Origin of the sequence: Chitinophaga sp. HK235, assembly GCF_018255755.1 — a bacterium.
Taxonomy (GTDB): domain Bacteria; phylum Bacteroidota; class Bacteroidia; order Chitinophagales; family Chitinophagaceae; genus Chitinophaga.
Map to the genome: position 1 here is coordinate 1960830 of NZ_CP073766.1, position 461373 is coordinate 2422202.

Consider the following 461373-nt stretch of genomic DNA (forward strand, 5'->3'; position numbering starts at 1 on the left):
TCCGCTCGACGATGAGGTTACGGTAGAGATCGGGGAATAACAACATAATTATGTAAAACGATTACTCAATTGTATAACAGTAAAGCCCTGAGCCCGGCGTAATTTTACATCATCAACAATAACAAAACACTTCAACCACATTAAAAAATAAAAAGATGAAAACAGTACAATTCAAAACCAATATTAAATGTTCAGGTTGTATAGAAAAAGTGACTCCGGGATTAAACGCCACTGCTGGTGCAGATAACTGGGAAGTAGATCTTCTGTCACCCGACAAAGTACTGACCATTTCTGCTCACGAAGTAGATGCAGCGGCTATACGCCAGGCCATCGAAAGTGCAGGTTACAAAGCTGAAAACATCGCCTAAAAAAATCGCCTAAAAAATATATTTGCCATGAAAAAACTCATCCTCCTTGCTTCCATGTTCACCGCCTTATTTCAATTCAAAAGTGAGGCACAGGACAAACAACTGTCACCGTTGTTAACAGACTACTATAACATTAAAGATGCGCTGGTGAGCGGTAATACCGCTGGTGCAGCCACTGCAGCCACTACCTTCGTACAGGCCGCCAAAGGCGCAGACATGAAAGCTATGAGTCCTGCTGCACATACCGCCTACATGGCCCTGCAGGAGAAGCTGATCACCGACGCTTCCAATATCTCCGGTTCCAAAGACCTGGCCAAACAAAGGGAATATTTCAAAACATTGTCTGACAATATCTACCAGCTGGCCAAAGATGTAAAACTGTCTGCCCAACCGGTATACCAGGACTACTGCCCCATGAAAAAAGCCTACTGGCTCAGCAGCAGTACCGCCATCAAAAATCCATACTATGGCAACCAGATGCTTACCTGCGGTAAGATCAACGATACCATCAAATAACTTTTTTTCGCAAGGGAGAGTGGCTATGTCTGCTCTCCCTTGTTACTACACTGTTTTGCGCTTCCGCGCGATAATCACTTCTTATGAAACATTTCTTCGCACTCCTCCTTCTCTTCATCGCCTACAACACTGTCTCTGCACAATCTGATGACAAACCCAAAACCATCCGCTACGATCTCTATGTAGGCGATACCATGGTTAACTATTCCGGTAAAACCAGGCATGCACTCGCTATCAATGGCACCATTCCCGGTCCTACCCTGCATTTCACAGAAGGAGACACTGCTGAGATATATGTGCACAACACCCTTCATCACGAAACTTCCATCCACTGGCACGGCCTTATCCTCCCCAATCAGGAAGACGGCGTCCCCTACCTTACTACTCAGCCGATCAAAGGCATGCAAACACATAAGTTCCGTTTCCCGGTGGTACAACACGGCACCTACTGGTACCACAGTCACACCATGTTCCAGGAACAGAGCGGCATGTACGGCTCCATCGTTTTCCATAAAAGAAACGCAGTCCCTGAGAAGGAACAGGTAGTACTGCTCAGCGACTGGACCGATATACATCCGCACCAGGTAAACCGTATGCTGCACAATGCCAGCGACTGGTTTGCCATCAAAAAAGGCTCTACCCAGAGTTATGCAGAAGCCGTTAAAAAAGGTTATTTCGGCACTAAAATTAACAACGAATGGAAACGTATGAACGCCATGGATGTAAGCGACGTCTACTACGAACGCTTCCTGACCAACGGTCAGCCTACCGCTTCCAACACCACCTATAAAGCCGGCGATAAAGTAAGACTGCGCGTCATCAACGGCAGCTCCTCCACCTATTTCTGGCTCGGCTACGGCGGCGGCAAACTCACCGTAGTAGCCAATGACGGCGCCGACGTAGAACCCGTAGAAGTAGATCGTCTCCTGGTAGGTGTATCCGAAACATATGATGTGATCGTCACCATCCCCGACAATAAAAGCTATGAATTTCTGGCTACCGCAGAAGACAGAACCAACAGCACCTCCTTCTGGCTGGGATCCGGAGAGAAAGTAGCCGCCCGTCATCTGCCCAAACTCAAGTATTTCGAAGGCATGAAAATGATGAACGGCATGATGCTCATGAATGGTAACCTCGACACCAGCGGCGGCATGATGATGACCAATCAGATGATGGACATGAACACCGTGATGTATCCAGAGATCACAGAACCCGATTCTACCGCCGGCGATATCGTGACACTCAACTACGGCATGCTCAAAGCACCGGAAAAAACCACACTGCCCGAAGGTCCTACCAAAGTACTGAACTTTGAACTGACCGGTAATATGAACCGTTACGTATGGACCATCAACAACAAAACCGTGTCTGAAGCGGATAAAATCCTGATCAAAAAAGGCGAAAACGTCCGCATCATTCTCTATAACAACACCATGATGCGTCACCCGATGCACCTGCATGGACACTTCTTCAGAGTATTGAACGGTCAGGGGGAATATTCCCCGCTCAAAACCGTACTGGACATCATGCCCATGGAGACAGACACGATTGAATTTGCCGCCACCGAAAGCGGAGACTGGTTTTTTCACTGCCATATCCTCTACCACATGATGAGTGGCATGGGCCGGGTATTCAGTTATGAAGACTCCCCTCCCAATCCGCAGGTACCAGATCCCGCAATGGCATACCGTATGCTCAAAAAAGATGACCGAATGCTGCATCTGATGGGTCAGGTAGGTCTGGAAAGCAATGGCAGCGACGGTGAAATCATGCTGGCCAATACCCGCTACCGCCTCTCCGCCGAATGGCGTATAGGCCTCAACGATAGACATGGCTATGAAAATGAGACCCACTTCGGACGTTACTTCGGTAAAATGCAATGGCTGTTTGGCTACGTAGGCTGGGATGTACGCTACCGCAAAATGGAAGAAGACGAAAAAAACCTCTTCGGCCAAAAGAATACCAAGGACTTCAGACAGGTACTACACCTCGGCGTTCAGTATACCCTACCCATGCTCATCCTCGCCGACGCCTCCATCGATACCGACGGCCGCCTGCGTGTACAGCTGATGCGCGATGACGTACCCATCACAAGAAGGTTGCGGTTCAATTTTATGGTCAATACCGACCGGGAATATATGGCTGGCTTCCGTTACATCTTCACGCGCCATTTCGCACTCTCCACCCACTACGATAGCGACATGGGCCTTGGCGCGGGGATTACGCTCTCTTATTAAATTCCCAGGGCTGAAGCCCTGGGCTATTTTTGTTGTAGGGGTAAGACGGGGGTTTTAAAAATAGGGAGGTTCTTTTTTAGAAATTGGTTGATATGGGATTAATTAGCCGACAACAATTTGGCCCAGGGCTATTTTTGTTGTGGGAATAAGACGGGGGTTTAAAATGGGGATGTTCTCTTTTTAGATATTGGTTGATATGGGATTAATTAGCCGACAACAATTTGGCCCAGGGAAATAAGGACGTATTGATTAGTATTGTATGAATTTGCTAAAAGATCTTCTCAAACAATTTTAGCCCAGGGCTTCAGCCCTGGGATTTTTATTTTTTATATATTCGGCTATGAAAATCGCGATAACCGGTGCGACAGGTTATATAGGATCGGTGCTGACCCCTATACTGCTGGCCGAAGGACACCAACTACGGATACATGCCCGTTCTGCGCAGCGGGAAGTTACCGGCATTACTTACGTATATGGTTCACTGTTAGACCCTGAATTTACAACGACCTTCACTTCCGGTATGGATGCGGTGATACATATGGCGGCCATTATCTCTGTGAGTGACCAGCCTGACAGGGAAGCCTTCCATTTTAATACGGAATCCACCCGTTTGCTGGCGGCAGCTGCACAGCGAAGCGGCGCCAAACGTTTTCTGCTGGTGAGCTCCATCACCGCCTACGATCAATATCCTTATGAAGAGAAGATGGACGAAAGCCGTCCTTTTACGCAGGGGATGCGCTATGGCTACGACCATTCCAAGGCAGTATCCCAGCAGATTGCCATGAACTATAACCGTGATGGGCTGGAGGTGATCGCACTGGCACCAACGGCAGTGGTGGGACCGTTTGACAGGCGCCCTTCACTGGTGGGAGATGCGGTGATCCGGATTTACAAGGGAAATATTCCGGCACTGTTTCCCGGCGGCGTTGATTTTGTGGATGTACGGCATGTGGCCACAGCTATTGTACGGGCGCTGACAGCCGGCATTCCCGGGGAAGCATATATCCTGAGCGGACAATGGACTACTCTCAAAACGCTTGCTGCCCATATCGGAGAAATCCGGGGAAAACGTGTATCCCTGCCCGTATTACCCATATGGCTGGTGATGGGACTGCTTCCGCTGGTACGGTACTATGCACGACTCAGTGGCGGCGCCCCCTACTACACCCGTCAATCGGTATATAACCTTATCCGTAGCAACCGCAGCATAGACAGCAGCAAAGCCCGGCGGGATCTCGGTTTCGGAACAGCGGACCTGGCCACTACTTTAAAAGACACTGTTCAATGGTTTAAGGAAAATAAAATGTTGTCATGAGCCTATACCTTTCACTTCAACAATATTACCTCTTCATCGCCTGCTGGTCAGCCATCGGCGTTATTACCGCACTCTATCTGCTGAAAAGGGAGGCTCCCTATGGCCGTTACACCTCGGATAAGTGGGGGCCTATGGTCAGTAACAAACTGGGCTGGATATTCATGGAAACTACCGTGCTGGTATCTTTCTTTGCCTGGCAACCTATTACCACTGTTCAATGGACTTCGCCTGCCGGGGTGATGACCGGGATGTTTCTGGTGCATTACCTGCACCGTAGTTTCGTGTATCCGTTGATGATACGCACCCGTGGTAAAAAGATGCCGCTGGTAATTATGTTGTCTGCCATGCTGTTTAATACAATCAACGGCTCCCTGCTGGGCGCCTGGTTTGCTGATTATGCGAAGTATCCCGACAACTGGTTGACCAGTTTTCCTTTTATAGCCGGGGCTTTGCTGTTTGTGACAGGCATAGCGGTAAACTGGTATGCTGATTACCGGTTGATACATCTGCGCAAGAAGGGAGAAACCGGCTACAAGCTCCCACAGGGAGGCATTTTTGAATATATCACCTCTCCTAACCTGATGGGCGAGATTCTTGAATGGGGCGGTTATGCCCTGCTGACCTGGAGCGCACCCGCCCTGGCCTTCTTTATCTGGACCTGTGCCAACCTGGTACCCAGAGCCGTGGCTAACCAACGCTGGTACCGGCAACAGTTTCCGGCCTACCCTGCACAACGCCGGATACTGCTGCCTTTTATATGGTAACGTTAAAGGGCATACGCTTTTATCTGCAGACAGGAAGGAGCCGGCATCTTCAGTTCGTTACCGGTCTTTTTTAACAGGCCGGTAACGGTATTCCGTTCAAACACCACTACATTGTTGCTCATCTGATTAGCCACCAGCAGGTATTTCCCGGTAGGGTCTATTACAAAATTACGGGGATGGTTGCCACCGGTCTTTTGACGGGCAATCCTGGTCAGCGTTCCTTTTTGCTGATCTATCTTATAAATCACGATGATATTTTCTGACGCTCTGGTAGAGGCATACAAAAAGCTGCCATCCGGAGAAATGTGTATGTCTGCGCCACTGTAGTCGATGTCTGCGCGGCGTTTATAATGCGCTGAAATACGCTGCAGGCTGTCCAGCCGCCCGTGCTGGTAATGGTAGACAGACACCATGCCAGAGAGCTCTTCTATACAATAGGCATATGGCAGGCCGGGATGGAAGGCGAAATACCGATGTGCTCCCCTGGTGTAGTTAGCCACTGCCAGCCATTGGCGGCTGTTGTGTTCTGTCAGATAAACCGGGTTTTCACCTCCGCTGGGCTGACTGTTGATGAATGTAGCCTTACTGTTGACAGGATCGAAGGCAAAGCTGCTGACGCTCCCCGCTCCGGGTGTTTGCGCTTCCGTACAGGCGTATACGTAGTGACCACTGGCCGATGGTATCAGGTAGGCGGGATTTAATACCTGGCTGACGGAACTCGTTTGTTGTAAGGAGCCGTTGCCCGGATCAAAGCGGTAAATATAGATGCCGTCTTTGTTTTTATCACGGTTATAGGTGCCTATAAACAGATAATATGCTGGGCTTTTGCAGAGAGCGTATATAACACCAGCAGACACAACAGGTAATATTTTCTGAACAAGGGAAGTGATTTAAAAATGTGCAGACAAAACTATCAAAGCGCCTGCACAAAACATAATGCTCTCCCCGTTAACCATCTCCGGAAAAAAATTTCATACAACCAAATGGTTGCATATATTTGCACAACCAAAAAGGTTGCATATTCTTATGAGACGAGATGTGTTTCAGGCAATAGCCGATCCAACGAGGAGAGAGATCATAGGTATTGATTGCCACTGAATCATTAAATGTAAATGCGGTGGCAGACAACTTTGACCTAAGCAGGACCGCCATTTACAAAATTATCCCGGAAAACTTCAAGCAAAAAAATAAAAAACATGGCGACAAAAAATGACAGCGCTACTGCTACGCGGGAACTGGTGATCCACCGCACCTTCGACGCTCCAAGAGAGCTGGTTTTTAAAGCATGGACAGAACCGGAATACCTGATCAAATGGTGGGGGCCAAAAGGATTTACCAATACATTTCATGAGATTGATGTGCGCCCTGGTGGCATATGGCGGTATACCATGCATTCCGCAGAGGGACAGGATTTTGAAAACAGGATTACCTATTCCGCAGTGGAACCACCCTATCGGCTGGCCTATCTGCATGATTCCGGGATTGATAATGACCCTGACCGCTTTGAGGTGGATGTTCATTTTGAAGAACAGGAAGGCAAAACCCATCTGACGATGCGCAGCATCTTCCTTTCTGCAGCAGTACTTGAGAAAGTAGTAAGGGAGTATGGTGCCGTGGAAGGAGCCAATCAAACACTGGACAAACTGGAAGCAGCATTGGCGACTATGCAGTAAAATACTTGTCAAATAAACACGTATCGCAAAGGAATTCCTTTGCGATACGTGTTATTAAAGTCAGTCTATATCACTTTCCCGTCGTATCCCGTTATGATCAATTCTGCAGTTCCACTTGCAGACGGGAAACAGCCCTGTATTATTTCTCTCCACTACCCCACTGGCAATCAGATTATCTCTATCACCGTGTTCGTTTATATCATCCATATACACCGTTACCGGTTTCCCTTCAAATATAAGGACTTCGTTTCCATGGCTATCAAGCTTTATATCTGTCTGCGAAAGCAGCACCAGATTCTCTTCCAGCATCTCATTAAAGTCTACATACAGTATGGGCTTATCCATTTTGTCTTGTTTTCTTATTCGAAAAACATAGTATCATAGGTGGGTGTTCCCTTTACATCTTCCTTCAATTTATCCACCCAGCCAAAGTCTCCTTTAATGCAAGGCAGTAGATAAGCCTGCATCAGAAGGCAAAGGTTTCTCGTACCCGACTCTACTTTTTGTAAAGTGGGAAATATTCCAATGTTGGTATCCAGCTTTGGAGGTTTGAAGTCAGGATTCATTTCTGCTTCCGGAACCAGATAAGTGAGGGCATGTGTTATGGACAGACTATATCTGGTATGTGTATCTGCAGTGGAAAAGCGTAGTTCCAGGTCGCTGTCAAACCCCTCTTGTATAAAAAGCGTACACCTGGGAAATTTAACCTCCACCATTAACCCGCTATCCTCCAGGATATAAGAGGCTGGCCACTCAAACTCAGCCATTATTTCGGCTACCAGCTCTGTTGTCAAAAACGTTGGTGGATCATAATACTCTTCTTCTTCCATATTCTTACTTTATTTTAACGGCCCCCGTACGGTTTTCCAAGATACGATATCCATTTGCTTTCAGGTATTCTATTTCTCTTGAGAAAATGGATTTAACCAACACCTTCTGATCATTCTCCAAAATCGGGGCACCATTCTCATTCATCCTGTAAGCATACTGTTTGGTAACCTTATCCCTTACAAACAGGCTTCTCATATCATTTGGATCAGAAACAAACCTGAATTCATCTCCGCGTGCAATAGCCGCATCTATCCACGGCTTATTGGCAGTTTCCCAGAACTCCTCAGTTACAGCGTCCCAATAGGCAGTGATCCCTTTCTGCTCTTTCAGATACTCGAGGTCACTCTGAATCTGGCCCCACTTACCTGATCTGAGGATATTGATACCACCTGGATTAGCACCATAGTTTGGTTGCATCTTTGCGATGTCTCTATTTCCTGCATCGGCCACTAAGTTAACATCTTCCAATATACCTGTAACCGTTACTGTTCTGCCGTTTGCTACATTAATTCTATTACCTCCGAAAAGTTCAGTATTATTAGCGGGCTTTACAAGCAGATACTCTCCTCTTTTATACGCTCCTACCGACCAGGATTTATTACCCTTCGATTTGGTTATCGTTGTGACACCTGCTTCATCTACAGTTCTCGTAATGATTATCTTATCGTTCTTACCGAGCTGCACAAACTTACCAACCCCTTCTTTCGTAGACAGATTAAAGACAGGTGCTTCGGATGCATTGCCTTTAGGAGTCAGCAGCCTGAACTGCTGCTCTACTTTGATACCGCCGTTCTCAAATACAGTCACGACACCTTCATTAGCCACCAGCTCTCTGCCCATGTTCCGGCTCAGATGCTGCGCTGTCTCGAGATCCGCGCAGGACAACAGTACCAGCCGTTTGTTGGCCAGGTCCTCCTGACTTTCAATCCATTTGGACAGGGAACGATGTGTAAGCGGAATTTCTGTACCCTTATGGATAACATAGTAGTTACCTTCTTCCCCATGCACCACCAGATAAACATTACCATCACCGGTTTTATTCAGCCATTGTGCCACATCCTGTACATCCTCACCCAGCGCGACTGACCTGCGGCCTACTTCAGCTGCATCATCAGCCTCCTTCTGTAACTGCAATGCATAATCCGCTTCCAGGTTGTCGAGCTGACGAATACCATCCCTGCCAAAAGATTCCAGCTTGGCTGCCAGCTCCGGATTCGTTTCCCGCAATGCCTTCAGATCGGTCAGCTCATATTCCTTGTACGCCGCCTTCATCTCTTTAAGGGCAACGGTATACTCCAGGTAGTTTTTAGCAAGACCATAATAAAGACGGGCACCTTGTGCTACCAGCACATAGGTATTTACTTTCTCCCATGCCTTTACGAATTTTTTACCACTTTCTGATTTGGCCAGTTGCTCTTCATTCTGGATGATATAAAGGTTACCATTGGCCACCACCATATCCACAGTAGCCCATAAAAATGCTCCTGCCGTAATTCCCGGAGTCAGCATCTGCTTTGTAGCCAATGTCACAATGAGTTTGTTGGCCAGAATAGCGATGTCCAGGTTTTCATACTTGTTGGCGATATAAGCCAGACTCATAGCCGGCAGATAGGCGCTCATGGCTGAGTCAGGATACTCCTTCAAGTTGTAGTAAATTTCTACCAACTCGAATGGCCGCATGGAGAAAGTAGGATGATCAAGGCTTACCCCCGCATATCTGAACCCAACAGATACAGTACCGTCTTTTGCAAACAGCTCCGCATCAATAGGCTTCTTATAATGAATCAGATTTTCTGTTCCATACCACTCTTTCTTATAAATATAACTTGGGAATATCTTCACCTCGCGGGCCAGGGCATATTCGAAATAGGAATCGCGAACGCCGTAAGCCTTATGGAAGGCAGCATAGTTTGCATCTTTCGCGTCATACTCCTTCTGCCATTCCACCGATGATTTAGACCGGAAGTACAACTGAGACATCGCAGAGAAATACTCATCCAGTTCAGCACCGTCGATACTATAGAACAACTTGCTCAGCAGGTAGTCGTAGTTCTTGTCAAACATATCGATCAATCCTGCTGCATCTTTGTCCGGTGTACTTCTGATCAGCTTCACAATAGACATCTCGTCCGTATCTCCAACTCTCCAGCCGTTTACAATATTTGTAATAAGGCTGAAACGATCTTCCAGACAGATGTAGGTCTTCATGTCATCTTCGCTGACAACTGCCACGAGATTATCCAGTGCTGTACTCTTAGGATCTTTCGCCAGTTCTATCAGTACATTCTGTATCGACTTCGGCTTCTTCTCCAACGGCAGCGTACAATTAATACATTGATCACCGGTCACCTCCTTCACACCAATCATTTTCTTCTCATCATCCACAAACCTGATTTCAGAGAAAGAAGCATACTTCGCTTTCTGCGCTGTATACCTGCCCGCATAGAAGACCACCTTACACGGAGAGAACTCCACACCTGCCACCACCAGTCTGGTTCCGGTAGTTTCTATCTGGTCATATTTCTTTTGGGCGGCATCGTAGTAGCCGGTAAAATTACCACTCACGAAATAGGCCATCCAGTATTGGTTATCCTTGTAGAAAGCTGTCACCACACCGATCGCTTCTTTGGACAATGGTGATTTCTCTCCCGTTGCTTTTACTTCGAGATAACCACCGAAGGATACCTTCACGTCTCTTTCCAACCGGATAATCTGTCCATCAGGGGTCACATATCCGATTTTCCCGTCTTCGATGTAATCCTTGTCTGTTATATCTTTCAGCAAATAGTCCGATACCCGGATATAGTCACCACTGAAGAGCTGACCATCTTTATCATCTTCAAAAATGCCCCATACATGACCCGGATCATGTACTACGTCCCACTGGTACTTCAGGAGGTTGTAGCCATTATTGTAGTCCATGAGGTTATCGGTGCTACCCTTATCCAGTCCGATACCTGCGCTGAATGTATGTTCCAGCGTAAAGGCACCGTGACCGGTTTCATGCGCTACCGTGCGGGCGATTTTTTCAGCAGTGGCATTTTTTATGAAGATGAAACCGAACTGGCTCTGGCGCGGCATTTTACCCAACAGGTCACCATCTGTCAATGCAGCTTCGTTGACCACAAACAGGTAAGTAGCATCCTTATCTATGTTGTGGGTTTTGCTGTAAGCCTTACGCATGGCTTTTTCCTCGCCGGTGAAACCATTGCCCAGGAAGGCGCTTTTGCTGTCCTGCAGTATGGCATCCTTGTTCAGGTCCCAGTCTTTATTAGCGCGGAAGCTTGTATCCGTTTCTACGGTATACGTGATACCAATCTTTTCATAAGCATCTTTCAGGGCTTTGCTGATGACATCTGCAGATACGTTTGTGTTGTAACCTACCGGCACCAGTACCACCCGTTTTTGTTTGGCCGCATAGCTGGCCACCAGCAGTTTACCCATGCTGATGTATTTACCACCTTTGGTGTATACAGCATATACTTCCTGCGCATCACCGGCAGGGCCGCCGGTCAGCGTGATGATAAATCCATCTTTAGTGGAATCAGCAGGATAAGCAATACCCTTGCCGCTTACAAATTTTATCTTACTTCTGTCGATGTCTTTTGCATTGACCAGTGTAGCGATTACCTGGTCCTGCTCACCCGGAACGATGGCTTTGGCACTAACACGGTAACGGCCATCGGCCAGTTTTTCATAACTGCTGTCGAGTACTGGTTTACCGTAATAGCTGTCTTTCCAGCTATCGAAGGCGTATTTGCTGTCTTTCACTGAGAAGGTGATCATACCGTTGCTCAGATCCAGTGTATTCAGCGCAGCCAGTGCTGCCGGGTTGCCCGCGAGTCCTTTATCACGTGTACCCGCTGACGTTACCTTACCATTTTTATCTACATTATAAAGGTTACCATCAGTATCTTCTATCACCAGCGGTAAAGCCTTTCCTTTCTCTTTATAGTTGATCACCTCTTCCTTCCCGGTATTGGAATCTTTCAGGGTGATAGTGCCTTTATCGGTATCTACTACGATGCTTTCTTTGGTGAACAGATGCAGTTTGGTTGTGATATCCGGAACGATATCACCGGTTTTCACCTGCCCTACTTCATCGCCGCCACGCTGGTGTTTTACAGCGTCGTTCACGAATTTGTCGATACCGTCTGTTACGGCCTGCATTTCACCACGGGTTACTACCAGGTCAGTATTTACAGATATCCTGTTAAACTGCAACAGCATACCGGTGCCAAAGCCTGGTGTAATCACTTTACCACGGCCGCTGAAAACACCATCACCACCGGTTACTTCAGTGAGCATCACGTCAAAGTGGCCGATACGGAAGATGCTGCCGGCAATAGCTGTCGGCAGTGGCGTATTATTCTGTGGCGTCTGCAACAGTGCCGGATCACCGCAGGTGAAAGTGCGGGAGGGTTTAGTCGTTACCGTTACTATGTCGCTGAAGGGGCCGTACACGCCGGCCACGAGCCACTGCAGCCGGGCTTCATAGCTGCGGCCCGGTTCCAGGCTGTTTATATTGAGGACAGTATCACGCGGAGATTCGGCTGTACGCCAGTCGTATTCCACACCGTCCTTTTTGGCGGCGCGGTATTGTACGCGGTAGGCATCTACCTTATAATTCACATTGTCAGAAGCCAGCTGCCAGGAGAGCCTGATCGTTCTTTCGCCGGTAGCCTGACCGGAGAGGGTGGGTTTACCGATTTTGTTAGTCTCAAAAGGATTGTTGCCCAGGTAGGTAAACCGGCAGCTCTGGCTCAGTCCCTGGTTGCTGAACATATCACGGCCGCTTTTGTCGCGGGCCTGTACGATCCATACGTACTCCATGCTATCTGTCAGCGCCGGTTCTCCCGGGCCATAGGCGATGGTATTCTGTTCGGTGGTAATGGTATAGATCGGGCGGGTGCTGCGGACGATATAATCAGGGTTGCTGTTTTTGGGTTTTATTTCATAGAGAGAGAAAATATATTCTGTGCCTCCGCCATCCAGTGGATTGGGCGTATTGCGGCTGCTCCAGCTGAATGTAAGGAACTGCGGGTCCCTTTTCTCCACACGGCTGCCACAGATAGGCATGTTCAACAGGGGCGGGTCGTTTTTCTGGAAGAAAAAGATATTGGCGCCGATGTTACTTACCTGCACCTGCGGACGGCGGTAATCAAAGGCTGTGAAGGTAATACGGTAAGAGCCTTCCGGCAGAGAACGGGTACGTTCGTAGCTGTCGCGGCTAAAACCGCCGCTGAACTCAATATTATTGGTGTTGAGATAATCTGCCAGATCAGTCCCGCTGATGATGGTGGGCACGCCGGCATTAAGCGTCAGCGGGCGTGGATTAAAAGCCGGTGCCGTTCGCATGATCAGCGTACCGTTGCGCTCCACAGTCATCTGCAGCCGTACATCGTAAGAGGGCTTGGTCAGGTCGTTTTGTACCAGTATCACCCGTAGCTTGTCACTGCCCGGTACTGTATAATCCGGAAGATATACACTATAAGGCGGAATAATCTGCGTGCTGGCAGTAACAGGATATTGCTGGGCTACTACAGTTTCTTTAACTGTAAACATGCACAGCAGGAGGCATAGGATACGGATAATACGATACATCTTAATACTAACTCTCTCTTAAAAAATATATAGATTAACGGCTGATAATAAATCTGACGTCTTTACTTTCATTTTCGGCAACTACCCTCAGGATAAAAATGCCGTTATTGGCATTACCCAAAGCAAAACGGTCATCTATCAGGAGTGCCGGGCTATACTGTTGTTTGGCCAGTATACGTCCGTTCAGGTCAAACACGGATACGATCACCTGCTGTTTGCGGCTCATCTTAATCTGGAACCGGAAGTTACCATCATTAGGATTGGGTGACAGTATCACGGTATCGATTACACGTATCGGCAGACTGTTGGATGGGCCTGCCAGTGGGTCGTAGTCGCTGATCTGGATGTCTTTGCGCACTTTGTAACTGCATTCACCGAAGGTGCCCTGCATTTCTACCCAGTAGGTACCCGGGCTGGTGAACTTTATCAGTGGTGTGCCACGGTCGTAGCCCAGCAGGATAGCCTGCGGGTCGAAGGTCCAGCTGACAAAGTCAGGTGCGGGCAGGCTGATTTCCTTGATCACCAGTGTATCATAGGCGTTTTTGCGGGAAGCCACCAGGAAGTTGGCATCCGGCTTAACATTACGTTTGGTGATGGAAGTCTGCTGACTGTTGCCGCAGCCGTTCGCATCCTGAACTTTCACGGTATAGGCACCGGCAGTGAGGTTGCGGAAGGTATTGTCGCTGCTCCAGTTACTGCTGCCCAGTGCATATTGGTAAGGAGTGGTGCCACCTTGTATGGTAGTAGTGATGGTACCATCGTCTATACCATCGCATATCTGAGAGCCAGTCACGGCCAGCGCCAGTAACGGCGGCTGGGTTACTTCATAGCTGTAAGACTGGCTGCAGCCTTTGCCGTCAGTGACTTTTACGCTGTAGCTGCCGGCTTTGAGCTGTGGTGCCTGAGCCCCATTCAGCCCGGCGCTGCTCCACTGGTAACTGTAACTACCATCGCCGCCCGCCGGTTGTAATATCACTGCACCATTGGACTCACCATTACAGCGTACATTCGTTACCGTAGCGGTGGCTGTTACCGGTGGGAACATGGCCGTTACTGCCGTGGTTGCCGACGCGGCACAACCGTTCACATCTTTTACCTGAAGGGTATAATCACCGGCCGGCAATGTTGCAAATACACCATTCGGCTGCGGCGCTCCATTGTTGAGTGTATATTGATAAGGCAATGTACCACCTGCTGCCTGAAGGGTGATTTTTCCGGTAGGATTACCACCACAAGGCAGGTGCGCAATGTCTGAGATCACCAGCGACAGCGGCGCCGCCGGCTGCTGTAAAACAATATTTTTAGTGATTTCACAACCACGTCCATCCCGGACTTTGATGGTATAGTTGCCGGCGCCTATGTTTTTATATTGAGCATTATTCGTGTAGGCACCGCCGTTAACACTGTATTGATACCCCTGATAGCTGCCGCCATTGCCACCGCTGGAGGTCAGGTTGATTTCCCCATCGGTCAGGCCATAGCAGGACACCTGCATACCATGATAATCTGAAGTACTTACTATAGAGGTCAGCCCTGCCGGCGCGGTGATACTTACGAGATCACTTTCCGGAGAATAACATCCTGCAGCATCTTTTACACGGACTGTATAATCGCCCGCTCCCAGCGGGGTGTTATTATTAAATGACGTATAGGCGCCACCGTTCAGGGCGTATTCATTGACAAAACTACCACTGCCGCCATGAGCCTGCACCCGGATGGTTCCTGCCGTACCAAAACAAACGATATCCTGACGGGTGATATTATCAATCACGATAGGCGGATTTAAAGTTGCCACCTTCACCGGCAAAGTGATACCGCAGGTATTGGCATCTCTGACCGTAACAATATAATCACCGTTTGTTAATCCGCTGAATACAGGGCTGCTTTGCCAATTGGTACCATCAAGGCTGTACTGCAGACTGCCGGTACCACCGTTACCTGCCACCATGATACTGCCTGTGAGCACGGCTGCGCAGGGTACATCCTGCTTGCTCACCAGCTGCACGCCCAGTGCCTGGGCGGATTCTGTAAAGGTATAGTTCTGTGATACCATACAACCGCGGCCATCCTGCACCTTCAGGGTATGCTGACCAGCTTTGATACCGGAGAGTAGCGGATTACTGCCAAAAGCACCATTGTCCACCGCATAGGTGTAACCGCTGTAGGCAGCACCGTTACCGCCTGTAGCTGTTATTTGCGCAGCACCGTTGTTACCTCCTGCGCAGGAAATATTATGACCATTATAGTCTGAAAGTGTTGCCGAAAAGCTGATGGCAGCAGGTGGAGCTGTCAGCGTGAGTTTATTATTATAGATAAGACTACAACCACGACCATCTGTTACCTTCAACGCATACACGCCGGCATCAAGACCCGCACCGCTGCTATAGGAACGGGACGTAGCCCAGTTGTCATTGCTCAGGCTGTATTGATAAGTACCATCTCCTCCGGTTGTACCGAGGACTACACCGCCCTGAGTACCGAAACAACGGATATCCGTTACCGTAGTCGTGTTGATATTCAGTGCCGGGTACAGGTAATTAACAACAATCGTGGTGTCTTTCGTACAGCCGTTGGCATCTGTAACATGTAGTGCATAAGTACCCTGCGACAGGTTACTGATCACCGGGGTAGCCGTCAGTGTGCCATTGATATATAACTTATACGGTGTAGCTCCACCCTGAATATTGGTGGAAATACTACCGGTAGCAAGGCCGTAACAATCAATATCCTGATGTGTGGCATTGATACGCAGGGAAGGCTGCACCAGCGTTACGCTGCCGGACACCACACAACCACGGGCATCTTTCACACTGATGTTGTAAGTTCCGGGGCCAAGATTGGAAAATACATTCCCGGATTGATAAACACCATTATCAAGTTTATATTGATATCCCGTATAGGCACCGCCGTTGCCGCCTGTTGCCAGTACGGTGATTTTACCGTCAGCCGCGCCGTTACAGGAGATATTAAAGCCGTTAAAGGAAGAGAGCTGTGTTGTAAACGCCAGTGCTGTCGCGGGTAGCGTGATCACAGAAGGATCCGGCAGATCCAGCGTACAGCCTTTACCGTCTTTGATTCTGAAATAATAAGAACCGGACGTATGCAGAGCCGTGCCTGAAGTAAAGGTGGTATAATTCGTACCATCCTGTGTCCAGGCATAGGTGTAGCTGTTATCACCCCCGCTGGCGGAGATCGTAACTGTAGCGCCATCCGCGAGGCAGACTGCGTCTTTGATGGTCACCCCACCGGATTGCAGGACCGACAGCTCAGTGATCGTAACCGTATTTGAAAGTACGGAGCAGTTGGTAGATTTACTATCGGAGACGGTTACACGATAAGTACCCGGAGCAAGTGCATCGATCTTAGTATCGGTATCAAACCAGAAGGGATCTGTCACCCAAATGCCTCCTTTCAGTTGTTCCCACTTATATTGATAGAAGCCGGAACCACCGGAAACAGTGGCTTTCACAATACCGTCCCGGGCACCGTTGCAGGTAATCTCTGTTTTCTGAAGATTTACCTGCAGGGGTAATGGTTCTGTGATGGTCACCGTTTGCGTGAGCACATCATTACAACCGGGCACGCTGTTTTGTACTTTGATGGTATAACTGCCGGCAGTCAATGCGCTGAAAGTACCGTTGCTGTTGCTGACCGGGCTGACACCGGATTTTGTGAGGGTGAAGATATAGCCACCGGAGCCGCCGGTAGCAGAATATTGTAAGGCACCGTCGTTGCCCCCGGCGCAGGTTACCATGTTGCGTGCGTTCATGGAAAGCGTCAGTGGTGCTACCACACTCAGGCTGGCCGGAATACTCCATCCACTGCAGGAAGGGTAATCATTATTAAATATCTGTACCGTATAGTTACCATCACTCAGGCCACTGAAGGTGTAGTTACGCGAAGTTACTGCCCCGCTTTGTTGTACCAGAGAACCATCCTTATACAGCTTGAACTGGTAGCTGGCAACAGCCGGACTGCCCACATCGGCCACCACGGCAATGGAACCATTGCCCGGACTGGCACAGGAAGGATCTGTAGGAAACACGGCTCCTTTTATCTGTTGTGGTTCATTCACGTGTACCGGTACTATCACGTTGGGAGAACACGCATTATCCTCTACTGTCACGGAGTAGTCGCCGCCGGACAGGTTGTTCCAGGTCATGGAATTGCCGGCGGCCTGTTGTTTTGCAGACACGATAGTACCGCCTTTTACCAGGGTAAAGAAATAGCCATTAGTGGCACCATTACCGCCTGCTGCTGTGACAGTGATTTTACCATCATTGGCACCAAAGCAGGAAACATTTGCAGATCCTGCTATATCCTGGGTAGCAGTAAGCGGGTCCAGTTCTGTCATTTCCACCTGAATAGGGCTGTAACAGTTGCCCGCTGTACCGGAAGGATTAATCACCCACAGGGTGTAATTCCCTTTTCGTACGTTGCTGACTGTTATACCACCGGAAACGGGAATATTCTGAGGACTCCAGTCAATAATATCACCACAGGAAGAAGGAGCGCCGCTTGCCAGGTCGGGATTACAGGGAGCCGTGACATTACCCGGGCGTAACAACCAGCGTATAGTGGTGAAGCCACTGGTGATCGCACTTCTGGGAATAAAAATTTCACCGGTGGCTTTTCCAACGCAGGAAGGCTTCTTCTGTATCTTTGATTCATCTATCTTGGGTGCCGCAGGAAGGAAAACATACACATCTGATACCGGAGAATAGGGTGAATAATAGACCTGGTCAGCATAGGTGGCTATTATCCTGCAACGAAAGGTGGCATTTACTTTTCCACTCTTCACTTCAGGAATATTATTTCCAGCTGTAAACGAGAGGCCCCAGTCAGCGTCCTGGCCGGGCGTTCTACTCAACTCTTTCCACGTTTGATTTCCATCCGTACTATACTCCCATGATATTTCCGAGGTAACATAACTATCTGAAAACAGGCGGATATTGTAATTCGTATACAGAAAAACTCCCTGGTCAGCACAGGTTTCGGTATTACTGCTGATAGTAGCTTTCAGCGCAGTGGGGGCAATCATCTGGTAAACAAAGCGTCCCTGGATAGGCCCGTAAGGATAGACCGGGCCATAAAACTTAATCTTATTAATTATCCCGTCCTTTGTTATGGGATATATACGTATACCCGGTACCGTTCCTATTTGTGATTCAATGTTGTTATAAAAATTATATAAAAAATAGGCATACCCCATTACCATTGTTTCCCCTACCACCACTTCGTTTTCAGGTGTTGAAAAGGGTTGGGCGCTCATCGTATAATTGGTTCCACTGGGACTTCTCAGACTAAGGGTTCCCAACTGAGAGGTATATTGACCGGGAACGCCGAAAAAAACAACAGCGCTCTGCGTCTGCGACAGGCCATTTAATCCTGTTAACAGTAACAGGGCACATAGGATGAAAGAATAACGAAACATAGCACGCATAGATTAATACTTCACCAATATCTCTCTGCTCATCACTGCTTTAGCATCTCCTTTCAGCACAGCGGTTATTTTATATTTATAAATATTACCCAATATGATTTCATCATCCACTGACTGCCTCGCTGTACCCTCTATCGTACGGTAAAGGATATACGGCGCATCATTTTTTGCACGATAAATATGGTATTGTTTTACATCCGGCTGATCATATTCCCAAGACAGCAGTACCTGTTTCTTCTCCATATCCACTATACCTTTCCAGTTCTTCACAGCAGGACGTTTACCAGTTTCAAACCAAACATCTCCGCTGATATCTTTCGACTTATTACCGCTATCGTCCCATACCATCAGCTCGTAGAAATAGGTGTCACCCAATACCACAGCCGTATCCAGAAAGGATTCCCGGAGATGGGCAGTATCCCATGCCCCTACTTCGCGGCGGCTGCTGTCTTTGGCATTGATACGGTACAGCGTGTATTTCACTACATCTTCGCTGGTGCTGTTGTTCCATTGCAACACTACGCCGTTTAAACTATCGGAGCGTACAGCCCTGGTAAACACCGGTGTAGAAGGGGCAATAGTATCCGGCCTTTTGAGCGCCAACACCGCCGTATAGGCGGAGGTGTTATAGTTTTTATCGAGTGCTATTATTTTGTAGAATACTTTGGAAGTGAGGGTATGTAGCGTGATCGTATCCTTAAAAGTGGGCTCAGTAAGGATTTCCTGCGTTGCTTCGGTAAACTCTTCTTTAGCGCTGTTGCCCCTGAACACACGATAACCTTTGAGGTCTTTTTCTGTATTGTTATCCCACTTCAGCGTTACTACTCCGGTGGAGTCTACGGTACCGGCCAATCCGGTAGGTGCCGCCGGCGGAATGGTATCAATCAGCTGAGCGAAATAAGGGAAGGAATAAATCGCCTTTCCTCTTTTGGTGATTCCTTTTATCTTGTAATAGTTGGATGCCAGCGGTTTGGGATCAGTAAAACTATATACCGGTGTTTTGTCAGTCTTAAAAGTGGCTATCGGTAAATAAGGACCACTACCCTTTTCGGAACGGGTGACAATGATAGAAGAAAGATTTTTGGCGAGATCGCCGGGCAACAACCAGCGAAGCTCAATCTTTTTATTGTCGATAACGATGATGGTGTCCATAATGGGCCTTTCGGACACGGCAGGCACGCCCATGCCCATTACAACCTGTGAGTAGGGACCATATTCACCAAAAGGAGTAATCCCTTTTACGCGGTAATAGTATTTCACATCATTGTCCGGCAGTGAATCCTGATAATAGGAAAACCCGGCTGCATCAGGAGCAGTAGGAACAACGGGCAGATCTGTTACCGGCCGGAATGTTTTGCCATCAGTACCTCTTTCTACCACATACGCAGAATACATGCCTCTGTTGAAGTTGGTGAGCCAGCCCAATGTAGCGGTACTGTCTGCACAAACGATGGCCAGTTCCGGCGGACGGCCCAGCAGTATGGGTTCATTGAGCGCTGTTACCACAATGGCGGTATCGATGATCAGGTTTTTAGGTTGTTGTCCAACACTGATGCGGTAAGCATAGCGTTCACCAGGCCGTACGGTAGTATCTTCCAGAAAAAGGCCGGCACTTCTTGCCGCGGCCACCGACATATCACAGGCCAGCAGGGCCATGCTCATACGCCAGTCGTTCTGGCTCTGGTTTTCAAACCAGGAGCCGATCCCTTCTTCAGGCTTCACTTTCTTAGCTCCTTCTCCATAAATCAGTTCCGCGACCATCGCTATACGGTCATCTTTCTGCGCAGCGGTCTCCATCTGTTTCAGCGTATAAGGCTTCAACGGTTGTGGTGTCAGCAGTACCGGTTGCGGATGTGGTACCAGCACCCCGTTGACGGAAGTCGTAAAACGTTCTACCGTGTAGCCGTACTTGTTACCTATCTCCCAGGCAATATATCCTGCCGGAGACCAGCGCAGCTGGATCTTTCCGGGCTTGGGATTTGCCAGGCCCACAATACGGTGCTCACTTTGCTGCTGCTGTGCACTGGCGGTGTGCCGGCCCATCAGCAACAACCCCACAGATAACAACCCGGTAAATAGTATACGGTACATTGGATATTATAATTTATAGTAAATGCTTCGTGTAATCGATGATGTTATATTGTTTTTTCCAGGCAGTCTGTATTGCAGTTCAACCGGATAGAACTGGTTGCCCTGCAGGTCCGGGAAGAGCGATGTCATCAGACGGCTGATAGCCGGTGTTGCCTGTCCGCCACTGAGGTAATAACGATTGGCTTTGTTGAGCAACTCATGATAATCATCATTGGCCACAAAAGAAACGTAATACATAAAGCGGCAGCGGCCTGGTCTGGATGGTGCATACCCATCGTTGATAGCACCATCTTCCAGTTTATAGCTGGCGATATCGTTGTTATACAGCCGTACAGCATCCAGCGGCGGGATGCCACCGGTGACAGTAAGGTCCCTGGTGATATTGATAGACGGATGGAACGGATAATTGTTGTACAACAGCGGCATCAGCTGGTTTTGCAGCCATCCGTTGTTGGTGCCGGCTCTCAGCGTGATCATCGGTTTGGTAGAGAAAGTAGCATCCCCTTCGATCTCAAATTTGTCAAAGGTTTCTTCTGCATCAAAACGTTGTCCGATGACACTGATGTAATTGGTGGCGATATCAAACATATCCCGCGGATCAGAAGTGGCGTTCATTTTCTCCGCAAAAGTGCCGTAGCGGCTGGTGCGGAAACTATATGCGATCACTTCTTTGGTAGCAGCGGAGGTAGCATTACCTTTCAGCGCTTTCTGGGAGAAAGTGGTGGTATCTCCCTCTTCACTGATGGTAGTGGTATTTTTGGTCACCACGTTGTTGGCCGCTTTTTCACCGTCCAGTGAGGCACGGGTGATGCTAAATCCGTAGATGGTTTCCCTGGACAGATTCGCCGGGATATCGAAACCTACTTCCGCAGCATTTTCACTGTAAGACACTGGTACATCCATCGCCTGGCCTTGTGCAGCCGTCATTGCGGCGGTCACTTTCCATTTTTTACCGGAGCCGTCTACCGGCGCAAAGAGATCGGGCTGACCACGTTTTAATTTGATGTATCCTTTGTTGTACTCTTTTGGCAACAGGTTATACTGACGACGAACAGGATAAGCATAGGCTACGTTCTCCCATGGAATATAGTCAGGCGCTTCACCGGTAGTGAAAGTAGCAGACTTGGTTTCATAATCGATGTTATTGCCATTTTTCAGCGCGTCCCAGCTGCTGCCGTTCTGACGATCGATATGTACTTTGGCAGAAGCAGTCAGTTTGCTCAGCGGAGGCAGGATATCGCGGAGTGTGAGCGACGCGGAAGAGCCGTCGGCAGCCAGTTCTACACTACCTTTGATCTCGTTCTGGTCTTTCATCAGTTTCAGTTCGTCGAGCTGAATGCGGTAGGTAGCCACTTCATCAAACTCATTCATCATGCTGAAAGATTTTCCTACTGCCATATTGAAGGCCACCTGTGGTGTGGCAAACACACTTACATCATTGTTCTGATCGTCCGGTTTGATATCAGAGATCACTACTACGTTGAGTTCTTTGGCCCCTACCAGTTCGCACTGGGAACCTAATTCAATTTTGATATTGGCGGTTCCTTTGATCAGTCCTCCCAGCACGGCGTATTTTACACCCACCATACCACGGAACCAGCTGGGGTTGGGCAGTTTAGCCTGTAACAACACTGCGGCAGAAAGTTTAGCGATGGAGAATCCTCTTTTCTTACCAAATACTTTCACCCGGATACCTACATCTCCTTTTACGAATACATAAGCCTGACCAGAGGCGTACCAGCCGTTGAAGCCGATCACGCTGTTACTACCTTTACACCTGGCCTCTCCGTAGTTGCGCAACAGGATGTCTGTTCCGGCACCCAGTGCAAAATCGCCGTACACACCGAAGTCGAATGAGAAGCCCGCACGGAAGTGTGCGCCGAAGCCAAATCCACCGCCTTTGCTCATGGCGTTTTCCATGGCCATGAAGTTGGTGTTGACACCATCAAACACTTCTTTGACTTCCTGTGGTACGTCTGGCATATCTTCCACCTTGCTGCCCATCATGAAATAGGTCTTTATCTCTGCCAGTCCGAGGATATTGAGGCCAAACATCTGGGAAGGACGACCGATATAGAACCACCATTCGTTGGGGGCCATATGGAAGGCTGCCTCTCCTACAAGGCCATTTTCGTTGATACCACGCAGTACTCCGGCTATATTAATATATGTTTTAAAGCTGGCGTCGTAGGTGCTGTTGACATTGTCATATCTCATTTTAAACTTCACCCATACCGGAGCCGACACATCTTCTTTTGCATCTTGTTTGTTGACCGCTTTTTTGGCTACGTGTACCACATATCCTGCACCATCAAACTGGGCGTAGCGGAAACCACCGTCTGTACCGAACTGTACTTCCAGGGCCACGTTGGCATTAACCACCGTTTCCTGTGCAAAGGCCAGGGATACACCACCGATGAAGCCCAGCCCTGCATCACGGGTAGGCACATACTGAAATATTTCAGATACATCTTTCATCCCGCCTTTTTTATCAACTGCATCACGGGACTCATAAGGGTCAAAAGAGGAAGGTCTTTCCATATGATAAGACATACCACCCATCAGGCCGGTGATCTGCAACATCCCTATCGGGATGGTTACGCCGATATAGGCGTCCACGTGCCAGTAGCGGTAATCATCCTTGGAGCCGAAATAAGCCGTGGCCTTGGCTTTGGGGATAGGGCCGGGAATGGAGAAATCCAGCATGCCTCTGAAACCATTACCATACACCGGATGGTTATCGAAGATGGTGAGGATGCCATGCATGGAAAAGGCCATTACTTTTACAGTAAGGTCGATATCATTCACCGTCACCTTATCCAGTTTCCAGCGGGTCCTTGTTTTCTGTACTACAGCGCCATCTACAGTTACAGACTGTATTTCATCCCGTTGTTCGGCGGTCACTACAAAAGACGTTTTACCACTGAACCCCTTATCACTGGAGTTCATAAAGTTGAGCTTAACGGTGCCGCCTATACCGATTTTACCTTCAGAGATACCGATGTTGAGGTTTTCAAATCCGATAGGGAACCCTCCCATTTTGGAACCACTGGAGTTGGAGATATCGAAGGTGCCGCTGTGTACATAAGGCTTCTGGGTAGACAGGGTCAGTTCCTGGAAGCTGATATTGTTGACATTGAGGAAACTTTGATTGAGGGTCACTTTACCGTTCAGCACCGCCATTGGCACAAAATCTTTTTCTGTTTTGGTGATCTGGATACGGCTGTTTTTATCAAGTGTGATTTCTCCGGCAAAGAATTTATATTTCTTTTCAGCGGTAGTTTTCACAGCAAATGAATAATAGGTATCACCGCCACGCATGCTGATGGAAGCATCGTACCCAAGCGGATCCTGTCCGAGGAAATCCAGCTGCAGCATACCTGCCAGCTGACCACCATTGAGTTTATTTTTACTGAAAGAGATACCTATCTTATCCACTGACAGTGGCCAGCCACCAGCGCTGGCATCTCCCAGCGGGAGAATATTTTCTGCGGTGATGGCTCCGCTCACACCCTGATCGTCCAGGATAAAATTGGTGACCGCTACTTTAGGTCTGCCCTTCTGTGTGGCCAGTTGCTGCGGCAGTCCTACTTCCAGTTCCTGCAGGAAGAAGCCCCGCCATAACAACGGGCTGCCCGGATCGGCCAGCATATCACTGGTTACATTCAGTCCGGCAGGGTTAGCGATATCGCTCATGTCTACCGTGGCGTTCTTCACTTTAAAGCTGAAGTCTTTGAGGCCGTTGATATGGAAGGCAGGTATGTCTACGCTGGCCATTATGTTATTCAGGTCGTGTACATTGACCTGCATGGCGGCCCGCAGTTTCTCTGTTTTAGGATCCTCCGGCTGCAGCCAGGCTTTATCGAATTCAAAAATTCCGCTCAGGTTGGCGGCCCGGAAACCATTACAGTCCCACTCCACATAGTTGGTACCATCGCCGGGAAATATCAGGTCGAGGTGATCGTTGATGGGAATATTTTTTTCACTGAGCAGTACCAGTTTGGTAGATCCTGATGCAGAGATGCCTCCTGGTGTGAAAGCCACATTTTTAGCGCCGAATATCAGTTCACTGTTGGTGCCCGGAAACGTAAAGCGGAAGTAGGCATTGAAGTAAGCACCAGTGGGCGTCATATGAGCACTATCGATCGCGATCACATAAATTTTTCCATTGATCTCCCTTACCAACCCAATGGGGAGGTTGCCCATTTCTTCGCTGCTGAGCGCATTGACATAACGTCCTTTTTCTTTGATACTTTTGAAGACACCTGTCACATGATCGATCAGATCGCCCTTTTGGGCTGTATCGGCCACTGGTGACGTGTACAGGGAGTCTGTAGCGTAACAGGGTTGAACGCAAAAAAACACAAATGCCAGCAGCAATGCAGACAATGCATGGAAAGGGTTAGGGATATATTTGAACATCGGTCAACAGGATAGGCCCTTAAAAAATATATTTCACGGTATTAATTTCAAATATATATTAAATTATATAATTAACTAATTTTTTAACCCGTAAATAGTGGCTTGGCAATATTATCTTATTTTTACCCCTCTAACGGAAAAGGCTATATCAGATGAGTGTAATAGACTATATAAAAGGAGATGCCACCCGGCCGGTGGGCAACGGCAACAGGATCATTGTTCATATCTGCAATGACATCGGTCGTTGGGGTAAAGGGTTTGTACTGGCCATTTCCGCGCGGTGGCCCGAACCGGAAAAACAGTACCGTGACTGGTACGCCGCTGCCAGTAACTTCGCACTGGGACAGGCTCAATTTGTAAAAGTAGCACCAGACATATGGGTAGCCAATGTGATTGGCCAACATAAAATCGTGAATGGCAAAGGCGGCATCCCTCCTATCCGCTATGAAGCCGTACAAGAAGGACTAAGGCAGGTCAGCAGCTTCGCCCTGGAAAACAACGCTACCGTGCATATGCCCCGCATCGGCTGTGGACTGGCAGGAGGCACCTGGGATAAAATAGAGCCTATCATTATCCAGGAACTGGTGAATAACGGCGTGGCGGTGACGGTGTATGATTTTGAATAATCGGATGAGTTGATTTGTTTTGATAACGAGGAGGTTTAAACTGATCATGTCACCAATCTAATTTATACATTTTGAGGAATGTGCTATCTGTTGGTCGCCACTTTTCTTTATCCTTAAAAAAAGTCACCTCAAACGTAGTTGTTCCTCCAATTACTTCAATTGTATCAGACATCGCTAATTCATTGACCTGATATTGCATCAGTATGCTATCTCCCTTTATTAAGCGTTTACTGGTAACGACCCAGGGGCAGTCCGGACCTCCACCACCGAAAGAGTCAAAGTAGCTCTGCATAATATAGGACATACTATCCTGAGGCTGAATGTTTTTAAAAATATAAGCGTTGGAGGAACAATAACCACTGCCTGTACGACAAATCTTCAGACAATAATAATCGCCGTGCTTTACAAAGCCATCAAAATTACGCCAGCAGCAGGGATAATTCCAGTGGATATAACGTTCTGCTTTAACAATACTATCGTCCGTAGTGATCTCTGTCAAAAGATGGGTTTCACTTCCCACATCCAGCAAACAAGCCATGATATTCCCATCCGGTTGGCGGTAATATTTACCGAAGGTATCTGTATCCGGATAGAGCGTCCATCCGCTCGCAGTTGTATCTGTAAGATGATTGTATTTCAGGATATTCAGTACATCGTTTTTCCGGATAAATCCGGAATCCTGTGTAAACAAAGCTGATCCGGGCTTTACGGGAGCACTACAGGCGGCCAGCAGCAAAACAAAAAGGCAGATACATCGCATATCTCATAGGTATTATCTAAAGCCGGAAGCATTTCAGTTCTTCCCTGTCAGTTTTTTAATCAGTCCGGTAAAGCTGTCTGCGTACTGTTCAAATTGCCATGATCCCTGACCATGTTGGGCGGTATACACCGGCGCGTCTCCGTCTTTTATGTCGGAGAGGTCGAGGCAGAAAGGATCTGCGGCATCGTCACCAATCACCAGCAGATGTGTGGGCCAGTCTTTCAATGTTTCACCAGTGACGGCATTAAAAGCATAACCACCCTGGCGCTCCAGCAGTTCATGCGCTCCGTACAGGTGAAGACCTTCTATAAGATCTGCTCCTGGCAGCGTTACCTTCAACGGAGAATAGTGTTGCAGGAAGGTTGTGTATACAGCAGGAAGTGCCCACTGGGCGGTAATTTGTGTCATGTCTTTCTCTGCTGCTATCACCAGCCAGTCCTGCGGATTGGAAGGGTCTTTATGTTTGCGGCGTCTTTTTTCCAGCTGCTTATCCAGCTTCGCCATCAGTTTTTCAAAGGCTGTACCGGGATGTAACAGGGACGGATGTACGACAGGAGGCGCATATCCTTCACCATCGGGATAACCCTGTTCCTGCCATTGCAACAGCTCAGTAAGCCGCAGCTGTTCCGGTTTCCAGTAGCCGGGATCTGAAGGCAGCTCACGGTCAAATGGCTGCCGGCTGTACAACGCAATACTTTTGATGGCTTTGGCTCTTTCGCTCACGGGCTGGGTTTCATGGATGGCCAGTGTTATCAATACTGGATAAGCTTCCCGGCCGGCGGTTTTAAGTAGTCCGTCTATCCCCCAGTAAGTGAGGGCCGGTATGGTAATGCTCCATTCGAAAAAAGGACGCCAGGCCGTTTCTCCGGGCGCTACCAGCCCGATAATATCAGTCATCAGAAAAGCCCGCCAGTGCAGGAGTTGCCCTTCCCGGGCATATTGTGTCAGGCTGCGGACCACCGCTTCGCGGTCTTTGCCTCCAAAAGTCTTTATCAGTTTGTCTTTCATCGTTGAAAAACGACTGCCGTCTTTTTCTTCATACAAGGCTGCCACGGCAGCATCAAAATTCACGCTCATACTGCAATTTAGGACAAACACAAAAAATAACGGGAAGGGCTATACTAAATCTTAGTGTTTTTCTATTAGTTGCTGTACTTTTTGTTCGAGAGAAGCCTGCCGGGCTTTCAGCTCTCCTACTTGTTTTTCCAGCACTTTGTTCTTGCTGTTTTCTTCCATCAGGTACAAGGTGAGTTCAATCATGATTACTTGCTGCATACAGCCAGCTATACGGGTATTCATCGTTTGGTGACTTCAGCTTTTGCCTTCCAGCCAGCTCTTGAATTCCGCCACCCTCTCACGGCTAATAATAACATCAGTATCAACATAAGGTACTAATTGAAGTATTAATCTGCTATTATAATAAGTGGTGATTTTTTTTATGGCATCGATATGTATGATAAACTGCCTGTTGATCCGGAAAAATACATTCCGGTCCAACATCTTCTCAATCTGATCCAGTGAATAGTCCAGCGGTAAACGTTGATTCGTTACCGTGGTAGCTACTGTCATGCCCTTGGTAAAATGCAGATAGGCAATATCCTGTGCTTTCACATATACCAGCTGATTGTTGATCTTACCGATAAAACGGGTACTGTTGCGGCGCATAAACTCCTCCGCAATCCTTTCAATGCTGATGGCACTGGCAGCCGCTGGCCGGAAATGTTCATATTTCTGTAAGGCCCGTTTTAACTCCCCGGGATCGATGGGCTTCATCAGGTAATCGATACTGTTTACCTTAAAAGCCTGTAAGGCAAAACCATCATAAGCCGTAGTGAAGATAACCGGTGTAGACACCTTTATTTTGCTGAATATCTCAAAACAGTTCCCATCAGACAACTGTATGTCCATCATCATCAAATCTGCACCAATGCCTTGTTCCAACCATTTCAGTCCTTCCGCTACCGACTCAATAACAGCAACTACTTCTATGCCCGGATCATACTTATGCAGCAACTGTTTCAGGCGTTCGGCATTATGCATTTCATCTTCAAATATGACAATCTTCATGTGACAGTAATAATGGGTATTTTTACAATAAACATTTCATCAGACTGTTGTATCTCAATTCCACGGTCGCTGATCAGCGCATATCTCTTCTGAATATTCTCCAACCCTATCCCCGATGACAGTTCAGCACCCGTTTTCCTGCGGACAGGATTGGATACCACGAGGCAACCATCTTCATTCCTTACACTGATCACCAGCGGATCGTTGGCTGAAAACCGGTTATGTTTGATCGCATTCTCTATCAGCAACTGCAGGGATACCGGCGGGATCATCCCTTTGCTGCGTATCTTCTCCTCTACTTCAATCTCAAACTGTATGCTCTGCTGATGGCGTATATGCATCAGAAACAAATACGACTCCAGAAAGTCCAGCTCTGTTTGTACCGTCACCAGGTTTTCGAACTTCTTATCCAGGATATAACGATAGGTTTTGGCCAGCTGTGTAATATAATCTGCCGACAGGTCGGGGCTTTTGTACACCAGGTTGGTGAGCACACTCAACGAATTAAAAAAGAAATGCGGATCTATCTGGTTGCGCAGGGCATCATACCTGGCCTGTATATTCTCCCGCATCAGCCTTTCTGCCTGTACCTGGTATTCCTTCCATGCTGAATAATAGTAGATGATACCGTTGAAAGTCAGTATCAGCAGGTAAAACATAAATATGCCAAAGTTCAGATCATAACTCAGTGCCTTGAAACTCTGCCAGGCTTCATAACGATGAAACAGCACAATGTCCGATACCGCATACAAAAAACCAAAACCAAAAGCCGCTACCATCCCATACAATATCAGCGCACAACAAAGCACAGCCAGTCTGCGGGATGCTGCCACCCCGCCTATCCTTCTCTCGATCATGCGGGTCAGCCATACCGCTCCTTCCCATACCAGCAGCCCGAAAGCCACATAAAAAAGGCTGAATACCCAACCCCGTAAGTCCATCACCCTCAGGTCATTCACAAAGGTGTGATCAAAAGATTTGAAGATAATGCTGAAAGTGAACAGCACCAGTATCCTGGAGAGATACAGAAATACTTTGCTGGAGAATAAAGGTTCGTTTTCCTGGAAGTTCATAGTTTACCCCTGATCTAAAAATAGTTATTTTCCCTGAACCAGTGGAAAGCACTGCTGATCGCCTCTTCCACCGGTGTATACTTAACATGCAGCTCCCGTTCAGCTTTCTTCCCGGAATAATAATTATCCATACACAACATATAGGCAGCCGTATGATTCAACCGTCCTTTTACGCGTGCGAAACGCTGTAGCAGCGAACCTGTTGTGCCGGCTATCCTGAGCACAGTTTTAGGTATCCTTATCATTAGTTTTTTTTCGCCGGTGATGCTGTTGAGGATAGTATAGAATTCACGGTAACTCAGGTTATGCCCGGCCAGCAGGTAACAGTTGCCGGTTTTGCCGTATTGGATGGCATTGACAATACCTCTGCACACATCCTGTATATGGACAAAATTCTTTCCTCCCGGCGGATAAAAGAGTACTTTCTTTTTCAGGCCGTACAACAGCAGTTTACCGGAACTGGGCTTCACATCGCAAGGTCCTACCATAAAAGTGGGGTTCACCACCACTGCCTCCAGCCGGGAAGCTGCCACTTGTTCAAGCACATACTGTTGTGCCAGGTATTTGGTATTGATATATCCGGATCGTGCACTGAAAAGTGTGAATCCATTCAGTTCACTGCCAGGATATAGCCGGCTGCCAGGCCCGATGGTATTGGCCGTACTCACATAGATCAGGCGTTCTACCCGTTGATGAATACAGGCCTCCACAATATATTGTGTACTGGTATAATTGATCCGTTCGTATTCTTCGAAAGTAATATTCCACTGGTCGGTGATACAGGCCGCATGCACTACAATATCACAGCCGGCTACGGCCGCATCCACATCATTTTTGTTATCGATATGGCCAAAGAAAACCTCACAGGGAATATCGGCAATTCCTTTCAGATCGGCCGTAGGCCGTATCATCGCTTTGACATCATATCCCAGGCGGTACAACTCCCGTGTTAGGTTGGAACCCAGAAACCCGTTGGCCCCTGTTACTAATACTGTTTTCATACTCAGACAAATTGTATTTCCTTCTTTACTTCCCGCGACACCAGTCTCAATCTGAAAGCCAGTGGCAGCAGCTGCATCAGCCGGTGATTGATACGGTTCATCAGTCCCGGGATAATCACCCGGCACTTGCTGAACGTACCGCTGAGCGCTATAGCCGCAATCTGGGAGGTATTGAGCAATCCCATTCTCCCTTTAAAGCCCTGGCCAATGATACGCCGGGAAGTATGGGAGTTGGTCATGATAGGCCCGGGATACACCACACTCACAAATACACCGGTGCCCGACAGCTCTTCCCGCAGCCCCAGGAAAAAGGAAGAGATAAAAGCCTTGGAAGCCGGGTATACCGTTTTGTATGCAATAGGCGTAAAAGCGGCCATACTGGCGATGTTCAGGATATAACTCTCCCTATGCTGCAGCAAATGTGGTATCAGCAGCCGTGTAACGATCACGGTACTACGTATATTCAATTGTATGATACTGTCTATTCTCTCCAGTGATGTATCTGTGATGAAAGATGTTCCTCCGATACCGGCATTATTGATCAGGAAGTCTACCTGGTACTGTGACAGCACCTCTGCCAGCACCTGTTGCAATAAGCTGGTATTCGTCATATCAAATTCAAAGAAACGGACGTCCACCTTATATTCCAGCTCCAGATTTTCTGCCAGGGAAAACATGTTCCCTCCCGGCAGCGCTATCAGGATAAGGTTACGGCCCATCGCAGCACATTGCCGGGCCAGTTCCTTTCCCAATCCTGAGCTGGCACCCGTGATCATGGTGTACTTTGTATGTTGCATGTTGTGGCTAAGGTTAGTACACACAAAAATGCAGTAGCGCGAAGCTACTGCAAACGATTTTTTTTTGAATTGACGTAAAACTGCGATGAGTTGTGATGTTTTGTGATGGACCGTTACCAGGTGCCGGGCGGTGTTAAACGTTGTCCAATCCCGCCATCCACGAGTATTTCCTCGCCGGTGGTGAAAGTGGCGTCGAATGCCATAAAGAGGACGGCTTTAGCCACTTCTTCGGGAGAGCCGTGCCGTTTCATAGGCGTAATGGCATCGCCTACTTCACGGAAGGCAGCCCTTTCTGCTTCGGTGGCGTCTGTTACGCCCATGGTAGGAGTATCTGTAAACCCGGGGCTGACCGCATTTACCCGGATATTCTGTGGCAGCAGTTCAGCAGCAAAACTCTTTGTAAAGGAATAGAGTGCGGCCTTGGTGCCTGCATAAACACTCATGCCGGGGATACCAGACCCGTTGGCCACTGAAGTGGTAAATACTACGGAACCACCCGGATTAATCAGTGATGCCAGCTGTTGTACGGTAAAAAAGCTACCCCTGGTATTGATGGCAAACATCTCATCGTATATTTCGGGCGTTACACTATCGAAGGGGGTGAGGGAAGAGATACCAACGTTAACGTACAGCAGATCGATGGTGCCCAGCTGCTCTTTTACTGTCTGTCCCAGTTTTTGGATATCCGCGATGCTGGCGGCGTCAGAAACAACGGCATGTGCCTGGCTGCCCAGTGTCTGGGCGGCTTTCTCCACATTGGCGGGGTTGCGGCCGGTGAGTAATACGGTGGCACCTTCTGCCAGCAGCATTTTCACCACTGCCAATCCGATCCCGTGTGTACCGCCTGTTACTACTGCTTTTTTTCCTGCGTATTTTCCTGTGTTCATCTTCATTTGTTTTTAGTGAAAAATTTGATGCTGCAAAGTGACGCAGATAAAGCCAGAGAGTCAATAAAGGCAATTATCTTCTGATACGGATAATATTTTCCGTATGCCCCGTTTAGGGAAATAGGGATAAATTTGTCAGGGTCAAAAAATGATAACGATGTACGAAAAGAAAATACCTAAAGAATTCACCTGTGGCATGGCTGTATTGATGGAAATCATCGGTGGCAAGTGGAAGTCGTATCTGATATATCTGATCAAAAACGGAGTTAGAAGGCCGGCAGAGCTGCAGCGCGCAGTACCTTCCGCCAGCCGCCGTGTGCTGGACCTGCAGCTGCGTGAACTGGAGTTTCATGGTATTATCAGGAGGGTGATCTATCCGGAGATGCCGCCCAAAGTGGAATACTACCTGACTTCATTCGGTGAGTCTATGTTGCCGGTGGTGGCATCTATGGAGGAATGGGGGCTGAAGTATATGGATACTTTCAAAATGCTGATGGAAGAAAAAAAGGAGGCTTTGCCTGAAACAGGGAAAGGGGTAATCAAACAGATAAAAACAAATAAAGTGTACGATTTGCCAACAGCAGCCAACCAGTGAAAGCGGTGAGCGACGGTCAGTCGTCCTCATGGAAATCGGGCTTGCCCATGGGCAGAAATACGGTAAAGCGGGTCCCTTTACCGACGTGGCTTTCCACGGTGATTTCGCCGCCATTTTGTTGGGCAAATTCCTTACACAGAATCAGCCCCAGCCCGGTGCCCCGCTCTCCTTCTGTACCGTAGCCGGGGCTCTGACGATAGGAAAAAAGATTCAGCACCTGCGTAGGCAACATGCCGGTGCCATGGTCGGTAATACTGATGGCTACCTGTGTGCCGGCAGCCATGGCTTTCACTTCTATCTGACCTCCCGTATAACTGAATTTGAGTGCGTTGCTCAGGAAATTGCGCAGGATGACGGACACCTGGTCCCTGTCGGCATACAGCAACAGATCTGAGGGAATAGCCGTGTCTACTATGATTTTTTTCTGCTGGATGATCATCTCGAAGAAATATAGCACTTCGGTGGCCAGCGGCTCCAGGAAGAAATTCACGGGCTGCGCGTGAATACCTTTCATACTGCGGGAACTCCAGCGCAGCACATTGTCCAGTGACCCGCCCAGCTGCGCTATCTTTTTATGCAACATGCCCGCTGCTTCTTCCATTTCCATTTCCGGATATTCGCCCTTGCGGAACATGTCCAGTAACACTTCCAGCGTGGCCAGCGGGCTACGGATATCATGGGCCACAATGGAAAAAAGTTTTTCCTTATCCTTGTTCAATGTTGCCAGCGCCTCCCGCTGTTTTTCAATCTCCTGCTGGTAATCAGCCTGGATATACTTGAAAAAGCTCAGGGCCACGACAATAAAAAACAGCGAAGTGGCCACGTTGGTCCATACCCTGCTTTGTGGTACAGGCTGCGCCAGGTGCCATTGCTGTGGCATAAAAATAATCAGCAGGAAAGCGGTGATGACCAGTGTGCTCAGTCCTGCTACCACCCATTTGTTGTCGTACACCAGTATACAACAGATCAGGATATTGAGCAGGAAGTATTCGGCACCGTTATGAAAAAACAGGCCGGTGAAAGTGTACACCAGAATGCTGCATACAATAGCCACCAGCCGGGCGCTGAGATAGCGCCGTTTCCAGTGCAGCCATAATACAAAGACATTAATCCCGCTGGTGGTCACATTAAGGGCGGCAAGAAGATACCGGCCCTGACTCGCATTCAGGACGGCAAAGAACAACATAAACGGGATACTCGGAATAGCCAGCAGGTTGAGTAACCTGGTACGTCTTGATTCTATAAAAGGCATCAGCGGGCTTGTTCCTACATTCACTATGTAGCTCCAGGTACGTTGTATGATTCGGTAAAGATAGTCAGTCGGCCCCTTATGCATAGGACTGCAAATATACCGTGAAAATCGGGTTGTCAAGCATACCCTGCCGGCCGGAGAACCGGATCTTTTTTACCCTTCCTGTCCCTTGCCCCATAGGGTGAGGTCCAGCAGCACAAAGACCGCCAGGAGCAGGATAAACACTATCACCCTGAAGGCCAGTGTCATTCCACGGACATCACCTTCCTGGTATTGATGAAAAGTTTCCAGCACCTTCCCTCCGTATTTTACAAGGAGCGCTGCTTCGATGACCAGGAAAACCACTATTACTGTCCACTCAGAGTAAGGATGCATAGGCTTAAGGCTTAAGGTGACACAGGGCCGGCCTGGTGTTTTGGCGGCGCTGAAAAAATATTTTTACAAAAAGAAAGAAGGTGTCTCATCGGCCGATGAGGCACCCTCTTTGTGTAGTTCGCTTTCAAAGTTAATAAAAAGGTTACAATGCCTGCCGTTTCAGTTCCTTTACAGCATGATCGGCAGCCCTGGCGGTAAGTGCCATATAGGTCAGGCTGGGATTCTGACAGGCGGAAGAGGTCATACAGGCTCCATCTGTTACGAACACATTTTTAACGGCATGTACCTGGTTCCATTCATTGAGTATGGAAGTTTTAGGGTCGCGGCCCATTCTGGCCGTACCCATTTCATGGATGGCCATACCCGGATAGGATTCCCGGTTGAAGGGACGTACATTTTTGAGGCCTGCTGCTTCCAGCATGGTTACTGCTTCGCTGGCCATGTCCTTACGCATCTGCATTTCGTTGTCTTTGAATTCGCAGTTTATTTTCAGCACGGGCTGGCCCCAGGCGTCTTTTACGCTATGGTCCAGGCTCACGTTATTCTCTTTATAAGGCAGGCATTCCCCGAAGCCCATCAGTCCCATCTGCCAGGGACCGGGTTCAGTCAGATAGTCTTTAAAGCCGCCGCCTACGCCCAGTTCGGCGATACCCCTGGCCCATCCGGTACGGCTGCTGTAGCCGGTATAACCGAAGCCGCGCAGGTAAGCGCGTTTATCTTTTTCTACGTTGGCAAAGCGGGGAATATAAAAACCGGCCGGACGCTGGCCATAGTAGTATTTATCGGCAAAGTCTTCCGAGGTACCGCTGGCGCCAACATGGAAATGATGGTCCATCAGGTACTGTCCCAGTACACCGCTGTCGTTGCCCAGCCCCTGCGGAAAACGGCCCGAGGTGGAATTGAGTAATACGAAGGTGCTGGCCAGTGCAGACGCATTGAGGAAGATGACTTTGGCGTAATATTCCGTCATCGCTTTGGTATGTTTATCGATCACCCTTACACCGGTGGCTTTGCCTTTTCCTTCGTCATAGATGATACTGTTGACAACGGAATCTGTGAGCAGGGTAAGGTTGCCGGTTTTGACAGCAGCCGGCAATGTAGAAGACTGTGTGCTGAAATACGCGCCGAAAGGGCATCCCCGGCTGCAGCGATCACGGTACTGGCATTTGTTCCGGTCACCGATAGCCTGTGTGAGATTGGCGGTACGGAAAATGGTCATGCGCCTCTCCGGGAAAGCAGCTTCCAGCCTGCCTTTCACCTGTTTTTCAAAACAGTTCATTTCCATAGGCGGCTGAAAAACCCCGTCCGGCAGATGAGGCAGCCCTTCCGCCTGGCCGCTGATACCAGCAAAGGCCTCCACATGGCTGTACCAGGGTGCCAGGTCTTTATAACGTATAGGCCAGTCTATGCCTATGCCTTCTTTGATATTGGCTTCAAAATCCAGGTCACTCCAGCGAAGGGAGCCCCGGCCCCACATAATAGAACGGCCTCCTACAATATCCGCCCGTTGCCAGTCAAAACGTTTCTCTTCTGTATAGGGATTTTCCGCGTCGTTCATCCAGTAGCTATGGTTAAACTCTGTATATACCTTTTCGCGGATCAGGTACTGGTGTCCTTTTTTCTGTTCATTGGTCAGCACACCACGGTGCTGTACCTCCCAGGGTGCAGCCGTGGCCGTTGTATAATCCTTCACATGTTCCAGCTGCCGCCCTCTTTCTATCATCAGCACTTTGAGTCCTTTTTCACAGAGTTCTTTAGCAGCCCAGCCACCAGTGATACCGGAACCTACTACTATCGCATCATATGTATTAGCCGCCCGGGCCTTCAGATTCAGATTGATCATACCACGGAATTTACAGGTGTGCCGAAAAATAATAAAATATTCATACAAACGCAGCAGATTTGGTATGATCGGAAAACAAGCGTGCCGGCGGTTTTTATTTTTCGATGTGGACGACCACCCCGTATTTTTTCCCCTTTACACCGTACTGTTGCACCAGAGCGGCTTTATCAATCACTTTCAGCTCTTTGAACGTATGGCTGTTGACCTGCGACAAGTCCGCCTCCGGATTATCTTTCAGCACCTTGTCGTTGAGGATATAGACCACCTGTGCATCTGCTCCCGGTTCCGGTACAATGCTCCGGTAGCCGGCATCCTGACTGAAGATGAGCCAGTATCTGTTGCGCACAAATTGTTTGGTTTCAAAATAAACCGCATTATTGTGGCCAGTGGCGAGTTTGCCGGTATATTTCATGACGGAGGCCCGGGCAATGTCTGTAGGCAGCACCTCTGAGAGGGCCGTATAGGGAACAGGCATACTGTCTATAAAATACTCCGTGTTTTTTGTATCTCCCGGAGGGGGTATCTGCGCAAACAGGTCTGCAGAACAAAGTAATAACAACAAAGTAAGCAGTGTTTTCATGGTAAGCGGGATCTGGTCTTCTAAAGATAAGGATCTTTTATGTAGTGTACTGCCACTAAAAAAGCCGCACCAATCCGTTGACTGATGCGGCTTTTTTCACTTTTAAACCAATACTGCTATATGACAAGTCCGGGATTTCCGGTACCTCTCCCATTGTTTGGGGAAACAACAAACAACGGGATCTGATCAGCAAACCACAATATTCCTACATGGCGGAAGGAAAGGGGGCAATTTACTGTCCGGTAAAACCAGTTTGCTGATCAGGTAATACAGTGTATGTGGCATAGCGGCACAGGGAAATAGGACATGTCATCATTATGCGTAACCGTTATGTCAAATGTCCTAACACATATGGTTACGAAAGACAAAGTTATCCAGATTGGGCACTGGTGAATAGTACAAATGCGACATCTTTCCGTTTTGATGACGGTTTTGATGTCGTCAGATATAATTCCCGTTGAATGAAAGGATGATCAGGTCATCATGCTATGCAGGCGCACTGTACGGATCAGGGTTTCGTCATCAATAAAAGAGGGCGTGATACCGGCAAACTCCTTAAAATCACGGATAAAGTGCATCTGGTCGTAATAGCCGCTGAGATGGGCGATACGGGTCCAGGTAGCATCAGGATTTATCTCCTTCAGGTGATAGGCTTTGCAGAACCGGATCAGGCGGGCATACCGTTTGGGAGACATACCGGTACGCTCCACGCATTTCCGTTCAAACTGACGGACGCTCACACAGGCATCGGAAGCCAGCCGCTCTATGGTGACATTCCCTGCCTGGGCCACCAGATCGTCCATTACAATATCTACCGGCAGGGAGGGCTTCAGACGGTATAGTTTCTTCAGCAGGTAAGACTCCACGATACGCACCATCAGGTCCCAGTCATGGGTATTTTCCTGCAGCTGCTCATTGATCTCGTCCACTTCATTCCCCAGCAGCAAACGGGTATCAAAATCCTGCTCCTGCATCTCCGGCATAGGGATATTCAGCAACCGGAACAGACCACCCGGCCTAAAAGCTACGCCCAGGGCCATATGACGCTGTCCCAGATCCAGGGTTACTGACTGTTCGAGCGGCCCCACGGTCAGGGAAACAGACTTGGTCTGGAATTCATTGCTGTATACCCGCAGTACCCGGATAGGATCTTTGATATAAAACATGATATATCGCTGATAGGTAGGCACAAACCTGTACATATTGGAAAGTCCCGGTAACTGGGTAAAGTCGGCTTCATAGATCGTAATGTTGCTCACAAAATCCTGTAATGCAGGATGCGGCGTATAAGCCTTCATAGTTGGCCTCATGTCTCGGTATTATAGGTTAAACAAGCGCAAACATCAGAACACTTACTAATAGGTTCCCCGACAAATGTAAACATTAGCGACCATAAAACTCCTGTTGCGCCGGACCTTCCTGGCGCAGTCTGTAAAAAAATAGCCATTACCGCCGCCATTGTAGAACGCGGGGATATTTCCAATGCATTGAATGCCGGCCTTTACATTCCGTTTCAGGGAATAGTTATTTTACCGCGGCCATTACTTTTTCTGCTATCATCTGGGAGGTGATGGTACTGGCCACTTTCATGAAGGCCTCCTTTACCGCTGGCTCATCCTCAGATATGTTAGCAGCAATCTGCTCCAGCACTTTTGCCTTCTCCAGCTCGGAAGATAGTTGCCCTGTTGCATTAATCAGCGCAATCCTGCGGTCTGACGGCTGATGTTCCTTCTTTGCAAGGAAATACAGGACTTCCATCTTACCCAGATCACCACTGATCGTGTTGTTGATCTTTAATGCCCGCACCACTTCCTCTGTCATCATCGGCTGATCCAGTATCAGTTCCAGTGCCTTTGTTTTCTCCAACCCGGAATGAATGCTTTCCGCAATAGACAGGGCTGCGTTGGCTGTGTGTATGTCGCTCATATAACCGGTACGGAACAGCTGTAACAGTTTTACCTTTTCCACATCACCATTGATTTTACCGGCCACCATCTGTGCAATGGGAGTAAGATCTTCTTGCGGGAGCGAATCTATTTTCAGCAGGAACTCCAGATAAGTACTTCTCACTGCATCCGTTCTGGCAGCAGCGGCCTCCTGTAACACGGCAGCACTGCCTCCTTTTTTGTAAAGCGCCGGGAGCCTGTTCTTCACATTAAAGCCATAGGTGATCATATCCCGGACTGCATCTGCAATAAACGCATTGCGTGCCGCATCACCCTCCGGGCTTTTGCCGGCATCAGACAGTTCATAAATAATGTTTCCTTGTTTGTCGCTGACAGCGGAAAACTTTTTATCGTTCTTTTTATACTTCAGGAAACCTTGCGGTGATATTGTTTTCACAGCCGTTCCTTCTTCATTCAGCTGAATATCCCCCGAATAGGCTATTTCCAGCGAAACACTGTCGTTGTTGAGGTTGATCGTTCCGGAAGCGATGCCGTTTTTCTTGGTAGAGGAAGAGGAGATATAGGAGCCTCCCTCATCACAGGCAAACAGCAGGGTAAGACCACTTAACGCTATCGCCACTGATATTGATTTTCTCATTACATGGATTTTATATGACTAATATAACTATTCCTTCTATGATATTACCATCCGGGGCTTAAAAAGAATTGCCATGCGGCAGTATTTCCGCCACATGGCGATTTCGGCTACATTACGCCAGCAGTCTGCCCTACGCGTACCGATGTCAGGTACTCATATTGCGACGGCAGGGTCTTGATTAAATCGTTGGTGCGTTCCCGTATTCTACGGAATGCTTCCAACGCCCTGGTGCTGTCCATATGCTCCAGAACAGGCAGGCAGGCTTCCGGCCTGTAACCCAGCCCTTGCAGCATCACCGCGTAGGAGTAAGATTCAAAGCCGTGATAGTTGGGATTGATGTTCCTCGGGTTGGGCAGACGTACCTTCCATTCTGCCAGGCGTTCCTTCAGATCATCAGATAACTTGAGGTCATGTTTGGTAGCCTTCCAGAAAGGCGTATCATACCTGCTGCTGGCATAGTAGTGCAATGTCAGGAAGTCATGCACTCCATCAATGCACTCTCCGATCGTTTTATTATAACGTTTCTGCAGTTCAGGAGAGCATTGTTTGTCAGGGAAGTTGGCCACCAGCTCCTGACGTACAGGGAAAATTCGGGAAACGGATTTATTTTAGGTATTTTCGCGCTTTGGTTTCTTATTCTGAGCACATATGTTCCCCTTGTTCCCCTTAAGGCATCTGCTTACTATAAGCCTGTTGAGCCTCTACTGTACAGTTCCTGCCCTGGCAGCTGTATTTACTGTGACTTCCGGCGCTGATAACGGCCCCGGAACATTACGGGACGCCATTATGCAGGCCAATGCGAATGGTACCACCAGTACGGACTATATCAATTTTAATCTCCCCACCCCTACCATCACACTATCTTCCGGCCTGCCGGCGCTCAGTAGCAACATCATTATAGATGGCACCACCCAGCCAGGTCCCCCACTGGGGATCAGCAATGCCAGGGTCACCATTCAGCTGGACCCGTCCATTGCCAGCAGCATCACCATCCTACAGCTATTACAGGCCAGCCAGATCGGGATTTACGGACTCGCCTTTAAACACTCCATCAGTCAGCACTCCTGTACCGCTATTTACCTGGCCGACTGTCAGGATATCATACTGGGCGCTCCGGGCAAAGGCAATCTGATTAATGGCTTCCAGAATGGCATCTACCAGGATCAGGTCAATGTAATGGAAAACATCACCATACAGGGCAATATTATAGGCGTAGAAGAAGATGGCTTCACTAAAACGATCTACGACAAGGAAACGGTTTCGTGTATCCGTTTCCGTGCTATAAAAAATATACTGATAGGTGGTAACAATCCGGCAGCCGGCAATCTCATTGTAGGGCGCGGAGATGCCATATCACTGGAAACTACCGGAGGTACCGCCGCTATCGCGTTCAATAAAATCGGGATTGATAATACCGGTACCCGCATACCTGGCTTCAGTTCATATGGCCAGAATCAGGTAAACATCACCGGCAATGCTGCGGACATACAGGTGACAGACAATCTTATCGGAAATGGCAGCATTTACCTCTTCTACCTGAAAAACAGGTTTACCATTCAGCGCAACAAGATCGGCACCGACATCACCGGGCAAATAGTATTGTCCAACAATCCGGCCGGTATTCAGGTTTTAAAGTGTCCCGGCGGCCTCATTGGCGGCGATGGCAACAACGGCAATACCATTGCGGGATGCAGCTCCACGGCTATCGGTGTATCGGAATCCTATGCTGTCACCATCAGCCAGAACTCCATGTTCTGCAACAGTAACGGTATACGGCTGTACTGGCAGGACGCCGGTGCAGGCAGACCGGCACCTTTCGTCAATGTTACCGGCTGCGATGGCAACGGTATCAGTGGCATAGCCCCTCCCAACAGCCTGGTGGAGATATTTGAAAGCACCAACTGCAACTACAGCTTTAATAATGATCCCGGTAATTGCCAGGGGAAACGTTACATCACCTCCGTGAATGCCGACGCTTCCGGTAAATGGTCCTATACCACGGCCGGCACCCCGGGCCTGATCGTCACCGCTACCGATACAAAAGGCGCCACCTCCGAATTTTCCACCGCAAAGCTGGGGCCCGGCAGTCTGCAGGTAACCCATGCCTCCTGTGGTCAGAATAATGGCAGCATCACCGCTAAAATTGAAAGAGGCGTGCTGGTACATTGGGAAGACCTCCACGGTAATATAGTAAGCCGCGACACCAATCTCACCAAAATGCCGCCTGGCGCCTATACGCTGGTGCTCTCCAGCGGTGGCTGTAATAACAACTCCTGCCTGGTAAAATACGGTGCCTTTGAAATAAGGGATATATCGCCGGCGATAGAAGCCTCCGGACTCCGGATACAAAATGCTTCCTGCGGACAAAAAAACGGTAGTATCTCCGGCCTGAAGGTAAGCGGACAAAATATTGTAGTCACCTGGAAAAACGCAGTGGGCACGGTTGTAGGCAATACCGCCGACCTCTCCGCTGCAGGTCCCGGTAGCTATACCCTGGAAGTAAAGGACGGCAGTGGCAGCTGTAGTGCCAAGGCTGGTCCCTACACCATCACTAACGCAGACGGCCCTACGATAGATATCAGCCGGGCTACTGTTACCGCCTCCACCTGTAACCAGGCCAATGGCGGCATCAGCGGCATTACCATCAGCGGTACCGGCACCATCAGTTACGCCTGGTATGATGCAGGCAATACCCTCGTAGGACAACAGCCCAACCTCGCTGGTGTAAAAAGTGGCACTTATGTGCTGAAATACCAGGATAACAGCAACTGCCCTCAGGCCATGTCAGATCCTTTTATTATTCAAAATACAGGAGACATTCAGCTCAATACCAGCCAGCTTAAAATCACGCCAGCCGATTGCCGGGGCGGCCATGGCGCCATCGCCGGCATAGTGACCTCAGGAGCCACCTCCTGGCAATGGGTGGACCAGAACGGCCGTCAGGCAGGTACTACCGCCGATCTCAATTACGTACCAGCAGGCAAGTACCAACTCCTCCTCAGCAACACCACAGGCTGCACCAACAGCAGCCCGCTCATAGAAATACCCACCGTTACGCCGGCTAAAATGCAACTGGTCAGTGCAACCATCATACCTCCGCATTGCGGACAATACAACGGCAGCATTCAGGACCTGCGTATTACAGGAGGCAGCCCGATAGGCTACCGCTGGACCCGCGAAAACGGTCAGCCGGCCGGCACAAGCCCCTCCCTGTCTGACCTGGAACCCGGTACCTACCAGCTCTATGTCACCGATGCCGACGGCTGCGAACAGCCTGTCGGCAGCCAGACACTGAAGGCTGCCGAACTACCGGTCATGAATGAACGAAAAGTAATCATCACACCCGATCAATGCAGTAAAGGACTGGGAGGCATCAGCAACATCAGCGTTGACGGCGAGGTTCCTTTTACTTATACCTGGTACCAGGATAATATCCCCGTTGGCCAGTCGCGGCAGCTCACAGGCGTGAAAGCCGGGCAATATACCCTTACTGCTACCGATCAATACGGCTGCTCCGTACAAAGCACCCTTTACACCGTTACCGACCAGCATACAGGCCTGCCCACCCCGCAGATACCACCTGTCACGATTGTCAGAGGAATGGATGCTGTTATCAAAGTAGCACCACCAGTGCCTGGCACCTGGTACCTGTATACACAACCTGTTGATCCCAATCCGTTATATACCAGTACAGACGGCACTTTCACTATTAAAAACCTGATCATCTCCAAAGTATTTTATATACAGCAGCGCGATGGAGAATGTTACAGTCCCAAGGTGCCTGCACCGGTGACAGTACTCGATGCCGTCAAAGTATTTGTGCCTACCGCCTTTTCACCCAATGGCGACGGACTCAACGATCTCTTCCGCATCAAAGCCTTGGGACTGGCCAGCCTCGAGTATTTCAACGTATACAGCCGCTGGGGCAATATCGTATTCACCACCCGTCAACTGCAGGAAGGCTGGGATGGCACGCAGAAAGGGCAGCAGCTCCCTGCCGGCACTTACGTATGGACCCTGCTGGGCAAAGATGTACAGGGCAATATCGTACAGCAACGGGGCACGGTAACGCTCATACGCTGATCACATCGCTGTAAATTCCCTGGAAAAAAAGAAAAAAATTGAAGATCTTGTCCGGGATCATCAACTTGCAAACATATGTCTACACGAAGAAACTTTTTGCTGCAGGCCTCTCTGGGCCTGGCTGCCACCTCCTTTTCTCCCCTGATGGCCGCTGCCGGCAGAAAATCCGATACCATCCCTGCCAAAGACAAACTCTCTGTAGGCGTGGCAGGATATACCTTCGCCCAATTCAGCCTGGACCAGGCTATCAGCATGATGCAACGGACCAACATCCGGCATATTTCCGTCAAGGATATTCATCTTCCCCTCAACAGCAGCCCCGAACAGATACAGCAGGTATTAGGCAAATTCAAGGACGCAGGCATTAACGTATATGCGGTAGGCGTTATCTATATGAAAACCCGGCAGGCAGTAGATGAAGCCTTCTCTTACGCCCAAAGGGTTGGCGTACCCATGATTGTAGGGGTTCCCACACCGGAACTGCTGGACTATACAGAAGAAAAAGTAAAGGCCACCAACATCCGCATCGCCATCCACAACCATGGTCCGGAAGATGCCCTGTATCCCGGTCCTGAAAATGCCTGGAAACATATCCGGAACCGCGACGCCCGCATGGGCCTGTGCATCGACATCGGCCATGCCACCCGTGCAGGCGAAGATCCCGCCAAAGCAGTCCTGGCCTATAAGGAACGGGTATTCGATCTTCATCTCAAAGATGTGACACAGGCGTCCAAAGATGGTAAAGCCACCGAAATAGGCAGAGGTGTCATCCGCTTCGATCAGCTGGCAAGCGCATTGGAAAAAATCAAATATAAAGGCATCTGCAGCATAGAATACGAGAAAAACATGACAGACCCGCTGCCCGGTATCGCAGAATCTGTTGGCTATTTCAAAGGGGTCGTTAACACAGTAAAATAATCATTCCGGCAACGCCGGTATCGACAACAAAGGTACCTGCGAATTATAAGCAAGCTCCTTCGATATACTCTTGTGAAAAATGGAAGAGATAAATGAATGTTTCTTCGGGACCGTCACAATCAGGGAAGCATGATTCTCCCTTGAAAACTCAAGCACGCCTTCCACGACATTGGTACCGTTCATATAATGGAAGGTGGGATTGTATTGCTCCAGCAGGTCATGCAGCTGGGAGATCTGCTCTTTTGTTTCCGGGGAATACTTTTCTCCGGAAACAGGTTCCACATTTACTACATGCACTTCCGGCTTAAACAGGTCCAGGAAGTGATACAGCTGTTGGGCGGAAGATTTTGATATATTCCGGAGGTCCGTAGAAAAAATGATGCTTTTGATTTCTTTACCTACGATAGCATCTTTAGGCACCACCAATACCGGGTATTCGCTCGTTTTCATCACCTGGGAAGTATTGCTGCCCATAAAAAAATGTTCCAGGTTCGACTTCCCTGAAATACCCATCACTACCAGGTCTACCTCCTTCTCTTTACAGAGTTTGTTAAGATGATCGGGCAGATAGGCTTCTTCCGCCAGCAGGTCATACTTAATATCTGTGTCTATCATAAGGCGCAGCTGGTCCTGGATAGCCGCCAGTGATTCCATGTTTTCCAGATAAACGAGATTATCCATTTTCGGTGTTGGCACGGGAAATTCGGAACCAGCTATAATGGTCCGGTATGCATGGTAAAGGATGATCCGCTCTACCTGCAGTTTGTCGGCCAGGTTGCTGGCGTATTCTGCCGCCCGGAAGGCAGCGTCCGAAAAGTCGGTCAGTATCAGCATCGATTTCATAATAGCTTCATTCAATGTGGTGGAAATAGGGATTGAACAATTGGCCGGCCCAATCCCTGTTTGTTTGTCAATGATGGTCCACTCTGAAAGACACTTTACAGATCAGCCCATAGGTGGAGAGCTTCCCGTCTTTTACATGCACTTTCAGATCTTTTATATAAACGGAGTCTATATTGTGCACCGTTTTGGACACTTCTTTCACCGCATTTTGAATTGCGTCATCAAAACTCTTTTCGGAGGAAGCAATAACCTCAATCACTTTTACGATAGACATAATAAAGATTTTAAGGTGAAATAATACAGTATTTGTACATGAAACAAACGATCTACCTGTTTGTTCAACTGCTTGCCTGCACCGGGTTTGAGGCTTCTTTCAACCGAAAGCGGACAGGCAAAACCTGATACACAATGTGCAATCCATGCTACAGTAAAAGGCTGTGTCGGCAAATGGTTTTATTGTGAATCAATAGCTTGGCCAAACCAGCAGATACGGCATGGTTCTTTTACCTGTTTCAATAGCGTTTCTGAAAAGGGGTGGTTTGGAATGAAAACAAATCTGAGATGAAACCCTAATAACCTGAACTGGATAATACCAGCGTAGGGAAGCAGGAAACACGAAGGAGGCACTGGAAAAACCGGCGCCTTCTTTTTTTAAATCCTGATTTAATAACTATCTTACGGGCTTGATTTTTTTTAATCTAAACCCTGTACCAATGAAAAAAATGTGGATGGCCTGTGCCTTGTTGTTGCCCGTTTCCCTGTACGCCCAAACTGCAACACTCGTTCCCCCTGCTAATAATAGCTACGCAGGATTGGAAAAAAATATGCTCTTTTATGCCAACACCCGCTTTAAAGTGACGCAGGCAGGCGGCAACCAGCTGGACCTTTACAAACTCTTTGATGGAAGGTACGATCCTGCCTATACCACCGCCCCTTCGGAGAGTAATCCTACTGTGATCACTATAGAAGGTTTTAAAGTACAAAACACTCAGCGACTCGCCTACGTGGGGTGGACAACCCGCTACTGGGCTCCTGTTCATTTTAAGGTTGAAGGTTACGATATAAGTGGCCCCGGCTGGGTAACGCTGGCGGAGGTGACTAACAATGCTAACGGTGAATTCATCAAGGATATAAATGGCTTGTTTGCCCAGATCCGATTTACTTTTTATACCGGCAGCGGCCCCCAGGGCCAATTAGGCATTTCAGAACTGTTTTATCTGAACGGAGAAGCCACACAGGCCTATGACGGGCTCATGGTTCAGTATGATGATGCCAACAATGTCAATCTGGGCACTAACCTCCACCCCTCTACGCTGAATGTGAATGGAATGATCAATACCAAAAGAGTAAAAGTGAACCAGGACAACTGGGCTGATTTTGTATTTGACCCTTCCTACACGCTGCCTGCATTACCGGCCGTGGAAAAATTCATTCAGGACAATCAGCATCTGCCCAACATTCCCTCTGCAAAAGAAGTAACTGATAAAGGGCTGGACCTGGGCGATATCAGCGCCCGGCTGCTGCAGAAAATAGAAGAGCTGACTCTGTACATGATCGAACAACATAAAAAAATCGAAACACTGACCAGAGAAAACCAGGCCATGGCCGAAAAGATCAAACAACTGCAAAATGGCCGCAGCACTAGATAATTTCAGGTCGTTTTGACAGAAATCGTTTATTATCAATATCTTAATCCTGAAAATATTTCATTTTCGTGTAGGATTAAGTGTTATATTAGTTGCATAAAATATTACCGGCAGGCTTTTTGATATTAACCCGGCTCATAGACCAATGATCAGCTTATAACTTATGAATGCTATGTTACCAACAAAATAGGTTTAACCCTGATTTAAACGCTGTTCCATGACCGCCATTACTTATGCCATCAACAACAGATGAACAACTATTATCATTATTCCTTTGACCTCTGGTTAACACTGATCAGATCAAACCCTTCCTTTAAACAGGAAAGAACAAGGTTTTTTTTTGATCATTTTAACCAGCAGCAGAAATCGCTGGAAGAAACCGACCGGATCTTCCGCAGGATTGACCTTATGACGAATGCCATCAACGAAAAAACCGGTGGCAATCTCGAAGCGGAAGAATTGTACCTGATGGTGATCAGTGAGATGAATGACCACCGGTATGATTTTGAGAAGATAGATCTGCAGGCACTTTACGGAGAAATGGAATCACTGGTAATGAAATATCTGCCGATGGTGTATTGTTCCGCTACCATGAACGTATTGCGTACGCTCAAAGAAAGACAGGGCTGTACACTCAGCCTGCTGAGCAACACGGCCTTCATCAAAGGCCGTACGCTGAGACGGGTGCTGCAGGAACTGGAACTGGACCGTTACCTCGATTTTCAGTTATATTCAGATGAAACGGGGATGTCTAAACCGAATGAGCAGTTTTTCCGTTTGATGCTGGAGCATATTGCCAGCGCCAGAAACGGGGAAGTACTGGCTCCCGGGCATATTATTCATATAGGCGACAACGTGAAAGCAGACATTCAGGGAGCCAGTGCCATAGGTATCCATACCTTACTGGTCAACTCCAACAATCAATGTATTTCAAGTCTACTGAACTGATGAAACAGACCTATTCATTGCACAAAATCACTGATGCCAGCGATTTCGGATTCTGTCCGGACGACTACAGCCGTTTTAAATTCGGAGACGACGCGGTAGCCGCAAAATTTGGTATCAGTCTGGCAGATGGGTTTATAGCACATCACCTGACAGGACGCTCCATCCCACAACTGGTGGTGGTGTCCAGCCCCTATGCCTTTATCCCTACCGCCACCTTCGCCATGAAAAACCATTTCGTTTTCCGGCTCAACAGGTGGCTGGCTGCCAACGGCCATCCGGTACTGCAGGAAACCAAAGTACACCGTATCATCACCTACCGGGAGGATTACGGTGAACTGGATGCGGAACAACGACTGAAACTGATCGGTAACGATTCTTTTCATATAGACCGGGAATTCCTGGCCGGCAAAACCATCCTGTTCCTCGATGATATCCGTATCACCGGCGGACACGAAAGAATGATCCTCAAAATGGTGGAAGCCTATCAGCTGACCAATGAGATGTATTTGCTCTATTTCGCTGAATTGCAGAACCATAGCATACATCCCAGCATTGAGAACTTCCTCAACTACCATTTTGTGAAGTCTATCTTCCACCTGGAAAAAATCATTCAGGATGAACATTTCTGTATCAATACCAGAATTGTAAAATATATTCTCAATTACGATTTCGATTCATTTTGTATTTTCCTGCAGAATCAATCGGACAAGTTCATCCATCTTTTGTACGATATGGCATTAGGCAATAGTTATCATACTATTGAAGCCTATCAACGGAATCTTCATTATATTAACAACTATATATTTCAAAGAAAACATAAAAGCATAGAACATGGCAATTAATTTGCAAAAAGGACAACGGCAGGCAATTAATGCTCCCAAATTTACGATCGGACTGGGCTGGGACACCAACGCCTCTTCTACCGGCACCAGCTTCGACCTGGACGCTTCCATCTTTGTTATGGGAGAAAACAAAAAGATCCTGTCCGACCAGCACTTTATCTTTTACAACAACCTCGTTTCCCCTGATGGCGCAGTAGAACATACCGGCGATAACCTCACCGGTGAAGGCAGCGGCGACGACGAACAGATCAAAATAGACTTGTCTAAGGTAGATCCCCGTGTCACCGAAATATGCGTAGTAGTAACCATCCACGAAGCGGATGCCAGAAGGCAGAACTTCGGCCAGGTAAGAAACTCCTATGTGCGTGTATTCGACTCCGTTACCAACGAAGTGATACTGAAGTATGAACTGGAAGAAGACTTCTCCATCGAAACAGCCGTGGAATTCGGCCGTATCTACAAACGCAACGACGAATGGAAGTTCGAAGCTGTAGGCGTAGGCATGAAAGGCGGACTGCAGGACTATCTGAACAAATACAACTAATCAGTAACACAACGAATAACACAACAATACAATGGCTATTAATCTTCAAAAAGGACAGCGCATCAACCTCGAAAAAAGCAATGGCACCAAACTGCAGCATATCTGTGTAGGCATCAACTGGGGCGCTATTGAAAAGAAAGGTCTTTTTGGCCTGTCCAAATCCAAGGAAGCAGTAGACCTCGACGGCAGCTGCGCCCTGTTCAATGAACAAAAACAACTCCTGGACGTCGTATACTTCGGCAACCTCCGTTCCAAAGACGGGGCAGTACAACACAGCGGCGACGACCTGACCGGCGACATGAATGGCAATGACGGCCTGGACAACGAAGTGATCACCCTTGACTTCTCCCGCCTCGACAGCACCACCAACTATGTAGCTTTTGTGCTCAACAGCTTCAGAGGTCACGATTTCGGTACCATCCCATTCGCTTCCATCCGCATCTATGAAGGCTCCCCTTCCCGCGTAAACGAAGTGTTTGCCACCTACGACATCGCCAGCGGCCCCGGTTTTGCCGGTCATGTGTCTATGGTAATGGGCGTTTTCTACAAAAAGAACGGTGAATGGAGGTTCAACGCCATCGGTGAGCCTACCCGCGACAAAAAATTGCCCGATACCGTGGATACTGTTGCAAGGCAATACCTGTAGTCCTTACCTTTGTAATGCTATCACTTTTTAATCTGATACCTTATGGAAGCAAATCCTAATGTTACCGATCAGGCACTCGTCCCGGTAAGACTGGACAAAGACGGCAATGCCAACCTGTCCAATATTACCCCGGCAGAGACCCAGAAGTACAACGAGCTGAATAAATCACTGGTTACCACCGATGTGAACTCAGTCCTGAACTACGGGGCCGATGCACAGAACTCCATGGAACGTTACAGCAACGAATTCCTGACTTCTGTACGCACCTACAATTCAGGTGAAGTAGGCGGTTTGATCAACGAACTGCTCTCTGAACTGAACTACATCGATGTGGATGAGCTGAACCAAAGCGGCTTTAAAAGCTTCATCTCCAAAATGCCTTTTCTGAAAAAACTGGTCGTTGACGCCCAGAAACTCTTTCAGAAATATGACACCGTTATCAATAATATTGATAAAATCACCAATAAAATCAAGGCCGGACGTATCAATTCCCTGAAAGACAACAGCTCCCTGCAAACCATGTTTGACAGCAATGTCAACTACATCAAGCAGATGGAAGACCTGATCATTTCAGGACAGCTGAAACTCAATGAGCTGAGTGAAAAACTCGCTCAGATGGAACTGAACGCCGCCAACTACAACGACTACGAAATCGCCGACCTGAGAGATTTTATCAGCCGCCTCGACAAAAGGCTGGCCGATATGAAAATAGTACGCTTCATCATGTTGCAGTCACTCGCTCAGATCAGACTGGTCCAGAATAACAACACCTCTATCGCAGAAAAAGCGCAGTCCATCATCTCTACCACCATCCCTGTCTGGAAAAACCAGCTTACCATCGCGGTAGCGCTGCAAAGACAGAAAGCCAACGTAGAGATGCAACGCAAAATCTCCGATACTACCAATACCATCCTGCAAAAAAATGCAGACCTGCTCAAACAGAACAGTATTGAGGTAGCAAAGGAAAACGAGAAGACAGTGGTGTCTATCGAAACACTGAAAAGGACCACCCAGTCACTCATCGAAACGTTGCATGAAGTGAAGAAAATCCACGACCAGGGCGCCGAAAGCCGTAAAGTGCTGAACAGCGAACTGCAAAACCTGGAAACAGAGCTGAAGAAAAATGTAACTAACGTTAGCTAATCGTGTAAAAGTAATGGAGGATAACCTGGCAATTATATTAAATGAATCAAATAAAACTATCAGCAAACTTCAGTTGCTGTCCGCTTTTTTTGAAGAAGAGATTATTTACAAAATATATCTCCGAAGCCAGGTTGTCCATAAATTATTTGAAACCAATCCCGAGCTGGATATCAACAAGCTCGAACTGTTCCATCTGCAGTATACCGCTTCTGCCATCGAACTGCTGAAGAAAATCAAATCCGCCAACGAAAGGAATGTAAGCCTTATCTACGACGAGATACAACTCAACAGGGAAATGATGGAGAAACTCAACAGCTCCGTTTTTTCCGAAAAAAACTATACGCTCGACAAACAGAAACAGGCACTGAAAATCAACCTGTCGCTACGGAGACTGTACCAGACACTCTCCGATAACACCGACGAATATCCTTTCTCCAAAAATATCAACACCTTCAGCAGCCGCTTCTCGCAGGACTTCTATTATGATATCACGGCCGACCAAATGTCGGCCCTTATCACCTACGAACCCGATGACGTCTATAAAAACAGCCATGCCACCATCCAGAAAAAACTAATGGGGCTGCTGTGTAAAACAGATTTCAAAACTGAGTTTTTCTGCGGACTCAAGTCCGGCAATATGCTCGCGGAAGTATACCGCTTCCTGACACTGGACCGCCAGTATCTTTTTCTTCCTTCCAGAAATCTTTTCCTGCTCTGCGACCTTTCCGGCATCACCGATATCGACTGGTCCAATACCTTATCTAAAAAAGCAAAGCTCACACAGGAAATGGCCGACAAAAACGATCAGCTGGAAAGTAAGGCCAATCTTATCAAAACCGCCCTCCCCGACCATGTGAAGGCATTGCTCCACGAGTATTACGAGAAAATCTCCGATGTCGACTTCCTCCAGAAAATCGGCAGCTTCGATGTACAAACCAACATCCTCAGGACCATGCTCAATACCGACGGCCTGTAATCTTCCTTAAAAAAAATTGCATCAGCCCGAAGACTGATGCAATACTATTTCGTTAATGTCAATCGCTTAAATCTCCGCTTATCAGGAGCATCATCCACATCACATATATCACCGTTCGGCGGTGTTACCTCTCTTAGGCACATTCAGCAAAGCAGAAGTAATGATCGGAATAACGAACACGCTTACTGTCAGGATAGAAGTCCATACATCTGCGATGTGGCTTTCCAGGAACTCTGTCAGTGGAGAATACGGGTTGTAGTGCTCATACAGAGACAATGACAGTTTCACACCCAGGATAGCGATCACGATATAGGCCGCTGTTTCCAGGAAAGTAAATTTGGTCATCAGTCTTACAAAAGCCTGTGCTACAAAACGCATGGCCAGGATACCGATAAATACACCCAGGCAAACCAGCAGGATATTATCAGTAAAAGCTACTGCAGCAAAGATATTATCGATAGAGAAAGCCATGTCCATCAGCTCCACCAGCGCTACAGTGGCCCAGAAGGGACCGATAGCACCTACAGTAACCTTGTACAGCCAGTTCTTTTCCTTGTCAATGGATTCCTCTTCCTCTTCTACCTGATTCTCTTTTTTGCGTTTGGCTCTCTGGTCTTTTACCCAGCTGAATACCAGATACAGCAGGTATAATCCACCCAGCGCTTTCAGCCACCAGAACTGAATCAGGAAAGAGGCAAACAACATAGCGAGTCCGCGGAACAGATAAGCACCAATAATACCGTATTTAAGGGCACGGTCGCGTTGTTTTTCGGGCAGGTCCATTACCATGGTGGCCAGCACAGCGGCATTATCTACCGAAAGCAGGCTTTCAATAATAATCAGGTTCCCGACCACGATCAGGGAAGGGATAGGATTGTTGATAATTTGTTGCAGTAAATCAGCAAAATTCATTTCAGTGTGTTTTTATAGGTTCTTATTTGTTCGCCATTGTAATGATCACTACCCTGCCGCCCTCTTCTCTGGACAACAGAATTTTTTTACCATCTGTCAGTTCCACCATCGTACCAGGTGGTATTTCCCTGTCTTCCGTCAGGTCTTTCAGGGAGTCTAGTTTTTGGTTGACCAGCACCCATTTGCCCTGGTAAAAAGTGAAATATCCTACCGGTACTTTTTGTTCTGCAGTGAGTCTTTCATTGCGGATGATGTTCCGGTTGACATGCCATGGAAACAGGTATTGGTTATGATACACCATCAGCCGGTGGTTTTCCGGCTTCCAGACGGTAGGTTTAAATTCGTAGTACAGGTCGAGCACCGGCAGTGTGCCCTGATGCGGGGTACCGCAGAAAGGGCATTTGGGAGAAAAGGTATTATCGAAAACATACCATTTCTGTTCACAGGCTGTGTTGCTGCAGGGCTGCATCAGGTCGGTGGTTTTCAGCAGTGCCTGTTCCCACATTTCGGCTGGCGGCCGGTTGTTGGGCTGATGCAGGCCGGTAATAAAAGCCTGGTCAAACAGCTCTTTCAGATACGGGCCGGTAATCGAGTACGGCAACTTGCTGACATCGGCCCAGGGCAGTTCTTTCGGATTCAGCTGGTTGAGCTTGGGCCGGTTGGACGTGTCCTGCGGATGCTCTACAAACAGGGCTTTTTCGCCCATAGACAAGAGATCATCTTTCTCAGTGTCAAGGTCATGCACCTTACCGCCTTTCAGCGGATGCCGGTACAACAGATACATATAGATCATAACGGCCAGCGCATGCAGGTCTGTAAGCCTGCTGGGCAGCTTCCGGCTGGGATCTTTTACGTCCAGGTGTTTGGTGGCCAGTACTTCCGGCGCAATAAAATCGGCGGTGCCGATTACATCGGGCGGGAAAAGACCAGGCACCACCAGTCCGTCTATATCGATGATGGCAGCCGATTTGCTCACCGGATCTACCAAAACGTTTTTATAAGAGAGGTCGGAATGGGCCAGTCCTGCGGCATGCAGGCGCTTTACGCCTCTCGCGATGTTTACACAGACCTGGAAATAACTTAACCAGTTGCCCAGCTCTGTTTCATCCAGTCGCAGTGCAAACTGTTTATTTCTGAATTTAGGAGAAGCAAACCATTTACCTTCTTTCTCTTTACCCTTGATCAGGTCGCTGGTAGCATATCCTTTTTTGAAAAAGAAGTTTTTATTGTAACAAGGCACGATGAGGCCCACCTTTTTGTCCTGCTCCACCATGTCAGTAGGCCAGCAGTAGAGGTCTTTGTAATAGTTGCCTCCCTCGCGGTTGAAGAAACTATTGTAGTATTCTGTTACTATTTTCCTTAATCTTTCTTTGGAGCTGAAGTCCTGTTCATCCCTGTAGAACGCCACCACATAAGACTTATCGGGGCTGAAGTACACATCTTTCATTCCGCCGCGCATAGGTTCTCCATTATCAATATACTGATATGATTTACCGGGATGTATGACAGAATGGACCGTTTTTGTGTTCATGTTCGTTGTACGTTACCTAATGAATATGCAGTTAGCTGACGATCATCAAAGTTCTGTCGTCGTGGTTGCCCGGGCTCCAGAAGTCGAGCCAGGCAGACAGGCGTCTGGCGGCTTCAGGACTGGCGATACCTGTTGGTACCACTGTGTTGTCCGGATTTTTTCCGCCCAGGTCGGCCAGGAACTCTTTCCAGGTGTCGATTTTCTCCAGGTTGGCTTCCACCACGAATTTAGGATCGTAGATACCGTCTGTCATCAGCATCAGGTAAGAGAAGTCCTGCACCAGTTTAAAACCAAAGCGCGTGGGGAATTTATCGCTTGTAAAGATTTCCGGCATAGTAATGAACCGGGTACCGCCGCCAAATTCTCCTACGTCGAGCCAGTTCATCAGCGTGATCTCTGAACAGTCCCTGTTGAGCAGCCCGATAGGGCAGTCTCCTACTCCAAAGCTCATAATGACATAGCCAAAAGCATATTTCTTCAGCAGCACAAATATAAGGGTGGAATGAAGATCTTTTATCGAAACCTGTTGATTGGCAGCAAATTCTTCCAGTTTTTTATGGACGGTAAAAGCGGCTTTGCCCAGGTTGTCGTATACAAAACGGGTAATTTTTTTCTGTGTGTCGGTGCCGGTACCCGCCACATGTTGCTGCAGCAGGGCATCAAAATCACCGGAGGGGACGGTATTAAAATACTGTTCAAAGTATTGCACAATACCGGTACAGGCCAGGCGGGCCCCTTCTCTCGACAGTTTAGCACTGCCGGCTCCGTCGGACACTGCCAGCACACTCCAGCCTGAAGACTCAAAATGCCGGAAGGCGTAGTCATCATCCCGGAAAGAACCCACATTAGCGTGGCTGCGGCCCCGTTTGGAGGCCACTGTCACAAAACGATCGCCCAGCAGGGCTGATTCGGCCACACTGTCCGGCTTCCAGAAAGGTGCTGCCTGATCGCTTGGAATATCCTTCCATAACGACTTAGGATCGGGATTGATCACCAGCGGGATCTGCTTTTCATTGGGTGCAGTGCCCTCTCCTGCTGTCGCCAGGCGGAACTTCAGTTTCAGGCGGATATCACCGCTTTTAACAGGCGTACCCTGAATATCACCGGTCTGAGGATTGTATTGCAGACCGTATTCCTCCAGCCCTTCCATGGCCGACCAGGAGATATCTGTCCAGTTGAGCTGCCGGAAGTCCAGCCGGGCCTGATAAGGCTTGCCGGCCGTGGCATTCGGGATGACCACCTGTTGCTGCTGTATATCCACCAGCCTGGATTTATATTGCCATGTGTCCATGAGTTTTTGCTGATTTTCCAGTATCTGTTGAGCCAGACGCTGGTTCTGTTCATCATTCACAAATGTCTCGAACATTTGTTCCTTGCTGCCGGCGATGGTAATATTTTTGGCAGCAAACAATTCGCGGATATATTTTTTCCCCATTTATGATCGCTTTTAGCCCTGGGCGCGGTTCACATCGAAACCTCCTTCACCGATGCCATAGGTACCTTTGTTGCCACACCAGGGACAGGTGCTGATATGCTCTTCCCCGATACAGTGGATCTGGCCGCAAACACACATGGCAAAAGCTACCTGGTTGCCGCAGCAGGGACAGGTGGGGCTGCCGATCAGCTCATCGCTGTTGATCCGGGAAGGACCGGCTGTTTCATCAGACAGCTCCTTATAGGAATTGTCTACCTGGAAAGCGCCTACCAGCCGGTACGACAGCCTGTTGAAGTCCATGCCATAAATTTTCGCTTCCTCTTCCGAACGCCGGTATTTCATGAGGTAATGACGGTTCATGTTCTGGCATTTACCCACCAGCACCGCATAATTGCTATCGGTATACTGTTGTGGTGGTATCGGTTTGGAAAGGTCTATTTTACTAAGGGTATCGTTGTCGTATATTTTAGACAGCTCGAAGCCGGAGCTGTTTTTCTCCACGCTTTCACTGCTGGTTTTAATAGAATCCGTTACCCATTTGAAGAACTGTTTGTAAGCGGCAGCATTATTATTTTTGAAATGAAGAATATTTTCTGTCAGCTCCTTCAGCACATGAATATCTGCTTCGTTACCGAAGGAAATGGCCACCATATTGGCGGTCCGCTGCCACTGCTGCTTCCATTCTGCGATGGCGGGTTGGGTATCATCCGTAGGCACACCGTCGGAGAAGAGGAATACGATGGGCTTCCAGTCTCCTTTCTGTTCGTAGGTAGTTTTCACCTGGTTCTTTCTCAGTTCATACATCAGGTGTCCCAACCCTTTGCTCAGGGAAGTGCCGCCACCAATCGGGAAGCGGGGTGGGTAAAAATTAATGATCTCCTGCAGCGGCACCAGGGTTTTGGCCTGTCCTGCGAAGACGATGATGGAAACCCAGACGGTTTCAATAGCGTAGGGGTCTGCTTTCAGGGCCTGAATGATCTGCGACAGACCTTCTTCGACCTGCTGTATGGGCTCTCCTACCATGGATTCGGAGACATCTATCAGAAAATAAATGGGCAGTCTTCTCATTATCGGAAGTTTACGGAGGTGACATATACCGTACCAGGCCCTGTGATTTTGAGCATGGTAAGACCTTCCCCTCCCAGCATATTGCTACCGGAGAAGTGGGAAGACATTCTGTTCTGCATATCGGCATTCATACAGATAAAACTTTTTTCATCCACAAAAACAGTTTGTCCGGCTACCAGGTCCAGCGTTACAACGGTACCTATCACATCGAGGAAAACGGTGCAGTAACCGGTTATTTTCTGCATGATCAAACCGGTCCCACCGATCAGAGAGGTGAGGTTCATTTTCACGTCTATGTCTATCTTATCTGAAGAAGCCACATAGTAGCCGGCTTTACAGATAATACCGCCGGGCAGGTTTTTGAGGTTGACCGGCAGCATGCCTACCCTGCCGGCCACCATGAGTTTTTTCGGATTAACGTTGGTGTTGCAAAGCTCTACCTGAAAGATACTTTCACCGGTCAGTTTTCTTTTGAGCATACCGGCCACACCTTTGTCAAAAACATTGATGGAGGAATTGATACCTTCCTCATAATAGATCAGGGCTCCTTTCTCACAATAGAATTTTTCGTTGTGAAACAGTTCTACCTGCAGGCTTTTAAAATCGTGCCCTATAAGTTTTACGTTCATGTTCCAATCAGATAACTAAATTCACTTCCTGGGGCGGTGGCGGCAGGGTAACCTGTTCCGTTGTGCCCATACTTTTATTTCCTTGTTCGATGGTGTCTGACACCCATTTAAAGAACTGGCGCAGCGTGGCGCTGTCGGCGGTGTCCAGATGAACGACCGTCTCCGTCAATTCCTTGAGCATATCGTTGTCGGCGGCCTTGCCTGCGGCGCATCCTACGATAGCGCCGAAATTGAGGCCTTTTATTTTAGGGATCATTTCCCGGTACAGCTGCTGATCAGATGGTTTTCCATCTGTAAAAATGAACAGCAGCGGACGCCAGTCTCCTTTCTGGGTGGGCGTTCCGCGTTGTACATCTTTTACAACCCTGTGGTAGAGAAAATCGAGTCCTGCGCCGGTATGTGTGGGACCGCTCTGAGGACAGGTTATTTCCGGCAGCTGAAAACTGACCAGTTCAGTGAGGGGCATCAGCTCCTTCACTTCTCTGTCAAAGGTGATGATACTGAGCCACAGAGAGTCCAGTGCATGGGCATCCATACGCAGGTTGCTGACCATTCCGCTCAGGGCATTGTTTAATGCCTGTATGGGCTCTCCATACATGGAACCGGAGGTGTCCAGCAGAAAATATACCGGTAGTCGTCGCATGAACTGTGATATTTATGATGATTGATGATGGTGTGATGATCACGAAAGATGATAATGCTGTTTTTTCTGTGAGAAGAAAACAGGCAGCTGTTTATCACACTACAATATTCAGTTCTGAAGGCGGTGGCGGCAGTTCGTGCAGGCCGCTCACTTCTTTTCCGGAGTCTTCCACGCGGGTAGAACTGACGCCGATGGAAGCGGTCACCCAGGCGAAAAAGCGGGAGATGCTCTGACTATCAGCAGTATCGAGGCTCACCACATTTTCCGTGATTTGTTTCAGCACAGAGGTATCAGCACTGTGACCTGCGGCGCAGGCTACCGTATAAGCTGTTTTACGCTGACGGAAAGCAGTCAGACCGCTTTGCCAGTTATCAGTTGGCACACCATCTGTCATAATAAACACCAGTGGTTTCCAGTCGCCTTTCTGTTCTGTGGTGGTTTTGGCCACTTCTCTGTCCATACAGGAGCTGACCAGCTGCAAAGCCTCTCCCAGCACGGTGGTGCCGGTAGCGCGGATATCCACCATCTGGAAAGAAGCCAGATCTGTCAGCGGTACTACCTGTTTGGCAGTACTATCAAAAGTAATGATGCTGATGAACGCGGTTTCGATGGCCTGCGGGTTTTGTCGTAATGCACTGATCATTACCTGCACACCATTTTTTACAGCCTCGATGGGCTCTCCGCTCATAGAGCCGGAAGTGTCCAGCAGGAGGTAAACGGGTAGTCTTCTCATACAATATCGGTTAAATGAACATAAAAACGCATTGCGCACGGGTTAACGTGTCATCATCTTTTATGCTACAGTAAAATCAATAAATTCCTAAATCAATAAATCTCTAAATCAGGAATAGGTCAGCTTCTTCAGTTCATCGATGAAACTATCGGACTGGTGCGGATTACCAAGGGCTCTGAATTTCCAGGCACCATCTTTACGGTAAATTTCTGCAAAAGTCATAGAGCACATACCGTTATAGGTGCTGTCGCCGGAAAGGCTGAAGCGCGCGATTTCTTTACCATTGCGGTCTACCGCACGGATAAACGCATTTTCGATCATACCGAAATGCTGGTTGTTGGTACGTCCCTGATAGATGGTCACCATGAACAGTATTTTATCGTAACGCTGGTCCAGCTGGTCCAGTTTGATGATGATCTGTTCATCGTCGCCATCGCCTGCACCGGTCCTGTTGTCGCCTGTCAGCCAGATGTGGCCGGAAGGATGTTTCATGGAGTTGAAGAACACCACATCACTTTCGTATAGTCCCATCGATCTGCCATCTCTGGTTTGTACGCTGCGGCCCAGGTTGGCTACTTTTCCGTTGCTGTCCAGCAGCATGGCTACTGCATCCAGATCATACTCTCCTTCTTTTTTATCGCCACCAAAGAGTTTACCGAAGAAACCGCCTTCACTCTTCTTTTGTCTTACGTCCCAGCCCAATCCTACCGTCACGGTAGAAAGATCAAATTCTTCTCCTTTATCGTTCTTGCGAAGGTCAATCGTTTGACCTTTAACTAAGTTAATAGCCATATGGATAGGTTTAAGTATGAAGGATATTATTTAATGATCTGTCCTTTAAAATATTTGGAGAGGAAAAATGAGAGGTCTTCCTTGTAACCTTTGCCGGAGGCTTCAAACTTCCACTTTCCTTCTTTTACATAGAGGCGGCCAAACTCCACACCTGTTTCGATAGAGAAGTCTTCTCCCAGTTCATATTTGGCTATCTCCTGAGAATTGGCGTTATCAACGATACGGATATACGAATCCCTTACCTGTCCGAAGTTCTGTCTTCTGGCGATAGCGTCGTGGATAGTCACCACAAACAGGATTTCCTTTACGCGGGGGTCTACCTTGGTGAGGTCTACCATGATGGTTTCATCATCACCACCGTCACTGTTGCCACCGGTAGGATCATCACCCGTATGATGCAGTGCACTGTCCGGAGAATCTACGTTGCCATAAAACACAAAAAAACCTTCTTCTGGAATCAACCTGTTATCATCGATCATAAAGGCAGAAGCATCCAGATCGAAAGCCGCACTGGTTCCTTCATTCGGTTCCCATCCCAGTCCGACACTGATACTGGACAAGCCAATATCAATCCTTTGTCCTTTTTGTAAGTTAATAGCCATTGTTCTGAAATTTTAAAACGTAGGTAAGATAATGTTTTTAAATTATAATGAATATTGCATATTTGAAAATTTACATATGTAGCAAAGGTAAAATCAGGAAATTTTATTCATTATTCCCTTTCAGCTTATCGTGATCTTTAATATCGGGCCATTCAAACATAGCCGGGTCCAGCTGCTTTTTCACCACCTTTACCGCTTTATACTCCATTATGAAATAGTCATCCATAATCACTTTAATATCCAAAGGCACTGCCTTTATTTTCGGATATATAAAATCAAAGTTATTGTGGCTGAAATGACTGAAGTGTTCCGGGTTCAGGGGTAATCTATCCGAATAGCTGAAAAACCGCTTAACATTAATATCACCATATGCCGTTTCAATAAAAAACTGGTTACAGGGAAATCCTGCCAGACTATCCTTTTCAAAAATATACTTGAAGGAAAGCACCTGGCTATGCTTCTGGGGGTCTCCCGGACGTACTGCCGGGGAATTTCCTGTAAAAGTGATAAACACCTCATTTCGGATCGGGCTATACATTTCCGTCAGTGTCTCATTTCCATCAATATTTTTACGGCCTTTAAATACCCATTTGTAGCATCCGTTTTTGTAGTAATAAACGGATGAAGTACCAAAACGTTCCTTTGCTTTTTTTATATCAGCAGTACTGTCAGTGTAGGAGACGGTATGTACAAATTCAATATACCCTTCAAATTCTTCAGGGGCCTGTTCCTGCCCGTACAAAAACTGTACGGACAAGATCAGGCATACAAATACATAAATCGTTTTCATCAGGTAAGGGCTAAATACTATCGTTTCGGTATCTCTCTCAGAATATGCAGCAGGTAATCATAAAAACGACCTACAGAGGATATCTGTACACATTCATTGGGAGAGTGTGCACCGCGGATGATGGGTCCGAAAGAAACCATATCGGGGCCATTCATCAGCGAACCCAGGATACCGCATTCCAGACCAGCGTGGAGAGCGCCCACTTTTGGCACATGATCAAAATGGTCGTTATACAGGGAACGTACCAGTTTCAGGATAGCAGAATCCGGATTGGGTTTCCAGCCGGGATAACCACCAGTCTGCGATACTTCACAGCCCATATTTTCGAAAGCGGCTCTAACGGCCAGGGCTACATCTTCTTTGGTGCTTTCCACGCTGCTGCGCTGCAGGGACTGTGTGGTAAACGTACCATCTTTTACGATCACTCTGGCGAGGTTGGTGGAAGTTTCCACGAGGTCTTTAATATCGGGGCTCATGCGGAATACGCCGTTGGGCACTGCATAAAGGGCATTCAGCAGCTTGCTGAAATAGGCTGGTTCCATCATGGCCGCGGGTGCGGCTGTTGGGATAGCCTCTACCGTTAGACCAGCTTCGATGGTTTTGTATTCTTCGGTGAGCACGGCTGCGAACGTACGGATAAACGTTTCAAAACCGGCTTTATCGGTGCCAGGTATCACCACTGTAGCGCGGGATTCGCGGGGGATGGCATTACGCAGGCTGCCGCCGTCGAGGGTGGCCAGGCCCAGGTCGAAAGACTGTTTAGCTTTATACAGCAGGCGGTTCATCAGTTTGTTGGCATTGCCTCTGCCTCTGTGTATGTCTATGCCGGAATGGCCTCCCAGCAAACCTTTGATGGTGATGGCATAAGCAGTATAACCTGCCGGAACGGCTACCTCCTGGTAACTGCCACGGGTATTGGTGTCCAGGCCGCCGGCGCAGCCGATGGTCAGTTCATCTTCCTCTTCCGTGTCGAGGTTCAGCAGGATACGGCCGCTGAAATTAGCAGGATCGAGCTGCATAGCGCCGGTCATGCCTGTTTCCTCATCGATGGTAAACATGGCTTCTATAGCCGGATGTTGTAAGTCTTTGGCCGACAGGATCGCCATGATGGCGGCTACGCCGATGCCGTTGTCTGCGCCTAAGGTAGTGCCACGGGCCCTTACCCAGTCGCCGTCTATATACATATCGATGCCCTGGGTATCGAAGTCAAATACAGTATCACCGTTTTTCTGGTGTACCATATCCACGTGTGATTGCAGGATGACAGTCTGCCGGTCTTCCATTCCGGGGGTAGCCGGTTTTTTGATAACCACGTTCCCGACAGCGTCTTTCTTCGTTTCCAGTCCCAGTTGTTGTCCGAATTCCATCATAAAGGCGATCACCCTTTCTTCCTTTTTGGAAGCCCTGGGTATAGCATTCAGGTTGCTGAAGTGCTGCCATAAAGCCTGCGGGGCAAGTGTTGTTAGTTCCATGTAAAGCTGTTATAAGAAAATTGTTGTGGCATAAATATCCGGCTGGCAATGTATATAAATCCTGTGAAACGCACAAAATGCTACAGATAACGCAGATAGGAACCGGGGTTGCTCAGGAAGGAGTGGGTAATCCGATAATGTTCCGTTTCCTGGTATTCAACAGGTTGTATTCCCTCTCCCTGTATCTCATAGAGCTGAGCTTCCGGGATGCCCATCAGGATGGGCGAATGGGTGGCGATGATAAACTGTGTGTTATGACTTTTCAGCACCTCCAGGATATAGGAGATGAGAGCAAGTTGTTTTTGCGGCGACAGCGCGGCTTCCGGCTCGTCCAGCAGGTAGATGCCATTGTCGGAGATCTTTTCTTCTATTATTTTCAGATAGGCTTCTCCGTGGGAAAAGGCCAGCAGGTTCTCCCCATAGTCGCGGCGCATCTCACGCAGGGCCATGTTCATTCCATCATTGAGTTCATTGATCACCGCATCGGCCACCTCTCCGCGCAATGGTTCCAGGTGCATATTGTTCCTGTCACGCTGACGTTTCAGGCTATAGATAAAATCGCTGAAATCTTCTGCCCGGAAAAAAAATCCTTTCAGTGGCTTTCTGACCTGTTGTATATTCAGATAGGGCTGCAGGGTCCTTGCGGCCTCAAAGCCTTCCCGCATACCGATGTCCCCTCCCATCAGCGGGAGGTCCAGATGAAGTGCAATACTCTCCAGCAAAGTGGATTTACCACTGCCGTTGTCTCCCACCAGAATAGTGATCCGTTTATCAAGGGCTATGTCTTTGGCAAACCTGACAGCCGGCACATCGTACGGAAAAGGATGTTGTCTTGTAGTGTTAATGGAAAAAGAGCGAAGGAAAGGCATAACAAGCAATATTAAACGACGCTACAAGGTATAAAAAAAGGGTATAACAAGAATAATTCCGGTCACTTTTTTTCATTTTTAGCCTGGTGTATTTTAATCTGCCTAGTGTTATTTTGTATAAGTTTGCAATATCAAAACACCAACCAACTATACCTTGTTTTTCAATCAACTACACAACGAGAGAGCGCTGCTGGATGATATTGCAAATGGTGATGAGCGGGCATTCAGCGTTCTTTTTGCTCATTATTATCCTTTTTTGTTTTCTGTGGTAAAGCGTTTTTCCCTGGATGACAGCGATGTGCAGGAAGCATTGCAGGAAACTTTTATACAGGTCTGGCTGAACAGGGACCGACTGGCAGCGGTTGAGAATATACAGGGATGGCTATTACGCATCGCTACCCGCAGATGCCGCGAGGTATTACGTAAAACCCTGTTGCGGGAACGTACGGCCCTGCAAGCCAATGCAAGCGTTGAAGAACAGGTGAAAGTTACGCCCGAACATCACATGCAGGGCGGCGAAATAAAACGACTGGTACAGGAAGCCCTGGACCAGATGCCGGAACAACGCCGGCGGATCTACCTGATGAGCAGGGAAATGGGACTTAAACCCGCTGAAATTGCCGAACAACTCTCTCTTTCCGTCAGTACCGTTAAAAATACCCTCGTAATAGCCCTCAAACAAATACGTGAACACCTGGAAGATGCAGGTTATGCCCTTATCTACATATACTTTTTTTATAATATCCTATAAAAAAATGACTTTGGAGTAGTACGTTTTGCCGCGGCGTTGCACTTTATATTGACAAAGACAGAAGTGCAATGGAGCTTGAACGGTTTCAATTTTTATTGGAGCAATATAAAAAGCGGCAGCTCTCCGGAGCTGAGTACGAGGAATTGCTGGCACTTACCGATAATACGAATGAAGAACAATGGGAAACCCTGGTAACACAGTTATTGCAAACCACACAGTGGCAACCTGCGCATCTGGCCAGGGAGTTCATTGATAAGGAATTGTTGTTGGTATTGGCTGCCGACAAAATGCCGTTAACTGATAAGCAGCATCGTATACCATCCGGCCCCCGGGTACATCTTCTGATCAGATGGAGATGGGTGGCTGCTGCCATAATATTTGTTTTACTGACCGTCAGCTCCTTCTTTTGGTTGCAGCATAATCACAAACAGACCATGATAGCTGCTTCCCAACCATTACCGGTGAACAGGCCCCCCGGACATCAGGGGGCCATATTAACACTGGCAGATGGCAGTCAGTTAGTATTGGACAGCCTGAATAATGGTGTAATCGCCAATCAGAAAGGGGCCCATGTAGTATTAAACAACGGTCAACTGTTGTACGACGCCCAACAAGCCAGCGAAATAAGTTATAATACCATTACCACCCCGCATGGAAGACAATATGCCTTAGTACTATCAGATGGCTCACGGGTATGGCTAAACGCAGGCAGTTCTTTAAAATACCCCACCACTTTCAGTAACGAGGAAAGAATAGTGGAATTATCCGGCGAAGCCTACTTTGAGGTAACCAGGATCACGAACAAAGGCACCGCGAAAAAAATACCTTTTATCGTTAAAACCATCTCCCAGCAAATTCTGGTCCTTGGTACGAGCTTCAACATCAATGCTTACAGCAATGAAGCGGCGGCCAAAACCACCCTGATCGAAGGAATGGTACGCGTAGCAGCAGCCGGTGCTTCACAAGTGGCTGTTGTCCTGAAACCTGGCCAGCAGGCTGTGTCGGCAACCATCACAGGGAGCCCGACCCCAGCATCCGTAAAAGTAATCGACAGCCCTGATATTGATCAGATAATAGCCTGGAAAAACGGGGCTTTCAACTTCGAGGACCTGCCACTGGAAGAAGCCATGCGTCAGCTGGAACGATGGTATGATATCAAAGTGATTTATGAGAATGGTATTCCGGATATCCGGTTTTTCGGAGGTGTAGACCGCAATATGAATTTAGGCGACCTACTGGAAATGTTTGCTGAAGCAGGTCTTAAATACAGAATGGAAGGAGGCGGGAAGCTGATTGTCATGAATGGAAAAAATTAATACAAACTAAAAAACCGCCACGGTTAGGGCCCATGACGGTTAAACGACTTAGTTAATATTAGACGTGAGGAACCACATTTGCTAAAACCAAAATCAATTGCAAAGTATGCAAAAAACTGTGAACTGGTGCAGGCGGACCTCTATTGCCATACATGGCCACCGCACCCTCCTGAAAACGATGTTAATGATGGGACGAAGTCGCAAGGCAGGTTTCCATCGTTTCACTGAGAAAACATATTGGATTGCGATGAAATTAACCGTTTTTTTATTGACTGCCGCTTTTCTCAGCGTGCAGGCCGTGGGTAGTCGGGCCCAGACCATTACGCTTTCCGGTAAGGACATCCCTTTAAAACAGGTATTTGCCGTTATCAAAAAACAAACCGGATACCTTGTTTTTGGCAACATCGATCTTTTAAAGTCTGGTAAAGCGGTCACGCTTTCGGTACAGCAACTTCCGCTGCAGGATTTTTTAGGCGTTATATCCAAAAATCAGTCGTTTTACTGCGAGATGAAGAGTAAAACGATTATGCTGATTCAAAAACCTTCACCCAATCTTTCGGAAAATGCAATGGCATACAACCAGACAGATACCAGTACTGCCAGCACTGTTACCGGTTTTGTCAGGAATGAAAAGGGAGAACCGCTGATAGGAACAACCATCGCAGTAAAAGAATTGAAGCAGGTGGCGCTGACAAATGAAAAGGGCGAGTTTAAACTCAGCGGCGTGCATAAAGGATCTGTACTGATCGTCACCAATATCGGGTTTAAAACACAATCGGTTACTATACAGGACATCAGGAAAAAAATAGAAATAATCCTGGAAAGAAATATCTCCAGCCTGTCGGAGGTGGTGGTGAATACAGGTATTGTCAACAGAAATATTAACACTTTTACCGGCGCAGCCACCACTATTACCAAAGAAGACCTCATGAAGGTAAGCAACAAAAATGTTATCCAAAGCCTGAAAGTACTGGAACCTTCTTTAATGATATTTAATAATCTCAGTTTCGGTTCCGACCCCAATAAGTTGCCCGAAATGATGCTCAGAGGGAATTCCTCTTTTCCTCAGGGAACAGTCACCAACCTGAAAGGAGACTATGGCAATAGCCCCAATCAGCCCCTGTTTATTCTGGATGGTTTTGAGGTTAGTTTAACAAAGGTGGTGGACCTGGATATGAACAGAATAGAAACGATCACCATTTTAAAAGACGCCTCTGCTAAAGCTATCTATGGGGCGAAAGCCGCCAATGGCGTGGTGGTAATTGAAACAAAGAAAAATACAGGCAATAAAGCTATCATCACCTATAATGGCAGTGTGGATGTAGAAACACCTGATTTATCGAGCTATAATCTTACTAATGCAGCCGAAAAACTGGAAGCAGAAAGATTGTACGGCATGTATTCCCAGATTTCAGATTATGCACCTAATTATCAGACCCAGCTACTACTCGACCAGCAATATAATCAACGCCTGCAGACAGTGCTTTCGGGCGTTAATACAGACTGGATGTCCAAACCACTTCGTAATGGGCTGGGCCAGAAACACGGGATATCAGTTGAGTTGGGGGAAAGAGATCTGAAACTGTTTGCTGATTTTTCCTATAACAACATTGCCGGTGTTATGAAGGGTTCTTCCAGGAAAATATTTGCTACTTCCGCTACCTTGTCTTACCGGTATAAAAATTTCCTGTTCAGAAACATCCTGAGCTTTACAGATGGTAAAAGCAGCGATTCCCCCTATGGAACATTTGGTGAGTATGCTAAAATGAATCCTTACTGGACACCCTATGATGAATTCGGCAACCTGAAACAGAACGCTGAAACCGGCATCATTCCTTACGTTGGCAGTACTACTATCTCCAATTTTTATGCGCCGAATCCTTTATATAACGCTACGCTCAATACCAAACTGACCAATAATTATACAGAGTTCATCGATAATTTCTATACTGAAGTCAATTTGATGACGGGCTTAAAGATGTTATTGAGAGGTAGTTTTACCAACACCAAAAATCAGGCAGATGAATTTTATCCCGCCAACCATTTGAAATTCCAGAATTACACTGGTGACGATTTTTTCAGAAAAGGTTCCTACAAAAGAAATGAAGGCGGCCAGGTAAGATACACCGGAGACTTTAACATGAACTATAACAAGCCCTTCGGCGATAAACACCTGTTATTTGTGAACGTTGGCGCTAATGTCAGCGAGCGTAGTTATGAGGAAGTTGTTTACAATACAGAGGGCTTTCAAAATGACCGGATGAATGATATCCTGTTTGCCAAGCAGTATAGTAAAACCATGAACCGGCCAACCGGCAGTGAAGGCACTACAAGAGATCTGGGCTTCCTGTCCATAGCCAGTTACTCTTATGATAATCGTTTTTTTGCAGATGCCTCTTTCAGGACCAGCGCTTCTTCCCAGTATGGTGAAAACCACCGCTGGGGCTCATTCTGGAGCACCGGCATAGGATGGAATATTCAGAACGAAAAATGGATAGAAGACCTGAATATTTTCGACAGGTTAAAACTCCGTGCATCTGTTGGCTCAACAGGATCGCAAAACTTTAGTTCCTATCAGTCTCTCGCCACCTATACCTATATCCAGGATAAGATATACCAGGGTTATCTGGGTGCGTATTTAAAAGGATTGGCCAATCCAGACCTCAGATGGCAACAGAAAATGGACTATAACGTTGGCGTTGATTTCAGCATATGGAAGAAACTGACCGGACGTGTGGATTATTATCAGAGCATTACCCAAAATACCCTGTTGGATTTTACACTGCCTCCATCCACCGGATTTTCCAGTGTAAAGGAAAATCTGGGTAAAATCCGCAATACAGGCATTGAAGCGGTGCTGTCATATAATATCTATTCAGATCCTAAGAACAGATCTTATTTTTCCGTGACCGCATCAGCCATACACAACAAGAACATCATACTATCCATTTCCAATGCGCTGGATGCTTATAATCAGCAGCAGAACAAGATTTCAGAAGACCGGTTTAATAACACGACCGTTACTAAATATTATAATGGCGTATCCCTGGATGCCATCTGGGCTGTGAGATCACTGGGTATCGATCCTGCGAATGGTCAGGAGATATATTTGACTAAAAACGGTACCAAAACCTACACCTACTCTGCCAGCGATCAGGTGGTGGTGGGAGATAATATGCCGAAAGTATCCGGAACATTCGGATTGAACGGGGAATATCACGGATTTGGTGTGAACGCTTACTTCACCTTTTTATGCGGAGGTCAGCTGTACAACCAGACTTTAGTAGACCGCGTCGAAAATGCGGATATGAGTTATAATGTAGACAAACGCGTATTGAACAGCACCTGGCATCAGCCCGGCGATATAAAACCGTTTAAAGCACTGGGCTCCGTGGAAATTCAAAACCCGGATGGTACCTGGACGCGGAAGTTCATCCGCACCCAGCCCAGCGACCGGTTTGTAATGGACAGAAATGAGCTGTCACTGGCATCGCTGAGCTTCTCTTACGACTTCTACAGATGGGCCTTTCTGAAACAAATGGGTTTACAACGGTTACGTTGTGCATTTTATACCAACGATATTTTTACCATATCGTCTATTCCGGTTGAACGCGGAACAGATTATCCATTCTCCAGAAAGTTTTCTTTTTCAGTGTCGGGCACTTTTTAGTATCACCGATACTCTTTGTTTAAAGATGCTTGTATTGTATGAAGTCTAAACCAACTATCATGAAACGATTATTAGTTTTAACTATAGCTGTATTCAGCCTTTGTTCCTGTAAGAAATGGCTGTCAGTAACACCGAAGTCAGAAATATCTTCTACTGAACTGTTTAAATCAGAGCAGGGGTATAAGGATGCCCTGATTGGTGCTTATCTGCTGATGACTTCCACCAGCTCCTACGGTTTCGAGAGTACGGTAGGATTTGTAGATGTGCTGGCCCAGCAATACGCGATTCCCGGATCAACTCATCCATACTACTATGCCTCTTTGTATCAGTATGATCAGTTGTCAGTAATCACCCCCAAAGATAATATCTGGAACACCAACTATAATGCAATTGCCAATCTAAACAACATCATCAACACCATCGATGATAAGAAAAGCAGTATGAACCCTGCCAACTATGCTTTAATAAAAGGAGAAGCGATGGGGCTAAGGGCTTTCCTGCATTTCGATCTATACCGGCTTTATGGCTATGGCAACCTGGTGAACACCCCTGCCGGATTGAGTAATAAAACACTTCCTTATGTTAGCAGCTATTCCAAAAATATTACGCCGCCGGTTACCGGAAAAGCATTCCTGGATTCCGTTAAAAATGATCTCTCCCGTGCAGCAGATTTAATGGCGAAATATGATTCTATAAGTGTTGCGAGGAGTGCACAAAATGGTCTGGATATTCCGAATGCAGATCATTTCTATGATAACAGGAAAATGAGGTTCAATTATTTCGCGGTCAGAGCCACCCAGGCCAGGGTATACCTGTGGCTGGGCGAGTACGACAAAGCGATGGCGGCAGCTCAGGAAGTGATTACCAAAGCTCAGGGCAACCTCGTTACATTTAACGGCGGTACCATTAACGATCCCAATCCGGTAAATAAGGACTATACCTTTAGCACAGAACATATATTTTCACTGAACGTACAAAATATGTACGATTTCATAAAACCATATATCGACCAGTTTGCGGCTGATGGTTTAAATATAAATTACAGTCAACTGGCACATAGCGGAACAGTGGCCAATGACCTTTATGAGATCAATACCAAGCCTGGCATGTCTTTATCAGACTATCGCTACAAGGAACTGTATAAAAAAATATCTCCTACCAGTTATCTCCTGCTGAAGTTCACCTACGTGCTCAATTCATCGTTTAAAGACCGGATGCCCATTATTACCCTGCCGGAGATGTATTATATCATGGCGGAGTGTTATAATGAAACAAATGATCCGGTAACAGCGGTTACATATCTCAATACAGTAAGGACCAACAGAGGAATTTCCATTCTTTATAAACTTCCTGACACGCTTACCAAATCTGACGTGACGGCTGAAATTCAAAAGGAGTATAGAAAAGAATTTGTAAGCGAAGGACAGTTGTTCTATTTCTATAAACGACGGGGTAATATCAACATCCCCGGAACGGCCAAAGTGATGGATAATTCCATTTATATTTTACCGATACCTCAGCGCGAGCGGGATATGAGCAGTGGGCAATAATAGTTGGCTGATACCTTGTTTTATAATGATTAAAATGATTGTAATGAAAAGATTATTAATTGCACTCGTAGGTATTATGCTGATAACAGCCTGTAAAAAGGAGCAGATAAAATTATATCAGGATACGGACCCTTCACTGTATTTCACACTTAATACCTACTCCTATTCCTTTATGACCGACCTGGACTCTACGTCCAAGGTCATCTACCTGCCTGTTAAACTTTCCGGCGCCTTAAAAGACGCTGACAGATCCTTTAATGTGCAGGTGATAAATGATACCAATACCACTGCCAATAAAGACTGGTATGAACTAAAGACAGGGACACTGCCGAAGAACAGTGTTGACGGAACGATTCCTATAGTATTGAAGCGGAATGCCCTTATCGATACAACGATTATAAAACTGAAACTTTCGCTGACGCCATCTTCAGCGCTGGATACAATGCCCAGCGCTACTATACAGATTAGCTGGACAGGGAAAATCATTCAGCCGATCAACTGGAACTGGTTACGCTACTATTTTGGAACGCCTTTTTCCACGGCATGGTATAAGTTTATTATCAAGGCAACGGGGAAGTCTTCTTTTCCTTATTCACCTACATTAGCCAAAACAGATCCTGTGACCTGGTGGATGAGTACTGCTCAGATACAGGCCTATTCCTTACAGGTAAAAGAAGTACTCCAGGCATATAACGCGGCTCACCCGGACAGTCCGCTGACACACGACGATGGTTTGTATAAAGGGCAGTTAGTGTCGATGCCATAATTTCTAACTTCAAACTTATTACCGTGAAGAAACTAATATACTATATACTCCTATCTGTTGCAGCATTCGGGATATCCTGCGTAAAGGATAAATCTACTTTTGATACCAACAAAATCAACCCGATTGTAATAGATACCGCCGGAATGCTGGCACAATTGGTACAGTTTCAGTTTGACACCCTGCAGCTTATGCCCAGGGTAACCCAGTCAGGACTGGATTCCAGTCGCCTGAAATACAGTTGGACCATGAATGCCTATGGCGGATACGAAAGAGTGGTGGGAACAACCAGGCGACTGAATACTTCGATTATAGAAAAGCCCGATCCTATCCCTTACACGTTAATCCTGCGGGTGACAGACACCACTACTAATTTAAAAACAATTTTCACCTGGTCTGTTCAGGTTATTTCTCCTTTCGGGGAAGGCTTGATAGTGGCTGATACCAGAGATGGAGCTACTTCAGACGCAAGCCTTATTATGGCTTTCAATTTTACCTCCAGTTTGATAAAAGATAGCGGAACAACCAGAATTTTTCAGAACGCCTATAGCCGCGCCAACGGTAACCAGAAGATGAATGGTATCGTAAAACAGCTCAACTATATGCGTTATAACAGTACCAAGGATATCACTTTTTTAACCGACAATTCGTTTATCAGAATTAATCCCAACTCTTACCAGCTGTCAGGCAAGGACAATGACTTATTTGTACTGGCTCCCGGAATCATTAAACCAGATGAAATTCAATCGGCCATTACCATCAATCAGCACCAGTATCTTATCAATAACGGGAAGGCCTATGGTCGTTATGGAGAAAACAAACAATTTGGATACTCTTTTTTAGCACCGGATGCGTTGGGATATAGTTGTCAGAAAATTTGCGGGCTCCAGAATCCTGTATCTAGCCCAAAAACGGCGGGCATATTATATGATGAGAAAAACAACCGGTTTTTATTGTTGCCACGGATGGTATTAATGAGTAACCCGTTGATGAGTTTCAATCCAACTGATTTTTCAGATCCGGCACCGGCTTTCGATCCGAATAATATGGGCAATAAAACCTGTTTGCAAATGATGGAAGGATACGATCGAAGAATCATTTCTATTTTGAAAACAAGGGACCAGGACCAATATTTTGCCTATCAGATCAAATTGACAGAACCTCTTACCGGTAAAATGGGCATCATGGTCAATGATCTGAGTAATAACCCTGAAATAGCACAATCCAGATTTTATACCTGCTCCAATGCGGAACAGGTGTTGTTTTATGCGACAGACAATCATGTTTATGCTACTACCCTTGAATTGGGTAGCCCAAGCACCACCACTTTAAGATACACCACCACCAATGGTGAAAAAATCACCGGTATGAAAATGTATACGGGTGGTGGAAGTATGTATCTCCCCAACCCCAATGCGCCGGACGACTGGAGCCAGAGAATGTCATTTTCATCGGCCAACCGGTTGTTACTGCTCAGCACTTACAATGAAAGTACCCAGGAAGGTAAAATTATCACCATACCACTTGAAATACTGGGCATAGGCGGATTGGTCACCAACCCGGACTATATTAAAACCTATGGTGGATTTGGCCGGATAACAGCATTCAGTTTACAGGCTTTATAAATTTTAAAAACAAAGGAAAATGAAAGTAAATTTTTTTCTATTAGGAATGATGGTACCAGGTGTAATGTTTGCCCAGCAAGGGAAATTCACCGTGAATGGAAGCCTTAAAAAAGAAATAACGAAACCAGCAATGGCTTATCTGAATTATCGTACAGCTGATCAAACCATAACAGATTCCTGCATGATAGAACAAGGTAAATTTGTATTCAAAGGAAACATTGATGAACCAAAGCGGGCGACCCTTATTGTCAATTACCTGGGATCGGGCATGAAGGACAAAGGTGTACATCAAAGAGCAATTTACCTGGAACCAGGTAATATAAAAATCAACGGCAAGGATTCGTTACCTGATGCCGGTATAACGGGATCGGCCATTAACAAAGAGCAGGAGGAACTACTGGCGGCATTAAAATCTCCAGCCGATCAGATGAAGGCCTTTATGGCAGATTATTATGCACTGCCCAAAGACAAACAAAATGATTCTTCTGTGCGGGCCGTGTTGGATAAAAAGTATTATGCCATTAAAGAAGAGGAAAAAACAGCTTATTTAAATTTTATTAAAACGCATACCCAATCCGTTGCAGGACTTGATGCATTGAAAAAACTAGGTACCTCCATCGAGGATTATAAGGTTTTAACGCCTTTGTATGAATCATTCTCCAATAATGTAAAAAACAGTATGGCTGGAAAAGATTATGGAAAAGACCTGGCTATTATGAAAGCAACGGCTATTGGTGCATCCGCACATGAATTTACGCAAAATGATACAACGGGACAGCCTGTAGCACTGACCAGTTTCAGAGGTAAATATGTGCTGATTGATTTCTGGGCTTCCTGGTGCAGTCCTTGCCGTGCTGAGAATCCCAATGTGTTAGCGGCTTACTCAAAGTATCATGATAAGGGCTTCGAGGTTCTGGGCGTTTCCCTGGATGACGAAAAATCCCATACCAACTGGCTGAATGCCATCAAACACGACGGACTAACGTGGCAGCAGGTATCCGATCTGAAAGGCTGGAATAATGTAGTTGGCCGGATGTATGGTATCAGATATATACCTCAGAATTTTCTGGTAGACCCAAGTGGTAAAATAATCGCAAAAAACCTGAAAGGTAAAGACCTCGAGAAAAAACTGGCTGAGTTGTTTAAGTCTTAAACATCCCGGCGTAAACCCGCAAAGAGAGGGCGTCTCAGGATAAATACCTGAGACGCCCTTCTCTTTAAAAACGGTTCGTTACCTTATCTCCTCCCCTTTCCTCATCTTATCCAGTAGCCTCTGCTGGTATTCAATCTGGTATTTATTTTCCTTTTTATCTTCGATCCTGCTGATGGCTTCTTCCTGCAAACGGATGGCCTGAGCGGTATCTCCCAGCCGGTATAACAGGAACGCCTGTGTGCTGATAAATTCCGGTTCCGGTTTTTCTTTTACAGCATGTCCACTCCATTCCAGCGCTTGCCGTATCATTGCGGTGTCGCGGGTATTACGGCCCAGGCTGCGGGCGAAGCTGTTCAGCTCTGAGGCGTCTACCTGATGGGCATATTGTTTCATAAACGCCTGTACGCCCTGTTCAAAAAGATCATAGGATTTACTATGCTGATACCATTGCAACCTGAATTTTTCGGTGATCAATGTGGCCACTTCCGGGTATTTTTGCTGCAAACGGGTCTGAATAGCTTTAAAATCCGGTGTGGTGCTTTCGTTCAGGCCTGCGGCATAAATTTCTTCCCCCATAATAATCTGTTGCACTTTACTTTCTGCATAACGCGGGCTCATTACCTGATCAATCTTTGTTGCATTTTTCCGGAAGATAATAAAGCCCGTATCCTGGCTGCTATGGGTAAATTCATCCATAAACCGGATGACTTCCGGCGCAAAGAGGTCTGGTACCGTTTGCAGGTATTTGCACGAAAAGAAACGGGAGTATTGGCCATCATAATTTTTAGCGGCATCTGTGGCCAGTTTTTTCAGGGTGTCCGGATGATTAACCACGCTTTTAGCCATAGCGGCCATTCGGGTATAGTACTGCGTTTCGGGCTGCAATGCTTTGGCAGAAGCGGCTATAAAGCCGGCAGCACTGTCACTGCCTACTACCAGGTGCACCAGTTTACCTTCCGGAGAAAAATACAGGAACGTCGGATAGGCCATCACGTTATATTCCTTACCAATGGCTTCCGCATCCTTATACCAGCGTTTTACGGATTCCTCATCTTTGGCGGTCTTGTCCATCTGCACTTTTACGCTGATGAATTTATCATTAAGAAACGCTCCTACTTCTTCCTGCGGGAAAACATCGCGGCTCATCATTTTACAGGGGCCGCACCAGGTGGTATAACAGTCGGCAAAAATAAACTTGTTTTCCGCTTTGGCTTTGGCTTTTACCTGTTGCCAGCTGAGTGCATGTTCAAAATGTATTCCTTTGTCCTGGGCTGCGGCAGGCAAGCCTATCAGAAGGAGACTATAAAGGAATAATTTCCAGGGAGATGATTTTAGCGGTTTGTACATACGATCATTTTTAATGAGATAGTTGGCGGCGAACCCATAGCAGATGGTATCCGCCGCCTTTTTTTATTGGTTGGTCTACTTTCTTTCATTAGGCTCCAGTTCGGGATTGAGCTGCATCAGCTTGGGCGCGATCGGGAACACATAATGGTAGTCATTGGGTTTTATTAAAAACGTTTGTCCGTTATAGTTATGCGTGATTGTTTTAGCAAAACGAGGTTCTTTGTTGAGCCTTTTCAGGTCGAACAGGCGGAGCCCTCTAAAACACAGTTCCCGGCGCCTTTCCTCCAGCACCTGCAACAAAGCATCATCAGCAGTGGTAGCAGTGGCGGGCTGCCAGGCAGCGCGGGCAATACGCATTTTACGCAGCGTATTCAGGTCCTGCATAGCCCCAGCGGGATCATTCAGTCTGGCTTCACATTCTGCCCGCACCAGGTACATTTCCGGGACGGTAGGGCCTACAACACGGCTGTCGAAAGACAGGAACTCTCCGTAGTAGTACAGATACCCTTTGAAAGGATCGGTGGTGGAAGTGAACAATATTTTGTAACGCAGGTCCGTCAGCGAATCCTTAAAAGCTGTTTGCAGGTCTTTGCTCAGAGAAAACCAGCTATATGAATTAGATACTGTTTTCATCAGGATGGTTTCTGGATTGTTTCTGTTCTGCGGAAAAGTGTTACGCGGATCAGCAACAGCATTATTGTAATCGAACAGCTCTCCTTTTATGCCCAGCGCTTTCGATGCAGCGTTCAGGGCGTCCTGGAACCGGCCCATGATCAGGCAGGTACGGGCCAGCAAGGCATAGGCGGCGGCCTGCGTAGGCTCGTAGGCGCTGGTACTGGTAGTACCCAGCAACGAAGCAGCCTGATTGAGATCACCCAATAGCTGGTCATATACGGCTTTTACAGATGCCCTGTTCAGTTTGGCGTCCATGGTAGGCGCCAGCAATAAGGGCACTCCTTTGTCGGTTGCGGCTGTAGCTGCATCGTATTGTACAGCGTACAGGTTTACCAGCGACAGGTAGGCAAATGAACGGTGTACCAGTGCTTCGCCGATCAGCTGGTTACGGTCCTTTTCCGAGCCATCGGTGACCGCTTTCATGCCATCCAGCACAACATTAGACAGATACACCTGTTTGTACAGGTTGCTCCACTGAGCATCATTGTCTGTGCTCATAAATACATTGTCCTGCCAGGTATGTATCCGGTAGGAGCTGGTGCCCAGGTAGCCCAGTCCCTGCTGTTCATAGAATTCTACATTATCCGTGGCCAGTTCATCTGTACCGTAGGAGCCTGCGAGATCATTGGAATTATTGAGCAGCAAACGGTAATCCTTATACGTAGAAGGGATGACTTTGCCCTTGGGTTTTATGTCGAGGTAATCCCTGCTGCATCCTGCCAGGGTAATCAGTGCAACAAAATATATCAGATAAGTACGGACCATCATTCCACATTTAAAGATTAGAAAGTTGTTTTCAGGCCAATGGCAAAAGAACGAGCCGGTGGCAGTATCGAATAATAAGCGGCAGGCACGAAGTCAGGATCTATGCCGGCTTTGTTTTTAGTCCACAAGGCCAGGTTACGGCCATAGGCAATGAGCGACAGGCGCTGCATATGCAGGGGGCGCAACAAACGGGCCGACAGTTCATATGCCAGGGACACTTCCCGTAAGCGGATATGGTCGCCGCTTTCTATCAGTTTATCCGACTTAGGATACCAGGTGTTATCGTAGCTAATGGTATTGGAAGGTACTACCGGTACATTGGTATGAGCTTCATCACCGGGTTTGCGCCAGCGGTCTGCCACGTCACTGTGGATGGATTTCTGCGTGAAATAGCTGAAGTAATCAACAGTGGGGCGACGGAACACATATCCCAGTTTATACGTGATCATAAACGACAGTTCCAGCTGGCCATACCGCAGGATATTGGTCAGGCCGCCATAAAACCGGGGCACGGTGGTACCGCTATAGGTAAGGGTAGACAGGTCAGCGGAAATATCGGTGGCAGCCAGCTGCTGCTTGCCATCACCAGATAAAACAGTGGGCCTGCCAATACTATCGAGTCCACCATAGCGGTAACTGTAAATACCTTCTATAGGCCGGCCTTTGATGGGATTCGCACCGCTGCCACTGTTGATGTAGTAGCTCACGTTTTCCCGCTGCATATTGGAAGAAGCCACTTTGTTTTCATTATAGCCGAAGTTCAGCATCGTCTTCCAGGAGAAGATTTTTTGCTGAATGATTCCGGCAGATACGTTAAGGTCTATCCCATGATTATTCAACTGGGCAGTGTTTACCACCAGACTGGTAAAACCATAGGTCGCATTAAATTCAGCGGGTCCCAGGAGGTCGTAGCTGCGTTTACGGTATACGTCCAGTGTTACTTCGAGGCGGCTATCCCAGAAAGACAGGTCGGCCCCGATGTTGAAGGTTTTGGTCTTTTCCCAGCGTAGAAACGGATTGGCCGGATTGCTGATGTAAGCATAGTTCTGCCCGTTGTAGTAGCCAGGGTAAGAAGATACGGCAGCAATCAGGAAAGGACTCGTGGACTTGTCTACATTACCATTAACGCCATAGGTTACACGCAGATTGAGCCGGTTGAGGAATGGCAGCTGCATAAAAGACTCTTCTCCCAGTTTCCACATACCACCCAATGACCACAAGGGCGTTGCCCGGTATTCCTTACTGGCGCCAAACAGATTGGAATCGTCCAGCCTGGCGCTGCCGGAAAAAACATACCGGCTCCGGAAGGTATAGTTGGCATTACCATACCAGGACATAAAACGGTCCCTGGTATCTCCCAGGCTGTTCGGAATACCTGGCTTATTCTGATTACCGCTAACGGCGGTTTTAAAATAGGTATCGTAGTTTACCGGCATAGACGCCAGGGTCTGATCATCATATCCATATAAACGGCTGGAGGCGCTCGACATCCATACCTGCCGTATTTCACTGCCGGCTACGGCATCCACGCGATGCTGTTTTCCAAACTGCCGGTTCAGGTTGAGCTGTCCGCGTATATCATAATGTTCCATATCTGCATTGGACAGGTCCAGGATACCGCCCTGTGGCAGGCCATACACTAGTTTCACCGGGTTGCCGGCCACTGTGGACGTAGCATTGTTGATAGTATTCCTGCTCGTATAGGTGTTAGGGTTATAATAGTTGCGGTTACGCAGGAAAGTACGTTCATACAGGCCACTCAGGGAAGCAGTTAATCCGGGAATGATCCTGTAATTGAAGTCGCTGTTGATGCGGTACAGGTTCATACGGCTGGTATTATCTGCATTGGCCATTTCAGCGAGGTAGTCATATTTCCATGGAAGGTACCCCAGCCGTTGCAAGGAATCCAGTGCCCGGCTATTGAAAGCACGGGCATACTGTATGGGCTTGCCGTTATCATCCACAATACGATCGTACGGCAGCATGGTGCTGATACCGGGTTCCAGCGGACGAAGTCCCTGCCCGCTGTTTTTGACATTGTTGATGACAGCCATAATACCTACGTTGGCATTGAGTTGTTTACTCAGCTGGAAACTGTTGGTAGCGTTGAGTGTTACACGCTGATTACGGTTGCCTTTGGCCACAGGCTGTTCATCACTGAAAGAGCCGGAGATGAAATACCGTGCAAATTCGTTTCCACCACTGACAGACAGATTGTATTGCTGTATCTTTTGTTGCTGCAACAGGTATTGCTGATACTGTTTTTTATAGTCATAGCTGCTCAGTTGTGCTACCAGTGCATCTCTCTGGGCAGCAGTAATTTCCCCTTTTTTATAACGGAAAAAAATATCTGCACCGGCAGAAACGGCAGGCAGCGACCTGCCGCTGGGATCAGGGATCAGCTGTTTATCTACGGCTTCTTTTTCAAAGTCGAGATAGTCGGCAGCGCTGGCCACCGGCCTGTAACCCAGGTTGGGCCGGCCTCCCAGGGTGAAGTTGGTAGAGAAGCTGATCTGTTTGCGCTGTGGTTTTCCTTTCTGTGTTTCAATCACTACTACGCCATTGGCTGCACGAACACCCCAGATAGAAGCCGCAGCCGCATCCTTCAGAAAGGTGATGCGTGCAATGTCTTCAGGATTGATCATAGACAGGTCACCTTCATAGGGAAAACCATCTATCACGATGAGCGGATCTTGCTGGGCTTTGAACGTATTACGGCCACGGATGCTGAGCAGCGAGTTTTTGGTAGGTCTGCCGGATGCGTCCGGCAGGTTGCTGGTCAATAACAGTCCGCTCACCATACCTTCCATCTTGTCTACCACATTCATGGTGATCTTTCTTTCCATATCCTTTTCCTGGATCTGGGAAAAAGAACCGGTAGCTCTTTCTTTGGCAATAGTCTGATAACCGGTAGACACCTCCACTTGTTTGAGCTGGATGTTGTCTGTGCCCATCACTACGTCCAGATGCTGTTTCCCGGTAGTAGCCTGCTGTTGTGTTCTGAAGCCGATAAACGTAAATATGAGCAGCTCTCCCGGTTTTCCCAACCGGATGATGTAGTTGCCACTGGCATTTGTGAGCGTACCTGCTTTGGCAGAAGAAGATTTGACGGTAACACCGGGCAATGGGTTTCCGCTTTCATCCGTTACCTGGCCATGGACCAGCAGCAGATCTTCCTGTGCAATAAAACCACTGGCGCTGACGGTCACAGCGGCTTCTGCAACAGCTTCTTTTTTACGGCGCATATCTTTCACAATCGTGTAGGTGTTGTCATTCACATACAGGAAGAGATAACCACGCTGATAAAGCACTTCTTTCAATACGGCTTCTATCGCCCTACCCCGGAAGGTACCGGGATCAACGGTAGTGGTAACGTTGTCGAGCAGATGATTTTCGTAAACGAAACTGGTCCCGAATATCCGCATGACTTCTTTCAGAGCGGTCATGACCGGCATGGGTCTGACTTGTGCGTACGTGAGCTGCATACTGAACATCCATGCGCATGCGATGGCCGCAGCTTTGCCAAACTGTGCTCTCTTCATAATTGACTTTTGGTTGGTTGATAAAATAATTGTTCACTATCTGGCAGTGAAGAAAAGCGTATCCCGATTTTGTTTGATATCTATATCCAGTACTCTGGACAATACGAACAACAAGTCTCTATCCTGTTGCATAGGTATCCTTCCTTTAATTTCACGTTCAGCGATGGTGCTGTCTTCCAGCACTACTGTATAACCATAATTCTCTTCCAGTATTCTGATGATTTCTTTTACCCTGGTAGCATTCAGCAATAGCTCATGCCTGGTCCAGGCCATAGCGGCCGCCGTATCTGCAGTTCTTCTGATGCCGCTGTGGGAGCCGCTTTCAAAGGACCATTCCTCACCGGGTTGCAGATAGGTGCTCAGCCCCTGCCGGCCTCCCACGTCGATACGCACACGACCACGTTGCAGTACTACAGCTGTATGTTGGTGACGATGGCGGACATTAAATGCAGTACCCAATACGGTCACACTTACATCTGCTGCCCATACCCGGAAAGTATCCCCCAGATGTCTGACATCAAAGAAAGCTTCTCCTTCCACACATACCTCCCGCTTGCCCGTTAATGGCCAGCTGCGGGCATAGGACACAGAAGAGTGCGCATTGAGTATCAGTATAGAATGGTCCGGCAGCTCTATCCTGCGTATTTGTCCATATCCGGTACGCATCGTCACTGTAGAACTAAAGTACCACGTCGCTCCCAGTGACAGCAACAATAATATACTGGCCGCTGCCAACCAGAACCGGCGATAACGGGGCATCCGGCGTACAGGCATCTGTTCTATGCCGGTTAAGACTGACTGCCACACTTTTTCCTTACCCGGTTCATTATTATTGATGACCGGTAATGCCAACGCATATATTATTTCTCTTGCTTCCTGCATGAGTTGCGCCTTGGCCGGCATAGTAACCGCCAGTTGCCGCCAGAACTTATCTGTAGCGGCATCGGGGAATTTTACCCAGCGAATAAAATATTCATCCGCCAGAAAATCCTCCATGAGATAATCATTAAAATCTTTATTCATCACATCCATGAACCTTTTCCTTCAGCTATAACCATACAGACACAAATGGATATCCGGATTATCCCATTTTTCTGAAAAAAATGAAAAAAAATTTTTAACGGCGTTGCTGCAGCAGATATAGCAGAACGAGAAGGGAAAAATCGCCGAATTGTTCTCTCAGGCGCTCCAATGCGCGATATACAAGTTTGTAGGTGCCTCCTATGTTGATATGCATAATCTCCGCGATCTCTTCATACGACAGGTCTTCGTAATACTTCAGAAAGATGGCCTCCCGCTGCCTGTTGGTGAGGGTATCCAGCAGGGCATCTACCTTCCGTTTCAGATCCTGCGCACGCTCAGCTCTGATCAACGGGTGTTCATAAGACAGTTCCAGATTAAAAGGAATATGTTCCCCGGAAAACGCATCCTCCAGCCGGGAAGGGCTGTACTCCAGTTTACGCAGCAATATACGACGGAAAGAAAGCAGCAGGTACTGTTTTACCACCAGCGGGGTAACAATCGCATCCCTGTTCCTCCATAACTTGAGGAACAGATCCTGAATACTTTCTTCTATAAAGAATTTATCAGGGGTAAACTTAAATCCATAATTGGTCAGTGGCGAGTAATAGCTGTTATACAGCCCTTCCAGTCCACTGATTTCTCCGGATTTGTACCAGGACCATAATTCTTTGTCGTGCATGTTAAACTAGGAAAAACATGAAGCTGCAATATTACAGGAAAATTCCTTTCAAGACAATTCAGCGGGATAACCCTGCCAGGTGTTCACAGCGCAACAGTGCCCAGTCCAGATCATCTGTTGCACCATCTATAGCGGTCTGATACACCTGCTCCAGTCCGATACGCAGCTGGTAACAGGCCAGCCTGGCCTTGTCCAGCGGGAACGCTTCAAAATAGCGGGCCTGGTATTCCATACAATCTAACCAGGTACGCCAGAAAAAAATATTAGCCATATCATAAAGGCTGTCGCCTATCATGGCCTCCGACCAGTCTATTACACCCGTCACCAGATGTCCGTCTGTCAGCACATTATTGGAACCAAAATCACCATGCACCAGTTGTCGTATTTCAGGGCAGGCTGCAACTGACTGCAGCAGCTGTTCCTGTAATGGCAGGATCCGTTTCATCGGCACGCGCTTACCGGCTTCCTGCCAGTTGTACAACGGATCGTTGACAATACTTTCCAGATAAGCTTTCCAGCTGGTATAACGGCCATGGCCCTGCGCATTAAAAGGCCCGAAACCACTCATCCCATCCAACGGTGCTGCTGCTATGGCTTTCATCACCTCATCTACTGCTCCGGTGACTGACGGCAACGCCGCTACCGGCAAGTCCTGCAGGGTAACACCCGGTACCAGCACCGACAAACACCAGGCTACGCCGTTATCCAATACACCTATCGCTTCTATCTCCGGTATGGGTAATGCCGGACCAGCAAACCGACGGCACACAAAATCATCTTTCTCAAAACCATGAATATCGTGATTAGCCCTCAGCACATATTTTTTTCCGAAGATGATCACTCTGAATGCAAAGGACTCTTCCCCATCCTGTACTGGTTCAATATGGGTTATTTCCCCGCCCAGTGTAGCGATGGCCGTGATCATCTCCTGTATGTCAACAATTGGTTTTCTCATTTTGCTTCCGGATTATCATATAACGTAAAAACAAGCATCTGGTTCTCTCTTTTAAACATAAATACATTTTCGCATATAGAACATCCAGTGATGAGCGCCGGTAACCCGCTATTCACCGGCATACAACAACACATGCCACTGAAGACCAGCCACAGTCAACTATTTAAACCCGGAGTACAGCCACTTTATCCTGAACGAATTAAGTATTTTTTCACTGCGGTCATATTTCAGTACTGCAATATAACTTGCAGTCACGGGCTAGATAAGAAAATTCCATTTAAAACCAAAAAACCATACAGTGAACCAATAACACCTGGTAGCCATTTAAGTATCCACGTTAAACTTCCACTATCTCCCATTTTCCCGAGTAATCGATTTTAAAACCGTATCAAAAAAGAACCACCTTTTTGACCGAAACCCTCATTTCAAACCTTTCAATTTAAACCGTACTCCTATGGACCACGCGATCCGTATTGATGCCCACGGGCAGCAACATCCTATTGTTGCTACCGAAGGAGGTCATCATCTAGCCGAATTATTGAGACAAACATTATGGGAAGATTACAACTCCCGGGAAACACTGGTAACCCTGTTCCGGAAACAAGCCGGCCAAACACCACACCACACTGCCATTGCTTTTAAGGGCAAGACCCTTACCTACAGTGAACTGGATGAAAGAAGTAACCAGCTGGCCCACTATCTGCTGGCGCAAGGTGTAACAACAGGCAGTTATGTGCCCGTCTACCTGGAACGCTCGCTGGAATGGCCTATCGCGGTGCTGGGCATCCTGAAAACAGGTGCCGCCTACATCCCGGTAGATGCTATCTATCCTGGCAAGCGGGTAACGTTTATCCTGGAAGAAGTGGAAGCCAAAGTGATTATTACCGAGCTATCACTGGGCTCACGGCTCTTTCAGGTGCACAACACGGCCGTTGTTTACCTCGACAACCTGACCATTCTGCAGGACCAGCCCATGAGTGCACCAGCAGTACAGCCCGCGCCCACAGACCTGGCCTACATCATCTACACCTCCGGCTCCACGGGCCAGCCCAAAGGAGTGATGATCAACCACCTGTCTATCCAGCACCTGATCACCTGGCACAACCATCATTATGCCGTGAACAGCAACAGCCGCCTGTCGCTCGTTGCCGGCCTGGCATTCGACATCTCCGTATGGGAATGCTGGTCGGCCCTCCTGTCCGGAGCGACCCTGTTTATCGCCGACAATGAAGAGCGCACCAACGCCGCACTCCTGATGGAGTTTTACCATCGGAATCAGCTGACACACGCCTTCACCCCCACTGTACTAGTCCCGGAACTGGTAAGCCTTAGCCGCGAAACCACCAGCCTCGCGTTGCAATACCTTTTCTCCGGCGGTGAACAAATGAAGCCTGTATTAACCAACGGTCTGCCATACACGCTGATCGATTATTACGGTCCTACGGAATATACCGTTTATGCCACCCATCGCCCGGTGGTGGATGTAGACGGACAGTATGTTCCTAGCATTGGCCGGCCCATCGCCAACACCCAGGCCTTTATTCTCGACCGCGACCTGCAACTGCTCCCTGCCGGCGCAGTAGGCGAACTATGCATCAGCGGCATCGGCATCGCACAGGGATACTTTAAAAATCCGGCCCTGACAGACAGCAAATTCGTTACACATCCCTTCCAGCCCGGCCACAAACTTTACCGCACCGGCGACCTCGCACGCCGCATGCCAGATGGCAACATACAGTTCCTCGGCAGAATAGACAACCAGGTGAAGATAAGAGGCTTCCGCGTGGAACTCGGAGAGATAGAAGCAGCACTGCTGCAGGTTCCTCATGTTAAAAAAGCCGCGCTGATAGCCGTTGACAACAACCGTCAGCAAAAACAACTGGTAGCCTTTATCGTGCAGGACCATCCCAACGAACAACAAGGTATCGCCCTCGCCCGGCAACAGCTGAAACAGGAACTGCCGGGATATATGGTGCCCGCCCGTTTTATCTGTGTCAAAACATTACCGGTAAATGCGAACGGCAAAGTAGACAAAACCGCACTGGCAGCCCTCTTTGAGCAGATGGGCGCCGGTTATCAGGAATCTACCGAACCATTCACTGAAACAGAACAGATTGTTGCGGAAGTATGGTCCGATATCCTGGAACGGCCTTTTATTCAACATAACGACAACTTTTTTGATATCGGCGGCGACTCTCTCCTGGTAGCAACCGTGGCTACCAAATTGAGTGACCGGTTCAATATCAAAACATACCTGCGTGATCTTTATCAGTATCCCGTACTGAGAGAACTGGCCACGATGATTGATAACAGGGTTCGCACCGGCGAAACCGGTATTCCGGAAGAAGATATGGAACCCTATGTGGCCCTGCAGCAGGATGCCTACCTCCTGCCAGACGTCATGTACAATAATGCATTCGATAGCAGTGTGCTGCAAAATCAGTCTGCCGTGTTACTCACCGGCGCCACCGGTTTTGTAGGCATCCACCTGTTACAGGAATTGCTCGACAACACTCAGGCCGTTGTTTATTGTCTTACCAGGGCAAAAGATGAACATCATGCGCTGGATAAGATATACCAGGCATTTACCTCCTATCATATTCCGGTACAGGAAAACACCAGACACCGGATTATACCAGTGGTAGGCGATTTCAGCCAGCCTTTTCTGGGAATCTCAGCAGATCAGTATCAGGAACTGGCAAATAAGATAGAAGTGATCTATCACTCCGGCAGCTCCGTTAATTTCATTGAGCCCTATTCTTTTCAGAAAAAGCCCAATGTAGACGGCTTACGCGAGATCATACGCTTTGCCGCCACCGGCAAAACCAAATGCCTGTCGCTGCTCTCCACCATTTCGGTGTACAGCTGGGGTCATGTCTTCACGCATAAAACCATTATGAAGGAAACAGACGACATCGCCCAGAACCTGCTGTCTGTAAGTAAAGACATTGGTTATGTCAGAAGCAAATGGGTAATGGAAGCGGTGGCCGACCTGGCCGCAGCACAAGGTGTGCCTGTCATCACCTTCCGCCTCGGCTATGCTATGTGCCACAGCCAGTCAGGCGCCAGCGCCCCTTACCAGTGGTGGGCCAGCCTGGTTAAAAACTGTGTGCAGTATGCTTCTTACCCTGCCCTGCGGGAACTGCGGGAAGGACTCATCACCGTGGACTATATGGTGAAAGCACTGGTGCATATCACTAAAAACAAAGCAGCCATCGGCAAAAAATTCAACCTGATCGCTTCTCCGGAAAAAAATCTTACCCTGGAGCAGTTCTTCGAAAGGCTGAAACAATTCTATGGCTTCAATCTGCAACCGCTGCCCTACAAAGAATGGCGCAAACAGTGGGAAGATGACAGCACCAACCGGCTCTACCCACTCACCAGTCTTTTCAGGGACAACATGCACGAAGGCCTCTCTACTGTAGAGCTTTATCAGGACACTTACGTGTGGCACCGCGATCATGTAGACCAATTCCTGCAAGGCTCCGGCATTGAGGAACCTACATTCGACAAACCCATGCTGGACAACTATCTCCGGTACCTGGGCATACCCACGGCGTAAGCCACTCAAATCAAAGCCGCATGGGTAATTGTTCCCATGCGGCTTCCCTTCTGCGTTTTCACCGTTTTCTCATTTTGACAGGGTTTTATCATTTTGACATGGTAGCACTATTCTTTTTCTGTCATCTCCCGCAAAACAATATCTCTCCAAAGCATTTACCATCAAGGATTTCACGCGCCTCACCCAAAAATTTTCTATCCGGGGCACATCTTTGGATATCCAGGGACTGTTCAATTCACCAATTTCTATTTCAAGATGAAAAATGTTATTTCCTGGTTTGTTCTGACGTTGATGTTATCAAAAGGATTTGCCCAACAAGACACCATTCGTAAAACGCCTGCTTTAACTGTAGACAGTTCCAACGGAAGAAGTTTACCCTCTCCGCTTTCAGCCCCTCCCTTTCCCAGCGGGGAATGGGTAGGTGGCCCTTTGATAGGCATTCCGGCGGACGCACCGGATTATCCGCTGACCCGTGCGCTGGGATTGTCCGGCAGCAAAAGCCGTATTAAAATTTACGGTTGGGTAGATGTAGGCGGCAACTTCAGCACCAGCCGCAGTTCCAATGCACCCACCTCCTATAACCTGGTACCCAACAACGTAGTGCTGGACCAGCTGATTCTCCGGGTAGAACGGCAGCCCAATACCGTACAGCGTGAACATGCCGACTGGGGCTTTGTGGTAGACAATATTTACGGAACAGATTACCGGTATACCCTGGCAAAAGGTATTTTCAGCGATCAGCTGCTGCAAAAAAACAACCTGTATGGTTATGATCCCACCCAGGTGTATGCCATGCTTTATCTGCCCCGCATAGCAGAAGGGCTCCTGATCAAGGTAGGCCGGTTTATCTCACCCGCTGATATTGAAGCACAGTGGGCACCGGACAACTATCTGTATTCCCATTCCCTGATGTTTACCGTAGACCCCTATACGTTTACCGGTGTACATGCCGCCCTGCGACTCAATGCGCACTGGCAGCTCTTTGCGGGCGTACATGCCGGCAACGATATGGCACCCTGGAGCAATTCTGCCAGCCCTAACGGACTACTGATGGCCAGATGGGTTTCCAGTGATAACAACAATGCACTTTATGGCGGTATCAATTCCATGGGAAAAGGTTACTACAAAAATGCGCATGACAACCTGCAGATGGTGGTAGCTACCTGGGGACACCGCTTCAGCAGCAGGGTGCATATGCATACAGAAGCCTATTATATCTGGCAACACGAGGCTGCCGTAGGAGGCACTGCGATAGAAGGGCCCGGAGAAAAATGGTACATGGGCACCGGACTCGGCGCCACTATCCCAGGCATCGCTTCAGCAGTAGGGCTGGTCAACTATTTCCAGATACAGCTGTCTCACAAAAGGGATTACCTCTCCATCCGCAATGATATGCTGAACGACCCGCAGGGTAACCGTACCGGCTATACGACGACATATACCAGCCATACCATCGGATGGGTACATCATTTCAATGACCTGGTGAGGATACGGCCGGAAGTCCGTTACGAACGTGCCTGGAACAACGATGCCACCCCGTATGACAACGGGCTGCGCAGAGATCAGTTTACAACGGCCATGGATCTGATTGTACGGTTCTGATAAAGTGTAAGGAGGGCGGTCTCTCACAGCTAACAATAGAGGCTGCCCTTTTTATGAGCAACCCCTGGTTTTAAAAAGACAGGCTATATTCTTCCATTTTCCGGTAGAGGGTAGACAAGCCAATATTCAACAGCCTGGCTGCTTTGGACTTGTTGCCCGCCGCATACCGGACCACCCACTGGATATGTTGTTTTTCTATAGTAGCAAGATCAAAAGCGCCGGGTTGATGTACCGGGCTTCTATGCAGCCGGATGTCAAGCGGCAGCGTGTCCGGCGTCAGTTCTGTGCCGGGAGCCACAATCACTGCGCGTTCTATCACGTTCTTCAACTCACGGATATTGCCGCGCCAGTCGTGCATAGTTAGCTGGGTAATAAATTCGCTGCTCATACTGTTCACCTGTCTTCCGCTTTTTCCGGCAAACAAATGCATAAAATAAGCAGCAAACAGGGGTATGTCTTCTTTCCGCTCCCGTAAGGCCGGCAGGGTAATGGCAAATACATTCAGCCGGTAATAAAGATCTTCCCGGAAACGGCCGGCTGCTATTTCCTTTACCAGGTCCCTGTTAGTGGCTGCTATAATACGGATATCCACTTTTGTTTCACGGGTATCTCCTACTTTGATAAACGAAGATGTTTCCAACACCCGCAGCAGCTTAGCCTGCAGGTCCAGCGGCATCTCCCCTATCTCGTCGAGGAACAGCGTGCCCTGATGGGCTTCTTCCATCAGACCTTTTTTATTTTTGGAAGCGCCGGTAAAAGCGCCTGCCTTATAACCAAACAATTCACTTTCCAGGATATCCTTCCCGATGGCGCTGCAGTTGATGGCAATAAATTCTTTTTCCGACCGGGTGCTGGCATGATGGATGGCCTGTGCAAACATTTCCTTTCCGGTGCCCGTTTCACCGAGTAACAACACCGGAACCTCATTGGGGGCAGCCTGCGCGGCCAGTTGTTTGGCCTCGCGGATACCGGCAGCAGTACCCAGGATATCATTAAAAGCAGCATAACGGTTGCCCACACGGGCTTCCAGCTGCAGCACCCTTCGCTGCAATGCTACCCTTTCCAGAGCACGGTACAGCAGGGGAATAATCCTCGCATTGTCGTTGCCTTTGGTGATATAATCAAAAGCTCCCTGTTTGATGGCCCGCACACTATCCGGAATATTACCATAGGCTGTCAGCAGAATGGTAGCGGCCAGCAGGCCCCGTTCCTGTACATGGGATACCAGGTCTATACCGTTGCCATCCGGCAGCATTACATCGCTGAGGATAACATCCACCGGCGTTGTTTCGAGGATACGCCGGGCCATTTTCATACTGCTGCATTCGTGTACGACAAAGCCTTCCAGTACGATAATACGTTTTAACAGATGACGAAGTTTCTCTTCATCTTCCACCAGTAAGATTGTTCCCGTTGTCATGTTTTGGGTGATTTGACAATGCGTCAGATAGCTTGTAAATGTTCATCTGTAATGTCCAATATGCTTGTGCTGATCTTCAGTATCCTTTCCACGTCTTCACTGATGCTGTTCACCAGTTCCTGCTGTGCCGGCAGCAATGGGCCTGTCCGGCTGTCAGCCAGCAGATTCAGACTCATCTGCATGGAAGCGATGGGTGTTTTCAGCTCATGTGAAGCCGTTGCTATAAATTTTGTTTTGGCTGCAGCCAGTTCCTGTATGGCACTCATATCGCGCAGCACAATCACTTCACCGATCACATCACTATTATTGCCTACACTGATCACCTCCTTGATGAAGGTCGCCGTTTGTCCGCCACTGCTGATTTTCAGCTCCTGATTGGCAGGATGTCTGATAATCATATCCAGCACCGGATGATCCGATGTTTTAACGGGGCCGCATATACGTTTGGCCACGGTGTTCATAAACAGGACGTTTTTTTTGTCATCGAATACGATGATCGCATCTTTCATCAGGTTGATGATTGCTTCTATCCTTGTTTTTTCGGAACGGATCTTTTCCAGGTTGCTGGTTTCATAGGTGCGCAGTTTCTCTGCCATGGTATTGATACCCGCTGCCAGTTCCCCAAATTCATCTCCCGGCTGCAGATCTATGCGGGCATTGTAATTTCTGGCTGTGATCTCCCCGATACCGGCTTCCAGCAGATTAATGGGACGGGTGATGATCTGCGGAAAGCTAAAAATAAAGATGAGAAAAAGGCTGAGCAGAATGAGGGTAATGACAGATAAAGTCAGAATCGTTCTGGAAGCCGCAGCGGAGGCGGCACTGTTCTTATGTACAATGGCTTCCTGGTTGATCACCGCTATCTGCAAGACCGTTTGCCGTACTGCTTTGATCAGGGCTTCATTCCGGGGATCTGCCTGCAGCTGTTTCATCTGTGCCGTCACCTTAGCGGTGAGTGCTTCTTCCCCGTGTTCCGTAACGTTGTGCTGTTGCAGGTCCAGGTTCTGCTGCAACAGGTCAAACTGTACGGGCTCTTTTTCAAGTGCCTGCAGCATATTGTTACAATAAACGATGGAATGCAGATTCTGTTGCAGAATCAACCGGGCATCACGGTCCAGCTGGTATATCCGATAGATACCCTGCATACTGATCGCCAGCGTCACGGCAAACAGGAATATGAGACCCAGGGTCAGCTTTGTTCTTAACCGTAGCATGATAGTAAAAGTTATAAGTTTTCAACCAACATGCCACCAAACAGATGCCATTCATCATAAATAGCAACCTCCGGAAACAAAAAAACTGATTTACAGCACATTAAAGACAAGCACCTCCGCTCTTCCCATTTGCCGGGTATACCAAAATGGTAGGGTTTTTATCAAAATGGTAAGGTATTTACCCGTTTTAATTAACGGTTGCAACCGCTGAAAATACTTATATTTACCCCATCCGGAAAACAACATCAAAAAATGTTAACCATATGTCCAATTTGAATGTATTCATTGTCATGCTCGAGAGTAGCAAAACAGAGCAGTTGCCCGTTCATATCTTCCTGACCCATCACACACTCAGCGGTATTGTAACCCATATTGATGCTGATTATGTAGAGATCAGGACCGAAGAAGGTAAACGCGGACTGATATCCCTGGAAAAAATTGAAGCCATCACCGGCCATTGATTCATAGAAAAAACGATAGCATGGACCAGAACTCCCAACGCCCTGAGCAGGCTTTGCCCGGGCTTATCCGTAAAGTATTGGGCAGCCCGCATTCCGAACAGGTTATTAAAGCACAGATCATCCAGATGGCTTCCCGCAACCTGCATGTGCCCGAAGTGACCACCGCCCTGCTGGAAGTATTGCCCCTTACCAAAGACAAGGAAACCAGAACACAGCTGCTGCAGTTTCTCGCCGCTTTGAACACCTCGCGTTTTACCGATACCGGCGCTCTTTTTCAGGCGTTGCTCGATGTATACCGCCAGGAGAAAGACCGCGATACCCGCACAGCCCTGTTATACCGCCTTCAGGAAAGCATCCACCAGGACCCGCGCCTGGCAGCCTTCTTTGTGGCGTTATCCGGACAGGACTCCCTGAGTGAAGCAGAACGTATAGCCGTTCAGGATACCCTGTCTTCTCTACCCTCCATCTCAGAAGATACAGCCCTTGCCGCCCTGCAGCAAAACGTGAACGCCCCTACGGTGATGCAGCTGCAGGCCCTCGATATAGCAGAAAAATGCCCCTCCTGGAGTCAGCTGCTGGTGGCCGGTTTGCAGCCTTACCTCGATGTAAAAAATGACCGCGAAGTACGCTTCCGCATCCTGCGCAGGCTGGCAGGAGCCCGCCTCCTGGAACCGGCATATGCAGACGTCATCATACCCGTGCTGCGCACCGATCCGGAAACATATGCCCGGGAAGAAGCCCTCAACGCCCTCTCCCGGATAAAACCCTGGAAGGAGGAAGTCATCCTGCAGCTCTTCTGGTCGGCGACAAATGACAGCGATGAAAGTATCCGCAGCCAGGCGCTGCGTATGCAATCCGAACTACCCGAACGCACCAACGAACAACTGATCGCTATGGCCGCCCTGCTGGCCTCCGACCGTTCGGAAGGCGTACGCACCACCTTATTGCAACAGCTCAAACCGGTGATGCGCATCCCGGAAATCAGGACACGGGTAGCAACAGCCTTCTCCGGCCATCCCGGTGTATTTGCCAGCCACGAATTTGATCTGCTCACAGATATGCTGGCTCCCTATGCCGGCCGCGATGAACAGATCAGTCAGTTGCTCCTTCAGAGTATACAGGGACTTCCCAACACCAGCCAGCGCCAGAGAGTATTACAGCTGCTGATCGGTAAGATCAGCATGGAAAAAGTACTGGAGCCGGTTATACAGCTGTTCCGCCAGGAACACAACGAAACACTGCGGGAAGTGCTGTTCAATCAGATCAAAGCCTTGTCTGTGGCCCGTCATCCGCAGTTGGTGGATGTTTTCTGTGCCGAGCTGACAGAACCCGGTTCTCCTTTCCGCATCACCTGCGCCGGCATTCTGGCCAATGCTGCGGAGATATATACCCAGATACCACCTGCACTGGAAGATGTACTGCTGTACGACAACGACCGCGAACTGGTACGCCTCTGCCTCGACGGCTATCTGCGCCCGGGTGTAGACAAAAAGTTTGATATCCTGATCAACGTTGTCAAAAATGAACTGGCAGATACCCTCTCCAGACAGAAAGCACTGGACGCTACAATGAAACTTCCTTTAGACGAATCACAACAGGATATGCTGGCAGACGCCCTCTCGGGCCTGAAACCAGGTACATTAAAAACCTCCTGATAAACTACTGAAAACATGGACCTCAGTAATACGATTACAGCCATCAGGGCCAGGAGAAACGCCGGCAGCGAACAGGCGCTCCTGATGCTCGATATGGTGCCACTCTCCGATACAGACAATAAATATTCTCTGCTATCATCGGCAGCCCATTATCTCAATGATCCGGCCATCATCTCCCGCTGGATCAGCCTTATCGCTGATGAAACAGATACACAGCTGAAAGCTGATATGCTGCAGCGCCTTGCTGCCAACGGATTACAGCAGATACCCGACAAAGATGGCTTCATCGCCCTCCTGTCGGCATCCCTTCAGCAGGATGAATCCCGCGATATCATCCTGCCTTTGCTGGGCAGGCTTTCACTGGCCCATCCTGCTGCACGCCGCCGGCTGATAGACTTTTACCGGCAACAGGATAATGCAGACGTACAGCGCCAGATACTTTCCTGGCTGCTCATACCGGCCCATACCAGTGATGAAGATCTGGCCTTCTATCTCGGGATCCTGCATACAATAGATACCGCCGATAAACTGGTACTACTCAACCGCCTCCTACTGCGTGACAAGCTGGAAACCCCGGTACTGGCGCAACAGCTGCAACCGGCTACGCCCGACGTGATCAAGGAAATGGTGCTGCGTTATTGTGTAGACCGCTCCATCGTTCCTGAAAGCGCCCTGTGTACACTTATCCAATCCGATAAAAACGCATTGCTCCGCAAATGGAGCATACAGCTGCTGGCGGTACACGGTATCGGCCATACGCAGGTGACTGCCATCCTGTTGCAGGCCCTCCGGGAAGATCCCGATCCTGCCGTAAGACAGGCTGCCATGCAGGTGTTTACGTATAGCCTCACCCTCACTCCTGACAATATCGCCTACCTGAGCAACTGCCTGCTCACGGAAAAAAATATACAGGTAGCGCAGCAACTACTCTACCTGCTGGCCCCCTACACTACCCGCAACGAAGCATTGTCTGATACACTCTGGCAACTGCTGGACCAGGATATTCAGACAGCAGTCGCCATAGGCATCTATGACATACTCGGCAAACAGGTCGCTGAAAAAATTTCCATGCTCGACAAATTCATGGCCGCCTATGAAAAAGAACAGCATGACGACTGCAAAGCCGTGATCCTGAAAGCCATTACCAACGCCATGAACACCGGCGAAGCATGGAACCGTTTTTATCTCCGTGCCCTGGAAGCTCCTTCCACCGCCATCCGGTCCTGGGCAGTACAAGGTTTGTTGCTGGTACCACTGACGCCAGACAATACCACAGCTATCGCTGCAGCTGCTCCTGCGCTGCTGCAACAGGATATTCCCTATCAGCAACGCCTGCTGCTAGCACGGAAAATCAGCTGTATCCCGCAACTGCCACAGGCAACAGTGGAGGTATTCAGCCGGCTCGCCGATCATGAAACCGCCCAGGACCTGCTGCACATCTGCACCCTGGTACAGGAGAAGGCTATTGCCCACAACGGCGCAACACAGATCAACTGGGAACAATGGCTGCATAAGGCCGATGTAACCCATGATCTGAGTGGTATCTTCCCGCATATTTGGCTTTTCTATAATGATAATCCTGAAATGGCCGGCAAAGTACTGGTGGCAGCCCTCCATCCTGCCAACAGCAATGCACTGTATCAGGATGGTGTTTCCGATGTGGAGATACTTCGTTTCCTCTCTGTGAAAGCAGGCATCAGCGAGCATCTGAGCCGCTATGCCATGAATCAGCTCCTGCATACAGACCTGGGCAATGAATCCAAATTCAAATGGTATCTGCTGATTCTGAAAAGCAACCCTTCCGCTGAAATTCTCCGGGAAGGGCTATGGCAGCTGCTGGAAAAGAGAGGTCGTTATATCAATATGATACAGCTGGATGAACTGTTGCGCATGGTATGGCATGACCAGCTGGAAGCGGTGTTCACACAACGGATGCTGCAGCAAACCACCGCCGAGGGTATACTTCCCTTCCTTCAATATCTCTCTGCCAACAATACCTGGGAACCAGTGCCAAAGCTGTTGACAGCCGCAGCTAAATTGCCGGGCATGTTAGCAGATAACACTTTCAAAGACCAGCTCCGTACGGTCTGCCGTAACTGCGGCATAGACATGGAAGCGCTGCAACGCAGCGTAGCCCCGGCCCCTGACCCGGCAGCTGAAGGTCCCGGTTTTGCCGATTAACACCGGCAGGTACATTATTCATCATCTCCATTGAAAAGGAATATGGCGGAAGAAATTCTTTTATTCGATATACTATTATCTGCAGAACGCAGCACGGAAGAGCGTCTGGCCGCACTGAGCGACCTTCGCCCCTTCCTCGAAACAGCAGAAGGCATCACCCGCTTATGCGATGCCCTGCAAAAAGAAGAAACCATTTCAGTCAAAACAGCCATACTTGCGCTGCTTTGTGACATAGACCCTGCACGTGTGCAGGAGCATCAACATTACATCCATACCCTGTCGCTTATCGCCTGTCTCGATCCGGAACGCCCGCTGCGCTATATGGCCGTCAGCAGGCTGGCAACACTGGCATCACATATCAGCGGGATACAGGAGATACTGGCAGAAACCATGGTCAATGATCTGGATACCGACATACAACTGGCCAGTATCAAAGGATTACAACACAGTGTCAACAAAACCGAAGATACCATCGCTAAAATCAACGATTATCTTCCACTGGCACCGGAAGGCTGTCGTGGCCCGTTGCTGACGCTGGTAGAACAATTACCTCAGCCCCATGCTGCGCGGATGACCGTGCACTTCCTCGACCCGCTGGAACCCACTGCACTCCGGCATACCGCACTACAGCAGCTTGCGGCAATGCCCGTATTGCCTTCCGATGTTTTATCACAGCTCACCAGGATGATACCGGTAGAAACTGTTCTATCGGTAAGAACAACGATCATCGGGTTACTGTCGGCTATGCGACAGGTAGATGAAAGTCTTTTCCGGGACCTGTTTACCGCACTGCAACAAATGCCTGACCAGCCGGAACTGCTGGCATTGATCAGTGGCAGGCTGGTAGCGCATCCGGAGCTGCAGCCGCTGTTTGTTGACTTGTTTACACAAACCACCTCCGCCGGCCTCAAAATCCGCCTGCTGCAATTATTACAACAAGCCGATCTGCCTCAGCTGATCATCGGCGGACTCCAGGATGCCAGCCCCTACGTACGGGAAGCCACCCTACCATTACTCACCGCTAAGTTTGCTCAGTGGCAGGAGCAGCTGGAACCCGCACTGGCTAAAGCTATCCGCGAAGAGCCACTGGTAGCCCTCCGCAGCGCCCTCGTACAGGTTTTTCTGCACACCGGTCGCAAATCCGTACAAACAGAAGCCCTGTTGGTTACATTAGCCAACGAGGAAACCGATCATCACCTGAAATCACTGCTGGCTACTGCGGCCTGCGAAGTGGCTGTCAATGAACAAAACAGACAGCCCCTGCTGCAACTGTTCTGCGATGTGCTCGAAGGACACTGGTATCCTCCTGCACTCAAACAACAAGTCATCACAAGGCTTCAGACATTTTCCTACAGCGATGATCCCGCTCTCAAAAGAAGTCTGGGGCTGCTGCTGGACCAGGCAAAAGATATTCAGGAACTGGACCGCGTATACCGCGTACTCAAAACACTGGAAGCGGATTTCAGTCAACTGGCACCTTCCCTGTTGCAGGCCCTCTACCGGCATATTGCCTGGTATCCGCAACAGCCCCTGCATGAATGGGTGCAACTGATCGGACAACTGGCCGAACAACATCCGGCATTAAGAGCTGAACTGCCTTACCTGGTAGCCGTCACTGGCGCCACCTGGCTGCTCAAAGGTGCTGATAAAGCCGAACAAACAGGTGCTTTCCTCTCCACACTCAAAGATGCCATGCTGAAAAAGAATGGCATGCAGAGTTTTATGGAAGCCCAACGTTTGGTGAATGATGCCTGGAACAACCGGACCATCAAAAAAAGTGAGATCATCGAATTATACCGCCTGCTGTTACAACTGCCTCCATCCAGCGGTCTGCTGCAACAAGTGGTCACCATCCTGCAGCAGGGCAAACTCGTCACTCCCGAACTGGTAAGCCTCAGCCTCGACTACATCCTGGTTTCACAAGACAAGGATGGTGTATATATCGTTCGCAAATATCTCGAGCAAGCGGGCTTCATCGACCTGGAATACCGGGAAAGACTGCTCCGCCTCTTTAATCAGGAAAATTACCGGCAATACATGCAGTACAACATGCCGGAGATCCATTCCAAAAGAAGTATCCATACATTCAACGACTGGGAATTCAGTGGCTGGACCTGTCCGTATACACAGTGGCCGGTAGCCGCGCTTGTATTTGCTATCGAACCCACCGACCTGATTGATCGTATATTCAGCGAACTGCCCTCCGGCAACGACACTAACGCCACCCTGCCCTACCTGGTACTCGAACACCTGTTCAGAAACAGTAACAGCGTATGGGGCAAATACCTCCATCAGGATGCTGATAAGCTGGAACAGTTTCTTACCCTGCTTTTCAAAGGGTATCAGCAGCTCACCGCCAGCAACCCGCTGGGCGACCGCATGCTGTATACCTTCTGGAAAAAATGGAACGACTACGTAACAAAACTGAATGGCAAACCCATTCCCGGCGCATTAGCGGATGCAGCTGCTATCGTATATGGTGGTATTTGTAAAGTAGTACACCAGCTGGAACCCGGCTTCAACGGCAAGCAGTTTCCACAGGTGCTCAAAGGCATGAATAAAGATGTACTGCAACAACACTGGCCCTGGGATGCAACGTTATGGGAAACATTTACCTATAAATACTTCCCGGTGTATGATCCCGACCAGGAATCAGCAGTACAGTTATTTCAGCATGCTGCCAAAACCCTGCAGTCGGGCAACCTGGCCGAAGGACATCAGCTGCTGAAAGAACTGCTGGCACAATACCCGCATACCCGGCAGGTTAAAGAACAACTGACAGTGATCAACAGTGCCATACAACAACTGGAAGAGAAACTGGGGTAATATCTTCAACCCACGGGGTGGTTATTGTTGACCATCCCGTGGGTTAATCAGCAGGTATTATGGAAATCATCCTTGTCTGCATCTCTCAAAGAGACAACGGTGAAGCCCATGAGAAAAAAAGACCCGTCAACAAGAGAAATTATACCGCTCAAACACTATCAGCTATACAGGACTGATTTCATGATTCAGTCTATGATGTTATGCATGACAACGCACCAGGATTGGCTGTACAATGCCCTGCGCCCGGATGCCTACCTGATCCTGTGGTTCAACAACGAATCCAGCAGGATCATGGTAGATTTTGAGGAAGTATCCATTACACGGGACACGATATTGTTTATCAGAAAAGACAGGGTACATATACTGATGGATGAGCACTATGAAGGCATCACCATCAGCTTCACCGAAAACTTCTTCTGCAAATCAGCAGAAGATGCTGTTTTTCTCAATAATCACATTCTGTTCAGAGACAGTCAGCAGCCACGCTATATAAAGGTAGAGGAAGAAGACCGGGTACTCCGGTTACTGGCAACATTGCTGATGGAAGAAAATGCCACCACTGCTCCTTCCGAAACAGTGAACAGAAACCTTATTCAGCACTTCATGATTGCAGCAGCGCGTAAACTGGAACCTGCTGAAATACCATTGAACGCAGATAGAGACCGCAGTTATGTGACCGCCTTTCAGCAGTTGCTGGCCCGTGATTTCCGATCTGTGAAAATGGTACACACCTATGCCACAGCCCTGCACATTACAGAAAAGCGGTTAAATGCAGCCACCGCGCATATTACAGGCAAATCACCCAAACAGCTCATTGATGAAAAAATAATGCTGGAAGCCAGAAGAATGCTGACACATACCAGCCAGACCACCAGTGAAATCTCATTTGAACTGGGGTTCTTCGAGGTGTCCAACTTCATCAAGTATTTCCGCAAACATGGAGGGATCACCCCTGCAGCCTATAGGCGGCAAGGCGTAAAAGTATCATAAAATGGAGCAAACACACCTTTCTCCCCTGCGTTATTTGAGAGATTTTTGACAGGAAGATTTTTCTTAAACCTAAATGATAACTTATGCCCAGGTCGAAAGTTACCCGTAAAAGCACCCTCGTTGATATGACCGCCATGACCGATATGGTATTCCTGCTGCTTACGTTTTTTATGCTGGCTACCCGGTTCAAGCCGGCCGAACCCGTTGCCGTAATAACACCCTCTTCCATCAATACACAGATACTTCCCGATTCCGATGTGATCCTGTTTACCATGGATAAAAAAGGAAGGATATTTTTTGATATGGATGGACAACCCAAAAGAAAACAACTCATCGAGGACCTTGACAAACAGTTTCAGCTGGGCCTCACAGAAGCGGAAAAAAATAAATTCATTGTCGGCACCAGTATCGGTACAGAATTAAAACACCTGAAAGCATACCTGGCCATGCGTCCGGAACAACGGAAAGAGCATCCGATAGAATCCGGTATTCCAACCGATTCTGCGTCCAATGAGGTGAAGATATGGCTACAATATGCCACCACAGCCCAGCATAAAAGTGTCCGTACACTGAAATACTGTGTTAGGGCCGATAATGATGCGCCTTATGTTCAGGTAAAAAAGCTGCTGGCTTCCTTTAAGGAAAAAGGCATCCAGCATATCAATCTGGTCACCAATCTCAAAGCCAACCCGCTTACGAAGTCATAACATTTACCGCCTGCTCTTTTTTATTCAGCAGGAGCACCCGGTACATCACCAGGGCACTGGCCAGGATCAGGACGATGTAACTGAAAGACAGGTTCCGTCCGTCCTGTACCGGCAACACATATATGATACCTGCACTGAGCATGGAAACGATCACATAACAAAGGCCACCCGTAAGTCCTCCGGCGATGCCCGCATTTTTGGGGAATTTCTGCAGACAGAAGGTAAAGTAGTTGTTATAGGTAAAACCAGCTCCTACATGCACCAGGAAAGCAAAAGCCAGGATGGTCCACAGCTGGTTAAAGAGGCTAAAGGTTAGTAACAGCGCGCAGGCAGCAACGAGCTGTAACAACACGTTGATATTCATCTTCCGGACAAAGGGTTTATTGATCAGCCCCTTGCCCAGGAAACCACCCGCCATCCAGGCAAACCCCAGGAAGAGGGAGCAGTATCCCGTAACTACCGGCGATAAACTAAAATAGTGTTCAATGATAAACGGACCCGACATATTGTATACCATCACCATGGAATAGGCCAGTCCGAGCATACCAATGCCCAGTGTAAAACTGCCGGTACGCACCATGCCCATATAAATGGAGAGGATTCTTGCCGGATGGAAAGAGGTAGTCTGATGAATGGTTTCGCCACCGAAGATCGCTTCAAGTACAAAGAGTACCGCCGCGAAACCACCCAGAAAATAAAAGTTGGACTCCCATCCGAAGCTCACTTCCAGGTATCCTCCTATAAAAGGCGCCACAATAGGGCCGGTAGACCATATAATAGTAAAGAAGCTCAGGTAATGTTTGAGTTTTTCGCCGGAGTAGAGGTCCACAAAAAAAGCGCGTTTACTCACCACCATGGCTGCAATGGTGATCCCGTGCAGTATCCGCATCGCATATACGACATACAGATTATGTGTATTGGCAATGATCACACAGGAAAGACAGAAAAGCAACATGGAAACCATGCTTATTCTGTAACGGCCGTAGCTGTCGAGCAGGCCACCCACAAAAAGCTGAGAAAGGCCATAGCTGATCAGAAACAAACTCAGGGTCAGCTGTGCCTGGCCGTTGGAAATGCCGAGTGCACTGGTCATGCCCGGCAGGGAGGGAATATAGATGTCTGTAGCAAATCCCGACATCGGTATCATAGCAAAGGCAAGTAGTGTGGCAATACCAATATTACTTTCCTTTATCCGTTTCAGTTTAACAGTGCTGGTAGTCATTTTATAGCGGCTATTGATTCATTTGCCCGCAAAATTAGGACTTGATGTTTTATGAAATGACATGGTTTTCTCATAAAATTCTGAATTCGTTCGGGAACCCAACAAATACCTGGAGCTTTATTCCACCCCAAAGTAACAGCCCATCATTGATGGTGCAAGCTTTCAATTGTGCACGGAAAAATAAACCATGTCCTATAAAAAATTTGCCAGTGTGAAGAATCACACTGGCAATTGTTCATCGTTTCTTCATCTTAAACTAAAAAGGTCAGGAATTAACTTTGGACAGGCCCTTTTGCAATTCTTCAGCATTCATTACAGGCTGAAATTCTACCTCCGCATTCAGTTCCATAAAGAATGGTTCTGCGATACCCGGTATGTCTGAAGGATCTTTCATATCAAATACCATCAACATGGACCGGCGCCCACCATCTGCAAAGAAATAACTTGCTTCAGGTTTGAGCTTGTCCATCGTAGACTTGATGACTTCAGGAAGCTTTCCGTTTTTAAGGGCATTGTTGGATGCAACGACATCACATGAAACTCGTAGTAAAGTACGCATAACTTTTGGGGTTTAATTATACTGAATATCGTCCTTTTTTTGCTTAAAAAATGTTATCAGGAAGTTATAATAGCAGCTATGCCTGAGCTGCAAAGCATTAATCCCTGTTTACATATACACGAAGATAGAGTACGTCTTGTAGATTAGATATGACCACCGTCATTGGCTCAATGATTTTTAAGAGCACGTTTATATTATGATAATAAGAGCACTCGCAAAGGGGAGTCAACCAGTGGTAATTCGCAACAGCACCGGGACTCAAATACCCACGGTGTCTGTAATTTCAGAAGAGGGTCATCTGCGAAGGCTGAGCCGTTAACCCGAACACAGCCTGTACTTCTTTATAAAAATCAGCCTCAAACCGGCCATCATGTACATGCAGAAAAAAACAGATCGTTTCCAGGCCCTGCTGCTTCCACACATCCAAACGCTCCTTCCATTCCAGCAAACGGACACTATCCAGCGGATGCCCGCCCTTGGTAACAAAACGAAGAAAAAGATGAGGAACGGTTAACCCCATATGCAAACAATCACGACGGCCTGGCGTATCCGTGATCACCACGCCTATTCCCAATTGATGCAGCGTATTGAAAAATTCACGGCGCTCCGTTTCATTTCCAAACCAGTCAGGATGCCGTACCTCCACAAAAAACTGCAGATCGCGCGGAAGTTGCTCCAGATATTTATAGAGATTTAATTTACGGACAGGTGAAAAGTATTCACTCACCTGTAGAAAAACAGGCCCAAGCTGTTTTTCAAATGCGCGTATCCCTTCCAGGAAAGCTGCTGTTTCTGTAGCCGCATTCAGTAAAGTACTATGATGACTGATCACCTGCGGCACTTTCGGACAAAACATAAAATCACGTCCTTTCACTTTATCCACCCATTTGCGGATATCATCAGGACTGTATATTTTATAATGGGTAGCGTTGAGTTCCACACAATTAAATATCCGGCTGTATTCCGGCAGCAATGCCGTTTCCCGGATCCCTCTGGGATAGAGCGTGCCGGCATATTCCTTTCTGCTCCAGCCGGAAGTACCGATCCTTAAAGTATTATTTACCGGTGTACCTTTCAGTACCTGTGCGGTTACCCACTCATCAGCGGGCAATGACAACTCCAGTTGATCATATATGGGCCAGTTAGCACCAAAGTCCATGCAGTCGTATTTTTGATCTATGATGCAAAATACAAAAGAGTGCATTAAAAAAGTTCTACTTTAAAAGTAAAGCAGACTATGATTAAATGGCTTACAACTGTAACTAATAAAAATCTTATCGACGGAAAACAGATTTACTGAAACTGCTTCTTCGTTTTCAGTATATAGAAAATTTCGTTTTTAAACAACCGATCCAAGCGGCGGGAGGCTGTTAAATCGCCTGAGGCTGCAATACAGGGCCTGGTTTCAGGGGCCAGCATTTCAGACATCTGTACCTTTCTCAATCTGGCTTTGCTACGGGGGAATAATTTAAACATGACTTAAATTTTGTCTCATTGAAAAGACAAACAAGTCATCTTACAATGAGGGGTTAATAATGATAATGGCAACTCGGAGGTTGTACGTCCATGGTGCATTTTTTAATTGAGACACAAAGGTAGATCAGCTTCTGCAACTAACCAATGATTTACAAACAAAAATTTATTAGAAATTCATTAGAGTGGGAGAAGTCAAATAGCTATCAATAAGAAAGCCTCCTGTATCCAATGATATAGGAGGCTTATCCATATGTATATACGCATCAGAAGTAGCGCGGGCTCTGTGTAGTATATTGTTTTGAGGGGAATAGGAATCCGATGGATATTTCATGTGATCCGCCCTGATAACCGGCCATTTTATTGATGTTCAGATCGTAGGCGTAGCCGATACGCAGCTGCTCAGTGGCATAAAACTCCACCATGGCACTGGCTGCGTTCACCTGTTGCAGGCGAGGGTCCAGGTTATCTTTGTTCCACAATTTCAGGGAGGTCCTGTATGAACCGCCTACCCAAAGCCTTTCGCTGAGCAGCAGAAAAGCATTTACATCGAGACTGGTAGGCCCTTTGAAATCTTCCTTGATCATGATGGATGGTTTTAGCTTCAGCGTTTCCCCAAGGCCCAATACCGTACCGGCAGTAAGATACACGTGTTGTGTTTTGCGGATCACATCATAGGTATACCCTTTCCAGGAATATCTGGTAGCGGAGGTGTATAATGAAAAGAGGTCCATCACAGATGCGCCTATATAAAAGGAGGGCGTATAATAATAGATGCCGAAGCGTGCGTCCGGCACCCACTTATTGACCTTTCCAGTAGGGATGGTTTCATCGTTATTATCTACATATGACATCGCGGTACCATCAATTGAATATTGGGTAACACCTCCACCGATACCCAGGCAGAGACGGCGTGTATTTTCCTCATCCAGCGGAATACGGTAAGCATAGGAGCCGTACAGTGAAGCAGCCTGCTGTGGCCCCAGCTGGTCGAACAACAACTGCATCCCTACTCCTACCTTATTGTCGCGGGCATTGGTCAGACCATCCAGAGAGACACCACCGGTACGCGGGGCGCCTGGAAACCCGGCCCACTGGTGCCTGTAGGCGGCATTCAGGTACCAGTCCTCCTTATATCCGGCATAGGCAGGATTCACCGTTAATCCGTTGAAAGCGTACTGACTGAACTGTACATTCTGCTGTGCCCTGGTGCTGATACCTGTTATCATTAGCAGACCCAGGAAATATATTTTTAAATTAATGCGCATAGTTTTACGATTTCTGACCTGTGATACCGGGTACCAGATGCCTGCAGTTTCAGGCATCTGGTTTTTCCGTATTATCTTAATATCTGTACCCATCCCTTGAAACGTTTGGTCTCCTGTAGTTTTCTTACCTCGAGGATATAGTAGTAGGTTCCTTCATTCAATCCGGAGCCGTTCCAGTCGTTTTTATAATCTTTAGACTGATATACCATGCTGCCCCATCTGTTGTAGATATAGATAGCTGAACCGGAATATTTTTCCAGGCCACCGATGATGAATTTTTCATTCTTACCATCTCCGTTTGGTGTGAAAACATTCGGGAATGAGAGGTCTTGTCCTTCTACCTGGATAACCGCTTCCGCAAGGTCATTGGTCAGGTTGATCTGTGGCTCATTAGCGGTTACCCTGGCCTGGTTGACAACCTGGCCGCCATCAATGACGCGGCATACCAGTGTCATTTGCAGTGTTTCCCCCGCCATTAACTGGCCGATATCCCAGAGCATCCGTTTTCCGGTTTGATCGGTCTGTACCTTTCCTTTGTCGGCAGCGGTTGATGTAGGTGCTTCCAGTCCTGCCGGCAGCAGATCTTCTACCGCTACATTGGTAAATGTCTGGTCCCATGCATTGTGGACGGTGATGCGATAGGTAACCTGCTGTCCCATGCGGTAAGGGGCCTGTGGTGTCACCACTTCTTTGGTAATGGACAGGTCACCGCCTCCTGTTTCGATATTAGTACCCGGGGTATTGGTATCACAGCCTGGTGCTGCAGGGTCACAGCCAGCGGTAGGTTTGGTAGTATAACCATCACTTACAGTGGCCGTATTGCTGATGCCGGATATGCCGGTAAGGTTATCATCGGCCTTCACCACAAAAGTCACACTGGTAAGGGCTCCCGGAGCCAGGTCCCTGATACTGAAGTTCACAATATTGCCATTCAGGGTGCCTCCGCTTACATAACGGGTATGCGCTGGTACCGGATCTGTAATGGTTACTTCCGGCAATGATACTTTACCATTGTTACGCACATAAATGGTATAGGTCAGTTTTTCGCCTGCGTGTATCTGTCCTGTACCGTATTCCGTTGTTACCGTCTTCCATGTTTCAAAGCTTGGTGGTGGCGTGATACCGGTAGTCACCGCTGCACTGTTATTACCATTATCCGGATCTGTAATACCGGCGGCAACGGTCACGGTATTGGTAATGCTGTTACCGGTAAATGCTGCATCCACGGTACCGCTGACATTCAGTTTTACAGTACCGCCGACAGGCAGTGCGCCGGTAAGCAGGAAGGCTCCTGTGGCGGCGTTATAGCTACCACCGCTAGCAGTGTAGCTTATATTGGTCAACTGAGCAGGCAACGCTTCAGTAATGGTGATGGTTTCTCCGCTGTTCAATGTTGCCGGACCGTGGTTGGTAACGGTTATCGTATAGACAACCGGCCTTCCGGCAGCTACTTCCGGTTTATCTGCTGTTTTACCTACAGCCAGATCGGCGGCACGTGAAACGGTGGTCGTAACGGTTGCGTCATTGTTGGTCGTTACCGGATCAGTGATACCTGCCGGTGCGGCAATGGTTACTTTATTGGTAACAGCACTGCCGGTGAAATCAGCAGCAATGGTACCGCTGATCTTCAGGGTGACCGTACTGCCGGATGCCATAGGCCCTGTCAGTGTATAAGCTCCGGTGGCCGCATTATAAGTACCTCCATTTACGAGGTAGCTGATGTTGGTCAGCCCTGCCGGTAGTATTTCGGCGATAGTGATCACCTCCCCGGTATTGAGGGTACTGAGACCTTTGTTACCGACAGTAATGATATAATTCAATACATCGCCTGTCACCGCGTTGGTTTTATCCACCTGCTTCGTTACTTCCAGGTCACTTTCACGGATGATCGTTGTTGTTTCGCTGGTAGCGGTGTTATTGCTTTGGTCTGCATCCGTTATACCATTGGGTACTGTCACGGATACTTTGTTGATCATGCTTGTACCTGTTGCTGCCGGGTCCACTTCGCCATTGATGACGAGCGTTACAGTCCCGTCTTTAGCCAGGTCACTGGTTAGCGTGAAAGTATGTGCATTGGCGTCATATGACCCACCGGTAGCTGTATAGCCGTTCACGATCAGGGCTGCCGGAAGTGTTTCCGTGATGCCGATCACTTCACCACTTTTCAGCGTGCTGATACCTTTGTTTTGAATAGTGATGGTATAGCTGATCGTTTCCCCTGCTATTACGCGGGTTTTGTCAACATGTTTGGTCACTGCGAGATCGCTTTCACGACGGATGGCAGTGGTGTTGCTGGTGGCCGTGTTATTGGAAGGATCACTTTCCGTGATACCGGATGGAAGGGCCACAGAAACCTTATTCATCATACTGGTGCTGGTAGTGGCGGCATCCACATTTCCTTTGATCACCAGTGTTACTGCACCATCTTTCACCAGATCACCGGTCAGTGTGAAGGTGCCGGCATTAGCATCATAGGTGCCACCGGTAGCATCATAACTGCTCACGATTAGTTCTGCCGGGAGGGTTTCGGTAATACTGATCACTTCACCGCTTCTCAGGGTACTGATACCTTTGTTCTGAATAGTAATGGTATAGTTGATGGCCTCTCCTGCCACAGCACTGGTCTTGTCCACCTGCTTCGTTACGGCCAGATCGCTTTCACGACGGATAGTGGTAGTGTTGCTGGTGGCGGTGTTATTGGAAGGATCCGTTTCAGTCACACCTGCCGGAATAGTCACAGATACTTTATTGAACATACTGGTACTGTTTGTGGCCGCATCTACATTACCATTGATCACCAGGGTTACCACTGCATTTTGTGCCAGGTCGTTGCTCAGCGTAAAGGTACCGGCATTGGCATCATAAGTGCCTCCGGTAGCTGTATAGCCGCTAACGATCAGTTCTGCAGGGAGGGTTTCGGCAATGCCGATCACTTCGCCACTCTTCAGGATACTGATACCTTTGTTTTGAACAGTGATGGTATAGCTAATGGCTTCTCCTGCCACGACGCTGGTCTTATCGACCGTCTTCGTTACTGCCAGGTCACTTTCACGATGGATCGTTGTAGCGTTGCTTGTAACAGTATTATTGGAAAGATCGGTATCAGTCACACCGGAAGGTGCCGTCACCGCCACTTTGTTGACCATGCTGGTGCTCAGGGTGCCGGGATCTGTATTTCCGCTGATGATCAGTGATACCACACCGTTTTGAGCCATATCGCTATTCAGCGTGAAGCTGCCTGTATTAGCATCATAGGTACCACCGGTAGCTGTATAACCACTAACGATCAGTTCTGCCGGGAGGGTTTCGGCAATGCCGATCACTTCACCACTTTTCAGGGTACTGATGCCTTTGTTCAGAACAGTAACCGTATAGGTGATCGCTTCTCCTGCCACGGCGCTCGTTTTATCAACCGTCTTCGTCACTGCCAGATCACTTTCCCGACGGATAGCTGTAGCGTTGCTGGTAGCAGCATTATTGGACGGATCGGTGTCGGTCACACCGGTGGGGGCAGTCACGGCCACTTTATTGACCATGCTGGTGCTCAACGTAGCAGCATCCACATTGCCTTTAATGATCAGCGTTACGATGCCGTCTTTGGTCAGATCGCCGGTCAACGTGAAGGTGCCTGCACTGGCATCATAAGTGCCTCCTGTTGGCGCGTAACTACTTACTATCAGTTCTGCCGGAAGTGTTTCCGAGATACCTATTTTTTCACCGCTCTTCAGAGTACTGATACCTTTGTTCTGAATAGTGATGGTATAAGTGATGGCCTCCCCTGCGACTGCGCTGGTTTTGTCAACCGTCTTTGTTACCGCCAGGTCGCTTTCACGATGGATAGCGGTAGTGTTGCTGGTGGCGGTATTGTTGGATGGATCGGTATCGGTTACGCCTGATGGAACCGTTACAGTCACTCTATTAACCATGCTGGTACTTAAAGTGCCGGCATCTGTATTGCCCCTGATCACCAGTGTCACCACGCCATCTTTGGCCAGGTCGCCTGTCAGGGTAAAGGTGTTGGTACTGGCATCATAAATACCGCCGGTAGCCGTATAACTGCTAACGATCAGTTCTGCCGGAAGTGTTTCTGTAAGGCCCAGCTTCTCCCCGCTCTTCAGGGTACTAATGCCGTTATTCTGAACAGTGATAGTATAGGTGATGGCTTCGCCCGCCACTACACTGGTCTTGTCTACTGACTTCGTTATCATCAGGTCCGCTTCACGGCGGATGGCCGTAGCAGGACTGGTAGCGGTATTATTGGTAAGATCGGAATCTGTGATGCCGGCAGGTACAGCAACAGACACTTTATTGACCATGCTGGTGCTCAAAGTGGTGGCGTCTGCATTTCCTTTGATCACCAGGGTTACCACTGCATTTTGTGCGAGGTCGCTGGTGAGGGTCAGGGTTCCGGCGTTAGCATCATAAGTGCCACCCGTAACATCATAACCGTTCACGATCAGTTCTGCAGGAAGTGTTTCCGTTATCCTGAGCACTTCACCGCTCTTCAGTGTGCTCACGCCTTTGTTCCTGACGGTAATGGTGTAGTTGACCGCCTCTCCTGCGACTATGCTGGTTTTGTCTACCGTCTTCGTTACTGCCAGGTCTGCTTTCCTTTCCACAGCAACCGTTGCGTTGCTGGTATTGTTACCCGGTACGGGGTCTGTCACCATTCCCTGCGGAGCTACTGATACTGTGTTGGTGATACCTGTTCCGATGAAGTCGGCTGCCACGGTACCGCTCACCACCAGTTGCACGCTGCTGCCTGCATTCAGGCCGCCCATGAGCGTAAATGAATGCGTGTTACTGTCATAAACGCCACCTGTGGTGCTATAGGTTACGTTCTGCAATTCCGCTGGCAGCGATTCTGTTATTTTGAGAATATCTCCGCTGTTGAACGCACCTGGTCCGTAGTTTTTAACGGTAATGGTGTATGTCAGCGGATCGCCTGCCGCAACAATGGTTTTATCAGACACTTTCGTTATTCCAAGGTCTGCCTCCAGTCTGGTAGCGGCTACTGCATCCGCCTGGTTGTTGGCCAGGTCAGGATCTGATACACCAGCCGGCACTGCTACTTCTACATGGTTGGTAATACTGGTACCGGTATAATTAGGAGCTACGATACCCTTTACCACCAACTTAACAGTGTTGCCCGCAGCCATATCACTGGTCAGCGTATAGGCACCCGTTACAGGATTATATATGATTCCTGAAGGTATCAAACTTACATTGCCCAAACCTGCCGGTAGATTTTCCGTCAGCTGCAATTCTTCACCGGCCTTCAGTGTACCGGGACCTATATTCGTTACCGTTATTGTAAAATCCAGTTCTTCACCGGCGTTCACCGTTGTTTTGCTGGCAGATTTTGCCACCGCAATATCTACCTGACGCGAAATGCTGGTCACCACATTATTTGAGGAGACCGTTGCTCCCATCATCGGTGCAGAAGCGGTTGCCACGTTCGTGATAGTGCCTGCAAAAGCAGGATCAACTGTACCAGTGATTGTAATATTGATTTTATTACCTGCACCGGCAAGGATATTACCTTTAACATCCACCTGCTGCGCTGCACCGGCGTTGCCGGAAATGATGGTGGCATTGCCGGTAGTTGTTGCTACCCATTTTACACTGGATACTGCAGCAGGAACAAGGTCTGCGATATTGAGATTGATGACATCACTCGGGCCATCATTATTTACCTCTATGCTATAGGTGATGCCTGTACCACTGATAGCAGTGGCCGGCCCTACTTTAACCAGTCTTACGCCCGGTTCCAGGGTAACATTGGTAGTAGCTGTTGCTGTATTATTGGAAAGATCATAATCTATAACGCCGGATGAAAGGGTTACGGTAGCCGTATTTTGAACGTTTGGCACCATCACACCTGACTTCACTTTTCCGGTAATTTGGATGGTAATGGCATTGGCGTCACCGGTCTTAATATCTCCGGTCAGGCTGATGTTATTGCCTGTGCCGCTGCCGGCCGAAACAGTGGAAGTTCCTGCAGCGGTAGCCGTCCATTTCACATTTTCAATTTCCACCGGCACATTGTCGGTGATACTGATATTATTGGCGTCGAGCGGACCGGCGTTGGTCACCGTCAATGTATAAGCGATGTCCTGTCCGGCTGCAATGGTTACCGGACCGGCCTTCTGTATTTTCACATCGGTAGACTGATTTACCGCTGTGGTTATCTTACTGAATTTAGTGTTTCCACCCGCGTCGACTTCTGCCTGGTTGGTAAAGCTGGCACCTGCTGAACTGTTAACGGTACCATTCACCACAATGCTCACTTTACTATTGGAATTACCCGGCATATTGGCGGTCAGATGGATGGGCGATGTAGTGCCTGTTGCGGTTCCTGCACCTCCTATGTCCGCCCCATTGGAGGCGGTCGCTGTCCAGTTAAGCACTGTAACCGCAGCGGGGATCACATCATTGATCACTGCGGCTGGCACATCGCCTGTGCCCAGGTTGGACACATCAACCACATAAGTAATAGGATCACCGATATTTACTCTCTGCGGGCCGGATTTGGAGACGAGCAGATCTGCTGTGTTGGTCAGGGTTGTACTACGTCTGCTGGTATTGTTTCCGGTATCAGGATCTGTTGTACCACCGCCTACATTAACGGTGGCCGTATTGGTGATACCCATCGTAGCTCCTACCGGAACTGCGCCTGTTACAGTACCATTGATCACAATGTCCACTTCGCCACCTACCGGAATATCTACTGTCGCGTGTACATTATTGGTAGTACCGGTTGGATTTGTCAATATGGCCGCACCACCGGTAACGGTGGCGGTCCAGTTAACATTCTTTATTTCTGCCGGCACATTGTCGAAGATCTGTGCTGCTCTGGCTATACTTGGACCGGCATTGGTAACTTTCAGCGTGTACTGGATATCCTGACCGGCATTCCTGTCGGCAGGACCGGATTTTACAATAGCCACATTGGCTACGCGGGAAACGGTGGTACTAACACTACTGTTCCAGCTTTTTCCTGCCTCTACAGAAGTTACGGTTGCCTCATTGAGCAGGAAGCCGATCGGGGATGCAGGATCTACTATGCCTGTCACCTGTACACTTATATTGGCATTAACGCCTGCGGGTATATTACCTTTTACAGCCACCGTGTTACCGGTACCGGTAGCACCGGCCGTGATGGCAGCACCGCCGGTAGCTGTGGCCGTCCAGCTCACATTGGTAATGCCGGCAGGTAAGTCATCAGTGATGTCCACCCCATCTGCATTGGCTTTGCCGGGGTTGGTTACAAACAGGGTATAACTGATCGTTTCACCTGCAACAACAGTGGCCGGTCCATTTTTGCTGATGGCCAGCTGCGGTGTTTTGCTGGCTGTTGTGGAGGCCATCGCATTGAGTAATGGCACATTACCTTCAGAAGGCGTCAGGGATACGGTGTTATTGATATTACCTGTCGCTGCAGGAGATACGGTGCCCGTAACGGTTACTGTCACTTTATTGGCAGCACCGGCGGGAATATCTGCATAAACATTCACCGAACTACCAGTACCGGTAGCACCGGAATTAATATGTGCAGTGCCTTCTACGGCAGTTGTCCAGCTCACATTGCTGATATTGGCAGGTACTATATCAAATATATTGGCATTTACCGCATTACTCAATCCACTGTTGGCAACAGTGATAACATAAGTAATATCAGAACCTGATACGATTGTGGCAGGAGCATTTTTGCTGATCAGCAATATAGGTTTCCTGATAATATCTGTTTTATCGGTAGCAGAAACAGGTGCTCCATCCGGCGGTGTAGCCGTGGCCGTATTGGTCAGGGCGCCGCTGAAGGAAGGATCAATTGTACCTGTAATCTCTATCGCAACATAATTAGTGGGGCCCGGCGGGATGTTAGCGGTCACGTCTACATTACTGCCAGCAGTATTATTAGCGGTAATAACAGCTGCTCCTGCTACGGCAGGCACAACGCTGCTTATCGTAACATTGGCCGGCACCAGGTCCTGTATTCTTACACCGGTAGCGGTAGCAGGTCCGTTATTACCCACTGTGATACGGTAAGTAACAGGACTACCCGCCACCTTGGTACTGGTTGCATTCACCTTGGTGATAATAACATTTGTTTTCTTTTCAACAGCAGTGCTGATGGTACTGACATTATCCGCCGGATCTGTATCAGTGATACCTACCGGAGGAGTTATGGATGCTGTATTGCTGAGGGTAGCTCCGGTATAATCGGGGCTCAGCACACCTTTTACGAGAATAGTCACAGTACCGTTATTACTACCCGGAACAGTAGCCACTGCGCTTACATTACCTGTACCACTTGCCGGGCTAACAGTAGCACCGGTACCGGTGGTTGTCGCCGTCCAGGTGACATTGCTGATTCCTGCCGGTATCATATCCGTAATGGTAGCTCCCGTTACATCACTTTTACCGGCGTTGGTAACCGTAATCGTATAGTCGATAGCGTTACCTGCCAATGCAGGGTCCGGCGTAGCCGTTTTGATGATGTGCAGATTTACTTCCGGTTGGTATGTGTCTGTATCTGTTGCAGTATTATTGGTCTGGTTAATATCTACATAACCAGTGACCGGAACGGCCACTGTGGCTGCATTCACAAGATCTCCGGTATAGGCCGAAGGGACTGCGATGGTGACCGTATAGGTAATAGTAGCACCGCCAGGCAGATCAATCTGTTGATTCAGTGCACCGGTACCATTGAGAACCGCAGCATTGCCCCCGCCAGTGGTGGCACTTACCTGCCAACTCATATTGGCAGAAGGAATGCCAGCAGGGAGCTTATCCTGTACAGTGGCGCCGGTCACTGCATTGGCAGCCAGGTTACTGACCACCACCGTGTACACAGCATCAGTGCCAGGCGTATAGGTAGTTTTTCCATCATCTTTGGTAATAGCGAGATCTGTGTATACTACATCGCTGGTAGTTTCTCCCCCGAAGGTAGATAACTGCTGAATACCCTGGAAGTCAACATAGTCCACGCCATCCACCTGACCGGAAGCGGCAGGTGTCAGTGGGGTGATGTTTTTTAATCCTGTGGCATCAAGGTCTGTAAGCGTTGGATCGATATTATTGTCGTGTTTGAACCAGATCCATTTTTGCGGACGCGTAACCCCTCTGGTAGAGGACAGGTAGTTCTCTGCCGCTGTTTTTTCAGCAGGGTTCCAGAACAAACGCAGCGTAACACCGCCATTGGTGGTGAGTGGTGCACCGGTGTACGTAATTTGCAGGAAGCGGTTTATCAGCTGGGTACCGTAGTCAGTACCTGCATTTTTACCGATGGCTGTCATGTTACGGTTGGCATCGATCACAGCGGAGAGTTTGGAAACATCGATAGTATTTCCATTCAGCTGAATCGCTGCTATATATTTATTGATATCATCCGGATGTCTGAAATATACCCAGTCGCCATCCACGCAGATGTTGGCGGCTGTTTTCACCTGACCGGCCGGTACCAGGCTGGCGGTACGTACAGGATAACGGGTAGCCAGGGTGAATACCGCTCCGTTGGTAAGCGTCGTTACATTGTCGAAACCTGCTACGCCGGCGTTGTAGTCTGTAGCCGGAACTTGCGTGATCGTACCGGTAGCGAAGTTGCCATCGCCATCCTCGTCTATCAGCAGTACAAAATCACTCAGGGTGCTGCCGGTGGCGTTTACGCCGGCAAGATCAAACTGCAGGCGCAATGGCTGAGTAGCAGCATCAAAATTGGTCAGCTGTGCTTTCCATTGCTGGGTAAGCCTTTCAGTGATACAGGAAGCCACTGGCAGATTGGTGCCTTGCACAGTTTTAGCCACACTGTTGGAGCCCAGCATAAGATAGCTTTTATCGCTGTTGATGCTGTTGGTATTGCCTGCATTGGTGGTAGCGATATTTCCTGATCCGATGGTTAATATTGCGCCATCATTGACGCTGCGGGATTGTTTCTGATAGAGTTTTTCTAACTCGTCGCGGCCAATGCCGAATATATTGTTCTTATAGGTGCTGTTGGCAGTAGCATCCCATACCTTAGTGGTGCCATCAGCAGCGAGGTAATTCTGCGCGGTGCTCTGATCAAGCGTAACACCATATTTGATAGCGAGGTAGGATTCTATCTGTTGCGCCTGGGTAGTGGTCAGAGCGGCTTTGTATACTATAATTTCCGCCAGGTGCCCATTATAAATGCGTCCTTTCAACCCGTCTGGTGTACGGCCACCTACTTCAAAGTAGCTATTATCAGCTCCAATTCCACAACTACCTGCAATGGTTTCCAGCTTGCCATTGAGCCAGGTAGAACCACCTTGCGCATTAGCGGCAGAAACATACATTCCTCTGCCTACATGCGGTTTGGCCAGCGATGAGGAAGTAAGAGCGGGCGTACAGCCATTACCATCCAGCACGTAGCCGGTTCCGGTGCTATTGATTAAGACTCCCCTTCCCGAAGTATTGGTGGAGAAGATGCCCCCCAAATCAGCTCCAGGGGCGCCTTTAGGCAGGGCTACAAAAAATATGGCCAACGGGTCACTGTTTTTCCAGGAAGAAGCTGCATTTCCTTTCAGCGATTTATTGATGGCACCGGAGAAGGTAACAGCCGGGTTAAAGTTGATAGCACCCTGTGTTTGTATGATATCTGCAGATGGAGTAATCACATCATTACTGGTGGGCGCCGATGCCCGCAGCTCGGTAGTAGCATTACCACTTCCTCCCTGGTCAAACCATTGCTGCACCTGGTTGCCCGTATTCACCTGCACACCCATATCTGCCCTCACCCACAAAGTATTGCCGGATACACCACCCGGCATAGCCCCCATGGCCGCAAAAGTGAAATACTGGCCATCCATCAGATTTGTAGTGGTCGTATAGCAGGTAACGCCGTTAATATTGGCTTCTGTTAACTGGATAAACTGGTCTGTGCCGTCAATCACTGCATCCGGGCTGATGGCCAGGTATACGCTGCTAAAGACAGACGGCAGCGAATCTTTTGGAATCGCAATCTGTACAGTGCCTACGGTCCCCGTTTGCTGCACTTTCCATAATCTTGCCATCCGGCTTTTCACATCCGGCCGGCCGGTAACTGTAACCGAAAACGTTGTGGCGTCTCCGTTATCTCCCCACACCAGGTAAGACAGATCTGTTGCGAACGCATTATTATTCGCAGTGTTGGAAGCAGCGATATTACCCAGACCAATGATAGGGTGTAAGCCCGGATTAATACTGCGGGACTGTTTCTGCATCAGGTCTTCCGTATCATCACGACCAATACCGGTGATATTTTTATTGTAAACAGTATTGGTGGCTGCAGTCCATACTTTGGTGGTTCCGTCTGTAGCTATATAATTTGTTGGAGTAGTCTGATCCAGCGTATAGCCGTATTTGATAGCCAGATAGGTGTTGATACGTGCCCTGTCACTGGTTGACAAAATGGAACCATATACCATTACATCACCAATAGCGCCACTCCATAATTCATTACCCCAAGGACTGTTACCGATACGGGCTCCGGAGCTGGTGCCCGTATTCCACATCTTAACCTGGGTTAATAACCCCGCTCCCTTACTAACAAGAGAGCCGCTATTACCGGCCCACATCCCGGTCATTTCATTAAATACATTTGTCTGCCAAAATCCACCCGAGCTGACATCATTGGCATAACCTACAAAATTGCCTGCACCGTTTACATAGGCCAAACCACATCCCTGGCTGGCAGTAGCGGCCCCATAACCAATGATATACCGGTTGCCTGTACCGCCAGCATTCAGTTTCCCCATGCCGATAATTGTTCTTGGATTGGTTCCTGTAGGGAATTTGTTAACATCCAGGTTCATATTGTCGTCTACACCATCAAACTTTACTACCGGGTTATAGTTGACGTTATCGGTAAGGTTGTTCATGTATTTAGGCTGCAACGCAGCAGTAGCCTGTGTGGCATTGTTTGCCTTGTACGCATAATCCATCCAGAGGTTAATAGGCGTATTGTCTGCATTGCTGGAAGTACCGATATCCGGTCGCAGCCACAGTAAAGCGCCTGGTACACCACCCGGATATTTCACAAAAGTAGCAAACGTAAAATAGGCCCCATCCGGAATGAGGCTGCTATTGAGCGTGATAGTTTTGTTAGGGGTTAGCGGCAGTTCCTGATCAATGGTACCAAAATTAGGATCGGTACGGCTGATCAGCAGGTATACGCTGTTACCTGGTACATCTGCCTTTAAGGTAACAGACTGATCACTCCAGTTGGTTTTATTCACCTTCCAGATCCTGGGCATACGGTAGGTAACATTCTGACCACTCACCGCATAGTTATAAACCGATGTAGCCTGTCCATTGTCGGCCAGTACCAGGAATGATTTATCATTGGGAATCACATTGGTATTCTGACTGTTCGTAGGGGCGATACTGTTACCCAGCGACATAGTCAGCATGCCCGCATCTATATTGAGAGATTGTTTGGTATCTAAACCGGTAACATCATCCCGGCCTATGCCGGTAATCCTGTTTGCATAGGTAGCGTCTGACCTCCAGAAGGTGGAACCATCGGAAGCCAGGTAGTTTTGAGCTCCCTTGTTCATGGTAACACCATATTTAAGTGACAGATAGGAATATACCTGTTGTTGTTCTGTGGCATTTAACGCATGGTCATACACAATGATCTCTGCTGTTTTACCTTGCCAGTAACTTGGATTAGTCTGATTTGTAAGAGGCCCACGACCTATAGTGGCACCCTGGGTATTTTTGGTTTTCCAGACTGATCCTGTAATACTGGCACTCATGGTACCATTCAGGTCCAGGAAAGCACTGGAACCATCATAGCGGCCACCCATAATATAGGTAGCATTTGTTGACAGAGTCCCCGCAGGCATTCCCACATTATAGTTTCCCCCGGCGGTATATGCGCCAAAGCCGGCACGCCCATCGCCCGCAACCATACCAATATAAGTTCCAATACCATCACCTGTTTCACCATAGGCAAACATCATAGCATGGTCACCGCTGAGCAATGTCTTTGAAGGCGCTCCTACTGCAATGATCGTGCGGGGAGCATTGGTAAACGGGAAAGAATTTTTAATTGAATTCAGGGGTATCTGCATATAGCTGGTACCATTAAACACAAACGCGTAGTTGAAATTTAATGCGCTGGCATTCACTACTGGTTTTAACGCTGCATTGGCCTGTGTTCCAACAAGGCCATTGCCGGTATAATCCTTCCAGGCCCCAGCGTTACTGGCGGCATCATCTGCCCTTAACCATAACAACGAACCCGTTACGCCTCCCGGCACCGGCGGAGTAGCGGCCCGCATCCTGCCGGCACTACTGCTGGCAGATAAATGGTCCGTTATCACTTTCCTCCAGGCTCCCTTGATATCCGGGAGCAACCTTCCGACAGCTATCTGTTGCAACAACAGCGCTATCATCAGCAGGGATATACCATATACTGCCCGGAGCCGGTTGCTACCAGGTTTTTGCCGTATATGGCCAACCATAGTCCTATAAATCTTGAATAGTAATTGCATAAGCATTCTCGGATATGACTTCTTGCTATAAACTAAAATACCGTGGTCCTGTACCTCCGGAGTCTTTACCAGACCTGGAAAGCAGGAAAAACGGATCATTGGATAAAAAATATGTCTAACAGAAAATAACGGTATGGGCTAAACGATTCCGGGAGTCAAACATTAAAAAAAGTGGCTTTCGAGAATAACTTTTGTAAAACTTTACCATAAATCAGGAGTTATAATTATTAGTAAGAACAGGTCTATCCCGGGAATATAGTGATCCGGATATGGTCGACAGATGGTTTCGCCTTATTCAAGGGTCTTCATTATATTACATGGATAGATCAATTGGCAAGGTAGATCAATGGCTACATCCAGAGTATAGAAGGTTTTCTAAATGTATGTAGCAATTTTACTACAAGTATCTGTTCGGGTTAATCTTCCTTCTTCCCTTTTTCTTCTTCATTTTGCTGGCGGGCGGAGGCTATTTCATATTCCAGTACCGGGTCTATATTCTGTTCTTCTACTCTACGGGCTTTCTCCATCAGCTCCTCGTGATGCGCTTCCAGCCAGGCCAGTTCCTTTTTACCATATGACCACCGGGTAAACAACACAAACAATACCGGCACTATAAAGATAGCCATAGAGGTAGAAGCGATCATACCACCCAACACCGTAAAACCAATCGTATTGCGTGATACAGCTCCCGCTCCCGTAGCCAGCGCCAATGGCAGCACGCCCAGGATAAATGCCATGGAAGTCATGACAATCGGCCGCAGACGTAGTTTTACCGCCTGTAGGGTAGAACGTATCAACCCTTCTCCCCTGTCTACCCGCTCTTTGGCAAACTCCACAATCAGAATGGCATTCTTCGATGAAAGACCAATTAATGTTATCAAACCTATTTGCGCATATACGTTGTTGGACAACAACGGAATAAAAGTGAGCGTCAGAATAGCGCCGAAGGCACTGATCGGCACGGCCAGCAACACGGAAAACGGCACCGACCAGCTTTCATACAAGGCAGCCAGAAACAGGAATACAAAGATGATAGAGAAGGTAAAAATGTAAATAGTCGTAGAACCCGCCCTGATTTCTTCATAACTAAGCCCTGAAAATTCGTAGGTATATCCCCGTGGCAGCACCTTAGCAGCGACTTCCTTCAGTGCTGCTATACCCTGACCAGTACTGTATCCGGGTGGTGTATTACCATCTACCTCTGCTGAACGGAAAATATTAAAATGCGTGATCAGCGGAGCCGTTTCTGTAGGCACGTAGCTGATCATAGTGCTGATGGGTACCATAGTGCCGGCCCGGTTATGCACATAATAATTGTTCATATCCGAGATCAGGGCCCTGAAGACCGTATCCGCCTGCACCACCACGTGGAAGGTGCGGTTGTACAGGGTGAAATTGTTGATCAGCAAACTGCCCATATTGGCCTGCATCGCATTGTACACATCGGCGATGTTGACGCCCAGCTTCTGGCATTTTTCCCGGTCTACCGTCAGGCGATAGTTAGGGGTATGTGCCGAATAATAACAATAAGCTGTTGCGATGGCCGGGTATTTTTTACATTCCGCCAGGAACCGCTGTACAACGGCTTCAAACTGGTGCAGGTCGTCGTTGGTATTCCCCTGTTGTATCTGCATGGAAAAACCGGAGGCCTGCCCAATGCCCCGGATGGGCGGAGGCTGTGTCACCACCACATTGGCATTGATGATGCCCGCCTGGGCAATCCGTTTTTTGATGACATTGATAATACCGGGGAAACGGGTCTCTGGTGTAGTTCGCTCATCCCAGGGTTTCAGCATACAAAAGATACTGCCATTGTTGGAGTTGGAGCCACCGTTGAGGATGTTCAGTCCGGAAAGTGCCGAGTAATGGGCTACTCCCGGCACCTCCCCTATGATCTTCATAATTTTTTTGATCGTTTCCACAGAATGAGTGGTAGCCGTTCCTTCCGGCAACTGATAGGTAATATACAAGCGGCCTCCATCTTCCGGTGGAATAAATCCGGAGGGTTTTATTTTAAAAAGATATACCGTCGCGATACAAAGGATGATCAGGAAGATGATGACATACCTTCCATGCTGGATACATTTTTTCACGCCGCTGGAATAACTGTTGGTAACCCGCTCAAACCATTTGTTGTAGCGCTGGAAGATACGACCTATGAAGCCCAGTTTTTTGTTGGCATGGGAAGGTTTCAGGAGGATGGAACACAAAGCAGGCGTAAGTGATAACGCCACAAAAGCAGACAGGATAACGGAAATGGCGATGGTGATGGCAAACTGCTGATACAGCCGCCCCACAATGCCGGGGATAAAGCCCACCGGCACAAATACGGATGCCAGTATCAGGGCAATGGCCACCACCGGCGCAGAAATCTCCTTCATAGCCTGATAGGTGGCTTCTTTCGGCGACATGCCCTGTTGATCCATATAGTGCTGTACCGCTTCTACCACAATAATGGCATCATCCACCACAATACCAATAGCCAGCACAAAACCAAACATGGAAAGGGTATTAATGGTAAAACCCAGCGGAAGGAAGAAAATAAAGGTGGCCAGAATGGAAACAGGGATCGCGAAAACGGGAATGAGGGTGGAACGAAGATTTTGCAGGAAGAGGAACACCACCACTGCCACCAGCCCCAGCGCCTGCAGCAGTGTTTTCACCACTTCAGACATAGACACCCTGATAATGGTCACGGATTCAAAAGGTACTTCATAATCCAGGTCGTTGGGAAAAGTCTTTTTTAGTTCCTCCATCGTCTTGTACACATTATCCGCTGTTTGCAGCGCGTTACTACCCGGTGCCTGATATACCATGACATAAGCGGAGGGTTTGCCATCCATAAAGGAGTTGGCAGAAAAGGTGAACTTGCCCAGTTCTACCCGGGCAATATCTTTCAGATATACCAGTTCGCCGGTTCCCGGTTTGGTTTTCACGATTACTTTTTCAAACTGTTCCGGCTTATTAAGCTGCCCGTTAACGATGATCGTTCTTTCAAACACCTGATCAGCATGCTGGGGGGGCTCACCCACAGCGCCGGCAGCCAGATAGGCATTCTGCTCACTGAGCGCTGTCCTCACATCGCCGGTAGTGATACCATAGGCGGCCATTTTCTGCGGGTCCATCCAGATACGCATACTGAAAGGATCGGCGCGGACGGTTACGTCACCTACGCCCGGCACACGCAGCAGTGCATCCTGCAGATAAGAGTAGGCGTAGTTGTTGACAAAGTTGATATTATGGGTCTGATGAGGGGAATAGATAGCCACCATCATCAGCATATCCGGATTACTGGCACGCACGGTCAGCCCCAGCTGGCTTACCACTGAAGGCAGCAGTGGTTTGGCAATGCCTACCCTGTTCTGTACGTTTAGTGCTGCAATACGGACATTGGTGCCGATATTAAAAGTCACCCTGATACTGACCGCACCGGTATTGGTGCTGGTACTCTGCATATAACGCATACCCGGCACGCCGTTCACCTGTTCTTCTACAGGGATGGCCACCGTTTGTTCAACTGTTTCCGCATCAGCGCCGGTATACGAGCCGGAAACAGACACGGAAGGCGGCGATATGTTGGGGTACTGGTCTACTGCCAGATTAAAAATGCATACGATACCCGAGATCATTAATACTAATGAAATAACAATGGCCGTTACCGGCCTTTTTATGAAAGTATTAGCGATCATGCTTACCTTATCCTATAGCTGTTCAGGTATCACCCTTTTGTGAACGCATCTCCTCATCATGTTGTTCTCTGGCTTTGGCGATCTCATATTCCAGTTGTGCGTCTATGTCCTGCTGTTCTACTTTCTGTGCTTTTACCATCAGTTCCTCATGATGCGCTTTTAACCAGGCCAGCTTATCTTTCCCGTAAGACAGGCGGGTGATGACTACAAATAACACAGGCACCACAAATATGGCGATGGTGGTGGCTGCCGTCATGCCCCCCAGTACCGTAAAACCAATGGTGCGGCGGGAAACAGCTCCGGAACCGGTGGCCAGCACCAGCGGCATCACCCCTAAAATAAAAGCCAGGGAAGTCATCACGATGGGGCGTAAACGCAAACGCACCGCCTCCAGCGTAGACGCCAGCAGGTCTTCCCCACGGTCTACCCTCACCTTGGCAAACTCCACAATCAGGATGGCATTTTTAGCTGCCAGGCCAATGAGTGTAATCAGCCCTATCTGTGCATATACGTTGTTTGTCAAACCCGGCACCAGTACCAGTGTAAGAATAGCGCCAAATGCACCAATCGGTACCGACAACAATACCGAAAAGGGCACCGACCAGCTTTCGTAGAGGGCTGCCAGGAACAGAAACACAAAAGTGATAGAGAACAGGAAAATGTAGATGGTGGTAGATCCTGCCCTGATCTCTTCATAACTCAGCCCGGAAAACTCCAGTGCATAACCCTGCGGGAGTACCTGGGCAGCGATATCCTGCAACGCATTGAGGGCATCGGTGCTGCTATGTCCTTCTGTTGTAGCCCCATCCACCTCGGCGGAGCGGAATACATTAAAATGAGAGAGCAGCGGCGCTGCTTCCGCAGGCTGGTAGCTGATCAGGGTCCCCAGCGGCAGCATGGTGCCTGCCTGGTTACGCACATAGTATTTATTCATATCGGAGATCATGCTCCGAAAGGTGGTATCTGCCTGCACCACCACATGGAAGGTACGGTTATAGGCGGTAAAATCGTTGATGTACAAACTTCCCATAAAAGCCTGAATGGTGGTAAACACATCTCCGATGTTCACTCCCAGCTTCTCACATTTCTCTCTGTCTACTGTCAGGCTGTAGCTAGGTGTTTGCGCGGCAAAATAAGTACTGGCATTCGTGATAGCCGGATGCTGATTGGCAGCAGCTACAAACTTCTTCACTATATTCTCAAACTGGTGTATATCATCGTTGGTACTGCGCTGTTCTACCTGTGCGCTAAAACCTACTGTAGCGCCCACTCCCGGGATGGGAGAAGGTTGTATCACCTGTACTGTAGCGCCTTTGATACCTGCTTCCGCAATCCGTTCCCTCATCACGCGCATAATGCCCGGCACCCGTACTTTAGTTGTCTTCCGCTCTTCCCATGGACGAAGCTGTATGTAAATAGTACCGCAGTTGGAATTGGTGGCATTGGTCACCACATTCAGACCCGACAGCGCCGCATAGTGCGCCACGCCCGGCGTTTCAGCCACCACCTTCATCAACTGCTGCATGATACTCACCGACTGCGCTGTAGAAGCCCCGGCGGGTAATTGAAACGTCACATACAGGTTGCCATCATCTTCCGAAGGAATAAAACCAGAGGGTTTCACCTTAAAAAGCAAATACGCACCGATACAAATACAGACGAGTATAATGACCACCAGCCGGGATAACTGTATACTTCGTTTTACACCGGCGGAATAATGTGCTGTCAATTGATCGAACCAGGTATTGAAGCGGAAGAATATTTTATTCAGTCCGGTGGCTTCCCGCTTGATGGCGCTAGGTTTCAGCAGCAGCGTACACAATGCCGGTGTGAGCGACAGGGCAATGAAGGCAGAGATGATCACCGATATGGCGATGGTGATGGCAAACTGCTGATAAAGGCGGCCAACGATACCCGGAATAAAGCCTACCGGCACAAATACCGACGCCAGTATCAGTGCGATGGCTACCACCGGCGCAGAGATGTCCTTCATCGCGTGATAGGTGGCTTCCTTAGCAGACATGCCTTCCTGGTCCATATAATGCTGTACCGCTTCCACCACAATGATGGCATCATCCACCACAATACCAATGGCCAGCACAAAACCAAACATGGTCAGCGTATTGATCGTAAATCCCAGTGGTATAAAAAAGCAGAACGTCCCGAAAATAGAAACAGGGATGGCCAGCACGGGAATCAGCGTAGCGCGCCAGTTTTGCAGGAATACGAACACCACTATTGCTACCAGTATCAGCGTCATGATCAGCGTGAGCACCACGTCTTCCATAGACACCTTTACCACAGTCACAGATTCAAAGGGCACACTGTATTCCACATCTGTTGGGAAATTTTTTCTGAGCAGGGCCAGCTCCTTATAGATGGCAGTGGCTGTCTCCAGCGCATTACTGCCCGGTGCCTGGTAAATACGCAGATAAGAAGCACGGTGCCCGTCAACAAATGAATTGCTCGAGAAGGTGAACTTGCCCAGTTCCACCCTGGCCACATCTTTCAAATATACCAGCTCTCCGCTCTGGGGATTGGTTTTAACAATGATCTGCTCAAATTCAGACACCTTGCTGAGACGGCCGTTAACCAGTATTCCGATCTCAAAGGTTTGCGTAGGCAGCTGTGGCGGCACACCGGCTGATCCTGCTGCCACCTGTACATTCTGCGCATTCAGTGCCGTGATGATATCCTGTGGTGTGAGGGCGTATGAAGCCATTTTCTCCGGGTCGAGCCAGATACGCATGCTGAAGTCATCGGTAAACCGGTTGATGCTTCCCACGCCTTTAATACGCAGCAATGCATCCTGTACAAAGATATTCGTATAGTTGTCCAGGAAGGTAATATCGTGTGTGCCTTTGGGTGAGTACAGGGCCACCATCATCAGCATGCTTGGGTTTACGGCGCGGACGGTAATACCCAGGCGGCTGGCCACCGAAGGCAATAAGGGATTGGCAATGCTGACCCTGTTCTGCACATCCAGGGTAGCGATGTCTATATCAGTTCCGATACCGAAGGTCACGTTGAGGGTCATTAAACCATTGTTGGTACTGTTGCTCTGCATATATTCCATGCCCGGCGTACCGTTTACCTGTTCCTCTATGGGTGTGGCCACAGTTTGTTCTACGGTTTGTGCATCTGCTCCTGTAAACTGCGCATTGACCTGTACAATGGGCGGTGTAATATCAGGATACTGGTCTACAGGAAGATTGAGAATACTAAGCACCCCGGATACCACCAGTACAATGGATGTAACGATGGCTGTCACGGGTCTTTTTATGAATGTATTTGCAATCATAACCTGTACAAAAGGGCGTTCACTTTTTTTTGCCGTTATTGTTGCTGTTTTCGGGAGGGATGCCATTGCCCAGGGTGACGCGGGCTCCGTCGTGCAGCGACTGTACACCGTCTACCACTATCCTGTCTCCCTCCTGGATGCCTTCTTTGATAATTACCTTGTCGAGTACTGTCTGTCCCAGTTTTACCTTTTTCTGGAAAGCCCTTAGCTGCGGGCCTTTATCATAGCTGGTTGCGGTGGTCTTTCCTTTTGGAGCCATCACCGTATCCTTTACCACGTATACAAAATATTCCCCCATCTGTTCTACAATGGCTTTATTAGGAATGACCAGCTGCAGGCCTTCATCCTGGTCATGTACCCGCACCACGCAACTCATTCCTACCTTCAGATCATTGGCTGGGTTGGGAAAAACCAGGCGTACCCGGATAGCGCCGGTCTGCTGGTCTACTGCCCGGTCGATGGTATATATCTTCCCTAAACGCGAATACAACGTTCCATTGGGCAGTAGTATGGTGAACAGGGAATCGGGCTCCGGCAGCCTGCCTTTGAGCAGGTCTTCATAATGCTGCAATTGTTTTTCGTTGATCACAAAATCTACTGCCATGGGATTGTTGGTAGAGATGGTATTGAGGATGGTAGAGCCGACACTGACCATATCACCGATTTTCACCAGGCTGAAACCGACGGTGCCATCGAACGGAGCCAGGATAGTGGCGTAGGTGAGATTGGTACCAGCTGTTTTCACGGCTTGCTCAGAGGCCTTCACCGAACCTTTGGCATTTTCGAGGGTGATGAGTGCATGATCGTAGAGCTGTTTGGCTACCGCATTGTATTTGTTGAGATATACGTAACGGTCAGCATCCTGTTGTGCCTGCTTCAGGTTTCCCTGTGCTATCAGCAGGTTGGCCTGTGCAGTTTTAAGTGACTGCTGATACAGCCGCTGATCGATCTCATACAACTTCTGCCCTTTTTTTACCACAGCGCCTTCTTTAAAAAAGATACCGGTGATATAGCCCTGCACCTGCGGCCGCATGTCTACCTGGCTCAGGGCCTGTGTGGTAGCGGGATATTTATCATAATACCATACCTTCTGACCCGTTACCGTAAACACATTCACCGGCATAGGGGGATTGGGCGGTGTTTTCCTGGGTTTGCAGGAGAACAGAAAAATACTGCCTATCAGACCGGTACTCAACAATACCCTCATCATAAGTATTGAATTTTTATGATTGATCAGTAAGAGATATTACCCATGGCCTTCTGCAGGTCTACCTTGCTGGACAATAACTGCAGCAGGGCATTCAGATAACCTGTTTCAGCTGTTATTAAATTGGATTCTGCAGTGATCACGTTCAGATAAGGAACGATGCCTTGTTTGTACTGCAGGTTTACAACAAAATATACCCTTTGGGCCATCTGCAGGTTGTCCTGCATGAGTTGCAGACTATACCGGTAACCTTTGTAGCCTGCCAGCGCAGTGGTATATTCCGTATAGATCAGCGACTTCAGGTCTGTTGTCTGGCTTTCCAGCACCTGTTCCATCAGCCTTGATTTTTTTATGTTCTGCAACCGCGCGAACCCGGTAAACACCGGGATGGTCAATGACACGCCCAGAAAGGAATTGGTATAAGACGTATTAAAAAGTTTGGAAAACGATTTGTTATAAAAATCAGCGTTGTAATTGTAGAATGCGGAAACGACCGGCAGGGCTTCGAGCTGATAAAACCGGGTCACCTGGCGTTGTAAATCCATGGAAGTGGATAGCAGCTGATACTCGATCCGTTTTTCGAACTGCAGTTGTTCAGTAGTGTCGATGTTGATGTTCTGCATCAGTTCTGTGGTATCAAAAACGATATGGAAGTTTTCACGAGGCGGGTATCCCATCAGTTGTTTCAGGGTAGCGTATTGTGGCCGTACATTCTCTACGGCCAGCCGTAGTTGTGCGGTGGAATTATTCAGGGAGATGAAGGCCTGTTTGTAGTCTGTTTCATCTACGATGCCTCCGATGTACTGGTGATAAGCATCCCGGGTGCTTTGTCCGAGTCGTATGGTATCACCTTTGAGCACTTCAATCTGTTCCAGTGTCAGCAGCAGGTTGTAAAAGGCTTTGGTAACGTTTACCACCAGTCCTATTTTGGTACTGTCTGTTACCTGCCTTGTCTGCCGGATGAACAGGGGCGCGCTTTTCACGGCTGTCAGTAGCGTGGGGCTGAATAAGGCCTGCGTAACTGCCAGACCCGTAGCGGAGGAATTGACAACTCCGGTTGTTTGTGCCACAGGAACATTGCCGGTGGAAGCATTGTTAACAAAACTGGTAGGCAGCTTCAGATAGTGGGTGATACTACCATTAACCGCTACCTGCGGATACCAGCCCGCCACGCTGATGGCATTGGAGGCTTTGGTAATATCCATCTTCAGATACGCCTGATGTAGCACCGGCTGGTGTTTCATCGCATATGCTATACAATTGCCCAGTGTAAGATAGCTGCTGCTGTCCTGCACCGTTTGCCCGGAAACCCTTATAGATACGCTGGTCAGAAAGATAATCCATAACAACGGACCTGAACATGTCAGCCTACGACCATACCTGACCGTAGCCCCCGAAATATGGCGATAAAGCAACACCGTATTGCACTTTTGAGTTCAATAAATGTATGAACTATAACACGAAATAATCGTATAGTGTTTGGTGATATCCGGGGTTACAATCATAAAGTTTGTATCATCGCTTTAACAAATAACAGATCAAACTTATTCATCTTACTTACTATGCATAAAGCGGGTATTAACTTTTCAGTTCACTGGGCAGGTACCCAAAATGTTTTTTGAAGGCAGCCGTAAAGTGTTGCGGGTTTTTATATCCCACTGTAAATGAGATATCCGCAATACTGTTTTTTCCTTCCAGCAGCAGCAGTTTAGCTTTCTCCATCCGCACCTGGTTCATATAGCCGAACACGGTATTCCCAAACATCTCCTTAAATCCCTTCTTCAGCTTAAAATCATTGCGGTCCGGTATTATCCGCAGAGCGACCACGCCCGTGCAAGTCTGTCAGCGGCTATCAGCAAAAAGAAATGAGGCTAATCGCTTTGGAGTTCTCTAAATTTAATGCGTTTTTCAACGAAAAGGGTTATGATTATACTACCTTGGGGAATATATAACCCTATAATCATACCCCTATGCGGATTTATACTATCCCTCGTCTTTATTGCCCGTTTACGCAGTACCTGAAAACGTACTCCAGCGAAATCACCCTTGCCGAACATCAGATCCGGGAACATACCAGCGCATGGCTTTTGCGCTGTGGCCTCATGAATACTATGGAAGAGCTGAACCACTATGAAGCACAACAGTTTGCAAGAATGATCGCCATCAGTTATCCCAATCGTGAAGTAGAAGATCTCAAGATCTGGTGTGACTTCAACACCCTGCTTTTTATTGTGGATGATATTCTGGATGAAGAGAAGAACACCCTGGATAAGCGGCAACAGGTGATCAACTTTATTACTGATTTTATTGCGGTGCTGGAAAACAACTCCTCTTCTTCCGTTGAAGACAGTGCTATCTTCAGAGCCCTGATCGATGTCTGGCGGAGAATGCGGAAACGTACCACCTATGCCTTTCAGCAGAAGTTCATACAATCCATCAGAGATATGTTTGCAGGAGGGATATGGGCATATGATCATATTGCCAACGGCCGTAAACCACAGCTGGCGGACTATCTGGAAAACCGGCAGTTTCTGGGTGCCGCCAACTTCGCTACCGATTCATTGCCCTTCAGTGCAGGAGTTTATATTCCGGCAAACATCTACAAGTATCCTCCCATACATCAGTTAACCTTACATTGCCGTAATGCCATCTGCTTATCCAACGACCTTTTTAGCCTTGGAAAAGAAAAGGAGTTTAATGCAGATTTTAATATTGTATCGATTCTGGAAAACACACGCGGGCTAACAGTGAATGAAGCGATCAAAGAAGCCGCAGTCATACACAATGCCATTGTACGCGACTTTGTCAGGATTGCAAAATCTGTATTGATCTTTGATACCGACACCAATAAAATGATAAGAAAATACATTCATGCCTTATGTTGTCTGATGGCGGGCAACATAGTATGGAGTACCGAAAATACAACGCGCTACCCTCATCACTACGGTTACAGAACAAAAGTATATTGAGGGTTGGGTATTGGTTCCGGACAAATCAATCAGGGCCCTGCCAAACAGTTTTTAATTGTCTGGCAGGGCCTTTATAATAGTTTCATCAACTGTGATATACGAAATATTTTTTATCAGGCCATCACACAACCGGGTTCAATACCGCATCCCTGGCGGTCTTCATTGAACTTCATTTTCATAACGCCCACCATGATACCATTGGAACCAGCCTGGCTGAGGTATACTTCATGATTATTGGCATTACGGAACACTTCGGTGGATGAAATAATTTTCTGCTGATGTCCGCCGATTACAAAATCGATATGGGTAGATTCCATGGCTACATCACGGTTGTCGGCGGTATTACCCGGCTGGCGGTATCCCAGATGCGAGAGGCAGATGACGATCTGACAACCTTCTTCCTTTTTAAGACGCATAGCCATTTCGTTGGCTGCCTGTACTGGTGGAAGGCAGGTAACACCGCTGCTGGCGGGCAATGCATGGCCAACGCCGGTGATCCCGATCTTTAACGATCCCGCATATACGATTTTATAAGGAGCTACCTGACGGGCCAGCGACTTATCTGAAAAATGGTAATTACAGTTGACTAAAGTAAACTGCATATGGGGTATCAGCGCCGCCAGGGCAGCCTGTCCGTTGGCCAGTTCCTTGTTGCCGATGGTAGCAGCATGATAGCCGGCTTTGTTCATCGCGGCGATCATATTCATATGTGCATCCAGGTTAGCGGTATCATCCAGGAAGTCACCGGCATCCAGGAATACACCCTGTGTATTTGCCGGGCGCAGATCTGTTATCTGTCCGTGCAGGTCATTGGTATGCCATATCATGATTTCTCTGTTATCACCGGGAAGCCAGGTGGCATTACTGTTGATAGCGGCCAGAGAGCGGAAGGGGTTTTGCAATAACAGCAAACCTGTTGCCAGGGAAGTATTGCGCAGAAAGGAGCGACGATCTTTGTTCATAAGTTACAGGGGAGTGAAGAGTATCGGGGGTAAAGATAATTTTTTTCATGAAATTAATACAAGACTTGATAAAAATATAATACTTTTGCCCAAGTTCATCCCATGTGCGCGTTTACCTACTACTGTCCCATTATATACTAATGAATTAAATAAATAGATGTCGACTCCTTTTATATCAGAGATTTCTATTGTTGCATTTAATTTCGCCCCTAAAGGGTATGCATTATGCAACGGTCAGCTGCTTCCTATCCAGCAGAATCAGGCTTTGTTTTCTTTATTAGGCACCACTTATGGTGGTGATGGCCGCGTCAATTTCGGTTTACCCAATCTGCAGGGCAGAATAGCCATGCACGAGGGGAATGGCCATACACTGGGAGAAGTCTCGGGTAGTGCCTTCAATACGCTCACGCCCAATCAGATAATGGGGCATGCACATGCCATAACAGCTGACATGCAGATACAAACCGGCACTGCTGCTGACAATACCTCTCCTGCCAATGCCTTTGCCGCACCTGCGGCCAGTGGCAACCCTCGGTACAGCAATCTGGCTGATGATCAAATGGCCGCCATACCCGTAGCGCAGCTGCAGGCTGATCCCTCAGTCCCTTTCATGACTGAAAACAACAACACGACAGGCCTGCCCATTGAAAACAGGATGCCATACCTCTGTCTGAATTTTATTATCGCGCTTCAGGGCGTTTTCCCTTCACCAACTTAATTTATCCCTATATGTCAGCAGACGATTCTTTTGTTGCACAAATCATCATGGTGCCGTTTAATTTCGCGCCCAGAGGTTTTGCCATGTGTGAAGGCCAGATAATGCCGATTTCGGCGAATACAGCACTCTTTTCACTGCTGGGAACCACCTACGGTGGCAACGGCCTAAGCAATTTCGCCTTGCCCAATCTTCAGGGAAGAATACCTATTGGTGCGGACCAGGGACCTGGCCTGTCTTACCGGGAGCTGGGTGAACAGGGAGGCGTGGAACAGGTTACTTTAACGGCCAATGAAATTCCTCCACACACGCACCTGGTCAATGAGGTAACACTGTCATTGCCTGCCGGCGATACTGTTAACACCTACAATCCGGTAGGGAGCTATCATGGTACAGCTGCATCAGACAATTTGTATAGTACCACGGCTGGTACTAACGTGACGGCAAAGCTGCAACATAATCTGAGTGCGGCCCCCGGAGGGACGACTCCGGTCAATAATATGCAGCCATATATGACCATTCACTATGCGATCGCATTACAAGGAGTATTTCCTCCCCGCAGCTAACCAATAAAAACACTGACAATGCCTGCTTTTATAGGAGAAATAAGAATATTTGCCGGCAACTTTGCACCGGCAGGATGGGAGTTCTGCTGGGGACAACTCCTCAACATTTCGGATAATGATCCCCTGTTTAATCTGATTGGTACCACTTATGGTGGTGACGGTCAGAACACTTTCGCATTACCGGACCTGCGGGGCCGGGCTCCCCTGCACATGGGCACCCTGGGCAGCGAATCCTATACCATCGGACAGTCCGGAGGACTGGAACAGGTGACGATTACAGCTAACCAGCTTCCAGCCCATAAACATACTATTACAGGCAATGTATACATGCCTACCCTCGGTGAAAATCCTGGTAAACTATTATCTCCTGATAATAACTACACCGCCATTACCAGCGGGCAACAGGTATACAGTACCAACAAACACGCCACCAACCATATGGGCCCCTTAAAGATCGGTCCGCGGGTAGTCAACAACCCTCCGGCAGTTCCCAACACTTTTATGCAGGTAGGATATAGTGGCGGAGGCCAGGCCAAAGAAAATATGCAGCCCTATACCGCTGTTAATTATATCATTTCGCTGTACGGCATCTTTCCATCCATTACCTGATCCCGTAGCAATGAAGATAGGAGCACTTTTACCAAGATCAACCTTTCACCTGTTATTACAGCACGATTTCCTGGCTGGTACGGAGGCTTACCTCCAATACCGGCAAACAGGTGCGGAGCTGATCAGCGGGCAGATAAAATATGGTACCGATGCGAATGTGGTGATGCAGGAAGCAGAACGATTGTTGCTGGAACAGCAGGTAGATATACTGCTGGTATATGCAGACCAGGACTCGCTGAAACAAATTGCCGATCTGGCCAAAGCACTCAACAAACTGATAATACTGGTACATAACGGTGCCAAGTATATGCACGAATGGGAACCACATCCCGCCGTGCTTTCCCATACCCTGAACAATACCGTTCATTGCAGGCTTACCGGTGAATATGCCGCCACAAAGGCTGCCAGTGCTGCTGTCTGCACTTCGTTTTATGATGGGGGATATTCCCACTGTCACGCTATGACACAAACGTATGCCGACAAAGGAGGCAGCGTAGCCTACAATTTTATCAGCCAATATAAAGTCAGCGAGTTTAACAGCGCACCACTACAGGAGTTTCTAAAGAATAACGCCGACGTACAAACGTTGCTGGCATTATTCAACGGGGACCTGGCACATTGTTTCCTGCAACAGTTGCAACACGCCGGCATCAGCCCCCTCCGTATCTTCGGAAGCCCCATGTTACTGGATGAAACAATCCCGTTAACACATGGCCCGCTGCAGTTGCCTTTCCAGCTCTGTGGTTATGTTCCCTGGACACCAGTGATCGATAGTGAGGCCAATACACTGTTTAAAACACAGTTTCGTCAGCATACCGGCCGCGAAGCCGGCATAGCAGCCCTGCATGGCTGGGACACCGGTATCATCCTGGAGCACATCCTGCGCACTGCAGACACACATCGATTCAAAGCCAGAGACATACTGGAAATGATGAAGGAGGTAACACTGGACAGCCCCGGAGGCTCGTTACAGATGGACGCCGCCACCCATCACATGATAGGGCCATCGTGGCTGATACAAATGAACGAACAGTTTGAACCTCAGATCATAGGGAGCATTGATAATACCCTGCATACCTGGCAGGAAATAGTGAGCACGAAACTTCAGGGCGTATCTTCCGGCTGGATCAACACCTATCTCTGCGCCTGATACAGGCCAGAGAAGGGTTTCAAATAAACACAACATCCTGATACAGGATGTAATAATGATATATTCTTATACCAAAGACGTCCGTCTATGAAGTTAACTTTACTCAGGACAGTAATATGCCTACTATTGTTTATTGGTATGGCCCCATTTGCTAATGCGCAGAGCATAAGCCCTGGTGACCTTTTATTTACCGGTATCAATATTTTTGACGATGACAATAACGGCAGCGTACAGAACGATGTTTTTTCGTTTGTGCTTTTACGTGATTGCCCCGCCAACACTAAAATTTATTTTACCGATCTCGGCTGGACCGGGAGCGGTTTTCAGTCGCTCTCCTGCGGTGTCAATACCGGTTCTCAAACAGACGGGGTGATTATGTGGTCTTCTGGCGGCAGCGTTATCAAGGCAGGGCAACAGGTGATCATCTCCTGTAAATTTTCCCCCTCCGCCTCCATCGGCACCATCACAGCGGTAAACCCCACCCAGGCCACCGCAGCGGCACCCGTCGGCTCCAGGGAATACATCAGCCTGGGACTCGCCGGGGATGAGCTGTTCGCCTTTACCGGCAACCTAAGCTCCCCTACCATTATAGCCGGCATCAATGTAAACAGGAAAACCTGGGAACCATCACTGAATGCCTGTGACTTTACCTCCTCCGGTTCCGTTCAGCCCGGGACTACCGCTACACTGGCATTTCCCAGCGTCAACGCGGTGAACGCAAGATATAATTGTAATTCCCTCGCCGGCACTCCCGGCAGATTAAGAACCCTTTTGCAGGACACTACCAACTGGAATAAGGACTATACCCTGGCAGCACCGTCACCAGTACCTTTTGACCTTAAAAAAACAGCCCCCTGCAATCTGACCATCGTCAATCCCAGTGCGGCGGGCATAGTGTATGTCAACAACCAGTCGGCTACTCCCGGTGATGGCAGCAGCTGGAGCGCTCCCCTACCGGAACTACGCGATGCACTCCTCGCAGCGGCTGATCCTCTCAACGGCATCACGCAGATATGGGTGGCCAAAGGTACTTACAAACCCACTGCCGGCACCGATCGCAGCATCTCATTGGTAATACCGTCCAATGTAGCGGTATACGGTGGCTTCGCAGGCAGCGAAACAAACCCTTCACAACGTAATATCCCGAACAATCCTGTTATACTTAGCGGCGACATCGACAATAACGATATACTCACCGGAGGGATCACACTCAACGCTACTGATATCCGGGGCAACAATAGCTACCATGTGATACAAGTCAACAACACAGATGTATCTACTCTTCTTGACGGCGTAATTATCACGGGGGGCAACGCTCAGGGTACTGGTATAGATATATATGGCGGAGGCATGTATACCCTTAATGGCAATATCACGATCAGTAATACACGTTTTAACGGAAATAAGGCCAGTGCGAATGGTGGAGCCATGTATAACAACAGCGTCAGTAATAGTACCGTACAGCTGATAAACTGTGCTTTCTCCGGTAATGCTGCCTCCAGCGGTTCAGGCGGTGGCGCTATTACTGCCAATTACAGTACACTGAAACTCACCAATGTCACCATTGCCGGCAACAATGCGCCTACTGGTTCCGGTCTTTTTCTCATTAAGACCGCAATGAACACCTATAATACTATTATCAGCGGCAATAGCGGCAGCCCGGCAATAGGTTTCGCGGCCGGTAGTTTTACCACCTACCAGTACAGCATAATAGACAACACCTATTATACCAACAACACTCCTTCACAGAGTACTCCAGCCGTACAATTCGTCAACCTGAACGGTGGTGACCTCCGCTTGCAGGTAAGCAACTTTGCTATCAATAAAGGAGATCCCCAAACTAACAATAACGGCTATCCGGTGCAGGCAGGTACTGTGGACCTCGCGGGAGCACCCCGTATCAACAATACCACCATCGACCTCGGTGCCTACGAATACCAGGCGGTAGCACAAACCATTACCTTCCCGGTATTGGCAGCTGTTACCTATGGTGACAGCAACATCGATCCGCTGGCAACGACTTCCGGTGACGGCACCATCACATACACCTCCGATAAAACCACGGTAGCAGATATTATATCCGGTAAAATCAAAACCACTGGCGCAGGCACAGCACAGATCACCGCCAATGCCTCCGCTACCAATGGTTACCTGGCTACAAGCCCGGGTATTACCAGAACCCTGACCGTCAATAAAAAAGCGCTGACCGTTACCGCCAACAACGCAACCAGAGTGTATGGTACCGCCAATCCAACGTTCCTGTTCACCTATACCGGTTTTGTTTACAGTGAGGATGTCTCTGTTGTTCATGGAACAGTAACCGGTTCCACCACAGCTACCCAAAGCAGCCCGGTAGGCACCTACCCCATCACCACAGATGTAAGCGGCGCCAATGCCGACAACTATAGTTTCACTGTTGCCAACGGTACCCTGACCATCACTCAGGCACCGCAAACCATTACCTTCAATGCGCCATCCAGCGTAGTATACGGTAGCGCGCCTATTCAGCTGCCGCTGAATACAAACGCAGGCCTGGCCATTAACTATACAGTGGTTTCCGGCCCCGCTACTGTTAGCGGTAACACCCTCACCATTACCGGTGCAGGCGATGTAACCGTAACAGCCGCACAACCAGGAAATGTCAACTACCTGGCTGCAACATCAGTTACACAAACATTCACCGTCAGCAAAGCCTCCCTTGCGGTGAATGCCCTTAATAAAACAAGAGCCTATAACCAAGCCAATCCTATACTGGATTACAACATCACCGGCTTTGTAAATGGAGAAAACAACAGCGTGGTAAGTGGCAGCGCGGCTATCAGCACAACCGCTGATATCAACAGCAGCCCCGGCTCCTATCCTATTACTATAGGAAATGGTTCGCTGAGCGCTGTCAACTATCAGTTTACCTTTACCAATGCAACCTTAACCATTACCAAGGCAGACCAGACCATCACTTTCCCGGCCATCAGCAACCAAACTTATGGCGTTGCACCCATTACCCTGAATGCTACCAGCGATGCAGGTCTTAGCGTAAGCTACAATGTTAGCGGACCAGCCACTATCAGTGGTAATGTGCTGACGATAACAGGTAGCGGCATGGTAACGGTAACGGCTACACAAAGTGGTGATATCAACTACAATGCCGCCCTTCCGGTTCCCAGAAACTTCTCCGTTGGCAAAGCAATGCTGATGATAAAGCCAGACGATAAAACCAGACCGTATGGACAAAACAATCCGACACTGACCTATAGTTACAGCGGCTTTGTGAATACAGACGATCAAAGTGTTGTGAACGGCATACCAGCGCTTAGCACCACTGCGGGCTTGTACAGCCTGCCGGGCACTTATCCCATCACCGTCACCAACGCAGCCTCTCTGAGTGCGGCCAACTATATGATAGTACCTGCCAGCGGATCATTGTCCGTAACAGTCGCTACGCAGTCGATCAACTTCCCCGCTATCAGCAGCAAAACATATGGTGACGGCACCTTTACCCTGAACGCCACCAGCAACAGTGGTTTACCCATCAGCTATTCAGTCATCGGCGGACCGGCCACCATCAGTGGCAACACCGTAACGATCACCGGCACAGGCACCGTCACCATCAACGCCAATCAGGCGGGTGATGGTAATTACAACCCTGCCCAGCAGGAGACACAAACCTTTACCATCAACAAAGCAGTACTGACCGTTACTGCCAACAATAAAACAAGAGCCTATCAACAGGCCAACCCGGTACTGGACTACGCGATAACTGGTTATGTAAACGGTGAAAACAGCAGTGTGGTAAGCGGTACCGCTGATATCAGCACCAGTGCCAACACCAACAGCGCACCGGGTACCTATCCGATCAGTGTAACAGCCGGCAACCTCAACGCTGCCAACTACAGCTTCAATTTCACCGATGGCACCTTAACCGTAGTAAAAGCTGCACAGACTATCAGCTTCGCAGGCATAACAAATAAAACATACGGAGATGCAGCGTTTACACTCAGCGCCACTTCCGATGCTGGCTTACCCGTTAGTTTTGCAGTTACTTCCGGTCCTGCTACTATCAGTGGCAATACCCTCACCATCACCGGCGTAGGCACTGTAACGGTAACGGCTACACAGAACGGTGACGCTAACTACAATGCAGCCAGCCCTGTCAGCAAGACTTTTACGGTAGCGCCGGCAGCACTCAATGTTAAAGCTGATGACAAACAGCGGATCTATGGCCTCAATAATCCGGCCTTCACCTATACCATTACCGGTTTTGTTTATACCGATGATAACAGCGTAGTAAGCGGAGCACCGGCACTCAGCACCACCGCCAACGCGGGCAGTGCAGCGGGCACCTATCCTATCAACATCACCGCCGGTAACCTGAGCGCCGCCAACTATACCTTTACCCTGACAGGCGGCACGCTCACCATAGGTCCCGCCGATCAGACCATCAGCTTGCCTGCCATCAGCGACAAAACCTATGGCGATGGATCCTTCACGCTCAATGCTACCAGCACCAGTGGTTTACCGGTCAGTTATTCAGTGGCCAGTGGACCGGCCACCATCAGCGGCAACACCGTAACGATTACCGGCGCAGGTACAGTGACCATCAACGCCAATCAGGCAGGTGACGGCAATTACAATCCTGCCCAACAGGTGTCTGCAACCTTTACTGTCAACAAAGCAGTACTGACCGTTACTGCCAACAGTAAAACAAGAGCCTACAACCAGGCCAACCCGGTACTGGACTACGTGATAACAGGTTATGTCAACAGTGAAAACAGCAGCGTGGTAAGTGGTACCGCTGCTATCAGCACCAGTGCTAACGCTACCAGCGCTCCAGGCACCTACCCGATCAGTGTAACAGCCGGCAGCCTCAGTGCTGCCAACTACAGCTTCAGTTTCACCGCTGGCATCTTAACCGTAGTAAAAGCGGCACAAGCTATCAGCTTCGCAGGGATAACAGATAAAACATACGGTGATGCAGCGTTTACACTCAACGCCACTTCCGATGCCGGCTTACCGGTTAGCTTTACAGTTACTTCCGGTCCTGCTACCATCAGTGGTAATACACTCACCATCACCGGCGCAGGTACTGTAACGGTAACGGCTACACAGAACGGTGACGCCAACTACAATGCTGCCAGTCCTGTCAGCAGGACTTTCACGGTAGCACCGGCAGCACTCAACGTTAAAGCTGACGATAAGCAGCGGAACTATGGCCTCAATAATCCGGCACTCACCTATACCATCACCGGTTTTGTTTATACGGATGATAACAGTGTGGTAAGCGGTGCCCCGGCACTCAGCACCACCGCTAATACCGGCAGTGCAGCGGGGACCTATCCTATCAGCATCAGCGCCGGCAACCTGAGCGCCGCCAATTATACCTTTACACTGACAAACGGAACTTTAACAGTAGGACCTACTGATCAAACGATCAGCTTCCCTGCCATCAGTGACAAAACTTATGGTGATGGCTCCTTTACGCTCAGTGCTTCCAGCAGCAGCGGTTTACCGGTAAGTTATGCCGTAGCCAGCGGGCCTGCCACCATCAGTGGCAACACCGTAACGATCACCGGTGCAGGCACAGTGACCATCGTTGCTTACCAGGGAGGCAACAGCAACTATAACGCTGCTCCGCAGGCCGCCCGCACTTTCAACGTAGGCAAAGCCGCACTGACCGTTACCGCCAAAAACGATACCCGTACTTATAACGGCAACGCCTATAGCGGTGGTAACGGTGTAGACTATACGGGATGGATAAACAGCGACAACGCCGCTATGCTACAGGGACAGCTGAGCTACAGTGGCACCTCACAGGGAGCTGTGAATGCCGGTTCTTATGTGATCAGTCCTGCAGGCCTCAGCAGCAGTAACTATTCCATATCCTATGTAAGCGGGACACTCACCATCAACCGTGCTACACAACAGATAAGCTTTACAGCACCCGGCTACAAAAACCAGGGCGATCCTGATTTTACGTTTACTGCAACAGCCAGCTCCGGTTTGCCCATCAGCTTCACCAGTGATAACAATGCGGTCATCAGTATCAACGGCAACACTGCAAGGGTAGGCGATGCCGGCACCGCCATCATCACCGCCACCCAGGCAGGCAATAACAATTACGAACCAGCCCAGGCGGTTATACAGGTCATCAACGTAACAGCTTATAAGCCTCCTGTTATTACTGCCAGCGGCAACACTACCTTCTGTGAAGGTGGAAACGTAACCTTGCAGGCTTCCACAGCCCCGGCTTACGAATGGTACCGTAACAATGTACTGATATCTGGCGCCAACAACAGTTCGCTGTTGGTGAGTCAAAGCGGCAACTACACCGTAAAGGCCATTTATGCGCACACGGCGTTAACCTCCGCGGCCACCACCGTTACCGTCAATCCGATGCCCGACGGTAGTGTACAGGCCAATGGCAATACCACCATCAGCAAAGGCGAAAAAATTGTACTCGTTGCCTCCGGTGGTGATACCTATACCTGGGACCCAACAGCAGGGCTTAACAACCCGGCTATCGCAGCACCGGTAGCAAGGCCGGCCCAGACCACCACCTACCGGGTGACCATTACCAGCGCAGCTGGTTGCAGCGTCACCAAAGAAATCACCATCACGGTAAAAGAAGATTATAAACTGGAAGCGACCAATATCCTCACGCCCAACGGCGATGGCAAAAATGATCTCTGGATCGTCAGAAACATCGATATGTACCCGCAGAATGAAGTGAAAGTATTTGACCGCACCGGCCGGATGGTATACCACCAGCGGGGTTATACCAACAACTGGAACTGCACCGTGAATGGTCAGCCCCTGGCAGAAGGTACTTATTACTATATCATCGACCTGGGCAACAACAAACCACAATTCAAAGGATTTATTACCATCATTCATGAAAATTAAGGAACCGATCATGAAGCAGTTTGCCAGATATATACTGTTGCTGGGCGCATTTGCGCTCAGCAACAGCAGCGCCAGCGCACAAAACGTGGGCAATCCCTCCCAACTTTATGAGCCAATGGCAGCCCAGTACTTTTTAAACCAGTACATGGCCAATGCCGCCATGGCCGGCATAGATACCGGATTGCATGTATATCTCGCCTACCAGCGGCAATCGTCGGATATGCCCGGCGCCCCCCAGGCCAAAGCCCTGACGGCCGACTACAAGCTGTTTAAACGGGTGGGAATAGGGATGAACATCTTCAATGATAAAGCAGGGCTATTAAACAACACCAAGGTAGCTTTTACCTATGCCTATCATCTGCCCCTCAGCGCCAGTGAGCTGAGCATACTACACTTTGGCCTGTCCGGCGCTTTCATCAACAGGCGTCTGGATACCAAATCCATCAATGGTGATATCACAGACCCTAGCATCAATGCGTTTAACCGACGTGACAATTATTTCGAAGCGGATTTTGGTATGGCTTTCACGCGTAAAGGATTAAACCTGCAGACTTCATTACCCAATCTCGTCAGCCTGTTAAAAGATAAGTCCAATGATATTGGTGTCAACCGCTCCCTCTTTTATTCAGCAGCCTCCTATCGATTTGATATCGACGATCAACTGACCTCGATAGAGCCTAAGGTTTGCCTCCGTGGTATAAAAGGGTATGATAATATCATAGATGCAGGCGCCAATTTTGTTTTCTTCGAAGACCTCTTTAACGTTATGGCCATGTACCATTCCACCAAAAGCTTCAGTGCCGGCGCTGGTATCAATTACAAGTCGGTGGCAGGGTTCCAGCTGGTATATAATTCCCAGACCTCCGGGCTGGCCAACTATACCAATGGTACTTTTGAATTGAACCTTGTAGTTCATCTGTTTAAATAGTCTCAGCAACTATTCATAATGAAGGAAGGGCCGCCTGTTGGCCCTTCCTTTTTTTATTTAAAATAGGCATCCCGGCAGATATATCTGATAAATCCTTTCTTCTGAGATAGAACTGGACCATCATTTTAGATAAAAACTGGACCACGCCACTGGCCCTAATACTATCTACTTTTACACTGCGATAGCGCAATAACATTTAAAAAAAATCTACAATGTCAAAAGCAGTATTTTATCACGCAGGATGTCCAGTATGTGTAAGTGCAGAACAGGATATATTGAACCTCATTCCTCAAAACCAGGTGGAAGTTGTACATTTAGGCACTGATAAAGCCCAGGTTGGAGTGGCTGAAAGAGCAGGTGTAAAATCCGTTCCTGCACTGGTTTTATCTAATGGTAATGTGCTGCATATCAATTTCGGCGCATCCATTGAAGATTTGAAATAACGTATACACACTCCTGAATGTCTGTCGGCTTCAGGAGTGTTGTTTTATAACACCGGAAATCAATGACTGTTTACGACCTTATCATCAAAGACAAAGAGCAAACAAAACTGGATGACGTTTTTCTGCAGGAAGATAACCGCAACGCGATCATACAGCTGATCAAGGAAAACAACTATGCTGAAGAACTGCAGCAATACGGGCTTCCTGTCAACAATAAACTATTGCTCCACGGAAGTTCCGGATGCGGCAAAACAACCACTGCCAAAGCCATTGCCAACGCATTGGGCAAAAACCTGTTTATACTCAACCTCAGCAATGTGGTATGTTCACGCATCGGCGAAACATCTCAGAATATAAAGGCTGTTTTTGATAAAGCAGGGCGTGAAAAAGCGGTGCTGTTTCTCGATGAATTTGACCAGATAGGCAAAGCCCGGGGCGATGATGATAAGGATGTAGGAGAAATGAGACGACTGGTAAATTCATTGATTCAACTGATTGATTATTATCCTCAGCAATCGCTGCTGATTTGCGCCACCAATCACGCGGAAATAATAGACCATGCACTGATAAGGCGTTTTCAGCTGAAAATATCATTTGAGATGCCCGGCGCCGCTGAGCTGAATGTTTATTACGATAAACTCCTGGCCGCTTTCCCCGAACGTTTGCAGAAAATCAAACGCCGCTACGATATTTCATTTGCAGAAGCAAAAGATGATGCCTTTACACAGGTAAAAGCTGCCCTGATCGCGGACCTGGAGCTAAAAAACCAAAGTGCAACCGTATGAGTGATGCCATAGAAAACAATCTGCGTATTATCCAAAACAGCATACAACAAGCCTGTCTGAAAAGCCATCGCAGTACCAGCGAGGTAAAGCTGTTACTGGCCACTAAAACCGTTCCTGCAGAACGCATTAAAATCGCGTTACAGGCAGGACAGACGCTGATTGCAGAGAACAAAATACAGGAGCTGAAGGAAAAATACGAAGCGCTGAAAAACATCCCTCACGAAAATCATTTCATCGGCCATCTGCAGACCAACAAGATCAAGGACCTCCTGAAATATGAAGTCACCTGTCTCCAATCCCTTGACCGCCTCGATTTAGCAGAGAAGCTGCATCAGCGTTTATGCATTGAAAACAAAAAAATAGATGTGCTGATTCAGGTAAACACTTCCGGCGAAGAAAGCAAATTTGGGGTACATCCCGATGAAGCCCTGGACCTGGTGAAAAAGGTGGCCCAACTGGAAACCCTGCAAATAAAGGGTTTAATGACTATTGGATTGCTGAGTGCGGAAACGGAAAAAGTGCGCCGGTGTTTTCAGTTGCTTAAAAACATACAACAGCAGATTATTGCTGCCAACATCCCCCATGTAATCATGAAAGACCTTTCGATGGGCATGAGCGGTGATATGGAAACAGCCATTGAAGAAGGTGCCACCATTGTGCGTGTAGGCACAGCCGTTTTTGGCCAAAGGCCCACACCCGACAGCTATTACTGGAACGAGTCCGTCACTGTACAATAACTATCGCCAACATGCATATTCATTTTGTTATACACGAGGTATTTGAGGCTCCGGGCGCCTATCTGGAGTGGGCTCAAAAAAGAAAACACACGGCAGGTTTTTCGAGGGTATATGAAAACCAACCGCTTCCTGAAGCCATTAATCCCATTGACATGCTCATTGTGATGGGTGGTCCTCAAAGCCCTGATACTACCCTCTCCCAATGCCCCCATTTTGACGCATCCGCAGAAATCAATCTGATAAAAAAATGTATAGCCGCCGGTAAAGCCGTGATTGGCATTTGCCTGGGGGCGCAGTTAACAGGTGAAGCCCTGGGTGCGCGGTATGAACACAGCCCTGAAAAAGAAATCGGCGTATATCCGATACAGTTAACTGAAAAGGGTTTGCAGCATCCTTCATTCAAACATTTTGGTTCCCCCCTGCCAGTAGGACACTGGCATAATGATATGCCCGGCCTCACCCCTGCCAGCAAAATAATCGCTACCAGTCATGGTTGCCCCAGACAAATCGTGGAATATACTGATTTGGTCTATGGATTTCAGTGCCATATGGAATTTAATGCAGCGGTGATAGAACCACTGATTGCCAGTGAAGAAGAGCTACTGGTGCATAACACCACACACCGTTTTGTTCAGCAACCCGATGAAATCCGCAGTTATGATTTTAGTGAGATGAATGAAAAATTGTTTCAGTTTCTTGATATGCTCTCGGCTGAATATATGAACCGATAGCCAGCACTGTTCGTGGGTCCTCTCTATACAAAATCCTGAAAATGTTTTACTTTTCTGCTTTATTTTATAGAAGACCGAACAGTTGAACAAATGAAAAAAATGCTGAAGGCATTGCTATTTGCTGCCACTACCTTTACAGCCTGCAAAGTCAGTACTCCATCCGGAGCGGGGAATCACCTATACGTTCAAAAGGAAGGACGTGAACAGCAACCATGGAAACTGGTATGGAAGGATGATTTTAATGGTAAGACGCTGGATACTACCAAATGGACACGCATCCCGCCAGGAAAATCTGACTGGAACAAACATATGAGCAGCCACGATGACTGCTACCGGCTCGACAGCGGCCTGCTCTATCTCCGTGGTATCATCAACCCGGATACTTCCGTGGATAAACGGCCTTTTATTACAGGAGGGATCTGGAGTAAAGGTAAATTTGCTTTCCAGTATGGAAGAATTGAAATACGGGCAAAGCTGGAATGCGCCAGGGGAGCATGGCCTGCCATGTGGATGCTGGCCGAACAGGACAAATACGGTCCCTATCCGCGGAATGGCGAAATTGATATCATGGAGCATCTGAACTATGATAGTATTATCTACCAGACTACCCACTCCTACTATACACTTAATCTGAAACAAACCGGGAAGCCACCTCATTTTGGCACTGCCAGACTGAATCCTAATGAGTTCAATACGTTTGGCATCAGCTGGTATCCCGACAGGATTGTTTTTCAGCTCAATGGCCAGGATACTTTTACCTATCCCAGAGTAAAAGATGTGGACCCGTCTCAATGGCCCTATGATCAGCCTTTTTACATTCTGATTGATCAGCAGCTGGGCGGCAACTGGGTAGGAAAAGTCAATCCTGCAGATCTGCCGGTGCAGATGATTGTTGACTGGGTGAAAGTATATCAATAGCACAAACATCATAAAAAGAGCGAAACCTGTGAGTGATCACAGGTTTCGCTCTTTTTATGATGCTTTAAAATGAACATCAGTACAATTCCAGTAGGATACCACAGTGATCTGAAAGACCTTTCGGAACGCTTAAAGTAATGGGCGCAATACGGGGCTTAGGTGAATTTTCTGTTCTTTTCTCGATATTGCTGAACCAATAGTCATATAAACGTCCGCTTAACAATGTACCACCACCTGTAAACTTCTTTTTCGCGTTCCCGGTTGGTTTGCCGACCATCGGTTTGGAATAGTGATAATACTTTTTTCTGCGGGCAGAGCCAATATCCCGGGCCTTTACATTAAAATCACCACCTACATAAATATCATTATCTCCCTGGGCCGCCTCCAGCATGGATGGTAACATCTGCATAAAACTCATTTTGTTATTGGCGAGCGTGTACATGTTATGTACAAATCCAACCACTTCCTGGTTACCTCCAAACTCCAGCACACCATAAACAATCACCCGATAATCCGCCAGTGCATCAGTAGCCATGGTCTTTGCCCAGTCCTTAAACGGCTTGCCATTAATGTTTATCATCGGATGATCGCCCGGAGTCCGCGGCGCCTCATCCAGCACTACTTTTGAGCCGGTTTGAACATAGATTCGTCCGAATTCCCTGATAATGACATCCTTTTTTACAGCATATCCGATATACTCCGTTCTGCCTAATGCAGTCCTGCCACAGTTTACCACAGCGAGTTGATGACCGCCACGGATTCTGCCAAACAACCCTTCTAACAATTTCTTCAACCCGGTAGTTGCTGAAGAATTATTAGTGACTTCCGTGAATCCCGCAACTTTTATTTCATCAAAGCTATTTTTGATGAGCTTGAATGCAGTATAAAATCTGGCCGTCCTGTCTACTTTGCCTCCACTGCCTCCATAATTTCTCATGTTCTGATGAAAAACATATATCATGGCTAATATGATTAGATTATTGTATTCATTTCTCTTTCTGCTGAGATATCCACCATTTCAGGGTTTCAGTGGATAAGGCAGGGGGCTCCTCTGCTTTGGCCAGTTTGTGGAGGTTATAGCTTTTAACAATGGAGGGAGGTACCCGTGAAATAACTGACGCTACTGCTTCTGCAGACTTCGCCAGATCAAAAATGGTGACTACATCGCAGAGCTGCCATCTGACATTCATCACCGGAAAATCGTTGGTATTGGTTACTTCAGAAGATTCGTAGCTGGTTTCCTCCTGATTAATGGTATAGCTCTGCATGCTGGTGGAACTTGTATTCAGGCTCATGGAGATATTGGAAGAGATAGGTCCCCATCCGAGAGAGGTATCTATACTCAATGCCTTGCTGACAGATTCTTCCGTGGAGCTGGTTTGTGTCATACCACTGGTAAAGGTGCTGCCTACAGTGCGGGTTTCGCGGGGAGCCAATGTGTAGGAATCAGCCATTTTTTGCCACGACTGTTCTCTTATGAATGTCCGGTTCCCCCATACACCATAGCCCACCACAACGGGCTGAGAGTCTTTGGGTACAATACATTCTGCTGTAGGCTCCGGAATTGGACCGATGTCATTGGGGCCGCTTAACATGGCCGGGGTAATGTAATATTCCTTTACAGCGGTATCCAGCGCGATTACACCTATGAATCCGCCAGTGGCCAGATTCTTCAATACCAGGTATGTGCCTGTAACAAATGGTGCCCGGAATGTTCCGGTCCCGGATGGCAGGATTTTATTGGGTTGAACATCCAGCAACAGCCCTGTATCAGATACATAAAAGAAAATGACATGCACTTTCAGGCCGTTTTGGATTTTCACTTCCAGGAAATCTTTGCCCAGCGGTTTGGATTTTAAAGTACCGGCAATGGCTTCTGCATAATAGGGTTTCATGTTACGTGGGGATTTTACTTCGTTGTTAATATTGTTTCTGAGAAAAATAACGCACCAAACTGAGGCACAGCAAGCCTTTCCGAATGATGGTCAAACAAACTTAACAAATAAAGAGAAACAAACAAATACACTATCCGTTTGATATTTCCGTTAAGACGTTTACAGCATGCAGAAGGGTTGCTCTTCTGCATGCTATAAATATCAATATCATCGGCGGAACCAGTTAAAGTAAGCATAACCACCTTTTTCCGAAGTGGTATTAAAATTAAACAGGGCAAAACGATTAGCTGTCCAATCCAACCCCAGGCCCATCTTCAGCGTATTATCCAACGGAATAAAATGACTACCATCTGTACTGTAAGCAAAAGTGGCGGTAAAGTCTTTTTCATACACGAAAGCTTTTAACCATACCTTACTGGTATGAAGGCTCACAACCGCTACGGTACTATCATTGTTGACCATTACCAATTCCCTTCCCTTATCTTTTTGACGTACCCCTACATACGCATACGGAAACTGAAACACGCCCAGTCCTGCTACATCACCGGGTTTGAGCCCGGCAGCATCCAACTCCACCGTTCCTTCCGAATAAGGACCTTCCACCCGCTGCGTAAGCGTATTACGGGCTTCGGCGAGGTTAGCGGCCTTACCAGCTTTCAGGCGGAGATAACCAGGCCGCGCTGTCAATGACCAGTTGGCATTATCAGGATTATGATTCCATTGCCATTGCAAACCCAGCCGGGGTGCATTAAATTCATCCGCTGAAGCCGGCACACGGATCGGGGAAACCTTGCCTACTTTGGGTTTGGGGAAGGTATCCACTCCTTTACCATTAACTCCGATCATAGGCCATCCATCTACCCAGGAAACCGGCTCCAGATTAGGTACACGTCCTATAGGGCCACGGTCCTGCATAATGATAAACCACCAATCTCCATTCTTCAACTGTACCATCCCTCCCTGGTGTAAACCATTACCCGGATAACTATGATCATCCTGTATCACCACCTTTGATTCATAAGGCCCGTAAATACTGTCGGCACGCAAACATACCTGTCGCCCACGGGTACCACCGGTAGATCCCAGAATATAGTATTTACCATTTACTTTATACATGTGAGACCCTTCCAGATAAGGGAAAGAGCGGTTGTCATAAATTTTCCGCTGTGGTGTTTTTACCGATAAGGCATCACTGTTCAGCTCTGTGATATAAATTGTTTGCTGACCATGTACCACATATACTTTCCCATCATCATCAAAAAACAATCCGGGGTCATAAAGATATTCAGGAAAGATAGTCCGGGTCCAAGGGCCTTCTATCTTCTTCGCCGTACACATAGAGAAATGCCCTTTCTCTCCATTCATCTCCGGTGTGCAGAAACCTGCATAAAACAACCCATTATGATGACGGATCGTAGCGGCCCAGGATCCATTCAGATATTTGTTGCCACCCTTCAGATCATACCGGGGATCTTCGTTATAACGCTCCAAAGCATATCCGGCCATGGTCCAGTTTACCAGATCACTGGAAACAGCAATAGGACAACCAGGTACATAATGCATGCTGGTAGAGATAAAATAGAATTTATCATCTACACGAATAATATCGGGGTCTGGCCAATCTCCCCACATAAGCGGATTTTTGAAAGTGCCATTCCCATTGTCCGGCGTCCAGGACCGGGTGGGGACAGATGTTTGAGCAGATACGCTGGTACTCAGCAGCAGAAAGAGCCAGATAGCCGGCTTCGTCATAACGGTTCGGAAATATTTCATTGTTCACTTTATATACGCAGACTTATAAAAATAATGATTTGATCAGTTCTACCTTTTTGGTAGTTGTTTTAGTCTTATCATAAGCCAGATAGAGGACGTTGGTAGTTGGCATGGCACCTTTCCATATTTCCGCTATCCGGCCTTCTTTTTCGAGTTCTTTAACCAGATAATCGGCAGCAATCGTAAGGCCACCGTTCCGGCTAATGGCCAGCAAAATAGTATTCATATCCGGAATAACGAAACGCGGTTGGATGGGCGGTCTTTTTTTAAAGTTAGTGAGCCAGAAACGGCGTATAATGGCCAGATCGGTACTATAGGCATACCAATCCTGCTGCAACAACCATTCTTCTGCTTTTAGCAGGTCTTTCTTTTTTATCAGTGCACGGAATGGCTTTGTGTCTAACGACGGATGACCGGCTATCACAAAGGATTCTGTCAGGATCGGTTCAAAAAAAATATCCTTTTTATCTGTCCGCTGGGTGGCTACCACAAAATCAAGGTCCCCGTTACTCAGTTTAATAAGCAGGTCCTGGGTTAGTCCGAACGAGGTTACGATATCCGCAGGGAATGCTGCCAGCTTTGACAGGGCTACTGTATGAAACACTTCTTTTACCGTACCAAAGCGGATGATTGGAAATGGCTGTCCTTTGCTTATTGCAGAAAAAGAAACTTCCAGATGTTCCAGTTTTTCCAGCGGTCCCACCAGCTGCGTATAGAATAGCTTGCCATCATCTGTAGGGACCAGCTTAGGCTTCCGCTCAAAAAGCTGTTTCCCCATATACGCCTCCAGTGCAGATAAATGCTGACTGACATTCGGCTGTGATATAAAGAGCGCTTTGGATGCCGCTGTCAGTGATCCCGTTTGATACACCGCTTTAAATGTTCTATACCATTCCAGATTTACCATGCTATAAATGTATAAATAATTTTATGAGGATGATAAATCATACTATTTTATTTTATGGCTTCTTCCGTCGCATTTTTGCATAAAAAACGATGAACGATCAACTGATATTATCGCCCGAAGTCATTTCTGCATTGGAATATATTCAATCCATCCACATGCCGGAAATGGAAGATGCAGTGCTCGCAGGCAGGGAGTTTTACGAAGGTTTTATTCCCATGGCCGGAGAGCTGGAAGCGCTGTTTAATATTGAAAACGTTTACATACCATCGGCTACCGGCGATATACCTATCCGTATTTACCGGCCGTCTGATCAGCCGCAACTGCCGGCAGTACTGTATTTTCATGGTGGATGGTTTAATGCAGGAAATCTTGAAACACATGACCGGCCTGTACGTACTTTAGCCCGGTTATCAAACGCCGTGTTTATTGCAGTCGATTACCGGCTGGCTCCTGAATTTCCGTTTCCACATGGATTAAATGATTGTTGCGAGACCTTAAAATGGGTCATTGAAAATGCTGCCGCCCTTGGTATAGATCCTGCCCGGATCGCTTTGGCCGGAGACAGCGCAGGTGGTGCACTTGCGGCCACCGTAAGCAGACGGGCCGTAAAAACAATGGGAATAAATATCCCTTGTCAGGTATTGATCTATCCTGTTACAGACTCATCTCTGAGCAGCCCATCATGGGAATTGTTTTCAGACGGACCTAATCTCACACTGGATGGCGCCAAAATAGCCTGGGACCTGTATACCCCCTCCCCTTCTCACCGGAATAATCCGGATGCAGCCCCGCTGCTGGCCAGCGATCTTACAGGACTTCCGCCAACACTCATTATTACTGCCGAATATGATCCTTTAAGAGATGAAGCTGTACAATATGCACAAAAACTGCTATCTGCCGGAGTAACCGTAAGATTGACTGAATATACCGGAATGATCCATGGCTTCTTTCAGATGGGAGGTATCATTAGCAGTGGAAAACAGGCTATTGAAGAAGCAGCGGATTTTCTGAGCAATCATTTTTCAGTAAAATAATATTGGGTGATGAAGAGAAAGATCGCATATATAGGTTGTTTGGGAATGCTGGGTGTTATTACAACAGAATTTGGTGTAATCGGTATCCTGCCGCAGTTGGCACAGTATTATGCCATCAGTATAGATAAAGCTGGATTGCTGCTGAGTGCCTTTGCCATGGTGATTGCGCTTGCAGGGCCATTTATGACACTGTTTATGTCCGGATTCAACCGCAAAAAGATAATGGCGCTCAGCCTCAGCCTCTTCCTGGTTTCAGGAATCATCTCCCTGTTATCGCCACCATTCTGGCTGTTGTTGGTTGCCAGAATGCTCCCTGCTTTTCTCCAGCCGGTTTACATTTCTACAGCTATCGCTGCTGCAACTGGTGCTGCTGGGAAAAAAGATGAGCATAAAATGATGGCCATTGTATTGGGAGGAATCGGTATTGCCACCGTGACTACCGTACCCTTTGCCACTTATATGGCAGACCTGTTCAGGAATTGGCAGGCATCGTTTGCGGTACAGAGTATGGTTAGTCTGACAGCCCTGACCTGTATACTGACTATGCTGCCTTCCATGCCTGTGGCGGAAAGGAAGCCGCTGGGAAATCAATTGCTGATTCTTCAAAAGCCGGCGTTCATCATCAGTGCAGTGATGGTATTCCTGATGAATGCGGCCATGTTCACCACCTATTCCTATTTTGCAGATTACCTTGGTAAAGTAAACGGTATGAGTGCCGGCATCATCAGCGGCATGTTGTTATTGTTTGGTGTGATGGGTGTATTGGGCAATTTTACCGCAGGTAAAACAATGGGGAAAAGCCTTACCGGAACAACGGTTGTCTTTTTGGGAGGACTAACGCTGACGGCTGTAGGTATCTATCATTCCGGTCCTTTATCTTTAAGCACGGTATTGCTGATAGCGCTGTGGGGCTTCCTGCATACACCTTGTTTTCTCACCGGACAAGCCTATATGATTGCTTTTGCCCGGGAGGCGCCGGAGTTTGCCAATAGCCTTTCTATTTCATTTGGCAACCTGGGTATATCATCGGGAACATTGGTGGGAGGATGGGTCATCAGCCGATATGGTGTGAGCTGTACTCCCTGGGCTATGTGTATGTTTGGTGTGGCCGCTTTGGTCCTGGTGTTGCTTCAAACCATTTATGAAAAAAGCAGAAAACCAGTAGTATGTCCGGACTGACATCTTCTGCCTTAATAGTTGAAACGTCGCATGAATCACTGCATTCATGCGGCGTTATCGGTTGCGTTGATGCCAGGTCACAGGGGTTTCTCTCGGAGTGGCTGTAAAAGCCATGATGATCAGCAGACAGGCAACGACTAACAGTCCCGCCTGTACGTAGTTGTATTTAAAGATTGCCTTTGCCATATTACTTTATTATTCCCGGCGCTGACAGGCTGTTCTCTGCACTACACAAAACGACAAAGGGCATACTCAGATGCCCTTTGTCATATTAACCAGTAAGCGCTAATACAATGGATAAATAATTACTCTTTTATTCCATAGGTAGATGACTGCATCCTCCATATGGAATTATGTAATAACCTTTTAATGGCGGAAGGAGTTACGGCAACCTTATCCATTTTACCAGCGCATTATGTTTGCTTGCCCTTTGCGGGGGCACATCCACATTTATCACCCCGATTACTTTATAATATCAGGTGATTTCCTTGCGGAAGTGTTTCCAATGTATTGTACACAAGGGTAAGCGCACTCCCGTCAAATGACATTTAATAATTAGCTACACTACTAGGTATAGGTATAGGAATAGGTATAGTCTAGCTTCAGCACTTAATTCTCCTGATATGTAATAAACGGCTTTCACCTGCAGGTTTATGAGTCGTTTTATTCATTGTCAAGTAGTTAAATGCTTATGGGCAGCAAGATATATGTAGTTTTTGAATGAAAAAACCTCCATTTTACATCTGCGTCAAAAACTAGATAAACTGCATTCAAAATGGCAATTTTCGACATATGTCCATTCATTTATATGTTTATTCGTATATTTATCCGGCAATACTGGTATCCCGCTTGCATAAAAGTAGCACGACGGTCCGTATTATTAACTAATCTATGCTCCTATATCGCCATTTAAATACTTGTTTGCTGACTATACGACTAACGCTGATCTTACTATTTCTTACTGCGGCCAGAGCGCATTGTCAGGACCCATCCTATACGCAGTATACTGTTAAGGACGGCTTGCCGGGCCCCATTGTATACCAGGCTCTCCAGGATAAAAACGGCTTTATATGGTTTGCCACCAACCAGGGAGTGAGCCGGTTTGATGGGAAATCATTTAAAAATTTCAGCAAAGCTGATGGCCTGCCTGACAATGAAATACTGAAGCTATATATAGACAAACATAATAATATGTGGTTTATCTCCGGAGCTGGTATCCCTTCTTTATACCGTCAGGGGAAGATACAGAGCATGAATAATTGCAAAGGTGTTTTTTCCATTACAGAAGACTTTATGGGGGATTCCATTTACCTCCATAGCAATTTTTCTGAAGGGACGAAACTGGTTCAAGGTTATTATGTATCGTCTAATCAAACGGAACAATGGAAATTTACCCATCATATTTTTCCCGGTGATGATTTTCTTCGGTTTACATTGCTAAAAGCATCTACTGAAAAAAAAATCAATTTTTATTTCTCACTGGCAGATAACTCTACCTATAAGCTATTGATAAAAAGTAAAAACAAAATCCGTAGTTATACCTTTCCCTATCGCCATCTCGATGGCTATTTCCCCTTTAACATCAAATTTCTGCATACGTATAATACCAGGAAGGGCTCATTCCTGTTCTTCACAGAGTCTTTATACGAAGCAGACAGCTCCGGACTCAAAGAAATATGTCCGATTCAATCCCTTCAATTAAATTACCGCAACACCAATTCCATCTTCTGCGAAAATGACAGCATTTTATGGTGCTGTTCGAGGGACAAAGGGCTGATCCGGGTAAAAAACTATGCCTCCTCCCACCGGGTGGTCCAGACCTTTTTCCCAAAAACGTACTGCACATCGATTATAAAAGACCATGAGGGCGGATACTGGCTGACTACCCATAACGATGGGGTGTATTACCTTCCCAATCTGAATGCATATTATTTATCGGGGCTAAACGATCTGGCCGCCAAAGACGTAAAAACCATTAAAGCGATTGATAAAGACCGTATGGTGGCAGGTTTCGCCAACGGAAACATCCTGGAAGTACATCTTCCTGATATCAAAAGCAAGGCATATACCCAATGGAACAGTACCAATATCAATAACAGGATAATGGACATCAAGCCCTATGGCCGGCATCAGCTGATGATAGCCAGTGATTACGGGCTTCATACTGTTAATTCTGACAATACCAGCAAAACGCTTTTCCATGGTATCAGTATTAAAGGGGTACATCTGATATCCGATACCGCCATCGCATTCGCCACCAGTGCCGGCGTTCTTATTCTGACCCCGCACACGAAGGAGCCCAGAGCGGTACTACGCCATAAAGCCACCTGCATCAGTGGTTTGGGCAAAAACTTTTACTGGGGCTCCATGAATGGCGTATACGCCTTTCTCAACGACTCCATTCACTACCTGGGCAAACAATACCCGCAGCTAAGCGGTAGTATCAACCGAATAAACATCGCACCGGATTCGGCCATCTGGATATCAACACCAGAGGGCCTCCACATACTAAAAAACGGCCAGCTCAGCACTATCGGAAAAGAACAGGGATTACTGAGTGACATCTGCAAGGATGTACTCTTTGATGGCAATATAGCCTGGGTATCCACCGACCGGGGTATCTCCCGTATCATCTATCGCTGGAATAACAATACCCCCGTTTATTCCATTTCCGGGATCACAGAAAACGACGGACTTATTTCGTCTGATGTCAATCAGACCGCTGTCAGCGATAATTACATCTGGGCCGCCACCGCCAGGGGAATTTGTTTTATGTCTAAAAACGATACTCCCCGTGCCATGCTTAACCCGCTTATCAATATCAATACAGTCATCAGAGGCAACGATGAAATCGTTCCCGGCGATACGGTGGCGATAGACTATAGAAAAAATAAACTTCGCATCGAATTATCCGGTATTTCCTTCCGGAGCGGCAAACAAACCACCTATCAGTACAGGTTTAAAAACCTGGACAGCAACTGGACCAGTACCGCTATCGATGTATTGGAATTTTCCACGTTACCTTTCGGCATTCATACCTTTGAAGTCAGGGCTGTAGACCGCTGGGGCAATAAAAGCATTCCCGTAAAAAGAATCACCATCTCTGTTATTCCTCCCTTCTGGAAAACATCCTGGTTTATATTTTTTACTTATCTTTTTACCGGTGCACTGATCGGATATTCCGTTTATATTTACTTCAGGATACAACAACGCAAAAAAGACAAAATCTATCAGGCTAAAAGAGGAATGGCAGAACTGGAGATGAAAGTGCTGAGAGGACAAATGAATCCACATTTCATTTTTAACTGCTTAGGTTCCATACAGCATCACATACTACGGGCAGATATTACAAATGCCAACCTATATCTGTACAAATTTTCGAAGCTGATACGGAATATCCTGCAATATAGCATTGCCGCCACCATTACACTGGAAGAAGAAGTAGAAGTACTGGAGCTCTACCTGGAACTGGAAAAAGTACGCCTGGGAGAGCGCATGAACTATGTAGTAACCGTCAGCCCTGACATCGATCCTACCTTTATCAATATCCCCTCCATGATTATTCAACCCTATGTAGAGAATGCCATTAAACATGGCATCACTCCGCTGGTGGACAGAACGGGGACTATCAGGATCAGCTTCAACCGGGAAAACAATTACCTGGTATGTATTATTGATGATGATGGTATCGGTATACGGGCATCCTTAGCCGCGCAAAAAACCAATTTCTCCGGATATATATCCATGGGCACCGGCATCACCCAAAGCCGGATCGATGTCATCAATGCCATCCAAAAGAATAAAATATTGTTGGAAATAATAGATAAAGAAGCCTCCAATCTATCCGGTAAGGGCACCATTGTACGCGTATCTTTTCCCATATTAAATGACTAGCTATGACTATTACCACTGTTATTATTGAAGATGATGAAAAAAACATGCATGTAATCTGCGACCTGATCCGGCAATTTGCGCCGGACCTGGAGGTAGTTGGTACCGCCAGCCATATCGCAGAAAGCATAGAGCTGATTGAGAACAAAGCACCGCAGCTGGTATTCATGGATATCCAGATAGCTGACGGGACCGGATTTGATGTACTACGTAAATTATCTGCGAGGAACTTTGAACTGGTCTTTATAACAGCATACGATAACTATGCCCTCAAAGCATTCAAATTTGCAGCGATAGACTATTTGCTGAAACCCGTTGGCCTCAATGAATTCAGGGAGGCAGTTGACCGGGCACGCACACGGATAAACGAAAAAACCAGACATCAGCATGTGGACACCCTATTACACAACCTGGCCCAGCAAAGCAGCCAGGACAGGAAAATAAGCGTGGCTACCGTCAACGGGTTTGAATTCCTCGACCTCAAGGATATCATCTGGTGTCATTCAGAAGGCAGTTATACTACTTTTCACCTGGCCAACAATATGAAAGTCACCTCCTCCCGTGGCCTCGGATTTTATGAAAATCTCCTCGGTGCAAATAACTTTTGCCGCATCCATCAATCTACCATCATCAACTTACGTTTCATCAAAAGTTATATCAAAGGGAAAAACGGCTATGTGACGATGACTAACGGTGTCAAGCTGGAGATTTCACAACGGCGGAAAAATGATTTCCTGAATACATTGTAATGATATCCCATATAGATATATAAATTTCTATTTATGCACAGTTTCCATTACAAAAGGATTACTTTGTTGCTACTGTTGCTGTTTAAAACAGCGTTGATTTTTTCCCAAATAACAAAGGTCTCTACATCTAAGATTCCGGATGAAACATTTTCTTTCTCTGCACCGGAAGACGAGGGATTTTCCTCAAAAGGCTTAAGCGATATATTTACTTATGTGAAAGAAAAAAAAGTAAATATTCACAGCCTTTTAATCGTACGGAATAAGAAGATCGTATTTGATGCCTGTTTTTATCCCTTTCGCTCAAATCTACGGCATGATATAGCATCGTGTACCAAATCAATAACATCCATACTTATTGGCATAGCCATAGATAAAGGCTATATTAAGAATGAAGATCAATTGGTTTCATTTTTTTTCCCGGAGATCAAACTAACTGGTAAGGGTTTTGCAACATTATCAATCAAAGACCTGCTCACTATGAAGTCGGGTTTTGATTGCGGCTCTTCAAATGAAGATAGTCTCTTCAATGAGTTATTTCCATCTAACAATTGGCCAGAATTTATTTTCGATATTCCTTTTGTAGATAATCCCGGCCAGCAATTCTCTTATTGCAGTTGCAATTATTACTTGCTGGCTGAAATTATTCACCGGGCAACCGGATTATCCCCTGAAGATTTTGCCAGAAAGTACCTCTTTAATGATTTAGGAATAAAGTCCATTTATTGGTCGAAAAATAAGAAAGGTATTAATTACGGTTGGGGAGATCTTGCCTTAGAACCGCATGATCTTGCTAAAATCGGCCAGCTATTGTTGGACGATGGCAAATGGAACAATAAACCCATTATTTCCTCAGACTGGGTTAAAAAAGTCAAATCGAAGAACACGGCATTTTCAAATGGAAATGGCTACGGCTATGGTTTTTGGATAGACAAAGACAAGGAGCATGCTTACAATGCCGAAGGCAGAGGTTGGCAGAAGATACATATCGACTCCTTAAACAACGCAATTGTCGTAATTACGGCTGGTGGCGTTAATGAAGAGGAGAAGGAACGGATTGGTGATATTATTGGTAATGCGCTCCACCTTGATGAAAAATTGAAAAGTGATCCTGTAGCCTTTAATAGCTTAAAAAAAATGGAACTTCAAGCGGCAACAGCGGTTATTGATTCGCCCGCGTACATTTCCATTGCTAGTGAAAAAGGGAAGTTATTTAATAAAACAATCATTTTCCCAAAGAACAGTTTGGCCATTAAAAGCGCCGAAATTATTTGGAAAAAAGGGAATCTATCCCTTATGTTAAAACAAACCGGGGAACAAACCGTCATTTATCCTTTAGGAATTGGTACTGCCTATAAATTTTATCAAGATGCCCGCTCTGGCCACCTGTATGCGTTAAGAGGATATTGGAAAGCCACCAATGAATTTGAAATCGAGTTTAATATGCTATCAAAGATTAATAAATACCTGATTGATTTTAAAATTGGCGATAATGGAAACGAGGTTTTGATAAAGGAAGGGACCCATAATATCAATGAAGTTTTTCCGGTGTCAATAATGGATTAAAAAGAGACTAAAGCATGCTGGCGCGCAGGCCAGCATCTTTAGTCGGACACAGTGATTTTTTTAGTCAGATATATTTTGGGGGCTTCCTGTAATTTGTCCTGTGCCAAACCGGCAAATGCCTGGATATAAGGTTGTTGGTTGTGGCTGTCAAGTCCCTCCTGGCTCTTCCATATTTCATAGAAAACAAACCGGTTTTCATCTTCGGTTCCCTGATGAAGGTCGTACTGGATGCAGGCTTCTTCCTTTCTGGTTTCCCTGACCATATGCTGTAATACAGCTATGACCTCATCGCGGTGTTCCGGCTTAGTTTTGATAATCGCGGTCAAATAGATACTCATGATAATTGTTTTTCAAGGGTGAATACTGCTGCTTCCAGATGTCTGAGATAGTCCTTACGATAATTTTCAACCCGCTCCTGTGTGGCATTTTTTTCCAGATCATGAAAATGGAACCCTTCTATTCTGTCCATGCCCACAAACTGGTTCATTTTGTGAAACCCGAACAGGACGCCATCATCGACTGATTTTTGATCGAAAAATTCACCGGGCAAGGTAAAAGCTGTATCCGGCGCATTCCAGGAAGTAGTGACCATATATTTTTTGCCATGCATCAACCCGCCGGTGCCGTAGTTGATAGCAGGATTTTTCCGGCTTCTTCCGTCGCTGGCATACATCCCGTTTTGATGGCCTGCTGTAAATACTTCATCGATATATACTTTTAAACGGTTAGGCACCTGGAACCACCATATTGGTGTGTGATAGATGACAATATCTGCCCATTTAAAATTTTCCACTTCGGCCATTGCATCAAAATCGTCGTTGACATTGGCAACTCTGCATTCAAATCCATTTTGACCCAGGAATTCCGTTGTCCAGTCCGTTAATGAGTCGTTGAACTTCCCGCCGGAATGTGCGAAAACCTGTCCACCATTGATAATGAATATCTTCATTTGTATAATTTTAATTATTGATAGTGCAAATTTCCATCACAATTATTTGTCATTAAAATAATTTAAGTTTGGCATCTCTATCAGAAAAATAATATCAATAAAAAAGAAAATGGACCAGGCCTCAGAGAGACTGGTCCATTATGCTAGTTCAATTTATAATAGCTGGGATGTGCTCTTAAAAGCCCCTTACACAACTATAAAAACATGAGCATAGTATTCCATAGGGCATTCATTGTATAAGCATTCTTTACCCAAACTTCAGATGATTCGTCTATCTTAACGTACTCATAAACCGCTAACTGTCCCTTGCTCATTGCATTCCTGGTTAATATTGTCTTAAAATCTTCCAGCGCAATCGTTCCTTCAAAGCCAGTAGCTGTTGAATAGTACAAAGCCTTTTCTCCGATAATTGTATAAACGCCATCCTCTCTTTGAATACCTAATAATGCATCATATCCTCTGCCTTTTAAAAGCTGCACAATTTCGGAGTGCTCATCCCGAAAATGATCAGCTGCATTATCTATAAACTTATTACGTTTTATCCGGGCCTTTACTCCATTTAAATTTATCATCTATTTATAAATTTTTCATGAGAATAAATGCATTGTCCGGGTTACTACTCCCCTATGGCGCTTACTGGCTGTTGCATTACAGGTTAGCCTCTACGAAGGATCTGGTATAATCTTTAATCAGCTGTCTTACTGCTCTGAACTGCGCCATGATTTCTTCTTCGGTGCCGGTAGCTTTGGCCGGATCAGGGAAGTTTTCATGGAACTTCTGTGCAGTCGTGGGAAAGAAGGGACATCTTTCCTTTGCGTTGTCACAAACAGTTATCACAAAGTCAAACGGAATATCACGGTATTCTGTAATATTGTTGGAGGTATGCGCTGAAATATCGATGCCATCTTCCGCCATAGTGGCTACAGCTCTGGGATTGACGCCATGTGTTTCAACGCCGGCGCTGTAAACGGCAGCCTTCTCTCCGGCGAAGTGCCTTAAATAACCTTCTGCTATCTGGCTGCGGCAACTGTTGCCCGTACAAAGGACCAGGATACTTTTCATATGATAGGTGGTATAAAGTTTTAAAGTTGTTTACGCTTTTACAGTGGTGACGGAAGTGCCGTACCACTTTCTCCGGAGCCAGAAGGCTACATTGACCAATGCAATCAGTGCCGGTACTTCTACCAGTGGTCCGATCACACCGACGAAAGCCTGGCCGGAGTTAATGCCAAATACGCCGATGGCTACGGCTATTGCCAGCTCAAAGTTGTTGCCCGCCGCGGTGAAGGCGATGGAGGTATTCCTGGAATAGTCCGCCCCCATGGCTTTGCCCAGCAGGAAACTTACCAGGAACATGATAACGAAATATATCATCAGCGGGATCACTATCCTGATTACGTCGAAAGGTATCTGTACGATCAGTTCTCCTTTAAGACTGAACATCACGATGATGGTGAATAACAGGGCTATCAGGGTGATCGGCGAGATGAAGGGAACGAATTTCTCCTGGAACCACTTTTCCCCTTTCCATGCGATAAGACTGTAACGGCTGATGATGCCGGCTGCAAAAGGAATGCCCAGGTAGATGCCTACGCTTGTAGCAATTTCTTTAATGGATACGGCCACGGTAATACCTTTCATGCCAAAAACAGTTGGCAACCAGGTGATGAATATATAGGCGTATACACTGTATAATAATACCTGGAAGATACTGTTTAAGGCCACCAACCCGGCTGCGTATTCCCGGTTACCATCTGCCAGTTCATTCCATACGATCACCATAGCAATACATCTGGCAAGACCGATCAGGATAAGGCCGGTCATATACTCAGGGTATCCATGCAGAAACAGTACCGCCAGTATAAACATCAGGATGGGCCCTATTATCCAGTTCAGTATCAGGGAAACAGATAATACTTTAGTATTACGGAATACTTCCCCCATGTTCTCATATTTCACTTTGGCCAGTGGCGGGTACATCATGAGGATAAGCCCTGTTGCCAGCGGTATGTTGGTGGTACCGGATGAAAAGGAATTGATAAATCCGGATGATGATGGAAAGAAGTATCCTATGCTAACGCCGACGGCCATAGCCAGGAATATCCATAATGTGAGGTACCGGTCTAAAAAGCTCAGTTTTTTGCGCTGAGCCGGATGGCAGTTTTGCATGATGTTGTTATTGGTATTTGGATTTTTTCAGATGATCGGTCAGCAACAGCCCGGAGCGCAGCAGGCAGCATCGGCAGGCTTTTCTGCGTATACAGTGATACTGTATATACCGGTACCGCCGGAGCGGAATGTAGCGATATCCTCGGCGCTCAGGTAGTTGGAAAGAATATCATCCGGAATGGAGATGGTCTTTTCTTTCTGAATAGTGATGTTTTTGAAGCCGTTATTTTTGATCATCTCCAGATACTCCTGCCTTTGTACGGCGCCGGATACGCAGCCCGCGTACATTTCTGCTGCCTCCCGGATGGTGGCAGGTAATGTGCCCTGTAATACGATGTCAGAAATGCTGAAATGTCCACCGGGCTTCAGTACGCGGAAGATTTCGCTGATGACGCCGTTTTTGTTGGGGACCAGGTTCAATACGCAGTTGCTGACAACAACATCTGCTATATTGGCTGTTACAGGCATCTTTTCAATATCACCCTGACGGAATTCCACATTATTGAAATTCAGCTTCTCCGCATTAGCCCGGGCTTTTTCAATCATGGCCGGCGTGAAATCGATGCCTATTACTTTTCCGGTTTCGCCTGTTTCCTGTCTGGCGATGAAGCAGTCGTTGCCCGCACCGGAACCTAAATCGATAACAGTATCTCCCTTTTTGATTTTTGCAAACTGTGTTGGCAGACCGCAGCCCAGGCCCAGGTCGGCGTCAGGGTTGTAACCTTCCAGTGTAGAGTAGTCATCGCTCATTATGTTGTATACCTCAGTAGAACAGCAGCCGGAACCACAGCAGGAAGATGCGTTAGTGGCCTTGTCCTGCAAAGCGATTTCACTGTATTTCTGTTTTACCAGCGCTTTCATTTGTTCATCGGTGGTCATGTTATACAATTTATTGTATTATTGCAATATTGCGATTGATATATATAAAAATTTTTTAGCAGCAGCTACCTTTGGGATCTACCTCTTTAAAAAAGAGGTTAAAAAGCTCTCTGTACTGTTTCCATACTTTCGGATTGATGCAGTAACACACACTGGCACCTTCGATAGAGCCCTGGATAATGCCGGCTATTTTCAGTTCTTTCAGGTGTTGGGAGGTAGTCGCTTGTGCCAGGCCCAGCTCGTCTACAAGGTCGCCGCAGACACAGGCATTTTTCTTTACCAGGTATTGCAGAATGGCAATACGGGCGGGATGAGCAAGTGCCTTGGCCATTGCAGCTATCTCATTCTGTTGTCTGGTGAATAAATCTGTCTTGCTAGCCCCCATGAATATGCGTTTTATTATAATCGCAATATTACGATATATTTCCAAAGGAACAAATTTTTTTTATCCGGCCAATATAAAGCCCCAACAGGACACTCACGGGTTTCAGGAGGAACGCCATTTGGCAAACATTGGAACCTCTCCCCCTATTGGTTGTAAGTCCTAAACAATTTTCCACATATAATGGATAAGATGTGTTGACATAATTCATCCTGTTTTTATACTATCATTATTATAGTTGCAAAACTATTCTGAGTATGATACATTTGCCATATCTATCAAAACAGATAGGTTCAAAAACGAACTACGAATGAAAACAGAGTGTATAGGAGACCATGTAAAATTTAACGGGAAAGCATATCCCTGTACTGTTAGTTTAACCATGAATCTGGTTGGAGGAAAATGGAAAGCCGTTATTCTTTATCATCTTAAAGACGGAGAAAAAAGATATAATGAACTCCGTAAAGAGATACCTTCCATTACGGAAATGACGTTAAGTCTGCAATTGAAACAATTGGAAAAAGACGGATTGATAACAAGAAAGGTGTTTGGCAAAAAACCTCCGGTCAAAGTCGTTTACGACTTAACCAGATTGGGCAAAAGCCTTGTACCAGTGCTGGACGCCATCACCCAATGGGGTAACAAAGCGGTGACAGATAATGGAGAATTTGTACATGGTTCGTTATAGACGGTTGCCTCAGGATTCATGCTGTATAACATCTCTCTACTATACCTATAAAATAAAAATAATTATTAATCTGAATTATTATAGCAGTTATACATGGTAATTTCACTGCTCAACCTATAAACACTTTGTAAATAACTGATCACTCGAAACCCGATTTTTAAATTCCCTCAAGACAAAGCTATGAGCATTAATTCCATCTACATTGGAGGCGGCATCGCCGTACTCCTGCTACTTGGCGCATGTACCAAGCAATTAAAAAACGATCTTTCCGATTCTTCAAAAGAAAAGCTCTCTGCCGGTGTGGCAGCGGCAGCAGCACCTGATCCGGACGGATTAAAGCTCCACACTTTCCTGAGAGCAAATGGTCCGGCATTTGAAACCTACACTGTAGACCTCCAGCGGAGCGCTTCCTTTACCACCAAAAGTGGCAGGCAGTATACCATTACTGGTAATTCACTGGTAAGACCTGATGGCAGCTCCGCTCTCGGTACCATCACTTTCTCCGTAAAGGAAATTAGTGATGCTGCAGGTATGATCTTCGCGGACAGACCTACCGCCACCAACACAGGCGCGCCACTGGAATCCTACGGCGAATTTTTCGTTTCAGCCAAACAGGGTACAACACCGCTCCAATTACGTAAAGACAGCGCCATCAAGGTTCAGGCAGCTGCCAAACCAGTTGACCAGCGCATCCCGATGTGGAACGGTGATACCTCTATCACCATCAACACCTCTGGTTACAATTATGTAAACCAGCTCATCACTTTATCTACTACCATTAGCGCAAACAAGGGCGTAGACTGGCAGCAAGTAACCAATCCGGCTTCTGCATATGCACTGTTTGATGGCACCAATGGTACCCTCAACTTCAGACTGGACAGCCTGATCAAATGGACCAACTGCGATAGGTTAATGAGTCTTCCAAACCCCAAAACCACCGTACTGGCCTACTTCAACTCCAATTACAATCCCGCTACCAGTACCAGCTTTAGCGGCGAAGAGCCAACCATGCTGTACTTCAAACCTACTGGTGTCAATAGCATCATCAAATTCTATAATACCATCTTCACTCCGCCAGCAGGCTTTGAAGGTTTCCTGAGCTATCAGAACACCATCCCTGTAGGACAGAGCGGCACTTTCCTTGCCATCTCTTCTATTGGCGGTCAATTCTATGCCGAGCAGAAAACAGTAACTATCAGCGCCCCTGCTCCAGGCAACAATTACACTACAGTAACTTTCAATCCGGTTCCTGTTAGTGCGAGCACACTGGTTTCACTGATCACGAGCATGAACACCAAGTAATCAGGTACAATAAAATAGCCGTTAACAGGTTGATTAACGGCTATTCTTTCTACTATGATTTTACAATTTTTTTTCTAAAACACTTAGCTCCTAAAGCTTGCAACCCATTCTTTAAACTTGCCGAACTGCTCTGCCAGGAAAGATTCTTTTTCTTCTTCGTGAGGGTGTGCATCGGAACCTACCGGCAGGATGTGCTCGAAATAGGTGCCTTTCAATACTCTCCGCAACAGGCCTTCTCCTATGAACGGCTGATTGTCATTCAGTGTTTTGGTTGCTTTCAACAAGTGGCGGATATCATATTGTAACGGATTGATATCAGGAACCTGCTTGTTCAGGTTCAGCAGTGTATATACAGCAACACGTGCAGTGCGTACAGAACTTTCCATCGTGAACACGACATCGTTATTGGTTTCTACAAACTGTCCAATCAAAGCAAGGTTTTTGCATCCATCAGGAACGATTTGCGGACGATCCCCTTTGGCCCTGGGCATAAACATTGACGTGATGTAGGGCATGTAAGCAGTACGTACGATGGTGTTTTCCACTACATTGTCAATCTGCTCCACAATCCCTAAGTGGTAGCATAATTCAGTTAGGATCTCATTGCCGGTACAAGCTGGCATGGTCTTCTTAATGTAGTTTCCTTCCTTATCCATAAACAGGGAATAAACCCACAATACAAGCATGTCATCCGGCTGTGTCGGGAAGTGTGGCTGGCGGTTACAGGTGAAACTCATCAGCCAGTTGGAGTCGGTTATCGTAATAATACCGCCCGTAACGGTTTTACCGGAATACGGATCGTTTACGGCGTATGTTTTTAGTTTTTCTACCAGCGCAGAAGGTCTACAGGTCAATGTTACAGACTCCCAGGATGACTTTTCGATATTGGAACAGAATTTTTCCGGTTTACCGAAAGCCGGAGATTTTGCCGCCAGGTTCTTCCACAATTTCCACCCCGCACTTTTGCCGCTGTTGCTGTTGTCCACTGCCAATACCGGTGCTGTGGTATTATTACCGTAAGACGTATCCTCGGTCATTGAACCCGTAGTGACGATAACATAATCATTCTCTGTAACCGGTATAACTACTTCTTTTCCTTCCTCTTCGGTAATGATCCCTTTGACCACTTTGCCTTCAGCATTGATAAGCATATCCAGATCTTTTACAAGGGCATTGAACCGGATCTTTACACCTTTTTCCTTCAACCATCTTCCCAAAGGGGTGACAAAGGAATCATACTGATTATATTTCGGGAAAATAAGGGAAGAAAGATCGTGCAGACCATCGATGGCGTGTAAGAAACGGTGCATATACAACTTGAACTCAAGCAAACTATGCCAGTTTTCGAAAGCGAACATCGTGCGCCAGAACGTCCAGAAGTTACTTTCCAGGAAACTTTTGCCGAAATAATCTTCAATGGTGATATCATCCAGCTCTTCCTTCTTCTTCAGCAGCAGTTTTATAAGTGTCAACTGATCCTTTTTGCTCAATCCAAATTTGCTGAAGTCCTTTACTTTTCCTTGTTCATGGATCAATCTTGCAATTGAATAGTTGGAATCATTGTCATTTACAAGACGGTATTCATCCAGCACGCTATAGGGAGGCGGCATTTCCAGGGCTGGAATATCCTGAAAAATGTCCCAGAGATTTTCATAGGTACAGTCCATTTCACGGCCTCCGCGGATAATGTATCCGTCTTTGGCGTTGCCGGCGCCATCCAGTGAACCACCATCTATGTGCAGTTGCTCTATGAACGTGATGTTTTCCGGTGTGAAATGTCCGTCACGGATAAAGTAATAAGCAGTGGACAATCCTGCAATACCACTACCCACGATATACACCTTGCTGTCTTTATAGGATCTGGTCGGGATACCTTTATTGCGTTGGTAGTTCCCTATCTGGTCTGAAAAAGGCATTGACTTTTCAGGCGTGTTTCTCGGCGTCTCTTTGCTGGCATCCGGTTGATGGTCAACTTTTCTATAGATGTCAGAAGCTTGTATAAAATTTTCGAATTTTGAATTGATGTTATTCATGCTCGACTCATTTTTGATTAACAACACAAAGTTAGAATTATACCTAAATTCGCTTATATCCTCAAATTCGCCAATCTTATACAGAAATTCGCTTTCGCTATAACGACTGGTGTTTTCTATATTCCTGGGGGGAAATGGAAACGTATTTCTTAAAGAAGCGCCCAAAGGATGAAGTGGAACTAAATCCTGTGTCCATCGCAATCTGGGATATCGTTTTCTCCGGATTGCCCAGTAATACGCAAACCTCTTTAAGCAGGGTTTCATTTATAATTTCGTGGGGAGTTTTGCCTGTTGTCTTTTTAACGATACTGATCAGGTATTTGTTTGTAATAAACAACTTGTCTGCATAAAACTGTACATCTTTACAATACGAGGCGTTTTCCTGTACAAGTTTTGTGAATTTAAAGAAAAGGTTGTTTGCATCCTGGATGTTGTCAGCCATTTCTGCTCTTTCGTTATCGACAAGTGTGGCTACCTCGAGTAGAAGCTGAATAATAATAGTCCTGATGATATCCTCCATAAACCTGCCTTTTCGGCCTGTTTGCTGTTTGAGATAATTCAGCTGTGCAAATAATCGCTGGGAATGTTCTTCACCGGGAGTGATAACACTGAACGTTAAGTTCCTGAACAAAGATAGTTGCTCAATAAAAAAGGGGTTGGCAATATTCCTGAGCAAAAATATTTTATCAAAGAAAAGGAGTTTCATCCTGAAGTCTTTGCTGAAATGGACAATGCGGATGATAGTAGATGGTGCTGAGATGAGAAAGCTGTTGGGGCCTATATGATAGGTGCGGTTGTCTATTTCGACTTCCATTTTTCCGGATACACAAATGCAAAATGCGTAAAAATCAATCCTGAAAGCTGTTTTCGGGAATTCGAAAATCGGATTCCCTGAAGAAATGTAGTACGGCTCATTGCACAGTACTCCGTAAAATGATAAAGTTTCTTTCAGACTTTCGTATGCTTTCATTAAATATAATTATAAATTAATTCCTCATTATTTGCCTGGCTACGCCCAACCTTTCTACTGCTGCAAAAGCCTTTGCGGCCTGTAGCGTACAATACCCGCCGCATCCTTTTGGCTACAATATTACGACTTTCGGCTACATCCGTCTTATTCATTGTTCGGACTTTTGAGTCAACAAAAGCACTACTATGAACATCGTACTCACAGGCTCGCTTGGAAACATTGGCAAGCCTCTCACAGAAACGCTGGTAAGCAACGGCCATGCAGTCACTGTTATCAGCAGCAATGCTGAACGTCAGAAAAACATTGAACTCCTTGGTGCAAAAGCGGCCATTGGTAAATTGCAGGATGTGGATTTTCTGGCGGAAACCTTTAAAGGTGCTGACATCGTATACCTTATGGAAACAATGGAAGCTGTTGGTGATATGTTCGATAAATCAGTTGACTTTATCAGCGACATTACTAAAATCGGCCAAAATTACAAAGAGGCCGTAGAACGCTCCGGCGTAAAGAAGGTTATACATCTCAGCAGCATCGGCGCACATACGAATAAGGGAACAGGTATCATCCGTTTCCACCATCATGTGGAGACCATTCTTCGCCAACTGCCGGCTGATGTATCTATTAAGTTCGTTCGTCCGGTCAGCTTCTACATCAACCTATTTTCCTTTATCCATAATATCAGATCCCAGGGGGCCATCATTTCCAATTATGGCGGTGATGTTAAAGAGCCATGGGTCTCACCGAAAGATATTGCTGCCGTCATTGCCGAAGAGGTGGACAGACAATTTGAGGGTAAAACAATACGCTACGTCGCAAGCGATGAGATCTCGCCCAATGAGATTGCCAGGGCCCTGGGAGAAGCCATCGGCAAACCCGACTTGAAATGGCTCGTTATTCCAAGCCAACAGCTGCTGAATAGCTGGCTAAGCATTGGTTTTAATGAGCAGGTAGCTAAGGGCTTTGTCGAACTGCAGGAAAGCCAGGGTAACGGGAAGCTTTACGAAGACTACAATCAACACAAACCGTCGTTAGGCAAGGTGAAGCTGAAAGACTTCGTAAAGGAATTTGCCGAAGCTTATAACAGGAAATAAAGCACCGCTATAACCGGCCTTTAGGATGGCCACGGCTCCATGGCAGCTGTGGCCCAATTACAGGAGGTGGTGGTACCCGCGTAACTGTTCTATTAAAAGTATTTTTTAACTTCGGATAAAAGTACCGCAAGATGAGTAGTAGGTAAGTGTGGTTCATTTTCAAAATAGCCCTGCCGAAAATTTTAGTGTATGAGGAAAATTCAGAAATTAAGCACAATTAAGGAGTTTCATCAAACCAGAAGTCTTAATCCGCCGGAGCACCCTTTAATCAGTATCGTGGACTATGCGGATATACAGTTGCAGCCAGAATACTTTGACTGTAACTGGACGCTTGATTTTTACTTAATATCACTTAAAAAAAATATTGGTGGCAAAGTAAAGTACGGTCAGCAGACCTACGATTTTGACGAAGGCATAATGTTCTTTATCGCTCCGGGCCAGGTATTCCGCATAGAACAGATAACTGCCTCATCTGCTAAAAAATCCGGATGGATGTTGCTCATCCATCCGGATTTTTTTTGGAATACGTCTTTGGCTAATGGAATAAAGCAGTATGAGTATTTCAGCTATACAATCCATGAGGCACTGTTTGTTTCCCAAAAGGAAGAGGACACTTTGATGGATATCATCAGGAACATCCAGCGAGAATATCATGCTAATATTGACAAATTTAGTCAGGGAATTATTATTTCTCAGATTGAGACGCTGCTTAAATACTCCGAGCGATATTACAATCGCCAGTTTATTACCCGAAAGCGGGCCGGCCATCAAATGCTGGACCAATTGGAACTATTATTTGCAGATTATTTCAGCGATGACATCGCCAGCACAAAAGGGCTCCCTACGGTGCAGTATTTCGCGGGAAAATTACATCTGTCGCCGAAATATTTAAGCACTATGCTCAAAACCCTGACAGGACAAACTGCCCAGCAGTTTATTCACGAGAAATTGATAGCATTGGCCAAAGAGAAATTGTCAATCACGAACCTTAGCGTAAGCGAAATAGCTTACAATTTAGGTTTTGAGCATACGCAGTCATTTAACAAACTGTTCAAAAGTAAGACGTCCCTTACACCGCTGGAATTCCGAAAATCATTTGATCTGAACTGAAGCCTTTTGTATTTTTTTTCTTATCCGCCATCTGATGATGTCACATTTACAGGTCCAGCGGTGTCTTTATGCTTGAACAAAAAAATATTTAAGGAGGACATTATTATGACACTACGTATTTCAAAAGCGGAGCTCCCTGTTGAGCTCAGGGAGAACATGATCAGGCAGCTAGGTGCCGTGCCAGAACCCGTTGAGGTGATATGGCACAACCCTAAGGTCGCCGAAGCCAACCTGGAGTTCGGGCGCAAGGTGAGCGAATGGGATGTATGTGACAAACATCTTAAGTCCCTTGCGCACATGGCTGTCGCCGCATTGGTTGGTTGCAGCTGGTGTCTCGACATCGGTTACTTTCAGGCAGAGAACCAGGGGTTGGACCTCGCTAAGGCCAGCCAGGTACCGCGGTGGCGGGAATCGAACGTATTCACGACGATGGAGCGGGACGTGATGGAGTATGCTGAGGCTATGAGCAACACGCCTACGACCGTCACCGATGAGTTGTCTGCACGTTTGCTGCAGCAGCTTGGTCCCGCGGCATTGGTGGAGCTGACTGCGCTCATCGGCTTTGCTAATTTATCGACCAGGGCCAACACGGCACATGGTATCAAGTCGCAAGGCTACTCCGATGCCTGCGAAATTCCGCTAACTAAACCTGCCGGAAAGTCTGGCGCAGTATTAAAATAATGGACCAGGATCCTTTTGTTTCCCATCGAAACCTGCTATTTACGATCACCTACGAGATGCTCGGCTCTGCGGCTGATGCAGAGGACGTACTGCAGGAGGCGTGGCTCCGGTGGGCCGACGTTGATCACTCGCAGGTGCGCGACCCGCGTGCTTACCTCATTCGTATCGTCACGCGGCAGGCACTCAATTGGATGCGAACATTGTCGCGTCGCCGCGAGGAATACGTTGGCGAGTGGCTGCCGGAACCGTTGCTGACAAACCCTGATGTTGCCGGGGATCTCGAATTATCAGAGAGTATCTCCATCGCAATGCTCATCGTGTTGGAAACGCTTGGGCCGATGGAACGTGTCGTATTCGTGCTCCGCGAGGTTTTCAATATACCATATGGCGACATCTCCGAAATTATCGGAAAACCCGCAGCTACGGTCCGGCAGATCGCGCGAAGAGCACGTGTACATGTTACAGCCAGACATCAGCGGGAGCTGGTGAGCCGGTCCGAGCAGCAAGCTGTGGTGGAACAGTTCCTGGTCGCGTTGCGAACCGGACAGCTGCAACAACTGATGGAGATCCTGGCGCCGGATGTTGTTCTGATTGCCGATGGCGGCGGACTCGTGCCCGCTGCCCCAGCTCCTGTCCGCGGAAGTGAGCTAGTGGCGAATTTGCTCACGCATCCGAATCAGGTATTTACCGCAAGTACGGTGTGGCTTAACGGTAAGCCGGGAGCCCGTATCGAAAGAGATGGCGCGACCGCCGTAGTGAGCTTCGTTGTGGAAAATGGAAGGATTGCCCGGATCTACGCGATCGCAAACCCTCACAAGCTGATACGGCTGGACAAACCAACCGAACTTGCCAGGTAAGCCGATTGCTGCTTTGGTAACTTCGCAGGGAGTACGTTTATGCTTAATTATTTAGACACTATCTTAAAACTGCGTAAACATATAAAATTGGAATACTAAAAGCACTCCGATTGCAGACCAAACTAACAAAGCCCGCGACCTTGTAGTGCGCGGGCTTTGTTAGTTTCCAGCGATCCCGCTGGGACTATATCAAAGGCTTAATTGGCGCCACTTTTCACGGATTTCAAAGCTACTGTATCCTAATTTGTATCCTTCTGGATTAGTTTTCTTTATACCGGAGTGAAAACTCATGCTCAATTTTATACATCAATTATCATTTTTACATTAAAGAATGTTATTGGTGAGTTAACCTTCTTTTATTCACATAACGAAGAGATTTCCTGCACAACTACTCATTAATTTTCACCTGTAAGGACGACGATTGCTATCAAATGCAAAACAATTAAAATGACCAACAAAGCTTATAGAGAATGGCTGGTGGAAATAAAAAACAAGGTAAAACAAGCTCAATTAAAGGCAGTTTCCAATTTCAATATAGTTTTAATAGAACTTTATTGGGAGCTGGGAAAGGAAATTATCTCCAAACAAACTGAATACAAATGGGGAGAGAATTTTCTGGAACAATTGTCTATCGATCTCAAAAAAAGTTTCCCACAGATCAATGGTTTCTCTCGCAGAAATTTGTATACAATCAGACAATGGTATATTTTCTTTTCTCATCAATTTGAATTTGTGCCACAGCCTGTGGCACAATTGCCCTGGTCGTACCAACGACTGTTAATTTCTAAAATTAAAGACCTGGAAACAGTAGTTTTATATGCCAAAGCCACCCATAAAAATGGTTGGTCAAGGAATCAATTAGAAATTAATATTAAACATAATTATCATTTAAGACAAGGAAAGGCTGATCACAATTTCGAATCAACTCTTCCTAAACCACAGTCTGATCTGGCAGCAGAGACTATTAAAGATCCATACCATTTTGATTTTCTTGGATTGGAAGAGAATGCGCAAGAGCGAGAGATTGAACTTGCCCTAACGCAGAAGATTACCCACTTTATGCTGGAGCTGGGAAAGGGTTTTGCCTTTGTTGGCCGTCAATATAAATTAGAAATCAGTGATTCAGATTATTTCCTGGATTTGTTATTTTATCATCTGCACCTACGCTGTTTCGTAGTCATAGAATTAAAAGCAGGAAAATTTCTACCTGAATATGCAGGCAAATTGAACTTTTATCTTTCTGCGGTAGATAGTAAATTAAAACACATAACCGATAGCCCATCTATCGGAATAATATTATGCCGATTAAAAGATAAAATAGAAGTGGAATATGCGCTTCGCGATTTAAATAAACCTATTGGCATTAGTTCTTTTGAGTTATCAGAAATAATCCCTGATGACCTTAAAACTCAACTCCCCACAATTGAAGAAATGGAAAGGGAATTAATGGACGAGTAAGGTATTTTTCCTTATTTGAGACCAAGTAATATTCTTTGCTGATATGACTTTACCAGAAAAAGGGATACATTAGACGAGAATTATTTACTGTATCCTTTTTTGTATCCTTTCAGATTCGTTTGATATGGTTTACCTTTCTAAGGTAAAGCAAAAAGCCGCATAAATCCTACGATTTAAGCGGCTTTAATTTCCTTTGATATTCTTGTGGTGATCCCGCTGGGACTCGAACCCAGGACCCATACATTAAAAGTGTATTGCTCTACCAACTGAGCTACGGAATCATTTCCTATCAAACGGAGCGCGAAGGTATAAAAAATATTTTCTTCTCCAAAAAAAATTAAAGAAAAATTTCAGACCACAAAAAACATCCTCACCAAAAGCGATTTTAATATCATCTGCAAAGACCTCGGCAGGGATAATGGAGTACTGAATGATATCATTCACTTTTTGTTTGAAAGGCAGATAAACTACGCGAAAGAATTGCTTTCATTCATACGTGATACGCCACAACAGTGCTAATGAAAAACCACATATACTCCTGCATGTTCCGCATCATTATATCGCTTCCTACCTGGGCATCACCAATGTTTCTCTCAGCGGGATCAGAGGCAACCTGAAAGGATGACTTCATTTATTAACAAAAGTTAATGGCGCCTCCGGCCCCACTGCTGACCTTCGCATCTTCGCACAGTTCTGCCGGCACAACCTGGGCTCCCGGCACTGACGATTTACAATTATTAACCGCCTCTAGCCTCTTTTTAACCCTGTGATTCATCATCCGTGTTTGTTCCTTATTTTTAGCGTTGATAATATCTGCTAATTATTAAATCACCACCACGTGTTTTTAAAGGAAACTTATATCAATAGAAGAAACAGGCTGCAATCGGATATGGGCAGCGGTATCATTTTACTACCCGGAAATGACGACAGCGGCATGAATTACAGGGATAATATCTATCCTTTCCGGCAGGACAGTAGCTTCCTGTATTTCACAGGGATAGACAGGCCCGGGCTTACATTTGTGCTGGATATTGATAACAACCGGGAGATATTATTCGGTAATGAAGCTACCGTTGAAGAGATCATGTGGACAGGCCCTGTAGACTCCCTGGCTTCACATGCCGCCAGGGCGGGTATTTCAGACGTCAGGCCATTATCGCAGCTGGACAATTTCCTGACACAGGCCGGGAAATTACAGCGCGCTGTCCACTTTCTGCCACCCTACCGGCCGGAACATACCCTAAAGCTCTCCGCCTGGCTGGACATCCCGACAAAGGAAGTGGAACAGCGTATATCCGTGAAGTTTATAAAAGCGGTGATCAGTCAGCGTGCCATCAAATCTGCAGAAGAAATTGCACAGATAGAAACAGCCGTCAACACCACGATAGATATGCAGCTCAAAGCCATGGAACTAGCGGCTGCAGGCGTCACTGAAACGGAGATCGCTGGCCGCCTGCAGGCTGTCGCTATCGCCGCCGGTGGTAATATCTCCTTCCCCGTCATCCTCACGGCCAACGGACAGTTCCTCCATAACCATCCTCATAAAACAGCATTCCGGGACGGACAACTGGTACTCTGCGACTGTGGCGCTGAAAACGCCATGCGATACGCAGGCGATCTTACCCGCACACATCCCGTGAATAAAAAATTCAGCACGGCACAGCGGGAAATTTACGACATTGTGTACCATGCCTACCAGGCCGCCGCTGATGCAGTAAGACCCGGTATCCGGTTTAAAGACATACACCTGCTCGCCTGCGAACAGATCGCGGAAGGACTGATTGCACTAGGCCTGATGAAAGGCAATGCCAAAGAGGCCGTGGCGGCAGGCGCACACGCACTCTTCTTCCCCTGTGGCCTGGGACATATGCTCGGACTGGATATTCATGATATGGAAGGTTTGGGAGAAGAATATGTAGGATATACAGATGATCTGAAGAAAAGTACTGCCTTCGGATTGAAGTCCCTCCGACTCGGACGTGAACTGGAAGAAGGCTATGTACTGACGATAGAACCCGGCATCTACTTCAACCCCTTGCTCACCGCCGCCTGGCAGGCGGAAGACAAACACCGGGAGTTTATCTGTTACGATAAGCTGGCTGCCTATAATGATTTCGGCGGCGTACGCCTGGAAGACAACTTCCTGGTAACAGCCGGTGGCAGCCGCATTCTCGGACGTCCATTCGCCAGAACAGCTGCCGAAATAGAAGACCTGATCGCAAAATAAATGTTCTTTTATAACATGAAAAACACCCTGCGGCTACTGCCACTTATATTAATCTTCGCCTGTAACACAGGCCCAACAAAGGATACCGGAAAAAAGCAGCTGGACCTGCTCGCACAAAAGTATGTGCGCCTCGGACTGAATATCGGGCAGTATGACCCTGATTTTGTAGATGCCTACTATGGTCCCGACTCCCTGAAGCCCGCATCCAAACAGGGCTCGTTCCCGAAAGACAGCTTCCTCGCAGAAGTAGATGCGCTCAAAAAGGCATTGCAGGACATTTCCGGTGCAACGGACAATGATACTATCCGCATCCGCGCCAACTGGATCACACAGCAGCTCACCGCTTTCAGCAGACGTATCAGGATATTCTCCGGCGAATTCAAACCATTTGATGAAGAATCCAAAGAATTGTTTGGGGCTGTGGCACCGGTATATCCCGAAGAACACTACCGTTCACTGGTAGCAGAACTGGATAGCCTGCTGCCTGGCAAAGGCCCGGTACCAGAGCGTTTTCAACAACTGGCCAACCGCTTTGTGATCCCAAAGGATAAACTGGACACTGTTTTTAAAACAGGTATTGAGGAAGCCCGCAAGCGCACCTTGCAGCATTATGATCTGCCCTCCACAGAGAGCTTTACGCTGGAATATGTCAGCGGCAAGCCCTGGATGGGATATAACTGGTACAAGGGAAACTATAAAAGCCTCATCCAGATCAGCGCCGACCTGAAGATCTTTATAGAGAAAGCGATAGACCTGGGCTGCCACGAAGGTTATCCCGGTCATCACGTATATAATATGTTGCTCGAAAAAAATCTGTATCACGACAAAGGATGGGTAGAGATCTCTCTGTATCCACTCTTCAGCCCTCAGTCGCTGATAGCAGAAGGCAGTGCCAACTACGGAATTGAAATAGCTTTCCCTGGAGAAGAGAAAACAACCTTTACCAAAGCAGTGTTATTGCCACTGGCAGGCCTCGACACCACCGGTATCACAGCCTATTTCAAAGCACTGGACATAAAAGGCCGGCTCAATTATGCACGCAACGAAGTGGCAAGAGGAATGCTGAACGGCAGCATGTCTGACTCCACAGCAGTACAGTGGCTGCTGAACTACACCCTGCTCAACCGCGAGGCGGCCGAAAAAGGATTGCAGTTCATCCGCAAAAACCGCAGTTATGTAATCAACTACAATTACGGGCAGGACCTGATCAAAAACTATATCAACACCAAAACTGCTGCAGGACAACCGGAGAAAAGGTGGGATGCTTTCGGATATCTGTTGAGCAACCAGATCACACCGGCAGATCTGATCAAAGCAGGAGGTACAAAATAAACTGTTCATCTGAAGAAAATAAAGAAACCCTTGCAGAAATGTCTGCAAGGGTTTCTTTATTTCTCTGAAGAATCAGGTTATGCCTAACCCAAAACTGCAGCTTAAATGTTTATTGATATAATATACATTAACCCCACGCTGCACCCGCTAAATAGACGAAAGAAAGGTAAGAAACAATACCAACGCTAGTATGATCACTATAAATGCGGGAATCATCAATAGTTTTTTCTTTCCGGAGATCAGCGTTGTTTTAACCAATCCAATTAATCCAACCAAAGGAATGAAAATGATAAACAGTATAAGCGTTCTCGGATTGTTATACCAGGGAGTATAATTTAATGGTCTTATTTTCATATAGGGATATTTGAACAAATATATAAAAAACACGCCAATCAGCTACCAGCATTCATTTCACGCGACATCTTGACAACTTCCGCCGTTTATTACTATATCCCGCAGCCAGCGTTCAGTAGCATTAACTAATTCGGGAATCGCCTTTTTTAATATACCTTCAAAAAAATATCAGTGCCTGCTTTTATTTTTATTTTAAAGAATCTAAACATGAAACGATTAGCATTAGTAATAGGATTTACTATGGCCAGTATGGCAGGATTTGCTCAGGCCGCCAACGCAATCAAGGGCCTGTGGTTTAACCCGGAAAAAGACGGGAAGGTGGACATCTATGAATCATCCGGCAAGTATTATGGGAAACTGGTGTGGATGAAAACACCATTTGAGGCCGACGGAAAAACACCACGTAAAGACAGTAAAAATAAAAATACAAGCCTGAGAGACCGGACCTTACTGAACATGGTAATACTTACCGGTTTTGCATTCGAAAATGGCAAGTGGGTAGATGGTGAGGTATATGACCCTAAAAGCGGCAAGACTTACAGCAGTGTCATGAGCCTGAAAGGTGACAAACTGGAAATCAGGGGATATATCGGAACACCATTGTTTGGAAGAACGGCTGTCTTCACCAGACAGTAGACAATATTACCTCCTACCGCCGCACCTGCTTGTATTAAAAAAAATGATACAATTTTGGCCTGCCGGGGAATTTCGAAAATAAATTTGCGAAACCGAAAAGTTGCACATATATTTGCAACCAATTGGTTTCGGAAACAAAATAAGCTACTATGAGAAGAGATGTTTTTCAAGCCATTGCCGACCCCACACGTAGGGCCATCATCGCTTTGCTGGCCATACAAGCAATGACCCCGAATGCGATTGCCGAACATTTTGATTCGACCAGACAAGCCGTTTCAAAACATTTAAAAATACTGACAGAATGTGAGCTGGTAAAACAAGAGCATCAGGGACGGGAGATTTATTATCAACTTGAAATTGAAAAAATGAAAGAGATAGATAAATGGCTGGAACAATTCAGGAAGATATGGGAGAATCGCTTTCAACAACTAGACGAACTTTTATCAACGATTAAAAAACAAAAAAAATGAAGCATAATTTGCAGTTCGACTTCCTGGTAGATAAGAAAAAAAATACACTCACCATCAGACGTGAGTTTTTAGCCGACCGCGAATTGGTTTGGGACTGTTACACTAAAAGCGAATTGCTGGATAAATGGTTTGCCCCCAAACCGCTGACCACCAAAACAAAATCGATGGACTTCCGTGAAAACGGACATTGGCATTACGCCATGGTGGAGCCCAACGGCACAGAATACTGGGGTTGGACTGACTACGTGAAAATCAAACCCATCGACTATTATACCTCCCTGGATGCTTTCTGTGATGCAGAAGGTGTAATCAATGAAAACCTACCCCGTGCAGAGTGGCTGGTAACATTCACCGATAAAGACGAAAACGCTATAGTAGAAACAGTCGTGACCTATAAGTCGCTTTCCGATCTGGAAGCGGTTGTTCAAATGGGCATGGAACAAGGAATGATCGCTACCCTGGAAAAACTGGATGAACTTTTATCAACTATAAACCACAGAAAAAATGAGCACTAAAGTCACAGTGACTACTGTCATCAACGCAGACGCTAAAAAAGTTTGGGACTATTACACCCAACCTGAGCACATTACCGGATGGAACTTTGCAGATCCTTCCTGGCATTGCCCTTCCGCCTCCAATGATATGCGGGTAGGTGGAAAATATGTGGCAAGAATGGAAGCAAAAGACGGAAGTTTTGGCTTTGACTTCGAAGCTACCTACAATGAAGTGGTGGATGGTGAAAAACTCTCCTATACCATGCCAGATAGCAGACAAGCAACGGTAGCCTTCCATAAAACCGGCAACCAAACCGAAGTTGTGGTAAACTTTGATCCTGAAACGGAGAACCCTATTGAAATGCAAAAGGGCGGCTGGCAGGCCATACTTGATAATTTCAAGAAATATACAGAAGCCAACTAACATCGAAAAACCTGTAATAAATAAAGAACCCTTCAAATCCAACGATCTGAAGGGTTCTTTTTAAGAAGGGTCTATTTATGCTTTGTTAAACGAATCGATCAGAAATCCGAGCAAAATAGCTGACGCGGTAAAAGAGATCATTCCCAGCAGATACGCTATCATAGCATACAAATAGCTGGCGAACTTCTTTCCACCCAGAAACTGCCCGATTGCCCATGAGCAATAAATAAGAACAACAGCTGTAGCCAACAGGATCAGATTAGTCCCGGTTATGCCTTCTACCAGCGCAAATACAGCAAAGAGAAGCATGCCTGTTCCCATCACAAAACACAGCATAATCAATATTTCGAAGAAATTATAACCACTTTTCCTGCACATTAATTTCAGCCAAAAGCCGATAAAAATCCCCATAATGATATTGGAGTAGCCATAGTGGCTTTCGATCCATGACATGATAGCCGTTGTAGCGGAATGTGCCGGCCCCCCATGATTTCCTTCGATGTGAAAGAAATGGGTAATGCTCGTATAGATCAGGGAAGTGACGATGATAAAAATGATCGGCTTAACAAGCCGGCTCCTGTCTTCGGAGACAAATGCCCTGATATTTTGTCCGGGCCGCAACAGGAGTGCCTTGATGGTGTAGAGAATTCCCTTTTCAAAATGCAGTATATGCTGAATTTCATGCATGATATAATGCCCGTCAACTCTTTTCAAAACAACAGGGCTGCCACAATTGCCGCAATACTTTTCATTTACAGTTTGGTTACAATTTCTGCAACTCCTGGCACCGGATAATTCCATAGTATAATATGTCTTTCTGTCAAAAATCAAAACAAAAAGCTTGCGAATGCCTACACCAGCGTGTAAATTTATAGCCATTTAAATGTTATAAATGAGGAATAACGCCAGTTCGCGCCTATTGACAAAAAATAAGTTAGGGGAAATCGAGGAAACAGACCAGCATGAACAACACTACCTGGAAGTGGTGAAGGCATTCGCACGCCTGACCTACGAAAGTCTGTACCTGATTGATTATACCGACATGTCATTTGAGTACGTATCAGAGAACCCGTTGTTCCTATGCGGGTATTCTGCCGGAGAAGTACTTCAACTGGGTTATGAATTTTACTTCCGGCATGTTCCGGAAAAGGAACTGGAACTACTGACGCTGATTAACGAAGTGGGATTTGATTTTTATGCAAGCGTTCCTGTACAGGAAAGAAAACTTTACAGCATCACCTATGATTTCCATCTGGTCCAGAAGGATGGTAAACAAATCCTGATCAATCATAAGCTGACACCGCTTTTTCTTACCAGCAACGGAAAGATGTGGAAGGCCATGTGTATCGTATCGCTCTCTCATCATCAAGCAGCTGGCAATGCCCGTATTTATAAACAGGGCTCCGTCGAAATGTGGGAACTGAACGTCGGAAAGAAAATGTGGCATAAGTCTGAAAAGCCTGTGCTCACCGAAAGGGAAACAGAAGTTTTACGCCTGCATGCACAAGGGCTCTCCATTAATCAGATTGCGGAAAAGATCTTTGTAGCACCGGATACCATTAAATACTACCGGCGACGGATATTTGAGCGCCTGGAAGTAAATAATATTATGGATGCGTTATCTTATGCCGTGAATAGTAAACTTATTTAATACCATTATCTGCAACCCGTTTTCCGTTTTTGACCTGGATCAAGGTTTATCGTTTTGCACAATGGCAACTTTGTGCCGGAATTAAAAACGATATGAAATGGAATATTTAAAATTAAAATCAGCAGCAGCCATTGATACATCTTCGGAAACGGGAACCATTCAACATCTGCTGACGCTCTGCAGCATTGTTTTCCTCGGCTTTTTAACATTGGGCATATCCCTCGGTACGTTGCCTTCTTTTATAACCAATAAACTACATTACAGCAGTTTGATGGTAGGTATTGTTATCGGCATTCAATCAGCAGCTACACTGGCAAGCAGACATTTTTCAGGGACTATCTGTGATACCAGAGGCAGTAAAAAGTCTGTCTGTTCAGGTTTAATTTTCTGCGCCCTGACCGGGGTATTTTATTTGCTCTCCAATGCAACAGTATCGCAGCCTTCCATCAGTCTTGTCCTGTTACTAATAGGGCGTTTGGTATTAGGGTTTGGAGAAAGTTTATTGATAACAGGCGCATTGTCATGGGGAATAGGTCTGATGGGAGTAAAATATTCCGGTAAGGTAATGGCCTGGAACGGGATTTCAATGTATGGTGCGCTGGCATTTGGTGCTCCTATCGGCATGTGGATGGAGAACAGCCTTTCATTAAACCAGGCTTTTATAGCCATCTTGATTTTGCCTGCTATAGCACTTGCACTGGCTGTTACACTTAAAGGTGTAATGCCGGCAGGTAGTGCAAGAATGCCGTTTTACAAAGTCATTAAATCCATTTGGCGGCAAGGTAGCGGATTGGCTTTAGCGACAGTGGGATTTGGGGTGATTGCATCTTTCATCACACTTTACTTTGCACAGCAGCAATGGCAGAACGCCTCGTTATCACTCACTATCTTCGGTATTGCCTATATATTGGCACGCCTGTTCTTTTCTCATCTGCCTGATAAACACGGTGGTCATATCATTGCCTTTTATTCGCTATTGGTGGAAGTTGCGGGGCTCACCTGCATCAGGATGGCAACATCTTCCCAGATGGCGTTCGCAGGTGTAGCACTTACAGGGTTTGGTTTCTCTTTGGTGTTTCCTTCATTAGGTGTAGAAGCCGTTAAACAAGTGGCACCACAAAACAGAGGCGTAGCATTAGGCGCATATGTTGCTTTCTTTGACCTCGCGCTAGGCATTACCGGACCACTGGCAGGGCTGTTAGCCGGATATTGCGGATACGCGTTTATCTACCTGGCTGCTGCAGTTGCCGCTGCTATTGCTATACTGCTGAATCAGGCACATCGAACGAAAAAATAATTAATATTTTTGTCTTTATGTACGATCAGTTAGTGGATTATATTAAAAGCAGGATTACCGTTAGTGAGCAGGAACTGGAAGTTATACTATCTTACTTTAAGCCGGTGAAGCTAAAGAAGAACGAGTTATTGCTCACACACGGACAAACCAGCCAACGGACTTTTTTCGTTGGCACTGGTTGTTTGCGCATCTTTTTTATTACAGAAGAAGGTCAGGATGCCACCAGATATTTTGCCTTTGAAGGACAGTTTGCAACCGCACTGGTCAGCTTTATAACCAGCGAACCTTCTGAAGAATTTATGCAGGCGGTTGAAGATTCCGAAGTATTCTATATCACCCATAAAGACTTCTACCATCTGCTGGAGGTAATACCCCAGTGGGAGAAATTTTACAGGTCATATCTTGAAATCGCGTACGTCACCAATACCAGGAGGCTGATGTCGTTCCTTACATTGGACGCCAAAGAAAAATACCGCCTGTTACTGGAAGAAAATCCGAATATCGTAAGACGGCTTTCCAACAAAATGGTAGCCTCCTATCTCAATATCTCGCAGGAAACATTAAGCAGACTAAAATCTAAAATTTAAAATCGCTTTTTGACTCAGGTCAACGTTTTTGGATGAGGCAGTTGCCAAATTTGCATCCATAAAACTTTGACTATGGGAAATAGAAAAGAAGCCAGGATCATTCAGAGCGGCATCATCCTCATGAAAGAAAAGATTGCCGGACATACTTTTCATATAAAAGTACAAAGCCAGGATTTTTCTCAAATGCAGTATGTGCCTGGTTTTACCGCTCAATTTTTCCTGGGGAACCCACATTACGACATTGACTGCGAAGACAGAAAATATTCCTTCTGGAACTATGAACCTGTTCATCAGATTGCAGATTTTGCTATTTGTACTTTTTCAAATGGAAAGGGTGCTGACTGGATTAAGTCCGTGCAACCAGGCGACATTGTATATTTTGAACAGCCAGGAGGCAAGCTGCTGGTAGATAACAGTGCTGATAACTATGTGTTGATTGGTGATATAACCTCCTTATCTCACCTGTATGAAATAAACCGGGGGTTGGCTATCAGCAAAAACATCAAGAGCTTTATTTATACAGAAAGTAAGGCGGACATTTTCCCTGATATAGACCACAGTTTTCCTTTTGAGTATCATATTGTAAGCCCCGTTTCTGAACAAGTGATACTAGAAAAAGTAAAAGGAATTTTCCCGGCAAGTTTTGAAAATACTATGGTGTACACTTTAGGGCATCCGGCCACCTGTATTGCCATTCACCATTATCTCCAAAACGAATGCAATGCTCCCCTTCACCACCTCCGTACGAAACCATTCTGGAAATAGGTCATCAGCTATATTTCCGGCCTGCTTTTACATAGTTTTTTATTAAATATAATAATATTAAAATCCGTCTATCCTCGCACTCGAATAGCATTCCCGGAATAATAAAAGATATTTTTGCCTTTTATTATTCCGGACTTATCTTTGTGCTGCAATTAAATCTTCAGGCAGCAATATGGCTATCTTTTCTAAAACATGTGAGTATGCGATGCGCGCGGTTTTCTACGTCGCTCAGCGATCTCATGAAGGATACAAGGTGGGCAGTAAAGAAATTGCCGAACATATTAATTCTCCGGAGCCCTTCCTTGCCAAAATTCTTCAGAAACTCAGCCGGGAAGGACTGATCCAGTCTGCTAAGGGTCCTAATGGCGGCTTTTACTTTGATGCCGCTTCTCTGAACCGCCCGCTGGCTGATATTGTGACCGCCGTTGATGGCAATGAAATATTCATCGGATGCGGACTGGGCCTCTCCTATTGCTCCGAAAGCAATCCATGTCCCCTGCATGAAGATTTTAAGAAAATCAGAAACCGGATCACCCGCATGCTGAACAATACCACTATCGGGAAATTCAATATGGGCCTGATTAAAGAGAAATTTACCCTGAACAAATAGTTTTTTTATAAAAATAAAGGACAAAAAAGTCTTTTGTTGTTTAAAAGTTTATATAAAATGACAACGGAACAAAAACAGCTCGTAACCGCCACCGTGCCAGTGCTCAGAGAGCATGGCATATTACTGACAACCCATTTCTATAACCGCATGTTTACCCATAATCCGGAGCTGAAACATGTATTCAACATGGGAAACCAGCAGAATGGAAAACAACAGACAGCCCTGGCAATGGCAGTGCTGGCCTATGCGGAGCACATTGATAATCCGGCTGTACTGATGCCGGTAGTAGACAGTATCGGGCATAAACATACCAGCCTCGATATCCGTCCGGAACACTATGCAATTGTCGGAAAACATTTGCTGGCCTCTATCTCCGAAATACTGGGTGATGCTGCCACACCGAAACTGCTGGAAGCATGGGCTGCAGCCTATCAGCAGCTGGCAGCCATCATGACTGGTCATGAGCAAAGTCTTTATACAAAACAGATAAACAAAAATGCAGGATGGACCGGCTGGAAACCTTTTATCGTAAAACAGAAAATAAAAGAATCGTCGGAAATCATCTCCTTCTACCTGTATCCTGCTGATGGTGGCGATGTAGCACACTTTCTGCCAGGTCAGTATATCAGTCTGCGCCTGTTCCTACCTGAACTGAACCTCCTGCAACCCCGCCAGTACAGCATATCCTGCGCTCCCAACGGTAAATACTACCGCATTTCAGTTAAAAGGGAAGCAGGTGCCAGTCATCCCGACGGACTGATCTCCAACCGCCTCCACGATCATATCCAGGAAGGAGACGTAGTAGAATTATCAGCACCTGCCGGCACCTTCACACTCAATGAAAATACATCCCGCCCTAAAGTATTCATCAGCGGCGGTGTGGGCCAGACACCTCTGATGGCTATGCTCGAAGAACTTACCGGCAAACAAACAGATACGCCTATCACCTGGGTACACGGATGCCGCAACGAAGCCGTACATGCCTTCAAAGACCGTCTGACACAACTCGCTGATGCCTATTCCAATCTTAACCATCATATTTTTTATGATCAGCCTGAAATACAGACCCAATACACCGGCTGGGTAGATCTCTCCAAAATTAAAGCAGCCGTATTACAGGCAGACGCCGACTATTACATCTGTGGACCCGCGCCGTTCATCGCCAAACACTACGGTTTCCTGGTAGAAAACGGCGTGGATACAGCTTCGATTCACTTTGAAGAATTCGGACCAGCTTCTCTGCAGTTAAACAACTAGATAAATACCGGAAAAGGGGGGCTTTTGCCCCCTTTAGTTTATACGTTTACGTTATATCCCCCATCAGACACTATCCTACAGGCTTAGGAATTTAATCATATCAGGAAACAAAGCCGGATAATAAAGTTTATTCTATAAATTCAAGGCATCGGCAGACTGGCAATTTTTAAAATCCACGTTCACTGCCGGCAATTATCAATAACACCCTAGGACCTATATGACAAAGCATTTTATTCAATTTCTATCTGCCCTGCTTTTAACAGCGATCACTATTGGCGCCACTGCACAGGACAACAACTTTGAACAACTATCAAAAACACCGAAGGATACGACCATTAACTTCCCATCGGATTACAAAATTTCAAGGCCCAGACTTCAATTCCCGTCCTGGGACGACGACTTCGATATCTATTACTCCTTTCTGACCCCGGCCATCAGAAAAACACAGGCCGCAATGAGTTACAAACAAAATGGTGTTACCACTACAGTAACGCTCAACTCCATTATACCACATGCACAACTTGACACAGCAACGATTGTAAATGACCCTCATCAACTAATCGGAACCTGGAGAATGCTGAAATTCCGCTCCATCAGATATAATGATTCAGTTTACCTACCCACCAAAAAATATTACAGACTTGCAGATATCATTTTAGCCGACAAAAGCCATGATGAAGCCTTTGCAGTCATCACCGATGACAATTTTAAATTGTACGTGAAAGAAACAGGCAAAACAAATTTCAAAAAAATGATGTCTGCAAAATATAAGATTGAAAACAGGCGGTTTATGATGATGTACAAATTGATGAAGGCAAGTGGCGGAGTATCGCAGTTTGGGATTGATGAAAAAGGTTATCTGATTATTAACTACCCGAGCGTAATTGAAAATGTAAAGAAGGACGAGTACTTTTCATACTATGCCGTAATAGAACAATATATTTTTGAAAGAGTGAAATAAAAGTAATTGCGACCCACACTGGTTTTTACCGCAAAGCACCTATCGCATTTCTTCGCTTGTCATAAACTGTTGATCGGATCATGGTTGAGCATAGACTTCTTCCCGCAGTACTACATGCTTAATATTTTTACGGTCATAAGTATAAGTAATATGTACCAATCCGTCTTCGGTCTGAATAATGGCGGGATAGCTGAACTCCTCATTGGTACCGTTTTCCAGGGTTATGATATCTTCCCAGTGAAGACCATCTGCAGAGGAAGCTACACGCAGCCTGGCACGACCATTGAACCATTCTTTACCTGGTAAATCAGGATTGTAGACAATCAGCTGCCGGCCATCTTTTAAGGTAACGGCATCGGTGCCGGAATTTGGATTCGGTAAACTGGCGCGCGATAATGCAGACCAGCTGTTGCCATTATCATATGACCAGGACTGTATTACATTTCCCTGCTTACTTCTGCATAACAACTGTAAAGTATCTTTTCCATAGAAAAGAATACTCGGCTGTATCACATCAAAAGTGCCCGCTGTATCTACCGGGATGGTTTTCCATTTCCGAAAGGTGATATCTGTTTTCTCCACCTGTACTCTCCACCGGCCATCTTCGGCCTCTGTACTGGAAGGACAAAGAATAGTGCCATCTTTCAGCAGCACGGCTTTATTTTTTATCGGCCCCACGATATGTTCCGGTAACTTTTTTGCTGCAGACCAACTCCGGCCATTATCACCAGAGGTTTTCAACATCCCCCACCAGTCTCTGGGATTAGGCCCCACCTTATAGAAAAGTACCAGCTGCCGGTTTTTCAATTGTAATAACACAGGATTCCAGCAAGGGTACCGTAAGGTATCACTCACTTTCCCAATGGCTATCTCCTTTGGAATCACTTTCCCATCTTTCCCAATCACCCCGGCCCAGATTCCTACATCTTTACTACCCTCATATGCCCCCCCAAAACAGGCTACCAGCAATTGCCCTCCGGCGATGGCCGTAATAGAAGAAGCATGACAGGCCTTAAACGGAGGTGCCTCAAATAAAAGTTCTTCTTTCTGCTTAATCCAACTTTTCTGGCATTTCGCGGTATGAATACAAAAAACCAAACCAATCAGGAGCGATAAAAATCTAAACATGTATCATTAAATTCAATTAGAAACAAAAATCAGGGAAACCACAAGATAAAAATTTTCCGGAGAGGATTATAATATGAAAACACACCCGGCAAAGATTTCTTCTTTACAATCCTGGATAGTCCGGCTCCACCCACCCCAATTATCAGACAGCGGAATGCGGTATTATATCTGTCAGCAGCATTACCCATTAAGGTTTTGCATATACGTTTTCCTTCCTGCTTCCGGGAAGTCTACACCTAAAAAAGAACTACCTTCGCCCCCGTAACCATCATAGAATTGCCAGTGTATGCCTTCCCGTTAACAGGCTATATGTTCGGCACCATTTAATATATACCCGGATTGCTATGCGTAATGCCATCATTAATAAAGTTGCATTAAAAATATTAAAAATTACATCAATATCTCTGGCCGCAATTCTTGCGCTGTTATTCCTGCTTCCCATCCTTTTTCCAGATGCGATATCCAGCAAGATCAAGACCTGGGCCAACAACAGTATTACCGGTGAGCTCAATTTTTCCAAAGCCCGGTTATCCTTCTTTAACCACTTTCCTGCCCTAACGCTAACCCTATACGATGTTAGCCTGAAAGGCGGAGCCCCTTTCCAGCAGGACACCCTCGTGGCCGGCAATGAAGTGGCCCTGGGTGTAAACCTGAAAAGCGTATTTTCCGATGCCATCACCATCGATGAGATATATCTGACCAACGGGAAAATCCATATCATGGTTGATTCCACCGGACATCCGAATTATAACATCTATAAAGCGGCTCCTGCCAGCACTGCCAGTAAACCGGACAGCGGCAGCGCATCCATGAAGATAGAAAGGATACAAATTGATCATTGTCACCTTATCTACGATGATCGGTCACTCCCCATGTATGTGCAGGCGAAGGACGTAAATTATATAGGTAAGGGAGATCTCTCCAAAGCCGTCTTCGATCTCTACTCCAGAATCAATATCGGTTCCCTGGATTTCAACTATAACAATACTTCCTATATCCTATCCAAAAAACTAAACGGGGAACTGATCACAAAAATCAATACCAACTCCCTGGATTTTATCTTTGAAAGAAATGACCTGAAAATAAATGAACTGCCTGTAAGATTTAAAGGTGCTTTCGCCTTCATGAAGAATGGCTATAAAATGGACTTCCGGCTCAGCTCCATGGAATCAAGCCTGCATGCTATTTTCGGCGCCCTGCCTCCTGAATATCTTACCTGGATGCAACATACCAATGTAGATGGTACCGCGGATGTAAATGCCAGTTTAATAGGTGAATATATTGCTGAAACCAACACCATGCCTGACCTTACCTTTAATATGCAGGTACGCAATGGTGTTATCAGCAATCCCAAAGCACCGGCACCTATTAAAAATCTGTTCCTGAATTTTCAGTCCAGACTCGCCCGGCTGAATACCGATAGTTTATATCTTAATGTAGACTCCATCTTCTTTAATATTGATAAAGATTATTTCAGCTCTGTGATACGGGTAAAAGGACTTAAGACGCCGGATATCCATATCAAATTAAATACAGACCTGGACCTGGAAAAATGGAGCAAAGCCATGGGCTGGCAGTCCTTCGACCTCAAAGGTCGCCTGCAGGCGCATATGCTCGCTGACGGCCCATATGCCACCCGCATTGTGAACCGCGGCCCCAAACACCATCCGGATACAGTCATCAGCAGTATTCCTTCCTTCGATCTCCAGGCTAGCTTCCGCGATGGTTACTTCAAATTGGCATCCCTGCCGGAAGCACTTAAAAATATCAGCTTCCAGGTAGCCGCTAATTGCCCGGATAACAATCTGGCACATACGCACTTTAATATCGGCAATATCAACGCCAACCTGTTAAGCAACTACATCAAAGGGTACTTCCGCTTCAGTAATGCCCAGGCTCCTGTCATAGACGCACAACTGGCCTCTGTCCTGCAACTGAGCGATATCAAACAATTCTACCCTATGGATAGTCTTGATGTTACAGGCGCATTGCATGTTGATATTAATACCAAAGGCAGCTATGTACCGGCTAAAAGATTATTCCCGGTAACTACTGCCAGACTGACCATGAGTGATGGTACCCTGCAAACAAAATATTACCCTAAGCCCATTCAGAAAATCAATGTGGATGCCACCGTTACCAACACCACCGGCACACTCAGCTCCCTGAATGTAGATGTGAAGCCCGTAGCTTTTGAATTCGAAGGGAAACCATTTCTGTTGAAAGCAGATCTGAGTAATTTCGATAACCTCCGGTATAATATTACATCCAACGGTACAATTGATCTGGGTGCGATCTATAAAGTATTTGCCATACAAGGATATGACCTGAAAGGCTTCATCAAAACCAACCTGGCCCTCAGCGGAACCCAGGCTGATGCTGTTGCCGGACGCTATAATAAATTAAATAACCGGGGCACCATGATCGTCAGGGATATGGTGCTCAACTCGGCGATGTTTCCCCTGCCCTTTTATATCAGCAACGGTATATTCCGGTTCGATCAGGATAAAATGTGGTTTGATACCTTTATCGCCACCTATGGAAAATCGAAGCTCACCATGAATGGCTTTTTAAGCAACGTGATCGGTTATCTCACCGGAAAAAATCAAACCCTGCATGGTACCTTCGATTTTAAAAGTAATGATGTTTTCGCTGATGAACTGATGACCAATTCCAGTCCTGCAGCCACTACTACCGCAAGTAAAACCACTACCCCTTCCGGTGTGATTATGCTGCCTTCCAACCTGGCACTGACGCTCAATGCAGCAGCTGACAGAATCCGCTTCAAAGGCATGAACATTGATAGTTTCCATGGGCAAGTGGTGCTGGACAGCGGCAAAGTAGCGCTCAACAAAACCGGATTCAATATTATCGGCGCCCCCGTGGAAATGGATGCTACCTACGCCTGTATACAGCCACAAAGGGCCACCTTCGACTATCACATCACAGCAAAGGAATTTGATATCAGACGCGCTTATAATGAAATTAAAATCTTCCGTGATATGGCCAGTTCGGCTGCCAGCGCCAGCGGCATAGTAGGTATTGACTATCACCTCAGCGGTAAACTGGACGGCAATATGAACCCTGTCTACCCTTCTCTGAAAGGTGGTGGTGTACTGTCCGTTAAGAAAATTAAACTGAAAGGCTTCAAGCTGATGAATGCTGTAAGTCAGTCCACCGGCAAATCAGAAATAAAAGATCCGGATGTTTCCAAAGTGGACATTAAATCTACCATCAGCAACAATATTATTACCATAGAGAGAACCAAACTGCGTGTCGCTGGCTTTCGCCCCCGCTTCGAAGGGCAGGTGAGCATAGATGGTAAACTAAACCTGAAAGGCCGGGTAGGCCTGCCTCCGTTCGGTATTCTGGGTATACCCTTCAACGTTACCGGAACGCAGAGCAATCCAAAAGTAAAATTACGCAGAGGCACCGATAAGGATCAACTGGAAGAAACACCCGATACAGAAGAATAATACTAACTATAACAAAACAGCATCCATCTCCCGATGGATGCTGTTTTGTTATATGGAAAAGATGCTGCGAACTAAATGCTAAAATTTTTATTTTTGGGTGATCAAACGGGATGTGGTGAGGTTAAAATCATACTCACTCAAAGCGTCACTTTAATCTTAAAAATATTATTCTGCATGAACGGGCAATTAATTACATTGATTGGAAAACTAAAGGACAATTCAATCCTGTTTAAGGATGTGATTGAATTTATAGAAAGTCAGTATCAGCACCAACCAACAGCCTTCAAAAATGGGGATGCTTATAATGAGGCAACACAAAATCAGGGTAGTGCCAAAGTTTTTGCTTTCGCCCAAATAAATAGTCTTTCCAAAGAAGATACACTTTACTTATTTGCAGAACACTATCAGTCGGTATTAAATAATCCCAATGGAAATGACCACCAAAACATCCGGCAGTTTATGGCTCATGGATGGTCAGGTGTGGTATTCGAAGGTCAGGCACTGGTGCAGAACGAAAAAAATAACCAATGACCCACTGGCATACAGGCATCTGCGAAACAAACAACATTAACATACACTATACAAGAACCGGGGGAGACAAACCGCCTCTAATGCTGTTACATGGGTTAATGACTAATGGCTTGTGCTGGACAGGTTTGGCTCATACACTGGAGAAAGAATATGATGTAATTATGCCGGATGCCAGAGGACATGGCAAGTCCGGCGTACCTGACTACGGATACCAGTATGAAGATCATGCAAATGATGTCGCTGGTTTGATAAAAGCCCTGAGACTATCTCCTCCAATCCTGCTTGGACATTCAATGGGAGGAATGACTGCAGCCGTGGTGGCAGGCCGTAAGCCCAATCTGCTCTCTGGTCTGGTATTAGCTGATCCAACATTCCTGAGTCCAAAAGTTCAGCGGGAAGTTCGGGATAGTGACGTTGCTGATCAGCATCGGAAGGTGCTGAATATGTCATTGGAAGAAATAATGGCCGAAGCGCGGACCAGACATCCCAACCGGTCATCGGAGACCATTGAGCTATTCGCCCGGGCCCGACTTCAAACCAGCATGGGCGCTTTTGACGTTCTCACACCACCCAATCCCGATTACAGGCAGTTAGTGATTAACATTGACATTCCAAGCCTCCTCGTATTTGGTGACCGCGGTGTGGTTTCATCTGTTGTTGCTGAAGAGCTGCAACGGCTTAACGCCAGATTGCAGGTTGAACAAATCAGGGAAGCTGGTCACAGTCTCCACATGGACCAGCCAGAACGCTTTGCCACTACCGTCAAAAATTTCTTAGGCTCCATTGATACGATGATTGAACCATCAACGCACTGGTAGACTACCCGATATTTAAAATCCCAAACCCGCTCCATTCGCGGGTTTGGGGTTTCTTCTGTGCCCCCTGTGATACTTTCGGGAGACAACAAATCATCGACCTTCTCATACATTCAAGCATCCTCCTCAGTCCTGAACCTCCGGAAACACTTCAATTAACTAACTGATATCCAAATCGTAAAACACGCCATCTTATCCACCTTCAATATACCTAGCAATGCTATGTATTTTGTTATACATTTGAAGTATGAATGAAACCTTTGTAGCAAATTGGAAATCGCAGGTCAAAAAGGGAACATTGACTTTCATCATCCTGAATATCCTTAAAGGCAATGAATATTACGGCTATGAGCTTATTGAACAGATAAAGCAACATACTGATATGGAAATTGCCGAAGGAACACTTTATCCGTTGATGAACAGGTTAAAAGCTGAAAACCTGGTCGATTCAAAGTGGGTAGAACAGGAAACAGGCATCCCCCGGAAATATTATTGTCTGACCTCCATGGGAGCCAAAACCCTGGCTCAAATGAACGAATACTGGAAAAATCTGGAACGCTCCATCCATAAAATAATCAAATGAAAATAGAGAACATAAAATTCAACCAGCCAGCTTCAAAAAGAGTATATAATGATTACATGAAGCGTGTTAAGAAAGCTACCCGTTCCCTTTCGACAGAAAACCAGGATGATATCTACATGGAGCTTAACAGTCATATTTTTGAAGCTATTCAACATAAAGACAAGACCAATGAAATAGATTCATTACTGGATATTCTGGAAAAACTGGGGCCTCCGGAAGAAGTGTTAAAACCGCTGGTAGCCGATAAAAAACTGGAACAAGCCACCAAAACCTTCAACCCCATCCATGTTTTTAAAGCCTTAGTATTAAACATCACCAATGGTATTTCCTATATCATTTTCCTGGTGCTTTATCTCATGCTATTCGGATTTGTATTCCTGATCATTGCCAAACTGATAAATCCATCCGGAGTAGGATTGTTTTACAGGGATTCTTCCTTTGTAGTGCTGGGAGTAGCCAGTGATAAGGATCTGGAAGGACTAAGGGAAATACTGGGATTTTGGTTTATTCCCATTATGCTGTTCGCAATTGTTTTGTTTTATATACTCATCACAGCTCTCTTAAAATTGAAAAAAAGCCTCAATCGCAAACTATGTTAAAAAGAGTAATTATCGCCGGCCTGTTGACTATAACAGCCAACGTTTCTTTTTCCCAAAATTTTAACCGCCAACGTTTAGACAGCCTGTTTAATATTCTGGAGGAAAAAGATAAATATATGGGTAGCATAGCTATTTCACAAAACGGCCAGCCACTATACACAAGAGCTATTGGATATAGTGATATTGAATCTTCCCAAAAAGCAGATACAAAAACCAGATACAAAATCGGGTCTATCTCCAAAATGTTTACCGCCTCACTTATACTGAAGGCAGTGGAAGAAAATAAATTATCATTGGATCAAACGATTGATAAGTACTATCCTCAAATCCCGAATGCAAATAAAATAACGATTACACAATTGCTCCGGCACAGAAGCGGTATTCATAACTTCACCGACGACAAGGCTTATCTGACATATAATACGCAGGCCAAATCAGAGAAAGAAATGATGGCGATCATTGCCGGCGCGAAAAGTGATTTTGAACCAGATACACAATCTGAATACAGCAATTCGAACTATGTTATTCTGTCTTATATCCTGGAGAAGCTCTATGGTAAATCTTATGCAGATATCCTAAAGACTAAAATCACCACACCAGCAGGTTTAACAAGTACTTATTCCGGAGGCAAAACCGATCTCAAAAAAAATGAGAGTTACTCCTACAAATTTAATGATAAATGGACTAAAGAAACAGAAACGGATCCGTCCATACCACTGGGAGCAGGAGCAATCATGTCAACTCCCACAGACTTAACCGTTTTCATTGAAAAACTTTTTGCCGGCAAAATCGTTTCAGAAAGATCATTGGATTCCATGAAAACCATCGACGGAAAGTATGGAATGGGAATGTTTAAACTTCCTTATTTCGAAAAGTACTGTTACGGACATACAGGAGGGATTGATGGGTTCCAATCAGTCTTGGTATATTTTCCCGCAGAGAAACTTTCCGTGGCCATCACTTCAAACGGATTGATATATGCAAACAACGATATACTTCTATGCGCATTAAGCTGCTATTTCAACAAGCCATTTGACATACCAACTTTTAAAACCATAGCGCTAAACCCTGAAGCACTAGATCAGTTTTCAGGCAACTACGCCAGTACCCAAATTCCTTTAAAACTCCAGATAACAAAGGCTGGAAACAAACTATATGGCCAGGCCACTGGACAATCATCCTTTCCGCTGGATGCAATATCTGCAAACACTTTTCAATTTGAAAAAGCGGGTATAGTCATTGAATTTAATACAGAAAAAAAGCAACTGACTTTAAAGCAGAGAGGACAAGTATTTCTGTTTACAAAAGAATAATCGGGGCTGACCCAAGTGCGTAAAAATGAGAAGACGGATCATGTGATTATAAACCTGCCCCTTTTAATCCGGCCCCACGGGCTGCCTTGAGAACAAGGTAGCCCGTGGGGCCAGCGTTTTAGATATAATGCATAAGTGAGTTGTCAGCATTGAATACTGTTGCCTGAAACCTTTTCAAGGTTTTGGGAATGTATAGCAAGTCGTCTAACCAGGCTGATGATCCCTTTTTTATCATAACCATATAATTCATGAAGTTGCTGCTGTGTACCCTGTACCGCGAAGGTGTCTGGCAGCCCCAATCGCTTTAAGGTAACATGGTAACCATGCTCCACTATAAATTCCATCACAGCACTCCCTACACCCCCTGAGATACAACCATCTTCGATAGTGATCACCTTGGAAAACTGGCGGAATACCTCATGTAGTAATGCCTCATCAAGTGGTTTAAAGAATCGGAGATCATAGTGGGCTACGTTCAATTGATACCCTTCCAGCTCCTCGCAGGCTTCTTTTACGTATTGTCCCACCGGGCCAAGGGAAAGAATGGCGATATCCTTACCGGGTCTGATCTTTCTTCCCTTTCCTATTTCCAGTTTTCTGAAACCGGAGGACGCAGGCGTTGATACTCCCGGCCCCTTGGGATAGCGAATGGCAAATGGTCCGCTTCCCTTGCTGGCCTGCGCCGTAAAGAGAAGATTTCTGAAGTCTTCCAGGTCCATGGGGGAAGCACCAATGATGTCAGGCACGCACCTTAGAAAGGCAATGTCAAATGCACCGTGATGTGTTGGCCCATCCGGGCCTACGACACCCGCCCGGTCAATACATAATATGACGTTCAGCTTTTGCAGGGCTACGTCGTGGATGACCTGATCATAGGCACGCTGTAAAAAAGTGGAGTATATCGTGCAAAAAGGTATCATTCCATCAGCGGCGAGGCCGGCCGAAAAAGTAACTGCATGTTGTTCGGTGATGCCTACGTCAAAAACACGTTCAGGCATTTCCTTCTTCATGCTGGTTAGTGCACTTCCCGATAACATCGCAGGTGTTACCGCCATAATCTTCGGGTTTCTATTTGCCAGTTCAATTAAGGTATCGCCGAATACTGACTGGAAAGTGACAACCTGATCTGCAACCGTCTCCACATCCAATGTCGCACCTGTAAATCTGTCGAATTTTCTTGGTGCATGCCATTTCGCTTTATCGGCCATCGCTGGGGCAAAACCTTTCCCTTTGGTCGTTACACAATGTAATAACCTGGGCCCGGGTATATGTTTCAGTTTTTCCAATACATTGATCAGCTTTTTAAGATCATGCCCATCGACGGGACCAAAATACCGGATGTTCAGCGCTTCGAAAAGATTACTGTAACGCAATAGTCCACCTTTCACGGTTTTTTGAAGCTTCCGTACCATATCCACAGGCCACTTGTCTGGCTGCCCGGGATGTGATAACAACTTCCTGATATGCAACTTTAACGCATTATAGTGCTTGCCGGTAGCTAGTTCCGTAAGATAGTTCTGTAAAGCACCCGTATTGGCATCGATCGACATATTATTGTCGTTCAGTATCACCAGCATATTTGGCTGTTCATACCCGGTATTATTCAATGCTTCAAACGCCTGCCCTGCCGTCATAGCCCCGTCACCGATTACCGCAATGTGTTGGCGTGTATTTTCATCGCGGTATCTGGCCGCACAGGCCATGCCCAGTATGGCCGAAATAGAGGTGGAAGAATGGCCGGTTCCGAAGGCGTCGAATACACTCTCCTCCCTGCTTGGAAAACCGCTGATCCCACCCAGTAACCTGTTGGAATAAAAACGGCTCTTCCTTCCTGTCAACAATTTATGCGGATACGCTTGGTGACCAACATCCCAAACAAGTTTGTCTTCCGGCGTATTAAATACATAATGCAGTGCAACCGTAAGTTCCACAACACCGAGACTGGAACTGAAATGACCTCCATTCGAGGCAACATGATCAATTAAAAAAGACCTCAGTTCCTCGCAAAGGTCTTGCAGAGACGAAACGGGTAGGTTTCGCAGATCATCTGGTGTATCAATATTATAATTTCCGGGCATTCAGCATTCTTTCCCGCAAATTTAAATCGCTTACATTTACAGTACAGACACAGAATACATATAAATTACCAGTACAGATATGAAGGTGTATAAATTCGAAGCCTTTACCAACGCCATTGAAAAAAACATACGCGAGGGCGTTTTCAAACCCGGACATAAATTGCCGTCTGTCCGCGATCTGAAGGAGCAATATCAAACAAGCATCAGCACTATACAGCAGGGATATGAGTATCTGGTCGCCCGCGGATTGGTGGAGAGCGTGCCCAAATCGGGCTATTATGTCAGTAACAGACCGGACCTATCAAATCAACAGGTGAAGGCCAAACACCGGCCGGTAGCCAGGGACGCCATTTTTAAACATCATCTTGGACTTACGACCTCGCTGAAGGCAGGACGCAAATTCTCAGAATTTAATGTAGCGGCTCCCGGCGATCTGTTAATACCTCAAAAATTACTGCTCCGTACCATGCAACAGGTGATCAGGGAGCAGGGCGCCACTTTGCTACGCTACTACCCTTCAAATGGATCGATAGAACTAAAGGAGAATATCCTAAAAAAAGCAGCTATTCATCAAACCATTATAAATCCCGACGAACTGCTTATTACCGATGGCGCATTACAGGCATTACACATCGCTTTAGCTGCTGTGTGCAATGCAGGCGACGTGATAGCTGTTGAGTGCCCTTGTGTATTTTCAGTACTGGAAGTTATAAGGGTACTCCATCTCAGGGTTATCGAAATCCCGGTTGACCCATATACCGGATTTGATGTTGACTTTTTGAGAAAGGCCTGCCGCAGCAATGCTATTAAAGCCGTAATCGTAACGCCCAATTTCCATAACCCTACCGGGATATTACTGACCGATGAACAAAAGCTGGCACTGCTGTCCGTTGCACATCAATATAATGTTGCGCTTATAGAGAATGATGTCTATGGAGACCTGAACTTCCACGGGCACCGACCTTCCATCATAAAAAGATTTGATGACAGCGGACTAGTGTTATCATACTCGTCTTATGCGAAAACATTGGCGCCGGGAATACGGGTCGGTTGGTTGGCAGCGGGGAAATTTATGCAACGTGCAGAACAGATCAAGTTTGCATTGGGTAGTACCGTCTCTCCCTTGTACCAGGAAACTGTCAACCGCTTGTTAGCCAGCAACAGTTATGATCGGCATGTTCGTTCATTCAGAATGCAGTTGGCAAAGAATGCGCACTTTGCCATTAATCTACTATCAGCTTATTTCCCGGAAAAGACCTCGGTCCTCAGACCTTCGGGCGGATACAATATCTGGGTGAAGATGCCAGATGATACAGATATGGTTCACTTCTATGATCAATGTGAGAAAATCGGAGTAAGGTTTACCCCAGGTTACACATTCTCCTTTTCAGGAGCTTTCGACAAGCATTTCAGGATAGTCTTTGCAGATAAATTTTCTCCCAAAAGGATGGAGGCCATCCGGCTGGCCGGACAGCGGGCGCGATAGCATCTGTACTGCTTATAATTTCAAAATGTGTACCGTCTGTGATTCGGGGAAGCGTGATAGATTTGCCTGTATAATTGCGACAGGATATGAATATCATCACGAAATTTACAGTGGTTACGAAACAGGGAATGGAAGCGCTTTTGATGCTGACAAAGGAACTGGCCATAGAGAAGTACTCAACCCTTCTCGAACAAAAAGTATTAGACAGCTATATCCTCAAAAATTTTAATGAGCAGGCCCTGGTAGCTGAAATCAACAGTATATCTAACCAGTGGCTGATAGTTTATGTGGATGATCAGCCTGCAGGATATGCGTGTATCACCTCTAAGGGTAAACGACCGCAGCCCCTGGAAGGTAAACGGGCTGCCCGCATCGTGGATTTCGGTGTGCTAAAAAAATATCCGGCGCCTGCTGTCAGAGATGCTCTGCTTGAAAAATGCCTTACTGTCTGCAAACCATATGAAAATGTATGGATAACTGAATATGCCGACAATCCATTGATTGAGCTTTTTGAAAACAAAGGATTCGCCAGGCAACATACAACCGGGCAGCTTGATGAATTACCGTTGGCCTCCGTGTGTTTGATCGCGTAAACGTTATTAGTGCACTGACTATAGCCAAACGGAAGTTCAAATGGAATTAAGTAAGAAAATCACAGCTGCCGGCGTAGAGGTAGGTACACAAGGCAAAGCCACCATGTTGCCCGTATTGGTTGTTTCACTGGCTACTTTTATCATATTTTTCCAAGGGTTGATGGTAGCTCCTTTGTTGCCCATGTTATCGGAACATTTCAAGACAACAGTCAGGCACGTAAGTTTTATAGAACCATCATACCTGCTGGGTTATGGCCTTTTCACACTATTTTATGCCCCCTTAAGTGACAGGCTGGGAAGATTTAAAGTCATCATTTTATCCCTGCTGTTGTTTACCGTTCTGACGCTAGCCACTACCATTGTTGGGGACATCAACCAGATGATCCTCTTACGGTTGCTGACAGGAATGGGAGCAGCCGGTGTGGCGCCTACTACCATTAGCTGGATCAGTGACACCTATCCCTACGAACGAAGAGGACATGCACTCGGCATTTTCTTTGGCTGTATGGCAGGCGGCACTGCCCTTGGCTCCAGCGTGGGCGCACTGTTTTCTTCACTGATTGGCTGGAGATGGCTATTTGTTGGTGTTGCAACAGCCGGTTTTGCCATTTCGATCATGATCATCGTGTTGAGAAACTGGTTATTTGACACATCTGAGAAGGCTATAAGTCAGAAGAATATTCTGGCATCCTTCCACACCATCCTCTCACAAAAACGGGCCAGGTGGGGTTATTGTTATGTCATGTTCAACGGTATGTTTCACAGCGGGATCTTCGCATGGTTAGGATATTTTTTTTATAAAAACTATGGGTCCAATGAAATGCAGATCGGCCTGGCTTTGCTCGGCTATGGCATTCCCGGGCTATTGCTGGGACCTTTTCTGGGGAAACTGGCAGATCGCTACGGCAGGAGTAAGATCATACCGCTGGGCATCTTCGTTGGTTCGTTAGCGGTACTGCTGCTTAGTCAGCAATTCAGCCTGGCGGCTTCGTGTTTGCTTGTTACCCTTTTATCACTCGGCTTTGATCTTTCGCATCCGTTGTTTGCAGCGATCATTACTACCTATAGTACCAACAAAGGCGCTGCGACGGGGCTCTTTGCCTTTTTTCTATTCCTGGGATACGGACTTGGAAGTTTAGTATTGAGCCTGATCGTTAACATCGGACTGGAAAAAGCCTTCCAGCTATACGGCATGTGCGCACTTATCGCGAGCGTGGTGGCGGTGTTTGTTTTCAGAAAAGAGAGGTGACGATATCAAGACCGGTGGATGAAAAAAGCCTTCAAATCTACGACCTGGCCATTATACAGCTTGCTGAATAGATATACTATTTGTCAGGGTTCACTTACCCTGGAATCCTGGTCGAATATACAATGCGAGGATATGTTTTTGATAGTATCATAGTAGTTTACGATAAACTACAAAACCTGACCGTTCCGCCAATTTATCATACAATTGAATTGCTGTATGATTTGTTTCCTGGGTTTGCCAATAAACCCTGGAACACCCATTTGTTTTAGCAAGGCTATACACAGATTCAATGAGTTTTCGGGCAATTCCATTTCCCCGGAATTCCTGCGATACAAATAAATCCTGTAGGTAGCAACTTGGTTCCACTGTTATAGTACTGCGGTGATAAAGGTAGTGCGAAAGCCCTATTAGCCTTCCGTTACACTCCGCAACTATCGCATGGACAGGCTCGTAAACATCAAAAAAGCGGTTCCATGTCGTCCGGGAAATTAGAGGATCAAGCATTTTTGCCCCCCATCGTCCATAAAATTCATTGTAGCCTTCCCACAAGGCAAGCCATTGTTCAAAATCTTCCTGATGCAGTTTTCGGATAATAAATTCCATGATTAAAGATAAATAAATTCCTTTTTTTACTGAAAGATTCCGTTTGACTTAATAATTTGGCAGCAGCCGCACATTTATCTACTATGCCTGGCATTTTTAATTGAATGGAATAACTTGTGCTGTCTTAGTTTTTAAAATCCTGATTTTTATGTTTGAATAAATATGGATCCATTTTTTGTTATCAATAAAAAATCCCTGAATCAGAATAAAAACAAGCTGAAAATCATAGAGCATCATAAATATGGCGATCCCTGTATGTAAAAGTATAGCGGCCGTGATTATAATCATTTTCGTTCTTTTTAGCCATACCAGTATCGGGTATAATAATTCCAAGAACAAGGTACCATAAGTGGTCAGCACAACCACAACTGTATTATTCCCTATCCATGTGTTTAAAGATGTTCCATTAAATCTTTCCAGGTTGAGTATATAGTATACGGCCACTCCATGAAACCAGACGTCTGAATTCATTTTATGAATAGCACTAATAAAGTATATCATACAGATATGAATGCAGATGCACCAACCGGCCATGTTTGAAAGGAAATTTCTAATATCCTGATTTTTATTACTTTTCACCTTTCTAGAGGTGAAATAAATGAAGCTATCAGCAAAAGATAAATAAAGAAGGAGGAATTTTAATATATTGTCACCGCCATTTAATATTTGTGGACACAATTTTTGAAGCAATTCATGTAAAATAAAAACAAGAAAAGCAGTGTAATTTCTTCCTACACCCAGCAGGAACAGGAATATGAAGAACAAATATGTAAATAGGAATACATATATATTCTCTCTGAGTATATCAGCATCAAAAGAAATGGAGAGTATACTGATGATTTTACGTGTGGGACTAAGAAAATCCTTTCCTTCAAATATTAACGGAATAAATTTCCATTGCAGGATTAGTTTCTTTAATAGCAGGAGGCATATTAGAATCCGGAACAGACTTAAATAAAAACTAAACTTGTTTTCCTTTGTCTGTGAATCAATGAGTACATTTAATCTTCTCATCTTATTTTGAAAATATGTGACTACTAAATATTACTTTCTCCTCTCTTTTTGCGGACATTCTGTCAACAAACTGGGCCAAATTTATACGTGTAATTTGAATCTGATAGGATGTTTTTTCTATATTAATATTTTGTTCACTGGCTATTTTTAATGCATAGTTGCGAAGTGTGATGAAGTCAGTCGAATTTTCAATCTGAGTGATGATCCTATCAGTTATCAGGCTATCGGATAGATTGTGACGTGTTTGAAATTCTTTTCCCTTATACGCGTCCTGCATCGTTTTAAGTTTGTCGTCAATGCCTATAAGAGAAGATGCAAAAATATAATCCATGATCTGAGCAGATGTATTGAATGGAGCATTGTTATGCTTTTTCCGGAGTATCGGTTCAAGAACTTCGAAGACACTTTTGTTCGAAGTCGCTTTTTCGATAAAGACAATGTATATCCTGGAGTTGTATTTGGGCGGAGGGGCAAAAAATGCCCATCGTTGAAAAAACACTGACTGAAACTGATTATTCATGTTATCCAGACTGATATTCAATGGATTTGGAGGAAAGATGAAGAATAGAGTGATGATCCAGTAGCACCCCAAAAAAAATAGAATGATTTTAAAAAGAAATGTTTTCATTCCTGCTGGTATTTAGTCATTCAATGGCAAGGTTGATATAGCTTGAGGCAGCCTCAGACAGGCACTATTAAGCACCCAAAGAACGAATTTGTCTTCTCTCCTCAACAGGGAAATTTATTCAGGGAACGGAGTCCTCTTGTATAATCATACAAAAGGACTCCTTGCTTTAAAGATGTCCGATTTGTCAGGACTATAAAATATATTGTGTAAATGGTTCGAGTGAATGCTCCTTTATCATAGAGCCCAAAACCGGGAAAGGTGCTGCTGCCACGCCATTCCACCTCCCCCACCCCGGCAGGGGGTTCAAACAATGAGGAAGGGTTTACACAAAAAATTTTATACTCCGGATTTGTCAGAATGTCTCTATTTGTCAAGGTTTTGCATTTTCATATAAACAAGCCGGTCATTAGACTCATGTTTAAAGGAGGCAGAGTCACAAATGCCAATCACAGATACTGTGGCAGCTACAACAGCTGCCGCAGAAGTTTCTGCCAGTGCAACAGTAACCAGAGGAGTGAAAGCTTGTTGATAAGATGCTAATGCTGATGTCTTCAGATTGAGGTTGCTTGTTTCAATTTTTTTTACCTCTGCTTTGTAGGTGTGTTTCTGAGGGATAAACGACATCAATAAAAATGATGTACATGCAGCAAAAATAATGGCATAACTACTTTTGTTTTTCATGATTTGTTTTTTGAGGGTTGTAATCCCTGTCTAACGCCATGGGAATTAGATGTTCAGCGTCTCTTCCTAGTTTATAGAGAAAAGTATATGTATAGAAATCATTAATGGTATAATGAAATATGGGTAACGGTTTGTTGGCAGTCGAATATTTTTTAAATAGGATTTTTGAGTGCCCTGGAAAACTTGAAGTAAGTGGGTTATTACTATAAAATAGGGTAATAGACTCGTTTATGGGTTATACAAATTGGTTGATTTTCCATTCTTAAACTCATCAGTTTGCATAGTATAAAGCTAGAGGGACGTTCGTCTGTAGAATTTGATATTTCAATATTAATAAATAAATTCAAGAATAAAAAATATTTTCCTGGTTACAAGAGTTCGATAATAAGGTCGCTAATTTTCCAGTATTCAAGCATGGTAGAAATTGTATTTGATACCTATTGAAAGACCAACCCTGGAGCCATTTTTCATAAATTTAAAAGTTACACCATTTTAACCGTAATTGGATAGCAGGTAGAACAAAAAATTTATTGGGTGACAAAAATGACAACTACTGATTCCAAGACCTTGCGCATTGATTTTGTTGGAAAGGAAAAGGCCTTATGATGTAGAATTGGATGGCCTTTTGTAGACATATGAAAGAGATACTTATTAAAGCATTTAAACTCATACTAATTTTGCCGGTCAAAGGCATCTGTTCATCAAACCTATTTATCAAATGTTTCTACTAAAGTGGTTAAATCGTTTACTGGCATTTTCCCTGGAAATAATTATGTTAATTGTTGCAGTGTATGTTCCTATTAAAACCATTGTTTCTCCATGGTTAAAATATGCAGTGGCTGCAGGGTTGTTGTTGCTCATTATTTTGCTTTGGAGTATATGGGCGGCTCCAACAGCCACGCGGAGGTTAAAATTACCATACATCGTTATTTTTAAATTCCTGATCTACCTCATCCCTACTTACCTGCTTTTTAGGATAGGCATGAGGAATTATGGCTGGATGTTTTATGCTTTGGTAGTGATTACAGAAATTGCGGCAGTACTGTTCAATGAGTATAATTGAGCCATTAAGTAAAAAGACTCATCATAAGCAGTGGCAGGAATATCCTGCCACTGCTTATTTATCCCTCATATCTTTACTGTTTCCATACTGCTGCATCATCTGCCACTGCCACGGCTTCTATTTCTATCAGCGCATCAGGAGAATAAAGGGAAGACACTTCCAATATAGTGTCTGCCGGATAGGGAGCCTTAAAATATTTTTCTCTCAAAGCAACTATCTTATTAAAGTTGCCCATATCCTTTAACAGGATAGTTACCTTTATCACATTTTTAAGACTGGAACCACCAGCTTTCAATACCCTTTCCAGGTTCTCAAAAGCTCTGGCTGCCTGCTTGTCGAAATCGTGAATCCCAATTAATTGACCACTATCACCAATAGCTGTTTGTCCGGAAATGAATAGGAGATCACCAGCACGATAGCCCTGAGCAAGATGGAAAGGCTGATAAGGGTCTGGATTGATTTTTATTTGTGAGATCTTCAATTTATCATTTTTTAATTGATGATGTGGATTTTTTGATTGTGCAAATACATATATGCTGTGCAAACTGACGAGCATTAAAAAAAGTGTTTTCATGAGATATTGATGTGTTTTGATTTGATAACTTCATTCGCATGTTTGATGGTGGCTTCCGGCCAAAGCATATCAGGATGGAAAGGAAGAGGCGGCGTTCCGTTCAGTATGTGCATAGGCCATGCAGGATCAGCCAGGGCCGCCTTTCCTACTGAGAGGAGGTCGGCATGCGATTCTTCAATGACCCTGGTGGCCCTTGTCAGTTGGTGCATTCCACCGTTAGCGATGATCACCTTGCCGGTTATTTGTTTGGCGAGTGCGGCATAAGAGGTTCCATTACTGTAGAAGCTGTCTCGCTCCCACTCTCCGCTTTGAACGGCAATATGAATAAAATCGGGTGCTGCTTTTCTTACTTCCTCCAAAATTTCGATAGCCATGGCCGCGCCATTTTTCCAGCGGTATTTGAGATCATTAACTTTTCCTTCTGATAGCCTTATACCTACAAGGAAATGTGCTGGTACAACCGCTCTGATATCCTGAATAACTTCAGCGGCAATACGGAAACGATTGCTGGTGCTGCCTCCATATTGATCTTCACGAACGTTTAGTTCCGGCGTAAGAAATTGATCAAGTAGGTAACCATTGGCCATATGTAATTCTACACCATCAAAACCGGCCTGGAGTGCAACCTTGGCGGCGTTTACAAAACCTTTTTTAACGGCATTGATATCTTCCAGACTCATGGCCTTCGGAAAGGGATAAGCACCTGTGCCTCCATACTGTGCCATTTTAACGCCTGCCGGTTGTATAGCAGAAGGAGCAAGTGTTTCCTGAAAGTACTGCGATAGAGCGCCTGCATGCATCAGTTGTGCAATCATAAGCGAACCATGTTTTTTCACCTGTTCTACTACCGGTTGCCAGGCTGCTGCATGAGAAGAGGAGGTGAGCCCGGGTTGATGAGGATAAGCTTTACTCGCCATCTCATCTGTATAATTTCCTTCTGTGATGATCATACTGAAACCTCCTTTTGCAAAGGCGGTATAATAGGCTTCCATTTCAGCGGTGGCCAACCCTTCAGCGGTAGCACTTACCCGCGACATAGGCGCTATGATCAGCCTGTTTTTTAGTGAGTGCCCGGGCCATCGCAACGGCTGGAATATTGGATGTTTTATCATGTCCATAAGTAAGTTTATTATGAACACAAAACTACTCCACACATTTCTGCTGCACGTTTAACTATTATAATAAAAAGGATTAAACTAGTTTAATTTTTCATGGTAATACCAAGGCAGTAGGCGTGTTGCCTCTGCCGGCCAACTGGCATAAAATGTCACGTTGCCATTCCCACAACAAATGTATATTCTTAGTAAAAGCCGGTTAACCTATATAAAGTACGGGAAAGAAATGGGGGTTATTCAAAAGGAACTCAACTAAACGCTCGGCTAAAAAAGAAAACCCCGCGCCATGCGCGAGGTTTGAAACTTGCCCGTGATCCCGTTGGGATTTCGTTTAACTATTTTAAGTCTATGGGGCTTTATCCAACTTAATTATCAAGTTCTGACTTTCAATATTCTTATAACACCGATCAATGACAACGTGGAATTGCTGAATGCACGTTTGAGTCTAATAAAGCATGAAGGTCATGGTAGTACTACCATTTTTGCTGGTGATTTTCCCATATATATTTCCGCTGTCAAAAAGATAATCTAAAGTAAACTCATTATTTTGTAGGAATGTATCCAATAAAGTTACGCTATAGGTGGCATAACCAGGCGCCAATACAATCTTATTACTCAGTTTGTACAACCCTGTTGTTGGATTGAAATCATAGTCAAAACGATATCTCGTCGGATAAATGTAATTCCCTTTGAATAACAGCCCTTCCATAATTATTTTCTTATTAGGAACATCCCATACCAGATTGATCTCGCTCTTGTCGTAAGAATTCGGATAAGCTAACACCAGTAAGCTCAATTGCTTCAGGATAGTAGTGCCCGCAGGATTTGTGCCCGGCAAATTAGCCAAAAACGGAAGATTCAATCCCACATAACTCAACCCTATCATTTGATTCAATGGAAGAAGGGCTGTCTCTGAACTCCGGACCTCTATCTTCTCTCCACTCTTTGTTTGTACAAAGAGTTTATCGCCCTGCAATAATATTCTTGTGACAGACGTGTTCCCAATCTGTACCCTTCCCGCGACTTCCATGCCATTGACAGAATAAGAAAAAATCCCGGAGGAACGCTTGAGTTCCTTATTCACCAGGCTCATTATTTCCACTCGTCTTGCACTGTTATTGGGTATAATCTGATAGGTAACGCCGTCATAGTCAAAAAGAGAGACCTTGTTACTTGCAAAAACAGCCTTTACCGCATTAATACTTGCCAGATAACCTCCATTCAGATACGCCTCCTGTTCCTGTTTGTTTGCTTTTACCAAAACCATTTCTGTTCTGAATTTGCGGCCAACCAGGAACATCGAATCGGGGGTAGCCCGAACAAACTCAAATTCATTGTCTCCTTTAAATCCCTGCCCTACAACACCACCGCTCACACCAGGATCCGGATCACTTAACAAATGAATGTAATTGTAGGTCTCAAAAGAAAGAATCGGAGCGTTTACCAATTTAACCCTGTATGCAGATACCTGCACCACAGCGCTACTGGTAGCATTGATATCGGACACCATGCAAACCCTGTCTTTCTTTCCCTCAAAATCGAAGTCCATATAAAACCCGAAATTACCCTTCAACAGGGTTGTATTCGTTATTTTCCAACCATACTCGGCCTGTATGAGCATCTGCTTGAATTTTTGTTGCTGCTCACTCATACGCTCATCAGGAGTTTGATTAAAAGTCAGATCTACATCTGAGCGGCTACAACCTGTAACCAAAACGGAGATGACAAACAAGAGTTTATATAAATTCTTCATAATCTCATGAATTAATTTGGTTAATCAGTATTTGGCTTACTTTCTCACTTTCAACAATTGAAAGTTGAGATAACTGGTTCTGTCGCCTGCCTTATAAAAGCCACCCGAATTGAAAAAAGCTTCATCAACGCGAGAGAGTCCCGGCTTGTTCACCGACCAGTCTACCTTGAAGGTTGAGCCAGTCAGATAACTGGAGATATTGGTCATGAAGGAAGCCATGAAATAACTTGCATTGGTATAATTCGGTCCGGTTCCCTGAGCGGCTTTTGCAAAACTGATGGAATGGGTAACCGGATCCTGAGTATAAGTGAAGTTAAAATCCGCGTAGATTATTGGGTTCGTCCCGGATTTAAAGGGTACACTAATTACCAAAGTTCCGGAATTAGCATTTGAAGGCGTAAATATATAAGTCAAATCCTGCACCACGTACTTACCGGATGCGCTGTACGCGTACACTGCAGCTTTAAAGTTATCTACAGCGGTCTTTACATCAGCAGAGACAGTTGCTGTATTATAGCTTAGATTCCGATCAAATAGCCCCTGGTTGAAAAACCAATATTCAAAAGACTGAGAACTTTTATCACTAAAATTATTATACATTGCAAAAGCAACCTCCCTTTGCAGCTTCCTGAAATCAACCCCGAATTGATCTCTGAAATAATTTACAACGGCAGTTTCCTTTTTCTTCAGAATATCATATCCTGATTTGGGTACCTTTCCGGCTTTATTATCAAACCACAATTGTCCAAATGCTAATAAAAACCCGGCCGTTTCCGCGAAATCCTCCATTACATTGGCTCTCGCGTATCGGGATACAAAGCCCAGAGAATCGTTATCCTTGTCTGGATAAAGTGTAGCATTGCGCCAGGATTCTGTATAGTCTGCCCTGGAGATATTCTCAAATTCCAGTGGCAATCGCTGAATCTGTGACAGGGTATGGGTGAATTCATGGTGTATGGTCTTCAGCCTTGGACGTACCACTTCCGGATCTGCGATATTTACTGCATTCACCTCATAAAGGGTAACATTCCTACCACCACCGGAGGTGGCCAACACACGCGAGCCATCACTTTCGATAGAATAAGATCCAAATAAAACCCATTCTTTGGGAGCGTATTTTTTTACAAAGGTCTTGCCTCCGGCAATTTGATAAGGCATTAAATACCCGTTCAAAACCATCTCCATTTGCTCTTTTATTTTACCTTCCTGAGCCGGCACCAGGTTTTTATCAATATCTCCTTTATACCGGTCAAAACGATAAACTACCTCTATATTATAAGGATCCGTAAAGTTTGTAGTTAACCATTTATCAAGTTCGGTGGGTGTATAATCCAATTCCTTGTTGAATTCGAAATCAACTTTCTCCTCTTTCCTGCAGCCGGTTACAACAAGCATTAGCAGAATGGAAAGCGTGATGCAAAATATTTTCATAACCAAATTTTAAAGGTGTTCTACCTGGGGTTTTTAGTTAATCCCGAAAGCATTGCACTTTCAGGCAATTGAAAAACTCGGCGTAAATCTTCTCTCTTCAACACGTCGTATGTTGTATCCCATTTGTAGTCTAGATACCTGTGTGAAATTTCTATGCCGCGACGATTGATATCAAACCAACGAATCCCTTCATGTGCAAAAGCTTTTTGTTTAAAATCCAATAAAGTCTTCATCAGACCGTCTTTGATATCTGTAGTGTTATAGAAGCTTAATACCTTTGCCTCGGTAATTCCATGCAATACCACATTGTATCCATCGATCCTCACTTCTGCAAAATCATTCAGATCCTTTAACGCTGATGCATAATCACCGGTATTGATATAGGCTTCCGCTCTGTTCATCAGCGCCTCATCCGCGGAAAACAGACATTGAATAGTGTAATAGGTCCAGTCAGTTGTAAATGTGCTTGTTCTATAAGAAAAAGTTGGGTATTTTCCCACCATCAGTTTATTGGGATTTCCTCCAAGGCGGGTATAATATTGGTAAAATGGTTTCCCGGCAACAGTATTCCCACTGATTATTTGCTCGGTGGACGACCCCGCTCCATAACGGCAACCAGCCGCGATATTACTGAAATTAGAATAAACACTTGCCAGCAAAAGGTTGAAATTCTGCTGGCTGCTTGTAAATAAAGCAGGCGAATTCGTACCAGCCGCCTTCAGTGCTCCGGCTATAGGTCGTAAATTCTGTTTAAAATTATTTTCCGGGAAAATAGCACTTGCATATTGAATCACTTTATTATAATCTCCCTTAAAAAGGTAAAACCTTGCAGCAAAAGCATTGGCTGCCTGCTCGTTGAAATGGAATTTGGGTGATTTATAGCTTATACCTTTAATCAGGCGCAGCCCTTCGAGTAAATCCTTTTCAATATGCTCATACACAGAAGCAACCGTGCCCCTTTCATAATTTTTGAAAGCTGTTTTTTCCGGATCAGTAAGATAAGGTATCCCCGGGGACGAGTTATCACCATTGATCTGATAAGTTTTCGAAAACAAAGAAACCAGCATATGGTGTGCATAAGCCCGCGTCAACAAAGCTTCGCCTTTGTATTGCTGGCCTTTTGTGCCAAAATTATTTTCATCAACGGCTTCAATGGCATGATTGGCTGCTGCGATGGCTCTATACATATCCAACCAGTAGGTATTGGGAGAATAGCTATCCGACACCTGTGTGACTTCGTTCCAAAAATAGCTGTTACGGGCAATATCATTGAATGAGAAATCACCAGGCCCTTTATCTGCACTATTGTCTGAGGCCAATTCTGCAAACAGAAAATAATCAGACGTTGGGTAAGCGGTCACTAATAACTGTCCTACTTTTTCCGGAGTATCCAATTCGGTACGCATATCCGGATTGACTTCAAAATATTTCTTACAGCTTCCCAGCAATAATGTAAGCAGTGATAAACTGATAATATTGTATATATTTTTCTTCTTCATTTTATTCAATGCTTTAGATTAAAAACCAGCTTTCAAAGAGAAAGTAAATTGTCTGGGCACCGGTAAGGCCACTCCCCCGCTTCCAAAAAATTCCGGGTCTGCTCCATTCAGCTTCTTATCTGCATAAAGTAGCAATACATTGTTCCCCACCAGGGCCAAATCGAGATTTTTCATTTTTAACCAGCTCGCATAAGACTTCGGCAAACTATAGCCCAGCGTAACATTCTTTAAGCGAATAAAATCACCTTTGGCGACCCGCTCGTCCGAAGAATTATAGGCACTATAAGCATACATGGGGGCGCTGGGCATATGTGCCTGAGCTACTAATGGATCTACAATAGTTGGAATGGTCGTGTATTTTTCATCCCCAGGCACCATCCATCTGTTTAACCACTCTTTAGACATTCCTATATCATCACTCAACACGGAGGTGAAGACAGGCGCAAGACGTACGTAGTTACCCATACTGAAGGTAAACAGGAAGGAAAGGGATAGATTTTTATAAGCCAGCTGGTTATAGAAGCCTCCGGTCAAAGTAGGATCTACAGGTCCCTCATATTTCAGATGCTCTACATTGGTACTCTGAAAATCTATCTTCATAACCTTTCTTGCTCCAGACTCGGAAATAAAGGTTGGATACCCATAGCTGGAACTCAGTCCATCAAACTGTACAGAAAACAATCCTCTTTGTGCATAGCCTTCTAATGGGCCACCCTCAGCCCTCACTAAATTCGCCAGGGTTGGGTTAATCACCAATCTGGTGATCTTATTTTTGTTATTGGCAAAATTGAAAGAACTGCGCCACCTGAAATTCTTTGTTTGAACTGGATTTCCTGCGATAGTCAATTCAAACCCTTTGCCAGACATAGTTGCGTAATTGGCGATTTTCTGTACCTGGCCACCTATTCCGGATGTGACAATCGGCCCGATCAAATCAAAAATGTCCCGCTTATAAAAGTCCAATGTAACATTAACTTTATTATTGAAGAAGGCCAGGTCCGTTCCCACATTTGCTTCATACAATTTCTCCCAGGTCAGGTCTGCATTTTCAAGCGCTGAAATTTTGACATATTGCTCTTTATCTGTCTCTATAGGCCGATACGTCATCCCATTATTATAAAGCACAGACTTATTTCGGGCATTACCTAAGTTGGCGACCAGGCCATATGTACCTCTTACTCTCGCACCGGTGAGGAACTTCCCTTGCTGGTTAAAGAATTTCTCCTGGTCGATATCCCAGGCAGCGGAAACATTCCACGTTGGCAGCCATCCGAGGCTTTTCCCTTTGGCTTTGGTTTTACCAAGCATATTCGACCGGTCGAACCTGGTCGTAAAATTGAAGCTATACTTGTCGGCAAATGCATAGGCGCCACGAGCCATCATAGCAGCGAATCGATCTTTAGAATACCCCATGCCATAATAAGGCATGTTTTGATATTGCGCATCCTGGAAGTACCTGAAGTCGGGATGCACTAAACCTGAATTGCTGTACTGATAACCAATGCCGTCAAAATTGTCGTACTGCCTGTCAGTAGAGCGGACTTCCATGGATCCAAAAATATTCAAACGATGTTTTGCTCTAAACTGCGCGTCGTACTCCAGGTTATGCCGAAAATAATAACTCACCAGATTATCGGTATTGACATTATAGAAACCTCCATCAGGCAAAACCACGACTGGCAGCGAACCTGGCACATTGGGATCTTTAAACAGGAAGGGGTTATTTTCCATGATGTAAGGATCGTTATTATATGCCTGATATGCACCCACCATATTGGAGTTTTCCTTTACATAGTGTTTTCTAAAAGTAGTGGCATAACGATATGATCCATCTACAGAATAGGTAAGGCGTGGGATAATTTTATACTTGAACCCGGCCTGAACTTTTAATTCATTCAGCCCAAGCTCGATATAATTATTTTTCAGCTCATTTAATATATTAAAGGGTGCAAAATTCCTCCTGAAATATTCCAAATTACCATCACTGTCATAGGGGGTCATCAACCGGCTGGTATTCATCGCGTACGAAAATGGATTGATATCAAAATCCCTGGTAAAACCGCCTGTAGAAGGATTGCTTCCCCTCGTGAGGGTACCGGGCGTGCGTTGGTCTCTGATGGAACCATTAAACAACAACTCACCGCTAAACCTGTCACTTAATTTAAAGTTGGTTCTCAAATTCGCTGTATACCTTTTTACCCTATCACCCACGGTTTGCCCTCCATCGTTCATAAAACTGGTAGATGCATACGTCTGTGATTTTGCGTTCCCGGATGAATAACTTAAAGAGTGTTCCTGAAGCAAGGAGTTCTTGAACAATATATCAAACCAATCGGTATTGGCATCTGCATAGCGTTTCAAAAATTTTTGCCTTGACGCCGGATCATTTCTTAAAGCATACGAATCTGTTTCCGGATCGTAGTCATACATCTGATCATACATCTTATTAAAAATCCCCCCGTCCTTCGAGTTCTTGGAAGCACTATGACCAAAAGAACCTTTGCGCTCCATTTCCAGCAAAACCTCCATCTGCTCTGCCGAATTCATCATATTAAATTGCTCATACTTTGGCTTCCGGTAGGTGGTCAGCGTAGAACTGTAATTTATCTGTGGCGCTCCGTTTGTTTGTTTTCCTTTTTTTGTGGTAACAACAATTACCCCGTTCATAGCGCGCGCTCCGTACATGGCTGTAGCTGCCGCATCTTTTAGGATATTGAAAGATTCGATGTCATCAGGATTTAACCCCGCTACGGACGAGCCTATCAAGGTGTTAGGATCTCCTGTAGACAAAGCCTCATTGGAGATATTCACGATATCTTCCAGGATGATCCCATCTATTACCCAAAGCGGCTTATTGTCTCCTGATATCGAGGTAGCACCCCGCACCCTGATCTTGGGAGCTGCTCCAAATGTGCCGGAAACATTCTGGATAGACACCCCTGCTACCTGGCCTTCCAGCATACGTGATACATCAGGAACACCAGCACGCGCTACATCTTTTGCGTCAACCTTGGTGGAAGCTCCGGTAAACAGCTTGCGATTTATATTCTGGTAGCCGGTCACCACTACACCCTCCAACTTTGTTTCCATTTCCTGCAACACGATATTCAGCACCTTGTTGGCGGGACTGAGCTTCATTTCTTTGGGCTCAAATCCTATCATGGAACAAACCAGCGCGGCATTATGAGGCTTGCTTTTTAATACAAAACGTCCGTCTTTATCAGTACTGGTACCAGCAGTAGTGCCTTTAACAACGATGGACACGCCCTGCAGGGGAACTCCGGCTGGATCAACAACCCGCCCTGTTATATCTATCAGCGTATCATTGGGAAGATCTGGCTCTTCATAGAATGGAGGTGGGTTGGATACAGGTTTGGGAGAAACCAGGATACTTTGTCCATCTATTGAATACTGAAAAGGCTGATCTTTGAAAACTTCGTCAAGAAAGTCTTTCAAAGGCATAGCTGACGCGGAAACAGTCACTGGCCTCGAAGCTTTCAGCACAGGACCGCTATATAAAAAAACGAAACTGGTCTGTCGTTCGACAGAAGAGAAAACAGATTTTAATGAAACCTTTTCGGCAGAAAAAGAAATGCTCTGTGAACTACCAGAAGCATAAACATTAAGAAAACCAACAGTTAAGAAAACAATCGTTAGCCTCATTACTAACAGGATTTTGGTGACATGGCGGTTTCTTGCACGGGCAAACCACCTGCAATAAGCAATTTTTTGCATACTTTTGCTTTGTTTGGTTGACGAAAAATTGTCCCAGCCGGACTGTTTTTATGACGCCCAGACGCCAGGCCAGGGATGTAGCAGCATCACTGGCCTTTTGTTTTAGGCAATATTTTGTTTTGCTTAAATAATTTCTGTCCACATCCGCGATGTGTTACAGGCGGGTATTGGCTGTTGTCGTTCCGGTATTTACAGTATTATTAAAGTTTTGTTTTCCATCCTGAATCGCACCCCTGATCCCCGTAAGAATTCCAATACGCTGGATAAACTTACATTGCGGTACATCTTGCCGTCTATGGTAATGCCTGAATCCTTTCCTTCATAACGAACCTTGATATCATACCATCTTTCCAATTGTCTCATCACCGTTTGGATATCAGCATTATTAAAACTGAACAACCCATTTTTCCAGGCAAGTGTTTGAGAAAGATCCACATCCGATAATACCGCTATTTTATTGGAACCATCTGTTACGGATGTTTTCGGGTGGCGATCAGCAGGCAAGGCAACGGCAACAATAGCTTGTTGGCCGGGTTTGAGAACAACCTTACCTGTCCCTGCAATATCGGCTCCCTGGCCGTCTGACAACGAGCTACCGCTTGCGGCTACACGCACACTCCCCTCGAAAACGGTTGTCCTGATCGTGCCCTCGTTAACGTAAGAATTTATATTGAATCTGGTCCCTAACACTTCAACAGTCGATTTCCCGTCCACATCAACCAAAAATGGTCTGGACTCGTCTTTGCTCACTTCCAGATAAACTTCACCGGTAATTTTTATTTGCCTTTTTCCACCATCAAAGGATGACGGAAAACTGATGCTGGATGCTGCATTCAGCCAGGCTTTTGAGCCGTCTGGCAATACTAGCTGATACTGACCACCGTTTGGAGTGGTGAGCATCAGCCTTTTACCTGCGACTGAAAGTTTCTCTCCGTCGGTATAAGCAATCGTTTCACCTACAGCAATGCCGGTTTTGTCAGACGCCAGATCAATTTGTTTATCATCCAGGGTCAGAACGGCCTTATCGGATCCCGGTAAAATATTATTGACATTCCCCTCATTGACCGAAGCCATTCCGGAGCCGGTATATCGCCGGTGATCCGACACAATAATAGCTATCGCAACTCCTGCTATTAATATTATAGCAGCAGCATAACGGACCCACCCGCGATGCAGGAAACGCACGCCATGCGCTACAGGCTTAGCTTTGCTTACCTGCATTCCGGCATGCAATAACAACTGATCCCTGACGCTATTGACATCTTTATCAGAAAATACTGTTTGGGAATCAAGGGCTACTTCCGCTGTAAGCGCCATTATATCCTCCCTATTCAGCATTTCTTTGTATTCCTGCGGCTCTCTTTCGATAAAAGCACACAATTCCTCCACCTCACCAGGTGTAATTTCATTCCTGATAAATCGGGAAAGCAAGTCTTTATAATAAGTTCCTGATTTGTACATAAACTGATATAAGACTTGGGGAAAAAGAAAAAAGACTATGCGAACCCGGTTTTTTTTAAAAAACTTTTTGGAGAAGCCAAACAAGAACAGGAGTAAGTTTGCTATGCTGCCTAAGATAATCACGCAAAAAAGAAAGCGTGTTGGCCATATGGTTCTTTACCGTGTTGGGGGAAATATTTAACTCACGGGCTACTTCTTCATAACTTTTTTTATCATTCTTGCACATCTCGTATATACGGCGACGTTGTGGCGTAAGGGAGTTCAACGCTTGTTTCATAAGATGCCCATAAGGCGTATCACTCTCCTGCGACAGGGCTTCCGGCTCAATTACCGGCTCATAATAATTAATCAGTTGTTCCCGCAGACTACGGTTTTGGGCTATTTCTTTTTGAATGTCATAAGCCCGGTTATGACAAACACGGAACAGGTAACTGCGAAAACTCTTCTCCACTTCTATTTTTTCCCGTGCCTCCCAGATCTTAATAAAAACATCCTGTACCAGATCTTTTGCTATTTCAGGTATCTTAACAAGGACAATCGCATATTTGAAAATTTCCTGGCAATAGCGCTCATAAATCTCCGCAAAGGCTAGCGGATCATTATCCTTCAGTAGCAGCAGTAGTTTCGTATCCGGATATGTAGAATACCTGTTAATGGCAAATTGGTTTATCGTAAAATTATGAATTTAAGATTCCATCACACCCAGCAACACTTTTCCCTATCTATCAAAGATAACAAACCATATAAACTAATACAAATGATCATCCAACACATTCGTTAATCTTATCGAGTATACACAAGGCTGTGTGTCAATCCTCCACAAAAAAAGAAACCTGCGGCTATTGCGCAGGTTTCAAAAATTAGTGGTGATTCCGCCGGGACTATATCAGGCCACAGATAAGGAATCCGCCGGAAAGCTGATCGTCCTGTGTTCCCTTATCTGTGACAAATAACATAGTGCTTACCTTCTTTTGCGTTTGATTAATATAGCAGCTCCAAGGGCCAGCAACAATCCAGGCAACACCCACAGCAAAAAGATCTTCTGTACTTCCAGGCCGCTGGGCGTTATATTGATTTTTTTGTCCTTACCTTCCGGAAGTATGGTATAGATAGGAAACTCACCATAGCTTAACCAACTGAAAAGCGAGGTGCTAAAATAGAAATTGGCAAATTGCTTATCTCCATGCACAGCAGTCAACTCACTGTTGGAGATGCAGTCTGCATCACCTGTTACAATGATACGTTGTTCTCTACCATGCACTTTCCGGCTAAGGCTCAGGGCCAGCGGCACTGATCTTCTGTCATCGCCATTAGCGGCAGAAAAAACGATCTGACCGGAATCAGTCACCAGCCGGTCCTTTTTAATCCAGCTTTCGGTTGCGTCGGACATTAACAGCGGTTTTACCGTAAAGCCGTTGTTGCTATCCCAGGTAAGTCCGGTTGCACCTGGCATGGATACACGCAAACTGTCTTTATAAGCTTTGCCTACTTGTTTCGTAAACGCTGCAGCCGTGCTGGTCAGGTAAGATAGTGCCATGTCAGGCGCCATATCTTTGCCAGGCTGTGCAATGATACCATCCATCAGCTGTACACCCAGGCTTTGCAGCAAGGGATTGAGCACTGCCTGTTTTCCAGGCTCGCCGGCTATCAGCAGGTTGCCGCCGTTATCAATGTACTTTTTAAGCTTTATCAGGACAGTTTCGCTGAAGGCTGCCTTAGGATCAGCTACTACCAGGGCAGTAATATCGGTCGGAATATCGGCTGTTTGCGCATTAACCGTATCTACATCAAACCCCTGGTTTATGAGGGCATGCCGAAAAGTGGGCTCATTGTTCAGCTTCTTGTAGTCCCGATCTCCTGAGTTATGAATGCTGCGCTCCAGTTCTCCCGTCAGGAAAGCGACCCTGGGCATCCTGGATTGCTGCAGACGTTTAAAGGCAGCAGCTATCTCCGATTCACCCGGAAAAAACTCCATATCCCTAAAGACACGAAGAAAGGTGGTTTTATTCTTATAGCGCAGTTGCATAACAAAACGACCGAGCTCCGGCTTCAGGTCTATCATTTTCCGGATCTCTTCCGGTGTTTTAAAGATATTTATATCCAGCTTCTGTGCCTTTGCTTTCTGTTCTGCTATTTCCTTAAGGCTTTTACCCTTGTAGTATTTGAGGTCGTCCTGGCTGTCATCATATGTACTGTCATAATAGTTTACAAATTGGAAGTTGATGTCTGATTTGAACCTTAAATAGGTTCCCCATCTCCCAATAAATCCGTTCCGGGCTTGAGGCAGGCCCATATAATAATTCCGGTTTAACAGATTGTTATAAACAGTTATCTCAAGAGGACCATCGTTAAACGCTTTAGTAATGTCCTGCAATTTAGGCGTAAGTGTATTGGATTTCAGAGCAGTGGCATCATAGTAACCGATAAAACGGGGACGTGAGCTGAAGTACCCTATCAACAGCACCAGCACGAACACTACAACATACCGCGCACCTTTTACGATCATTGGCTTAGACTCTGTACCACCTTTCAGTTTGAGATAACTAAAAGCCAGGAACATAGCCGTAACCAGTACGAAGTAAAGTACGTCGCCCGTAGAGATTAACCCTCCCAGTAACTTGTGTGCACGTCCTGACAGCGAAAGGAAATAGGTAAGATCTCTTACAAAATCAATATTCTGCCAAAGAGAACCAACATAACTCAGGGCCGCAATCGCTACAAATGTGCTGATGGCCGCTACTACCTGGTAAGTGGAGAGGCATGACATGAAAAGACCGATGGCTGCATAAGTACACAGCAACAGATAAAAGCCCAGGGTAGCGGAAAGCAGCATACCAACGTCTACCGACTGGATATTGAAGACGCCTACCGCCATACAAATGCCGGCAATACCTACCATCATCAGGCTATATACCATGGTGGCCGCATACTTCCCAAGTACGATCTGCCATACCTTTACCGGTGAAGAATAAAGCAACCGCATGGTACCACTGCTGGTTTCCCGGCTGATAAGCCCCATCGTCAGCAATGGTATATAGAGATACAGCTTATCCATCACCGAATTAAAAAAGCCATCCTGACTGAGAAATATTCTTTGGGTGAGGTGCGCTATGAACGTTGCAGACAAGCCACCAGCTTCCTGGTAATTGAGGTAACGCTCCAGCAGGCCCATGTAGGCCAGGGCACACTGTACGAGGAACGCAATCATCAGAAACCAGACTATCGGCGAATAGAAAAGTGTACGTAGTTCTGTTTTTGCAATTTTGATAATCGTTTTCATTTATGAATGATCAGAGAATTAAGATTGAGAGGATTTGATGGACAATTGTTTGAAGATGGTATCCAGCGCGGTCTTATCGAAGTTGATCTCACGCAGGCGCCAGCCATTATGCACTGCAGCAGCAGTCAGCCTTTCGGCTATTTCCTGGTCGCAGTCGAAATGTATCCGCAGCAGCTTTTCTGTAAGGAACTCCACCTTCGCTACACCAGCTACTTGCTGCAGTGCTGCCTCAGCCGGTGCGTTTTCCAGGTGTATGACCACACTGCGTGGTTCCACGTAATTATTAAAGGCGTCCATCGTATCAGCAAAAACAATTCTGCCACCCTCAATCATCCTGATGTCTTTACAGAGCAGTTGTACTTCCGTGAGGATATGTGATGAAAAGATGACGAGGCAATCCTTCGCTATCTCTTTGATCAGCGCTCTTACTTCAATGATCTGGTTAGGGTCCAGGCCATTGGTAGGCTCGTCCAGCACCACCAGGCGGGGACGGTGAATAATAGCCTGAGCGATACCCACACGCTGCCGGTAACCGCCAGAGAGGTTACGCAACAACCGCTTGCTGAAATGGGTAATACTGCAACGTTCCTTTACTTCCGCTAATGCTTTCTGCACCTTATCTTTCGGCATCTGCCGCAGGTTGGCACAATAGGTCAGGTACTCGTCTACCGTCAGCTCCAGGTGAAGGGGCGCCTGCTGTGGCAGGAAACCCACTTCTTTTTTGGCCAGCTGCGGCTGTTCTCTCATGTTGAATCCATTAATATACACCTGTCCTTCGGTTTGATTAAGCGTTCCACAAAGGATATTCATTGTGGTAGACTTTCCCGCGCCGTTAGAACCCAATAGTCCCACTATGCCCGTCTGGCTGAATTCCATGTTGATATCACGGATCGCCCAGGCAGCGGAATACTTGTGAGAGAGATGCTCAATTTTTACGATGCTGTTCATTATGTTTATTGCTATTATTGCTATGATTTATGGATTGTTAGGCATGCCTGGATTGTATTGCATGAAAAGGTACGGTAGCTGCAAGACCAGGCGGTCGGATTGGCGCAGCGTATATGACATTGTGCTACCATCCTTTTTATACAGTGTATGCGTAAACGTTATTCCGGCGAACAGTGGGTCTACAGAAAGGCGGCGCATATCAAACCAGCGATAGCCTTCCATGGCAAATTCACGGATGCGCTCTTCAATAATGAATTTGATCAGTGCTACCTGATCGCCGGCCACCGTGGCTGGCACGGGCGCGTCTGCTGCCGGCATGCGGTGAGCACGGAGCGTTTCCACATCAGCTATTGCACCTGGCAGGTCGTTGAGTCGTGCTTTGCATTCGGCACGCAACAGATATAATTCTGATAACTCCAGCCCATACCTGCTGTATTGCACACCATATTTTCTCAGGCGTCCACCTGCATTGAGGGAACCATCAGGATTCTTGTTAGTATACAGGAGCAAGCGAAGATCGGAAGCTCCGTACAGGGCTGCTGTTTCCGGTGTCAGCACCAACCCATTATTACCATAAAAATTCCCATTAAATCCGGCATTATAATAAACCTTGAAGAGCACGGATTCTGTCATGTCAATATAACTATTGCCAGGTCCTTTAGTTGGGCCATAGTTGGTGCTGATAGGCAAGAACGCGCCGCCGGTTCCCATGGTCTGGTTATAATCATACAATTGGGCACTGGCAGTTCCCAGGTCGTTGAAAGCTGCATTCAGCATTGGCAACGCGTCATTATAACGACCCATAAACAGGTATATTTTACCTAACAAACCTTCTGCTGCCGGTTTGGACATACGGGTACGGATACTTGGAACTACCGGCAAGTCGGGCAGGGCTTCTGTAAGGTCCTTGATAATAAAATCATACATTTCCTGCACAGTACCTCTTTTAAATACGGTAGCTGTGATATCTGTCTGCGTAATAATAGGAAAACCCAGATCAGTGCCTGCAGTAGCAGCCTGATATGGGTTTGCATAAAGATTAATGAGCTGGAAATTGCTCCAGGCACGGGTTGCCCGGGCTTCAGCGCGGATGCTTCTTTTTTGTACATCTGTTCCTCCGCTGGAATTCAGCACCTCATTAATGATCTTGTTCAACTGATACTGATTGGTCATAAGACTGCTCAGCAACAATGGTTGACGCTGATATGCATCATTCGGATAGTAGATCACATCCTGCCACTGGAAAAGCCTGGTCATATGTTGGGAAACAGGACTGAACAGCCCATCTTCTGCGGCCAGGTCATCTCCCATTAATACTTCTTCCTGCCATCCTCCACCACCACGCGCCTGATAGAAATCAGGACTGTTCATCAGTTTATCATAATCGGACGTAGACGATGCCACCTGGCTGCCCAACGGCACCACCTCCAGAAAACTTTTGTTACAAGCGGTAAAAGCTACAGGGGTTATGACGCAGATCAGGAGATATAGTAATTTCTTCATAATACTGTGTTGTTTAAAATCAGATTAAAGTGTTACTCTTAACCCCAGGCTATAACTGTGTTTAGACACCGGATAAAAACCACTTCCGTTAAGCGGGTCCGCATTGTATTCCGGATCAATGCCGTAATGATTGGCTTTCCATATCATAAAGTTGCCGGCCTGCGCAAAGACACTGGCACGTTGTAACCTTAAACATTTCACTAAAGCCGGCTGCAGCTCGTATGACAAGGAAATATCCCTGAGTTTTATATAGGAAGCGCTTACGACATTTATGTCAGCATAGTTAAAGTAGTCCATGTTTCTGCGGGTAAAATCAATTGCCGGACTGGAAACATAGGAAGGCACGTTGGTAAATGCTTCATCGCCTGGCTTTTTCCAGCGGTCAAGAAAATCTGTTCTGAGATTACCTTCGAAGTAGGCACGGTCAGAAAGACGGCCGGAGCTTTTAAAGCTCACCACCCTGCGCATCACATGACCAAGGCTGTAGATGAGATTTGCAGACAGGGAAATACCTTTATAACTGAAAGTATTGGTAAGTCCTCCACTGAATTTGGGCTGTGAAACGCCCTTATATACCAGGTCGTCACCAGTTGCGATGTAGGGATTTTTGGTCACCTTGTTATTGGCCAGTCTTATTTGCGGATCGCCCAAACTGTCGAGTCCTACATAATTGTAAGCGAACACTGCACCGAGTGGATAACCAGCCACCTTAGAAGACGCTATTTTAGAACTTGTTGAGTTATATATCGGCGAATTTGCCCCCCAGGATACCAGTTTATTCTGGTTGTAACCGAAGACCCATCGGGTAGTCCACCTGAAATTATTAGTGCGGATGTTCTCTGAATTCAGCGTGATCTCTATCCCTTTGTTATTTGCCTTTCCGAGATTACCGGTGATTTGAGAGAATCCTGTAAATGGATTTGCAGGGAGAAAACTGAGCAGGTCAACTGTTGTCTTATTATATCCTTCAATACTACCATTGATGCGATTGTGGAACATGGCAAAATCGATCCCCACATTGATAACTTTCACACTTTCCCAGGAGAGTTTTCTATTGGCCGCGCTGGAGATAGTCAGGGCGTCTCCACCTATACCACCGCTTGATGCCTGTGCATTGGGTCTCAGTACATCATACAACGTTGCCGCACCTACGTAAGGGGAATTTCCCAGAAGTCCGTAAGTACTTCTCAGCGCAAGCGCATCGATCCATTTGATCCCTGACATGAATGACTCTTTATCTATCCTCCATTTGCCACCCAGGCTCCATACCGGTTTGTTCTGGGAAGACACGTCACTACCAAAAAGGCTGCTCTGGTCTTGTCTCCAGCTCATGTCAGCACTGTACTTCTGATTAAAGGAGTAGCTTGCCAAAGCAAAGTAGGAATTAAAACGTGTGATGGTTCGGGCAACCGTGTAGAAAGTACCGTTGAGATACCCTGTACCGGTTATAGTGCCTGGTACTCCTTTGGACATGGTAAGATAGTCCAGCATCGGATAGGTACCCAAATCCCGGTTATATCCATATATGTTAACACTGGAGTTATAGGCGTATTGTTCCTGCGCTTCCTGCCCGGCCTGCAGGGTAAGTGCATCTTTTCCCTGACGTGGCTTGGCCTCATACACCAACTGGTTACGCACCACCCAGTTATGCTGGTCGTTGGTGCTGGTGTTGTAAGTGCCACCTGTCAGCGGGAAATAATACACAGGTGTGGAAGCAGCCGTAGGCGCTACGGTAAGGCTCAGCTGCATTTTTCGCACATTGAGGCTCTTACCGTCGGAATAAATATCATTGGTACCAGGGGTTTTCTGATAACCGTAAACACCCTCAAACCGAAGACCTTTCCAGAGCTTTACGCCCACTCTGGCGTTTACATTCGCACTCAGATTGGTCTGTTTATACTGCTGGTAGTTGTTGAGTTCATCCAGTGGGTAATAGTCCAGGTTAATACGGCTGCGAGCCTGGTAATCCTGCCGAAGCGAATCGCCATAACCTGTCATATAAGGCATATTGATGCTTCTCCCATTTGCATCCTGGAACTGCTGATAAGGCAGCACATCATTCGCAAGGCTCAGTATGCCCTTACCGGTACTGACAGTGTTGTTCAATGCCGTATTCAACGTTATGGTGACGCGTTTGCCGGCATTTAAATGCTGGGTGAGGTTCAGCCTGTAGCTGTTGCTCTCCTGTCCTCTATTGATGCCCTGAACATTTACATAACCCAGGGAAAGGTAATAGGAATATATGTTTGTACCGCCGGAGGCAGATATGGTATGGCTGCTAGTGACAGAAGGCCGGGTGAGAAGATTTAACATCTGTGATCTTCCATCAATGTTGGCCAGACTATCCAGGCTTTTGTTGGCCTGATCTGCGGAAATTAGTCCCCGATACTGGTTGTAAAGGATCATATCGTGAGGAGCTACATAACCGGTGGCAACACTGGTCCATGAAAAGCGCGCCGGGTCAAATACCTCCCGGGCCGCCTGTATGTATTGCCTGCTGTTAAGCATTGGATCATGGGCCCACTCCGGCTTGCTCTGAACAGTTACGGAACCATTATAATCAATGTTCATGCGCTGGTTCTTTTTACCTTCACGTGTAGTGATAACTACCACGCCATTAGCTGCCCGGGCACCGTAGATCGCAGCTGCTGCCGCATCTTTAAGCACAGTGATGTCTTCGATATCATCCTGGTTCACGGCACTGAAATCAGGTGAAACCATACCATTGATTACGTACAACGGCTCCATATCCAGCATTACGCTGCTATTTCCCCGGATCAGGCTTCTCCTTGATGTAATGCCATTGCTATTAGCTCCGCCCCTTACATTGTTGAGACCAGATTTCACAGTGAGACCAGCCACCTGTCCATCCAGTCGGCCAATGATATCTGTTACATCCCGGCTGCCTACCCGATTCCGGAAAATCTCCATGTCGGGTTTAGCAAAGGAGCCAGTAGCCCTTTCCTTGCTCACCTGCTGGTAACCAGTATTGTATACTACGGTTACAGCTGATAATTGTGACAACTGTTGTTTCAGGGTCACACTCATCTGTTCACCGAATCTTACTGGCAACAGGCGTGTTTCATAGCTGATACTCCTGAATACCAGCGTATCGCCTTTCTCTGCGGGAAACACAAAAAAGCCTTTTTCATTTGTTGCAACAGCACGTTTGTCGCGCTTTGTCATGACTGTAATACCGGGCAGCGGGTTTCCTTGCTCATCTGTTACGATACCATGCACACGTGGCAACTCCTGCTGCACTTGTTCCTGCTCCTGAACAAGTGAATTTTTCACCCCGGCCTTTTTCCGGATAAATACGGTCTTGCCCTGGATCACATATTCCAATGGCAGCCCCTCCAATATAGTGCTCAATGCTTTTTCCAGCGGCACGTCTTTTAGTTGCACCGAAACAGGCTTCATGCCGGTAAGGCCATCATTCGTATAAAAGAATTTGTACCCTGTTTGCTCCGAGAGCACGGAAAACAGTTGCGCAGGCGATGCTTTCCCTGAATAGCTTACTTTTTGTGCCTGCACGGCCGTACTGAGTTGCAGTAGTAGCGCCAGCAGCAACACACTGCCGGCTTTACTGAATGATTGGTTTTTGATTCTTGTACGCTCTCTTCTCCTCATAGGAAGGATGATAGGGACATTGCCACCTTTAATTTGCATACTCTTGCATCGTTTGAGTTTAAGAAATGAGCAGCAGTTTATGCTGATTCAAGTTAAACGTCATGACAAGCCGGGGGCAGGACGCCTCTCTGACACCCGGTTTTTTCATTTTGTTCACCAACTTGTTTCAGGATTTTCCCTGCTGCTTGATTTTGGCTTTTATTATGGCATTGTGTTACTGTTGAATGATAAGCTTATTTCCATTCCCGAAAGTATAATGTAATTCATTAGATCCCAGTCCCTGCAATACCTGCTCGAGGGTGAGCGATCTTTCAATTTCTCCGCTGAAAGTGGTCTTGGGCACTGCTCCCCGGAATTCCACTTCTATATTGTACCAGCGAGCCAGTTGCCGCATCACTGTTTTAATATCTGCGTCCTCAAACCAGAAGAAACCTTCTTTCCAGGCCATCACCGCTTTCAGATTAGCAGTTGAAACCGTGGTGCTTCCATCGGGCATTACAGCCGCTGTTTTGCCGGGCTGTAACAAAAGACTTTCCTGCCCGGTCTTTACTTTTATCAAACCCGATACCAGGGTGGCACTCATATGGCCTTCCTCCGGATAAGCATTAATATTAAAAGAGGTCCCCAATACCTGTATTGCTGTATTGTTCACTGTTACTATAAATGGTTGATGCGCGTTCGCGGCTACCTCAAAATAGGCTTCGCCGGTTACTTCCACACTTCTTTCTTTTCCGGTAAACGCTGTTGGATAGCGGATAGAGCTGGCAGCATTCAGCCAGACTTTTGTGCCGTCTGCCAATACCAGCCGGAACTGCCCTTGCCGTGGAGTACTCAACTGATTATAACCGACACCTGTTTCCTGTCCTTTTACTTCATACTGCAGGCTACCATTTTGCTGATGTACAGCCGCTATTCCCTGCAGGATAACCTGGTTGCCAGTGCTATCAAGTGTGATATGGGAGCCATCAGCCAACGTAAGGATCGCCTTACTCGAACCCGGCTGAACATCGGATATCTTCGCGATCGTATTTCCGGATGGCTCTTCGCTGTGATCAATAAAATAATAAGCGCCCACTGTCAGCAAGCCCGCCAGCACGGCCGCAGCCCATCCCCAGCGACGTATAAAATGGATCCGGTGAACAGCAGGCGGCATCTCACGTAAATCGTCAGGAGTCTGCCTGTCGGTCGACAATACCATTGCCAGTTCCCCCGCAACAAGCTCCTGGTCCAGCTTTTCCGCCAGGCCAGCTTCTTCGTTCATCCATGGACTTAATAATTCCTGCCAGTCATGCTCATCTCCTTCTCCGGCAAAACCAAACAGCTCCTCCTGTTCGGAGGCAGAGAGGTGGCCGGACTTATATTGTTCCAGTAAATAACTAAAACGGGATGCATCCATAATTCGAGATTCATAGTTAAAGTGGCGCGGGAAAAACAAACGTACTAATCTTCTAAAAAAAATATTTTCTGATAAGCAAAAAGCGGATGCCTATAACCTTCATATCCGGCTAAAAAACATCAGGTACACCAGTAGCCAGGGTAATGGATAACCTGCCTTCGTCAAATGTTCACGGATCTGCTTTAATGCAGTTACCAACGTATTCTTCACGGTGTTCACGGAGAGAGATAACTGTACTGCGATTTCGGAGGGTTTCAGCCCTTCTTCCCGGCTTAACTGATAAATACGCCGGCGCTGATCGGGCATTTGCTGAACGGCATCCCGCACCAGCTTCGTTATTTCAGCTACGGTCGTGGGTTCTGTCGTTGTTATTGACTGGCCTTCAGAAAAAACATCCTCATATACCTTGTTTTCGCTACGGAGTATCAACAGGTTTTTGCGTAGTATCGCTCTGCATTGCCGGCTGGCAATACGCAGCAGCCATCCCCGCATATGCCGGATTTCCACGAGCATATCGCGCTGCAGCCATACCTGCAGAAATGTTTCCTGCAGCGCTTCACGCACATCTTCATCATTAAGGGAAAATCGGCGAACCAGCGAAAATAACTGCGGGTAATAGTAGGAGAAAAAGACTCCAAAGGCTTGCTCATCGCCAGACGTTATCTGCTGAATAAGCGCATTTTCATTATCTAAAAAGTTGCTTGACAAATTTTAATGGTTGGTGTTCAATGGGGCTAAATTTAATGCAAAAAATTTGTCGTCCAAATAATTATTCCATTTTCCATGGTGTATATCTCCTGAGGTAGTCCGCACTGGCAGTGGCGCGCAGGCATCTGCCATATACTGACCAGCCAAGGTGTTATTACACTATGGATTTTTTCAGCAAGCGGTCTCTTGGGGAATGTAAGTAATGTTAATACAGTAGGTAAGCTTTAAATTCCAAGGCGAAAATGTTGTAAGAATATGATCGTTCTATGAACAGAACATTTGGAAACATATGAGAATTACTATCTGATTCAGATGCAAAGAAAATGAGGTTATACAAACGGGACCCGACTAAATACTCGACTAAAAAACAAAACCCCGCGCTATGCGCGAGGTTTGAAACTTGTCTGTGATCCCGCTGGGACTATATCAAAGGCTTAATTAGCGCCACTTTTCAAGGATTTAAAAGCTACTGTATCCGATTTTGTATCCTCCTGGTAGCTTATTTTCTACCAGTTTGGTCTTCAGATTCAAGAGTATCTATTCCTTTCGTGTAATCTGTTCGTGAATTAATTGCTTTTCACGCTCAAGCTCAGCTCTTAATTCTTCTTCTGTAGGGAGCACAAGTCGATACTTAGATGCAAAAAGTTGTTTATTTTCTTCAAGTATACTATACTTAACTATTGTGTGGTCCTTTTCAGCACAAAGAATAATTCCAATAGTAGGGTTATCTCCTTCTGTTTTCTTCAGATCCTCAAACATTCGGACATACATATCCATTTGTCCAATATCCTGATGTGTTAATTCATTTATTTTCAGGTCTATTAGTACAAAACACTTTAGAATATAGTTATAGAATACCAGGTCAATATAAAAGACTTTTGTGTCTGTTTTAATACGATATTGACGGCCAACGAACGAAAAGCCTTTACCTAGCTCTAATAAGAACGACTGTAAATTGTTGATTATCGCCGACTCAATTTCACTTTCTGAATACCCAGTTGGCCACTGCATCCCTAAGAACTCCAAAACATATGGATTTTTAATAATATCACTAGATGATATCTTCTCCATGTCCTGTTCATCTATTAAGGCAGCCCTTTTATTTTGTGTGGATAATAATCGCTCATAATAAAGCGTATTAATGTTTCGCTCTAGCTGGCGGGTACTCCAGGATTGTGCAGCGACTTCAGTTACATAATAATCCCTGGCAGTTGGGCTTTCTACACGCAGTAGTATTCGATAATGTGTCCAACTTAATTCGGGGCGCAGTGCGTCCCGAATTGGAAATGTCAGGAAAAATTGTCGCATACGTCGCAATTCCCTTTCGTCAAATCCTTTTCCAAATTCTTCGGTCAAGTGTTTTGCCAGCTCTTTTATAAGGAAAGTGCCATAATCAGCTTTTTCTTTTCCATTCTGCTCTTCCTCAACAACACGCTTTCCGATAAGCCAATAGGCTTCCACCATTGTAGAATTAATGGCGGCATATGCTTTTTGCCTGGCTGTAGAAAGCATATTTCTAATATCTGAGAGAAATGACTTCTTTAGCATAAAGCACGAATTATGTTCTGTAGTTCAAACTTACATGAAAAAATCTAGTAGAGATCCTTTTACATAAAGTAGGTTTCAGATGAAGGATACACTAATCCTAAATTTTTTTGTGTATCCTTTCAGATTCGTTTGATATGATTTATCTTTTTATCTAAAAACAGAAAAGCCGCATAAATCCCATGATTTAAGCGGCTTTAATTTTCTTTGATAATCTTGTGGTGATCCCGCTGGGACTCGAACCCAGGACCCATACATTAAAAGTGTATTGCTCTACCAACTGAGCTACGGAATCATTTTTCCTTAAACGGAGCGCGAAGATATTCAATTATTTAACACTTCCAAAAAATTATTGTTTTTTCCAGTGACTCATTTCTTCTGAAATAAAATAATTCACGAGGTCGGTGTACATTTTTTCGATCACATCAGGATCGAGGCCTTCCGTGGCAGCCCACTCCCGTCTTGTCTGCAGCATGGCTTTAAATCGTTCCGGTGCTTTTACTGCGGTGGCGTCGGTTTTAAATTTAGCAGCAGCCTGTACGTAAGCATAACGTTCGGCGAGCTGCTGGATGATATGATGATCGATGCGGTCTATCTCCTGGCGGATCTCGGTCATATCGGAGCATTCATGTGGCTGTTTCATGGGTGGAGCAGGATTTTGAAGTAAGGTAAAAATAATTTTTATTTCAACTGACACACTGTTGTCACCAGGTGGTTATTTCTTTGTTGGCATGAAAGGAACCGCTAACTTAACAACCATGAATGCTTTTGATATTACACAGCAAAGACTGCAATACCAGCACCTCCTGACTCCGGAATTCAGGGATCCGGCCGCGTTGGTGTCGTGGATGGGTGCGATACAGGCACAAGACTATGCAGCCTCCAAATGGGCCATAGGTCAACGTTTGAACGGCATTACCGAAACCATGCTGGACAATGCCATGGGCAACTGGTCCATTATCCGTACGCATGTGCTGCGTCCTACCTGGCATTTTGTGGCGCCCCAGGACCTGCGCTGGATGCTGGAACTCACCGCTCCCCGGATCAAAGCATTTTGTTCGTATAATGATAACCGTTGGGGTATCACTCCGGCAATGATTTCAAAGAGTCATAAAATACTGGAGAAACTGTTACGTGACAAACAACAGCTTAGCCGGCTGCAGATCGCGCCTGCCCTTCGTGAAGCGGGTATCTCTACAGATGAATATCGCCTGGGGTCCCTGCTGATGCATGCAGAACTGGACCGTATCATCTGCAGTGGTCCAAGGCATGGGAAACAGTTCACCTATGTACTGCTGGAAGAACACGTGCCTCCGGTGGCGCCTTTAAGTCGGGAAGCCTCCCTGGCTACGCTGGCCCTGCGATACTTTACCAGCCATGGCCCTGCTACCTTACAGGACTACGCCTGGTGGTCCGGACTGACAGTCACAGAAGCCAAAAGAGGACTGGACTCGATTCAGGACGAACTGGTATCTGTAGCGGTAGATGGTAAGACCTACTGGATGTCGCCCGATCAGCAGCAGCATCCGATCTCTCAGCCTTCCGTTTTCCTGCTGCCCGCCTTTGATGAGTTTACTGTAGCCTATAAAAAAAGAGATATCCAGCAATTGCTGATCAACGGCAGCCTCCCTCCTATGGCCAGCCTCGGGCCCGTGATAGTGGTAGATGGACAGATCACCGGCACCTGGAAACGCAGCGTCCGGAAAAATGATATACTCCTCGAACTGCAACCCATCCAACCACTGAAAAAATCATATCAGCCAGCGCTGAAGGCAGCCATTCAACAATACAGTGATTTCACCGGCTTACCCGTAAGCCTGAAATAAAAAATTTTAAAAGAATGATCATTCGATTATATTTGCACAACAAAAAAGAACGAACATTCGTTTTAAAATAAACAAAACAATGACTATCAATCACTTAAACTTAACCGTAAAAGATGTTTCCCAGGCCAGCCTCTTTTTCCAGACTTATCTCGGCTTTCAACATAACAGCGACACTCCACCCAACGACACCCTCGCCGTACTGAACGGACAAGATGGCTTCCTGTTGGTACTCATGCAGGAACGGCTAAACGAAAACGGGAACCACTCCTATCCTGATGCCTTCCACATTGGATTTTATCTGCCCGATAAAGCAGCAGTATACCATACCTGGCAACAGCTACAGGATGGCGGCATATTACTGACACAGGCTCCTAAACAGATCCGGAAAACATTCGGCTTCTACTTCCATTACGACAACATCATGATCGAAATCACCACTGCCAATAACAACTGACACATGGAAAACCTTAAACCCATCGGATGGTATCTCAAAGAAGCTGACAGCCTGATCACAGCCACCTTCAACAGTACCTTCGAAAGTATGGACCTTACCCGCTTTCACTGGCAGGTACTGAAAAATATCTCTACCCATGGTAGCATATCGCTGAATGAATATTACCCACAGGTGGCGCGTTTTATCACTCCTGAAACATTACAGGAAATAGTGGATATGCTCACAACCCGTGGCTGGATTACCTTTCAGGACAATATCTGCCGCTTTACGCATACTGGTGCAGAAGCCTTTGCCGACATGGCCGCCAGGCAACAAAAAGTCCAGGAAAAGATGCTGGAAGGTACTCGTCCGGAAGACTATACCCACACCATCCTTTTCCTGGATAAGATCATTCAGAACCTGAAAGCGGGGCTCTAAGGCATTTCCCAGAGGTTCAGCCATACCATCTGCTCTCCCTCACGGATAAATACAGCACTGGAATAACGGGTGTTTTCATTGGTTCCATCGTGCTGTATTTCTGTATAGGTAAGCAGCGCATGATGCTGAGTGGCATAGCCCTGCATATCCTTAATGGTTATACGCATTTCCGGATATTGTCCGAAAGTCGCTGGCAGCCAGGATGCCAGGTCCTGCCGGTCGCGTCTGACGCCGTTGGGCGATACCATCCGGAAGTCGGGGCTGATACGTTGTAGCACGCCTTCACTACCGGCAGCGGCTACACGCTCTTCCCCCTTGAACCAGGCTGTTATATGCTCACTAAACCGGATAACTTCTTCTTTTGCTTTACTGAGATTGTCCATATTACTTGATTTTATTTTTTTGTGGATGATGATAGGGAGATGACCAACGCGAGTCCCAGCAACTCCAGTGTTGCCAGGCATCCCAGGGTAATGCCCAACGCTGTTGGAGCAATAAAATGCTCCAGCAGGGCGAAAAACAAGGTTCCCAGCAGGGCCACACCCATTACGCCTCCCACCTGGATAGCTGTGCTCACAATACCTGCAGCCTGACCAGCTACCGGCCCTGGCATTGCTGCCAGTATGATACGCATGATGGAAGGCATTACTATACCGTGGCCTATGCCCGCGCAGAACAACCCTGCCTGTAATAGCAGACCCGGTTCCGGTGATTGTAGCAGACTTATCACCACCAGGCTAAAGCCCGTCACCAGCAGACCCTGCCCCAGGCCAATGATATAAGTGCCCAACCTCCTGGCCAGCATCGGGCTGATCAAAGGTCCCACAAAGAACCCCGCTGCATAAGGCAGCACCGACAACCCGGCTGACAATACATCATGGTGCAGCTCATGTTGTAAATAATAAGGATATACCAGAAAAAAAGCAGCGGTGTGATTATACAGATAAATGATGCCCAGCCCGTTTACAAAATGCCGGTCCCTGAACAAGGGTAGCTGTATCAATGGAGCCCGTCCACGTTTCAGCATAAGCTGTTCCGTATATACAAAACAGGCACCGGCCAGCACTGCCCCCAGCAAACACACAAATATCCATGCCGGCCAATGCGCCTCGCGCCCCATAATAATCGGGTAAATAAACAACAACAACGTCAGCGTGATCAGTAGCATACCCAGTATATCCAGCTGCTGCCGGAAAGGAGGCCGGTTCTCTTTTAGTATATACTTGCCCGTTATACCTGTAATAATGCCCACCGGTATATTGATCATAAACACGCTTTGCCAGGTCCAGCCAAAGATACCGGCCTCAACGAGCACGCCGCCCAACAGCTGCCCACCAATGGCTGCCAGTCCAAACACCGCCCCGAAAATACCCATGGCCAGCGGCTGCTCCTTAGCCGGAAAAATTACCCGGATAGTAGACAATACCTGCGGTGCCAGCAAAGCGGCCGACAAACCCTGTACAATCCGCGCCCCTATCAGCAAACGAATATCTGTTGCCATCGCACAAATACCGGAGGTGAGCGTAAACAACATCATCCCCAGCAAAAAAATACGTTTCCGTCCGTAAATATCTCCTAACCGGCCACCAGTCACAACAAATACCGCATAGGATGCCCCATAGCCAGCTATCACCAGTTGCAAAGCCCCCTCTGATGCGTTCAGTCCGCTTTTAATGGCCGGCAAGGCCACATTCACAATAAAAAAATCCAGAGGCGATAAAAATGCGCCCATGCAAAGCACTGCCAGTGCCCACCAACGGCGGTCATCCATTTCTTCCATAATAAATCTTCTGCTGTTATGCCCGCAAAGAAACTCCGGTTTGTACAATAAAAAATGGCACTTTAAAAGGTTTTGCCTGTACTTTTGCACTATGTTCAACAAACTGCTGCAGGAACCATACGATATCATATTGGAAGAACAGGAAACCTGGGAGGCTCCCCGCCAGCCACAGCCCTTCTTCCAGCTCGTGTATGTACGTGAAGGCCGGGGATACCATTATGTCAATGACAACCGATATGATTACCACCAGGGAAAATTGTTTTTGCTGTCGCCCAAAGACCGCTACCACTACGACATACAGGAGAAAACGGCTTTTACCGTTATTCGGTTCACCCAGCTTTTTATTACACAGCTGAAAGATGAAGTGTCGCGACTTGAGATGTGTGACTGGATGAAAAAGACCGACTACATCTTTAATAACCTCCACGCCAAAGCCGGCTGCATCTTCCACGACACGGCTGATCAGGACATGGCCCATGCATTACTCGGCAACATTACCCGCGAGCAACAGCTGCATGGTAAAGGGTACCAGCTGATCATCCGGCAATCAATTTCTATACTCCTCAATCTGATCGCCCGCAACCTGCTGCGCTCCGAATCTCCGGATGTACATGAAAACAGCGGCCAGTACTCCGTGCTCCGCATGATCAGTTATCTTCAGGAACATATTTATCATCCCGAGCGGTTACGCATGCACGTTTTGGCCGCATCTTTCAACATGTCGGTACATTACCTCGGTGAGTACTTTAAGAAACATACCGGTCAGAGTATACAGGATTATATCATCAGTTATAAGCTGAAACTGGTGGAGATACGATTGTCCTACAGCAATATGCGGGTGCGTGAAATAGCAGAGGAGCTGGGGTTTACAGATGAAAGTTACCTTTCCCGCCTCTTTAAAAAACACAGAGGGATCACTCCCGGCGCACACCGCAAACAGACCCGGAAACAGCTGCCGGCATAATTTGCAGATCGCCTTTCGCGTGGTGGCCTCCGGGTACCCAACATCTTCATGGCCAGGCTGACACAACGCCGTATTCAGTAGCTCTACTGATTGCTGACTGCCATACCTACTACTGAAACCCCGTAGTATTTTTGTGGTGGACGATAACCCCTGCAAACATGAAAACCCTCGTACTGGCGTTGCTTTTACCTGCTCTCTAAACAAAATATATACAGAAATTTAGCATATGGCATAATTTTCGCTTGCTGCTGGTCAAACCTAAAATTTTCCAAAATTTTAAACCATGAAACAGATAGTTTTAGCCTTAGCCACTGTAGTAACACTTTTCTCCTGCAGTAATAACAACAGCAGCGACACTGCTGCCGCAGTTGAAAAAGCAAAAAAAGAGACCATTGACTCCATCAATGCGATCAACGTTGCCAAACAGCAGGTGATAGATTCTATGAATGCCGTTAAGCACTCCGCACATAAAGGCAAAACAATGGAAGCAGCTACACCTAACAGCTATGCAGCTCCCAGCACTGCCGCCGCAGACAACACCCCGGCCCCGGCACCCGCTCGGGTAGCCAAAAAGAAAAAAGGCTGGAGCCATACTGCTAAAGGCGCTGTGGTAGGTGCAGGCGCAGGTGCCATCACCGGTGCTATCATCAACCCCGACCACGTAAAAGGTGCTGCCATCGGTACTATCATCGGCGCCGGCGTAGGAGCTGGTACTGGTGCTATCGTGGACCATGCTAAAAAGAAAAAAGCTGCCAATCAGTAAGTCCATTTAACATCCGGATATTAAAGCGTCTCCATGGAGACGCTTTTTTTATGCCATACGGCCAACAATGACTACTTTCGGGCACCAACACTATGAAGATTTATGCCACCCTGCAAATAGGAGACTTTCACCTCAACCACTGCGAAGACTATTATGTTATTGAAAACATCGGTACCAACAGGCTGCTGATGGCCGTTATGGACGGTTGCACCATGGCCCGCGACAGCTACTTCGCCTCCACCCTCGTTGCCCGTATCCTGAAAAAAATCTGTATCACGCAAGGATACCTGGAACTGTACAACCCAGGAAAACCTGACCCCAGCCTGGACGATCAGCTAAAACTGATCTTATCTGAACTCATGACCTCCTTAAAGCAGATACAGGAACAGCTGCTGCTGGAGCAACAGGACCTGCTTACCACCCTGATCCTCTTTCTGGCAGATAAAAAAGAAAACACCGGCATCATACTGGCCATCGGGGATGGATTGGTGAGTATTAACGGCCACCTCACCGAATTTGATCACGACAACAAACCAGATTATCTGGGTTTCCATCTTCATCACAACTTTGATCAATGGTATCTTTCCCTCACCCAGAAAATCTTCATTCCCAATATTCAGGATGTCAGTATTGCTACAGACGGTATCCTGTTCTTCAAACCCTGCCTCACTGTGGATATTCCGATGGAAGATCCGGTAGAACTGCTACTGCACGACAAGTCAGACATGGACAAGGAGGATATGCTTGACCGGAAACTGAAAACCCTCGAACATGTATATGGGCTAAAACCCACCGATGATATTGCCGTCATCCGGGTTATTCAGCAAACATAAACCTGTCCAGCGCTTTCCAGGGGCCACGCAGATAAGCCCAGGTAGCAAAACCGGTAGCAGTAATAGAGAAGGGAACAAACTCCTGCTTAAGTTGGGCATGCAGCTGCGCAGCCTTAAAGGCCGTTACTTTGTTCTGAATGGTAATATGTGGACGGAGTGGTTGCCGGTCCTGCCGTACCAGCCAGGGATCAAAAGCGGCTTGCAGGCTGGCATGCAGCTCCTGCAATTCTAATGAGCAAAGCGTATAGGCGACACCGGTACCAAAGTTAACAATGTCTTCTACCAGCAGTGAAAAAGACGATCTTCGGCTATTACACGCCAATACTTCCGGAATAGATGGTTCCATGCCCGGCAATTTATGAAACAACGTCACATGTGCCTGCAGGTAATTGGCATGCCCCGGAAAATGAGCCTCCCGCAGCCGGTTGAATACGGCCATATCGGAGGGTGCTATCTCCAGGGTGACGATTACCGGTTTAGGTTGTAGTAAATGCATATGTTAACATGCAAATTTAACAGCTTATGCCCATTGTAGCTTATTTATACTCCTTTTTACTTTATCTGGTACAAGGTTATGGTATTGCCATCGTCCTGTTTCTGCTGGGCTCCCGCTATTTACCGGCTCTCAGAGAGATCCGGCCCCGGTACTTGCAGAAGGCCAATATCATTGCAGGCAGCGCGGGCATTATATTCGTTTTACTTTCCCTGTTTCTGCATTGGCTGATGTATCTGTTTTCAGAAGGTTTTACCGACAAACCATTTGAGGACCACCCCATCTACCGACTGACGTTAATCGAATCCCTGTTCCTGAGTATTATTCCATTTTTTGTTTTTAAGCGCAAATGGGCTTCTTCCATTTGGTTCACCCTTGTGCTGGCCATAACGCTCAACTACATTCCTTTTGCTGAATATGTGACACTGCAGCTATTTATATTAACGGGAAATCCTCTCCATAGCAGATTGTACATGGGTCCGGAGTTTGGTATATATCAGCTATTAGCGGCACTTGGGTTCTTCTTTTTACCCTTGTTGCTCAGCCGCAAAACTACCCGCGGGTGATCAGGGCAAAAAAATCTTTTTTATAGGTCTCTGAAACAGGGATGGTAATACCGGCAATACGAATACCATCACGTTCTATACTGTCTATTTTGCTGATGGCTACCATATAGGACTTATGGACCCGGCAAACCTGCGCCGGTGGCAGTTTCTGCTCGAACCAACCAAAGGGCTGCAAGGTCATGATCTGCTTATGCAGCGTATATACTTTATGGTAGTCCCTTTTACCTTCTATATAAAGAATATCGTCCAACGCTACTTTTTCCAGCCGCCAAGACGTTTTTATGAAGATGAAGGAAGGCACTGCCGGCGCCTGACGTGACAGATTATGCTGTACTTTGTCCATGGCCTGCATAAACCGATCGAAGGTGTAGGGCTTTAACAAATAGTCGGTCACATTCAGTTCATAACCTTTTATAGCATATTCTTCGTAAGCAGTGATCAGTACTACTTCGCAGCTGGCATTGGCCGCTTCCAGCAGTTGTATCCCTGAAATCCCGCCGATGTTGATATCCAGCAGGATCAGCTGTACCGGATGTAACCGCAGGAATACCATCGCATCCATACCGTTATCAAATGTACCCATCAGCTGCAGATAAGGCAGCTTTTCTACATAGCCCTTCACCCGTTCCAATGCCAGGGGCTCATCTTCAACAATGATGCAATTGATCTTCATAAGTCTCCAATATCAGGTTTACTTGATAAATGCCTTGTTCACGGGTAATATGGAGCTGATGGCGCCCGGGATACAATAATGTCAGCCTTCTTTGCAACAGCTCATTGCCCAGCCCGTTGTGTTCCTGTCTGATGGCCGGCTGTGTACTGTACAGATTGCGGCAGTCAAACACCAGGCGTTCCGGCTCTATCTGCAGATGAATATGAATGGCATCTTCCGCCTTTTTATGTTCTGCATGTTTGAAAGCATTCTCTATATAGGAAATTAAAAGCATAGGGGCAATCATCCGGTTGCCAGGCTCTCCTTCTACCTGGTAGGTCACATAACTGGCATTGGACGAGCGTATCCGTTGCAGCGCGATATACTGATCGATATACATCAGTTCCCGCGAAAGCGGGATCTGCTCTGCCCTCGCTTCATACAACATAAAACGCATAATACCCGACAACTGGTTGAGATACAGGGAAGCCCTTTCTGCATCTTTGGAAATCAGTACATCAATATTATTGATCGTATTAAAAAGAAAGTGTGGGTTGATCTGTGCTTTGATCAGTGCCATGGAGATATCGAAGTTCTTTTTATTCAGTTCTTCCTTTAGTTTGATATCACCATACCAGCTGATAAAACCTTTCATGACCAGGCCGATAACACCATGTATGGCAGCCAGACAAGACAGCAGCAAAACCATCGTCAGGTCCTGCTGAAAGGTCATCCGGTTATTCCAGGGTAATAAAAAACAGGTAACCAGTGTACCGATGGCCAGAGCCGCCACCACACCGGCTATACAAAGTGTTCCTATCCGCTGTTTATTAAGATACCGGTTAAACAATACCGCATAAAAAGTATAGAACCCCAGCAAGCCCGGCGCAAAGCAGAAGATCGCTATCGGAGGGATGATGAAGATACCTGCCAGTTGCCAGGATAACATTCCTCCTTTGACAACCACCAGTGCAAAGCAGAGTATCAACAGGTAATACAGCAGCCAATAGCCTGTATGTAAAAGAATGACCGCGGATTTTTTCATAACCGAACTGTTGTTTTACCCTTTTTCTTTTTTGTTGATGTAAAACACGTATGCAAATATGCTGAACAGTAAAAAATAACCGGTAGCCAGCATCTGTATACTCACAGGACGGTCCACCGGATTAAAGCTGTTGTTGAACACGAGGACGCAATAAATGTAAGGAATTATAAAACTATATTTCCATTTAAAGACGATCATAGCGGCGATATAAAGGCCCAGTCCTACGCCGAGGGGCAGCAGGAAATTCCGGTATAGCAACCCCAGTAAATACTGCAGCGCCACTATCGGCAAACAGGCCACCAGAAACTGCCAGTTGCCATACAGGTATTTCACCCAGGGAAAAGCTTCAGCGGGAAAGGGAACATCCCGCACCAGCAATGCAGGCACTATGCCAGTAAGATAAATACCGATATTAAACAACAGAAAAAACTGCAGCAGCATCAGCAGGATAACCGTCAGTTTGGCCAGAAAGATAGTGCTGGGTCGCTGCGGTGTTACATGCAGCAGCTTCCAGGTGTTGTTCCTGGTCTCCAGCTGGGTAACCAGACTGGTGGTCAGTATCACCCCTATTGGCAGCAGAAAGAAGCCCATATATTGCCAGGCGTGGTTATAGAGCTGCTCCCATATATCGGGGGCTGCATTTGTTTTCCGGAGCTGATCAAAATAATAAAACCGGATGCACAACATGATCAGGGGTATAAACAGACCACCGGCAATGGTGAGCCAGGCTGCAGCACTGTGCCGTTTCTTCAGCCATTCGCTTTGAAGACTATAGATATAAGCAATCATAGGTTATGCATTGATGAGGTTCATAAAAATTGTTTCCAGGTCATTTCGGACAGCCTGTATACCAAAAACGCCTATGCCATGATGCACCAACAGACTGTTCAGCGCCGCAATGGTCTCTTCAGGCAGTGCCGGTATCCTGATCCGGCCGGCTTCGGCGCAGGCCTCCACCTGCTGGTGGCTAAGCAGTTGCAGCGCTGCCGCAGGATGGGTCGTATCCAGCAGGAATCCTTGTGTTTCCTGGCGTCTGCGGGCCAGTGCTTCCAGGCTGTCTTCAAACACTATCCTGCCTTTGTTGATAATACCGATATGAGTGGCCAGCCGCTCCACTTCGGGCAACAGATGGCTGGAGATGAGGATGGTAATACCTTGTTCGCGGTTGATTTTTTTCAGCAGCTCGCGCATTTCTATAATGCCGTTGGGGTCCAGTCCGTTGGTGGGTTCGTCCAGTATCAGCAGGGAAGGCTGGTGCAGCATGGCCATGGCCAGTGCCAGCCGCTGTTTCATTCCCAGGGAGAACTGTCCGGCTTTTTTGTTGGCCACCGCGCCCAACCCTACTGTTTGTAACACTGCGCCCACATTGGCTTTCGGGCATTGATAAATTTTCTGGAGAACAGACAGGTTTTCGGTAGCACTGAGATGCTCATATATCGCAGGGCTTTCGATCAGACAGCCTGTCCGGCGCATTACTTCCAGGCGGTGCCGGTCAGCCGGATGGCCCAGGATATGGATAGTGCCGGCCTGTTTTCGTAACAAGCCGGCCAGCAGGCGCAGCGTCGTCGTTTTGCCGGCACCGTTAGGACCCAGGAAACCATAGATGGCCCCTTCCGGCACCAGCAGGCGAACATCCTGCAATATTGTTTCCTTTGAGGAAAAACGGTAGCTGAGTTGGTGAGCTTCAAGTGCGTAATTCATATGCAGGTTATAGATGGCTGGCTCAAAAATAGGCTGTCCGTCAGCACGATGGACGGCTACTTTGTGATTCCGGCAGCTTTTTCTGCGTAAGGGGTAAAATGTTCTGCAAAATGGTCCGGCAATAAAATTTTACATGGTAGTTTATGGAGTCTGGGGTATATTTAAGAAAGGTCGGCGATCAACCGCCGGCAGATAAAAAATATCAGTTCACCAAAAGCAGTATTATATGACCTTTCAAAACCGCACTATTTTTATTACCGGGGCCAGCAGAGGCATCGGTGAAGCCATTGCCCTCAAACTCGCTGCTGCCGGCGCCAATATCGTTATCGCTGCCAAAAGCGTGGAAGAAGATCCCCGCCTCGGAGGCACTATCTTCTCTGTAGCCGCTGCTGTAGAAAGGGCTGGGGGCAAAGCCCTGCCCATACAGGTAGATATCCGCGATGAAGCCCAGATACAACAGGCCGTTCAGAAAGCTGCAGACACTTTTGGCGGCATCGATGTAGTGATCAACAATGCTTCCGCCATACAGCTCACCAACACCGAACAAACGCCCGCCAAACGTTTCGACCTCATGTATGATATCAATGTAAGAGGTACTTTCCTGGTCACCCAGCATTGTATACCCTATCTGAAAAAAGGCAACAATCCGCATATCCTCACTTTGTCTCCGCCGGTAAACATCACACCACAATGGCTGGGGCCACATGTAGCCTATACGATCAGCAAGTACAATATGAGCATGCTTACCCTGGGATGGGCCGAAGAGCTGAAATCCTATGGCATCGCTGCCAATTCCCTGTGGCCGGCTACTACCATTGCTACAGCTGCTATCAAAAACCTGCTGGGAGGCGACGCAATTATAAAAGTTAGCCGCAAACCATCCATCATGGCCGATGCAGCATACTATATACTGGATAAACCGGCCGCGTCCTGCACCGGCAATAACTTTATTGATGAAGCGGTATTAAAAGCAGAAGGTATTACCGATCTGGCCCACTATGCCGTGACACCCGGTGGCAGGTTACAGCCGGATCTCTTTTTATAACAAATCACCAGCTGGGGAAAAATATACTGGTACCGCCTTCAAAATTATCGACGAAGTTCTGCCGGAAAAGAAGAGGCGTCTCCGTCTCTTCTTCCTTACAGGGCTCAATAAATTCATAGGCCAGCAATACCTCGTCTATAGAGAAGTACAACTTGTTGTTGATAAATTCTTCATAAAAACGGGAGTGCATCTGCTTTCGCTGGTAACCGTGTTGCTCCCAGTAAAGCACTTCCTTGTCGGGGATAACAGTACGATATTGAATAATCTGAAAGTCAATAGTGATCGGCCCATGGTTAAAACTGCTTTCAATATCGGTTCGCTGGGCCTGAGCGAGGTTTTTCTCCGTCTCTGTCTGCCGTATTAGCGGCATCAGATCCTGCATATTGCCGGTGAGCAGCATATCGTCTTCCTGTTTACCAAACAAATGTTCATAAAGACGAAGATGCGGCACACCGGCAAAAATAAAAATAGAAAACAGTTCATCCGGATAAGACAGGCTGGTCAGCAGATGCCGATGTCTCTCTATAAAACCAGGACATGCCTCCAGCTCGTGCAGGTCGAAGTATTCCGCCATGCCTACCACAGGGGCAGCACAAGGTTTTACGTGAAAAAGGTCCAGCCCCATCTTAACTATTTATCCTCCTGTAATATCACTTTATAAGCAGAAGATACAAATGTTTCTGCTTTAGGCTCTGTGATCACCTGCATATACATTTTATCCGGTGCCGGATTCGTGAGTTTGTAGTGCACGGTAGCAGTACCGTTTTCGGCAAAGTCAATAGCCGTGACTGTTATCTGGTAACCTGAATTAGGTTTGCTACCCCGGGAAACAACAATACTGTTGACATTTGTATTCACGGGTGTAGTGGTGAAAGACACCGCTTCCTTTTCCTGGTTGCCGCCCTGGCGTTCTTTAAAGGACTGTACAAACGCGGCTGCTTTTTTCACCATGGCCTCCGCCTCTGCCGGTGTAATGCTGGCTTTGGGACGGAAGTTACCGTTCTCCAGCGCCACTACTCCGAATTTGATCAGGTTTTGTACAGCATTGTTGCCTTTCCCTTTGGTAGTGAAGGCAGCAGCATCTTTGATATTGATCCACATCATATTCACGGGGTATGGCCCAGTGTGTTCGATACCTTCTTCCAGTGCCACGGCAAACTGTTCACGGGTCATCGGCACATTAAAACGCTGGCTGCGGGCCAGGGTAATGCCATTATTCGCCGCAATGATCACCGCTTGTGCATAAGAAGCTTTGTTATCTGCATTGGTGCAGTAGTCGGTTGCTTTAGGCTCTTTGATAAACCGGATATTGTCAATATTGAGGCCCAGCCCTTTTACAATGAGCTCGATTCCCTGGCCATAAGAGAGCTGCTGGGCCGGTTTTCCCTGTTGGATACCGTCAGCGGCCACCGCTGATGTGGCCAGCGCCGGAGTGATGAAAACATTCTTCTCCCGGCTGAAAAGCGGCTGGCTCTGGAGTGTCAGGCAAACGAGTGGCAATGCAATAACAGTACGTCTGTTCATAGGAAAATAAAATTTAACTGTGCGCAAATGTAATTTTTTAAAATTATGTATGTTGTTATTTTACCCATAGTTGACGTATCACACCTGGCAAAAGTTACAATATCATTGTAAATTTAATAAACCACAGTAGTGACATATGCAAAAAAAATCAACGCTACCTGCTGCCGGCACGCTGCCCAAACTGGCTTCACCCGCATTACGCGCACTCAACAATGCAGGATACACCTCGCTGGAACAATTATCGAAGGTCACCGAATCCGCGCTGCTACAACTGCACGGCATGGGTCCCAACGCCATCACCAGGATTAAGGAAGCCCTGCAGGAGCAAGGACTCACCCTGGCAAAGGAAAAATAATGACTGCGCCAGGCATAGGTGCTGTAACCTAAATATGATAACTTTATGATCACAGTAAATGTTTAAGCAGCACGCATGAAGTGGTACATCATATAAACGAAAACGAGGCAGGCCCGGCATCTTTGGATACAAACAAAATTATACAGATGAAAAAAAATGTGCTTGTTTTTGGCTTGATTGCAGGTGCCATTATCAGCCTGATGATGGTCGTCTCCATATTATGGTGTTATAACGATCCCAGCTTCAAAGGGAATATGGTGCTCGGTTATGCCGGGATGCTGGTTGCCTTCTCTTTTGTTTTTGTGGGCATTAAAAACTTCAGGGATAAATACAACAATGGCGTTATCTCCTTCTGGAAAGCCTTTAAAGTAGGGCTGTTGATATCACTGGTAGCTGCCACCATTTATGTGGTGATATGGCTCATAGATTACTACCTGTTTATTCCCGACTTCATGGATAAATACAGCGCACATATGCTGAAAGAAGCCCGTGAAGCCCACGCCAATCCGGTCACTCTTCAGGAAAGATTACAGGAGATAGAACATTTCAGGGAGCTGTATAAAAATCCGCTGTGGGTCATTATCATCACTTATTCGGAAGTATTACCCATAGGACTGGCTGTCACCCTGATCAGTGCTATGATCTTAAAACGCCGGAAAGGTAACGATACCTCTACCATGATCACTCACTACTAAAAATCATTGATATGAAAATAGCCATGACAGGGGTTTATGTAAACGATCCGCTGGAAGCCTTTAAATATTATACCGAAACACTTGGATTTCTTAAAAAGATATTTATGCCGGAAGCCATGCTGGCTGTTGTGGTATCACCGGAAGCACCGGACGGCCCCGCCTTGCTGCTGGAACCCTCCGATCACCCCATTTCAAAAGCCTATCAGCAAGGGCTATACGCAGCAGGCATCCCCACTATCGTAATGGGCACCCAAACCATAGAAGATGACTATGCCAAGCTGAGCGCCAAAGGAGTCGTCTTCCGCAAACCGCCTACCATAACAGACTGGGGCATGGAAGCTGTATTTGAAGACAACTGCGGGAATCTGATTTCGTTATCTCAAATCTCCCAGGGCTGAAGCCCTGGGCTAAAAATCCATGCCAACAAGAAGTTAAATACTAATCTGTCAATTGCTAGTACTATCTTACCGAACGCCTGATCTTCCCGCCACTAACATTATTAATTTTTTAATTTCACATAGATGCCCATAAAAACAGCAGATATGTTGATAAATACCTCATTCAGAAAATACTCCTGGGTCCCGGTCTTTTTATTGTTTGCGACTACTATACATGCACAATCGACAATTCCTCCTGCTGTTGAAAGGCCAGCGGACATTACTGCTCAGTGGGCTGACAGAGCGCAATGTAGCGGCCTGGCAAGCAAGCCAATAAACGGCAATGTTTTATGGTATCGTAACCCCGCTCGTCTGTGGGAAGAAGCATTACCTATAGGCAATGGCCGCATAGGCGCCATGATATTTGGCGGCGTGGCAGATGAACGTATACAGCTAAATGAAAGTACCTTATGGGACGGCTATCCTATGGATGCCGACAATCCCGCAGCCTTGAAAGCATTGCCTGAAGTAAGGCGGCTCCTTTTTGAAAACAAAAACAATGAAGCGGTAAAGCTTGCCAGCGCCACCATGCTGGGTAAGCCTGAAAGGATAAAGCCCTATCAATCGCTGGGCGAAGTGTGGATCGATCAACCCGTAATAGCTGCTGAGCATTACAGTCGCAGTCTTGATCTCGCTACCGCGGTGGCAACGGTAAAATATATATCTGATGGCGTGGAATATACCCGTGAAAATTTTGCCTCTCTCGCTAACGATGTTGTTATTGTAAGGTTTACCGCGAGCCGTCCAGGTAAAATTAATTTCAGGCTCGTGCTCAAAAGGCAGCAAGACGCACAATGCCTCCCGGATACTGCCGATCCGGCAGCACTCATCCTGGAAGGCCGCCTACCTATAAAGGATCAAGGTGGAAATCCCCGCGGGCTGCGATTTGCAGCGCGTGCTAAAGTACTCAACAGTGGAGGAAATGTTTATGTGAAAGATGGAATTTTACATATTGAGAATGCCAATAGCGCTACGCTGTTCATAACAGGCGCCACCAATTATCCCGGCCTGAAAAATCTTACCAATGGGATTACTGCTGTTGATACCGATCCGGTACAGCAATGTCGGAGCAAGGCGGCAGCTGTTGCTCCTAAATCATATACAGCCTTAAAATCGGCGCATATAGCGACATACAAACAGTATGCGGATAGAATGACTTTACATTTTGACACAGATGATGTACAGGCTACCCATCTACCCACAGATGAACGCCTGGAGCATGCAAGGCGCTTAGGTGCTCCTGATGCCGGTTTGGTAGAATTATACTTCCAGTTTGGTCGTTATTTGCTAATCTCGAGCTCGCAGCCAGGATGTATGCCCGCCAACCTGCAGGGGATCTGGGCGTGGCAGATGACCCCTCCATGGAACGCCGACTATCACACCAACATTAACGTACAGATGAACTACTGGCCGGCAGAAATCACCAACCTAAGCGAGCTTCACGGGCCACTGTTCGATCTGGAAGAACAGCTGGCAAAGCCGGGAGCGCGAACAGCCCGTCAGACATATGGCGCCAGGGGCTGGGTAGTACATCACCTTACAGATGCCTGGGGCTTTACCGCACCAGCAGATGGCCCACAGGGAATATGGCCGATGGGGGCTGCGTGGTTGGTGCAACATCTTTGGGAACATTACTGTTATACCGGCGACAAAAAATTTCTGTTGCAAAGAGGTTATCCACTGATGAAAGGTGCAGCTGAGTTTATGCTTGACTTCCTGGTAGAAGCTCCCGCAGGAACTGTCTGCCCAGGTAAACTGGTAACTAATCCCTCTTACTCTCCGGAAAATATTTTCAAGCTCCCCGATGGCACTAATTCTGTATTCACCTACGGCGCCACCATGGATATAGAAATTATTCACAACCTACTGAGTAATTGTATCGCGGCAGCAGAAACACTGGGCATAGACCGGGCTTTCAGAGATCAATGTGCCACAGTATTGAAACGCCTGGCGCCTGTACGTATTAGTCCGGTTACTGGCCGTATTATGGAGTGGGCAGAAGATTATAAGGAAGTAGAACCACATCATCGTCATACCTCCCATTTGTTTGGACTTTATCCTGGCAATCAAATTACGACGGAAGGTACTCCTGATCTTGCTGCGGCAGCACGTAAAACCCTGGAAGGCCGCGGAGATGATGGCACAGGGTGGAGTCTCGCCTGGAAAGTCAATATGTGGAACCGCCTTCACGACGGGAACCACGCATTTAGTTTATTATCAGGATTGATCACTAAAAAAACATTACCCAATCTATTCGATAATCATCCGCCTTTTCAGATCGATGGCAATTTCGGTGCTACAGCTGCTATTGCAGAGATGTTGTTGCAAAGCCAGCATAAACGAAGCGATGGTACTTTTGAAATAGAGTTTTTACCCTCACTTCCCGATGCGCTGGCCAGCGGTCGTGTTTCAGGACTTTGTGCACGCGGCGGATTTGTGGTGAATATAGAATGGCGGCAGGGAAAACTGGTAAAAGCATCTATTTTATCAAAGCTTGGAGGCCCATTGAATATCAGGATGGGTAATAAATCTTTTAGTTATAACACCCGGAAAGGTGAACTAGTAAAGCTTAACAGCCAGTTAATAAAAGTGATATCGTCTTAGACGTTGTTTTAAAAACCAGGAGCCGGAAATTAGAAAAAATGAATCAGCAGTTAACCATCCATTTAACACCGTACTTATCGGTCAGGTTACCATGCCATTCGCCCCAGAACTGTTTGCCAAAAGGGACTCCAACCTGCCCGCCTTCTGCCAGCTGGTCAAATACTTTCTGTGCTGTTTCAGAATCAGGGAATGTTAAAGACAAAGAGACGTCACCACTGTTTTTCTTTGCTTCCTTTCCCGGGAATATGTCGCTGGCGTAGATAGCCAGACCATTAAACTGCAGCCTCGCATGCAGCACCTTGTCGCGGTATGCTTCCGGAGCATTCATAGCCGGATGATCGTAGCGGGTCCAGATTTTAAAAGTACCTCCAAGAACGTTGGCGTAAAAATTCAATGCTTCTTCGCAGTTTCCCCCGAAAGTAATGTAGGGTATCAGTTCATACTTTTTTTCTTCCATGACATTTGTTTTTTACAGAGATGCACAGACAAGATAAGTATAAAAACTGGTGGGAGATGTAAGATTTTTTTTAATCAAACAGGGAGATGCTGTTCAACGTTTTTCCAGTATGCTTCTGAAGGTAGACATGGTCTCAAACATATTGTTACGGACAATCGGGTCTGATACCCACCTGGGTATTCTGGTGCTGCGGTTGGTAGTAATGGTATAAGTGATCTGCATACCGTTATCACCCAGATCTTCCATCAGCCATCTACCGCGGGTACCGGTGATACGGGTAACATCACCGGTTACCGGGAAGCGGTTGCTGAGCGTGCTTTCAAAGCTGATTTCCCCGGAACGTTCGTTATAGGGATGGGCTTTCAGATGAAACAACAGACAGCAGTCCTGATCACCGAAAGGCCATGGAATATTGTATTTCAGATAAGTGATCCATTCACGGCTTTCCACCATGGGCAGCACCCGATAAGTCCTGGCACGAACATTCCACACCACGCCCTGTTGCTGGTCTGTCAATAACCTGGCCACCGCCTGCACATCAGATTTTACGGCAAACACCGCTTTTATCTCTCTCACACTCCCTTCACTCTCACCCGCGGGCAGCCATCTCTCATAAAGAGCGATGGACTTATCCCTTTTCACCAGCTTGTAATCGCTGTCGGCCGATTGGTGCGCGGAAAGCGGCTGCACCAGGAGAAGACCTGCGCAGATACTGAACATGGTGCGAAACACCCTGTCCCATAGTGTCGAACTGACACCAAATCCCAGTTCGTCATTCTTGTAATGATGCAGGTGGTGATTTCTCCACAGTGACTTCAGCCACTTAAAGGGCGGTGCCCAGGCGTGAATGGCATAATGCATGCTTCCGTATAATAAGTATCCTGACACAAAACCAGGGAAAAACATAAAAGCATTCTTCTTCAGGAAGAGATAGAAAACGGTGAATAAAAAAGAAGCGATGATCACACTCGGTACCGGTGGCATAAACAAACGTTGTTTGTCGCGCGGATATTCGTGATGGTTACCATGCAGCGTATACACCACCCGCCTCACAACAGGCTTATCACTAATCAGGTGGAAAATATAACGGTGTATAATGTATTCAAACAAAGTCCAGCTGAACATAGCCACCAGGTAGGTCATCGTTGTCCGCAAAAAGGAATACCCCAACACCGTGTAACTGTAATACAACATATAACCGATCACTGGCAGATACATCCCGAAAATAACCGCCGGATGGGTTTTGGTCAGCATCTCCAGATACCTGCTCCGAAAAAGCTGTGCCTGCCCCTGGTTATGTATTTTTTCAAATTTCATTAGTCATCCGTTTAAAACAATACAAATGTGTGGCCTTCCGGGAGAATGACCAGCCATTTCTTCACGAACTGTGATTATTTTGATTTAAACTGATATATAGGATGCGTCAAAATTATTTCCCTAAAAAAACAAAACGAGTTCTTCACTCATCAGGAGTATCAGCATCATCACGTCCATCACAGTTATGTTTCCGGAATGCGTAAATACTTTTCCTGATCCGATCAATCATTTTGGTATACCTGCCTCAATTTTGGTGCCGTGATTGTCATCACTAATACTTGTATTTCAACTTAACAGCATGATCAGGAAATTGTCAGCATTTCTATTAATTATATTAATGCGCTTCAGCTTTATGTCCGGTGTAATGGCTCAGAGCAGCACCGGCCACATAAAAGGAAATATAACCACCAGCGAAGGAGAGCCCGCAGCTTTTGTGAGCGTAAGGATAGAACAACATAATCGTGGTACCGTTACCGATAGTAAAGGGGACTTTGCCTTTCGCCGGCTGGAGCCCGGCAAATATGTCCTGCAGGTATCCCTGCTGGGATATGAGCCGGTAGCGGAAACAGTGACCGTTAATAATAATCAGACTGCTACCGTGAAAATCCGTTTACAGGTGTCAAAAACACAATTATCGGAAGTAACCGTTGTAGGCGGGAAAAACAAACTGGCCAACAAAGAGAGCGATTACATTGCACGCCTGCCGATTAAAAACCTGGAGAATCCGCAGGTATATAATGTGGTGGGGAAAGAACTGATGAAAGAACAGGTGACCACCAATTTTGATGATGCCTTAAAAAATGCGCCGGGTGTTTCCAGATTATGGTCCTCTACCGGCCGTGGTGGCGATGGCGCCGGTTATTTCTCCATGCGCGGCTTTGCAGTACAACCCACTATGGTAAACGGCATCGCGGGTATCTCCAATGGCAGCCCCGACCCTGCCGATATAGAACGCGTTGAAACCATCAAAGGACCTTCCGGCACCCTGTTTGGCAGCAGCCTGATCTCTTTCGGCGGTCTGATCAACATCGTCACTAAAAAACCCTATGATGTTTTTGGTGGTGAAATCAGTTACACCGGTGGCAGCTATGGCCTCAACCGTATCACCGCAGATATCAATGCCCCGCTGAACAAGGACAAATCAGCCATACTACGCACCAACGCCGCCTATCATTCAGAAGGCAGCTTCCAGGATGCCGGCTTCAAACGCTCCTGGTTCCTCGCTCCCAGCCTCTCCTACCGGGTCAACGATCGTCTTTCTTTTCTCGTGAATACGGAGTTCTATACCAACGAAAGCACCAACCCTACCATAGTATTTCTCAACCGTCGCCGGCAGCTCATAGCCAGAACACCGGCGCAGCTGGGCATAGACTTCACCCGCTCTTTCACCAGCAATGATATCACCATGAAATCCCCTACCATGAACCTCTTTGGGCAGGCTACCTACAAAATCTCTGATAAATGGACCTCCCAGACCAACGTGTCAAGAAGTGTACGCCGCAGCAATGGCTACTACTCTTACGTAATGTTCCTGGACCAGGGTGATAATAGTGTGCAGAAGCCCAATGATACGCTGCTGAGCAGATACCTTACCCACCAGAACTCCACCACTACGGCAACGGATATACAACAGAATTTTATCGGTGACTTCAGGATTGGCGGGCTGCGCAACCGCATTGTGGCAGGATTGGACTTCCTCAGCCTGTCTACCAACAACGACAACTCTCCTTACGTCCTGTTTGACATGGTCAGTGCTGTCAACAAACGTGATCCCCGCTATTCACAGCTCAACAAGGCCGCTGTGGATGCACGGCTGGCACAGGCCACTTCCGGCCAGGTTAAAAATACCACTACCAACTATACCTACAGCGCCTATGTGTCTGATGTGCTCAATATCACAGATCAGTTAATAGCCATGGCCAGCTTACGTGTAGATCATTTTGTCAGTAAACCCACCCAGGACTTTGTTGCCGGACAGAAGGATGAGGACAATTACAGTCAGACCACCGTATCTCCCAAATTCGGGCTGATCTATCAGGTAGTAAAAGATAAAGTAAGCCTCTTTGCCAACTATATGAACGGCTTTCAGAACCTGGCTCCTGTAACACAGCCACTGCCTGAGCTGAGCGGTAACCTCAAACCACAGCAGGCCAACCAGTTTGAAGGCGGTGTAAAACTCGATCTGCTCCAAAACAAACTAAGCATGACGGCCAGCTATTACAACATCCTGGTGACTAATATGACCAGAGGCGCTACCATCGAGAAAAACGGCGCCCAATATAACTACACCCTCCAGGATGGCTCCCAGCGCAGCAAGGGCGTGGAAGTAGACCTGATCGCCAATCCGCTGCCAGGACTCAATATCGTGGCAGGTTATGGTTATAACAACAGTAAAATGGAGAAGGCTGATTCCAGCGTGCTGGACCGCCGGCCTACCAGTGCAGGTCCGGAGCATCTGGCCAACTGGTGGATCAGCTATACCGCTACCAGTGGCAAACTGCATGGCCTCGGCATAGGTTTCGGCGGCAACTATGCCAGCGAAAATCTTACTGTCAACATTAAAGCAACCGGCACTTTCACACTGCCCTCTTATACAGTGCTGAACGCCGGCATCTTTTACCAGGTGAATGCCTACCGGCTGGCACTCAAGCTGGACAATATCACCAACAAGGAATATTACAGCGGATGGACCACCATAGAAAGAATGATGCCCCGCCGCTTTTCTGCCAGCGTGGCGTTTAAATTCTGACCTTACAATCAATCAATATACAATGCCGGTGTGTTTTCGCACCGGTTTTTTTTATGTTTAGCCTTCCTGTCTGCACATTTTGCCCTGTTGTCGCTGTCTGCTTTTGCGGTGATATACACAGACTACCTTTGTAGTATGGACCGTACACAAACCATACAACGCCTGACCCGTATCCTGCGGATATGTATGTATATACTGGCTACGATCGGCATCCTGATGGTGCTGAGAAGAATCCTGGCCATGGCCGGTATCATACCCTCCTTTAACCGCAAGGGTGCGGCACCGTTTGACACCGGCTTCAGTCAGCATCCGGTAATAACGTTGATGCATATACTGCCGGGAGCATTGTTTATGATAATGGGGCCGGTCCTGTTTATGCCAGGAGTGCAGACAAAGCATCCGGAGCTGTACCATCGACTGGAACGGCTGTTTATGATAGATGCTTATATAGTAGGGGTTTCGGCACTTTGTATGCCTTTTGTGATGTTGCCCATTGGAGGGATCAATGAAGCGGCGGCCAGTACTCTTTTTGGACTGTATTTTTTGCTGGCCCTCACGCTGGCATGGAGGGCCAATGTACGACACAGCAAAATACAGCACCGGGAGTGGATGATCCGTGCATTTGCCATAGGGCTGGCCATAGCCACCGTGCGGCCTATTGTAGGATTTTTTTTTGCACTAACTGCGCTGACACCGCAGTTATTTTTCGGTATAGCCTTCTGGATAGGCTTTACCTTACATCTGATGGTAGCGGAAGCCTGGATTAATTATACGCGTCCGGTTGTTTCCGATGCTGCTTAGCATTGGGGCCTATTTCACCCAGGTGGGTATCTTTAAAAGCAGTCATATATTTCAGCCCGTACCCAAAAATCCGGTCCATGGAGGTATGTGCAAAGAGAATGATACCGGTAAACACCAGCCAGTCCAAAGCCAGATACCGCCCTGCCAGATAAACCAGGATGGCTACCCCTCTATGATGTACGAAATTGTACACCCAGGCCCCCACCTTATTACCGGCCGCATACCCCAGCATACTCAGGTCGGGCAGCAGCAGGCATGCCGGAAAAAGCCACCAGCCGTAGGGCGACTGTGATGCAAACGCCAACACAGCCAACAGGAATAAGGCTAATTCCTCCAGATTCAGTAATGTCTTCATATATAAATTTTCTGTCAGCAAAAGTAATTAATTAGTTTTGCTGACCTTGTATATGGACACAACTTTCACGCAGCAATGTATTTTCGGGGTTGCCCTGATTGCTTTTATGATAGCCTGCATCAGGACAGGCAAACTCTCCATTCCGGCAGCCCTGGCAGCCGGTCTTACAGGACTGCTGGTATTTGCAGGTGCTGGCTTCAGCGGTATTGCGCTGCTGGGCACCTTTTTTCTGTTGGGTACCGTGGCCACCTCCCATAAAAAACAGGCCAAAGCGGCTATTGCTGCCGAAGGCTATCATCCGGAGACAAGAAAGGCAGGACAAGTATTTGCCAACGGCGGTACTGCCGCTATCATGGGTGTACTAATGCTGGCAGACCCTTCCCGGCGGGAGTTATACCGGCTGATGATGGCTGCCAGCCTGGCTTCTGCGACAGCAGACACCTTATCGTCTGAACTAGGCACGGTATACGGTAAACGCTTTTTTAATATCCTCACTTTTAAAAAAGAAGCAAGAGGCCTTGATGGGGTGGTGAGCGTGGAAGGTACACTGATAGGGGCTGCCGGCGCAGCGGTGATAGCAATCGTATATGCGGCAGCGATAGGTTTCGACCGGCACATGTTATTCATTATACTGGCCGGGATGCTGGGCAATCTGATGGACTCGGTACTGGGAGCCACCCTGGAGCGCAAACATTATATCGGCAACGACGCCGTTAACTTCGGCAATACCCTTTTTGCCGCCCTGGTAGCCGGCGCCTGCTGCTGGTTGGGGTAACAGGTAAAAAGGGGAGCTACCTGTTTGTAGCACCCCTCTTCTCAGTTATAAATTGACCATTTTGCCGGTACGTACAGACTCATCACAGGCAAAGGCTATACGCAGACTGTTAACCGCATCCTGCACATGATCCGTCAGATCTGTATCCTGACGGATAGCCTGGAGAAAATAACGTTGCTCCCGGTTGCACAGCTCCTGATGATCCGGTTCATCCTGCATATCTATCCAGGTATCTTCCTTTACAAATTCTCCTTTTTCATTGAGCGCAGCATGATGCAAACGCAGTGATTCCGTTTTCGTATGTGCTTCAATGTTATCTGAATTACCAGCACTGCCGGAATCTTTGGCGACAATGGAAACACAGCCCTGCGGGCCGATCACATCCTTTACAAAAAAGGCTGTTTCGCTAATCATTGGTCCCCAGCCTGCTTCATACCATCCAACAGAACCATCTTCGAAGCGGATCTGCAGCTGGCCGTAGTTGTAGTTGTCTGACGGTATGTCCTGGGAGAGCCTTGCGCCGATAGCGCTTACCTGTACCGGTTTAGAACGGGTCATCTGGCACATCACATCAATATAATGCACCCCGCAATCCACGATAGGACTCAGGCTCTGCAGCAGGTTACGGTGTACGCCCCATTTGCTGCCACTGCTTTGCTGGTTGAGGTTCATCCGCATCACCAGCGGTTTCCCCAGTTGTTGCGCCAGCTCCACAAACTTTTCCCAGGAAGGGTGATGCCGCAGGATATAACCCACCACCAGTTTTTTACCTGCCTTACGTGCAGCGGCGGCCACTCTTTCAGCACCCGCTACAGAGTCAGCCAGCGGCTTCTCTATAAACACATGGCATCCGCTTTCCAGCGCCATGATAGCGAAACTTTCATGTGTGTCAGGATAGGTGGAGATACACACCGCATCGGGCCGGGTAGCCGCTAATGCCTCTTCGTAGCTGCTGTAGAGCGGATAACCGCCGCCCAGCTTGTCGTTGAGCACCTGCTTGCTGGAGCCGGTAGATACAATACCACATATTTCAAAGCCTTCCAATGTATGATAGGCAGTAGCATGAGACGCGCCCATGTTACCACAGCCAACTACTAATACCCGTAAAGGTTTAACGATTTCTGACATGAGATAATTCCGGTTTAATTTGCTTCAATCCCGGTAAGATACAGTACAGCACAGTGATTTACAAGCAGAATTTTATGCAGGGCGGAAATGTTATTTTTGCAGAAAATCAGGAGCATGGAAATATATCAACAGGCCGTACGCCTGAAAGCCCGTCCAAGAGGCTTTCATCTTATCACGCATGAAATTGTACAGGCATTCCCGCAAATCGGGACATTACAATCAGGCATGTGCCAGGTATTTATCCAGCATACTTCTGCCGGGCTGACCATCAATGAAAACGCAGATCCCACCGTCAGAACAGACTTTGAGACGTTCTTCAACAAAGCTGTCCCCGAAAACGATCCGGACTTTGAACATAATGACGAAGGCCCCGATGATATGCCGGCCCACCTGAAATCCTCTCTGCTGGGCTGTTCCGTAATGATACCTATACATAACGGCCGACTCGCACTCGGTACCTGGCAAGGTGTTTACCTCTGTGAGCACAGAGACTATGGCGGTCCCAGAAACCTGGTGCTGACAGCCTGGGGCAAACCTTTTTAAGGTATTATTGATGAAATAAAAAATGTCATCCTCATCCGTTGTAACGGGCTTTCCACGAAACACGGAAGATAAAAAAAGGCACAAACTTATCTTGAATAGGATTTTGGAGAAGCAACATTAACCTAGAAAAAGATATCTACGTAATCTACCACGTTATTACCCTCACAGTTGTCCATCTCCTGCAGACGCCAGTATTTACGGGTGCCTTTGGCCAGGAAGTGGTAGGTACCGGTTTTATCACATACCTTTCCGGCATTTACATTTGAATAGCGGGTCTGGATGTTTCCTTCAAATGTCAGCTCGCGGAGAGATACTACAATCAGGCTGCCGTCGATAGTCACAAAATCGCCTGTGGCGGCATCCCGTTGTTCCCCCTTGATGCTATAGGTGCCATCTTTCTTTTTGGTGATCATCACTTTACCAGGCTTGTCCCAGCTGATCCATTGCAGGGTGAAATTGTGTTTGCCTTCACGGGGCGTGTTGGCAGCAGGCTGTTGGGCATAGGTGCTGTATCCGGTCAGAATGACAATGGAAATCAGCAATACACGATAAATTTTTTTCATGATTAAATTAATTTGCCCCAGGGCTGAAGCCCTGGGCTATATTGAATTCCGGACTATATTGTGCCGAAGCCCCGGGGCTATATGGCGCTTGAAACCCTGGAACTACGTCATGCTGTAGCCATGGATAAAAACCAATATAGCCCAGGGCTTCAGCCCTGGGACCAAATATAAGGATATACTATTTACTGAGTTTCATGAGCATAGCCGCCAGCTCCTTGGGGACTGTGATCATCGCATCATGTCCTGTCTCCAGTTCATAATACTTCCAGGAAGGCGATTGACGGGTCTTCTCTGCAAACTTGCGCAGGCCCTTTATCTGGGGATTTGTGCAGGCGATATAGCTCAGGGGCAGATGATTACCAAAAGAATGCTGCAACACCAGCGGCTGTGCAAACGTTTTATAGGGCTGTAGTGTCAGCCGGTCGTTTACCCATTTTTCATCCTTAGGATTGCTCACACCAAAAAAGCCGGCAGGCAGGATGGGAATGCTGCGCATCTGATATTGGGCAGCCTGTTCGATAAAATTTTTTCTCACAGTATCCGGTTGTACAGACAAAGCGCTTTCTCCATTTTCTGCAATCACAGCATCGAGGTAAATGAGTTTACTCAGTCTTTCAGGAATACGGTCAGCCACACCAGTGATCACTACACCCCCATAACTATGGCCTACCAATACCACATCGTGCAGATCTTCCATCGTAATGAGCTGAACGATGTCGTTGATATGAGTATTCAGGTCGATGTTATCGTGCGGTTGATACTGATGTTCCGCCAACCCACTGAGAGAGGGCGTATAAACAATATTACCGGCTTCCCTTAACTTTGCGCTTACCTGCTGCCAGCACCAACCACCATGCCATGCGCCGTGGACTAATACAAACACCTTTTTGGATTGTGCACTAAGCCGGACAATACAGCTAAGCAGCAAGAGCATAATTAATCTGATTAATTTTGTATACATCGTATTATTTTTCTGCAATGTTAGTCAGTCAGTATTTTTCCATCAATATCTCACCCGAAAGTGAGTACGTAAAAAACAGTACCCATGGCTTCTAAAATAAAGACCAACTCCACAAATGCGCACAACCTCAAAGTTCTGGCAGATTACTGCGATGTAAACGAAACGCTGAAGAACATCAGTCAGCGCTGGAAGATGTCACTATTATACAATATCACTAACGGTGTTCAGCATTTCAGTCAACTAAAAAAAGCCTTCCCCACGCTATCAGACCAGGTACTGGGTAAACGGCTGGGAGAGCTGGTAACAGAGGGGTTGGTGAACAAGTCCTGTATCAGCGACACTACACCGCAGCAAACATTATACACCCCTACCTGCAAGGGCAATGCGCTTATACAGATCATTCTGGAATTACAGCGGTGGGGCAACAAAGACTGGTCTCACATCCAGCAGCAATGCGGCGGCTGAAACAAATCCTCTATTTACTTTTATTATAGGCCTGCACGATCATTTCAATTTCATCTTCCGTATAGTCGTTACTGTTAATAAACGCTACTATTCCGGGTTTATCGGCCAGGTAGGTACTCAGTTCTTTCCGGAATTGTTTCCCTTTCTGAGGTACTTCCAATACCGTATCTGTTCCTTTTTTGGTCAGTACATACAGCCGGCCCGGCTCTACATTCGGACCATTTATTTGACGGTCCATTGCAAATGCTTTTTTGGGTTTGGTGAAATACACCATATAAAGAGACAGGTCTCCTGCGATACGTAATTCAGCAAAACATTTGTTCAGTTTGGGAGCCATCAGGCCTGGCAGCTTTACATTAGAGAGGGTCTCAAAACGGGCTTTGTCACCATCTTCGAAAAAACCGATGCAGTCATCTGCTGTTATGGTGACAGCAGGCGCAGTAAGGCTATCCTTAAATCGGAAACGGTCGGGGGTCAGGAAAGTATATTTGATTAATCCCTTTATGACGGAGGAGTCTTTCATATAATAATAGCCTGTACTGTAATAGCTTTCAGTATTCATTCTATTATCAAAAAGCCGCTGGGCTGAGAGATTGCCGATATTAATGCCCATCAGAAAAATCATCGTGCCTAACGTAAAAAGAGAGTGCCGTTTCATAGTATATTCAAAATAGTGCCGCAAGGTATCATTTTATTCTGGGTCTACCCTCTACTTTTCAAGCTCCATATGCAATATCGGATAAGGCTTTCCCATACCGTCCAGCTCAGAACGACTGGTCACCCTGAAACCCATCTTCTCATAAAAACCGGCAGCCTGGCTATTCTGCTCATTCACATCTACTTTAGTGATCTTCAGTTCATGGATGGCATAACCGATCAAATACCTGCCAATTCCTTTTCCCCTCATCGCATCGTCCACAAACAGCATCTCCAGCATGTCGCCGTGAACACCTATAAAAGCAACCGGCTGCTCCTGATCATCCAGCAACAGATAAGTTTCCACCTGAGGGAAAAAATTTACCGCTAGTTGTTCCTTGAAAAAAAGGAAGTCTTCTTCTTTCAGAAAATCGTGTGTGGCTTTTACTGCAGACTCCCAAATACGCAGCATATCAGAATAGTCGGCAGGGGTAGTGGGTCTTATCTTCATCTTATTCATCTTTGGTCCAAAAATAAACCAAAATTTTCTTTCAAAAGGAAGGAGCTCTTATAAAAAGCTCCTTCCGCGGTGTACGCAACGCTGCAACTGGTTGGCAGCGCTACTTTAATCACCTGCGGGCTGCTGGTGAGTAATGCGCTGGTAACAGGCAAACAGTCCAGGTCAGGATAACAACTCCTGCATAGGAATGTCTGCAGCCTGTGATTCACTGCCCCTCCAGGCAACAAAGCCATCGGGACGCACGAGGAGCGCATCTCCCTCCCGGCTGCCGGTATGTTCCTGCCACTGCTCAGCAGTAGCTGCTTCTTCAAATGCATAAACGGCCACCAGCTCCTTTTTATCTGCCAGCGCGGTTTTCCACCGATCAGCGTTGCCATGCACAAACAGTACAAAGTTGCCTTTCAGCAGGTCCAGCGTAGAAACCTGATGGGCTTCGTCGAGCCAGATATGCGGCACCCTGGTACCTGGCAGGCCATACAGCATCCTGTCTTCCGGCTTTTCGGGGCAATAGCCGGAAACTACGTGTACCGGATACTGATAGTCCGGCAGACCAATCAGTGCCCGCACATTCTGCATGATTTCCTTGTCTTTCAGCATACCTTGTTCGTCGGCCATAGTACCGGAGCGTAAGGCATTAAACAACCCTACCGGCTGCCTTTCAGTGGTATAACTGTCCAATAGCGAAGGTGCTGCCTGCCCACGTAATACAGCCGCCAGTTTCCAGGCCAGGTTCTGTACATCCTGAATACCGGTATTAGCGCCTTTGCCGCCATAGGGTGTCATTACATGGGCTGCATCGCCGGCGAGGAAGATACGGCCGCTTTGCATGGTATCAGCCACTTTTACGGTCATCTCCCAGGGCAATACACTCAATATGCGTATAGGCAGTTCCGGTAGTCCTATCGCCGCCCTTATGATGGCTGTCAGCCGTTGCTCCTGGAAGTCCGTCACCTGTTCCTCCATTCCGGGATAATAACGCAGCTGGTATACCCAACGGTCACTGTTATTGATAGTTGTCAGAAATCCGGTCAGCCCGGGCCTGTCGATGATACACAGACTGAACTCCCTGCCCGTCACCAGTGCTGCCATATCGGCTTCAAAATAGATATTAAGGAAATGGGCCAGCACACCAGGGCCGGAAACGGGCAGCTGCAGCTTTTCACGGACCGGGCTGGAAGCTCCGTCGGCAGCGATCATATAATCCGCAGTAACGATAGTCGTATCACCAGTGGCACGGTCGCGCAACAAGGCGGTTACCTGCTGATCATCCTGTGAAAACGATACCAACTCCGTATAAAAACGCAGATCAGCGCCTCTGGCAGCTGCTGCCTGGCGAAGAACAGGTTCGGCCAGATCCTGGGTACAACGGGCGCCTATCTCCGGGCTCAGGGCCGCCAGACTTTTCAGGTCGTTTAACTGGCTGGGAAAAACGATACGGCCTTCTTCCCGGGGGACCATCTTTTCCAGTGCAGCCATTACCGTTACATCCCTTAATACCCCCCAGGCAGGGCTGAGCGCCTTACCGGCTTCCCGTAAAGCCTCTCCCAGCCCCAGCTCCCTGAAAAGCTCCATCGTGCGGATATCAAACCCACGGGCCCTTGGATGAATAGAAGTCCCTTTATGCCTTTCTGCCAGTAATGGCCGGATGCCCTGCTGCAACAAAAACAACGCCGCACAGAGGCCTGTAATGCCACCGCCGATGATCAGCACCGGCACATGCGCAGCTGATACCTGCTGTTTACTTTGTGTCATACGTAAAATATTTATGTAAAACTGCCGGTTATACGACGCAACGGAGTGCACAAAACGGATAAATAAGTACCATTTGCAGAAGTGTGACACAGATGTTTATACAGCCTCGCCATGTTTCATTATTTTTGTAGACAACCGGAACTTCATCATGCAGTCACAGCCCACACAGTCAGCTGCTTTCACAGACGCCTTCCTTGCACGGGAAGGAGTGGAACATACTTACCGGCTTCCGCTCCCCGATGCGGAAGGCAGCGGCAGGTTCATCATCTGCGGCGACACCGCCATCGCCGACGGGATCGTTACCGCAGGGCCTCCACTCCTTAGCTGGCAGCATTTCAACGAAAAAGCTTTTGTGGAAATGAATTTTGTAGTATCGGGTCAACTTTACCAGACCCACGAAGGATTGATCAGACGCCGGCTTTTTAGTCGGGGATATCACAACATCCTGTTCAACCCTTCTTCCTGGGAAAAAAATGAACTGGCCGACAGCCATGGATTCCGCAACATAGGCATCCATATCACGCCGGAAAAAATGATCTCCCTGCTAACCAGCTACGCACCTGAATTATACCATCTGGCCACCAAAATAGAAAAAGGTATCCCCTTTGTTTTACATGCACCTGCAGAGCGTTTTAGCGGGAGAATGCAATCCCTGCTGGACCATCTCTGGAAAAGCCCTGACCCACAGGGATTAAAACGGCTGCATTTCGAAGCCCTGGCCCTGCAGCTGCTCTGTCTGCAATGGGAAAACCTGCTCCCTGCTGCAGCTCCCGCAGCGGCACATAACCTCCGGAAAGCCGACCGGGATAAACTACACGATGCACAGCAGTATCTGTTACAACACCTGGCCTGTCCACCTACCCTGGCTGAACTATCGAAGTTATGCGGATTGAATGAATTCAAACTGAAACAAGGCTTCCGGCTGGTCTTCGGACAGAGTGTCTTTTCCTTCCTCAGCGATGAAAGACTGGAAAATGCACGGCAACAGATACTACAAGGCGAAAAAAACATCTCAGAGATTGCTTACGGTCTCGGCTATACGCATCCGCAGCATTTTCACCGGGCTTTTAAAAAGAAATATGGGATAACACCTAAAGGGCTGCTAAAATAAGTCAATAAAAAAATCTCCTTCCTGTCCAATTCCTGCCCTTTCAGTCATCATTAGGTGAAACAAAATCACTTCTATATGAAAACTAATGACAAACGCAGGCAGGCAGCCTATTGGGTCACCACAGGCTTACTGACAGCCGGTATGTTGTCCGGCGGCATATGCCAGGTAATGAGGATATCCTGGAATGTAAACGGTATGCTTCACCTGGGCTATCCTTTGTATTTTATGACTTTACTAGGTATCTGGAAAATACTGGGCGTGACAGCCTTATTGTTGCCAGGATTAAAACTGGTGAAGGAATGGGCTTATGCAGGCTTCTTTTTTGTCATGACCGGTGCAGTCATCTCCCATCTGGTAAGCGGTGATGGTGTTCAGGCTGTTATTGCACAAACTGTTTTTGTAGTCCTGGTTGTTTTGTCCTGGTGGCTCCGTCCGGCAAACAGAAGGCTCGACAAACCTGCAGAAATAGTTGTAAGTTTATGACCAGAGACCAGAAATGTTTTTTTAAAAAGATGTCCAATTTTTGCTCCTTCGGTCATCATAGGTGTGTAATTAATTTTTTACATCACTATTAATACTTCCATCAGATGAAAGAGTTTATGTTATTATTTCGCCAGCCCAGTTATGACTACAGCAATGCATCACCTGCCGAAATGCAGACACTTGCCGGGAAATGGCAGGACTGGGTCAGCAATATTGTAGCCCAGGACAAACTATCCAGCCACGGGCCGCGCCTGGCGCTGGAAGGCAAAGTACTGAAGGCTGGCGGAGTGGTTACTGACGGGCCTTTTGTAGAAGTGCGCGAAATGCTGGGCAGCTTTATCATTGTAAGAGCAGAAAGCCTGGAAGCAGCCACTACACTTGCACATGGCTGTCCTGCCATCGATGCAGGCGGTAGTGTGGAAATCAGACCACTGTATGTATAACTAAAAAAGCAAGGCCACCTGTTGCCCCCTAAACGGTACAGGTGGCCATTTGTTATGGAACAAACACAATTATCCTTAAAACATTTCTTTCAGCAGGAGTTTTCGCGGATGGTGGCTGTTATCAGTAAACAATTCGGATTACAGCACATCGAAACAGCGGAAGATATTGTCAGCGAGACTTTTCTGGTAGCCGCCGAAACATGGGGCACCAGAGGGATGCCGCAAAATCCTGCAGCCTGGCTATATACAGTGGCCAGGCAAAAAACGCTTTACCATTTCCGCCGGAACAAATTATACCAGGAGAAAGTGATGCCGGCCATCCGGGCCGGACAGGAAGATCAGGAGGAACTGGACTTTTCTGAACAGCATATCAAAGACAGCCAGTTACAGATGATCTTCGCCATCTGCAATCCCGCGATTGCCAGCGAAAGCCAGATAGGACTGGCATTACGCATCCTCTGCGGGTTTGGCATCGATGAAATTGCAGAAGCCTTTATGTGCAGTAAAGAAACGATCAACAAACGATTGTTCAGAGCAAAGGAAAAACTGAGAAGTGAACAGGTAGCCCTGGAACTGCCGCCGGAAGCTGCTTTGCCAGCCAGACTCGACAATGTGCTGCACGTTGTCTACCTCCTTTTTAATGAAGGGTATTATTCCCGCACACAAAGCAGGATACTGCAGCAGGAGCTATGCCTGGAAGCATTGCGCCTCGGGCTGCTGCTGGCAGACTATGAAAAAACAAACCTCCCCTCAACGAATGCACTCATTGCCCTCATGTGCTTTCACGCCTCCCGGTTTGATGCGCGGCAAAACAGCCAGACTTCTTTTATCCTGTATGAAGACCAGGACGAAAACCGCTGGGACCAGGCATTGATCCAACAAGGTATTTTTTATCTGGAACGTTCGGCACAAGGCCAGCAGCTGAGCACTTATCACCTGGAAGCCGGAATTGCCTTCCGGCATTGCCAGAAAGAAGATACACCGGATAAATGGACCGGCATTCTCCGGCTCTATGATCAGTTGTTAATGATCAATTACTCCCCTGCTGTTGCCCTCAACCGTGCCTACGCCCTGTACAAGGCACAGGGTCCGGAAGCGGCACTGGCCGCGGCAGAAAAGCTTCCGCTCGACAACAATCATTTTTACCATGTACTACTGGGAGAACTTCATAAAGTAACAGATCCCGTAAAAGCCAGACTGCACTATCAACAGGCACTCACACTCACAAAATCGGACATCGAAAAACAACAGGTTCAATACAAACTCGATCAACTTCAAATCACTGGTTGACATTATACATCCATCACCCAAAAAGTTTAAGTCATGCGAAAAATCATCATCAGCACTTTTCTTACGCTGGATGGCGTGCTACAGGCGCCTGGAGGTCCACAGGAAGATACCGCCGGCGGTTTTCAATGGGGCGGCTGGAGCGCTACCTACTGGGACGAGATCATGAACCAAACCATGGGCAGTTCCATGAGCCAGCCTTTTGACTTGCTGCTGGGCAGAAAAACCTACGACATCTTTGCGGCACACTGGCCCTATATACAGCATGATCCGATAGCAGATCTTTTCAACCGCATTGAGAAATTTGTTGTTTCCAGTAAACCGCAGACATTATCCTGGCAAAATTCAACGCTGATCACCGGCGACGTGGTAGCCGGGCTCCGCGCGCTCAAACTACAACAGGGCCATGATCTGCTGGTAAACGGCAGCGGTAAACTGATACAAACCCTGCTGGCCAATGATCTGGCCGACCGGCTTCATATCTGGACCTTCCCGGTTACTATTGGCAGTGGAAAACGTTTGTTTGCCGAAGGTACCCAGCCTGGCAACTGGGAACTGCTGGGCACCACCGTTTCTTCTACCGGTGTAATCATGGCTACCTATGAGCCGGGAGGAGAACTTAAACCAGGTTCTTTTGCCCTGGAAACGCCTACGGAAGCGGAACTGGCCCGAAGAAAAAAAGTGGCCACCGAAGACTGAGATTATTCCTTTCTCAATGATTGCTGATAAGCCAGTGGAGACTGGCCCGTTTTCCGTTTAAACAAACGGCTGAATGACTGCGATTGCTCAAAACCCAGATGGTAAGCAATCTCCCCTACAGTCATTTCACCGGCTCCCAGCAGGTCTCTGGCTGTTTCCAGCAACTTGTGATGAATATGCTGCTGCGTATTCATCCCCGTATTGGCACGCAACATATCACTGAGGTAGTCCGGGGAAAAATGTAGCTGTTCAGACACATACTGCACCGTAGGCACTCCTGACTGAGCCGGTGCCTCACTCCGCAAGTAGTCCGTCAGCAGGCTGTCTACACGGGCCAGCAGGTCTGTGCCATTATGCTGCCGGGAAACAAATTGCCGGTGATAAAAACGATTGCTGTAATCCAGCAACAACTCCAGGGTTGAAACCAGCAGGCCCTGACTGAAAGCATCCTGTGGAGAAGACAGCTCAGCTCCTATCTGTTCGAAAATAGCCAGTATGATTTCCTTTTCTTTTTCTTCCAGGTGAAGCGCCTCTGATACAGCATAAGAAAAGAAACCATACTGACTGATCTTTTTTCCGAGAGGATGATGCCTGATCAGGTCCGGATGAAAAAATGTGATCAGACCGGAAAGACTCCGTTCCGGTGAGGCTCCGGAGATAATCTGCTGAGGTCCTACAAAACAAAGCCCTCCTGTTTTAAAATCGTAGTAATGCTGCCCATACCGTACTTTACCATTCGTTTTATGAATAAAGGAAACCTTGTAAAAGTTCAGCATGATCCTGGAAGAAAACTCATGCTTTAAAAACTGCATGCCCTCATAGCTGACAAAGCTGATCAGCGGATGTTGAGGGGTTGGTAACCCCAGTTCTTCATGAAAAGAAGCAATAGTCGGGTATACACTAAGCGGTTGGGAGGTCTTCTTCATCAGGCAAAGGTAAGACATCCCTTGTTTCACTCAATATGCATCTGCCTCGTGCCGCGGCAGAATGGCCGGCAGCACCGACGGCTGACCATTGACCGTGGCACCTCCCTGCGCAATATGGCGGGCATTGGCCAGCAAGGTATAAGGAAATATAGGCGAAGGAGTTGATAACTCATCGAGCAGCCGCAGGTCTTCTCCCCGCAGGGTTATCTGCAGGGACTGCAGGTTTTGAAGCAGCTGCGTTTCGGTTCTGGCACCAATGATCGTGGAGGTGACACCTTTACGCGAAGCAACCCATGCCAGCGCTACATTGGCAGGTGTGGTATGATGTGCCTCCGCGATGGTTTTTAATGCGTCAATGATCACATAGGTGTTTTCACTCAGCTCCTGCCCTCCTGGTCTGCGGCTGAGTTGCTGCCCTTTGTTTTCCCGTGTATACTTGCCCGTTAGTATACCCTGCTTCAGCGGCGACCAGGGCATCACACCCAGACCTGTTTCCATAGCCATGGGTATCAGCTCCGCTTCCACCGATCTTTCGAGCAGGGAGTATTCTATCTGCAAACCGATAAAAGAAGACCAGCCACGGAAGTGCGCCAATAGCTGCGCCTGCGCTACTTTCCAGCCAGGCGTATCGGAAACGGCGATATACCGGATCTTACCAGCCTGTACAAGATGATCCAATGCATACAGGGTTTCCTCTATCGGCGTAAATTCATCGAAGGCGTGCATCCAGTATAAATCAATATAGTCTGTCTGCAACCTCCTAAGCGACTGCTCCAGCGCCTGGATAATGCTTTTGCGGCCGGTACCTCCACTGTTCGGATCTCCGGGACGCATACTGCCATAAAATTTTGTGGAGATGACCAGGCGGTCTCTTATGATGCTGCTCTTTTTGAGATAATCTCCGATAATCTTTTCCGAATGCCCTCTGGTGTAGATATTAGCAGTATCAATGATATTACCACCCTTATCAAGATAAGCAGCCATTATTTTCCCGGACTCTTCCGGCGATGCGCCATAATCCCAGTCCAGGCCAAAAGTCATTGCGCCCAGTGTCAATGGGCTCACCCTTAGTCCCGAGCGGCCCAGCGTACGATAGTCTGTCAGTTCCATCTATAATATTTTTCTGCAAAATTCCTGTAAACAGTATGGCCCTATGTAACCGGATCAGGGAATATTGTAACCTAAAACCGGATGTATTTCCCCGAAATACATTATTTTTAAAATACTGTTAGCCGTAGCGAAATAACCTCCAGTAACCAAAATTACCGTTGAATGAACCTTTTCAGATATCAACACCGTAGCGCCGAAAAATTCCCGTTCCGCCAGATTGCTACCACTTCTTTTATCATTGGTACGCTCTCCTTTCTCCTGGGAGTAGCACTGCTGTTGTCTGTCAAATCCCAGATCATTGCGCGGCATCATATTAAAACAGGGGCCACACTGGTGGGAGGATTAGGCATGATCGCCCTGGGACTGAGATACCTGAAACGTGGATATATATACGAATATAAGTTCGATATGGAAGAAACCTACAACCCTTCCCAGGAACATTATATCAGTAACCTGATGGAACAAAGAAAAAGACCGGGCCTACGGCTCTCCTACGTATATGCCAGCATGTTACAAAGCAAGTCTTATTCCCTCGCTGACAGCGAAAAGCGCCCTATCTCCCACTGGCAAAGGATCTGTTATGAACTACTATCTAAAGGCAAACTGACTAAAGTCATTGACACACTGCCTTATCCGATCACCAGCTTCATCATCAACCAGTCTAATCCACTGGCCATACTGGGATATTTTCTGTTATCCCTGTGTACCCTCTTTTTCATATCCTGGCTCGGACTGGTGTCTATCAACATGACCCTGGTTAATTTATTACTGTTTACCGGCCTGCTGAGCTTATGGAAACCCTCAGGTATCGATAATGTGATCAAGGCAGAAAGGAAAAAGGACCTCAGGAGTAAAATGATCGTCTTTATCTTTGCTTTCCTCGGCACCCTTAGTCTTTACAATGCCTATCAGGGCGCCATCAATTCAGGTGTGCTTATATCCATGCTTCTGCTGGCGGTGGTGATGATCATCACCGCAGTACAGGCCTTCCGGATCATCAATACCATTTACTCCCTTCGGGAGAAAGTAAAGGTAAGCGCCGCTGAATTGCCCATTGATACCCACCGCGCCAATACTCAGCCTATCAATATTCTCAACCAGTTTGACAATATGATAAGCGCCAAAACCGGCTGGTATTTCAAGGATGCCACCAAAGACAACCAGGGACTACTCTCCGGTAATCAAAACAATAAAGGCGATTTTGAATTTGAATATGTCTATGAAACATTTCCCATATTACAGCCCACCATTCACGATGCCAGGAGCCAGGCATTGCTGAGATATGTATGGGCGCTGGGTACCGGATTATTATGTCTGGGCCTGGTCGCTTTTTTCATCGGCATTCTGATCATGCCCTCCGTAGATATGGGGCAGTTACAGGAACATCCGGAGCTGGCCCTTTCCAATAATGCCCCCGCTATTTTCCTCAGCCTGTTTTTCACACTGTTTGGATTGGCTACCTATTTTTTTGGTGGGAAACTGGTGTATGAAATTTATCTCTATTTCCATACAGAAATGTTCTTCGAATCCGATCTGATTGTGTTCAGAGCTTCCGGTAATTATGACGAGTTTGAACAGATCTCCGGCAATATCAAAAGAAAAGATACCTGTACCGACTATACGCCGGAAATCAAAGTATGTAAAGTTATCAGTAGCGTGTTTATACATCCCTATATGAATGCCCGCGAAATTCCGTCACAACCCAGATTTCTGGTAAAAGCAGAAAAGAACGATGTTTTGCTGAATGAGATATGGCAAGGGTTTCAGGCGAAGATGCAACAATATACCGTAGCGTATTTACCATAGGCATTATCTGAGTAGACTCCAACTTATCAGGATTGAATTTCTCTTCTTTCAAGCCCGGTCAGATATTATATTTGTAGCACATATATATCTACCTATGAAAAAGCTTTTCTTTCAGGCGATAGCCTGCCTTTCCCTATTAGTATTGTCGCTCCACAGTTTTGCGCAGGAATTTAAGACCAAAGAAATTGAACGTTATTTTCAACAGTCCAAAGGCCAGGTGACCGTAAGCCTGGAAAACAAAAAATTTGTTTTTGTGGCTTCTGACGGCAAAGGGGAGAAATACCGCAAACCTATGGCCCGTGCATCTTTTGAAGTAGGCTATAATAATAAGTTAATTATTTTTTCCTGGGGTGAGCCAATCACCGCAGGCAGCAAAATTATGGCTGATCTGAAAGCCGCCGGCTATACACTGATAGATTCCAATGAAGCTGGTGATATGACTGCCAATACTTATGCCAGTCCTTCCGGTGCTATCAAGGTAGGTGTATTGCTGAGACCCGCTACCAAAGTGGTCAGTGTCGCGTTTGAGAAAGCTGAGTGATAGTTATAACTTCAACACAGACCCCCACAGCCATATTCAGCTGAAAAGCAGAACATATTACCATCGGCAGAAAAAATGCACCTGTCACCGGTTCTGGTATTTTCATCGCAGGAGCAGGTGATAACGGAAGACGCAAGACTGTTTCCCGGCTGCATACCGGAGCTGTATACACTGCAGGCATGTTGCCCTTCGGTATTTCCGATATAATCGCAGCCGGGGTATTTATCGTTAATGGCACCCAAGCCCATGAATTGGGCATGACGGCGAAATTGCGATGTATGGTGTCAACGATTATTACAGTTTATTGCGGATATAAAATCTGCGTTGCAAGAATATCTCCGGAGGTAAATCCATTCCATGGAAGCACAAATGAATTCATCACGGAGTTTGGATCTACGCTGGGAGTTCCAGGTATTAATACCCCAGAGGTCTGGTTGGTGTGATGGAAGCCTATTGTATGGCCAAATTCATGGGTTAGTGCGAACAACTTCTTGCTGGCCTCAAGATTATTGAAATTGGAATTAATTTCAACAGTTACGCCAGGTTTGCTATCTGATCCCGGCAGATATGCTCTGGCGATCCAGTTTGAGCTTTCAAAACCCATAAAAATACGGGTGTTTGCACTAGCCTGATTGGCTACAATAGACATTCCCAGACGGGTACCATTTATAGCATTCCAATTGTTCACTGCGCCCTGAATAGCTGTTCTCCAGCTAGCAGGCACTGCAGGATCAATATAGAACTTAATATTTGTATTGTAAACATTGCTTACAATGTAAGTATTTCTCCGCTGTTCAGTTTGAGGTACGCCGGACTGTTGTTCTCTTTTCCAGGTGGCAACTCGTTGTTCAAGGTCAGGAAGGGTCATGATAATATCACTTTCGATAACAACACGGTCTTTATCAAAGACAATATGCTGCTCATCAAATCCCTGGCTTACCAGGTAATTGGTCATCTCCTTAACATTGGGTGTTGGCGATAAGCCATTCAGTTCTTTGTCTTTCTTTGAGCAGGAAGAGAAGAGGAGTATTAGAGCTACAAGACAGATTACGGAGCTGATATAGCCTCCATTAGGTTGCTTCATGTTAGATAGATTTTGGGTTAAAAATAATAGACTAAAACTAAAGGACACTGGTGGTAATGTGGATGCAGTTACAATAATTAGGAAGGATGACGTACTAACTGAATTATGAACAGATTCCCGGATGACTATAACAGCGCTATGAGTGTAAAAGTCATAGTAAGGATTAGGGAGATTCCTCTTCATGCAAAAAACGTTATTTAGCAGAAAGATGGCCATTCTGGAATTTACCGGGCAATAAATCGCAGAAACTATTATATTAATTAATTATTTAATTCGTTTTATTTATCAGGATTTTTTTTATACTTACGGAACTTTTTCCGCGGTAACCACTTATGGAGATGAATCGATAGGTATACAAATCAGTAAAGCCATCGGCAAACTAACTATCCTGGAGGATATCACCCCTATGGCAATATTGGTAACTCTCTGGTAAAAGACGTTAATGAGAAGTACACCATATTGATGTCCGTGGTAATATCGTCACACATGGCAAGAATGTAGTAACTTGTGAAATCAATACCGGTATTGTACACAACATCCGGGTGGGCGGAGCAATCATTACCCATGGCAAAAACGCCACGCCCGTACTAATAGAAAACGGAGGACAATCCCCGCTGGAATATTTAAATATAGAACAAACCCAAAACTGATACAACGGAAACCTATGCATTACAAGACCTATCGTCCGGAAGGCGTACTGACAGACTACATCGGGCAATTCTACTGGGGCAACAGAGATGCCTCCGACACGGCTTATCATGCCACTGCCAAAACAGGAACAATCCTGACTTTTACCTTTAACCAGCAATCAGACACTTCTTCGCAGCTGATATGTGCTTCGATAGAAGGACAGACAGAACGGTTTACTACCTACTCCGCCAGCGGTTTCGACAGCTTCCTGAGCGTTACGCTCCATCCCAGCGCTGTGAACTCCATCCTTCAGTGTCCGCCGGCAACGTTACAGGATAACTTCTTTCATCTCGGTGACCTGCTGGGAAAAAAAGGTAGACTGCTGGAGGAAAAAATAGCCACTGCGCCCAACAATGAAAGCCGTATCCTGTTACTGCAAGACTTTATCAAAAGTCAGCTGGCCATAGACGGGAAAAAAGACCAGCTCATCATCAGAGCTGTACAGCAGATCAGGAAACAAAGGGGCAATGTAAACATTGATACGCTGGCATCCGATTGTGCACTCTCCAAAAAACAGTTCGAAAGACGGTTCAAACAACAAACCGGTTTCAACCCCAAGCTGTATTCCAGGATTGTTCGCTTTGAGTTCACGCTGACAGACAGAAAATACTATACTTCGCTGACGGGGCTGGCACATGCGGCAGGATACTACGACCAGTCTCACTTTATTCATGAGTTCAAAAAATTCACCGGCTCCACCCCTTCCAGTTATCTGTCTTTCGACGAAGGCTAAAATGTCTCTTTTTTACTATTTATACTAGTCATGAGCCAGTAGTTTTGTGGACATGAACAAATTACTGGAACCATACTACTCACCATATCTTAATTTGCGGAACCGTGTTGTGATGGCCCCGATGACAAGGGGCAGGGCCGACACACAATCCCGTATGGCCACACCACTGATGGCTCAATATTACGGCCAGCGGGCATCGGCAGGACTGATCGTTACAGAAGGTATCGCCGTCAGCCCCGATGCCGTTGGAGGCCCTAATATACCGGGTATTTACACGCCGGAACAGGTTAAAGCCTGGCGGCAGGTAACCACACAGGTACATCGGCATAATGGTAAAATATTCGCACAACTATGGCATGTTGGACGTGTATCCCATCCTAATCTGCTGGATGGCCGGCTCCCCCTCTCTCCTTCCGCCATTGATCCCAACTGCGGCGTATATACCGTCAAAGGCTATACGCAGACAGTTGTTCCCAGAGAAATGAGCACGGCCAATATCCGGCAAACCGTGCAGGACTTTGCACAAGCTGCCATCCATGCCGTAGAAGCGGGTTTTGATGGTGTGGAAATTCATGCGGCCAACGGCTACCTGTTTCATCAGTTTTTTGCAAAATGTTCCAACCAGAGAACAGACGCATACGGCGGTAGCATCGAAAACAGAAGCCGCTTTCTCTTTGAAGTACTGGACGCCATAGGGGAAGGTATTCCACTCTCCCATGTTGGCGTCCGTATTTCTCCTACCTGGAATAATGCTTTTGGTATCGTGACAGATAATGAAACAATTCCCTTGTTTGACTACCTCAGCAGTCAGTTGAACAAATATGACCTGGCATATCTGCACCTGGCCGGATTCCCTGAGCCAGGGCTGTCCATACCGGCATCCGTGCAGATAAGGGCTGTTGCTCAGCGTTTCCGCCAGCTGTATAAAGGAACATATATTGCGAACAGAGGTTTTAACCAGGAAACGGCGAATGAGATAATTGCCGCCGGCATTGCGGATATGGTTTCATTCGGCGAACTATTTATCGCCAATCCTGATCTGGTGGAGCGTTTCAGCAGCCAGGCACCGTTAAATACCCTGGACAGGGCCACCTCCTATCTTTCCGGAGAAAAAGGATATACCGACTATCCCCGTTTAACCGAATAAGTACGACAGGACTACATATTCTGATCACATACTAGCTGATCATCGGCATGTATTTCTGCCTGTTTTCAATGATCACCCAGATGTTGATAGCCAGTAACACCAGTGCTATCGGTAATCCGGACGGAACATACAGCAGATTGGTTAATAAAATACCAATCATTACCGGGAGGATGATAATAGCACCGAGTGCCCTGTATTTGCCGGTAATGAAAAGCACACCACCTACCACTTCTGCTGTACCAATCAGTGGCATTAACCAGCTGATGGTCATAAAAGCACCCATCTGTTTGAGCATGGCTTCAGGCAGATCCTTAGGCGCAGGCATGTAGTTCAAAAATTTATTCAGGCCTGCATTGATAAACATCAACCCGAAAAGAAGACATACGACAAACAAAATTTTCTTTTTCATTCTGATTTGATTTTGGTCTGATTGTATTTATTTTTTTATTGAAACTAATAATTCATCGAGTCCTTCCATAGCCATGGTAATGCCTTCCCTGAAGCCCATCTGGATGATTGTTTCCAGTTGAGCGAGATCGTCATAGCTGATCAGGCACTCCACCAGCGTTTGCGGGCCTTTATCAACAAAAGCCACATCCCAGGTTGACCTTGGCATAGCAGAGTTAATATTGCCATCTGCATCTGTAAAAGCGTCCACCCCGATAAATTGCTGGTGTTTTACAATGGTTTGATAATCGGCCACCGCCCAGTGTTCTTCGCCGGCAGGGCCTACCATGGCATAGAGCCAACGGCCGCCTTCGCGGAAGTCCATTGATTTAGTCCTGGCCTTCCAGGGTTTAGGTGCCCACCATTGATCCAGCAGCTCACTTTTCGTATAGGCGTCCCATACCAAAGGCCGCTCTGCTGCGAATTCCCGTTTGATGGTAATCGTTTTGTTTTCTTTGTTGACAGCGAAGTCTAATGCCGGATTATGCATTTTTTCCTGTTTTATGGTTTACAATACTTTGTCGGGTTCGTTAAACCTGGCCATTAGGCCAGCAGGATCCAATATTGCTTGAAAAACATTTCTTGTCCCCTATCTGTTCACTCATCTTCAGCAACCATTCAGTTGCAAATATACGCAACTAATTGGTTGCTCAAAATATTTTTTTCCCATATCCTCATTATAAACTCAGCAAATAAGCAGGCGATTTCATAAATTTATTATCATATAATCTATCCCCCTATGTCAAAGGTGATCAGTTGCCTTATAAGATCCTTTCTTCTCGTTCTCCTGCTACAACAGGCCACCATGGCCCAACACATCATGATCGACACCACACTGGCAAACGTAGGCGATATTCCTTTCGACAGCCTCCGGGATGATCCTGGTTTTAAGGTCTGCCACCCTGACATTGTGTTTCAATACTATAACACGCCCTACTACTACAAGCAGCATAAAAAGGAAATCTGTAGCGAAATCCTGCGTCAATACAAGCCCGCCAGGGAATTGGCCGGTCAGAACGGATTTGTCACCATCCGCTTTATGATCAATTGTGAAGGACAAACCGGCCGCTTCCGCCTTTATTGCATAGATGAAAACTATCAGCCATCTACATTTCATCCTGCCTTAACCAATCAGCTGATGGAGATCGTGAAAAACCTCAAAGGCTGGCAACCTTCCCTATACAAGGGAAAAACTTACGACACCTACCAATACCTGACTTTTCATATACAGCAAGGAAATATTATCACCATTTCTCCATGAAACAAATCATCTTCCTGTTTATAGGCATCCTGATGGCAACACAGGGCCGGGCCCAGGTTTCTACGGCCGACTCCCTGCTGGCAGAACAGCTGTATGCAAAAAGTGACAGCTTTTATCAAGGCACCAGAATATGCCAACGGTACCTCGACAGCTGTATCAAACTGAATCCCCGTATGGCCAAAGCCTGGCACGAGATCAGCGTCCCCTATCTGAAACGGGGTGATTTTGCCACGTGGCATTATTACATGGAGAAAGCTGTAACACTATCACCTCAAACGATGCTGGATGTACGCGGATGGTGCCGGTTTAAGTTCCTGCGTGATTACCAGGGAGCCATGGCTGATCTGAAAAGATTTGATACCCTCACCCACAATGGTTTCCGTCATACCGGCGACGGCTCCTACTGCCTCTATATAGTAATGGCTTTATGTGAAAGAGAAACCGGGCATTATCAGCAAGCCCTCCGCTATTTCGCCCTCGGCATAGACAGCCTGAAAAAATACAACAATCAGACTCCGCTGGGATCTTATGATTACCTGCACCGCGCTGTTCTGAAATTACGCATGAATGATATCAATGGCGCGCTGGCAGATCTTTCCAGAGAAGGAAAGGTATATCCTGACCTCATGGAAACAAGCTACTACAAAGGAATTGCACTTACCAAACTGAAAAAGTATCCTGAAGCAAGAAAGGCTTTTAATCATGCCAGCGAGCTGCTGCGCACCGGTTTCCGGATGACCGATCCTTATTGCGAAATACATGACACCGTTTATCCGGAAGACATCAGCAACCGGTTACAGGAAATAGCCGCTTTATAAAGCCCTGTTGTCCCTGCTCACTGAGCTGGCTTAAAACTCTGATTGCTGAAGGGCGGAGTAGTTGGTACCGTAATAACATTAAAGGCGTGTTGTGTAGCACGATGGCAATTGTTGCAGGTATTGGTCAGCAAGGTAAAGCTGCTTTTAAACTGTTGCATGTCTTTAGCAGCCACTGCTTTCTTCATGCTGTCCATAGGGGCTGTTATCATTGGAAGGGATTTTAATTCCGCCCTGTCAGCACAATACTGCTGCGCCCTGCTAAATGTCATGTCCATCTCCTTCACTGCAAAGTTCGCCAGGTCCCAGTTCCCTTCTGTGCCCGCAAACCACAGCTTGGCATGATGTATCTGGATATAGGTCATAAACTCTCCGAGCTCAGGTTTAAATGTATTGCCCGCGTGCTGCTCCAGACTGTCTATTCTGTTTTGCAAATCAGCATTATTGCCTGAGCCTCCGCCGCAGGCCATCAACAATAAGGCAAACAAGCCGATGGGGTATTTCATATGCAGATTTTTAATAAAGAACAATTCCGCCACAGCAAAGTTGTTGTACAGCATATATTTATCTTTACAGCTATGACTACTACACCCGATCTCATCATCCGGCAAGAAGAGCCTGCTGATTACGAAGCCGTTTTTAATGTGATTGAAAGTGCTTTTAAGCAGATGGAACACTCAGACCATCAGGAACAATGGCTGGTACAAAGGCTGCGGCAATCACCCGGATTCATCCCGGCGCTGTCGCTGGTAGCTGTATCCGGCCAACAGATCATAGGGCATATTCTGCTTACGCCCATTAAAATAAAAAATGAACAGGAAGCGTTCACTTCTCTGGCCCTCGCACCGGTTTCCGTCATACCGGAATACCAGCACAAAGGAATTGGTGGCAGGCTGATTGAAGCAGCACATCAAAAGGCAAGGGAAGCAGGATTCCGGTCGGTTGTACTGCTGGGGCATGCAGCATATTACCCCAGATTTGGGTATAAAAAAGCCAGCGAATTCGGGATTAAGCTGCCATTTGATGTACCGGATGAATATTGCATGGCGATTGAACTTACAAAAGACGGACTGAATGGGGTAAATGGCATGGTAGAATATCCGGCAGCCTTTTTTGCATAAGGGGAACTTTCACTACTATTGCCCGGCCCCTGTGATATACAGGGGCACAGGCTATTTATACAGATGGGTTGTCAGGTAATCCATTACCAGCATGCGGAGTTATTGCCTGTGGGGCTGCAGCCATATAACCCGGTATAGGCACTGATAGTGCAGTTGGTTTTGGCATAGTTGTCATCATAAATCAAAGTACCATTGGATACCCTTACATATACATTGCCAGGTTGCTGGGAAGTACCTGAAATGATGGCTCCTGCGTCGCAATAGGTATCGCGGCATTTGTTGAGCCAGGTGTTCTGATCCACCGGACCGGTGAACAGAGACGGATCCAGAATTCTCAGCTGAACAACTCCTGCGGCATCCCTGAAACGTACCAGCGGCGCTACGTGATAACCCCAGTATACGCAACAGCTGCCGGTATTGGCGGCCAGGTTACCATACACAAAAAGTTTATCACAATCATAACCCTGTGCGATGAGGATCTGACGCATTTTATGTGCCCTGGCATAACAACCATCAGCAGCATAGCTGTAAGGAATGGTAGGTGTCTTACAAAGATTAAACAGGTTATTGAGTGTCGCTAAATTGGGAATGATAGGCATGTTTTCACTGCGCACGACCTGTTTGGTAGTTTTTGAAGCCTGATAGGCTTCTATGGCCGGCCGGGAAGCTTTTTCCACGCCCGCAATTTCATTCGTGCCTTCGTATATATTTACTTTGATTGGCTCATCATTATCACGGGCAGCGCTGAGCAGGGTCAATACATCCTGGTGTTGTCTGGTATCCAGGGAAAATAAACGGGCTGATTGTACAAAGCCGATGGTGGCCTTATTACCGGTAACATCCAGGCGGTATGGTGTAAACTCTCCGAGTAATACCGGTTTCTCTGATTTAACATTGGCTACAGGTTCGTCTGCCCCTTTCTTACAGGCAACAATGGACACGACTGCCAGTGAAACCACTACCAGCAGTCCCAATAAGGTTTTTTTCATTTGATAAAGATTTTGATTTTTTAGATTAAAAGAGACCACCACTCATCAGGGCTTCTTCTTTGCGTCTATATATCGTTGTTGGGCTGCTTCAGAAGCAGCGGTCACTGATGCAATATCATCGCTGTCTTTATACACCATCACCTTTACGGGCATATCCTTTTTTAAGGCCAGGCTAAGTTGTCTGAGATATTGTCTGGCATTAGCCATGCGCAGGTCCAGCTTATAAAGCCGTGCAGATTGTACAAACCCGGCAGTAACGATATCGTCGTTTTTAGTGACCAGGTAAGGGGTATATTCTCCCAGCAGTATGGGTTGTCGGGTCTCCTGGAAAGCCATAGACGTGGATTTATTACAAGCAGTGTTTACGATGATAAGGTTCGTAAAAAATAAAAACCAGATGAATAGGATACTTCTCAAGTTGTTTCTTTTGGGTTAAGAATGAATAACAAAAATCAGTTTACTACTTTCTACAGACTAAGGATTAAACAACATAGGCAATTATTTTGAGGGTGAAAAAATATGGGTTACAACTATTTTATGAACGCCGTGTAGATGGGTATTGTAGTGATAAAATGCCGTGAGATTGAAGCTTAGTGGATTTCCTCCCGAAATCAGCGGAAGGAGGGCTACAGAACAGGTGATAAAGTGCTAACTTTTTGCTACATACATCCGTTATCAATTTTACAAAAGTAAAAATTAATAATAAAATTTTTATTTCTCCGCTACAACAGGGAATCAAATATAGCGTATACCCCTATACGCAGGACTGCAATGATATCTCCACTCCCAACCACTGTGAAAATATTGCATAAACAACAAAGCGTGATACATCCGGACGGATATATCACGCTTTGTCTGGTAATAAAAGCTCACACCGGCATGGTTGCCGGCTCGCCTTCCAGTATTTCTTTCAGCCGGGGAGCATAACCTTCCCCCCATTTATTAACGGCTGTAATCAGGGGCATTAATGTTTCTCCTGCCGGGGTCAGGTAGTACTCCACGCGCAAAGGCACTTCTGAATAAACGATTTTACCAAGCAGGTCGTGCATCTCCAGCTCCTTCAGCTGGTTCTGCAATACCCGTTTGCTGATGCCGTTGATTGCCTTCACCAGGTCACGCGGACGTGTAGCCCCTTTTGAAATCTCATCCAGAATACAAAACTTCCACTTCGATCCTACCACCTCCATCGCAATACTAAGACCACAACTATAATCAATGGGTATTTTCCTTTGATACATCATCTTCATTCTTCTTATTGATCACAAAAATAAAGAAAACCCTGTTCAGGCCCATGGTGATTAATTTATCACCAGGTGATTAATTATCCCCTTATTGCCTTATCCTCCCATGAATCTCACTTTTGCGTCAGCAAATAAAACACATGGTACAATGAAAACACTGGTCATCATCATTCACCCGAACCTCGAAAGTTCTCTTATAAACAGGCTTTGGCTGGACGCCTTAAAAAAACATCCCGACAAATACACCCTCCATGATCTGCACCATCAGTATCCGGACGAAAAAATAGATATAGAGCGGGAACAGCAGCTGCTGGAAGCCCATGATAAAATCATCTTCCAGTTTCCCTTCTATTGGTTTAATTGTCCACCCTTTTTCAAAAAGTGGCTGGACGAGGTGTTGACCCATGGCTGGGCTTATGGGAAAGACAGCGGTTACCGGCTGGCAGGTAAAAAAATTGCGCTGGGCATTACAGCCGGTATCCGGGAAAACGATTACAATGCAAACGGGCGATATCAATACACCCTCCGGGAGCTGACAGCCCCTTTTGAAGTCACGTTTAATTATATCCGGGCGGACTATCAGTTCTTCTTTGCCTTTTATGGTGCGGAGCATAATCCTGAAACGGCCATAGTGGAGGAAAATGCCCGGGAGTACCTGACATTCATTGATCATCTGTAAACAAAAAAGGTGTGGGCATCCACACCTTTTCCTATCCCGCCTTATTTTATGAGCCCTGAAAATTTTGCAGATATAAACCATTAGCATATATTTAGATATCCTTACCAATACCTCATCCATCCTTAACCTTTTTCAACCGTCACAACCGAATAAACAGCACCAGCGTTCAGTCAATATATTTATAACCCTTAGCTTTTGCAGGCCGGCCAACTCCCTCGGGGAGCCGGCCATTTTATTTTTAAGGGTGTTTTCTATTTCATTATCGATTTGATTTTTTCACCTAAAAAATAAACATATGTCAGCCGTACCCCAAAATGTATCCTTATGGACTTACAGGAGAATTCCTTACTCATTTGTTGACGGTTATCCCTATGCGGGCGATGTGCGCAATGCCATGGACCAATGGGAAAAAGCAGCGGGTGTATATTTTGTTCCCCGCACCACTGAAGCCAATTACATTGTTATCCTATCCGGCAACAGTAGCAGCAGCCCTATCGGTATGCAGGGCGGCCGGCAGACGGTCACCATTAATGCCGGCTACAAAGCGTTGCATGAATTAGGTCATTCACTGGGCCTGATACATGAGCAAAGCCGCAGCGACCGTGACAACTATGTTATCATGGAATGGAACAGCATCGAAAACGGACGTTCCAATCACAATTTTTCACTGGATGTCAGCACCAATCTTACAGACTATGATCAAAAATCGGTGATGCATTACCCTGCACCTGCAACGGGCTGGGGAGGATATCCCGACAACCAGGAAGTATGGACCATGCGCTGGAGCCGGAACCAGAGCGAGCGACTAGGAGCCGGCGCCTACCAGGGCTGGGGTACCTTGTCTGACCTGGATAAAAGCCCCAATGGCCTCTATTCTGTGTACCAGCGGGTACCGGTACCCATGGGCCCTGAAACCGCCCATGGTACCTGGAAGTTTGCCTACCAGGTACAATTCCTGTTTACCATAGGAAACAAAACCTATTTCTTCGGACAAAACATGAATGAAAAAAACTGGTTTATCCAGGAACTGCTGCCAGGTGGACTGATGGGCGCCGAAACGGATCATGGTACCTTTAAATCCGCTTACCAGGCACAATTCCCCTTTACTGTCGGTGGCAACGTATACTTCTTCGGACAAAATCTCAACGACAAAAACTGGTTTATCCGGGAACTGCTGCCCGGTGGTAAAATGGGTAATGAACTCGGTGTTGGTACCTGGAAATTCGGTTACGAGGCAATATTTCCGTTTACCATTGGTGGCAGGGTATTCTACTACGGACAGAATCTGAACGAACGAAACTGGTTTATCCAGGAACTCCTGCCCGGCGGCAGAATGGGTACTGAAACTGCCAACGGTACCTGGAAATTTGCATACAAAGTGCAATTCCCGTTTACGATCGGTAACAGGGTCTTCTTCTACGGACAGAACATGAACGAACGGAACTGGTTCATTCAGGAACTGCTGCCAGGTGGGCTGATGGGCAACGAAACTGCCCATGGCACCTGGAACAATGCCTATGAAGTACAGTTCCCCTACAACATCAACGGCCGCCAATACTTTTATGGCCAAAACCTGAACACCAAATACTGGTTCATACAACGGCTCAATAGTGATGGCACTATGGGCGTGGAAATACAAAATGGGTTCTGGAAATTTGCCTATGCAGCCCAGTTCCCATTCCAGATAGGCAATCAGCAGTTTTTCTATGGGCAGAATATGAACGAGAAAAACTGGTTCATACAACAACTGATCGATCTACCTTAACAGGTAGTTCGTTTTGTTCTAGTGTTCAAGGCTGGCCTGGTGTAAACCGGACCGGCCTTTTTTACAGCAGGTTGTATATTTAGCAAGTTAAGCAAAGTGCTCCACCATCTGAACCTATACCTTTGCCCTATGCAATCCAGAATAGTTACCAGAGAAGATTATCAGAACAGAATCAACGTAGTCATCGAATATATCAATCACCACCTCGGTGAAGAGATAGACCTGAAAACACTTGCTGGTATATCCAATTTCTCGGCCTTTCATTTTCACAGGATTTTCAAAGCTATGCAGGAAGAAACCCTTGCCGCCTATATATCCCGTATCCGGATGGAAAAGGCCGCGCTTTTACTGCGGTATTCCGAACTGCCGGTCGAAAATATTGCATACCAGGTAGGATTCGGAAGCCCTTCCTCCCTTTCACGGGCATTCAAACTTTTCTACGGTATTTCTCCCATCATCTACAAGACAAATCAAAATATCTATCTGACAAAAAGCAAAGAAATGAAAACAACGAACCAGGAGCTCCAAAGCTACCTCCAGCTGAGCGCGCAAATTATCAACCGGGAAAATCAACCTGTAATCTATATCCACCTCACCGGAAGCCCCGACCAGGTGGATTATCCCGGTGCCTATGCCAGGCTCTGGAACTTTCTCGCTGAAGAAAACCTGCTGCCAGCCGAAGCGGAGCATATCGGAATTTATCATGATGATCCTAATGTTACACCGGCAGAGAAACTCCGTTCTGATGTATGCCTCACCATTCACAAGGAAGTTAAACCCAGAGGTGATATCGGTGTAAAGAACCTGGCCGGAGGACGATACGCTGTCTTCCACTATCAGGGCCCTTATCATCATCTCGGAACCATACACGACATGATTTTCAGGGAGTGGCTGCCCAATAGTGGCTATGAACTACGCGATGAACCCTTCTTCGAAAAATTTGTCTCTGACCCTACTAATACACCACCCGACAAACAGCTGGTAGAAATTTATTTTCCTATTCAATAATGACAGCGTAAAGCAGCATGGATTGTTAATCCCTGCTGCTATCGCTGTTGATAACGATCATCTATCATTCCCCCAAAGCATAATTCTTCTGAAGCTGTACTACATCATTGCATTGATGTGCTGCAATTGTAGCATGCAGCAACGCCGCGAAAACATCATATATCGAAGTATCGGGTTGCTCAAACGCTTTTTTATATGCCGGCAGACATTCCATTGCCTTCTTTCTCCAGGCGCTCATTACTATCAGTTTGTTGGATATATCAATGTACAAATATTACTATGCAAAGCATCTTCACGTTTATATATAAAAAAATACAATCTGTTAAAATGTAGATCTATGCGTTGGTTTTTGAAAAAATTAGTACATTTGACCTAAAATAAGATATTTATGAAAGCGATCATCATCGGTGGAGGCATAGGCGGCCTCACCACCGCTATCGCACTGCAGCAACAAGGGTGGACTTACGAGATTTTTGAAGCAGCACCTGAGTATAAGGCAGTGGGAGCAGGTATATTGCTCGGCGCCAACGCCATGAAAGTATATGAACGGCTGGGCCTCACGAAGGTATTGGAAGAGAGGGGTGGTCATCTGGACCATTTATATATAAAAAATTACAAAGGCGGGATACTGCAAACCATAGACAACGACATGCTGGAGCAGTGTTATGGCAACCGCAGTCTGCCTATACATCGTGCTACTTTACAGGCAACCTTGCTGGAGTTCCTGCAACAGCCGGTACAAACAGGCAAAAAATGTATTGCCGTAGCAGAAAGCAGTCAGGGGGTAATTGCCAGGTTTGAAGATGGCAGCGAGTCGCAGGGAGACATCCTCATTGCTGCCGATGGCATAAGATCTGCCATCCGTGAATCCTATATCGGCAGCAAAGGTTATCGTTATTCCGGTCAGGTATGCTGGCGCACTACTATCACGATGGACCTTCCAAAGGCAGAACGGGTGACGACCGCCGAAGTATGGGGTACCGGCAATGGTGTAAGAGCTTCGTATATCCATGTAGGTGGGAACCAGGTATATTTCTGGTTTACCAAAAGACTGCCGGAAGGCGCTCATTTCTCGCCGGAAGAGGCGCTGGCGCTTATACGGCAGGAACTGGCCCCTTTCAGCGGTTATATGAAGGAAGTAGTGGCCCATATTAAAGCCGCACACCTGATCCGTTCCGATCTGTATGACCTGGCCCCCATCAGCGGCTGGCACCGCGGACGTGTGGTATTGCTGGGCGATGCTGCACACGCCACCACCCCCAATCTCGGTCAGGGTGCCAGTCAGGCCATAGAAGACGCTTACGTACTCGCCGATTGCCTTTCCGGCAACAGCCACTATGAAACGGCATTCCGGCAATATGAATCCAGGCGTATCCTGCGGGCCCATAAAATTGTTAGCACCTCCTGGCAGCTGGCACAGCTCACCAACTGGAAAGGAAGTATCGCTGCCGGCATCCGGAATTTCCTGGTACGCAGCATGCCCGCCGCCACCACAAAGAAACAGCTGGACTTTTTATACAAAGCAGACCTCTAAAACAAAAACGGCGCGGGTTACCGCGCCGTTTTTGTTCTTTGATATCACATCAGTCCGTAAGCGCCAGTATTGGCCGCCTTACAGCAGCCTTCCAGGTTTGAAAAGATACACTCAACAATGCCACCAATACTATCACCAGCGCCGGCACTGTATAAAACCAGGCACCTATCGTAATACGATTCGCATAATCATCCAGCCATTTTGATATCATGACAAAACCAATAGGCATCGCCACCAGATAAGCCATCAGGATCAGTTTCAGATAATCTTTTACAAACAACTTTACAATATCACTTTCAGATGCATACATCACTTTACGAATGGCAATTTCTCTGCTACGCTGAAGAATGGTAAAGGAAGAAAGCGCAAACAGGCCCAAGGCAGCAATCACCAGCGCCAGGAAGGTAAACAGACTGAATACATTTCCAAACAGTTGTTCAGGTTTATACTGGATATTAAAATGATCTTCGAGGAAGAAGTAATCAAAGGGCGCATTACCAAATGCCTGCTGCCACCTGGATTTGAGCACTTCCAGCATGGAAGCCGGATTATCAGCCTGATACTTTACCAGGTAATACTGATTAGTCCACCTGGGATTAAAGAACTTCTTTGGCAGATAAACAACAGGAGTTCTCTGCGACTTTTTTGCGCGTTGATAATAATCACTGACCACTCCCACTACCCTGGTGGTTTTGCCTCCATGTCCGAAAGCTCCCTTATCCCACTGTACATTGGTATGCAGGGCTTTGCCCGGATCGTTATAACCCATCAACGCAGCAGCCGATTCATTAACAATAACAGATGATGCATCCTGATCAGAAGCAAGGTTAAAGCCTCTTCCGTTAATACGTCTAATCTCCAGGGCATCAAAAAAATCATCATCCACCAATACAATGTCTATATCGTTACTCTTCTGGCCATTGGCTTTGATGATCTTAGACCGGATCGCCTGTAATTCATCACCCGGCACCGCTGAAGCAGCGGCCACCTTCTCTATGCCAGGTATTTTCTGCAATTCCGATTTGAGATACTGATACTGATTTTCTTCAAAGGCCCCCAGTCCTTTCATCACCAGCACCTTCTCCATTTTCATGCCCAACTCCACATTTTTCATATAGTGCAGCTGCTTAAAAACAGTGACGGTCCCGCAAATCAGCAATACCGCCGATGCAAACTGGCCAACAACCAATACCTTTCTGAGTCCGCCTCCCTGCATATGCTTTGCGGCCCTGCCTTTTAGCGTATCTATCGGTTTAAGGGAGGATAAAACAAATGCAGGATATAAACCGGCAGCGAAAGTACCAACTATCATCAACAGCAACAGGAAAACAACCGTAGCGGAAAGATGTCCGGCTACTGACAAATGTACCTCCACAAAACGTTCAAACAAAGGCAATAGCAACGTAGTAAGCAACAATGCCACCAGCGTAGCCAGCACATTAATAAACAGCGATTCGAAAAGAAACTGTCTGATTAATCCGGAGCGATGCGCACCCAGTGTCTTTCTGACCCCGATTTCCTTAACCCGTTCTATAGACTTTGCAACAGCCAGGTTTATATAGTTGATATAACCAATGATCAGGATAAATATACCGATTAGTATCAGGAAATAAAGGGCCGACCGGCTGGTATTTTTACTTATCCCAAACTTGAGATCGGGGCCAAGATGTATGGCAGACAAAGGCTGTATCACAAATTCAATTTCATCATTAAAGTTCCCCATCTCTGCGCCAAACAAACGTCTTCGCTCCTGCGACATTTTTTGCCCGAGATTCACCGGATCGGCGCCATTCCTCAATAACAAATAGTTATAGGTGTAATCCCAATGCCACCAGGTACTTCCTTCGTTTAGTCCCTGGAAGATAGAGGTAAAGGACAACAATGCATTAAACTGAATATGAGAATTGACAGGCGGGTCTTTTACAATGCCTGTCACCTCAAAGGTTTCCTGCTCCAGTTGTCCGCCTGTTTTTATTGTTAGGGTTTTACCAACAATATCGTCCAGTGATTTGAAGTATTTCATGGCGAGCGATTCTGTCAGCACTATTGTAAAGGGTCTGCTAAGTGCGTTGGCCAGACTTCCTCTCACCATATTAAAAGAGAACATTTTTAAAAACCCGGGATCTGCAAAATAAACGTTGTCTTCACTGATCTTTTTATCTTCATAGCTGATCACTTCTTTCCCAATAAAAGTTTTCACCGGCGCCAAACGCCCGTACTCCGCAATTTCCGGGAAGATTTCCTTTGCGCCCGGACCCGTCCAGGGAACGGTGAGTGCCCTGTGGTCTTCCTGTACCTTGCCTTTGTTCCAAAGAGAAGTTACCCGGTAAATGTTATTATTATTGACATGAAACTTATCAAAGCTCATTTCAAAATAAACATATTTAAAAAGCAACAGGCAAGCTGCGATAGCGATGGCCAGCCCCATGACATTGATACCGGTGAAAAATTTTTCCTTCCATAGGTTACGGAAAGTGGCGCGGGCAAGGTCTTTGAACATATGGGAAACGTTATGTCTAAAAATAATTATTATCTCCGGAAAAATACCCGAATTGGCCCCTGCCCTGCGTTCTTTCTTCAGCTTGATATGTTGGTACCCCGCAATAAAAAAGAGATACCCGCTTGAGTATCTCCTTTTATGCATTTCCATCTGGTTATTTTTCCCGGATGGCAGTCTTGTCATGTAATATCATTTCAGCGATCTGGTCTTTACGTTTGAAAGAAACACCTTTGTGCTGTTGCATGTATTTAATGAGATCGTATGCCGTCTTTACCATCTGTGGCGTACCTCCGATACGGTCGTGGAAGCTGATGGACAGCTGTCTTCTTTTAAATTCTCCTTCAGCATACAGCTGGTCAAAATCTGCCTTTACCTGAGAGAAAAACTGGTCTACCGAAAAATGTCTTCCTTCAATGAGCAGTATATCATTATTTCTCAGTGTATAAGGCACCACCGCAAAATCCCGGTTATTTACCCGGATGATAAAGGGCTCATCTCTGCTTAAATCATCAATATGATAGGTAAACCCAAGCTCCTGCAGTATTTTCAGGGTGTTTTCCCCTCTGCGCAGCCAGTTGGCGTTATATCCTACGGTAGTAGCTCCTGTAACTTTTTTAACAGCATCCAGCCCGTCCTTTATAAATTTCTTTTCATCTTCATAGGGCAGATTATACTGTGCGCTCCAGTTCATTCCATGGGCAGCAGCTTCATGGCCCCGGTCCACTATTTCCTTTGCCAGCCGGGGATTGTTGAGCACCGCGGATCCCACCATATGTGAGGTTACCTTAATGCCCAGTTTATCCCAGTTATCCAGCATCCGGGGAATGCCTTCCTTGTAGCCATATTGATACCAGGTTGCTGCCGGCAAATCGCTGTATCCTTTTTCCATATTCTGCGGGAATGGGCTCTCCGCATTATCGGGTTGTCCACCTGATTCGAATTGCATGGAGATAGACACGACTAATCTGGAGCCATCTGCCCATCGGGTGGCTGTGTTCATAGCATGTTCCTGTGTTGGGATATTTAGTAAATCTGTGAACGGCAAAAGGCTGAGTGCGCCGATTTTACCGGTTTGTTTGATGAATGTCCGTCTTGTGCTCATAAATGGTCAGTGCCGGTTCTTTAAAGATGTCCCTGACACTGATGCAAAACTCCGACAGATTACCTGCAAAAGCGCTGTACATTTCATTGAAAAATCGGTAAATATCGGGGATACAACAGGACTATTGAATACGGAGACGTCTATACATACCGATCAGTATAATCACACAGGTGGCCAGCATGGTTAATGCAACTAATATCAGCAGGAAAGAGATGATGCCATCCACTAAAGGTGTTCCTGCTTGCCCGCCTGCTATAGGCATCATTTTACCAGCACCAGTAATCGCTGCTATTAAAACCGCGATCAGATTAGCGAATGTGCCGTACACCACCAGCCAGTATGTTATCTTCAACCAGGTGGGGGATATCATCATTTTTTCCCATATCAGTCCCAGTACTATTAAAAATGTTCCATTCATCACTCCTTCCAGATGAGCACTCAAGCCCATTCGTGGATTAACCATGAAAGGGCCGAACACACCGGCAAGTAATCCGAGCAGGAACAGTACAAGGCCAAGAAAGATTAGTTTGTTACCCTGATGGGCCTGAGAGGTGACTGTCATACATTTGGGGGTTTATACAATTAACATTCACTGCCGTAAGCTGCTATAAGATAATGATAATTTTGGAAAATGTCTTATATTCCCGGTAATCGGGTGCTCCGGATCTGACGCAGGTAAAATTTTTTTTTACTACATGGGGGTACCAGCCATATAAAACGTCAAATAGGGAAATACCTGCAATTTTTGAAAATATTAATAAAATAACACTTTTGTTACTTACTGATATTATGAAATATGCTGATTTACAATTATATTTACCACTTTTACTCCTGAAAGGGGAGTAACAAACTAAACTTTGTTGATTTGTCAAGTATTATCTATTACTGCCTACAACCTGTTATTTACGGTGTGGCACTGTTGCCATTTCGTTTATTGTACCTGTTATCCGACGCTATGTATGTGTTGCTTTACTATGTCCTGTCGTACAGGAAAAAAGTAGTGATGAGCAACCTGCGTGCATCTTTTCCAGATAAGAGTGATACCGAACTGAAGCGAATCTGCAAGGATTTCTATCACTATCTCTGTGACATGTTTCTGGAAACATTCAAAACACTTACCATCAGCAAAGCGGAGATGGTAAGGCGTTGCAGTTTCACGCCTGCCACCGTTGAATTATTTAATCAACTCGCCGAACAAAAGAAGAGTACTGTACTGGTGATGGGCCATAAAGGCAACTGGGAATGGGCCGGCAATACCTTCAGCATCCTGTGCAAGCAACAGCTATACGTGATCTATCATCCACTGGCCAACAAACAATTCAACAACCTGATGTATAAAATGCGTACCCGCTTTGGCACTAAATTAATTGCCATGCAGGACACATTCCGTGAAATGGTGAAAAACAGACAGGAGGTAAACGCCACCGCATTTATCGCAGATCAGTCACCACAGCCCGCTACAGCACAGTGGACCACCTTCCTTCATCAGGATACACCTGTTTCCAAAGGTACGGAGAAGATAGCCCAGAAAATGAACTACCCGGTTGTATATGTATCCGTTATCCGCATCAAAAGAGGCTACTACAGTGTAAAAGCTTCCATGCTGGTAGAGACACCGACGGCCGAAAACGAAGGCGCTATCACCATCTCGCATACACGAAAACTGGAACAGGACATCATGGAACAACCTGCAACCTGGCTCTGGTCGCACAGAAGATGGAAGCACAAACGCACACAGCCTGTATAAATCCGGCTCATCATATATAACGACAGCGAACTTATCATCATTCAATTTAATATGCTTATGCGCGAAGGGAAAGACCTTATACTGGCTACTAAACCCTATGCCAGTGAAATCAGGTCCAGCAGCTGGTTTCATTTATGTACTACACTGGGACTACTTTTAATTGCCCTTACCGGCACCCTCATTATTCCGTTTTTTGCAGGGAGGTTAGTCACCAGTATTCTTTCAGGTCTGCTGATTGTGCGGATGTTCGTCATCTACCATGATCATCAGCACCATACCATCCTGCAGCAATCCCGCGTGGCCAACGCCATCATGACCATTTTCGGCCTGTACATCCTGGCACCCACCAGCATATGGAAACGTTCTCACGATTATCATCACAAGCATAACTCAAAACTGTTCAGTGCCAGCATTGGCTCCTACCCTATCGCCACCCGGCATAAATTTGAACAGATGAGCCGTAAGGAAAGAAGAGCTTATCTCTTCAGCAGACATCCGCTTACCATCCTCGCCGGCTATCTGTCCATGTTCATGATTGGTATGTGTCTGCAGTCATTTCTCAGCAGCCCGCGTAAACACCTGGACAGCCTTCTCGCCCTGGTATTACATATATCCGGCAGCGTGGCCATCTGTTATTTCCTGGGCTGGCAGACCTGGATGCTTTTTATTCTGATACCTTTTACCATCTCCTGCTGTATTGGAGCCTACCTGTTTTATGCACAACATAATTTCCCGGGTGTTACCTTTAACGATAATGAAGACTGGTGTTATCACGAGGCCGCTTTGCTGTCATCTAGCTATATGCTGATGTCGCCGGTTATGAACTGGTTTACCGCCAACATAGGCTATCACCATATTCACCATCTGAATGCCCGTATCCCTTTCTATCGGTTACCACAGGCAATGGCCGGGATCCCGGAACTGCAAAATGCCAAAACCACCAGCCTCCGCGTAAAGGATATCATAGCCTGTTGCAGGCTCAAAATATGGGACCCTCAACAACAGCGCATGCTCTCGCTCCGCGAAGCTGCTGCACTGAGGAGACGTGGATATCAACCACAGCCAGCTATTGTAACAGAAGCTGTTTCATAAGTCAATTTATAGCAGCAACGGCTGCATAGATGTAAATCTGCAGCCGTTACTTCAATAATAAATATCCTCTGCCATCTACTGCTTTCAGATCTCTTCCCCCCTCTATTGATCACAATATTCAGCGGTTTATTCGTGTCTTACTGACAGTTTTAAGCTAATACTACTTCGATTTAAAGAAAAAATTAAAGAACAAAACCTGATACTGCGCAGCCTTTGACCAGTATGCATGATCATGCGCACCTTCCCCTTCAATATAGGTATGGGCCACGTGATGCTGGTCGAGGTATTCATGCAGCCGGCGGTTGTATGACAGAAAAGGATCGGCAGCGCCGCAACTGATAATCAGCTGCTGCTGGCTGAAGACAAAGTACCGGGCATTGTCCAGCACATTATAATATTTCCATTTTGTGCTGTCTGCTCCTACCAGTTTATCAATACCGAAATCCATCACAAACGGGGTGAAGTCCACGGCACCACAAATACTACCCAGTACACCAAAATTTGATGATTGTTTTACTCCAATATACAGCGCACCGTGGCCTCCCATACTCCAGCCCATCAGGCCGCGCTGGTCGCGGGATGCTGTGGTGGGATAGTGCTGATCTATATAACTGACCAGTTCCTGTCCGATGAAGGTTTCATACATACTGTTCTTTCTGACAGGACTGTTGATATACCAGCTGTCAAAACCTCCGTCCGGGAGAATGAATATGATACCGTACTGATCTGCCATTTCCGGCAAAGCCGGAATGTCTTCTTTCAAAGTTCTGTCGGGGTTGCCGCTGTATCCGTGAAGTACATATACCGTCGGAAAACGTTGTCCTGCCTTCTTCTGAGCAGGAGATACAACGAGGGTCCTGATGGGTTTGTTCATTGCATTACTGAAAACAGCAACAGTATCTACAGTGGCGGCCTTCACAAACAGAACCGGCACCAGCAACAACCACAGAGTAATAATCGGATGTTTCATGTGTATTATATTTAAAAATTGATTACAGGTATTTATGTCCGCAGGAGTCTTATGATTTGCCGGGTTTCAGATGGGCAGCTATAATACCGCTAATAATCAGGGCTACGCCCAGACATTGCAGGGTACTGACAGGTTCCTGCAAAAAAATATAGGCGCAACCGATAGAGACCGGTATTTCCACCGCCGAAAGGATACTTCCTGTTCCTATGCCCACTTTCGGGAACCCTTTACTAAACAGCACAGGCGGCAATATAGTTCCGAATGTAGCCAGGAACAGCCCCCATTTCCAGAATATATCGGGCCGGAAGTCAACTACAATCTGTCTGTTCCAGAAAACAAGAATGGCCAGCAGGCCGCCCAATACGAGGTACATCGACTTCCGGATCACCGGCAGTTCAAGTGCAAGGCTGTTGGAGACACCCATCGCAACGGTATAACTCACAGCGGCGAGCATACCAAACAGGACACCTCTCCAGTCAGGTATAAAACGGGATTCGTACACTCCAGTAGCCAATATGGTACCTGCCAGGACAATAACAATGGCCACAATCCGGGGCCATGCAGGCGTTTCACGTTTTCTGAAACTCTCGAAGACTATACCCATCCAGATAGTCTGCATCAGCAGGATGATACAAACAGATACCGGCAGATACTGCACAGAGAGGTAATAGAAGGTGCTGGTAAGCCCTAGGGAAGTCCCACCGGCAATGAGCCTGATTTTTTCTGATGACGGCAGCCGCATTGCCTGTTTCCCTCGGGGTGAAAAAAACTGGAAGAGAAACAGAAATAAGAATCCTGTCAGGAACTGGGAAAATGTGACAGCACCGGTAGTATAACCCTGCTGTCCTGCGATTTTTACAAAAGTGGCCAGTACACCATAGCTTGCAGCCCCCATCACTACAAAGAAGGCACCTTTGAGTCTATTCATGAAAAAATAACCGTTTAAGAATTCGCCCGCTTTTCAAAAGCGTAAGGCAAAACTAGAACGGTCACAAGGAATAAACATATACATATGTTGATGCCGGGGAAAATTTTACAACTCCTTGCGGATACGGCTCAGCTGTGTAGGCGTAACTCCCAGGAAGGCAGCAATATGATGTTGACGGAGGCGTTTCGCCAAAGCTGGGTTGTTTTGAATGAAGTCAAGGTAACGTTCTTTGGCCGTGAGATATTTAAGGGTTATTTCCAGCTCTTCTTTCCGGGCCACCCAGTTTTCTTCGAGATAGTTGATCCAGAAAAAGGCCAGGTCTGTATGGTTATGCATCAGCTGTTTAAACTGATCGAATTGAAATTCTATCAGTAGTGTATCTTCCAGGGCTTCGATGGCAAACATACTGGGCACCTTTTTTACCAGCGCTGCTGTAGATGCCACAAACGAATTTTCAGCAAAAAATCGCTTTATAACAATATCTCCGTTTTCCTGTATTCTGTAGTACGACAGCAATCCCCGGCTGATATAAGCAATCTTCTGAGGGATGTCTTCCTGTGCCAGGTACAGATCATGTTTTTTCAACTCCCTGAAATGAAGATGCTCTGTAAATGCTTTTTTTGCATCCCCGGAAAGCGGAGCATATAGCTCCATAGCCGCAAAGAAATCGGTTAACCTGTTATCCATAGGATGCCAATGTAATTATTATTTTAGTGATTCGAATATCTTCCGACTTTTTGACCAATTGTTTTTCATTTTTTTTTGTATTTTTAGATAGTGATACATTGATCAGATTAACCCGTTGCTTATGTTTGTTTTGAAAAGTTATACCCGATTTTATCACCTGTCAACTCTATTCTTCACGTAAAGTATAGCCACGTTTTCCACAGGGATATATAAAAAATGTTATAGCAGGCGATCTTCCGTTGTGCTGAATTTACTGCGCTGAATAACCCGCCCATGGCCATATCTCATGATTAAAGACAGGGAGGATTTACCATTAAATGTTATGAAAATGAAAAAGAAAAAAATCGCGTTGTCAAAAAAACTGATGCTCAACAAAACAACCGTCAAATCACTGAGTGAACAAAAAGATCAATCAGAAGGTCGTATTTCCTATCACACTTTTATTAATTGTGATGAGGAAGCCCGCAGGAACGGCTATTTCTGTTAAAAACATCCGCTGACTAATTTTTTGTCCGAAGAAAAATCCTGGTCTATAGCAGATCAGATTGCTTCGACATTTTTGAATGCAGCCGATTTGATTGCAGAAAAGCAGCACATGTCTGTGCTGCTTTTCTGTAGCTTTTGTATTGTTTGTACCACAACCACCGGAATTTGCCCATTTCGTCACATTATTTACACCTTTCACCACATGTAACAACCCTCTTCGCTGCTTTTCTATAACATTGTCCAACCTTACCAAAACCAGGTTTATGCGACAATTCATTATTGGAATAATATGCCTGATCTCAGTCAGCATACAGGCCCAGCAACGGGATACCCTCCTGGGAACTTACTTTGCCGCCCTCTCTGCCCATCATCTCTATGATGGCAATATTGCATTAGCAGAAAAGGGACATAAAGTATACTCCTATTCAGGTGGATATGCAGATTATGCCGCTCAAAAACCAAATACAGCACAATCGCGCTTTAATCTTGCATCTGTTTCAAAGATATTTACCTCCACAGCTATCCTTCAATTGAAAGACAAAAGAAAGCTGAAGCTGAATGATGAGGTTGCAAAGTACCTTCCCTCCTTCCCTTTTAAAGGAGTCACCATCCGCCATTTGCTTACACATACTTCCGGCTTGCCTAACCTTGAGCTGTATGAAGAAGTAATTAAGCAATACCCTGATTCTGTAATTTCCAACGCTGCTATTTTACCACTGCTCAGGCAATGGAAGAAAGGACTTTACTTTACACCGGGAGATCAATTTCGTTATTGTAATACCAACTACACGCTGTTAGCCTTAATAACAGAAAAAATTACAGGAGTTCCCTTTCCTGCCTATCTCGAGAAAAATATTTTCATACCAGCCTGTATGAAAGATACATATGTATCGATATATGGCAGTAACAAAGATCCTCTCCGTGTAAAGCAGCAGATAAAACCCACTTATTATGATTCAGTATACCTCCCTGCTGATCAGGTTAAGCGTTATCGGTACAGTGAATACAATAACCAGGCAAGCATAGGTCCTTCCAATATCATTACCACCATGGATGATATGATAAAATTCGACGATGCTTTCTTTAGCGGGAAACTGTTATCATTGTCCACTATTGAAGAAGCTATTACTCCTGTAAAGCTGAATAACGGTAAGGAACATACTGAACAGATGGATACCATGCTGGGCGAAGGTACAGGCCAGTATGGGCTGGGCTGGGAAATATTTAATCTGCCGGCTTATGGAAAAGGTGTTGGCCATGGAGGATTTAAATTCGGACTGGCCACTTTCTATTATCACAACCTTAGCCGAAAACAAATGCTGGTGGCCTATACCAATGGCAACAGCAAATTCGGGGATAATGTAACCTCCTGTTTTTACATGCTGAATAACCATCCTCCCCTACCGCTTGATTTCAAGACATCTGCGGTACGCGCGTATGCCAAAGCACTGATGGAACAGGGACCAGATCATGCTGCCTGTATGCTCCATCTCTATATGGCTGATACCACACACTATTATTTTAGTACCAGAGAGATGAACTTTCTTGGATATGATTTCCTGTATGAATCCAATAACAAAGAGCATCAACAATGGTCGCTGGAAACATTTAAACTCAACACCTTTCTGGACCCCGCCAACTTCAACACCTACGATAGTTATGGAGAAGCCCTGCTGGAATGCGGGCACAGAGAGGATGCCGTGAGTATGTACAGGAAGTCACTAGAATTGAATCCGATCAGCGAAGATGGGATCAGGGCGATGAAGAAACTGGGATTGATGAGGGAATAGTTATTGGTGAGTTAACAACGCCTTCTAAAATGGAGAAGAGCCACCATACATAAGCGGTGGCCCTTCTTGATTATTAATTGGGATACGTATAAAACACAGGCCCATTTTTCGAAGTCCAGTATCCGGGAAAGCTGCCAATCGTAGTGGCAGGTGTATAATAGTGATCTTTGCCGGAATCGCTGTAAAACTCGTAGATGGGAACAGTGCCATCTACCTGGGTTTTAAAGGCATAGAAAGATACGCCTTCATTTCTCCAATCACCGCCACTAACGCCACCCATCGTGATACATGTTCACCTGTGCTGGGTCTTGAATAACAATATACCGGATAAGCACCATCTACCGATATTTTATGTGCTCTGAAAAGGGGGCCTTCAAGGGTCCAGTATGGGTCATGAACTGTGGTGGCGTCAATATAGTGGTCTGCATCCTGTGAATTGACGTAGCTATACATTTGGGAGATCGTCTCATCGCAGGTACGCACATTAAAAGTAGAAGTCAGCACAGTCCTTGCGATGCTATGATCGCTAAGGTAGCGGAGTCTGTAAGACAATATTGCCCCTCTGGAATTAATGCTATATTTTCCGCCCTAAAGTTTACAAAGCCATCATAACCGGTAATAGCTGTAACCGCGTCTGCACCGGAACCGCCGTTTGTATACATATGGTATAAATAGTGAGTAAAAAGAAGTGAAACTTGCTCCTGTACTAGATTAGCTTAAATCAAACGGTGCATAGGATTACTTTGGGTTCATTTAACAATTGATACCAGGACATCTTTGTTCGATAAGACAGAAATGATCGATCGTATACATTGCAAAAACAGGGATCATGAATAGTTTCAGCCTAATATGAAACGACATTTTTTGATCTGTGTCAGATTTTCCCACGGCTAAATAGAATACATTCGCGTAAAGGAATAACAGCAATGTCTGAAGTTTTAAATGATATCATTACCCCGCGTTTGATACTGCGATTACTCGGAGAAGAAGTCACCAGCGCCTGCCTTGACAATAACCTGGAAACAGCTCAACAATTGCTGCATGCTGCCATTCCAGCGGAATTTCTCAGTGAACTCAATAGCCTTCAAAATGACCGCCGCCAGCTCCAGGAAGATCCGGCATATAGGCCGTGGGCATCCAGGGCTATCCTGCTAAAAGACGAAATGAAAACGATCGGTTTGGTACGTTTCCATAGTAGTCCGGATCTTCAAGCTGACAAGCCATATAGAAAAGGATCCGTAGAATTGGGATACCACATTTTTTCAGACTATAGAAGAAAAGGATATGCGCGTGAGACTATCCTGGGGCTTATTGATTGGGCTGCAGAACATTTTTCCGTGCACCGTTTTATTGTTTCCATTTCACCGGAAAATTTACCCTCTTTAGAACTTGCCCGGTCTTTTGGTTTTATCAAAACAGATGAGGTGATGGATGAAATAGATGGCCTGGAATATGTCTACCTGCTGGACCGACAGCATAATGCCTGACGCTGTTTACAGGAGGGAATGGCATTAGCATTTTTAAAGCAATACATTTAAGCATTTGCTTAAATACTAAATAGTTTTATCTTTACAGTAAAGAATATCCTTATGGAGGGAAAAAATATTTGCATTCGTGAGCAGGCAAACCCGGTACAGATAAATGATTGCAGACAAAAAGTGGCCGCGAATGAGAGTGCGTTTGCGCAACTTTCGGGTATTTTATCCCTGGCAGGCAATGATGTCAGGTTGAAAATCCTATACCTGCTGGAAGAAGAGAAAGAGCTTTGCCCCTGTGATCTGAGTGATATTCTGGGTATGAGCATCCCCGCCATTTCCCAACACCTGCGCAAAATGAAGGATGGTAACATCGTTGAATCCCGCAAAGTAGGACAAACCATTCTCTATTCTATAAGGGCGGAACATTTTAAGCTGCTGCGCCCATTCTTTAAGATCATCAATCAAATGAATTTAAAAGCTGAAACAACATGAGTAGCGGGAAGAATAGTAAAGTTTTACTTGGTTCAGGTCTTTTACTTGCGGTAACATCGTCACTTTGCTGCATTGTGCCGCTGCTGGCTATAATAGGCGGTGCAGGTGGAACAGTTGCGGCATTTAGCTGGGCTGCACCCCTGCGGCCTTATTTGCTGGGCGCGACGTTGTTGGTTTTAGGGTTCGCATTCTATCGGGCTTATAAGCCCCGCCCCAAAGATGCCTGTGGCTGTGCTGATGAAGGGAAAAAAAGCTGGTTACAATCAAAAGCCTTTCTTTGGATGATCACCGGGGTTTCTGTTTTACTGTCAACCTTTCCCTATTATGCCAAATATCTTCAACCCAAAGCATCCGGGCAAGAGATGGCCGTCAGTAATCCGACCAGCTTACAGCAGGTGGTACTCCATATACAGGGCATGAGCTGTGAAGCCTGTGAAGGGCATGTAAATAATGTTTTAGTGCAAAAGAAAGGAGTACGGCAGGTCAATACCTCTTATGCTAAAGGTATATCAATAGTGACATTTGACAGTATACAAATATCCTTTCAACAGCTGGCCACCGCAGTAGAGCGTGAAACAGGCTATAAAGTAATACAGTAAGACTGTTATTGAGTAGGGAATTCGTAAACAATAAAAACTATAATCTATGTCTGTTCCAGTCATTCAGTTAAAATCAGTTCTTACCTGTCCAAACTGTGGGTATCAAAAGGAAGAAACAATGCCCACCAATGCCTGTCAGTATTTCTATGAGTGCGAAAATTGCCATCAGCGTATAAAGCCCAAAACCGGCGACTGCTGCGTATATTGCAGTTATGGTACCGTGAAATGCCCACCAATACAGCAAGGTAATTGCTGCTGCTAAAAAACAACCTAAGCGCTCGTTGTTCAACAGAAGTCGCAAGACTCCACATTTTAAAATAAATTTACATGTGAAATTATTACAATAAAAAATTCAATCAGTGAATGAAGAACCAAAGCTATGAGGTAAACGTTTAACCCTAAAGTACAGGACTGGTTACACCAACATACATTATGTTTCAATAATTTACTTGTTAATCATTGCTGTACAAGTTCTTTTAAGTAAATTAGGAATACTAACCGTCACCCAAAAAAATCATAAACTACATGCAAGATATGGTACAGCATAAACTTTATGTACAATACGGTTGCGGGCCCTTTTCTGCGCCGGAAGGATGGAAAAACTTCGATTCATCACCTACCCTGAGGCTGCAACAGCTACCTTTAATTGGTAAACTATTAAAACGGAGCATGCATGTAGCCTTTCATCCTAATGTTATATTGGGTGATATCCTGAAGGGACTACCCGGAGTGGGCCAAAACTCCTGTGATGGCATTTATTGTAGTCATGTACTGGAGCATTTGTCTTACCACGACTGCAAAAAGGCACTGCATAATACCTATCAGCTGTTAAAGCCAGGAGGTTATTTCCGTTGTGTGGTACCCGACCTGGAAAGCGCCGTTAAGCATTACACCTCCCATTTGAACCAACAGGACCCGGAAGCCAATGTCAAGTTCCTGGAAGAAACGCTACTGGGAAAGCGGGAACGGACCCGTGGCATGAAACAGCTGATTCAATCAGCTTATGGCAACAGGGAACATTTATACATGTGGGATCACCTGTCGTTGAGTACAGCCCTGCAACAAGCCGGATTCAAAGAAGTCCGGAACTGCGCTTTCAACGATAGTAAGGATCGTATGTTCGAACGTGTGGAGGAAGCATCCAGATTTAATAATGCAGTTGCATTGGAGGCAACCAAGTAATTTTTACGACACCTGTTTTATTCCCTGTATGCTTATCTGCAAACATGCAGGCATAGTAGCCCCAAAAGCTACCCTTCATTTGTCATAACATCTCCAAAAACCAGGTCACCCGTTTGGGTTACCTAATTCTCGCTATTGTCTTTGCTCGCGGGAGTTTATCCGGCTGAAAATGTTTTTGTAAACATTCCGGGTTTGCGCCAATTCATTGAAAACTTTTGATGGCAATTCAAACTACCCCACCACCAAATTCAGACGCCAAAATACCATAAACATATGCATCATGCCATCCATCTTCCAGTGGCAGTACTTTGCGTTTAATACCTTCCCGTATCATACCAACCTTTTCCATTACCCGATACGATCCTATATTATGAATACTGCAGCCACATTCTATCCTATGTAATTTTAATGGACCAAAGCCAAAGGCCAGCATACTCTTCATCGCCTCTGTAGCATATCCTCTTCCCCACCATTCCGGTAAAAGTTTATACCATACCTCCCCCCTCCTGTATTTTGCCTCACCCAGATCCAATGAAATAACACCGACAAAATTGCTATCTGACTTATTAATGATAGCCGCTGTATACTCACCCCTTTCTGCCGCTTCCTGTTGTGCCGACCATTCATCCACCAGTGCCCTTGTCGCAGATTCATTTTCCGGATACCCGCTGGGATTATATCTCACTGTTTCGGGCATCATGTACAAACGATGTAATGCTTCCCATTCGTTTTTTGAAAAATCCCGGATTATTAGTCTGGAAGATTGAATACTAAGATTCATTATGAAACTGATTTTGGAGTAAGGGTATTTATATCCGAAAATAAGAATTCTTCACATACGCATTACATATCCTGCAACACTGATGATGTTGAATAATGCTGCTACCTCATTGCAGTATTCGATGGAATACTGCAATGAAACTAAAGCTTTAGAATTTGCCATTGTCATTTTTACGTTTTTCAAGTGGCGGTATCTCCTCGATAACATCCCAATGTTCGATGATCCTGTCGTTCTCAATCCGATATAAGTCATAGAAAGCGGAATGTACTCCATGCAGGTATCCCTCACTTAAAACCAACACAAAATTTCCCTCTCCCAATACCTGATGTATGGTATGGTAACTCTGTGGCTTCCCTTCTCGTTTCCATTGTTCCAAAACACCAAAAAACTCCCGGACCCCATCACCCATGTACGGATTGTGTTGAATAAGCTCATCTTCCTTAAAGTACGTTGATAGTCGTCCGGTATGGCCCTCAATCAGGACCTCTTGCACAAAACTGCGGGCAAGTTCCTTGTTTGACGTTGTTTTATGATGATCGACTGCTTTGGTTTTGCCATCGGTCATCGTTCTTCCGCTCTTATTGCGTTTTTGGGCATTGACCTGAAGATTATCCCAGTGCTCCACACTCATGCCGTTTTCAAAACGGTGGATATCAAAAGCTACCGTAGGACCGAACAAATAATAATCTACGTGAACAAACCCAATGTCGCCATCCTGAAATTTGCGAACCACATTAGTATATACTTTTTCCATCGGCATCTGGCTGTGCAGCCCCAGGATCGCCTGTAGCCCCGTAGCAACATTGGGGTTATGCTGTTTGTAAGATGCAGGATTTATTAATCTGATTTCAGCTAATGTCCCGGTCTCGATGCTATTTTGTATAGCTTCTGCTTTGTCTCTGTTTGACAATGTTGATGATTCCATATATCTAATATTTAGTACGGACAAAAGTATAGCTACTCTATACCGCAAAAAATATGGGCAAAAATATCGTCATAGTGAAAATATTGCCCCTATGCACGCCTTGAAGTATATAACATAAATTTGTAGCTATAAGGATAAGAAGATGTATGAAAAGAAAATTCCAAAGGATCTTAGTTGTGGTATAGGTGCAACGCTTGAGATTATCGGGGGAAAATGGAAACCCTGTTTAATTAATTCCATCCATAAGGGAATACACCGGCCCAGCGAATTGGCCCGGCACAACCCGAATGCCAGCAGGCGGGTATTAAGTCTGCAATTAAAAGAACTGGAAGAGCATGGCATTGTCAAAAAAGTAATTTACCCGGAACTGCCACCGAAAGTGGAATATTTTCTGACCGAGCTGGGTGAATCACTCCTCCCCATTGTTGATCTTATGGAAAAATGGGGAGATAATCTTCTGACAAAGGATTTACTGAATACCGGAGACAAACGGTTTTAAAGCCAGAGGGCATCTCAAAGTTACCTTTGGGATACCCTCCTGTCTATATCTCAATCACAACTACTGTAAATCAATTATAATTTACCGTAACAGAAAAAGGAGTTTGGCTAGTATAGATACCAGCAGCCTGGTTAGCATCAACATGCAACATACCACCAACAGTCAGCGTATGTACACCACCAACCAGTGTACCACCTGTCGCTACTGATGGGAAGCTGACAAAGTCGGAAACATGCATGGTTTGTCCACCACCATTTGTCAGTATTACGTCTGTTCCGGGAAGGGTAATACCGAAAGCATAACCACTTTCACCGGAGACCGCAAACAGTGCTGGTGTTACCATACCAGTTGCAGACAATACTGACACACCACCAGCGTGGGTACGAATACCCATGGGAGTCAATGTCAGTGTTCCCGGTGTTCCGGATGGAACCAGGATACCGAAATTCAGGTCCACTGTTTTAGTCAGGGTAATAGGCGTTACTACTCCTGCTGTAGCATTAGCAGTAGCTGTAGCGGAAGTTTGCGCAACAGCTTTCCCCCCAGTAATGATTGAAAAGATAACCACTAAAGATAAGAGGTTTTTTTTCATGAGAATTGGATTTTTTTAAGTGATTAAAAATTGAAAAGAGAACATTTAGTATGGTGTGCGTCTGAGTTCTTTGGGGTATATTCTGAGATTTCATGGATTCCCACTGATTTATCCGGCGGAGCTTCCATATCCTGGGAAGTGAGCGTGAATGACAGTCCGTCTACCACATCCCCTTCCATACTTCGTTTAACTTTAATTGCCGTAAAAGCCGGCGTCGCCTTCAGGTTCAGACGCTTCATCTGCTCCGCATCCACACTGATAGTATAAGAACCTGGCGTTAATCCCAAATAACTGAAGTAGCCATCCCCTTCTGTGAGTATTGATGTCACTAGTTTAGATGCGGCATCATAGACATTTACTTTAATCCGGCCCAGGCCTTGTAATTTTTCATTCTTTACAGCACCCGATACCTCCCCATATACCTCAATCGGTATTTCGACCAACTTAAATTGATTAGGAAGTGCCAGTACGCTGATTGAAGGATTTTTAACCCGCCAGGAAATGGAGCTGAGTCCATCCGGATTAACAGTTACGATATACTTTCTATAGGGCTCCAGGCTAAATACCCGACACAAAGTATCCTCTTTGTAATACTGTACTACGCCCCCGTTCAGCTGCGGTATCACTCCTTCTACTTTAGGCTCTCCGGGATCTTTTTTACCATTTCCATCGAGGTCCAGAAAAGCTTGTATGATGAATTGCGCTCTCCCTACACTTCCCAGATTATTCGCGTCCAGGTAATTAGTGGCTCTATCAAATAAAAAGCTACCACCTGCCGATTGGGATATAGAAGACCCATGACCAGAAATATTAGCACTGAAGCCTGTTTTAGCAAAAGAAAAATCATAGCGCAGCATAATCCCTGTGGTAAACTGTTGACTATAAAAATCCCGTTCCAATGTAAAACGGACAAATCCATGGCTCGCTATCGGTCTCTCCAGTTCGATCTTTGCATTGGTAATCTGATTTCTATCATAGGCATATTGCAGTCGTGGTGTAAAAAGCATCCTGTCAAACACCCGATACGTTTGCGACAAGTTAGAATAGGCTATTGTTTTATAGCCTTTTCTGAAATTGCAAAAGGTGGTCAGGTTAGTATTTATACTTCCAATGGAGCCAGCGCATACCCATTCTGCAGTGGTAAATTCCATCGGTGGTAAACTGAGCCCTTTTTCACCAGCTTGTTGCAATACCGGCATCTTAATCTGATCCACTGTAAGTTTGGAGAGCAGCGAAAAATCTTCTCTCCTAACCGGCAATGAAAAAGAGATCTTACGTTCTTCCAGATAGTTATATAGTACTGCCTGCTGATCCTTCTGATAACGAAGATACGTCAGCTCTATCTCCATGTCTGATTTGGATCTCCAGAAAAGGGAAGTCTTCGATCTCACCTGATAGGCATACTCACTACTTAGCACCATATTTCCCGGCAGCCTGTAGGAGGCTTGTACAAAAGGGATATTATTTCCGGAAGAAAGGGAAGAAAGGTATTCTATCCCACCCCCTACTGTCAATCTTTGAGTGAGGCCATAGTGCAATCTTGCTGTCGCAAAACGGCTATAAAACGTATCCAGTTCTATACCTGCAGTTACCGAATATTCAAAGTCCTTCGCCGGAAGAAAGTTAAAAGGTACTGTAATGTCTTTCTGCCGGGAGTACTCTTCTCCCCATGGGCCATAAAACCGTAACAAAATGGAAGTATTGCCGTAAATAATGGGAACATTAAAGCTATAGAAACCCGAAGCGTCTGCCTGTTGGTAGTCGATCAATTCATGATTAATATAAAGCTCTACTTTCCATCCGGGTTCAGTAATATCAGTCAGGCGATAGGTACCGAAAGCAGTCCTGTTAAATGTGGGTGTATTAGACACCTGTACACCTGCTATTGGAAACAGGACAGAAGCGACAGTTGGCGTATAGACCCTTCCGGCTGAAACCTGCCGTACTACCGGGTTATCATTCTGAACGTAACGCCAGATAAATTGCTGATTACGAAGATCCAGTTGTCGGTTATTGGTATAGTTCAGGAGCAGGTTGGTTTCACCACCGGCTACCATTCCACCCAAGGCGAGGTTTAGAGACAGGTTGTTAGCACCTTGCTGTTGCTGTGTGGCAGCTATTGACCAGTCGGCCGCAGCGATATTACATCCTGTAGAATTTCTGCCAATAACGCTATCTACTTTTACATTTCCTTTCAGGCGATTGATCATTTCACGCAAACGTTGTTGCTTCATTTCTTTTATAACCGGCAGATCAAGTTCAGTGGTTAGCTCAACGCACAGGTCCCGATGTTTGAATTCACAATTCAGACCAAATATTTTCCCCCAGCAACATGCTTTCAGATATAATCCGGAAGCGGTACTAATCAGTTCCTGGGATGTAAGGTCTGTTCTTTTCTCCCTATACATAATGCGGCCTGTTTTTTCTATCAAAAAGAAATCCTGTTTATTCATGATAAACCCGGATAGAGAATCCTGCTTATCAGACAGCATATTTTTAATTTTTAAGAAATTGAAAAGCTCATTTGCAGATAAGTAAACTTCCTGATTTCGGATAATCACCGGAAGCTCGACTGTTCCGAGCTCCTTAGATCTCAGCATTACACTCACCTCATCATCGTCAGTCTGATGCTGTCCATAACAGGATGCAGCAGCTCCTGTCATAAATAATGTCAGGGCGATCACATTGTATAACGCAGCTATAAGTCTAAGGTGTAGGCTTTGCACTTCTTACATGATTACCGTTTCCTCTAATAAAGGGCTTTATTCCCCTACTAAAAAAGTAATGAATAACTGACCTGTATATTTTCCCGCCGGTACTTGTCCTGAGCCTGGTACTGTCAAGGTTCCGCCAATACTGATGCTGGTCCTGTTTTGACGGGTTACAAAGGGAGTAGCCGGGTCTGTTCCATTAATGCGCAATACCATTGTATTGCCGTTGTTTCCTTTCAATAGACTTTTAGTTTCCAAAATTGTCATTCTGCTACCAACGGGCGCCTCCAATTCTATAATGATGGGGGAACAGACCGTACCTTTACCAATTGGGATTACATCGCCGGTAACAGTACAAGTACCTGCCGGTGAAACGGAAATAGTACCACCTGCCTGGCCTGTGCAGAAAGTACCAAAACTCAATGTCTGAATGATTGTTGGGGGAATTTGTCCATTTACCGGTATAGCGAATAAGATCAATATAAGGACCATTGCAACTAACACAACGTTCTGTTTTCTGTTCAGATTGACTATCATGAATAATCTGTAGTTATTCATTTCAAAACAAGTTCCTGCCTGGCCAAAGATACCTGGGCTTTTCCATTAGAGGACTCATAGCTTACCTCCAGCCTTCCCTGGTGGTAATCAATTTTTGATGAAGCATCCAGATCGATCCGGACTTTTCTTCTTTGCAAAGGAGTATAAACGGCCACCCCTTTAATGGCAGCAGCACGGATTTTTTGTCCGTTTGATGAAATATAATCGACTGCCAGATCTCCGTATGTCGACATATTTCCAATGCGGTTCAGGTACATCAACACCTGAGGTTTTGCCGGATCTTTGAAATCAACAGCCATGTCTGATATAGTGGCAGTAGTAGCGTTCTCGCCTATCTGGATGATAACGGGAATGGTTATACCAAATATTGGAACCAACTTTACTTCCAGACCGGTAGAATCTTTATGAATTTGTTTTTCGCCTGCGGGAACAGGTGGTGGAACAGCTCTGAAGTATATATGAGAGCGATATTCACCCGGCGGGAGATTTCCTGTATTCGTAACCTGTAATTTCACGGTCTGTGATTCCTTTGGAGGAATGGCAATAGTACGCGGATACACGCGAAGATAGTTACTGGCAAAATTCTGTCCGGAGTCCGGTTGTTCAACATTTTTGAAAGTACCATCTTCATTCATCTTTATCTGTATAAAAGAAATAAGGTAAGTAGCGGTATCAATACCAGTATTAGCCAGTCCCAGATCCTGGGTTCTTTTAGTGCCATCGAACACCACCCGTTTGGGATAAATCATCAGGTTTCCCTGTGCTTTCACCTTACCAGCCACAAGAAGGAAAACTAGTACCCACACCGCACTAAAGATAAAGACAACAACATATCTTTGAAGAGGGCACAGGATCAGCTTTTTAAAAATCGCTGAAAGTATCATCGGCCACGCTTTTATTGATGTATAGAGAAAACCAGGGGAGCTGCGCAACGCACAGCCCCCTGGCAAAACGGAGATTACTGATTAGTTATAATTTACAGTAACGCTAAACGGAGTTAAGGAACTGTAGCTACCAGCAGTAGAATTAGCAACCAATTCCAGTGTAGCACCTACCTCCAGTGTTTGTGCACCAGCAGTCAGCAGACCAGTTCCATTAGGAGCACTAACGAAATTATTCACAACTAAAGTCTGACCACCACCGTTAGTCAGTGTTACGTCAGCTGGCAATGTGATAGCATAGCTATAACCAGTCTCTCCGGTTACGTTGAAGGTAGCTGCACTTACAGTACCAGTTCCAGGTAACTGAGAAGCCCCACCAGTAAAGGAACGGGAACCATCAGTGGCCACCACAACAGTACCGGCAGCGGCAGAAGGAGCCACCAGACCGAAGTTCAGATGGTTTCCTGTTGTAATAGCGATTGGCGTTACAACTTGAGCAGAAGCATTAGCTGTTGCAATCGCAGATGTTTGTGCGGAAGTTTTCATTGCAGACAATACAGATACGATCAAGGTCATTGATAGGATCGTTTTTTTCATGAAATTGGATTTAAAGTGATTAAATAAAAAAACAAGGGAATGGGAGTACCTGCAGCCTCGAACAAGCATAACATAACAATGTACACGCATATTAATAGCGAAAAAATACACTACAATACAAACATGTACTCCGGTAAATTTTTACTTATGAATCCAGTTAACATCCACAGTTAATGCATCCAGTAATGCAACATGACAATAAGGATTCTTATATGAAAATGGAATAGTTCTACAGATTATCTGACTTTTGGTGGTTTATCTTTTTAAAGGGGTTCACCTTTTACAGATTTGGTGATACAAATAATGTTTTAAAAACTATTTTTTTCAAAACCACGGCAAAGATATACAAGGAATTAAAAACACCAAATTTTTTTTATCCACAAAAAATAAAATTCAAAAGAAAAAGGATAAAATAGCCATCACAAAGGATTTACATTAAATAAATATATTTAGGAATCCTTTCTATTAACAAAAAGTATCACACTTCTCAATTTCATAAAAAAACAGTATGGAGAATTCGTATACCCGTTACTATTATAGACACTACTATCGTATCTTGCTGATAAAATAAATATACCCACGCAGACTACGATTCTTTCGATTGTATCTATCTTGCAGGCAGACACGCTACCATGTATGACTTTTCCAGTGACATCAATTTTGCAACGCATAAAATGGCAGCAGCCATTTGCCACGGAATTGGCGGATTGCTGAATGTAAAACTTTCTAATGAGAAGCAATGTAGTTATAAAAGAACCCGAAAAATAACCAGGTTGATGTAAAAAAGCATTTTTAGAATATCGAAATAAAAAAGGCTTCAAAACAAATATGTTCTGAAGCCTTTTTCATTTCGGTGATCCCGCTGCCATTTTACACTAGACAGCAAACAACACAACACTACAAAAACTCTATGGTTTTCAATATTCTATAACTCCGTGGTGTTTTTCTGTAAACTACCATTATGGAGGCCGACACCATTTTTATAGAGTAACTATGTTTCCAGTCAAACCAGTATGCAAAAAGAAATTTGTACGCCGGGACGGCACAAGCATAATTTTTATCTAATACTGCCATTCTATTGATAGGCGCACCCTTCTAAACTCCGGCATAGCTATCCCCCCGGCCTGTTGGAACCTCAAACGGCAACGTATAAACGACAACCTGCCTGAAATTTATGGTACGGCAACAGTTCTTAATGAACGGCTTCAAGAGGCCATTAGAGCCGCGCAAGACATATTGAATTTGCTATAAAGGAAAAAGTAACTGACCCTCTTTTTTTCCTTAAGGCTACGTTTAAACCGGACTCTAACCCTGCGATACTTACCCAGAAAGCGTAGATAAAATTGATCAAAATTGGTGTTAACTTTCTTCCGGGTGGCGTTTACGCTCCAGCCCTGGTATTCCTTACTGTAATTTTTGTGGGTGGTTACAAATGCCTGCTGAATATAGCCGACAGGGGGAGGTCAAACGTAGCGAAGGACTGCAACCGCGTCAAAATCTGTTTCATCACTGTATCCATTTGTCTTAAATTACAAAAAAATATGAATTTACAGTTACCAATGAAAGCAAACGACAATTTCAATATTTTGTACCATAAAACTAATTAACCATGAAGTCCATTCTAATTTTATCGTTTTTGTTTTTAGCCACTTGTATTATTACATTTGGTCAGAAAAAGCAATCTGGAAAATCCCAAAAACACGACATGACTGTTACTGAAAAAGGCTTAATTAAGATATCTATCATGTACCCTTATGCCGAGGGTAAAACTTTCAATATGGAGTATTATGAAACTAAGCACATGCCCATGGTTGCAGGCTTTTTAGGGTCAAATTTAGTTAAATATACTATTGAAAAAGGGTTTTTGAGTGGTGCTCCTAACCAACCTTTACTTTTTATGGCTATTGGCACATTTTATGTAAAAAACTTACGTGAATATCAAGCGGCCATCGCTCCAAATATAGATGCGATTCGTGCGGATTTTGTAAACTACACCAATGCCATTCCTGCCATTTTTGTGAGTGAAGTCGTAAAATAAAGTGAGCTTTTATCAAAATTTAACAAGGGGTTTTAGCGCGAAAAAAAAGTATCTTCATGCAGATAGTTCGTTCTTTACAAAGCTACGTCAACTGAAAGCCCCTCCTGGCTTTTATAGGATAAATTATAGAGTAAAAACAAAAAACCTGCGCTACGCGCAGGTTTTGCCAAACTCCTGTGATCCCGCTGGGAGTAGCACGTATCTTCGTAATGCCTTATAGAGTCTGTGTTTGATAGTGGTGAGCGTTTATTGCTAACCTGATTGCTCAACCAGTGAAATAATGTTGAATAAGCATCTTGTTTTACAAACATAAGAAATTTCAGCTCAATGTGAGAACTTTACTTAGAATGCTTTCTTTCAAGCTCTTTTAACCGTTTATCCTGCTCTAATATCACTTGTTGTTGTATCTCTATTTTCTTATTCTGATCAATCAAGTATAAAGTTAACTCCTCAATTTTCTGTAGCAATTTGGCTTGATTCTCACCTAAATCAAGACCATTTACCTTTACTTCCTCCGCTGACGGTATTTCTGGAAGATGTTTTTTTTCCTTCAGGAATAATTCTAATTGTTGTAGTGTTCGCAAAGCATACGTTGGATCAAAAACATAGTCTGGCCAGCCAATCTGCGTTACTTTAATTCGTTTTGCAAAAATATCGCCGTTAACTGCTAATTTGGCTTGCGGTGACGATGTACCAATACCAACATTACCGCCACCTCCGGCCATAAAAATATTCCCAGCAGAAGCTTGATTCATAACCAAAGCGTTATTGGGACCTAAAGGATTTGTTTCCAACACCAAATACCCCTCGTTGCTCCCTCTTATCTTCCCACCACCAGATCCTCCAAAAGCGGTCCAATCATTCCAAGCATTGCCCAGGATAGCTGCTAATCTTGTTCCATCCGGTAAAAAGCTAACATTTGCGACGTGTAGCCCTGCCTGAGGCCCTGACAATCCGATGCCTACGAGTCCCATATTACTGATTCTCAAACCTTCAGTAAGCCCACTCGCGGTTCTAACAATAAATTTCAATGCTCCCAGTCTACCTGCAGCCGTTACTCTTTCACTTTCAATTCTTCCAATCTCAGTCCCCGCCATATTGAACTTTATGGCGCCAACAGTTCCCAATACATCCCAATTATTTGTCAGCTGTGCATAGGATGCTCCATTCGTTGCAATTTCCAGCTTTTCAATTGGTGTTAAGGTTCCGATTCCAACACTGCCTGTATCGCGAATAAAATTGGTTTGACCATTAACGCAATTGGAAACTGTGAGATAAACAAACAACATTAAACAATACTTCATAGACGTTTTCATTTAAAAATTCGGATAAATATAAAATGCCAAACTAATAAAATAATATTAACCTTGAGTCCGTAATTATCAGATCAATCATAAGAATGTTTCTCCCATATAACTATAATGTAAATCAGGAGCGACAATCCCTTATAGTTAAGTCTAAAAATGGCACCTGGCTTTTCATCCACTCGGTATCGCCAGCTATGTTGTGGTAATACCAAAACACCTAAACCTGTCATGCTTCCGGATTCATAAAAAACCGATTGGAGCCAACACAATGCAGCTTTTTTCTTTTCACCGGCAACCTGATCTCCACTTTCATCTCCGCCCCATTTCCCCCTTTTTGGCGACCAACGGGAGCAAAGGGGCGAGCAGTTTTTGCGTAGCAAAAACACCGCTCGCTAACGGAGCGAAGCCCGTTCCGAATCCGCGAACGGGATGCCGAAGGCGGCCCGTTCAATCTTCGCGGGTGGGGCCTGCGTGGAGCAGCCCCGCCCCATCTCCGCGTACAGGTGGCAACGCCGCCTGTACTTTCTCCGTGAACGGGATGCCATAGGCGGCCCGTTCGATCTTCGCAGGCAGGGGCCTGTGTGGAGCAGCCCCGCCCCATCTCCGCGACAGGTAGCAACACTGCCTGTCATTCTTTCGGCTGTTCTCCGGGCTGTAACAATTGCTGTATGTCATTCCAAAGGAAATAGACCCTCGACCGGATTTTGTACGGCTTTAGTTTGCCGTGTTTTATCCAGTCGTAAATAGTAGGCTTGGTAACCTGAAATAGCTGACAGACTTCACCGATTTTGTAGAGGGGCTTATAGGTAAGGCCGGGGGTGTCATATGCCGGGGTACACACCGGCTGCCTGTCCAGTTGGCTGACTTCTTCACGCACCAATACACGCAGCATTTGCCAAAACTGTTCCGGCTCAATTGGGAACAGCATTGGCGCTGCCGTCTGCACATTTCTTTCTCTCTTTTCCATATTATACCGATTTATACGGCAAATATGGCTGTTCAAGAAAGAGAAAACAGGCTAAGTATACTTGTTTTTAAAAGGAAAGAGGTATTATCTGTATATTCCGGATAATATTACGGCCTTTGCAGTCGTTGCTCCAACTGCTTTAGCTGTTGGATACCCTCCGAAAATTGCATTGCCTCTAAAACTGCGTAAACTTCCTCAAAACTTTTGCCTACTTCTACAATGTGACAGGAGCCCAAATTGACCCTCTTCCCTTTTTTAAAGAGTAGGTTAAGTTCCTTTTTAAGGCCATCGCGGCTTTTTCCGAAAACTATGTGCAGCTGGTCTGCACATTTATCACTGGGGGTTAAATAGTTGGCCTTACTGGTTTTATCGAATGCGTAGAAAAATAGTATTAGCGCCCTGTTGCTTAACTGGTCTTGTTTACACTTTTCCATCCACGCACGTTCACGGCCTTCATATACCGCTATCGCCGTTTCCAGCTTTGGCAGGAACTCACCGGTAAAGATGGGCCGATACACCAGGAAATATAACGGTATATATGCGGCCATTCCCGACGTCACACCAGCAAGCATATACATCATATTAAATTGGCCGCTATAAAACAAAACAGCAACATCGGCCAAGACAAATAAAAGCAGGTAATGCCATAGTGCATTGCTCCAATACCCATTAATCAGTTGGCTGCGTGTTGCCTCCGCTGGCCAACTGGCATAAATATCACGTTGTCCTTCATGGGTTTTACGGAAACGGGAATAAATGTAACTGTACTTAACGGGGAGGTCAAAGGTGAAAAAGGATTTCAACTGCTTCATGTTCAAACTTCTCATATCCATGTATTTATTAGGTAAGAAAACAACAATGTCTATGAATATACGAATTTGAGAGGCCAGTTTCCAAAACTATTTAGCTGTTTCTTTACATGATTATACAACGGCAATGAAAACGCGTAAATTTCATTCAGATTTCGTATCCAAATAGGGATGTTAAAATACGGCATATTATCTTCCATCGAATAAAACAATATCACTATTTAAATGAATTTTTAGTTTATAAAAAAATAACGTGTAAATAATATTCATATAATTTTTTTTAAATAAATTATTCTTAATTTAATATTAAAATAACCTAAGTAAGGATACACGAATAAATACCTTTTATACTATATTTGAAGTACAAAATTTGTACCCCTGATTTGTTAACCAGTTTACTATGAAACTTAACAATGGCCTCACATTCAGATCATTTAATGTCTTCAATGATTACAATATTCAGGAATACCACAATTGATCCTTGCCTGACATAATTAACGTTTTCCTTGTTTTTACTGGATCTCAAATGGATTAAGGTATTCCCTAAAATCGACATGTAATATTTGAAATTTTCTGAATATTTACTAATGGTTATTGGGTATTGAATAATGCTGTTCTAGCCCCGGATGAAAATATATTTTTTGTGAGTCTATAGGTAGCTTTTCTATGTCTTTAATTTGGAGATATTTATTTGTTAATCATTCACCTCTATTTTATGAAAAAATTGTTTGCAACATTAGGATTTTCCATTATTATTTTAAGTATCCTATTTTACTCCTGTAAAAAAGAGAAGGAATCCACACAAAAGGATCTGCAGGTAGATAATCCTACAGAGATTAAAAAAGAATTTGATAAACACGATTTTAGCAAAAGCCTTTCGAATCGTTTTAATGATTCGCTGACAATTATCTGGAATGCGGACTGGGAGCATATGTCAAGTAAAAAGGGTGGTGATAGTGCTGTCTATTATTTCATTCCGCTTGTACCCAAACTTGGCTCCATAGCGCATAAAAGCAATGAATACAAATTACACATTATTGGTTTTCAGCAATTTATCATAGCAACAAAACAAGCCGCAAATGAAGTTCGTTTTTTCAAAGCTAAATACATACAGCAGCTGGATGCCCCTCAGCGTGGGACATCAACCAATAACAGATCCCCCGAAATAAGTTATGCTCATTTTACGGGGAAATTATTGCTGGATGATTTTTCAAATAGGGGCTATAGTATCAACTATTACCAGGGACGAGCTGTAAGAAAAAGTGTTGTATCGCAAAACGCGCGCATTGTTTGCGATCAGGAGTGTACTTGGACAATGGAGTGTGACAGAGGTATATGGGTAACCGTCACTAACGGACGTATGGGGGATAACTGTCCATCCCCGGACTATGGCGGAGCGGAAGCGTATGATTGTAACCCTGGTGGTGGGGGAATGGGTGGAAATTGGATGTTACAATCGACATCTCTGAACTGTTATGATATTCCAGATCCTATAGATCCCTCACTTCCCACTGACCCTTCAACAGGTGGAGGCGGAGGGGGTGATAACATTGATTACCTTCCCACAACACTTCCCGCTCCGATTCCTGTAGCTGATGCCAACTTGCTCGCGATTCCTTGTCCAGACAGCTATAACTTCGTTAAGCAAGGTAACTGGCAGTCAGCGGTTATTACTGGCTATTATTCACAATTTCTAAATAGGGCGGGTAATGGCCAATTATATACATTAGAAATAGGTGATATTGAAACAGGTATGCCCGCTGTCACCTTTAATGGAACACTAATCCATTCCTCAGCCGCTCAGGCTATTTCAGCTCAGGCTGCTACATTGGCAGAACATCAGGTATTCGCGGTTGTCAATGCAATGGTAATTGCTGATCCAAGCATTACCCCATCAATGGTAAGGCGTAATCCACGATTATTGAAAATGTTCAATGAAATTTATCAAGAAGAAATAAATAAATTCCTTAGAGCTGACTACGACTATAGTGATGGTGCAAATCCAGCAAAAGTAAGCACTACGTATGGCAGTTTTGGACTTAAAGATCAATCTCAATATCGAACGTTTAAATTTCGTGGGAAAGATTGTTAAAAATATCGCAGCCATCCAGGAAAAGAATATTATATTACCAATATTCAGCACTCATACTCTTGCATTTGAAATTTAATAGCTATATGACTTATATTATGCTATACTTTAATGAATTGGGATTAGGCGAGTTGGAACTAGGAAAATCATTGGAACAAATTAATTCCATAATAAAATTTGGTCCGAAAGACAGAGAAACACTCATTCCTTCACCCAACGCAGATTCATGGTACAAATATACAGGTGAAATTACCGGTCTGTCTGATGGCAAAGGTCTTAGTTTCCCCGCGGAAGCGGTTTACCTCGCCGTAAATCAAGAAAATAAGGTAAACAGGATATGGATATACCCCAAAATGGAAACCATCGGTATAAGCATAGAAAATCTTCTATCAAATATCTATGGTGAACCGGGAATGTCTGTAGGTGGTGTCGGAGAATTGGGAGGAATAAAACGTCACACTGGTTATTTCTATGCTTCAAAGGATAAAGTAAGTCAGGTTATATACATGAAAGTTTTTGATACTGAATTTGCTGGTCCTGAATTTATATCCTTTCGATTCATCAATGATGATAATGCATTAAAGTACCATTTATCATATCGAACTTGGAAGAAGTATATGTAAAGTAGGTTTGACACTTCTCAAAAACTGAGACAAATAAAATCGGAGGGCTCCGATTTTATTTGTCTCAATCCCCTCATCAATACTCAAACTATCGTGTACTTTGGTTCATATCCTTTTGCATAGACATAGTGATTCACACTTGCATCCTGATGTAGACACATATAATCTTCGAACGACACAACCTATCGCTTAAAATTGTGTATCTTAGTAAAAGCTGATTAACCTGTATAAAGTACGGGAAAGAAATCGGGGTTATACAAAAGGAACTCGACTAAACGCTCAACTAAAAAACAAAACCCCGCGCCATGCGCGAGGTTTGAAACTTGTCTGTGATCCCGCTGGGACTCGAACCCAGGACCCATACATTAAAAGTGTATTGCTCTACCAACTGAGCTACGGAATCATTGAATGGGCGGCAAAGATATAAAAAACTATTTCATTGTCAAATCTTTACACACTTTTTTTAAAAATTTCCTGAACCACCGCCCTTCCATCACCGAAAATTATCAGAACTTGATTAAAATATTAATATATATTTGTTCCGCATTTCGGATACGTGAAGTCTTAGTTTTAACCCTAAATTTATAGAAGAGCCTACAACCATTTACATTATCCCTATTACGATCTTCGATGCAATCAGGAAGGAGACTATTTCTCAAAAACGCAGCTTTAATACTGCCAGCGATGGCATTTATGCCATCTTCACTATTAAAAGCAGCCAGCAACAACTGTTTACGCATTGGCTTCATTGGAACAGGCACGTGGGGAAGGCAATATCTTGAAGCAGCGTTAGCCAACAGGCAACTGGATATCAGCGCTATCTGTGAAACCAGCCATACAGCCAGGCGGGATGCGCTTAAGCTGTTTAACGCAGCTGGCTATACGAAACCGGTACTATACGACGACTATCACCAGTTATTATCCAATCCCGCATTGGATGCGGTTATCATCGCTGCCCCGGCAGATCAGCACTATACTATTGCCGCTGCCGCACTCCGGCAGGGTAAACATGTAGCCTGCGGCCCTATCATGGGCAGTACCCTGGAAGAACACCGCCATATCGTGCAGCTAAGCCGGCAAACCGGTAAACATTACTTTACACTGGACGAACACAGCTACCGCCCCGACCTGCTGGCAATGACCGCCATAGTAAAGGATGGCCGGCTGGGCCAACTGGAAAGCATATACGCAGGAGCTTGTTCTGCCAATATCCCACAGCAGGAAAACGGATATCCATTATACCCTATGGTATTGATGGAAAACTTACTGGGCCTGTCTGATGGCAACAGATACACTGCTCTCCGCATGGAAAAAAGCACCGAAGAATATGTGGTTAAAGTAAAACATCCCGGGAGTGGTAAAACCTATTCGAGTATCCGTCAGGGGGAGATTACTACCATCTGTTTGAGCACAGCAACAGGACAGCAGGTAAGACTACAGGCTGAAGCAGGTCACAGCACCGGATTTCGTGTAAAAGGTACCGCTGGCAGCTGGATAGACTATACCGGCTCCTTGTACCTGCAGACCAATGCTCACCCACAAAACACATGGGAAAGTGCGGCTCCCTACCTCCGTCAATATGCCCTTACCACAGTGGGAGCTACCTCACACGCACTGTCCGGCTTTATCAATACCATTCAAAATAAGTCACATCATTTACCGGTTTATGCTGCAGCTACCAACAGTATGATAACAGTGCTTGCAGCCGAATCTGCCAGACTGGGGGGCGCTTCACTGGCCTTCCCTGATTTTACAACCGCATCATAAAATTCAACCGAAATTTTTTTCAAACAATCTAATCTACTAAGGAAATGGATCCAATTCTCGCGATGATCTTTGCTTTTGGGGGCAATTTTGCACCTGTCGGTTATGCTCTCTGTAATGGTGTATTGGTTGATATCAATCAAAACTCAGCACTATTCTCTCTTTTAGGGACCACCTATGGGGGCAATGGCACCCAGACTTTCGGACTGCCGGACCTGAGGGGACGTTCTATCATTGGTACCGGTCAACTACCTGGAGGCCCAAACTACACTCCCGGAATGGTCGGCGGCACTGAGACGGTTACACTGACTATTGCCAACCTTCCTCAACATACGCATCCGGTTACAGTAGACAATCTCACGGTAACATTGCCTGCCAGCAATACACCCGGAACCAGCAACACTCCCGGCCCTACCATGGCACCTGCTGTACTGCCCACCATCGGATCTGGCCCCAACTCCTTGCCGATCAAAGGTTACAGTGATGCTACCCCCAATACCAATCTTTTACCGGGTACTGTAAATGGTAGTATGTCCGTTGGCCCGGTAGGTGGCAATACACCTGTTCCCATCCGCTCTCCGTACCTGGCAATGACCTACGTTATTGCTACACAGGGTGTCTATCCATCCAGACCATGATGAGTTTAAGGCCACCACTTACGATAGGATTACTCACCCCCTACTCGGGGGTGTACCCCTATTATTCTGCTCACCTGGTCACTGGTTGGTTGATCGGTATGGGACTAGATCCCGCACGCCAGCAAACAATACAGTTTATCCCTGAATTTACCAGAAGCGGGCAACCCTCTGCCACCAAAGAGGCCGCACAAAAACTGGTATTCTTCAACCGGGTAGACCTGTTGTCGGGACTGGTCAGTTACAAATCGGTACCGGACCTCATCCCTATTGTGGAATCACAGGGCGGTACAGCATTCCTGTTTGATATGGGGGAACTCATTCCCTACTTTCCCCATATCAGCCCCCATATGTTTTATGCATCGCACCAGATATGGCAGTCCCAATACTCTTTAGGGCGCTGGGCACAGCAAAGGTTTGGCGATGCAGGACATATTGTGATGCCACATTACGAAGCAGGCTACCACTTAAATACTGCTTTTTATCAGGGTGCTGCCGCCGCCGGAGGCACCACCATCCGAAGCACGGTGCTCACGGAAGATCCCTCCGACAGAAACGCCTTACACCTCGATGCATTTTTTAAGACCATCGAAAATGACCGGCCTCCCTATGTACACGCCATCTTTACCGGCAATATGGGTACACGGTTTCTGGATGCCTGGAAAAACAGCCGTTTCCATAAAACCATCCCCCTACTGGTAGTGGAATCCATGGCTTATGACGATATCCTCGCCGATGTACAACACCACGAACTGGAAATATACAGCGCCCTCACCTGGTTACGGGAAGATGAAAGTAAAGAGAACAGATTATTTGTAAAGACCTTCGAACGGATGGCGCAGCAACCTGCCAACATTTTTGGACTGATGGGCTATGAAGCAGGACTGGTATGGAGAGAACTATTGCCCCATGCACAAAAAAGAGACTGGCAGACGGTAAAACAATACCTACATAATTCCACTATCAAAGGTCCCCGCGGTGAAAAGGGCTTTCATCCTTCAACAGGACTGGGCTTACCGGTATCCAATATTGTAAGCATCAATACCACTGCCAATAAAATAAATAAAATCATCCTCGACCAGGGCAAAGGCATCCGCTTCGATGATACTACACTCAAATGTATACACGATGATTGTATATCCGGTTGGTTGAACCCTTTTCTCTGTATCTAACAGATTTATATGAAAAAATTTTACACCTGGAGTATCCGGTTATTCCTGCTTACCTGCATAGCTGTGCTATGCAGCCTGCAGGGAATTGCCCAGTATACCCTCACCCAGCTTGAATCTGGAGGCTCCTATACTGCAGTAGCCAAAGATAATAGCAATAATATCTATGCTACCAGATTAAACCCCACTACCCAGCTTTACGACCTGGTAAGATTCACAGGAGGTGCCGGTACGGGAACTGTTATTTATTCTGGTCTCTCTCACGGCGTTCCACCTGCCTACGACTTCCCCTGGGGAATTGCGGTCAATTCTATCGGAGATATTTTTGTGATCAATTCCTTTGAATCACAGAACGGAGAGATCATCCGCCTTAGGGCTCCGGCTTATTCAATCGCTGAAGTCATTCAGAAAGGCAGATATTTCTCCGCCATAACAATTGATGCCACTGACAACCTGTACTCCCTCGAATACGACGGGGGATCCAGGTATCAGGTAATGAAGTATAGAGCAGGACTTGAAGACCAACCAGGTACCCCTGTCAGCAATGGTGTACCTCTTCCCATTCCTAGCGGAACTACCTATCCATGGGGTATCGCTGTTGACTCCCACAACAATCTTTATATTACCGACTTCCTTGAAAACAATTCAGGCGGAGCACTCATCAAACTGACAGCCCCCACATATACCACCGCTACTACCCTCTTTACTGGTAGAAATGTGACTGCCCTGGCCATAGATGGTGCAGATAATATTTATACTACAGAGCTACTTACTGCTACTACCTCCCAGGTAGTAAAATATACCAACCCTTTACTGCCCGGAACTGTTATCAATACAACCTTGACCAGCAGCCCTCCTGTATATGCCTGGGGACTTGCTGTCACCAGCAATGGAACTATTTTCGCCGGCGACGGTGCAGCATCAGCACCGGCCGGAGGACAACTGATAAAACTGGCTCCTCCCACCACTTCCGTATCCAGTGTCACCAGAGTTGATGCCACTCCTACCAACGCAGCTACAGTTACCTTTAAAGTGGTTTTCAGCAGCAATGCCGCTAACATTACTACCAGTGCATTCAGTTTAAATACCAGCGGTGTTTCAGGCACATATATTGCCAGCGTTTCAGGCTCCGGCACCACCTTTAATGTGGTTGTTAATACCGGTACTGGAAATGGCACCATCAGACTGAATGTAAACGGAACTGGTATCATACCCACCGTAACAAACGTACCTTATAACACAGGAGAAATTTATAGCATTGATAAAAACCCTCCGGTTATATCACTCACCATCAATAACGGTGCAGCGTATACGAATTCAACGAACGTCAACTTAATACCTTCTGCCACCGACGAAGATCCTCCTGCCGCACTGCAAATGCGCTTTTCGTTGGATAGCGTTGCCTGGAGCACCTACCAGCCTTATAGTACCTCCAGCGCTTATACAATCCCTGCAGGTGATGGCCTCAGGAAAATATACATGCAGGTAAAAGACCTGGCTGGCAACGTAAAGGGTACCAGCGCCACTATTACACTGGACCAGACACCTCCGGTAGTATCGTTCTCCTCCGTTCCGCTACCAGTGACCAACCAGCAATCAGCCACCTTCCAGTTCTCCGCTAATGAACCGATCCAGACCTACAATGGTAAACTGGATGCAGGCACATTTGGAGTTGCCACCAGCCCCGTTACATTAACCGGATTAGCAGAAGGCGTACATACTTACTCCATCAATGGCGTCGATAGGGCAGGAAACACCTCCGGTAATTCCGTCTATACCTGGAAAATAGATATCACTGCTCCTACTGTACTAAGCGTATCAACACCGGCAGCAGGCACTTATGGAATCGGTCAGGCGTTAAACTTCACCGTGAACATGAGCGAAATCGTGAATGCTACCGCCGGCCCTGATCCTTACCTGGACTTAATAATCGGCTCCTCTATCCAAAAGGCAGTATACGTTTCCGGATCAGGCACCAACACATGGACTTTCAGGTATACTGTACAGGATGGTGACAATGACTCCGACGGAATCGGAATCGGCGCGGTAATAAATACCAACGGTAACACCCTCACAGACGCAGCCGGCAACAATCTTGTTCTCACAATGAACAACGTGACCAATAATACCATACTGGTCAACAGCAAGCGTCCGGTGGCCACCTTCACTGCCCCTGTTATCGTAAATGCAACGACCGTTCGCGTCGGAATATCTTTCGATGAACCGGTCAAAGGTGTAAATGCAGGAAGCATAACAGCATTAGGCGTTCCGGGCGGTATCACTGTTACTAATGTTACCCCTAACAGTACCACCGCTACGAGCAACTATACCTTCGACCTGCTGTTTCAGCCGAACAACAAAGGCACGGTGAATCTGCGATTACTTCCGAATGCCGCTACCAGCGTTGCTTCTCTGAACACTAACATGTTTGTTGATACGGACTTCTCTTTTGATAATACCGTACCGGTGATAACATCAGTAAACCAACCGGCAGATGGTTATTATAAAGCAGGTCAAACACTGACCTTCACCATAAACTTCAGCAAACCGATTACCGTACAACCAGGCGCCAGCCAGCTGTACCTGCCAATCATCATCGGTTCTACCACCGTACAGGCACCTTACCAAAGCGGTTCCGGCACCACAGCCCTTACTTTCAGTTACACGGTACAACCGGGAGATAATGATGCAAACGGTATTGCACTGAACAGCTACCTGATTGATGCAGGAGGAAGGTTAAGTGACGGTTATGGTAATACCACCAATCTCCTGCTGACAAACGATAATAATCTCAATGGCGTAAGAGTGAATACAATCATACCCACTGTGACTATTTCGACGACAGCTGCGCCGGTAGTCAATGGTACATTTACTGCCAACATCACCTTCAGTGAACGGGTAATCGGATTGGATCTCAGCTCATTTGTGACAACCAATGCCTCCGTTGACAATCTCAACACCACAGACGGGATCCACTATACAATAGATGTAACACCTGCTATTGACGGCCTGGTGAAAGTTTCATTGCCAGCAGGGGTGGCACAGAATATCGGTGCCAACGATAACAGCGCTTCCAATGAACTGCAGCTGACTGCCGACTTTACTCCACCGGTAGTAACTGCCGTTACGGGGCCTGCGAATGGTTATTATCACGAAGCGGAAAACCTCACTTTCAGCGTGAAACTCAGTGAGATCGTGAACGTAAATACCACCGGTGGCACCCCGTATATGGCCATCAATCTGGCTTCCGGTGTTGTACCTGCTACCTATGTGAGTGGTTCCGGTACCAATACTTTGACCTTCACATACACTGTACAGGCTGGCGATGACGCACCTCAGGGCATTACCCTGGGCGCAGGCATCTCCCTGGGAGGCGGAGGACTCATCACCGATGTAGCCGGCAACAATGCCACACTTGTACTGAATAACGTAGCAGACTTCAAAAATGTCATTGTTAATACAACACATCCAACAGTAACAATATCTACCACTGCGCCTGCATTGGTGAACGGTGCTTTTGATGTGACTATCACCTTCAGTGAAGCAGTGACAGGATTTACATCCAGCGACATTACCGTCTCCAATGGTACAACTGGCACACTGGTATCTACAGACAATATCACCTATACCATTACCATCACACCAGGTACTGATGGCCTCATCACCATCAGCGTGCCCGCTGATGCAGCCATAAACATTGCCAGGAACGGCAATACCGCCTCCAATACACTACAACTGACGGTAGACAAAACCGCTCCGGTACTGCAAAGCTTAAAAGTGCCCAATAATGGCTGGTATAAAACCGGTGATAACCTCGACTTTGAATTAACCTATACCGAACCGGTTAAAATAAGCAGCGGTACACCTTACTTCCTGTTACAGATCGGCAATACAAACGTACAGGCCAATTATATCACAGGATCAGGCACCAACAAACTGACCTTCCGTTATACCGTACAAAACGGAGATCAGGACCTTAACGGTATCGCCTATACGGCCAATCTGGTACTGACAGCAGGTAGCTTCACAGACCTGGCCGGAAATGCTGCACCAACAGCTTTACTGGCGGTACCCACCAGCAACGTATTGGTGAACACCATTTCTCCGGTAATCACCAAAGTAACGCTGCCTAACAATGGATACTATAATGCTACAAACACACTGACATTTACAGTGGAATTCAACGAGCCGGTAACCGTTACCGGTACTCCTTCCCTGCCGGTGATCATTGGCACTAACACTGTCAATGCAACATACACAGGTGGCACAGGAACCAATACCCTCACCTTTAGTTACACCGTTCAGAACGGAGATACAGATATGGACGGTATTGACCTGGGCACTGCCCTGCTGCTCAACGGTGGTTCCATGAAGGACCCTGCCGGACTGGATGCGGTACTGACACTGAATGGTGTACAAAACACCCATCAGGTAAATGTCAACACCACTCACCCCTCCGTTACTGTGACTACCACTGCACCCGCCCGTATCAACACACCGTTTACGGTGAAGGCGGTATTCAGTGAAGCTGTTACCGGAATGGCACTCAGCGGTATCAAAGTAACAAATGGCAATGCCAGCCTATTACAAACAACTGATAACATCAGCTACACGTTCACTGTAACACCTGTTACCGATGGAAATGTAACCATCTCCATACTGGCCGATGCAGCCAAAAACATTGGTATCAATGGCAACCAGGCATCCAATACCCTCAGTGTAATAGCTGATATGACAGCACCGGTAGTAACATCCGGACAACAGTTCAACATCAACCAATACAGCGCTACCGGCACCAATATCGGGCAGGTAGTTGCTACCGATGCATCTGGTGTGCTGCAAAACTGGACTATTGCCTCAGACCCATCCGGAGCCTTTAACATAGATCCTGTTACCGGTAAGATCACGGTAAAAGATGAAACCCTGCTGAATAGCAAGGTAAATACCACCGTTACTATATCCGTTACCGTTAGTGATGGTCTGAATACCAGTGTGGCCCAGGGCGTGAAGATCTCCGTCGTTTATGTACCGCTGGCACCTACAGATATCACTATCAATAATACAACGGTCAGCGAAAACGTTCCTGCCGGAGCACTGGTAGGTAAATTCTCTACCATCACCCAGGAACCGGGAGCTACCTTTACCTATACACTGGTATCAGGTACTGGTGCCGATGATAATGCCGCCTTTAGTATCTCCGGTGATCAACTGCAAACCAATGCCACATTTGTGTATGCAGTTAAGAATACTTATTCTGTCAGAATCCGTACTACCCAGAACAACGGGCTGTATACCGAGAAAGTATTCACGGTACGTGTACTTCAGGTCAACCAGGCACCTACCCTGGACATGATACCAGACCGGGTAATGTGCAACATCACAGACAAACAAACCTATCAGCTTACGGGTGCATCCCCAGTGGAAGCGGGTCAGACGCTTACTTACTTTGTGCAGTCCGATAAGGCATTCTTCAGCACACTGACAGTAGATGCCGGTGGCCTTCTCTCCTATAGCCTGAAACCTAATGTGAGCGGTACCGTGAATATTACCGTAACGGTAAAAGACAATGGCGGCACCTTAAACGGTGGCGTGGATACACTTCGCCGCACCTTCGCGCTGAAAGTGAACGCCCAGCCACAGATCACCATCACACCGGATAAGAATGGTGATATATCCAAAGGAGATATTGTTACCCTGACAGCTACCGGCGGTAACAGCTACACCTGGACCCATGCTGACGGCATCCTCGATGGTCAGCAATCAGCCACCCTCCGGATCAGGCCATTGCAGAACACCACTTATGAGGTAACCGCCACCAGTCTGGACGGATGTGCAGGTACACAACAAATCAATATCAAGGTAGTGGCAGACTTTAAAGTCGATGCTACCAATATCCTTACACCGAATGGTGACGGCAAAAACGATAAATGGGTGATTCGTAATCTGGACAGCTATCCAAACAACGAAGTAACCATTTACGACCGTACCGGCCGCGTGGTATTCCATCGCAGGAACTATAGCAATGACTGGGACGCCACTCTGAACGGCCATCCGCTCAGTGAAGGCACCTATTACTACCTGCTGAAAATAGAGGGTACCGATAAAGTGGCCAAAGGATTCATCACAATCATCAGGGACTAATCTATATGACCATGATAAAGAAACTATATACGTCTTTAATAATGTTTACCGGCATCTGTTTGTCTCTGCAAAGTCAGGGACAAACACCCGGTAATTCGCAGGCATTGCTGGAGCCTTCCGGCACACAGTATTTCCAGAACCAGTACCTCGCCAACCCGGCGATGGCTGGTCTGGATACAGGTCTGCATATCAATGCCTCCTACCGCAACCAGTGGAATGGCATGAATGGCGCACCTGTCACCAAATTTGCTTCAGCAGATATTAAAGTGGAAGAACGTATGGGCGTGGGCGTGAATATCTTTAACGATGTGGCCGGCCTGATCAACCGTACGCGGCTGGCACTCTCCTATGCTTACCGCATTCCGCTGGGCCAGCGCCATCAGCAGCTGAGCTTCGGCCTGTCTGCGGTATGGAATGTACAACGCCTCAACGTAAAAGATGTGAACGGCGATATGAATGATCCTGCCTTTGGCGCCTTCAACCGTCGCGATAATTACTTCGAAGCGGAATATGGTATGGCCTATACGGATGAGCACCTGAATATACAGGCTTCTCTGCCTAATATCCGGAACATGGTCACCAACAGAGACGAGGGCATAAATGGTGGAAGCATATTCTTTTCGGCTGTCTCCTACAGATTCCGGCCCCAGGGCAGTGTACTCTCCTCCGTCGAGCCTAAACTCTGTTTCCGCGGCGTCAGGGGTTACGACAATATCCTGGATGCCGGCTTCAATGCTACCTTCCTGGACAATGTGGCTAATATCATGGCGATGTACCATAGCTCCAAAAGCCTCACCACAGGCCTCGGCGTTAACATCATGAAAACACTGGGTATTCAGGCCATGTATACTTTCCAGACCGGAGGCCTCAAAACTTATGTGAACGGCACCTATGAAATAGGCGCTACCCTTCATCTCTTTAAATAACCCAGGGCTAAAGCCCTGGGCTAGCAAAAAACACAAGAAGCCTTTTATAGCCAGAGCTTCAAGCTCGTAAATAACCAAAGGCTTCAGTCAATTTATAGCCCAGGGCTTTAGCCCTGGGTTATTTAAAAATATATTTTGTACTAATCGGTAAAGTATTTATTTTTGTTTTATAATCGATACAAACAATGGCGGGAAGACCTAAAATATTTGATAACGAAGAAGTGATCAACAAGGCCACGGCGGTATTTTGGTCTAAAGGCTATGAAGCCACATCTACCGAAGATCTACTGGAAGCCATGGGTATCGGGAAAGGGAGCTTTTACCTGGCTTTCAAAGGCGGGAAAAAAGAGCTGTTTGAAAAAGTCCTGGAGCAATTCCAGCAGCAAGCCTCCGCCAGGATGATAAAAGAACTGGCCAATAGTGATAATCCGCTGGAGGTGATCCGCAACCTGTTTTATAACATTGCCCATGCTCCTAAAAAAGCGCATCACAATGGCTGCTTCATCGGTAACACTATTGTGGAACTGGCCAGCATAGAACCACAGCTGATGAGCAAATCCGTTGGCCTGTTGCAGCAGCTGGAAGAAACCTTTCGGGAAATCATTATTGCCGCACAAAAACACGGGCAACTCAAAAACAAGATGAGGGCCGATCTGCTGGCCAGACACCTTATCACCGCCTGGAACGGCCTGAACGTTACCAGACGTATATATCCCGATGAAAAAACACTGCTGCCCCTGATCGAAATACAGCTCCAGGTCCTGACCTGATTTTTTTTAACCAATATTGTACCATTTAGTACATAATTATATATCTCTCTAAATCCTTCAAAAATGAACACCTCCATCACCTTTTCTCCTGCTACTTTTAAAACCGTACAGGTAAACAACGTAGAAATTTTCTACCGGGAAGCGGGTCCGGCAGATGCTCCTGTAATCCTCTTGCTGCATGGGTTTCCATCTTCTTCCCACATGTATCGTAACCTGATGAACCACCTGTCTGCCAGATACCATGTGATCGCACCTGATTATCCGGGCGCAGGATTGAGCAGCCGGCCGGCCAGGGATGTATTTGAATATACATTTGACCAGCTGGCCCTCATCATGGAAAAATTCATCGATACCATTGGACTAACCCGTTTCAGCTTATATGCCCAGGACTTCGGCGGACCGGTAGGTTTCAGAATTGCCAGCAAAAGACCCGAGCTGATTGAAACGCTCCTTATACAGAACGCGAACGCCTACACGGAAGGGCTGGCACCCAGGGTGCACGAACTGGCAGCCCTTGTAAACAGTGGCAATGAAGAAACGCTGCAAAACGTATTGGATAGTATGCTTTCCCTCGAAGGAATTAAGGAAAACTATTTTCATCCTGAAACAAATCCGGAAAACATAAACCCCGATGGTTACCTCCTGGACCACTACTTTATGCAGGTCCCCGGTACAAAAGACATACAGGCCGCCTTATTGCGCAACTACCAGCACAACTTTACGCAATACAACAACTGGCAACAATACTTCCGGGATCATCAACCGCCCACCCTGATCGTATGGGGTAAATACGATCCGATATTCCTGGTGCCCGGTGCCAAAGCATACCTGAAAGATCTACCAGACGCCGAATTGCACCTACTGGATGGAGGCCATTTCCTGCTCGAAGAACATCATCAGGAGGTAGCTACCCTGATCGACCGCTTCCTCACTGCCAAACTTTAGTATTTCCCTAAAAGACAATAAGACCATCAATCGATCCAGTGAATATATCGATTGATGGTCGCTTAAAAATCATCAAATACACTTCTCTTTTTTATCATTTTAACCGGTACGTAATCATGGCCTTCCCATAAACCGTATTATCCACCCCGAAGTTGCGGATAGTATCATGCTGGGGACTAAACAGTTTATAGCTTCCAAACAGTCCCATACCTCCCTGCAACTGGAACCATAAATTTTTATAGATACGCTGGTTAAACTGTACCCCGGCATGGATAGTCGAAAACTGGGCATAATCAATTTCCTTCCCTTCAAAATCGGTATAATTCTTCAGGTTGTATTTGGTCCAGTCGATCGAGCCCGCAATGCCCACCTGTGTGTTTTGTGACAGGTTATATACAACATTGAGCCTGGGCCAGTAAAACTGACCAATCCATTTACCATTATTACTTCTATAATCCACAGAGATCCCGGGGGTGATCAGAAATTCACGGAAAGAGTACATCACGTGAACCCCCATGCCTATTTCGAGGTTGGAATGTTTACCGAATTTTTTGGACACGCCATAAATACCATCCACAATCAGGTCATCAGAAGAAAGTGAACTTTTAAAATCAGATGCCAGCGTAGGTATTAATATTCCCAGCACAGACCACTTCCTGGCAATAGGATGCCTTACGATCATCACTGCCTTTACCTCATGAATTTTATCTAATTGATAAAGATGCTGTGTTGCAGACCGATCAAAAGAAAAATCCATCAACCGGTAGTTTACATTGGAGAAAATTTCTGTCTTCCCGAAATGCAGCGGGGGCAAAGGCAACCAGGCATCATAGGTATTATACTTAAATTTATTTCCACCCAAACCACTGCCTTCAGGCAGATCGTTGAACTGGCTTTCTGTATGCGTGGTAAATGAAACACCCGCCAGATCTTTAATAGACTGTGCAAAAATATGATTCGAAAATAAGGTGAGCGAAACAACCAGTATAGATTGACGTAATAAGCTTTTCATGTTTTCCTTTGAATTTGATATTACAAAGGTCGCATGCAGTGCTCATCTCCTTTAGAACAGAATCTACCTTTACTAGGACAAACTTTGCATCAGGGAAGCCCTGTATTCAGAAGGTGTTAACCTCGTTATCTTTTTAAAAAGACGACCAAAATAACCAGGGTCTTCATAATTGAGTTCAAATGCAATAGACGAGATATCTTTGGTAAAGTCCTGCAATAAAAGCTGGCTGTGCAAAATATTCACTTTGTTGATCCACTCTTTGGGTGCAGTGCCCATCGTTTGCTGCACACAGCGGTTCAGATAGTTCACGGAAACCGACAGTTTATCTACATAAAAAGAAACGGATCTTTGTTCAACATGATGTTTGTACACCAGTTCCTTAAATGCAAAGGTAATCTCACTGCTGCGGTTCACGTTTTTATGCTGCTCCTTATCCGAAGCTATAATCTTCATCAGTGCCGCCTGAAACAGCGAATAACAAACATCCAGGTCTGGTGTTTTGTGATACATTTCATAGGTTAACAATCCGAAAAGCGGGGTTAACCAATTACTGGTTTCATCAGATAACTGAATGACCGTATTGGCGCTGAAAAGGTGGATCAGTTTTTCCTTTGATAAAAGATGATTGAGTGTACTATCTTCAAATATAATAATATGCCCTTCTACATCCGGACTCACGTCTTTTAAAGCAGTCATATTCCCCTGCTTCACAAACAATACATCATTGGCATAGATGGATTGAATAATGGCATCTACCTGTTGCCGGGCACTCCCCTTTGTGAGGTGAACGATAAAATTATAATCCGGCCTGTACAGTGGGGTAGGCAAATTAATAAACCGGGCGGTCTCTTTTATATCATATATCTGCAAAGGCACTCCCAAAGTCCTGAAAACCGGCGGTATTTCAGACATATAATGACGCTCGAAGTCAACGGGTGCGATAGTTTTAACTTTCATACTTCACTTAATTCAAATGGTATGACACTTCATGTCTGTTTTACCCCTATTCTCTCCTATTTAACAATTGGATAAAATCTGGTGCATAACATTTTAAATTAGGCTGAATGTATATATTGCTTTTTTACCACTTCCACACTATGAGTATTGCACAACTAAATATATACTCCTCCGTCATATCCATCCAATACACGAAAAACAACTATCATCATGTCAAAGTATAACCTCGAAGCCAGGTACTTTGTGCTGGAGAATTTACGGAAGCTGGATGACACACTGCTGGATACGCTTTGGCAGCTGTTTGTCCAAATCTGTAAATTCTGGCAGACAACAGAAACGCCTGAAGCCATGAAGGCTGATTTCCTGATTTTTATCTCCAACCGCATTGAAATGGATATCAGGTACCTGGCCGAATATGTTAATTACGGTGATGTCATCCGGGAACTGACGGACGAACTGGGAGAAGAAGCGGCGTTTCAAAAGTTATTTACAGACGCTGCTGCCAACATTACACCGGCCTTCACCAATCTGGCCAGGGCAAAGCAGCTGGTGGTGAATGAACTGATCGCCTTAAACCTTGCGTTGGGCGGGTTTAAAACCTTCGGCAATCCTGCCGTCGCACAAGGTGTGCCCGTCAACTACCCCGGATATATCGGAGGAATGAACCGCAGAGACCATACCCCTTATCGTACAAAAGCAGATTAAATCATGCAAACAGAAATTGTGGTGATCGGCTCCGGTGTGGCCGCTACTGCCCTGATCACCAAAATACTGGCCGACAGGCCCCATACATCCATTACCGTGCTGGAAGCAGGCGGGAAAATAAAAATGCGGGATTTTGCCCTGTATCAGAGTTACCTCATCACCAACAAGCTGCCATTCGACAACCAGAATATTTATGATTCCTGCCACGATCTGTCTTACCCCGACAGGGATAAACCAGGAGAGAATAAATTTGAAGGAGACACAGAAATTCCGATGATGGGCGCACGCGCTTTCCTTTATGGCGGTTCCACCGTACACTGGGGTGGCTGGGCTTTCCGCTTAAAACCGGAAGACTTCCGGTTACGTACCAGCCTGAAAAATAAAGGTATCACTCCGGGAGATGTTATTGACTGGCCTTTCGGTTACGAGGAAATGGAACCCTATTACCACGAAGCAGAACACTTTATCGGCGTTTCCGGCGACTCAGAAGACACTACCACGCCCCGGTCAGGAAAGTATCCCTTCCCTGCTTTTCCTTTCACTTTGGAAGACGGACTGTTTATCGATGCCTTTAAAAAATTCACTGAACCGGTCAGTTACTCCCATTTGCCCATAGCCCGCTATGGCGACACCCATGCCAATAACAGCCATGGTCCCTGTCACACTACCGGGTTATGCAAATACTGTCCGTTTGGCGCCCGGTTTGCAGCTGCCAATAATCTCGATGACCTGGTACAATCCGCCAGGTACCCACATCTCCGGATCCTCACCAACGCCATCGCAGATCAAATACTGATGGACAGCAAAGCACATGCTACCGGCGTTAAGTATCTCAACAAAAAGAATGGTGCCTGGGAAACAATCAATGCAAACATCATCATCAATGCTGCCGGCGCCATTGAAGGCGCCAAGCTGTTGCAACGTTCTGCGCTGGACTGGTGGAAAAACGGTATTGGCAACGATAACGATCTGGTAGGCAGGTTCCTCATTACACACCCTTACTTTTTTTACAAAGCCGTGTTGCCGGCCAACCCACAGATGCTTCAGCCTGAAATGGGCTTCCCTACCCTGGTATCACGTTACTATGATAGTCCGGCCGAACAACATAAAGGAAAATTTATTCTTATCAATCCCCCCAGTTCTCCCAAGGTAAATCTGGTCCGCTCCATGAGCAACGGCAAAACAAGAGATGAAATCATACAATCCATACAAACCAATACCACTGTACAACTGCAGGGTCTCATAGAAGTCTTCAGCGACCGTAGAAACCGGGTGGTAAACTCAGAAAAGAAAAACAGATTCGGAATGAGAGAAACAAAAATTGATTTCTACAAAAGCGGAGACTTTGATAACAGAATGAAAGAAGTGGAAGGCATCACTAAAACCATCTTCAGTCACATGAATGCGGTAGATCCGGGAATAGAAAACGCCATTTCCTGGCGGGCCGACCATGCTGCCTGTACTACCAGAATGAGTAACAGCCCTGAGGAAGGTGTAGTAGACCCCAATCTGAAAATACATGGCACCTCCAATATTTACATGTGTTCAAATGCTGTTTTCTCTTCGCTGGGCGCTGTAAATCCTACACTCACACTCACGGCCCTCTCTTTAAGGCTGGGCAGTCATTTATTAAACCAATTAAAAGCTTAGGCCTCTTCAAATATGAATCTGCAAGACCAACAACTGTTACCTGTCCGTGAAAAGCTGCAAAAGGCGATCGAGCTGGAACTGGCCACCATTCCGCCTTACCTGACCGCGTTGTTCAGCATCCGGCCCGGCACCAATGCCATGGCCGCGTCCATCATCAGAAGTGTGGTCATGGAAGAAATGCTGCACATGTTATTGGCCGGCAACCTGCTATCCGCCATAGGCGGAAACGTTAGACTCGGAAAAGAGCAGATTCCGGTATATCCCGTTCAGATGGAGTTTCAAGGCAAGCAGTTTAAAAACCGTCAGTTCGATATACACCTGGCCGCTTTCAGCAAAGATACCATCAATGTTTTCCTGCAGATTGAGCTGCCGGACGGATGGATGGTCAGTCCGCTCGAATTTGACCGTATTACCGTACCGGGATTCACCATCGGGGAATTTTACCGGGGAATAAAAGACGATCTCGTCCATCTCTGCAACACATATGGAGAAGAAAATATATTCACCGGCAAAAAGGAAAACCAGGTTTCAGTAGAATATTTCTGGCGTGGCGGCGGTACCCCGATCGTTGTGACCAGCCTTGCAAATGCCACAGCAGCTATAGACCTCATCGTAGAACAAGGCGAAGGCAGCTCTGTAAACACAGTTGTAAAGGCTTTCAGCTTTACCGGAACTGATGAGGTGCCACACTACTTCCGCTTCAATGAAATTTACCACGGTCGTTTATACAACAAAAATGATGATCCATATCACTCCCCCACAGGAGATGCTATTGATATCGATTATACAGCTGTTTTTCCTATTAAAACAAGTTGTAAAAGCAGCGATCTCCAGCAGTTTCCTGAACTAAGTTATCTCAACAACCTCTTCAACAACAATTACACGACCATGCTTTCTCAGCTGGAAGAGGGCTTTAACGGCAATCCTGCTGCGTTTTATACCGCCATCCTGAACGGCATGCATAAACTGTCTCCGCTGGCCTACAACCTTGTACAGCTGCCTATTCCCGGCGATCCCAAGGGTAGTCATGCTGCACCCAGTTTTGAATGGCACATTGATCACTTCTAAAAACCTACCTGTTATGAATAAAATTTATCGTATCGAAAACGGCGTGGTAGTACCCGACGGCACTACTGTTTACGAAATCATAGGACCGATACAGTCCAAACTGGCAAAGCTTCCTATCATAGATACAGAAAGTCTTGCTTACGGAGAGCTGGACCCCGGCGAAAAATCGCATGTCCATGTACATCCCGTTATCACACATCTTACCTGGGTGGTGTCCGGCACGCTCACCGTGGGCATGAAAGATGCTGCCAGCAACGACATGTATTACATAGAAGTAAAAGAAAGGGAGACAGTGCTCACACAGCCCGGTACTTTTTTCCAGCTGCTAAACAACAGCAGCCAGCAATGCCAGGTGTTATACATCGTAGCCCCTGCCTTTATTTTTGAAGTAAATGAACAGGGCAAAGTACTGTACAACGACCAGATAGTACTGGACCTCAGCTGGGATGAGCTACGACAGCAGAACTGGCAAATACCTGAATTACAGGACATGGGAAAAATCATTGCAGACAGAGAAGCTTCTTTACAACGATTAAAACAAAGATAAACAGCATATGGGAAGCATGATCGAAATAAATGACACCTTGCTGATCACCACAGAGCAGGGCTTTCCAGACAACATCCTTCATCTTGAAAAACATATAAAAGAACCGGTAACCATCGACCAGGTACGCGGAAAACTGTTTTCCTTTTATAAAAAAGAGCGGGTAAGGATTTATCAGACCGACCCTGTGCGTGTTTACCTCGTACAGAATATCGACGGGAAATGGTTGTTCTGGGGGAAGATATACATACAGTCCCAGAGTATCAACAAAAAGCTGGACGCTCAGGGTAACTGGAAAGTAGACGACTGGGAAACCAGCGGAACATTTATCATCACCGACCTGTACGATCCTGCATACCAGCAGGAGTTCACCAAAAGAGAATCACCCGCAGGCAAAAGTTATTTCTAAGTAAACTGCAGTTATGGATTCGTTTATCTTAAAAAGAGGCAATACGACCATTCAACTTGACAAAAGTGAAGACCAGGTTGCTTTACGTCCGGCCAAAGCGATAGACCTGGAGGCAGCGATGCCTTCGCTGGAAGGCGACATGGATTGGTCTGACACCCATAAAGAGCTGGGCGGTTTTCATCTTATCAATATCAAAGGTACCGGGGACATTGATAAAACACTGGACCAGCTGCGCGAACATGAGCTGATAGATAGCTGCACCCATGTCTATCACACGCCCAAAAGCCAGGTGCCGTATGTCCCCACCGGCAAGCTCACCTTACGTTTTGCTCCCGGTACCAGCGATGAAACCAAACAAAACATCCTGGACAACTACAAACTGATGGTGGTGACATCGAGGGTAAAGGAAAATGCATCCGGTGATAAACAGGAGACGTTTATCGTGGCCATCACCCCCGACTCTATGAATCCGCTGAAAGTAGCCTACGAATTACAGCAGAATGAAAATATCGCCCTGGCCGAACCGGACCTCTCTACCCCCGGAAAGCTGGCCCAGTTTGATTTACCAGGCGACCCGCTTTTTAAAGAGCAGTGGCACCTGAAAAATTCGGGGACTCAGTTTGGCAGCAGCCTAGGCCTTAAAGAAGGTGCTGATGCCAGAGTAGTAGAGGCCTGGCAAAAAATGCAATCGCTGGGAAACCCGGACTGCATCATTGCTGTCATCGATGATGGATTTGACCTGAGTCACCCGGACCTTGGAGGAGAAGGCAAGATTGTAGCCCCCTGGGATTTCCAGACGTTGTCACCAGACCCTTCCCCCCGTAAGAAGACGCCTTTCGGCGGTGATTACCACGGGACTGCCTGTGCAGGACTTGCTCTGGGAAGCAGCAACAACGAAGGCATAACAGGTGTTGCTCCCCGCTGCAGACTGATGCCCATCCGATGGAACGAAAATATTAATGATGATAACATAGAAGCCTGGTTCAACTACGCCACCCAAAACGGCGCCTGGATACTCAGCTGTAGCTGGGGTGCTTCGCCGGCGTATTATGTTCTGTCTACCCGGCAGCTGGAAGCTATCGAAGACTGTGCCCGCAATGGCCGCAACGGACTGGGTTGCGTCATCGTTTTTGCAGCCGGCAATGCCAATGCTAATATCAACGACCCGCAGAACGAATCCGTAAACGGTTTTGCTATTCATCCGGATGTCATCGCGGTAGCAGCATCCACCAGCAGGGATGAACGGGCTGGTTATTCAAATTATGGCAGGGAAATATCTGTATGTGCACCCACCGACGGCCAGGGAGGCCGCGGTCTGCTCACTACAGACGTGAGAGGCACCTTTACCTTTCAGGGCATGGAATATGCTGCTGGCTATGATGTGGGCGATTATACCAAAACATTCGGAGGCACCTCCGGCGCTGCCCCCGTAGTAGCCGGCGTCTGCGCACTGATACTCTCCCACAACCCGGCACTGAAATCCTCCGACGTTAAACAGATCATTCAAAGTTCCTCCCGTCGTATCGGTAACCCTACCGACTATACGAACGGACACTCTGTCTATTACGGCTATGGCTGCGTTAACGCTGCCGCTGCTATTGATATCACTTCAAACCACCCATTCACATGAGCTCAACTCCAAACGACCCTACCAGAAACACCGCCGCCGCTGCGACCCCCCAGGAGTTATGGGGGCCTGTAAGACATAAATTCGTCGCGATGGAAGCAGATAAACTGCTGACACCCCAGGCGCAAAAGGCCGTCAGCGCCCTGCTGGCCCCCATCGGGCAAAGCAGCCTTGCAGAAATAGCCACCTGGGCCGATGATATAAAAGGCACTGCACCCGACGATCCGGAGACCACACAGTTTCTGAAGGATTTTCCCAATATGGTGCACAAACACTGGCATTTTGTAGACCTGCCGCTGGATGTTACCGACTACGACCGGCAACAGTACGCTCCCTTCACCAACGATACGGATGTAGTGCAGATGATCGCAAAGTCAGTAGATGTTTTACAGGGAAATTCCCAAATGATGAGTAAGATAAATGCGCTCCGCTGGCTCACTCATCTGATAGGCGATATGCACCAGCCCTTGCATGTAGCTTGTTGTTATATCGACAACAGCACCAACCACCCTACTCTGCTCACCGACCCCGCAATCATCGTACAAAAAGGATTGACACATCAAAGTGATCAGGGTGGTAATTTGCTGCTGCTGCCGATGGAACACGAAACTACGCTGCACGCCTACTGGGATTCACTGATCCCTTCCGTTACTCCTGCCGCCGCTGCCGATGCATTACATGCCTCGTTAACAGCTACTCCGGCAGGTGCCCCCCGTACATGGGCCGAATCCTGGGCCATGGACTCCGTCAACAAGAGCAGACAAGCATATCAATCTTTAAAAATCACCGACAAAGCAGATAAAAAGTTTCATGTCTCCTGGGAAGGTGAAAAAGCGTACAATAATCGCTGTGCACCATTGGTGGGAGAACAACTGGTGCTGGGTGCCCGGCGCCTGGCTTTAATAGTGAACACGATACTTGTGACAGCCCTGTAAAACCCGGCAACATCATTAAATCAGAAAAGACCTGCGCAGAATGCAGGTCTTTTCTGATTTATGCAAGAATTAAAATCCCTAATAATTAACGACAACGCCTATATTAAACGCAGCTCCTTTTCCTTTAGCATAAAATCCGGGGATCATGAACCATTGTGATCTCGCCGGGAAATAGTCGGCATTAAAGAGATTTTCGATGCCGAGAGTAAGCCTTGTACTGTGGGATACACGGTAGCTGGCATTCAGGTTAAACAGATGATATGCATTGACGATACCTTCGTTGCCTTTGTACAACCCGGTTGGCAATTTCTCAAAACGGTCCCGCTTCAGTATGCCGCTATAATGCAGCTGTATTTCCAGCGTGTTCAATGGCCGATAAGCAACGCTGCCACTGTCCTTGTTTGTAGCGCGTATCCCATTAAAGTGGCTATCAGCACAAGGGAACCCTTTCTGTCCGTTTCGATACTGTACTTTCCGTCTTTATCAGTGTAAGCCGCAATGGAAGTGCCTTTGATCTGAACAGTGGCATATCTGAGCGGACCTTGCCCAGACCGGACCAGCCCTTTTATAACTGTTTGCTGAGCTACTGCTGCCAGGGAGATAAGGCAGCATAATAATCCTAAAATCGATGCTCTGGTTGACAATAACATGATGCTCTTTGAAAATTTTCCGCAAAATTATCTCCATAAAATTTCTGCTGATATCCAATCGGGAATTTGATTTACGAAAGCGGGAAAATTCTGCAAAAAGAAAAAACCTACGCCAGGCGCAGGTTTTTAGATGTAAACTATGGTTTCCGTTGAAAAATTATTATGGCGTAACAGTATATTCCTGCTGTACCATACCACCAACAATACCCAGGCCATTAATGATGTTACTAAAAACGATCACTTTCTCTGACAAAGGATCCTCATTTTTTATCCGTGCCATAAAGCTGCTGAACAAATAATTGTAACTGCTGTAAGTGAGTGAAGTGACCTCCACTATTACTTTTTTAAATTCCCCTCCTCTGCCGGTGATGAAATTAAAATGCGGACTGCGGCCGTCGAAAAGCGCATCATCCGTATAGAATTCCGTACGATTATCTTTGTTGAATATGCCGTCCTGTAGCCCTCCTGTGGTGAAGTATACCGTTATCCTATACGTTTGTTCCTTACCATCACTATCCTTAAACGTAGCTAATTCGTATAGTCTTATACGATAGTAGTTCTTTTCTCCTGGTTTATCGTGCAGTTCTACCGATATATTTCCCTTGGAGCCGAAACCATCATTATTGGCAATCAACCTGATACTCATTTCACCAACACTTGTCTGTTCTGGTATAAAGTCGCTACCTTCCGCGTCTTCATACCCCGGAATGGTTGCAACAACGCGGTAGCTTGCGCCGGACCGCGCCCTGACCGTGCTTTTATAATAAGTGTCATTATCTTTTTTGAACGGGCTCAGGTTTTCCCTAAACTTCCCATCTTCGTACAGTTTTAACGCCGCCCCTTCTGGTTCAGGAAATCCCGCGTAACCGGAAATGCGTCTGGAAAGTGTCACCCGTGCTATTATCAGACTATCTTTACTCATCAGTAAGTTGAGCACCGGCTTATTGGCTTCTTCAGGCAAATCTATCACTACTGATTTTTTACAGCTGCATACAACGATTATCAGTAACAATGGCAGCAGCAATAATTTTGTTTTCATTATTTAAAATTTCAGGCTGTAAGAAATACTGGGCATAAAAGGAATCAGGCCAATCCCGGTGAGCTTTGCCCTCGGACGCTCCTTATCGTATCTATCCAGGTAATAAAAGAAAGGATTAAAGCGATTATAAACATTGAGCAGGCTGATATTCCAGGTACGCACCAATCCATTCTTTTTGTATTTAATGAAATTAATACCCAGGTCCAACCTGTGATAGGCATTGATACGTACATTATTACGTTCATTGATGCGGGATACTCCAGGTGCCCATTCCCGGGAGCCACCCTCAGACACAGGGCCGTTCACGCCCTCATAGGATGCCACCGGAATCGTGAAAGGGGCAGCACTCTGGAAAGTCCAGGAGCCGGATAGCTCAATACCTTTACGCAGTTTATATACTCCCACGATGTGGAAGTCATGGCGACGGTCATATTTATAAGGAAATTCCCGGCCATAGTTTACCTGCGGAATAAGGCGGTTAGCCCAGGCAAGTGTATAGCCAACCCAACCGGTAAGCCTTCCACTTTTCTTTTGCAGCAACAGTTCCATTCCATACGCTTCTCCTTTGCCGGCTGTCACCAGGGATTGCCAGGCATCTCCCCTGCTGCTGGTCTGGTAATCAGCACCTTCTTTATACTCGATCACATTGTGCATCCGTTTGTAATACGTTTCTGCAGAAAATTCAAACTTATCATTAAAGATATTCTTTGCTATGCCGAGTGCATACTGCTCTGACTCCTGAGGTTTCACCTTATCCGTAACAGGCACCCATAGATCTGTAGGGAGTGAGATGGAGTTATTAGCGAGCAGATGAACATATTGCGTCATGCGGGAATAGGATGCTTTCAGAGCCCAATCGCCCGGCAGCAGATATCGCACATTCAGACGTGGCTGCAGGGAATGATAAAAACGATTCTCTACACTGAATGCACTGAGATGCAATCCTATATTCACTTTCAGACGTCTCGACAACTCCCAGTCGTCTTCTGCATACAAGGCCATTTCAGAAGCATGAATATCCCGGTTGTTATTCACGGAATCCACTGTTACCTCGTCCTTCTGTGTTTGTTTTGAGCGCAGGACACCTGGTGTGAAAATGCGGAACATATAAGCAGCGCCGGCTTTAATGGCATGTGCAGGTTTGGGATGATATTCAAAATCCACTTTTGCTCCATAGTCTTTGATGCCGGAATTAAGTTTCTGCATATCCGAGTAGGCTTCACCGTTAGATTTCCCTACCTGTGAAAAAGCGGATCTGAAATGATAGTCACTGCCGATGAGCATCACGTTGGAGAACAACTTCGGAGAATATACGTGATTCCATCGTATCGTACCGGTATAGTTTCCCCATTGAACGCCTGCATCGGAAACGTAATCGTTACTACCATTTGTATTGCTATATCTGTATCGCGACTCCATTTTGTCGCGGCCGGTATAAAAGCTGAAGTACAATTTGTCCTTATCCGAGAATTTATGATGGAGTTTGGCATTGATATCATAAAAATGTGCCCCGAACTTTTCCGGAGCATCGCTCTGGTTATTGAGGTATACCTTTGCTGCGAGATCGGGATAAGATCTTCGGCCAGAGATCAGGAAAGTGGTTTTACCTTTTTGAATAGGCCCTTCCAGCGTGGCCTGCGCAGAGAGCAGACCTATGGAAAAATCTCCATGCATCTTATTCATGTCTCCATCTTTGGTAGAGACATCTACCACTGAAGACAACCTCCCGCCGTAACGCGCCGGAAACGCGCCTTTATAAAGGGTTACATCTTTCAGTACATTGGTATTGAAGGTGGAAAATATCCCCATGAGATGCATCGGATTATAAAGCGGCGCGCCATCCAGCAGGATGAGGTTCTGATCGGGTGTTCCGCCACGCACCAGCAGAGCGCTCGTAGCTTCTGTACCCTGTTTGACGCCCGGCAACAGCTGGAGGGTCTTGAACAGGTCTGCTTCCCCCAGCAGGCGAGGCGTTGACTGTACCATAGCGGCCGACAAATTAATACGGCTCATCTGGGAGGATTCTTCGATACGCTCCGCCTGCCTGCCGCGTATGGTTATTTCCTCCAGTTGACGGTTGAGCGCCTTCAGCCGGAAGGTCATCCCTTCCTTATTCATCGCCACCATAGTATCCAGCCGCTGATAACCCATGTACGACAGTTGTACCCGGAGGGAGTCTGTTGGTAAGGTGATGCTGTAAAACCCATAGGCGTTGGTGATAGTACCAGCCTGGAACTGTGGTGCTGCCAGTGAAACACCGATCAGTCTTTCGCCGGAGGTGGCATCCTCCACATATCCGCTAAGCGTATGTTCACGGCTGGGAGCCGGGCCGATAATGATCTGTTCTCCTTTTCGTTTGAACATCAGTGAAGTGCCTTTCAGCAGGTCCCGGCAGATTGTTTCCAGCAGTGCATCCTTGTAAGTGTGCGCTTTAACGGTAATCCCCTGCACTCTCGTATATTCATAAGAGAAATGGACCTTGCTTTGTTGTTCCAACAGCTTTAGCGCGTTCTCCAGCGAAGTGGCAGGAATACTGATACTAAGCTTTATTTCATTTTGCTGGCCTACTGCGACCAGACTATATGCTAAGAACAGAATGGTTAAAATTCGTTGCATTACGCGATTCTTTTTAAAGACATAGTTATCCCCTGCCGCAACTGCAGCTGTTTAAACAGGGTCTGGTCCTATGATGAGTGATTATTGTTGTACGCCGGTGACAGTTACCCGGCCGTTGCTAAGCGTATAAGTCATGCCACTCAGATCTTTCAGCATTTCCATTGCTTCATCCAGTGAAGTTTTGTTGTCTATCCGGAGGTTGAAGCGGTATGGGGACATCATGCTACTATCATACACTACTTGTACCTGATAACGGTTTTGCAGAATACGGGCTACTTCGGCAAACGACACCTTCTGTAACGTGAGACTTCCCTGGCGCCAGTCGTCCTGTATACCTTCATTACGTGTAGCCGTCTGCGTTTCCAGCTGATATACAATCTGCTGACCAGTTTTCAGCACACCGAGTATATGACTGCTGTCAGACACCTGTACCATACCGGTTTCAACATTTACCTGTATATACTGCACTCCGCTGTAGGCTTTCACACTGAATTCAGTTCCCAGCACCTTAGCCTGTATACCGGCAGCAGTGCTGACAATGAAAGGATGTGATGCACCCGGAGCTACTGAGAAGTGAGCGAGACCGTCGACGATTTGTACATCCCGGCTTTTCTTCCCGAAGTGACTGACATAACGCAACCTTGATCCTGGCTCCAGCCATACAGCAGATCCATCCGGCAGTTTCAGGTAATGTATGTTTCTGCCTGCAGGAGCGGTTACTTCTGTATAAGATAAAGGTTCAGGTTTTCCACTGAAAAAGTATATCAAACCGCCTGTCGCCATCAGCACCAGGATAGCTGCAGCTGCACGCCAGTACATGCGCCGGACAGGCCTTTTCTCCGGTACAGGTTCAGCCACGACTGCAGTATGTTTCACTTCTTCCATCTCCGCCTGAATAGCCTCGAAAATGCCGGCTTTCATCGATTCCCGCATCACCTTCCGCTCGGCTTCATCATCAAACACAGGACCTTCCGCAGGAAATGCAGCATACCATCTTTCCAGGACAGCGCTTTCTTCCCTCGTCAGAATTCCGAGAGCGTACTTTTCAAGCAGCAGATCGATGATTTGTTGATCAGGGTGACTCATATGCTGTTATTTAATAGACAATCCTCAAATACCGGAAGTACTATGTTGAAGAAAAAAAATTTAATCTAAAAGGAAATTCCCCAGTCCCTCCCTCAGTTTTTTGAGCGCAGCGGAAAGCTGGTTTTTAACGGTTTGTTCTGACAGGGCGTGCTTTTCGGCGATTTCGCGGATAGAAAGACCATGGTCCCGGCTATCGATAAACAGCTGCCGCATTTTTTCGGGTAGCCGTTGCAGTTCCCTTTGATAACTGGCCTGTAAATCGGCACCAGCAATAGACTCTTCTGTTGAATGGGTAATCTCAGGCAGTTCCCGGCCTGCCAGCAAACAATACTTCTCCCGGGCCTGTTCCGATTTCAGGTGATTCAGTATCTTAAACCTGACAGCTACACGAAGATAGGCTTCCACAGATTCGGAGATCTGTATCTGTTCTCTTTTCTGCCAACAGTAAATAAATACCTCTTGAACAATATCTTTGGCGGCGGCTTTGTCGTACAAACGCCAGTAGGCGCTTTCATACAGGGTTTCCCAGTATCGCTCGTATATCTCTCCGAAAGCTTGCAGGTTGCCCTTCCGGACAAGCTGCCACAACTCAATATCCGGAGTTTGTTGAAGAATAGATGTTGACATGTAAGGAGAAAACTTCAGCGCCAAAGGTAGTAAAACGCTTGTTAAAAGTTCCTTAATCTGTTGAGTCCAACATCATTACCATCTTTTCGTTTAATACATAAAAAAACCTTCAGCTCCCTGGAACTGAAGGTTTTTGTTTCACCAATGCCGGATCAGCAGCACTCAGCAAGCCCTGCGAGTACAAATCACCATGGAGGGCAGCGGATCACAAGGATTCTCCGTCAAAGGGTCAGAAATTCTTGTTCCGGCCATCATAGCGGTTTGAGGAGCCATCAAAGGCGCCACAACTTTTTTGTTCAAACTGAGTTTGGGTAAATGAATTTTCTTTTTCATAGTTTTTCAATTAGATGTGAAAAAAACAGGTAGACTATTAAGGTAGGCTTAAATTCATGCGTTTACAATCCCGTAAAAGGGGGATTTTCCGGTGCGGCTAAACGACATACGGCGACCTTTCAGTCGCCGTATGTGATTCTCTTTGTTTTCGCTTCTTTTTAAATTAGATAGTCCAAAAACTTTTTCCCTATTTTTCTGTCGATAACGCCTTCTGACACATCAAATAATTCTATAAAATACATCTCGCAAGCGTGAGAAAAACCTTTTATCCTTTCAGAAGTGCTGTAAGCTTCCTTTCCCCTATTAGCTTGCCCTATTGAGGGATAAAGCAGGATAGCATGATCGGAATTAAACTGAACATTGTAAGTGAACATTTGCCGCAGATCATGATCAGACGGGTAGTTTTCATCTACTATCTTCCATTTTGTATCTATAACCACTCTATATTCAATATCTTCTCTTCTGAATTGGATAAGAATATCCGGGCGAATAGTCTTATGAGCCCAAAACAGTTGGCTATTTTGAGCTGTGACCGACAGTTCCCTTTCCTGGAATTCTCCTTCAGCTTCCTTAAGCATTTTATAGATAAACTTCTCAAAGAGAGCATTCATATCGAAAAGTAAAGCCAGAACTTGCTGCTGTCCTGCTTTAAAAGCAGGGCAATAATTAAGAATGATCATCTCAGCCAGCACTAACGCATCCTTATAAGCAAAGGTTTTACGATCAAACTTTAATTTGTCAAAGTCAGAAGGGATGCCTTTCCACGATTCAATATCCTCGAAATACAATAATAATTGCCTTGCATCTTGTGTTATATCAACAGTAAGAGAAGTATTGGTTATGATCTCTAATGCACTTTTGAGTATTCTATTATAAAGATTGTCTCTGCTGTAAGTGATATGCTCTGTAAAAAAGTGCTCTTTATGCAGGATATTATATTTCAGCTGTTTCTCTACCAATAACCGGCCTTTCAATACAGGCAGATTGGCCTGCACCCTTTTATATTTTTTGACGAGCCCGCCATGTATCAGTTTCTCTACCTCCTGTAAGAAAGTACGGAGATATACATCTAACAAACTAGTATTTCTGGTATGCTGGAATGCATTGGTAGTTTGATTCAGTTTGATATAACCTGCCTTTTGCAGCATTAACAACAATGCTCCCTGCCATTTTAAAATATCTTTCTTCCCACCGTTATTTTTTTTATCTGCTTTCGGCAAAATCTCAATTACTTTATCCCCTATCTGAATCAATCCAACATAAGATTTAAATATGACCATTTTATAGCCTATGGTGAAATATTTGCCTTTATGCTGGTCATTGTATTTAACGAGGCGATCAAAGTGGCGTGTTTCAAACCCCTGTTCTCCTATGCTTAGCCTGGAGTGCTCAAAAACAGAAATAACATTATTTGGGTTCATAAATATTTTTTATTGCCGCTATAAACACTTCATCGCTATCAAAATCATTAGCGCCCTTAATATGGTAAATAGTTCCGTCGTTTAGTTCATTTATATCATAACCTGGCACCTTTATTAGATCAATGCCACCTTGGGATACCGAATGTAGAAATGCTGTACCGATTACCAAACCGATGCGACCATGATCTCTATAAAAGTACTCCTGTAACAATGGTATTATCTTATTGAAAAAAGCGGTCTTTAAATCTGCTATAGAACGGACATTGATCAGATAAGCATGCCCAATCATATAATCCCTTCCCAGCAACCTTTCAATGCGTTTGTTGATAGTATCCAATAACAAACTCAGATTGACTCCATTTTCAAAGCTCTCCACTAAACCAATCAGGTATTTAATCTGAGATTCTGCAGGAGCATTTTCCTGACGCATAGGTCCCCAATAGGCTTCCTTTTCTTTTTCATTGTTCTTTTCTTCCGGAAACCCAAGCAATTTATAAAATGGGGTTTCCTTTTCTATATACTCCTTATTATCCCAGGTGTATTTTTCATTATCCCACCAAAACTGCCAGAGTACTCTTTCTGGTTTTAACAACGATGGTTCAGGCGACATTTCCTCGAACACAAAACGGCGTCTAAGAGCAGTATCCAGTGCTTCAACACTACGGTCTGCAGTATTCATGGTACCAACAATATACAGATTGGGAGGTAGTGTGAATCTTTCTTTACTATAAGGAAGTGTTACCACTATACTTTCCTTCCTCCCTATACGCTTATCGTCTTCAATCAGGGTAATCAATTCACCAAAGATTTGTGCGATATTTCCCCTGTTGATCTCATCAATAACCAGCACATAATTTTTTTTCTCCTTTTGTTCAGAATTTGTACCAACAAAAGATTTCAGCTTTTCCAGTACTCCGGGATAATAGATACCCACCCCTGTGACTCTGATTTCCCTTCTATTGTAGTAATAGTCCCTGAGTGTGCTAATACTCAGGGTATGTTTGGTCCCACCACTTGCTTTCTTAAACTTGATGGAAGATTTAGTAAACTCAGTTACTGTAAATTCCTTCCCCTCTGTTTTCATGCTAAACTTCATCGATGGATTTTCATCCCATTCATCCCGCAGCCGACTAAATGCCTCTTCAAATAACAGCTCACCCTTTGTTCCCTTTCGCGCATTCAGCCAGTTACTCAAAGCCAGATCGGCTATTTTCTTCAGGATACCTGATTCTACGTCATAGGCCACCTCTCTTTTATCATTCAATGTAGCCTTTACACCTTCAACGAAATCTTCATAGCTCATGCTTTGATGAAAGGTAACGAAAGCAATTTGTCCATTTTCCGGACTATCCCAGTCATCAATCAACAGTTCATCAAATCTGTCTTTTAATTCATTTCTATTACTGAATCGTTTAAAAAGACGTTTTTCTTTAATACCATCAGCAATAGCCACAGCCTTATTAATAGTATGATAAGTTTTTCCTGTTCCCGGTGGGCCATAGAGAATGAGGTTAGCAGGAAATTCATCTGTCAGATCCTCCGGATCGAAAGATAAAGCAGGTTCCTCATTACCAGTAGTCTGGCTCATAATACCATCTCTGTTAAAAATGAGCCTAATGTTATCACTATCGACAACACTGGTAATAATCGAGCGATAGGCTCCCCGGCCATCAAGAGAAAAGGGCTTGAAGTCTTTGTCCCAATTAACGATTAACCTTTGTCCATCATTTTTATTCTCTGTAACAGTTCCTAAAGCATATATATGTAATACCGATATAGTTTTACCGTTATCTTTACGGGTATAGGTAGTCTTTGCTGCCAATCGGGCACCAACAGGCACTTCATTAACCGTATGCTGAAATTTTTCTTCATCGCCGTTTTCCCAAATCCCATCTTTTAAAAAGCGGTCTAGTTGGCTTCCTTCAGTCCACTGAAATCCGACGCAGTAGTATTTGGTTTTAGTCTCCATAATTATAGTAACCTTTTTAATATTTTCTCTTATCGCAATTAAACGAGATGAAGTTTGCCAGACCTTTGCAGGCAGGATTAACGATAATACTACTTTCTACAGTACAATCAGAAGGATGCTAATCCCTGGCATAATCTATATTGTAGTGGTAATATTAAAGTAATATACCAAATTTTTTATTCGTATTGAGCCTTAATCAAATTGGTACCAAAAACTAATACAGAAAATAATAAAGCAACTAGATAAACTTTCATATGTTCATTTTAGTTAGTAATCTCTTTATTCAGTGTTAACTATGCCCACTCTCACATTAGATGGAAAAACGGATTACAAAAGTTATCCTTTTTTTCTATTTTTATTGCTATAACTAATATACAACCTATACAATATGATGAACTTAACTAAGTTAACCTCGCTGTCAGCTTCTATCCCATTGAGCTTTTTTACACAAAGCATGGCATTTAAAAATTTATTTTGCATCTTAAAAAGATCGCTGCTGCTAATATTTCTATTTCACTTATGTCCTACCTGCTTCTACGCCAGCGCACAAAACCCTACGGTAGTACGTCATCTCTATAGTGCCAACTCCGATAATTTTATATGGATCAAACTTGGAACACTTTCTATGCCGCAGGAAGGTTCAACTGCTACTATCAGGTTCCATGGAGGAAATGGCTATAATGGACTATTGGATCAGATGGGACAAACAGAACTGCATATCCGCACCAGTAACGGAGCTTCTATCCCAAGCGGTTATCCATTTAGTGCATATGCAACACGTACCGGTTATGCTGTTCCGGTATCCTTAATAAAGATTGTGCCCAATGTCTCAGGTGTAGCGGCTACCTCGTATGATATCTATATCTATCATGGTGGTTATGTTGGTTTCTCAATTTATGAAGTAGTAACTATCAGCGGTAATTATCAGGGGTATGAGCAAATAACAGCTGCTCCTGCCCAGGGATATGATGTTCCTTTTAACTTTACTGTACAAAATGATGTAAACCTGGGCAATGCCCTGCGGGTAAATTATGCTAATGGCAATGTAACGATTGGCTACCCATCAAAAAAATCGCAACTGATGGTTAATGGTGATGTTTTTGCCAATAAAATAAAAGTAAGCACAGACAACTGGCCGGATTATGTATTTAATCCTGAATTTGAGTTACGCCCCATATCTGATCTGGCCCGCTATATTGCTGAAAACAAACATCTGCCGGATTTACCGGCTGCAAATGAAGTAGAAACGAAGGGGCAGGATCTCGGAGAGATGAACAAAATTCTGCTGAAGAAGATTGAAGAAATGAGTTTGTATATTATTCAGTTAGATAAGCGGACAAAGGAATTGGAAGAAATAGTGAAACAGAAATAATGGCTGAATCGTCCTGAAAAAAATTTGACGGTTAATTAATTACCCCGGTCGTCAGAGATAATTAATTAACCGTCAATTTTTTTTCAGGACGATTTTCTTCAACTCTTCCCGCTGATCAGCTTCAGCACATATTCCATTTGCGTGTCGCGGTTCTGCATAAAGTCGTCAAAAGACGGCCACACAGTATGGTCTGGGATAATGCCCCTACCCTCCGGCTGATCGGGCTTCACGGGTGCATCCTGTATCACATACACGATAGAGAACTTCGTCTTTAGCTTTGAATGAGGAAGCTCATATATCAAGCCCATATGTCCGTTATGGCCATAATATCCCCCAACAGTCTCTACGCCCACGATAGTGACATTGCGTGCATAGGCCTTTACAAGAGAGGCCAGGTGCGATGCTGCAGAGGCCACATCTTCGTCAATAAGTAAATACAACTTCCCTTTGAAACCAGGGCTTTTAGGATGATAAACAGGATTGTACTTAGCGTTCTGCATACTTTTGCCATGCTCGAACGAGGGGAAATAATCTTTCAGCATCAGCTTTCCCTGGGCTTTGGATGCCGAATCCAATCTGGTTGCGGTGGATACGCCCCAGAAATACTTCTCGTACGGGAGGTCGTTGCCAAAGATATTATAGGCTGTTGTGTTCTCCAGGAAACTGGAATCTGTCAAGTACATCATCGGCTGCTCAAAGGTAGGATCGCTGCCGCCGGGGTTACCACGGATATCGAGGATGAGGTTAGGTATATTATTATTAGCAAGCACCCTGAACACACTGTCGATAAAAGATACATACACAGGGAACCTCGGATCATTCTCATCGTCGGCCATAGTGAATATCCGCAGGTTCAGCAGGCCAGTGGAAGGGTTCACCATCCTGAAGCTGTAGCTAGGTTGTACCTTGTAATTGATCACGCTATCTACCGGTGCACTGTGGCGCAATAACAGGCTGGCATTCCGTTCGTCCAGTGATACTGCGGGTACTGTCACCGTTTGTGGCTGGGTAGCGCCCGGTGCTGTAAACCGGATCACAAAGCTGTCCTTGACGCCGTACTCATACAGGTAACGCAGCCCGAAGCTCCTGTTTACGCTGCCTGCCTGTTTCTGTGTTTTTGTGAAGCCATCCGCCGTCATGTATTTATAAAAGGACTGCATCAACTGCCTGTCAGACACCCCATTAACGCTCAACACCCTTGCCCCTACAGGAATCTGGGCTGTTTTACTGTTAAAGATCATCTTGCCGTCAATGTATTTGAGGGCGAAAGGAAAGAAGCCGCGCTGCCGGTTGAGATAACCTACAAGTTCTGCCTGCGGCTCTGTATAGTTATGGCAGCTTCCTTCAAAATCGGTAAGCTGCAGGATGATCTTGTAAAAGTCCAGCGTGGACATGGGCTTGCGTGCCGCCGTGAAAGCCCATTTGTAAATGCTGTCTACCTGACTTTTTGTGTGATAGCGATACAGACCGGAGTTGGCTTTTTTTTGGATATCCAGGAACAACTGCAGATCCTGTTTCATTTCATCAGGACGAAGTTGCCTGTTGTAGATGACCATGCTGTCGACAGAGTGTTTGGACGGCCGGACTGCATTAGCAGATGACTGAGCCCAGCACTGGTGTGCGAACAGCAATAAAAATAATATTCTTTTCATACCTCTAATCTACTAAAACCCGGTAAAATCCCCCGTATAGTTTTATATTCACAACATCAGTTTCCTGCTATCACTGCCATCATTACCACTGGTAAAATTTCTTTTAAATATATTCCGCGAAATACTATATTTATCCATATGTTCATACATACGAACAATTAAGCAAATAAACCATCAGCCAGGATCAAAATAGCATCAAAACTGAACTATCAGCGACGAGGCCATTTTATTTAGTGAACAACGAACACAGATAAACAACTTATGCTCCACCGTTATGTAAAAGTTGCCGTTGGCATACTCACCGTTTTTACAGCCTGCAACGGGCATGTGCAACAACAGACAGCAGAAGTGATGCCCGATACCGTGGATTATAATTTCCACATCCGGCCGATCCTATCGGACAGGTGCTTTGCCTGCCATGGTCCGGACGCCAACAAACGCGAAGCCGGCCTGCGACTGGACATTGCTGACAGCGCCTATAAAGCACTGAAGGAAACACCCGGCGTGCACGCATTGGTGCCCGGCAACCCACTGGCATCTGCAGTATATCAACGTATCAGCACCACTGATACTGCTATGCGTATGCCGCCGCCCTCCACCAACATTACGCTTAGTCCATTTGAGGTCAAACTGATCGAAAAATGGATCAGACAAGGCGCCAGGTACAAACCTCACTGGGCATTTGTGGCCCCGGCTGCCCCAGCCCTGCCGGACGCAGGGACCAGCAAATGGGCACGTAATGAAATCGATCTGTTTACATTCTCCCGGATGAAAGAAAAGGGACTCTCTCCCAATCCTCCGGCTGATCATGAGCGGCTGTTAAAACGTCTCTGTCTCGACCTTACCGGTTTACCACCCTCCCTGGACCGCATGGTGCGTTTCGCCAAAGATACCAGCGAGAAAGGTTATGAAAGTATGGTGGATGAACTGCTGGCAGATAGCGCTTACGGTGAAAAAATGGCCGTTCACTGGATGGACGTAGCCCGCTATGCAGACTCACATGGTTACCAGGACGACAACTACCGCAGCATGTGGCCCTGGCGGGATTGGGTTATCCATGCGTTTAACAGCAATCTCCCTTACAAGGATTTCATCACCTGGCAGCTTGCAGGAGACATGATACCCAATGCCTCCCGTGAACAACTGCTCGCATCGGGCTTTAACCGCAATCATAAAATAACCGAAGAAGGGGGCGTAATAGATGAAGAATATCGCATTGAATACGTTACAGACCGTACCAACACATTTGGCAAAAGTTTGCTGGGCATTACCATCGAATGTGCTCATTGCCATGATCACAAATATGATCCCTTCTCACAAAAAGAATATTACGAGCTGTTCGCTTTCTTTAACAATGTAAAGGAAGTAGGGCTGGAATCCACCGTAGGCGGCCCTGAAACCTATGCTAAGAAGCCTTACATGGAGATCACCCGCGAAGATCTCAATGGCATATTGCACTTTATCAACAAACAGGATACGAACAGGCTGATCGTTTCTGTGATGGGAGAAAGAGATACCGTACGAAAAACGTATATACTTGGCCGTGGTAATTATGATAACCCGACAATTGAAGTAACACCCGGCACACCTCATTCAGTCCTCCCGTTCAATACAAGCGCCTACCCTTCTACCCGTCTCGGCCTGGCCGGATGGTTGTTCGATAAAAAGAACCCACTGACCGCACGCGTTTACGTCAATCAGCTATGGCAGGAAGTTTTCGGCCGCGGCATTGTGAAAAGTACCGGTGACTTCGGCATGCAGGGCGACCTTCCAAGTGATCCCCGGTTGCTCGACTGGCTCTCAGTGGACTTTATGCAGCATGGATGGAATATCAAACGGCTGATGAAACAACTGGTGATGTCTGCCACCTACCGGCAATCGGCTTCATTACCAAAAGAAAAACTGCAGACAGACCCGGAAAACATTTACCTCTCCCGGGGGGCGCGCTTCCGCCTTCCCGCAGAAACCGTGCGCGATCTTGTGCTGGCAACCAGCGGATTACTGGTGAAAAAAATTGGCGGCCCTAGTGTAAAGCCTTACCAACCCAAAGGCCTGTGGGAAATGGCCACTTCCGGCAGAGGTCAGCTTAGCACCTACCGGCAGGACCATGGCGAAAGCCTTTATCGTCGCGGACTTTATACATTCATCAAAAGAACAGTGCCCCCACCATCGATGATGATTTTTGATGCAAGTAACCGGGATCAATGCGAGATAAAACGTTCCGTTACCAATACACCCCTGCAGGCACTTGCCATGCTGAATGACCCGACAGTGCTGGAAGCAGCCAGGGTACTTGCTTCCAGGCTCCTGCAACAGGGTGGTAACACGGACAGGAATATTCAACAGGCCTTCCGTATGATCGTATGCCGTACACCACAACCGCAGGAGGTGAGCATCCTGTCGAAATACTACGGGCAACAACAGGACTTTTACAAAAAACAGCCGGCGCAGGCAGCCAGATTGCTGCACCACGGAGAATCGGCCATGGCAGAAAACCTCGACCAGGCTTCATGGGCAGCCATGATGCAGGTGATCACCACTATTTACAACCTGGAAGAAACACTGTCCAAAACATAGATCGCAGTACTATCATTCTTCTAAAAAAAGTATCATGAAAAATGAATTTATAGAGCGGCACCTGAACATGAATCGTCGTAAATTCCTGTCAGGGCTCAGCATGGGTATAGGCAGCGTGGCATTGGGTTCCCTGCTGATACCGGACCTCTTCGGGAAGAGCAGTGAAAGTGAAGCGCCCTTCATACCTGGCATGCCACACTTTGCTCCCAAAGCAAAACGCATCATCTACCTGTTCCAGAACGGCGCCCCCTCCCAGCTGGAAAGTTTTGACTATAAACCGAAACTCCGCGAGATGATGGGGCAGGAACTGCCTCCTTCCATACGCATGGGTCAACGCCTGACCGGCATGACTGCCGGACAGACTTCCTTTCCGCTGGTCGGATCTTATTTCGACTTCCGGCAATACGGAGAATCCCGCGCATGGATCAGTGATCTTTTCCCCCACACTGCCAGTATCGTAGATGATATTTGTATTGTAAAATCGATGTTCACCGAGGCCATCAACCATGACCCTGCACTCACCTTCTTTCAGACAGGCGCACAGCAGGGAAACCGTGCCAGTTTCGGCTCCTGGATGAGTTATGGACTGGGCAGCGAAAATAAAAACCTGCCTGCCTTCTGTGTATTACTGTCACGCGGCAAAGGAAACGGACAAGGCGTGTATTCCAAATTATGGTCCAACGGCTTCCTGGACAGTATACACCAGGGCGTACAGTTCAGCAGCGGCGATAGCCCCGTACTATACCTCAATAATCCTGAAGGTATCGATCCTGCCAACCGCCGTCAGATGCTGGACCAGCTGGCAGCTCTCAACGACCGCTCCTACAGGGAATTTGGCGATCCTGAGATCACCACCAAAATACAGCAGTACGAAATGGCCTACCGCATGCAAACAGCTGTTCCCGAGCTCACCGATCTTTCCAAAGAACCTGACGACATCATAAAGTTGTATGGCCCTGATTGTCTGACACCAGGCACATTTGCCGCCAACTGCCTGCTGGCCAGAAAACTGTCTGAAAGCGGTGTACGGTTCATCCAGTTGTACCACCAGGGATGGGACCAACACGGTAATCTCCCCAATGAAATGGCCGGACAAGCCAGAGACGCAGACCGTGCCTCCGCCGCACTGATCACTGATCTCAAACAACGCGGCCTGCTCGATGAAACCCTCGTGATATGGGGTGGCGAGTTTGGCCGTACCAACTATTGTCAGGGCAAAATGACCGCTGAGAACTACGGTCGCGACCACCATCCACGCTGCTTTTCCATCTGGATGGCCGGTGGCGGCGTAAAACCCGGCATCGTTTACGGAGAAACCGACGAGTTTGGATACAACATCATCAAAGATCCGGTCCATGTACACGATTTTCATGCTACCGTACTGCATTTGATGGGGCTGGACCACGAAAGACTGACATTTAAACACCAGGGCCGCCGCTACCGGCTTACAGACGTAGCAGGAAAAGTAATCCCCGGCTTAATGGCCTGATAAAAATATATTATGGAAAGAAGAAAATTCATACAGGCGGCGACGTTATCTGCCGCATCCTTTTATATCTCGCGTGATCTTTTTGCCCGCCCCAAATCACCGGTTTACGGCCATAACCAAATGCGCTATACACTGGACACCAGGTGGGGAACCCTCAACAGCAGCCGCTTCCCGGTAAAAGACTGTCATGAAATGGTGCAGGATACAAAAGGTCGCATTATCCTCCTTACCAACGAAACCAAAAATAACGTGCTGGTTTATAACAAATCCGGCAAATTACTCGATAACTGGGGCCATGAATTCCCCGGTGCCCACGGCCTTACACTGGCCGATGAAAATGGCGAAACATTTCTCTTCATTACAGACACAGAAAAACATCAGGTCTATAAAACGACGATGGATGGCAGGATTGTAATGACCATCGATACCCCGATGGAAAGCGGTGTCTATAAAAAGAAAGAAGAGTTTGTTCCAACAGAAACAACCGTAACAGCAAATGGCGACTTCTACATCGCCGATGGCTATGGAGCTCAGTATGTAGCTCACTACGACCGTACCGGCAAGTTGCTGAATATTTTCGGTGGACGTGGCGAAGGCGATGCACACCTCGACAATGCCCACGGCATTTGCGTAGACAGCCGCCAGGGAACTCCTACCCTGCTGGTAACAGATAGGACCCGCAACTGCTTTAAACGTTTCAGTATGAGTGGACAGCTGCTGGAAGTGATACCACTGCCCGGTGCCTGCGTATGCCGGCCGGTAATAAAAGGCGATCACCTGTATGCGGCAGTGTTGAGATCACCGGATATGAACCTCAGTGGCAGCGGATTTGTGACCATTCTTGATAAAGACAATAAAGTGGTGTCCAACATCGGTGGTACTGCTCCCGTATATGTCAACAACCAGCTGCAACCCATGCGCCAGGCAGAGAAGATCTTCGTTCATCCCCACGATGTATGCGTGGACAATGACGAAAACCTGTATGTTGCGCAATGGAGCTCCGGTAAAGTATACCCTTATAAACTCAGGAGGGTATAATGAAGTGGAATTTTAACAAGTGGCAAAAAACGGGTAGTTATCTGCTGTTTGCCTGCAATATTTTCGTACTGTTTCTGCTCGCAGCCGGCTCCAGGGTGATAGTGCCTGCCTGGCTTCAGGTGGCAGGACGTATGCATCCCCTGTTGCTGCATTTCCCGATTGTGCTGTTGATCATCGGCACCCTGCTGACATTTATCCGTTTGCATGATCCCGCGGCCGCCAGGTGGAAAATACAGCTGACTGCCGCCCTGTTGCTGGCGGGCGCACTCAGTGCAGCCGTGACCGTTATTATGGGCCTGTTTCTCAGCCGGGAAGAAGGTTATACGGCCCAGGGAGATCTCTTCTGGCATCAATGGGGTGGCGTACTGGTATTGTGGGCCGCATCTGCCTCTTATTGGCTGAGAGCCTCCGCCAGAGAATGGCTGCCAAAATCCTTTGCGATCACCACCACAGCGCTGCTGATGCTTACCGGACACCTGGGCGCTGATATTACCCATGGCGACAACTTCGTGTTCGCCCCTGTAATGCCTGCATCACAGGGGCCTGATGTTCCATTGGAGAAGGCACTGGTATACGAACATATAGTAAAACCCATATTGCAGGAGAAATGCATGAGCTGTCACAATGCAGGCAAGGCCAAAGGTGGTCTGTCTATGGAACAGGCAGACAAGCTATTGTCCGGAGGTCGCAGCGGCAAGCTGTTGGTCCCTGGCAATCCTGCATCCAGTCTCCTGATGACAAGGCTGCATCTTGCCTCCGAAGACAAAAAACATATGCCTCCCGCAGGCAAACCACAGCTTACGCTAGAAGAAACGGCTTTGCTGTACTATTGGATCAAAGGAGGTGCAGACCTTAAAAAAAAGGTAGCTGAATTGCCTGCGCACGACAGTCTCCGTCTGCTGGCCGAAACCCGCCTGCAGCCTGTGACCGCAAAGGAACCAGTATATGATTTCGCCGCGGCAGATGAAAAACTCATTCATCAGTTGAACAACAACTACCGTGTACTCTATCCCGTAGCCACGAATGCCGCGCCACTCGTGGCAAACTGGTATAACAAGGATAAGTTCACCATCACGTCTGTAAAGGAACTGCTGCCTGTTAAAGAACAACTGATAGAAATGCACCTGCAAAAGATGCCTGTTTCCGATGCAGACCTCGAAATGCTATCGCAGTTCCGTCAACTGCGGGTACTTAACCTGAGCTTTACCAATATCACCGGGAAAACGCTGTCAGTACTTGCCAAACTTCCACACCTGCAAAGTCTTTCATTGTCAGGCACCCCTGTCACACTCCTTCATCTCACCACGTTGAAAACAGCGCCAGCCTTAAAAACGTTGTATGTATGGAACACTTCTCTGTCGAAGGCCGATCTTCAGCAGGCACAGAAAACTTTCAGTCATGTAACACTGGTAAAAGGCTTTACCAATGATAACGGGGAACAGCTAAAACTCAGCCAACCTGTATTACTCAATACAGTCGCGGTATTCAAAGCCAATATGTGGCTGTTGCTGAAACATCCGGTAAGAGGCGTGGAAATACGTTATACCACAGATGGCACACCACCCGACAGCGTACATTCCCCTGTATTTAAAGACAGTATTTTACTGACAGAGAATACCACTGTCCGCGCCATAGCCTGCAAACCAGGCTGGTATGCCAGTGACCCTGTCCAGTTTTCATTCGGTAAAACTACTTACCGGCCAGACAGCATCATACTGCTGAATCAGCCGGAGGGATCATATACCGGCAATGGCGCCGGTACCCTGACCGACGGACAAAAAGGAGGCATGGACTACAACAACGGCAAATGGCTGGGCTATTCCAACAAAACACTGGAAGCAGAACTGCTGTTCCGGCAGGCAGTACCTTTAAAAGCTGTATCCATCAGTACCTTCAGGAATATTGGCGCATTTATTTTTCCACCACAGAAAATTGAAATATGGGGAGGGCCAGACAGACATCATCTCCGCTTGCTGAAAAGAATCACCCCTGAACAAGGAAAGAAGGATGATCCCAATATGCCCGTTACCTACGACTGTAGCTTTGCTCCAGTACAAGTGTCCTGTGTCAAAATTATGCTAACACCGGTGGCCAGCTTGCCTGCATGGCATCCGGGAAAAGGGAAACACGGATGGGTATTTGTAGATGAGCTGATGTTTAACTAGTGTATTATCCAATAAAAATCGTTTATCATAAAAGGGGCCGTCTCAAAACAAGAGACGGCTTCTTTTTTATAAATTCCGGTTGTTATAATGATTCTCCAGTTTCCATTTTTAGAAGTGAAGGGTTAACCTGATTTTATGCTGTTTTCTTTCTAAGATTGTGTGCCATAGCCATTAATCCCATTTCGATTGACACTTTATCCATCCCTTTTAGCATAAATCTTTTAAAGCCATGATTATGCTTAATATTTGCGAAGACAGATTCCACGTCATGGCAACGTTGTTTACGCTTCTGTATTCCTTTTCTTCCTTTTAATCGTTTGTCAGCCAGCGCCTTAAGACGATTTAGATTATGATTTACTTCTATGATGCGATTTGTTTGTTGATCATGACACATCTGCCGTAATGTACATCCTTCGCATGTTCTGGCTTGATAAGTAGTTATTGTTTGCCCGTAACCGTTTTTAGTTGTTTTTGGGAACGTACTTTTTCTACGCATTCGCTGGCCGGCAGGGCAGATATAGTGGTCCTTTTCAGCATTGTAGGGTAGGTTTTGGGCCTTGAACATTTCCCTGGTTTTAGTTGACCGGTGCTGGTTGCGATCGAAGGAAGCATGCTTAACATAAGCCGTAATTCTCCTGTTTTCCAGCCATTGATAGTTCTGTTCGCTGCCATACCCTGCATCCGCTGTAATATTGGCGGGCACTCGTTTATATAACCGTATATACTGCAGGAGATGACTGATTAAAGTTGATGTATCCGTGGACTGCTGATGAAGGCTGTAATTGACGATGTATTGATTATTAGTACTTATCTGGAGATTATAAGCTGGTTTAAGCTGACCATTCTTCATATGATCTTCCTTCATACGCATAAAGGTAGCGGCGGGATCTGTTTTGCTATAGCTATTGCGGTTAGAGCCTATTATTTGTTCCTGTTGCTCATACTTATCCAACGCTGAAGGCCAGTTACGGTGAGCATATCCCAGCTTTTGTCTGATCCGCTTGTCTATGGGTTTTTCTTTGAGGGCGTCATTGATGGCCGCTATTGTTTTACTGACTTTTTCACTGTCGATTTTGTCATATCCGGATGGGTCCGTATCATCACCCAATTCTGAAGCTGCCACTGATTGTGCATATTTCCACAAGTCATTAAGCTGCTGTTTTATTTTTTCTTTACTGTACTTAATGCCATTGCTCCATACAAAACTGTAGCGATTTGCCTGCGATTCTATCTTTGTCCCGTCAGTGTACAGTTCTTTTATGTTCAGTAAGCCTTCTTCGCATAACAACAATACCACCTGGGTGAATATAGGTTGTAATACCTTTTGCAAGCGTTCACCACGGAACCTGTTGATCGTATTATGATCGGGTTTACTCATACCACTAAGCCACATAAAGTGGATGTTCTGGCCTAGTGCCTCCTCTATTTTACGGCTACTGTAAATGTTATTTATATAAGCGTAAATAAGGACTTTCAATAACATCCTGGGATGGTAACTGCTGGTTCCTCCTGCTTTATAACGCTTCAGCAATAAAGTTATATCGATCTTTTCTATTACGTCATCCACCACACGAACTGGGTGATTCTCGGCTATCAGATCCCCAATCTCGGGAGGGAAAAGCATAGCCTGGTGCTGCTGATTGGCTTTAAAGACTACTGATAGTGTTTTTCCTTTGGGCATACTATAAAAACGGAAAAAGCTACCCCGCAGATTTCCCCCCCCAAAAAAAAGAAGGGAGTGTCTTTTGAGACACCCCCTTTTATGTATTATCCAGTGCCGGCCAATTTGTTTTAGCTCACCACATCACTCAATGCCTGGAAAATATTTAACGGGTATTCCGCCAGCCGGTTACATAAATAGAGGTACCACTCTTTTCCATATACGAAATACAATTTGGTGGGATATCCTTCTTCTTTTAATTTTTCCAGTTGGGTTGTCTGGATCCCATACAGGCTCTCGAATTCATAGCAGCCTTTGTCTGGATTATATTGATGAATCAGCTCCTTTGCCCTTTGTTGTATTTTATCATGGTGGGTAGCAATTGAACAGAGATGGCCTTCAGACAATAATTGCGCAACATAGTCAAGGTATACTTCATCCAATTGTTCCCCCCTGGGCATAGACAGATGGGGCTCGGTTTCAAACGCGCCTTTTACGATCCTGATACGGCCGGGTTCCTTCAACAATTCAGCGAAATCGTCTTTTGACCTGTACAGATAGGCCTGCAGCGTAATACCCACGTTGGCGTATTCTTTCACAGCCCGTTTATAGGTCTTTATGATGGCATCCGTCCGGTCTGTTCCTTCTGCACTGATGATGACCTCTGTTGCATGCAGGGCGGCCTGCGAGCAGATAGCCATCAAGTTTTCAAAACACAGGTCTTCCGAAACAGCCAGTCCGATATGGGAGAGGTCAAGAGAAAGGGTGGAATACAGATTTTGTTGGCTGATTTCCTGCGCTATCTTAATAAATTCATTGGTAGCCTGGATGGCCTCCTGCTCATTCCTGGTGCTCTCACCCATAAATTCAATGGAACATTTAAATCCTTGTTGGTTCTGTTGAATCACCTTTGCAATAGTTTCTCCCATTGTTTCTCCACCGATATATCTGTCAGCTGCTTTTTTCAATACATTGAATAAAACATCATTCCCTAACAGAAATTCCTTGGCGCGTTCATCTAACGCCGCTTTTTTCAGTGCTGCCGATCCTATACTTAATAACTGGTCCATGGATTTTATATTTTATTGATCAAATTTAAAGATAATACCTGAGCTGCCGAGCAACATGTTTTGACGCTCATCTGCTGATGCTGATATCTGTATTGCGCTGATTATTTTACTAATGGCTTACCAAACACAAAAAGCCTTCAAATCAAAAGACTTGAGGGCTTTTAGATAGATAGTGATCCTGCCGGGATCCTTCCCTAGGTTTTGAAAGAACTTCTAACCACTAAAAATATACGAAAAACCCTTGCTAAATAAGCACAAACGGATACAAAACAAATTTTGCTATCTAAACCACGCGCATATACGCTTTTGATACGGCTTTGATCCGGACCGGAAATCCACCTGGGCCTAAACATTCTCCGCAATACGGGTATGTTATTACTGATTTCAGATTGATCATTGTATTTGCCATGATGTTATCAGTTTACCTATCGCCCCACCTCTGCCGCTGTGGCTCGCCCTCGCTTGGCCCCAGAGCCTGCGCTCTGGCTACCGCCGCAGCAGGCCGTGCCTTCCATCTATGTCTGGCCAGGAGCAGACGGGGGCGAACAAAGTGGGTATTGGCATCAGAGATTCTGTTACAACTTCCATTAATTGAGATACAAGTACCTTAAAATTACTGCCGAACTTTGTCCTGTCAAACAATAGTAATTATAGGAAGAAATTTTCGGTCCGGTTTTCCTCGTTTTATCTTATAAAAACTATGATGAGATATTGCAAAAAATCATTTTTGGCAGTGGATGTATTAATGATACTCTGATGCACGTCACCAGCGAATATCTTCCCTTTGACGGCATTGGAAACTACCACGGCGAGTTCGGCTTAAAAGGGTAATGTAAAACGAGAAATTTATCAACAACCCAAAATGTAAATGGAATAGTATGCAAACAATATTAGGCGCCAACGGACAGATTGGCGAAGAACTGGCAAGAGAGCTGAAAAGAAATTTCACTTCCGAAATCCGGATTGTAAGCCGGGAGGCTAAAAAAATAAACGATACCGATGCAGTTTTTTCCGCGGATTTATCCGTCAGAGAAAAAGCCATTGAAGCGGTAAAAGGCAGTGAAATAGCTTATTTCACCTTAGGGCTTCCAATAAGTTCCGACCTGTGGGAAAAGCAATTTCCGCTGATTACAAGAAACGTAATTGATGCCTGCAAAATCAACGGCACAAAGCTGGTATTTTTTGACAATACTTATATGTATCCGCAGGATGGCCGCATGCTTACTGAGCAAACGCCATTCGCACCTATAGGAAGGAAAGGCAGGGTAAGAAAAGAAATAGCAGAAATGCTTCTGAAGGAAATGGAAAACGGGCAAATAGAAGCCGTCATCTGCCGTGCCCCGGAATTTTACGGCCCCGGAAAAACGCAGAGCATTACCAATACTTTAATCTTCAACAACATTAAAGAAGGTAAAAAACTGAAAGTGCCGTTGCGGGATGATAAAATAAGAAGCCTGATATGGACACCCGATGCGAGTCGGGCAACAGCGCTAATTGGCAATACACCTGATACTTTTGGACAAACCTGGCATTTGCCGGTTGATGACAGCAAACCAACTTACAAACAATTTATCACCCTGGCTTCACAAATCTTTGGAATGGAACTGAAATACTCCGTGGTACCGAAGTTTGTCTTTAAAATAGGCGCACTTTTCAATGATAGGCTCAAAGAATTGGAGGAGCTGCTTCCAAGATATGAGCATGACAATATTTTCGATGATTCAAAATTCAAAAAGCGTTTCCCGGAGTTTGCAGTAACCAGCTATAGACAAGGGATAGAGCAGATAAAGAAAGGATATCAGGCTCCGCAATACTAACAGTTTCTGCCGAAAAAGCAGATGGGATATTTCGTAAATTGGAAGTAAAAAGAGCCGCACAGAAATGCACCTGGAAGGTTTTTCACACGTTTAGAAAATAAATAAGTAAACAAATGAAAGTGCCCAATAAAATATCGTCCATCAGTGTATTGCATAATTATTTAAAGCTCAGAAAGCCTTCAAATCCGCTCATCAGCGTGTTCGATTTTAAGGATGTAACGATAGAACCCGAAACAATTTTAAGTGCAGTAACCACAGATTTCTATGTAGTAGCTTTAAAAAAAGATTGTGCCGGAGGCAAATGTAAATATGGTCAGCAATATTATGATTTTGAAGAGGGGATTATGTACTTCATTGCCCCCCAGCAGGTATTGCAGTTCGAAGATATTTTACTTTCTGAAGCGAAAGGAGCGGTTCTGGTAGTGCACCCCGATTTTTTACAAGGTTACTCTTTGGCGGCGAAAATTAAAGACTATGGCTATTTTTCGTATGCCAGCAATGAAGCCCTGCACCTTTCCGAAAGGGAAGAAAAATCCATTATGAACATTATTGAAAACATCAGCCGGGATATAGATGCCAATATGGATGCTTTTACGCAGGATTTGTTAGTATCCAATATTGATTTGCTGTTGAAATATTGCGATCGTTTTTACAACCGCCAGTTCCTGACCAGGAAAAAAGCCAGCAGCGATTTGCTTATCAAATTAGAAAATTTGCTGGATGATTATTTCAAAAGGGACAAACCGGCTGTCAGCGGCATACCCACAGTTCAATTCATAGCAAAAGAACTGAACCTTAGCCCCAATTACCTGAGCGATATGTTGCGGGTCCATACCGGGCAAACTACACAACAGCACATCCAAAACCGGGTGATAGAAAAAGCAAAAGAGCTGCTGTCCACTACTGCAATGTCCGTTTCCGAGATTGCCTGGAATTTACAAGTAAGAGGTGGTCTCTGCTGTATAGAAACCACCTCTTTTGTATTTATTTTCTATTTAATCTTTCTATCATTAAAGACGAAAAGCTTCTAACTCCTACCCTTATACATTCTTCATCAACATTAAAATCAGGAGCGTGATTCATCGCAATGATTCCTTTATTAAAATTAGAACCTCCTAAGAAGAAATATACACCAGGTACTTTTTGTTGAAAATAAGTAAAATCATCATTAAAATATGGTACTTGCCCATAATCCGGTGCCATTAAATCAGGACCATAGATTTGATTTAATGTATTTATCGCCTCAGTAGTCAGTTTTATATCATTTTGGACTATTGGATTTTCAGGTATAAATGTAACTGACAACAGTTTATCCTTGTATTTAGTTTCTCCAATTAATCGCTTGATTTTAGGGATGATGCTTTGAAGGTTTGATTGATTTGTCTCATACAAATACGCTTCTAAAAAAAACTCATCTTTTTCCGAATAGATATTGAAATTCTCATCCATGATCAGGTAGTCTTTATAAATAGTATTGGGACTAATTAACCCAATTTTAGAGTCAACTATATGCTGTAATTCCCATGGCTTACTATTCGGTTTGGAACGAGATAAAGAAGTATAAATTAATTTAGCAAGCTCTCTTCCTTCTTCTTTAGATAAATCATTTTTCAGTTTTATCCTTATTCTTTTCTGATAGGCAAACATTTCATTTGGTTTCACCATAATTTGGCCTACAGGTAAGGGAGTAATATGCAAACCATAAATCTCGTCAGGATGTATTTTGGAAAATAGGCCATTGGCAATCATTTCTCTGGCTCCAACAAATGTTTCTTCTTCCGGCTGAAAAATGAAATACATAGTTCCATTTATCGCCTCTTTGTTTTTGGCCATAATTTCTGCAATTCCCAGTCCAATTGCCATATGTACATCATGCCCACAACCATGCTGCACTCCATTTACTTTAGATTTGAAATCTACTTTATCGGGAAACCCATTCGGTAAAGCATCCATATCTGCTCTCCATGCTATCTTTCTGCCTGGTTTATTTCCTTTTAGAATTCCTATAACACTGTGTCCATAAATTCCTGTATCAACCTCCATCCCTAAATCCTTCAAATATTGCGCTATTACTTTCTGCGTACGTATTTCTTTACCTGCCAATTCCGGGTTTGTGTGAAAACCTCTTCGGGTACTAACCAGTTTATCATAAATTTCATCAGTTTGTATGCTAACTAATTTATGTATGGAGGCCTTTTCTCCCCTGAGTTGCCAACCACCCAGGGCTATTAACAATAATAATAATAAAGCTCTAATTTTCATACTTATGTTTTTCCGGGTCGAATTAAAGCAGTAATATAATTCAGGAGGTTATGATGCTGCAAATTGATGTGATGAATAGTAAAAATTATGTGACCAAAATGCCGTATGTCGTTATAAATATCGTAAAACAGAAGTCAGAAGTCTATGACTTCTGACACAGCAGTTATACTATTCCATCGACACTACCACTTTTCCCAGATATTGTCCTTTCAAATAATAACGATAAGCCTCCTTTGCTTCTATAAAAGGAAACACCCTATCTATTACGGGTCTGATTTTATGTATTGCAACAGCGTTGTTCATCTCCTGCTGATGTTGCCGATTCCCAGCAGCAATTACTCGTATATTGGCCGCCGTAGTTAACAGCATATTCAGATTTATTAAAGGATCACCAGTGGCCACCGAACCTATCAGGTTGATCTGACCAGTTAAATATACCGACTTAATTGACTGAACTAAAGTGCCGGCACCACCTACTTCTATTACATGATCCGCTCCCCTGCCACCTGTCATGGCTCTCACTGCTTTATGCCACTCCGGTTCTTCTCTGTAATTTATTACCTCATCCGCACCTAAGTGACGAAGGAATTCCATTTTATCAGCAGTGGAAGTAGTTGCAATCACGCGAGCACCCGCAGCTTTGGCAAACTGCAACGCCATCGTAGCAACCCCACCGGTACCCAACGTCAGTACTGTCTGGCCAGCTAATAAACCAGCCCCTCCAAATAAGGCGTTCCAGGCGGTAACGCCTGCACATGGATATACAGCAGCTTCTACGTAGCTTAGGTGATCCGGAATGCGTACTACTGCTGCAGCCGGCAGCAATTTGTACTCAGTGAGCATACCATCTAAAGCACCGCCAAGCTGCCCGGAAAACTCAAACTGGAATGGCCCCGATTGCCAATAAGGAAACATGACCCCAGCTACGCGGTCACCCACTCTAAAATTAAGGACCTCCTCTCCAACTGCTATAATTTCCCCTACGCCATCCGCCATGGGAATAAATGTATCTTTCACCGGAAGAGGATAGCTTCCTGTTTCTATTATCATGACTTCCCGGTAATTAAATGCCGCAGCCTTCACCTGAATAAGTACTTCCAGGGGCCCTGGCGCATTAACCACCTGTGATACAATTCGTAAACTATCTGCACCTTTTGCCTTGTCTGCCAGATAAGCCTTGCTAATAATGTTGTTCATTTTCATTTTATTTTCAGCAAATGTCATGCGCCCCGTGCAGACAGACAATAACGGAAAATTTTGTTCGTATCTTTATCTATGCGAAAGTTACAATCTACCAATACCAGCAACCTGCAGCAATTGGTTAATCTATGCCCCATTTCTTACACGATCACTGTTATGGGAGGCAGATGGAAGGCGCTCATCATTGACAGGTTGTTAAAACAACCTATGCGTTACAGTGAGCTAAAAAAATCCATTCCATTAATTACAGAAAAGGCACTCACACTACAATTAAAGGAATTGGAACAAGATGATCTAATTCTAAAGATCGTTTACCAGGAAAAACCTCCCCGAATTATTGAATATCAGTTGACAGAAAAAGGAAAATCATTATCCCCTGTACTTACCGCATTATATGAATGGGGTAAAGTAAATAATCAGCCAATTTTTGCGGAGCTGGCATCTTAGATTTTCATGGGTGAGGAGAAAAAAGGAAATACTAAACATAGTTTATTTGTATCTTTTTGTATGAATTTCTTTTTATTGAGTCGTCCTAAAATCTGTCAACCTATTTTAGGACGACTCAGAATGGTCCTTCTCTGTTAAACAGCATAGTACCTGGTCCGGCACAGCTTACGATGGGTTAAAAAAAGGACAGGTCCACAAAATTGTGAACCTGTCCTACCACATTTTTATCTTATGGTGTAATTATCAATTGTAACCTTTATTCTGTTCCAGGTGGCTGATGTCGAGTTCTCTCTGCGGGATAGGTAATACGTTGCGGTTATTACCTGGTTCCTGTGTGAGTGGTTTCCAGTGGTCAGCAGCAGCTCTTACAAGTGTTTCCTTTCTCCTGAGAATATCGAAGAAGCGGAAGCCTTCACCATACAGTTCTTTTCTGCGTTCGTTCACTATTTCAGTTTTCAGCACATCGCCGGTGTTGATGGATTTCACCGCGGTAGGAATAGCCCTCCGCTGTACTTCAAACAGTGCCGTTTGTGCAGCATCGGTATTATTCAGTTCTGCTTCAGCCTCTGCTTCGATCAGATACATTTCAGCAGAGCGGATCAATGGAAGATCCAGGTCCAGCGTTTTTCTGAAGTAGAACTTATTCATCAGGTATCCATCACGGGAGAACATGATTTTATCACGTTGAAGCGCTTCATCTTCAGCTTTGCCGCTTTTCACTTTAGCTTCATTTACAAAGAACTGTTTCTTACGGATATCATCATCGCCAAAGAGCGTGAGGAACGATTTGGATGCACGGAAAGTGCTGTATCCAAGGTTGTAAGGTTCCTGGAATGATGCCAGCATCAGGAAGCCGGTGTTATCATCCGTACGGTAATTCAGGCCCCAGATCCACTCAGGTGTTTTATCTACAAAACCTTTCAATAAGGTAGCACCTGGCTCCAGTGAGAAACCAGCCCGTGCTTTTTTGGCATAGCTGCTCGCTTCAGTCCATTTACCCATATCCAGGTACAGGCGCGCCTGAAGTGCATATACCGCATTGATCGTAATACGGTAGCTATTGCTGCGTTTAGCAGACAGATTCTGCTCTGCAAACTTCAGGTCTTCGAGCATGAAAGCATAAATGTCTTTCACTGAAGAACGGGCCGGAGTTGGATCATCTTTTTTCAGCGGTTTGTCTACTTTGGGAATACCAATGCCATCCGGGTTTACAGCATAAGGCTGCGCATACAGGCGAACCAATTGGTGATTGGCCCATGCCCTCAATACTCTTGCCTCAGCCATATAATCATTCTTTACATCATCAGCAACGGGCGATGTCGGCAGCTTGGAAATCGCCTGGTTGCAGTTGGAGATCATCTCAAATGCTCTTTTCCAGAATACAAAGGAAAGTGCGCCGGTTCCACCGTTGGCAATTTCTGTAAACTGGTACTCGGTAACAAAGCGGTTATAGTTACCAGAGCTTACCACCAGCAGGTCACCACCTTTCACATCTGTAGTGAGCATGATATGGTTGGTAAACTGATTTTGCTGCATCAGGTCGTATAACCCGATCATGGCGGCATTTACACGTGATGGCGAGGTGAAGGACTCGTTGGATTCAATTGACCTTGCCGGCAAGGTGTCAAGATAAGATTTCTTACAGCTGGAAAATGCGAGACCTGCTACAAGTGTATATGTTATATATAAATTCTTCTTCATTTTTTGACTTTTTACATGGTTTATAATCCAATGTTAACTCCCACTGTAAATGTTTTTACGTTAGGGATATCATTGCCGTAAAAACCGTCCACTTCAACTTCCGGGTCCATACCTTTATGTTTTGCCCATGTAAGCAGGTTTTCACCGGCTACATAAATTCTAGCGCGCTGGATATGCGCCTTGCCTAACAGTGATTTTGGCAGGCTATAACCCAGATTCACTGTTTTCAGACGGATATAGGAACCATCAAACAGGAAGCGGGAAGAAGTGTTGGATCCCAGGTCTGTATTATTCTCTACGAAACGCGGTACATCGGTAACATCACCAGGTTTCTGCCATGCGCGGCCGGCTACATCCCTGGCTATATTTGTTCCTTTTGCAGAACCGTCGTTGGTGATGTCCTGGAGATAAGAATCATAAACCTTGTTGCCATAGTTGAAGAACAACATAAAGCTCAGATCAAATCCTTTGTAAGCAGCTCTTGCATTGAAGCCACCGTAGAATTTCGGTAAAGAGCTACCCATTTTATAACGGGAAGCCTGCGTGTATTGCTTAGTGGTAACACGTTTGCCAGTAAGGCTACCATCGGCACCTTTTTCGTTCATGTACCACATCGGTTTTCCATCCTGAGGGTCTACACCTGCATATTCCTGAAGGAAAAACTCATACCTGTTGCCGCCTACTTTCCAAAGTTTGCTGCCTGTTGGAGCAATCATAGAATCGGCGCCGGTGAGATAAATGATTTTGTTATTGGTGGTAGTAATATTGGCACCCAGGTCCAGGGTGAAATCTCTCTTCTGCAATACGTTCGCATTCACGGAAACTTCAAAGCCACTGTTTTTCAGTTTCGCCAGGTTGGTTTTTACAGATTCAAAACCGGTGGTCATAGAAAGTGGTTTATCAAACAGCAAACCATCAGATTTACGGCTGTAGTATCCTGCTTCCAGACGGATTCTGTCCAGTAAAAATGCTTCCACACCTATATCTGTAGTAATGCTGCGTTCCCAGCGAAGAGCCGGATTACCAAGCTGGGTATATTTCGTACCCCCCTGTCCGTTATAGTTGGCGCCGGCATCATAAAGATCCATACGGTCATAGCGATCAATATTATCGCTACCACTGACACCATAGCTGCCTTTTATTTTCAGATCTCTGAGCCAGTTGGACGTAGCGCTCATGAAGTTCTCACGGGAAATTACCCATGCACCGCCCGCAGACCAGAAAACACCATATCTGTTCTGTATATCGAAGATAGAAGAACCATCTCTTCTGATACTTCCGGAGAGAATATACTTATTGTCAAAATCGTAGTTAACCCTGGAGAAATAAGAATTGAATTTTTTCTCAGTACGATCTGAAGTTGGGCTTGAAGCGGTAGATCCGGCGCCCAGTTCAGAGATACCTTCAAACGGGAACCCTGTAGCTCCTGCGGTGAGGTTGGTATATACATATTTAAATGCTTCCTGACCTGCCAGCACATTTACGTGATGCTTATCGAAGTATTTATCAAATACCAGCGTATTGGTGATGGTAGTTCTGGTATCTCTTGGCGCATATTTGTTACTGCGGCCATTCACTGCCAGACCATCGCCATTCAGCGGGTTATAGTAGCGACTTTCACGCAGATCAATTACATCAGCAGCCACCTGTGTTTTGAAGGTGAAATACTTCAGGAAATTAATTTCCGCATAACCAGACAGGATAGCTCTCAGCGTTTTAACATTGATAATGTTCGCCTTACTTAATCCTACCGGGTTATAATCTTTGAACAGCGGGTTTAGGTAGTTGTAAGCAAGACCTTTACCCGTTGCGTCTGGGAGCGGATTTCCGCTGGCATCCATTTTATATAACGGATACACGCCAGCCACTCTGTCTGCAAAGTTAATCGGGTTGCCCGCACCGGTTCCTCCCGGAGGTGTGTTCTGATCTGTAGATGCGAATGTAGTGAAGACACCAAATTTCAGGAAGTCAGTAGCCCTGGATTCCAGATTCAGCTTGGCATTGTAACGTTTGAAGTCAGAAGCCAGCACAACACCTTTCTGATCGAAGTAACCAGCGGAGAAATAGTAGGTGGTCTTGTCTGAACCGCCGGAGATATTGATACCATAATCCTGGGTAAGTCCTGTTCTGGTTACAGCATTTCTCCAGTCAGTATCATAATATTTAACAGTGCCTGAAGTCAGCTTGCCATTAGCATCGTATGGACTGGCATTATTAAATGGATTTGCCTGCAATGAAGCGATAGTACCGGCGTTGGCATTTGTAGCAGCATCAGCTGGAGTAGCACCTCCAGCTATTTCCTTTCTGTAACGGGCGTCCCACCAGTATTTGAAGTATTCTTCACCACTCAGGAAATCATGTCTGTTTACAGCGATACCAGCCCAGCCAGTGCTTCCGGTTACATTAACACTGATCCTTCCTGCTTTACCTCTCTTAGTGGAGATCAGTACCACACCGTTGGCGGCACGTGAACCGTAAAGTGCAGCAGCAGAGGCATCTTTCAGTACAGTAACATTGTCAATATCCTTTGGATCGAGGGTAGCCAGTACGTCTGCTGTGGCAGAAGCCTGCGTAAAATCGCCTGTAGCAACGGGAACACCATCCACTACATATAAAGGAGTGCTGTTTGCATTGGCACTGGATTTAGTACCAAAGCCACCTACACCACGGATACGGATAGTGGTAGCACCTCCCGGTTGACCGGATACACTTTGTACAGTAACACCAGTCACATTACCCTGCAGGGCTTTTTCAAATGATGTAACCGGCCTTTCTGCCAGTACTTCCGACTTTACTACAGAAGCAGATCCTGTAAAGGTTGCTTTCTTCTGAGTACCATAAGCTACAACCAGTACCTCATCCAGTACTTTGTCGTTTCGCTTCAATACAACCTTGATATCAGTGCTGTTTCCCAGTGTTACTTCCTGTTCTTCGTAACCGATGAATGTAAAGCGAAGTACCCCCTTCAGTGCCGACATAGAAAAAGTGAAAACGCCCGATGCATCTGTCACTGCTCCGGTTGACTCACCCTTGATCTGCACTGTTACGCCAGGTATCGGATGACCATCTTTCGCATCTGTCACCGAACCTCTAATCGTCCTGTTTTGAGCCTGCAGTCCGGTCATCCCGAAACATAGCAGCAACAATAGAACTAGAATTCTATTCATTGTTTTGGATTTTGGTTTAGATTAAATTCTTACATCTCATCCAGGTAGATGAGCCACGTCTTGGTCTGTATGCTAATAGCTTTTAGATTTTTTGTTGTCTTTTTTTTCTCAGCAGTTTTTTTTGGCAAGTACAAACAATCCTTTCCCACACTGTTTTCCAATGAAAACAATACGCAAAACCAATTACGCCATTTTTAACGCTTGCCTCAGAAATATTCTATTTTTCTGAATCACATTGCATGAAGTTCACTTAACACTAAAATTAACCATTACAAGTGAGGTTAGGGATCTAAGCAGGTCTTTGATTTAAACCAACCTAATTGCTCTTACAGAATTGGTAAGTTGGCCTAGTCTGATAGCTACATCTACAACCTTTTTATAAAATGCTCTTACATGAGTTTCCTTTACTTCGCAGGCGAAGGTAATATAACAAACTTATAACAACAAAATATATTTATTCAAGCGTCACTGTGTTCCGAACGGGCAATGCGGCCATTATAATTATAGTCATATTCATATGCTGTCCAGCGCTGGCCGGGACGTTGTACTTTTATCACTTTACCAGCACCATCGTACATGTTCATTCACCAACCTGGTTAACTACTCTTCCGTATTGTAGTTAAAATGTATTTTAGTATACCATTTTCATCATAAATATAGCCGCCAACGTTACCTTCCGGATCTGTCATGTTCTGTATAGGTGAAGAAAGTGGAACAACCAGTGGGCCCCTTGATTTGCTCTACTACAAAATCCGGTGTATAATAATAAGTCGTGGTTTGTCCCAGGAAATTGGTCACGAGGTTATATCCATGCTGCGGATGATACTCGATCCATCCTTCCAGCAGCCTGTCATCGCCCCAGGTATGAACACAACGGTTTTTGCTGTCATATTCCCAGTAAAACGTTTGTCCGTTACGGTCCGTTTTGGACACCATCAGGTAGTTACGGTATTGGATACGGACGACCTGCGACAGCGCATAGTGATTTCAATCTGCGCCGCTTCAATACAAAAGGAACTCGACTAAACACTCAACTAAAAAACAAAACCCCGCGCCATGCGCGAGGTTTAAAATTTGCCTGTGATCCCGCTTGGACTATGTCAAAGTCTGTAGTAGCGCCACTTTTCACGGATTTAAAAGCTTGTGTATCCGAATTTGTATCCTTCTGGATTAGCTTAATTTGTACCGAATTGTTAAGAACTTATAACCTGTACAAATATACGAAAAGCCTTGCTAAATCAGGGCAAAACACACTAAAACTTATAACATAAATACGTGCTTTATACAGGTCTGATACAGGTTATAAATGCGATTTATCTAGTTTACTAAAATATAGCGATGCCTTCGCAGGCAATTTAGAATTAAATGGCAATTCTTATTATTATGTTACAAGAACTACTGGAACTGGTTGAGGAGGAGCAATGGGAGTATTACACCTTATGCTTAATCTTCTTTACCAGGGTATTTCCCCTGTTTCAGGGTTATTTTCCTCACTAAAGAATTTTCCTGTTGGGCCATCATTGTCAATCAGAGCATATTTTACAATCCTGTTTCCGGCACTTTTGACAGTGCCCGTCCCACGATGTCCATTGAAGTCTGTTTTTGTATATCCCGGGCAAACGGCATTTACTTTGAATCTGGTATTTTTTAGTTCGTATGCCAGAACAACGGTGTACATATTCAGTGCTGATTTTGAGGAAAGATATACAACACCTTTGTAGTCGTAGTATTTGTACGCCGGGTCGCTGTGTAAAGTTATTGAACCTTGACTTGAACTTACATTCACAATACGAGGTTCCGACGATTCTTTCAATAAATCAATAAATGCCTGTGTAACTCTCACCACACCGTAAACATTTGTATCATAAGCTGCTTTAAACTGGTCAATAGTTGAGTCCAGCGCGGTTTGTGGGTAACCACCATAAATACCCGCATTATTAATTAGTATGTCGAGGACTTTTGTTTTTTTACCGATTTCTTTACGGGCATTAATTACTGATTCGTCATTTGTGATGTCAAGCTGAATAACTTCTACATTATTTAATCCCATCGCTTTTAATTTGTCCACGGCTTCAATACCATGTTCTAAATTACGACTACCGAGGTAGACATAAATTCCCTTTTGAGCAAGTTGCCATGCAACTTCAAGACCAATACTTTTGTTGGCCCCTGTTACTAATGCGAATTTCATTTCTTTTGTGAATTTTATGAAGCAAAAGTAGAGGGCCGGAAAATAGCGGAAATGGACAATTCATTTTATTTCCCCGACAAATCCTGCCTGGGCAAAAAATCACTTGCACTTTTTCCTGTACTTTTTTTGAAGAGTCTTGAAAAATAATCCGGGTCATTAAAGCCCAGTTCGTAGGCCAATTCTTTGATAGAAGTATTAGAATAACGCAATTTTCGCTGAGCTTCTGCCATCAAACGGTTAATGAAATAATCTTTGGGCGATGAGCCGGAATATTCTTTTACAATCCTATATAAACTGTTTGTAGATAAAGCCAATTTTTCTGCAATTGCATTGATAGAAGGTTGCTCCGTAAGGTGTGTTTCTACAACCAGTTTGAACTCAATGAACTTTGAAAGGTTAATGTTTAAGGGGTTGAGGGGTTCCTTGTTTTTGAAATAAGCGCTGTTTAGTTCTGATAGCAATGAGTTCAAATAAGCTAATATTACTTCAGTGTCGATATCATATTTATCTAAATGAATTATCTGATTTAAAATTCCAAAAACCTTTATTACCCTGTCTTTTGCAGCGCTGTCAAGAACTATGGTCTGGTCGTTTAAGGGGTTGACTAAAAAGGAAAATTGTTGTGGCAACAATGCCAATGTATTTTCGTCAAACAGCAGTTTGAAATATTTAAGATCGTCTGTTTTGTCGGGTGGCGTAAAAATTTGATTTGGCATTGCAAAAAGCAAGTGTCCGTCTGTAAGGTTGAAGTCTTGTAAGTCTAAATTGTATGTAATTGAACCACTTTCAATTAATACAATAAAATAAGAGGTTAATCTGCGAGGTTGCAGTTTTTTGATCTGAATATCAGCTGAAAGATAGGGGTTGTCGTTTGAACGAATCATGATCCCCAGCTCATCATGCTGTAAGCCTTCATATTTTCTGTTTTGTCCTTGCATATTGTTTGATCAAAAGATTGTAGGATGTCATCATACGATAACCGCTAACCTGCGATTGGATTATTACAAATTTCAAACTTTTTTAAAGTTAACCTTTTTATCGTTGCTATAATAATATCGTGGTTTATTCATAAATCTGCAGCTTATATTACACATGTAATATTTTGTAAATATGAATTGGATTTCAGTACCTCACCCGCTTTACTCTCCACCCATAGTGTTCAAGATTTTAGGAAGCAGGAGGCTGGTTGGGCATCGGTAGATTTTGAAGCATATTATTCTATCGCAGTTAATTTTATGATTATTGTATATTAGATTAGGGATCGGACCGCGTGATCAGGATTTGCAGGATGAAGAAAGAGAAGAAGGATAATCTGATATTAATCAATTCAATGTTCTATTACCGGCAATATTATCCATCAATTCAGCTGGCTGACTTTATAGAATGCTATTGGGTATTACATGCACCGGACAGGTTTACGGATGTACCTGACCGCCTGATACCTGGCGGTCGTGTGGAACTGATCTTCAATTTTGGCGGCCCGACGGATTGGTTGATAACAGCTGATAATCCTCTTGGCACCCGTCAGAATGGGCCGATGATTATGGGGCAGCGAAACCAGATTTTTTATGTGAAAAGCACTGGTGAAATCAGGATGCTGGGTATCCGATTCAAGCCAGGTGGGCTGGCCTCATTTACCAATGTACCTATTTCTGATTTATTAAATATTCTGTTGCCGGCCGAACTGCTCTTAGGGAAATCAGTAATAGACCTGGAGATGCGCTTGTCTGATTATTCGGATGATGATAAGCAGGTACAATTACTGGATGCTATACTAAAATCCAGATTGGGAAATGCACCAGCTGATCTGTTAGTGGTTAACCAGACTATAGATATACTTCGCAACAGTCCTGAGGATGTATCTATTGATACAATCTGCCAGCAAACAGGTTGGTACTATAAAAAGCTGGAGCGGATTTTCCTGAAAAACATCGGTTATACACCTAAGCATTATCATAAACTGCTTCGTTTCAATAAAGCGGTCCGGTATATGCGAACAACCAATACGCTGACTGATGTCTGTCATGTATGCAACTACTTTGACCAGGCGCATTTTATTCGTGATTTCCGGTTGTTTACAGGTACCACTCCCAGCCAGTTTAAAAAGGAGGAAAACAAAATAGCGGATATTCTCATAAAGCATCAGCCTGTCTAAAATATACAATTCTACACGGGAAAAACCTTTTAGCTTTGACAATTATACCAAACTTATATCATGTCGGATTTAAAACCGGTTTCCAAAGCGCTTTTAGTCGCAGGACTGCTTTTTGCGGGTATCTGCTGGTATTTATCCTTTAGCTTGTCAGCGCACCTTTGGTGGCCATTATGGGTGGCGCCAGTTCCCATATTGTATTTTTCTTTACGACTTACAGGTAAATGGACATTTTTAATAGCTTTTACCGGGTACTTAATAGGAAGACTTAGCTGGGTGCCTTATTTTCTAAGTATTTTTCCTTTGCCGCTGCTGTTTTTGTTTACCTTACTATTGCCCCTGATTTTTTCGCTACAAGTGATAGCTGCAAGAAAGATAATGCTTACTTATCGCCATTGGTCTACTGTATTTGTATTCCCTGTTTTGGTTACTACGATGGAGTATATCAGTTTCCTCACCACCAGAGACGGAACGGCAGGAAGTATTGCCTATACGCAATGTAATTTTTTGCCCGTGGTGCAGGTTGCATCTCTGACAGGCATACAGGGGATTACCTTCCTGGTTACTTTTTTTCCTACGGCGATAGCGTTCATCATCTATCGGTATCAGCAAAAACAATCAATCCGGGCACTTTCCTTCGTAACTATTGGTGTTCTTGTGGTCGCAATGGCATGGGGCGTTGTGCGTTTGAATCAAACATCTGCTGCTGCTAAATCATTACAGGTGGGGATGGTTGCTATTGATAAACGGGTATATTACGATGAGAATAAAATAGGAGAAGACAAGGATTTGTACCTGGCAAACCTTTACCTGCGCCAGGTAGGAGAACTGGTAAAGCAGGGGGCAGAGATCGTGGTGTTTCCTGAAAAAATGTTTACCGTAAGAGATGGTCGTCGTTCGGGTTTTATGCAGCAGTTTAGAGACACAGCAATTGCGCATCACGTAGGAATCATTGCATGCGTGACGCAGCAAAAAGGAGACTATTACGAAAATAGGGCCTGGGTGATCGGGAAGGATGGGGCACTGCTGGCAGATTATCAGAAAGTACATCTCTTTGCCGGAGAATTGCTGGATAGCCTGAAACCAGGAAAGGAACCTGGTTTGTTTCTCTGGAATGGTATAAAAGAAGGTGTGGCTATTTGTAAGGACATGGATTTTCAGCAATACATCAGCAGGTATGGTAGCGCAGATTGTAATGTTTTATATGTGCCGGCCTGGGACTTTGATCAGGATGGATGGCTGCATAGCCGGATGGCGATGATGAGATGCGTGGAAGGTGGTTTTGGAATGGTAAGAAATGCCAGGCGGGGTAGGCTGACTATCAACGATTATTGCGGCAGGGTTTTGTATGAGGCTAATAGCGACAAAGGCACGCCCGTGTTGTTATCAGGCAACATTGAGATACAGCATCATGCGACACTGCATAACAAATGGGGGGATTGGTTCAGTATGTTGAATGCCATTGCATGCCTGGTGAGCCTTGCACTATTGGCAAAAGCCAGGCGGACTTAAAAATTATCCGCCAGGGACAATATTTCAAAATGAATACTGCAATAGATTATAATTTCCAGCTCTCCAGTTTACATATCTGGTAAAAATTTTCTAAAGGCTTAATCAAAAAAGTCCTCGGCAAAGGCGTATTCAATTCTACCCAACGGAATATCTTTCATTTTGAAAACACTGGAGAGAAAAGCGGATATTTTGTCTTTGGTAGAAAGCCACTTTTTTTAAAGTGCTGCCTTTACGTTTATCCTTGTCCACCTTCTCCTGAAACTTTTCATTATGAAAATCGATGACCTCCAAAAGTATGCGCTTTCCCCTGTTGATACCGTTGTAGGCGTTTTTGATCATCGTTGGAGGTTACTGTAGTGTCAACCGCTTTCAGGAGGGTATAATGCCGGATAAGTTCAGATTTTACATGCTGTAAGTGCTTATTGGTTTCTATAGCTTCCGCATAAACGGCCCGATAGACCGTTATCACATCAGCACGACCGGGGCTGCTACGCGTGTCGGGAGACTATTCAGTAATCCCTCCTCCAACGGTTATAAGTCTGGCTCTATCACCTTCGTAGATAACGGGGCAGATTATCAGCTGGCATTTACCAAAAAGCCTGACCGTTCAGCCAATTTATCATACAACAGCATTGCCGTATGGTTTGTTTCGTGGGTAAGTCGATTCAGACAAAGGCATCAAACTATTACTGAGAGCATAGAAAATAAGGGGGCGTAAATCCTGATAAAAATGTTTTGTATCTTAGTAAAAGCTCGTTAACCTGTATAAAGTACGGGAAAGAAATCGGGGTTATACAAAAGGAACTCAACTAAAAAAGCAAAACCTGCGACTAGTGCAGGTTTTAGAAGTTGTCTGTGATCCCGCTGGGACTCGAACCCAGGACCCATACATTAAAAGTGTATTGCTCTACCAACTGAGCTACGGAATCATTTCCCTACCATACACATGGCATATTGGGGCGGCAAATGTAAGAAAATATATTTCATTATCAACCTTTTACAAGATTTTCTTTTCAACAGGCCATATAGTAAGAATGATAACCACAGCTATGACGACAGATACAAAGCATAGAAAACACTGTTATAAATAGCACAGCAATTACAAAATCGCTTACCTTTGCGCCTTCTTAAGCCACCCTATCAAGGCTGGCACAGTATGCCGCAAGTGTGTATATGACCGATGTAGAAGACGATTATCATCAATCTGTAACAGAACAGGAACAACAAGCTGACACAGCCTTCTGTCGCTTTATAGACCAGGACAATGCCAGGTCTATGGCCGAAACACTTACCTTTAGCCTGGATGGCAACATTCATCCGCTTTGTGAAATTGCCGTTGCTGAACTTCAACAACATCTTGCCCTGCAAAATGAGTGGAAACATAATTTTGGCTTGGGCAACAATGGCAATGGTGCCGTTATTGGTAAAATGTTCGGTGTATTGGTAGTACGAACCCGGTATGGAACTTTGGGTTATCTGTCAGCATTTTCCGGCAAGCTGGCAAATGGAAATCATCACAACAGGTTTGTAGAACCGGTGTTCGACGGACTTAAAACAGGCAGCTTTCTAAATGCCGGTATGATCCGTTTATCAGAAATCAACAGTGAAATTGCTGCTCTCTCTCAGGAAGATGCTATCCTCCATCAATCAGCCATTGCACAGTTAAAGGAATTGCGTAAAGCCCATTCCATCAGGTTACAACGAAGGCTCCTGGAGCAATATAATTTCAGCAATAAGGCAGGCCATTTAAAAAATATGGTAGATATCTTTACCGCCCACGGCTATAAACAACCGCCTGCAGGTGCCGGCGAATGTGCTGGTCCAAAATTACTGCAATACGCCTTTCGTCATCAGATGGAGCCTTTGGCTTTAGTCGAATTCTGGTGGGGCTTATCTCCTAAATCAGCCACCTGGAAACATGGAGCCTACTACAAGCCATGTAAGGAGAAATGTGCACCGATCCTGGATTATATGTTAAGTTAGTCTGAGTTGCCACGATGGCCATAACGCCCCCGCTTTTCAACAGCTTGATTATCTTCTCTTCTCATTAAGCACTTGCTCATTCAAAGCAAAATATCTTTTCTTAGTGATATCTAAAGCACATGCCATAAAGGTCAATAGTGACCTATATTTTTCCTCTGTGAGTTTCATCAAACTAACATCAACTTCTTTTTTCTTATCAAAATATGCCTTAAGAAAGGTCGCAACTATCCCTCCAATTATCTCACTGATAAGTGCTGGTTAGAATCTGCATGAAAGGGAGTTTATTTGCGATTGAAAATACAGCGTTTTTTAAATGGATCAGGAATCTTTATACTCCTCAAAGGGTTCGTTTCTCATCAATTGCGGCTCCTGGACAAAGTGGGATTGCTGGATGTACTTTTAAACCCTTGCTTAAATTACGTATCTGGTAAAAGCTGGTTAACCTTATAAAGTATGGGGAAACAAAAAGAGGTTTTATAGAAGGGACTCGACTAAAAAACAAAACCCCGCGACTAGCGCGAGGTTTGAATGTTGTTTGTGATCCCGCTGGGACTCGAACCCAGGACCCATACATTAAAAGTGTATTGCTCTACCAACTGAGCTACGGAATCCTTTACTGTATTGCTGTTTAAGCGGGTGCAAAAATAGAAATAATTTATTTTTAAACAAGTTTTTACAAAAAATTTTACACCGCAACTCTCAAAACAAGCCACCACAAAGTATTTCAAGCCAATAATTTTTTCGAAGACACTATACAGATTTGTATCAGTCCTATAATAAAATGCTGTTACTATGAACTTCTCGCCTATTTTTGCATTGCAAAAATATACCCATGAAAACTTACTTTCAGAACAAGACAGTAGTTATTACCGGCGGATCGTCGGGCATTGGAAAAGCATTGGTGATGGAGATGTTACAGCAGGGTGCTGCTGTAGCCGTATGTGGTCGTAAGTTACCGGCCCTGGAAGCTTTGCGTAATGAGATCAACCATCCCTCCTTGTTTATCTTTGTGGCGGATGTGAGTGTGGAAGCGGATTGCAAGGCTTTTATGGAAGCTACGATGGCACGGTTTGGCCGTATTGATGTGTTAATCAACAATGCGGGAATTTCTATGCGTGCCTTGTTCCGTGATCTGGACCTGAGTGTATTGAAATCACTGATGGACATTAATTTCTGGGGCACTGTTTATTGCACGAAATACGCTTATCCTGCTATACTGGCTGCCAAAGGTACTATTGTGGGCGTATCTTCTATTGCTGGTTATCGTGGCTTGCCGGGGCGTACAGGTTATTCGGCGTCCAAATTCGCTATGCAGGGCTTTATGGAGGCATTGCGTACGGAGAATCTGCATACAGGCGTTAACGTAATGTGGGTATGTCCGGGGTTTACGGCCTCGAATATACGGAATACGGCGCTCAACCAGGAAGGACAGGCACAGAGTGAAACCCCGCTCAATGAGGATAAGCTGATGAGTGCCGAAGCAGTGGCAACAGCCATTGCCAAAGCAATCAGCAAACGCAAAAGGACCCTTGTACTTACCGGCCAGGGCAAACTCACTGTATGGCTCAACAAACTGGTGCCTGGTCTGCTCGATGGTCTTGTTTACAACCACTTTAAGAAAGAACCTAATTCTCCACTGCAATAAAAATCAAAATTTCAGCTTAAAATAAGGCGCCATCGGTATTTTTACCTTTATTTGCAAAGAGATTGCATTTAAAACCCCATGGCACCCTTTTTGGGAGGAGAGCGACCATTCCAGGCGGCCATTCAGATGTGATACGGGTTCGATAAGCAGGGATAGGGAGTTGAAATGTGAATTTAGTGTATTGCGCTTGGATTTAGATTTTCTGGCATGTCCATTATAACATTAACATCAGACATAGGGATGCAGGATTACCTGGTAGGTGCCATCAAAGGGCAACTCTGGCATTACTGCCCGGAATGTCATGTTACGGACATAACCCATCATATCAGCCCTTTTAACCTGCCGCAGGCAACGTATATCTGTAAGAGTGCCTTCGCCTGGTTTCCGCTGGGTACTTTCCATTTTGTACTGATTAATCTGTTCGACCGCCGCCCCGATCATGTGCTGGTGGCCGAACATAACGGACAATACATCGGCTGCGCCGACAATGGTCTGCTGACCATGATCGCCGGTGGCATGCCCGAAAAAGTGGTTAAAATACCCCTGCCGGCCAATGCGCCCAAAAACACATTCACCATCATACAGCAGCTGGCCATGGCCGCCCGTGAACTCAGCAGAGGCAAAGCCCTGGGAGAAATAGGCCCGCTCACCCAAAGCATCCATATTAAGCATAACCTGCAGCCTTTGGTGGGCGATGACTTCATCGAAGGCCAGATTATCCATATCGACAGCTTCGAAAACGTAGTGGTCAATATCACCCGCGATCAGTTCAATGCCCAGCGCAGAAACCGTCGCTTCCAGATATTTTTCCGCCGTAATGAAGTGATCAACCAGATCAGTGAAACTTACGCTGATGTACCCGAGGGCCAGAAACTGGCCCTGTTCAACGCTGCCGGCTACCTCGAAATAGCTATCAACAAAGGAAATGCAGCCGGCCTGTTCGGCCTGCTGGGATTCCGCAGGGACCAGCTAACCCAGCCCACCGGCTTCCAGCAACTCTCATTCTACCAAACTGTCAGAATTATCTTTCAATGATTAACAGACTCGTTAAAATGGAATTTATCCCCGACAAGGTAAGTTCCTTCCGGGAACTGTTTGCCCGGCAACAACAACAAATCCGCCATTTCCCAGGATGCCTCCACCTCGAACTATGGGAACACCCGGCCTCCGGCAACACCTTCTTTACCTTCAGCAAATGGGAGTCCGAAGCGGCTCTGGAAGCCTACCGGCAATCAGATCTCTTCCGGGATACATGGGCCGCCACCAAAGTGCTGTTTTGCGCAAAACCAGCAGCATGGACCGTTACAGAGACTTATAAAGCCTGAAACCACGCTGGCAGCCAGGGAGTTCTAATGCAATTTTAATTCCCTTCAAACCAGCTACCATTCAAGATTATAGCTAGCAATTAAAAAGATATTTACAAAAAGTTAAAACTGTTCAGCAGATTAGCATAATTTGCTACTTTTTATATTTTTGTCGGACCTTAAAACAACCTTATGAATTTTAAAAGGACCAACAACATAGTTGGCTGGGTGATTTGCATCATTGCCTGCTCTGTTTACATTATGACTATGGAGGCCACGGGCAGCTTGTGGGACTGCGGCGAATTTATTTCCAGTGCGTACAAAGTACAGATCCCCCACCCTCCCGGAGCACCCTTGTTCGTATTACTCGGAAGACTCTTCAGCATGTTCCTGAAACCCTCACAGGCCGCTCTCGGTGTAAACACCATGACTGCCATCGCCAGTGGTTTCACCATCCTGTTCCTCTTCTGGACTATTACGCACTTTGCCCGTCGTCTGATGGTAAAAGCCGGTGAAGAGATCTCCCGTGAAAAAATGATCGCTATCATGGGCGCAGGCGCCGTAGGTGCCCTGGCCTATACCTTTTCTGATTCATTCTGGTTCTCCGCTGTGGAAGGTGAAGTATATGGTATGTCCTCTTTCTTCACTGCCATCGTGTTCTGGGCCATCCTCAAATGGGAAAACGAAGCAGACGAGCCCTATGCCGACAGATGGCTCGTACTGATCGGTTACCTCCTGGGTCTCTCCATCGGAGTACACCTGCTCAACCTCCTCACCATTCCGGCCATCGTAATGGTATACTACTTCAGACGCTTCAAACCTACCGGCTGGGGCACCTTCTGGGCTTTCATCCTCGGTTGTGCCATCACCGGTATGATCCAGAAATACCTGATCCAGGATACCATTAAAGCCTCCGGTTATATGGACGTAATTTTCGTCAATAACCTCGGAATGGGCTTCTTCTCCGGATTTATCTTCTATTTCGCTGCCTTAGTGGCCATCCTGATTATCGGCCTGAGAAAACCAAAATTCGGTTTCTATGCTCCGCTCATCGTAATCGCCTCCATCATCCTGGTGCCGGCTTACAACGACGCCAGCGGCGGTGTAGTATTCGTGAAATTACTGCTGGCCGCATTCTTCCTGCTCATACCTTTCTTTATCAAAACCTTTGGTATAAAGCTGAACCAGGAAAAATTAGTGCACTTCAGCAGGCTCACCATCATGTTCATCCTCTTCACCCTGCTCGGTTATTCTACCTATATCACTACCATGATACGCTCTACTGCCAACCCTTCAGTTGACATGTACAACGTAGATAACCCCATCTCCCTGGTTGGTTACCTCGGACGTGAACAGTATGGTGACTTCCCCCTCGTATACGGACAGGTATTCACTGCTCGTCCTGAAAAATACAATGAAGGCGGTAACATCTACGCCCGCAGCGATAAAAAATATATGGTTGCCGGCAAAAAAATGGAACCTGTTTACGCCAAGTCTGACATGATGCTCTTCCCTCGAGTATGGGACGCCAGCAACGATCAGGGCCACGCCGACTTCTACCGCTCCTGGCTCGGCCTCGACGCCAATGAAGCACCTTCCTTCGGTGATAACATCAAGTTCTTCATCCAATACCAGATGAACTTCATGTACTTCCGCTACTTCATGTGGAACTTCGTAGGTAAACAAAACGATACCCAGGGCTATGGCAACGTCCGCGATGGTAACTGGATCTCCGGTATCCCTTTCATCGATAACCTGATCTACGGCGACCAAAGCCTCATGCCAGACAGCCTCCGGAACAACAAAGGACACAACACCATGTTCTTCCTGCCGTTTATCCTCGGTATCATCGGCTTCTTCTTCCAATACAACAACCATCGCAAAGACACCCTCATTGTGTCGCTCCTGTTCTTCTTTACAGGTATTGCGATCGTAATATACCTCAACCAGGCCGGTAACCAGCCCCGTGAGCGTGACTATGCCTATGTAGGCTCCTTCTACGCTTTCGCTATCTGGATCGGACTCGGTGTACTGTCTGTTTACAACTTCTTTAAGAAGAAAATGAGCAGCGCTATCGCTCCTACCCTCGCCACTGCACTCTGCCTCCTGGCAGTACCCGTGCTGATGGCTGCCCAGGAATGGGACGACCATGACCGCTCTACCAAAACCATCGCCAGAGATATCGCTAAAGATTATCTCGAATCCTGCCAGCCAAATGCGATCCTGTTTACCGTTGGTGACAACGATACCTACCCGCTCTGGTACGCACAGGAAGTAGAAGGTATCCGCCCCGATGTAAGAGTGATCAACCTCAGCCTCCTCGGTGTAGACTGGTATATCGACCAGCAGCGCAGAATGGTGAATCAAAGCGCAGCAGTGCCTATGAGCTGGGCTCCAAATAAATACCAGGGCGAAACCCGCAACTTCATCCGCTTCTTCGATCCAGGAAACATCCCGGCTGATAAATACTTCAACCTGAAAGATATCATGGACTTCATGGGAAGCGATGATGAACATAACAAGGTAAACACCCAGGACGGCGGATCTGAAAACTTCCTGCCTACCCGTCAGCTGTTTATCCCGGTTAACAAGGAAGAAGTCCTAAAATATGGTGTGGTTGGCGCCAAAGACTCCGCCAGAATACTGCCACAGGTATCTTTCAAAATCAACAAAAGCTACCTGCTCAAAAATGACCTGGCTGTTTATGATATCATCGCTACCAACAACTGGAAAAGACCTATCTACTTTACCAGCCCTACTGATCTCGGTCTGAACGACTATCTCAGAACCGATGGTCTGGCATATCACCTGGTGCCGTTGCCTAAACCAACAGCCAATGATCCCCTGGGTATGGATATCAACGCCAATATCAACGCAATGTATGATAACCTGATGCACAAGTTCGCCTTCGGTGGCGCACAAACACCAGGTACTTACTTCGATGAGCCTAACCGCAAAATGGTGTTGTACCTGCGTCAGTCCTTCACCCGCCTCAGCGTGGCTATGACACAGAACGGTGAGTCCAAGGACAGCGCTATCTCCGTGCTGACATACATGGACAAAAACATCAAGGAAGGCAACTTCCCTTACGCGATGACCACTCCAGGTAACATGCACAACTACACCTCCCTGCAAACTGTTTACGCCCACTACATTGCTGGTGACGTGAAAAGAGCAGAAGAGATCAGCAACCAGATCATCAAAGACTGTGAACAACAAATTCGTTACTATCAGGCATTACCTGCCAGCAGAATGACCAGCGATCTGCAACGCGACGGACAAACTGCTGAACAGTTCATCGCCTGGCTGCAACGCATGAAGATCGACTTCGGCTCCGGTGCTGGTGCACACCCTAAAGAGGGCCTGCAGCACGTAAGCACGGAAGACTCCAACGCTGCCCCTCAGGCAGCCCCGGACTCCGCCAAATAATCAAATAATCAGATAAAATAAAATAGCCCAGGACTTCAGTCCTGGGCTATTTTATTTTATCCTCGCCCCATCAGGAGCATCAGCATTATCATATGCATCACAGTTACAGATTGCTCACCATCTGTCTCCAGTAAGCAGCGCTTTCTTTTACTTCCGGTACATTGTAATCCCAGTTGTACTCGTATTCAGCAGAGAACAGACCTTTGAATTTCTGTGCTTTCAGTGTTTCCAGCACCTGTGGTATTTTACATACACCGTTGCCCCATATTACGTCGTGAGATTGTTCAGTTTTACCGTTCAGATCTTTAAAGTGCAGGCTCACGATATGACCATTCAGTTTTTTCAGGCACTCTACCGGGTCCAGGCCGGAACGTACCCAGTGACCGATATCAGCGCAGGCACCCATTAATTTACTTCTACCCTGAATAGCATTCAGTACGCTGTCGGGATGCCAGTAGTGGCTGGGTTTAGGGTGATCATGGATCGCCAGCTTAATGTTGTAACGGTCACACAGAGAAGAGATCAGGTCCAGGTACTCCGGTTGCGGCTCACTGGTGATACTCTGAATGCCCATCCTGTTGGCGAAATCAAACAACATTCTCCATTCTGCTTCAGAATTGGGTACTACCACGCCAAATGCTACCAGTACCTTGTGTTTCTTTTTAATCAGGCTTTTTACCTGCTCTTGTTTGTCGGGCGACATATGGTAATCCATCTTGCCTTCTATGCCACCACCGATGGTCTGCCCAGGAAACGCTTCCACATATTGAATACCGCAGCTGTCCATTTTGTCCAGCGCTTCTGCCAGGGTAAAATGGTTGAACGTCCACGCCTGTGCGCCCAGTTTCCAACCCAATGCATCTGCTCTGGCCTGACCCTTGGCAGATTGTGCAAATAATGCCACCGCTAAACCACCGGCCAGCAGCCATGCATTTCTCAGTTTTTTCATATAGATATTTTTTTGATGATTGAAAGTAATAGCTTTCAACGTAAAATACAAGATTTTAACCAAGATTAGGATGATTTAAATGATTACACCCATCCTGGTAATTTTTTCACTAATTTTAATAACGAACTATGTTTTGATTTTTGTGCTATGAGAGGAATAACTTTTTCCCGGTTTAATCCGGATGAAAATAACAGATCCCCTTTCCAGAAGCTGCTGGACCTCTTCACCCAACTACTTACCTATACCAGCGGAGACGTGACAGAAGCCCTCCAATGGCTTACAGAGCTGGATAAAGAGTTTGGTCTTACCAACGACGATTATGGTATTGGTGATTTTATTCAGGACATGAAAAACAAAGGATACCTGAAAGAAGATGAAGCCGGCGAAATCATCATCACGGCCAAAACTGAACAAACCATCCGTAAAAACGCACTGGAAGAGATCTTCGGCAAACTGAAAAAATCCCAGGTAGGGAATCATAATATCCGGAAATCAGGTATCGGAGACGAGCTCAACGCGGAGACCAGACCTTTTGAATTTGGCGACGGCGTAGACCAGCTGGATGTCACTGCCTCTATCCGCAATGCCCAGATCAACCACGGCATCGACAGCTTCTCTATCAGTCAGGAAGACCTGGAAGTCAAGGAAACAGACTATAAAACCCAGACGTCTACCGCCCTGATGATTGATATCTCGCATTCCATGATATTGTATGGGGAAGACAGGATCACTCCTGCCAAAAAAGTGGCCATGGCCCTCAGCGAGCTGATCACCACCCGCTACCCTAAAGACACCCTCGATATCATCGTTTTCGGTAATGATGCCTGGCAGATCGAAATCAAGGACCTGCCCTATCTGCAGGTAGGCCCCTATCACACCAATACGGTGGCCGGCCTGGAACTGGCCATGGACCTGCTTCGCCGCCGCCGCAATCCCAACAAGCAGATCTTCATGATCACCGACGGGAAACCAACCTGCCTTAAAATAGGCAGGGAATATTATAAAAACAGCTTCGGCCTGGACCGCAAAATCCTGAACCGTACGCTCAATCTGGCCGCCCAGTGCAAAAAACTGAAAATACCGATCACCACCTTCATGGTGGCCACCGATCCCTGGCTGCAGAAGTTTGTACAGGAATTTACCGAAACCAACAGCGGTAAAGCCTTCTTCTCCGGCACCGACAAACTGGGCCAGTTCCTGTTCTACGATTTTGAAAACGGGAAACGAAAATTATTCTAAAACCGGCAAGGAATTGCGTAATTTATAAACATGGATACCAGCATCAAGACGTTAGGCGAACTGAAAAAGAGTGGCTATAAACCCGTTTCAGTAAAAGAGGAAATCAGACGTAACCTGATTAAAAAATTGCAGAAAAAAGAAACTTCCTTTCCCGGCATTATTGGCTATGATGATACCGTGATACCGGATACCGAAAGGGCCCTGCTCTCCCGTCACAATATTCTGTTCCTCGGTCTGCGCGGACAAGCCAAAACCCGCATGGCCCGGCAAATGACAGACCTTCTCGATGAATTCATCCCCGTGGTGGAAGGCTCAGAAGTTAACGACGATCCTTTCAACCCCCTGTCAAGATACGCAAGGGACCTCATCGCCGAAAAAGGCGATAAAACGCCCATCACCTGGATATCCCGTGAAGAACGTTACGCCGAAAAACTCGCCACGCCAGACGTTTCCGTAGCCGATCTCATTGGCGACATAGATCCCATCAAAGCCGCCAACCTCAAACTCAGCTACGCCGACGAACGTGCCATCCACTTCGGTATCATCCCCCGGTCCAACCGCAGCATCTTCGTCATCAACGAACTCCCCGACCTCCAGGCCCGTATACAGGTAGCCCTGTTCAACATCCTGCAGGAAGGCGATATCCAGATCAGAGGGTTTAAAGTACGCATGCCACTCGATATACTCTTCATATTCACGGCTAACCCGGAAGACTATACGAACCGTGGCTCTATCGTCACCCCGCTGAAAGACAGGATAGAAAGCCAGATCATCACCCACTACCCGAAAAGCGTCGAAAACTCCCTGCTCATCACCGAACAGGAAGCCGATATACATGATGAACAGCTGGCCAAAGTGTCTATCTCCGACATGGTAAAACGCCTGATAGAACAGGTAGCTTTTGAAGCCCGCAACAGCGAATATGTTGACAAAAAAAGTGGTGTTTCCGCCCGCCTTACCATCGCCGCCTATGAAAATGCGGTGAGCTCCGGCGAAAGACGCGCCATCATCAATAAGGAAAAGGAGACACATGTACGTATCGCCGATCTCATGTCGATCATCCCTGCCATCACCGGCAAAATAGAACTGGTATATGAAGGCGAACAGGAAGGTCCGCTCCAGGTGGCCCACAACCTGCTCGACAAATCCATCCGTACCCTCTTTGCCTCCTACTTCCCCAACCCGGACTCTTTCAAGAAAAAGAAGCAGTCCCAACCCGTGGAAAACCCCTACCGCAGCGTTATCCAGTGGTTCGATAAAGGCAACAGCCTCCAGCTGCTGCAGGATATCAGTGATAAACAATACGAGACTTCACTCAACAAGGTAGAAGGACTCAAAGACATGGTCAAAGCCCGCTTCCCGCAGGCCAACAACCGCGAAGCCCTGCTGCTGATGGAGTTTGTATTGCACGGACTCGCTTCCTATTCCCTCATCAGCAAAAAGGTAGCGGAAAACCATACCCGTTTCAGCGACCTGTTGGGCACCATGATGAACTTCAGCATGGAAGACAACGACGTAACAGAAGAAGAAGATTTTTAGTTTTTTTGCAGATAAATAGCAAGCTGGCGTTACTTTGAAAGATTGTAATCGTCCAGCTTTTTTCATTTTTTCATTTAGTCATTTCAATATTTAAATATTGAAATGACTAAATGAAAAAATAACCAAATGAAATTCCACTTATGAAGCATTCACGAAGAGATTTTCTCCGTTCGGCCACTACATTGGCTGCCGGCGCCGGGCTGGTGTCCGCGCTTCCTTCAGGCTTACAGGCCCTCCCACTAAAAACGATCGCTGCCAGCGACCGGGTTAATATTGCAGCCATCGGTATCAATGGCATGGGCTGGTCAGACCTTACCGCCATGCTGAAACACCCAGCTGCCCAATGCGTGGCCCTCTGCGACGTAGACCGCAATGTACTCGACAAGCGGGTGGCTGAACTGTCCAAACAGGGCATCAAAGTAAAAGCATACAGCGACTACCGCAAATTGCTGGAAGATAAAAGCATCGACGCTGTTATCATCGGTACACCCGACCACTGGCATTGCCTTCAGATGACGGATGCCTGTGCCGCCGGAAAAGATGTGTATGTAGAAAAACCGGTAGGCAATTCCATCGCCGAATGCCGTACCATGACGGCTGCACAACAACGTTACCACCGTGCCGTACAGGTTGGCCAGTGGCAACGCAGCCAGCAACATTTTAAAGATGCAGTCAGTTTTGTGCACTCCGGCAAACTCGGACAGATAAGGCTTGTAAAAGCCTGGGCCTATATGGGCTGGATGAAGTCCATTCCCATAAAGCCCGACAGTACGCCCCCTTCCGGTGTCGACTACAAGGCATGGCTGGGCCCTGCCCGTGAAAGGCCCTTCAATGAAAACCGCTTCCACTTTAACTTCCGCTGGTATTGGGATTATGCCGGTGGTCTGATGACCGACTGGGGTGTACACCTGCTCGATTATGCCCTGCTGGGTATGAAAGCAGAAATGCCACGGTCCATTATGGCCGCAGGTGGTAAGTTTGCCTATCCCGATGATGCTGCCGAAACACCCGACACCCTCACCACCGTATATGAATTCGATGGCTTCAATATCCAGTGGGAACAGGCCCAGGGCATTGATGGTGGCCCTTATGGCCGTGATCACGGTATTGCGTTTATCGGCAACAATGGTACCCTGGTACTGGACAGGGGGGGCTGGGAAGTGATACCGGAAAAAAACAAAATGGAAGCCGTACCCCGGCAGAAAGCCGTGGACAATGGGCTGACACTGCATACCCACAATTTCATCGAAGTGGTGAAATCACGCCGGCTGGAGGATCTGCACGCACCGATACAGGCAGGGGCTTTGATAGCCACAACTGCTCAAATGGGGGACATCGCCTTCAGAACAGGGAAAAAAATATACTGGGACAAACATGCAGGACAATTCACCGACAGCGACGCCAATCAATTGCTGGCCGCCGGTTATCATAATGGGTACAAACTACCGGTCATAAGCTAGTTGTCCTGCAAAGATGCAAAGCAGCAGATGCAACATGAAACTTTTGCGTCCCTGCTGCTTTGCATCTTTGCGTAAACCCTTTCAGGATATGTCTTCCAGATTCAGAGACAGATATACGGCGCTGCTGATAGGATTATCATAATAGGCAGCAATCGGCTGGAATCCCAGCGACGTATACAGTTCGATGGCCGGGCGCATATGCGCGAGGGTGTCGAGCAGAATACGTTTATAGCCCAGTCCCTTGCTTTCTTCGATGGCTCTGGCAGCCAAGGCCTTTCCAACCCCGTGGCCTTTGAAGGCATCTTTTACGAAGAGGCGCTTCATTTCTGCGGTCGTATTGTCAAAAGGACGGACAGCAACGCATCCGGCCACCTGACCATCTACCTTTGCCAGCAGCAGCGCCCCACCCGGGGCAGCATAAGGGCCTGGCAAACTTACCATCTCTTCTTCAAACTGTTGAAAGCTGAGGTCTACACTTAACCAGTTGGCATATTCTCTGAAAAGCAGCTTTACCTGTTCCAGGTTTCCGGTATCTGTTGCGGTTACTTTAATGATCTCTGTCATCGCCACACACTTTTAGGTTGTCAATAAAAACAAAAGTCCTCCGGAATAGGGTGTTCACATCTCTCTGACTGGTTTCCGGGAACACCCCCAAACTTTTGCGGGATAAGCAATTTACAACAATTACTTTACAACATCATGATACATCAGAGATTAATTTTAGGTAAAGAAAAACGGGATTTTATCCTGCTGGATGGTAAAACAATGCGGGTAAACGGAGCAATGCAGGATATATTTTCAGATATGATTTATAGTAAGGGCATAAAAAAAGCCGCTTCAAGAGCGGCTTCTTACTTTCCCATCTGGAGGTTCCGAGCGGATTCGAACCGCTGTACGAGGTTTTGCAGACCTCTGCCTAGCCACTCGGCCACGGAACCATATATCTGACGAAACACTTACTTTTGCTTGCCTTTTAGCGGGCGTCCCGTCGTTTTGTGGGATTGCAAAAGTAGTAAATTTCTGATAATCACCAAATATTATTTAAAAAATATCTGAAAAAATATTTTGATAATAATACAGAACGTAGGAATATTGAGGCGCCAACAAGGATTGTTGAATCGTGAAAAACACAAAAAATTAATACAATGGACAAACGTATTGCCGAATCTGAACTCATTATCAACAGCCGTGGAGCAGTATATCACCTGGATGTAAGACCTGATGAACTGGCTCATACCATCATCACTGTAGGAGATCCCGATCGAGTGCCAGCGGTGACCAAACATTTTGACAAAGTAGAACACAAATTCCAGCACCGTGAATTTGTAACCCACACCGGTTATATCGGGAATAAAAGGCTGTCAGTAGTTTCTACCGGCATCGGTACAGACAACATCGACATCGTACTCAATGAACTCGATGCCCTCGTTAACATCGATTTTAATACCCGGCTCGTAAAACAGGAACTCACTTCTCTGCAGATCATCCGCCTGGGTACTTCCGGCGCCCTCCAGGAGAGCATCCCCGTAGACAGTTTCGTAGTGTCTTCCCATGGCCTGGGCCTCGACAACCTCATGGCTTATTATACCTACGAAAATACTTCCGCTGAAAAACAACTGCTGGAAGCCTTCCGCGGCCAGGTAACCCTGCAGCCAGGTGGCGCCAATCCCTGCCTGCTTGCCGCCGGTGAAAGCCTGCAAAAACACTTCACCGACGGATTTCATACAGGCATCACCGTTACCTGCCCGGGTTTTTATGCCCCGCAAGGCCGCGTGTTAAGAGGCCCGCTGTCTAATCCTAACCTGATAGATAACCTCACCAGCTTCTCCCACGAAGGACACCGCATCACCAACTTCGAAATGGAAACTTCCGCCATCTACGGCATGGGACGCGTTCTCGGACATCAATGCCTGTCTATCAGCGCTATCGTGGCCAACCGTATCCGCAAGGAATTCTCCAAAGATGGCGGCGCCGCTGTAGAAGCCCTCATCAAAAAAGGACTCGACATCATCGCTAAATTATAATCCCCAGGACTAAAGTCCTGGGCTATATTGGATGAGCTATATTTGGGGCAATCCCAAAACTAAAAATTCGCATTAGATCATCGTTTAGATCATCTCCATCTAATATAGCCCAGGGCTTAAGCCCTGGGAAACCAAAAGCATTCTTTCTATCTTTGTATTATGCAACAAATTCATTTCTATAAATACCAGGGCACCGGGAATGATTTTATCATCATGGACAACCGGGAGGGACAGTACGACTGGCTCACCAACGAACAGGTAAATGAACTGTGTGACCGCCGTTTCGGTATTGGTGCCGATGGTCTGATGCTCCTGAACAAAAGCGAAGACTATGACTTCGCCATGAAATATTACAACTCCGATGGAAGGGAAAGTTCCATGTGCGGCAACGGTGGCAGATGCCTCACTGCTTTCGCCCATAAAATGGGGGTTGGCGATGGCAACCTCTACTTTATCGCGGTAGACGGAGAACATGAAGCCACTATGGACGGTGATAACTGGGTAAACCTGAAAATGCAGGATGTAGACTTCGTAGAACATGGTCCGCTGTATTATTACCTCAACACCGGCTCTCCCCACTTCGTAAAATATGTAGACGATGTACAGGCGGTAGATGTGTTCAACGAAGGCCGCCAGATCCGCTACAACGAACGTTTTGCTGCCGAAGGTACCAACGTGAACTTTGTACAGCCTTTTGAAGAAGGCATCTTCGTACGTACCTATGAAAGAGGTGTAGAAGACGAAACCTATTCCTGCGGCACCGGCGTTACCGCCGCCGCCATCACCTTTGCCGGCAAGGAAGAAAAGGAATATGTAGTCCCTGTACAAACACTCGGCGGACAACTTGAAGTACGCTATACCCGCACTGGTGAACGCTCCTTTACCAACATCTGGCTCTGTGGCCCCGCCACCCTGGTGTTTGAAGGACAGATTACCATTGGCTGATAACTTATCCCGCAAATGATCCAATACTTCAAAAATATAGATGCCAAAACGGTAGCTATCCAGGCACCCGAAAACGGTGCCTGGGTAAATATCACCCCACCACTGAAACAGGCTGAATTTGAACAGCTGTCTGAAGAGCTGGATATACCGCTGGACTTCCTTACCGACTCCCTGGATATTGACGAAAAATCACGCTACGAGCTGGAAGACAATGTAAAGCTCATCGTTATCAAAACACCCACGGAAAACAATTCCATCAACGAAAGCGATGCCTTCTACATTACCATCCCTATCGTGATCGTCCTTACCCACAATCAGATTATTACCGTCAACTCCTTCGATAACGCTGCCATCAAAAGGTTCCTCGATACCTTTCACAACAGGTCCCCGGAAAAAAAGAACATGATGGTGCTCAAAATCTTCGAAAAGGTAGTAGTCAATTTCCTCAATCACCTCAAGGAAATCAATCAGCGCAGGAACATGCTGGAAGCCAAACTCTACGATTCGAACCGAAACGAAGAACTGCTGGCCATCATGCGGATACAAAAAAGCCTCGTGTATTTTGTGACCGCCCTCCGCAGCAACGAGCTGCTGCTCATGAAGCTCGAAAGGACCAATTTCCTGGGCCTCAACGAAGATGAAAAGGAATTCCTCCACGACCTGATCGTAGATACCTCCCAGGCCCTCGAAATGGCCAATATCTACACTAATATCCTCAGCAGCACCATGGACGCCTTTGCCAGCATCATCTCCAACAACCTGAATGTGGTCATGAAAAGGCTTACCTCCATCACCATCATACTCACCTTCCCTATGCTGGTAGCCAGTATCTATGGTATGAACGTAGACCTGCCCTTCCAGCACAGTATACATGCTTTTTACATCCCCATTATCCTCTCCATCGTGATATCGGTGATCATCAGCATGTACTTCATGAAAAAGAAATGGTTCTGATCTAAAACATACTCTGGAAAACAGGGAACAATAACAATATGAAAACAGGATTTAACGTACGGGTTTATGGTATCATGATCAATGATCAGAAACAGGTACTCGTAACTGATGAATATATCCGTGGCGGATATTACACCAAATTTCCCGGTGGCGGGCTCGAATTCGGGGAAGGTACCCTCGAATGTATGATGCGGGAATGGCGCGAAGAACTGGGACAGGATATTAAAGTGGTAGAACATATCTATACCACTGATTTCTTCCAGATATCAGCCTTTGATAACGAAACCCAGATTATTTCGATCTATTATCTCGTCACGCCCCTGTCTCCTTTTACAGCCAAAACACTGGATAAGCCTTTCGATTTTACCGTACCCGAAGGCGTATCAGAGATTGAATATGCAAGATGGATCAACTGGGAGGATTTTTCGGCCGCAGCCGTCACCCTCCCAATCGATAAAGTAGTGGCAGACCTGGTGAAGGCACGATATTAATCGTGCGGCACCACGTCCATCACCGGCATCTCTTTGCCCATGGCGGCTGCCTTCATCCGTGCAGCCGTATCATGCCCAAGGTAACGGACAATACGATGCTCCAGCAAATAAATCAGCGGGGTTAACGCTACCGCCACTACGAATTTATAGCTGTAATTCACCATGCAGATGGCCAGCACCCGCTGCCAGCTCCAGTCCTTTCCTATCTTAAAGGCGATAAACAACACGATAAAGCTGTCTACCAGCTGCGATACTACCGTGGAACCGGTAGCTCTCAGCCATACATGTTTTTCACCGGTACGTTTTTTTATGTGGTGAAATACCGTCACGTCCACGATCTGGCTTACCAGAAAGGCCGTCAGGCTACCCAGGATGATCCACATCCCCTGCCCGAAAATGCCGACAAAAGCGCTCTGCATGTTGGGCACTCCTTCTTTTGAACTGCTACCCAGCCACCAGCTGTCGGCCGGCACATGGATGGCCACAAAAAACATAATAAAAGCATAGGTGATCAGTGCCACCGCGATATAGGAGATGCGACGTACCGCCACTGGCCCGTAAAATTCGTTGACAATATCTGTCATTACAAATTCCAGCGGCCATAACAGCACCCCGGCAGTCAGCGTATACGCCAGACCGCTCTCTCCAAACAGGGTAAAGGAGTGTACCTCCAGCCCCAGCAACCGTTCCAGCGAAAAAAGTTTACCACCGATACACTCGGCTATGAGCGCATTGGCCACAAAAAAGCTGGCGAAGATCACAAAAAGCTTGGTAGGCTTATCACTTAAAAGTTTCTTGACCATTTTAATAACTAACTATAAGTTGAAAAACTAAGATACCGACGTTACATAAAAACAGCCAGGGTGGCAGCTGTTTCCAGTTAATTTTTTTCAGTAATAGTAACACTCCTGTAATCAGGCAAACAACCAGATTCAGTGGAAATGCCACACCCACACCTAAAACCAGTACATGGCTCACGATCATATCAAAAGAATGATCATACGCTGAAATCCTGAGTATCTGACCTAAAATAAAGCACAGGTTACAGATAAATGTAAATTTTAACACAAATCGAATCCAACGCATATTGAAATTTCGGATAAATTACAGTTATTTTTGTTCCTTTTAAACCAAACACAAGATATCCGATGAAGCAAAACTGGCTAAAAGCCATTCTTCCCCATCTGGCAGCAATTGGTATATTCATATTGCTGGCAACGGTTTACTGCTCTCCTGTATTGGAAGGCAAGATAGTAAACCAGAGCGACATGATGAACGTAAAAGGAATGGCCAAAGAGGCGAAGGACTATTATGAAGCAACCGGTGAAACTCCACTGTGGTCCAATAGCATGTTCTCCGGAATGCCTACCTATGTCGTGTACACTGGTCCCGGTAAAAACAAGCTGACCATTGTCAATCAACTGGTTACCCTCGGCCTGCCCGCCCCTATCAACATGCTGTTCCTCGCCATGATCTGCATGTACCTGCTGGCATGCATACTGGATTTCAAATACTGGATAAGAGTCCTGGGCGCCATCGCTTTTGCTTTCTGCTCCTATAACCTGATCCTCATCGATGTAGGCCACGTCACCAAAATGTACGACATCGCCCTGATGCCCGCTGTACTGGCAGGTATTATCCTGACCTACCGCGGACGCCTCATCGGCGGCGCAGCTCTTACTGCACTGGCTACCGGTTTGCTGATCTACAACAACCACCTGCAGATGATCTATTATACGCTTATCATGATCATCTGCCTGGTAATAGGCGCCTTCATTCACGCGCTGAAAAACCAGGAACTGCCGCAGTTCTTCAAAGCTTCCGTACTACTGGCTTTTGCCGGCGTGCTGGCTGCATTGCCCGCCATGGACAGCCTGCTCACCACCAAAGAATATGCAGATTATACCATGCGTGGCAGCAAATCCGAACTCACATTGGGTAAGGAAGATGCCAAAGAAAATAAATCCACCGGACTGGATATAGACTACGCTTACGAATGGAGCTACGGTGTTCCGGAATCCTTTACTTTCATGATCCCTGGTTTTGTGGGTAACTCCTCCGGCCAGAAACTGGGCACGGGCTCCCATGTGTATGAACAGATGGTCAGCCTCGGTGCACCTGCTGCTCAGGTAGAACAGTATATGGAGCAGATGAAGTTCCCACTGTACTACGGCGCTCAGGAAAGAGGTACTTCCGGCCCTGTATATGTAGGCGCCATCATCTGTTTCCTCTTTATCCTCTCTCTGCTCGTTGTTAGCAATTGGCAGAAATGGTGGCTGCTGGCCGTTACCATTATCGGTTTCATCCTGGCATGGGGTAAGAATTTCGGATTTATCAACGATTTCCTGTTCTACCACCTGCCTTTATATAACAAGTTCAGAGCACCTTCACAGGCCCTGGTACTGCCATCCCTCACTTTTGTGATACTCGCCTGCTGGGCATTACAGGAAGTGGCCAATGGTAAACATACCAAAGAAGAATTGCTGAAAAAACTGAAACAAGCGACACTCATCTCCGGTGGTATCATCGTGGTGCTCGGCATTCTCGGCAGCATGTTCTGGAATTTCAGCAGCCATAGCGATGCTACCATGCTCAACTACTTCGGTCAGATGCTCGGTGGCGAAGCCAATGCCAAACTGATGATACGCGCACTGGAAAAAGACCGTAGCTCCCTGCTGCTGAAAGATAGTATCCGCTCCCTGGTGTTTATCGCCATCGCCGCCGGCGCTATCTGGGCTTATCTGAAAGGCAAACTGCAATGGCAACCGGCTGCTATCATCATTGTAGCTGCCGTTACCATCGATCTGGTACAGGTAGACAGAAACTACCTCGGCAAAGACAGCTTCGTGGATGAATCTGTGCTGACATCACAGCTGTCACCATCACAGGCTGATCTCCAGATCAAACAGGACCCTGATCCGTATTACCGCGTGTTCAACCTCACCACGTCTCCTTTTGATGATGCCATCCCCTCCTACTTCCACAAAAACATCGGTGGCTACAGCCCCGCCAAACTGTGGATTTACCAGGACCTCATCACCCACCAGATCTCCAAAAACAACATGCATGTGCTCAACATGCTCAATACCAAATACTTTATCGTACCTGATCAGAAAACCGGTCAACCGGTGGCACAACGCAACCCGGATGCCTACGGTAACGCATGGTTTGTAAAAGGTATTGTATGGGCTCCCGATGCCAACACAGAAATGAAAACGCTCGACTATCTCGACACCAAAGATTCTGCCGTGGTAGACAAACGTTTTGCAAAAGAACTGGGCAACGGTTACCAACCCATAACAGACAGCAGCGCCACCATCAAACTGACCAAATATGGCCTCAACAGCCTGGAATATGCCTCCAGCAACAGCCAGGAAGGTCTCGGTGTATTCTCTGAAATCTACTATCCCGCCGGCTGGAACGCTTATATTGATGGTAAAAAGACCGATATCGTAAGAGTAAACTATGCACTGCGCGGCCTGAAAATCCCCGCCGGACAGCATAAAATCGATCTGAAGTTTGAACCAACCACCTTCTTTACAGGCCAGAAGATATCTTCCATCTCTTCCACTGTATTGGTAATACTGGTGCTTGGAGCTTTCATCTTTGAAATCATCGCTGCAGGAAAAAAAGAAGAAAAACAGGAACCGGTTTCTAAATAACGGTACCGCATATACTAAAAAAGGCGCCATGATGTAGATCATGGCGCCTTTTTTTATGCAGATAAAAACAATTAATATTTCTTGGAGAAGATATACCGCAGCCCAATAAACAGGTGGTGCGTGAAATTAGGGATATGTCCATAATAGCGGCTCAGGATCTTATATCGTTCCTTCCAGGCCAGCTGTTGCCGCTGTTTGGACGTCCCCCCTACTCTGAATCTGGACACCACCACATGGGTATTGCAGATATGATGCGAAGCCTTGAGTGTGCGGATCATCCAGTCGATATCTGCGCATACTTTATACTGCAGATCATACAACGGACTTAAGTGCCTGCGGATGATATATGCCTGATGAGATACTACCATGCCATGTTTCAGGCTTTTCCAGGTAAGCTGTGCAGGCACCTGATGCGGTGTTTGTTCAGACCGCAGTCCTAGTTCGACGCCTTTCTCATCGATAAACATCGCCTCTCCGTAATACACGTCGGCATCCGGACAGGTCTGCAGCATCCGTTCAATGACGGTATTATCTGCCAGGGTATCATCTGCATTCAGGAACAGCAGGTACTCGCCGGTGGCCAGCTGCATACCTTTGTTCATGGCATCATACAACCCATTGTCCTTTTCAGACACCACTTTCGCAATACGGGAACGGTAAGGCGCCACTACCTCCAGCGTATTATCTTTGGAGGCTCCGTCGATAATGATATATTCTATATGAGGATAGGTTTGCGCCAGCACACTCTGTATGGTGCTTTCAATAAACCTGGCGGCATTATAACAAACTGTTATAATAGTGACAACCGGTGGTGATGAACGTTTATCCGTCACAGTGATAGGCTTTAAAACTTGTTGATCACTTCCACCACCTTCTCAATGTCTGCTGTTGTATGGTAGTAAGAACAAGGAAGACTCAGGGTGGTCCGGTGTATTTCTTCTGAGATCGGGAAGGAACCTTCTATGATACCCTGCATCGCTTTCTGTTGATGAGGCGGCAGCGGGTAATGAATATCGGTTTTAACACCGTTGTCCAGCAGGAACTGCTTCAGTTCATCCCGGCGCTCGTGACGGATATTGTAGATATGGTATACATCAAAATAATCAGGGTGTACCACCGGTTTGATGAAATCGTTTTTCAGTCCCTGATGATAAACCTCTGCCAGTTTCCTTTTATGTTCGGTGATTTCAGCCAGGTATTTAAATTTCACCAGCAGAAATGCAGCCTGTACTTCATCGAGGCGGGAGTTTACGCCTACCACTTCGTTGTAGTACTTTACATCAGAACCGTAGTTGCGTAAGCGACGCATAGCGGTAGCCAGCTGGTCGTCGTTACAGAGCACTGCGCCGGCATCGCCGAGTGCACCCAGGTTTTTGGTAGGATAAAAACTAAAGGCACCATATTCTCCGAAGGTACCGGTCAGCTGCCCTTTAAAAGAGGCGGCATGTGACTGTGCACAGTCTTCTATCAATACCAGATTATGTTTTTCCTTGATGGCCATTATTTTGTCCATCTCGCAGCTTTTTCCGTACAGGTGTACCACCATAATGGCCCTGGTACGGGAAGTAATCGCTGCCGGAATTTTTTCCGGGTCAATATTGTAAGTATGAATATCGGGTTCTACCAGTACCGGTTTCAGCCCACACTGTGCGATAGACAGGATGGTGGCGATGTATGTATTGGAGGGTACGATCACTTCGTCGCCAGGCGCGAAGTCGAAGGCACGCAGACTCAGTGTCAGAGCGTCCAGGCCGTTGGCGAGCCCGAGGCAATGTTTCATGCCATGATACTGTGCATAGGCTGTTTCAAATTCCTTTACTTTGTTGCCCAGTATATACCAGCCGCTTTCCAGTGTTTCATTGAAAGCAACCCTGAATTCTTCAAAAAATGGCTTGTTGAGTAAGCCAAGGTTCTCATATTCTATCATAGCCTCAGTTGTCATAAGGTTCGTAAATATAATCTGCCGCCTCAAATGGTGTGGAAGCCATTACCAGCAATACGGCGTCGGGAGTGAAATGATGCATGGTATGCCAGTCTTCCGGCTCCAGGATCAGGCATTTGTTGGGATGGTCCATCACAAAATCGGTCTGTTCCCCTTTCCCATTATTGTTGGACACAATACAGCTTCCATGCACGCAGATAGCGGCCTGTATGGTTTTATGATGACGGTGTCCACCTCTCACGGAATCATCTACGCCATAGATATAAAAGATCCGTTTGATATCGAAAGGGATCTGTTTTTCTATGACGGTCAGGTTTCCCCTTTTATCACTGTGTGTTGTCAGGTTAATGATATGTGCCATGCTGTATGTTTAAATCCCGGATTCCTTCAGGGGGTAAATATGATATACGTTTTTCAATTTGCGCAGGATGGTGACCAGTATAGCTTTCAGACCGGAAGGACGCGGACGGGCGCCATGCGGGTCAAAAGAAGGATCTACGGCCTGTATCTGCTGTCTGCTTTTTTCCAGTTCCTGAATATAAGGCTTATACAACAGTTCCTTTACGGCAGGTGTGATGGTACGTCTGCCCAGTTCTATAGTATTGTCTGTAAAGTACTTCAGGTAATGGAAGTGATAAAATATCGGATCAAACTCTTTACCAGTAGTAATTTCACGGCAACGGAGCTTGTCATTCACTTTAAACACATCATATTGCTGGATGTTCCAGAGGGCGAGTCCACCGCCAAGATTTTGCATCACCCATACATTATTAAAACGTTGTGGCCAGTCGTCGAGGTATTTCTGATCTCCGAACTTACCATCTTCATGACGGTCGTAACACCAGTCCAGACAGGCATTACGCCACCATTGCAGGGCTTCCATGCCCCAGCGGTTGTTACGGAAAGTGATATACTGTACACAATATTTACCGCTCAGTTTACTCTTATCATACCTGGGAGTGTAACGGTGTTCCGTGATCATCACGGAATGGTTGCCCATTTCATCCATCAGCACCTGTGGGTTATTATAAAAATACAGGTCCGCATCAATATAAGTACAATGCGGTAGCTGGAATTGTTGAATACAATAAAGGATGGTGGAAGAGCTGCAGGTCCAGCAATATTCGGCCCTATTGCGGGTAGGCTTTACTTTCAGCAGTTCCGGGTCTTCAAATTCTGCCAGGGAGATCACGGTAAGATGAGGCAGGGCCATCTTCCGCAATACGTTCAGACATTTATCATCAAACGCAAAAACATACAGGTAAAAATCAGCACAAACGGCAGCCAGCGAAGTATACATGGCCAGCCCGCGGGATAAATAATTACTGTCGAACAGTGTACAATAATATAATGTTGTATCTCTTTCCTTCATAATATCAATAAAGACCCAATAAACCGGCTTAATCTTTCACCGTTTCGATGATAATGGTTTTGCGGAACCATCCGGGAAACACATTACCCAAACTATCAATTATTTTAAAGCCAATAGGCACATATCTTTTCCTTGCAATACGCAGACCGCCCACATTTTCCAGCAACTCTTCAAAGTCACGCAGGGAAAGCTGGTGTATATGCCCTGTATTGTACCATTGGTAGCCAAACAGCATCTTTTTAGGCATACGGCCGTTAATCAGCATGTCTATACGGTTCCGGAAATACGCAAAGTTAGGAAATGAGATGATCTGACGACGGGATACCCGCTTCATTTCCGATAACAGCGTTTCCGGGTACATCACCATTTGGATGGTCACATTGCATACCGCCACGTCGAACTCGTTGTCGGCATAAGGCAACGTTTCATCAATCCGACCTCTGATTACCTGTAATCCTTTCTGCTGGCATATTTCCACTCCGGAGAGGGAAATTTCAATCCCCTTGCAATCACACTGTTTTTCTTCAATCATCATCTCCATCAATCGCCCATTGCCGCAGGCCAGGTCCAGCACGGTATTGCCCGGACTCAGTAAATCGGTCACTTTTTCATATTCCCCTCTTTTTTCAGAAGGAAGCTGACTATAGTCGTAATTCCTGTTATCATTACGCATGATCACGATATTTTGATCTTGTGGGAATACTACAATATCAAACCGGTGCTGTTTCTTACTTCCGCTTCAAGATCTTCTTAATCCGTTGAAATATACCAGGTTTTATAGATCTGAAATATGTCTCAAATGCAGCTGTTCCCTGCACACTGGCTGTTATCGGCAGTTTCTGCAGCCTGATGGGTGTAGGCGACAATGCCACTTCAAAGCTGGGCGTGTCTGCCTGGTCCATATGCGTGCCTGAATCATCCGTACCAATATTCTGCACCAGTGAGCGCGACGGGTACAACGTTAGCATATTTTTCAGAAATGCGGAAGCGTACCAGCGGATAGCCCATGAATCGTTCTGCCCGTTGATCTGCTTACGCAGCATTTTCATGTAATTATAAGTATTGTTAAAATCAAAGGTACTGCCCTCTCCTTTCAGGCGCAGGGCGTCGTAAAGCTTCTGCCCGTCGGGCTCAAACTGTTTCCAGGCGCGGGCCCAGGTCCCCCAGCCCCAGCAGTCAGCTCCCCGAATAAAAAATGTCTCCGGCACAGTTTCCAGCAAAGGGTAAACATATCCATGTATAGATGCCACCTGTGGCTCTTCTTCATACATATCCAGCGCCTGGTTCATGTACTGGAGAAAATAAGGTGACAGTACCAGGTCATCTTCTACCACAATCGCTTTACCATGTTTAGCAATAACTTCCGTCACTCCGGTAATCACAGACTGGGCCAGTCCATAGTTCTGGACTCTTTCAGCAATATGCACTTTACCACACCAGTTGCGGCTGCGGATCACCTCCCGGGTGGCTGCGATCTGTAATAATGCGTCCTCGCTGGCGTTTGCTTTGGGCCCGTCGGCAAAAACATACAGCTCACTCTGTGCTGCTTCGGGGTTCTGTGCCAGGCTTTCCAGCACCTTACGGGCATGGTCGGGTCGCTTATAGGCAAAAAATATGATCGGTGCTAGTGTCGACATGCTTATTTAAATTTACCGGTAGCCAGTCCTTTACCTATTGGATAAATACCTTCTACCGTTACGCCGGGCAATTTACTCCAGTTTTCCAGAATCCGGAATTCTCCGTCCCGGAACGAATCATCGAGGAAGAATACTGCGCCGGGTTTGGCGAGCTCCTGTAAAGCAGGCACCGTGGTATAACGGCTGTTGTCGGACCCATTGGGGCCATCTACCACCAGCCAGTCAAACGGTTCTATACCTGGCAAAGCCGAAGGTCCACCTTTCAGGTGGAAATCATAACCTTTGTCCGGATCACTCACAGGGACGTAATATATATGAACGCCTTTTTCGAGGCCCAGCTCTTTCAATCGGTTATCCAGCCGTTGTTTTTCTTTCTCATCCTGCTCAAAAGACAATAAAACACCATCCGGACGGTGCAGGGAGAAATATTTGGCAAACATGATGGTGCTCACACCGCAGCCACATTCAGCAATCACACGCGGCTTTTCTTTTACCAGCCGTTCCCACAGCAGCGTCATGGAGGCAGCATCCAAAGTCCAGAAGCCCAGCGTAACGCCATCGTACAGCCCTTTTAATTCCGGTACCGGAATAGTCTCCCCCGGCGTTTTCAACGACCGGTAAGAGGGCGTCAGAATATTCTGTTTACCGGAATACCGTTTCAGCCGCTCCCGTTTCTGCCACCAGAAGGTGAGCGGATAAGGTTCCACCCGCAGCCTGCGGTTTGCAAAAACGATATAATTACGGATCAGGAAGTCTATCAGCATATCTTATTGAATGTCTTGCAAAATAAATTCATAAATAGCAGAACTGCAAAAACCATGAAAAAAACTTATTACTTGTTGTACTCTAATATACAATTCCTAATACCAGGGCCTGCCCCTGAAAGATTCTTTATATATTTGCGTATCATAAAATAGTCAATGGGGATCATCCGAAAACAAAGTCTTTATTCATCAATTTCCATCTACATAGGGTTTGCCTTCGGTGCTATGAACCTGATGTTGTTAATGCCGAAGATCTTCACCCAGGAGCAAATCGGATTAACCCGTGTACTGATAGATGTTTGTACCCTGCTGGCCACCGCAGCCTCTCTGGGCGCCGTGCCGGTGATCAACAAATTCTTCCCTTTTTATCATGACTACCTGAAGCCGGAAAAGAATGACCTGCCCAAACTCACACTGGTCGTGTCATTGATCGGATATGCGTTGTTTGTACTGTTTTCCTTTGTCTCTAAAGACCTGATCGTCCGTAAGTTCAGTGGCAATTCACCGTTGTTTATTCAATACTTTTATGCGATCTACCCGCTTACCTTTTTTATTCTGGTTTTTAACATGCTGGAAGGGTTTGCCTGGGGTCTGCATAAAACGATAGCATCCAACTTTCTGAAAGAAGGCGGAATCCGCATCGCTTCCACCATTATCCTGCTGGTGTTTGCCTTTACTCATATCAGTTTTACCCAGTATATTAATTTCTTTAGCGTGCCCTATGCCTTCAGTGCCGTCGCATTATTGGTCATACTCTGGCGTACGGGGCAACTGAAAATCGGAGTACAGGGCGTCAGTAATGTAACCCGACGGCTGGGCAAACGGATGTTTACCTTTAGCAGTTATGTGTTTTCTTCCAGCGTTTTTACGCTGTTACGGAAAACCAACGACCTGTTGATCATCAGTAGTTATCAGGGACTGAATTTTGCCGGGCTGTTCTCTTATGCCACTTTTGTCATCAGCTTTATGGAAGTACCACAGCGCAGCATGTATTCCATCACTACTCCTATCCTGGCCTCTGCCTGGAAAAACAAGGACATGGCCAAAATCCAGGAGCTGTACACCAAAAGCTCCATCACGCTGACTATCGCCGGGGTTGCTGTTTTTGGTGCTATCTATCTATCGCGGCACAACCTGGTATTGTATCTCGGCCCTGGCTGGGAGCTTATTTCGGAGATTGTGTTCTTACTGGGCCTGGCCAAAATGATCGACCTTGTGACCGGTATCAATAATCAGATCATTCAAACCTCCAACTACTGGCGCTTTGATTTTGTCAGCAACATCACGCTGGTGATCATATCCATTATTCTCAACATTTTCATGATAAAAAAATTCAAGACTGTTGGAGCAGCCTATGCAGACTTCATTACAGTAGCCCTTTTTAATCTTATCCGCTATATGTTTATCTGGATCAAATTCGGCATGCAGCCACTGAGCCTGAAAACACTATATGCGCTGCTGTTGGGCGTTGGTGGTGTGCTGCTGGTCAAACAGCTGCCCTTTGTATTTAATATGTACCTCGACACCATTGTGCGGACAGTGCTGTTCATTGCATTGTTTGGCACTACCGTGATAGTGACACGGCTTTCCGAAGATGTAAATAATATATGGGAGATGGCAAGAAAGAAGATAGGCCTGTAATCAGAGCCTGCCGCCGCCAGCGAAATACTTTTTCCAGTACGGCTCTTTCAGATCGCTGATCATCACGCCTGAGCTGGTGGAGGCGTGTACAAATTTGTCATTTTCCAGGTAGATGCCTACGTGGGAGATACGACGATGATGTATCTTAAAGAATACCAGATCACCTTCGTGCAGGTCGCGGGTACTGAGCCGCTGCCGTACTTTATTGTACAGTTCTACGGAGTTGCCGGTAAGCGCAAACTGAAACACTGTGTTCACCAGCATATTTACGAAGCCCGAACAATCAATACCATCGCGGGTTTTGCCACCCATGCGATAAGGAGTGCCCATCCAATCTTCAATGAATTTATACAGGCTGTGATTCAGCACATTTTCCACTGGAACGTCCAGCAGCTGCGCATATTTGAACTGCCAGCCCTGCGCGTTTTCCAGATTGGCGCTGCCGTAGGTAATGTGTTTGCTGATACTGATATCCCTGCTGTTGCTATTGCTGTAGGAAGAAGAAGTATGACGGCCAGGTGTGGAAATGCCATCAATAAAGGTGATGCGTCTGCCTTCAGATACCGTGGGCGTATTATTACGACTGGCAGTAGTCTTTTTGATAGTAGAACAGGAACCTAACGCCATTGCACAAACCGATAACTTCATCCATAGATGTCCCTTAATTCTAATCATACGCCTGGTTAAAAATTTTCGCTAAAATACAAACTATTAGTTAATTACAAATTATGAATGGAGAATTATGGTTTTTTATTGAAGATCAATCGTCTCAATTACAATTCTCCATTCATAATTGCATATTTCATCGTACTTTTGACGCCTGACGAAACCGCATTGAGATGATCTTTTCCCACTTACACGTACATACGCAGTTTTCATTACTGGATGGTGCAGCCGATATCAAGTCGCTGTACAAGAAAGCCATGGCTTCCAATCAGCCAGCACTGGCAATCACAGACCATGGAAACATGTTTGGTGCTTTCCAGTTTGTGGCAGAAGCGTACAACAATAAACTGAATCCCGGTGATCCGAAAGATAAAAGACTGAAAGTAAAACCCATCGTTGGTTGTGAGTTTTATCTGGTGGAAAACCGCCATAAGCGTGCCTTTACACGGGAAGAAAAAGATATCCGTTATCACCAGGTATTGCTGGCCAAAGATGATGAAGGTTACCGCAACCTTATCAAACTTTGTTCACTCGGATATATGGAAGGACTTTACGGTAAATACCCACGTATCGATAAAGAACTGATATTACAATACCATAAAGGCCTGATCGCCACCACCTGCTGTCTGGGTGCTTCCGTTCCCAAAACCATTCTGCGTAAGGGAGAAGAAGAAGGCGAAAAGGAATTCAAATGGTGGCTCGACATTTTCGGCGATGACTTCTACGTGGAAATGCAGCGGCACGGCATTCCGGAGCAGGACCAGGTAAACCATGTACTGCTGAAGTATGCACAGAAATATAATGTGAAGATCATCGCGTCCAACGACTCCCACTATGTAGACCAGGCAGATGCCAACGCACACGACATCCTGCTCTGTATCAACACCGGTGAGAAGAAAAGCACTCCTACCAATAAGGAGTTCTCTGATGATGAGGTGGCTTCCAAAAACACACGCTTCGCTTTCTACAACGACCAGTTCTATTTCAAGACCACAGAGGAAATGTCGGCATTGTTCCATGACCTCCCACAGGCCATAGACAATACCAATGAGATTGTAGACAAAGTACAGCTGTTGGATCTCAAACGAGATATCCTGCTGCCCAACTTCCCTATTCCAAAGGAGTTTTTCACGCAGGATCAGTACCTGCGCCACCTCACCTATGAGGGAGCACGTACCCGCTACACCGAGATGACGGCCGATGTAGAAGAACGTATCAACTTTGAGCTGCAGGTAATCGAAAACATGGGATTTGCCGGTTACTTCCTGATCGTATCCGACTTCATTAAAGCCGGCCGCGATCTGGGTGTATTTATCGGCCCGGGACGTGGATCTGCCGCAGGCTCTGCCGTGGCATATTGTATCGGCATCACCAATATCGACCCCATCAAATACAACCTGCTGTTCGAACGTTTCCTCAACCCGGACCGTAAGAGCATGCCCGATATTGATACGGACTTCGATGATGAAGGCCGTCAGAAAGTAATAGACTATGTAGTACAGAAATATGGCCGCAACCAGGTAGCACAGATCATTACCTACGGTACCATGGCCGCCAAAATGAGTATCAAGGACGTAGCCCGCGTAATGGACCTGCCCCTGATAGATTCCAATGGCCTGGCCAAACTGGTACCCGACAAACCCGGTATCCAGCTGGACCGTATCTTCAACGCCCCCCTCGATGGAGAGAAAAGTCTCGCCGACAAGGAAGGCCTCGCCGGCGAAGATATTGAAAACGTAAAGCGGCTTCGGGAGCTGATCAAAGGCCAGGACCTGCAAGGTGAAGTGCTCCGTGAAGCCTGTGTACTGGAAGGTTCCGTAAGGAACACCGGTATCCACGCCGCCGGTATCATCATTGCCCCGCAAGACCTCTACGACCTGATACCCGTATCCACCGCCAGAGACTCTGACCTGCTCGTTACCCAGTTTGAAGGCAGTATCATCGAATCTGCCGGCGTAATCAAGATGGACTTCCTGGGATTAAAAACCCTGACCATCATCAAAGGTGCGCTGGAGCTGATCCGTATGAACCATGGCGTGGACATAAATATCGACGAGATTCCGCTGGACGATGCCAAAACCTACGAACTGTACCAGAAAGGCGAAACCAACGCCACGTTCCAGTTCGAGTCGCCCGGTATGCAGAAATACCTCCGTGAGTTGAAGCCCGACCGTTTCGACGATCTCATCGCCATGAACGCCTTGTACCGTCCGGGCCCACTCGAGTACATACCGTCCTTCATTCGTCGTAAACACGGACTGGAGCCGGTAACCTTCGACCTTCCTGACATGGAAGAACACCTGAAAGAAACCTACGGTATCTGCGTATACCAGGAACAGGTAATGTTGCTCAGTCAGAAACTGGCCAACTTCTCCCGTGGAGACGCGGACATCCTCCGTAAGGCGATGGGTAAAAAACAGATCGCGGTACTGAACAAGATGAAGGCGCAATTCATGGAAGGTTGCTCCACCCATGGCTACGATCTGAAAGTCTGCGAAAAAGTATGGACTGACTGGGAAGCCTTCGCTTCTTATGCGTTCAACAAATCGCACGCTACCTGCTACGCTTTTGTGGCATATCAGACCGCCTATCTCAAAGCCCACTACCCTTCTGAATACATGGCGGCTGTACTGAACTGCGCCAGCAACATTGAGAAGATCACCTTCTTCATGGAAGAGTGTAAACGGATGGGCATCGACGTATTACCGCCGGATGTGAACGAATCCCTCAAAGGTTTCGCGGTGAACAAAAAAGGGCAGATCCGTTTTGGCCTTGGTGGCCTGAAAGGTGTGGGTGAAGCTGCCGTAGAAAACCTCCTGGAAGAAAGGAAAAAGGAAGGCACTTTCAAAACAGTATTCGACTTTATCAAACGCGTTAACCAACGCGCTGTTAATAAAAAATCACTCGAGGCCCTGATCATGTCCGGCGCCTTCGACTGTTTCCCAGAGTTCCACCGGGCTCAGTATTTCCATAAACCGGACACTGAACCCTTGAACGGACTTGATAAAATCGTGAAGTTCGGTCAACAGGTTTCTGCCGGCTCTTCCAATATCGGCAGCCTCTTCGGAGCCGAAGATATGCCCGATGTAGAGCCTCCTAAAATACCCAACTGCGACCCATGGCCCCTGATCATGAAGCTCAACAACGAAAGGGATATCACTGGTATCTATATCTCCGGCCATCCGCTGGACGATTACCGTTTTGAGCTGAAACATTATAACATGAATCAGGTGCAGGAACTGGTGGAGTATCAGGCTGAAATCAGTACCCCTGGCAGCTCCGGCGGCCGTTCCCGCGAAAGAAATTTTCGTCTGGCCGTATATGTTACCAACGCTCAGGAAAGGATTTCCCGCAACAACCGGCAGTTTGGTATTATGACCATAGAAGACTACACCGGCAAATTTGAATTTGCCCTGTGGAGTGAAGACTTCATCCGGTTTGCACCATATCTTAAACCCGGCCTCTGCCTGTTCATCAACGGCGGCTTTAAGTCCAAACGCTTTAACGACAACGAATATGAGTTTAAGGTAAGCAGCATACAGCTGCTCCAGGAAGTGAAAAAAACACATACCAAACAGGTATTCCTGGCTACTGCGCCCAAACAGCTGAAACGCGAAACGGTAGACTTTCTGGTAGAGAATATCAACCGTTACCCGGGCAGCAGCGTACTGCACCTGCAGCTCACCGACCGGGACAATAACCTGCAGGTGAAACTGCATACCTTCAACAGAAATATAGAGATGAATGACGAGTTGGCGCATTTCCTGCGAAAACAACCGGATATCGATGTCTATATCGAAACAATCAATAAGTAAGATGTCAAAAAAGCAGTAATTTGCACTCGGTTCAAGTTTTGATCATTATACAACCGTAAACAATCAAAAACAATCATTAATAAACACCTTTAAATTATAATATCTTATGGCTTTAGAATTCACAGACGCGAACTTTCAGACGGAAGTACTGAACTCCGATAAATTATCTGTAGTTGACTTTTGGGCAGAATGGTGTGGACCTTGCCGCGCTATCGGACCAGTAATTGAAGAACTGTCTAAAGATTATGATGGTAAAGTAAACATCGGTAAAGTGAACGTAGACCATAACCCGCAGATTTCCATCGATTATGGTATCACCAGCATCCCAGCCATTCTTTTCATCAAAGATGGTCAGGTAGTAGACAAACAGATAGGCGCAGTTCCTAGATCTGTTCTCGAGAAAAAAATACAGGCTAACCTGTAAGGATATAAACGACTGAGTGATGAAGAAGCCCTTCCGCATATACGGAAGGGCTTTTTTGTGCCTGAATGTCTCCGGTTAACAAAATTTTCAGTTCTGCTACGTATCTTACAGCATAATCCAAACCAGCAAAACCATCTGATCAACCTCTAATAACAACCATCTTTGCGCCACACTTTTATTATCCTGTTTACCTTACTCTACAGCCTCTCCACTGTCGGCCAGCGGAAATGCGGAACAGCGATCGCATTGCAGCAGCGGGTCCTCGAACATCCCGGCCTGCAGCAGGTGATTGATGCCAATGAAAAAAAACTTTTGCAATTACAGCAACGACGCATGATGCGGGTGCAGGCAGAAGCCACTCCCCAGCAAGTGAACATCCCCGTAGTAGTGCATATTGTTCTCGACAACCCCGATCTGGTGACCGATGCTCAGGTAATGTCCCAGATAGCAGTACTCAACAACGATTATAATGCTGCCAATCCGGATATCAGCCAGGTACCGCCTGTATGGCAGCCTATCATCGGCAATTCGCGGATCAACTATTGCCTCGCCCAGCGTACACCCGGCGACGAGCCCACCACCGGCATTGTGCGGGTAACAACCGCACCTGGCCGCAGCTTTGACATCAGTGGCGGCAGCCCCGACGTGAAATACGATAAATACGGCGGTTCCGATGCCTGGGACACGCAGAAATACCTCAACATCTGGGTGACACGCCTCTCTGGCAATTACCTCGGTGTGGCCGCCCCTCCCGGACTGGGTTATCCCTCCGAACAGGAAGGTGTGGTAGTATTATACACTGCCTTCGGGACCACCGGCAGCGTAGGCCGTGTCTACAACCTCGGACGCACCACCACCCACGAAATAGGCCACTTTTTCGGCCTCGTTCATATCTGGGGCGATGACAACGGTGCCTGCACCAGAGATGACGGCATCGCGGATACGCCCCTGCAGGGCGATAACACCTATGGTTGTCCGTCTTTTCCAAAAACCGACAACTGCAGCCCCAACTTCCCGGGCATCATGTTCATGAACTACATGGACTATACCGATGATGCCTGTATGCATCTTTTTACAGCCGGACAGGTGGGCAGAATGCGCGATGTGCTGGAAAACACCACCCGCAGCCTGATGTCTTCCAATGGATGCACCCCCGTAATACTGCCGGCAAATGATGCAGCGCTGATAACCGTCAGCGGTGCGGATGGTAAACGTTGCGATAACCGTATCCTGCCATTGGTTACGCTGCGCAACAAAGGCACCAACCCGCTCACGTCAGTACGTATCCTGTACCGGCTGAACAACGGCACTCTCGTCAACTACGACTGGCAGGGCAATCTGCCCAGTTTGCAGAGTGCTACCGTTACACTCCCGTCTTCACAGGTCCCCGTCGGAAGCTATAACCTCCAGGCCTATACGCAATTGCCCAACGGACAGCCTGATGCCAATGTGGCCAATGATACCGTGGCCAGCAAATTCCATTATGATGCGGAGGCACAACTGCCTTTTGAAGAAGGATTTGAGCAGGACAGTTTCCCTCCTCCGGGCTGGGATCTGTACAACCCCGACCGCAGCTTCACCTGGGAGCGTGACCGGAACGTGGGCAGCCACAGCAAAGCCTCTGTGCTGGTGCGTAACAAAGGGTATAACGTCAATGATCAGATCGATGATCTGATCACGCCGGTGATCGACGCGCAGGGCCGCGACTCTGTTTTCCTCTTCTTTGATGTGGCAGCAGCCGTGTATTCCGATCCTGATATGACCGGTAATATATGGGACACGCTACAGGTGCTGGTTACCAAAGACTGTCATCAGACCTGGAACATTGCTTACAATAAATGGGGTAAAAACCTGATCACTCATCCAACTGCATTGCAGACTGAATTTGTACCTGCTGCCAGCGAATGGCGACGCGATTCGGTAGACATAACAGCGCTGGTGGGTAAAGATAAGTTCCAGGTAGCTTTCAGAAATATCTCAAACTCAGAGAATAATATTTATATTGATAATATAAGAATTGTCAGTAAAGACATCAATCCTGATCTACGGAAAGCCGGCGTGCTGGTGAATCCGAACCCTACAGACGGCCTGGTATGGATTTCTTTCTACGAGATCCCCACTGATCTGTTGCAGGTAAGTATCTATAACGCCGCCGGTCAGCTGATAGCCACACAACCGGGCAATGCCGTGGGGCGCAACAACCGGATGACCTTTAATTTGGTAAATGAGCCAAATGGTGTTTATTTTGTAAAATTAATTTACAGGAACAGGGCCAACACCATTAAATTAATGAAAGTAAGATGACGATGAGACAAGATTACCCGGCAGTTCAAACGCTTCTTCAGCAAGCCACACTGGATACTTCCCTGAAGAGCATTGCAGAAAAAATTCTCCGCAAGGAAAGAATTACGCCCGAGGATGGGCTGACCTTATTTGAGAAAGGTGATATCGGCTTTTTAGGCGCACTGGCCAACCACGTTCGGGAACGTATGCACGGTGACAAGACTTACTTCAACCGTAACTTTCATATTGAGCCTACCAACGTTTGTGTTTTCACCTGCCATTTCTGCTCCTACTCCCGCCTGTATAAAAACAGGGAAGAAGGATGGGAACTCAGTATAGACCAGATGCTGGACATCGTGAAAAAATACGACAACCAGCCTGTTACGGAAGTACATATTGTGGGTGGCGTACATCCTAAAATGCAGCTCGATTTCTTTGTAGAGCTGATCCAAAAAATCAAGGCACACCGCCCCGACCTCCATATCAAAGGGTTTACCGCTGTAGAGCTGGATTATATGTTCCGCAAAGCCAAGGTAAGTCTCGAAGAAGGTATGCGTATCCTCAACGAAGCAGGCCTGCAATCCATGCCTGGTGGCGGTGCAGAGATATTCCATCCTGATGTGCGTGCCAAAATATGCCACGACAAGGTAGATGGCGACGGATGGCTGGCCATCCACCGCGCTGCCCATAACCGGGGTATGACCACCAACGCTACCATGCTCTACGGCCACATAGAAACCTATGCTCACCGTATCGATCATATGGAGCGGTTGCGTCAGCTGCAGGATGAAACACATGGTTTCAATACCTTCATCCCGCTGAAATTCAGAAATAAAGGCAACGACATGTCCGATATTCCGGAAACTTCTATCGTGGAAGACCTGAAACTGTATGCCATAGCACGACTGTACATGGATAACTTCCCCCACCTGAAAGCCTACTGGCCGATGTTGGGAAGAAACACCGCCCAGCTGACACTTTCCTTCGGGGTAAACGATCTCGATGGTACCATCGACGATACCACCAAGATATACAGCATGGCAGGAGCCGAAGAACAAAATCCTTCCATGAACACTGCTCAGCTGGCCCACCTTATCAAACAGGCCGGCAGAATACCTGTAGAAAGGGATACTGTATACAACGAAATAAAAGACTATACCGACGTTGTTTTTTCTGAAGAGGAATTACTGACCAAATAATATCCTTATGCAGCTACCGTTCAAATACATCCTGATAGCCGCGCTGTATGCGTCGGGCTGTCATGAAAATACAGGCAACAACAGCACCGCTACCGAAACCAGCAGCAACAAGGCCGGTACCGAATCACCAGCTCCTGTTACTGCCAACGGCAGCGAGTTCAGAAAAGATGCGTCGCTGGCGTTTCTTTCCAAAAACAATGCAGACACCATCCGCAAAATTGATATTCAGCTGGCCAAAACTGACCAGCAAAGAGAAGACGGACTGATGTATCGCAAATCCATGAGCGATGATCAGGGTATGCTGTTTATCTTTCCGGATATGGAAGAACGTTCCTTCTGGATGAAAAACACCTATATCTCCCTCGATATCATCTACCTCGATGATAAACTGGAGATCGTATCTATTCAGAAGTATGCCACGCCTTTGTCGGAGCAAAGCCTCCCCTCTTTCAAAAAAGCACAGTATGTGCTGGAAGTGAACGGTGGTTTCTGTGACAAATACCATATTGGTTATGGCGACAAGGTTGTGTACCACTAATAACCATCACATCATTTCCAAATAAGAAGCCCCGGCAGACGCCGGGGCTTTTTTTGCTTTGATACATATTTGATCGCTAACATTATAGCCTTTATTGAACTATCCTTCATTGACCACCCGCAGAATATGCAGCTGGGTTTTGCCCGCAGGCACTTCCCAGTCAATGGTATCACCGGCACTGTAGCCCAGCAGGGCAGTACCGATAGGTGACAGGATAGAGAGTTTACCCAGCTGGATGTTGCTGGCAGCAGGCAGTACCAGCTGTACTTCCCGTACAGCGCCGCTACGCTCGTCTTTGAACTGCAGCGTGGAATTTACCTGTACCACATCATCCGGCACTTTTGTTTTTCTGATAACAGCCCTTTCCAACTCCTCCTTCAGCTTATCAGTGCCGGGAGCGTGGTAACAAAGGGTTTTTAAAATTTCGTAATCATGTTGGGACACAATAATCTGTTTCTTTTTCATGAAAACAGGGTTTTATCAATTGTTAACAGATGGCCCCGGATAAAGCGCCGCTCCAGCAGAACGGCCGCTGTCCGGTGCATATATTTCTTCATATGATCGTATATCCGTTCTGGTTACTCTTCTGTAAAGGGCTGCAGGATTTACTTTGTCTGCTGCTTCAAAACCACAGGCGCCCATCAGTTCTGCCAATGCATATATCGTGTTACGGTGGAAATTAGCCACACGTTCGCGTTTATCGGTTACATTCACACCCTGATAGAGGGTTGGATCCTGAGTAGCCACTCCTACCGGGCAGCTGCCACTGTCACATTGCAGGGCCTGAATACAACCCAATGCGAGCATCATACCTCTGGCGCTATAGCATGCATCTGCACCTAATGCCAACACCTTCATGATATCAAAACCGGTAATGATTTTACCACTGGCCATGATACGGATATGTTGTTTCAGTTCGTACTTCTTCAGCATATTCACTACCAGTGCCAATGCGTCGTACAAGGGCATACCGATGCTGTCAGTGAATTCCAGCGGAGCAGCACCAGTACCGCCTTCCGCACCATCTACCGTAATAAAGTCGGGGTAGATACGGGTATTGGTCATCGCTATGCAGATACGCTCAAATTCGTCTTTACGGCCTACGCATAATTTGAAGCCTACCGGTTTGCCACCAGACAGTTCTCTCAGCTGTTTCACAAACGCCAGCATCTCATATTCGTTGCCAAAGGCGGTATGTGCAGCAGGTGAAAGCACGCTCACACCTGGTTTCACCTTACGAATGGCTGCAATTTCAGGTGTATTTTTCGCTGCGGGTAATACCCCACCTTTACCAGGTTTTGCACCCTGGCTCAGTTTCAGCTCAACCATTTTTACAGAAGGGGCTGCCACTGTTGCAGTATATACCTCTGGTGAGAAGTTTCCCTGCTCATCACGGCAACCAAAATAACCTGTACCGATCTGCCAGATCAGGTCACCACCATGTTGCAGGTGATACGGACTTACACCACCTTCTCCCGTATTGTGGGCGAAACCGCCGATCTGCGCGCCCCCGTTAAGGGAAAGGATGGCTGTTTTACTCAATGCGCCGTAACTCATTGCGCTGATATTGAGTAAACTTGCATTATAAGGTTGTGTACATTGTTCATTGCCAATTGTTACCTTTAATGCCTCCGGCTTCACTTTCTTAGGGAAAGCAGTGTGCGCGGCCCACTCATAACCTGGCTCATACATGTTTTCCAATGCACCAAAAGCAACGGTCTGTTTTACATCTTTGGCACGTTGATAAACTACCGCACGCTGACGGCGGTTGAACGGCCTTCCATCTGTATCGGACTCAAAGAAATACTGGCGCATTTCCGGCCTGATCTGCTCCAGCAGGTAACGTAACCTTCCCAGCAGCGGGTAGTTACGCAACAGGGCATGTTTGCCCTGCAAGCGGTCATACAGCGTAAGTACGCTAAGGCCGACAGCTAATGGTAATAAGATCCATCCCGTTAAATAACCGCGATAAAGGCTAGCCGCCACGCATCCATCCAGCAACAGGCATAAAAGATAAACTGCCCATCGTGCTATCCGATGATTCATAAAACTGTTTTTATAAGATTGTTTTGGAAAATGCAAATGGATTATACTACTTGTACAAAGCATACAGGTATCATCCCCCGGGTACAACTGTTACTATGCTATAAGTTGCCCGGGCTTAATTGTTGAAGTCTTTTGGACAGGATAAAAAAGGCAACAGGAACCCGCAGGTACGTTGGCATGTACCCAGGTTACTACAGCAGGATAATATGTTTGTTGCCTTACTCAATTGTAATAATTATGAGTAGCAAAGATAGACCTTTTATTGATATCCGCGCACTATTTGCTTAATTCTGCAGCAGTAAAGGGTTTTTGCCGGCCATTATACTGTTTGCGTGTATTCCGGATATCCTCTGTTGTCACTTTTCCGGCCTTGTTGTTCCAGGCACTGCGTAAAAATGTGAGTAGTTCAGCAATATCACTATCGCTGAATTCATCGCTACCACCGATGCCAGGCATGTCTCCATTTATTTCCGGCGCCTTGTACAGTTTTCCGTGTACTTCCACCGGGCCTGTAAGACCATATAATACAATAGCAGCCAGGGTGTTTTTGTTACCATTTACCCAGTTGCTTTCATTTAACGGAGGCGCCATCGCTGCAATTCCATTTCCGTTTTTACCATGACAGGTCTGGCATACGGTATTAAAGATCCTGTATCCACGGGGATAGGTGTTGGCCAGTACATCCATTTTTTTGGCGTTGGCAGCGTTGTCCATGCTTTTCAGCACTGCATTCAGCTGTTTGTTCAGCGCCAGTGCCGTATCCGGATTAGTGGCAACAAGTTGTTTCAGGAGTGCTGCTTCCCTATTGGTAGCATTATTGATCAATGCAGCAGACACATAACGGTCCTGTGCATAGTTTTTTATAAGTTTCGCTTCCAGCTTTGTGGCAACAGCTCTGTCGGCCTTATTCAATGCCGGCAGCAGATAGGCTACAAACGGAGTAAAAAACGGTTTATCTGCCAGGCTGTCCAGTGTGGTGGCCACAGGTTTCGCAACAGCTGCATTCAACACAGCCGGTAAGGCTGCCAGAGCCTGTACGCTAAGCGGATCATTACCCTGTTGTAACACGCCAGCAATATCAGCATAAGTCAATGCATGCAGTCCTTCCAGTGCCCAAAGCGAATGTACCTGTTTAAGAGGTGCATGGATGTCTTTCAAAGCAGCACGCAGTTCCGGCACCAGTTGCATCATATTACGGTCGATGATCAGCTGCTGTGCCTTGTCTCTCAAAGCTCCGTTGGCATTGCCCAACATACTGAACAACTGCTCCGGCGTCAGTAATGTCTTCTCCGGACGTTGTCCTTTGGGCACAATGCGATAGATACGGCCGCAGTTGAGCGGTTGAGTCAGCTCTCTCATCCTGATCTCATTCTTAAGATAAGTGGTGATATAAGTCTTATGCTGCAGAATCCCCCTGTACATATCAGTAATATATAAAGCACCATCAGGGCCATTGTACAGTCCTGTTGGCCGGAAACGCTCATCAGTGCTGGCCAGGAACTCCTTACCGCTATAGGCCTGTTTTCCTTTTACGATATAACTGCTATCACTCAGTATATTCCGTTTGATCAGGTTGGCCGCAGGTTCTGCCACAAAAGCATTACCTGTATATTCAGCAGGGAACAAGCCTCCACGGTATATCACCGGCCCACAGGCTGCGGTAAACTCTACCAGCCGCAGACTGTCGTCGAGTACGCCCTTCATATAACCACGGTTCACACCCGGTGTAGGATGGACAGGATACACATGATTATCCCGCACAATCCGCTGATCATAGCCGGCTGCATTCTGCTGGTGCGGATTTTTGCCTCCCAGTCCGGGTGGAAAATAATCTCCCAACAGATTCTCAGAATTATTGTTATAATATAGACGGCCTTTGTCATCCTGAGTAATACCCCACTGACCACGGAAAGTGGTAGCTTCTTTCAACCATTTGTTGCCCACCTTACGATAACGCCGGTCTGACTTAGCGTTGTAAATCCAGTTGTCCATAGCCCTTAACAGGCCATTGGGCTGGTGCTCTACATTACCGCCAGCAGCATACTGGTCGTCTACCAGTATCCGTTTGCCGGGTTTATCGTTATTGTTTTCAATGAACCACAGTTGCGGCGGTGTGGCCACCAATACTCCGTTCTCCACCAGACACACCGCCCGCGGCAATACGAGCGAATCGAGGAATACCGTACGCCGGTCCATCACACCATCACCGGTAGTATCTTCCAGGATGACGATTTTGCCATCCGGTTTTTCTTCTCCTGTTCCACTGGTATCGGGCATAAAGCCAGTCATCTCCACCACCCACATCCTTCCCCGCTCATCAAACACCGCATTCACCGGTGCTACCACCATCGGTTCTTCAGCCACCAGCTGTACTTCCAGACCGCTGTCCACCTGCATGGCTGCTATGGCCGCTTTCCCGTCCAACACAGGGGAGCTGGCATACTGCTTCCGCATCGCCAGAGAATCCTGCTCATGTTTGCTTAATGAATGTTGTTTTTGAGTCTGTCCGCAGGCAAAGATTGCCAGGGAAATCGTGGAAATAACCAGGTATTGTAAACGGTCCATTACTTTTTAATTCGATTGCAATCCCTAAAAATACATCTCCTGCGATTTTTTGCAACATATTTTTTTGTCCCAGGGCTGAAGCCCTGGGCTATAATTGGGGAGTTTATTGGTAGGCTTCCTATTCAGGGACTAAAGGATGTTTGTAGCAGCTGGGGAATTTTGGGGTTAATCAGGAGAAAAAGAAGTCTGATATGTCCTGGCTTATACAGCTGTTTTACAAGCAGTTAGTTTAATAGCTATAAAAGTATTTCCTATTTCTCCCGCAAAAAGGCCAGGAATCACAAAAAAACTTATCTTCGTCGCCTTAATTGGGAATATTTTACAATTTATTAACATTTATGGAACGCTTTCAGGGCTTAATAGGCATTCTCCTTATTCTGGGTATTGCCTTTTTGTTTTCCAACAACAGGAGTAAAATTAACTACCGACTGGTTTTGAGTGGTATTACATTACAGGTGCTGATTGCGCTGTTGGTATTCAAAGTGCCCCCTATTACCTGGTTTTTCCAACAAGTAGGTCACGCTATGGGTAAACTGGAAGCGTTTGCACGTCAGGGTGCGTCCTTTGTTTATGGTGGAATAGGGGTATCCCAGCCTCCTACCGGTACCTTTGCCGACTATGCCAGCGGTGGATTTGTATTTGCCTTTAACGTGACAGCCACGATTATCCTGGTATGTGTACTGGTGGCCGTACTTTATCATTTCGGCATTATGCAACGAATAGTAGCGGTCATCGCTAAAGCGATGAATGTGGTGATGCGGGTAAGTGGTGCAGAAGCGCTGAGTAATGTGGCCAGTGCATTTGTAGGTCAGGTAGAAGCTCAGGTAATGATCCGTCCTTATCTCAATTCCATGACTAAAAGTGAGATCCTCGCTTCTATGAGCGGCAGCCTTGCCTGTATTGCCGGCGGTATCCTGGTGGTATATGCCAACATGGGTTTCCAGGCGGGTATGGATATTGCGCCCTTTTTGATCACCGCCAGTCTGATGGCTGCTCCAGGAGCACTGGTTATCTCCAAGATCGTATTCCCGGAAACGGAAGAAAGCGTGACTATGGGCAGCGTGAAGATGGAAGTAAAGAGCAACTACACCAACGTTATTGATGCCATTTCCCATGGCGCAGGCGACGGTTTCAAAATAGCCATGAACGTTATTGCCATGTTGATCGGTTTCATTGCATTGATTGCGCTGATCGACTGGTGTCTTATCCATATCGGCCATCTGCTGCATCTGGATTTCAATCTTAGCCTGGACTGGATCTTCGGTAAATTGTTTACCCCTATGGCCTGGGCTATGGGTGTGCCAACCCAGGATGTAAACAACGTGGCAACATTGCTGGGGCAAAAACTGACTATCAACGAGTTTGTGGCCTTTAAGAGCATGACCAGTCATGCAGTAAAAATTGAATCTGCCAAAGCAATTACCATTTCAACTATTGCTATTGCCGGTTTTGCCAACTTCAGCAGCGTAGGGATGCAGATTGGCGGTATCGGAGAGCTGGCTCCCGGCCGCAGAACAGACCTGGCAAAACTGGGGCTCAAAGCATTGCTTTGTGGTACATTGGCCAGTTACCTGTCTGCCACCATCGCTGGTATTCTTTTGTAATCACTCCCCGAGTTATATAAAATAGTCAGCCCGTATGATAAGTCATACGGGCTTTATTTTTTTAACCTTCTGAGCTTTTCCGGGTCAGTATGACACAGCACAAACCCTGCTCAAAACTCGGTCGTCCTTAAGCAAATTGTTCGGGTGGTCAAATTAATACCATTGCTATATGACCACCTTTTCCGGCAGGATAATAATACCTGCTATAGTTCTAATCTTTTCACCAGGGATGCCTGTACAGCTTCCCATGATGGCAACTCACCAGATTCGCCCCAGAAGTTTTTCATTTCTGAAGCGCTCAGTATTTTGTTAACAGCAGTAAGAGCCTGATTTCTCAGCCCCTTTGTTGCGATCAGGTTCAGTATGTCCAGTTTGTCCAGCGGATCTTCCGGGAAGTCTTCGCTAGGACGCCCTACCAACGCGGCCACCAGTTCAGCGGCCGCCAAGCCTTCTTCGCAATCTGCTATTTCCAGTGTTTCGGTGTTATTGATGATACGCGCCAGCGTATCAGTTACCAATCCACCATCTTTGCTATCGATCACGTCAAAAATCCAGTCCTGTGATCCATCATTTTCAAAATTCCTGGTGCCCCATGCGCCCATAGTGTGTAATGTTTTTTATTTTTTTAGAATAATGAAATTGAGAATAAAAGTAATAACTCTCCCATACAACAACAAAAACCATCCATCAGTTTAAACTTCTGAAATCCACGGGTACCAGCTTACTCACGCCGGGTTCCTGCATGGTCACCCCGTAAATCACGTCAACAGCGGCCATGGTCTGTTTATTATGTGTTACAATAATAAACTGTGAATTATCAGAAAATTTCCTGATCATGTTGGTAAATTTACCAACATTGGCATCATCCAACGGTGCATCCACTTCATCCAGTATACAGAATGGTGCCGGTTTGATCAGGTAGATGGCAAACAGCAATGCAGTGGCGGTCAGTGTTTTTTCACCACCGGAAAGCTGGGTAATGGCTGCCGGACGTTTACCTTTTGGTTTTGCGATAATTTCAATACCAGTATCTGCCAGGTTTTCCGGATCACTGAGGATCATATCACACTGATCTTCCTCTGTGAAGAGCGCCTTAAATACACGGATGAAATTTTCTTTAACCATATTAAATGTTTCCAGGAACTTCTGGTTAGCTGTCGTCTCTACCTCCTGGATAGTTGCCAGCAGGGAGTCTTTTGCATTTACCAGGTCAGTTTTCTGTTCCAGGATGAACTCATATCTTTTTTTCATTTCCTGGTAAGCCTCGATGGCCGTAGGGTTGATTTCACCCATATTTTCCAGGCGTTTCTTCAGCCTTTCCGCGCTGGCCTGCAGTTCTTCTGTTGGCAGCTCTGAATGACGCTGTTCATCGATGATCTCATCCAAGTTGACCTTAAACTCCACGCTCAGACGCTCTTTCATGGAGGCCAGCTGCAGTTTGAGCTCATTGACTTTATCCTTCACCATGTTGAGCTGCTGCTCCAGCTGTTCGCGGGCCTTCTGTTTGGCCCTCAGGGTGGTTTCCAGCTCCTGAAGGTGGTTGCGGAAGTTATAGTATTCCTGATCTTTTTCGTTCAGCGCTTTCTCTTCTTCCTGCCGGCGGCGGAACAGTTCCACCAGCCCTTCATCAGCAGCATTACGTTTTTCTTCAGCGGCAGCAACATTGGCCACAGTATCTTCCAGCTGAGCCTTGTTACTGGTGATCTGCGTGTGCAGGTCGGCCAGTTGTTTGCGTTTGAACTCCAGCTCCTGTTTCAGGGCCTGCACCTTACTGTGCTGGCGGGTATGTTGCAGGTTCTGGTTGTTGAACTGCACGTTGGCCATATTAAACTGCTGTTCCGCTTCCTGGGCCATTCTGTCTGCTTCCGCAATGCCGTCCTGCAGCTCTCCCACCCGGTCGTTCAGATTTTCCAGTTCTTCCCTCACGCCGGAGATGCTTTCCTGATTAGCCGAGAGTGACTGCTGCATTTCTTCCAGGCGTTTGTCGCCCGCTTCTATCAGGTGATGGAAGTTTTCGATCCTGTTTTGAAGACCAAACAGCTGATTGTTCATCTGGTTGATCTTTTCACGGGCAGCGTTGATATTATTTTCATTGAGCTGGCTGTTGTAGCCCAGTACTTCATTATGTTTATCCTGTATCTGTGTGCGGAGCCTGCCTACAACTGCTTCCAGGTCTTTAATCTCCACTTCCAGTTTTTCCAGGTTCTTGGCCCTTCCCAGCTTCTTGCCTTCGAACAGGCCTACAGAACCACCGGTAATGTTGAATTTACCGCGGTGCATACGGCCGGATTTCTCCACCAGGCATATTCCATCGTCGGATACCTGGCTGAACTCCAGCCGGGTGAGGTCTTCCCCAATAAACACTTTCCCCAGCAGGTGATGGCCCAGGCCTTTATATTTTTCTTCAATCTCCACTACGTCCAGCGCAGGAATAGTACCGGCAGGTGCCAGCAGGCTATTGGTTTGCGGACGGAACTGGTCGAGGATAAAGAAGTTGGCTTTTCCTTTTTTATGGGTGTCCAGCAGCTGGATGGCCTGTACCGCCTCTGCCACATTATTGACAACGTAATAGTTGAGATAAGGCTCCAGCAGGTTTTCCACGCAGGTGCGGTAATCCTCCTTACAGAAAAAGATATCACTCAGGATGGGAGCATTGTTATTCCAGTCCGGATTCTTTTTCAGGAACTTGATACTTTCCGGATAGCCTTCGAGGCTGTCTACCAGTGATTTGAGGAGGTCGAATTCGTTTCTTTTGGAATCGAGTTTACGGTTTTCATCAACCAGCTGGTCACGCAGCCCTTCGATATCAGACTGGGTAGCCAGTATTTTATTTTTTGTCTCTTCCTGGAAACGCACCATTTCATCCAGTTCATTTTTGCTGGTGGTGATGGTTTGTTGCAGCGTTTCCTTTTCGGCTTCCAGTTGAGTAATTTGTTGCAGCCGGCTGTTTTTTTCCTCCTGCAGCTGCTGGATGCTGCGTTGCAGGTTTTGGACGGAAGTATCGGCCACAGCCACCTTTTTTTCCGCTTCGAACTGTTGGCGTTGCCAGCGTTGCTGGTCATTACGCAGTGTTTCGAGGGATTGTTTTTTCTGCTGGAAGCGTTCTTTTTTATCCTCCACCATTTCGCGGAGGGTTTCGAGTTCGTCTTCCATGGATTCAAACACTTCAGCTTCTTCCACCACCTGTTTTTCGGAGAATTCAATGGAGGTGGTTAGTCCCTGCAGCTGTCCCTCTGCATTGCTGAGGAAGTCGCTGATGCTTTTCTCCCGTTCGCGCAGGTAGGTGAGCTGTTGGCTGGCCAGGTTCTTATCATTTTCTTTTGTACGGATGGTGGCCACCAGTTCGTTGAATGATTTTTGGAGGGCTTGCAGCTCTCTTTCCTTGGCAACGAAGTGTAGTTTATCTTCTTCCACTGCAGCCTCCGCCGTTGTAATTTCGGTTTCCAGCTGCAGTTTCCGGTCACTTTCTTCCTGTTGTTTGTCGGACAGTTCGCGGAAAGTGACATTGAATCCTTCCAGGGCTGCCTTGGCCAGTTCTATGCTGATGTCGCGGTATTCCTTTTTTACTTCATAGAAGCGTTCTGCTTTACGGGCCTGGCTTTCCAGCGTTTTGAGGTTGTTGTTGATTTCAAACAGCAGGTCCTCAATACGGTTAAGGTCACCTTCTGTGGCTTCCAGTTTGGATTTAGCTTCTTTTTTACGGGTTTTATATATGGAGATGCCTGCCGCTTGTTCCAGCATGCGGCGACGGCTGTTTTCCTTGTCTTTGATAATATCGTCTACCATTCCTAACTCGATAATGGCATAGGAATCAGTGCTGACACCAGTGTCCATAAAGAGGTTATGGATGTCTTTAAGGCGGCAGGCCACGTCATTTAGGCGGTATTCGCTATCGCCGTTTTTGTAGAATTTGCGGGTAATGGTGACGGTAGTAAATTCGGTAGGCAGTACGTTTTTGGTATTTTCAAAGGTAAGGCTCACCTCTGCCATACCGCTGGCGGAACGTGTTTTGGAACCGTTGAACACAAGCCCGGCTTGGTTTTCCGAACGCAGGTTGCTAATTTTATGTTCCCCGATCACCCAGCGGATGGAGTCGATAATATTACTTTTGCCGCAACCGTTTGGGCCTATTACTCCGGTTATCCCTTCATCAAAGTTCAAGACGGTTTTATCAGCAAAACTTTTAAAGCCTTTTATTTCTAGTGTTTTTAAGCGCACGACTTACTCCGAGGTTTTTTTAAGGCGTCAAAGATATAATTTTACCCGAATGAAAAAGTAAATTAAGTGAGAAGCAAGTATCTCCCTTAATTTTTTATACACACTGTGGCGAAAAATATTACCGCAGAAGCTCTCGCTGATTTTCTAAAAGACTGATTATAAATATAGTAAAAAGCACGATTATAATTTAATTGCCTGTGAGAAATTTACATTAACAGGGAATGTTAAATTGTATCCGCTGGTACCTACCGCTCCGGAATAGCAGTAACATTTCATAGCTTGTGTAGCTAATCCGGCAGCACCTATGTAGCTATGCCAGAATGACTTATGCCATTTTATCCATATAGGCCGCCCCGGAGTAATACCTCAAAATAATCCATTCTACCCATGACGCTAAGAGGCACATTGCTGTTGTTCCTGTTATTGATTGTTATTTCCCTTCAGGCCCGCCAGCAAGGGGGATCTGTTACCGGGCAGGTGATAGACAGCATTACCGGGAAACCGGTAGAATTTGCGACTGTAGTACTGATGCAGGCGGCCGATCGTAAAGCTGTTGCCCATACCCTCGCCGACAGTCAGGGAGGTTTTAACTTCGGAAGCGTGGCCTTTGGCTCCTATCAGATAGGCATTACCATGCTGGGCTATACTCCCCGTATGCTCGACTCGTTCAGGGTAGATGCAGCCCATCTCACCCACCGCCTGGGCATCCGCTACCTGTCACAAACCATGCGGCAGCTGGGCGGAGTGACCGTTACCGGCAAAAAGCCACTGATTGAGCTGGAAGATGAAAAACTGATTTACAACGTAGAAAATGATATCGAAAAAGATAACAGCTCCGCTTCGGATATCATGCGTAAAATACCATTGGTCACCGTTGATGCCGACGGAACCATCAAATTAAAAGGCCAGACCAACTACAAAGTGTTACTAAACGGAAGGGCCACTTCCATGATCACCAGAGACCCCAAAGAAGCTCTAAAAGCCTATCCTGCCAGTATCATCAAAAAAATAGAAATTATCACCGAGCCATCCGCCAAGTACGATGCAGAAGGGATCGGAGGTATTATCAACATCATCACCCAAAAACAGGTGATAGGATATAATGGTAGCCTTTACAGCAATTATAACACCATGGGCAGGTTCAGTGGCGGGGCTTCCATCAGCGCGCGGAAAAAGAAAGTCGGTATTACCGCTTATGCAGGCGGGAACCAAAATAGTACCCGCCTCAGCAGCTCCATCAGCAGGGAAAGCTTTATCCCCGGCAACGAAGGGCTATTACTGCAAAACACAGAAACCAGGAATAACAGCCATACCCTGTTCGGCAGCCTTGAACTTACCTACGACATAGATAGCTCCAACAGTGTGACGATGTTTGGTAATGGCAGTATTAACAAATCTGTCGTTCGCATGCCCCAGGACAACTTCTGGTATAACAGTGCGCGCCAACTTAGTCAAACCGGTATTTACACCAGTGATAACTACAGTGATGCTCATGGCACAGGGTTTGGCCTGGACTACCAGCATAAATTCAAACAACCCGGACATGAACTATCATTTGTACTAAACAGAACCACCAGTTCCGGAAACGGGCATACCGATAATGGTCAACATAACGAACCCGGCACAGACAGTTTTTACCGAAATGATAATACTACCCAAAATCTAATGACTGCAGTACAAGCAGATTATACCCTGCCATTACCTCACGACCAGAAACTGGAAGCCGGCTTCAAAGGTACTTTTCAATATGCAGAAAATAATGCTACGCAAACTATCAGAAATTCAAAAGGTGATACGGTCCCGAACCCTGAACGCTCTAATATTTTTAACACCAAACTGGACATTCTGGCTTTTTACTTAACCTACCGTTTTAAAATTGGGTCCAAGATAAGCGTTAAGCCCGGTACGAGGTTGGAACAGACTTATCAAACAGGGGATTTTATTTCCAATAATACTAAAATCAAAAGCAACTACCTCAGCTTGATACCCACCATTAACATTACCTGGCAGATGGAACCCCTCAGTAGCTTATCTTTATCCTATAGTCGCAGATTACAACGACCCAGTATTCATATGCTCAACCCATATGTCAATGATAATGATCCCAACAATATTGTACACGGTAATCCGAATCTAAAACCCTCTTATGCTAACAGCTTTGGGCTTTACTACAATAAAATCCTGGAAAAATTTAGTCTGAATACAGGCATAGACTACACTTTTATCAATAATTATATTCAGAGTATCATCAGCGTTGACACCACAAAAGGTATCACTATCTCCACCTTTGACAATGTTGGCAGATCAAATGCTACTGGCCTCAGTCTAAGTCTTCGCTTTGCATTAACCAAAAAATGGAATATAAATATCAATGGGCGGGTTTTGTACGCAGATTTCAACAATGGCAGCAACCTGCGAAGCAGCGGCATATCTGGAACAGTATATACAAACACAGATTATAACTTCGGGCATGATTTCCGCGCCGATGCCTACGGGTATTGGTACTCCAGTAGTCCCAGCCTGCAGGGCAGCAGCGGATCCAATATCGGCTATGGATTCACTCTCCGTAAAGATCTGTTCAATAAAAAACTATCCCTCAGCCTGGCCGCTGACCAGCCCTTCCGGAAGCAACGCCCTATGGTGTCTGAAACAAAGGATGCCTCTTTTCACCGGATATTCACTTCCTATTTCCCGGCGAACTCATATAATATATCCATTAGCTGGCGTTTCGGGAAACTAACCACCAGCGCTACACGAAACAAAAGCGTAGTCGATACCGGTCAATAATTCTGTAAGCAGAAACCATTGGGTAAGCCATTGTACAAATAAGAAATAGCGAAAGCTATTGCGCTCTCTTTTGCCGCTTTCATCTTTGCGTGTATCTTTGTGTTTTCAAAAACAGATTGACGTTTGCGTACAGAACAGCGGATCAACGATATTAAGAGCTTCCTTTACAGTTATCATTTCAGCAACGGTTTGCGCACCACTATCAGTGTGGTGGTCCCATCCCTTATATTTGCGGCCATTGGCCAACTGGGCCTGGGTATTGCCATGTCGATGGGTGCCTTGTGTACCGCCCTCAGCGATGTACCAGGTACTATCATCCATAAGCGCAACGGGCTTATCATCAGCACCATCCTGATTTTTATTACGGCACTGGGTACAGGGCTGCTATTGCCTTACCCAACACCGATGGCTTTCTGGATACTGGGTTGTTGTTTTGTATATGCAATGATGCTGGTGTATGGCAACCGAGGCGGTAATATCGGCACCGGCTGTCTGCTGATTATGGTCTCCATCCTTGGTGAGACTCATCTTTCACCAAAGATGACGGTAGTGTACGCAGGCATGGTACTGCTGGGCAGTATCTGGTACTCCCTGCTGGCGCTGATCCTGTGGCAGATCCGGCCCTACCTCAACGTACAACAGGCCCTGGGTGACTGTATCCTGCAAACCGCCCGCTACCTGGAACTGAGAGCTAATTTCTATACCCCGGGAGTAGATGTTGTGGCCAACTACAAGGCTGTACTGGCCCAACAGGTGATCGTCAACGAAAAACAGGAAAACGTGCGCGAGCTGCTGTTAAAAAGACGCTCAGCCCAACAAGGTACCACCAGTATCAACAAAAGTATGGTACTCATCTTCCTGGACATGGTGGACCTGCAGGAACAGATCATGGCCTCCCAGACAGACTATAATGCCCTCCAGCGTGATTTCCGGCAGGATGATATCCTCGGAAAATTCCATGCCCTCATCACCGAATTTGTGGAAGAACTCGAAAACATAGGACTGGCTGTGGCAGCCGGACAACGCTCCCTGCCCAAAACCAATCTGAAATATGAAATGGAAAAGGTGAAAAAGGCAATAGCGGACATCACCCTCAAACTGCCTACCCTGGCAGAGAGGACCCGTACCATCCCACTCACCAATATCCTTCAGAACCTACAGGACATGGCGCAAAGGATCTACAACCTGCACCGCCTTACCCGCCTCGAACGACTGAAAGATGCCACCATTGATCCCAAGCTGGAACTGTCTAAGTTTACCACCCGACAGAAATATGATTTTGAAACTTTCCGGGACAACCTCACCTTTAAATCCCATATTTTCAGGCATGCTATCCGCGTAAGCCTCGCTACCGTGACTGGTTATCTGCTGGGAATGACCCTGCATCTGGACCGTGTGTACTGGATCCTCCTGACGATTGTGGTAATCCTGAAACCCGGCTTCGGCCTTACCCGCTCACGCAGCATACAACGCCTGATAGGTACTGTACTCGGAGCACTCTTTGCTGCCGGGCTGCTTTACATCACACATAACAATACCATTATATTCATCACCATGCTGCTGTGTATCCTGGGCGCCTATAGTTTTATGAGCTTCCAGTATACGCTGAGTGTGTTTTTTGTAACCCCCTTTATCATCTTCCTGTTGCATTTCCTGCATCCGGCTGATCTCTACAATGCTACCCAAAGAGTACTCGACACCTTTATTGGCGGAGGCATCGCCTTCTTCGCCAATATGTTGCTGTGGCCTTCCTGGGAACACAATACCCTGCCAGGGTTCATGCAAAAAATGCTGCTCTCCAACCGAAAATACTTTGAACTGGTGTTAAAGGTATACGCCGGAGAAAGCAATACCGTGACGGATTTCAAACTGGCCCGTAAAGCCACTTATGTAGACACGGCCAATATGATGGCCGCCTTCCAGCGGATGCTGTCTGAACCTAAAAGCAAACAGAAAAACGCCTCCAAAGTATATCACTTTGTAGTACTGAACCATACCCTTACTTCCCATATAGCCGCCCTGGCCGCATACAGCATGCATCACGGTGTGCAGTTTCCCAGGCCGGAATACCGGGAAATAACCAATTACCTGCTATCTTACATGGACCAGCTGTACCTGATGATTGATCCCCAGACCCGCGAACAAGCCCAACTACAGGCTCCCATCAACGCTTTTGATACACTGGATGAACATCTGCACAACCTGGTGCATCTCAGACAGCTCGAGATCAACGAAGGTAAAGGTGCTACCCCCATCAGGGATGAAATGCTGGAAACCAAACAGGTCCATGACCAGCTGCAGGCCATGCTTTCTCTCGTAAAAGATATGGGTAAAGCGCTGAGCTGATTCATAAATAAAAAAACTGCAGCCCCTTTTGCCTGGTAAATCATTCAGCAAAAGGGGGGTGTCTCAAAAGACACTCCCTTCTTTTTTTTTGGGGGGGGAAATCTGCGGGGTAGCTTTTTCCGTTTTTATAGTATGCCCAAAGGAAAAACACTATCAGTAGTCTTTAAAGCCAATCAGCAGCACCAGGCTATGCTTTTCCCTCCCGAGATTGGGGATCTGATAGCCGAGAATCACCCAGTTCGTGTGGTGGATGACGTAATAGAAAAGATCGATATAACTTTATTGCTGAAGCGTTATAAAGCAGGAGGAACCAGCAGTTACCATCCCAGGATGTTATTGAAAGTCCTTATTTACGCTTATATAAATAACATTTACAGTAGCCGTAAAATAGAGGAGGCACTAGGCCAGAACATCCACTTTATGTGGCTTAGTGGTATGAGTAAACCCGATCATAATACGATCAACAGGTTCCGTGGTGAACGCTTGCAAAAGGTATTACAACCTATATTCACCCAGGTGGTATTGTTGTTATGCGAAGAAGGCTTACTGAACATAAAAGAACTGTACACTGACGGGACAAAGATAGAATCGCAGGCAAATCGCTACAGTTTTGTATGGAGCAATGGCATTAAGTACAGTAAAGAAAAAATAAAACAGCAGCTTAATGACTTGTGGAAATATGCACAATCAGTGGCAGCTTCAGAATTGGGTGATGATACGGACCCATCCGGATATGACAAAATCGACAGTGAAAAAGTCAGTAAAACAATAGCGGCCATCAATGACGCCCTCAAAGAAAAACCCATAGACAAGCGGATCAGACAAAAGCTGGGATATGCTCACCGTAACTGGCCTTCAGCGTTGGATAAGTATGAGCAACAGGAACAAATAATAGGCTCTAACCGCAATAGCTATAGCAAAACAGATCCCGCCGCTACCTTTATGCGTATGAAGGAAGATCATATGAAGAATGGTCAGCTTAAACCAGCTTATAATCTCCAGATAAGTACTAATAATCAATACATCGTCAATTACAGCCTTCATCAGCAGTCCACGGATACATCAACTTTAATCAGTCATCTCCTGCAGTATATACGGTTATATAAACGAGTGCCCGCCAATATTACAGCGGATGCAGGGTATGGCAGCGAACAGAACTATCAATGGTTGGAAAACAGGAGAATTACGGCTTATGTTAAGCATGCTTCCTTCGATCGCAACCAGCACCGGTCAACTAAAACCAGGGAAATGTTCAAGGCCCAAAACCTACCCTACAATGCTGAAAAGGACCACTATATCTGCCCTGCCGGCCAGCGAATGCGTAGAAAAAGTACGTTCCCAAAAACAACTAAAAACGGGTACGGGCAAACAATAACTACTTATCAAGCCAGAACATGCGAAGGATGTACATTACGGCAGATGTGTCATGATCAACAAACAAATCGCATCATAGAAGTAAATCATAATCTAAATCGTCTTAAGGAGCTGGCTGACAAACGATTAAAAGGAAGAAAAGGAATACAGAAGCGTAAACAACGTTGCCATGACGTGGAATCTGTCTTCGCAAATATTAAGCATAATCATGGCTTTAAAAGATTTATGCTAAAAGGGATGGATAAAGTGTCAATCGAAATGGGATTAATGGCTATGGCACACAATCTTAGAAAGAAAACAGCATAAAATCAGGTTAACCCTTCACTTCTAAAAATGGAAACTGGAGAATCATTATAACAACCGGAATTTATAAAAAAGAAGCCGTCTCTTGTTTTGAGACGGCCCCCTCAAAAACAGTTTCAATCAATATCTCAGCTCAATATTATAAACTGATCTGTTACTGGTGTCAATGCTTCCAGTACCCGGTCCAGGAATGCAGGTCCTTCTGCTGCATACCAGGGCATAAAGTTTTCTTTACGCTCCTGTAGGGAGCCGCCGGGGAATAGTTTATTTTTCACTTGTTTGATCTGGTCAGTCTGCCAGGCAAATTTTTTCTTTTCCGCCCGCAGAAACTTATGTTCCAGTTTACCAATAGATTTTAATGCTTTGCTTCTTTCCGCTCCGGCACTGGCCACCAGTGTCACATCGATACTGCGTGCCTTTTCCTCCAGGGCATCAAACAGTTTTTCAATGACAGCATATTCCTCTTTGAGAACCAGCGTAGCATTGGTATGTTTTTTCACATAGCCGTTCACGATATCATCGGTACTTTGGAACAATTCCGCGGTGGTAATGCCCAGCTTATCGAGCCGCTGCTTCGACATCTCATCTGTCAATAACAGGGAGTTACGCAGCAGCAGTACAGGATATGGTACTTTATAATGAGCAAAAAGACCTTTCAGCTCCAGCCAGTAGGCAATTTCTCCACCGCCACCTACAAAAGCAATATTGGGAAGGATCGTTTCCTGAAACATCCCCCTCAGGATGACATTGGGACTGAAGCGTTCGGGATGTGTTTCCAGTTCTTTTTCCAGCGTGGCAGCGTCAAATTTCAACGGGGTGTGTAATACTTTCCACTGTTCTCCTTCCTGTACGATCCGTTCCCGCATACCATCCTGCAGATAAAAGAGATTTATTTCCCTGGGGTTGGCCTGTACTTTATAATGAGCTTCCAGTTGAGCCAGGGTATCATTAACGATGGTATGGGAAGCCTGATGAAAGAGCTCATCTTTCATGACAGGAATATATAAACGTTTCAGGTCCGGATTATCGGGCACCAGTACCACCAGGCCATAGCGGCCAAACAGCTCGTGTACCAGGTACAGGGTAGCTTCCTGGATATTATTGTGTTCGAGGTAGGCTTTGCGTAACAGTGCAATCAGTTCTCCGGCATGAGGAGCATATCCCAGCGTATCTTTTACCTGACTAATAAGCTGTTCCAGTCCATCGGGCTGCATGCGGCCTACAGCCCCCTGCTGGCCGGCAGACCAGGTCAGGGTTTTACCTTCCAGGTATATACTTCCCAGTTCTTCCAGGTCATTGTCTTCGCTGCCCATGTAGTACACAGGCACGAAGTGCTGCTGCGGATACTGTTGTTTCAGTTCCCTGCACAGTTTGATGGTTTGCAGGATCTTATATACAAAATACAGGTAGCCGGTGAAGATATTGGGCTGATGCGCGGTGGTGACCGTAAAGGTGCGCTCTTCCAGCAGGCTGGCAATATTATCCTGTACAGCCTTTACTGGTTCCAGGTTTTTATATTGCTGTTGTAATGCCGCTACCAGGGCTGTCCGGGGGGTATTGAACTGTTGACGGGCCTTGATGGCTGCAGCAAAATCCGGTTTTACAGGCGAATAGGCGTAAAATGGTTTGATCTGTGGCTCTTCTGCTAAAAAATCTACTACCAGCTGATTGAAATAACCAGTCTTCCCATAAGGAATATACTCGAGCATATTGCGTGTCGAATTACAAATGATCAATAAAAGTAACCGATATATTTGAATACATCGAAACTTTTGAATGTACGAAGTTAGAGAAGAAATTGTGATTTAAAGATTTTTGATTTTGAAATTTGATGGACGGAATCCGGTGATTATGGATTGGAATTTGCCGATAATGGGAAAACGGCTGGCAGTATGGTTCCGGCCGGAAAAAAGGTTTAAACTATGAAGATCGCAATTCTTTCACCGGTAGCCTGGCGTACCCCACCCAGACATTACGGCCCCTGGGAACAGATGGCCTCCAACCTGGCGGAAGGGCTTATTGCCCGGGGAATAGATGTAACCCTTTTTGCTACCGGCGATTCCGTTACAAATGGCAAACTGGCCTGGATATGCCCACAGGGTTATGAAGAAGACCGCTCTGCAGATGCCAAGGTCAATGAATGCATGCATATCAGTTACCTGATGGAACAGGCACATCATTTTGATATTATCCATAATCATTTTGATTTTCTTCCCCTCACCTATTCCCGTCTTATTGGTACTCCCATGGTCACCACCATCCATGGATTTTCTTCTGAGAAAATTGTTCCCGTGTACCAGCGCTACAACCAGGGAGGACATTACGTGTCTATCAGCAATGCCGACCGTCATCCATCCCTCCAGTATAAAGCAACAGTATATAACGGCATACGGGCAGAGGACTTTAGCTTTAGTCCCACCGCTGATGATTACCTGCTTTACTACGGGCGTATTCATCCGGACAAAGGCACACACGAAGCCATACAAATAGCGCGGCATACCAACCGACAGTTACTGATGGCGGGGATAGTACAACAGAAAGATTATTTTAATGAGATGGTAAAACCTTACATCGACAATGAGCAGATAAAATACCTGGGACCGGTAGGAGGAACAGCCCGCAGTGAATTACTGGGCAAGGCCACTGCGCTCCTGCATCCGATCAGCTTCAACGAACCTTTCGGGCTGAGTGTGGCGGAAGCCATGCTTTGCGGTACTCCGGTCATTGCATTTAACCGTGGTTCAATGCCTGAGCTGATACAGGACCAGCGTACCGGTTTTCTGGTGGATACCACACAGGAAGCCGCAGCAGCGGTGGAAGACATCCGTATAATAGACCGCTATACATGCCATATACATGCCCGTGAGCGTTTTACAACGGAAAGGATGACGGAGGATTATCTGAAAGTTTATAAAATGATCTGAGCAGGTTATACGCCGTCGGCCTTGATCTGGTTCAGCAGCCTTTCCAGGTTGACAGTGGCAAACCCTGAAGCATAGTCAGACAAGCCATAGGGAATGATCAGCTCATCATTATGTACGATAGAGCCGCAGGAATACAGGACATTGGGCACGTAACCTTCCCTTTCGTCCTTATTGGGCATGAGCAGCGGCTCACGGAGACGGCCTATTTCCGTGCCGGGATCATCCAGATCCAGCAGGCTGGCACCAATACAATAGGTACGCATAGGGCCTACGCCGTGGGTAATCACCAGCCAGCCCTCCGGAGTTTCAATGGGAGAGCCGCAGTTACCCACCTGTACAAATTCCCAGGGATATTTAGGGGTATGCAGTATCTGAGGATTTTCCCAGATATTGATTTTATCGGAATACATGATATATCCATTGATACCATCGATACGGGATATCATCACATATTTTCCCTTGATTTTACGGGGAAAGAGGGCCAGATTTTTATTCTGGGCCCCCTCTCCATATAAGGGCATTATTTTAAAATTATAGAAATCTTTTGTGGCTAATAGTTTGGGCTGAATAGTCACACCATCAAAGGCGGTATAGGTGGCATAATAGGTGACGCTACCGTTTTCGCTGGTATATTTTACAAACCGGGCATCTTCAATCCCCCTGCTTTCAGCATCGGAATAAGGGAAGATGACACGGTCTGAGATATCGGTGTCCAGGGAGAAATTCAGTTCATAGTAGGAATCTGCCAGCCACAGCAGCCTTTCCAGTGCTTTTTTCAGCAGGTGGTCTATCTGGTAGCGCTGCTGCATTTCCCGGATTACCTTCTTCAGGGCCATATATTCAAATTCGTCTGGCAGTGTGTGCATCACTTCCTGCATAACCGGATCGGGGAGTTTGATAGACACCGCGTTCTGAAAGAAATTATCTTTCTTATACATGGCGTTTCGGATCACTTCTGCTTCATCCACATAGTTGCCGGCAGTTTCCAGGGTGATCTGGTTATTACGGTCTATCAGTCCGCTACGGAAAGCAATGGAAGAAATATGTCCTTCTCCAACTGCACGGAAGCTGAGTATGATTCTTTTCTCCCCTACTTCCAACCCGCTCTGGTCCACATCTTCAATCATCGATGGATTAAAGAAAGCAGCAGATTCTATGGAATATTCATTGGTAAAATACGAGCCGGTCAGCAGTTTTCTTTTCAGCGAGAGCTCGTCATAATTGACTTGTACTGCGGCAAAGAGATGCTTGATTCTGTCTGCATGTCTTTCGAAGATGCGGGTAATATTACGGTGACGCCGGGAAAACTCTCTCAGTATAGGCGTAATCGTTACTTCTACCTCATCATCGGTCATCCCAGCAACATGCTGAATGATGGATTTAGCCCTGGCTTCGCCATTGAAAAAAAACCTGGCGACCACCCTTTTCAGATCAGGATAAATCTTGGTAGGCTTCCGCTCGATTGACAATCGCATGTGTACTGTTTTGTTAGATATTGAATCCGTCCGGCAGGACTACCCCTTTTTTAACAACAACAATGCCGTCTTTTACTGTATATTTCTCGAAATCTCCATCCGGAAGATGATCCCCGCCTTTGATATGTACGTTATTTCCGATACTGCAGTTCTTGTCGATAATCGCCCGGTCGATAACACAGTTTTCTCCTATGCCCATCTGCGGACGACCTTCCGTGTTGGCCTTGTCCAGCTCGTCAAGGGTCTGGTAGTAGTCGCTCCCCATGATGTAGGTATTGGAGATGACCGACCCTTTGCCGATCCGGGTACGTATACCCACCACACAGCGTTCGAGACGACTTGCCATAATAATACAACCATCGGCAATGATTGTTTTCTCAAGGGTGGCTGATATTTTAGCAGGCGGTAGCATCCGGGCGCGGGTGTAGATGGTCTGCGACTCATTAAAGAGATTAAACTGCGGAATCTCGTCTGTCAGTCCGATATTGGCTTCCCAGAAGGAGGAGATATTACCGATGTCTGTCCAGTAGCCTTCGTACTGATAACTGAACACCCTGGCGTTGGCTTCAATTGCATCAGGGATCACCTGTTTACCAAAATCGGTTGCCTCTGGTTTTTTGTTCAGTATTTCGAACAACACTTCCCTGCTGAAGATATAGATACCCATGCTGGCAAGGTATACCCGACCAGCCTGCTTCATATCATCGCTCACTTCAGATGCCCATGGTGGCAGGGCTTCCTGCGATGGTTTCTCTGTAAAGGAAACAATGGCACCGGAAGCATCTGTTTTAAGTATCCCGAAATCGGAGGCGTCTTTTGCGTTCACAGGGATGGTCGCAATAGAAATTTCAGCCCCGGTTTCAATATGATGGTTAATCATCTCCCGGAAATCCATCTGATAAAGCTGGTCGCCGGAGAGGATCAGTATGTATTTAAAATCGAAGTTCTCCATATGGTGGAGGCATTGCCTTACAGCATCTGCAGTACCCTGGTACCAGGTGGGGTTGTCGGGTGTTTGTTCTGCCGCCAGGATATCAACAAACCCTTTATCAAAGTTGCTGAAGTGATAGGTGTTTTTGATATGTTTGTTGAGCGATGCGGAGTTGAACTGGGTCAACACAAAAATACGGTTCAGTTCCGCATTCAGGCAATTGGAGATGGGAATATCCACCAGTCTGTATTTACCGGCAATAGGGACTGCCGGTTTGGACCGGCGACGGGTAAGGGGATACAGGCGGGTACCTGCACCGCCTCCAAGAATAATGGATATTACATCTTTCATCATAATGTGGATGTTGGTTTAGATTAGGAAATCGCAGTGCTTTATCTTCCCTGTTAACTTTTCATACTACTGTATACTTCCAGATAGCGCTGTGCCGAACGGCCCCAGGAATTGTTGAGCCGCATGCCCCGCAGCCGTATTTCCTGCAGATGGTCGGTATCATTAAACAGCTCAATAGCCCGTTTTACGGAATAGCAGGCATCCCAAATGCCAGCCTGGTTAAAACGGATACCAAAACCATCGGGATCGCCAAAATCAGTGACAGTATCTTTCAGACCGCCGGTACTACGTACCATCGGTACGGTACCATAACGAAGAGCATACAACTGGTTCAACCCGCAAGGCTCTACCCGGGAGGGCATCAACAGAAAATCGCTGCCGGCATAGATAAGATGTGCCAGCGATTCGTTGTATCCGATATGTAGGTTAAAGCCATAACTGACCTCATGTCTTGTTTGTTGTAGTGACCATTCCACATGTGGATCTCCACTTCCCAATACGAGGAAGTTCACTTCTCCGGGCAATTCATGCAGGGAGCGGCTGATGATTTCAGGCAACAGATCAGCCCCTTTGTCTCCTACCAGCCTGCCAATGAAGGATACGAGTGGCAGGGAAGAATCAAGCCCGAAGCGTTCGCAGAGCGCTTTTTTATTCTCCAGTTTCCCTTCATCAACTGTATCCATATCGTAATTGATCTGCACCATGGTATCGGTGGCAGGGTCCCATACTGTATTGTCTATACCGTTGATAATGCCGACTGTTTTGGCCCGTTCATGGCTGATCAGCCATTCGAGTCCATTAGCGTTATGATACAGTTCTTCCAGATAGCCGGGAGATACTGTAGTAACACGCCATGCACATTTAATGCCGGCAGCGAGGGGATTAATCGCCCCGCTCCAGTCCAGCAGTCCGGATTTCCATAAATCAAAGGAGGGTATCAGGTACAGCTTGTCCCATCCAAACTGACCCTGGTATTGAGCGTTGTGAATGGTGAGCACGGAAGGTATTTCCTTCATGCGTTCATACTTGTAACCATAACCCATGAGAAAAGGTATCAGTCCGGTATGATGGTCGTGACAATGAATCACGTCCGGCTGATGGTTCCATTCATTGACCCAGTCGAGCACAGCGATCTGAAAGGCCAGAAAACGTTCCGTGTCGTTGGGATAACCGTAAACGTTGGGGGTATCGAGCAGGCCGGGGATGTCCACCAGGTACAGATCAAAGCCCGGTTCGTTGCTTCGTTCCTTCAACACATTGAAGTGGTACCAGTCGTGTCCAAGCCACATACCAGCCTGATGGACCACATCAAATTCGTGGGTGTCATAATACTTGTTCCTGTAGGCCGGCACTACCACCTTGGCAATAGCCCCCAGTTCGTACTGGTATTTGGGCAATGCTCCTACCACATCACCGAGCCCTCCTACTTTGGCTACCGGGTAACATTCCGCGCTAACGTGTAATATCTCCATGCTAAATAATTGATAATCTATCTTAAGTTAACGTGGAAAAATAAGAAAACAAAGGGTTTCATCAGAATTTATTTTAGCTGGCCTCTTTTAGGGATCAGCCTTCTGTTTTAGTATATTTGTAAGACCTCCTGTTATACCTGTACCCCATTATGTCATGTGTGCTACAGCCACCCAGGCTGCTAGTTTAAAACTACTCTTATGGACTTTGGCCGTGTTACTCCTGCCGAGCTGGAAGAACTGGATTTCAAACTGCCGGCAGAACCTCTCTTCAACAAAAAAATACTGAAAGGTAAACCTGTGAAGAAACCGCTCTCCTACCTGGGCTGCGCCAAATGGGGACGACGGGAATGGATTGGTAAAATATACCCCAAAAGAACTAAAGAAACCCAGTTCCTCCAGGAGTATGTACATCACTTTAACGGCATAGAGCTCAACGCCACCCATTACCAGATCTACGGCCCCTCCACTATCTCCAAATGGGACGCTGCCGCCAAAGGAATTGATTTTAAATTCTGTCCGAAGGTACCACAGGCGATCAGCCATTTCAGTAACCTGAGTCCGGCCATCGCAGGCCCTAAGACTACTGCCTTTCTGGAAGGGGTACTGGCCTTTGGTCAGCATCTGGGGCCTATCTTCCTGCAGCTGAGCGACCGATATGGTCCTGCCAAACGGAAAGCCCTATACGAATACCTGGCTTCCTTACCTACCGACCTGCAGTTTTTTTTGGAAGTCAGACACCCGGAGTGGTATGCAGACGAAGCCGTCAGGCTGGAGCTGTTCGAAAAACTGCAGACACTGAATATAGGCTCCATCATTACGGATACCGCCGGACGAAGGGACTGTGCCCATATGCATCTCACCATCCCCAAAATATTCATCCGTTTTGTAGGCAACAGTTTACATCCCACTGACTATACCCGTATCGATGACTGGGCCAACCGCATTAAATACTGGCTAGATAATGGACTGCAGGAGGTATATTTTTTCATGCATATGCATGATGAAGCACTGTCACCTGATCTCGCTGTTTACCTGGCAGACAGACTGGAAGCGGTTTGCGGGCTTAAAGTAAAAAAGCCGCAATTTGTAAAGGAATAATGTTTTTTTTGACGAATACATTACAAGGGATAAAAAAGCCGGACTGAAATATTAATTTCGCCCTCTCAAAACCGGTTATACCATGATGCGCGAAAAGCTAGAGCTATTGGCCCAGGAACTGGAAGGCACGCTTTATACAGACAATACCATGCGAACCCTTTATGCCACCGATGCGTCGGCATACCGGGAAATGCCGCTGGCCGTGGCCATCCCTGAATCAACAGACGATTTAAAGAAACTGATCGCTTTTGCGCGTAACAATAAAACCTCGCTGATCCCACGTACTGCAGGGACTTCGCTTGCAGGGCAGGTAGTCGGCAACGGCATTGTCACCGACGTGTCACGCCATTTTACCAAAATACTGGAATTAAATACTGCTGAAAACTGGGTACGGGTACAGCCCGGCGTAATCCGTGATGAACTCAATATGTACCTCAAACCACATGGCTTTTATTTCGGTCCGGAAACCTCCACTGCCAACCGCGCCATGATCGGCGGCATGGTAGGTAACAACTCCTGCGGCTCCAACAGCGTGGTATATGGTAGCACCCGTGAGCATCTGCTGGAAGTGAAAGCCCTGCTCAGCAACGGCGAAGAAGTAACCTTCGGCAGCATCTCCCCGGACGACTTTCACAACAAATGTGAAGGGTCGGATACACTGGAAACCCATATCTACCGCCAGATACGCAGCACCCTGAGCAACCACCATAACCAGGAAGAAATACGCCGGGAATTCCCTAAAAAGAGCATCCCCCGCCGTAATACCGGTTATGCCGTGGACCTGCTACTGGAAACAGCCCCCTTCACCGCCGGTACAGAAGACTTCAACTTCTGTAAACTGATAGCAGGCTCCGAAGGGACCCTCGCCTTTATCACAGAGATCAAACTGCATATAGATCCCCTGCCTCCCAAAGAGGTAGGACTGCTGTGTATCCACTTCAACAATATAGACGAGTCACTTCGTGCCAATATCCTGGTCATGGATTACAAACCCAGCGCCAGCGAACTGATTGACCACTACATCCTGGAGTGCACCAAAGACAATATTGAACAAAGTAAAAACCGCTTCTTCGTAAAGGGCGACCCAGGCGCCATTCTGGTAGTGGAATTCTGTCGCAACACCCGGGAAGAAGTACAGGAAATAGCCGGCCGCCTCGAAGCCACCCTGCGTGCCGCCGGACTGGGATATCATTTCCCGCTGCTCTTTGGAGAAGACACCAAAAAAATATGGACACTCCGTAAAGCCGGACTGGGCCTGCTCAGCAACCTTCCCGGAGATGAGAAAGCCGTACCTGTTATCGAAGATACAGCCGTGGCAGTAGAAGACCTGCCCGACTTTATCAGGGACTTCAACATCATTCTGGAAAAATATAACCTGCATGCCGTACACTACGCCCATGCCGGCAGCGGTGAAATCCACCTCCGCCCCATCATCGACCTGAAAACGGAAACAGGTAACCAGCTTTTCAGAACGATCGCCGAAGAAATTGCTACCCTGGTGAAAAAATACCAGGGCTCCCTCAGTGGAGAACACGGCGATGGCCGCCTGCGCGGAGAATTCATCAAACAGATGGTGGGCGACAAAAACTATGAACTGCTGCGCCAGATCAAATATACCTGGGACCCGGAAAACATTTTCAACCCCAACAAAATCGTAGACACGCCGTCTATGAACAGCATGTTGCGGTACGAACCCGGACAAAAAACACCCGCTTTCAATACCATCTTCCATTTCCCGGAACAGACCATCCTCCAGCATGCGGAACAGTGCAACGGTTCGGGAGATTGCCGTAAGACATCCCTGAGTGGCGGTACTATGTGCCCGAGTTACATGGCCACCCGCAACGAGAAAGATACTACCCGTGCCAGAGCCAATATCCTGCGCGAGTTTCTCACCCATTCCCACAAGGAAAACCGCTTTGATCACCAGGAAATCTATGACGTACTGGACCTCTGCCTGGCTTGTAAAGGATGTAAATCGGAATGTCCGTCCAATGTAGACATGGCCAAGCTGAAAATGGAATTCCTGCAGCACTACTATGATGCCAACGGTGTACCGCTGCGTGCTAAAATGATCGGCAACTTCTCCAAACTGTCTGCCCTGGCTGCCATCGCACCCGGTGTATATAATGGGCTGATCAACAACAGCTTTACAGGTGGCCTTATCCGTAAGTTCAGCGGCTTTGCCCCCAAACGCTCCCTGCCAGGACTGTACCGCACTACTTTGCGTAAATGGTTCAACCAAACCTGGTCCAAAGAAAAGAAAGGTACCGGCAACCGCACCGTATACCTGTTCTGCGACGAGTTTACCAACTATAATGACACACCGATAGGTATCAAAGCAGTACAACTACTGCATCGCCTGGGCTATGAAGTAAAAATGATCGAGCATCCGGAAAGTGCCCGCGCGTATATGTCCAAAGGACTGTTACGCAAAGCCCGGGAGCTGGCAGAAGAAAATGTTCGTATATTCAGTAACGTTATCAACGAATCTACTCCCCTGTTGGGCATAGAACCGTCTGCCATCCTCAGTTTCCGTGATGAATACCCTGATCTTGTCCGCGAAAACCTGCGCCAGCAGGCACAAACCCTCGCCAAAAACTGTTTCCTCATAGATGAATTCATCGCCAGCGAAGCAGAAAAAGGACATATCACCGCAGCTCAATTCACCAGCCGGGAACAACATATCAAACTACACGGCCATTGTCAGCAGAAAGCGCTGTCATCTGCCCTGCACAGTAAAAAAATGTTGTCCATACCGCAACATTTCACCGTAGAAGTAATTCCATCCGGATGCTGCGGCATGGCCGGTTCATTTGGCTATGAACAGGAACACTACGACCTCAGCATGCAGATAGGAGAAATGGTACTGTTCCCTGCCGTCCGCAATGCCGCCACAGGCACGCTGATAGCAGCACCCGGCACCAGCTGCCGGCACCAGGTAAAAGATGGAACAGGCGTAAAAGCCTTACATCCTATTGAAATTCTTTTTGATAACCTCGCTTAGGGTCCCAGGGCTGAAGCCCTGGGCTATATTTGTTGGAGCGAAGACGGGGGATTAGGAAATTCATGGAGGTAAAATTTAAAAATGGGGATTAAATTTTTTTCATAAAAAACCACTGTCGTATCCCCAGACTAACATAGCCCAGGGCTTCAGCCCTGGGAAGGAATTATGCTCCCAAATTTCCTGTATAGAGTTTCGTTTCGTAACTAAACAGCACAATGCCGTTTTCCTTGTATTTTTCAAATAGATCTTCCAGTGCTCTGAGCATTGGTTGATAGCTGGGATGGGCTTTATCAGGCATATAGGAGCTGGAGGACAATAACCCTTTCAATGCCGGAAAATCAAAGCGCTGTGCATTCATTATAGATTTTTCCCGGAAGGTGCCGGGCAGGAAGAAAGCTGCCAGCTGTGCCGGGTCTATACTACGGTGTTGCATATGCTGGTAATCAGTGCCATATTGCCTTAGCAGCTGCTCATAGTCATGTTCGAAGGGAGTGTTGATGGGCCGGATATTCCACATGAGCACGGCGAATGCTCCCGGTTTGGAGATACGGTGAAACTCTTTGCGGGTGGATTCCCTGTCGAACCAGTGGAAGGCCTGGGCAGCCACTATCAGATCAATGGAGTGGTCGGGCAGCGTGGTATGTTCGGCGGTACCGTTGACACTTTTAAAGCCCGGAAAACGCTGCAGCTGTTTTTCTGCTGAAGCCCTCATTTCGGTATTGGGCTCTACGGCAAATACGGTATTGCCGTTGTCCAGAAAGGGTTGTGCCGAGATGCCTGTACCAGAGCCGATGTCGGCAATCACACTCTGCGTGGAAAGCCCGGTGGTGGCAGACAAATAAGGAATGATGGCTTCCGGATAATGTGGCCTGTACTTTTCATAGTCAGCCACTCTGTTGCTGAATCGTTCGGTATTTTTCATGGTCTCTAAAAGTAATACTATTCGCCCAGACCTTTGGGTTTCCTTGCTTCGTCGCCATGTGCTTCGAGTTCGGCCAGTTTCTTTTTACCATATGCCAGTTTGGTGATAAGCACGTACAATACCGGCACTGTAAATATCCCCAGCAAGGTGGCAGCCAGCATCCCTCCTATAACGGTGAAGCCTATATTAACACGGGAGGCCGCACCGGCCCCTTTAGCCAGACACAAGGGCACCACGCCGAGGATGAAGGCGAAGGACGTCATAAGAATAGGCCTGAAACGCAGTTTCACAGCTTCCAGCGTAGCGTCCAGCAACGGCATGCCTCTGTCTACACGTTCCTTACAAAACTCTACGATGAGGATGGCGTTTTTAGCCGCCAGCCCGATCAGCGTCACAAGGCCGATCTGTGAATAAACGCTATTGGCCTGTTTTGTCAAAGAGAGCGCTGTGATAGAGCCAAACAGGGCCACCGGCACCGCCAGCAATACAGAGAAGGGTACCGACCAGCTTTCATACAATGCTGTCAGCAGCAGGAATACAAACAATATAGATAACATAAAGATGAGCACGCTGCTCTTTCCGGCTTTTATCTCCTGAAGGGATACGTTGGCCCACTCAAAACCGAAGTTTTCCGGTAGGGTTTTGGCGGCCACTTCCTTGAGCGCATTGATAGCGTCACCACTACTGTAGCCTACCTGGGCATCCCCATCAATTTCCACAGAGCGATACAGGTTAAAGTGGTTGATTACGGGTGCACCTGCCCCTTTTCGGGTGATCAGGAGTGCGCTCAGCGGTACCATCTGCCCAAGATTATTCCGTACATAATAAGTAGCGAGGTTGTTGATACTGGTACGGTATAATGAATCGGCCTGCAACACTACGCGGAAGCTGCGGCTAAATCGGGTAAAGTCATTCACATACAGACCACCGAGGAACGTCTGCAATGCGCCGAACACATCACTGACAGCCACACCCAGTTGTTTACACTTATCTCTGTCCACCTCCACATTAAACTGCGGTGTATTGGCACTGAAGAAAGCGTAGGCCCTGGCTATCTCCGGACGCTGATTGGCCGTCATCAGGAATTGCCCCATTACCTGCATAAACTGTCCTATATCCGGGTTGCTTTTCTGTTCGAGCATGAAGGAGAAACCACCAGAGTTACCCAAACCACGGAGTGTGGGTGCGGGGATCAGGATGATAGTGGCGCCAAGAATTCTGCTGGTGGAGCCCTGGATGCGAGCCACCACGGTATTCATATCGTCGCCGTGAGGATAACGGACATCCCATGGTTTGAGGCTGACGAAGAAAGTGCCCGAATTGGGTTTGGTTGCATTGGCCACGAAGTTGATCCCGGAGATCCCGAAAAAGTGATGTACAGCACTGTCTCTCCGGAGGATATCACCGATTTCACTCACCACCTCCTTAGTCCGCTCTGTGGATGCAGCTTCAGGTAATTCCAACGCTATAAAGATAGCCCCCATGTCTTCCTGCGGCACAAAGGTGGTGGGCGTCTTCTTAAACAAATAAAAAGCCGCAACAAAAATCAGCAACAGTAGTATCAGGACCACCGGCGTAAAGCGAATGGCACGCATCACCGTATTGCCGTAACGGTTAGTGACTCTGTTGAACCATTCATTAAATTTAAAAAAGAGTTTATTCAGCCCGCGTGATTTTTTAGTGAGATGGGCAGGCTGCAAAAGAATGGCTGTCAGAGCCGGCGTGAGCGTCAGTGCCAGAAAAGCAGACAATAATACGGAGAAAGCGATCGTCAGTGCAAACTGCTGATACAAGCGACCACTCACCCCAGGGATAAACGCCACCGGCACAAATACCGCAGCCAGAATCAGCGCAATGGCAATTACCGGCGCCTGTACCTCCGACATCGCTTTAAAAGTGGCTTCCCGCGGCGACATCAGGTCAACGTCAATATGATGCTGCACCGCTTCCACCACCACAATAGCATCGTCCACCACGATACCGATGGCCAGCACAAACCCAAACAGGGTAAGGGTATTGATGGAAAATCCCAGCAGCTGGAAAAAGATAAAAGTGCCGATCAGGGATATGGGTATTACCAGGATGGGGATGATGGTAGCGCGCCAGTTCTGTAGAAAGATAAACACCACCAGCACTACCAGTCCCAATGCTTCAAGGAAAGTATGGAATACTTCGTTGATGGATATTTTTACGAAAGAAGTGGTTTCAAAGGGGATAAGCCAGTTCACATCTTCAGGGAAGGCTTTGGCGAGTTCTTCCATTTTGGCTATTACACGGTCATTCACATCGAGGGCATTGGCTCCCGGCGCCAGGTAGATGGCCAGACCACTACCTGTTTTGCCATCGGCTTTAGCATCAATAGCATAGGAGAAGGAGCCCAGATTGATCCTGGCCACGTCACGGAGGCGTACCAGTCCTCCATTCGGATTTTTCGCCACGATGATATTGCCAAATTCTTCTGAGGTGGCCAGGCGTCCTTTCACGCTAACCGTATATTCGAAAGCCTGATTGCGGGACATGGGCTGTCCGCCGATACTACCCGCCGGCACCTGCTGATTCTGTTCGGTGATAGCCCGGGCAATATCTCCGGCAGTGAGCCCGAGTGCAGCCATCTTATCGGGGTTGAGCCATATACGCATACTATAATCCTGGGAGAACACATTTACGTCGCCCACCCCTTCAATACGGGCCAGTTCCGGTTTCAGGTAGATATTCATGTAGTTATCCAGGAATTCATGGCTGTGTTTCTCATGCGGAGTGTTGAGCCCTATTACCATCAGCATGTCATTGGAACGTTTTTTCACGGTAACGCCTACACGCCGTACTTCATCGGGAGTACTGGGTAAGGCGAGGCTTACCCTGTTTTGTACGTCGAGTGTAGCGATATCAGGGTTTGTACCGAGATTAAAGGTAACCGTAATACTCATGGAGCCGTCGTTGGCACTCACAGACTGTATGTACATCGCGCCGGGTGTACCGTTGACCTGGTTTTCTATGGGCGTGGTCACGGTTTCTTCCACGGTGGTGGAGTTGGCACCTACATAACTGGCTCTTACGTCTGTCACAGGCGGGGCGATATCGGGCAACTGCGCAATGGGCAGGTTGAACATACAGATCAACCCCACAATCACCAGGATGATGGCTATGACTATCGTGGTATTCTTGCGCTCTATAAAGGTTTTTGAAATCATACTGTGATGGCGATTTAGGATTAATGTTTACCTCCTGCTGCTGCACCACCGGCACCGGCCACGTTAACGGTATCTCCGGGCCTTACTTTCTGTTGCCCTTCTGTAATCACCCGGTCACCTGCATTAAGGCCTTCTTCCACGATGATCATGGTATCTGTAACAGGTCCGGGCTTGATAGGTGCCGGTTTTACCACATTGTCCTTTGTCAGGGTCATTACGGATGTTTCGGAGAGGTTCTGGATAATAGCTTTGGTGGGGATGGCCACCTGTGTGCCGGGGGTAGTATATTGCATGACCACTACACAGCTCATACCTGATTTGAGCAGGCCATCTCTGTTCTGGAACACAAGCCTTACGCGGATGGTACCGGTTTGCGGGTCAACGATGTTATTGATCGTTTGTATTTTTCCCTGTTCTCCGTAGGTCTCACCGCTGGTAAATTTCAGGAAGAACTTTTCATCACCTTGTCCTTTCTGGATGCGCAGGAACTGGGGGATGCTGGCCTGGGGCACATCAAAATCAGCGAAGATGGGGTGTTCATTGACGAGGGTATTGATCTGTGTCTGGCCGGCATTGACGATATCGCCGACTTTGATCAGAACGATACCGATGGAGCCGTTGGCCGGGGCGCGGATCACCGAGTGGTTAACATCTGTACCAGCTTTAGCGACGGCTGCCTTAGCAGCGGCTACATTGGCTTTGGCGGTGAGCACGGCAGTATAGGCCTGGTCTACCGTTTGTCGGGAGATGGCGTCATGTTCGAGCAGTGTTTTATATCTTTCGTAGTCTCTCTGTTTCTGTGCGAGATCAGCTTCCGCCTGTTGCTGGCTGGCGGTCGTCTGGCCATAGGCAGCCACATAGCGGCTTTTATCGATATCATACAGTGGCTGACCTTTTTTCACCATACTTCCATCTTTTACTCTTATGCCGGAGAGAAAACCGGTCACATCAGAGCGGATTGCTACCACATCATGCGCTACCAGTGTGCCGGGAAACTGTGTACTCACCGTATAGGAAGCCGCCACGACTTCCTGTACCATTACAGTAGCTTTCATCTTGCCCATCATGGCCGCCTGCTGTTTTTTCTTACCTCCGCCGCAGGCTGTGCCCAGGAGCGCGATCATGAATATTATCCAATTTGATTTCAGGTACATATGGAGAAAAAATTACCAGGTTATCATGATTGTTGAGTATAGAGATTATCGGTCATCTGTCTATTTAATCCTTCCCATTGCTTTGTCCAGGTCCGTTTTGCTGATCAGCGTGTTCAGCATGGCGTTGATATAATCTGTTCGGGCCTGGGTGAGCTCACTTTCCGCTGAAATCACGTCCAGGCTGGTAGCCACCCCTTGTTCAAACTTCAGCACGATTCTGTCGTAAATGCCCTGCGTGAGTGCCATGTTGGTCTTCTGTGTCACAAACGTGGCTTTATTATTCTCGTAGGCAGTATTGGCGCTCTGCACTTCCAGTTTGATCTGCTGGGAGAGGAAATCAAGATCATTACGGGATTTCTGCAGGGTGATGTTGAGTTCCCTGATCTGGTGTAGTCTTTCTGTTCCCGTAAAAATGGGCCATGTTAAATTGATGCCTAAAGCGGAAGCGCCGAAGTTATGTTTATACAGGTCTGCGAGATAGGTAGAGAAGTAGTTGAAGCCATAATTGACGTAAAAGTTCAGCTGTGGCAGATAAGCCAGCTTTTTACTTTTCAGGTTCAATTCGTTGAGGGCTATCTGGGTGGTTTGTATACCATATTCGATGCGGTCTTCCACTTTATAGTTGAGGGTATCTGAGGAGAATGATTCTACGTTGAGGTCCTGTACGGTTTCACGTAGTTCGAGGTTACTTTCCTGGGTCATGCCCATCTGGAATTTCAGTAACTGTATCGAATATACGAGCAAGCGGATCTGGTTTTCTATCTGGGTAACGCTGTTGTTGTAGGACACTGCGATACGGTCTACGTCAACCCTTTCGGCTACGCCTGCGTCGTAGCGGGCTTTGGTATCGGAATAGGTTTTACGGAGTTGTTCGAGATTGGCCCTGGAGAGGCGGATATTTTCCTGATTGGTGAGCACAGCGTAGTAGGCTTTGGTGATGGCTACCCTGGTATCTATTTCGGTGCGGATATATGTTTTGGCTGACAGTCCGCGGTACACGCGGGAGGCTTTCAGGCCGATAAAATAATCGCTCCGGAAAAGGACCTGGTCCAGTTCTCCGGTGATGTTGGAAGACAGGCGGGTACCAAATTGCACCGGTATTTTTTTGTCGTAGTTGCCATTGGCAATATCAGGAATAAGCGATGTCGGCAACTTCAGGTTGTCTGTAAAGTTGCCTGTAATATTACCATGTGGAAATAATTTGGCGGTAGCTTCCTTTACCTGTTCCTGGGAGAAATTGATGTCCAGATTGGCATTTACAACGTCGTGATGATGCGTGATCCCGTATTGTATGCATTCAGCCAGATTAAAGGCATAATCCCCCCTGGTTGTATCCATTTGCCCGTAAGTGGCATGTAGTCCTGACAAAAAAAGCGTAGCCATCAGTAAAAGGGTACAACGCATACTTATAACATTGAAAGTATATGATGATTGACAGATACTTAACAACAGAAAAAAGAAAAGGTTGTGCACAAGTGATGGACGGTAGCCGGCGGGAAAGCGGCAGATAACGGGTTAGTCAGGCCAGCACAGGAATACAGCAGAGGCCTGGTTCCCGAATATACGAAAACGTGATTAAAAACGGTGGTGGGGTCGCTTTATTCAGCTTTTCGTATATTGCTGAAAAGCTATACGTTTTTATTATGTCTATGTCAGTTATTAAGGAAGCTAAACCGGTACATCGTGAGTTTGAGCTGGACCGGGCGGTGTTGTTCAGCGATGCCGTATTTGCTATTGCCATTACCCTGTTAATCATCGAAATCAAGCTGCCGCAAATGCCGGGCAAGATGCCTGTGGACAATTATATGCAGCTGCTGAAGCCCTTTCTGCTGGAGTTTTTCACCTTTGCGATGAGTTTTCTGTTCATCGGCACATTCTGGAAATGGCATCTGCAGTTATGTCGTTTTTTGCAGCATTATGATGATGGGTTGATACATCGTAATCTTTTTTTCCTGTTTTTTATTGTCACCTTTCCATTTTCCACGGCGGGGATAATGCATATGGGCAGCCATTTTATGCTGCCACTGTACGTATACCTGTTTAATCTGGCCGGTTGTATGGCGGGGCTGTTCTGGATCAGTTATTATATTTTTCAGCGTAAACCCGGACTGGTGGTGGCAGGACTGCATATGGAAAAGGAACTGCTTTATCAGCGGTTGAAATATAATTTTCTGACGATGAGCACCGGGTTTACCATCATAGCCATGGCATACTTCATCTTCCCGGAAAACACCACTATGCAAAATATCAGTTTCTTCCTGATCCCTGTGCTGATCTTCTTCAATCATTTCAGGCTCAAGATAAAAAAACGTAATACGCTTCGCCTGGTGCATATCGGGGACAAATCGAGTTCATCATGATGGAAGTAGACAAAAGAGACGGACAATTTCTACAGCGAGTCATCCGTAAGTGGCAGCAGGACAAACTGATCAGTGATGCACAGGCGGAAGATCTGCAGCAGAGTTATTCCATCCGCAACAGCGACTGGCAAACCATCACCCTGTACATCTTTATAGCAGCCCTTTCCTGTGCTCTGATGGCATTTGGTTCATTGGTACTGGATGAGAAGTGGATAGAAATTATCCGGAAGAAGTTTTCCCTGACAGATGGTGTGATCGCCTTTTTATTTGGTGCGCTGACTGTTTTCCTTTGTTACCAGGGCTGGCGCCGCAACCGGCATCATGCGTCCTTTTCCTTTAACCGTGAGCTGTTCTGGCTGTTGCCTATACTGAGTACAGGCGTTACCGTGGTATATCTTGGCAAAAGTGTGGGATATCTTGGCGGCAACTATGGCGTTTTCTGGCTGCTGGCCACGGCCGTATATGCGGTGGTGGCGCTGACGCTGCATTCCCGGCTGTTGTGGATTGCCACGCTGCTCTGTCTGATACCGGCTTACGTAAAGCTGACTTATTACCTTACCAACAATGGTCCTTATTTTCTGGGGATGAACCTTGCCTGCCGGATGGCTTTGCTGGCGCTGCTGCTGATAGCAGCAGGATGGGTGATGAAACACCGGGCTGTTTTTCTTCCGGCCAAAGAGATTACCTGGGCCGGTGGCTGGTTACTATTCATGCTTTCCGGCTGGCTGATTTCCATCTTCGGCAATTGTGGTACCTGGCAGGAATGGCAGGCATTGCGGCAGGTGCATCTGTTGTGGTGGGTAGTTGTTTTCAGTGCACAGTGTGTCCTTACCCTCCTGCTGGGCATCCGTATCAAGGATGATCTGCTGCGGGACATGGGAGTGATATTCCTGTTGCTGGATCTTTATACCCGTTATTTCGAATATCTGTGGGACCGTACCAACAAAGGACTTTTTTTCTCTATTCTGGCACTCTCTTTCTGGTGGCTGGGCAAGCGGATAGAGAAATATCTGGAGAAACGCAGAGCACCGTGACAAGCAGCTGACCCAAAACGCCCTTTTGGGTCAGCCCTGCCATAACTTTATCAACTGTTCACTTTTTCCTTTACCATAGCCCCATATCTTCCGGTATCATGCAGGCTCCAGTCGAAGTTGCCGGTGATCCATGAGCGCAATACAGACACGTATCGCAGCAGTTCATAATCTCTTTCACTGCCGGTGAGCGGTAATAATTTTTCCAATACCACAAAGATGGCCACTTCTTCGTTGTGCATGCGGGCAGCTTCGTCTATGGCTTCCTGCAGGGAGCACTGGCGTTCGTGTTGCAGCACCATTACCAGGTTGTGTACATCGCCGGCTTTGCTTTCCTTATTAAAGGAAAAGAGGTCGTTGGACCAGCAGACAATATTGTTGCAGGCCTGTATCATACGTTTGAGCAGGGCATTGTGGAGCAGTTCATCGGAGAGATAGATTTTTTCGATGATATCGATGGCTTCCACATCGGCCAGTAGAGCACCGGTATAGGGGCGCATTCTGACGTAGTCGGCTACTGAGGGCACTATGTGATTTTCTCTGTTTTGTGCTTCCCAGAGGCAGGAGTTAAAATAATCTTCCATACTGCGGATAAAGCGCTGCTGCCAGGCAGGTGGGCTGATGGCCTGCATGCGTTCCCAGATGCTGATGAGAGCAGCTGGCAGTGGCGCATTGGTGGCCGAAGTACGGGGTTCAGGGCTGCGCAGGATGTTCATAAAACCGGCCATGACGTTGCGGAGGAAGTCGGATTTTTTTCCTGCTTCGGCTTCATCACATTGGTCGTCGAGGATAAACAGCCAGGTGTTGAAGTCGGCGATAATGCAAAGTTCATGCAGTGCCGCATCGGGGAAGGCCCTGGCAGCCAGCCAGGCAAAACGGGCTTTGGCAAAGCGCATTCTTGCCTTATCGGTAGAGAGCAAACCATGAAGGTACACCCAGTCCTCAACGTGTTGCTGGGCAGCCTGAACATGCGGATTCAAACGAGAGGGAAACGGATACTGGATCCGGGGAAACTGGATCGTTGTCATGTGTCTGTGGTTTAACAGTTAACTATTAAGGGTTATGAAATGGCATAGACAAAACAGGGATGTTCCCGGTAAAACGTAGACAGGCGGGCATAACAAGGGCTTACCCTACCTGTTGGCATAGTAAAAAAGATAAAGGTGATTTGTTTCGGTTAACAGCAAATGAGATGCAATAAAAGAGTACAGGGCAATTTACACGTCAGCCGTGGTGACAGACAGATTCAGATATTTTAACACTTTTGGCAATGCGAGATGGAACCAGCTGGTAAAGCTGTCGGGCTCCCGCGCCATTAATTCCAGTATCTGACTGGGAGACATATACCGGTAATCTTTAACTTCCTCGCTGTCGGGGTTAATTGCTCCATTGTAGCATCCGATGAGCACATGATCGAATTCGTGCTCAACAAGTCCATTGTCAAAAACGGTCCTGTAGGTAAAGGCGAAAATTTCTTCCAAGGGACAGTCGAAACCCATTTCTTCCATCAGTCGGCGGTGCGCCGCATCGAGGGTGGTTTCGCCAGGCAGCTGATGACTACAGCAGGCATTGGTCCAAAGCCCGGGTGAGTGGTATTTTCCCAGGGCACGCTGCTGCAGCAAAATATCTCCGGCATCATTCATAATAAATACGGAAAAAGCACGGTGCAGAAGTCCTTTGCGGTGCGCTTCCATTTTCTCCATCGTACCAATAGGTTCATCGGATTCGGTCACTAATATTACTTCAGGTAGATTCATAGCGTAACAAAGATATTTAATAAAGCTGTTAGCTGTCGGAAATGATCGCGAATTACTAAAAATGAGCCTGTTTCTTCAATGGTTACTTTAAATAAATATACAATAATAACGGGAAAAGTGAAAAAAAATTACAACAGTGTGCGGTGTCCCTGCCGTCCTTCTTTGCGCGTGGATTTATCTTACCTTTACTGGAAAAAAATGGCAGAAGACTTACAGATTGTACAGGGAGATAAAGCCACACAATACCAGACGCTGATCCCGCAGATCAAAGGATTACTGGAGGGTGAGCCGGACCTGGTAGCGAATCTGGCCAATGTAGCCGCTGCGCTGAAAGAACAATTCGGCTGGTTCTGGGTAGGGTTTTATCTGGTAAAGCAGGAAGAGCTGGTACTGGGGCCTTTTCAGGGGCCGGTAGCGTGTACCCGTATCCGTAAAGGAAGAGGGGTATGTGGTACCAGCTGGGCACAAGCCACCACACTCATTGTACCTGATGTGGAAGCTTTTCCCGGTCATATTGCCTGCAGCAGCCTCTCCAAATCAGAGATTGTGGTGCCACTGATAAAAGACGGCATAGTAGTGGGAGTGCTGGATGTGGACAGCGAACTACCCGATCATTTTGACACTAACGACCAGCAGTATCTGGAGGAAATTGTTAAACTGATCTCCCTCTAAACATTTTCTGTTGCCATTACGTTTTAAAAAGTCAGGTACAACCGTAACTGGCAAAGATTTTGCGGACCATTGCGCTGATAAACCAAAAAGGAATTTTAACCATGTTCTTCTTCCGGAAAAAACGGGACCATAGTAAATCACTGATCCCTTTCCTCTCAGGTATTGAAACAGATATTCATTCGCACCTGATTCCGGGGATAGACGACGGCGTTCCGGATGTAGCCACCAGTGTAGATTTTATCAGTCAGCTGCACGAGCTGGGCATCCGGAAAATTATTACCACTCCGCATATTATGATGGACCGTTTTCCCAATTCGCAGGAATCCATTCATAGTCCTTATTTGGAGGTGGAAGCAGCCCTCGCATCCCAACGAATCAATGTGCCTTTCAATTATGCTGCGGAGTACTATATGGACGAGCAGTTTGAAGCACTCCTGAAATCACCGTTGCTCACCCTTAACGGGCGGCTGGTGCTGGTAGAGATCTCTTTTGTGGCCCCACCGCCACAGATGCACCAATGGCTTTTCGAAATGAGTGCCCGGGGCTATATGCCTTTGCTGGCCCATCCCGAACGATATAACTATTGTCACAAAAACTTCAACCTCTACAAGGAATTTAAATCCTGGGGATGTCAACTGCAGCTGAACCTGCTGTCGCTCACCGGTTATTATGGCAAAGCTGTACAACAGGCAGCTTTCCAATTACTGGATGCCAATATGATCGACTATATCGGTACAGACCTGCACCATGAAAAACATATGCAGGCCATCCGCGATATTGCGGAAAACAAAAAACTGCTGAAGCGGCTGGAACAGTATCCGTTTAAAAACAATAGTCTGACCGCCACACGCTAAGCGCTTTACCGTACCAGCACCAGGCTTCCCTGTTGTTTGCGGGCCTGCAGTTTACTGTCAGTGTAAGTAAGCACCCATACATAACTCCCGGCAGGCTGCAGATAGCCATCCCAGGCCTGCTGGGGATCAGCACTGTTAAAAACAACAGCACCCCAGCGATTGTATACTGTCAAATGGTAAGCAGTAATATCATCATTAACCCTGCATCTGAACACATCGTTGCGACCATCTCCATTGGGACTAAACGCCGTGGGCACATATACAGCACATTGCCGGTTGTTGCGGATGATCTCCGACATACCGGTTACCTGGCAATCATTTTTATCTTTAACAGTATAGTAATACCTGCCTTCATCCAACTGCGTCCAGGTATTGGATGACTGCCACTCCCCTGTTTCCAACCGATAAGCATAAGGCGTTGTACCGCCAGTCATCTGCAATTCTATTTTTCCATCATGGGTATCACTGCAACTGATGTCTTTCACCAGGGCTGCTGCTATCTGCAATGGTGGTGGTTCTGCAACATTTATAAGTTCCTGTGTGGCGCAGCCCAGTTCATCTTTTACCAGCAAAGGATATTTGCCGGGATGCAGCTCACGGAACTGTGGGGTGTACTGCGGATGATCACTCCCGTTGAAATAATAGCGGTATGGCGGTTTTCCGCCCGTGGTAACAAGGGATATTTCGTTCTGGTTATCTCCATAACATCTGGAAGGAAGCACCTTTATTTCGTTTTTCAGCACCTCCTCCCCGATAACTGCTGTAAGTGTGGTATAAGCGCCGTTGAAGCCTGTTATGGTGACTTCATAACTACCACCGGCCAGTTTACTGAGGGAAGAAGTCGTTTGTCCGCCGGGCTTCCACCGGAAGGTGCAGGGCACAGGGCCCCCCAGTACCTCGACGCTGGCGGTGCCTATGCTGCTACCTTTACAGGTAGGTTGTACCGTTAGTACCGCCTTCGGAATTTCCTGTATTACAGGAGAAAGATTATCTACCAGCACTGCTGATAATTTTCCACTACTGCAAGGTGTAAAATAATTACACAGCATGATATAGGCATAATTCTTTTTTGCTGAAAACTCAATCCTGTAGCGCTTCCAGTCAGTATGATAAAAGGGCAGCGATTTCCATAGTACTTCTTCTTTTTCACCGGGTTTGTTGCCACCATATACGATAAAACCTCCGCTACAGGTCCGTTGTCCGAAGTATACCGGCGGAAAAGCCAGGTCCACGGAAAACGCGTAAGCTTTCCCTGCTTTAATACCGGTGGTCAGTTGCTGAACAATGCCTTCTTCCATGGTGGCATCGCTGATCATACCACTGTAGGTATTTCCATGGCTGGCGGGTTGGCTGACGCTGCAACAACCCGGTTGTATATCCGGTGAATTATTAATGATCATCCACCCTGGTGGTGCGGCTGCTGCGCGTGGTGGTCCTTCCAGCGAAGGATTTTTTATTTCGATGTCCTGAGCAAGCAATGGAATGGAAAAACATATAGCAAGCATACCGCTGGCTACCGCATAGGCCTTCCTGTATATGATGATGGCTCTCTTCATAGAGTAGAACGGAAAAACGGCTCCGTATATACGAAGCCGTTATATCTCTTTATTTTTCTATTTTTTTATAATAAATCATTTGTTCCACAGTGCCTTAATAATATCTGTTGTTTGTTGCAGCTGCGCCTGGGTAAGGTTAGATCCACTTGGCAGACACAACCCATTATTGAAGAGCATTTCCGACACACCATTCACATAAGCGGGCACTCCGGCAAAAACCGGTTGCAGGTGCATAGGCTTCCATAATGGTCTGGATTCGATCTGGTATTTATCCAGTGCCAGCCGGATTGTTTCGCGGGTAATGCCATTGCTTTGCAGCGGATCTATCAGGATAGTACTCAGCCAGCGGTTACTGAAAGTACCTTTCGGTTCGGACACAAACTGCACACCTGGCAAGGCATTCAGCTCTTTTTCATAATGCTGATAGTTGGCTCTGCGTTGTTCCACTCTTTTCTCCAGCACTTTCATCTGCCCTCTTCCGATGCCGGCGCAGATGTTACTCATCCGGTAGTTGTAACCGATATGGGTATGTTCGTAGTGAGGTGCAGGATCACGTGCCTGACTGGCCAGGAAGCGGGATTTCACGATGGCAGCCTTGTCTTTGCTCACCAATGCTCCACCACCACTGGTAGTGATGATTTTATTGCCATTAAAGCTCAGGATGCCGAAATCACCCAGTGTGCCGCAGGCCTTATCACCGTACCAGGAACCTAACGCTTCGGCTGCATCTTCTATCACCGGAATATCATAACTGGCTGCAATCGCCTGTATCTCGTTCATTTTTGCCGGCATACCGTAGAGATGTACGGGGATAATGGCTTTGGGCTTTTTACCTTTAGCTATACGATCACGGATGGCCTGCTCCAGTAAAACAGGATCAAGATTCCACGTATCCTTTTCACTATCTACAAATACCGGCGTGGCGCCCTGATAGGTGATAGGATTGGCCGATGCAGAGAATGTCATACTCTGACAGATCACTTCATCGCCCGCCTTTACATCTGCCAGTACCAGCGCCAGGTGAAGGGCCGCTGTACCGGAGGAGAGCGCTGCCACATATCCTTCTTTTAAATACTGTTCGAGATCTTCTTCAAACCCATCCACATTAGCACCCAAAGGAGCAATCCAGTTGGTATCAAATGCGGCTGTAACAAAGTCTTTTTCCGTGCCCCCCATATGCGGGGAAGAGAGCCATATCTTTTCGCTCATAATTGATAAATTTTATAATCCTTGGTATGATTGTTTATGTTGATACAGGCCTGATCAGGCATTTACCTCTCCGGTAAACCTTTCCGACGACACATGCCCTTGCTGGGAAATGCCCTCTGACTTAAATACCTTGATGACCGTCAGCAGCAAAATCCTGACATCCAGCAGCAGACTCAGATGATCTACATACCACACATCCAGGTCAAACTTCTGCTTCCAGCTGATGGCGTTTCTTCCGTTCACCTGGGCCCAGCCGGTAATACCCGGCCTTACCTCATGACGCCGTGCCTGGCGCGGTGAATACAGTTCCAGATAATCTACCAGTAAAGGACGCGGGCCTATCAAACTCATATCTCCCTTCAGTACGTTCATCAGCTGCGGGATTTCATCCAGTGATGTTTTGCGGACAAATGCCCCTACCGGTGTAAGCCGGTCTGCATCGGGCAATGGCTCCCCTACTGCATTACGTCTGTCGTTCATGGTTTTGAATTTGATTACCCTGAACACCTTTCCGTTTCTGCCCGGCCGGGGCTGTAAAAAGAATGGTTTTCCATTGTTGGCGAAGTACAACAACACCGTGACCAGCACAAACAGCGGTGACAGCAGCAGCAGTGCCGTGCATGCAACGAGTATATCGAGCAGTCGCTTTAAAAAATTACGATACAACATTGTCCAGTATTTTCAGGTAAGTGCCTGCAGCGATATCCAGCGAATACCGCTGTTGCGCCAGCATTTTGGCTTTCACCTGCTGCTGTTGCAACAGGGCTTTATCGTTGATATATTCCGCAAAACGCCGGGCTTCTACCGGCATGTCAGCCGCATCGTAATGCATCACAAACCCCACGTTTTCCTGTTCGATCACATCGGCCTGCCAGCCGCGGTGGTTGATTAAAACAGGGCGCCCGGCGGCCAGGCAATCAAAAAACTTATTGGCCGAATTAGCCCACAATTCCGGCACCGGAATTACAAAAGAACTGGCTATCGTACATTCGTAATAAAGCTGCGCCAGCTGCGATTTAGGCACCGGATCAAAGAACCAGAGATTGGTATTCAGCACACCCTGCTCTGCTGCATATTGCAACAGCCGTGTTTTCTCCATACCATCACCAAACACAACAAATACCACGGTATCATCCAGCTTTCTCATATATACAGCCAGATCCACCAGGTACTTCAGGCCATTGACCATGCCCAGCGTTCCGGCATACAACACCGTTTTCTGCGGTGTATAGCCCAGCAGGCCACTAAGGATACTTTTACCCGCATCATATTTTCCAAAGCGCACCACCTCCGATATATTGGGAATGACCGATATTTTTTTAACGGGAATGGCTGTACGCTGTTCAATGGATTTTTTCATATCATCAGACAGCGGTACGATATGCGCCGCCTTTTTATAAATGCGTTTCTCGAATCTGTTGAGCAGCTTTACCAGTATTTTGTTGTTGATGATACCCATGGCTACCGGTACTTCCGGCCATACATCACGCACCTCAAAGATGAAGGGCACTTTATGCAGGGAGCGTTTTATCATAGCTGGTAAAGCGATGGTAATGGGTGTGCTGGTAGCCAATACCACATCACCTTTGAGTTTTAATACCCGGAAGGTAGACTTCACCACAAACTTTATGAAGGTGAGCGCTCTTTTGGCGAAGCCCATCTTGTTGCTGTATTCCAGATTCAGTACATGCAGTTCAATACCATCTTCCTCCATCACGGTCCAGGTATCTGTAAAAGTGTACTGGCGCAGGAAAGAGCTGGTTGTCACCACTACCACCTTGTGGCCGGCTTTCACAAACTGAGTGGCGAGGTCATAGGAACGGGTGCCGCCGGAAGAGGCGGGCATTGCAAAATATTGATGTATATAAAGTATTCTCATCGCATTTTTTTTATGAACACTGCCGGAATGCCTCCATACAAACCATCTGCTTCCTCATATTTTTTATTGAGCACAGCGCCGGCTCCCAGGATGGAACGTTCCGGCAGGATGCTACCGCCCAATACGGAGCAATTGCCTGCAATCCATGATCCTGCGCCTATTTTGACCGGCCGCCGTAATGATTTACCATAACGGTAGGAGTTGTTTAAAAAGGTATGGTTGCCGGATGATATAATACAGTTGGGTCCAACGATCACTTCATCTCCAATTCTGATATCGATACCAATCACTACGGTATGGTGGGCGATATATACATTGTTTCCTACTTCCAGGCCAGACAGTGAATTCAGTACAGCCGTAGACGTTACCTGGAAGTTACGGCCACAGCTTTTCATCATCAGGGAATACAGGAATCCCCTGAAACGCATGAATAAAGGGATATTGGGCAACAGGAAGGTGCTCACCTTCACCAGCCAGGAGTATAGGATAGATATTTTAACCCTCATGAAAAATGCTTTTAATAAATCCTTCTATAGTAAATCCTTTCACTTTCGTATAGGCGTTATGGCTCAGCTGTTGCATCAGTGTGCGGTCTTTCACCAGGGTATCCACCTTTTGATAAAAGGCTTCATGATCATTGAAATCAGCGAACAATATTTCCTGTTTGTCTTCAAATACATTGGGTAAAGAGCCTACCGGCGTGCTTACCACAGCCAGACTGTTGGCCATGGCTTCTAGGATCACACGGGGTGATCCTTCAGACAGGCTGGCAAAACAGAAGATATCGTGTGAGCGCAGGATACTGTTCAGCTCCTGCCGGTTGTCGACATGTCCTGCAAAATGTATATGCCCGTCCAGGTGTAATACGGCGGCGAGGTCTTTCAGCTCTCTTTCAAATTCGCCGGAACCGACCACGGTGAGGCGGGAGCCGGGATATTTCCTTTGAACGATCTGGAAAGAACGGATGACGGTCTCCACTCCTTTTGCTTTACGCAGATAGCCTACGTACAACAGTTTCGGCCCGTCGTCTGTAATACCGGTGATTTCCCTGGTATAGAAATCGGCATCATTGAGTGTGGAGGAAATCACTGCCTTTGCCTTAACTCCCCAGCCGGACAATTTTTCTCTGAGATGATGACCATTGGTAAAAACCTGTGCTCCTTTACAAGCCCACATATAGGCTGAATGTTCTGGCATGAAAAAGGTAATCATGGTAAACTTCTTCAGTCGGCTGAAATTGGGGTTGGTTTTAGCTGCGTCTACCGGGTCGCCTACAAAATGAACAATCCGTTTCTTTCCTTTAAAAAAGAACTTTCCTAACCAGCCGAACGGCACCGGATAACGGGCATATACTTCATCATAATCCTTTAGTTTGCGGTATGCATTGAGGTAAGCCGGGAAATGTGGTATGGCACGCATATAACTGCCGGAATACGGTAACGCATATACTTTTACGTTATCGAAACAGCCTATGTCCATGAGTGCATTGCCGGTTTTTCCCCGATGTTGCTGAACAGGTGACAGCAGACATACTTCCTCATAATATTTTACGATCTCCTTCAGATACACCCAGTGCGTGTAAGGCAAATAATACCGTCCTTTATCCCTGTGCACCACCCATGCATGTACAAGCAGTTTTGCCATAATTATTCTCTCCTTGATTATTTATTTATCTTCTATTCTTATTTTACTTTCCCTGCTCAAACCCGCTTTGATTTTCTTCACTGCATCCTGACCAGCTGCGCTTTGTACCTGTGAGCTAAAAGTCTGTACCGCGCTTTTAGCGGTATTAACACCTGCCGACGGCTCTATCACACGGATATTTTTCAGTTCAGTTACCGGCAGCATCTGATAGTTGCTACGGTAGCGGAAAGGCTTTTCATTATTTTTCCAAACCGGATTAATCACGGAGATCTGTCCGGTCATCTCACGGTCAGTATTACGGAAGCCGGAGCCGAGGCGGAAACCGCTGTAGGACTTATCATCCAGATGATCCCTGATCACAATATTTGTATTCACGCTGCTGCTGGCGCTGGGCAGTCTGGTGAGTACGATCAGTATGCCATCCCTTGCATTGTTGTAGGTGGTCACGCTGTCGATGGTGATGTTATTGATGATATCTTTGGGTTCATTGGGTTCTATATCAATACCACTCATGGGTAAGGTGCCATAAGTATTGGCAATAGTGGTATGGCGGATATTGATATTACGGCCGCAGACGATGGAGATACCGTTTCTGCGGTTGTAATCCAGCAGACCGTTGTAGATATTGATGTTTTCACTGGGGATATAATGATCATTCACCACATCACGGGTACGCCAGCCTATGTAGATACCATCGCCCCAGCAGTTGGAGATACGCGGATTATAGATACTAACGTCTTTGGCTGAACGAATAGCGATGCCCATGCCATGTTCGCCGGCAGTGCCCTGATGATCGTTGCGATCGCCGATCAGGCGGGCATTGTAGATCTTGACATTATTGACACCATGCAGGCGTAGTATCTCGAATTTTTCCAGATTGTTGGGCTGCATGATCAGTTTGGAACCGGGCTTAAAATACAGGTTGGCATTGCTGCTGACGGTAAGCCCTTTACTGCTGATCAGCACCGGAAAATCAGGGAATACCACATCCCTGTTTTTATCGAGGCCGTTTTGCAGGTAGTCGGTATAATCCACGGTACCGTCTCTTTTGTATCCTGGCGGCAACAGTGTAGTGAGGTCTACGGCTGCGCGTATGCCTGCATTGACTATTGCAGTCATGGTGGCGGATGGTGTGGGGCTGTATTGTGCGGGCACAGTACTGAAGACAAACTTCTTCCCGTTGTAATCGATGTCGCCACCCTGTGCCATACAGGACATGGCATACATGGCGAGGCCGCATAAGAGGGCGCCAGATCTGGACATGGTCATCTCTTTAACATTTAACTGTTAACAATCGGTTTTTCTCAATCTGTTTATATATACCCGGCATCAGCCCGGATACCAGTGCAGGTCATTGTCCTGCGGCTCCGTGCGCTGCCTGTTTTTGGGCAATATTGCTAATTCATAGGATATCGGAATAAAGTATACAGCAAACAAAAATATAAGGTAATCAACCAGCCAGGATCGATGCACAAATACTACAGCGAAGAAGAAAAATGATAACAGTACACACCGCTGTTTTCTCCCGTAGGTCATCACAAAAAACCATACGACATACAATACAATCCCTGCCAGTCCATATTTCAGCAAAAAAGAACGATAATCGGAAGATGTCACTTCAAAATTCTCCGTGATGGTTCTGCCACCACCGAAAAAATTGATCCGATAACGGGTATAGTGGTCATAGAAGCGGGAGAACTCCGCGCTCGTTCTGGCATCCAGCACATCCTGATTGGTACTTACCTTGTTCAGGAAAAAGCGGTCCAGGAAATCGGTTGGCATAACTGACACTACGATAAAACCTACTACCACCAATACTATCACACCTACTACCTGTTTATGCGAAAAACGGAAGCGATACATACACAAGCCGGCAAACAGTACATAAAAACCCATCGAAAGCGTCAGCAGCGCAGCACAGATAATCACGATCCGCTTCTTTTTGTTCAGCACCTCCGGGTTCATGAACAATACAATAGCAGAGATCATTCCGAAGTGTCCCGGCTCTGAAAAAATACCGCTTACACGGAACAGGGAACGGCCAAATACCTGATATTCCTGTCCCTGCAACACAGCAGTGCCGGGATAGATATAAAACAGCGATTTGGAGCCTGTAGCACCTGTTTCATAAGGATAATATGGCAGGTCTATTCCGATGAGCTTCACCACAATTACCAGCAATGCCAGCAAAGCAATGACAAAGATGATGTCTGCAAAATACCTGGCGGCCATCAGCAACACGACCGTATCCAGCATGATAACGGTGAGGAATACCAGTAACCATACGGCAGCCACGACAATCCTATCGTACTGCCGTATGGGAAAGAACAGGTACAACAACAAAATAAACGATATGATAAAACAATTCAGATTCTGGTTGGTCAAACGGGCCTGACGATGTGCCAGGCAATTGGCAAACAACATAAAATAGATGCCGGTTGAACCCAATATCAGATAGGCTGCATTACCGCCCATGCTAAAGAACGGAGAGCAGGAAATCAACAGTACCAGCGCCAATGACCAGGCAACGGGCTTGTATGTTTTCATATTTATGTCCAACGCTTTCACCGGCAAAAATTTAGATATTTTGTTATTTGGATATTTTGTTATTTGGAAATTTTCTTCCTGAATTTTGCTACAATAGCCATTGCAAACGCTTTGTCTTCCCTGGTATATGTAAATATTTGTTTTACAGGAATACGTGTATGTACGGAATACAATACCAGAAATACCAGCGCCGCGATGGAATAACTTACCGTAGAAGCCATAGCAGAGCCGCTCGCGCCATATTTGGGTATCCACCAGTAGTTGAGCACCACGTTGGCAATTACCGCCGGAATCATTGCTTCCATCGACATCCAGGGCTTTCCTTTACCGGCGATGTCCATATACAACACTTTGTAGATGATCATCAACAATACGCCCGGCATGAGTATTTTCAGCACTTTGGAGCTTTCTGCAAAAGCGGGGCCATACATCAGGCCAATCACAAAATCGGACAGACAATAAAAAGCTACTGCAATCACGAGAATGAGAATGAGCGCAAAACGCAGCAGGCGGCATACTTTAAGGGAAAACTCTCCCGGATCTTTTGCACCAGCACTGCGCGAGAAAATGATGGTGCTCAGAATAGCAGGTATCTGCCACAACATCTCCACCAGCACTGCGCCTTTGGAATAGATCCCCAGCTCATAGGCATTGGACCATTTTTCCAGCAGCACCACATCTACCTTGTAATTGAGGCTGGCGATCAGCGTAGTGCCCGCATAGATCACGCCCAGGCTCAGCAGCCCTTTGATGATTTTTCCATTAAAGCGGGGCCTTACCGGAATAATCTTCCGGATATTCATCACCACCAAAAATGACAGAAAGAATACACCCAGAAAAGTGGCCGCCATAGAGCCTGCCACGCCGAAGTGGAAAATACCGGTGAGCAAAAAAGTAAATACCAGATTGATAATAGCCGGTACCCAGTTGATCCGGTTAAAAGCTTTCACATTCTGTTGTCCGAGAAAGATACCGGAGCTGTAGGTAGTATACAGCGAAAAAGGAATCGCTGCCAGCGCCCAGAAAATAAGGATATTAGGATAGTCGCCTTTAGTAAAGTACTTGATCAGCAGGAAACTGCTGATGATACCGATAAGGCTGGTGAAGATCCAGGTGGCCAGTACGGCACCATATACCTCCTTGATATCATATTTTTCCTGTCCGACGAAGTAGGTGGTGGACTGTTGTACACCCAGTGCACCGATAGCCATAAAAAGGCTCGGATATACCAGTAGTGCGGCGCTTATCCCATTGCCTTCAGGACCAAGATACCTCGCCGTAACGATAGAGGTACCCAATCCCAGTACAAGGGAAGCCACTCTGCTGGTGAATACACTAGCAAGGTCTTTGATAAAAGAAT

376 protein-coding genes, 6 tRNA genes and 1 riboswitch (2 of these 383 running past the window's edge) are annotated in these 461373 nt (G+C 46.3%); of the genes, 181 read left to right on the forward strand and 201 right to left on the reverse strand.

Features of this window, described 5'->3' with window-relative positions; all coding sequences use genetic code 11:
• The 6 genes from KD145_RS06190 to KD145_RS06215 form a co-directional block, all read left to right on the forward strand.
• Window positions 1–40 carry the 3' end of an iron-sulfur cluster-binding domain-containing protein gene (locus KD145_RS06190; protein ID WP_212005036.1) on the forward strand. Its footprint begins 1016 nt before the window's first position, so 40 of the gene's 1056 nt are visible here — the last part of the coding sequence; the start codon falls outside the window, past its left edge; its stop codon occupies window positions 38–40.
• 115 nt (window positions 41–155) lie between these two features.
• Window positions 156–368, forward strand: coding sequence for a heavy-metal-associated domain-containing protein (locus tag KD145_RS06195; RefSeq protein ID WP_212005037.1), 213 nt, complete (start codon window positions 156–158; stop codon window positions 366–368).
• Window positions 369–395: 27 nt separating this feature from the next.
• Window positions 396–884: a DUF3347 domain-containing protein gene (locus tag KD145_RS06200; protein WP_212005038.1), complete on the forward strand. Its 489-nt coding sequence runs from the start codon at window positions 396–398 to the stop codon at window positions 882–884.
• Window positions 885–967: 83 nt separating this feature from the next.
• Complete coding sequence (locus KD145_RS06205; protein ID WP_212005039.1) at window positions 968–3121, forward strand: multicopper oxidase domain-containing protein; 2154 nt, start codon at window positions 968–970, stop codon at window positions 3119–3121.
• Between the two features lie 340 nt (window positions 3122–3461).
• Window positions 3462–4436 (forward strand): NAD-dependent epimerase/dehydratase family protein, encoded by a 975-nt coding sequence (locus tag KD145_RS06210; protein ID WP_212005040.1) that lies wholly within the window; start codon window positions 3462–3464, stop codon window positions 4434–4436.
• Window positions 4433–5200: a DUF1295 domain-containing protein gene (locus KD145_RS06215; RefSeq protein WP_212005041.1), complete on the forward strand. Its 768-nt coding sequence runs from the start codon at window positions 4433–4435 to the stop codon at window positions 5198–5200. Before KD145_RS06210 ends, KD145_RS06215 begins: the two co-directional genes overlap by 4 nt.
• A gap of 2 nt (window positions 5201–5202) precedes the next feature.
• Here KD145_RS06215 and KD145_RS06220 read toward each other — a convergent pair whose 3' ends face one another.
• Window positions 5203–6057: a beta-propeller fold lactonase family protein gene (locus KD145_RS06220; RefSeq protein WP_212005042.1), complete on the reverse strand. Its 855-nt coding sequence runs from the start codon at window positions 6055–6057 to the stop codon at window positions 5203–5205.
• A 339-nt stretch (window positions 6058–6396) separates the two neighbouring features.
• Between KD145_RS06220 and KD145_RS06225 the strand changes: the two genes are divergently transcribed.
• Window positions 6397–6873: an SRPBCC family protein gene (locus KD145_RS06225; protein ID WP_212005043.1), complete on the forward strand. Its 477-nt coding sequence runs from the start codon at window positions 6397–6399 to the stop codon at window positions 6871–6873.
• 60 nt (window positions 6874–6933) lie between these two features.
• Here the strand turns inward: KD145_RS06225 and KD145_RS06230 are convergent, their stop codons facing one another.
• From KD145_RS06230 to KD145_RS06255, 6 genes are all read right to left on the reverse strand, one after another.
• Window positions 6934–7218, reverse strand: coding sequence for a hypothetical protein (locus KD145_RS06230; protein ID WP_212005044.1), 285 nt, complete (start codon window positions 7216–7218; stop codon window positions 6934–6936).
• 14 nt (window positions 7219–7232) lie between these two features.
• Complete coding sequence (locus tag KD145_RS06235) at window positions 7233–7703, reverse strand: hypothetical protein (RefSeq protein WP_212005045.1); 471 nt, start codon at window positions 7701–7703, stop codon at window positions 7233–7235.
• Between the two features lie 4 nt (window positions 7704–7707).
• Window positions 7708–13269, reverse strand: a complete 5562-nt coding sequence (locus KD145_RS06240) for a fibronectin type III domain-containing protein (protein WP_212005046.1) — start codon at window positions 13267–13269, stop codon at window positions 7708–7710.
• Window positions 13270–13342: 73 nt separating this feature from the next.
• A complete protein-coding gene (locus KD145_RS06245; protein WP_212005047.1) occupies window positions 13343–18751 on the reverse strand; it encodes a T9SS type A sorting domain-containing protein in 5409 nt (1802 codons plus the stop codon).
• Between the two features lie 3 nt (window positions 18752–18754).
• Complete coding sequence (locus KD145_RS06250; protein ID WP_212005048.1) at window positions 18755–20842, reverse strand: fibronectin type III domain-containing protein; 2088 nt, start codon at window positions 20840–20842, stop codon at window positions 18755–18757.
• 6 nt (window positions 20843–20848) lie between these two features.
• Window positions 20849–25264: a hypothetical protein gene (locus KD145_RS06255; protein ID WP_212005049.1), complete on the reverse strand. Its 4416-nt coding sequence runs from the start codon at window positions 25262–25264 to the stop codon at window positions 20849–20851.
• Between the two features lie 152 nt (window positions 25265–25416).
• Here KD145_RS06255 and KD145_RS06260 point away from each other — a divergent pair, with 152 nt between their 5' ends.
• Window positions 25417–25890, forward strand: coding sequence for a macro domain-containing protein (locus tag KD145_RS06260; RefSeq protein ID WP_212005050.1), 474 nt, complete (start codon window positions 25417–25419; stop codon window positions 25888–25890).
• Between the two features lie 49 nt (window positions 25891–25939).
• Here the strand turns inward: KD145_RS06260 and KD145_RS06265 are convergent, their stop codons facing one another.
• From KD145_RS06265 to KD145_RS06300, 8 genes are all read right to left on the reverse strand, one after another.
• Window positions 25940–26650, reverse strand: coding sequence for a hypothetical protein (locus KD145_RS06265; RefSeq protein ID WP_212005051.1), 711 nt, complete (start codon window positions 26648–26650; stop codon window positions 25940–25942).
• A gap of 33 nt (window positions 26651–26683) precedes the next feature.
• Window positions 26684–27727, reverse strand: coding sequence for an SMI1/KNR4 family protein (locus tag KD145_RS06270; protein WP_212005052.1), 1044 nt, complete (start codon window positions 27725–27727; stop codon window positions 26684–26686).
• Between the two features lie 51 nt (window positions 27728–27778).
• Complete coding sequence (locus tag KD145_RS06275) at window positions 27779–27925, reverse strand: hypothetical protein (RefSeq protein WP_212005053.1); 147 nt, start codon at window positions 27923–27925, stop codon at window positions 27779–27781.
• Window positions 27926–27961: 36 nt separating this feature from the next.
• Window positions 27962–28717 carry a LytTR family DNA-binding domain-containing protein gene (locus KD145_RS06280; RefSeq protein ID WP_212005054.1) on the reverse strand — a complete coding sequence of 252 codons (756 nt, stop codon included), beginning with the start codon at window positions 28715–28717 and terminating at the stop codon, window positions 27962–27964.
• Window positions 28714–29790, reverse strand: coding sequence for a sensor histidine kinase (locus KD145_RS06285; protein WP_212005055.1), 1077 nt, complete (start codon window positions 29788–29790; stop codon window positions 28714–28716). The genes KD145_RS06280 and KD145_RS06285 overlap by 4 nt, the downstream gene beginning before the upstream one ends.
• Before the next feature lie 14 nt (window positions 29791–29804).
• Window positions 29805–30791, reverse strand: a complete 987-nt coding sequence (locus KD145_RS06290) for an NAD-dependent epimerase/dehydratase family protein (RefSeq protein WP_212005056.1) — start codon at window positions 30789–30791, stop codon at window positions 29805–29807.
• Window positions 30792–30793: 2 nt separating this feature from the next.
• Window positions 30794–31588, reverse strand: coding sequence for an SDR family oxidoreductase (locus tag KD145_RS06295; protein ID WP_212005057.1), 795 nt, complete (start codon window positions 31586–31588; stop codon window positions 30794–30796).
• A 113-nt stretch (window positions 31589–31701) separates the two neighbouring features.
• Window positions 31702–32475: an SDR family oxidoreductase gene (locus KD145_RS06300; protein WP_212005058.1), complete on the reverse strand. Its 774-nt coding sequence runs from the start codon at window positions 32473–32475 to the stop codon at window positions 31702–31704.
• A 157-nt stretch (window positions 32476–32632) separates the two neighbouring features.
• Here KD145_RS06300 and KD145_RS06305 point away from each other — a divergent pair, with 157 nt between their 5' ends.
• Complete coding sequence (locus KD145_RS06305; protein ID WP_212005059.1) at window positions 32633–33070, forward strand: helix-turn-helix domain-containing protein; 438 nt, start codon at window positions 32633–32635, stop codon at window positions 33068–33070.
• Between the two features lie 16 nt (window positions 33071–33086).
• Here the strand turns inward: KD145_RS06305 and KD145_RS06310 are convergent, their stop codons facing one another.
• From KD145_RS06310 to KD145_RS06340, 7 genes are all read right to left on the reverse strand, one after another.
• The gene (locus tag KD145_RS06310; protein ID WP_212005060.1) at window positions 33087–34406 is read right to left on the reverse strand and encodes a sensor histidine kinase KdpD; all 1320 of its coding nucleotides are present in this window, start codon (window positions 34404–34406) and stop codon (window positions 33087–33089) included.
• A gap of 69 nt (window positions 34407–34475) precedes the next feature.
• Entirely contained in the window at window positions 34476–34697 is a 222-nt protein-coding gene (locus KD145_RS06315) for a hypothetical protein (RefSeq protein ID WP_212005061.1), read from the reverse strand.
• Window positions 34698–34839: 142 nt separating this feature from the next.
• On the reverse strand, window positions 34840–36540 hold the full coding sequence (locus KD145_RS06320) for a GMC oxidoreductase (protein WP_212005062.1): 1701 nt from the start codon (window positions 36538–36540) through the stop codon (window positions 34840–34842).
• A gap of 94 nt (window positions 36541–36634) precedes the next feature.
• On the reverse strand, window positions 36635–37120 hold the full coding sequence (locus tag KD145_RS06325; RefSeq protein WP_212005063.1) for a hypothetical protein: 486 nt from the start codon (window positions 37118–37120) through the stop codon (window positions 36635–36637).
• 473 nt (window positions 37121–37593) lie between these two features.
• Complete coding sequence (locus tag KD145_RS06330) at window positions 37594–38430, reverse strand: helix-turn-helix domain-containing protein (RefSeq protein WP_212005064.1); 837 nt, start codon at window positions 38428–38430, stop codon at window positions 37594–37596.
• A gap of 214 nt (window positions 38431–38644) precedes the next feature.
• The gene (locus KD145_RS06335) at window positions 38645–39664 is read right to left on the reverse strand and encodes a hypothetical protein (RefSeq protein WP_212005065.1); all 1020 of its coding nucleotides are present in this window, start codon (window positions 39662–39664) and stop codon (window positions 38645–38647) included.
• Between the two features lie 107 nt (window positions 39665–39771).
• Window positions 39772–40230 (reverse strand): tryptophan 7-halogenase, encoded by a 459-nt coding sequence (locus KD145_RS06340; RefSeq protein WP_212005066.1) that lies wholly within the window; start codon window positions 40228–40230, stop codon window positions 39772–39774.
• A gap of 127 nt (window positions 40231–40357) precedes the next feature.
• On the opposite strand from KD145_RS06340, the gene KD145_RS06345 reads away from it, so the two are divergent.
• Together KD145_RS06345 and KD145_RS06350 are read left to right on the forward strand one after the other, a co-directional pair.
• A complete protein-coding gene (locus tag KD145_RS06345; RefSeq protein WP_212005067.1) occupies window positions 40358–43747 on the forward strand; it encodes a gliding motility-associated C-terminal domain-containing protein in 3390 nt (1129 codons plus the stop codon).
• A 75-nt stretch (window positions 43748–43822) separates the two neighbouring features.
• The gene (locus tag KD145_RS06350; RefSeq protein WP_212005068.1) at window positions 43823–44665 is read left to right on the forward strand and encodes a sugar phosphate isomerase/epimerase; all 843 of its coding nucleotides are present in this window, start codon (window positions 43823–43825) and stop codon (window positions 44663–44665) included.
• On the opposite strand, the gene KD145_RS06355 is transcribed toward KD145_RS06350, so the two are convergent.
• Window positions 44666–45508, reverse strand: a complete 843-nt coding sequence (locus KD145_RS06355) for a universal stress protein (RefSeq protein ID WP_212005069.1) — start codon at window positions 45506–45508, stop codon at window positions 44666–44668.
• A 67-nt stretch (window positions 45509–45575) separates the two neighbouring features.
• Window positions 45576–45782, reverse strand: a complete 207-nt coding sequence (locus KD145_RS06360) for a dodecin family protein (protein ID WP_212005070.1) — start codon at window positions 45780–45782, stop codon at window positions 45576–45578.
• A gap of 245 nt (window positions 45783–46027) precedes the next feature.
• A riboswitch (TPP riboswitch) is annotated at window positions 46028–46129 on the forward strand.
• Between the two features lie 92 nt (window positions 46130–46221).
• Between KD145_RS06360 and KD145_RS06365 the strand changes: the two genes are divergently transcribed.
• The 7 genes from KD145_RS06365 to KD145_RS06395 all read left to right on the forward strand — a co-directional run bounded on the left by KD145_RS06365 (window position 46222) and on the right by KD145_RS06395 (window position 52253).
• Entirely contained in the window at window positions 46222–47157 is a 936-nt protein-coding gene (locus KD145_RS06365) for a hypothetical protein (protein WP_212005071.1), read from the forward strand.
• Between the two features lie 246 nt (window positions 47158–47403).
• Entirely contained in the window at window positions 47404–48102 is a 699-nt protein-coding gene (locus KD145_RS06370; protein ID WP_212005072.1) for an HAD family hydrolase, read from the forward strand.
• Window positions 48078–48944, forward strand: a complete 867-nt coding sequence (locus tag KD145_RS06375) for a phosphoribosyltransferase family protein (protein ID WP_212005073.1) — start codon at window positions 48078–48080, stop codon at window positions 48942–48944. Before KD145_RS06370 ends, KD145_RS06375 begins: the two co-directional genes overlap by 25 nt.
• Window positions 48934–49488, forward strand: a complete 555-nt coding sequence (locus tag KD145_RS06380) for a TerD family protein (protein WP_212005074.1) — start codon at window positions 48934–48936, stop codon at window positions 49486–49488. Before KD145_RS06375 ends, KD145_RS06380 begins: the two co-directional genes overlap by 11 nt.
• A 31-nt stretch (window positions 49489–49519) precedes the next feature.
• Window positions 49520–50134 carry a TerD family protein gene (locus tag KD145_RS06385; protein ID WP_212005075.1) on the forward strand — a complete coding sequence of 205 codons (615 nt, stop codon included), beginning with the start codon at window positions 49520–49522 and terminating at the stop codon, window positions 50132–50134.
• A 42-nt stretch (window positions 50135–50176) separates the two neighbouring features.
• A complete protein-coding gene (locus KD145_RS06390) occupies window positions 50177–51277 on the forward strand; it encodes a toxic anion resistance protein (protein ID WP_212005076.1) in 1101 nt (366 codons plus the stop codon).
• Between the two features lie 13 nt (window positions 51278–51290).
• Window positions 51291–52253, forward strand: coding sequence for a hypothetical protein (locus tag KD145_RS06395; RefSeq protein ID WP_212005077.1), 963 nt, complete (start codon window positions 51291–51293; stop codon window positions 52251–52253).
• Window positions 52254–52361: 108 nt separating this feature from the next.
• Here KD145_RS06395 and KD145_RS06400 read toward each other — a convergent pair whose 3' ends face one another.
• The 12 genes from KD145_RS06400 to KD145_RS06455 form a co-directional block, all read right to left on the reverse strand.
• Window positions 52362–53165 carry a DUF475 domain-containing protein gene (locus KD145_RS06400; protein ID WP_212005078.1) on the reverse strand — a complete coding sequence of 268 codons (804 nt, stop codon included), beginning with the start codon at window positions 53163–53165 and terminating at the stop codon, window positions 52362–52364.
• A 22-nt stretch (window positions 53166–53187) separates the two neighbouring features.
• Window positions 53188–54696: a helix-hairpin-helix domain-containing protein gene (locus KD145_RS06405; RefSeq protein ID WP_212005079.1), complete on the reverse strand. Its 1509-nt coding sequence runs from the start codon at window positions 54694–54696 to the stop codon at window positions 53188–53190.
• 31 nt (window positions 54697–54727) lie between these two features.
• Window positions 54728–56131: a PP2C family serine/threonine-protein phosphatase gene (locus tag KD145_RS06410; protein ID WP_212005080.1), complete on the reverse strand. Its 1404-nt coding sequence runs from the start codon at window positions 56129–56131 to the stop codon at window positions 54728–54730.
• 12 nt (window positions 56132–56143) lie between these two features.
• Complete coding sequence (locus KD145_RS06415; RefSeq protein ID WP_212005081.1) at window positions 56144–57199, reverse strand: TerY-C metal binding domain-containing protein; 1056 nt, start codon at window positions 57197–57199, stop codon at window positions 56144–56146.
• Window positions 57199–57828, reverse strand: coding sequence for an AIM24 family protein (locus tag KD145_RS06420; RefSeq protein ID WP_212005082.1), 630 nt, complete (start codon window positions 57826–57828; stop codon window positions 57199–57201). Before KD145_RS06420 ends, KD145_RS06415 begins: the two co-directional genes overlap by 1 nt.
• 7 nt (window positions 57829–57835) lie before the next feature.
• A complete protein-coding gene (locus KD145_RS06425; RefSeq protein ID WP_212005083.1) occupies window positions 57836–58471 on the reverse strand; it encodes a VWA domain-containing protein in 636 nt (211 codons plus the stop codon).
• Window positions 58472–58565: 94 nt separating this feature from the next.
• A complete protein-coding gene (locus KD145_RS06430; RefSeq protein ID WP_212005084.1) occupies window positions 58566–59204 on the reverse strand; it encodes a VWA domain-containing protein in 639 nt (212 codons plus the stop codon).
• A 108-nt stretch (window positions 59205–59312) separates the two neighbouring features.
• On the reverse strand, window positions 59313–59996 hold the full coding sequence (locus KD145_RS06435) for a TerD family protein (RefSeq protein ID WP_212005085.1): 684 nt from the start codon (window positions 59994–59996) through the stop codon (window positions 59313–59315).
• A 26-nt stretch (window positions 59997–60022) separates the two neighbouring features.
• Complete coding sequence (locus KD145_RS06440) at window positions 60023–60598, reverse strand: TerD family protein (RefSeq protein ID WP_212005086.1); 576 nt, start codon at window positions 60596–60598, stop codon at window positions 60023–60025.
• Window positions 60599–60701: 103 nt separating this feature from the next.
• Window positions 60702–61388 (reverse strand): hypothetical protein, encoded by a 687-nt coding sequence (locus KD145_RS06445; RefSeq protein WP_212005087.1) that lies wholly within the window; start codon window positions 61386–61388, stop codon window positions 60702–60704.
• A 17-nt stretch (window positions 61389–61405) separates the two neighbouring features.
• Window positions 61406–62860 carry an aminoacyl-histidine dipeptidase gene (locus KD145_RS06450; RefSeq protein WP_212005088.1) on the reverse strand — a complete coding sequence of 485 codons (1455 nt, stop codon included), beginning with the start codon at window positions 62858–62860 and terminating at the stop codon, window positions 61406–61408.
• A gap of 80 nt (window positions 62861–62940) precedes the next feature.
• On the reverse strand, window positions 62941–63729 hold the full coding sequence (locus KD145_RS06455) for an AAA family ATPase (RefSeq protein WP_212005089.1): 789 nt from the start codon (window positions 63727–63729) through the stop codon (window positions 62941–62943).
• A 154-nt stretch (window positions 63730–63883) separates the two neighbouring features.
• Here KD145_RS06455 and KD145_RS06460 point away from each other — a divergent pair, with 154 nt between their 5' ends.
• From KD145_RS06460 to KD145_RS06490, 7 genes are all read left to right on the forward strand, one after another.
• Window positions 63884–64480 carry an RNA polymerase sigma factor gene (locus tag KD145_RS06460; RefSeq protein WP_212005090.1) on the forward strand — a complete coding sequence of 199 codons (597 nt, stop codon included), beginning with the start codon at window positions 63884–63886 and terminating at the stop codon, window positions 64478–64480.
• Between the two features lie 68 nt (window positions 64481–64548).
• A complete protein-coding gene (locus tag KD145_RS06465; protein ID WP_212005091.1) occupies window positions 64549–65796 on the forward strand; it encodes a FecR family protein in 1248 nt (415 codons plus the stop codon).
• Between the two features lie 106 nt (window positions 65797–65902).
• On the forward strand, window positions 65903–69466 hold the full coding sequence (locus KD145_RS06470) for a SusC/RagA family TonB-linked outer membrane protein (protein WP_212005092.1): 3564 nt from the start codon (window positions 65903–65905) through the stop codon (window positions 69464–69466).
• Window positions 69467–69525: 59 nt separating this feature from the next.
• Window positions 69526–71016: a RagB/SusD family nutrient uptake outer membrane protein gene (locus KD145_RS06475; RefSeq protein ID WP_212005093.1), complete on the forward strand. Its 1491-nt coding sequence runs from the start codon at window positions 69526–69528 to the stop codon at window positions 71014–71016.
• 43 nt (window positions 71017–71059) lie between these two features.
• The gene (locus KD145_RS06480; protein ID WP_212005094.1) at window positions 71060–71782 is read left to right on the forward strand and encodes a DUF4843 domain-containing protein; all 723 of its coding nucleotides are present in this window, start codon (window positions 71060–71062) and stop codon (window positions 71780–71782) included.
• Window positions 71783–71805: 23 nt separating this feature from the next.
• The gene (locus tag KD145_RS06485; RefSeq protein WP_212005095.1) at window positions 71806–73404 is read left to right on the forward strand and encodes a PKD-like family lipoprotein; all 1599 of its coding nucleotides are present in this window, start codon (window positions 71806–71808) and stop codon (window positions 73402–73404) included.
• A 19-nt stretch (window positions 73405–73423) separates the two neighbouring features.
• Entirely contained in the window at window positions 73424–74557 is a 1134-nt protein-coding gene (locus KD145_RS06490) for a TlpA disulfide reductase family protein (RefSeq protein ID WP_249219748.1), read from the forward strand.
• A 78-nt stretch (window positions 74558–74635) separates the two neighbouring features.
• Here the strand turns inward: KD145_RS06490 and KD145_RS06495 are convergent, their stop codons facing one another.
• The 6 genes from KD145_RS06495 to KD145_RS06520 all read right to left on the reverse strand — a co-directional run bounded on the left by KD145_RS06495 (window position 74636) and on the right by KD145_RS06520 (window position 83543).
• Window positions 74636–75904, reverse strand: coding sequence for a thioredoxin fold domain-containing protein (locus KD145_RS06495; protein WP_212005096.1), 1269 nt, complete (start codon window positions 75902–75904; stop codon window positions 74636–74638).
• Between the two features lie 75 nt (window positions 75905–75979).
• On the reverse strand, window positions 75980–77347 hold the full coding sequence (locus KD145_RS06500; protein WP_212005097.1) for a RagB/SusD family nutrient uptake outer membrane protein: 1368 nt from the start codon (window positions 77345–77347) through the stop codon (window positions 75980–75982).
• A gap of 14 nt (window positions 77348–77361) precedes the next feature.
• Window positions 77362–80886 carry a SusC/RagA family TonB-linked outer membrane protein gene (locus KD145_RS06505; RefSeq protein ID WP_212005098.1) on the reverse strand — a complete coding sequence of 1175 codons (3525 nt, stop codon included), beginning with the start codon at window positions 80884–80886 and terminating at the stop codon, window positions 77362–77364.
• Window positions 80887–80922: 36 nt separating this feature from the next.
• Window positions 80923–81660, reverse strand: coding sequence for a FecR family protein (locus KD145_RS06510; protein WP_374223532.1), 738 nt, complete (start codon window positions 81658–81660; stop codon window positions 80923–80925).
• A gap of 343 nt (window positions 81661–82003) precedes the next feature.
• Window positions 82004–82588 (reverse strand): RNA polymerase sigma factor, encoded by a 585-nt coding sequence (locus KD145_RS06515; RefSeq protein ID WP_212005100.1) that lies wholly within the window; start codon window positions 82586–82588, stop codon window positions 82004–82006.
• 58 nt (window positions 82589–82646) lie between these two features.
• Entirely contained in the window at window positions 82647–83543 is an 897-nt protein-coding gene (locus KD145_RS06520; protein ID WP_212005101.1) for a phosphotransferase family protein, read from the reverse strand.
• 454 nt (window positions 83544–83997) lie between these two features.
• Here KD145_RS06520 and KD145_RS06525 point away from each other — a divergent pair, with 454 nt between their 5' ends.
• Both KD145_RS06525 and KD145_RS06530 read left to right on the forward strand, forming a co-directional pair.
• Window positions 83998–87105: a non-ribosomal peptide synthetase gene (locus KD145_RS06525; protein WP_212005102.1), complete on the forward strand. Its 3108-nt coding sequence runs from the start codon at window positions 83998–84000 to the stop codon at window positions 87103–87105.
• 255 nt (window positions 87106–87360) lie between these two features.
• On the forward strand, window positions 87361–88707 hold the full coding sequence (locus KD145_RS06530) for an outer membrane beta-barrel protein (RefSeq protein WP_212005103.1): 1347 nt from the start codon (window positions 87361–87363) through the stop codon (window positions 88705–88707).
• 70 nt (window positions 88708–88777) lie between these two features.
• Here KD145_RS06530 and KD145_RS06535 read toward each other — a convergent pair whose 3' ends face one another.
• Window positions 88778–90127, reverse strand: a complete 1350-nt coding sequence (locus tag KD145_RS06535) for a sigma-54 dependent transcriptional regulator (RefSeq protein ID WP_212005104.1) — start codon at window positions 90125–90127, stop codon at window positions 88778–88780.
• Window positions 90128–90150: 23 nt separating this feature from the next.
• The gene (locus tag KD145_RS06540; RefSeq protein WP_212005105.1) at window positions 90151–91341 is read right to left on the reverse strand and encodes a histidine kinase dimerization/phospho-acceptor domain-containing protein; all 1191 of its coding nucleotides are present in this window, start codon (window positions 91339–91341) and stop codon (window positions 90151–90153) included.
• A 263-nt stretch (window positions 91342–91604) separates the two neighbouring features.
• On the opposite strand from KD145_RS06540, the gene KD145_RS06545 reads away from it, so the two are divergent.
• The 6 genes from KD145_RS06545 to KD145_RS06570 all read left to right on the forward strand — a co-directional run bounded on the left by KD145_RS06545 (window position 91605) and on the right by KD145_RS06570 (window position 100161).
• On the forward strand, window positions 91605–91802 hold the full coding sequence (locus tag KD145_RS06545; protein WP_212005106.1) for a hypothetical protein: 198 nt from the start codon (window positions 91605–91607) through the stop codon (window positions 91800–91802).
• Between the two features lie 20 nt (window positions 91803–91822).
• Window positions 91823–93457, forward strand: coding sequence for a HEAT repeat domain-containing protein (locus KD145_RS06550; RefSeq protein WP_212005107.1), 1635 nt, complete (start codon window positions 91823–91825; stop codon window positions 93455–93457).
• Window positions 93458–93472: 15 nt separating this feature from the next.
• Complete coding sequence (locus KD145_RS06555) at window positions 93473–95638, forward strand: HEAT repeat domain-containing protein (protein WP_212005108.1); 2166 nt, start codon at window positions 93473–93475, stop codon at window positions 95636–95638.
• 42 nt (window positions 95639–95680) lie between these two features.
• Window positions 95681–98464 carry a hypothetical protein gene (locus KD145_RS06560; RefSeq protein ID WP_212005109.1) on the forward strand — a complete coding sequence of 928 codons (2784 nt, stop codon included), beginning with the start codon at window positions 95681–95683 and terminating at the stop codon, window positions 98462–98464.
• Window positions 98465–98668: 204 nt separating this feature from the next.
• Window positions 98669–99454, forward strand: coding sequence for a helix-turn-helix domain-containing protein (locus KD145_RS06565; RefSeq protein WP_212005110.1), 786 nt, complete (start codon window positions 98669–98671; stop codon window positions 99452–99454).
• 83 nt (window positions 99455–99537) lie between these two features.
• Window positions 99538–100161 carry a biopolymer transporter ExbD gene (locus KD145_RS06570; protein ID WP_212005111.1) on the forward strand — a complete coding sequence of 208 codons (624 nt, stop codon included), beginning with the start codon at window positions 99538–99540 and terminating at the stop codon, window positions 100159–100161.
• Here the strand turns inward: KD145_RS06570 and KD145_RS06575 are convergent.
• The 10 genes from KD145_RS06575 to KD145_RS32445 form a co-directional block, all read right to left on the reverse strand.
• Complete coding sequence (locus KD145_RS06575) at window positions 100148–101383, reverse strand: MFS transporter (protein WP_212005112.1); 1236 nt, start codon at window positions 101381–101383, stop codon at window positions 100148–100150. The genes KD145_RS06570 and KD145_RS06575 overlap by 14 nt on opposite strands.
• 265 nt (window positions 101384–101648) lie before the next feature.
• A complete protein-coding gene (locus KD145_RS06580) occupies window positions 101649–101942 on the reverse strand; it encodes a hypothetical protein (protein ID WP_212005113.1) in 294 nt (97 codons plus the stop codon).
• 283 nt (window positions 101943–102225) lie between these two features.
• Window positions 102226–103101 carry a DUF72 domain-containing protein gene (locus KD145_RS06585; RefSeq protein ID WP_212005114.1) on the reverse strand — a complete coding sequence of 292 codons (876 nt, stop codon included), beginning with the start codon at window positions 103099–103101 and terminating at the stop codon, window positions 102226–102228.
• A gap of 580 nt (window positions 103102–103681) precedes the next feature.
• Window positions 103682–104683: a type IX secretion system membrane protein PorP/SprF gene (locus tag KD145_RS06590; protein WP_212005115.1), complete on the reverse strand. Its 1002-nt coding sequence runs from the start codon at window positions 104681–104683 to the stop codon at window positions 103682–103684.
• A 71-nt stretch (window positions 104684–104754) separates the two neighbouring features.
• A complete protein-coding gene (locus KD145_RS06595) occupies window positions 104755–118152 on the reverse strand; it encodes a gliding motility-associated C-terminal domain-containing protein (RefSeq protein ID WP_212005116.1) in 13398 nt (4465 codons plus the stop codon).
• Window positions 118153–118598: 446 nt separating this feature from the next.
• Window positions 118599–121871, reverse strand: a complete 3273-nt coding sequence (locus tag KD145_RS06600; RefSeq protein WP_212005117.1) for an efflux RND transporter permease subunit — start codon at window positions 121869–121871, stop codon at window positions 118599–118601.
• A 22-nt stretch (window positions 121872–121893) separates the two neighbouring features.
• Window positions 121894–125172, reverse strand: coding sequence for an efflux RND transporter permease subunit (locus KD145_RS06605; RefSeq protein WP_212005118.1), 3279 nt, complete (start codon window positions 125170–125172; stop codon window positions 121894–121896).
• A gap of 19 nt (window positions 125173–125191) precedes the next feature.
• The gene (locus tag KD145_RS06610; protein WP_212005119.1) at window positions 125192–126382 is read right to left on the reverse strand and encodes an efflux RND transporter periplasmic adaptor subunit; all 1191 of its coding nucleotides are present in this window, start codon (window positions 126380–126382) and stop codon (window positions 125192–125194) included.
• A gap of 23 nt (window positions 126383–126405) precedes the next feature.
• Window positions 126406–127728, reverse strand: a complete 1323-nt coding sequence (locus tag KD145_RS06615; protein ID WP_212005120.1) for a TolC family protein — start codon at window positions 127726–127728, stop codon at window positions 126406–126408.
• A gap of 229 nt (window positions 127729–127957) precedes the next feature.
• Complete coding sequence (locus KD145_RS32445) at window positions 127958–128206, reverse strand: helix-turn-helix transcriptional regulator (protein WP_256441273.1); 249 nt, start codon at window positions 128204–128206, stop codon at window positions 127958–127960.
• 143 nt (window positions 128207–128349) lie between these two features.
• Here KD145_RS32445 and KD145_RS06625 point away from each other — a divergent pair, with 143 nt between their 5' ends.
• Complete coding sequence (locus KD145_RS06625; protein WP_212005122.1) at window positions 128350–129348, forward strand: hypothetical protein; 999 nt, start codon at window positions 128350–128352, stop codon at window positions 129346–129348.
• A 113-nt stretch (window positions 129349–129461) separates the two neighbouring features.
• Here the strand turns inward: KD145_RS06625 and KD145_RS06630 are convergent, their stop codons facing one another.
• Complete coding sequence (locus tag KD145_RS06630; protein ID WP_212005123.1) at window positions 129462–130310, reverse strand: metallophosphoesterase; 849 nt, start codon at window positions 130308–130310, stop codon at window positions 129462–129464.
• 157 nt (window positions 130311–130467) lie between these two features.
• Here KD145_RS06630 and KD145_RS06635 point away from each other — a divergent pair, with 157 nt between their 5' ends.
• The 11 genes from KD145_RS06635 (at window position 130468) to KD145_RS06685 (ending at window position 144792) form a co-directional block, all read left to right on the forward strand.
• Window positions 130468–131028: a phage tail protein gene (locus tag KD145_RS06635; protein ID WP_212005124.1), complete on the forward strand. Its 561-nt coding sequence runs from the start codon at window positions 130468–130470 to the stop codon at window positions 131026–131028.
• Window positions 131029–131039: 11 nt separating this feature from the next.
• Window positions 131040–131591 (forward strand): phage tail protein, encoded by a 552-nt coding sequence (locus KD145_RS06640; RefSeq protein WP_212005125.1) that lies wholly within the window; start codon window positions 131040–131042, stop codon window positions 131589–131591.
• 18 nt (window positions 131592–131609) lie between these two features.
• A complete protein-coding gene (locus tag KD145_RS06645; RefSeq protein WP_212005126.1) occupies window positions 131610–132200 on the forward strand; it encodes a phage tail protein in 591 nt (196 codons plus the stop codon).
• Between the two features lie 10 nt (window positions 132201–132210).
• Window positions 132211–133350: an ABC transporter substrate-binding protein gene (locus KD145_RS06650; protein WP_212005127.1), complete on the forward strand. Its 1140-nt coding sequence runs from the start codon at window positions 132211–132213 to the stop codon at window positions 133348–133350.
• A gap of 87 nt (window positions 133351–133437) precedes the next feature.
• Window positions 133438–140250: an MBG domain-containing protein gene (locus KD145_RS06655; protein ID WP_212005128.1), complete on the forward strand. Its 6813-nt coding sequence runs from the start codon at window positions 133438–133440 to the stop codon at window positions 140248–140250.
• A complete protein-coding gene (locus tag KD145_RS06660) occupies window positions 140240–141178 on the forward strand; it encodes a PorP/SprF family type IX secretion system membrane protein (protein ID WP_212005129.1) in 939 nt (312 codons plus the stop codon). Before KD145_RS06655 ends, KD145_RS06660 begins: the two co-directional genes overlap by 11 nt.
• Window positions 141179–141390: 212 nt before the next feature.
• Window positions 141391–141621, forward strand: a complete 231-nt coding sequence (locus tag KD145_RS06665; protein ID WP_212005130.1) for a thioredoxin family protein — start codon at window positions 141391–141393, stop codon at window positions 141619–141621.
• Window positions 141622–141683: 62 nt separating this feature from the next.
• Entirely contained in the window at window positions 141684–142406 is a 723-nt protein-coding gene (locus KD145_RS06670) for an AAA family ATPase (RefSeq protein WP_212005131.1), read from the forward strand.
• On the forward strand, window positions 142403–143143 hold the full coding sequence (locus KD145_RS06675; protein WP_212005132.1) for a YggS family pyridoxal phosphate-dependent enzyme: 741 nt from the start codon (window positions 142403–142405) through the stop codon (window positions 143141–143143). Before KD145_RS06670 ends, KD145_RS06675 begins: the two co-directional genes overlap by 4 nt.
• 11 nt (window positions 143144–143154) lie before the next feature.
• Window positions 143155–143874, forward strand: a complete 720-nt coding sequence (locus tag KD145_RS06680) for a type 1 glutamine amidotransferase (RefSeq protein WP_212005133.1) — start codon at window positions 143155–143157, stop codon at window positions 143872–143874.
• Between the two features lie 90 nt (window positions 143875–143964).
• Window positions 143965–144792 carry a glycoside hydrolase family 16 protein gene (locus KD145_RS06685; RefSeq protein ID WP_249219750.1) on the forward strand — a complete coding sequence of 276 codons (828 nt, stop codon included), beginning with the start codon at window positions 143965–143967 and terminating at the stop codon, window positions 144790–144792.
• A 76-nt stretch (window positions 144793–144868) separates the two neighbouring features.
• On the opposite strand, the gene KD145_RS06690 is transcribed toward KD145_RS06685, so the two are convergent.
• The 4 genes from KD145_RS06690 to KD145_RS06705 form a co-directional block, all read right to left on the reverse strand.
• Window positions 144869–145753 carry a hypothetical protein gene (locus tag KD145_RS06690; RefSeq protein WP_212005134.1) on the reverse strand — a complete coding sequence of 295 codons (885 nt, stop codon included), beginning with the start codon at window positions 145751–145753 and terminating at the stop codon, window positions 144869–144871.
• Window positions 145754–145778: 25 nt separating this feature from the next.
• Window positions 145779–146687 carry a hypothetical protein gene (locus KD145_RS06695; protein ID WP_212005135.1) on the reverse strand — a complete coding sequence of 303 codons (909 nt, stop codon included), beginning with the start codon at window positions 146685–146687 and terminating at the stop codon, window positions 145779–145781.
• A 207-nt stretch (window positions 146688–146894) separates the two neighbouring features.
• Window positions 146895–148460, reverse strand: coding sequence for a glycoside hydrolase 43 family protein (locus KD145_RS06700; RefSeq protein WP_212005136.1), 1566 nt, complete (start codon window positions 148458–148460; stop codon window positions 146895–146897).
• Window positions 148461–148482: 22 nt separating this feature from the next.
• Complete coding sequence (locus tag KD145_RS06705) at window positions 148483–149367, reverse strand: LysR family transcriptional regulator (RefSeq protein WP_212005137.1); 885 nt, start codon at window positions 149365–149367, stop codon at window positions 148483–148485.
• Window positions 149368–149456: 89 nt separating this feature from the next.
• Here KD145_RS06705 and KD145_RS06710 point away from each other — a divergent pair, with 89 nt between their 5' ends.
• Complete coding sequence (locus KD145_RS06710; protein ID WP_212005138.1) at window positions 149457–150401, forward strand: alpha/beta hydrolase; 945 nt, start codon at window positions 149457–149459, stop codon at window positions 150399–150401.
• 9 nt (window positions 150402–150410) lie between these two features.
• On the forward strand, window positions 150411–151580 hold the full coding sequence (locus tag KD145_RS06715; RefSeq protein WP_212005139.1) for an MFS transporter: 1170 nt from the start codon (window positions 150411–150413) through the stop codon (window positions 151578–151580).
• 54 nt (window positions 151581–151634) lie between these two features.
• Here KD145_RS06715 and KD145_RS32450 read toward each other — a convergent pair whose 3' ends face one another.
• Window positions 151635–151766, reverse strand: a complete 132-nt coding sequence (locus KD145_RS32450) for a hypothetical protein (protein WP_256441274.1) — start codon at window positions 151764–151766, stop codon at window positions 151635–151637.
• Window positions 151767–152501: 735 nt separating this feature from the next.
• On the opposite strand from KD145_RS32450, the gene KD145_RS06720 reads away from it, so the two are divergent.
• Genes KD145_RS06720 through KD145_RS06730 form a run of 3 tightly spaced genes read left to right on the forward strand, consistent with a single transcriptional unit; the run spans window position 152502 to window position 157783 of the window.
• Window positions 152502–155474, forward strand: a complete 2973-nt coding sequence (locus KD145_RS06720) for a histidine kinase (RefSeq protein ID WP_212005140.1) — start codon at window positions 152502–152504, stop codon at window positions 155472–155474.
• Window positions 155475–155476: 2 nt separating this feature from the next.
• Window positions 155477–156220, forward strand: a complete 744-nt coding sequence (locus KD145_RS06725; RefSeq protein WP_212005141.1) for a LytTR family DNA-binding domain-containing protein — start codon at window positions 155477–155479, stop codon at window positions 156218–156220.
• A gap of 33 nt (window positions 156221–156253) precedes the next feature.
• A complete protein-coding gene (locus KD145_RS06730; RefSeq protein WP_212005142.1) occupies window positions 156254–157783 on the forward strand; it encodes a serine hydrolase in 1530 nt (509 codons plus the stop codon).
• A gap of 38 nt (window positions 157784–157821) precedes the next feature.
• Here KD145_RS06730 and KD145_RS06735 read toward each other — a convergent pair whose 3' ends face one another.
• The 7 genes from KD145_RS06735 to KD145_RS06765 all read right to left on the reverse strand — a co-directional run bounded on the left by KD145_RS06735 (window position 157822) and on the right by KD145_RS06765 (window position 162165).
• Window positions 157822–158121 carry a putative quinol monooxygenase gene (locus KD145_RS06735; protein ID WP_212005143.1) on the reverse strand — a complete coding sequence of 100 codons (300 nt, stop codon included), beginning with the start codon at window positions 158119–158121 and terminating at the stop codon, window positions 157822–157824.
• Complete coding sequence (locus KD145_RS06740; protein ID WP_212005144.1) at window positions 158118–158732, reverse strand: NAD(P)H-dependent oxidoreductase; 615 nt, start codon at window positions 158730–158732, stop codon at window positions 158118–158120. The genes KD145_RS06735 and KD145_RS06740 overlap by 4 nt, the downstream gene beginning before the upstream one ends.
• Before the next feature lie 194 nt (window positions 158733–158926).
• Window positions 158927–159304, reverse strand: coding sequence for a hypothetical protein (locus KD145_RS06745; protein WP_212005145.1), 378 nt, complete (start codon window positions 159302–159304; stop codon window positions 158927–158929).
• 76 nt (window positions 159305–159380) lie between these two features.
• On the reverse strand, window positions 159381–159794 hold the full coding sequence (locus tag KD145_RS06750; protein ID WP_212005146.1) for an arsenate reductase ArsC: 414 nt from the start codon (window positions 159792–159794) through the stop codon (window positions 159381–159383).
• A 30-nt stretch (window positions 159795–159824) separates the two neighbouring features.
• The gene (gene arsB / locus KD145_RS06755; protein WP_212005147.1) at window positions 159825–160901 is read right to left on the reverse strand and encodes an ACR3 family arsenite efflux transporter; all 1077 of its coding nucleotides are present in this window, start codon (window positions 160899–160901) and stop codon (window positions 159825–159827) included.
• A 39-nt stretch (window positions 160902–160940) separates the two neighbouring features.
• Window positions 160941–161780, reverse strand: coding sequence for an arsenite methyltransferase (locus KD145_RS06760; protein ID WP_212005148.1), 840 nt, complete (start codon window positions 161778–161780; stop codon window positions 160941–160943).
• Window positions 161781–161835: 55 nt separating this feature from the next.
• Entirely contained in the window at window positions 161836–162165 is a 330-nt protein-coding gene (locus tag KD145_RS06765; protein WP_212005149.1) for a helix-turn-helix transcriptional regulator, read from the reverse strand.
• Between the two features lie 307 nt (window positions 162166–162472).
• On the opposite strand from KD145_RS06765, the gene KD145_RS06770 reads away from it, so the two are divergent.
• Window positions 162473–162850 carry a helix-turn-helix domain-containing protein gene (locus KD145_RS06770; protein ID WP_212005150.1) on the forward strand — a complete coding sequence of 126 codons (378 nt, stop codon included), beginning with the start codon at window positions 162473–162475 and terminating at the stop codon, window positions 162848–162850.
• Window positions 162851–163030: 180 nt separating this feature from the next.
• On the forward strand, window positions 163031–164152 hold the full coding sequence (locus KD145_RS06775; RefSeq protein ID WP_212005151.1) for a hypothetical protein: 1122 nt from the start codon (window positions 163031–163033) through the stop codon (window positions 164150–164152).
• Between the two features lie 83 nt (window positions 164153–164235).
• Here KD145_RS06775 and KD145_RS06780 read toward each other — a convergent pair whose 3' ends face one another.
• Together KD145_RS06780 and KD145_RS06785 are read right to left on the reverse strand one after the other, a co-directional pair.
• Entirely contained in the window at window positions 164236–166185 is a 1950-nt protein-coding gene (locus KD145_RS06780) for an oleate hydratase (RefSeq protein WP_212005152.1), read from the reverse strand.
• 97 nt (window positions 166186–166282) lie between these two features.
• A complete protein-coding gene (locus KD145_RS06785) occupies window positions 166283–167155 on the reverse strand; it encodes an AraC family transcriptional regulator (RefSeq protein ID WP_212005153.1) in 873 nt (290 codons plus the stop codon).
• Between the two features lie 185 nt (window positions 167156–167340).
• Between KD145_RS06785 and KD145_RS06790 the strand changes: the two genes are divergently transcribed.
• The 5 genes from KD145_RS06790 (at window position 167341) to KD145_RS06810 (ending at window position 172352) form a co-directional block, all read left to right on the forward strand.
• A complete protein-coding gene (locus tag KD145_RS06790; RefSeq protein ID WP_212005154.1) occupies window positions 167341–168246 on the forward strand; it encodes an NAD(P)H-binding protein in 906 nt (301 codons plus the stop codon).
• Between the two features lie 189 nt (window positions 168247–168435).
• Window positions 168436–169356 (forward strand): AraC family transcriptional regulator, encoded by a 921-nt coding sequence (locus tag KD145_RS06795; RefSeq protein WP_212005155.1) that lies wholly within the window; start codon window positions 168436–168438, stop codon window positions 169354–169356.
• Between the two features lie 105 nt (window positions 169357–169461).
• Window positions 169462–170037, forward strand: coding sequence for a carboxymuconolactone decarboxylase family protein (locus KD145_RS06800; RefSeq protein ID WP_212005156.1), 576 nt, complete (start codon window positions 169462–169464; stop codon window positions 170035–170037).
• A complete protein-coding gene (gene sigJ, locus KD145_RS06805; RefSeq protein ID WP_212005157.1) occupies window positions 170037–170894 on the forward strand; it encodes an RNA polymerase sigma factor SigJ in 858 nt (285 codons plus the stop codon). The genes KD145_RS06800 and sigJ overlap by 1 nt, the downstream gene beginning before the upstream one ends.
• Before the next feature lie 447 nt (window positions 170895–171341).
• On the forward strand, window positions 171342–172352 hold the full coding sequence (locus KD145_RS06810) for a YhcG family protein (protein ID WP_212005158.1): 1011 nt from the start codon (window positions 171342–171344) through the stop codon (window positions 172350–172352).
• Window positions 172353–172557: 205 nt separating this feature from the next.
• On the opposite strand, the gene KD145_RS06815 is transcribed toward KD145_RS06810, so the two are convergent.
• Window positions 172558–172633 (reverse strand) — tRNA-Lys (locus KD145_RS06815).
• A gap of 215 nt (window positions 172634–172848) precedes the next feature.
• Here KD145_RS06815 and KD145_RS32455 point away from each other — a divergent pair.
• From KD145_RS32455 to KD145_RS06845, 7 genes are all read left to right on the forward strand, one after another.
• Window positions 172849–172977, forward strand: coding sequence for a hypothetical protein (locus tag KD145_RS32455; protein WP_256441275.1), 129 nt, complete (start codon window positions 172849–172851; stop codon window positions 172975–172977).
• 213 nt (window positions 172978–173190) lie between these two features.
• Window positions 173191–174579, forward strand: coding sequence for an aminopeptidase P family protein (locus KD145_RS06820; RefSeq protein WP_249219751.1), 1389 nt, complete (start codon window positions 173191–173193; stop codon window positions 174577–174579).
• 15 nt (window positions 174580–174594) lie between these two features.
• The gene (locus KD145_RS06825) at window positions 174595–175911 is read left to right on the forward strand and encodes a hypothetical protein (RefSeq protein ID WP_212005159.1); all 1317 of its coding nucleotides are present in this window, start codon (window positions 174595–174597) and stop codon (window positions 175909–175911) included.
• 561 nt (window positions 175912–176472) lie between these two features.
• Window positions 176473–176901 carry a DUF2147 domain-containing protein gene (locus KD145_RS06830; protein WP_212005160.1) on the forward strand — a complete coding sequence of 143 codons (429 nt, stop codon included), beginning with the start codon at window positions 176473–176475 and terminating at the stop codon, window positions 176899–176901.
• Window positions 176902–177050: 149 nt separating this feature from the next.
• Window positions 177051–177371, forward strand: coding sequence for a helix-turn-helix transcriptional regulator (locus KD145_RS06835; RefSeq protein ID WP_212005161.1), 321 nt, complete (start codon window positions 177051–177053; stop codon window positions 177369–177371).
• A complete protein-coding gene (locus tag KD145_RS06840; RefSeq protein WP_212005162.1) occupies window positions 177368–177886 on the forward strand; it encodes an SRPBCC domain-containing protein in 519 nt (172 codons plus the stop codon). The genes KD145_RS06835 and KD145_RS06840 overlap by 4 nt, the downstream gene beginning before the upstream one ends.
• Complete coding sequence (locus KD145_RS06845; RefSeq protein ID WP_212005163.1) at window positions 177876–178289, forward strand: SRPBCC family protein; 414 nt, start codon at window positions 177876–177878, stop codon at window positions 178287–178289. Before KD145_RS06840 ends, KD145_RS06845 begins: the two co-directional genes overlap by 11 nt.
• Window positions 178290–178364: 75 nt before the next feature.
• Here KD145_RS06845 and KD145_RS06850 read toward each other — a convergent pair whose 3' ends face one another.
• Window positions 178365–178976 carry a DUF3667 domain-containing protein gene (locus tag KD145_RS06850; protein ID WP_249219752.1) on the reverse strand — a complete coding sequence of 204 codons (612 nt, stop codon included), beginning with the start codon at window positions 178974–178976 and terminating at the stop codon, window positions 178365–178367.
• A gap of 232 nt (window positions 178977–179208) precedes the next feature.
• On the opposite strand from KD145_RS06850, the gene KD145_RS06855 reads away from it, so the two are divergent.
• The 7 genes from KD145_RS06855 to KD145_RS06885 all read left to right on the forward strand — a co-directional run bounded on the left by KD145_RS06855 (window position 179209) and on the right by KD145_RS06885 (window position 185417).
• Complete coding sequence (locus KD145_RS06855) at window positions 179209–179940, forward strand: response regulator transcription factor (protein WP_212005165.1); 732 nt, start codon at window positions 179209–179211, stop codon at window positions 179938–179940.
• A gap of 97 nt (window positions 179941–180037) precedes the next feature.
• Window positions 180038–181237 carry an MFS transporter gene (locus KD145_RS06860; protein WP_212005166.1) on the forward strand — a complete coding sequence of 400 codons (1200 nt, stop codon included), beginning with the start codon at window positions 180038–180040 and terminating at the stop codon, window positions 181235–181237.
• 17 nt (window positions 181238–181254) lie between these two features.
• Complete coding sequence (locus KD145_RS06865) at window positions 181255–181824, forward strand: Crp/Fnr family transcriptional regulator (protein ID WP_212005167.1); 570 nt, start codon at window positions 181255–181257, stop codon at window positions 181822–181824.
• Between the two features lie 72 nt (window positions 181825–181896).
• Window positions 181897–182589 carry a hypothetical protein gene (locus tag KD145_RS06870; protein WP_212005168.1) on the forward strand — a complete coding sequence of 231 codons (693 nt, stop codon included), beginning with the start codon at window positions 181897–181899 and terminating at the stop codon, window positions 182587–182589.
• Between the two features lie 172 nt (window positions 182590–182761).
• Window positions 182762–183199, forward strand: a complete 438-nt coding sequence (locus KD145_RS06875; RefSeq protein WP_256441276.1) for an Rrf2 family transcriptional regulator — start codon at window positions 182762–182764, stop codon at window positions 183197–183199.
• Window positions 183200–183256: 57 nt separating this feature from the next.
• Window positions 183257–184456 (forward strand): NO-inducible flavohemoprotein, encoded by a 1200-nt coding sequence (gene hmpA, locus KD145_RS06880; RefSeq protein WP_212005169.1) that lies wholly within the window; start codon window positions 183257–183259, stop codon window positions 184454–184456.
• Window positions 184457–184673: 217 nt separating this feature from the next.
• Entirely contained in the window at window positions 184674–185417 is a 744-nt protein-coding gene (locus KD145_RS06885; protein ID WP_212005170.1) for a hypothetical protein, read from the forward strand.
• 78 nt (window positions 185418–185495) lie between these two features.
• Here the strand turns inward: KD145_RS06885 and KD145_RS06890 are convergent, their stop codons facing one another.
• Window positions 185496–186545 carry an exo-alpha-sialidase gene (locus KD145_RS06890; RefSeq protein WP_212005171.1) on the reverse strand — a complete coding sequence of 350 codons (1050 nt, stop codon included), beginning with the start codon at window positions 186543–186545 and terminating at the stop codon, window positions 185496–185498.
• 344 nt (window positions 186546–186889) lie between these two features.
• Here KD145_RS06890 and KD145_RS06895 point away from each other — a divergent pair, with 344 nt between their 5' ends.
• The 6 genes from KD145_RS06895 (at window position 186890) to KD145_RS06920 (ending at window position 193862) form a co-directional block, all read left to right on the forward strand.
• Window positions 186890–190021 carry an AsmA family protein gene (locus KD145_RS06895; protein WP_212005172.1) on the forward strand — a complete coding sequence of 1044 codons (3132 nt, stop codon included), beginning with the start codon at window positions 186890–186892 and terminating at the stop codon, window positions 190019–190021.
• 93 nt (window positions 190022–190114) lie between these two features.
• Window positions 190115–190552 carry a HopJ type III effector protein gene (locus tag KD145_RS06900; protein ID WP_249219754.1) on the forward strand — a complete coding sequence of 146 codons (438 nt, stop codon included), beginning with the start codon at window positions 190115–190117 and terminating at the stop codon, window positions 190550–190552.
• Between the two features lie 80 nt (window positions 190553–190632).
• Window positions 190633–191370 carry an alpha/beta fold hydrolase gene (locus tag KD145_RS06905; protein WP_212005173.1) on the forward strand — a complete coding sequence of 246 codons (738 nt, stop codon included), beginning with the start codon at window positions 190633–190635 and terminating at the stop codon, window positions 191368–191370.
• A 244-nt stretch (window positions 191371–191614) separates the two neighbouring features.
• Entirely contained in the window at window positions 191615–191950 is a 336-nt protein-coding gene (locus tag KD145_RS06910; RefSeq protein WP_212005174.1) for a PadR family transcriptional regulator, read from the forward strand.
• Window positions 191951–192006: 56 nt separating this feature from the next.
• A complete protein-coding gene (locus tag KD145_RS06915) occupies window positions 192007–192549 on the forward strand; it encodes a hypothetical protein (RefSeq protein WP_212005175.1) in 543 nt (180 codons plus the stop codon).
• Window positions 192543–193862 carry a serine hydrolase gene (locus KD145_RS06920; RefSeq protein ID WP_212005176.1) on the forward strand — a complete coding sequence of 440 codons (1320 nt, stop codon included), beginning with the start codon at window positions 192543–192545 and terminating at the stop codon, window positions 193860–193862. The genes KD145_RS06915 and KD145_RS06920 overlap by 7 nt, the downstream gene beginning before the upstream one ends.
• A gap of 143 nt (window positions 193863–194005) precedes the next feature.
• Here the strand turns inward: KD145_RS06920 and dxs are convergent, their stop codons facing one another.
• Window positions 194006–195940 (reverse strand): 1-deoxy-D-xylulose-5-phosphate synthase, encoded by a 1935-nt coding sequence (gene dxs, locus KD145_RS06925; RefSeq protein WP_212005177.1) that lies wholly within the window; start codon window positions 195938–195940, stop codon window positions 194006–194008.
• A 79-nt stretch (window positions 195941–196019) separates the two neighbouring features.
• Here dxs and KD145_RS06930 point away from each other — a divergent pair, with 79 nt between their 5' ends.
• The 3 genes from KD145_RS06930 (at window position 196020) to KD145_RS06940 (ending at window position 199268) form a co-directional block, all read left to right on the forward strand.
• Window positions 196020–197426 carry a PLP-dependent aminotransferase family protein gene (locus KD145_RS06930; protein ID WP_212005178.1) on the forward strand — a complete coding sequence of 469 codons (1407 nt, stop codon included), beginning with the start codon at window positions 196020–196022 and terminating at the stop codon, window positions 197424–197426.
• Between the two features lie 86 nt (window positions 197427–197512).
• Window positions 197513–198019, forward strand: coding sequence for an N-acetyltransferase (locus KD145_RS06935; protein ID WP_212005179.1), 507 nt, complete (start codon window positions 197513–197515; stop codon window positions 198017–198019).
• A gap of 40 nt (window positions 198020–198059) precedes the next feature.
• Window positions 198060–199268 carry an MFS transporter gene (locus tag KD145_RS06940; protein ID WP_212005180.1) on the forward strand — a complete coding sequence of 403 codons (1209 nt, stop codon included), beginning with the start codon at window positions 198060–198062 and terminating at the stop codon, window positions 199266–199268.
• A 147-nt stretch (window positions 199269–199415) separates the two neighbouring features.
• Here the strand turns inward: KD145_RS06940 and KD145_RS06945 are convergent, their stop codons facing one another.
• The 4 genes from KD145_RS06945 to KD145_RS06960 all read right to left on the reverse strand — a co-directional run bounded on the left by KD145_RS06945 (window position 199416) and on the right by KD145_RS06960 (window position 202194).
• On the reverse strand, window positions 199416–199871 hold the full coding sequence (locus KD145_RS06945) for a GNAT family N-acetyltransferase (RefSeq protein WP_212005181.1): 456 nt from the start codon (window positions 199869–199871) through the stop codon (window positions 199416–199418).
• Between the two features lie 96 nt (window positions 199872–199967).
• Complete coding sequence (locus KD145_RS06950) at window positions 199968–200885, reverse strand: hypothetical protein (protein ID WP_212005182.1); 918 nt, start codon at window positions 200883–200885, stop codon at window positions 199968–199970.
• Between the two features lies 1 nt (window position 200886).
• Window positions 200887–201513 carry a hypothetical protein gene (locus KD145_RS06955; protein ID WP_212005183.1) on the reverse strand — a complete coding sequence of 209 codons (627 nt, stop codon included), beginning with the start codon at window positions 201511–201513 and terminating at the stop codon, window positions 200887–200889.
• Between the two features lie 363 nt (window positions 201514–201876).
• Window positions 201877–202194, reverse strand: coding sequence for a hypothetical protein (locus KD145_RS06960; protein ID WP_212005184.1), 318 nt, complete (start codon window positions 202192–202194; stop codon window positions 201877–201879).
• A gap of 718 nt (window positions 202195–202912) precedes the next feature.
• Here KD145_RS06960 and KD145_RS06965 point away from each other — a divergent pair.
• A complete protein-coding gene (locus KD145_RS06965; RefSeq protein WP_212005185.1) occupies window positions 202913–203257 on the forward strand; it encodes a YrdB family protein in 345 nt (114 codons plus the stop codon).
• A gap of 73 nt (window positions 203258–203330) precedes the next feature.
• Here KD145_RS06965 and KD145_RS06970 read toward each other — a convergent pair whose 3' ends face one another.
• The 17 genes from KD145_RS06970 to KD145_RS07050 form a co-directional block, all read right to left on the reverse strand.
• Window positions 203331–203738, reverse strand: coding sequence for a RidA family protein (locus tag KD145_RS06970; protein ID WP_212005186.1), 408 nt, complete (start codon window positions 203736–203738; stop codon window positions 203331–203333).
• Window positions 203739–203827: 89 nt separating this feature from the next.
• A complete protein-coding gene (locus KD145_RS06975) occupies window positions 203828–204949 on the reverse strand; it encodes an NADH:flavin oxidoreductase (RefSeq protein WP_212005187.1) in 1122 nt (373 codons plus the stop codon).
• A 442-nt stretch (window positions 204950–205391) separates the two neighbouring features.
• Window positions 205392–206699, reverse strand: a complete 1308-nt coding sequence (locus tag KD145_RS06980; RefSeq protein WP_212005188.1) for a DUF4302 domain-containing protein — start codon at window positions 206697–206699, stop codon at window positions 205392–205394.
• A gap of 36 nt (window positions 206700–206735) precedes the next feature.
• The gene (locus tag KD145_RS06985) at window positions 206736–208130 is read right to left on the reverse strand and encodes a substrate import-associated zinc metallohydrolase lipoprotein (protein WP_212005189.1); all 1395 of its coding nucleotides are present in this window, start codon (window positions 208128–208130) and stop codon (window positions 206736–206738) included.
• Window positions 208131–208150: 20 nt separating this feature from the next.
• On the reverse strand, window positions 208151–209629 hold the full coding sequence (locus tag KD145_RS06990) for a RagB/SusD family nutrient uptake outer membrane protein (protein ID WP_212005190.1): 1479 nt from the start codon (window positions 209627–209629) through the stop codon (window positions 208151–208153).
• Between the two features lie 18 nt (window positions 209630–209647).
• On the reverse strand, window positions 209648–213364 hold the full coding sequence (locus KD145_RS06995) for a SusC/RagA family TonB-linked outer membrane protein (protein WP_212005191.1): 3717 nt from the start codon (window positions 213362–213364) through the stop codon (window positions 209648–209650).
• Between the two features lie 189 nt (window positions 213365–213553).
• A complete protein-coding gene (locus tag KD145_RS07000; RefSeq protein ID WP_212005192.1) occupies window positions 213554–214909 on the reverse strand; it encodes a FecR family protein in 1356 nt (451 codons plus the stop codon).
• On the reverse strand, window positions 214881–215510 hold the full coding sequence (locus tag KD145_RS07005; RefSeq protein WP_212006721.1) for an RNA polymerase sigma factor: 630 nt from the start codon (window positions 215508–215510) through the stop codon (window positions 214881–214883). The genes KD145_RS07000 and KD145_RS07005 overlap by 29 nt, the downstream gene beginning before the upstream one ends.
• Window positions 215511–215786: 276 nt before the next feature.
• Entirely contained in the window at window positions 215787–218105 is a 2319-nt protein-coding gene (locus tag KD145_RS07010) for a Gldg family protein (protein WP_212005193.1), read from the reverse strand.
• 18 nt (window positions 218106–218123) lie between these two features.
• Window positions 218124–219053 (reverse strand): ABC transporter ATP-binding protein, encoded by a 930-nt coding sequence (locus KD145_RS07015; RefSeq protein ID WP_212005194.1) that lies wholly within the window; start codon window positions 219051–219053, stop codon window positions 218124–218126.
• A 27-nt stretch (window positions 219054–219080) separates the two neighbouring features.
• The gene (locus KD145_RS07020) at window positions 219081–220556 is read right to left on the reverse strand and encodes a RagB/SusD family nutrient uptake outer membrane protein (RefSeq protein WP_212005195.1); all 1476 of its coding nucleotides are present in this window, start codon (window positions 220554–220556) and stop codon (window positions 219081–219083) included.
• Between the two features lie 24 nt (window positions 220557–220580).
• Window positions 220581–224225, reverse strand: a complete 3645-nt coding sequence (locus KD145_RS07025; protein WP_212005196.1) for a SusC/RagA family TonB-linked outer membrane protein — start codon at window positions 224223–224225, stop codon at window positions 220581–220583.
• A gap of 175 nt (window positions 224226–224400) precedes the next feature.
• Entirely contained in the window at window positions 224401–225582 is a 1182-nt protein-coding gene (locus KD145_RS07030; protein WP_212005197.1) for a FecR family protein, read from the reverse strand.
• A gap of 99 nt (window positions 225583–225681) precedes the next feature.
• Entirely contained in the window at window positions 225682–226290 is a 609-nt protein-coding gene (locus KD145_RS07035; RefSeq protein WP_212005198.1) for an RNA polymerase sigma factor, read from the reverse strand.
• A 537-nt stretch (window positions 226291–226827) separates the two neighbouring features.
• Complete coding sequence (locus tag KD145_RS07040) at window positions 226828–227838, reverse strand: YhcG family protein (protein ID WP_212005199.1); 1011 nt, start codon at window positions 227836–227838, stop codon at window positions 226828–226830.
• Window positions 227839–228054: 216 nt separating this feature from the next.
• Window positions 228055–228130, reverse strand: a tRNA-Lys gene (locus KD145_RS07045).
• 54 nt (window positions 228131–228184) lie between these two features.
• Complete coding sequence (locus KD145_RS07050) at window positions 228185–228478, reverse strand: isochorismate lyase (RefSeq protein ID WP_212005200.1); 294 nt, start codon at window positions 228476–228478, stop codon at window positions 228185–228187.
• A gap of 88 nt (window positions 228479–228566) precedes the next feature.
• Between KD145_RS07050 and KD145_RS07055 the strand changes: the two genes are divergently transcribed.
• The 3 genes from KD145_RS07055 to KD145_RS07065 all read left to right on the forward strand — a co-directional run bounded on the left by KD145_RS07055 (window position 228567) and on the right by KD145_RS07065 (window position 230532).
• On the forward strand, window positions 228567–229661 hold the full coding sequence (locus tag KD145_RS07055) for a winged helix DNA-binding domain-containing protein (protein WP_212005201.1): 1095 nt from the start codon (window positions 228567–228569) through the stop codon (window positions 229659–229661).
• A gap of 79 nt (window positions 229662–229740) precedes the next feature.
• Window positions 229741–230115 carry a VOC family protein gene (locus tag KD145_RS07060; RefSeq protein WP_212005202.1) on the forward strand — a complete coding sequence of 125 codons (375 nt, stop codon included), beginning with the start codon at window positions 229741–229743 and terminating at the stop codon, window positions 230113–230115.
• A 3-nt stretch (window positions 230116–230118) separates the two neighbouring features.
• Window positions 230119–230532, forward strand: coding sequence for a MarR family winged helix-turn-helix transcriptional regulator (locus KD145_RS07065; RefSeq protein ID WP_212005203.1), 414 nt, complete (start codon window positions 230119–230121; stop codon window positions 230530–230532).
• Here the strand turns inward: KD145_RS07065 and KD145_RS07070 are convergent.
• Entirely contained in the window at window positions 230529–230915 is a 387-nt protein-coding gene (locus KD145_RS07070) for a DUF4440 domain-containing protein (protein WP_212005204.1), read from the reverse strand. The two genes, KD145_RS07065 and KD145_RS07070, sit on opposite strands and share 4 nt — an antisense overlap.
• A gap of 11 nt (window positions 230916–230926) precedes the next feature.
• Window positions 230927–232312, reverse strand: a complete 1386-nt coding sequence (locus KD145_RS07075) for an MFS transporter (RefSeq protein WP_212005205.1) — start codon at window positions 232310–232312, stop codon at window positions 230927–230929.
• 91 nt (window positions 232313–232403) lie between these two features.
• Between KD145_RS07075 and KD145_RS07080 the strand changes: the two genes are divergently transcribed.
• The 3 genes from KD145_RS07080 to KD145_RS07090 all read left to right on the forward strand — a co-directional run bounded on the left by KD145_RS07080 (window position 232404) and on the right by KD145_RS07090 (window position 234872).
• Window positions 232404–233276 (forward strand): AraC family transcriptional regulator, encoded by an 873-nt coding sequence (locus KD145_RS07080; protein WP_212005206.1) that lies wholly within the window; start codon window positions 232404–232406, stop codon window positions 233274–233276.
• 283 nt (window positions 233277–233559) lie between these two features.
• The gene (locus KD145_RS07085; RefSeq protein ID WP_212005207.1) at window positions 233560–234039 is read left to right on the forward strand and encodes a hypothetical protein; all 480 of its coding nucleotides are present in this window, start codon (window positions 233560–233562) and stop codon (window positions 234037–234039) included.
• Between the two features lie 92 nt (window positions 234040–234131).
• Entirely contained in the window at window positions 234132–234872 is a 741-nt protein-coding gene (locus KD145_RS07090; RefSeq protein ID WP_212005208.1) for a protein phosphatase 2C domain-containing protein, read from the forward strand.
• Here KD145_RS07090 and KD145_RS07095 read toward each other — a convergent pair.
• A complete protein-coding gene (locus KD145_RS07095; protein WP_212005209.1) occupies window positions 234856–235368 on the reverse strand; it encodes a 2'-5' RNA ligase family protein in 513 nt (170 codons plus the stop codon). The two genes, KD145_RS07090 and KD145_RS07095, sit on opposite strands and share 17 nt — an antisense overlap.
• A gap of 26 nt (window positions 235369–235394) precedes the next feature.
• Here KD145_RS07095 and KD145_RS07100 point away from each other — a divergent pair, with 26 nt between their 5' ends.
• A complete protein-coding gene (locus KD145_RS07100; protein WP_212005210.1) occupies window positions 235395–235931 on the forward strand; it encodes a hypothetical protein in 537 nt (178 codons plus the stop codon).
• On the opposite strand, the gene KD145_RS07105 is transcribed toward KD145_RS07100, so the two are convergent.
• Genes KD145_RS07105 through KD145_RS07120 form a run of 4 tightly spaced genes read right to left on the reverse strand, consistent with a single transcriptional unit; the run spans window position 235918 to window position 239329 of the window.
• Window positions 235918–236604, reverse strand: a complete 687-nt coding sequence (locus KD145_RS07105; protein WP_212005211.1) for a LytTR family DNA-binding domain-containing protein — start codon at window positions 236602–236604, stop codon at window positions 235918–235920. The genes KD145_RS07100 and KD145_RS07105 overlap by 14 nt on opposite strands.
• Entirely contained in the window at window positions 236579–237628 is a 1050-nt protein-coding gene (locus tag KD145_RS07110) for a sensor histidine kinase (RefSeq protein ID WP_212005212.1), read from the reverse strand. The genes KD145_RS07105 and KD145_RS07110 overlap by 26 nt, the downstream gene beginning before the upstream one ends.
• Window positions 237629–237643: 15 nt before the next feature.
• The gene (locus KD145_RS07115; protein WP_212005213.1) at window positions 237644–238417 is read right to left on the reverse strand and encodes an ABC transporter permease; all 774 of its coding nucleotides are present in this window, start codon (window positions 238415–238417) and stop codon (window positions 237644–237646) included.
• Between the two features lie 3 nt (window positions 238418–238420).
• Window positions 238421–239329 (reverse strand): ABC transporter ATP-binding protein, encoded by a 909-nt coding sequence (locus tag KD145_RS07120; RefSeq protein ID WP_212005214.1) that lies wholly within the window; start codon window positions 239327–239329, stop codon window positions 238421–238423.
• Between the two features lie 226 nt (window positions 239330–239555).
• Here KD145_RS07120 and KD145_RS07125 point away from each other — a divergent pair, with 226 nt between their 5' ends.
• Entirely contained in the window at window positions 239556–240374 is an 819-nt protein-coding gene (locus tag KD145_RS07125) for an NAD(P)-dependent oxidoreductase (RefSeq protein ID WP_212005215.1), read from the forward strand.
• Window positions 240375–240378: 4 nt separating this feature from the next.
• On the opposite strand, the gene KD145_RS07130 is transcribed toward KD145_RS07125, so the two are convergent.
• On the reverse strand, window positions 240379–240999 hold the full coding sequence (locus KD145_RS07130; protein WP_212005216.1) for a hypothetical protein: 621 nt from the start codon (window positions 240997–240999) through the stop codon (window positions 240379–240381).
• Between the two features lie 5 nt (window positions 241000–241004).
• Window positions 241005–241898, reverse strand: a complete 894-nt coding sequence (locus KD145_RS07135; RefSeq protein ID WP_212005217.1) for a protease complex subunit PrcB family protein — start codon at window positions 241896–241898, stop codon at window positions 241005–241007.
• 136 nt (window positions 241899–242034) lie between these two features.
• Here KD145_RS07135 and KD145_RS07140 point away from each other — a divergent pair, with 136 nt between their 5' ends.
• The 4 genes from KD145_RS07140 (at window position 242035) to KD145_RS07155 (ending at window position 245989) form a co-directional block, all read left to right on the forward strand.
• Entirely contained in the window at window positions 242035–242253 is a 219-nt protein-coding gene (locus KD145_RS07140) for a DNA-directed RNA polymerase subunit alpha C-terminal domain-containing protein (RefSeq protein ID WP_212005218.1), read from the forward strand.
• Window positions 242254–242399: 146 nt separating this feature from the next.
• Window positions 242400–242948 carry a DUF4199 domain-containing protein gene (locus KD145_RS07145; RefSeq protein ID WP_212005219.1) on the forward strand — a complete coding sequence of 183 codons (549 nt, stop codon included), beginning with the start codon at window positions 242400–242402 and terminating at the stop codon, window positions 242946–242948.
• 11 nt (window positions 242949–242959) lie between these two features.
• Window positions 242960–243346 (forward strand): VOC family protein, encoded by a 387-nt coding sequence (locus KD145_RS07150; protein ID WP_212005220.1) that lies wholly within the window; start codon window positions 242960–242962, stop codon window positions 243344–243346.
• Window positions 243347–243490: 144 nt separating this feature from the next.
• Window positions 243491–245989: a glycoside hydrolase N-terminal domain-containing protein gene (locus KD145_RS07155; protein ID WP_212005221.1), complete on the forward strand. Its 2499-nt coding sequence runs from the start codon at window positions 243491–243493 to the stop codon at window positions 245987–245989.
• Between the two features lie 43 nt (window positions 245990–246032).
• On the opposite strand, the gene KD145_RS07160 is transcribed toward KD145_RS07155, so the two are convergent.
• Together KD145_RS07160 and KD145_RS07165 are read right to left on the reverse strand one after the other, a co-directional pair.
• Window positions 246033–246446, reverse strand: a complete 414-nt coding sequence (locus tag KD145_RS07160) for a VOC family protein (RefSeq protein WP_212005222.1) — start codon at window positions 246444–246446, stop codon at window positions 246033–246035.
• 93 nt (window positions 246447–246539) lie between these two features.
• Window positions 246540–247763, reverse strand: coding sequence for a sterol desaturase family protein (locus KD145_RS07165; RefSeq protein WP_212005223.1), 1224 nt, complete (start codon window positions 247761–247763; stop codon window positions 246540–246542).
• 337 nt (window positions 247764–248100) lie between these two features.
• Between KD145_RS07165 and KD145_RS07170 the strand changes: the two genes are divergently transcribed.
• Window positions 248101–250512: a TonB-dependent receptor gene (locus KD145_RS07170; protein ID WP_249219755.1), complete on the forward strand. Its 2412-nt coding sequence runs from the start codon at window positions 248101–248103 to the stop codon at window positions 250510–250512.
• A 135-nt stretch (window positions 250513–250647) separates the two neighbouring features.
• Complete coding sequence (locus tag KD145_RS07175) at window positions 250648–251313, forward strand: DUF2306 domain-containing protein (protein WP_212005225.1); 666 nt, start codon at window positions 250648–250650, stop codon at window positions 251311–251313.
• Here the strand turns inward: KD145_RS07175 and KD145_RS07180 are convergent.
• Window positions 251276–251668, reverse strand: coding sequence for a DUF4260 domain-containing protein (locus KD145_RS07180; RefSeq protein ID WP_212005226.1), 393 nt, complete (start codon window positions 251666–251668; stop codon window positions 251276–251278). The two genes, KD145_RS07175 and KD145_RS07180, sit on opposite strands and share 38 nt — an antisense overlap.
• 52 nt (window positions 251669–251720) lie before the next feature.
• On the opposite strand from KD145_RS07180, the gene KD145_RS07185 reads away from it, so the two are divergent.
• Window positions 251721–252443 carry a DUF92 domain-containing protein gene (locus KD145_RS07185; RefSeq protein ID WP_212005227.1) on the forward strand — a complete coding sequence of 241 codons (723 nt, stop codon included), beginning with the start codon at window positions 251721–251723 and terminating at the stop codon, window positions 252441–252443.
• A gap of 45 nt (window positions 252444–252488) precedes the next feature.
• On the opposite strand, the gene KD145_RS07190 is transcribed toward KD145_RS07185, so the two are convergent.
• The gene (locus KD145_RS07190) at window positions 252489–253571 is read right to left on the reverse strand and encodes a Gfo/Idh/MocA family protein (protein WP_212005228.1); all 1083 of its coding nucleotides are present in this window, start codon (window positions 253569–253571) and stop codon (window positions 252489–252491) included.
• Between the two features lie 114 nt (window positions 253572–253685).
• On the opposite strand from KD145_RS07190, the gene KD145_RS07195 reads away from it, so the two are divergent.
• Window positions 253686–254114: a secondary thiamine-phosphate synthase enzyme YjbQ gene (locus KD145_RS07195; protein WP_212005229.1), complete on the forward strand. Its 429-nt coding sequence runs from the start codon at window positions 253686–253688 to the stop codon at window positions 254112–254114.
• Window positions 254115–254236: 122 nt separating this feature from the next.
• On the opposite strand, the gene KD145_RS07200 is transcribed toward KD145_RS07195, so the two are convergent.
• A complete protein-coding gene (locus KD145_RS07200) occupies window positions 254237–254677 on the reverse strand; it encodes a hypothetical protein (protein ID WP_212005230.1) in 441 nt (146 codons plus the stop codon).
• Window positions 254678–254855: 178 nt separating this feature from the next.
• Entirely contained in the window at window positions 254856–255611 is a 756-nt protein-coding gene (locus KD145_RS07205) for an alpha/beta hydrolase family protein (protein WP_212005231.1), read from the reverse strand.
• Window positions 255612–255722: 111 nt separating this feature from the next.
• On the opposite strand from KD145_RS07205, the gene KD145_RS07210 reads away from it, so the two are divergent.
• The gene (locus tag KD145_RS07210) at window positions 255723–256103 is read left to right on the forward strand and encodes a helix-turn-helix domain-containing protein (RefSeq protein WP_212005232.1); all 381 of its coding nucleotides are present in this window, start codon (window positions 255723–255725) and stop codon (window positions 256101–256103) included.
• Between the two features lie 10 nt (window positions 256104–256113).
• On the opposite strand, the gene KD145_RS07215 is transcribed toward KD145_RS07210, so the two are convergent.
• The 3 genes from KD145_RS07215 to KD145_RS07225 all read right to left on the reverse strand — a co-directional run bounded on the left by KD145_RS07215 (window position 256114) and on the right by KD145_RS07225 (window position 259011).
• Entirely contained in the window at window positions 256114–256761 is a 648-nt protein-coding gene (locus tag KD145_RS07215; protein ID WP_212005233.1) for a hypothetical protein, read from the reverse strand.
• Between the two features lie 51 nt (window positions 256762–256812).
• Window positions 256813–257250, reverse strand: coding sequence for an acetyltransferase (locus KD145_RS07220; protein ID WP_212005234.1), 438 nt, complete (start codon window positions 257248–257250; stop codon window positions 256813–256815).
• A gap of 171 nt (window positions 257251–257421) precedes the next feature.
• Window positions 257422–259011 carry an FAD-dependent monooxygenase gene (locus KD145_RS07225; protein ID WP_212005235.1) on the reverse strand — a complete coding sequence of 530 codons (1590 nt, stop codon included), beginning with the start codon at window positions 259009–259011 and terminating at the stop codon, window positions 257422–257424.
• Between the two features lie 148 nt (window positions 259012–259159).
• On the opposite strand from KD145_RS07225, the gene KD145_RS07230 reads away from it, so the two are divergent.
• The 5 genes from KD145_RS07230 (at window position 259160) to KD145_RS07250 (ending at window position 263034) form a co-directional block, all read left to right on the forward strand.
• Window positions 259160–260122: an AraC family transcriptional regulator gene (locus tag KD145_RS07230; RefSeq protein WP_212005236.1), complete on the forward strand. Its 963-nt coding sequence runs from the start codon at window positions 259160–259162 to the stop codon at window positions 260120–260122.
• 75 nt (window positions 260123–260197) lie between these two features.
• Window positions 260198–260605, forward strand: coding sequence for a DoxX family protein (locus KD145_RS07235; RefSeq protein WP_212005237.1), 408 nt, complete (start codon window positions 260198–260200; stop codon window positions 260603–260605).
• A 104-nt stretch (window positions 260606–260709) separates the two neighbouring features.
• Window positions 260710–261048, forward strand: coding sequence for a YciI family protein (locus KD145_RS07240; RefSeq protein ID WP_212005238.1), 339 nt, complete (start codon window positions 260710–260712; stop codon window positions 261046–261048).
• 54 nt (window positions 261049–261102) lie between these two features.
• Window positions 261103–262338 (forward strand): RNA polymerase sigma factor, encoded by a 1236-nt coding sequence (locus KD145_RS07245; RefSeq protein ID WP_212005239.1) that lies wholly within the window; start codon window positions 261103–261105, stop codon window positions 262336–262338.
• Window positions 262339–262371: 33 nt separating this feature from the next.
• A complete protein-coding gene (locus tag KD145_RS07250; RefSeq protein ID WP_212005240.1) occupies window positions 262372–263034 on the forward strand; it encodes a dihydrofolate reductase family protein in 663 nt (220 codons plus the stop codon).
• Window positions 263035–263036: 2 nt separating this feature from the next.
• Here the strand turns inward: KD145_RS07250 and KD145_RS07255 are convergent, their stop codons facing one another.
• Window positions 263037–263960 (reverse strand): AraC family transcriptional regulator, encoded by a 924-nt coding sequence (locus tag KD145_RS07255; protein WP_212005241.1) that lies wholly within the window; start codon window positions 263958–263960, stop codon window positions 263037–263039.
• A gap of 30 nt (window positions 263961–263990) precedes the next feature.
• Window positions 263991–265070, reverse strand: a complete 1080-nt coding sequence (locus tag KD145_RS07260) for an aldo/keto reductase (RefSeq protein WP_212005242.1) — start codon at window positions 265068–265070, stop codon at window positions 263991–263993.
• Between the two features lie 162 nt (window positions 265071–265232).
• On the opposite strand from KD145_RS07260, the gene KD145_RS07265 reads away from it, so the two are divergent.
• Window positions 265233–266876: a hypothetical protein gene (locus KD145_RS07265; RefSeq protein WP_212005243.1), complete on the forward strand. Its 1644-nt coding sequence runs from the start codon at window positions 265233–265235 to the stop codon at window positions 266874–266876.
• A 94-nt stretch (window positions 266877–266970) separates the two neighbouring features.
• Window positions 266971–267417, forward strand: a complete 447-nt coding sequence (locus tag KD145_RS07270; protein ID WP_212005244.1) for a hypothetical protein — start codon at window positions 266971–266973, stop codon at window positions 267415–267417.
• Between the two features lie 301 nt (window positions 267418–267718).
• Here KD145_RS07270 and KD145_RS07275 read toward each other — a convergent pair whose 3' ends face one another.
• Complete coding sequence (locus tag KD145_RS07275) at window positions 267719–268501, reverse strand: M57 family metalloprotease (RefSeq protein WP_212005245.1); 783 nt, start codon at window positions 268499–268501, stop codon at window positions 267719–267721.
• A 664-nt stretch (window positions 268502–269165) separates the two neighbouring features.
• On the opposite strand from KD145_RS07275, the gene KD145_RS07280 reads away from it, so the two are divergent.
• Entirely contained in the window at window positions 269166–269924 is a 759-nt protein-coding gene (locus tag KD145_RS07280; protein WP_212005246.1) for an AraC family transcriptional regulator, read from the forward strand.
• A 52-nt stretch (window positions 269925–269976) separates the two neighbouring features.
• Window positions 269977–271071, forward strand: coding sequence for an alkene reductase (locus KD145_RS07285; protein WP_212005247.1), 1095 nt, complete (start codon window positions 269977–269979; stop codon window positions 271069–271071).
• 31 nt (window positions 271072–271102) lie between these two features.
• Here KD145_RS07285 and KD145_RS07290 read toward each other — a convergent pair whose 3' ends face one another.
• Both KD145_RS07290 and KD145_RS07295 read right to left on the reverse strand, forming a co-directional pair.
• Complete coding sequence (locus tag KD145_RS07290) at window positions 271103–271480, reverse strand: DoxX family protein (protein ID WP_212005248.1); 378 nt, start codon at window positions 271478–271480, stop codon at window positions 271103–271105.
• Between the two features lie 27 nt (window positions 271481–271507).
• Complete coding sequence (locus tag KD145_RS07295) at window positions 271508–272008, reverse strand: SRPBCC domain-containing protein (RefSeq protein WP_212005249.1); 501 nt, start codon at window positions 272006–272008, stop codon at window positions 271508–271510.
• Between the two features lie 249 nt (window positions 272009–272257).
• On the opposite strand from KD145_RS07295, the gene KD145_RS07300 reads away from it, so the two are divergent.
• Window positions 272258–272779, forward strand: coding sequence for a hypothetical protein (locus KD145_RS07300; RefSeq protein ID WP_212005250.1), 522 nt, complete (start codon window positions 272258–272260; stop codon window positions 272777–272779).
• The gene (locus tag KD145_RS07305; protein ID WP_212005251.1) at window positions 272776–273597 is read left to right on the forward strand and encodes a tetratricopeptide repeat protein; all 822 of its coding nucleotides are present in this window, start codon (window positions 272776–272778) and stop codon (window positions 273595–273597) included. Before KD145_RS07300 ends, KD145_RS07305 begins: the two co-directional genes overlap by 4 nt.
• Before the next feature lie 17 nt (window positions 273598–273614).
• On the opposite strand, the gene KD145_RS07310 is transcribed toward KD145_RS07305, so the two are convergent.
• On the reverse strand, window positions 273615–274100 hold the full coding sequence (locus tag KD145_RS07310; protein WP_212005252.1) for a hypothetical protein: 486 nt from the start codon (window positions 274098–274100) through the stop codon (window positions 273615–273617).
• A gap of 72 nt (window positions 274101–274172) precedes the next feature.
• Here KD145_RS07310 and KD145_RS07315 point away from each other — a divergent pair, with 72 nt between their 5' ends.
• Complete coding sequence (locus KD145_RS07315) at window positions 274173–274715, forward strand: GNAT family N-acetyltransferase (RefSeq protein ID WP_212005253.1); 543 nt, start codon at window positions 274173–274175, stop codon at window positions 274713–274715.
• An 83-nt stretch (window positions 274716–274798) separates the two neighbouring features.
• Here KD145_RS07315 and KD145_RS07320 read toward each other — a convergent pair whose 3' ends face one another.
• The 3 genes from KD145_RS07320 to KD145_RS07330 all read right to left on the reverse strand — a co-directional run bounded on the left by KD145_RS07320 (window position 274799) and on the right by KD145_RS07330 (window position 276945).
• Entirely contained in the window at window positions 274799–275704 is a 906-nt protein-coding gene (locus tag KD145_RS07320; RefSeq protein WP_212005254.1) for a protein-glutamine glutaminase, read from the reverse strand.
• A 45-nt stretch (window positions 275705–275749) separates the two neighbouring features.
• Window positions 275750–276040 (reverse strand): hypothetical protein, encoded by a 291-nt coding sequence (locus KD145_RS07325; RefSeq protein WP_212005255.1) that lies wholly within the window; start codon window positions 276038–276040, stop codon window positions 275750–275752.
• A 533-nt stretch (window positions 276041–276573) separates the two neighbouring features.
• On the reverse strand, window positions 276574–276945 hold the full coding sequence (locus KD145_RS07330) for a helix-turn-helix domain-containing protein (RefSeq protein WP_212005256.1): 372 nt from the start codon (window positions 276943–276945) through the stop codon (window positions 276574–276576).
• Window positions 276946–277093: 148 nt separating this feature from the next.
• Here KD145_RS07330 and KD145_RS07335 point away from each other — a divergent pair, with 148 nt between their 5' ends.
• The 3 genes from KD145_RS07335 to KD145_RS07345 all read left to right on the forward strand — a co-directional run bounded on the left by KD145_RS07335 (window position 277094) and on the right by KD145_RS07345 (window position 280397).
• Window positions 277094–277624 carry an NAD(P)H-dependent oxidoreductase gene (locus KD145_RS07335; RefSeq protein WP_212005257.1) on the forward strand — a complete coding sequence of 177 codons (531 nt, stop codon included), beginning with the start codon at window positions 277094–277096 and terminating at the stop codon, window positions 277622–277624.
• 295 nt (window positions 277625–277919) lie between these two features.
• Window positions 277920–279389, forward strand: coding sequence for a M12 family metallopeptidase (locus tag KD145_RS07340; RefSeq protein WP_212005258.1), 1470 nt, complete (start codon window positions 277920–277922; stop codon window positions 279387–279389).
• 129 nt (window positions 279390–279518) lie between these two features.
• Complete coding sequence (locus tag KD145_RS07345; protein ID WP_212005259.1) at window positions 279519–280397, forward strand: GyrI-like domain-containing protein; 879 nt, start codon at window positions 279519–279521, stop codon at window positions 280395–280397.
• 64 nt (window positions 280398–280461) lie between these two features.
• Here KD145_RS07345 and KD145_RS07350 read toward each other — a convergent pair whose 3' ends face one another.
• Window positions 280462–280635 (reverse strand): hypothetical protein, encoded by a 174-nt coding sequence (locus KD145_RS07350; protein ID WP_212005260.1) that lies wholly within the window; start codon window positions 280633–280635, stop codon window positions 280462–280464.
• Window positions 280636–280785: 150 nt separating this feature from the next.
• Here KD145_RS07350 and KD145_RS07355 point away from each other — a divergent pair, with 150 nt between their 5' ends.
• Window positions 280786–281931, forward strand: coding sequence for an FAD-dependent monooxygenase (locus KD145_RS07355; RefSeq protein ID WP_212005261.1), 1146 nt, complete (start codon window positions 280786–280788; stop codon window positions 281929–281931).
• 49 nt (window positions 281932–281980) lie between these two features.
• Here KD145_RS07355 and KD145_RS07360 read toward each other — a convergent pair whose 3' ends face one another.
• The 3 genes from KD145_RS07360 to KD145_RS07370 all read right to left on the reverse strand — a co-directional run bounded on the left by KD145_RS07360 (window position 281981) and on the right by KD145_RS07370 (window position 286095).
• Window positions 281981–284431 carry an ABC transporter permease gene (locus tag KD145_RS07360; protein WP_212005262.1) on the reverse strand — a complete coding sequence of 817 codons (2451 nt, stop codon included), beginning with the start codon at window positions 284429–284431 and terminating at the stop codon, window positions 281981–281983.
• Between the two features lie 154 nt (window positions 284432–284585).
• Window positions 284586–285533: a polysaccharide deacetylase family protein gene (locus KD145_RS07365; RefSeq protein ID WP_212005263.1), complete on the reverse strand. Its 948-nt coding sequence runs from the start codon at window positions 285531–285533 to the stop codon at window positions 284586–284588.
• A 121-nt stretch (window positions 285534–285654) separates the two neighbouring features.
• Window positions 285655–286095 carry a hypothetical protein gene (locus KD145_RS07370; RefSeq protein WP_212005264.1) on the reverse strand — a complete coding sequence of 147 codons (441 nt, stop codon included), beginning with the start codon at window positions 286093–286095 and terminating at the stop codon, window positions 285655–285657.
• A 303-nt stretch (window positions 286096–286398) separates the two neighbouring features.
• Here KD145_RS07370 and KD145_RS07375 point away from each other — a divergent pair, with 303 nt between their 5' ends.
• Together KD145_RS07375 and KD145_RS07380 are read left to right on the forward strand one after the other, a co-directional pair.
• Window positions 286399–287280 carry a lysophospholipid acyltransferase family protein gene (locus KD145_RS07375; RefSeq protein ID WP_212005265.1) on the forward strand — a complete coding sequence of 294 codons (882 nt, stop codon included), beginning with the start codon at window positions 286399–286401 and terminating at the stop codon, window positions 287278–287280.
• Between the two features lie 57 nt (window positions 287281–287337).
• Window positions 287338–288372, forward strand: coding sequence for a fatty acid desaturase (locus KD145_RS07380; protein ID WP_212005266.1), 1035 nt, complete (start codon window positions 287338–287340; stop codon window positions 288370–288372).
• Window positions 288373–288532: 160 nt separating this feature from the next.
• Here KD145_RS07380 and KD145_RS07385 read toward each other — a convergent pair whose 3' ends face one another.
• The 3 genes from KD145_RS07385 to KD145_RS07395 form a co-directional block, all read right to left on the reverse strand.
• The gene (locus KD145_RS07385; RefSeq protein WP_212005267.1) at window positions 288533–289342 is read right to left on the reverse strand and encodes an alpha/beta hydrolase family protein; all 810 of its coding nucleotides are present in this window, start codon (window positions 289340–289342) and stop codon (window positions 288533–288535) included.
• 49 nt (window positions 289343–289391) lie between these two features.
• On the reverse strand, window positions 289392–290270 hold the full coding sequence (locus KD145_RS07390) for a DMT family transporter (protein WP_212005268.1): 879 nt from the start codon (window positions 290268–290270) through the stop codon (window positions 289392–289394).
• Window positions 290271–290375: 105 nt separating this feature from the next.
• A complete protein-coding gene (locus KD145_RS07395) occupies window positions 290376–290957 on the reverse strand; it encodes a Crp/Fnr family transcriptional regulator (protein ID WP_212005269.1) in 582 nt (193 codons plus the stop codon).
• 328 nt (window positions 290958–291285) lie between these two features.
• Here KD145_RS07395 and KD145_RS07400 point away from each other — a divergent pair, with 328 nt between their 5' ends.
• Window positions 291286–291444, forward strand: coding sequence for a class I lanthipeptide (locus KD145_RS07400; RefSeq protein ID WP_212005270.1), 159 nt, complete (start codon window positions 291286–291288; stop codon window positions 291442–291444).
• A gap of 262 nt (window positions 291445–291706) precedes the next feature.
• Window positions 291707–293233, forward strand: a complete 1527-nt coding sequence (locus tag KD145_RS07405) for a serine hydrolase (protein WP_212005271.1) — start codon at window positions 291707–291709, stop codon at window positions 293231–293233.
• A gap of 73 nt (window positions 293234–293306) precedes the next feature.
• Here the strand turns inward: KD145_RS07405 and KD145_RS07410 are convergent, their stop codons facing one another.
• Complete coding sequence (locus KD145_RS07410) at window positions 293307–293513, reverse strand: hypothetical protein (RefSeq protein ID WP_212005272.1); 207 nt, start codon at window positions 293511–293513, stop codon at window positions 293307–293309.
• 646 nt (window positions 293514–294159) lie between these two features.
• On the opposite strand from KD145_RS07410, the gene KD145_RS07415 reads away from it, so the two are divergent.
• From KD145_RS07415 to KD145_RS07430, 5 genes are all read left to right on the forward strand, one after another.
• Window positions 294160–294720: a GNAT family N-acetyltransferase gene (locus KD145_RS07415; protein ID WP_212005273.1), complete on the forward strand. Its 561-nt coding sequence runs from the start codon at window positions 294160–294162 to the stop codon at window positions 294718–294720.
• Window positions 294721–294822: 102 nt separating this feature from the next.
• Window positions 294823–295203 carry a metalloregulator ArsR/SmtB family transcription factor gene (locus KD145_RS07420; protein ID WP_212005274.1) on the forward strand — a complete coding sequence of 127 codons (381 nt, stop codon included), beginning with the start codon at window positions 294823–294825 and terminating at the stop codon, window positions 295201–295203.
• Entirely contained in the window at window positions 295200–295802 is a 603-nt protein-coding gene (gene merTP / locus KD145_RS07425) for a mercuric transport protein MerTP (protein WP_212005275.1), read from the forward strand. The genes KD145_RS07420 and merTP overlap by 4 nt, the downstream gene beginning before the upstream one ends.
• A gap of 46 nt (window positions 295803–295848) precedes the next feature.
• A complete protein-coding gene (locus tag KD145_RS32530) occupies window positions 295849–296064 on the forward strand; it encodes a GDCCVxC domain-containing (seleno)protein (protein ID WP_308219044.1) in 216 nt (71 codons plus the stop codon).
• 263 nt (window positions 296065–296327) lie between these two features.
• Window positions 296328–296984 carry a methyltransferase domain-containing protein gene (locus KD145_RS07430; protein WP_249219757.1) on the forward strand — a complete coding sequence of 219 codons (657 nt, stop codon included), beginning with the start codon at window positions 296328–296330 and terminating at the stop codon, window positions 296982–296984.
• A gap of 226 nt (window positions 296985–297210) precedes the next feature.
• Here the strand turns inward: KD145_RS07430 and KD145_RS07435 are convergent, their stop codons facing one another.
• Window positions 297211–297765, reverse strand: coding sequence for a GNAT family N-acetyltransferase (locus KD145_RS07435; RefSeq protein WP_212005276.1), 555 nt, complete (start codon window positions 297763–297765; stop codon window positions 297211–297213).
• A 148-nt stretch (window positions 297766–297913) separates the two neighbouring features.
• A complete protein-coding gene (locus KD145_RS07440; RefSeq protein WP_212005277.1) occupies window positions 297914–298690 on the reverse strand; it encodes a hypothetical protein in 777 nt (258 codons plus the stop codon).
• Window positions 298691–298832: 142 nt separating this feature from the next.
• Here KD145_RS07440 and KD145_RS07445 point away from each other — a divergent pair, with 142 nt between their 5' ends.
• Window positions 298833–299189 carry a helix-turn-helix domain-containing protein gene (locus KD145_RS07445; RefSeq protein ID WP_212005278.1) on the forward strand — a complete coding sequence of 119 codons (357 nt, stop codon included), beginning with the start codon at window positions 298833–298835 and terminating at the stop codon, window positions 299187–299189.
• A 70-nt stretch (window positions 299190–299259) separates the two neighbouring features.
• Here KD145_RS07445 and KD145_RS07450 read toward each other — a convergent pair whose 3' ends face one another.
• From KD145_RS07450 to KD145_RS07470, 5 genes are all read right to left on the reverse strand, one after another.
• Entirely contained in the window at window positions 299260–299781 is a 522-nt protein-coding gene (locus KD145_RS07450) for a DUF4402 domain-containing protein (protein WP_212005279.1), read from the reverse strand.
• A gap of 23 nt (window positions 299782–299804) precedes the next feature.
• On the reverse strand, window positions 299805–302234 hold the full coding sequence (locus tag KD145_RS07455) for a carboxypeptidase-like regulatory domain-containing protein (RefSeq protein WP_212005280.1): 2430 nt from the start codon (window positions 302232–302234) through the stop codon (window positions 299805–299807).
• 309 nt (window positions 302235–302543) lie between these two features.
• Window positions 302544–303050, reverse strand: a complete 507-nt coding sequence (locus tag KD145_RS07460) for a DUF4402 domain-containing protein (RefSeq protein WP_212005281.1) — start codon at window positions 303048–303050, stop codon at window positions 302544–302546.
• Window positions 303047–303856, reverse strand: a complete 810-nt coding sequence (locus KD145_RS07465; RefSeq protein WP_212005282.1) for a hypothetical protein — start codon at window positions 303854–303856, stop codon at window positions 303047–303049. Before KD145_RS07465 ends, KD145_RS07460 begins: the two co-directional genes overlap by 4 nt.
• A gap of 159 nt (window positions 303857–304015) precedes the next feature.
• Complete coding sequence (locus KD145_RS07470) at window positions 304016–304528, reverse strand: DUF4402 domain-containing protein (RefSeq protein WP_212005283.1); 513 nt, start codon at window positions 304526–304528, stop codon at window positions 304016–304018.
• Between the two features lie 1609 nt (window positions 304529–306137).
• Here KD145_RS07470 and KD145_RS07475 point away from each other — a divergent pair.
• On the forward strand, window positions 306138–306566 hold the full coding sequence (locus KD145_RS07475; RefSeq protein WP_212005284.1) for an EthD family reductase: 429 nt from the start codon (window positions 306138–306140) through the stop codon (window positions 306564–306566).
• 338 nt (window positions 306567–306904) lie between these two features.
• On the opposite strand, the gene KD145_RS07480 is transcribed toward KD145_RS07475, so the two are convergent.
• The 4 genes from KD145_RS07480 to KD145_RS07495 form a co-directional block, all read right to left on the reverse strand.
• Window positions 306905–307870, reverse strand: coding sequence for a hypothetical protein (locus tag KD145_RS07480; RefSeq protein WP_212005285.1), 966 nt, complete (start codon window positions 307868–307870; stop codon window positions 306905–306907).
• A gap of 450 nt (window positions 307871–308320) precedes the next feature.
• The gene (locus KD145_RS07485; protein WP_212005286.1) at window positions 308321–308548 is read right to left on the reverse strand and encodes a hypothetical protein; all 228 of its coding nucleotides are present in this window, start codon (window positions 308546–308548) and stop codon (window positions 308321–308323) included.
• Window positions 308502–308840, reverse strand: coding sequence for a helix-turn-helix domain-containing protein (locus tag KD145_RS07490; protein ID WP_212005287.1), 339 nt, complete (start codon window positions 308838–308840; stop codon window positions 308502–308504). Before KD145_RS07490 ends, KD145_RS07485 begins: the two co-directional genes overlap by 47 nt.
• 107 nt (window positions 308841–308947) lie before the next feature.
• Complete coding sequence (locus KD145_RS07495) at window positions 308948–309667, reverse strand: hypothetical protein (protein ID WP_212005288.1); 720 nt, start codon at window positions 309665–309667, stop codon at window positions 308948–308950.
• 697 nt (window positions 309668–310364) lie between these two features.
• On the opposite strand from KD145_RS07495, the gene KD145_RS07500 reads away from it, so the two are divergent.
• Both KD145_RS07500 and KD145_RS07505 read left to right on the forward strand, forming a co-directional pair.
• Window positions 310365–311741, forward strand: coding sequence for a hypothetical protein (locus KD145_RS07500; RefSeq protein WP_212005289.1), 1377 nt, complete (start codon window positions 310365–310367; stop codon window positions 311739–311741).
• Window positions 311742–311824: 83 nt separating this feature from the next.
• Entirely contained in the window at window positions 311825–312361 is a 537-nt protein-coding gene (locus tag KD145_RS07505) for a hypothetical protein (protein ID WP_212005290.1), read from the forward strand.
• 330 nt (window positions 312362–312691) lie between these two features.
• Here the strand turns inward: KD145_RS07505 and KD145_RS07510 are convergent.
• Window positions 312692–312764 (reverse strand) — tRNA-Lys (locus tag KD145_RS07510).
• Window positions 312765–313045: 281 nt separating this feature from the next.
• Here KD145_RS07510 and KD145_RS07515 point away from each other — a divergent pair.
• The 7 genes from KD145_RS07515 to KD145_RS07545 all read left to right on the forward strand — a co-directional run bounded on the left by KD145_RS07515 (window position 313046) and on the right by KD145_RS07545 (window position 324711).
• Entirely contained in the window at window positions 313046–314128 is a 1083-nt protein-coding gene (locus tag KD145_RS07515; RefSeq protein WP_212005291.1) for a Gfo/Idh/MocA family protein, read from the forward strand.
• 44 nt (window positions 314129–314172) lie between these two features.
• Window positions 314173–314763, forward strand: coding sequence for a phage tail protein (locus tag KD145_RS07520; RefSeq protein ID WP_212005292.1), 591 nt, complete (start codon window positions 314173–314175; stop codon window positions 314761–314763).
• A complete protein-coding gene (locus tag KD145_RS07525; protein ID WP_212005293.1) occupies window positions 314760–315932 on the forward strand; it encodes an ABC transporter substrate-binding protein in 1173 nt (390 codons plus the stop codon). Before KD145_RS07520 ends, KD145_RS07525 begins: the two co-directional genes overlap by 4 nt.
• Before the next feature lie 9 nt (window positions 315933–315941).
• On the forward strand, window positions 315942–322070 hold the full coding sequence (locus tag KD145_RS07530; protein WP_212005294.1) for an Ig-like domain-containing protein: 6129 nt from the start codon (window positions 315942–315944) through the stop codon (window positions 322068–322070).
• A gap of 11 nt (window positions 322071–322081) precedes the next feature.
• Window positions 322082–322996, forward strand: coding sequence for a PorP/SprF family type IX secretion system membrane protein (locus KD145_RS07535; RefSeq protein ID WP_212005295.1), 915 nt, complete (start codon window positions 322082–322084; stop codon window positions 322994–322996).
• A 185-nt stretch (window positions 322997–323181) separates the two neighbouring features.
• Window positions 323182–323766: a TetR/AcrR family transcriptional regulator gene (locus KD145_RS07540; protein ID WP_212005296.1), complete on the forward strand. Its 585-nt coding sequence runs from the start codon at window positions 323182–323184 to the stop codon at window positions 323764–323766.
• A 63-nt stretch (window positions 323767–323829) separates the two neighbouring features.
• Window positions 323830–324711, forward strand: a complete 882-nt coding sequence (locus KD145_RS07545; RefSeq protein WP_212005297.1) for an alpha/beta fold hydrolase — start codon at window positions 323830–323832, stop codon at window positions 324709–324711.
• A 94-nt stretch (window positions 324712–324805) separates the two neighbouring features.
• On the opposite strand, the gene KD145_RS07550 is transcribed toward KD145_RS07545, so the two are convergent.
• Together KD145_RS07550 and KD145_RS07555 are read right to left on the reverse strand one after the other, a co-directional pair.
• The gene (locus KD145_RS07550) at window positions 324806–325723 is read right to left on the reverse strand and encodes a DUF6268 family outer membrane beta-barrel protein (RefSeq protein WP_212005298.1); all 918 of its coding nucleotides are present in this window, start codon (window positions 325721–325723) and stop codon (window positions 324806–324808) included.
• Between the two features lie 72 nt (window positions 325724–325795).
• Window positions 325796–326680: a helix-turn-helix domain-containing protein gene (locus tag KD145_RS07555; protein ID WP_212005299.1), complete on the reverse strand. Its 885-nt coding sequence runs from the start codon at window positions 326678–326680 to the stop codon at window positions 325796–325798.
• 210 nt (window positions 326681–326890) lie between these two features.
• On the opposite strand from KD145_RS07555, the gene KD145_RS07560 reads away from it, so the two are divergent.
• From KD145_RS07560 to KD145_RS07590, 7 genes are read left to right on the forward strand one after another with little or no spacing between them, the layout of a single operon-like run.
• Window positions 326891–327385, forward strand: a complete 495-nt coding sequence (locus tag KD145_RS07560; RefSeq protein ID WP_212005300.1) for a hypothetical protein — start codon at window positions 326891–326893, stop codon at window positions 327383–327385.
• 3 nt (window positions 327386–327388) lie between these two features.
• Entirely contained in the window at window positions 327389–329035 is a 1647-nt protein-coding gene (locus KD145_RS07565; protein WP_212005301.1) for a GMC oxidoreductase, read from the forward strand.
• Between the two features lie 12 nt (window positions 329036–329047).
• Window positions 329048–330103, forward strand: coding sequence for a ferritin-like protein (locus KD145_RS07570; RefSeq protein ID WP_212005302.1), 1056 nt, complete (start codon window positions 329048–329050; stop codon window positions 330101–330103).
• 13 nt (window positions 330104–330116) lie between these two features.
• A complete protein-coding gene (locus KD145_RS07575; protein ID WP_212005303.1) occupies window positions 330117–330650 on the forward strand; it encodes a cupin domain-containing protein in 534 nt (177 codons plus the stop codon).
• A gap of 16 nt (window positions 330651–330666) precedes the next feature.
• Complete coding sequence (locus KD145_RS07580) at window positions 330667–331056, forward strand: hypothetical protein (RefSeq protein ID WP_212005304.1); 390 nt, start codon at window positions 330667–330669, stop codon at window positions 331054–331056.
• 13 nt (window positions 331057–331069) lie between these two features.
• Complete coding sequence (locus tag KD145_RS07585; protein WP_212005305.1) at window positions 331070–332686, forward strand: S8 family serine peptidase; 1617 nt, start codon at window positions 331070–331072, stop codon at window positions 332684–332686.
• Window positions 332683–333618, forward strand: coding sequence for a S1/P1 nuclease (locus KD145_RS07590; protein ID WP_212005306.1), 936 nt, complete (start codon window positions 332683–332685; stop codon window positions 333616–333618). The genes KD145_RS07585 and KD145_RS07590 overlap by 4 nt, the downstream gene beginning before the upstream one ends.
• Window positions 333619–333696: 78 nt before the next feature.
• Here the strand turns inward: KD145_RS07590 and KD145_RS07595 are convergent, their stop codons facing one another.
• The 9 genes from KD145_RS07595 to KD145_RS07635 form a co-directional block, all read right to left on the reverse strand.
• On the reverse strand, window positions 333697–333987 hold the full coding sequence (locus tag KD145_RS07595; RefSeq protein ID WP_212005307.1) for a TonB-dependent receptor: 291 nt from the start codon (window positions 333985–333987) through the stop codon (window positions 333697–333699).
• A complete protein-coding gene (locus KD145_RS07600) occupies window positions 333984–334268 on the reverse strand; it encodes a carboxypeptidase-like regulatory domain-containing protein (RefSeq protein WP_212005308.1) in 285 nt (94 codons plus the stop codon). Before KD145_RS07600 ends, KD145_RS07595 begins: the two co-directional genes overlap by 4 nt.
• Before the next feature lie 160 nt (window positions 334269–334428).
• Window positions 334429–335307, reverse strand: coding sequence for a DUF4249 domain-containing protein (locus KD145_RS07605; RefSeq protein WP_212005309.1), 879 nt, complete (start codon window positions 335305–335307; stop codon window positions 334429–334431).
• A 3-nt stretch (window positions 335308–335310) separates the two neighbouring features.
• Window positions 335311–337923: a TonB-dependent receptor domain-containing protein gene (locus KD145_RS07610; RefSeq protein WP_212005310.1), complete on the reverse strand. Its 2613-nt coding sequence runs from the start codon at window positions 337921–337923 to the stop codon at window positions 335311–335313.
• Between the two features lie 81 nt (window positions 337924–338004).
• Window positions 338005–339009, reverse strand: coding sequence for a FecR family protein (locus KD145_RS07615; RefSeq protein WP_212005311.1), 1005 nt, complete (start codon window positions 339007–339009; stop codon window positions 338005–338007).
• A gap of 60 nt (window positions 339010–339069) precedes the next feature.
• A complete protein-coding gene (locus tag KD145_RS07620) occupies window positions 339070–339636 on the reverse strand; it encodes an RNA polymerase sigma factor (RefSeq protein WP_212005312.1) in 567 nt (188 codons plus the stop codon).
• Window positions 339637–339798: 162 nt separating this feature from the next.
• Window positions 339799–339969 carry a class I lanthipeptide gene (locus KD145_RS07625; RefSeq protein ID WP_212005313.1) on the reverse strand — a complete coding sequence of 57 codons (171 nt, stop codon included), beginning with the start codon at window positions 339967–339969 and terminating at the stop codon, window positions 339799–339801.
• Between the two features lie 158 nt (window positions 339970–340127).
• Complete coding sequence (locus KD145_RS07630; protein ID WP_212005314.1) at window positions 340128–341390, reverse strand: McrC family protein; 1263 nt, start codon at window positions 341388–341390, stop codon at window positions 340128–340130.
• Window positions 341377–343359, reverse strand: a complete 1983-nt coding sequence (locus tag KD145_RS07635; protein ID WP_212005315.1) for an McrB family protein — start codon at window positions 343357–343359, stop codon at window positions 341377–341379. Before KD145_RS07635 ends, KD145_RS07630 begins: the two co-directional genes overlap by 14 nt.
• A gap of 388 nt (window positions 343360–343747) precedes the next feature.
• On the opposite strand from KD145_RS07635, the gene KD145_RS07640 reads away from it, so the two are divergent.
• Window positions 343748–344731 (forward strand): hypothetical protein, encoded by a 984-nt coding sequence (locus KD145_RS07640; RefSeq protein WP_212005316.1) that lies wholly within the window; start codon window positions 343748–343750, stop codon window positions 344729–344731.
• 98 nt (window positions 344732–344829) lie between these two features.
• On the opposite strand, the gene KD145_RS07645 is transcribed toward KD145_RS07640, so the two are convergent.
• Window positions 344830–346383 carry a S41 family peptidase gene (locus tag KD145_RS07645; protein WP_212005317.1) on the reverse strand — a complete coding sequence of 518 codons (1554 nt, stop codon included), beginning with the start codon at window positions 346381–346383 and terminating at the stop codon, window positions 344830–344832.
• Window positions 346384–346644: 261 nt separating this feature from the next.
• Between KD145_RS07645 and KD145_RS07650 the strand changes: the two genes are divergently transcribed.
• From KD145_RS07650 to KD145_RS07665, 4 genes are read left to right on the forward strand one after another with little or no spacing between them, the layout of a single operon-like run.
• Window positions 346645–348960, forward strand: coding sequence for a PSD1 and planctomycete cytochrome C domain-containing protein (locus KD145_RS07650; RefSeq protein WP_212005318.1), 2316 nt, complete (start codon window positions 346645–346647; stop codon window positions 348958–348960).
• A gap of 34 nt (window positions 348961–348994) precedes the next feature.
• A complete protein-coding gene (locus KD145_RS07655) occupies window positions 348995–350449 on the forward strand; it encodes a DUF1501 domain-containing protein (protein ID WP_212005319.1) in 1455 nt (484 codons plus the stop codon).
• Window positions 350450–350461: 12 nt separating this feature from the next.
• Window positions 350462–351487 carry a 6-bladed beta-propeller gene (locus KD145_RS07660; protein WP_212005320.1) on the forward strand — a complete coding sequence of 342 codons (1026 nt, stop codon included), beginning with the start codon at window positions 350462–350464 and terminating at the stop codon, window positions 351485–351487.
• Complete coding sequence (locus KD145_RS07665) at window positions 351487–353652, forward strand: c-type cytochrome domain-containing protein (RefSeq protein ID WP_212005321.1); 2166 nt, start codon at window positions 351487–351489, stop codon at window positions 353650–353652. The genes KD145_RS07660 and KD145_RS07665 overlap by 1 nt, the downstream gene beginning before the upstream one ends.
• A gap of 133 nt (window positions 353653–353785) precedes the next feature.
• Here the strand turns inward: KD145_RS07665 and KD145_RS07670 are convergent, their stop codons facing one another.
• Both KD145_RS07670 and KD145_RS07675 read right to left on the reverse strand, forming a co-directional pair.
• Window positions 353786–355333: an IS1182 family transposase gene (locus KD145_RS07670; RefSeq protein WP_212002661.1), complete on the reverse strand. Its 1548-nt coding sequence runs from the start codon at window positions 355331–355333 to the stop codon at window positions 353786–353788.
• 110 nt (window positions 355334–355443) lie between these two features.
• Entirely contained in the window at window positions 355444–356382 is a 939-nt protein-coding gene (locus KD145_RS07675) for a proline dehydrogenase family protein (protein ID WP_212005322.1), read from the reverse strand.
• 878 nt (window positions 356383–357260) lie between these two features.
• Between KD145_RS07675 and KD145_RS07680 the strand changes: the two genes are divergently transcribed.
• Window positions 357261–358199 (forward strand): NAD-dependent epimerase/dehydratase family protein, encoded by a 939-nt coding sequence (locus KD145_RS07680; protein WP_212005323.1) that lies wholly within the window; start codon window positions 357261–357263, stop codon window positions 358197–358199.
• Between the two features lie 113 nt (window positions 358200–358312).
• A complete protein-coding gene (locus tag KD145_RS07685) occupies window positions 358313–359230 on the forward strand; it encodes an AraC family transcriptional regulator (protein WP_212005324.1) in 918 nt (305 codons plus the stop codon).
• Here the strand turns inward: KD145_RS07685 and KD145_RS07690 are convergent.
• Window positions 359184–360461: a M20 family metallopeptidase gene (locus KD145_RS07690; protein WP_212005325.1), complete on the reverse strand. Its 1278-nt coding sequence runs from the start codon at window positions 360459–360461 to the stop codon at window positions 359184–359186. The genes KD145_RS07685 and KD145_RS07690 overlap by 47 nt on opposite strands.
• 168 nt (window positions 360462–360629) lie before the next feature.
• Window positions 360630–361685: an NAD(P)-dependent alcohol dehydrogenase gene (locus KD145_RS07695; RefSeq protein WP_212005326.1), complete on the reverse strand. Its 1056-nt coding sequence runs from the start codon at window positions 361683–361685 to the stop codon at window positions 360630–360632.
• A gap of 132 nt (window positions 361686–361817) precedes the next feature.
• Here KD145_RS07695 and KD145_RS32235 point away from each other — a divergent pair, with 132 nt between their 5' ends.
• A complete protein-coding gene (locus KD145_RS32235) occupies window positions 361818–362108 on the forward strand; it encodes a helix-turn-helix domain-containing protein (protein ID WP_256441282.1) in 291 nt (96 codons plus the stop codon).
• A 243-nt stretch (window positions 362109–362351) separates the two neighbouring features.
• On the opposite strand, the gene KD145_RS07705 is transcribed toward KD145_RS32235, so the two are convergent.
• The 6 genes from KD145_RS07705 to KD145_RS07725 form a co-directional block, all read right to left on the reverse strand.
• Window positions 362352–363809 carry a RagB/SusD family nutrient uptake outer membrane protein gene (locus KD145_RS07705; RefSeq protein WP_212005327.1) on the reverse strand — a complete coding sequence of 486 codons (1458 nt, stop codon included), beginning with the start codon at window positions 363807–363809 and terminating at the stop codon, window positions 362352–362354.
• A 20-nt stretch (window positions 363810–363829) separates the two neighbouring features.
• A complete protein-coding gene (locus tag KD145_RS07710; protein WP_212005328.1) occupies window positions 363830–366976 on the reverse strand; it encodes a TonB-dependent receptor in 3147 nt (1048 codons plus the stop codon).
• A gap of 458 nt (window positions 366977–367434) precedes the next feature.
• Entirely contained in the window at window positions 367435–367560 is a 126-nt protein-coding gene (locus tag KD145_RS32460) for a hypothetical protein (protein WP_256441283.1), read from the reverse strand.
• An 85-nt stretch (window positions 367561–367645) separates the two neighbouring features.
• Window positions 367646–367912 carry a hypothetical protein gene (locus KD145_RS07715; RefSeq protein WP_212005329.1) on the reverse strand — a complete coding sequence of 89 codons (267 nt, stop codon included), beginning with the start codon at window positions 367910–367912 and terminating at the stop codon, window positions 367646–367648.
• A 517-nt stretch (window positions 367913–368429) separates the two neighbouring features.
• The gene (locus KD145_RS07720; protein WP_212005330.1) at window positions 368430–369167 is read right to left on the reverse strand and encodes an SDR family oxidoreductase; all 738 of its coding nucleotides are present in this window, start codon (window positions 369165–369167) and stop codon (window positions 368430–368432) included.
• Between the two features lie 65 nt (window positions 369168–369232).
• Window positions 369233–370105 (reverse strand): AraC family transcriptional regulator, encoded by an 873-nt coding sequence (locus tag KD145_RS07725; RefSeq protein WP_212005331.1) that lies wholly within the window; start codon window positions 370103–370105, stop codon window positions 369233–369235.
• 350 nt (window positions 370106–370455) lie between these two features.
• On the opposite strand from KD145_RS07725, the gene KD145_RS07730 reads away from it, so the two are divergent.
• Window positions 370456–371322: an AraC family transcriptional regulator gene (locus tag KD145_RS07730; RefSeq protein ID WP_212005332.1), complete on the forward strand. Its 867-nt coding sequence runs from the start codon at window positions 370456–370458 to the stop codon at window positions 371320–371322.
• A 60-nt stretch (window positions 371323–371382) separates the two neighbouring features.
• Entirely contained in the window at window positions 371383–372831 is a 1449-nt protein-coding gene (locus tag KD145_RS07735; RefSeq protein WP_249219759.1) for a nitrilase-related carbon-nitrogen hydrolase, read from the forward strand.
• 856 nt (window positions 372832–373687) lie between these two features.
• Here the strand turns inward: KD145_RS07735 and KD145_RS07740 are convergent.
• Window positions 373688–373760, reverse strand: a tRNA-Lys gene (locus tag KD145_RS07740).
• Between the two features lie 244 nt (window positions 373761–374004).
• Here KD145_RS07740 and KD145_RS07745 point away from each other — a divergent pair.
• The gene (locus tag KD145_RS07745; protein WP_212005334.1) at window positions 374005–374814 is read left to right on the forward strand and encodes a pseudouridylate synthase; all 810 of its coding nucleotides are present in this window, start codon (window positions 374005–374007) and stop codon (window positions 374812–374814) included.
• Window positions 374815–375352: 538 nt separating this feature from the next.
• On the opposite strand, the gene KD145_RS07750 is transcribed toward KD145_RS07745, so the two are convergent.
• Window positions 375353–375425: transfer RNA gene (locus tag KD145_RS07750), tRNA-Lys, on the reverse strand.
• A gap of 221 nt (window positions 375426–375646) precedes the next feature.
• Here KD145_RS07750 and KD145_RS07755 point away from each other — a divergent pair.
• The 4 genes from KD145_RS07755 to KD145_RS07770 all read left to right on the forward strand — a co-directional run bounded on the left by KD145_RS07755 (window position 375647) and on the right by KD145_RS07770 (window position 381192).
• Window positions 375647–376459 (forward strand): SDR family oxidoreductase, encoded by an 813-nt coding sequence (locus KD145_RS07755; RefSeq protein WP_212005335.1) that lies wholly within the window; start codon window positions 375647–375649, stop codon window positions 376457–376459.
• 207 nt (window positions 376460–376666) lie between these two features.
• On the forward strand, window positions 376667–377494 hold the full coding sequence (locus tag KD145_RS07760) for an S-adenosyl-l-methionine hydroxide adenosyltransferase family protein (protein ID WP_212005336.1): 828 nt from the start codon (window positions 376667–376669) through the stop codon (window positions 377492–377494).
• Complete coding sequence (locus tag KD145_RS07765) at window positions 377491–377784, forward strand: putative quinol monooxygenase (RefSeq protein WP_212005337.1); 294 nt, start codon at window positions 377491–377493, stop codon at window positions 377782–377784. The genes KD145_RS07760 and KD145_RS07765 overlap by 4 nt, the downstream gene beginning before the upstream one ends.
• A 171-nt stretch (window positions 377785–377955) precedes the next feature.
• Window positions 377956–381192: a DUF2723 domain-containing protein gene (locus KD145_RS07770; protein ID WP_212005338.1), complete on the forward strand. Its 3237-nt coding sequence runs from the start codon at window positions 377956–377958 to the stop codon at window positions 381190–381192.
• A 103-nt stretch (window positions 381193–381295) separates the two neighbouring features.
• Here the strand turns inward: KD145_RS07770 and KD145_RS07775 are convergent, their stop codons facing one another.
• On the reverse strand, window positions 381296–382141 hold the full coding sequence (locus KD145_RS07775; RefSeq protein WP_113619722.1) for a sugar phosphate isomerase/epimerase: 846 nt from the start codon (window positions 382139–382141) through the stop codon (window positions 381296–381298).
• A gap of 147 nt (window positions 382142–382288) precedes the next feature.
• Between KD145_RS07775 and KD145_RS07780 the strand changes: the two genes are divergently transcribed.
• The 3 genes from KD145_RS07780 to KD145_RS07790 all read left to right on the forward strand — a co-directional run bounded on the left by KD145_RS07780 (window position 382289) and on the right by KD145_RS07790 (window position 386379).
• Window positions 382289–383380, forward strand: a complete 1092-nt coding sequence (locus KD145_RS07780; protein WP_212005339.1) for a VWA domain-containing protein — start codon at window positions 382289–382291, stop codon at window positions 383378–383380.
• Between the two features lie 30 nt (window positions 383381–383410).
• The gene (locus tag KD145_RS07785) at window positions 383411–384919 is read left to right on the forward strand and encodes a magnesium chelatase (protein WP_212005340.1); all 1509 of its coding nucleotides are present in this window, start codon (window positions 383411–383413) and stop codon (window positions 384917–384919) included.
• Window positions 384920–385059: 140 nt separating this feature from the next.
• Entirely contained in the window at window positions 385060–386379 is a 1320-nt protein-coding gene (locus KD145_RS07790) for a Gfo/Idh/MocA family protein (RefSeq protein ID WP_212005341.1), read from the forward strand.
• Between the two features lie 81 nt (window positions 386380–386460).
• On the opposite strand, the gene KD145_RS07795 is transcribed toward KD145_RS07790, so the two are convergent.
• Entirely contained in the window at window positions 386461–386943 is a 483-nt protein-coding gene (locus tag KD145_RS07795; protein WP_212005342.1) for a GNAT family N-acetyltransferase, read from the reverse strand.
• A gap of 300 nt (window positions 386944–387243) precedes the next feature.
• Window positions 387244–387317, reverse strand: a tRNA-Cys gene (locus tag KD145_RS07800).
• A gap of 207 nt (window positions 387318–387524) precedes the next feature.
• Here KD145_RS07800 and KD145_RS07805 point away from each other — a divergent pair.
• The 4 genes from KD145_RS07805 (at window position 387525) to KD145_RS07820 (ending at window position 390793) form a co-directional block, all read left to right on the forward strand.
• On the forward strand, window positions 387525–388403 hold the full coding sequence (locus KD145_RS07805; protein ID WP_212005343.1) for a nucleoside phosphorylase: 879 nt from the start codon (window positions 387525–387527) through the stop codon (window positions 388401–388403).
• 159 nt (window positions 388404–388562) lie between these two features.
• The gene (gene dapF, locus KD145_RS07810) at window positions 388563–389348 is read left to right on the forward strand and encodes a diaminopimelate epimerase (protein ID WP_113618464.1); all 786 of its coding nucleotides are present in this window, start codon (window positions 388563–388565) and stop codon (window positions 389346–389348) included.
• A 15-nt stretch (window positions 389349–389363) separates the two neighbouring features.
• Entirely contained in the window at window positions 389364–390302 is a 939-nt protein-coding gene (locus KD145_RS07815; protein WP_212005344.1) for a magnesium transporter CorA family protein, read from the forward strand.
• A 38-nt stretch (window positions 390303–390340) separates the two neighbouring features.
• Window positions 390341–390793 (forward strand): NUDIX hydrolase, encoded by a 453-nt coding sequence (locus KD145_RS07820; protein WP_212005345.1) that lies wholly within the window; start codon window positions 390341–390343, stop codon window positions 390791–390793.
• Here KD145_RS07820 and KD145_RS07825 read toward each other — a convergent pair.
• On the reverse strand, window positions 390790–391596 hold the full coding sequence (locus KD145_RS07825; RefSeq protein WP_212005346.1) for a queuosine precursor transporter: 807 nt from the start codon (window positions 391594–391596) through the stop codon (window positions 390790–390792). The two genes, KD145_RS07820 and KD145_RS07825, sit on opposite strands and share 4 nt — an antisense overlap.
• Before the next feature lie 345 nt (window positions 391597–391941).
• On the opposite strand from KD145_RS07825, the gene KD145_RS07830 reads away from it, so the two are divergent.
• Window positions 391942–394455, forward strand: coding sequence for a YfhO family protein (locus tag KD145_RS07830; protein WP_212005347.1), 2514 nt, complete (start codon window positions 391942–391944; stop codon window positions 394453–394455).
• Window positions 394456–394526: 71 nt separating this feature from the next.
• Here the strand turns inward: KD145_RS07830 and KD145_RS07835 are convergent, their stop codons facing one another.
• From KD145_RS07835 to KD145_RS07865, 7 genes are read right to left on the reverse strand one after another with little or no spacing between them, the layout of a single operon-like run.
• The gene (locus KD145_RS07835) at window positions 394527–395288 is read right to left on the reverse strand and encodes a glycosyltransferase family 2 protein (protein ID WP_212005348.1); all 762 of its coding nucleotides are present in this window, start codon (window positions 395286–395288) and stop codon (window positions 394527–394529) included.
• A gap of 11 nt (window positions 395289–395299) precedes the next feature.
• On the reverse strand, window positions 395300–396397 hold the full coding sequence (locus tag KD145_RS07840) for a DegT/DnrJ/EryC1/StrS aminotransferase family protein (protein ID WP_212005349.1): 1098 nt from the start codon (window positions 396395–396397) through the stop codon (window positions 395300–395302).
• On the reverse strand, window positions 396387–396758 hold the full coding sequence (locus tag KD145_RS07845; RefSeq protein ID WP_113618457.1) for an FdtA/QdtA family cupin domain-containing protein: 372 nt from the start codon (window positions 396756–396758) through the stop codon (window positions 396387–396389). The genes KD145_RS07840 and KD145_RS07845 overlap by 11 nt, the downstream gene beginning before the upstream one ends.
• A 9-nt stretch (window positions 396759–396767) precedes the next feature.
• A complete protein-coding gene (locus KD145_RS07850) occupies window positions 396768–397769 on the reverse strand; it encodes a hypothetical protein (protein WP_212005350.1) in 1002 nt (333 codons plus the stop codon).
• A 28-nt stretch (window positions 397770–397797) separates the two neighbouring features.
• Window positions 397798–398442 carry a methionine biosynthesis protein MetW gene (locus KD145_RS07855; protein ID WP_212005351.1) on the reverse strand — a complete coding sequence of 215 codons (645 nt, stop codon included), beginning with the start codon at window positions 398440–398442 and terminating at the stop codon, window positions 397798–397800.
• Between the two features lie 55 nt (window positions 398443–398497).
• Complete coding sequence (locus KD145_RS07860) at window positions 398498–399406, reverse strand: sugar transferase (RefSeq protein ID WP_212005352.1); 909 nt, start codon at window positions 399404–399406, stop codon at window positions 398498–398500.
• 2 nt (window positions 399407–399408) lie between these two features.
• Window positions 399409–400170: a class I SAM-dependent methyltransferase gene (locus tag KD145_RS07865; RefSeq protein WP_212005353.1), complete on the reverse strand. Its 762-nt coding sequence runs from the start codon at window positions 400168–400170 to the stop codon at window positions 399409–399411.
• A 156-nt stretch (window positions 400171–400326) separates the two neighbouring features.
• On the opposite strand from KD145_RS07865, the gene KD145_RS07870 reads away from it, so the two are divergent.
• Complete coding sequence (locus KD145_RS07870) at window positions 400327–401811, forward strand: lipopolysaccharide biosynthesis protein (protein WP_212005354.1); 1485 nt, start codon at window positions 400327–400329, stop codon at window positions 401809–401811.
• On the opposite strand, the gene KD145_RS07875 is transcribed toward KD145_RS07870, so the two are convergent.
• Window positions 401812–402486: a C40 family peptidase gene (locus tag KD145_RS07875; protein ID WP_212005355.1), complete on the reverse strand. Its 675-nt coding sequence runs from the start codon at window positions 402484–402486 to the stop codon at window positions 401812–401814.
• A 164-nt stretch (window positions 402487–402650) separates the two neighbouring features.
• Here KD145_RS07875 and dnaE point away from each other — a divergent pair, with 164 nt between their 5' ends.
• The 5 genes from dnaE (at window position 402651) to KD145_RS07900 (ending at window position 410736) form a co-directional block, all read left to right on the forward strand.
• On the forward strand, window positions 402651–406292 hold the full coding sequence (dnaE, locus tag KD145_RS07880) for a DNA polymerase III subunit alpha (protein ID WP_212005356.1): 3642 nt from the start codon (window positions 402651–402653) through the stop codon (window positions 406290–406292).
• Window positions 406293–406398: 106 nt separating this feature from the next.
• Window positions 406399–406716, forward strand: coding sequence for a thioredoxin (gene trxA, locus KD145_RS07885; RefSeq protein WP_212005357.1), 318 nt, complete (start codon window positions 406399–406401; stop codon window positions 406714–406716).
• Window positions 406717–406878: 162 nt separating this feature from the next.
• Window positions 406879–409020, forward strand: coding sequence for a M43 family zinc metalloprotease (locus KD145_RS07890; protein ID WP_212005358.1), 2142 nt, complete (start codon window positions 406879–406881; stop codon window positions 409018–409020).
• Complete coding sequence (gene mqnE / locus KD145_RS07895) at window positions 409017–410198, forward strand: aminofutalosine synthase MqnE (protein ID WP_212005359.1); 1182 nt, start codon at window positions 409017–409019, stop codon at window positions 410196–410198. Before KD145_RS07890 ends, mqnE begins: the two co-directional genes overlap by 4 nt.
• A gap of 7 nt (window positions 410199–410205) precedes the next feature.
• Window positions 410206–410736, forward strand: coding sequence for a DUF192 domain-containing protein (locus KD145_RS07900; protein WP_212005360.1), 531 nt, complete (start codon window positions 410206–410208; stop codon window positions 410734–410736).
• A 99-nt stretch (window positions 410737–410835) separates the two neighbouring features.
• Here KD145_RS07900 and KD145_RS07905 read toward each other — a convergent pair whose 3' ends face one another.
• The 3 genes from KD145_RS07905 to KD145_RS07915 form a co-directional block, all read right to left on the reverse strand.
• Entirely contained in the window at window positions 410836–411201 is a 366-nt protein-coding gene (locus KD145_RS07905) for a GreA/GreB family elongation factor (RefSeq protein WP_113618445.1), read from the reverse strand.
• A gap of 15 nt (window positions 411202–411216) precedes the next feature.
• Window positions 411217–412782: an FMN-binding glutamate synthase family protein gene (locus KD145_RS07910; protein ID WP_212005361.1), complete on the reverse strand. Its 1566-nt coding sequence runs from the start codon at window positions 412780–412782 to the stop codon at window positions 411217–411219.
• A 276-nt stretch (window positions 412783–413058) separates the two neighbouring features.
• Window positions 413059–415347, reverse strand: coding sequence for a c-type cytochrome (locus KD145_RS07915; RefSeq protein WP_212005362.1), 2289 nt, complete (start codon window positions 415345–415347; stop codon window positions 413059–413061).
• A 338-nt stretch (window positions 415348–415685) separates the two neighbouring features.
• Here KD145_RS07915 and KD145_RS07920 point away from each other — a divergent pair, with 338 nt between their 5' ends.
• Window positions 415686–416951 carry a NupC/NupG family nucleoside CNT transporter gene (locus KD145_RS07920; RefSeq protein ID WP_212005363.1) on the forward strand — a complete coding sequence of 422 codons (1266 nt, stop codon included), beginning with the start codon at window positions 415686–415688 and terminating at the stop codon, window positions 416949–416951.
• A 203-nt stretch (window positions 416952–417154) separates the two neighbouring features.
• On the opposite strand, the gene KD145_RS07925 is transcribed toward KD145_RS07920, so the two are convergent.
• Window positions 417155–417553: a DUF4259 domain-containing protein gene (locus tag KD145_RS07925; protein ID WP_212005364.1), complete on the reverse strand. Its 399-nt coding sequence runs from the start codon at window positions 417551–417553 to the stop codon at window positions 417155–417157.
• An 85-nt stretch (window positions 417554–417638) separates the two neighbouring features.
• Window positions 417639–421169: a chromosome segregation protein SMC gene (gene smc, locus KD145_RS07930; protein WP_212005365.1), complete on the reverse strand. Its 3531-nt coding sequence runs from the start codon at window positions 421167–421169 to the stop codon at window positions 417639–417641.
• A gap of 387 nt (window positions 421170–421556) precedes the next feature.
• Between smc and KD145_RS07935 the strand changes: the two genes are divergently transcribed.
• The 3 genes from KD145_RS07935 to KD145_RS07945 all read left to right on the forward strand — a co-directional run bounded on the left by KD145_RS07935 (window position 421557) and on the right by KD145_RS07945 (window position 427982).
• Window positions 421557–423956 (forward strand): outer membrane beta-barrel family protein, encoded by a 2400-nt coding sequence (locus tag KD145_RS07935; protein WP_212005366.1) that lies wholly within the window; start codon window positions 421557–421559, stop codon window positions 423954–423956.
• A 123-nt stretch (window positions 423957–424079) separates the two neighbouring features.
• Window positions 424080–426302 (forward strand): FUSC family membrane protein, encoded by a 2223-nt coding sequence (locus tag KD145_RS07940; protein WP_212005367.1) that lies wholly within the window; start codon window positions 424080–424082, stop codon window positions 426300–426302.
• 132 nt (window positions 426303–426434) lie between these two features.
• The gene (locus tag KD145_RS07945; protein ID WP_212000915.1) at window positions 426435–427982 is read left to right on the forward strand and encodes an IS1182 family transposase; all 1548 of its coding nucleotides are present in this window, start codon (window positions 426435–426437) and stop codon (window positions 427980–427982) included.
• Window positions 427983–428107: 125 nt separating this feature from the next.
• Here the strand turns inward: KD145_RS07945 and bshC are convergent, their stop codons facing one another.
• Window positions 428108–429688, reverse strand: a complete 1581-nt coding sequence (gene bshC, locus KD145_RS07950; protein WP_212005368.1) for a bacillithiol biosynthesis cysteine-adding enzyme BshC — start codon at window positions 429686–429688, stop codon at window positions 428108–428110.
• Between the two features lie 213 nt (window positions 429689–429901).
• Between bshC and KD145_RS07955 the strand changes: the two genes are divergently transcribed.
• The gene (locus KD145_RS07955) at window positions 429902–430903 is read left to right on the forward strand and encodes a glycosyltransferase family 4 protein (protein ID WP_212005369.1); all 1002 of its coding nucleotides are present in this window, start codon (window positions 429902–429904) and stop codon (window positions 430901–430903) included.
• Window positions 430904–430908: 5 nt separating this feature from the next.
• Here the strand turns inward: KD145_RS07955 and KD145_RS07960 are convergent, their stop codons facing one another.
• The 3 genes from KD145_RS07960 to KD145_RS07970 are packed head-to-tail and all read right to left on the reverse strand — an operon-like array spanning window position 430909 to window position 435132.
• The gene (locus KD145_RS07960) at window positions 430909–432378 is read right to left on the reverse strand and encodes a glycoside hydrolase family 130 protein (RefSeq protein WP_212005370.1); all 1470 of its coding nucleotides are present in this window, start codon (window positions 432376–432378) and stop codon (window positions 430909–430911) included.
• 13 nt (window positions 432379–432391) lie between these two features.
• Complete coding sequence (locus KD145_RS07965; RefSeq protein WP_212005371.1) at window positions 432392–433663, reverse strand: glucose-1-phosphate adenylyltransferase; 1272 nt, start codon at window positions 433661–433663, stop codon at window positions 432392–432394.
• A gap of 50 nt (window positions 433664–433713) precedes the next feature.
• Window positions 433714–435132 carry a glycogen synthase gene (locus tag KD145_RS07970; RefSeq protein WP_212005372.1) on the reverse strand — a complete coding sequence of 473 codons (1419 nt, stop codon included), beginning with the start codon at window positions 435130–435132 and terminating at the stop codon, window positions 433714–433716.
• 198 nt (window positions 435133–435330) lie between these two features.
• On the opposite strand from KD145_RS07970, the gene KD145_RS07975 reads away from it, so the two are divergent.
• Together KD145_RS07975 and KD145_RS07980 are read left to right on the forward strand one after the other, a co-directional pair.
• Complete coding sequence (locus KD145_RS07975; RefSeq protein WP_212005373.1) at window positions 435331–436230, forward strand: DUF72 domain-containing protein; 900 nt, start codon at window positions 435331–435333, stop codon at window positions 436228–436230.
• A gap of 82 nt (window positions 436231–436312) precedes the next feature.
• Window positions 436313–439237 carry an FAD-binding and (Fe-S)-binding domain-containing protein gene (locus tag KD145_RS07980; RefSeq protein ID WP_249219761.1) on the forward strand — a complete coding sequence of 975 codons (2925 nt, stop codon included), beginning with the start codon at window positions 436313–436315 and terminating at the stop codon, window positions 439235–439237.
• A gap of 163 nt (window positions 439238–439400) precedes the next feature.
• Here KD145_RS07980 and KD145_RS07985 read toward each other — a convergent pair whose 3' ends face one another.
• From KD145_RS07985 to KD145_RS08000, 4 genes are all read right to left on the reverse strand, one after another.
• Window positions 439401–440159 carry a class I SAM-dependent methyltransferase gene (locus KD145_RS07985; RefSeq protein ID WP_212005374.1) on the reverse strand — a complete coding sequence of 253 codons (759 nt, stop codon included), beginning with the start codon at window positions 440157–440159 and terminating at the stop codon, window positions 439401–439403.
• A gap of 17 nt (window positions 440160–440176) precedes the next feature.
• On the reverse strand, window positions 440177–443350 hold the full coding sequence (locus KD145_RS07990) for an efflux RND transporter permease subunit (RefSeq protein WP_212005375.1): 3174 nt from the start codon (window positions 443348–443350) through the stop codon (window positions 440177–440179).
• A gap of 20 nt (window positions 443351–443370) precedes the next feature.
• A complete protein-coding gene (locus KD145_RS07995; protein WP_212005376.1) occupies window positions 443371–444474 on the reverse strand; it encodes an efflux RND transporter periplasmic adaptor subunit in 1104 nt (367 codons plus the stop codon).
• A 90-nt stretch (window positions 444475–444564) separates the two neighbouring features.
• Entirely contained in the window at window positions 444565–445887 is a 1323-nt protein-coding gene (locus KD145_RS08000; protein ID WP_212005377.1) for a TolC family protein, read from the reverse strand.
• A gap of 260 nt (window positions 445888–446147) precedes the next feature.
• Here KD145_RS08000 and KD145_RS08005 point away from each other — a divergent pair, with 260 nt between their 5' ends.
• Window positions 446148–446864, forward strand: a complete 717-nt coding sequence (locus KD145_RS08005) for a TMEM175 family protein (protein WP_212005378.1) — start codon at window positions 446148–446150, stop codon at window positions 446862–446864.
• Entirely contained in the window at window positions 446861–447898 is a 1038-nt protein-coding gene (locus KD145_RS08010) for a hypothetical protein (protein ID WP_212005379.1), read from the forward strand. The genes KD145_RS08005 and KD145_RS08010 overlap by 4 nt, the downstream gene beginning before the upstream one ends.
• A gap of 50 nt (window positions 447899–447948) precedes the next feature.
• On the opposite strand, the gene KD145_RS08015 is transcribed toward KD145_RS08010, so the two are convergent.
• Both KD145_RS08015 and idi read right to left on the reverse strand, forming a co-directional pair.
• Window positions 447949–448923 (reverse strand): hypothetical protein, encoded by a 975-nt coding sequence (locus tag KD145_RS08015; RefSeq protein WP_212005380.1) that lies wholly within the window; start codon window positions 448921–448923, stop codon window positions 447949–447951.
• 189 nt (window positions 448924–449112) lie between these two features.
• The gene (idi, locus tag KD145_RS08020) at window positions 449113–449652 is read right to left on the reverse strand and encodes an isopentenyl-diphosphate Delta-isomerase (protein WP_212005381.1); all 540 of its coding nucleotides are present in this window, start codon (window positions 449650–449652) and stop codon (window positions 449113–449115) included.
• Between the two features lie 198 nt (window positions 449653–449850).
• Between idi and KD145_RS08025 the strand changes: the two genes are divergently transcribed.
• Window positions 449851–450324 carry a GAF domain-containing protein gene (locus tag KD145_RS08025; protein ID WP_212005382.1) on the forward strand — a complete coding sequence of 158 codons (474 nt, stop codon included), beginning with the start codon at window positions 449851–449853 and terminating at the stop codon, window positions 450322–450324.
• 101 nt (window positions 450325–450425) lie between these two features.
• A complete protein-coding gene (locus tag KD145_RS08030; RefSeq protein WP_212005383.1) occupies window positions 450426–451178 on the forward strand; it encodes a tyrosine-protein phosphatase in 753 nt (250 codons plus the stop codon).
• Window positions 451179–451183: 5 nt separating this feature from the next.
• Here KD145_RS08030 and KD145_RS08035 read toward each other — a convergent pair whose 3' ends face one another.
• The 9 genes from KD145_RS08035 to KD145_RS08075 all read right to left on the reverse strand — a co-directional run.
• Window positions 451184–452734, reverse strand: coding sequence for a gliding motility-associated C-terminal domain-containing protein (locus tag KD145_RS08035; RefSeq protein WP_212005384.1), 1551 nt, complete (start codon window positions 452732–452734; stop codon window positions 451184–451186).
• Window positions 452735–452809: 75 nt separating this feature from the next.
• On the reverse strand, window positions 452810–453943 hold the full coding sequence (locus KD145_RS08040; RefSeq protein WP_212005385.1) for a DegT/DnrJ/EryC1/StrS aminotransferase family protein: 1134 nt from the start codon (window positions 453941–453943) through the stop codon (window positions 452810–452812).
• Between the two features lie 54 nt (window positions 453944–453997).
• Window positions 453998–454612 carry a sugar transferase gene (locus KD145_RS08045; protein ID WP_308219045.1) on the reverse strand — a complete coding sequence of 205 codons (615 nt, stop codon included), beginning with the start codon at window positions 454610–454612 and terminating at the stop codon, window positions 453998–454000.
• Complete coding sequence (locus tag KD145_RS08050) at window positions 454599–455822, reverse strand: glycosyltransferase family 4 protein (protein ID WP_212005386.1); 1224 nt, start codon at window positions 455820–455822, stop codon at window positions 454599–454601. The genes KD145_RS08045 and KD145_RS08050 overlap by 14 nt, the downstream gene beginning before the upstream one ends.
• Window positions 455819–456328 carry an acyltransferase gene (locus tag KD145_RS08055; protein WP_212005387.1) on the reverse strand — a complete coding sequence of 170 codons (510 nt, stop codon included), beginning with the start codon at window positions 456326–456328 and terminating at the stop codon, window positions 455819–455821. Before KD145_RS08055 ends, KD145_RS08050 begins: the two co-directional genes overlap by 4 nt.
• Window positions 456318–457466: a glycosyltransferase family 4 protein gene (locus KD145_RS08060; protein WP_212005388.1), complete on the reverse strand. Its 1149-nt coding sequence runs from the start codon at window positions 457464–457466 to the stop codon at window positions 456318–456320. The genes KD145_RS08055 and KD145_RS08060 overlap by 11 nt, the downstream gene beginning before the upstream one ends.
• Before the next feature lie 21 nt (window positions 457467–457487).
• The gene (locus tag KD145_RS08065) at window positions 457488–458735 is read right to left on the reverse strand and encodes a right-handed parallel beta-helix repeat-containing protein (protein ID WP_212005389.1); all 1248 of its coding nucleotides are present in this window, start codon (window positions 458733–458735) and stop codon (window positions 457488–457490) included.
• A 60-nt stretch (window positions 458736–458795) separates the two neighbouring features.
• The gene (locus KD145_RS08070; protein ID WP_212005390.1) at window positions 458796–460013 is read right to left on the reverse strand and encodes a hypothetical protein; all 1218 of its coding nucleotides are present in this window, start codon (window positions 460011–460013) and stop codon (window positions 458796–458798) included.
• Window positions 460014–460072: 59 nt separating this feature from the next.
• Window positions 460073–461373 carry the 3' portion of a flippase gene (locus KD145_RS08075; protein WP_212005391.1) on the reverse strand. 10 nt of this gene lie beyond the right edge of the window, so only the last 1301 of its 1311 coding nucleotides appear in the window; its start codon lies beyond the right edge, outside the window; it ends in the stop codon at window positions 460073–460075.

Coding starts and splice junctions, on each gene's coding strand:
- KD145_RS06195 (WP_212005037.1), top strand. CDS start 156: ATGAAAACAGTACAATTCAAAACCAATATTAAATGTTCAGGTTGTATA.
- KD145_RS06200 (WP_212005038.1), top strand. CDS start 396: ATGAAAAAACTCATCCTCCTTGCTTCCATGTTCACCGCCTTATTTCAA.
- KD145_RS06205 (WP_212005039.1), top strand. CDS start 968: ATGAAACATTTCTTCGCACTCCTCCTTCTCTTCATCGCCTACAACACT.
- KD145_RS06210 (WP_212005040.1), top strand. CDS start 3,462: ATGAAAATCGCGATAACCGGTGCGACAGGTTATATAGGATCGGTGCTG.
- KD145_RS06215 (WP_212005041.1), top strand. CDS start 4,433: ATGAGCCTATACCTTTCACTTCAACAATATTACCTCTTCATCGCCTGC.
- KD145_RS06225 (WP_212005043.1), top strand. CDS start 6,397: ATGGCGACAAAAAATGACAGCGCTACTGCTACGCGGGAACTGGTGATC.
- KD145_RS06230 (WP_212005044.1), bottom strand. CDS start 7,218: ATGGATAAGCCCATACTGTATGTAGACTTTAATGAGATGCTGGAAGAG.
- KD145_RS06235 (WP_212005045.1), bottom strand. CDS start 7,703: ATGGAAGAAGAAGAGTATTATGATCCACCAACGTTTTTGACAACAGAG.
- KD145_RS06240 (WP_212005046.1), bottom strand. CDS start 13,269: ATGTTTACAGTTAAAGAAACTGTAGTAGCCCAGCAATATCCTGTTACT.
- KD145_RS06245 (WP_212005047.1), bottom strand. CDS start 18,751: ATGCGTGCTATGTTTCGTTATTCTTTCATCCTATGTGCCCTGTTACTG.
- KD145_RS06250 (WP_212005048.1), bottom strand. CDS start 20,842: ATGTACCGTATACTATTTACCGGGTTGTTATCTGTGGGGTTGTTGCTG.
- KD145_RS06255 (WP_212005049.1), bottom strand. CDS start 25,264: ATGTTCAAATATATCCCTAACCCTTTCCATGCATTGTCTGCATTGCTG.
- KD145_RS06260 (WP_212005050.1), top strand. CDS start 25,417: ATGAGTGTAATAGACTATATAAAAGGAGATGCCACCCGGCCGGTGGGC.
- KD145_RS06265 (WP_212005051.1), bottom strand. CDS start 26,650: ATGCGATGTATCTGCCTTTTTGTTTTGCTGCTGGCCGCCTGTAGTGCT.
- KD145_RS06270 (WP_212005052.1), bottom strand. CDS start 27,727: ATGAGCGTGAATTTTGATGCTGCCGTGGCAGCCTTGTATGAAGAAAAA.
- KD145_RS06275 (WP_212005053.1), bottom strand. CDS start 27,925: ATGCAGCAAGTAATCATGATTGAACTCACCTTGTACCTGATGGAAGAA.
- KD145_RS06280 (WP_212005054.1), bottom strand. CDS start 28,717: ATGAAGATTGTCATATTTGAAGATGAAATGCATAATGCCGAACGCCTG.
- KD145_RS06285 (WP_212005055.1), bottom strand. CDS start 29,790: ATGAACTTCCAGGAAAACGAACCTTTATTCTCCAGCAAAGTATTTCTG.
- KD145_RS06290 (WP_212005056.1), bottom strand. CDS start 30,791: ATGAAAACAGTATTAGTAACAGGGGCCAACGGGTTTCTGGGTTCCAAC.
- KD145_RS06295 (WP_212005057.1), bottom strand. CDS start 31,588: ATGCAACATACAAAGTACACCATGATCACGGGTGCCAGCTCAGGATTG.
- KD145_RS06300 (WP_212005058.1), bottom strand. CDS start 32,475: ATGAACACAGGAAAATACGCAGGAAAAAAAGCAGTAGTAACAGGCGGT.
- KD145_RS06305 (WP_212005059.1), top strand. CDS start 32,633: ATGTACGAAAAGAAAATACCTAAAGAATTCACCTGTGGCATGGCTGTA.
- KD145_RS06310 (WP_212005060.1), bottom strand. CDS start 34,406: ATGCATAAGGGGCCGACTGACTATCTTTACCGAATCATACAACGTACC.
- KD145_RS06315 (WP_212005061.1), bottom strand. CDS start 34,697: ATGCATCCTTACTCTGAGTGGACAGTAATAGTGGTTTTCCTGGTCATC.
- KD145_RS06320 (WP_212005062.1), bottom strand. CDS start 36,540: ATGATCAATCTGAATCTGAAGGCCCGGGCGGCTAATACATATGATGCG.
- KD145_RS06325 (WP_212005063.1), bottom strand. CDS start 37,120: ATGAAAACACTGCTTACTTTGTTGTTATTACTTTGTTCTGCAGACCTG.
- KD145_RS06330 (WP_212005064.1), bottom strand. CDS start 38,430: ATGAGGCCAACTATGAAGGCTTATACGCCGCATCCTGCATTACAGGAT.
- KD145_RS06335 (WP_212005065.1), bottom strand. CDS start 39,664: ATGAGAAAATCAATATCAGTGGCGATAGCGTTAAGTGGTCTTACCCTG.
- KD145_RS06350 (WP_212005068.1), top strand. CDS start 43,823: ATGTCTACACGAAGAAACTTTTTGCTGCAGGCCTCTCTGGGCCTGGCT.
- KD145_RS06355 (WP_212005069.1), bottom strand. CDS start 45,508: ATGAAATCGATGCTGATACTGACCGACTTTTCGGACGCTGCCTTCCGG.
- KD145_RS06360 (WP_212005070.1), bottom strand. CDS start 45,782: ATGTCTATCGTAAAAGTGATTGAGGTTATTGCTTCCTCCGAAAAGAGT.
- KD145_RS06365 (WP_212005071.1), top strand. CDS start 46,222: ATGAAAAAAATGTGGATGGCCTGTGCCTTGTTGTTGCCCGTTTCCCTG.
- KD145_RS06370 (WP_212005072.1), top strand. CDS start 47,404: ATGAACAACTATTATCATTATTCCTTTGACCTCTGGTTAACACTGATC.
- KD145_RS06375 (WP_212005073.1), top strand. CDS start 48,078: ATGTATTTCAAGTCTACTGAACTGATGAAACAGACCTATTCATTGCAC.
- KD145_RS06380 (WP_212005074.1), top strand. CDS start 48,934: ATGGCAATTAATTTGCAAAAAGGACAACGGCAGGCAATTAATGCTCCC.
- KD145_RS06385 (WP_212005075.1), top strand. CDS start 49,520: ATGGCTATTAATCTTCAAAAAGGACAGCGCATCAACCTCGAAAAAAGC.
- KD145_RS06390 (WP_212005076.1), top strand. CDS start 50,177: ATGGAAGCAAATCCTAATGTTACCGATCAGGCACTCGTCCCGGTAAGA.
- KD145_RS06395 (WP_212005077.1), top strand. CDS start 51,291: ATGGAGGATAACCTGGCAATTATATTAAATGAATCAAATAAAACTATC.
- KD145_RS06400 (WP_212005078.1), bottom strand. CDS start 53,165: ATGAATTTTGCTGATTTACTGCAACAAATTATCAACAATCCTATCCCT.
- KD145_RS06405 (WP_212005079.1), bottom strand. CDS start 54,696: ATGAACACAAAAACGGTCCATTCTGTCATACATCCCGGTAAATCATAT.
- KD145_RS06410 (WP_212005080.1), bottom strand. CDS start 56,131: ATGGGGAAAAAATATATCCGCGAATTGTTTGCTGCCAAAAATATTACC.
- KD145_RS06415 (WP_212005081.1), bottom strand. CDS start 57,199: ATGAGAAGACTGCCCATTTATTTTCTGATAGATGTCTCCGAATCCATG.
- KD145_RS06420 (WP_212005082.1), bottom strand. CDS start 57,828: ATGAACGTAAAACTTATAGGGCACGATTTTAAAAGCCTGCAGGTAGAA.
- KD145_RS06425 (WP_212005083.1), bottom strand. CDS start 58,471: ATGCGACGACTACCGGTATATTTTCTGCTGGACACCTCCGGTTCCATG.
- KD145_RS06430 (WP_212005084.1), bottom strand. CDS start 59,204: ATGAGAAGACTACCCGTTTACCTCCTGCTGGACACTTCCGGCTCTATG.
- KD145_RS06435 (WP_212005085.1), bottom strand. CDS start 59,996: ATGGCTATTAACTTAGTTAAAGGTCAAACGATTGACCTTCGCAAGAAC.
- KD145_RS06440 (WP_212005086.1), bottom strand. CDS start 60,598: ATGGCTATTAACTTACAAAAAGGACAAAGGATTGATATTGGCTTGTCC.
- KD145_RS06445 (WP_212005087.1), bottom strand. CDS start 61,388: ATGAAAACGATTTATGTATTTGTATGCCTGATCTTGTCCGTACAGTTT.
- KD145_RS06450 (WP_212005088.1), bottom strand. CDS start 62,860: ATGGAACTAACAACACTTGCCCCGCAGGCTTTATGGCAGCACTTCAGC.
- KD145_RS06455 (WP_212005089.1), bottom strand. CDS start 63,729: ATGCCTTTCCTTCGCTCTTTTTCCATTAACACTACAAGACAACATCCT.
- KD145_RS06465 (WP_212005091.1), top strand. CDS start 64,549: ATGGAGCTTGAACGGTTTCAATTTTTATTGGAGCAATATAAAAAGCGG.
- KD145_RS06470 (WP_212005092.1), top strand. CDS start 65,903: ATGCAAAAAACTGTGAACTGGTGCAGGCGGACCTCTATTGCCATACAT.
- KD145_RS06475 (WP_212005093.1), top strand. CDS start 69,526: ATGAAACGATTATTAGTTTTAACTATAGCTGTATTCAGCCTTTGTTCC.
- KD145_RS06480 (WP_212005094.1), top strand. CDS start 71,060: ATGAAAAGATTATTAATTGCACTCGTAGGTATTATGCTGATAACAGCC.
- KD145_RS06490 (WP_249219748.1), top strand. CDS start 73,424: ATGAAAGTAAATTTTTTTCTATTAGGAATGATGGTACCAGGTGTAATG.
- KD145_RS06495 (WP_212005096.1), bottom strand. CDS start 75,904: ATGTACAAACCGCTAAAATCATCTCCCTGGAAATTATTCCTTTATAGT.
- KD145_RS06500 (WP_212005097.1), bottom strand. CDS start 77,347: ATGATGGTCCGTACTTATCTGATATATTTTGTTGCACTGATTACCCTG.
- KD145_RS06505 (WP_212005098.1), bottom strand. CDS start 80,886: ATGAAGAGAGCACAGTTTGGCAAAGCTGCGGCCATCGCATGCGCATGG.
- KD145_RS06510 (WP_374223532.1), bottom strand. CDS start 81,660: ATGCCTGTACGCCGGATGCCCCGTTATCGCCGGTTCTGGTTGGCAGCG.
- KD145_RS06515 (WP_212005100.1), bottom strand. CDS start 82,588: ATGCACGACAAAGAATTATGGTCCTGGTACAAATCCGGAGAAATCAGT.
- KD145_RS06520 (WP_212005101.1), bottom strand. CDS start 83,543: ATGAGAAAACCAATTGTTGACATACAGGAGATGATCACGGCCATCGCT.
- KD145_RS06525 (WP_212005102.1), top strand. CDS start 83,998: ATGGACCACGCGATCCGTATTGATGCCCACGGGCAGCAACATCCTATT.
- KD145_RS06530 (WP_212005103.1), top strand. CDS start 87,361: ATGAAAAATGTTATTTCCTGGTTTGTTCTGACGTTGATGTTATCAAAA.
- KD145_RS06535 (WP_212005104.1), bottom strand. CDS start 90,127: ATGACAACGGGAACAATCTTACTGGTGGAAGATGAAGAGAAACTTCGT.
- KD145_RS06540 (WP_212005105.1), bottom strand. CDS start 91,341: ATGCTACGGTTAAGAACAAAGCTGACCCTGGGTCTCATATTCCTGTTT.
- KD145_RS06545 (WP_212005106.1), top strand. CDS start 91,605: ATGTCCAATTTGAATGTATTCATTGTCATGCTCGAGAGTAGCAAAACA.
- KD145_RS06550 (WP_212005107.1), top strand. CDS start 91,823: ATGGACCAGAACTCCCAACGCCCTGAGCAGGCTTTGCCCGGGCTTATC.
- KD145_RS06555 (WP_212005108.1), top strand. CDS start 93,473: ATGGACCTCAGTAATACGATTACAGCCATCAGGGCCAGGAGAAACGCC.
- KD145_RS06560 (WP_212005109.1), top strand. CDS start 95,681: ATGGCGGAAGAAATTCTTTTATTCGATATACTATTATCTGCAGAACGC.
- KD145_RS06565 (WP_212005110.1), top strand. CDS start 98,669: ATGACAACGCACCAGGATTGGCTGTACAATGCCCTGCGCCCGGATGCC.
- KD145_RS06570 (WP_212005111.1), top strand. CDS start 99,538: ATGCCCAGGTCGAAAGTTACCCGTAAAAGCACCCTCGTTGATATGACC.
- KD145_RS06575 (WP_212005112.1), bottom strand. CDS start 101,383: ATGACTACCAGCACTGTTAAACTGAAACGGATAAAGGAAAGTAATATT.
- KD145_RS06580 (WP_212005113.1), bottom strand. CDS start 101,942: ATGCGTACTTTACTACGAGTTTCATGTGATGTCGTTGCATCCAACAAT.
- KD145_RS06585 (WP_212005114.1), bottom strand. CDS start 103,101: ATGGACTTTGGTGCTAACTGGCCCATATATGATCAACTGGAGTTGTCA.
- KD145_RS06590 (WP_212005115.1), bottom strand. CDS start 104,683: ATGCGCATTAATTTAAAAATATATTTCCTGGGTCTGCTAATGATAACA.
- KD145_RS06595 (WP_212005116.1), bottom strand. CDS start 118,152: ATGGTTGGCCATATACGGCAAAAACCTGGTAGCAACCGGCTCCGGGCA.
- KD145_RS06600 (WP_212005117.1), bottom strand. CDS start 121,871: ATGATCGCTAATACTTTCATAAAAAGGCCGGTAACGGCCATTGTTATT.
- KD145_RS06605 (WP_212005118.1), bottom strand. CDS start 125,172: ATGATTGCAAATACATTCATAAAAAGACCCGTGACAGCCATCGTTACA.
- KD145_RS06610 (WP_212005119.1), bottom strand. CDS start 126,382: ATGATGAGGGTATTGTTGAGTACCGGTCTGATAGGCAGTATTTTTCTG.
- KD145_RS06625 (WP_212005122.1), top strand. CDS start 128,350: ATGCGGATTTATACTATCCCTCGTCTTTATTGCCCGTTTACGCAGTAC.
- KD145_RS06630 (WP_212005123.1), bottom strand. CDS start 130,310: ATGAACAAAGATCGTCGCTCCTTTCTGCGCAATACTTCCCTGGCAACA.
- KD145_RS06635 (WP_212005124.1), top strand. CDS start 130,468: ATGTCGACTCCTTTTATATCAGAGATTTCTATTGTTGCATTTAATTTC.
- KD145_RS06640 (WP_212005125.1), top strand. CDS start 131,040: ATGTCAGCAGACGATTCTTTTGTTGCACAAATCATCATGGTGCCGTTT.
- KD145_RS06645 (WP_212005126.1), top strand. CDS start 131,610: ATGCCTGCTTTTATAGGAGAAATAAGAATATTTGCCGGCAACTTTGCA.
- KD145_RS06650 (WP_212005127.1), top strand. CDS start 132,211: ATGAAGATAGGAGCACTTTTACCAAGATCAACCTTTCACCTGTTATTA.
- KD145_RS06655 (WP_212005128.1), top strand. CDS start 133,438: ATGAAGTTAACTTTACTCAGGACAGTAATATGCCTACTATTGTTTATT.
- KD145_RS06660 (WP_212005129.1), top strand. CDS start 140,240: ATGAAAATTAAGGAACCGATCATGAAGCAGTTTGCCAGATATATACTG.
- KD145_RS06665 (WP_212005130.1), top strand. CDS start 141,391: ATGTCAAAAGCAGTATTTTATCACGCAGGATGTCCAGTATGTGTAAGT.
- KD145_RS06670 (WP_212005131.1), top strand. CDS start 141,684: ATGACTGTTTACGACCTTATCATCAAAGACAAAGAGCAAACAAAACTG.
- KD145_RS06675 (WP_212005132.1), top strand. CDS start 142,403: ATGAGTGATGCCATAGAAAACAATCTGCGTATTATCCAAAACAGCATA.
- KD145_RS06680 (WP_212005133.1), top strand. CDS start 143,155: ATGCATATTCATTTTGTTATACACGAGGTATTTGAGGCTCCGGGCGCC.
- KD145_RS06685 (WP_249219750.1), top strand. CDS start 143,965: ATGAAAAAAATGCTGAAGGCATTGCTATTTGCTGCCACTACCTTTACA.
- KD145_RS06690 (WP_212005134.1), bottom strand. CDS start 145,753: ATGATATATGTTTTTCATCAGAACATGAGAAATTATGGAGGCAGTGGA.
- KD145_RS06695 (WP_212005135.1), bottom strand. CDS start 146,687: ATGAAACCCTATTATGCAGAAGCCATTGCCGGTACTTTAAAATCCAAA.
- KD145_RS06700 (WP_212005136.1), bottom strand. CDS start 148,460: ATGAAATATTTCCGAACCGTTATGACGAAGCCGGCTATCTGGCTCTTT.
- KD145_RS06705 (WP_212005137.1), bottom strand. CDS start 149,367: ATGGTAAATCTGGAATGGTATAGAACATTTAAAGCGGTGTATCAAACG.
- KD145_RS06710 (WP_212005138.1), top strand. CDS start 149,457: ATGAACGATCAACTGATATTATCGCCCGAAGTCATTTCTGCATTGGAA.
- KD145_RS06715 (WP_212005139.1), top strand. CDS start 150,411: ATGAAGAGAAAGATCGCATATATAGGTTGTTTGGGAATGCTGGGTGTT.
- KD145_RS32450 (WP_256441274.1), bottom strand. CDS start 151,766: ATGGCAAAGGCAATCTTTAAATACAACTACGTACAGGCGGGACTGTTA.
- KD145_RS06725 (WP_212005141.1), top strand. CDS start 155,477: ATGACTATTACCACTGTTATTATTGAAGATGATGAAAAAAACATGCAT.
- KD145_RS06730 (WP_212005142.1), top strand. CDS start 156,254: ATGCACAGTTTCCATTACAAAAGGATTACTTTGTTGCTACTGTTGCTG.
- KD145_RS06735 (WP_212005143.1), bottom strand. CDS start 158,121: ATGAGTATCTATTTGACCGCGATTATCAAAACTAAGCCGGAACACCGC.
- KD145_RS06740 (WP_212005144.1), bottom strand. CDS start 158,732: ATGAAGATATTCATTATCAATGGTGGACAGGTTTTCGCACATTCCGGC.
- KD145_RS06745 (WP_212005145.1), bottom strand. CDS start 159,304: ATGATAAATTTAAATGGAGTAAAGGCCCGGATAAAACGTAATAAGTTT.
- KD145_RS06750 (WP_212005146.1), bottom strand. CDS start 159,794: ATGAAAAGTATCCTGGTCCTTTGTACGGGCAACAGTTGCCGCAGCCAG.
- arsB (WP_212005147.1), bottom strand. CDS start 160,901: ATGCAAAACTGCCATCCGGCTCAGCGCAAAAAACTGAGCTTTTTAGAC.
- KD145_RS06760 (WP_212005148.1), bottom strand. CDS start 161,780: ATGACCACCGATGAACAAATGAAAGCGCTGGTAAAACAGAAATACAGT.
- KD145_RS06765 (WP_212005149.1), bottom strand. CDS start 162,165: ATGGGGGCTAGCAAGACAGATTTATTCACCAGACAACAGAATGAGATA.
- KD145_RS06770 (WP_212005150.1), top strand. CDS start 162,473: ATGAAAACAGAGTGTATAGGAGACCATGTAAAATTTAACGGGAAAGCA.
- KD145_RS06775 (WP_212005151.1), top strand. CDS start 163,031: ATGAGCATTAATTCCATCTACATTGGAGGCGGCATCGCCGTACTCCTG.
- KD145_RS06780 (WP_212005152.1), bottom strand. CDS start 166,185: ATGAATAACATCAATTCAAAATTCGAAAATTTTATACAAGCTTCTGAC.
- KD145_RS06785 (WP_212005153.1), bottom strand. CDS start 167,155: ATGAAAGCATACGAAAGTCTGAAAGAAACTTTATCATTTTACGGAGTA.
- KD145_RS06790 (WP_212005154.1), top strand. CDS start 167,341: ATGAACATCGTACTCACAGGCTCGCTTGGAAACATTGGCAAGCCTCTC.
- KD145_RS06795 (WP_212005155.1), top strand. CDS start 168,436: ATGAGGAAAATTCAGAAATTAAGCACAATTAAGGAGTTTCATCAAACC.
- KD145_RS06800 (WP_212005156.1), top strand. CDS start 169,462: ATGACACTACGTATTTCAAAAGCGGAGCTCCCTGTTGAGCTCAGGGAG.
- sigJ (WP_212005157.1), top strand. CDS start 170,037: ATGGACCAGGATCCTTTTGTTTCCCATCGAAACCTGCTATTTACGATC.
- KD145_RS06810 (WP_212005158.1), top strand. CDS start 171,342: ATGACCAACAAAGCTTATAGAGAATGGCTGGTGGAAATAAAAAACAAG.
- KD145_RS06825 (WP_212005159.1), top strand. CDS start 174,595: ATGAAAAACACCCTGCGGCTACTGCCACTTATATTAATCTTCGCCTGT.
- KD145_RS06830 (WP_212005160.1), top strand. CDS start 176,473: ATGAAACGATTAGCATTAGTAATAGGATTTACTATGGCCAGTATGGCA.
- KD145_RS06835 (WP_212005161.1), top strand. CDS start 177,051: ATGAGAAGAGATGTTTTTCAAGCCATTGCCGACCCCACACGTAGGGCC.
- KD145_RS06840 (WP_212005162.1), top strand. CDS start 177,368: ATGAAGCATAATTTGCAGTTCGACTTCCTGGTAGATAAGAAAAAAAAT.
- KD145_RS06845 (WP_212005163.1), top strand. CDS start 177,876: ATGAGCACTAAAGTCACAGTGACTACTGTCATCAACGCAGACGCTAAA.
- KD145_RS06850 (WP_249219752.1), bottom strand. CDS start 178,976: ATGCATGAAATTCAGCATATACTGCATTTTGAAAAGGGAATTCTCTAC.
- KD145_RS06860 (WP_212005166.1), top strand. CDS start 180,038: ATGGAATATTTAAAATTAAAATCAGCAGCAGCCATTGATACATCTTCG.
- KD145_RS06865 (WP_212005167.1), top strand. CDS start 181,255: ATGTACGATCAGTTAGTGGATTATATTAAAAGCAGGATTACCGTTAGT.
- KD145_RS06870 (WP_212005168.1), top strand. CDS start 181,897: ATGGGAAATAGAAAAGAAGCCAGGATCATTCAGAGCGGCATCATCCTC.
- KD145_RS06875 (WP_256441276.1), top strand. CDS start 182,762: ATGGCTATCTTTTCTAAAACATGTGAGTATGCGATGCGCGCGGTTTTC.
- hmpA (WP_212005169.1), top strand. CDS start 183,257: ATGACAACGGAACAAAAACAGCTCGTAACCGCCACCGTGCCAGTGCTC.
- KD145_RS06885 (WP_212005170.1), top strand. CDS start 184,674: ATGACAAAGCATTTTATTCAATTTCTATCTGCCCTGCTTTTAACAGCG.
- KD145_RS06890 (WP_212005171.1), bottom strand. CDS start 186,545: ATGTTTAGATTTTTATCGCTCCTGATTGGTTTGGTTTTTTGTATTCAT.
- KD145_RS06895 (WP_212005172.1), top strand. CDS start 186,890: ATGCGTAATGCCATCATTAATAAAGTTGCATTAAAAATATTAAAAATT.
- KD145_RS06905 (WP_212005173.1), top strand. CDS start 190,633: ATGCTGTTACATGGGTTAATGACTAATGGCTTGTGCTGGACAGGTTTG.
- KD145_RS06910 (WP_212005174.1), top strand. CDS start 191,615: ATGAATGAAACCTTTGTAGCAAATTGGAAATCGCAGGTCAAAAAGGGA.
- KD145_RS06915 (WP_212005175.1), top strand. CDS start 192,007: ATGAAGCGTGTTAAGAAAGCTACCCGTTCCCTTTCGACAGAAAACCAG.
- KD145_RS06920 (WP_212005176.1), top strand. CDS start 192,543: ATGTTAAAAAGAGTAATTATCGCCGGCCTGTTGACTATAACAGCCAAC.
- dxs (WP_212005177.1), bottom strand. CDS start 195,940: ATGCCCGGAAATTATAATATTGATACACCAGATGATCTGCGAAACCTA.
- KD145_RS06930 (WP_212005178.1), top strand. CDS start 196,020: ATGAAGGTGTATAAATTCGAAGCCTTTACCAACGCCATTGAAAAAAAC.
- KD145_RS06935 (WP_212005179.1), top strand. CDS start 197,513: ATGAATATCATCACGAAATTTACAGTGGTTACGAAACAGGGAATGGAA.
- KD145_RS06940 (WP_212005180.1), top strand. CDS start 198,060: ATGGAATTAAGTAAGAAAATCACAGCTGCCGGCGTAGAGGTAGGTACA.
- KD145_RS06945 (WP_212005181.1), bottom strand. CDS start 199,871: ATGGAATTTATTATCCGAAAACTGCATCAGGAAGATTTTGAACAATGG.
- KD145_RS06950 (WP_212005182.1), bottom strand. CDS start 200,885: ATGAGAAGATTAAATGTACTCATTGATTCACAGACAAAGGAAAACAAG.
- KD145_RS06955 (WP_212005183.1), bottom strand. CDS start 201,513: ATGAAAACATTTCTTTTTAAAATCATTCTATTTTTTTTGGGGTGCTAC.
- KD145_RS06960 (WP_212005184.1), bottom strand. CDS start 202,194: ATGAAAAACAAAAGTAGTTATGCCATTATTTTTGCTGCATGTACATCA.
- KD145_RS06965 (WP_212005185.1), top strand. CDS start 202,913: ATGTTTCTACTAAAGTGGTTAAATCGTTTACTGGCATTTTCCCTGGAA.
- KD145_RS06975 (WP_212005187.1), bottom strand. CDS start 204,949: ATGGACATGATAAAACATCCAATATTCCAGCCGTTGCGATGGCCCGGG.
- KD145_RS06980 (WP_212005188.1), bottom strand. CDS start 206,699: ATGAAGAATTTATATAAACTCTTGTTTGTCATCTCCGTTTTGGTTACA.
- KD145_RS06985 (WP_212005189.1), bottom strand. CDS start 208,130: ATGAAAATATTTTGCATCACGCTTTCCATTCTGCTAATGCTTGTTGTA.
- KD145_RS06990 (WP_212005190.1), bottom strand. CDS start 209,629: ATGAAGAAGAAAAATATATACAATATTATCAGTTTATCACTGCTTACA.
- KD145_RS06995 (WP_212005191.1), bottom strand. CDS start 213,364: ATGCAAAAAATTGCTTATTGCAGGTGGTTTGCCCGTGCAAGAAACCGC.
- KD145_RS07010 (WP_212005193.1), bottom strand. CDS start 218,105: ATGAAAACGATTATCAAAATTGCAAAAACAGAACTACGTACACTTTTC.
- KD145_RS07015 (WP_212005194.1), bottom strand. CDS start 219,053: ATGAACAGCATCGTAAAAATTGAGCATCTCTCTCACAAGTATTCCGCT.
- KD145_RS07020 (WP_212005195.1), bottom strand. CDS start 220,556: ATGAAGAAATTACTATATCTCCTGATCTGCGTCATAACCCCTGTAGCT.
- KD145_RS07025 (WP_212005196.1), bottom strand. CDS start 224,225: ATGCAAATTAAAGGTGGCAATGTCCCTATCATCCTTCCTATGAGGAGA.
- KD145_RS07030 (WP_212005197.1), bottom strand. CDS start 225,582: ATGGATGCATCCCGTTTTAGTTATTTACTGGAACAATATAAGTCCGGC.
- KD145_RS07040 (WP_212005199.1), bottom strand. CDS start 227,838: ATGCTAAAGAAGTCATTTCTCTCAGATATTAGAAATATGCTTTCTACA.
- KD145_RS07050 (WP_212005200.1), bottom strand. CDS start 228,478: ATGAAACAGCCACATGAATGCTCCGATATGACCGAGATCCGCCAGGAG.
- KD145_RS07055 (WP_212005201.1), top strand. CDS start 228,567: ATGAAAGGAACCGCTAACTTAACAACCATGAATGCTTTTGATATTACA.
- KD145_RS07060 (WP_212005202.1), top strand. CDS start 229,741: ATGACTATCAATCACTTAAACTTAACCGTAAAAGATGTTTCCCAGGCC.
- KD145_RS07065 (WP_212005203.1), top strand. CDS start 230,119: ATGGAAAACCTTAAACCCATCGGATGGTATCTCAAAGAAGCTGACAGC.
- KD145_RS07070 (WP_212005204.1), bottom strand. CDS start 230,915: ATGGACAATCTCAGTAAAGCAAAAGAAGAAGTTATCCGGTTTAGTGAG.
- KD145_RS07075 (WP_212005205.1), bottom strand. CDS start 232,312: ATGGAAGAAATGGATGACCGCCGTTGGTGGGCACTGGCAGTGCTTTGC.
- KD145_RS07080 (WP_212005206.1), top strand. CDS start 232,404: ATGTTCAACAAACTGCTGCAGGAACCATACGATATCATATTGGAAGAA.
- KD145_RS07085 (WP_212005207.1), top strand. CDS start 233,560: ATGAAACAGATAGTTTTAGCCTTAGCCACTGTAGTAACACTTTTCTCC.
- KD145_RS07090 (WP_212005208.1), top strand. CDS start 234,132: ATGAAGATTTATGCCACCCTGCAAATAGGAGACTTTCACCTCAACCAC.
- KD145_RS07095 (WP_212005209.1), bottom strand. CDS start 235,368: ATGCATTTACTACAACCTAAACCGGTAATCGTCACCCTGGAGATAGCA.
- KD145_RS07100 (WP_212005210.1), top strand. CDS start 235,395: ATGCCCATTGTAGCTTATTTATACTCCTTTTTACTTTATCTGGTACAA.
- KD145_RS07105 (WP_212005211.1), bottom strand. CDS start 236,604: ATGAAGATCAATTGCATCATTGTTGAAGATGAGCCCCTGGCATTGGAA.
- KD145_RS07110 (WP_212005212.1), bottom strand. CDS start 237,628: ATGAAAAAATCCGCGGTCATTCTTTTACATACAGGCTATTGGCTGCTG.
- KD145_RS07115 (WP_212005213.1), bottom strand. CDS start 238,417: ATGATTGCTTATATCTATAGTCTTCAAAGCGAATGGCTGAAGAAACGG.
- KD145_RS07120 (WP_212005214.1), bottom strand. CDS start 239,329: ATGAATTACGCACTTGAAGCTCACCAACTCAGCTACCGTTTTTCCTCA.
- KD145_RS07125 (WP_212005215.1), top strand. CDS start 239,556: ATGACCTTTCAAAACCGCACTATTTTTATTACCGGGGCCAGCAGAGGC.
- KD145_RS07130 (WP_212005216.1), bottom strand. CDS start 240,999: ATGGGGCTGGACCTTTTTCACGTAAAACCTTGTGCTGCCCCTGTGGTA.
- KD145_RS07135 (WP_212005217.1), bottom strand. CDS start 241,898: ATGAACAGACGTACTGTTATTGCATTGCCACTCGTTTGCCTGACACTC.
- KD145_RS07140 (WP_212005218.1), top strand. CDS start 242,035: ATGCAAAAAAAATCAACGCTACCTGCTGCCGGCACGCTGCCCAAACTG.
- KD145_RS07145 (WP_212005219.1), top strand. CDS start 242,400: ATGAAAAAAAATGTGCTTGTTTTTGGCTTGATTGCAGGTGCCATTATC.
- KD145_RS07150 (WP_212005220.1), top strand. CDS start 242,960: ATGAAAATAGCCATGACAGGGGTTTATGTAAACGATCCGCTGGAAGCC.
- KD145_RS07155 (WP_212005221.1), top strand. CDS start 243,491: ATGTTGATAAATACCTCATTCAGAAAATACTCCTGGGTCCCGGTCTTT.
- KD145_RS07160 (WP_212005222.1), bottom strand. CDS start 246,446: ATGGAAGAAAAAAAGTATGAACTGATACCCTACATTACTTTCGGGGGA.
- KD145_RS07165 (WP_212005223.1), bottom strand. CDS start 247,763: ATGAAATTTGAAAAAATACATAACCAGGGGCAGGCACAGCTTTTTCGG.
- KD145_RS07170 (WP_249219755.1), top strand. CDS start 248,101: ATGCGCTTCAGCTTTATGTCCGGTGTAATGGCTCAGAGCAGCACCGGC.
- KD145_RS07175 (WP_212005225.1), top strand. CDS start 250,648: ATGGACCGTACACAAACCATACAACGCCTGACCCGTATCCTGCGGATA.
- KD145_RS07180 (WP_212005226.1), bottom strand. CDS start 251,668: ATGAAGACATTACTGAATCTGGAGGAATTAGCCTTATTCCTGTTGGCT.
- KD145_RS07185 (WP_212005227.1), top strand. CDS start 251,721: ATGGACACAACTTTCACGCAGCAATGTATTTTCGGGGTTGCCCTGATT.
- KD145_RS07190 (WP_212005228.1), bottom strand. CDS start 253,571: ATGTCAGAAATCGTTAAACCTTTACGGGTATTAGTAGTTGGCTGTGGT.
- KD145_RS07195 (WP_212005229.1), top strand. CDS start 253,686: ATGGAAATATATCAACAGGCCGTACGCCTGAAAGCCCGTCCAAGAGGC.
- KD145_RS07200 (WP_212005230.1), bottom strand. CDS start 254,677: ATGAAAAAAATTTATCGTGTATTGCTGATTTCCATTGTCATTCTGACC.
- KD145_RS07205 (WP_212005231.1), bottom strand. CDS start 255,611: ATGCTCTTGCTGCTTAGCTGTATTGTCCGGCTTAGTGCACAATCCAAA.
- KD145_RS07210 (WP_212005232.1), top strand. CDS start 255,723: ATGGCTTCTAAAATAAAGACCAACTCCACAAATGCGCACAACCTCAAA.
- KD145_RS07215 (WP_212005233.1), bottom strand. CDS start 256,761: ATGAAACGGCACTCTCTTTTTACGTTAGGCACGATGATTTTTCTGATG.
- KD145_RS07220 (WP_212005234.1), bottom strand. CDS start 257,250: ATGAAGATAAGACCCACTACCCCTGCCGACTATTCTGATATGCTGCGT.
- KD145_RS07225 (WP_212005235.1), bottom strand. CDS start 259,011: ATGACACAAAGTAAACAGCAGGTATCAGCTGCGCATGTGCCGGTGCTG.
- KD145_RS07230 (WP_212005236.1), top strand. CDS start 259,160: ATGCAGTCACAGCCCACACAGTCAGCTGCTTTCACAGACGCCTTCCTT.
- KD145_RS07235 (WP_212005237.1), top strand. CDS start 260,198: ATGAAAACTAATGACAAACGCAGGCAGGCAGCCTATTGGGTCACCACA.
- KD145_RS07240 (WP_212005238.1), top strand. CDS start 260,710: ATGAAAGAGTTTATGTTATTATTTCGCCAGCCCAGTTATGACTACAGC.
- KD145_RS07245 (WP_212005239.1), top strand. CDS start 261,103: ATGGAACAAACACAATTATCCTTAAAACATTTCTTTCAGCAGGAGTTT.
- KD145_RS07250 (WP_212005240.1), top strand. CDS start 262,372: ATGCGAAAAATCATCATCAGCACTTTTCTTACGCTGGATGGCGTGCTA.
- KD145_RS07255 (WP_212005241.1), bottom strand. CDS start 263,960: ATGAAGAAGACCTCCCAACCGCTTAGTGTATACCCGACTATTGCTTCT.
- KD145_RS07260 (WP_212005242.1), bottom strand. CDS start 265,070: ATGGAACTGACAGACTATCGTACGCTGGGCCGCTCGGGACTAAGGGTG.
- KD145_RS07265 (WP_212005243.1), top strand. CDS start 265,233: ATGAACCTTTTCAGATATCAACACCGTAGCGCCGAAAAATTCCCGTTC.
- KD145_RS07270 (WP_212005244.1), top strand. CDS start 266,971: ATGAAAAAGCTTTTCTTTCAGGCGATAGCCTGCCTTTCCCTATTAGTA.
- KD145_RS07275 (WP_212005245.1), bottom strand. CDS start 268,501: ATGAAGCAACCTAATGGAGGCTATATCAGCTCCGTAATCTGTCTTGTA.
- KD145_RS07280 (WP_212005246.1), top strand. CDS start 269,166: ATGCATTACAAGACCTATCGTCCGGAAGGCGTACTGACAGACTACATC.
- KD145_RS07285 (WP_212005247.1), top strand. CDS start 269,977: ATGAACAAATTACTGGAACCATACTACTCACCATATCTTAATTTGCGG.
- KD145_RS07290 (WP_212005248.1), bottom strand. CDS start 271,480: ATGAAAAAGAAAATTTTGTTTGTCGTATGTCTTCTTTTCGGGTTGATG.
- KD145_RS07295 (WP_212005249.1), bottom strand. CDS start 272,008: ATGCATAATCCGGCATTAGACTTCGCTGTCAACAAAGAAAACAAAACG.
- KD145_RS07300 (WP_212005250.1), top strand. CDS start 272,258: ATGTCAAAGGTGATCAGTTGCCTTATAAGATCCTTTCTTCTCGTTCTC.
- KD145_RS07305 (WP_212005251.1), top strand. CDS start 272,776: ATGAAACAAATCATCTTCCTGTTTATAGGCATCCTGATGGCAACACAG.
- KD145_RS07310 (WP_212005252.1), bottom strand. CDS start 274,100: ATGAAATACCCCATCGGCTTGTTTGCCTTATTGTTGATGGCCTGCGGC.
- KD145_RS07315 (WP_212005253.1), top strand. CDS start 274,173: ATGACTACTACACCCGATCTCATCATCCGGCAAGAAGAGCCTGCTGAT.
- KD145_RS07320 (WP_212005254.1), bottom strand. CDS start 275,704: ATGAAAAAAACCTTATTGGGACTGCTGGTAGTGGTTTCACTGGCAGTC.
- KD145_RS07325 (WP_212005255.1), bottom strand. CDS start 276,040: ATGGCTTTCCAGGAGACCCGACAACCCATACTGCTGGGAGAATATACC.
- KD145_RS07330 (WP_212005256.1), bottom strand. CDS start 276,945: ATGATGTATCAAAGGAAAATACCCATTGATTATAGTTGTGGTCTTAGT.
- KD145_RS07335 (WP_212005257.1), top strand. CDS start 277,094: ATGAAAACACTGGTCATCATCATTCACCCGAACCTCGAAAGTTCTCTT.
- KD145_RS07340 (WP_212005258.1), top strand. CDS start 277,920: ATGTCAGCCGTACCCCAAAATGTATCCTTATGGACTTACAGGAGAATT.
- KD145_RS07345 (WP_212005259.1), top strand. CDS start 279,519: ATGCAATCCAGAATAGTTACCAGAGAAGATTATCAGAACAGAATCAAC.
- KD145_RS07350 (WP_212005260.1), bottom strand. CDS start 280,635: ATGAGCGCCTGGAGAAAGAAGGCAATGGAATGTCTGCCGGCATATAAA.
- KD145_RS07355 (WP_212005261.1), top strand. CDS start 280,786: ATGAAAGCGATCATCATCGGTGGAGGCATAGGCGGCCTCACCACCGCT.
- KD145_RS07360 (WP_212005262.1), bottom strand. CDS start 284,431: ATGTTCAAAGACCTTGCCCGCGCCACTTTCCGTAACCTATGGAAGGAA.
- KD145_RS07365 (WP_212005263.1), bottom strand. CDS start 285,533: ATGAGCACAAGACGGACATTCATCAAACAAACCGGTAAAATCGGCGCA.
- KD145_RS07370 (WP_212005264.1), bottom strand. CDS start 286,095: ATGACAGTCACCTCTCAGGCCCATCAGGGTAACAAACTAATCTTTCTT.
- KD145_RS07380 (WP_212005266.1), top strand. CDS start 287,338: ATGCGCGAAGGGAAAGACCTTATACTGGCTACTAAACCCTATGCCAGT.
- KD145_RS07385 (WP_212005267.1), bottom strand. CDS start 289,342: ATGAAACATCCGATTATTACTCTGTGGTTGTTGCTGGTGCCGGTTCTG.
- KD145_RS07390 (WP_212005268.1), bottom strand. CDS start 290,270: ATGAATAGACTCAAAGGTGCCTTCTTTGTAGTGATGGGGGCTGCAAGC.
- KD145_RS07395 (WP_212005269.1), bottom strand. CDS start 290,957: ATGGATAACAGGTTAACCGATTTCTTTGCGGCTATGGAGCTATATGCT.
- KD145_RS07400 (WP_212005270.1), top strand. CDS start 291,286: ATGAAAAAGAAAAAAATCGCGTTGTCAAAAAAACTGATGCTCAACAAA.
- KD145_RS07405 (WP_212005271.1), top strand. CDS start 291,707: ATGCGACAATTCATTATTGGAATAATATGCCTGATCTCAGTCAGCATA.
- KD145_RS07410 (WP_212005272.1), bottom strand. CDS start 293,513: ATGGGTGGCGTTAGTGGCGGTGATTGGAGAAATGAAGGCGTATCTTTC.
- KD145_RS07415 (WP_212005273.1), top strand. CDS start 294,160: ATGTCTGAAGTTTTAAATGATATCATTACCCCGCGTTTGATACTGCGA.
- KD145_RS07420 (WP_212005274.1), top strand. CDS start 294,823: ATGGAGGGAAAAAATATTTGCATTCGTGAGCAGGCAAACCCGGTACAG.
- merTP (WP_212005275.1), top strand. CDS start 295,200: ATGAGTAGCGGGAAGAATAGTAAAGTTTTACTTGGTTCAGGTCTTTTA.
- KD145_RS32530 (WP_308219044.1), top strand. CDS start 295,849: ATGTCTGTTCCAGTCATTCAGTTAAAATCAGTTCTTACCTGTCCAAAC.
- KD145_RS07430 (WP_249219757.1), top strand. CDS start 296,328: ATGCAAGATATGGTACAGCATAAACTTTATGTACAATACGGTTGCGGG.
- KD145_RS07435 (WP_212005276.1), bottom strand. CDS start 297,765: ATGAATCTTAGTATTCAATCTTCCAGACTAATAATCCGGGATTTTTCA.
- KD145_RS07440 (WP_212005277.1), bottom strand. CDS start 298,690: ATGGAATCATCAACATTGTCAAACAGAGACAAAGCAGAAGCTATACAA.
- KD145_RS07445 (WP_212005278.1), top strand. CDS start 298,833: ATGTATGAAAAGAAAATTCCAAAGGATCTTAGTTGTGGTATAGGTGCA.
- KD145_RS07450 (WP_212005279.1), bottom strand. CDS start 299,781: ATGAAAAAAAACCTCTTATCTTTAGTGGTTATCTTTTCAATCATTACT.
- KD145_RS07455 (WP_212005280.1), bottom strand. CDS start 302,234: ATGAATAAACAGGATTTCTTTTTGATAGAAAAAACAGGCCGCATTATG.
- KD145_RS07460 (WP_212005281.1), bottom strand. CDS start 303,050: ATGAATAACTACAGATTATTCATGATAGTCAATCTGAACAGAAAACAG.
- KD145_RS07470 (WP_212005283.1), bottom strand. CDS start 304,528: ATGAAAAAAACGATCCTATCAATGACCTTGATCGTATCTGTATTGTCT.
- KD145_RS07475 (WP_212005284.1), top strand. CDS start 306,138: ATGAAGTCCATTCTAATTTTATCGTTTTTGTTTTTAGCCACTTGTATT.
- KD145_RS07480 (WP_212005285.1), bottom strand. CDS start 307,870: ATGAAGTATTGTTTAATGTTGTTTGTTTATCTCACAGTTTCCAATTGC.
- KD145_RS07485 (WP_212005286.1), bottom strand. CDS start 308,548: ATGACATACAGCAATTGTTACAGCCCGGAGAACAGCCGAAAGAATGAC.
- KD145_RS07490 (WP_212005287.1), bottom strand. CDS start 308,840: ATGGAAAAGAGAGAAAGAAATGTGCAGACGGCAGCGCCAATGCTGTTC.
- KD145_RS07495 (WP_212005288.1), bottom strand. CDS start 309,667: ATGAGAAGTTTGAACATGAAGCAGTTGAAATCCTTTTTCACCTTTGAC.
- KD145_RS07500 (WP_212005289.1), top strand. CDS start 310,365: ATGAAAAAATTGTTTGCAACATTAGGATTTTCCATTATTATTTTAAGT.
- KD145_RS07505 (WP_212005290.1), top strand. CDS start 311,825: ATGACTTATATTATGCTATACTTTAATGAATTGGGATTAGGCGAGTTG.
- KD145_RS07515 (WP_212005291.1), top strand. CDS start 313,046: ATGGCATTTATGCCATCTTCACTATTAAAAGCAGCCAGCAACAACTGT.
- KD145_RS07520 (WP_212005292.1), top strand. CDS start 314,173: ATGGATCCAATTCTCGCGATGATCTTTGCTTTTGGGGGCAATTTTGCA.
- KD145_RS07525 (WP_212005293.1), top strand. CDS start 314,760: ATGATGAGTTTAAGGCCACCACTTACGATAGGATTACTCACCCCCTAC.
- KD145_RS07530 (WP_212005294.1), top strand. CDS start 315,942: ATGAAAAAATTTTACACCTGGAGTATCCGGTTATTCCTGCTTACCTGC.
- KD145_RS07535 (WP_212005295.1), top strand. CDS start 322,082: ATGATAAAGAAACTATATACGTCTTTAATAATGTTTACCGGCATCTGT.
- KD145_RS07540 (WP_212005296.1), top strand. CDS start 323,182: ATGGCGGGAAGACCTAAAATATTTGATAACGAAGAAGTGATCAACAAG.
- KD145_RS07545 (WP_212005297.1), top strand. CDS start 323,830: ATGAACACCTCCATCACCTTTTCTCCTGCTACTTTTAAAACCGTACAG.
- KD145_RS07550 (WP_212005298.1), bottom strand. CDS start 325,723: ATGAAAAGCTTATTACGTCAATCTATACTGGTTGTTTCGCTCACCTTA.
- KD145_RS07555 (WP_212005299.1), bottom strand. CDS start 326,680: ATGAAAGTTAAAACTATCGCACCCGTTGACTTCGAGCGTCATTATATG.
- KD145_RS07560 (WP_212005300.1), top strand. CDS start 326,891: ATGTCAAAGTATAACCTCGAAGCCAGGTACTTTGTGCTGGAGAATTTA.
- KD145_RS07565 (WP_212005301.1), top strand. CDS start 327,389: ATGCAAACAGAAATTGTGGTGATCGGCTCCGGTGTGGCCGCTACTGCC.
- KD145_RS07570 (WP_212005302.1), top strand. CDS start 329,048: ATGAATCTGCAAGACCAACAACTGTTACCTGTCCGTGAAAAGCTGCAA.
- KD145_RS07575 (WP_212005303.1), top strand. CDS start 330,117: ATGAATAAAATTTATCGTATCGAAAACGGCGTGGTAGTACCCGACGGC.
- KD145_RS07580 (WP_212005304.1), top strand. CDS start 330,667: ATGATCGAAATAAATGACACCTTGCTGATCACCACAGAGCAGGGCTTT.
- KD145_RS07585 (WP_212005305.1), top strand. CDS start 331,070: ATGGATTCGTTTATCTTAAAAAGAGGCAATACGACCATTCAACTTGAC.
- KD145_RS07590 (WP_212005306.1), top strand. CDS start 332,683: ATGAGCTCAACTCCAAACGACCCTACCAGAAACACCGCCGCCGCTGCG.
- KD145_RS07600 (WP_212005308.1), bottom strand. CDS start 334,268: ATGTTATTGTCAACCAGAGCATCGATTTTAGGATTATTATGCTGCCTT.
- KD145_RS07605 (WP_212005309.1), bottom strand. CDS start 335,307: ATGAAAACAAAATTATTGCTGCTGCCATTGTTACTGATAATCGTTGTA.
- KD145_RS07610 (WP_212005310.1), bottom strand. CDS start 337,923: ATGCAACGAATTTTAACCATTCTGTTCTTAGCATATAGTCTGGTCGCA.
- KD145_RS07615 (WP_212005311.1), bottom strand. CDS start 339,009: ATGAGTCACCCTGATCAACAAATCATCGATCTGCTGCTTGAAAAGTAC.
- KD145_RS07620 (WP_212005312.1), bottom strand. CDS start 339,636: ATGTCAACATCTATTCTTCAACAAACTCCGGATATTGAGTTGTGGCAG.
- KD145_RS07625 (WP_212005313.1), bottom strand. CDS start 339,969: ATGAAAAAGAAAATTCATTTACCCAAACTCAGTTTGAACAAAAAAGTT.
- KD145_RS07630 (WP_212005314.1), bottom strand. CDS start 341,390: ATGAACCCAAATAATGTTATTTCTGTTTTTGAGCACTCCAGGCTAAGC.
- KD145_RS07635 (WP_212005315.1), bottom strand. CDS start 343,359: ATGGAGACTAAAACCAAATACTACTGCGTCGGATTTCAGTGGACTGAA.
- KD145_RS07640 (WP_212005316.1), top strand. CDS start 343,748: ATGATGAACTTAACTAAGTTAACCTCGCTGTCAGCTTCTATCCCATTG.
- KD145_RS07645 (WP_212005317.1), bottom strand. CDS start 346,383: ATGAAAAGAATATTATTTTTATTGCTGTTCGCACACCAGTGCTGGGCT.
- KD145_RS07650 (WP_212005318.1), top strand. CDS start 346,645: ATGCTCCACCGTTATGTAAAAGTTGCCGTTGGCATACTCACCGTTTTT.
- KD145_RS07655 (WP_212005319.1), top strand. CDS start 348,995: ATGAAAAATGAATTTATAGAGCGGCACCTGAACATGAATCGTCGTAAA.
- KD145_RS07660 (WP_212005320.1), top strand. CDS start 350,462: ATGGAAAGAAGAAAATTCATACAGGCGGCGACGTTATCTGCCGCATCC.
- KD145_RS07665 (WP_212005321.1), top strand. CDS start 351,487: ATGAAGTGGAATTTTAACAAGTGGCAAAAAACGGGTAGTTATCTGCTG.
- KD145_RS07670 (WP_212002661.1), bottom strand. CDS start 355,333: ATGCCCAAAGGAAAAACACTATCAGTAGTCTTTAAAGCCAATCAGCAG.
- KD145_RS07675 (WP_212005322.1), bottom strand. CDS start 356,382: ATGGACCAGTTATTAAGTATAGGATCGGCAGCACTGAAAAAAGCGGCG.
- KD145_RS07680 (WP_212005323.1), top strand. CDS start 357,261: ATGCAAACAATATTAGGCGCCAACGGACAGATTGGCGAAGAACTGGCA.
- KD145_RS07685 (WP_212005324.1), top strand. CDS start 358,313: ATGAAAGTGCCCAATAAAATATCGTCCATCAGTGTATTGCATAATTAT.
- KD145_RS07690 (WP_212005325.1), bottom strand. CDS start 360,461: ATGAAAATTAGAGCTTTATTATTATTATTGTTAATAGCCCTGGGTGGT.
- KD145_RS07695 (WP_212005326.1), bottom strand. CDS start 361,685: ATGACATTTGCTGAAAATAAAATGAAAATGAACAACATTATTAGCAAG.
- KD145_RS32235 (WP_256441282.1), top strand. CDS start 361,818: ATGGGAGGCAGATGGAAGGCGCTCATCATTGACAGGTTGTTAAAACAA.
- KD145_RS07705 (WP_212005327.1), bottom strand. CDS start 363,809: ATGAAGAAGAATTTATATATAACATATACACTTGTAGCAGGTCTCGCA.
- KD145_RS07710 (WP_212005328.1), bottom strand. CDS start 366,976: ATGAATAGAATTCTAGTTCTATTGTTGCTGCTATGTTTCGGGATGACC.
- KD145_RS32460 (WP_256441283.1), bottom strand. CDS start 367,560: ATGAACATGTACGATGGTGCTGGTAAAGTGATAAAAGTACAACGTCCC.
- KD145_RS07715 (WP_212005329.1), bottom strand. CDS start 367,912: ATGGTGTCCAAAACGGACCGTAACGGACAAACGTTTTACTGGGAATAT.
- KD145_RS07720 (WP_212005330.1), bottom strand. CDS start 369,167: ATGAAATTCGCATTAGTAACAGGGGCCAACAAAAGTATTGGTCTTGAA.
- KD145_RS07725 (WP_212005331.1), bottom strand. CDS start 370,105: ATGCAAGGACAAAACAGAAAATATGAAGGCTTACAGCATGATGAGCTG.
- KD145_RS07730 (WP_212005332.1), top strand. CDS start 370,456: ATGAAGAAAGAGAAGAAGGATAATCTGATATTAATCAATTCAATGTTC.
- KD145_RS07735 (WP_249219759.1), top strand. CDS start 371,383: ATGTCGGATTTAAAACCGGTTTCCAAAGCGCTTTTAGTCGCAGGACTG.
- KD145_RS07745 (WP_212005334.1), top strand. CDS start 374,005: ATGACCGATGTAGAAGACGATTATCATCAATCTGTAACAGAACAGGAA.
- KD145_RS07755 (WP_212005335.1), top strand. CDS start 375,647: ATGAAAACTTACTTTCAGAACAAGACAGTAGTTATTACCGGCGGATCG.
- KD145_RS07760 (WP_212005336.1), top strand. CDS start 376,667: ATGTCCATTATAACATTAACATCAGACATAGGGATGCAGGATTACCTG.
- KD145_RS07765 (WP_212005337.1), top strand. CDS start 377,491: ATGATTAACAGACTCGTTAAAATGGAATTTATCCCCGACAAGGTAAGT.
- KD145_RS07770 (WP_212005338.1), top strand. CDS start 377,956: ATGAATTTTAAAAGGACCAACAACATAGTTGGCTGGGTGATTTGCATC.
- KD145_RS07775 (WP_113619722.1), bottom strand. CDS start 382,141: ATGAAAAAACTGAGAAATGCATGGCTGCTGGCCGGTGGTTTAGCGGTG.
- KD145_RS07780 (WP_212005339.1), top strand. CDS start 382,289: ATGAGAGGAATAACTTTTTCCCGGTTTAATCCGGATGAAAATAACAGA.
- KD145_RS07785 (WP_212005340.1), top strand. CDS start 383,411: ATGGATACCAGCATCAAGACGTTAGGCGAACTGAAAAAGAGTGGCTAT.
- KD145_RS07790 (WP_212005341.1), top strand. CDS start 385,060: ATGAAGCATTCACGAAGAGATTTTCTCCGTTCGGCCACTACATTGGCT.
- KD145_RS07795 (WP_212005342.1), bottom strand. CDS start 386,943: ATGACAGAGATCATTAAAGTAACCGCAACAGATACCGGAAACCTGGAA.
- KD145_RS07805 (WP_212005343.1), top strand. CDS start 387,525: ATGGACAAACGTATTGCCGAATCTGAACTCATTATCAACAGCCGTGGA.
- dapF (WP_113618464.1), top strand. CDS start 388,563: ATGCAACAAATTCATTTCTATAAATACCAGGGCACCGGGAATGATTTT.
- KD145_RS07815 (WP_212005344.1), top strand. CDS start 389,364: ATGATCCAATACTTCAAAAATATAGATGCCAAAACGGTAGCTATCCAG.
- KD145_RS07820 (WP_212005345.1), top strand. CDS start 390,341: ATGAAAACAGGATTTAACGTACGGGTTTATGGTATCATGATCAATGAT.
- KD145_RS07825 (WP_212005346.1), bottom strand. CDS start 391,596: ATGGTCAAGAAACTTTTAAGTGATAAGCCTACCAAGCTTTTTGTGATC.
- KD145_RS07830 (WP_212005347.1), top strand. CDS start 391,942: ATGAAGCAAAACTGGCTAAAAGCCATTCTTCCCCATCTGGCAGCAATT.
- KD145_RS07840 (WP_212005349.1), bottom strand. CDS start 396,397: ATGACAACTGAGGCTATGATAGAATATGAGAACCTTGGCTTACTCAAC.
- KD145_RS07845 (WP_113618457.1), bottom strand. CDS start 396,758: ATGGCACATATCATTAACCTGACAACACACAGTGATAAAAGGGGAAAC.
- KD145_RS07850 (WP_212005350.1), bottom strand. CDS start 397,769: ATGAAGGAAAGAGATACAACATTATATTATTGTACACTGTTCGACAGT.
- KD145_RS07855 (WP_212005351.1), bottom strand. CDS start 398,442: ATGCGTAATGATAACAGGAATTACGACTATAGTCAGCTTCCTTCTGAA.
- KD145_RS07860 (WP_212005352.1), bottom strand. CDS start 399,406: ATGTCGACACTAGCACCGATCATATTTTTTGCCTATAAGCGACCCGAC.
- KD145_RS07865 (WP_212005353.1), bottom strand. CDS start 400,170: ATGCTGATAGACTTCCTGATCCGTAATTATATCGTTTTTGCAAACCGC.
- KD145_RS07870 (WP_212005354.1), top strand. CDS start 400,327: ATGGGGATCATCCGAAAACAAAGTCTTTATTCATCAATTTCCATCTAC.
- KD145_RS07875 (WP_212005355.1), bottom strand. CDS start 402,486: ATGATTAGAATTAAGGGACATCTATGGATGAAGTTATCGGTTTGTGCA.
- dnaE (WP_212005356.1), top strand. CDS start 402,651: ATGATCTTTTCCCACTTACACGTACATACGCAGTTTTCATTACTGGAT.
- trxA (WP_212005357.1), top strand. CDS start 406,399: ATGGCTTTAGAATTCACAGACGCGAACTTTCAGACGGAAGTACTGAAC.
- mqnE (WP_212005359.1), top strand. CDS start 409,017: ATGACGATGAGACAAGATTACCCGGCAGTTCAAACGCTTCTTCAGCAA.
- KD145_RS07900 (WP_212005360.1), top strand. CDS start 410,206: ATGCAGCTACCGTTCAAATACATCCTGATAGCCGCGCTGTATGCGTCG.
- KD145_RS07905 (WP_113618445.1), bottom strand. CDS start 411,201: ATGAAAAAGAAACAGATTATTGTGTCCCAACATGATTACGAAATTTTA.
- KD145_RS07910 (WP_212005361.1), bottom strand. CDS start 412,782: ATGAATCATCGGATAGCACGATGGGCAGTTTATCTTTTATGCCTGTTG.
- KD145_RS07915 (WP_212005362.1), bottom strand. CDS start 415,347: ATGGACCGTTTACAATACCTGGTTATTTCCACGATTTCCCTGGCAATC.
- KD145_RS07920 (WP_212005363.1), top strand. CDS start 415,686: ATGGAACGCTTTCAGGGCTTAATAGGCATTCTCCTTATTCTGGGTATT.
- KD145_RS07925 (WP_212005364.1), bottom strand. CDS start 417,553: ATGGGCGCATGGGGCACCAGGAATTTTGAAAATGATGGATCACAGGAC.
- KD145_RS07935 (WP_212005366.1), top strand. CDS start 421,557: ATGACGCTAAGAGGCACATTGCTGTTGTTCCTGTTATTGATTGTTATT.
- KD145_RS07945 (WP_212000915.1), top strand. CDS start 426,435: ATGCCCAAAGGAAAAACACTATCAGTAGTCTTTAAAGCCAATCAGCAG.
- bshC (WP_212005368.1), bottom strand. CDS start 429,688: ATGCTCGAGTATATTCCTTATGGGAAGACTGGTTATTTCAATCAGCTG.
- KD145_RS07955 (WP_212005369.1), top strand. CDS start 429,902: ATGAAGATCGCAATTCTTTCACCGGTAGCCTGGCGTACCCCACCCAGA.
- KD145_RS07960 (WP_212005370.1), bottom strand. CDS start 432,378: ATGCGATTGTCAATCGAGCGGAAGCCTACCAAGATTTATCCTGATCTG.
- KD145_RS07965 (WP_212005371.1), bottom strand. CDS start 433,663: ATGATGAAAGATGTAATATCCATTATTCTTGGAGGCGGTGCAGGTACC.
- KD145_RS07970 (WP_212005372.1), bottom strand. CDS start 435,132: ATGGAGATATTACACGTTAGCGCGGAATGTTACCCGGTAGCCAAAGTA.
- KD145_RS07975 (WP_212005373.1), top strand. CDS start 435,331: ATGGACTTTGGCCGTGTTACTCCTGCCGAGCTGGAAGAACTGGATTTC.
- KD145_RS07980 (WP_249219761.1), top strand. CDS start 436,313: ATGATGCGCGAAAAGCTAGAGCTATTGGCCCAGGAACTGGAAGGCACG.
- KD145_RS07985 (WP_212005374.1), bottom strand. CDS start 440,159: ATGAAAAATACCGAACGATTCAGCAACAGAGTGGCTGACTATGAAAAG.
- KD145_RS07990 (WP_212005375.1), bottom strand. CDS start 443,350: ATGATTTCAAAAACCTTTATAGAGCGCAAGAATACCACGATAGTCATA.
- KD145_RS07995 (WP_212005376.1), bottom strand. CDS start 444,474: ATGATCGCGCTCCTGGGCACAGCCTGCGGCGGAGGTAAGAAAAAACAG.
- KD145_RS08000 (WP_212005377.1), bottom strand. CDS start 445,887: ATGGCTACGCTTTTTTTGTCAGGACTACATGCCACTTACGGGCAAATG.
- KD145_RS08005 (WP_212005378.1), top strand. CDS start 446,148: ATGTCTATGTCAGTTATTAAGGAAGCTAAACCGGTACATCGTGAGTTT.
- KD145_RS08010 (WP_212005379.1), top strand. CDS start 446,861: ATGATGGAAGTAGACAAAAGAGACGGACAATTTCTACAGCGAGTCATC.
- KD145_RS08015 (WP_212005380.1), bottom strand. CDS start 448,923: ATGACAACGATCCAGTTTCCCCGGATCCAGTATCCGTTTCCCTCTCGT.
- idi (WP_212005381.1), bottom strand. CDS start 449,652: ATGAATCTACCTGAAGTAATATTAGTGACCGAATCCGATGAACCTATT.
- KD145_RS08025 (WP_212005382.1), top strand. CDS start 449,851: ATGGCAGAAGACTTACAGATTGTACAGGGAGATAAAGCCACACAATAC.
- KD145_RS08030 (WP_212005383.1), top strand. CDS start 450,426: ATGTTCTTCTTCCGGAAAAAACGGGACCATAGTAAATCACTGATCCCT.
- KD145_RS08035 (WP_212005384.1), bottom strand. CDS start 452,734: ATGAAGAGAGCCATCATCATATACAGGAAGGCCTATGCGGTAGCCAGC.
- KD145_RS08040 (WP_212005385.1), bottom strand. CDS start 453,943: ATGAGCGAAAAGATATGGCTCTCTTCCCCGCATATGGGGGGCACGGAA.
- KD145_RS08045 (WP_308219045.1), bottom strand. CDS start 454,612: ATGTTGTATCGTAATTTTTTAAAGCGACTGCTCGATATACTCGTTGCA.
- KD145_RS08050 (WP_212005386.1), bottom strand. CDS start 455,822: ATGAGAATACTTTATATACATCAATATTTTGCAATGCCCGCCTCTTCC.
- KD145_RS08055 (WP_212005387.1), bottom strand. CDS start 456,328: ATGAGGGTTAAAATATCTATCCTATACTCCTGGCTGGTGAAGGTGAGC.
- KD145_RS08060 (WP_212005388.1), bottom strand. CDS start 457,466: ATGGCAAAACTGCTTGTACATGCATGGGTGGTGCACAGGGATAAAGGA.
- KD145_RS08065 (WP_212005389.1), bottom strand. CDS start 458,735: ATGACCATGTCCAGATCTGGCGCCCTCTTATGCGGCCTCGCCATGTAT.
- KD145_RS08070 (WP_212005390.1), bottom strand. CDS start 460,013: ATGAAAACATACAAGCCCGTTGCCTGGTCATTGGCGCTGGTACTGTTG.